The organism is Candidatus Acidiferrales bacterium, assembly GCA_035934015.1.
GTDB lineage: Bacteria > Acidobacteriota > Terriglobia > Acidiferrales > UBA7541 > DAHUXN01.
This window is the reverse complement of record DASYYH010000023.1, coordinates 1-337,431: the sequence shown is the minus strand read 5'-3', so window position 1 is coordinate 337,431 and position 337,431 is coordinate 1. Positions and strand designations below refer to the sequence as shown.

Annotated in this window: 276 protein-coding genes, 4 tRNA genes and 1 pseudogene; 167 read left to right on the top strand and 114 right to left on the bottom strand. The window is 57.2% G+C overall.

Annotated features, from left to right (window positions below; genetic code table 11):
- Both VGR81_12185 and VGR81_12180 read left to right on the top strand, forming a co-directional pair.
- On the top strand, window positions 1–946 hold a 946-nt coding region (locus VGR81_12185), incomplete at its 5' end, for a tyrosine-type recombinase/integrase (protein HEV2289702.1).
- Window positions 947–974: 28 nt separating this feature from the next.
- A tRNA-Ser gene (locus VGR81_12180) sits at window positions 975–1,065 on the top strand.
- Between the two features lie 134 nt (window positions 1,066–1,199).
- On the opposite strand, the gene VGR81_12175 is transcribed toward VGR81_12180, so the two are convergent.
- A complete protein-coding gene (locus tag VGR81_12175) occupies window positions 1,200–2,315 on the bottom strand; it encodes a hypothetical protein (GenBank protein HEV2289701.1) in 1,116 nt (371 codons plus the stop codon).
- A gap of 216 nt (window positions 2,316–2,531) precedes the next feature.
- Here VGR81_12175 and VGR81_12170 point away from each other — a divergent pair, with 216 nt between their 5' ends.
- Window positions 2,532–4,460 (top strand): M20/M25/M40 family metallo-hydrolase, encoded by a 1,929-nt coding sequence (locus VGR81_12170; GenBank protein HEV2289700.1) that lies wholly within the window; start codon window positions 2,532–2,534, stop codon window positions 4,458–4,460.
- 101 nt (window positions 4,461–4,561) lie between these two features.
- Here VGR81_12170 and VGR81_12165 read toward each other — a convergent pair whose 3' ends face one another.
- Window positions 4,562–4,789, bottom strand: a complete 228-nt coding sequence (locus VGR81_12165) for a hypothetical protein (protein HEV2289699.1) — start codon at window positions 4,787–4,789, stop codon at window positions 4,562–4,564.
- Entirely contained in the window at window positions 4,786–5,385 is a 600-nt protein-coding gene (locus tag VGR81_12160) for a NapC/NirT family cytochrome c (GenBank protein HEV2289698.1), read from the bottom strand. Before VGR81_12160 ends, VGR81_12165 begins: the two co-directional genes overlap by 4 nt.
- A gap of 391 nt (window positions 5,386–5,776) precedes the next feature.
- Between VGR81_12160 and VGR81_12155 the strand changes: the two genes are divergently transcribed.
- The 5 genes from VGR81_12155 (at window position 5,777) to VGR81_12135 (ending at window position 11,264) form a co-directional block, all read left to right on the top strand.
- The gene (locus tag VGR81_12155; protein ID HEV2289697.1) at window positions 5,777–6,814 is read left to right on the top strand and encodes a hypothetical protein; all 1,038 of its coding nucleotides are present in this window, start codon (window positions 5,777–5,779) and stop codon (window positions 6,812–6,814) included.
- A gap of 10 nt (window positions 6,815–6,824) precedes the next feature.
- Entirely contained in the window at window positions 6,825–8,120 is a 1,296-nt protein-coding gene (locus VGR81_12150) for a cysteine desulfurase-like protein (GenBank protein HEV2289696.1), read from the top strand.
- Window positions 8,121–8,221: 101 nt separating this feature from the next.
- Window positions 8,222–8,668, top strand: a complete 447-nt coding sequence (locus tag VGR81_12145) for a DUF4870 domain-containing protein (GenBank protein ID HEV2289695.1) — start codon at window positions 8,222–8,224, stop codon at window positions 8,666–8,668.
- Window positions 8,669–10,237 (top strand): 2,3-bisphosphoglycerate-independent phosphoglycerate mutase, encoded by a 1,569-nt coding sequence (gene gpmI, locus VGR81_12140; protein HEV2289694.1) that lies wholly within the window; start codon window positions 8,669–8,671, stop codon window positions 10,235–10,237.
- 19 nt (window positions 10,238–10,256) lie between these two features.
- Complete coding sequence (locus tag VGR81_12135; GenBank protein HEV2289693.1) at window positions 10,257–11,264, top strand: D-2-hydroxyacid dehydrogenase; 1,008 nt, start codon at window positions 10,257–10,259, stop codon at window positions 11,262–11,264.
- 30 nt (window positions 11,265–11,294) lie between these two features.
- On the opposite strand, the gene VGR81_12130 is transcribed toward VGR81_12135, so the two are convergent.
- Entirely contained in the window at window positions 11,295–12,353 is a 1,059-nt protein-coding gene (locus tag VGR81_12130; GenBank protein HEV2289692.1) for a VWA domain-containing protein, read from the bottom strand.
- Window positions 12,354–12,517: 164 nt separating this feature from the next.
- Here VGR81_12130 and VGR81_12125 point away from each other — a divergent pair, with 164 nt between their 5' ends.
- On the top strand, window positions 12,518–13,981 hold the full coding sequence (locus tag VGR81_12125; protein HEV2289691.1) for a M20/M25/M40 family metallo-hydrolase: 1,464 nt from the start codon (window positions 12,518–12,520) through the stop codon (window positions 13,979–13,981).
- 45 nt (window positions 13,982–14,026) lie between these two features.
- Here VGR81_12125 and VGR81_12120 read toward each other — a convergent pair whose 3' ends face one another.
- From VGR81_12120 to VGR81_12095, 6 genes are all read right to left on the bottom strand, one after another.
- Window positions 14,027–14,803: a rhomboid family intramembrane serine protease gene (locus VGR81_12120; GenBank protein ID HEV2289690.1), complete on the bottom strand. Its 777-nt coding sequence runs from the start codon at window positions 14,801–14,803 to the stop codon at window positions 14,027–14,029.
- 107 nt (window positions 14,804–14,910) lie between these two features.
- Window positions 14,911–17,079, bottom strand: coding sequence for an oligopeptide transporter, OPT family (locus VGR81_12115; GenBank protein HEV2289689.1), 2,169 nt, complete (start codon window positions 17,077–17,079; stop codon window positions 14,911–14,913).
- Window positions 17,080–17,281: 202 nt separating this feature from the next.
- Window positions 17,282–17,737 carry a GatB/YqeY domain-containing protein gene (locus VGR81_12110; protein HEV2289688.1) on the bottom strand — a complete coding sequence of 152 codons (456 nt, stop codon included), beginning with the start codon at window positions 17,735–17,737 and terminating at the stop codon, window positions 17,282–17,284.
- A 66-nt stretch (window positions 17,738–17,803) separates the two neighbouring features.
- Window positions 17,804–19,003 carry an MFS transporter gene (locus VGR81_12105; GenBank protein HEV2289687.1) on the bottom strand — a complete coding sequence of 400 codons (1,200 nt, stop codon included), beginning with the start codon at window positions 19,001–19,003 and terminating at the stop codon, window positions 17,804–17,806.
- 10 nt (window positions 19,004–19,013) lie between these two features.
- The gene (locus tag VGR81_12100) at window positions 19,014–19,589 is read right to left on the bottom strand and encodes an AAA family ATPase (GenBank protein ID HEV2289686.1); all 576 of its coding nucleotides are present in this window, start codon (window positions 19,587–19,589) and stop codon (window positions 19,014–19,016) included.
- A gap of 160 nt (window positions 19,590–19,749) precedes the next feature.
- Window positions 19,750–20,151, bottom strand: a complete 402-nt coding sequence (locus VGR81_12095) for a hypothetical protein (protein HEV2289685.1) — start codon at window positions 20,149–20,151, stop codon at window positions 19,750–19,752.
- Window positions 20,152–20,235: 84 nt separating this feature from the next.
- On the opposite strand from VGR81_12095, the gene VGR81_12090 reads away from it, so the two are divergent.
- The 3 genes from VGR81_12090 to VGR81_12080 all read left to right on the top strand — a co-directional run bounded on the left by VGR81_12090 (window position 20,236) and on the right by VGR81_12080 (window position 23,375).
- Window positions 20,236–20,691 carry a GNAT family N-acetyltransferase gene (locus VGR81_12090; protein ID HEV2289684.1) on the top strand — a complete coding sequence of 152 codons (456 nt, stop codon included), beginning with the start codon at window positions 20,236–20,238 and terminating at the stop codon, window positions 20,689–20,691.
- Window positions 20,692–20,813: 122 nt separating this feature from the next.
- Window positions 20,814–21,305 carry a MarR family transcriptional regulator gene (locus VGR81_12085; protein HEV2289683.1) on the top strand — a complete coding sequence of 164 codons (492 nt, stop codon included), beginning with the start codon at window positions 20,814–20,816 and terminating at the stop codon, window positions 21,303–21,305.
- Window positions 21,306–21,344: 39 nt separating this feature from the next.
- Entirely contained in the window at window positions 21,345–23,375 is a 2,031-nt protein-coding gene (locus tag VGR81_12080) for a chloride channel protein (GenBank protein ID HEV2289682.1), read from the top strand.
- 9 nt (window positions 23,376–23,384) lie between these two features.
- Here VGR81_12080 and VGR81_12075 read toward each other — a convergent pair whose 3' ends face one another.
- The 5 genes from VGR81_12075 to VGR81_12055 form a co-directional block, all read right to left on the bottom strand.
- The gene (locus VGR81_12075) at window positions 23,385–25,136 is read right to left on the bottom strand and encodes a DUF2207 domain-containing protein (protein ID HEV2289681.1); all 1,752 of its coding nucleotides are present in this window, start codon (window positions 25,134–25,136) and stop codon (window positions 23,385–23,387) included.
- A 10-nt stretch (window positions 25,137–25,146) separates the two neighbouring features.
- Entirely contained in the window at window positions 25,147–25,716 is a 570-nt protein-coding gene (locus VGR81_12070; GenBank protein ID HEV2289680.1) for a LemA family protein, read from the bottom strand.
- A gap of 223 nt (window positions 25,717–25,939) precedes the next feature.
- On the bottom strand, window positions 25,940–26,209 hold the full coding sequence (locus tag VGR81_12065) for a hypothetical protein (GenBank protein HEV2289679.1): 270 nt from the start codon (window positions 26,207–26,209) through the stop codon (window positions 25,940–25,942).
- 138 nt (window positions 26,210–26,347) lie between these two features.
- On the bottom strand, window positions 26,348–26,584 hold the full coding sequence (locus tag VGR81_12060) for a hypothetical protein (GenBank protein HEV2289678.1): 237 nt from the start codon (window positions 26,582–26,584) through the stop codon (window positions 26,348–26,350).
- 668 nt (window positions 26,585–27,252) lie between these two features.
- Window positions 27,253–28,071 carry an RHS repeat-associated core domain-containing protein gene (locus tag VGR81_12055; protein HEV2289677.1) on the bottom strand — a complete coding sequence of 273 codons (819 nt, stop codon included), beginning with the start codon at window positions 28,069–28,071 and terminating at the stop codon, window positions 27,253–27,255.
- A 947-nt stretch (window positions 28,072–29,018) separates the two neighbouring features.
- On the opposite strand from VGR81_12055, the gene VGR81_12050 reads away from it, so the two are divergent.
- The 5 genes from VGR81_12050 to VGR81_12030 all read left to right on the top strand — a co-directional run bounded on the left by VGR81_12050 (window position 29,019) and on the right by VGR81_12030 (window position 37,642).
- Window positions 29,019–30,560 carry a YifB family Mg chelatase-like AAA ATPase gene (locus VGR81_12050; GenBank protein ID HEV2289676.1) on the top strand — a complete coding sequence of 514 codons (1,542 nt, stop codon included), beginning with the start codon at window positions 29,019–29,021 and terminating at the stop codon, window positions 30,558–30,560.
- A 200-nt stretch (window positions 30,561–30,760) separates the two neighbouring features.
- Window positions 30,761–31,225, top strand: a complete 465-nt coding sequence (locus VGR81_12045; protein ID HEV2289675.1) for an ATP-binding protein — start codon at window positions 30,761–30,763, stop codon at window positions 31,223–31,225.
- Window positions 31,226–31,424: 199 nt separating this feature from the next.
- Complete coding sequence (gene mrdA, locus VGR81_12040) at window positions 31,425–33,335, top strand: penicillin-binding protein 2 (protein ID HEV2289674.1); 1,911 nt, start codon at window positions 31,425–31,427, stop codon at window positions 33,333–33,335.
- A complete protein-coding gene (gene rodA, locus VGR81_12035; protein ID HEV2289673.1) occupies window positions 33,332–34,426 on the top strand; it encodes a rod shape-determining protein RodA in 1,095 nt (364 codons plus the stop codon). Before mrdA ends, rodA begins: the two co-directional genes overlap by 4 nt.
- 192 nt (window positions 34,427–34,618) lie before the next feature.
- Entirely contained in the window at window positions 34,619–37,642 is a 3,024-nt protein-coding gene (locus VGR81_12030; GenBank protein ID HEV2289672.1) for an Rne/Rng family ribonuclease, read from the top strand.
- 563 nt (window positions 37,643–38,205) lie between these two features.
- On the opposite strand, the gene VGR81_12025 is transcribed toward VGR81_12030, so the two are convergent.
- On the bottom strand, window positions 38,206–38,565 hold the full coding sequence (locus tag VGR81_12025) for an MmcQ/YjbR family DNA-binding protein (protein ID HEV2289671.1): 360 nt from the start codon (window positions 38,563–38,565) through the stop codon (window positions 38,206–38,208).
- A gap of 10 nt (window positions 38,566–38,575) precedes the next feature.
- Window positions 38,576–39,187: a sulfite oxidase-like oxidoreductase gene (locus VGR81_12020; GenBank protein HEV2289670.1), complete on the bottom strand. Its 612-nt coding sequence runs from the start codon at window positions 39,185–39,187 to the stop codon at window positions 38,576–38,578.
- A 159-nt stretch (window positions 39,188–39,346) separates the two neighbouring features.
- On the opposite strand from VGR81_12020, the gene VGR81_12015 reads away from it, so the two are divergent.
- Window positions 39,347–40,294 (top strand): bifunctional 5,10-methylenetetrahydrofolate dehydrogenase/5,10-methenyltetrahydrofolate cyclohydrolase, encoded by a 948-nt coding sequence (locus VGR81_12015; protein ID HEV2289669.1) that lies wholly within the window; start codon window positions 39,347–39,349, stop codon window positions 40,292–40,294.
- A gap of 21 nt (window positions 40,295–40,315) precedes the next feature.
- Window positions 40,316–40,915 carry a dephospho-CoA kinase gene (gene coaE, locus VGR81_12010; GenBank protein HEV2289668.1) on the top strand — a complete coding sequence of 200 codons (600 nt, stop codon included), beginning with the start codon at window positions 40,316–40,318 and terminating at the stop codon, window positions 40,913–40,915.
- A 56-nt stretch (window positions 40,916–40,971) separates the two neighbouring features.
- Here the strand turns inward: coaE and VGR81_12005 are convergent, their stop codons facing one another.
- On the bottom strand, window positions 40,972–41,754 hold the full coding sequence (locus VGR81_12005) for a lysophospholipid acyltransferase family protein (GenBank protein HEV2289667.1): 783 nt from the start codon (window positions 41,752–41,754) through the stop codon (window positions 40,972–40,974).
- A gap of 55 nt (window positions 41,755–41,809) precedes the next feature.
- Between VGR81_12005 and VGR81_12000 the strand changes: the two genes are divergently transcribed.
- Window positions 41,810–42,895 carry a hypothetical protein gene (locus VGR81_12000; protein ID HEV2289666.1) on the top strand — a complete coding sequence of 362 codons (1,086 nt, stop codon included), beginning with the start codon at window positions 41,810–41,812 and terminating at the stop codon, window positions 42,893–42,895.
- A 25-nt stretch (window positions 42,896–42,920) separates the two neighbouring features.
- Here the strand turns inward: VGR81_12000 and VGR81_11995 are convergent, their stop codons facing one another.
- From VGR81_11995 to VGR81_11930, 14 genes are all read right to left on the bottom strand, one after another.
- On the bottom strand, window positions 42,921–44,588 hold the full coding sequence (locus VGR81_11995; protein HEV2289665.1) for an electron transfer flavoprotein-ubiquinone oxidoreductase: 1,668 nt from the start codon (window positions 44,586–44,588) through the stop codon (window positions 42,921–42,923).
- A 121-nt stretch (window positions 44,589–44,709) separates the two neighbouring features.
- Window positions 44,710–45,699, bottom strand: coding sequence for an electron transfer flavoprotein subunit alpha/FixB family protein (locus VGR81_11990; protein ID HEV2289664.1), 990 nt, complete (start codon window positions 45,697–45,699; stop codon window positions 44,710–44,712).
- A gap of 12 nt (window positions 45,700–45,711) precedes the next feature.
- Complete coding sequence (locus tag VGR81_11985) at window positions 45,712–46,482, bottom strand: electron transfer flavoprotein subunit beta/FixA family protein (GenBank protein HEV2289663.1); 771 nt, start codon at window positions 46,480–46,482, stop codon at window positions 45,712–45,714.
- The gene (fabF, locus tag VGR81_11980; GenBank protein HEV2289662.1) at window positions 46,479–47,723 is read right to left on the bottom strand and encodes a beta-ketoacyl-ACP synthase II; all 1,245 of its coding nucleotides are present in this window, start codon (window positions 47,721–47,723) and stop codon (window positions 46,479–46,481) included. Before fabF ends, VGR81_11985 begins: the two co-directional genes overlap by 4 nt.
- Before the next feature lie 40 nt (window positions 47,724–47,763).
- Window positions 47,764–48,009, bottom strand: coding sequence for an acyl carrier protein (gene acpP / locus VGR81_11975; protein ID HEV2289661.1), 246 nt, complete (start codon window positions 48,007–48,009; stop codon window positions 47,764–47,766).
- A 228-nt stretch (window positions 48,010–48,237) separates the two neighbouring features.
- Window positions 48,238–48,984 (bottom strand): type I methionyl aminopeptidase, encoded by a 747-nt coding sequence (gene map / locus VGR81_11970; GenBank protein ID HEV2289660.1) that lies wholly within the window; start codon window positions 48,982–48,984, stop codon window positions 48,238–48,240.
- 59 nt (window positions 48,985–49,043) lie between these two features.
- Window positions 49,044–49,790: a 3-oxoacyl-[acyl-carrier-protein] reductase gene (fabG, locus tag VGR81_11965; protein HEV2289659.1), complete on the bottom strand. Its 747-nt coding sequence runs from the start codon at window positions 49,788–49,790 to the stop codon at window positions 49,044–49,046.
- 28 nt (window positions 49,791–49,818) lie between these two features.
- A complete protein-coding gene (fabD, locus tag VGR81_11960; protein HEV2289658.1) occupies window positions 49,819–50,778 on the bottom strand; it encodes an ACP S-malonyltransferase in 960 nt (319 codons plus the stop codon).
- A gap of 95 nt (window positions 50,779–50,873) precedes the next feature.
- Entirely contained in the window at window positions 50,874–51,887 is a 1,014-nt protein-coding gene (gene plsX, locus VGR81_11955) for a phosphate acyltransferase PlsX (GenBank protein HEV2289657.1), read from the bottom strand.
- A 55-nt stretch (window positions 51,888–51,942) separates the two neighbouring features.
- A complete protein-coding gene (gene rpmF / locus VGR81_11950) occupies window positions 51,943–52,122 on the bottom strand; it encodes a 50S ribosomal protein L32 (protein ID HEV2289656.1) in 180 nt (59 codons plus the stop codon).
- Window positions 52,123–52,183: 61 nt separating this feature from the next.
- Complete coding sequence (locus tag VGR81_11945) at window positions 52,184–52,717, bottom strand: DUF177 domain-containing protein (protein ID HEV2289655.1); 534 nt, start codon at window positions 52,715–52,717, stop codon at window positions 52,184–52,186.
- Window positions 52,718–52,837: 120 nt separating this feature from the next.
- The gene (locus tag VGR81_11940; GenBank protein ID HEV2289654.1) at window positions 52,838–54,235 is read right to left on the bottom strand and encodes a nitrilase-related carbon-nitrogen hydrolase; all 1,398 of its coding nucleotides are present in this window, start codon (window positions 54,233–54,235) and stop codon (window positions 52,838–52,840) included.
- A gap of 49 nt (window positions 54,236–54,284) precedes the next feature.
- Window positions 54,285–54,866 carry a TetR/AcrR family transcriptional regulator gene (locus VGR81_11935; protein ID HEV2289653.1) on the bottom strand — a complete coding sequence of 194 codons (582 nt, stop codon included), beginning with the start codon at window positions 54,864–54,866 and terminating at the stop codon, window positions 54,285–54,287.
- 88 nt (window positions 54,867–54,954) lie between these two features.
- Window positions 54,955–56,145, bottom strand: a complete 1,191-nt coding sequence (locus VGR81_11930; GenBank protein HEV2289652.1) for a deoxyguanosinetriphosphate triphosphohydrolase — start codon at window positions 56,143–56,145, stop codon at window positions 54,955–54,957.
- Window positions 56,146–56,243: 98 nt separating this feature from the next.
- Between VGR81_11930 and VGR81_11925 the strand changes: the two genes are divergently transcribed.
- Both VGR81_11925 and VGR81_11920 read left to right on the top strand, forming a co-directional pair.
- Window positions 56,244–57,863: an L-lactate permease gene (locus VGR81_11925; GenBank protein HEV2289651.1), complete on the top strand. Its 1,620-nt coding sequence runs from the start codon at window positions 56,244–56,246 to the stop codon at window positions 57,861–57,863.
- Window positions 57,864–57,957: 94 nt separating this feature from the next.
- The gene (locus tag VGR81_11920) at window positions 57,958–58,401 is read left to right on the top strand and encodes an OsmC family protein (GenBank protein ID HEV2289650.1); all 444 of its coding nucleotides are present in this window, start codon (window positions 57,958–57,960) and stop codon (window positions 58,399–58,401) included.
- A gap of 41 nt (window positions 58,402–58,442) precedes the next feature.
- On the opposite strand, the gene VGR81_11915 is transcribed toward VGR81_11920, so the two are convergent.
- Both VGR81_11915 and VGR81_11910 read right to left on the bottom strand, forming a co-directional pair.
- Complete coding sequence (locus VGR81_11915) at window positions 58,443–58,901, bottom strand: GNAT family N-acetyltransferase (protein ID HEV2289649.1); 459 nt, start codon at window positions 58,899–58,901, stop codon at window positions 58,443–58,445.
- Between the two features lie 12 nt (window positions 58,902–58,913).
- Window positions 58,914–59,387 (bottom strand): GNAT family N-acetyltransferase, encoded by a 474-nt coding sequence (locus VGR81_11910; protein HEV2289648.1) that lies wholly within the window; start codon window positions 59,385–59,387, stop codon window positions 58,914–58,916.
- 341 nt (window positions 59,388–59,728) lie between these two features.
- Here VGR81_11910 and VGR81_11905 point away from each other — a divergent pair, with 341 nt between their 5' ends.
- Window positions 59,729–60,091 carry a hypothetical protein gene (locus VGR81_11905; protein ID HEV2289647.1) on the top strand — a complete coding sequence of 121 codons (363 nt, stop codon included), beginning with the start codon at window positions 59,729–59,731 and terminating at the stop codon, window positions 60,089–60,091.
- Between the two features lie 98 nt (window positions 60,092–60,189).
- Here the strand turns inward: VGR81_11905 and VGR81_11900 are convergent.
- Window positions 60,190–60,264: transfer RNA gene (locus tag VGR81_11900), tRNA-Glu, on the bottom strand.
- A gap of 203 nt (window positions 60,265–60,467) precedes the next feature.
- Here VGR81_11900 and VGR81_11895 point away from each other — a divergent pair.
- Window positions 60,468–63,620 (top strand): M14 family zinc carboxypeptidase, encoded by a 3,153-nt coding sequence (locus VGR81_11895; protein ID HEV2289646.1) that lies wholly within the window; start codon window positions 60,468–60,470, stop codon window positions 63,618–63,620.
- A gap of 79 nt (window positions 63,621–63,699) precedes the next feature.
- Here the strand turns inward: VGR81_11895 and VGR81_11890 are convergent, their stop codons facing one another.
- From VGR81_11890 to VGR81_11875, 4 genes are all read right to left on the bottom strand, one after another.
- Entirely contained in the window at window positions 63,700–66,672 is a 2,973-nt protein-coding gene (locus VGR81_11890) for a M14 family zinc carboxypeptidase (GenBank protein ID HEV2289645.1), read from the bottom strand.
- 151 nt (window positions 66,673–66,823) lie between these two features.
- Complete coding sequence (locus tag VGR81_11885; GenBank protein ID HEV2289644.1) at window positions 66,824–70,099, bottom strand: hypothetical protein; 3,276 nt, start codon at window positions 70,097–70,099, stop codon at window positions 66,824–66,826.
- A gap of 250 nt (window positions 70,100–70,349) precedes the next feature.
- The gene (locus VGR81_11880; protein HEV2289643.1) at window positions 70,350–74,501 is read right to left on the bottom strand and encodes a carboxypeptidase-like regulatory domain-containing protein; all 4,152 of its coding nucleotides are present in this window, start codon (window positions 74,499–74,501) and stop codon (window positions 70,350–70,352) included.
- Window positions 74,502–74,800: 299 nt separating this feature from the next.
- Window positions 74,801–78,697, bottom strand: a complete 3,897-nt coding sequence (locus VGR81_11875; protein HEV2289642.1) for a carboxypeptidase-like regulatory domain-containing protein — start codon at window positions 78,695–78,697, stop codon at window positions 74,801–74,803.
- Between the two features lie 532 nt (window positions 78,698–79,229).
- On the opposite strand from VGR81_11875, the gene VGR81_11870 reads away from it, so the two are divergent.
- From VGR81_11870 to VGR81_11845, 6 genes are all read left to right on the top strand, one after another.
- Window positions 79,230–80,348, top strand: a complete 1,119-nt coding sequence (locus tag VGR81_11870; protein HEV2289641.1) for an efflux RND transporter periplasmic adaptor subunit — start codon at window positions 79,230–79,232, stop codon at window positions 80,346–80,348.
- A gap of 78 nt (window positions 80,349–80,426) precedes the next feature.
- Window positions 80,427–83,573 carry a multidrug efflux RND transporter permease subunit gene (locus VGR81_11865; protein ID HEV2289640.1) on the top strand — a complete coding sequence of 1,049 codons (3,147 nt, stop codon included), beginning with the start codon at window positions 80,427–80,429 and terminating at the stop codon, window positions 83,571–83,573.
- A 92-nt stretch (window positions 83,574–83,665) separates the two neighbouring features.
- Window positions 83,666–84,070, top strand: coding sequence for a preQ(1) synthase (queF, locus tag VGR81_11860; protein HEV2289639.1), 405 nt, complete (start codon window positions 83,666–83,668; stop codon window positions 84,068–84,070).
- A gap of 98 nt (window positions 84,071–84,168) precedes the next feature.
- Complete coding sequence (locus tag VGR81_11855) at window positions 84,169–85,008, top strand: hypothetical protein (protein ID HEV2289638.1); 840 nt, start codon at window positions 84,169–84,171, stop codon at window positions 85,006–85,008.
- 66 nt (window positions 85,009–85,074) lie between these two features.
- Window positions 85,075–86,865, top strand: coding sequence for a hypothetical protein (locus VGR81_11850; GenBank protein HEV2289637.1), 1,791 nt, complete (start codon window positions 85,075–85,077; stop codon window positions 86,863–86,865).
- A gap of 172 nt (window positions 86,866–87,037) precedes the next feature.
- Entirely contained in the window at window positions 87,038–88,237 is a 1,200-nt protein-coding gene (locus tag VGR81_11845; protein ID HEV2289636.1) for a PDZ domain-containing protein, read from the top strand.
- 154 nt (window positions 88,238–88,391) lie between these two features.
- Here the strand turns inward: VGR81_11845 and VGR81_11840 are convergent, their stop codons facing one another.
- Together VGR81_11840 and VGR81_11835 are read right to left on the bottom strand one after the other, a co-directional pair.
- Complete coding sequence (locus VGR81_11840; GenBank protein ID HEV2289635.1) at window positions 88,392–90,836, bottom strand: AAA family ATPase; 2,445 nt, start codon at window positions 90,834–90,836, stop codon at window positions 88,392–88,394.
- A gap of 68 nt (window positions 90,837–90,904) precedes the next feature.
- Window positions 90,905–91,963, bottom strand: a complete 1,059-nt coding sequence (locus VGR81_11835; protein HEV2289634.1) for an AI-2E family transporter — start codon at window positions 91,961–91,963, stop codon at window positions 90,905–90,907.
- Window positions 91,964–92,173: 210 nt separating this feature from the next.
- Here VGR81_11835 and VGR81_11830 point away from each other — a divergent pair, with 210 nt between their 5' ends.
- The 5 genes from VGR81_11830 to VGR81_11810 all read left to right on the top strand — a co-directional run bounded on the left by VGR81_11830 (window position 92,174) and on the right by VGR81_11810 (window position 97,482).
- Window positions 92,174–92,575 carry a DUF6632 domain-containing protein gene (locus tag VGR81_11830; GenBank protein ID HEV2289633.1) on the top strand — a complete coding sequence of 134 codons (402 nt, stop codon included), beginning with the start codon at window positions 92,174–92,176 and terminating at the stop codon, window positions 92,573–92,575.
- A 51-nt stretch (window positions 92,576–92,626) separates the two neighbouring features.
- Window positions 92,627–92,815 (top strand): hypothetical protein, encoded by a 189-nt coding sequence (locus VGR81_11825; GenBank protein HEV2289632.1) that lies wholly within the window; start codon window positions 92,627–92,629, stop codon window positions 92,813–92,815.
- 115 nt (window positions 92,816–92,930) lie between these two features.
- Window positions 92,931–94,376, top strand: coding sequence for a peptidase dimerization domain-containing protein (locus tag VGR81_11820; GenBank protein HEV2289631.1), 1,446 nt, complete (start codon window positions 92,931–92,933; stop codon window positions 94,374–94,376).
- 102 nt (window positions 94,377–94,478) lie between these two features.
- Window positions 94,479–94,808 (top strand): PadR family transcriptional regulator, encoded by a 330-nt coding sequence (locus VGR81_11815; protein HEV2289630.1) that lies wholly within the window; start codon window positions 94,479–94,481, stop codon window positions 94,806–94,808.
- Window positions 94,809–94,818: 10 nt separating this feature from the next.
- Window positions 94,819–97,482: an ABC transporter permease gene (locus VGR81_11810; protein ID HEV2289629.1), complete on the top strand. Its 2,664-nt coding sequence runs from the start codon at window positions 94,819–94,821 to the stop codon at window positions 97,480–97,482.
- 33 nt (window positions 97,483–97,515) lie between these two features.
- Here VGR81_11810 and VGR81_11805 read toward each other — a convergent pair whose 3' ends face one another.
- The 4 genes from VGR81_11805 to VGR81_11790 form a co-directional block, all read right to left on the bottom strand.
- Complete coding sequence (locus VGR81_11805) at window positions 97,516–98,409, bottom strand: type II CAAX endopeptidase family protein (GenBank protein ID HEV2289628.1); 894 nt, start codon at window positions 98,407–98,409, stop codon at window positions 97,516–97,518.
- Window positions 98,410–98,445: 36 nt separating this feature from the next.
- Window positions 98,446–98,826 carry a hypothetical protein gene (locus tag VGR81_11800; protein ID HEV2289627.1) on the bottom strand — a complete coding sequence of 127 codons (381 nt, stop codon included), beginning with the start codon at window positions 98,824–98,826 and terminating at the stop codon, window positions 98,446–98,448.
- Between the two features lie 83 nt (window positions 98,827–98,909).
- Window positions 98,910–100,118: an alanine--glyoxylate aminotransferase family protein gene (locus VGR81_11795; protein ID HEV2289626.1), complete on the bottom strand. Its 1,209-nt coding sequence runs from the start codon at window positions 100,116–100,118 to the stop codon at window positions 98,910–98,912.
- 1,366 nt (window positions 100,119–101,484) lie between these two features.
- Window positions 101,485–102,240, bottom strand: a complete 756-nt coding sequence (locus tag VGR81_11790) for a hypothetical protein (protein HEV2289625.1) — start codon at window positions 102,238–102,240, stop codon at window positions 101,485–101,487.
- A gap of 471 nt (window positions 102,241–102,711) precedes the next feature.
- Here VGR81_11790 and VGR81_11785 point away from each other — a divergent pair, with 471 nt between their 5' ends.
- The 6 genes from VGR81_11785 to VGR81_11760 all read left to right on the top strand — a co-directional run bounded on the left by VGR81_11785 (window position 102,712) and on the right by VGR81_11760 (window position 108,774).
- Entirely contained in the window at window positions 102,712–103,074 is a 363-nt protein-coding gene (locus VGR81_11785; protein HEV2289624.1) for a PilZ domain-containing protein, read from the top strand.
- Window positions 103,075–103,387: 313 nt separating this feature from the next.
- Complete coding sequence (locus tag VGR81_11780) at window positions 103,388–105,154, top strand: hypothetical protein (GenBank protein HEV2289623.1); 1,767 nt, start codon at window positions 103,388–103,390, stop codon at window positions 105,152–105,154.
- A gap of 52 nt (window positions 105,155–105,206) precedes the next feature.
- Entirely contained in the window at window positions 105,207–106,493 is a 1,287-nt protein-coding gene (locus tag VGR81_11775) for a Xaa-Pro peptidase family protein (GenBank protein ID HEV2289622.1), read from the top strand.
- A gap of 113 nt (window positions 106,494–106,606) precedes the next feature.
- Window positions 106,607–107,443 carry a PilZ domain-containing protein gene (locus tag VGR81_11770; protein ID HEV2289621.1) on the top strand — a complete coding sequence of 279 codons (837 nt, stop codon included), beginning with the start codon at window positions 106,607–106,609 and terminating at the stop codon, window positions 107,441–107,443.
- Window positions 107,444–107,677: 234 nt separating this feature from the next.
- Window positions 107,678–108,124, top strand: a complete 447-nt coding sequence (locus VGR81_11765) for a hypothetical protein (protein HEV2289620.1) — start codon at window positions 107,678–107,680, stop codon at window positions 108,122–108,124.
- A gap of 362 nt (window positions 108,125–108,486) precedes the next feature.
- A complete protein-coding gene (locus VGR81_11760) occupies window positions 108,487–108,774 on the top strand; it encodes a hypothetical protein (GenBank protein ID HEV2289619.1) in 288 nt (95 codons plus the stop codon).
- Between the two features lie 95 nt (window positions 108,775–108,869).
- Here the strand turns inward: VGR81_11760 and VGR81_11755 are convergent, their stop codons facing one another.
- The 8 genes from VGR81_11755 to VGR81_11720 form a co-directional block, all read right to left on the bottom strand.
- Complete coding sequence (locus VGR81_11755) at window positions 108,870–109,370, bottom strand: chemotaxis protein CheX (protein ID HEV2289618.1); 501 nt, start codon at window positions 109,368–109,370, stop codon at window positions 108,870–108,872.
- The gene (locus VGR81_11750) at window positions 109,367–109,816 is read right to left on the bottom strand and encodes a response regulator (protein HEV2289617.1); all 450 of its coding nucleotides are present in this window, start codon (window positions 109,814–109,816) and stop codon (window positions 109,367–109,369) included. The genes VGR81_11755 and VGR81_11750 overlap by 4 nt, the downstream gene beginning before the upstream one ends.
- Before the next feature lie 38 nt (window positions 109,817–109,854).
- Window positions 109,855–110,958: a chemotaxis response regulator protein-glutamate methylesterase gene (locus VGR81_11745; GenBank protein ID HEV2289616.1), complete on the bottom strand. Its 1,104-nt coding sequence runs from the start codon at window positions 110,956–110,958 to the stop codon at window positions 109,855–109,857.
- Window positions 110,955–113,075 carry a chemotaxis protein CheA gene (locus VGR81_11740; protein HEV2289615.1) on the bottom strand — a complete coding sequence of 707 codons (2,121 nt, stop codon included), beginning with the start codon at window positions 113,073–113,075 and terminating at the stop codon, window positions 110,955–110,957. The genes VGR81_11745 and VGR81_11740 overlap by 4 nt, the downstream gene beginning before the upstream one ends.
- A complete protein-coding gene (locus tag VGR81_11735) occupies window positions 113,072–113,977 on the bottom strand; it encodes a CheR family methyltransferase (protein ID HEV2289614.1) in 906 nt (301 codons plus the stop codon). The genes VGR81_11740 and VGR81_11735 overlap by 4 nt, the downstream gene beginning before the upstream one ends.
- Window positions 113,978–114,021: 44 nt before the next feature.
- The gene (locus tag VGR81_11730; GenBank protein HEV2289613.1) at window positions 114,022–114,492 is read right to left on the bottom strand and encodes a chemotaxis protein CheW; all 471 of its coding nucleotides are present in this window, start codon (window positions 114,490–114,492) and stop codon (window positions 114,022–114,024) included.
- 12 nt (window positions 114,493–114,504) lie between these two features.
- Window positions 114,505–116,514 (bottom strand): methyl-accepting chemotaxis protein, encoded by a 2,010-nt coding sequence (locus tag VGR81_11725; protein ID HEV2289612.1) that lies wholly within the window; start codon window positions 116,512–116,514, stop codon window positions 114,505–114,507.
- A 72-nt stretch (window positions 116,515–116,586) separates the two neighbouring features.
- Window positions 116,587–116,937: an energy transducer TonB gene (locus tag VGR81_11720; protein ID HEV2289611.1), complete on the bottom strand. Its 351-nt coding sequence runs from the start codon at window positions 116,935–116,937 to the stop codon at window positions 116,587–116,589.
- 600 nt (window positions 116,938–117,537) lie between these two features.
- On the opposite strand from VGR81_11720, the gene VGR81_11715 reads away from it, so the two are divergent.
- The 16 genes from VGR81_11715 (at window position 117,538) to VGR81_11640 (ending at window position 135,394) form a co-directional block, all read left to right on the top strand.
- Window positions 117,538–119,751: an ATP-binding protein gene (locus VGR81_11715; protein ID HEV2289610.1), complete on the top strand. Its 2,214-nt coding sequence runs from the start codon at window positions 117,538–117,540 to the stop codon at window positions 119,749–119,751.
- 51 nt (window positions 119,752–119,802) lie between these two features.
- Entirely contained in the window at window positions 119,803–121,197 is a 1,395-nt protein-coding gene (locus tag VGR81_11710; GenBank protein ID HEV2289609.1) for a sigma-54 dependent transcriptional regulator, read from the top strand.
- Window positions 121,198–121,456: 259 nt separating this feature from the next.
- Entirely contained in the window at window positions 121,457–121,804 is a 348-nt protein-coding gene (locus VGR81_11705) for a hypothetical protein (protein HEV2289608.1), read from the top strand.
- A gap of 5 nt (window positions 121,805–121,809) precedes the next feature.
- Window positions 121,810–123,570, top strand: coding sequence for a hypothetical protein (locus VGR81_11700; GenBank protein HEV2289607.1), 1,761 nt, complete (start codon window positions 121,810–121,812; stop codon window positions 123,568–123,570).
- Between the two features lie 16 nt (window positions 123,571–123,586).
- The gene (locus VGR81_11695) at window positions 123,587–124,273 is read left to right on the top strand and encodes a hypothetical protein (GenBank protein ID HEV2289606.1); all 687 of its coding nucleotides are present in this window, start codon (window positions 123,587–123,589) and stop codon (window positions 124,271–124,273) included.
- 143 nt (window positions 124,274–124,416) lie between these two features.
- Window positions 124,417–124,767: a response regulator gene (locus VGR81_11690; protein HEV2289605.1), complete on the top strand. Its 351-nt coding sequence runs from the start codon at window positions 124,417–124,419 to the stop codon at window positions 124,765–124,767.
- Complete coding sequence (locus tag VGR81_11685) at window positions 124,767–125,342, top strand: chemotaxis protein CheW (GenBank protein HEV2289604.1); 576 nt, start codon at window positions 124,767–124,769, stop codon at window positions 125,340–125,342. Before VGR81_11690 ends, VGR81_11685 begins: the two co-directional genes overlap by 1 nt.
- A gap of 76 nt (window positions 125,343–125,418) precedes the next feature.
- A complete protein-coding gene (locus tag VGR81_11680) occupies window positions 125,419–126,870 on the top strand; it encodes a methyl-accepting chemotaxis protein (GenBank protein HEV2289603.1) in 1,452 nt (483 codons plus the stop codon).
- A 61-nt stretch (window positions 126,871–126,931) separates the two neighbouring features.
- A complete protein-coding gene (locus VGR81_11675) occupies window positions 126,932–127,813 on the top strand; it encodes a protein-glutamate O-methyltransferase CheR (protein HEV2289602.1) in 882 nt (293 codons plus the stop codon).
- On the top strand, window positions 127,810–130,815 hold the full coding sequence (locus VGR81_11670) for a response regulator (protein ID HEV2289601.1): 3,006 nt from the start codon (window positions 127,810–127,812) through the stop codon (window positions 130,813–130,815). Before VGR81_11675 ends, VGR81_11670 begins: the two co-directional genes overlap by 4 nt.
- A gap of 2 nt (window positions 130,816–130,817) precedes the next feature.
- Entirely contained in the window at window positions 130,818–131,930 is a 1,113-nt protein-coding gene (locus tag VGR81_11665) for a chemotaxis response regulator protein-glutamate methylesterase (GenBank protein ID HEV2289600.1), read from the top strand.
- Window positions 131,927–132,490, top strand: a complete 564-nt coding sequence (locus tag VGR81_11660) for a chemotaxis protein CheW (GenBank protein HEV2289599.1) — start codon at window positions 131,927–131,929, stop codon at window positions 132,488–132,490. The genes VGR81_11665 and VGR81_11660 overlap by 4 nt, the downstream gene beginning before the upstream one ends.
- Window positions 132,487–132,966 (top strand): chemotaxis protein CheW, encoded by a 480-nt coding sequence (locus VGR81_11655; GenBank protein HEV2289598.1) that lies wholly within the window; start codon window positions 132,487–132,489, stop codon window positions 132,964–132,966. Before VGR81_11660 ends, VGR81_11655 begins: the two co-directional genes overlap by 4 nt.
- A complete protein-coding gene (locus VGR81_11650) occupies window positions 132,963–133,856 on the top strand; it encodes a DUF4388 domain-containing protein (GenBank protein ID HEV2289597.1) in 894 nt (297 codons plus the stop codon). Before VGR81_11655 ends, VGR81_11650 begins: the two co-directional genes overlap by 4 nt.
- Window positions 133,853–134,635 (top strand): response regulator, encoded by a 783-nt coding sequence (locus VGR81_11645; protein HEV2289596.1) that lies wholly within the window; start codon window positions 133,853–133,855, stop codon window positions 134,633–134,635. Before VGR81_11650 ends, VGR81_11645 begins: the two co-directional genes overlap by 4 nt.
- Window positions 134,636–134,815: 180 nt before the next feature.
- Complete coding sequence (locus VGR81_11640) at window positions 134,816–135,394, top strand: PilZ domain-containing protein (GenBank protein HEV2289595.1); 579 nt, start codon at window positions 134,816–134,818, stop codon at window positions 135,392–135,394.
- A 35-nt stretch (window positions 135,395–135,429) separates the two neighbouring features.
- Here the strand turns inward: VGR81_11640 and VGR81_11635 are convergent, their stop codons facing one another.
- The 3 genes from VGR81_11635 to VGR81_11625 are packed head-to-tail and all read right to left on the bottom strand — an operon-like array spanning window position 135,430 to window position 137,758.
- The gene (locus VGR81_11635) at window positions 135,430–136,335 is read right to left on the bottom strand and encodes a glycine betaine ABC transporter substrate-binding protein (protein ID HEV2289594.1); all 906 of its coding nucleotides are present in this window, start codon (window positions 136,333–136,335) and stop codon (window positions 135,430–135,432) included.
- Window positions 136,332–136,967 (bottom strand): ABC transporter permease, encoded by a 636-nt coding sequence (locus tag VGR81_11630; protein ID HEV2289593.1) that lies wholly within the window; start codon window positions 136,965–136,967, stop codon window positions 136,332–136,334. The genes VGR81_11635 and VGR81_11630 overlap by 4 nt, the downstream gene beginning before the upstream one ends.
- Window positions 136,964–137,758, bottom strand: coding sequence for an ATP-binding cassette domain-containing protein (locus tag VGR81_11625; GenBank protein ID HEV2289592.1), 795 nt, complete (start codon window positions 137,756–137,758; stop codon window positions 136,964–136,966). Before VGR81_11625 ends, VGR81_11630 begins: the two co-directional genes overlap by 4 nt.
- Window positions 137,759–137,935: 177 nt before the next feature.
- Here VGR81_11625 and VGR81_11620 point away from each other — a divergent pair, with 177 nt between their 5' ends.
- From VGR81_11620 to VGR81_11575, 10 genes are all read left to right on the top strand, one after another.
- Complete coding sequence (locus VGR81_11620) at window positions 137,936–138,322, top strand: DoxX family protein (GenBank protein HEV2289591.1); 387 nt, start codon at window positions 137,936–137,938, stop codon at window positions 138,320–138,322.
- A gap of 195 nt (window positions 138,323–138,517) precedes the next feature.
- Window positions 138,518–139,318, top strand: a complete 801-nt coding sequence (gene trpC / locus VGR81_11615) for an indole-3-glycerol phosphate synthase TrpC (GenBank protein ID HEV2289590.1) — start codon at window positions 138,518–138,520, stop codon at window positions 139,316–139,318.
- 4 nt (window positions 139,319–139,322) lie between these two features.
- The gene (locus VGR81_11610) at window positions 139,323–139,997 is read left to right on the top strand and encodes a phosphoribosylanthranilate isomerase (GenBank protein ID HEV2289589.1); all 675 of its coding nucleotides are present in this window, start codon (window positions 139,323–139,325) and stop codon (window positions 139,995–139,997) included.
- Window positions 139,975–141,192 (top strand): tryptophan synthase subunit beta, encoded by a 1,218-nt coding sequence (gene trpB / locus VGR81_11605; GenBank protein HEV2289588.1) that lies wholly within the window; start codon window positions 139,975–139,977, stop codon window positions 141,190–141,192. Before VGR81_11610 ends, trpB begins: the two co-directional genes overlap by 23 nt.
- Window positions 141,185–142,045, top strand: a complete 861-nt coding sequence (gene trpA / locus VGR81_11600) for a tryptophan synthase subunit alpha (GenBank protein ID HEV2289587.1) — start codon at window positions 141,185–141,187, stop codon at window positions 142,043–142,045. The genes trpB and trpA overlap by 8 nt, the downstream gene beginning before the upstream one ends.
- Window positions 142,038–142,916, top strand: a complete 879-nt coding sequence (locus VGR81_11595; GenBank protein ID HEV2289586.1) for a prephenate dehydrogenase/arogenate dehydrogenase family protein — start codon at window positions 142,038–142,040, stop codon at window positions 142,914–142,916. The genes trpA and VGR81_11595 overlap by 8 nt, the downstream gene beginning before the upstream one ends.
- A 68-nt stretch (window positions 142,917–142,984) precedes the next feature.
- Window positions 142,985–143,683 carry a CoA transferase subunit A gene (locus tag VGR81_11590; GenBank protein ID HEV2289585.1) on the top strand — a complete coding sequence of 233 codons (699 nt, stop codon included), beginning with the start codon at window positions 142,985–142,987 and terminating at the stop codon, window positions 143,681–143,683.
- Between the two features lie 11 nt (window positions 143,684–143,694).
- On the top strand, window positions 143,695–144,360 hold the full coding sequence (locus tag VGR81_11585) for a CoA transferase subunit B (GenBank protein ID HEV2289584.1): 666 nt from the start codon (window positions 143,695–143,697) through the stop codon (window positions 144,358–144,360).
- Between the two features lie 90 nt (window positions 144,361–144,450).
- Window positions 144,451–144,759, top strand: a complete 309-nt coding sequence (locus VGR81_11580; GenBank protein ID HEV2289583.1) for a hypothetical protein — start codon at window positions 144,451–144,453, stop codon at window positions 144,757–144,759.
- Between the two features lie 19 nt (window positions 144,760–144,778).
- Entirely contained in the window at window positions 144,779–145,321 is a 543-nt protein-coding gene (locus tag VGR81_11575) for a CDP-alcohol phosphatidyltransferase family protein (protein HEV2289582.1), read from the top strand.
- Window positions 145,322–145,352: 31 nt separating this feature from the next.
- Here VGR81_11575 and VGR81_11570 read toward each other — a convergent pair whose 3' ends face one another.
- A complete protein-coding gene (locus tag VGR81_11570; GenBank protein HEV2289581.1) occupies window positions 145,353–146,297 on the bottom strand; it encodes a rhomboid family intramembrane serine protease in 945 nt (314 codons plus the stop codon).
- Between the two features lie 134 nt (window positions 146,298–146,431).
- On the opposite strand from VGR81_11570, the gene VGR81_11565 reads away from it, so the two are divergent.
- Together VGR81_11565 and VGR81_11560 are read left to right on the top strand one after the other, a co-directional pair.
- Window positions 146,432–147,190 carry a septal ring lytic transglycosylase RlpA family protein gene (locus VGR81_11565; protein HEV2289580.1) on the top strand — a complete coding sequence of 253 codons (759 nt, stop codon included), beginning with the start codon at window positions 146,432–146,434 and terminating at the stop codon, window positions 147,188–147,190.
- A gap of 63 nt (window positions 147,191–147,253) precedes the next feature.
- Window positions 147,254–148,318, top strand: coding sequence for a hypothetical protein (locus VGR81_11560; protein HEV2289579.1), 1,065 nt, complete (start codon window positions 147,254–147,256; stop codon window positions 148,316–148,318).
- Window positions 148,319–148,340: 22 nt separating this feature from the next.
- Here VGR81_11560 and VGR81_11555 read toward each other — a convergent pair whose 3' ends face one another.
- The 3 genes from VGR81_11555 to VGR81_11545 all read right to left on the bottom strand — a co-directional run bounded on the left by VGR81_11555 (window position 148,341) and on the right by VGR81_11545 (window position 154,708).
- The gene (locus VGR81_11555) at window positions 148,341–149,438 is read right to left on the bottom strand and encodes a DNA recombination protein RmuC (GenBank protein ID HEV2289578.1); all 1,098 of its coding nucleotides are present in this window, start codon (window positions 149,436–149,438) and stop codon (window positions 148,341–148,343) included.
- Between the two features lie 137 nt (window positions 149,439–149,575).
- Window positions 149,576–153,493, bottom strand: a complete 3,918-nt coding sequence (locus VGR81_11550) for a TonB-dependent receptor (protein HEV2289577.1) — start codon at window positions 153,491–153,493, stop codon at window positions 149,576–149,578.
- A 183-nt stretch (window positions 153,494–153,676) separates the two neighbouring features.
- Window positions 153,677–154,708: a radical SAM protein gene (locus tag VGR81_11545; GenBank protein ID HEV2289576.1), complete on the bottom strand. Its 1,032-nt coding sequence runs from the start codon at window positions 154,706–154,708 to the stop codon at window positions 153,677–153,679.
- Window positions 154,709–154,896: 188 nt separating this feature from the next.
- On the opposite strand from VGR81_11545, the gene VGR81_11540 reads away from it, so the two are divergent.
- A tRNA-Arg gene (locus tag VGR81_11540) sits at window positions 154,897–154,973 on the top strand.
- 15 nt (window positions 154,974–154,988) lie between these two features.
- Here the strand turns inward: VGR81_11540 and VGR81_11535 are convergent.
- Window positions 154,989–156,038 (bottom strand): 3-oxoacyl-[acyl-carrier-protein] synthase III C-terminal domain-containing protein, encoded by a 1,050-nt coding sequence (locus tag VGR81_11535; protein ID HEV2289575.1) that lies wholly within the window; start codon window positions 156,036–156,038, stop codon window positions 154,989–154,991.
- Between the two features lie 480 nt (window positions 156,039–156,518).
- On the opposite strand from VGR81_11535, the gene VGR81_11530 reads away from it, so the two are divergent.
- The 13 genes from VGR81_11530 (at window position 156,519) to VGR81_11470 (ending at window position 169,874) form a co-directional block, all read left to right on the top strand.
- Entirely contained in the window at window positions 156,519–157,223 is a 705-nt protein-coding gene (locus VGR81_11530; protein HEV2289574.1) for a response regulator, read from the top strand.
- Window positions 157,213–158,997: an ATP-binding protein gene (locus tag VGR81_11525; GenBank protein ID HEV2289573.1), complete on the top strand. Its 1,785-nt coding sequence runs from the start codon at window positions 157,213–157,215 to the stop codon at window positions 158,995–158,997. The genes VGR81_11530 and VGR81_11525 overlap by 11 nt, the downstream gene beginning before the upstream one ends.
- A 233-nt stretch (window positions 158,998–159,230) precedes the next feature.
- On the top strand, window positions 159,231–159,569 hold the full coding sequence (locus tag VGR81_11520; protein ID HEV2289572.1) for a phosphate uptake regulator PhoU: 339 nt from the start codon (window positions 159,231–159,233) through the stop codon (window positions 159,567–159,569).
- 281 nt (window positions 159,570–159,850) lie between these two features.
- Window positions 159,851–161,458: a hypothetical protein gene (locus tag VGR81_11515; protein ID HEV2289571.1), complete on the top strand. Its 1,608-nt coding sequence runs from the start codon at window positions 159,851–159,853 to the stop codon at window positions 161,456–161,458.
- 239 nt (window positions 161,459–161,697) lie between these two features.
- Window positions 161,698–162,717: a phosphate ABC transporter substrate-binding protein PstS gene (gene pstS / locus VGR81_11510; protein ID HEV2289570.1), complete on the top strand. Its 1,020-nt coding sequence runs from the start codon at window positions 161,698–161,700 to the stop codon at window positions 162,715–162,717.
- A 42-nt stretch (window positions 162,718–162,759) separates the two neighbouring features.
- Window positions 162,760–163,764: a phosphate ABC transporter permease subunit PstC gene (gene pstC / locus VGR81_11505; GenBank protein ID HEV2289569.1), complete on the top strand. Its 1,005-nt coding sequence runs from the start codon at window positions 162,760–162,762 to the stop codon at window positions 163,762–163,764.
- On the top strand, window positions 163,761–164,609 hold the full coding sequence (gene pstA / locus VGR81_11500) for a phosphate ABC transporter permease PstA (protein ID HEV2289568.1): 849 nt from the start codon (window positions 163,761–163,763) through the stop codon (window positions 164,607–164,609). Before pstC ends, pstA begins: the two co-directional genes overlap by 4 nt.
- Entirely contained in the window at window positions 164,606–165,454 is an 849-nt protein-coding gene (gene pstB / locus VGR81_11495) for a phosphate ABC transporter ATP-binding protein PstB (GenBank protein HEV2289567.1), read from the top strand. Before pstA ends, pstB begins: the two co-directional genes overlap by 4 nt.
- Window positions 165,455–165,511: 57 nt before the next feature.
- Window positions 165,512–166,177, top strand: coding sequence for a phosphate signaling complex protein PhoU (gene phoU / locus VGR81_11490; GenBank protein HEV2289566.1), 666 nt, complete (start codon window positions 165,512–165,514; stop codon window positions 166,175–166,177).
- A gap of 144 nt (window positions 166,178–166,321) precedes the next feature.
- On the top strand, window positions 166,322–167,023 hold the full coding sequence (locus VGR81_11485; GenBank protein ID HEV2289565.1) for an ABC transporter ATP-binding protein: 702 nt from the start codon (window positions 166,322–166,324) through the stop codon (window positions 167,021–167,023).
- A complete protein-coding gene (locus VGR81_11480) occupies window positions 167,020–168,384 on the top strand; it encodes an ABC transporter permease (protein ID HEV2289564.1) in 1,365 nt (454 codons plus the stop codon). The genes VGR81_11485 and VGR81_11480 overlap by 4 nt, the downstream gene beginning before the upstream one ends.
- The gene (locus tag VGR81_11475) at window positions 168,377–169,270 is read left to right on the top strand and encodes an alpha/beta hydrolase-fold protein (protein HEV2289563.1); all 894 of its coding nucleotides are present in this window, start codon (window positions 168,377–168,379) and stop codon (window positions 169,268–169,270) included. Before VGR81_11480 ends, VGR81_11475 begins: the two co-directional genes overlap by 8 nt.
- Window positions 169,271–169,439: 169 nt before the next feature.
- On the top strand, window positions 169,440–169,874 hold the full coding sequence (locus VGR81_11470; GenBank protein HEV2289562.1) for a DUF6526 family protein: 435 nt from the start codon (window positions 169,440–169,442) through the stop codon (window positions 169,872–169,874).
- A gap of 44 nt (window positions 169,875–169,918) precedes the next feature.
- Here VGR81_11470 and VGR81_11465 read toward each other — a convergent pair whose 3' ends face one another.
- Entirely contained in the window at window positions 169,919–171,271 is a 1,353-nt protein-coding gene (locus tag VGR81_11465) for a hypothetical protein (GenBank protein ID HEV2289561.1), read from the bottom strand.
- Between the two features lie 565 nt (window positions 171,272–171,836).
- On the opposite strand from VGR81_11465, the gene murJ reads away from it, so the two are divergent.
- Window positions 171,837–173,414 (top strand): murein biosynthesis integral membrane protein MurJ, encoded by a 1,578-nt coding sequence (gene murJ, locus VGR81_11460; GenBank protein HEV2289560.1) that lies wholly within the window; start codon window positions 171,837–171,839, stop codon window positions 173,412–173,414.
- 151 nt (window positions 173,415–173,565) lie between these two features.
- On the opposite strand, the gene VGR81_11455 is transcribed toward murJ, so the two are convergent.
- The 5 genes from VGR81_11455 to VGR81_11435 form a co-directional block, all read right to left on the bottom strand.
- On the bottom strand, window positions 173,566–175,920 hold the full coding sequence (locus VGR81_11455) for a FecR family protein (GenBank protein ID HEV2289559.1): 2,355 nt from the start codon (window positions 175,918–175,920) through the stop codon (window positions 173,566–173,568).
- 288 nt (window positions 175,921–176,208) lie between these two features.
- A complete protein-coding gene (locus tag VGR81_11450; GenBank protein ID HEV2289558.1) occupies window positions 176,209–177,573 on the bottom strand; it encodes a sigma-54 dependent transcriptional regulator in 1,365 nt (454 codons plus the stop codon).
- 23 nt (window positions 177,574–177,596) lie between these two features.
- A complete protein-coding gene (locus VGR81_11445) occupies window positions 177,597–178,901 on the bottom strand; it encodes an ATP-binding protein (GenBank protein ID HEV2289557.1) in 1,305 nt (434 codons plus the stop codon).
- A gap of 84 nt (window positions 178,902–178,985) precedes the next feature.
- Window positions 178,986–181,685, bottom strand: a complete 2,700-nt coding sequence (locus VGR81_11440; protein HEV2289556.1) for an ABC transporter permease — start codon at window positions 181,683–181,685, stop codon at window positions 178,986–178,988.
- Window positions 181,686–181,696: 11 nt separating this feature from the next.
- On the bottom strand, window positions 181,697–182,032 hold the full coding sequence (locus tag VGR81_11435; protein ID HEV2289555.1) for a PadR family transcriptional regulator: 336 nt from the start codon (window positions 182,030–182,032) through the stop codon (window positions 181,697–181,699).
- A gap of 380 nt (window positions 182,033–182,412) precedes the next feature.
- On the opposite strand from VGR81_11435, the gene VGR81_11430 reads away from it, so the two are divergent.
- Complete coding sequence (locus VGR81_11430; GenBank protein ID HEV2289554.1) at window positions 182,413–185,625, top strand: hypothetical protein; 3,213 nt, start codon at window positions 182,413–182,415, stop codon at window positions 185,623–185,625.
- Between the two features lie 132 nt (window positions 185,626–185,757).
- Here the strand turns inward: VGR81_11430 and VGR81_11425 are convergent, their stop codons facing one another.
- Entirely contained in the window at window positions 185,758–186,759 is a 1,002-nt protein-coding gene (locus VGR81_11425) for an L-rhamnose/proton symporter RhaT (GenBank protein ID HEV2289553.1), read from the bottom strand.
- 116 nt (window positions 186,760–186,875) lie between these two features.
- Here VGR81_11425 and VGR81_11420 point away from each other — a divergent pair, with 116 nt between their 5' ends.
- Complete coding sequence (locus VGR81_11420) at window positions 186,876–187,892, top strand: ROK family protein (protein HEV2289552.1); 1,017 nt, start codon at window positions 186,876–186,878, stop codon at window positions 187,890–187,892.
- Between the two features lie 56 nt (window positions 187,893–187,948).
- A complete protein-coding gene (locus VGR81_11415; protein HEV2289551.1) occupies window positions 187,949–189,832 on the top strand; it encodes a mechanosensitive ion channel domain-containing protein in 1,884 nt (627 codons plus the stop codon).
- 53 nt (window positions 189,833–189,885) lie between these two features.
- Here the strand turns inward: VGR81_11415 and VGR81_11410 are convergent, their stop codons facing one another.
- A complete protein-coding gene (locus VGR81_11410) occupies window positions 189,886–191,301 on the bottom strand; it encodes a glycosyltransferase family 2 protein (GenBank protein ID HEV2289550.1) in 1,416 nt (471 codons plus the stop codon).
- Between the two features lie 242 nt (window positions 191,302–191,543).
- Here VGR81_11410 and VGR81_11405 point away from each other — a divergent pair, with 242 nt between their 5' ends.
- Complete coding sequence (locus VGR81_11405; protein HEV2289549.1) at window positions 191,544–192,047, top strand: DUF2127 domain-containing protein; 504 nt, start codon at window positions 191,544–191,546, stop codon at window positions 192,045–192,047.
- A gap of 41 nt (window positions 192,048–192,088) precedes the next feature.
- Here VGR81_11405 and VGR81_11400 read toward each other — a convergent pair whose 3' ends face one another.
- Window positions 192,089–194,179, bottom strand: a complete 2,091-nt coding sequence (locus tag VGR81_11400) for a M13 family metallopeptidase (protein ID HEV2289548.1) — start codon at window positions 194,177–194,179, stop codon at window positions 192,089–192,091.
- A 239-nt stretch (window positions 194,180–194,418) separates the two neighbouring features.
- Here VGR81_11400 and fabZ point away from each other — a divergent pair, with 239 nt between their 5' ends.
- The 10 genes from fabZ (at window position 194,419) to amrA (ending at window position 203,695) form a co-directional block, all read left to right on the top strand.
- A complete protein-coding gene (fabZ, locus tag VGR81_11395) occupies window positions 194,419–194,859 on the top strand; it encodes a 3-hydroxyacyl-ACP dehydratase FabZ (protein HEV2289547.1) in 441 nt (146 codons plus the stop codon).
- Window positions 194,856–195,635, top strand: coding sequence for an acyl-ACP--UDP-N-acetylglucosamine O-acyltransferase (gene lpxA, locus VGR81_11390; protein HEV2289546.1), 780 nt, complete (start codon window positions 194,856–194,858; stop codon window positions 195,633–195,635). Before fabZ ends, lpxA begins: the two co-directional genes overlap by 4 nt.
- A gap of 7 nt (window positions 195,636–195,642) precedes the next feature.
- Window positions 195,643–196,530 (top strand): UDP-2,3-diacylglucosamine diphosphatase LpxI, encoded by an 888-nt coding sequence (lpxI, locus tag VGR81_11385; protein HEV2289545.1) that lies wholly within the window; start codon window positions 195,643–195,645, stop codon window positions 196,528–196,530.
- Window positions 196,527–197,507 carry a Gfo/Idh/MocA family oxidoreductase gene (locus VGR81_11380; protein ID HEV2289544.1) on the top strand — a complete coding sequence of 327 codons (981 nt, stop codon included), beginning with the start codon at window positions 196,527–196,529 and terminating at the stop codon, window positions 197,505–197,507. Before lpxI ends, VGR81_11380 begins: the two co-directional genes overlap by 4 nt.
- The gene (locus VGR81_11375; GenBank protein ID HEV2289543.1) at window positions 197,504–198,877 is read left to right on the top strand and encodes a TonB C-terminal domain-containing protein; all 1,374 of its coding nucleotides are present in this window, start codon (window positions 197,504–197,506) and stop codon (window positions 198,875–198,877) included. Before VGR81_11380 ends, VGR81_11375 begins: the two co-directional genes overlap by 4 nt.
- An 88-nt stretch (window positions 198,878–198,965) precedes the next feature.
- Window positions 198,966–199,904 carry a tRNA (adenosine(37)-N6)-dimethylallyltransferase MiaA gene (miaA, locus tag VGR81_11370; GenBank protein HEV2289542.1) on the top strand — a complete coding sequence of 313 codons (939 nt, stop codon included), beginning with the start codon at window positions 198,966–198,968 and terminating at the stop codon, window positions 199,902–199,904.
- A 93-nt stretch (window positions 199,905–199,997) separates the two neighbouring features.
- Window positions 199,998–200,597 (top strand): helix-turn-helix domain-containing protein, encoded by a 600-nt coding sequence (locus VGR81_11365; GenBank protein HEV2289541.1) that lies wholly within the window; start codon window positions 199,998–200,000, stop codon window positions 200,595–200,597.
- 133 nt (window positions 200,598–200,730) lie between these two features.
- The gene (hflX, locus tag VGR81_11360) at window positions 200,731–202,014 is read left to right on the top strand and encodes a GTPase HflX (GenBank protein HEV2289540.1); all 1,284 of its coding nucleotides are present in this window, start codon (window positions 200,731–200,733) and stop codon (window positions 202,012–202,014) included.
- A gap of 480 nt (window positions 202,015–202,494) precedes the next feature.
- On the top strand, window positions 202,495–203,124 hold the full coding sequence (gene pgsA / locus VGR81_11355) for a CDP-diacylglycerol--glycerol-3-phosphate 3-phosphatidyltransferase (protein HEV2289539.1): 630 nt from the start codon (window positions 202,495–202,497) through the stop codon (window positions 203,122–203,124).
- Window positions 203,108–203,695: an AmmeMemoRadiSam system protein A gene (amrA, locus tag VGR81_11350; GenBank protein HEV2289538.1), complete on the top strand. Its 588-nt coding sequence runs from the start codon at window positions 203,108–203,110 to the stop codon at window positions 203,693–203,695. The genes pgsA and amrA overlap by 17 nt, the downstream gene beginning before the upstream one ends.
- 13 nt (window positions 203,696–203,708) lie before the next feature.
- Here the strand turns inward: amrA and VGR81_11345 are convergent, their stop codons facing one another.
- Window positions 203,709–204,575 carry a hypothetical protein gene (locus VGR81_11345; GenBank protein ID HEV2289537.1) on the bottom strand — a complete coding sequence of 289 codons (867 nt, stop codon included), beginning with the start codon at window positions 204,573–204,575 and terminating at the stop codon, window positions 203,709–203,711.
- A gap of 156 nt (window positions 204,576–204,731) precedes the next feature.
- Here VGR81_11345 and VGR81_11340 point away from each other — a divergent pair, with 156 nt between their 5' ends.
- From VGR81_11340 to VGR81_11325, 4 genes are all read left to right on the top strand, one after another.
- On the top strand, window positions 204,732–206,279 hold the full coding sequence (locus VGR81_11340) for a shikimate dehydrogenase (GenBank protein ID HEV2289536.1): 1,548 nt from the start codon (window positions 204,732–204,734) through the stop codon (window positions 206,277–206,279).
- Window positions 206,276–207,760 (top strand): anthranilate synthase component I, encoded by a 1,485-nt coding sequence (gene trpE / locus VGR81_11335; GenBank protein ID HEV2289535.1) that lies wholly within the window; start codon window positions 206,276–206,278, stop codon window positions 207,758–207,760. Before VGR81_11340 ends, trpE begins: the two co-directional genes overlap by 4 nt.
- A 22-nt stretch (window positions 207,761–207,782) precedes the next feature.
- A complete protein-coding gene (locus VGR81_11330) occupies window positions 207,783–208,352 on the top strand; it encodes an aminodeoxychorismate/anthranilate synthase component II (GenBank protein ID HEV2289534.1) in 570 nt (189 codons plus the stop codon).
- A 97-nt stretch (window positions 208,353–208,449) separates the two neighbouring features.
- Window positions 208,450–209,100, top strand: a complete 651-nt coding sequence (locus tag VGR81_11325; GenBank protein ID HEV2289533.1) for a hypothetical protein — start codon at window positions 208,450–208,452, stop codon at window positions 209,098–209,100.
- Between the two features lie 38 nt (window positions 209,101–209,138).
- Here VGR81_11325 and VGR81_11320 read toward each other — a convergent pair whose 3' ends face one another.
- On the bottom strand, window positions 209,139–210,701 hold the full coding sequence (locus VGR81_11320) for a M20/M25/M40 family metallo-hydrolase (protein HEV2289532.1): 1,563 nt from the start codon (window positions 210,699–210,701) through the stop codon (window positions 209,139–209,141).
- 52 nt (window positions 210,702–210,753) lie between these two features.
- The gene (locus VGR81_11315) at window positions 210,754–212,253 is read right to left on the bottom strand and encodes an alpha/beta fold hydrolase (GenBank protein HEV2289531.1); all 1,500 of its coding nucleotides are present in this window, start codon (window positions 212,251–212,253) and stop codon (window positions 210,754–210,756) included.
- Window positions 212,254–212,581: 328 nt separating this feature from the next.
- Between VGR81_11315 and VGR81_11310 the strand changes: the two genes are divergently transcribed.
- A complete protein-coding gene (locus tag VGR81_11310) occupies window positions 212,582–213,523 on the top strand; it encodes an ABC transporter ATP-binding protein (protein ID HEV2289530.1) in 942 nt (313 codons plus the stop codon).
- A 1-nt stretch (window position 213,524) separates the two neighbouring features.
- On the top strand, window positions 213,525–214,280 hold the full coding sequence (locus VGR81_11305) for an ABC transporter permease (protein HEV2289529.1): 756 nt from the start codon (window positions 213,525–213,527) through the stop codon (window positions 214,278–214,280).
- Window positions 214,281–214,349: 69 nt separating this feature from the next.
- Here VGR81_11305 and trpD read toward each other — a convergent pair whose 3' ends face one another.
- A complete protein-coding gene (trpD, locus tag VGR81_11300; GenBank protein ID HEV2289528.1) occupies window positions 214,350–215,405 on the bottom strand; it encodes an anthranilate phosphoribosyltransferase in 1,056 nt (351 codons plus the stop codon).
- A 133-nt stretch (window positions 215,406–215,538) separates the two neighbouring features.
- Between trpD and sucC the strand changes: the two genes are divergently transcribed.
- From sucC to xseA, 7 genes are all read left to right on the top strand, one after another.
- Window positions 215,539–216,708: an ADP-forming succinate--CoA ligase subunit beta gene (gene sucC, locus VGR81_11295; GenBank protein ID HEV2289527.1), complete on the top strand. Its 1,170-nt coding sequence runs from the start codon at window positions 215,539–215,541 to the stop codon at window positions 216,706–216,708.
- A complete protein-coding gene (gene sucD / locus VGR81_11290; GenBank protein HEV2289526.1) occupies window positions 216,705–217,589 on the top strand; it encodes a succinate--CoA ligase subunit alpha in 885 nt (294 codons plus the stop codon). The genes sucC and sucD overlap by 4 nt, the downstream gene beginning before the upstream one ends.
- A gap of 58 nt (window positions 217,590–217,647) precedes the next feature.
- The gene (gene ndk / locus VGR81_11285; protein HEV2289525.1) at window positions 217,648–218,067 is read left to right on the top strand and encodes a nucleoside-diphosphate kinase; all 420 of its coding nucleotides are present in this window, start codon (window positions 217,648–217,650) and stop codon (window positions 218,065–218,067) included.
- A 120-nt stretch (window positions 218,068–218,187) separates the two neighbouring features.
- Window positions 218,188–218,613, top strand: coding sequence for a TonB family protein (locus VGR81_11280; GenBank protein HEV2289524.1), 426 nt, complete (start codon window positions 218,188–218,190; stop codon window positions 218,611–218,613).
- Window positions 218,614–218,668: 55 nt separating this feature from the next.
- On the top strand, window positions 218,669–219,814 hold the full coding sequence (locus VGR81_11275; protein HEV2289523.1) for a redoxin domain-containing protein: 1,146 nt from the start codon (window positions 218,669–218,671) through the stop codon (window positions 219,812–219,814).
- 43 nt (window positions 219,815–219,857) lie between these two features.
- The gene (locus VGR81_11270) at window positions 219,858–220,091 is read left to right on the top strand and encodes a DUF2905 domain-containing protein (GenBank protein HEV2289522.1); all 234 of its coding nucleotides are present in this window, start codon (window positions 219,858–219,860) and stop codon (window positions 220,089–220,091) included.
- Between the two features lie 31 nt (window positions 220,092–220,122).
- Entirely contained in the window at window positions 220,123–221,619 is a 1,497-nt protein-coding gene (gene xseA, locus VGR81_11265; protein ID HEV2289521.1) for an exodeoxyribonuclease VII large subunit, read from the top strand.
- Between the two features lie 29 nt (window positions 221,620–221,648).
- Here the strand turns inward: xseA and VGR81_11260 are convergent, their stop codons facing one another.
- On the bottom strand, window positions 221,649–222,680 hold the full coding sequence (locus VGR81_11260; GenBank protein ID HEV2289520.1) for a hypothetical protein: 1,032 nt from the start codon (window positions 222,678–222,680) through the stop codon (window positions 221,649–221,651).
- Between the two features lie 10 nt (window positions 222,681–222,690).
- Window positions 222,691–224,505 carry a translation elongation factor 4 gene (lepA, locus tag VGR81_11255; protein ID HEV2289519.1) on the bottom strand — a complete coding sequence of 605 codons (1,815 nt, stop codon included), beginning with the start codon at window positions 224,503–224,505 and terminating at the stop codon, window positions 222,691–222,693.
- Between the two features lie 368 nt (window positions 224,506–224,873).
- Here lepA and VGR81_11250 point away from each other — a divergent pair, with 368 nt between their 5' ends.
- Complete coding sequence (locus VGR81_11250; GenBank protein ID HEV2289518.1) at window positions 224,874–225,899, top strand: lysylphosphatidylglycerol synthase transmembrane domain-containing protein; 1,026 nt, start codon at window positions 224,874–224,876, stop codon at window positions 225,897–225,899.
- 76 nt (window positions 225,900–225,975) lie between these two features.
- Here the strand turns inward: VGR81_11250 and VGR81_11245 are convergent, their stop codons facing one another.
- Window positions 225,976–227,325 carry an aspartate aminotransferase family protein gene (locus VGR81_11245; GenBank protein HEV2289517.1) on the bottom strand — a complete coding sequence of 450 codons (1,350 nt, stop codon included), beginning with the start codon at window positions 227,323–227,325 and terminating at the stop codon, window positions 225,976–225,978.
- Between the two features lie 250 nt (window positions 227,326–227,575).
- Here VGR81_11245 and VGR81_11240 point away from each other — a divergent pair, with 250 nt between their 5' ends.
- Window positions 227,576–228,256 carry a lipid-binding SYLF domain-containing protein gene (locus tag VGR81_11240; protein HEV2289516.1) on the top strand — a complete coding sequence of 227 codons (681 nt, stop codon included), beginning with the start codon at window positions 227,576–227,578 and terminating at the stop codon, window positions 228,254–228,256.
- 58 nt (window positions 228,257–228,314) lie between these two features.
- Here the strand turns inward: VGR81_11240 and VGR81_11235 are convergent, their stop codons facing one another.
- The 8 genes from VGR81_11235 to VGR81_11200 all read right to left on the bottom strand — a co-directional run bounded on the left by VGR81_11235 (window position 228,315) and on the right by VGR81_11200 (window position 238,069).
- Window positions 228,315–229,343, bottom strand: coding sequence for an HD domain-containing phosphohydrolase (locus tag VGR81_11235; GenBank protein ID HEV2289515.1), 1,029 nt, complete (start codon window positions 229,341–229,343; stop codon window positions 228,315–228,317).
- Between the two features lie 42 nt (window positions 229,344–229,385).
- A complete protein-coding gene (gene pucL, locus VGR81_11230) occupies window positions 229,386–230,261 on the bottom strand; it encodes a urate oxidase (GenBank protein HEV2289514.1) in 876 nt (291 codons plus the stop codon).
- Between the two features lie 14 nt (window positions 230,262–230,275).
- Entirely contained in the window at window positions 230,276–230,767 is a 492-nt protein-coding gene (locus VGR81_11225) for a nucleoside deaminase (GenBank protein HEV2289513.1), read from the bottom strand.
- A 73-nt stretch (window positions 230,768–230,840) separates the two neighbouring features.
- On the bottom strand, window positions 230,841–232,415 hold the full coding sequence (locus VGR81_11220; GenBank protein ID HEV2289512.1) for a DHA2 family efflux MFS transporter permease subunit: 1,575 nt from the start codon (window positions 232,413–232,415) through the stop codon (window positions 230,841–230,843).
- A gap of 6 nt (window positions 232,416–232,421) precedes the next feature.
- Window positions 232,422–233,789, bottom strand: a complete 1,368-nt coding sequence (locus VGR81_11215; protein ID HEV2289511.1) for an HlyD family secretion protein — start codon at window positions 233,787–233,789, stop codon at window positions 232,422–232,424.
- A gap of 13 nt (window positions 233,790–233,802) precedes the next feature.
- Window positions 233,803–235,467 (bottom strand): TolC family protein, encoded by a 1,665-nt coding sequence (locus VGR81_11210; GenBank protein ID HEV2289510.1) that lies wholly within the window; start codon window positions 235,465–235,467, stop codon window positions 233,803–233,805.
- A 190-nt stretch (window positions 235,468–235,657) separates the two neighbouring features.
- A complete protein-coding gene (locus VGR81_11205) occupies window positions 235,658–237,736 on the bottom strand; it encodes a sigma 54-interacting transcriptional regulator (GenBank protein HEV2289509.1) in 2,079 nt (692 codons plus the stop codon).
- 6 nt (window positions 237,737–237,742) lie between these two features.
- Complete coding sequence (locus tag VGR81_11200) at window positions 237,743–238,069, bottom strand: 4a-hydroxytetrahydrobiopterin dehydratase (protein HEV2289508.1); 327 nt, start codon at window positions 238,067–238,069, stop codon at window positions 237,743–237,745.
- A 144-nt stretch (window positions 238,070–238,213) separates the two neighbouring features.
- Here VGR81_11200 and VGR81_11195 point away from each other — a divergent pair, with 144 nt between their 5' ends.
- The gene (locus VGR81_11195) at window positions 238,214–239,689 is read left to right on the top strand and encodes a cation:proton antiporter (GenBank protein ID HEV2289507.1); all 1,476 of its coding nucleotides are present in this window, start codon (window positions 238,214–238,216) and stop codon (window positions 239,687–239,689) included.
- Window positions 239,690–239,730: 41 nt separating this feature from the next.
- Here the strand turns inward: VGR81_11195 and VGR81_11190 are convergent, their stop codons facing one another.
- From VGR81_11190 to VGR81_11180, 3 genes are all read right to left on the bottom strand, one after another.
- Window positions 239,731–240,603, bottom strand: coding sequence for an aminotransferase class IV (locus VGR81_11190; protein ID HEV2289506.1), 873 nt, complete (start codon window positions 240,601–240,603; stop codon window positions 239,731–239,733).
- A gap of 98 nt (window positions 240,604–240,701) precedes the next feature.
- Window positions 240,702–241,700 (bottom strand): zinc-dependent alcohol dehydrogenase family protein, encoded by a 999-nt coding sequence (locus tag VGR81_11185; GenBank protein HEV2289505.1) that lies wholly within the window; start codon window positions 241,698–241,700, stop codon window positions 240,702–240,704.
- 116 nt (window positions 241,701–241,816) lie between these two features.
- Window positions 241,817–242,023: a hypothetical protein gene (locus VGR81_11180; protein ID HEV2289504.1), complete on the bottom strand. Its 207-nt coding sequence runs from the start codon at window positions 242,021–242,023 to the stop codon at window positions 241,817–241,819.
- Between the two features lie 580 nt (window positions 242,024–242,603).
- Between VGR81_11180 and VGR81_11175 the strand changes: the two genes are divergently transcribed.
- The 3 genes from VGR81_11175 (at window position 242,604) to VGR81_11165 (ending at window position 245,891) form a co-directional block, all read left to right on the top strand.
- Complete coding sequence (locus VGR81_11175) at window positions 242,604–242,975, top strand: hypothetical protein (GenBank protein ID HEV2289503.1); 372 nt, start codon at window positions 242,604–242,606, stop codon at window positions 242,973–242,975.
- Between the two features lie 572 nt (window positions 242,976–243,547).
- The gene (locus VGR81_11170) at window positions 243,548–244,681 is read left to right on the top strand and encodes an aromatic ring-hydroxylating dioxygenase subunit alpha (protein HEV2289502.1); all 1,134 of its coding nucleotides are present in this window, start codon (window positions 243,548–243,550) and stop codon (window positions 244,679–244,681) included.
- Window positions 244,682–244,709: 28 nt separating this feature from the next.
- Entirely contained in the window at window positions 244,710–245,891 is a 1,182-nt protein-coding gene (locus tag VGR81_11165; protein ID HEV2289501.1) for a M20 family metallopeptidase, read from the top strand.
- Window positions 245,892–245,921: 30 nt separating this feature from the next.
- Here the strand turns inward: VGR81_11165 and surE are convergent, their stop codons facing one another.
- From surE to der, 6 genes and pseudogenes are all read right to left on the bottom strand, one after another.
- Window positions 245,922–246,674 (bottom strand): 5'/3'-nucleotidase SurE, encoded by a 753-nt coding sequence (gene surE / locus VGR81_11160; protein ID HEV2289500.1) that lies wholly within the window; start codon window positions 246,672–246,674, stop codon window positions 245,922–245,924.
- Window positions 246,675–246,734: 60 nt separating this feature from the next.
- Window positions 246,735–246,811 (bottom strand) — tRNA-Pro (locus tag VGR81_11155).
- A gap of 21 nt (window positions 246,812–246,832) precedes the next feature.
- On the bottom strand, window positions 246,833–247,249 hold the full coding sequence (locus VGR81_11150) for a MerR family transcriptional regulator (protein HEV2289499.1): 417 nt from the start codon (window positions 247,247–247,249) through the stop codon (window positions 246,833–246,835).
- An 86-nt stretch (window positions 247,250–247,335) separates the two neighbouring features.
- Window positions 247,336–248,958, bottom strand: coding sequence for an amidase (locus VGR81_11145; protein ID HEV2289498.1), 1,623 nt, complete (start codon window positions 248,956–248,958; stop codon window positions 247,336–247,338).
- A 154-nt stretch (window positions 248,959–249,112) separates the two neighbouring features.
- Entirely contained in the window at window positions 249,113–249,421 is a 309-nt protein-coding gene (locus VGR81_11140; GenBank protein HEV2289497.1) for a hypothetical protein, read from the bottom strand.
- 6 nt (window positions 249,422–249,427) lie between these two features.
- Window positions 249,428–250,492 (bottom strand): annotated as a pseudogene (der, locus tag VGR81_11135) (ribosome biogenesis GTPase Der).
- Window positions 250,493–250,636: 144 nt separating this feature from the next.
- On the opposite strand from der, the gene VGR81_11130 reads away from it, so the two are divergent.
- The 7 genes from VGR81_11130 (at window position 250,637) to VGR81_11100 (ending at window position 258,575) form a co-directional block, all read left to right on the top strand.
- The gene (locus VGR81_11130; GenBank protein ID HEV2289496.1) at window positions 250,637–252,589 is read left to right on the top strand and encodes a helicase C-terminal domain-containing protein; all 1,953 of its coding nucleotides are present in this window, start codon (window positions 250,637–250,639) and stop codon (window positions 252,587–252,589) included.
- A 56-nt stretch (window positions 252,590–252,645) separates the two neighbouring features.
- On the top strand, window positions 252,646–253,020 hold the full coding sequence (gene queD / locus VGR81_11125; protein HEV2289495.1) for a 6-carboxytetrahydropterin synthase QueD: 375 nt from the start codon (window positions 252,646–252,648) through the stop codon (window positions 253,018–253,020).
- Window positions 253,021–253,036: 16 nt separating this feature from the next.
- Window positions 253,037–253,210 carry a hypothetical protein gene (locus VGR81_11120; protein ID HEV2289494.1) on the top strand — a complete coding sequence of 58 codons (174 nt, stop codon included), beginning with the start codon at window positions 253,037–253,039 and terminating at the stop codon, window positions 253,208–253,210.
- An 18-nt stretch (window positions 253,211–253,228) separates the two neighbouring features.
- Entirely contained in the window at window positions 253,229–253,915 is a 687-nt protein-coding gene (locus VGR81_11115) for a radical SAM protein (protein ID HEV2289493.1), read from the top strand.
- Complete coding sequence (gene queC, locus VGR81_11110) at window positions 253,867–254,655, top strand: 7-cyano-7-deazaguanine synthase QueC (GenBank protein HEV2289492.1); 789 nt, start codon at window positions 253,867–253,869, stop codon at window positions 254,653–254,655. Before VGR81_11115 ends, queC begins: the two co-directional genes overlap by 49 nt.
- A gap of 43 nt (window positions 254,656–254,698) precedes the next feature.
- On the top strand, window positions 254,699–255,823 hold the full coding sequence (locus tag VGR81_11105; GenBank protein ID HEV2289491.1) for a carboxypeptidase regulatory-like domain-containing protein: 1,125 nt from the start codon (window positions 254,699–254,701) through the stop codon (window positions 255,821–255,823).
- Window positions 255,824–256,004: 181 nt separating this feature from the next.
- Window positions 256,005–258,575 (top strand): hypothetical protein, encoded by a 2,571-nt coding sequence (locus VGR81_11100; protein ID HEV2289490.1) that lies wholly within the window; start codon window positions 256,005–256,007, stop codon window positions 258,573–258,575.
- A gap of 51 nt (window positions 258,576–258,626) precedes the next feature.
- Here VGR81_11100 and VGR81_11095 read toward each other — a convergent pair whose 3' ends face one another.
- On the bottom strand, window positions 258,627–259,736 hold the full coding sequence (locus tag VGR81_11095) for a DegT/DnrJ/EryC1/StrS family aminotransferase (protein HEV2289489.1): 1,110 nt from the start codon (window positions 259,734–259,736) through the stop codon (window positions 258,627–258,629).
- Window positions 259,737–259,852: 116 nt separating this feature from the next.
- Between VGR81_11095 and VGR81_11090 the strand changes: the two genes are divergently transcribed.
- From VGR81_11090 to VGR81_10940, 31 genes are all read left to right on the top strand, one after another.
- Window positions 259,853–260,680, top strand: a complete 828-nt coding sequence (locus tag VGR81_11090; protein ID HEV2289488.1) for a glycosyltransferase family 2 protein — start codon at window positions 259,853–259,855, stop codon at window positions 260,678–260,680.
- Window positions 260,681–260,734: 54 nt separating this feature from the next.
- Window positions 260,735–261,070 (top strand): PqqD family protein, encoded by a 336-nt coding sequence (locus VGR81_11085; GenBank protein HEV2289487.1) that lies wholly within the window; start codon window positions 260,735–260,737, stop codon window positions 261,068–261,070.
- 27 nt (window positions 261,071–261,097) lie between these two features.
- On the top strand, window positions 261,098–261,565 hold the full coding sequence (locus tag VGR81_11080; protein HEV2289486.1) for a lasso peptide biosynthesis B2 protein: 468 nt from the start codon (window positions 261,098–261,100) through the stop codon (window positions 261,563–261,565).
- A 10-nt stretch (window positions 261,566–261,575) separates the two neighbouring features.
- Window positions 261,576–263,444, top strand: a complete 1,869-nt coding sequence (locus VGR81_11075; protein HEV2289485.1) for an asparagine synthase-related protein — start codon at window positions 261,576–261,578, stop codon at window positions 263,442–263,444.
- Window positions 263,445–263,620: 176 nt separating this feature from the next.
- Window positions 263,621–263,770, top strand: a complete 150-nt coding sequence (locus VGR81_11070; GenBank protein ID HEV2289484.1) for a hypothetical protein — start codon at window positions 263,621–263,623, stop codon at window positions 263,768–263,770.
- 6 nt (window positions 263,771–263,776) lie between these two features.
- On the top strand, window positions 263,777–264,817 hold the full coding sequence (locus tag VGR81_11065; protein HEV2289483.1) for a hypothetical protein: 1,041 nt from the start codon (window positions 263,777–263,779) through the stop codon (window positions 264,815–264,817).
- Between the two features lie 79 nt (window positions 264,818–264,896).
- On the top strand, window positions 264,897–266,165 hold the full coding sequence (locus VGR81_11060) for a tetratricopeptide repeat protein (protein ID HEV2289482.1): 1,269 nt from the start codon (window positions 264,897–264,899) through the stop codon (window positions 266,163–266,165).
- Window positions 266,162–267,400: an O-antigen ligase family protein gene (locus VGR81_11055; protein ID HEV2289481.1), complete on the top strand. Its 1,239-nt coding sequence runs from the start codon at window positions 266,162–266,164 to the stop codon at window positions 267,398–267,400. Before VGR81_11060 ends, VGR81_11055 begins: the two co-directional genes overlap by 4 nt.
- Before the next feature lie 75 nt (window positions 267,401–267,475).
- Window positions 267,476–268,531, top strand: coding sequence for a polysaccharide biosynthesis/export family protein (locus tag VGR81_11050; protein HEV2289480.1), 1,056 nt, complete (start codon window positions 267,476–267,478; stop codon window positions 268,529–268,531).
- Between the two features lie 29 nt (window positions 268,532–268,560).
- A complete protein-coding gene (locus VGR81_11045; protein HEV2289479.1) occupies window positions 268,561–270,843 on the top strand; it encodes a polysaccharide biosynthesis tyrosine autokinase in 2,283 nt (760 codons plus the stop codon).
- A gap of 18 nt (window positions 270,844–270,861) precedes the next feature.
- Complete coding sequence (locus VGR81_11040) at window positions 270,862–271,902, top strand: GDP-mannose 4,6-dehydratase (protein HEV2289478.1); 1,041 nt, start codon at window positions 270,862–270,864, stop codon at window positions 271,900–271,902.
- Window positions 271,903–271,989: 87 nt separating this feature from the next.
- Window positions 271,990–272,724, top strand: coding sequence for a class I SAM-dependent methyltransferase (locus tag VGR81_11035; GenBank protein HEV2289477.1), 735 nt, complete (start codon window positions 271,990–271,992; stop codon window positions 272,722–272,724).
- Window positions 272,721–274,220 carry a glycosyltransferase family 39 protein gene (locus tag VGR81_11030; GenBank protein HEV2289476.1) on the top strand — a complete coding sequence of 500 codons (1,500 nt, stop codon included), beginning with the start codon at window positions 272,721–272,723 and terminating at the stop codon, window positions 274,218–274,220. Before VGR81_11035 ends, VGR81_11030 begins: the two co-directional genes overlap by 4 nt.
- Window positions 274,217–275,071, top strand: coding sequence for an ABC transporter permease (locus VGR81_11025; protein ID HEV2289475.1), 855 nt, complete (start codon window positions 274,217–274,219; stop codon window positions 275,069–275,071). Before VGR81_11030 ends, VGR81_11025 begins: the two co-directional genes overlap by 4 nt.
- Before the next feature lie 17 nt (window positions 275,072–275,088).
- On the top strand, window positions 275,089–276,360 hold the full coding sequence (locus tag VGR81_11020) for an ABC transporter ATP-binding protein (protein HEV2289474.1): 1,272 nt from the start codon (window positions 275,089–275,091) through the stop codon (window positions 276,358–276,360).
- 89 nt (window positions 276,361–276,449) lie between these two features.
- Complete coding sequence (locus VGR81_11015) at window positions 276,450–277,025, top strand: TylF/MycF/NovP-related O-methyltransferase (GenBank protein HEV2289473.1); 576 nt, start codon at window positions 276,450–276,452, stop codon at window positions 277,023–277,025.
- Between the two features lie 20 nt (window positions 277,026–277,045).
- Entirely contained in the window at window positions 277,046–277,879 is an 834-nt protein-coding gene (locus tag VGR81_11010) for a methyltransferase domain-containing protein (GenBank protein HEV2289472.1), read from the top strand.
- A 1-nt stretch (window position 277,880) separates the two neighbouring features.
- Window positions 277,881–278,975, top strand: a complete 1,095-nt coding sequence (locus VGR81_11005; GenBank protein HEV2289471.1) for a glycosyltransferase — start codon at window positions 277,881–277,883, stop codon at window positions 278,973–278,975.
- A gap of 98 nt (window positions 278,976–279,073) precedes the next feature.
- Entirely contained in the window at window positions 279,074–280,144 is a 1,071-nt protein-coding gene (locus VGR81_11000) for a glycosyltransferase (protein HEV2289470.1), read from the top strand.
- Window positions 280,141–281,244 (top strand): hypothetical protein, encoded by a 1,104-nt coding sequence (locus VGR81_10995; protein HEV2289469.1) that lies wholly within the window; start codon window positions 280,141–280,143, stop codon window positions 281,242–281,244. The genes VGR81_11000 and VGR81_10995 overlap by 4 nt, the downstream gene beginning before the upstream one ends.
- Entirely contained in the window at window positions 281,237–282,448 is a 1,212-nt protein-coding gene (locus VGR81_10990) for a glycosyltransferase family 4 protein (GenBank protein HEV2289468.1), read from the top strand. Before VGR81_10995 ends, VGR81_10990 begins: the two co-directional genes overlap by 8 nt.
- 126 nt (window positions 282,449–282,574) lie before the next feature.
- On the top strand, window positions 282,575–284,200 hold the full coding sequence (locus VGR81_10985; GenBank protein HEV2289467.1) for a hypothetical protein: 1,626 nt from the start codon (window positions 282,575–282,577) through the stop codon (window positions 284,198–284,200).
- Window positions 284,197–285,408, top strand: coding sequence for a glycosyltransferase family 4 protein (locus VGR81_10980; GenBank protein ID HEV2289466.1), 1,212 nt, complete (start codon window positions 284,197–284,199; stop codon window positions 285,406–285,408). Before VGR81_10985 ends, VGR81_10980 begins: the two co-directional genes overlap by 4 nt.
- Before the next feature lie 62 nt (window positions 285,409–285,470).
- Window positions 285,471–286,571, top strand: a complete 1,101-nt coding sequence (locus tag VGR81_10975; GenBank protein ID HEV2289465.1) for a glycosyltransferase family 4 protein — start codon at window positions 285,471–285,473, stop codon at window positions 286,569–286,571.
- Window positions 286,558–287,865 (top strand): glycosyltransferase, encoded by a 1,308-nt coding sequence (locus tag VGR81_10970; GenBank protein HEV2289464.1) that lies wholly within the window; start codon window positions 286,558–286,560, stop codon window positions 287,863–287,865. The genes VGR81_10975 and VGR81_10970 overlap by 14 nt, the downstream gene beginning before the upstream one ends.
- 153 nt (window positions 287,866–288,018) lie before the next feature.
- Window positions 288,019–289,989 carry an asparagine synthase (glutamine-hydrolyzing) gene (gene asnB, locus VGR81_10965; protein ID HEV2289463.1) on the top strand — a complete coding sequence of 657 codons (1,971 nt, stop codon included), beginning with the start codon at window positions 288,019–288,021 and terminating at the stop codon, window positions 289,987–289,989.
- A gap of 42 nt (window positions 289,990–290,031) precedes the next feature.
- Window positions 290,032–291,825: a carbamoyltransferase gene (locus tag VGR81_10960; GenBank protein HEV2289462.1), complete on the top strand. Its 1,794-nt coding sequence runs from the start codon at window positions 290,032–290,034 to the stop codon at window positions 291,823–291,825.
- A gap of 74 nt (window positions 291,826–291,899) precedes the next feature.
- On the top strand, window positions 291,900–293,129 hold the full coding sequence (locus tag VGR81_10955) for a glycosyltransferase family 4 protein (protein ID HEV2289461.1): 1,230 nt from the start codon (window positions 291,900–291,902) through the stop codon (window positions 293,127–293,129).
- A gap of 4 nt (window positions 293,130–293,133) precedes the next feature.
- The gene (locus VGR81_10950; protein ID HEV2289460.1) at window positions 293,134–294,195 is read left to right on the top strand and encodes an MraY family glycosyltransferase; all 1,062 of its coding nucleotides are present in this window, start codon (window positions 293,134–293,136) and stop codon (window positions 294,193–294,195) included.
- A gap of 152 nt (window positions 294,196–294,347) precedes the next feature.
- On the top strand, window positions 294,348–295,559 hold the full coding sequence (locus VGR81_10945; protein HEV2289459.1) for an NAD(P)/FAD-dependent oxidoreductase: 1,212 nt from the start codon (window positions 294,348–294,350) through the stop codon (window positions 295,557–295,559).
- A gap of 10 nt (window positions 295,560–295,569) precedes the next feature.
- On the top strand, window positions 295,570–297,279 hold the full coding sequence (locus VGR81_10940; protein ID HEV2289458.1) for a carbamoyltransferase C-terminal domain-containing protein: 1,710 nt from the start codon (window positions 295,570–295,572) through the stop codon (window positions 297,277–297,279).
- Between the two features lie 43 nt (window positions 297,280–297,322).
- Here VGR81_10940 and VGR81_10935 read toward each other — a convergent pair whose 3' ends face one another.
- Window positions 297,323–298,174: a hypothetical protein gene (locus tag VGR81_10935; protein ID HEV2289457.1), complete on the bottom strand. Its 852-nt coding sequence runs from the start codon at window positions 298,172–298,174 to the stop codon at window positions 297,323–297,325.
- Between the two features lie 195 nt (window positions 298,175–298,369).
- On the opposite strand from VGR81_10935, the gene VGR81_10930 reads away from it, so the two are divergent.
- Complete coding sequence (locus VGR81_10930) at window positions 298,370–299,758, top strand: UDP-glucose/GDP-mannose dehydrogenase family protein (GenBank protein HEV2289456.1); 1,389 nt, start codon at window positions 298,370–298,372, stop codon at window positions 299,756–299,758.
- Here the strand turns inward: VGR81_10930 and VGR81_10925 are convergent.
- The 3 genes from VGR81_10925 to VGR81_10915 form a co-directional block, all read right to left on the bottom strand.
- The gene (locus VGR81_10925) at window positions 299,735–300,715 is read right to left on the bottom strand and encodes a UDP-glucuronic acid decarboxylase family protein (GenBank protein ID HEV2289455.1); all 981 of its coding nucleotides are present in this window, start codon (window positions 300,713–300,715) and stop codon (window positions 299,735–299,737) included. The two genes, VGR81_10930 and VGR81_10925, sit on opposite strands and share 24 nt — an antisense overlap.
- A gap of 63 nt (window positions 300,716–300,778) precedes the next feature.
- A complete protein-coding gene (locus VGR81_10920; GenBank protein HEV2289454.1) occupies window positions 300,779–302,611 on the bottom strand; it encodes a glycosyltransferase family 39 protein in 1,833 nt (610 codons plus the stop codon).
- A gap of 67 nt (window positions 302,612–302,678) precedes the next feature.
- Window positions 302,679–303,170: a nuclear transport factor 2 family protein gene (locus VGR81_10915; protein HEV2289453.1), complete on the bottom strand. Its 492-nt coding sequence runs from the start codon at window positions 303,168–303,170 to the stop codon at window positions 302,679–302,681.
- Between the two features lie 250 nt (window positions 303,171–303,420).
- On the opposite strand from VGR81_10915, the gene VGR81_10910 reads away from it, so the two are divergent.
- Window positions 303,421–303,828: a hypothetical protein gene (locus tag VGR81_10910; GenBank protein HEV2289452.1), complete on the top strand. Its 408-nt coding sequence runs from the start codon at window positions 303,421–303,423 to the stop codon at window positions 303,826–303,828.
- 86 nt (window positions 303,829–303,914) lie between these two features.
- Here the strand turns inward: VGR81_10910 and VGR81_10905 are convergent, their stop codons facing one another.
- The 3 genes from VGR81_10905 to VGR81_10895 all read right to left on the bottom strand — a co-directional run bounded on the left by VGR81_10905 (window position 303,915) and on the right by VGR81_10895 (window position 308,896).
- Window positions 303,915–304,913 carry a beta-ketoacyl-ACP synthase III gene (locus VGR81_10905; GenBank protein ID HEV2289451.1) on the bottom strand — a complete coding sequence of 333 codons (999 nt, stop codon included), beginning with the start codon at window positions 304,911–304,913 and terminating at the stop codon, window positions 303,915–303,917.
- Between the two features lie 92 nt (window positions 304,914–305,005).
- Entirely contained in the window at window positions 305,006–305,425 is a 420-nt protein-coding gene (locus VGR81_10900) for an OsmC family protein (protein HEV2289450.1), read from the bottom strand.
- 57 nt (window positions 305,426–305,482) lie between these two features.
- Window positions 305,483–308,896: a diguanylate cyclase gene (locus VGR81_10895; GenBank protein ID HEV2289449.1), complete on the bottom strand. Its 3,414-nt coding sequence runs from the start codon at window positions 308,894–308,896 to the stop codon at window positions 305,483–305,485.
- Window positions 308,897–309,216: 320 nt separating this feature from the next.
- Here VGR81_10895 and VGR81_10890 point away from each other — a divergent pair, with 320 nt between their 5' ends.
- The 4 genes from VGR81_10890 to gltX all read left to right on the top strand — a co-directional run bounded on the left by VGR81_10890 (window position 309,217) and on the right by gltX (window position 316,854).
- On the top strand, window positions 309,217–309,564 hold the full coding sequence (locus tag VGR81_10890; GenBank protein ID HEV2289448.1) for a PadR family transcriptional regulator: 348 nt from the start codon (window positions 309,217–309,219) through the stop codon (window positions 309,562–309,564).
- 121 nt (window positions 309,565–309,685) lie between these two features.
- Window positions 309,686–312,373 carry an ABC transporter permease gene (locus tag VGR81_10885; protein ID HEV2289447.1) on the top strand — a complete coding sequence of 896 codons (2,688 nt, stop codon included), beginning with the start codon at window positions 309,686–309,688 and terminating at the stop codon, window positions 312,371–312,373.
- 177 nt (window positions 312,374–312,550) lie between these two features.
- The gene (locus VGR81_10880) at window positions 312,551–315,289 is read left to right on the top strand and encodes an ABC transporter permease (GenBank protein HEV2289446.1); all 2,739 of its coding nucleotides are present in this window, start codon (window positions 312,551–312,553) and stop codon (window positions 315,287–315,289) included.
- A 101-nt stretch (window positions 315,290–315,390) separates the two neighbouring features.
- Window positions 315,391–316,854 (top strand): glutamate--tRNA ligase, encoded by a 1,464-nt coding sequence (gene gltX, locus VGR81_10875; GenBank protein ID HEV2289445.1) that lies wholly within the window; start codon window positions 315,391–315,393, stop codon window positions 316,852–316,854.
- Between the two features lie 46 nt (window positions 316,855–316,900).
- Here gltX and VGR81_10870 read toward each other — a convergent pair whose 3' ends face one another.
- The 7 genes from VGR81_10870 to VGR81_10840 form a co-directional block, all read right to left on the bottom strand.
- On the bottom strand, window positions 316,901–317,467 hold the full coding sequence (locus VGR81_10870) for a protein-disulfide reductase DsbD domain-containing protein (protein HEV2289444.1): 567 nt from the start codon (window positions 317,465–317,467) through the stop codon (window positions 316,901–316,903).
- 26 nt (window positions 317,468–317,493) lie between these two features.
- Complete coding sequence (gene cyaY, locus VGR81_10865; GenBank protein HEV2289443.1) at window positions 317,494–317,823, bottom strand: iron donor protein CyaY; 330 nt, start codon at window positions 317,821–317,823, stop codon at window positions 317,494–317,496.
- Window positions 317,824–317,884: 61 nt separating this feature from the next.
- Entirely contained in the window at window positions 317,885–318,466 is a 582-nt protein-coding gene (locus VGR81_10860) for a TlpA disulfide reductase family protein (protein HEV2289442.1), read from the bottom strand.
- A 13-nt stretch (window positions 318,467–318,479) separates the two neighbouring features.
- Window positions 318,480–319,343, bottom strand: coding sequence for a cytochrome c biogenesis protein CcdA (locus VGR81_10855; GenBank protein HEV2289441.1), 864 nt, complete (start codon window positions 319,341–319,343; stop codon window positions 318,480–318,482).
- 245 nt (window positions 319,344–319,588) lie between these two features.
- Window positions 319,589–320,992: an amidase gene (locus VGR81_10850; protein HEV2289440.1), complete on the bottom strand. Its 1,404-nt coding sequence runs from the start codon at window positions 320,990–320,992 to the stop codon at window positions 319,589–319,591.
- A 27-nt stretch (window positions 320,993–321,019) separates the two neighbouring features.
- Entirely contained in the window at window positions 321,020–323,323 is a 2,304-nt protein-coding gene (gene lptD, locus VGR81_10845; protein ID HEV2289439.1) for an LPS assembly protein LptD, read from the bottom strand.
- 197 nt (window positions 323,324–323,520) lie between these two features.
- A complete protein-coding gene (locus tag VGR81_10840) occupies window positions 323,521–323,805 on the bottom strand; it encodes a hypothetical protein (protein ID HEV2289438.1) in 285 nt (94 codons plus the stop codon).
- Here VGR81_10840 and VGR81_10835 point away from each other — a divergent pair.
- Window positions 323,794–324,396, top strand: a complete 603-nt coding sequence (locus VGR81_10835; GenBank protein ID HEV2289437.1) for an RDD family protein — start codon at window positions 323,794–323,796, stop codon at window positions 324,394–324,396. The two genes, VGR81_10840 and VGR81_10835, sit on opposite strands and share 12 nt — an antisense overlap.
- A gap of 215 nt (window positions 324,397–324,611) precedes the next feature.
- Here VGR81_10835 and VGR81_10830 read toward each other — a convergent pair whose 3' ends face one another.
- The 4 genes from VGR81_10830 to VGR81_10815 all read right to left on the bottom strand — a co-directional run bounded on the left by VGR81_10830 (window position 324,612) and on the right by VGR81_10815 (window position 330,799).
- A complete protein-coding gene (locus VGR81_10830) occupies window positions 324,612–325,124 on the bottom strand; it encodes an SgcJ/EcaC family oxidoreductase (protein HEV2289436.1) in 513 nt (170 codons plus the stop codon).
- A gap of 83 nt (window positions 325,125–325,207) precedes the next feature.
- Window positions 325,208–327,742: an AMP-binding protein gene (locus VGR81_10825; protein ID HEV2289435.1), complete on the bottom strand. Its 2,535-nt coding sequence runs from the start codon at window positions 327,740–327,742 to the stop codon at window positions 325,208–325,210.
- Between the two features lie 200 nt (window positions 327,743–327,942).
- Complete coding sequence (locus VGR81_10820) at window positions 327,943–329,724, bottom strand: hypothetical protein (protein ID HEV2289434.1); 1,782 nt, start codon at window positions 329,722–329,724, stop codon at window positions 327,943–327,945.
- Window positions 329,725–329,755: 31 nt separating this feature from the next.
- Window positions 329,756–330,799, bottom strand: a complete 1,044-nt coding sequence (locus VGR81_10815) for an energy transducer TonB (GenBank protein ID HEV2289433.1) — start codon at window positions 330,797–330,799, stop codon at window positions 329,756–329,758.
- Between the two features lie 242 nt (window positions 330,800–331,041).
- Here VGR81_10815 and VGR81_10810 point away from each other — a divergent pair, with 242 nt between their 5' ends.
- Window positions 331,042–331,416 carry a hypothetical protein gene (locus VGR81_10810; protein ID HEV2289432.1) on the top strand — a complete coding sequence of 125 codons (375 nt, stop codon included), beginning with the start codon at window positions 331,042–331,044 and terminating at the stop codon, window positions 331,414–331,416.
- On the opposite strand, the gene VGR81_10805 is transcribed toward VGR81_10810, so the two are convergent.
- Entirely contained in the window at window positions 331,397–332,983 is a 1,587-nt protein-coding gene (locus VGR81_10805) for a Do family serine endopeptidase (GenBank protein HEV2289431.1), read from the bottom strand. The two genes, VGR81_10810 and VGR81_10805, sit on opposite strands and share 20 nt — an antisense overlap.
- Window positions 332,984–333,452: 469 nt before the next feature.
- On the opposite strand from VGR81_10805, the gene VGR81_10800 reads away from it, so the two are divergent.
- The 4 genes from VGR81_10800 to VGR81_10785 all read left to right on the top strand — a co-directional run.
- Window positions 333,453–335,006, top strand: coding sequence for a M20/M25/M40 family metallo-hydrolase (locus VGR81_10800; protein ID HEV2289430.1), 1,554 nt, complete (start codon window positions 333,453–333,455; stop codon window positions 335,004–335,006).
- Window positions 335,007–335,388: 382 nt separating this feature from the next.
- Window positions 335,389–336,246 (top strand): site-specific DNA-methyltransferase, encoded by an 858-nt coding sequence (locus tag VGR81_10795; GenBank protein HEV2289429.1) that lies wholly within the window; start codon window positions 335,389–335,391, stop codon window positions 336,244–336,246.
- Between the two features lie 174 nt (window positions 336,247–336,420).
- The gene (locus VGR81_10790; GenBank protein HEV2289428.1) at window positions 336,421–336,837 is read left to right on the top strand and encodes a PD-(D/E)XK nuclease superfamily protein; all 417 of its coding nucleotides are present in this window, start codon (window positions 336,421–336,423) and stop codon (window positions 336,835–336,837) included.
- A 117-nt stretch (window positions 336,838–336,954) separates the two neighbouring features.
- Window positions 336,955–337,431 (top strand): transposase (locus tag VGR81_10785; GenBank protein HEV2289427.1); only part of this gene is annotated, 477 nt, incomplete at its 3' end.

Genomic DNA, 337,431 nt, shown 5'->3' with positions numbered 1-337,431 from the left:
CATCCGAAAATCCGAGATTTTGCGGGGTGTTTTCCGACGGCCCGTGAAAATCACTTTCGGCGAATTCGGCAACCGCTACATGGAGCACGCGAAAGTCAACAAACGTTCCTGGTTGCGGGATGAACAGATGCTTGGGCATTTACACAAATTCATTGGGGCGGAAAGACAGCTTACCGAGATCACCTCGGCGGACATCGAGGGCTATAAGATGCACAGACGGGCTTCGGTTTCCGGTTCGACGGTGAATCGGGAAATGGCCTTGCTCAAGCGGATGTTTAATCTGGCAATCGAATGGGACCTCTATCTAGGTTTGAATCCGTTCCGTAGAGTTAAATTCTTCCGGGAATTTAACACCGGACTTCGGGTTTTGAATCCACAAGAGGAAGAAAAGCTTCTCCAAAATGCAGCGCCGTATCTTCGGGACTTAATTCGTTTTGCTCTGAATACGGGGATGCGGGTGGGAGAAATCTTTTCGCTTTGCTGGTCGACCGTGAATTTGGACAAAGGCGTTCTGAATGTCTTTGCGCCCAAGACGCAAAAGCTTCGCGGCATTCCGATCAACGCGGATGCGCGACGAGTCTTAGAATTTTGGGCGTTAGGCAAGAGGAATGAGTTTGTTTTCTACAATCCCGAAACCGGCAAGCCGTTTGTTGATTTGAAGGCGGGATTCAAGCTCGCTTGCAAGAAGGCGGGAGTTGAAGGTGTGACGTGGCACACGTTACGGCACACGTTCGCTTCCCGGCTTGTGGATCGAGGAGTGGACATTGTGACTGTCAAGGAACTGTTAGGGCATTCGAGCCTGACAGTGACGATGCGTTACACGCACACGAATCTCGATTCGAAGCGAGCGGCGGTCGAAAAACTGACGGGTGAGTGTGACAAAAGTGTGACAGTGTGCACCAAGATGCAGCACTCGCGTCTTCGACTGTCACAAAATGCAGTGTAAGCTGTTGGAAGTAAGAAGGTTAAAAAGTGGAGGGGTGGGTGAGCGGTTGAAACCGTCGGTCTTGAAAACCGTTAGACCCCAAAAGGGTCTCGTGGGTTCGAATCCCACCCCCTCCGCCAGATACTCCTCAGACGAACAAGTGCCTCAAACTTCTGAACTTCTCCGATGTCAACTACGGCAATTCTCACAGGTGTAGGTTTTAGGTGGCGCGATAGATAGTCGCGCTATCAATTTGCAATCCACTCCAAGGGGCTCAGTGATTCGGAATCACAAGCAGCTCAAAACTTCCGGGAATCATGGGGCCGCGACGGAAACGCCTCTCGCGCTCCGTGGCGTTGGGCCCAAGAGGAGGCGGCGGACCGAACCTTGCCGTGACGGAATAGAGCGTGTGAGTCGAAGTGTCGCACTCCATGGTGCGCGCGCCCTGCACGGTCTTCACATTTCCAAGCGCGGTGAATTTGTCCGGCGAGTCTTCATGCACGATGGTGATGTCTCCCTCACCTTCGGATGCAAAGGCGAGCTTAGGGCCCGAATCAAAGCGAACGGCATCGTTTCCTCTGCCGCCGATAGGCAAAGTGGCAACCACTTTTCCGGCGTCAGGATCGAACACAACCATCACACCTGAGTTGTTTTCGCCCCCGCCATGGCAGCCAATGAAGATGCGGCGCGTTTCCGTGTCCATCGCAACGCCTGAAGGGCCTTCGCATGGCGCCAATGGCCACTGATTGACGACTTTGAGTGCGTGCGTGTCGATGTCCACAATCGTGCTGAGATCTTCCATGACGTTGTAGAGATGTCCCTTGCCATCCGCGGCCGCAGATTCGGCTGCGCCGGGGATATCAACCACACCGGCGACCTCGCCCGTAGCGGCGTCCACGGCAACATCTTTCTTTCTGTGCGTCAATCCGAAAACGCGATCGCTTGCAGGATCGTAGACGATGCCATCAGAGCCACCAATGGGAAGGATGATCTGTTTGATGATCGCTAGAGTTTTCGGGTCAAATTCCGTAAAACTGCTCACGCCCTGCTGCCCGCTGCTGTTGCCCGAATTGCTCGTGAAGGCATGTCCGTCCTTTTGAGAAATCACAACGCCGTGGCTCCCAGGCGTGGGCGAGAGCTTGCCGACAACCTGATTCGTGTCGGTGGAAATAACGAGGATTTCGTCGCTATGCGAAACAAACACGTGATGGTTGGCCTCGTCGATGCCAAGGTAGTCCCAGAAGCCCGTGTCGGGCAGCGGGACAGTGGCAGAGAGATGATAGCCAGCCACGTTGTCGGACATGGGCGGCGGAGCAGGAGCTTCTTGAGCTGCAAAACAAACCAACGCGGCCAGAGCCACTGTGGCGAAAATCAAAATTCCATTGCGCATATTTCCTCCATGACTTGCAATGACTCTTCGACGCCTGGCTGCGGCATCCGGTTTCAATAAGCCGTCATAGGTGCGGGCTCCTCCAATTTTTCAGAAAATCGTAACGGAAGTGCGTAAAACAAAGTCTTGTAGGACCGTTTCTATGGTTCGTTCGTGCGTCATAAGACGTTTCGGAGTAATATACCGCGCGTCTTGAATTCAAATACGCGAGGATCTATGCGCCGAATCGCATTCGCTTTTTCGGTTGTAACTGTGGTGTCGATTTCTGTTTTTTCCACTCTAGGAGCGAAGAAACTGCCGCGAGAATCCGCTCGCAATAAGCCTAAAGCGAGTGCAGCGGCGAGATACGGTAATGCAAACTCGATCAGTGAGGATGAACTGAAGATTTACGATTACTTCCTCGCTTCGGATCAACTCGAAGGTCGGAATTTGCCTTCTCGCGGCTATGACACAGCCGCGCTTTATGTGGCAAGCCACCTCGCGGAATGGGGCATCAAGCCGGGCGGCAGCACGACGGACACGAACGGCCCCTTGCAGCCCTACTTCATGCCGTTCGATTTGACTACGCGCAGCGTCGTTGAAGATCAGAGCAAGGCTTCCTTGACGGGGCCGCCGCCATTTAATTTCGGCGGAGGACCTGTAGAGCTGCGGACGACGGATTTTGATTACGGCAAGGGTTGGGTTGCCGGGACGAGCGGCGGTGGATTTCGCGGGCTACCGCCTGCAGGGTCGTTCAATTTCTCAGGGAATTTGGTGTTTGCCGGCAGCGGTTACGTGATCAACAAATCGAACACGAATCCTTATGAAGGTATCAATGTAAGCGGGAAGATCATCATTGTTGCCGGATTGCCGCACGAACTCGCCGCGCTAGAAGCGGGACCCAGGCGGCTTGCGGGAGCGCCGAACCCCCTCGGACAAGATTGCGTCGACTATCTCACGCCTGAAGAGTACGCAGCGAAAAATGGCGCCGTAGGAGTTATACACATCGCGGATTTTCAGCAGCTCGCCGGGATGGCTAATCCGAATGGCGGTCGTCCGTCGTTCAACGGACCTGCGTACCAAGTGACAAAATTCGAAGAACGACCGGCATGCCCCAGCGCTCCTTCTATTATCGCCGGCGCGGAAATGACGAACGATCTTTTCGCGGGCGAAAAGACCACCGGAGCTCGCATTTTCTACTCCGCCGGCACAAACGCTAAAGAAGACTCATTCAAACTGAACTCCGAAAAAAAACTGACCGTGAACGCGGTGATTCACAGCGAACACGGGCACGGCGAAAATGTCGTCGGAATCCTCAAAGGCAGCGACCCGGTCTTGAAGAATGAATATGTGATCATCAGTGCGCATCTCGATCACATCGGCCTGAGCGCACCGCTGCCGAACGGCCACAACGTGAATAATGGCGCTGATGACGACGGCTCCGGTTCAACCGGCTTGCTGGCCATCGCGCACGCTTATGCGCAGGGAGCAGCCGCTGGAATGAGGCCCAAACGCACGCTGATTTTTCTATGGAATGGCGGCGAGGAAAAAGGGCTTTGGGGTTCGCGTTATTTCACCGAGTTCCCGCCCATCGACCTCACAAAAGTAGTCGCCGATCTGAATATGGATATGATCGGGCGCACGAAGAATGCCAACTCCGTGGACCCGAACCCAACGCACTTTCTTGTGGATCCGGGGATGGTGCTTGTGGTTGGCCCCAACATTAGCAGCGACGACCTGGAGAAAACGATCGAGACGGTGAATAACAATTATCAAAAGCTCGTCCTCAATCATTTTTACGATGCGACCGCCCCCGACGCGACGCACGACAATCTCGGCCCGAAACCAAATGGGCAGCGCATCTTCTACCGGAGCGATCATTACAATTTCGCGAAAATGGGGATTCCGATTGCATTTTTCACCGTCGGCCTGCATGTGGACTATCACCGTCCGACGGACACGCCGGAGAAGATCGATTACAAGGAGATCCAACAGGTATCCAAGACCGTCGCCGCAGTAGCGTGGGTGCTCAGCAATCAGCCGGGCCGTCCGCATTTAAACACCGAACTGCCGAATCAGTTGGTCAAGGACATGAAAGCCGCGCAAGTTGATGGCTGGGGCAAGATTACGCCAGTGCTGCCGCCGTTGCCGGGCGAACCGTTCTAAGTCGAAAGGCTAAGGCAGAAGAACAATAAATCGAGAGGCGGCTTGGTTTTCTTTGGCGCGTGAGTGGCCTTGATCCTCGACGTTTGCCTTTGTATCCCAGATCACTGGGCAGAGTTTCGATTTTCGGTCGATCGTATGGCAAGGAATGCAAGAGATATGAGATAGATCAGCATTCCCAGACCGATCAGCGATACGCCGACGAAGGCGAATAAAACAAAGGAAAGCGGGTGGTACCAAATAAGACTGGCAATCTCAATCATCATTCCTAAAATAATCAGCGCACTCGAAATCCGCAGTAATCGCCCCATCCCAATTTCACTCAATCTCATTGACCTGGCCTCCAAAATTTGACGTGACTTAGCTGCGCTATGTTGTGAGCGGTATCATGGCAGCCGCTCGTCAGGCAAGAAATCTGATTGGACTTGAGCGAATCCATGGTCGCCGCATGGATCTGATTTTCTTCGAAGTTTCGCGCTCCTAAATGGCAGTGCAAACATTGGCTGTTTCGGTAGCCGCCGGGTATGCGAATCGGATTCGGTGGTGTGCTTACGTATTGCATATAGATGCGCGTCAGACCTCTTATCTTGTCCTTCAGCGGACCATAGATCGAATAATCGGCGTGGCATGCATAGCAAGCCTCATCCGCAGGCACGCGATGATTCTGAAAATGCTGCGCGGGAAGATAGCTGGGATCATTGACATAGAGGCTCTGGCCATAGGGGACCATGGCATGGCAGGAGATGCAGAAGCGGGTCTGTTCTGAGCGCTGCATGTGCGCATTCACACCGCCCACGATGCAAAGAAAAGGAAGGAAGCATAGGCCGATGAAGGCCAGAATCTTCCATGCCGTCGCCGAAGTCACTGATGGGCGTATCAGAAATATGCATGCAAGAATTATGCTCAGCACAATCTGGACAACCAGCATGGCGATCACGGCTCCTCCGCCCCGGCTCTAAACTACAGCCACTCCTGCGCCGGAAATAAGGATTTCCTAATTATGCTAAATCCATTGCAGAATAGCTTTCGGTCTTTGTCTGTGACGTCAGTCACACATCTGCCCGCAGCCTAAACACCTGCAAAAATGAGTTTGAATTGAGAGCGAAAGTGTCTCGTCGCGGCTGCTCTGCACTAACTCCATATCATTTTATCGTCGTTCCGAATCTATACTTGAGTTTTGACGATTTGCTATTGCAGCACGGAAGGCGAAACGATTGTCATCGTGCAACGGATATTGCTCGTGATTCCCGTCCAAAATGGCGGCACTGCAAGAAAACGAGCAATTAATTTTCCCTCGATAGGTGTATTCTGGCGCGCAGTTGCGAAGGAGCAAGGCCATTCGCACATACAATCTGGCGCTGGTTGGATTGGGAAACGTCGGCAAGGAATTTGTCCGTTTGCTGGCGGCGAAAGATGCTGTGCTGCGCCGCGACTATGGAATCGGATGGAAACTAACAGGTGTTGCGTCGCGCCGAATCGGTTGGATTGCCGATACGAATGGGCTCGATCCATCGGCAGTGCTCGAACATCGCTTCGCAAAGCCGACTGAAGCGAAGCCGCTGCAGAATGTGCGCGAATGGCTCGCGACAGCGCGAGCGGATGTTCTCTTTGAAGCTTCATCGCTGAATCATCACGACGGCCAGCCAGCGACCGATCATCTGAAGGCCGCTCTCGAATCCGGTGCGCATGCCATCAGCGCGAACAAAGGGCCCGTCGTGCATGCGTATACGGAACTCCGTGATTTGGCTCAAGCGAAAAATCGCAAATTCCTTTTCGAATCCACGGTAATGGATGGCACACCGATTTTTTCCTTGTTCCCGCATTCGTTGCCAGCAGTCGAGCTGCGCGGTTTCCGCGGCATATTGAATTCGACGACAAATGTCGTCCTCACAGAGATGGAAAAAGGGCTGACTCTTGACGAAGCGGTGAAACACGCGCAGGAAATAGGAGTTGCGGAGACCGACCCTTCGAACGATCTTGACGGCTGGGACGCCGCCGTAAAGGTGGCCGTGCTGGTGATCGTCTTGATGGGCGTGCCTATCAAGCTGGAAGACGTGGAACGAATCGGGATTCGCACGATAACTCCGGAACAGTTGGCCGCTGCGCGCGCTGCGGGCATGCGCTATAAATTAATTTGCCGCGCCTCGCGTACTTCCAATGGAGGCGTGCGCGCAAGCGTGCGGCCCCAGCAGTTGCCGCTTTCCGATACGCTCGCCATGCGCGAAGGAACAACGTCCGTGCTGCGATTCGATATGGACGTATTCGGGCTTACGATCGTGGAGCACAAGCCCGGCGTAATCGCTACGGCGTACGGATTACTGGCTGATTTCATCCGCGCAGTGAAAGAATCGGCCTAAGATCGATAGAATGGGCTCGAAGAACGCATCGTCTTTGCAGCGCAATCTGCAAAGTCAGGCAGTCTCTCTCGACGTCAATTGGGTGCGCGCGCAGTTTCCTTCGCTGAAGCACATCGTGAATGGCCATCCCGCAGCCTTCCTCGACGCGCCCGCAGGGACACAAGTGCCGCAGTGCGTGATCGACGCAGTGCGCGAATATTTCGAAACTTCCAATGCAAACACATGCGGCGCCTTCGTCACCAGCCGCCGTACAGATGCCATGATTGCCGGCGCGCGCGCGGCCATGGCCGATTTTTTCAATTGTGAACCTGACGAAGTATTCTTCGGGCCAAACATGACCACCATCACGTTTGCGCTGGCCCGTGGGATTGGCCGCGATTTACGGCCGGGCGACGAAATTGTCGTAACGACGCTCGACCACGACGCCAACGTCGCGCCGTGGCGTGCGCTGGAAGAACGCGGTGTTGTTATCCGCCAAGTGGACATTCGCCATGATGATTGCACGCTAGACATGGCTGATTTGCGCAGAAAAATCACCGAGCGGACAAAACTGGTCGCGATCGGATACGCATCGAACGCCGTCGGAACAATCAATCCCGTCGAAGAGATTGTGCAGTTGGCGCACGGCGCGGGCGCTTTGGTATTCATTGATGCCGTGCACTACGCGCCACACGGAATGATTGACGTACGCGCGCTCGATTGCGATTTCCTTGCCTGTTCGCCATACAAGTTCTTTGGCCCGCACATGGGATGCATCTATGGAAAGCGCGAGCTTCTGTTGCGCTTTCGTCCATACAAAGTCCGGCCCGCGCCAGAGACGCTGCCAGACCGCTGGGAAACGGGAACGCAGATTCACGAAGGCCTTGCCGGCGTCTCCGCGGCGATCGACTACATCGCAAGCCTTGGCTGCCGTTGTGATCCATCGGCCACAAGCCGCCGCGCTGCCATCGTGAGCGCGTATCGAGCAATGCGAGATTATGAGATGGCCCTGGCGATGAAAATGATTCGAGGACTTCTCGAGATCCCTGGCCTGCGATTTTATGGAATTTCTGATCCCGCACGATTTGCCGAGCGCGTGCCGACCGTTGGCGTGCGCCTGGCGAAAGGCAAGCCTCTCGATGCGGCGAAATTCCTCGGCGATCGGGGCATTTTCACCTGGGACGGAAACTACTATGCACTCAACTTAACCGAACGGCTCGGCGTCGAAAAAGACGGCGGCCTGCTGCGCATCGGGCTCGTGCACTACAACACAGTGGAAGAGGTCGAACGTCTGCTCCGCGCCCTGCGTGAATTCGCCGAGTCTTGAACACGGCCGCCTTGCTTGCTCAAATTGTCGCGCCTTCGCGATTCGCTTCAATCCGTGTATCCTTTCACAGCATTGAGAACTCCCTGTTCTGAAGAGATGCAATGTCCGAGACGACGGCTCCAATCCCGCTAATCCAGTTGACGCAAGATGAGAAGGCTTATGCTGGACTTGCGCACGCCTTGATGATGTCGACGTGGTGGATCGGGCCGCTTGTCATTTACCTTATAAAGAAGGATTCGCGATTCGTGGGCTTCCACGCCATGCAGGCATTGCTCTGGCAAGTTATTTTTACATTCTTTTACTTCGTGGGTGTGGCGATCTGGTTCGCTGTGATCATTTCGACCGTTGCCCTGCACCCGCCGAATGCGCAGAATTCGTCGTTTCCCGTCGCCCTGTTCATCGCTATGCCAATCTTTTGGCTTTTGATCATGGGTTGCGCCGCGATTTCTCTCACCTTGGGCATCATGTATTGTCTGAAGGCCATGCGCGGTGAGTGGGCTGGTTATCCCATAATCGGCCAATGGGCGCGAAAGATCGTAGGAATCTGAATGGCAAAACGGCCAAAACCGATCGTGCTTACCGTTCTCGACGGCTGGGGCTACTCGCCAGAAACGAGGGGCAACGCTATCGCCCTGGCGCGCAAACCCAATTACGACGCACTGCTTAAGAAATTCCCAAACACCCTCATCCATACCTCGGGACCATTTGTCGGCCTTCCCGAGGGCCAGATGGGCAATAGCGAGGTGGGGCATTTGAATATCGGTGCGGGGCGCATCGTTCAGATGGACATCACGCGCATCGACATGAAAATTGTGTCAGGCGAATTCTTCAAAGAACCCTTGCTTCTCGAAGCTATGCGGCGGGGCTGCGCGCGCCAACTCCACCTGCTTGGTCTCGTGAGCGACGGCGGCGTGCACTCGCACATCAATCATCTCTTCGCGCTACTTCGCATGGCGAAGGAGAACCAGGTGGAGCGCGTGTTCGTGCATGCGTTCATGGATGGGCGCGACACGCCACCGAATTCCGGCATCGATTTTTTGCGCCGGTTGGAAAAGAAAATGCGCGAGTTGGGCGTGGGTCAAGTTGCGACGATTAGCGGCCGTTACTATGCGATGGACCGCGACAATCGCTGGGAGCGCATCGCGCAGGCATATCGCGCGATGACTCACGGCGACGCACAGGCAAAATTCTCCGACCCCATTGCCGCAATGCGCGCGAGCTATGAAAAAGGAGTCACGGACGAATTTGTAGTTCCTATTGCGGTCACGACGGCCGCGGAACCGGGAAGGCCCAGCATGCCCCGCGGCTTGATTCGCGATGACGACGCGGTGATTTTCTTCAATTTCCGCGCCGATCGTGCGCGCCAGATGACTCGCGCGCTGGCCGAGCCCGAATTCAAAGAATTTGCTGACCCGGCGCGTCCGAAAAATTTATGTTACGTTGCCATGACGCAATATGAAAAAACGTGGCCGTGGCTGCGGTACCTTCTCGGCTCGGAAAAACTCGAGCACATCCTCGCACAAGTTTTCGGCGAATTGGGCTTCAAGAACCTGCGTTGCGCGGAGACTGAGAAATATGCGCACGTGACGTATTTTTTTAATGGCGGAGTCGAAAAAGCCTATCCTGGCGAAGAGCGCATACTAGTCCCTTCGCCAAAAGTGCCGACGTACGATCTACAGCCGGAAATGTCCGCCGCCGGCGTTACCGATGCCGTGGTGAAAGCCATTGAGAAGGGCGACTTCGACGCGATCATCATGAACTTCGCCAATGCCGACATGGTGGGCCATACGGGGAAACTCGAGGCGACAATTAAGGCCGTCGAAACCGTCGATGACTGCCTGGGGCGCATTTACAAATCGCTTGCGCCGCGCGACGGGGCCTGGATCATCACTGCTGATCACGGCAATGCAGAAACGATGATTGATCCGAAGACCGGCGGTCCGCACACGTACCACACCACAAATCCCGTCCCGCTTATCTTGCTGTCCGATGACCAACACATGCGTTTGCGCCCGGGCGGTTCGTTGCGGGATATTTCGCCGACGCTTTTGGGTGTTATGGGTATCCCCGAACCAAAAGAAATGACCGGATGCGATCTTCGCGTGCCCCCGCGATAAAAACTGAAGACGAAACTTCATGACTCGAACCAAACCCGAAGAAACAAAACTGCTCATCTCCATCTGGCATAAATTCGCGCTCTGGCGGCCGCCACAGGACTTCGGCGCGAAAATCAACGCGCGCTGGCCGAAGATGCGCGTCGTCCATCTCCCAACTGGCGAAAATGTGGATCGGGAGTTGCCGGACACGGACATTCTGGTTGGCTATTCGCTGCGGAAAGAACAGTTTCATCTGGCGAGGAAATTGAAGTGGATTCACTCGACGGCGGCAGGCGTCAATCAGTTGATGTACCCCGAACTGCGCGAAAGTGGAATTGTTCTCACAAATGCGCGCGGTATTCATGCCCAACCCATGGCCGAGCACATTCTGGGCGCGATCTTGGCAATGGCCCGGCGTTTCCCCGACGCATTTCGTTATCAGTCCGAGGCCCGCTGGGCGCAGCAGGAAATCTGGGACGCAAAGCTCCGACCGCTGGAATTGAAGGGACGTGTCCTCTTGATCGTCGGATTCGGCTCGATCGGACATGAATTGGCGCGGCGCATCCACCCTATGGGCATGCGCGTCTGGGGCGTGACGCGCTCGGGCCAAGGCGACGCGGCTCTTGCCGAGCGCATTTTGCCTGTCGCAGACCTTGCGAGTGCCTTGCCGCAGGCGGATTTCATCGTGCTCGCTGCTCCGGAAACTCACGAAACGAAGCAGATGATCGGCGCGAAGGAACTCGCGCAGATGAAACGCACGGCATATTTCATCAATGTCGCGCGCGGCACGCTGGTTGACGAAGCTGCACTGACTCATTCTCTGTTGACGCACGCGATTGCCGGCGCCGCGCTGGATGTGACCGCAGAAGAACCGCTGCCGCCAGAAAGCCCGCTGTGGAAGCTCGATAATGTTTTCATCACGCCGCACGTCAGCGCCGCGAGCGAGCAAATGTGGGAAAGACAAACGAAGTTGCTGATGGATAATCTCGTGCGGTGGTTCACGGGGCAGGAACTGCGGAATCGCGTAGATCTCTCGCGCGGGTATTGATTTCAGTCGCGCACAACCACCAGTGAGGAACTAGTCGGCGGGAGTTGGCGGCGGCGCAATGTAACCTTCGCGTGCGTAGACAACCACCTTTTTCGGCTTCCCTTTTCGGTTCGGAATCATGAGCGGCTGTCCTTTATCGTCGACCACCTCGACCTTGATCTTGTGGAATTTGCCGTCGTGCGCGGAATCCGGCGGCGTATAGCCGATCGAGTATTGGTTGCGCAGAAATTGCACGATGTTGGTGAAGATATCGGGCATTTCTCCTTCGAATCGAGGGAACCAAGCCATACCTCCGGTGAGTTTTCCGAAAGTATCCATTTCATTTTTTGCCTGCAGATAGCTGATGGGCTGGACCGGATTGTAGACCTCCTGCATTTCCGCAGACCCGATGCAAAATACAGTCACGTTTGTTTGCTTCAGGGCGTTGTACGTTTGGTCCAGATTATTCTTGCTGAATGTGTCCGCTCCCGTCCCAACCAGCAGAATCGCCTTCTTTCCGGAGACATCCTTCAAACGATTGATCGTGTCGATCAACGCGTCGAACGTACTTGCCTCGCTGAATCCCGGCACGAAAAGGTTATTGATAGCGTTATCGATCTCCATCTTGCTGTGCGTAAAATCAACCACCACGTGAGTCTTCAAATCGAAAGTAACCAGCGCAGCCCAGTCCTGTGGACCAAGATGATCCACGAATCCATAGGACAGATACTTTGCGACTAAGCCGAAAAATCCCTGATAGCGATTGCTGAATTCAATCAGTAGTACGATGGTGATCGGCGCGGTATTCGGCTCGAAATTCGTGATCGGTTCCGGCTGATTGCCATCAAAGATGCGAAAGTTCTGTTGCTTGAGGCCCGTGATGATATTTCCGTCCTGATCCGTGACCACCGTATTCACCTGCACCAACTGCGATTGAACCGTCAGCGAAAATTGTGGCTGCGGATGCTGCTGCGCGGGCGGCGGCTGTTGCCCCTGCTGCTTTGGAGGTTTGATGGGGCCCTGTTGTTGGGCGATTGCGTTGCGCGGCGAGAGACATGCTGCTGCAAAGAACATCACAAGGCCTGCGCGAATCACGGATTTTCGTCGCATTGTTCTGGTACCTCCGAATACATTTGGATGGCAGGATACGCCGCTGGGATGGTCGATTCTTTCGCTACATCGTCCACAGCCGCGCCCGTTCCGCGGCAACGTGCATGATAGTATGAACGTTGCACTCTCTGCAGGAAATTTAAATCATTCTCTAAGGTGGCTTGATGCGAAGCAGGATAGGGCTGTTTTTTGCGCTGATATCGATCTTCTACACCACATGCGCCAATTCCGCGTGCGCGCAGCATCTCAAGCAATCCACGCTGGCATCATTCCAAGCGCAAATGCCAGGGATCGATCTCGGCAAATTGGACGTAGACGCGCTCGGATGGCTCCAGGGCCTTATTCGCATCAATACGACCAATCCGCCCGGAAATGAGCTCGTCGCCGCCAAGTATCTCGCGGACATTTTGCAAAAAGAAGGAATTCCAGCAGATGTTTACCAGAGCACGCCTGGGCGCGGAATCTTGATTGCCCGGCTTTCGGCCAGCGCTGTGCCCAATCCTTCGCGCGCGCTGCTTCTGCTCGGCCACCTTGACGTCGTCGGCGTGGACAAATCGAAGTGGCAGGTCGATCCCTTCGGCGCCGTAATCCAAAACGGCTATCTATACGGCCGCGGCGCGATCGACGACAAAGGCATGACCATCGCTAACCTCGCCGTGCTCGTGGCGCTGAAGCGTGCGAACGTGCCCTTGAGCCGCGACGTAATTCTCCTTGCCGAAGGCGACGAAGAAGCGGACAGCTCAGCGGGAATGAAATTTGCGGTCGATAATTACTGGGAAAAAATCGCTGCCGGCTTTTCATTGAACGAAGGGGGCAGCGTCGTCATGAAGGATGGCAAAGTGCAATACGTCGGTGTGCAGGCTGCGGAAAAGGTTCCCGTGAACGTCACGGTGACAGCGACGGGGACCTCCGGTCACGCTTCTATTCCGCTGCCGGACAACGCCATCATGCGTCTTTCCCAATCCATCGAGAAAATCAGCGCCTACCAGACACCATTTCAATTGACTCCGGTAACCGAAGCGTATTTCGAGCAACTTTCTCAAGTCGCCGATCCGGATATTGCCAAATGGATGCGCGCTCTTGATTCTTCGGTGCGTGCCGACCTTGCGGAAGAAAAAATTGCCGCTGCCAATCCATTGTGGAACGCCATGATGCGCGATACGATCGCACCGACGATGCTCCAGGCCGGCATCCGCTCGAACGTCGTTCCTTCCGAAGCGCAAGCGACGCTGAATGTGCGTTTGTTGCCGGGAAACTCGATTGACGCCGTGCTGCTGAAACTGGAAAGCGTAGTGAAGGATCCACAAATCCAATTTCATGCGGACACTTCCGTTGGCGAAGCGGCTCCTTCGTCTTCGCTCGCGAGCGAATTATTCAACACCATCCAGAAAGCGACGCAGGAAGAGTTCCCTGATGCGCCCGTCGTGCCCATGATGTCCGCCTCCGCGTCGGACTCCGCTTTTCTGCGTCTGCGCAACGTGCAGGCCTATGGCCTGCTGCCATTTCCGCTCACGGAAGCAGACGCCATGCGCATGCATGGCGATAACGAGCGCATTTCTTTGGATTCATTTGACAAGGGAATTGAATTTCTCTACCGCGTCGTGGATGATTTCGTGGCCGAGAAATAATTCGTCCTGCTGCGAGGTAATTCCCGGAAATCTTCCCGCTCCGGTTTAATTCACCCAGGTATCGGGCGGGCGTGGCGGCTCATCGCGATGCCGTCGCTGGTACACTTCGAACTTGCGCTGCAATCGCCGTCGCTTCCAGTCCGAAACGCGATTCCGGTAGGAATAAAGATACGATCCGCGCCGCAGATACAAATAGCCGACCAGCATCCCGCCCAGATGACAGACGTGGCTGACGTTGTCTCCCCCGGCCCCCAGCGTCCCGAAGAACTCGATTACTCCCATCACCAGGACGAATACGCGCATCGAAATCGCCACGGGAAACGGAATCAATAGCACGCGCTGATGCGGAAACAAAATCGCCGCAGCCAATAGCACGCCGAAAATCGCGCCAGAGGCGCCAATCGTGGGAATCAGCGCCGAGCCGATTCCGCGGGGATCGAGAATCGTTTTGACGATGATATTGATTACGCCCGCGCCAACGCCACAAAGCAGAAAATAAAAATAGAACCGCCGGCGCCCCCAGGCCCGTTCCACGTCCCGCCCAAACATCCAAAGCACAAACATGTTAATCAGGATGTGCCAAATGCTTTCGTGCAGGAAAATGTAGGTGAACGGCTGCCAGATAAACCCGTGGATGGCGTAGCGCGGAACCAGCCCAAAATAAAGAAGCCAGAAATTCCACCCCGCAGGTCCGAAGATTACTCCGGACATTTCCTGCGCAAGAAACACCGCCGCACAGACAATCACGAGAACCTTAATCGCCGGCGTGATTGACCAATCCCAGTCGAACTGAAATCCGGATGTAGAGGCGTAGCGCCGCATAACAGGTATCTCTGAAAGTGTATGCGTGCCGCAGCGCGGAGTCAAAGCGTCAGGGACACAGCAGCCAACTGCAGAGCGTCAAATGCAAATGAAGGACCAGCAGCCGCTCAATCCATCTTGCGGCGGGCATAATAGAATTGTGAAGCGCCGAGAAGCGCAAACATGATCACGCCAAAGAGGCGGCTGGAGGCCAGGGCACCGAGGACTTGCGGCCCGGCGTGAAGGAAATGCTCGGGCAAGAAGTGATATTTGAAATTGGGATCGCCAAAAAGATAAATGACGATCCCGAGTAGCCCGAAAATTCCGCCTCCGGCGATCAAGCCGCTGGCAAAGAGCGGTCCCGGCCCGATTTCGCTCCCCGCCTCATCCTTTTTCTTCATTCCGCGTTCCGCGAGCCAGCGAATCACGCCTCCTGCAAACATGGCCATTGTTGTGTCGACGGGCAGATATGCACCGACGGCGAATGGAAGCGACCGCACGCCGAGCAACTCGACCGTAATGACCAGAAAAACGCCCACCAGCACAAGCCGCCATGGCAGTTGCCGTTGCAATATGCCGTTGATGACCGTGGCCATCAGACGCGCCTGCGGTGCCGAGGCCTTCTCGCTCCCGATGCCGTGCACCCATTGCAGATCGATCTCGTGCGTGGCTGAGTCGTAGAGATAATTCCCGTCTGGCACGACGTGCGACCCAATGGCGTTGAGCAAAACATAAGCCTTTCCCGCGTGCGTGAAGCTTTGGTTTTCGATGCTCACGCCTGAGGGGAGTTGGTTTACGTTAACAGCGATCTGCACCGGCTTATATTCCTCGAGGCCCACGTTCATCAGGTTCAGAGTCCCGCCGACGGCGAAAACGGACGTCATGACGCCGATCATCAGCGCCAGTTGTTGCCGCGAGGGAGTCGCGCCGACCAGGTAGCCCGTCTTCAAATCCTGCGATGTGCCGCCCGCATTCGAAGACGCGACGCAAACCACGCCGCCGATCGTGATAGCCAGCGCGGAAAAAGCTCCGCCCGTCCATCCCGCAACTAGAAACATCGCGCACGTGGCCATGAGCGTGGCAATCGCCATTCCACTGATGGGGTTCGAGGAATTTCCAATCAACCCGCAGATGCGCGAAGAAACGGTGACGAACAAAAATCCGAAAATCACAACAAAAACCGCGGCGATCAAATTCGAAAGAAGCCCCGTCTTCGCTCCCGGGATGGGCCGCCACGTCAGGAGCGCCCACATCATGGCGACGACCGCAAGCGACCCCAGCGCGACGATCTTCATGGAGAAATCCCGCTCCACGCGGCTGACCGCGTTGATTGCCGATTCCACCGCGCGGCTCTTGCGCACATCTTTCAGCCCCGCGCGCAGTGCGGTGACAATCGTCGGCATCGTCTTGAAAAGCGTGATCACGCCCGACGCAGCCACAGCGCCCGCGCCCATCGGCCTGATGTACGCGCGATACAAATCATCCGGCGTCATTTGTCCAATGGGAATCAGTCCGGGGAAAAGCGGGTGCGTCATCATCCCACCGAAAAATTTGATCGCCGGCATCAGAACGAGCCACGAAAACACGCCGCCCGCAAAAAGCAATCCCGCGACTCGCGGACCGATGATGTACCCGACGCCCATATATTCCGGCGTGATGTTGGCGCGGAAAGAAGCGCCAGGGAGCCAGCCGGGCCGGTACTCCGGCGTATCCGGCCAGAATCCCATCGTCTCCATCAGGAATGCGTACAATCCGCCGAGGCCAAAACCCAGGAAAACGCGCCCCGCGAACGATCCGCCCTTGTCTCCTGCGACCAGCACATCCGCACACGCCGTGCCTTCGGGATAAAGAAGGTTTCCATGCTCCTTCACGATGAGCTGCCGCCGCAGCGGAATCATGAACAAAACGCCAAGCCAGCCGCCCAGCAATGCGAGAAAGAAGACAGTCCAATACTGCAGCGGAAATCCCAAAAAAATCAGCGCGGGAAGAGTGAAAATCACGCCGCCGGCGATCGATTCTCCCGCCGACCCGGTCGTCTGTACGATGTTATTTTCGAGGATCGTCGATTTGCCGAAGGCGCGAAGAATGCTGATCGACAGAACAGCGATGGGAATTGACGCGGAAACCGTCAGCCCGGCGCGCAGGCCGACGTAAACCGTGATCGCGCCAAAAAAAAGGCCCGCGAAGATTCCGAGGATGATGGCTCGCGGAGTAAATTCCGCAATCGTTTTCTCAGGGGGAATGTACGGATGGAACTCGCCCGGCGGTGCAATCGAGCTCCACGGTTTTGAGGCCACGCGTTCCCTCCCGCCGAAACCGCTCAGAAAACGCACGGCAAGGTAGCATTAGACCGGCAGGCATAGCAAGTTAATACCGGCCAAATTGGACTGCCGAATGAAGGAAATGAATGAAGAGGGGAAAAATCAGCTTTGCTGCAATTTCGCTCGGAAAAAGGCGAGGCTGTCCTGCACCGTGCAAATCATTAAAGCGCGCCAGAATCTAGCTTTTTGACGACAGCTTTTCGCGCACTTTATCGCTCAGAGCCTTGCCGTCGACCGCCTTGCCTTCCAGCCGCGTCCGCGCGGCCTTGATCACCGCGCCCATCTGTTTCAGCGAATCCGCTTCCGTGTCGGCAATGGCTTCCTCGACCGCGCGCGCAATTTCCGCATCTGTCGGTGCCGGTGGCAAGTAGCTTTCGATAATCGCTATTTCCTTGGCTTCTTTTTCGGCCAGATCGCTGCGGCCGCCTTTTGTAAATTGCTCCACGGACTCCCGCCGCTGCTTCACGAGGGTTTGCAGCGTTTGCAGCGCTTCCAGATCGTCGAGCGGCCGCATTTTCTCGATTTCTTTGTTTTTGAGCGCGGACTTTACCATCCGCAGGACGCTCAGGCGCAGCTCATCCTTTTCCTTCATCGCTGCGGTCAACTCGCGCTGTATGCGTTCGGTCAGGCTCATCGTCGTTGCATTCTCCATCTCAAAGAGTAGCTGGAAAACCGCACTTTGAGAAGTGGCCAGCGCTCTTCAGCGTAGAAAGTAAACGAACCCTGCGCCCAAAATCATGAATCCTGCGCCGAAATAGAATCCCGCCGCTGGCGCGACGGCGCTCCACAGCGCCCCAACCACCAGGCTCGAAACGAAATCGCCGAGTCCGTTGACCGTCGCCAGCACGCCGAAACCCGTGCCGCGTATCTCCGGCGTCACCAGTTCCGCAGCCAGCGATTTTTCGGTCGCCTGCTCCGTGGCCATGTGAACACCGGCCAGCCCGAATAAAATCACCAGCCACTTCAAATCTGCCGGCGCAAAAACAAAGCCCACGCACATCAGCGCGCCGATTGCATACCCGAACGCAAGAATTTTTCTCTTTCCCGCGCGATCCGCAAGTGCGCCCACGGGGTACGATACCGCGGCAAAAACAACGTTATGGAACGTGTAAAGACCGATGGCCAGCGCAGATGCCCGCGTCGCACCATAGTGCGGCGCGAGAATCTGTCCGGCTCGCAGAATGAGCAGCGTCGGCGCGAAGTCGCCGATGCCGTGCGCAAAAACGCCCGCGAGAAAAAGCCGGAAATTTCGCGGCAGTCGCGCCAGGCTGTGAAAAAAACCAAAAGGCGTGTGCGCGGTCAGAGATTTCCCCGCGGGCACGAGCCAAAGAAAGCAAATCGCGGCCAGCAGCCCCGGCACAATCGTCCATCGCAAGGCAGCTCGCACGCCCGAAATCGAAACGAGCGCCACGGCAGTGAGCGGTCCGGCAATGGCACCGACGGTGTCCATCGCGCGTTCAAATCCAAACGCGCGGCCCAGTTGCTCCGCCGCAACGCCATCGGCGAGCAGCGCGTCGCGCGACGGGCTTTTTCCCCCGCGTCCCGCCCAGCCGAGCGCGCGCAGCACGAGCACCGCCGGCCAGCTTTGCGCGAGGCTGTAGGCAAACGTCGTAAGCCCGACAACGACGTATCCGCTCGATGCGACGGGCTTGCGCCAGCGCGGCCGGTCGGCGATCCACCCGCCGGCCAGTTTGCAAAAGCTCGAGAGGCCGTCCGCGACGCCTTCGATTGCGCCGAGTGCAATGGCCGGTGCGCCGACGAGCGCCAGCAGCGCGGGAAGTAGCGCTGTTGCAGCTTCGTGTCCCCAATCGGAGAAAAGATTTGCGAGCCCGATGCCGAGAACTGCGCGCGTGAACCAGCGAGTGTCTCGTGCCGTAGCGTTTCTGGATGGGGTGTTCACGGAGAAAGGTTTACGGAGCCGCCCTGTGCGGCGCGGCTCCACGCGCGATCGGCAGCGCCAGTGCAAAGACGCGCTCCGCCCACTCATGGCGGCTGTGGCCATCGAGCCACGCAGCGCGTTCGGCAACGCCCGAAAATGCCACATCGCCAAGTAGTTCGTTCAGCAGTTCGTGAATGCGCCGCTGGAAAGCGCGGTCCTCCGAACGAAATCCATCCGGCTGAATCTCCGCGCCGGAGGGTGGGACGCCGGCAAGAAGATCGTATGTCTTCATCCACCAGCCGAGCCACGCTTCCAGCTGCCTCTGGCGGCCGAATTTGTTCACCAGATAGCAGTAATTGTCGAGCACGGAGCGATCGCAGACGACGTGTGGCGCGTTCCTTGATGCATCCAGCTCCGCGGCAATCTGCGCATGAAGAATCCAGAGCTGGCCTTCGAGCGTTGTCGCCGCGTTCACGGGAAATGGCGACCGTCGCGCGACTTCCGTCACGAGCTCCACATTTTCTCCCGCTTTTTTCAGCAGCGAACAGATTTCGTATGCGAGCGTCGTCTTCCCCACGCCGTGTGTACCGATCAGTGCCAGCTTCAATTCCTGCCGCCTCCCGTAGCCTCGTTCCTTCTAGCACAGTTTCCGCGCGTGGCACAATGAAGCGCCGAAAAAGCCGCCGATATGCAAAGTTTCCGGTGCCGCGAACGAATTGTTTTCGCGCGCCATGTCCCCTACAATCAACTCGCGAAGAAGATAGAAATTACGCAAGGAGGGCTATTTGCGCGCCGTTTTGCAGCGTGTGACCAAAGCTCGGGTTGTGGTCAACGGCCAAACGGCCGGTGAAATTGGCCCCGGCCTTGTAGTTTTGCTCGCCATAGGCCGCGACGACAACGCCGCCACGGCCGCTACGATGGCCGAGAAAATCGTGAATCTGCGCATTTTCAATGACGATATAGGAAAAATGAACCGCTCGCTGCTCGATATGCGCGGCGCGTTGCTGGCTGTCTCGCAATTCACGCTCTATGGTGACACACGCGGCGGCCGCCGCCCGAGCTTCATCCAGGCAGCGCCGCCCGAACTTGGCAAAGCGCTGTACGAAGAATTTGTACGCGCCGCCGCCGCCCTCGGCGTCCCAACAGCAACAGGCGTGTTTCAAACTCATATGTTGATTGAATTGACGAACGACGGGCCCGTGACCATCCTAGTCGACTCTGATAAGCTTTTCTGAACTTGCAGCAACCGGCCGATGAAAAAAACTGCAAATCCTTGCGATGCCAAAATCCGCGCCGCGGAACTCCGGGATGCATCTGCCTTGGCTGTCCTTGCCGGGCAGCTCGGTTACTCCTCCACGCGCGAGCAAGTCGAAGCGCGTCTGCGGAAGATGTCCGGCAACCCTGAGCGCGTCGTTCTTGTCGCCGAGTTCTCGGATGGCACGCTTGCGGGCTACGCCGACTTATTTCTCTTTCACACAGTCGGCGCAGATGTCCGCGTCGAAGTCGGCGGACTCGTAGTGGGCGAAGCGTCGCGTTCGCACGGGATTGGTGCCATGCTCATGGCCCGCGCGGAAGATTGGGCGCGCGAAAAGGGCTGTTCGGTTATTGGCTTGCGGTCCAACGTGATTCGCGATGGCGCGCACCGTTTCTATGAAAACCTGGGCTACTGCGTTAATAAAACTCAGAAATCATTCCGCAAGACTCTCTGATCTTGCTTCAACTCCTTCGAGCGGATGCTGCCCGCCTGTTGAATCGTTGAGCACATCCGTGCAGGCCGCCGCATGTATCGTCTTTCGATTTTGCATCGCCTTACGATATAATTTCTCCGGCTTTGAAGACACGTACAAACAAAAAGTTCAATTACAGAGCGCTCGCCGAATTCCGTTACGAAATCCGGCGCTTCCAGAATTTGAGCGAACAGGCCGCCCGCGCGGCGGGCATTGAGCCGCAGCAGTATCAGGCCCTGCTTGCCATCAAGGGCCTTCCGGACGCGTCGAAAGCGACCGTTGGAGTGCTTGCCGAAAGGCTGCAAATTCAGCATCACAGCGCCGTGGAACTCATCGACCGTCTCGAATCGCACGGCCATCTGAAGCGAACGCGCAGTCGCGCCGATCGTCGCAACGTCCTTTTGCGCCTCACGCATCGCGGCGAAGAAATCCTGAGGCAGATTGCCCTTTTTCACCGCGCCGAGCTGCGCTCCTCCGGACGCACGATTCTTCGGGCGCTGGAGACCGTTATGGCGCACGCGTCAAGAGAAAAGCATTCGGGAAACGATACCGCTCCCAGAAACTCAAACGCGCGCACAAGAAAATCGGGCAAATAGCGCCTTCCAGAACCGCCAGCAACAGAACGGGAGATTTCAGTGGCAAAAGCACAAGTTGCGCTTCCAGAATCGGGGACCGGCGGTACCTTCCGGATCGGGTTCATTTCGCTTCTCGCCGCGCTCATCGGCATCATCGCCGGCGTCATCGCATACATTCTCTATGATCTAATTGGCCTCTTCACGAATCTTTCCTACTACCACACACTGTCATTCCATTTCCGAAGTCCTGAAGGAACGCACCTGGGTTACTGGGTGATTCTCATTCCGGTGATCGGCGGTTTGATTGTTGGCGTGATGGCGAAGTACGGCTCGGCAAAGATCAAAGGCCACGGCATTCCGGAAGCCATGGAAGCCGTGTTGACGGCCAGAAGCCGAATCGAAGCGAAAGTTGCGATCTTAAAGCCGCTTTCCGCCGCCATCGCCATCGGTACCGGAGGTCCATTCGGCGCGGAAGGGCCAATCATTCAGACCGGAGGGGCGGTCGGTTCGCTTGTCGGTCAGTTCATCGCCACCACCGCTTCCGAACGCAAAGTCCTCCTCGCCTGCGGAGCCGGCGCCGGCATGGCGGCGACCTTCAACACTCCTATCGCCGGCGTGATTCTTGCTATTGAGCTGCTTCTTTTCGAGTTTCGCGCCCGCTCCTTCATTCCTCTGGTCATCGCGACGACTATCGCGACCTTCGTTCGTTCCGTCCTTCTCGGCCAACACTCCATGTTCTCTATGGACCCCAACGTCAACTTCGACGCCCTTCACGGCCTGCCTTGGTATCTTCTTCTCGGCGTCATTTGCGGCTTCGCCGCGATTGGCTTCACGAAATTCCTCTACTGGACAGAGGATCTCTTCGATCGTCTTCCGATCGATGACCTTTGGCATCCCGCTATCGGCGCATTTTTCCTCGGCGTAATCGGCTTTTTTATTCCTCGTGTGCTCGGCGTTGGTTACGGCACAATTTCCGACATTCTTCACAACAATCTCGCCCTGAAAGTTCTTGTCCTCCTTATGATCTTCAAAGCCGTGGCGCTTGTGATTTCCCTCGGTTCTGGAACCTCCGGCGGATTGTTGGCCCCCATGTTTATGTCGAGCGCTGCTCTGGGCGGCGTTTTTGCGATGATCATCAATCATTTTATTCCCGGAGCGCATTTGTCTCCCGGAGCGTATGCGCTCGTCGCTATGGGAGCGGTATTTGGCGCGGCCGCGCGGGCCACATTCGCGTTGATCGTTTTCGCTTTTGAGATCACGCGAGATTACAACTCCGTCTTGCCGTTAATGATTACCTGCGTAATCGCAGACATGATTGCAATCCGCTACTTGCCGAGTTCCATCATGACCGAGAAGCTTACGCGCCGCGGCTTGACAGTCCCCACAGACTTTGAAGTCGGCGTGCTGAATGTCGTCAAGGTGAGTGAAGTCATGCGCACGGATGTTCCTTCGATCCGGCCGGAAATGACCGTTGGTGAACTAGCTGACCGCATGGGACGCGGCGATTCCGGATTCAACATGATTCAGGGCCTGCCGATCTGCGGGCCCGATGGCAAGCTTGTCGGCATCGTTACGCAGGGAGACTTACTGCGCGCCTTGAAGATCGATTCCTCGGGGAAAATCAAAGTAATAGACGCTGGGGGGAGAACACCCATCGTCGCATACCCGGATGAGCGCGCCTTCGACGCACTCTACCGCATGTTGCAAAATAATATCGGCCGCTTGCCCGTTGTCAGCCGTGACGGCACGCAAAAATTGGTGGGCTATTTGAATCGCTCAAGCATCTTGGGCGCCTGGACGCGCCAGATTGAAGATGAGAGTCTGCGCGAGCACGGGTGGATCGACGCGATCCTCCGAACCGGCGAATATACCCGGCATACCGAACGCCGCTTGCTGGTGGGAATGGTCGCCGATTTACAAGAAGCAAAGCTGGAATTGGATGTGACTTCCGATGGGCGAGTGCAGCGGTTCCTCTTTAAGCTGAGTGAGCCGTTGCCGGGGATTGCGGTTGGAGACGTGGTAAAAGTCACCTATGTAGAAGGAACGGACGGAAGAATCATACAGCGCGTGGAGGAATTGCGCGCGCGCTGAGACTTGAATTTAAAATCCGCCTCCCCCGCCGCCTCCGAATCCGCCGCCGGAAAATCCTCCCCCGCCGAATCCCGATCCGCCGATCCCACCGCCTCCCGCGCTGCGCGGCGTCGAAGCCATCGCGGCTCCCGCCTGCATGGACATGAAATTCAGTTCGTTGATGAGCAGAAACGTCTGAAACCCGCCGCCGTACGGCCCCGAATACCATTGCGGCGGCTGTTTGCAGATGTCCTGAAACGCGCCCGCCCATTTTTTCTCCACGCGCAGCGCCATCGCGTACGGCAAATATTTTTCGAACATTTCCGGCGTCTTTTCGATGCGCTCGATGCGATCCTTTTCCACGCGGCTCAGAAAATCCTCGAATCCCAGCACTTTTTCGAGCTCGCGTTCGCCCGGAACCGATCGTGCGGACATGAAATATCCGAATCCGCCCACGATCGCCGCCGTCAAAATCCCCGCGACCACTACTGTCACGAACGAAACGCCTGTGGCGTTCGACAGAAATCCTGCCGCGAAAAATCCGCCGAATCCGATGATTAATGCCGCGCCGATGAACCCCTGACGCAACTGATCCGGCCGTCGCAAATAGTAACCGTCGCTCATCAGTGCTTCAAAGACGCGGTTCCGCAACGGCGGCAGATTCACGTAAAAACTATTCTGCAAATCCGCCAGTGAGACCTGATCCGTCGCGCCATCGTCGAAAAATCCCGTCAATAAAACTTGTTCATGCGGTTTCAAGCTGGTCCATTCCGTCGCCGGCTTCGTGCGATGGAAAATGTAATTCTTATGATGGACCATCCCCATCATCTCGCTGTGGTCCTGTTGCTCGATGGTCAAATATCCCCGCACAGCCAGGTCCACGATCGTCGCCGTGATGTCGCGCATGGCCACTTCATTGTCAACGAGCGTCCCGCACTCCGCCGGGCTCATGCTATCGGGCGGCTCATATTGCACGGTAATCGCATTTCGCCGCGGGTCGCGTCCTTTCGAATACCACAGCCAGCCCATCAGGAAAAATGCGAGGATGGGAATAAACAGCGGCCAGTTCGCGCGCAAAAAAAGAATCGTCTGCGCCACAATTCCCGGCTCATTCGTAAATCCTTTGTCCCAGCCGACTGCTGCGGTCAGCCCCTCCTGCGGCGCCAGCTCGCGCTCGGTGCGGATCTCGACCACATTTCCCGCCACCTTCACATCCGCCTGCTGCCCCCGCGCGCCGTATGCTCCCGTGAACGCTTGCGCGTGCAGCCCCGTCACACCTGCGGGCAGCTCGATGCGCGCCGTGGCGTTTTCGATCGGCATCTGCCATTCGTTGCCTGTGATGTTCCAGTAGAGCTCGTCATGATCCGGAAAATATCGCAGCGCGCGCAGCGTCCGATAACGAATCACAATCGTGCGCGTCGCGTTCACCGCATTGGACACGTAAATCTTCAGTTGCTTGTATTGCCCGTGGCTGCTGACTTCATATCTCAGATCATTTCCCGAAGCGTCCGTCACGCTCTGCACTTCGAGGAAAAGCGAATACGTGAATCCCAGCGAATCGTGGTATTCGACCGGAATCGTGCGATAGATGCCATTCCACGAGCCTTCAAATCGCACATCCAGCGTTTCCGTGACCTCGATCGTCGAATCCGCATGCACACTAATCTGAACGTTGAAATTTTGAATCGTGAGTTGCCGTGCCGCAGCAGGACGCGCCGCCGTCAGCGCGGCAGCGAGCAGAATGGCGAGATAAATTGCGGCCCGGCGGAGCTTGCGCATCATACCTTCCGCGCTACTGCGCTGCGCCTGCCTGGAAACTGACCTTTGGAGCTTCGCGTTCAGCGGGCGCCGAGACTTCGAAAAACTCGCGCGTCTTGAAATTGAACATGCCCGCGATGATGTTCGACGGAAACACGGCGATCTTCGTATTGAAGTCGCGCACCACGGCGTTGTAGTAGCGCCGCGCATTCTGAATGCTGTCTTCGAGCTGGTTCAGCGTGTTTTGCAGTTGCGTGAAGCTCTCCACCGCGCGCAGTTGCGGATACGCTTCCGACAGGGCAAACAATTGCCGCAGCGCGCCTGTCAGCATGTTTTCCGCGTCCGCTTTCGCCGCCGGCCCTTGCGCGGCCATCGCTGCGTTGCGCGCCTGCACCACGCCTTCGAGCGTCGTTTTCTCGTGTGCCGCGTAGCCCTTCACCGTCTCCACCAGATTCGGGATCAAGTCGTAGCGCCGCTTGAGCTGCACATCGATGTCCGACCACGCATTGTCGCATTGCACGCGCAGCCGGATAAGCCCGTTGTACATCCCAATGACGATGAATATGACGACGACTACCGCCGCCAGTACAATCCAGCCAATCATGACGCCTCCTGCTTAAGCATACGCCTAAATGCGCTCCGATGTTTCACGCCAGCACGCGACTCGATCGCGCTCCCCACCCGTCTCCGGATGACGCGACGCCACCCCGAACTTAGCCGCCGTGGCGGATGGCGGACCAAACCGAAGGGCGCGTGGCACATCCTTCGCGCTCGGGCTGCGGCAACCAGCCCGAACTGAAGAAGTCGCGAAGGGTGAGTCTCAGTCCTTAGTAGGTTAACACGCGCGTTTGTTTCGCTCGCGCGCCCATTCCGCGCAAGCATACGTACCCCTCGTCAGTTTGTAAAGCGCACGCGCGCATGGCCACGCGCTTCCCGCCGAAGAAGACGTACTCGTTGGTGATCGTCCCGCTGCTGTTCGACTCGTCGAGGATTTCCGTCCCCGCGCCGCCTGCGCTGAGCGAAGCCGAAGCGTACCAATAAACCGTGCCGCTGGATTTCTCGATACGCTTGCCATCGCCATCGTACACGTAATTCACGCCCGCCGATGACTCCAGAGACGGAAAATCCCACGCTCACAAAACGAGCATGGGGCACCCGAAAAATCAAAAGCGAGGCCTGGGCCGCCCACCCAGGTCACCAACGGACGTAAAGTCAGATCTGATCCGATGTTGGACCTATTTCTCGTCTCCGTCCTCTAGACCCGTGAAACGAATCTGAATCAGGCCCCCACCGTTCGGGTGCGTACAAGTCCCATAGATGACTATCCCCTTGAACGTCACAGCAATTGAATTCAGGATTTGGTTTACCGTGACGTCTTTCATTTCAGCGGGAAGATGGGGCAGTCCTGGTGCTGGCGTCGCCAAGAGCTGCTCTGAAAGCTGGAGAGGCACGCGCAGTCCCAGTTTTGTCATCGCTGTCTTCAGCTCTCTCGTGCTTTCGACAGAACCAATCACGATAGCCGGATTGTATCGACCCATTGTGCTGATTTTGAGCAAGGAAACCCTTGTTTGCAGAATCGCGGTTGAAGGTTCGCCGACTCTCACTGAGATTATTTTTTGAGGCTCCTCCGCTACGTTGACTCCAGCGTCGCCACGAAAAATCTGCTGGACTGCCCCTAGGGCCATAAGATTCCCGGACGGTTGCGATACGGCAATTCTCGGGAATGCAACGAACTCCATGCTATCCTTCTGACAGCTGCCCGCATAGTCCAAGCGTCCTGCGTGCCCCGAGGTGCGAAGGGCGGATCCAAGATAGTTCAAGAGGCTGTCTTCGTCCTGTGCGCTGACGAAAAACGACCGTGAGTCTGGCTGGGTCCTGGCCCGTGCCGATATCTGCAATCCTAGGACAACGCTGAGCGTGAGAGTCAACGCGGCTCCTGCCTTGAAATTCATAAGCAGTTCCCCTTTCTTTTCACGGTACCAGATCCCGCACAATGTTCGTGACGGTCCCGTTCACGACCCGGGTTTCATGCTCGAACCGAGTCGTCAGATTATAGTTTTTCCCGTTATACCTGACGGTAAATGTCTGTCCCGTTTTGACGTCGACATTAAAGTTTTTGGGTAGGCTAACACTGTGTGGCTTATTGTTTTGATCGTAGTTGACGTACCCTAGCTCTGTCGGTCGCATCGCCGTGATTAAGAGGGATAAATTTTTTGTCTGAGGTAGTCATCGAGGATGGTGCCCCCGACGTATGCTCCTGTAAGCTGTAGCCATTGCCGGTCAGCGGCTGGCCCTCTGAATTCTCTAGTTGATAGTGGAAATCCGAGTAGGAGCCGTGATTCTCAGTTTTGTCAGGCTCAATCACAAACTTGCTGGGCGTGTCGTCAGTGTTTGTCTTCTGTTGCGTCGCATGCTGCTCGTCTGACTGTACGTTTGCGTTTGCGCCGGCAGCTTGCTGCGAATTAGAAAGCTGCTGCCCGTCGCCTGTGTTCGACGGCGCAGGAGGCCCGTCACCTTCCCGAGCCGCCTCGGTTTGCGTACTTCCTGCGCAAAAATCGACCCAGCACAACCCCTCAGTTCCCGACAAATGTCCATCGAGATCCGCAAACGTCTCCGGGTTGTCGCTGACCATAGCATACAGGTTCAGCGTCTGCGGATTCGTCAGATTCGCGTACGGCACCGGCGCAGGCACTGCGCTCCAATCCGCCGAAAGCCATCTTCCTAACCGCGACGTGTAATACCGCGCGCCGAAGTCGTCGTTGCCCGTCTCCGTGTCGCGCTCTTTGCCTTCGAATTTGTAGTGCTGCGTGCAGGTGTTCGTGATATCCCGCTCCCCGCCAAACGGATAGAAATCCGCATCGTAACACACCGACGTCTGCCCCGCCTGCACCATGGTCCGCGAGCTTCCCAGCATGTCCTCTTCGTAATAGTAGATGTTGCCGCTCGTGACGTTGCGCATAGCCACGTTTTTTTCGTTGGATATACCATAAACGTGCCGCCGAGCATGATACCATTTTCGCACGTCACTCCTGAGGTTGTTTATCGGATGCCCCGTCGCTCGGGTTGCGAGCGTGGGCGGTTCAGTCATGCCTAAGGGCCTCAATGCCGGGTGGCCCATTCTTCGCGCTCGGGCTGCGGCATGCAGCCCAAAGTGAAGAAGTCGCGAAGGGTGGATTCCAATTCTCTGTAGGGACTTGCCTGTTGTGGCGAGCGGTTCTTTCGCGCTCTTCACGTCCCGACACTCGTTGTGGGGAGGACCCGGCCGTTTCCCATTCGTGACACCGTATCCACACCCATTGTCTCTGGCATTTTCGTGGCAACTATGCTTCGCTAGTCATGTTGTCAATTGAGTTGATAAGGAGCCGCGTGAGTAGGCCATACGCCAAAGAAAACCCGCTCTGCCTGCCGCTTGCCCGCCGCGGCGGGAGGCAGGCCCGGAGCGAACCTCCCGCAGAGAGAATCCCAGCAAACCGCCTCATTTCTAATCGCCAACTCCCAGAATTAGAATTGCCCGCAACTCACAGAAAACAAAGCACAACAAATTTTCTAATCGTTAATTTTGGCGCTTCCTCGCAGAGGCGATCCTTTCCCCGGCGACGCTGCTCCTATCGCCCCCTCTCTTTTACCTCTTCGCGCCCTCATCCATTCCCGAGGAACCTGTCCCGCTCTCGATCTACGCCATTTCTAATCGGGACACCAACGTTCAGTGAGTTTCGCGTAACTTGCAGAAAACAAACGGCGACACCTCATTCTAATCGGGACAGATTTCGGCCCTTGTTCAATCCCGTTTTCGCCTTCTCCGCAACTTCCGGCATCTGCCCTTTCCGCCGTGCGTTGGTCTGGCGTGGAAGTGCATTTTGCGTTATCTTCACGTCGCGCAAAAGGAGCGCACGCCTCCCTCTCTCCATGCTCTTTAAGTCATTCAGCGCCGCGGTTTACGGCATCGACGCATATCTCGTCGAGGTCGAAGTCGACGTTGGCCCGGGCCAGCCCGGGACCTTCAATGTCGTCGGCTTGCCGGACATTGCCGTGAAGGAAAGCCGCGAACGCGTGAAAGCCGCACTGAAAAATTGCGGCTTCGATTACCCCGGCCATCTCGCGGTGACTGTGAATCTCGCGCCGGCGGACATGCGCAAGGAAGGCTCCGCATTCGATCTTCCCATGGCCCTCGGCCTGCTTGGCTGTCAGGGAACCTTCTTCGGCAAAATTCTCGAGGACTACGTTTTCATCGGCGAACTTTCCCTCGATGGCAGCGTGCGCTCCGTGCGCGGAGCGCTTTCCGCAGCGCTCGCTGCACGGGACAAAGGCATTCACAATGTCGTCGTGCCCGAAGCGAATGCACGCGAGGCCGCCGTCGTCGACGGCATTCGCGTCTTCGCTGTGAAGTCGTTGCCCAAGGCCGCCGACCTTATCAATTCGCCGGAATCCTTCGCACCCATCGGCGTCGATACGCGCCAGATGCTTTCCGAAGCCGCGCAGTATCCCGTGGATCTGCGCGATGTGCGCGGCCAGCAATCCGCGAAGCGTGCGCTCGAAGTCGCCTGCGCCGGTGGCCACAACATTTTATTCATCGGCCCGCCCGGCGCTGGAAAAACGATGCTCGCCAAGCGCATTCCCACGATTCTCCCGCCGATGTCGCTTGAAGAGGCCATCGAAACCACGCGCATTCACAGCGTCGCCGGCGTTCTCGACGATTCGCGTGGCCTCGTTGGGACGCGGCCGTACCGCTCGCCGCATCACACGATCAGCGACGCCGGCCTGATCGGCGGCGGCGCGATTCCCCGCCCTGGCGAAGTCTCACTGGGCCATAACGGCGTGCTGTTTCTCGACGAGTTGCCGGAGTTTGAGCGAAATGTTTTGGAAGTTTTGCGCCAGCCTCTCGAAGATGGAATCGTGTCCATCGCGCGCGCGGCGCTTTCTGTCAGTTTCCCCGCACGCTTCATGCTCGCCGCAGCGATGAATCCCTGCCCCTGCGGATTTTTCGGCGATCCCACGCGCGATTGCCACTGCACACCGATGCAGATCCAACGCTACGTTTCGAAAATTTCCGGGCCGCTGCTCGACCGCATCGACATTCACATCGAAGTGCCTGCGGTCAAATATAAGGAACTGCGCGGCGACGCCGACTCGGAATCTTCGGCTGCGGTGCGCCAGCGCGTGATGGCCGCGCGCCGCGTTCAGCAGGAGCGCTTTGCCATCGAAAAAAAAATCTATGCCAACGCGCAGATGCCACCGAAGCTTCTCCGCAAGCACTGCACCATCTCCGCAGAAGGCGAAAAATTGCTGGAGACCGCCATCCAGAAATTGAGCCTTTCCGCGCGCGCACACGATCGTATTTTAAAAGTTGCCCGCACGATTGCGGACTTGGATGGCGCGCCGGAAATTCTGCCGCGCCAGCTCAGCGAAGCCATCCAATACCGCACGCTCGACCGTTCCTACTGGGCCTAGTGACGAACAGCAACAAAAAAAGAACGAAACGAACAAATTCAGCCATGGAAAACATTCGTACTATCGCCGTGTGACTTCATGCCCATAGCGCGCCGTGCAAAGCGGCGTTACCATATCGGGCATCGCCGGTTTGATTGACTTCCCAGCCACAGCCGTGCGAGCATATCGCGCTTTTTCGTGCGACTGACAAACGGGTGTTGATGCACTCCCAACGCATTGAAGTGACTCTCGACACGGTGCTCGAGAGCGTGGATCTGGCAGAAGAGATTGCCTTGCGCGTGGCCGGCGAGTCCGGCTTCGACGAAGACGACTGCCACAAAATCGGCATGTCCGTGCGCGAGGGAATCATCAACGCATACAGTTACGGCAACCGCCAGGAGCACGGCCGCAAAATCGGAATGATTATCGAGATCGAGGAGCGGCGCCTTGTGGTTCATATCCGCGACGAAGGCGAAAATTTCAGCCTCGCTGATGTTCCCGATCCGCTTGCGGAAGAAAATCTCCTGCGTACTTCCGGTCGCGGAATTTTTCTGATGCGCGCGTTCATGGATGAATTCGATATCCAGCGCGGGCCGCACGGCGGCACGGAACTGGTGATGAGCAAGTGGCTTCCTTCATCCGCAGGAAGCGGCGGCCTGACAGCGAATCCCTCTGCATCGCATTAACTCCATCCGAGATTTTTTGCGCACCGGGGTGCTATCTAACAAGACAAGCGAACTTGCGCAGCTACGGAGCAAGTGCTACGTTGAATTTTACCTTTCTTTCCGCCGGGAGTTGAGCGAGGGCACGACTCATCCCAGAAATGCGCGGAAGTAAGAAGAGGTATCGAGCGGGTTTCTCAGGACCCGCCGCGCGGGAGTTTGCGTGGCGAATTGGGTAGGCAACGATCAGAGACTTCCTCAGGGACGATTAATCCTCGTTTCGTACTGCATTGTTCTGGGGGTTGTTCTTCTGCTTCTCGGTTTTTGGAAATTGCAAATCATTCAGTCCGGCCACTTCGCGGATCTTGCGGAAAGAAACCGCATCCGATCCATTCCGATCATTGCGCCGCGGGGAAAAATGCTGGATCGCAACGGCCGCGTGATTGTTGACAACTATCCTTCCTTCAGCATTCTTCTGCTGCGCGATGATCCCGCACAAATCAAGAAGGACATGCCACAGATTACATCGGGCCTCAATATCACGGCGGAGGATCTCAAACAGCAGCTCGATGCCGCGCGCGACGAACCAAAATTCCAGCCGATTGTCGTGAAACCGGAAGCGAGCGAAGCGGACCTTGCGTTCGTTGAGTCCCATCGCGTGGATTTGCCGGAACTCGAATTGATGCTGGTGCAGCGGAGAAAATATCCGCCGAATGATTTCCTCGCGCATGTGATCGGGTACGTCGGCGAAGTTTCGCCGGAACAACTCGAAGAGTCTGGCGACAAGTACAAGCCCGGTGACATCGTGGGCAAAGCGGGCCTCGAAAAACAATATAACGACACCTTGACGGGCACGGACGGAATGCGGCGAGTGATCGTGAATAGCATCGGGAAGCCGGTGCGCACGCTCGACGACATGGAACCAATCCCGGGAAAGCCGATCCGATTGACGATCGACATGGACTTGCAGTCCGTCGCGGAGGATGAGCTGGCCGGGAAAGTCGGATCCGTCATCGCCATGGACCCACGCAACGGTGAAATTCTGGCGATGGCGAGCCATCCGGCCTATGATCCGAATGATTTCTCGGTACGGATTTCAGGCAGTGAGTGGAAAACGCTGAATGCAGATCCCAACAAGCCGCTGCTGGATCGCGCCATTCAGGCACAACTGGCTCCGGGGTCTGTGTTCAAAATTCTGGAGTCGGTGGCGATGCTGGAATCGGGTATGCCCCCGCGGGATTTTCATGTCTTCTGCCCCGGCTACGCAACTTTTTACGGGCGCGTCTTCCATGACTGGGTGTGGTCCACCCACCACTCAGGCCATGGCGATGTTGGCCTACACACCGCAATTGTCCAATCGTGCGACGTGTTCTTTTACAATGTTGGTGAACGGCTAGGCGTTGACCGGCTTGCCTACTACGCAACGTCCCTTGGGCTGGGAAAGAAGACCGGAATCGATCTTCCGAGCGAGGAAGCAGGGCTGGTGCCGTCGTCGCAATGGGTAGAGAACACCTATCACCATAAATGGTATCCCGGCTCGACGATTTCACTCGCGATCGGCCAGGGCCCCATTGAGGTCACCCCCATCCAGCTTGTACGCACGATCGGCGGAATCGCCTCTGGAGGAGTCTTCTACGAACCGCACCTGCTCAAGGATTTCGGCCCTGTAAAGGTCGTGCGATTCCCAATATCGGAGAACACAGTCGAACAGGTAACTGATGGGATGTACGGCGTAGTGAACGAGGATGGGGGCACAGCTCATTTGCTCGGCTATCCGATTTTGGTGCAGGCGAAGCTTCAGAACGTCGAATTCTGCGGGAAGACGGGAACAGCCCAGACCATCAGTGCGCAGGCTCTGGAGCGCGTTTCCGCCGGAGGAAGGGGCGCTTATGGCTACAACACGTGGTTTGTGGGATTCGCGCCAAAGCGAAATCCAGAGATTGCCATAGTGGTACTAGTACAGGATACACATTTGGAGGCCGGTGGGATAGCGGCACCGCTGGCAGCACGCTTTATCGAAGCATATTACCAAGAGAAACTGGGACAACCGATTCAGGAACTACAGGCCAAGCAGGCGGCGCCTCAAGGGCCGGCGCATGCGCAGCTCGTCAAAACAGCCCCGCAAACGCAATGAGAGAGCGACGAAGCGGATTTGACCTCGATTGGTGGCTGCTGGCCATCGTGCTGACGATTTGCTTGGTTGGGCTGCTGGAAATCTACTCCTCTACGCACGGAAGTTCGCTGCACGGAATGCAATGGAAGCAGTTGACGTGGATCGCAATTGGACTGGCGGGGATGCTGATCCTGTCGCGGATCGACTACAACACGCTGCTCGACCAGTCGCTGGTCCTCTACCTGGTATGCATTGGTGCACTGATTCTGGATTTGGCCGCAGGACATTCACGATTCGGGGCGCGAAGGTGGGTGGCTATTGGCGGCGTCGATTTGCAGGTGTCAGAGCTGGCAAAGTTGATTATAATCATTGTGCTGGCGCGCTATTTCAGCGAAGTGCGAACGGAGCGGCTGACACTGGCTGATTTGGTGAAGGTAGGTTTGGTGGTGGGCGTGCCGGCCGGACTGGTTTTGCTCCAGCCAGATCTGGGAACGGCAATGGTGCTTTTCCCGGTGGCAGTGGTGGGAGCATTTCTCGCGGGGATTAATTGGAAGCACGCGGTAGCGGTTGTGGCGCTTGGAAGCTTGGTGGCTGTAGCGGGATGGAACGGACATTTCCTCAAGCCGTACCAGAAACAACGCTTGTCGACCTTCCTGAATCCAGCAGAAAATCCGCGCGGCGCTGGTTACCAAATCCTGCAATCGGAAATTGCTGTGGGTTCGGGCGGATTCTGGGGCAAAGGGTTTGGCAAAGGGAGCCAAAATCAATTAGGATTTGTCCCGGTCCGGTATTCGGATTTCATCCTGGCCGCGCTGGCAGAGGAGCAGGGATTTTTCGGGGTACTATTGGTCATACTGTTGTACCTGGCTCTGCTATTGCGGCTGGTGGATAACGCCCAAAAAGCAAAAGACCGGGCGGGGATGTATATCGTGATGGGGGTAGCCGCGATTCTAGCGTTTCATGTACTGGTCAACGCTGGAATGGTGATAGGGTACATGCCTGTGACGGGCATCCCGCTACCGTTTATGAGTTACGGGGGATCGTCCACGATTTTTGGATTTTTGGCTCTGGGCCTGGTGATGAACGTGAGGACAAAACGATTCGTCAACTGAGCGCAGAGAAAGTTTGTACTCCGGAAGCGCATGGCGCACCGGAAATCATAATTGGGGAGCGAGGAGCGCATCGGATGAAGTGGAATGCGAGGGAAAGAAATGAATCCCTCCGGGCCGCCCCGGAAATGCCGGGACACTCGCGTGCAAATATGCACCGCGCGGCTGAGCGCCGATGCTCCCTGAGGAGTTCTCATGGCGAAGGAGATGGTGGTTTGCGCGAACCCGCACGAAACGCGGGTCGCGATTTTGGAAGATGGACAGCTTTGTGAGATTTACGTCGAACGAGAAAAAGAATTTGCGTTAGTCGGCAGCATATACAAAGGGCGAGTGACGCGCGTGCTTCCCGGCATGCAATCGTCCTTTGTGGATATCGGCCTCGATAGCGACGCATTCCTTTACGTCACAGATTTCCTGCAAGACGTAGAAGAATTCGACACGGTGGTTCACACCGTCGAGGAAAAGATTCACAAGATGGAAGACCAAGGCGGCCAGGCATTCGGCGGAACAGGCGCACCTGGACAAGGAGCGATCGAGCCGATTGACGTCGAGCCGCTGCCGGGCGAAACAATCCATCCCGGAAACACCGGCGGCGAGTCTTCGCAACCGGCAATGAGCGCGACGGGACGGGAGCAGCATGGTTATCACGGGCGTCCTTTTGGGCGGGGTGGCAGATCCAGGGACGATCGCGGCGGGTACGGCCGTGGCGGGCGGGATCGTGGACGCGGAGGGCGCGGCCGCGACGGACGGTACGGTGGACGAGACCGCGGGCGGCATGGACGTGAGTTGCCTTCGTCGAAATACGCCTCGCACCGGCCATATGAGCCATCGGAAGCGGGGCCGACTGAACCATTCGAGGCAGTTCTGTTGCCGGGCGAGTCGCTCTCGGTGCTCAAAGCGAGCCCTATAACTCCGGTTACAAGCGCGGAGCCCATTGCTGAAACTAGCGGCGAAGCGAAGCCGGAGATGGAATTCGGCAATGCAATACCTGAAAATGATGGCGCTCCGGAAGTGACCCCCACCGCGGAAGAAAACGCACAGGAAACCGGTGCGCCAGAAGCAAGCGCTCAGGAGGCGGGCGCGCACGCGACGACGCCACAGGAGGCCGCTGAGCCGTTTCCGCCTGGTTATTCGCGCGGAGGCCATGGCGATCGGGGCGGGCGTTACGGGCGGGATCGTGGACGCGACAGACACGGCCGCGGAAGACGCGAGTTCGGCCGTCGCCAAGAAGAACCGAGTCAAGGCTGGGCGACGGCGCTAGAGCCACTGCCGGGAGAGTCGCTGGCGAAGGCGAAATCGCAGGAGACGACGGCAAGCGCTGGCGAATCACATGTGGCGTTTGTCTCCGAAGCACAGGAGACGCACGTTCACGAAAAAGAGATTCACGAGGACGAGATTGTCGAGGGAGACAAGGATCCCGCGGCGGTGATTGCGCATGAGGAGACCACCCATTTTGTCGAGCCGGACGAAGTGCCTCACGCGGCGGAGTTGAGCGAAGAGGAAGCCGCGGCGCTTGCGGAGCAGGTGGCCGAAGCGCAGCAGGAAGAAGCGGAGCGCAACGCCGAGGAGGCTCGCGCCGCGGAAGCGCAAGAAGCTGCGGAAAATGAAGACGGCCAGGAAGCAGGCTTCGAAGAAAATGGCGTGCAGGCCGCGGCGGAAATGACAGAGATTGACGAAGGCGCATCAGACGCGGAGCGCGACGCGATCGAAGATGAAGATGCTATTGGCGAAGCCGGTGAAGTGGAAGAGGACGAGGAAATTCCTTCTGGCGTGAGCGAAGCGGACGCAGAAGCCATCGCGGAAGCGATCGAACTTGGCGAGCAGGCGGCGGAGCAGGGCGCGGAAATAGCAGCGAAAGAAGATGAAGAGCAGCCTCAGCCGATGCAAGCGCGCGTGCGCGGCGATTTTCGCGCGCGTATGCAGCGACCAATGAGGCGCGGCGGACGAGACCGCGGACGCGGGCGGAAACCATTCCGAGGACACGGCGGACATCACCGGGGACAGCCGCGGCGGACGCAGTTGATTTCCGATTTGCTGAAAGCGGGGCAGGAAATCATCGTGCAGATCGCGAAAGAACCGCTCGGCAAAAAAGGCGCACGAATCACGAGTCATATCGCGCTGCCGGGGCGATTCTTGGTTTATATGCCGACACTCGATCACACCGGCGTGTCGCGAAAAATCGCGTCGGCGGAAGAGCGTTCCCGTTTGCGGCATCTCGTGACCGAAGCGAAAGGGGCGGCCGGCGGCGGATTCATCGTGCGCACGGCTGCGGCGAGCGCGGCACCCGAGGAAGTGCGCGCGGACGTTGAATTCCTGACGAAGACCTGGGCGGAGATCAAAGAACGCGGCGAGCAGCGCAAAGCGCCGTCGCTGCTGCACCGCGATTTGAACCTCGTCGAGAGAATTCTCCGCGACTATTTGAGTTCGGATTACACGGCGATCTGGGTCGATTCGGAGGAGGAATACACGAAGGTTCTGGAATTCGTGAGCCGCTTCCAGCCGACGCTGGCGAACCGCGTGAAGCTGTTCACGAAGTCGACGCCGATTTTCGAGGAATTCGGGATTCAGCAGGAAATCGACAAAGGGCTGCGGCCAAAAGTGTGGCTGAAATCGGGCGGCTACATCGTGATCAATCACACGGAAGCGCTCGTGGCCATCGACGTCAACACGGGGAAATTCGTGGGTCGCGGATCGAATCGCCTGGAAGACACGATCGTCAAGACAAACATCGAAGCGGTGAAGGAGATCGTGCGGCAAATCCGGCTGCGGGATTTGGGCGGGATCATCATCATCGACTTCATCGACATGGAGGAGCGGCGCAACCGCGAAAAGGTGATGGCGGCACTCGAAGATGCATTGAAGTCGGACCGCGCGCCATCAAAGGTACTGCGCTTCAACGAATTCGGGCTTGTGGCCATTACGCGCAAACGCACGAAGCAGGCGCTGGAGCGCACGCTGTGCCAGCCGTGTCCGTACTGCACTGGCTCGGGCATGGTGAAGTCGATTCCGACGCTGTGCTATGAGATTCAGTCCGAAGCGCGCAAAATGGCGCCGGAGCTCGATTCGGCGAGCCTGACGCTGCGCGTGCATCCGGAGATCGCCAAGGCGCTCAAGACACGCGAATCGGCGATGATGGATGAGCTCGAACAATTGACGCGCAAGAGCATCATTATTCAAGCCGACCCGACCCTTCACTGGGAGCAGTACGACATCTACTGAGGAAATGAGTGCAAGCGTCGGGTCCACCTGTTTTGGGGCAGACCCTTACAAAACGCAGCCGCCAAAGACAATTAGCGATCGTGGGGGTCGCCGCTTCCGAACGCAAGCAATCAGCTGCCTACTCTAAAACGGCACGATGGGTTGCTCTTGCGGCATTGGAACTTCGTTTCCAGTTGCTGCTCGCGAGACAAGTCAGCATTATGCTTCGCGGTAGCCTTTTCGCATTCGCTGTGGCTTAGGGTGCTTAAAACCACTACCGTCTTGCCAGTGCGCCTGCTGATCCTTACGACTTCATATCTTTCTTTGGCCATAATCGCTTTCGTTTTTCCCTCAAGTAGAGCCATACCAAGACACCGACGAAAATGACCTTGGGGAACGTCCACTCGAATGAAGCAACTGTCCGTAGGCTCAAATGGAAAAACGCACCGAGCGCGCCTGCCAAGAATCCGCCTACCACGGACGCCAACATTAGCCCCGCGTAGGCTAGAACGATTGCAAGTAGGACTTTCCCTACGGATTTCATGTGTTCCCTCTGTGGGTCCCGATTATAACCCTTACCCTTCTTACGGGTAATCAGCTTTGGAATGGCGGTCGATGTGCTTCTTTGAGCGGCGCTTGCTCGCTGCCGCCAATCGCGCCGCGCCTTTAAGCAAGTCGCGCAGGGCATCGGGATGGACGCGGGAGAGGCGGACTAAGACCCACGGATAATTCAAATAGTGGTTGGTGATGTAGTAGGTCTCCGGCTCGGCAGCCATCATTTCTTCGCGCTCTTCGAACGTCGTACCCACGACAAGCGATTCGCCATCTTCTTTCAGTCGCGCGATCAGCTTGCCGTGAATTTTGAACGCTGCGGTTCCATAGGACGTGCTTTCTTCCACGCCATCGAGCTTCAGCGCCATTTTGCGAACGTCATTGAACGTCATCGCGCTCTCGCTAATCCGTGTCGAAGCGTTGCTCTTTGAAGGGATCGCCGTACATGTGATAGCCGTTCTGCTCCCAGAAGCCGGGAGCGTCGTGGGCCATGAATTCGATGCCGCGGACCCATTTCACACTCTTCCAGGCGTAAAGGTGAGGGACGACAAGGCGCAGGGGATAGCCATGATCGGGTGGCAAAGGTTCGCCATTGTGGCGCAAGGCGAAAAGCGTCATGGGCCGCGTGAGATCTTCGAGCGGAACGTTGGACGTGTAGCTCTGCTCGGCATGAACCATCACATAATGCGCTTCAGGACTGACCTTCACGAGTTTCATCACTTCGGTGAACAGCACGCCTTCCCAGCGCACGTCGAAACGGCTCCAGCGGGTGACGCAGTGCATATCCGCAGTGACTTCCTTCATCGGCAGGCGATTAAATTCGCCCCAGGTGAGACGCACGGGCTTTTCGACAAGTCCTGCGATGCGAAAGTCCCAGCGCGCAGGATCGAAGCGCGGCACGGCGCCGTAGTGCAGCACAGGCCACTTTAAGGTGAGAGACTGGCCCGGCGGCAAGCGGCCCTCGCGCCGCATTTCCTGTTCGCGTTCCTTGCGCTCGTTGCCTTCAAAAAACATCGACTGGAATTCCTCAACGACTGTTCCATTGTACTGGAATTTCGACGCTGTCAGAATTTTGCGAAACTTCTTCGCCAGAAAGAGGTCCGCGCCGGCAGTGCGAATTTCGCTATGTTATGATGTGCTTTCGAACTCGATTGACACGCCCAGGAGAGAATTTTGACGGCTCGAATTCTTAATGGAACGGCGATTCGCGACGAAATCTACGCGGAGCTGGAGCATGAGGTCGCCGAACTCGCGTCGGTCGGTATCCGGCCGGGACTGGCTGCAGTGCTTGTGGGCGACGATCCTGCGTCGAAAATTTACGTTCGCAGCAAAGTCGCGGCGTGCGAACAACTGGGCCTCTGCAGCGAGCACATCACTCCAGCGGCAAACTCGACAACGGCCGAATTGCTGGCGCTCGTCAACGATTTGAATTCGCGCGACGATGTGGATGGGATTCTGGTGCAGTTGCCACTGCCTGCGCAGATCGAAACGCGAAAAATTCTCGAAGCCGTGGACCCGGCGAAAGACGTCGATGGATTCCATCCGATGAACATGGGCGAACTCGTTGAAGGTCGGCCGCGGCTCGTGGCGTGCACGCCGCTCGGCGTGATGGAGATTCTGCGGCGCAGCGGAATTCCCATCGCGGGCGCAGATGCTGCCGTCGTGGGGCGCAGCAACATCGTCGGCAAACCGATGGTGCTTTTGCTGATGCACGCGGATGCGACGGTGACCGTTTGCCATTCCAAGACGCGCAACATGCGAAAATTCACGAGCCAGGCGGACATCGTGATTGTGGCTTCCGGACGCCCTGGACTGATTATGCCGGAAGACATCAAGCCGGGAGCGACGGTCATTGATGTCGGCACGACGCGGATAAGTGATTCACGGCTAGCGGCGGAGCTTTTCAAACATTCGCCGCAGAGACTTGAGAAGTTCAAAGAAAAAGGCTTCGCGCTCGTCGGCGACGCTCACCCCGATGTCGCGCAGGTGGCCGGCGCGCTGACGCCAGTCCCCGGCGGCGTGGGGCCGCTGACGATTGCCATGCTGATGAGCAACACGGTGAAGGCCGCGCGGCTGCGACGCGGATCGCGGGCGCAGGAAAAAGCGGCGTCGCGGCGCTGAAGATTTCTCGATGATGAATGTATGCTGACCGTCGGACTCACGGGAGGAATCGCCAGCGGCAAGACGACGGTGGCGCGAGTCCTCAAAGAGTATGGCTGCACCATCATCGAAGCAGATCTGCTGGCGCACGAATACCTTAAGCTGGAAAATCCCGTCGCGACAGAAGTGATCACGGAATATGGCCGCGACATCACCGATGCGACCGGAAACATTGACCGTGGCAAACTGGGCGAAATCGTTTTTGGCGATGCCGAAAAGCTGAAACGCCTTGATGCGATCATTCATCCGCACGTGTTGCGCGAGATCACGAGGCAGCTCAAGAAACTCGCCGAGCCGGGAGGACCTGCCATAGCAGTTGTCGTCGCTGCGCTGCACATCGAGAGCGGCTATTACAAGAATTTCGACCGGCTGGCCGTTGCGTGGTGTACCCGCGAGCAGCAGATCGAGCGCGCGATGGGCCGCGGGCTCACGCGAGGACAGGCGGAAAAACGCATTGCGTCGCAGATGGCCATCGACGAGAAACGCAAATTTGCCGACGATTTGATCGATTGCTCACAAACGCTCGCCGAAACGCGGCGGCAAACCGAAGAGGCACTCGCTCACTGGAAGAAACTAGTTTGAGCGATTGCGCCGCCGGGCCACGATCACGAAGCAAAACACGAAAAACCGAAGGACAATTAGGCGGAATTCCATTCACAGCGGATGCGCGCGCGTTCTGCTTCGCTGAGACTGAACCACGATTCCGCGACGTCGCGCACGCGTTCGAGCGAAGCCTGCATTTTGACATGCTTCTGCTCCATCATTTCGCGTGAAGCGTCAGGCGGAACGTAAATCAAGGGTGCGATAACCATGACAGCGCGTGAGAAAAGATGCGGGACCTGAAAAAGGTCCCAGGACTTTTCAAATGTGGTGGCGCGCTGGAGTCCGATGTGAAACATGAAAACTGGCTGCCCCGTTTTCCGCGCGAGCATGACCGGCCCCGGTTTGGCGATGTAACGCGGGCCGCGCGGGCCATCAATGGTGAATGCGACGTCCTTGCCTTCTTCCAGGCGCTGCGCCATCACGACCAGGCCCTTCAGACCGCCGCGCGATGAGCTCCCTTGCGCCGTGCCGAAACCCAAACGCTCGATAACCCGGCGCGTCCATTGGCCATCAAAGTTCGTGGTGTTCATGACGACTACGCCGCGATTGCGCCACCACCAGATGGCCGAAAAAATCGAGCGATGCCAGAACGTGCCGATCAGACGCTCACCGCGGTCGTACGCGTGTTGGGCATGCTGCCAGCCGAGGACTTCAAAGCGCAGGGTAGGACCGATGAGGCGCACGGCAAAATAGACAGCCCATGCGATGACCGGAATCTGCATGCGACGCCAACGCGAGAGCTGCGGCAAGCGAGTATCGTAATGAAGGTTAACGGATTCCGGTTCGCGCTCCACACCGGATGTGGCTGGCTCGCTCATTCACGTATAGTATAGCAACCGCGCATGCGGCTGATTCACCGCTGATGAAATGCGAATGAAAAAGACAATCGCGGCGACATGCAAAGGGGGGATGCTCGGGATTGGAGTGATTCTTCTGGCGCTCGCAGGCACGAACGTGCACGCGCAGGATGCCAGTGCCGCACAACGCGAGACGCTTGGGCAAGTGAGTGGGAGTGACGTCACTGTAACAGGGCCAGCGAGCGCGCCGGCGGAAACGAGCGGAAGCGGGTCGCCGAACATGTTTTCCGTTGCCGATGGAAGCACGATCGTGGTGCATTCGGGGAAAGCGCGGCTGGATTTCACCGGCGGAGGCGAGGCCGACATCTGCGGGCCGGCGAAACTCACCGTGCTGGACTCGGGCGAAGCACTGACGATCGCGCTTAGCTTTGGACATGTGCACGTGAAAATCGATGCGCTGCGGCCAATCATGATTTATACGCCGACGATTCTGGCGACTCCGATTTCGATTCAGGAGCAACCCCGCGAGATGACGCTGGGAATTTCGAATTCGGGAGCCATGTGTGTGGCCGCGACGCACGGAGCTGTCCAAGTCCAGCAGCAACTAAGCGGCGAGACGCTGGTGATTCCCGAGCCGAGTACAGTGGAGCTGCGAGACGCGCCGTTCGGCGCTCGTCCAGCAACGGCAGGAACTTGCACCTGTGATTTTGGAGAGACAGTTGCACAACGAGCGACCACTTCGGCAATCACTGCTGCTCGGAATCAGACGACCGGAAGTTCTCCTAAGACTTCCGTGGTATCAACGCCAGCTAAGACTATTGAGCCACCGGCGGCAAAAACGGCCGTGACATCCGCAAGCAAATCAGCACAACAATCCACTTCGCCGAGGCGTGAAGCCGGTGTATACACAGCTAGCAATCCGACTCTGAAGGCTTCGTACCTGAGTATCGGCGACGATACGGAAAGTGCCACGGTTTCCGCAGTACCCCTCAGCGTGGCGACGCTCATCTTGGCGAAGGAAGCGGATGTCGAGACAGGGTGGACTTTTCACGGAGACGTGATTGGACCGCCCCAAGCGCTGGCTCATAGGACAGCAAAATCGCAGAAAAAGAGGGGATTCTGGAGCCACCTGCGGGCATTCTTTTTCGGAAGTAAGAGCTGAAATCGCGGAGACACGCCACAAACCGCTACATACCTTCGTAGTTCGGGCCGCCTCCGCCTTCCGGTGGAATCCAGGTGATTATCTGATAGGGATCGGCGACATCACACGTCTTGCAGTGCACGCAATTGGACGCATTGATTTTCAGGCGCGGCTCGCCCTTATCGAGAACCATCTCATAGACTGCGGCGGGACAAAAATACTGGCAGGGATTGCCAAATTCGCGAACGCAGCGGTCCGAGCAAATGTTGGGATCGGAGACGACGAGATGGCAGGGCTGATCTTCCTCGTGGCGTGTGCCGGAGTGATATACGTCCGTGAGGCGATTGAATGTGAGCGTGCCATCGCCTTTGAACCGCGTGGATTGATCGACGAGCTCACGGGGACGATCGAGTTTGTGGTAATCCTCGTAGCCCGGCGCGCAGCGCATCGGGTCGACAAGACCTCGCCCGCCGCTGATGAATTGCAAGCCGGCGTGAAAAATGCCTTTCCACATGCCGCCGTGAAAGCTCTGATGGAAATTGCGAATAGGCCAGAGCTCCTCGCGAATCCAACTTGACTCCAGCTTGCGCGTATAGGCACTGAGCGATTTTGCGGATGTGTCGCCAGCGACGAGCGCGTCGTAAATTGTCTCCGCAGCGAGCATGCCGCTTTTGAGCGCGGTGTGGATGCCCTTGAGGCGCTGCGAATTGAGCAAACTCGCCGAGTCGCCGATAATCAATCCACCATCGAAATTGTTTTGCGGGCGCGAATACCAGCCGCCGTAGGGCACAGTCTTCGCGCCGTAACGAACAAGCTTCCCGCCCTCGAGAATCCGGCGAATCCAAGGATGGGTTTTGAATTTCTGAAATGCCTCGTGCGGATCGAAGAGCGAGTCGGCATATTCGAGACTGATGACCATGCCGAGAGACACGCGACTGTCGGGCATGCCATAGACCCACCCGCCGCCGTATTTGTGCGAATCGAGCGGCCAGCCGGCGGTGTGCGCGACAAAACCCGTTTCGATCCGGCCGGGCTGCACGTCCCACAATTCCTTGATGCCGATGCCGTAAATTTGTGGATTTACGCCATCGAGATGAAAATGATTGACGAGGTCTTTCGTGAGCGAGCCACGCGGTCCTTCGGCAAACACGGTTATTTTCGAGCGCAGTTCGTAGCCTGGAGTGAAGTTGTCTTTCGCCTTGCCGTTCTTGTCAACGCCCTTGTCTTCCGTAATTACACCGCCAATTCCGCGGCCTTCGTAAATCAGCGAGGCGCCGGCAAACTGCGTGAAAACGTTGACGCCGGCTTTCTCAACGAGCCCGCCGAGCCATTTGGTTAAGCGATTCAGCGAAACAACATAGTTGCCATGGTTCTTGAATGGAGGAGGCGTGACGGGCAATTTCCACGCACGATTTTGGGTGAAAAAATAAACGGCATCGCCGATGACCGGAGTGTCGAGCGGGGCGGATTTCTCAAAATCAGGAACAAGCTCACGGAGCGCACATGGGTCCATAATTGCGCCGGAAAGCTGATGTGCGCCAAGCTCACGCGCCTTCTCAAGGACGTAGACATTTTCGGGAGAAAGCTTCGGCGTGCGCCCAGCGGCATTGTGCTGTTCGATCAGGCGCGAAAGATGAAGAGCGCAGGCAAGTCCGGCAGGGCCGGCACCGACGATAAGGACGTCGGCTTCGAGCGTCTCGCGTTGGACGGGCATAAACAATTATTGTAACAGAACAGGAGCACTGGACTTTTCTGTCGCGACAGGAAATTGCGGAAAATTTTTCACACGCATTTGCTCTCGCGAGAGAAGCATGAAGCAGGGAGCCGCTGAAAAGTTAGCTGGACTTCGTTTTTTCCAGTTCTTCGGTGAGGGCGGGAACGATTTCGAAAAGATCGCCGACGACGCCGTAGTCGGCGATCTCAAAAATCGGAGCGTTCTGGTCCTTGTTAATTGCGGCTATGCAGCGAGAGCCCTTCATGCCTACGACGTGCTGAATCGCGCCGCTGATGCCGAGGGCGAGATAGAGCTTCGGCGAGACGGTCTGGCCAGAACTGCCGATTTGGCGCTCCATGGGCAGCCAGCCTTCGTCGCAAATAGGACGCGAAGCGGAAAGTTCCGCGCCAAGGGCTTTGGCGAGCTTCTCGGCCAGCGGAATGTTTTCCGGAGCTTTGATGCCCCGGCCAATGGACACCAGAATCGGCGCCTGCGTCAAATCCACGGCCTGCTTCGCCTCGCGGAAAAGATCGAGCGGCTTGGTGCGGATCTGCTCGGACTTCAATTCGACGGCGATCGGCTTAATCGCAGCATTGCCGCCTTCTTTCTTGGCGGCAAGATCCGCGCGAAAAGCGCCCGACTGAAAAGAAGCAAACCAAGGCGCCGCCCCCTGAAAAACGACATCAGCTGCTGTACGCCCCTGAAACATCTGACGCACAAAAATGAGCTTTCCGTTTTCGTAGCGATAGCCAACGCAGTCACCGATCATGCCCTTGCCAAGCGAGGCAGCGAGCTTTGGAGCAAAATCGCGAACCTGATATGTGTGCGGGAAAAGGACGATGTCAGGTTTCGCTTGCTCGATGACTTGCCTGAGCGCGATGGAATATCCGTCGGGAGTGTATTTGTCGAGGAGGGCGTTTTCGACGAGGAGAACTTCGTCGAGTTTAAACTCAGCCAGTTCATCCGCCAGGCCCGAGATTCCCTGGCCAATTACAACGCCCGAGAGCGAGCCACCCGCTTGCGAGGTGGTTTGCTGCGCCGCAGCAAGCGTTTCAAAACTGACTTTGTTCCATTTGCCTTCGCGCTGTTCGGTGATGAGTAGAATTTTCATTTTCGACGTCAATTAAATCACGCGAGCTTCGTGACGCAACTTCTCCACCAGCTTTGCGGCGATCTCCTTGGGCGATCCCGCGATGAATTCCGTCTTCTTCGATTTCTGCGGGACGTAAATGCGCTCAACGCGCTGCGTCAGTTCGCTAGGAACATTGAGCGAATCGCGCGCAACCGTGGCGATTTCCTTTTTCTTGGCGGCCATGATGCCCTTGAGCGTGGCGTAACGCGGCTTGTTGATGCCGGATTGAATCGTCAGCACGGCAGGCAGAGGCAGCTCGACCCACTGAAACCAGCCAGCCTCGAGTTCGCGCTTTAAGCGTAGATGATCCCCTTGAGCCTCAATCGACATGATGATTGTTGCGTGCGGCAAGCCCAATAACTCAGCGAGCAAAACTCCGGTCTGGCCGAAGCCGTGGTCGTCGCTCTGGAGGCCCGTGAGGATCAGATCGAATTGTTCTTTTTGGATCGCCGCGGCAAGCGAACGCGCCGAAGCCAGTGGGTCGAGGATGAAAAATTTGTCATCGGCGACGTGAATGCCGCGGTCCGCGCCTTTCGCCAGCGCTTCCTTGATCGTTTGCTTCACGCGCTCCGGGCCCATGGAAATGGCAACGACTTCGCCCCCATGCTTTTCCTTCAGCCGCAGGGCTTCTTCGAGGGCGAAGCTGTCCGGCTCATTCGTTTCAAAACTGATATCCGCTTCGCGTATCCACGAACCGCTCGGGTCGATGACCAGCGGCGCATCCTTCGCCGGTACCTGCTTCACGCAAACGGCAATCTTCACCGGCCCTCCCAAATCTTGAACACGAGCGAGGCGTTCGTCCCGCCAAAGCCGAAGGAATTCGAAAGGGCGTAGCGCATGTTCACTTTGCGCGCCTGATTCGGAACGTAGTCGAGGTCGCAGGCCGGATCGGGGTTTTCGTAATTGATTGTCGGCGGCAAAACTTGATCGCGCAACGCCAGGACGCAGATGCCCGCTTCGATTCCACCCGCTCCGCCAAGCACATGACCCGTCATCGATTTCGTTGAACTGACCGGAATTTTCTTCGCGTCTTCCCCAAACGTGCGCTTGATCGCCAGCGTTTCGAGGGCGTCTCCGATGGGCGTGGAAGTGCCATGGGCATTCACGTATCCGACTTCGCTCGGAGCAATTCCGGCATCTTTCAGCGAAGCGCGCATCACACGATAGGCCCCATCGCCATCTTCGGAAGGCTGCGTCATGTGATAGGCATCCGCAGACATACCATAGCCAACAATTTCCGCCAAGATCTTGGCGCCGCGGCGCTGCGCATGTTCCAACGATTCCAGAATCAGCATGCCCGATCCTTCGCCGATTACGAAACCATCGCGCTGCGCGTCAAACGGGCGGCTAGCGCGCTCCGGCTCGTTGTTGCGCGTGGAAAGAGCCTTCATTGCGGCGAATCCGCCGACGCCCATCGGCGTGATGGCGGCTTCAGAGCCTCCGGCGATCATCACATCCGCGTCGCCGCGTTGAATGATCTTGAAAGCGTCGCCGATCGCGTGGGCCGAAGCCGAGCAAGCCGTCGCTGTGGCGGAATTCGGGCCTTTCGCGCCCAGCCGAATAGAGACCTGCCCAGAGGCCAGATTGATAATCGCGGAAGGAATGAAAAAAGGAGAAATCTTGCCGGGGCCGCCATGAATCAGTTTGCTATGCTCGCGCTCGATGACGTCGAATCCGCCGATACCCGAGGCGATGTAAACACCGGTCGAGGCCGCGTTTTGTTCGTTGATTTGCAGGCCGGCCATCTTCACGGCGAAATCCGTCGCCGCGATGGCGATCTGAATAAAACGCGCCATCTTTTTGATTTCTTTTTTCTCGATCCATTGCAGAGGATCGAAGCCCTTGACCTCACCCGCGAACGTGCAGTCGAATCCCGTGACGTCAAACTGGGTGATCGGGGCGATGCCGCTCTTGCCAGCAATCAGGCTCTTCCAGACTTCCTCTGTGCCGATGCCGCAGGCGCAGACCAGTCCGACTCCCGTAACGACGACTCGGCGATTCAATGCGGAGTTTTCTCCTCGTGGGATTTCTGAGGCCGGCGAACTACTTCTTCGCCTGGGCGTGTTTGTCGATGTAGGCGATGGCGTCTTTCACCGTGGCGATCTTTTCCGCGTCCTCATCGGGGATTTCAATGCCGAACGCCTCTTCGAATGCCATCACCAGCTCCACGATGTCGAGCGAATCGGCGCCCAGGTCATCCACAAAGGAAGCCGTTGGCGTCACCTCACCCTCATCCACACCTAGTTGTTCAACGATAATCTGTTTCACGCGTTCTTCAACGCTGGCCATTCTCTTTCTTCCTCCAGTATCGGCGTTCGGTGGTTCTACTGCGAACTACTGAGCGGCTGCCTCGACTTTTCCCGTTGTTCATTCTATGCGGCCCGCGAAATCAGGTCAACCAGAGACAGCCTAAAATCACTCGTCGAGATGGCTGGCACGTAGCATCTCTTGGGCCCACACTTCTTACAACCAATCGGTCCTGCACGTCAATCATCGGACAGTGACCCCGGTGGCGAATCATGCGGCAGTCAGCAGGATCGGCGCGCCCTCGGTGATGACCAGCGTGTGCTCATAATGTGCGGAAAGGCTGCCGTCTGCGGTCTTCACGGTCCAACCGTCTCCTCCATCGGCAGGTCTGCCCGAGCCCATGGCAATAATCGGCTCGATAGTGATGACCAAGCCCTTGGTCAGAAGCTGACGCGCCGAGGGATCATCAAAATTGGGCACCGTTGGAGCCTCGTGAATCGTCCGGCCGATGCCATGCCCGCCGAGTTCACGAATGACACGGAAACCGCTTCGCCTGACTTCTCGCTCCACGGCTCGTCCGATTTCGTTGACGTGATTGTTTGCGCGTGCAAACTGCATTGCCCGCTGAAACGCGCGTTCCGCGCAGGCCGCCAAGCGGCGCGCGTCCTCTGAAATAGGTTCAACGGGTACGGTCACAGCAGCATCGGCCATGTAGCCGTTCTTTTCAAACGTGACGTCCAGTTTCACGAGATCACCCGCGCGGATCGTTCGCGAATACGAAGGAATACCATGCACGGCCTCATCGTTGAGACTGATCAGCACATCTCCCGGGAAACCGTAAACCATGCGCGGCGCGGAACTGGCTCCATTTTCGCGCATCACTTTGCCGCCGATTTCGGCGAGCTTGCCGGTGGTAATTCCCGCGCGCACGCACCGCGCCATAGCCGTCAGCGCAAGCCGGACGATGCCCCCGACTTCTTTCAATGCCAGCAAATCGTTTTCATTCTCAATCGACATTCAAGATCCTCGCACGGCAGTCATGGAATGGCAGTGCTCGTAAATCGGATGTCCTGCCACTAACCCATGTGCATGCCGCCGTTGACGTCGAGCACGTGTCCGGTGATGTATCCCGCCTCTTCGCTAGCAAGAAAAACGATTGCAGCGGCAACATCATTTTCGGCGCCAAAACGCCCCAAGGGAATACGGGATTTCATTTCCTCTTTCACCTTATCCGGCAGCGGATCCGTCATGGGAGTGGCGATAAAGCCGGGTGCGACAGCGTTGACTGTAATATTGCGCGAAGCCATTTCTATCGCGATCGCGCGCGTCAAGCCAATGAGACCTGCCTTCGCTGCAACGTAGTTCGATTGCCCGGCGTTCCCCGTCTCGGCGACCACGGACGTGATATTGATAATGCGCCCCCAACGCTGCTTCATCATCACGGAGAGCGCCTGCTGCGTGCAAAGATGCGCCGCGGTCAGATTCGTCCGCAGCACCGTATCCCAATCCTCGAGCTTCATACGCAGAGCGAGGCCATCGCGAGTGATTGCGGCGTTGTTGACCAGAATATCGAGCCGGCCGAACTTCGCCAAAGCCTGCTGGAAGCCGGATTTGACCTGCTCCGGCTCAGCGACATCCATCCTCACAGCGACCGCTTCACCCCCCGCCGCCTCAATCTGCTTCACGACTTCGATCAGATTTTGCTCATTGCGCGCCGCGGCAGCGACGCGCGCGCCAGCCGCCGCCAGCGCGATTGCCACCCCCCGACCGATTCCCTGGGACGCGCCGGTGACGAGTGCCACTTTGCCCTGAAGTGAAAACATTGTGGTGTTCAGTTCCTTTTGGATGAGATCACGCTTCGGTCGTTTCGGTGCGCGCTTGCGAGATTTTCTCGAGCGTGGATTGCAAGCTTGCCGAATCCTCAACATTCAAGCAGCGCACGGAGCGGTCAATCTGGCGCAGCAGGCCACTCAAGACACGTCCTGGGCCGACTTCGATGAAAATACGCACATTCTGCGCAATCATTTCACGGATGGAATCTTCCCAGCGCACCGGCGCGCACACCTGGCGAATCAGAGCGGTGCGGGCCTCGTCGCCTTTCGTAATCGCTTCTGCGTCAACGTTCGTGATTAGAGGAAACCGCAGATCGCTGAATCTGGCGGCAAGCAAGTCGGCTTCCAGGCGCTTTTCGACTGGCTTCATCAACTCGCAATGAAAGGGAGCGGAGACAGCCAGAACAACCGCGCGCTTCGCTCCGCTTTGCGACGCTATTTCAACGGCACGCTTGACAGCGGCGGCGTGCCCGGAAATGACAGTCTGCTCAGGCGAATTCAAATTGGCCGGTATGACGACGTCGCTGCCCGCAGCCTTCTTGCAGATGTCGATAACCTCTGCTGAAGCGAGTCCAAGAATCGCAGCCATCGCGCCATCGCCGTGCGCCACGGCTTCCTGCATGTATCTCCCCCGGTTGCGGACCAGCTTTATGGCAGACGAAAACTCGAGGCTCCCTGCGGCAACAAGAGCCGAATATTCACCCAGACTGTGCCCCGCAACATAGTCAGGGACAACGCCATTTTCTTGCAGCACGCGTTCTGCGGCGACCGAAACTGTCAGGATCGCCGGTTGCGTGTTCTCCGTGAGCTTCAGCTCATCTTCCGTACCTTCAAAGCATAGATGCGATACGGAAAAGCCCAGGGTAGCGTCGGCAGACTCGAAAACGCGGCGCGCCCCGGGAAATTTCTCCGCGAGATCGCGCCCCATACCCGAATACTGGGACGCCTGGCCTGGAAACAAGAATGCGAGCTTGCTCATATGCTATTCCGTTCTGTGATGCACCTCGGCCGCAATACCGACTGCCGGTTCTAACTCTCTTTGGGAGGAAAGTCCAGCGGCTCGACGCCGGAGATTCAGGCGCGAGCGCCAGTAACCGCCGCGGAAAGCTCCTGTTCAATCTTCTCGTTTGCATTCGATCGGCAAAGCTCGGAGGCGACGCGAATGGCATTCTTAATCGCGTTCGAGTTCGAGCGGCCGTGCCCGATAATGGTGATGCCACGCACACCGAGCAAAGGCACGCCACCATACTCGGAGTAATCAATCTTTTTGCGAAATTCGGCGAACGCATGGCGGGACAAGACGTAACCCACTTGCGCGCTCAGGCTGCTCTGCAAAGCCTTTTTTAGCATCCCGCCCACATGCTCAACGAGGCCTTCGCTGATCTTGAGAACAATATTGCCGACGAAACCGTCACATACGATGACATCGACGTTGCCCTTGAAAAAATCTTTACCTTCGACATTGCCGACGAAATTCAGGGAACTTTGCTTGAGGCGGTTCGACACCTCGCGCGTCAGCTCATTGCCCTTCATTTCCTCCTCGCCGATGGAGAGAACGGCAACACGAGGCCGCCTCACGCCGAAAATCGCGCGGCAATAAATCTCGCCCATGACGGCAAATTGCTCGAGATGCTCTGGCTTCGAATCGACATTGGCACCGATATCCAGGAGAACCGCAGCCCCGCCCTTGGCCGTCGGAAAGGGAGCTGCAAGCGCCGGACGATCCACAGAAGGCAGCGTCCCCAAGATAAATCGTGCAACGGCCATTACAGCGCCCGTATTTCCAGCGCTGACCAGCGCATCCGCCTGCCCCTGGCGCACCAACTTGGCTCCGACGTGCACCGAGCTGTCACGTTTCTTGCGGAACGCCAGGGAGGGTGAATCCTCCATGGTGATCACTTCCGTCGCATTCACAACTTCGAGCGGAAGGCCCCTCCACGATTGGCGGTTGAGCTCAGCGCGCACCTTCGATTCCATGCCAACGAGGAGAATGCGCACGCCGTATTGGCGCGCAGCAAGGACAGCTCCCTCGACTTCCGCACGAGGAGCGTGGTCGCCACCCATAGCGTCCAACGCAATGGTTATCATCGGCTCGCACCCGCTCAAATTGACTAGGAGACTCCGAGATCCCCAATCTCGGGGATCAGGCTTCTGTATCCACGACTGCCCGCCCCTTATAATACCCGCAATGAGGGCAGGCGCGATGGGCGAGCTTCGGCTCGTGGCAGTGCGGACACTTCGCGATCGACGGCGTTTTCAGATGATCGTGCGCGCGCCGCGTGCTAGTGCGTTTCTTCGAGTGACGTCGCTTTGGATTCGGCATTCCAACTCCTTGCGCGGAGGACGCACGGCGCCCTTCCGCCAAATTGAGATCTTACTATTTTTTATTGCTTTTTCGACCAGTCCTGCTTGAGACGTGCGAGCGGCACCAGGCGCGGGTCAGCGACATGGGTTTCGCAGCGGCACTCTTCCTGATTCAAATTCACCCCGCAGTGCGGGCAAAGCCCGCGGCAATCACTGCGGCAAATCACCTTCATGGGCAGCGACAAATTGACCTGTTCGGCGAGGACGTCGGCAAGGAAAAGCCCGTCTCCCTCAAAAAATGCCACATCCGTATCATCCAGATTCAGGCGGACTTCTTCCTCCCTGCTGATGGAGGTCATGGGTCTGTAAAAAAGATCGAAATTCTTGCTGACTTCCTCGACAACCGTCTCCAGGCAGCGGGCGCAATTCAGCTCAAGCCGGGTATGAAACGTGCCGTAAATGCGAATCTGATTGTCGACCAGCTCCGCCGTGGCACGCACATCCAGCGGTTCGATTTGGCGGAATTCACCGGAATGGAAATCCAGCGTGCCCGGGGCATAGTTTCGCCGGATGCGAATCTTGCGCGTGGCCAGTTCGTGTACGTCGAGGAACATGAAAATCCCAGAAAATGCGAGTGAAGGTTCATTATAAGGTGCGGTCAGGCAATGTCAAGGAAACGGCCAAGAAACCACACGAATGGTGCGAATCGGATACTTACCCTTCCAGCCAGACTCTCAGGATGGGTGAGCGCCACTCTGGACCATGTACAGTCTACAAAGCCGCCCCAGCGTGAAAACCAGAATCACGAACGCGAGCCACGCAAACCAATCTCCCAGCCGAAGATATAGAGTCGCGTCATGCGTAACCGGCACATCCGCGACGAGTGTCGCGAACGGAGCAGAATCGCTTCTTGTCTCCGCCAGGATGCGTCCACGGTCGTCGCTGACCGTCAAGTAGCCGCCTCTTGCCGCACGAACAATGCTGAACCCGTCCTCCACACCGCGCATTATTGCTATGTGGCCATGCCAACTCGCGTCAATGACGAAATCCCAACCAGGAACCAACATGAGGCCTGCCCCTGCTTCGCCATACTTCCGGGAGAGCGCGGTAAAATCCATATCCTTACAAATTGCCACGCCCCAAGTTTCGGAAGCCTCCCGCATGAATGTGAGAGTCGTGCCTGGCTTGAATTTCGACTCAAACGGGGGCAGCATATGCTCTTTATCGTAGCGCATGACTGGAGCAGCCGCCCGGTACACGCGGGCCTGGTTATATTTCAATGGTGGAGATACAGCGACCATACCGACGACGATGACGACTTTGGTTTTGTCAGCCGAGGACTGGAAGATCGAGTCGGCAGTCTTACTGTCGGGCCCGACGACTCCGAGTTTCTCGGGCAATACGATAACCTGTGCTCCGCGACCTGCTAGACTCTCTGCCGCGGCAACATATTCGCGGAAAAGCTGATCGGTCTGGCTACCCGCGATGGCCACGTTCACGTTGGCTGGCTGATCTGAGGCGATGAGTCCGACGCGCATCCGCTGGTCTCGCATTGGCATCGCGAGGCGAAACGCGCCAAAGATGAGGACCAAGACAATAATCCCTACTCCCGTGCCGACGATACGCAATCCCTGTCTCGGCGCAGTTCGACGCAAGTACAGCCTGATGGCAAGTGCGGCGGAAAATAGCAACAATAGAAACGACAGGCCCCACGGGCCTGTGACCGACGCAAGTTGCAAAAAAGGCAAGAACTTGAGCTGCGTATAAGAAAGACTCCCCGCCGTACCATCGGGCGTAAAGAGATTATGAGCGTATTCGCAGGCGACCCAAAGCGCCGGGAAGGCCAGCAATGCGCTCCATGGCGCGCCGCGCCGGAGCAGTGCGCGAAATAGCAACACACCCAGCGTGAACACAAACGCCTCAACGAAAAAAATGGATACGAACGTCACAAAACTCAGGCCCAGAGTTGTATGCAGGTAGCGCCACATCGTGAAACTGCCGGCGAACCACGCAAGAAACGCCGAGATGGCGGCGGTCGGCGAGGAACTACGCGAGGCAAAAATAAGCACGGGTAACGGCGCAAACCACATCAGCGGCCACCAAGGATTGAGCCCGTTGCCGAACCAAACCAATCCCGCCGTAGATATAATTGCAACTGATGCGGCTGCTAAGCGCCGCCGATCATTTTCGAAGACCATCGATGTACCTCTTGAACGATCGCCGATAGAGCGCGCGAAAGCTCCGCGCCCTCGTACCAATGCGTCCTCCCAAATAGAGCATGATTAGGCCGTGGGACAGTGCCCCCATCTCGAAGACGATTTCCCAGGCGTCGTCCTCACGAAAATGACCACTCCACATTCCCTCTTGCACTGCCTCCGCCATCAGATTTGCCGTGGGAGAGCGACCCGCTTTGAAGTCCAGCGGATAGCGGCGGGCACCTTTGCGCGGATTGAGAAACATAAGCTCGAAAAGTCGCGGACTTTCGAGCGCGTGCAGCAAGTAGATGTCTGCCATCCGCGCCAACTGTTTCTCGGCGCTGCCGGAAAATTGCCGGCGTGAAAGGCGGACAGACAACTCGGCGAATCCTTTGTCTGCTAGGGCATTCAGCAAACCTTCTCGGTCGGGGTAGTGCCGATAAATGGCCATGGCTGTGATTCCCACGGCCTTTGCGACGCGGCGCATGGTCACCGCGTCCGCTCCTTCTTCGTCCAAAAGTTTGCGAGCGGCAATAGCGATTTTTTGCGCAGTGCGATCTCTGCTCATGTATACGGTGTATACTCCATCCGCACAAAATAGCACAAATTAGAGTCCGGCGCAAAAAACGAAATCCACTCTTGCCGAGGCCTCCGGCTTACCTTGAATTCCGAGATGGTGGAACCAACGAATTGGCGCCAAGAGGCTTGGACGAACCAATCTGCTCCTGATGCTGTTGCAACAAATAATGATCGGTCATGCCGGCGATATACTCGCAAACAACGCGGTGGGGTTTCTCGCGGCGCGTCTTTTCTGCATAGGCGGCGGGCATCTTTTCAGGATGTTGCAGATAGAAGAGAAATAGCTCATCGAGAGCCGCGACGGAACGTTCGCGATCTTCGGTGATCGCCGGATTCTCGTAGAGACGCGCGCTCAGGAATCTCTTTAGCGCCATAACCTTTGCAGCAATTCCCATTGAAAAACTGACAAGCCTCTTGGGTTGGCGGCGGACATCTTCGACACTCGCGACTCTTGCCGCAGTCACCTCGGAGCGAGCGTGCTCGATCAAGTCCGTGGCCAAAGTGTCCAGAACTCGCTTGAGCGCTTCGTTGAATTTCAGTCTTTTCTGACCGCTCGGATAGCGGCGGTCGACGTCCTTATAGACTTCGTCGAACAAAGGGACTGCTGAAGCCAGATCATCAAGTTGCAGCAAGCGAGCTTCGAAACCGTCGTCCAGATCAGCCGTGTTATAGGCGATTTCATCAACCAGATCGATGAGCTGGGCTTCGAGGGGAGGACGCTGATCGAGAAGATATTCGACGAGTTCGGGAAATTCCGCAGCGGAATAATCGCGAGAGTGCTTGATGATTCCTTCGCGCACCTCAAAGGTCAGGTTGAGGCCCGAAAAATCCAAATAACGTTGCTCAAACTGCTCGACAATGTAAAGCGCGTGGAGATTGTGATTGAAACGGTCGCCGTGCTCGCGCATGCGCAGGTCCAACTGGCGCTCGCCGGCATGGCCGAAAGGAGGGTGGCCAATGTCGTGCACGAGAGCCAAGGCCTCGACAAGATCTGCGTTCAAACCAAGCGCACCTGCCACCGTTCGGGCGATCTGAGCTACTTCGAGTGTGTGCGTCAATCGATTGCGGAAATGATCCGAAAAGCGCGTGGTAAACACCTGCGTCTTCGCCTCGAGACGCCGGAAGGCCCGGGAATGGACGACGCGATCGCGGTCCCGCGCATAATCGTTACGGTAGGGATGCGGCGGCTCAATATGGCGCCTGCCGCGCGTCTGGCGCACGTCCATGGCATACGGAGCCAGATTCGAGGCGATATTCATATTTGCCATTGTAGCGGAACCTCGCGGCGCTTCCCATGCCCGCTGTTTCTAGCCGCTTTCGATGTTAGAATCCCGCGCCGGAGATCAATCGCACTTACGGTCACACAATGCTTTTCTCATTCGTTCTCGTTTGGCCACAACCTCTTGAGCCGGCAGGCTCGCTTTGGCTCTCTGCTCTTGCTGCGATTGTCCCGCTAGCGGTTGTTCTGACGCTGATGGGGGGATTGCGCAAGAGCGGTCTTTTCTCTTCCGCGTGCGGGCTGGTCGTAGCTGGTGTTATGGCGATCTTCGTGTGGCGAATGCCGTTTGTGCTCGAGCTTTGGAGTGTCGTCTACGGCTTGATCTATGCGCTGTGGTCTATCATGTGGATCGTGTTCGCCGCGCTTTGGCTGTATAACCTGACGGTCGAAACAGGCCACTTTGAATCGCTCCGGCGTTGGATGACGCAGAACGCATCCGGCGATGCTTGTATCCAGGCCGTTCTGGTCGCTTTCTGCTTTGGCGCCCTGCTCGAAGGCACGGCCGGTTTCGGAGCCCCAGTCGCGATTACAGCTTTCCTTCTCGTTGGCATGGGATTTGCGCCTCGCCGGGCCATTTTGATTTCACTCATCGCCGATACTGCTCCTGTGGCATTCGGCGCGCTTGGCATTCCCATCGTCGCGCTGGCCGCGGTGACGGGAATCGACCTGATGAAACTTTCGTCCATGGAGGGAAGACAGCTTCCTTTTCTTTCAGCCATCCTGCCTGCATATCTGGTTTGGGTGGTGGCGCGCGGCAAAGGGTTGAAGCGCGCATGGCCAGCGGCGATGGTTGCAGGAATCAGTTTCGCGCTTGCGCAATATTTCGTCTCTAACTTCTGGGGCCCTTGGGCCGCGGACATCATCGCCGCATTGGCGTCGATTGCGGCACTGGTTCTTTTGCTGCGTTTCTGGAAACCCCTCGCGGTAGACAGTTCGAATCCGGCGAAATCTCCCAACCGGCAGAATTTTCCGATCTCCTCCCGTGAAGCGTTCAGTGCCTGGTTGCCGTGGATTCTTCTGTCCGGCGTCATGGTCTTGTGGTCGTACCTTAAGGTTTTCGCGAAGGGACAGATAACGTTCGAAATCCCGCATCTTCACAATGCAATTCTTATTACGCTCTATGGCCAGCCTTACGCGGCCCGCTATTCTTTCCAGCCGCTGGCCGCTGGCACTGCGGTTCTCGCGGCGGCTATCCTCACAGCGCTTTGCCTTCGGGTGCGGCCCAAGACGTTCGCCAACGCCGGAATAAAAACGCTACGTCAGCTTCGCGTCGCTGGTCTCACCGTGCTGCTCATCGTCGCGCTGGCCTATCTTTACAATTATTCCGGCATGGCCTACACACTCGGCGCTGCGGTCGCTCATGCAGGACGCTTCTTCCCAGTGCTAAGCAGTTACGTTGGCTGGGTTGCATGTTTTCTGAGCGGCAGCGATACTGCGAGCAATCTGCTTTTTGGCAATTTGCAAGTCGTCGCTGCGCACCAATTGCATTTGAATCCTGTGCTGATGGCCGCGACCAACTCCTCCGGCGCGATTACGGGAAAGATGATCTCGCCGCAAAATATCGCTGTTGGCGTCACCACCGTCGGCCTTATCGGCGAAGAAGGCAAGGTCCTTCGCTCTGCTTTCTGGCACAGTATATTTTTTGCATTACTGATTGGCCTGCTCGCGCTTGCGCAAGTCCACTGGCTCAGCTGGATGGTCCCATAAGCACCGCGCTGCGAAATGTGGCTGCATTCCCAAGCGTGTAGCGCCGAGTCAGGCTCCCGCCGTAGACTATTAGCGTGGTCCTGAGGAGGAACGTATGGCAAGGAAAGCAACGGCAGTCTGGAACGGTATGCTTCGCGATGGAAGCGGCACGATTTCGACGGAAAGCGGCGTGCTCTCGAAGGCGAATTATTCTTTCACTTCCCGATTTGAAAATGGCAAAGGAACAAATCCAGAAGAATTGATTGCTGCGGCGCACGCAGGATGCTTCAGCATGGCTCTCTCCGCGCAGCTCGGCAATGCGGGGCTTAAGCCAGAGACGATTGAAACGACGGCTGCAGTCACGCTCGAAAAACAGGGAGACAGTTTCTCGATCACGAAGATTCATCTCGACGTAAAAGCTCGCATTCCCAACGCCGACAAAGCAGCCTTTGAGAAAGCTGCCGAAGCCGCTAAGGCTGGCTGCCCAGTCTCGAAAGTCCTGAAAGCGAATATCACGATGACAGCGCAACTCGAGAATCAACGTGCAAGCGGAGCATGAACATTAAGAAACTCCTAGCGTGCAGTTGAGATTCGCCTAAATTACGTGAGGTTTTTGTTGTATTGGACGAAACCGGACCGCCCTGCAATGCGATCGTAAAGCAGCATTGCGTCCGTATTCGTCTCGTGCGTCAACCAATAGACACGCGAGCACCTAGCCGCGCGAGCGACGGCATATACGTGTTCGATCAGTTTGCGTCCGATTCCTGCGCCACGCTTGTCTTCCGCGACGAAAAGATCCTGCAGATAGCAATAATTCTCAACGGTCCAGCAGGAGCGGTGAAAAATCCAGTGCACGATGCCCACAGCCTGGTCGCCAGCTAATGCGATGGCGCCAAACATCGGTTCGCGCGGATCGAGAAGGCGCCTCCACGTCATGCGAGTCGTTGCCTCAGGAATCTGCTCCTTGTAAAACTTCTGGTAGCCGAGCCATAGAGGCAGCCAAACCTCCTGATCCGTGATTTGCAGCGGCCTCACTTTGAAAGCGTCCGTGGAACTCATCCATTCGTCTCCTCAATTTGGCTCGGCCAAAAGGCGATCTCGCTGGCTCTGTGAGAGTAGATCCTGATACTCCGCATGCTTACGAATGTAGCTTGCCACAAATGGGCACAACGGAATGACTCGAAGATGATTCATGCGCGCAAAATCAAGCGCGGTTCGAACCAGTTTTGTGGCTACGCCTTTTCCTTCGAATTTTGCAGGCACTTCCGTATGCAGAAACACAATTTGATCCCCTATGCGCCGATAGGTGATACCAGCGGTTTCGCCGGCCAATCTGGCTTCAAAGCGATGAGCTTCTTCATTGTTTGCCACAGTCACATGATCCAGAGATTCCATCACGGGCTCGTTTTCTTCGTGGCTTTTACCCATTATCGAGGGATTCAACCCATAAGTGCCGAGGGACGGAAGAATTGCCGCTTCATCAAAAATTTCACTCTCGTGGATGTTTACCGATCTCTCTGATAGGCTCCACTCATGAGTTAACACATCGCACAAAGCGCGCTCGCAACCGCAGCAGAGTATACCTGAAACGAATCTAAAATCCCGCCGTGCATGCAGCAAAGTTTTGCAACATGCGGGAAGTCGAAGCGTCAAGCGACCTCGGAAGTATCCAATATGTCCTTTCTTTACAGCCTGTTAGATTGGTGGCTCATATGCTTCTCTATCGGCAGGCCTCGCTGACAGGCAAAGTATATGGTCCGATGCGGGAGATGCTGTTTGGGAGATTTACGAACGGTATGCGGCGCGTTGCGGTGAGTTTCCTGCGAGTTCTGGAGTTCTGCGTTCATAGCAGTGGCGAGGCTTGTTACAGGAGGGCGAGAACGGGGATGAACATAAAGGGCGTAATTTTCGCATTCTCACTATTGCTGTTTGCTGTGCCAGCCCACGCGCAACAGCACGCCAATGCTAACGGCGGAGGCTCGCCGACGTCGGCTCTGAGTTATGCGGGCGGCGGCACTGCGGGCAGTGGCAGCGGGGGGTCGGTAGGATTTGGATTCAGTTTTCTGCGACCTACAAGTCCCGCCAGGTTTCGGATTGTCAGTGCACAAGGCTCGAGAACATATGAACCTTCGACGTTCGTTTCCTACAAAGAAGCCGTAGAAATGGGAATCGCTGCAATGACCCGCAAGCCCAAAACCATTGTCGAAGTCGCTGCTGAGTATCGCGCGCAAAAGGCACGCAAGAACTAGCTATGCCCTTTCCGAATGCCTTGCGATAGATTCTTTAAGTTCGCGAGCCTCATCCGGCACCCAGAACAACCTTTTCGTCAGAAACGCGAGAAGTGGTTTGGTAGCGATACCGGGAATCGAACCCGGATTTGAGCCTTGAGAGGGCTCCGTCCTAACCGTTAGACGATATCGCCCCACAGACAATCAGCCGGCAAGGCAACAAATTCAACTAGACCCTGCAGTACAATATGGCAATTTTCGCATGCCTGTACATTAGCCGCAAGTGGGCCAACCACTATTCGAAGTCGCGCGCATAAATCTGCCTTCTGTTATGATTCCGCGAAACCCTGCAAGGCCGGAATCCGTCTGTCTTGGCGCACGAAAAGGGGTGGATCCTATGACAAGAAAGAGTTCTTTTTCAAAGCTCGCTGCCTGCCTTGCGATTTTGCCGCTGTTTTTCTTCTGCCCGAATGTCAGCGCGAATGGTTCCGTGACGGCCAATTCCGCTCACAAGACATCGACAAAAACAAAAAAGAAAAGCGCCGAGCCTGCTGTGCAGGCAATGGACGCGGACTACACCGCAAAAATCAAAGAATACACGACGGAGCCTTATCTTTCGACGCCGCTCGTTGACCACCTCCCTGCGTCGAGCACCGTCCCTTCACCCGACAAGGTTCTCGGATACATCATCGGCACACCGAACAAGCTTACCCACGTGGCGGATATTTATCGCTACTACCATGCGCTCGAAAAGGCTTCGCCGCGCGTCCGCACCTTCATCACTGGCAAGAGCGAAGAGGGACGCGATTTTATGGTCGTCGCCATCAGCGATGAACGCAACATCGCCCAACTCGACCATTATCGTGATATCACCGCAAAGTTAGCCGACTCGCGGAAAATTACCCCCGATCAAGCAACGGAACTCGAGCAAACCGGCAAGCCTTTCTACTGGCTTTCTGGCTCAATTCACTCACCAGAAACTGGCTCGCCCGAAATGCTGATGGAGCTTGCGTATCGGCTGGCCGTCGAAGATTCACCGATGATCGATCAGATTCGCAAGAACGTCATCGTGCTCATCACACCTGTTCTCGAAGTGGATGGACGTGATCGCGAAGTGGATCTCTACAACTGGGAAAAAGCCAATCCCGATAAACAGGCGCCGAGCCTGATTTACTGGGGTCACTACGTCGCGCATGACAACAATCGCGATGGCATCGCCATGGCGTTGCAGCTTTCAAAGATCCAGATGAAGACGTTTTTCACCTGGCATCCGCAGGTCCTTCACGATTTGCACGAATCTATTCCTTTCCTTTACATCTCCACCGGCACAGGGCCGTACAACGCCTGGCTCGATCCGATTGTGGAGAGCGAATGGCAGGAGCTTGCCTTCAATGAAGTACAGCAGATGACCGCGTATGGTGTTCCCGGTGTTTGGACGCACGGCTTCTATGACGGCTGGGCGCCGAACTACATGATGTTCGCGGAGGCAGGGCACAACGGCATCGGACGTTTCTATGAAACATTCGGTGGCCGCGGCGCGGATACATCCGTACAGACCATTTCCCCGGCGGACACGAGCATCAACTGGTATCGGCCCAATCCTCCGATGCCGAAAATCAACTGGTCCATCCGAGACAATGTCAACCTGCAGCAGAGTGCTCTGCTCATCGGATTGAATTATATGGCGCAGCGGCCGGAGCAATTCCTCGCTCGCTTTTACAACATGAGTCGGCGTTCCGTCGCTAAAGCGACCACTGAAGGGCCGGCCGCCTACGCCGTCGTGAATGACGGCAAGCGCCCTGCGCTCGACGCGCACCTCGCGCGTCTCTTGCAAGACCAAGGTGTCGAAGTCGCGCGTTTGGAAAAGGCGGTAACGGTGACTTCACCCACCTTCGCCGATCCTTTTGCCGACGGACAAACAACCGACAGAAAGTCTGCCGATGGCAAGATGTCCGGCGACAATTCCGATCAAAGGTCACACGGAGGCATGAATCCCGCGGAAAAACCTCCCGCGACAACGACGATCCCTGCGGGCAGCTATATCATCCGCATGGACCAACCATACAGCCGTGAAGCCGATATGCTTCTCGACACGCAGTATTACTCCATTCACGATCCCACGCCCTATGACGACACGGGCTGGACTCTCGGCCCGCTCATGGATGTCACCACAGTGCGCATTACGGATCCGTCCATTCTGAAAGCTCCGATGACGCTCATCGATGGGCCTGCGCGTGCCACCGGACAAATCGACGGAGGCGGAGGATCTTTCATCATCAACGCCGATGCCGAACCGGCGCTTGCTACTCTTCGCTTCCGATTAGCTGACGTGAAGATGTTCGCCGCAGAGGATTCATTCCAGGCGGACGGCCAGGATTTTCACGTCGGCTCGTTCATCATTCCCGCAGACGGCAATCCGTCCAATCTTCGCGACGAGCTTTCTTCCGCTGCGAAGGATCTCGGCCTGGAGATTCACGCGACCTCGGCAAACATTTCCGTAACGCGTCATCCGCTAGAGACGCCGCGCATCGCCTTGGTGCACAACTGGATGAACACGCAGCCGGAAGGTTGGTATCGCCTTGCTCTCGAAGCATGCAAGGTGCCGTATTCCTATATCTCAGAGGCAGTCGTCCGCGAGACACCGGACCTGCGTGCAAAATACGATGTGATTATCCTTCCGCCATCCATGCCAAATCTTGCGCGCCTCATCAATGGCGTTCCTCTGCGGATGCTCCCGGATGGCAGCGTGGCTGGAAATGCGATTCCATGGGAAAAGTCCGATTTGACTCCGAGCTTCGGCCTTGGCGCGGATCAAACGGGCGATATTCGCGGCGGATTCGATTTTTCGGGCCTCGCGAATTTGAAAACATTTGTCGACAACGGAGGTTTGCTCATCACCATCAGCAGCAGCTCCGTGATTCCCGTGAACACAGGAATCACCGATACTGTCTCGATCGTCCCCACGCCGCAATTGCACGCGCGCGGCGCAATTTTTAACGCGACGGTGGAGGATCCGCGCGATGCGATTACCTACGGATACGATTCCAAGGTTCCAGTTTATTTCAACCAAGCGCCGGTGTTTCGCGTTTCGCTCACCGGCGGCGGTGGCGGATTCGGGGGTGGCGGTGAAGACGGCGGAATGGGTGGACGTACCAGCGGACGCGGCTCTCTCACCGATCCCGATGTTCCGCAGGGCCGTCCGTACGTCGCTCCACCGCCGGCTGATCACCGGACACGCGCGGAGCAGGAGCTTTACGTTCCGCCGGGAGCAAGGGAATACGTGAGCGCCTATATCCCTCCGAAGCCGCTGTGGCCACACGTCGTGTTGCGTTTCGCGGACGAGAAAAATCTCTGGGTCAGCGGGATGTTGGACGGAGGACAGGCACTTGCGCAGTCACCCGCCATCGTAGATGTGCCTGTAGGTCGCGGCCACGTCGTTTTGTTCGCGATCAATCCGATGTGGCGGCAAATCACGCAAGGCAGCTTCATGCTACTGCTTAACGCAGCGATGAACTATGACCATCTGACCGACACGGCGGGTCCCCGATGAAGTCGCAATAGCAGCGAATGAACAGAACAATCGGGCGGCACAAATCGAGCCGCCCGATCGTTTATATTCGCGGAGCTTCCTAGCGCGCGTCCAGCTTTCTTCCCGCGCTCAAATTGTCGAAATTCAGGATTGTGTTCAGGACAAGCGAATAACTTCCCCAAGTTTCGCCGCGATAAATCGGGTTATTCGAGAACAGCACGACGTGGCCGGATTGCATGGGCACATCGATGACGCTCGCATGCTGCGCGATGTCCTCGCCACCTTCGACAAGGCCGGAAACCAGAAGATTACGGCTATCGGTATAACGGAAAATAACCCGCGGACGATATTGCGGGGGAATCAGGCCGACGTTGTTTCGTGTCTCTTCCGGCGTCACCGGCCCGGCCTGCCAAGGTTCAACGACAGGCTTTGGCGGCACTGCTTCGTTCTTGCGACCAACCACAAAATCGGGGTCGTCCAGCGTTCCCCGGCCGGTTGCGCGCCCGTTGATTCCCGGGCCAAGCCGGCGAAAACCGCCGCGGCCCTGAACGTTGCTTACGTCGAATACCGGACCGTTATAGCAGTAAACGGAAAGCTCGTCGCCGTAGCCGTAAGCAATCGGGCTTGCGGGGTCGACAATTTGTGTGCGCACGACACTGCCGATGATGCGTTCGCGCGGCGCACGACCTATCGAGACCCCGTGCGTGAGGCCCAGAGCTACGGCCAGATTGGCCGTGTCCATCACGGTGACCAACACGCCGCCGTGATTAACAAAATCTTGCAAGTGCGCGACACCATCCCAGCCGAGTTCTGGGCGCATGTCGTCCGTGGAATCGAGTTTGCCAATATTCGGAGTGAGCTCGGTAGTTTTCCAGGGAAGTGGGTTGCCCCAAGCCGTCGGCAGGCCATTGATAATTAAATCCGGGCTCACGAAGCGGCCAACTGGTGGAAAGAGGATGACGTCGTATTTTGAATTGAGATCGGCATTCTTCGCGACGGTTTGCGTGCTGATGTAGTCATACGGGACATGCATAAAGTCGAGAGCTTGACGCCACCAACCTTCCGTCTGCGTGCTGAGCCATGTATGGAGGATAGCAACGCGGGCAGCGCGCACGGGGTGCGTCTTCACTGAAGGTGCCGTGCTCAACGCGTACGCCTGCAAACCCAAATCCGAGACGGCTTTCTGCAGGGCCGCACTGTCCACTCCTTGAATCAAAAACGTGCCGCGATTGAAATTATGTCCGTCGGCCGTGAAGGGCTCTTCCGCCGCTTCAATTTGCGCGTCTTTCAACTGATAACGCAAAGTGGCGAGGGCTGTATCTGCATTGTCATTGATGGCGAGCACCGTTCCCGCGCCGAAAACGCCGCTCGGCGGAGCGATTTGCGTGACACGTTCCATGGGAACGGAAAGAACGCCCGGATCGGTGACGCGCGCGACTTTGACATCGAACAATTCACCGAAAGTCCAGCCCGTATCGTCATACGGAGTTTTTTGTGGGTCGTCCGGGCTCCAATATTGATAATCGAGCAAAGAATCGGCAATGCGGGAATAGGGTTGATCCATGCGAACGATATAGCTGCCCGCCGGGAAGCTGAGCGTCGTGGTTTGCGGAGCGGAATTATCCGCAGCGGATTGCGGAGTGCCAGCGCGGGCGCGCTCATGAGATCTTCTCGCGGGCATCATCACTGTGAAAGCAGCTGTAGCACGAGAAATCTCACAGTGCTGCAACTGTAGGATGTGCAGCAATTCGGCCTGGGCTCCGGTGCGCGGATCATCCGCCGGCATAACATAAGCGGTTGGGCCTTCCTCCTCGGGCTTTTGGATAGAGCGCTTCGCCTTCAAGTAGAAGTTCTTCAGAAACATCTGCCGATTCTCAGAGAAGAAGTGCAGGGAGGTCAGCAAACCTGTTTCTTCGTAATTGTTGTTGTCGCGCTGCGACCACGTGACCTTGGGCAGCGGAGGATTTTGCCGCCACCAGGTGCGCGAATATTCATCTGGGCCAAGCGTGCGTTGTTCCGTGTCAGCCCCACCATTGCCGAATGTCTCATAAAGGCGGCTGATGCCGTTGTGCAGCGCGGCGAAGAACATCAGATAGCCGGGCGACCAAGTGTCGAACTGACCGTGCGTGAAGACTCCTGGCATGCCGAACTTGGTCATGTCCTGTACATTGCGCCAGCCGAGGATTTCCCACTCATTTGTGAGGATCGGATCAACCCAGGCGTTGAAAGGGCCATCGCCCGCGGTGTTGTCGTAAAGATAGGGCACCGACTCATGGAGGTCATGCAAGACTTGCGCATCCCAACCAACGAATGTGTTGAGGACGTTTTGGCTGAGCTTGAGCGTCATTCCCATGGCATCACGATTGTTGTCGTGCGCCACGTAGTGGCCCCAATAAATAAGCGGAGGATAATTCTCCTGCAAATGCGCACGGTGCCAGCGATAAAGATCGGCCATGCGGTCGCGCCCGTCGACCTCGACGATGGGCGTAATCAGCGTGATGACGTGGTCGCGAATTTCTTGGATATAGGGACTGTCATCAACGGCCAGTCGATAAGCCAATTCCATCAGCGCTGTCGGCGCACCCGTTTCCGTCGAATGAATCGTGCCTGTGATGTAGTAGACCGGAACCGATCCGTCAACGAGCTTGTCCGCCACGGCATCGTCCAGATGAATCGTGCGGGGGTCGGCGAGCTGCGCAAGGCGCGCGCGATTTTCCTCCAGATGCTGCATATTTGCCTCGGACGTCACGGCGACGGCAATCATCTCGCGCCCTTCTTCCGTGTGGCCGATGGAGAAAACCTTCACACGCGGGCTGGCCTTAGCCAGCATGCGCATGTACTGATAAACCTGCGAAGAATACGGGAGGATATCCGGTGCGCCAGCAATGTCTCCCAGCACAGCTTCCGGCGTGGGCACAGTTTTCGATGCCGGTAGGTAATTGACGAGTGGCGAGGTGAAGTACGGCTCCGTGGTGTACTTCTGAATCTTTTGCGTGTAGGCCTCGTCAACTGGCTGTTTGGGGTCTCGCCCCGGCGTATCGGAGTCCGCAGCGGAAAGGCCTGTGGTGACCAATAGAATTCCACAAAAAAGGAGCGCACAGCACCGAATTACGCGCAGATGCCAGATTCGATTAAACATGGTCCCCCCCCGTATTTTGACAGATCAACTCGGGCGCGCTAAGTGCGCGTGAGTTTAAGGATTCACTCACAGAGCAGCGCAAGAGCTACGGCAAAATCGACATAGACACGTGGTTGGCCTTCAGAGTCTCATTAAAGGCGGGCGTGTCCTTGTCGCGTAGTTCCTCAAACGATCGCTGTGCCGCTGCGATTTCCTGCTTGAACATGTTATGGACAGCGATAGCCTGATCCGTCGGCGGCAAGTCAGCGCCGCTTGAGCCTTCGCCCGGTGAACCGTTCATCAGAGCGCCGAGATTTGTCAATCGACCGTAAAGGCCCATCGGAGCGCGGAAAGAATCCTCCGTGCGGCCCGTCAAAGTCACGTCGATAAATTTGCCTTCGGTCGCAATAGCTTTGGTCTCCAGCTCTTTCGCGGCCTTCACGACCACAGCATATTTCGGGTCATCGCCGAACATCTTCTGCAGGTCTTCCAATTGCTTGCGCGTCCATTCAATGTGGTTGACCATGTTCGCGATGTCGCTCATCTCGCCGCGAATTTGCAGCAGGAACTGTACTTCGCTCTCGATGTCCCGTTCGGTGCCAAGCGTATGCGGATCGGGCAGCACTTCGAGCGGCGCCGCGAAGTCCTTGCCGTCAACGCTCAGCTTCACTGTGTACTTGCCCGGTGCGACACGTGGTGCGCCATCGAAATGCACCCAGTTTACAAACTTTCGGTAGCCTTCTTTGGGTACTTCTACCCACGGCTCGCCGGGGGGACTCGTACGCAGCTTAATTTCTGTCGCTGGATCGTAGCGCAGATCCCACCAGACGCGGTTGAGCCCTGGTTTTAAACCATCATACTTGATGGTGCGAATCGCTTTTCCGTCTGCGCCTGCAATCGTAATTTCTGCCTTTTTTGCTGGCGCTTTCAGATAGAAGTTAATGTCTGCGCCATATTGTGGATTTTTGCCGACTACATGGCTGCCAGTGTCAGCTTCTCGAGTGTTGTCGAACGTGCGGAAACGATACGCCGACCGAGGCTGGAAAAGATAGGTATCTGCGCCTTTGGCCTTGTCGTAGTCGCGAAGCGGCGTAATGTCGTCGAGAATGTACAGGCCGCGTCCATAAGTTGCCACAACAAGGTCATTGAACTTCGGTTGGATGGTGAGCCAATACACCGGCGCTGGAGGCATATTGTTGCGCAACGCCGTCCAATGGCCTCCATCATCCCAAGATACGTAGACGGAATTATCCGTTCCGAGGTACAGCATGCCCTTGCGAACTGGGTCTTCGATGATGCAGTGCACGCTGCTGTTCATCGACTTTGGCACATCGCCGCTAATCAACTGCCAGGACTGACCATAGTCGCTTGTCTTGTATATGTACGTGCCGTAATCGCCGACCTGCTCCAGGTTCACGGAAATGTACGCGGTACCCGCATCGAAATGCGACGGCTCGATGTTCTCGACCGTGCCCCACGGCGGGAGATTGGGGATATTCTTCGTGACGTTCGTCCAGTTCTTGCCGCCGTCCCGGGTCATGTTTACCTGGCCATCATTGCTGCCTGTCCAGATGAGCCCCGCCGTGACGGGCGACTCTGCAATGGCGTAGAGCGTGGACCCATCGAAGGTCATCAAATTATCGCCCGCGATGCCGCCAGAACTCTGTTGGTGACTCTTGTCGTTTGTTGTGAGGTCTGGGCTGATGACGCGCCACGATTGCCCCCCATTATCGGTTTCATGAACGTACTGGCTGCCGACATAGACGCGATTGTGATCATGGGGCGACACGTTGATGGGAAACGTCCAATGCCAGCGATACTTGACGTCCGCGGGCGCCCAGCCATAGCTGGCATCCGGCCACACTGTTACACTGCGCGCCTGGCCTGTACGCAAATCCATGCGCGTCAATTCGCCGTCATAGCAGGCCGACCAGACGATGTTATTGTCCGCGGGATCGGGAATCGTGAATCCGCTCTCGCACCCGCCCACATGCGTCCATTCACCGGTCGAAATGCCGCCGCCAAAGAGTCCGCCCTGGCCTTCCAGATTGTTGCTGGGTCCGCGAAATGAGGTGCCATCCTGGCGATTGGTGTAAACGAAATACGGAACCCGGTTGTCGGTGTAAACATGATAAAGCTGCGCGATGGGCAATTGCACGCGCGCGTAGGTCTTTCCACCGTCGAAACTGATGGAACCACCAGCGTCATTCGCGACCATCACGCGCTGCGGATTCAGAGGATCGAACCATACGTCGTGATTGTCGCCGCCCGCTGACCCAAGCCCCGTAGGATTGGCTCCTCCTTCACCGCCAAAACCGGGGATAAAAATCGTATGCCCACCGTCGACGGAAATGCTGAAGCCAACGGACACAAAAAAAAGTTCATTTTCATTATTTGGCGCTACGCCAAATCGCACATAATAAGGCGCGCGTTCGGCAAGAACGTGTTGCTGGTTGACAAGCATCCATGTCTTTCCTGCGTCGTCGGAACGATAAAGGCTTGGTGTTTTTTCTTCAATAAGAGCATAAACACGATTCGAATCGCTCGGCGCGACCGCGACTCCGGTCTTCCCGATTGCTTCGGTTGCTGCCGGCAGACCATTTCCCGCCAATTTTTTCCACGTATCGCCCCCATCGTGCGACACGTAGACGCCACTACCGCTGCCGCCGCTCTTAAGATTCCAAGTTCGGATTTCCACCTGCCACATGCCTGCAAAAAGCGTTTGCGGATCGTGTGCATCCATCGAGATGTCGGAGCAGCCGGTATCTTCGTTGACGAAGAGCACTTGCTGCCAAGTCTTACCGCCGTCGGTCGTGCGATAAATTCCACGCTCATGTTGTGGACGGTACGTCTGGCCTAATGCGCACGCGTAAACGATGTCAGGATTATGAGGATTGATGACGATGCGTCCGATGTGACCCGTCAAGTCGAGCCCCATGTGTTGCCAGGTGCGGCCGCTGTCCGTCGACTTATAAATACCATCGCCCATCGGATAATCGGGGCGAATCAGAAAGGGCTCGCCAGTTCCCGCCCATACGACGTTGTGCGCGGAGGGCGCAATTGCCAGCGAACCAATCGCAGCCACGTCCTCTTTATCGAAAATCGGTTGCCAGTTGATGCCCCCGTCAGTCGTCTTGAATATTCCGCCAGCAGCGGCGCCAATGTAAACCACGGCCGGATTACCGGGCTCGCCGACGATGGTATCGGCGCGGTTGCCGACCGGACCTATAGAGCGATATTTCAGTTGTGCCAGTGGATTGGCCGTCCCCGACCTGTCCGAGGCACTATTTTGCGCGTGACTCCAGAATGGAAGGCAGACAACTACCGCAAAAAAAATCCCGCCAAAAGCAAAAAAACGTAACCCACGAATTCGTCGGATCATATGTAACCTCCGCACAAAACTGGTGAATCTATCATGAGTAGGCCCACAAGGGCCCGAAAAAATTCACAGCAAACGGAGCGCTCCGAAGCAGGTTCAAATGATCAAAAGCTCGCGGCAGGAGCGAGGGTTCACATCAGTCTGCGGCATCCAATGAGAGCGAATCTAAGGAGAACGCAGGCAAAAAATAAGGCCGGGAGGGTTACTCCCGGCCTTAAATTTCAGAACCACAACTTACGCCTTACGGGCCACCTTACCAGTCAATGCTCACGCCGAGTTGCAACTGGCGAGGATTGTTGCCCTGCAAGTTCCCGCCGCCGCCCAGCACGCCCCAGCTCGATGTGTCATACAGGTTGAAGCTGGGATCGTTGGGCTGCATGTGGTTCGTCACGTTGGTGAAGTCAAAGTACATCGTGCCGCTGAACTTCTCCGTGATCTTGATGTTCTTGTTGATGCCCAAGTCCAGGTTCCAGAACGGCAGGCCGGTCAGAGGACCGCCACCACCAATCTGGCCGTCATACCCCAAGATTGGGCCGCGGACTGGATCGCCAAAGATTCCGGTTCCGGGACCGAGCGTGGGACATGTCGCATCTGGATTTGAGAATACGTTGAAGCCGGGGCCGACATAACCGCAAGTGCTTCCATAGCCGGCCTTTCGGGTCGCACTGTAGTGCAGGTTTTGCGTAATGACCCCGTTCTCCAGTGCGCCGACGTAGTTCGTATTGCATTCTCCGAATGTTCCGCAGTCGAAGTTGGCAGTATTGATCTCGATCGGGAAGCCGCTGCCCCAAACGAACAAGGGCGCGAAGCTCCATCCGCCAAGCAACCGGCCAATCGCTCCGTTCTGCGACTTGTAGAACGGCTCGGCATAGTTGATGAAGAAGTTGAACGTGTACTTCTCGTTGTACGTCTGTGGGCCGTAGGCGTTCTGCAGATTGAATGGATCGTCCGTTGAGAACGAGCTGCTGGCCTGCACGACGTTTCCTGTTCCCAGTGCATTGCTGTACTGGAAGTTGCTCTTCATCGTCAGTCCATGCCAATCCGTGAGAGTCAACTGGAGATAACCGGCGTTGTAGTTGCCAAAGCCGTTGCTCACGGTGGTAGACAGTGAATTTGTTTGACCGCCTGCTCCCAGCGCACCGGATGCTGGAATCGGATCGCTGGTGAAGCTGCGGCCGAATAGGAAGTTCCCGGCATTCGATACACCGCCCCATGCGTCGAATGGGTCCGAAACATTCATCAGACCCGCGTTATTGGAGACAAACGCAGCTGTGCAGCTCGAGAATCCGCTGCAGTAGCCGGGCGCAAGTGAGTTCTCGAAGAACGGCTGTACGGGGACACTGGCCAAGTTCGCGCTCCCGTAGTTGGTGTACTGCATGATTTGCGACCAAGCGTTCGCGAACGTCTGCCCGCCACGAGTCATCATGTACGGCACGTTCGTCAGGCTGTAGTACTGGATTTCATTGGTGATGATGCGACCAATGTAGCCCGCTTCGGCCAGAATCTTCGGACCGAACTGATGCTGGATGCTGACGGTGAATTCATCCGAGCGATCCGGGACGAAATTCGGGTCAATCGTCTCTCCCGAACCTGTGGCCACGTCATTGAAGCCCGGATACCAAGGTTGCGGCAGATTTGCGCTCGGCGCTGGCAGCGGTGCGTTCTTTCCATCGATTCCGACGCGAAACACGTTCGTCGGGTCGCCGCCGCAGCCACCGCTGATGTTCGGCCCGCCGCAGGTCGCCGGCTGCATCAAGCCCGGCGTCAGCATCGGTACCAGGATCGGGTCCACGCCGTTGATCCGGCCGTAGATGCGCGAATAGCCCGCGCGCACCACTGTGTCCGGACGGACGTTCCACGCAAGTCCAACGCGTGGGCTCAAGCCGCCGAAGAACGGGTTGTACGGATAGTGCGTATGACCATTCACGTTGCGCACTGTCGAAAACCCGATCAGTGGGGCATAGGCGTTACCCTGCAGCGCCGCCGCCCGCTCGTTATTCAGATAATTCATTGCGTACAGAATGTTGTCGTTCTGATCCACCATCACCGTCTGCACGCCGCCATTCACTTCGTACGGCGGCATTTCTACCGTGTACCCAAGGCCGTAGTTCAGCGAAATCGTCGGCTTCAGGTGCCAGGAATCGGTAAAGTACAGATTGTAGGTTGGGATGATGCTCGTATTTACCAGTGGCGGCGAGGAAATGCAGCCCGACGTCGCCGCGATTCCTGCGATGGCACAGGACGTCCGCGGAGCCAGCGGCAAGCCTGTCTGGCGCGTGCCCAAACCCCGGACGTAAAGGCTCTGTGATTCATCCACCATACCCAGGATCATCGAGTATAGGTTCCCATACTTGTTATCGTTGAAACCAGCAAGGCCGGAGGGAATGTAGCCAGCCATGTTAATTCCGTAACCCGCAAGCGAAGCGCCGTTGCCAGCCCCGACCAGATATTGTTCGAAGGTGTTGATGCTCTGGCCGTTGTCGTTTCGGTTATGCGTATCGTTGTTATGCTGATACAAGCCACCCAACTGGAACAGATGGTTGCCCTTGATCCACGTCAGGTCGTCGCGGTACATCGTGTCGTGCCCGTCCCAGAAACGTGTACGCGTGGACTGGTTGTTCGTATTGTAGGGACCAAACGGGTTGCTCGTTTCGCCGCCGATTTCCAACGCCGCCGGATAGCCGGCAACGTTCGGCACGCCGCTGGGATCTCCGTACGCCCAGAAGTTACGCGTATAGCTGAAGTGCACATCGTTGGTCAGGTTTGAGGTCACATCCGTCGTCAAACCGCCCGTGTACATCCACGGCTCCTGCGGCTTGGTCCGGATGGCCGAATACTGCCCAAGCGTATCGCCAGGGAAGAATCCGCCCACATCCCACTGGTTGGATACCAAGTTCTGCAGCTTGTAGTAATGATAGGTGCCGTTGAAATGCCAGTTCTTGGCAAAATCGTGGTCAACGCGCGCCACGCCAAAGTTGCTCGACTCCGGCGTGGAAATGCCGCCCTTATATCCGCAATAGTTCAGACCGTCACCGTGGGTGCAGTCATTCGGAAGCGGAAGGTAGGTGTTCCACAGCGTAATGACGGGATTCAGAGGTCCGCCAGACACGCCGTTCGTTGTAGTTCCAAAACCACGCGGATCGCAAGGGCCGGAAGGGCACGCTGTCGTAGCAATGCTTGCCCCTGGAGTGTACCCATTGGCAGCTGTAACCTTGCAGCCCAGCGTCACCGTACCGCAGCCAGGATCGTTAACCGCGAAAGGATTGAGGTTAATCGTCAGAGGACTACCAGGCGTGGTAGAGGGAAGATGGATAATGCCAGCCCGCATGGATGGCAGCGGAAAGTTCTCTTCAAATTCCGAACTTGATGGGAAACGATAGCCTTCGTAGTTGCCGAAGATAAACCAGTTCCCGCCCAGGAAGTTCGAGTGCGGTATCTCGCCGCCCGCTGATGCACCAAACCGGCTGAAATGCGAACTCGGCTGCGCCGTACCCGTGCTGTTGTTGTCCCACGTGTTCGCGCCACCGAAATTGTTGTCCAGATAGTATTCGTAAACCGAACCGTGCAGCGTCTTCGTGCCGCGCTTGGTCACCAGTTGCATCTGGCTTCCCGCGCCGCCGTTGAAGTCCGCCGTCTGGTTCGACGTCGATACCTTAAACTCCTCGATGCTCGCTACGGGAACAGGCACCACCGCTGACGGCATTTGAGTGAATCCGGCGCTATGCATCGCGCCCGCACCGCCCGCCGTGTCCGCACCGAAGCTCTTGATATACGTATTGTTGTCACCGCTCATGTCGTCCGTGGCATAGCCACCGTCGAGTTGGAAGGAGTTCTCGTCTGTTTCCGCGCCACCCGTCGCGCCGTTGATATTCTGACCGGGCTCCAGCACCGCCAAGGTCGAAGCATCGCGGCTCTGGTTGGGCAGGTTCAGGACGATCGCGCCGCTGAGCGTTGTGCCGACCGTCGGTGTCACCGTCTGTAACTCGGCTCCCGGCGTCTCCGTCACCGTCACTGTCGTCGAGACGCTTCCCAACTGCATCTTCGCGTTCTCCGTCAGTTGGGTTCCGATCTTCACCGTCTGGCTTGAAATCACCGTAGACGAGAAGCCGGTCTTGGAAATCGTAATGTCGTATGCACCAGGGTCTACGTCAGCAAAGACGTAACGCCCCTGAGCGTCTGTCACGGTCGAACGCGACGTCCCCGTTGACTTCAACGTGATTGTCACCGTCGCATTCGGCACGATGGCATTGCTGGCGTCGGTCACAACGCCAACGATCATGCCCGTGTTCGTCGACTGACTCCATGTGGCCATTGGCGCGAGAATCAGCGCAAAAGCGCAGAAAAACGCAGCCAGGCACAGGAATGACGAAAGGCGGAGAAACGAACTCCTGGAGGGATTAAACATTTTCTACGACCTCCTGGTCGAGAACTTTAAAATTTGGTCTCATCTGACGCCTACCCCCGGCGCCAAGACACACCTGCTGGTGTGCCTTTTAGTTCGAGGACACATGTTTGTCAATGAAAAATTACTCTAATATAGGAATATGTGGAATATGCGTATTTCGTGCGATAAAACTACCAAATTACGTAGATAAATTGAATATAATGGAAAACACTTCGAGTATTATAACCTGAGCTTGGAAATGCCAGTCTCAATATGAGAATGCAATCAGCGCGGGAGCTGTGCCCACGACCATCTCGGAACTAAAACTCGACCCTAAGGCCGATCAGCAATTGACGGGGCGAATTAGCCTGGCTATTCCAGACCCCGAAGGTGTTGGGGAGGTTCAGATCCAGACTCGGAAAGCTGAAATTTACCACGTTGAGGACGTTGAAAGCGTCAGCGGACATAATCACTTTGTATCGCTCCGTGGAGGCGATGTTCTTACCTATCGAGAAATCCAGGTTCCACGTCGTCGGAGTTCGCAGTTCGTCGTAGGGTATCTCTCCCGCAGTGCTCAATGGCGGTCTCGAGAGACCTGCCATGACTGCACTCGGGTCCGCGAAGAAGTTGTAGGCTCCATTGGCCTTGTGCTGTGACTCCATACCATGCAGATGCTGCGAGGACAGAGCGCAGTCGCCCGCCAGAAAGGCTCCGAAGTTGCCATCGGCGTTAACGCAAGTAGGAAACCCTGTCGCGAAAGAATAAATTCCTGACGTGTACCAGCCTCCGATAATTCTGTTCACAATTCCGCTTGCGGCTTTGAATCGCCCTCCCGTGCCAAACGGCAAGGCGTAATAAAACCAGCCATTGATTGTGTGTTTGTGGTCCCAAGGCTCGGACGAAGAGTCGAGGTTTAAATTGTACGGGCTGTTCATCGAATAAACGTATTGCTGGTTCGTACCCTGATTGCCGATGGCATGGCTCCACGTCCAGTTGACCTGAAACTGGAGACCGCTCGAGAAGGCCTTATTCAGGCTGACATATCCGGCCAAGTAATTTGAAAAGCCACCATCTGTCGTGCCTGAAAATTCAAACACTTGAAAATTGTCCATCGCTGGCTGACCAAACTTGGTCAGCTCGTTGTTTAACATTTGCGCGAAGCTCCCGAGGTCTCCATTCGCCAGATTTGAAGGATATTTGGCAGCAAGATAGGTTGAACAATTTGCGTATCCCGCGCCGGTGCAGTTCGCCAAACCCAGTTGGTTATCAAAAAACGGCTCATCAGGAACCGATGTGCCGCCCCGAACCGCCTGGGCTATTCCATCAAACGCCTGAGCGTACGTCTGACCGCTTGCCCCATCCTTCATCATATAGTCCGGTGCATTGAGCTGGATTCCTTGAGCCAAGTTGCGGCTCACTCTACCAATGAAACCCGCCTCAAACAAAGTCTTGCCCGGCAGCGATCGCTCGATGCTTACCGTCACGTTGTGAGAATGGCCCGGCACGGCGTAAGGATCCAGCGCGGATGAGAGAAAAAGGCCGTTTGGAACTGACGGACTATAAGGAATGCTTTGGGTGACAGGATTGGGAATTGTAACCGTCGTTCCGTCCCAACCGGACGCTGTCGGCCCTAAACGGAATGCGTTCGTCGGATCTGTTGGTGCTCCGGTGCAGGTGCCGCTGATACTCGGCCCGCCACAAGCGTCCACGTCCGCCAAACCGCCGCCCAGAAGCGGATTCAGCACTTCGCCCATGGTGCTACTACGATCGAATAGCAAATCGTATCCGCCACGGATCACAGTCGCGTTGTCTCCAAAGAGGCGATTCTTCCATGGCACTTGCCACGCCATCGCTACGCGTGGACCGATGTCGTGCCAAGGAGTATTTCTTATCGCTCCATGAAAGGGGGTCGCTAATGAATTAACCGGCATAAGCCCCCACTGTGGATTAAAGGTCCGCCCATTCTCAAGAGCTGCTGCTCGATTCTGAATGTATTGATAATAATCAACCGGTGTGTTTGTCGCCGCGTAGGTCATTACGACCTCTTTACCCTGTGCCTCGCTAGGCTGGAGCTGGACGCCCCAATCAAGGCCCGCCGTGATAGTGAGGTTCCGGCGCGCCTGCCAAACATCCTGGAAATAGGAATAGAAGGAAGGGATGCGCACGTTGGAAGAAAGGGGCGTTCCAAGCGGATTGGGCTGGAACGTGCTGCCTCGGGTTTCGACTTGGGCGGCGCGGTCCACGAGACCAAGGACAGTCGAATACAGTTCGTTCCAGTTCAACAACTGACCACTTGGGAGGCAGTTCGTTGATATTCCTGCGGTCGCACTGCAAGAAATGGGTTGATAGGCGCTAGGAACGTTGACGTACTCTCCGCTCCCATTGCCGCTGGCCTCCACGTAATTGATTGGAGCACTCGTTAGACCGCCTAGGACGTCGTCGGTCTGAAGATGATAGTTGTCCAATATATAGCCGGATCCGCCGAACTGCAGCAGGTGGCTCTTATGCAACCAGCTAAAGTCCTGGGCGATATACCAATCGTGTCCATCCCAGACTCTCCCCCCGGCTTGCTGTGTATTGATATTGATTGGATCCGCCAGGAGTTTCGCGGTCGAATTACTCTGACCAAGGCCTTCGCCGGCCAACTCCATTGCTTGAGTAATTCCCGTCGAAGACACGAGCGGCGTCGGAGCTTCGCGGTTCCACGCCCACCAATCGCGTAAATACGATCCATGTGTAACAGAAGTTAATTGCGACGTGAGCTGGCCGGTCACCGCGAAGGTGGCATAGCTCGGATAAGTCGGGTCCGTTGCCACAGATTGATTGGTAAGCATGTTCACCTGCTCGGGTCCCTGGCGCTGAATCGAGGCTTCGTGGTAGGTGGTGAACAGACTCCATTTATTGCTCATTTGGTAGTCCAGCCGAATTACGCCCATATTCTCTGAAATGGGGGTGGGAGCGTTAAATGTGTAGCCCGTGGTATTCAACCCATCGCCGAGATTGGAATTATTCCCTGTGGGATACAACGCCAACTGTGCTGCAATAACGGGGCTTATTCCGAGCCCGCGCGAGTCGCACGAGCCACCGGCGCACGCAGTCGAAATATTGCCGGCCTGCAAGGGGTAGCTGATGGGATTGCCCCCGAGACAACTGCCGATCGCGCTAAATCCGTTGGCGCAATCGTCAAACGTAAGAATCCCGGACTTCAGCGTGCTGGTGGGAACGACGGCGGAAAAGGGAGTTTGATCATGGAGCCGCCGGCCTTCATAATTCGCGAAGAACCAGAAACGGTTCTTCACCAGCGGTCCGCCGAGCGTAAACCCAAAACTATTGTCGACACTCTGCGGTCTGGCTAGTCCCACACGGTTATCGAGCCAGCTATTTGCGTTGAGCCCGTCATCACTGTGGTATTCGTAGGCCGATCCGTGCAGGCCGTTGGTCCCATGCTTGGTGATCACATTAACTTGACCACCCGCTGAGTGATCAAACGTCGCACTAGGACTGCTCGTCGCCACTCGGAACTCTTGCGTACTATCAGTGGGAACAGGAACGACTGGAGCCGGCTGCGGCTCACTCGGAGGACCGGCATAATTGCTTGAGCCTTCCAAGTCGCTTGTCGCGTCCCCACCGTCAAGATGGAATGTAAGCTGTTCGCTGCGGGCGCCCGCGACCTGCCCGCCCAGAGCCTTGTTGTTGGCTACCGGGGGAGTTACCGCTGGCTGCAAGAACATCAAGGCGCTGGCGCTTCGCGTGAACGCTGGCAATCGCTCCAAGGCGATGCCGCCCAGTGTCGCTCCCACTGTCGAACTGGTGGTTTGCAATTCCGCAGAAGGCACTTCCCGCATTTGGACCGTTTGTGAGGCTTCGCCGAGTTTCAGCGATATGTTCTGAACGGTCGATTTCAAAACTTCGATGTGTACGTCGCCGATGACCGTCGTTTCAAATCCCGTTGCAGAAACTTGCAGCGTGTATTCTCCCGGAAGCACCGCAGGGAAGACATAATGCCCCGTTGGGTCCGTAATGGTAGATCGTTTGGCGTTCGTGTCGTGCTCCTGCAACATTACGCTGGCGTTTGGGACAATCGCGTTTGAGGGGTCGGTTACAGTTCCCGAAAGCAATCCGGAGGTAGCCGTTTGTGCCTGCAAAACTCCGGGGGTAAGGCCTGCGAAGCAAAATAGACCTAAAACCAGCAGGCCATATCGATAACCCGTCCCCATCCTGAATCTGGTTCCTCGTCGCAAAAGCTCAGGCACGCTAAGGGCATTGAAAAGAATATCCCGCTGTTGACCGCTGAAAAAGGCAGTCATTGATATTGGCTCCCCGTGGCTTTATCGAGTCTCTTGAATTGAACCCACTGAAGAAGATGCTCAGAGACGCCGTTGGGTAGGCGCTAAATACTACTTATTGCAAGATCTTGTCAAACGCAAAAGATCATAACAATTTATCGACCCGAGTTCCGTCTGTGCCTGGAGAGGCCTTTGGTGTTGCACTGTTGCAAGTTCAGCGACGCCACATGTCCGAAAGCGAACAGTGGCGTCTCTCGTAGGTTGAGAGAATCGAGATCGCGGAATCCGATCGCGATTTGATGACGTAATTTCTTGTAGCCTCTTTGGTTCTCGAGCATCGAAAATTCTTGGGCGTGCGGTGCGTATCATTCCCAGTGGCGTTGGAGGCGAAGTTAGCTTAAAATCGGTGATTTACTTCCCCTATTTGACGCCACCAAGGACGGTCATGAGAAGCGATTTCTGCATGCGATGGTCGACCCTGCGAATACTTGTATCCGCAGCTTGTGTCCTCTACCCGTGTCTCCTCACCGGCTGCACCAATAAGCCTGTTGTCCACGGGGCAGGATTTTCGGCGCTGGCCGTGCAGACCCAAGTTGCCAGTTTGGTGGATATTCCGGACGCGTCGGAATACCTAGCTACATTGAAATCGCGGCGTTCTGCATCCATCAATCCTCAAGTCGAGGGGTGGGTGACAAAAATCTTCGTGCGTTCCGGCGAGCATGTCAGTCAGGGTGCGTCGTTGATGGAAATCGATCCGCGCGTCCAAGAAGCCACCGTGGACAGCCAAATCGCGGCTCGCAATGCCCAAGCGGCGAATCTCGCGAATGCAGACGCTCAGTATCAGCGCGGCTTGAAGCTTTATCAGGCCGGAATTATTAGTAAACAGGATTTCGACACGTACGAGACAACTTACCAGAGCGCTCTTGCTCAAACCAAATCGCTCGATGCAGCAGTCACTCAGCAACGAGCGACCTTGCACTATTACACCGTTTCCGCGCCAACGGATGGAATCGTCGGCGATATCCCTGTGCACGTAGGCGACCGCGTTACCAACACGACCTTGCTCACAACAGTTGACCGGCCAGGCAGCCTTGAGGCTTACCTGTATATCCCGACGGAACATTCATCGGATCTGAGGCTGGGCGAACCGGTCGACTTGCTGGATGATTCGGGCAACGTTCTGGCTCGCACAAGTGTGTTTTTCGTTTCACCAGAAGTTGACAGCGCAACGCAGACCGTGCTGGCAAAGGCAATCGTCACGAACACCACAGGCAAATTCCGTACCGATGAATTCGTGAATACAAGAATTACCTGGCGGACAACCAGGGGGCTCGAGGTGCCCGTGCTTGCCGTTCAGCGATTGAACGGCCAGTTTTTCATTTTTCTCGCGTCCAATGGGCCGAAAGGAACTGTTGCGCGCCAGCAGCAGATCCAGGTGGGAGACATTCTTGGGAATAATTATGTTGTCCTAAGCGGCATCAAGCCCGGTGACCACGTCATCGTTGGCGGTTTCCAGTTTTTGGCCGACGGTGTCCCCGTAAAAGAGACGGTTGTGAATGCCCCGGCGGCGGGATCTCGTTGACAATCAATAGCGACGTCATCATCTGGAATCCGCGGGATGGTTTCCCCCTGCGCGCTTGCCGGAATCAGGAGTTAGAGCGTGTTCGTTGATTTCTTCATCCGGCGGCCGATTTTCGCCACGGTTTGCGCGCTGATCATCATTCTGGGCGGCGCGGTCGCGATTCCCACGCTTCCTATTGCGGAGTTCCCGAATCTCGCGCCTCCGCAGGTCATTGTCACAAGCGCTTATAACGGCGCGGATGCGCAAACCGTTGAATCCGCCGTTACCATTCCGCTCGAACGCTCCATTAACGGCGTCGAGGGGCTCAAATATCTGACCTCGACGAGCAGCAACAACGGCACGAGCACAATCACGGCTACATTTGACGTAACGCGTGACCCTGATCTGGCCGCAGTCGACGTGCAGAATCGCGTCCAAGCTGCCGTGGGGCTGCTTCCTGCTGAGGTCAATGCCAACGGCGTAACCATCACGAAGGGTTTTTCTGGATTCGTCTTTGCAGCGGCGTTCTATGCGGAAAACAGCAAGTACACAGGATTGTTTATCAGCAATTACGTGGATGTTTACGTCAGTGACGCCATCAAGCGCGTCCCCGGCGTAGCCAACGTCACGATCTTTGGACAACGTGAATACGCCATGCGCATCTGGCTCGATCCCGCCAAACTTGCCGCGCGCCAGCTCACCGCTACGGACGTTATCAATGCGCTCCAGGAGCAAAACGTCCAAGTGGCTGCCGGCCAGATCGGCCAGCCACCTTCGCCGCCCGGCCAGGCTTTTCAGATCAGCGTGCGCGCGATGGGTCAGCTCGTTGAGCCTTCGGAGTTCGACAACATCATTTTGAAGACCGGCGCCGATGGCACGCTCGTCCGCGTAAAAGATGTCGGTTATTCGGAACTCGGGGCTCAGGATTACAACAGCAATCTTTTTATCGACGGCCACGAAGCGATCGGCCTCGCCGTCCAGCAACTTCCCAACGCCAACGCGTTGCAGGTCGACACGCTATGCAAAGAGGAACTGGCGAAGCTCGCTCCTTCTTTTCCTGCCGACTTGAAATACGGAGTCGCTTTCGACACGACCACGGCCGTGAGCGAAGGCATTCGCGACGTCATCACCACGCTGATCGAAGCCATTTTCCTTGTCATCGCCGTGATCTTCCTCTTTCTGCAGGACTGGCGGAGCACATTCATCCCCGCCGTCACGATCCCTGTTTCGCTCGTTGGCACTTTCATTTTCGTCAAATTGCTGGGTTTTTCGATCAATACGCTGACGATGTTCGGAATCACGCTGGCCACCGGTCTTGTGGTCGATGATGCCATCGTTGTCATCGAAAATATTCAGCGCCACATCAGCGAAGGCATCACCGAGCCGCATCGCGCCGCTTCGGTCGCCATGGGCGAAGTCGCTGGCGCTGTAGTTGCCACTTCGCTCGTACTCGTATCCGTCTTCGTTCCCGTCGCACTTTTTCCGGGTACTACAGGAATTCTCTTCCGTCAATTCGCATTGACCATCGCGTTCTCCGTGGCCATCTCTGCATTCAACGCGCTGACGCTCACTCCGGCGCTCTCCGCCATTTTCCTGGGCCACCGGCACGAAGGTCGCTTCAGCAAACGCATCTTTGCTCCTTTCAATCGCTTGATTTTTAGCGGAACGAATCTCTATCGCGCGACGCTGCGACACCTATTCAATTGGAAGTTTGCGACAACCGTCCTCTTCCTGCTGCTTTCCGGGCTGACCTACTGGGTTTTCAACAAGGTCCCGCGCGGGTTTGTGCCGGACGACGACCAGGGCTACATTATGATCCTCGTGCAAGCACCGCCGGGCGCTTCGCTGGACTACACATCCAACATCTGTCACCAGGTGGAATCTATTCTGTGGCGCCAGCCCGAAACAGCGGACATTTTTTCCGTCGCGGGCTTCAGCTTCACTGGCACGGCGTCCAATTACGCCATGGTTTTCGTCAACATGCAGCCATTTGCTAAACGCCAGGGTCCCGCCCACAGTGCTATGGCGTACATAAATCGCCTGCGCGGCCCATTCTCCGCAATTCCCGGAGCGATCGTGGCGCCTTTTAATCCTCCTGCTGTTCAAGGCCTTGGCAACTTCGGCGGATTCCAACTGGAAGTCGAAGATCAGGGCGCGGCAACCCTCCAAGAGTTGCAGCAATATACGGGAGCATTGGCTAGAACAGGCAACCGTGACCCTAAGCTTACCGGACTTTTTACCAGCTTCACGGCAAACGACCCGCAGTTCGTCGTGAACATAGACCGCAGCGCCACGAAGAGTTTGAACATCCCGCTCAACCAGCTGACGGATGCGCTGCAGGTTTTTCTTGGCTCCGTATACGTCAATAATTTCACATTCAATAATCGCTCCTACCGTGTGTACATTCAGGGAGAAAAACAATTCCGCTCGCACCCGAGCGACATCAATCAGTTCTACGTTCGTTCGAATTCCGGCAGCATGATTCCGCTGGACAACCTGGTCAGCATCACGCAAACGGCCAGCCCACAAGTAATCACTCACTATAATCTTTTCCGTTCGGCCGAAATCGACGGGTCGGCTGCGGCAGGTCGCAGTTCCGGCGATGCCATCGACGAGATGCAAAATCTTGCCGCGAAAGTCTTGCCGCGTGGGATGTCCTACGAGTGGTCGGGCCTCTCGCTGGAAGAAATTCAGTCCGGCAGCAAGGCTGCTGCGCTTTTCGGACTCGGTTTGCTTGTCGTTTATCTCACGCTTGCAGCGCAGTACGAGAGTTTTACCCTGCCGTTCATCGTACTGATGGCTGTGCCCATGGCCTTGCTCGGCGCCTTACTTTTCCAATCCTTGCGTGGAAACATCAACGATGTGTATTGCCAGATCGGGCTGGTGATGCTCATCGGCCTTTCCAGCAAGAACGCGATCCTCATTGTCGAGTTCGCTGAGCAACTGCGAGAAAGAGGCATGGACCTTTACGAGGCGGCGATTGAAGCGGCGCGCATTCGCCTCCGGCCCATCTTGATGACGTCATTCGCATTTCTATTGGGCGTGTTGCCCCTCGTACTGGCCACTGGTGCCGGCGCGGCTGGGCGCAAATCGGTGGGCTCGACAGTCTTTGGCGGCATGATTTTCGCCACCTCGCTCAATTTGCTTTTTATCCCCGTGCTCTACGTGATCGTCAAAAGCATGAGCCTTCGCGACAAAGCACCAGCCACCCCGGGGGCAGGTGAAACTCCTTCGTTGCATCCGTGAGGCCGCGTTTTGTCGCCTCCACAGCAGTGCATTTAGTCCGTGCCGCTCCGCGCAATTCCTCGCTCGTTGTAGAATGGCGCCTGGAGGCACGCATGCCTGATTACACCGCTGCGCACGCTCGGGCCGGAATCGACGCCAAACTTCCCACGCTCGAAACCTGGCCAAATCATTTCCTCGGCTACGAGATCACTATCCGTTTTCCTGAATACACTTCTGTTTGCCCGAAAACCGGACTGCCTGACTACGGCACGATCACGATTCGATATCAGCCGCGCAAAGTCTGCCTCGAACTTAAGGCGCTCAAGATGTATCTCCTTGCATATCGCGATTTAGGAATTTTCTACGAGAACGCCGTCAATCGCATGCTTCGCGATATCGTTTCCGCAGCGAAACCTGCGTGGTGCATTGTCCGCGGAGAATTCACGCCCCGCGGCGGGCTTTACACCAACGTCGAGGCACGCTGGCCACAAAGACACACTCCTCGCCTTCGGTCGTAGACTTATCTGCCCGGCTTGGCGATAATTTTTCAGCCCTGTCAGAGGGTTCTTGAGGAGAAATGATGACCGATTCGTCCGAGGCCCATTCGAGCAGTAGTATGGCACCCCCTCCGGAATCGTATCCGTACACGCCGCGATGGGTCATTCTCGCGTTTCTCGTGTGCTTCGCGCTGAGCGGCTATCTGCTCTACGCGCTCTATGCGCAGCGCGACCAGATCAATCAATCGCTGGATGCCGCGAATAAGCGCGCTGGCGTTCTCACCGCCGAACTCGACAAAACCAACGCCTCGCTCAGCGACCTGAAATCCGACCTCCAGGTCACCGCGCAAAAGCTCGGCCTTACTGAGGATGAGCTCGCTCACGCTCGCGCCTTGTCTCAGTCCATTCGCATGGAACAGGCGGCGAATGCACAAAAGCTTCGCGAGCAGATTGGGCAAGTTCAGCAGCAGACTACCAGTCAGATTGGCCAGGTTTCCAGTGACCTCAGCAATACGAAAAGTGATGTCGCCGCCACACAAAAGGACTTGGCCGACACGAAGAACAAATTGACCACCGCCATGGGCGACCTAAACGTCCAGAGCGGACTCATCGCCAGCAACCACGAAGAAGTGGAAGAACTCAAGCGCATGGGTGAACGGAATATCTACGAATTCAATCTTCCCAAAGCAAAAAGGCCTCAGCACGTCGGCCCCATACAACTCCTGCTTCGTAAAGTCGATACCAGGCATTTCACCTACACGATTGACGTCATCGTCGACGACAAACGCATCGAGAAGAAGGACAAGACCCTTGAGGAGCCCGTGCAGTTTTACACGCAGGGCGCTCACGTCCCGTACGAGATTGTCGTCTACACGATCACCAAGAACCGCGTGACCGGATATCTTTCGACGCCAAAAGAAACGGCGCCGCAAACGCCGTCAAATCCGTCAAGCCAATAGGCTCACTCCCAAATTCGCACTCCGGAACGAATCGCGACTGTCGTCCGGAAAGAAACGGAGCGCACCATGAAGTTTTTGAACCGAACTCAAGTCGGCGCCTGCGTCCACATCTCATGGCGGCATCGCATTTTTCAAACGACGGTAGGTGCCTGTGCTCTGCTAATGGCCTTGCTCGTGCTCTTTTCCTCGCCCGTCTTCGCCCAATCGAATGCTCTGGTGGATCGCCTTCCTGCCGACACGTGGGCTTACATCAATTGGCGTGGCACGTCATCTCTAAACGCTGTCAGCAGCACAAATTCCGTCCTGCGCTTCTGGAGCGATCCTTCCTTCGCGTCGCTCCGCACGCGATTCATTAACCACATTGCGCAAGGTGGCAATCAAACAAATCCGCAGTCGGCGGCAATGACGCAAATGCTCGCCAATGAAATCCTTTCCGCCCTCGAAAACCCGGCAGTTATAGGCTTCCTCAATCGTCCTGCGGGCGGTCGCGTGGCGGGAGCCTCAAGCCCTGTAGGTTTTTTCTTTATATTTGACGCTACGGGAAAGCAGGACGTCGTCAATTTGTTGCGTCACATGCACGAAATGAATGGGTCGCCTGCCTCGCGGACTCCTCTGCCTGTCGGCGACGTGACTGCGGAAAAAGTCGAGTCCAACGGGAACGTTTCCTACGATGCTCAGGTCGGCAACTATTTCATTTCCACCGATACTTTCGCGGCGCTGATGGAGCTGGTTCCTCGCTTCTCGAATTCGCGGCCTCCGGCAATTTCGTTCGAACAGGCATCGGATATCCCGTCTGCGTGCCGCAATGATGGTCAGTCCTCGCTTATGGAGCTATTCGTTCTTCCATCGCGACTTCACGTGCCTGGCGCGCCTTCAAGCCCGGATTTCGATATTCACGCTTTTGCTACATCGCTCCACCTCGACCGCATCCACGCTGTTTGTGGGCGCATGAGTTTTGGCCAACAAGTCACGCGATGGCACGGCGTGATACTCGGGGACACATCGCGGGGTAGTGTTCTCGACATCTTCGGTGACAACCGGGATTCCTTTGCAACGATGGCTTTGGCGCCCTCCGTTTCGTCGTTCCAATCTTCCGTGCTGAATTTCGCCGCTTTCTACAATACGTTCTTTACTGCCGTCACCGCGGCCCTTCCTGCGAATCGTTCCGCAATCGTAATGGCGATGACGTCGCTTCTTTCATCCAGTTGGGGCATGCCGCCTGATCAGGCTCTTGGCTTGTTCACCGGCGAAGTTACTTCCATACGTCCCGATCCGGTCGCCAATCCCAGCGATACTCTCTACGCTCTTACAATTCGGAATCCAGAGAAGCTCCTCCCTGTTTTGCAGCATGCTTTTCCTGGTGAGCAGGCTTCCACGAAGCAATTGGGAGACACCACATACATAACCGTCGCCTTAGGAAGCTCTTCGACTTCAGCGCCCGATCCGCCGGCGCTGTACATGGCGCTGACGCCCACGATGCTCCTCGCCTCCCATCAGAGAGTGCGTCTCAACGACGCCTTGGCTCGCTTGCATCCTGCGTCGGGTTCCGCGCCAGTGGATGTAATCTCTCGCAACCCGGATTTTCTGAGAGCGCGCGCCGCCCTGCCCGCCAAGCTGGACAGTTTGTCCTACACAAATTTCGCGCGCTATAACTGGCAAAAGATGTTTGCCGACCTACAGAAAGACATTGACGAACAAGCTCAGGCGGCCGCCAAAGCAGCCAACAAGCAGCCTCCGCCGTCGTTCGACTGGATTCAGGGATTCAATGCAAACGTCATTTCGCGTTACCTGCATTTCTCCGTCGGCGGCGCATGGAAGGATCCGAGCGGCATTTATTTCGATTCCTACATCCAATAGCTCGCGCCATTTTGCGCATCGGCTGAACATCTGATATTACTTTTTAGCGGCTCTGCGTGTGCGCTTGCTGAGGGAAACTTTCGTTTTGCGATCGTTGAGACATACTCCTGCAAACATCGCCTTGCGTCTGAGTTGTTTGCTGCTCTTATTCTTCGCTCTTTTGTCGGGTGGGTTGGCGCGCGCAAACTTCGCACATCGAGAGAAGAATCAATCTCCGTCATCGCCGCAGCAATCAAACGCCGCCGTCCAGTTTGCGCTGGGCGGCAATGTTGCCCAAGTTCCTGTCGAAATCTCTGATGACCTCGTCTTCCTCCCCGTCGGCATCAATGGCGGCCGGCCCTCCTGGTTCTTGCTGGATACTTCACGCGCCACTTCCTCTATAGACGACATTCGCGCCGCGGCGCTCGGCCTCCATGTGCCTGGCTCCGGAGACCCTGCCGGAAAATTCATCTCAAATGCCACACTCGATTTTCCGGGCCTCAGAATCACCATTCCTTCGCTGGCTCTCGAGTCCTTCGGCGATCTTTCCTCGCGAATCGGTCACGCGGTTGATGGCGTTCTCGGCGCCGACGCCGTCGGCCAGCTCGTCGTTGCCATCAGTTACGACCGCCAGTCGGTTCGCTTTTACGATCCCAAGTCGTTCCAATACTTCGCGTCTGCCGTGAAATTGCCGCTGCAGCTTCTTGGTGGCGTCCCAGTCATCGAAGCCAAAGTCTCCGTACCCCATCGGGGAAGTTTTCATGGCCTCTTCTCGATTGCTACAGGACAGACAGAAGCCATCCAATTCGCGCCGCATTTCGCGTCGTCGCATGACCTGCGAGGTTCCACCGAGCGCACAATCCCTTTTTTCCCTGACACCACATCCTCGGATTCCGATTCGGCCGGGCGCCTCGGTCGCTTGCGCGAAATTCAGTTTGGAAAGATCACCCTCTCGGACCCAATCGCGGCCTTCCCCGGCAAATCGGCCTCCTCGGATACGCATATTCCTTCCGATTTCGCTGGCTCGCTCGGCGGCAAAATTCTCAATCGCTTCAATATTTACATCGACTATCCCGCGCATCTCCTCTATCTCGAGCCCAACAAGCATTTCCCCGATCGCTTCGTCGAGGACATGAGCGGCCTTGTGCTTGTCGCGATCCCTCCCGCTTTCCACGCCTTTGAAGTCGCTCAGGTGATTCCCAAGTCTCCTGCGGAAGACGCTGGCATGGCTGCGGGGGACATGATTGAAAAAATCGATGGCAATCCCACATCCGAAGGCACTCTCGACGACATTCGCGCCCTCCTGTGTCAGGGCGCCGTCCAGCATGTTTTTACCGTGCGCCGCAATGGCAAGCTCATCACCTTCACGTTCACACTGAAGCCGCTGCTCTAGCCTTCGCGAGTCCAGCCTTGACCTTTGCTAATTCCACACATGAAGTGAATCGCCCAAAAACCGCTGGTGACAGTTCTCGTTTGGAAAGTGTCTTAACCGCATCGACGGGGTAAGAGATTAACTCTGCGGCAGGACATGGGAAATCGCGGCTTTGCTATTCGAATTCGCTGAGGGTTTTGGCCATTTCGCGCAGCCGCGCGTCGGCCAGCGCAAAAACACTTCCTTCTTCGAACTTTCCGTTTGCATTTTGCTTGCCCGCTTTCGTGCCCGTAAGAATTTCGATTCCTTCTTCAATCCGCGCAACAGGATAAATATGGAATTTGCCGGCCGCGACCGCATGAACCACGTCTTCGCGCAACATCAAATCATCCACATTCTCAATCGGAATCAGGACGCCTTGCTTTCCGGTCATCCCTTTCACGCGGCATACATCATAAAATCCTTCGATCTTCTCATTCACTCCGCCAATCGGCTGGATATCGCCCTGTTGATTGACGGAACCCGTCACAGCCAAATCCTGCCGGATCGGTACGCCAGCGAGTGCAGAAACCAGCGCATAGATCTCCGTCGAACTCGCGCTGTCTCCGTCCACTCCGGAATAGGATTGCTCGAAACACACGCTGGCCGCCAGCGACAGCGGCTTGTCCTGCGCAAACGTTCGCCGCAGGTAGCCCGAGATAATATGCATGCCTTTGTCGTGGAACCGCCCGCTCAAATTCGATTCCCGCTCGATATTGATAATCCCCGCTTTGCCCAGCGCCGCCGACGCCGTGATCCGCACCGGTTTACCGAAGGCATATCCTCCCAGCTCAAGCACGCTCAGCCCGTTCACTTGCCCGGCGCGTTCGCCTTCCACATCAATGAGCAGCATTCCCTTCTCAATCATCTCCTGAATTTTCGTTTCGACCAGATTGTGCCGCTGAATCTTGGCTTCCAGCGCCTCGCGCACATGCGCGGCGGTAGCCAGCGTCGCGCCCGTTTGCCGCGCGGCGTAACTCGACTCGCGCGCCACATCTGCAATGTCGAAGAATCTTGCCGTCACTTTCCCGCGTCGTCCCGCTTGGCGCACGCCGTGTTCCATCAGTACGGCTATGGCTTCGCGGTCAAACGGCAGCAGCTTCTCGTCATCGCAGAGCTTGCGCAGCCGTCCGCAGTAATGCTCGACCACTCCCGGCCCCCACTTCATTTCCTCATCGAACTCTACGCGCACTTTGAAAATTTTCTTGAAGTCATCCTCGAAGTTGTAAAGCAGCTCGTACATCTCGCGGTCGCCGATCAAAATGATCTTCACGCGCACTTCGATCGGTTCCGGCTTCATCGCCGGAGTGCTGAACGGAAAGAACATGTCCACCGGCTGAATTTCGAGTTTGCTGTGATTCAGTGTGCGTTTCAGCGTTCGCCACACGCCCGGCTCTGTCAGCGTATCCAGCGCGTACATGATCAGAAAGCCGCCGTCGGCGCGCAGCAGCGAACCTCCCCGCAAATCCATGAAGTCTGAGCTCCATCCGCCACGCGCATCGTAGCTGCGGTGAATCGTGCCGAACAGGTTTGCGTATGTCGGGATCGTTTCGAAAATCACCGGATAACTTTCCTGCTCTCCGTGCGAAAGAATCACGTTCACGCCGTAGACGCGAAAAGGATCGCGTTCTGCCCTTTCTGCCCGTGGGCTTCCTCCGCCTTCCGACGGCGGCTGTTCGTCTTCGCCTTCGCGCTCCTTGAAGGGATCCAGATTGTCCAGGATATGGTGCCGTACTTCTTCGAGATACTCTGCGATGTGCCCGTTCGGATATTTCTCTTTCAACTCCTCGATGACTCCATCCACCAACACGGATGCTGCTTCCTGTTCAAGGTAACTCATCTCGCTTGCCAGCTCGCGCGAGAGCGAAAGCGTTTTCCGGTAGACAACCGTGAATTCCTGCCGGAACTGGTCATACTTCCGTTCGAGGTCTTCCGCCGCCGTCGTCTCGATCTTTCCTTCTTGCACGAGCTTCGGAACTTCCTCGATAGGCACCATCTGCCCTTCGAGGACCGGGAAAATCTCCGGCAGCGCCACTGCTCCGACTTGCATGCGCCCCAGTGCGAATTGCTCTCGCGCGATTCGCCGCGTGAAGTCGTCCATCAATTCTTTTTCTCGCTGCGTATAGCGGTCCACGATGCGCGATTTCTGCCTTTGGAACGGCTCGCCTTCGAATACTTGCGGAATTCTTCGCCGCAGGAATTCAATTCCAGACTCCATTTCCTTCCGGAACGAATTTGCTTGCCCCGGCGGCAGCGTCAGCAGGCGTGGGCGGTCCGCATTCTTGAAATTGTTCACGTAACAGCGGTCCAGCGATGCCTGCGTCTTCGGGCCGATACTCTCGATCATGCGCACAATCATTCCGCCGCGGCTTGTGCCCGTCAGCCCGCAAACGAACGCGTTATATCCTTGGGCGGTCATCTCCACGCCCATGCGCAGTGCGCGAAGCGCCCGTTCCTGCCCGATTTCCCCGCCGATCGACGGCGCTTCTGCCGAAGTAGCGTACGGCACGGTCTTCGGGTCGCACGTCCACCGCAATTGCTCTGGCCTGAGCTCTGGCAGCGAACTTTTCTTTGGAGTCATTTCTTTTCCCGACATTTCAAGCGGCGCTTACTCTAACACGCCTCTGGCCTGTGTCCCACCAGAGCTCGTCAAGCTGTTCCTTCACCGATGTTGGGCTTCCTGTGCGCATAAAGTTCCAGCACGCTCGCCGCAGTCGCCACCACGATCGGCCCCAGCACAATCCCCAGCATTCCAAATACGGCGATTCCGCCAAGAACGCTGATGAACACCAGCAGCCCGCTCAATTGCGCTCGTCCGCTGATCAGCCAAGGCCGTATGACGTTGTCCGCCACGCCCACCACCGCTGCCAGCATCGCCGCAAGGAAAATCGCCTTTCCCCAATGCCCTGTCACGATCAGATCGATCATCGCCGGTATCCAGATCACCAGGTCGCCGACAACCGGCAGCAGCGAAAGAAATGCCATCGCCACGCCCCAAAAGACGGGCGCCGAAATTCCCACAATCGCAAACCCCGCTCCGCCTCCCAGGCCATGCAGCACAGCGGCGAGCAAAGTCGAAGTCACGCTGGCAAAGATCAAATCCCGCGATTTGCCAAGCATCTCCTCGCGCGACCCGCGCTCAAACGGCAGCAGTTGCCGGACGCGCTCCATCAGCTCTTCGTTGTCGCGGAAGAGATAAAACATCGCCAGGAGCGTCACCGCGAGATCAAACAGGAAAATCGCGACGTTCTTCAGTATTGCGCCGACCTGAGAGGCCAGAAATTCGGCCACGGCCTCGATCGCGCGGTGCAGCATCTGCGAAAGGCTTTCTGGCGTCTGGCCAGGAGCATGTTGCGCCAGCCAGATCCATGCTCGATTCACCTTCTCGAATCCGCCGTTATTGATCTCCTGCTGCACAGCCCCTGCCGCTTGCAGCCCTTGGTGAATGAATGCCATGGCGACACCAATTGCCGGCAGAATGAGCAGCAAAGTGACGAGCACCGTACACGCCGCGGCCGCTCGCGTTTTCCCCCATCGTCTCTTTAGCAGCCGGTTCAGCGGGTCAAACACCACGACAAGCACAGCAGCCCAGCACAGCGGCGCGAGAAACGGCTGAAACACCAAATAAACGAAATACGCCACCAGCGCAATGAAACCATAAAAAAGCGCCGCTCCGAGCCGCTTGTGCAATATCGTCTCTGTTGCCAATTTCTCGCGCCTCGATTCGCTGTCCGCAATGATAAGCGAACAGCATCCATAGTTTCCTTTTCTAACTTTGTCAACTGCCGGATGCGGGCCATGGGCCGTGATTTCGCAATACAAATTGTCGCAAATTGCTTTTCTTTATGCTTTAATCCGCGCCAATCGGGCCTCCCTTTACGAAATAGAAAGATGGAACACTACGAAGGAGGGTTTTTCATGAACGAAAATACCAGCGTCAAGGCTCTTCGCATCGCGCTTGTTCTCGTGGGGATCATCTTCATTGTGGGCATCTATCCTTTGACGATTGTCTGGCCGGCGGGATGGGCCTGGCACTTGAGCGGTCGCTCGATGTACCTGGAGATGATTCTGGGCGTTTACGCTACGCTCGGCGTGTTTCTCCTTTCCGCCGCAAGACAGCCGTTCCGCAACTTGAGTCTCATCTGGTTCACCGTTTGGTCCAGCATCGTGCACGGCGGCATCATGGCCGTTCAGGCATTTCAATTCCCTGAGCATCGCGGGCATTTGTACGGCGACGTTCCGGCCCTGATCGTGGTCGCGTTCGTGCTCGCCATTCTAACTGCGCAGGCAACGAAAGCCACACCGCAGGCGGCGCATTAGCTTCGCGAGACGATAGCCGTCGAGATGTTATAATCAACGCGGTTCTAGCTGATGGCCGCTGATTCCAAGACGCCCGCGATGCACTGCCTGCACTCTAGGACGATTCTCATCGCCAAGGATGAGCACGAGGAGTACTTCGAATGCCTCGACTGCGGCGAGATTTTCGACCCTGCCGAGCAGCAGTCGCCATCCGAAGCGGGTATGAGCGCGAATTTTGACGAATCCCTGTCTGACGCGTGAACCGATTTTCTCCGCCCATCATTGCGCGGATCACCCCCGAAAACTCTAGCGTCCGCATCACGATTGTGGAATATTACGCCGCGAATCGCGGCAGAGGTGCGTTCAGGAGGCGCTAATGGATCGGACGATGCGCAAGTTGATTTCCTGCGGAATGTTTTTGCTGTTGTTCGCCGGCATTTGCACCGCTCAAGAAACGGATACGGAGCGCCACGCCGCCCCCGGTGTCATCAAGCAAATTCAAGAGCTTGAGCGCTCGCTGAATATCCCTTCGATGGTCGCGCAACTCACGGCGTCCGACAAAAATCGTGATGAGGTCATCTCCCGCGTTCAACAACTCATGAACACCGAACTCCTTCCCATGGCCGATTGGATCACGCGCCATCCCGAAATCGGTTTCACGGAAACGCAGGCCGTCGCCAAACTCACGTCCTATCTCCGTGCGCACGATTTCGATGTCACCATCGGCGTGGCTGGCCTGCCTACGGCATTTGTCGCTACGTATAAGCACGGCACAGCCGGCCCGAACCTGGGCGTCATTCTCGAATATGACGCACTGCGCGGGACTCAGGGTCCATTTCACGGCGACCAGCACAGTGCGCAAGGCCCTGTCGGCATGGCGGCGGCCGTCGCGATTTCGGAATTCCTGACCCGCACGCACACGCCCGGAACCGTCACCGTTTACGGAACTCCCGGCGAAGAAATGATGCCTCCTGACGCCAAGACCGTCATGTGGGATGCCGGCGTCTTCAAAGGCGCGGACATTATCGTGCGCAGCCATTCGCTGATGGTAACCACGCGTCCCGCCGCCGGATTCGGTACGTGCTGCATGAACATCGATGGCGTCAAATACACGTTCTCCGGTGCTCCCGCGCACGAGTTGACTGCCTGGGACGGGCGAAACGCGCTCGAAGCGGTCATCAAGCTCTTCGATAATATCGACGCGATTCGTGCCAGCATGCGCCCCGAAGCGCGCATCGAGGGAACCATTATTGAAGGCGGCGCCGCTCCGAACGTCGTGCCGGACAAGACAGTCGCAGACTTTTACATCCGCTATCCGGATTCGGTTTATCTCGACCAGATCACCGAAATGGTCAACAACGCCGCGCGCGCCGCCGCTCTCGCCACCGGCACGAAAGTTAAGATCGATCACTATGGCTCGCAGCGCGATGGCATTTCTGTCTCCACACTCGCAGAATTGGACTTCGCCTATATAAAGCAGTTCGGCGCTACGGGCATCATTCCCGAACCGGGCAAACCGGAAGGCTACGAAGAGACCGGCAGCGTCTCGAGTCAAATCCCGGGAATCGAAGTCACAGCGAAGTCCTCAAATTTTTCCAATCACACTTACGGAATGCTCGCCGACGCCACCACCGAAGTCGGCCATTCCGGCTTTATGATCGACGCGGAAACCGAAGCTGCCATCCTCTATGATTTCGCCACGCGTCCGGAGCTGCGCAGCGCCGTAAAAACCGAGTTCACTCGCATTCAGCAGCTTTTCGCGGAATACCAAAAGGATTTGCAGAAGGCATATCCGCAGCCCACGGTTCCTGAGCCGAAGTAGAGCGCTTTCGCCCGGCTCGTTTGCCGCTTGACATTTTCCGGCTCACCAATCTACCATTCCATAGTCTAACTATGCATCGCCAATCTATGTCAGGAGCGCCTCATGCATCGCGATGAAATTCCCCCCGGCACTCTCTATCTCATGATCTTGAAAACGCTCGCCCGCCGCCGCGAGCTGCACGGCTACGAAATCGCCAAAACCATCCAGCAAAATTCCGAAGACGTCCTGCAGGTCGAGGAAGGCTCGCTCTATCCCGCGCTCCAGCGCATGCTTGTCAAAGGCTGGGTGAAGGCGTCCTGGGGCGCGACGGCGGAAAATCGCCGTGCGCGCTTTTACCGATTGACGCCGCTCGGTCGCAAGCAACTCGAGATCGAGCAATCGCAATTTGAACGCGTCGTGAACGCCATCACCCGCGTGATTCAGACCGCGTGAGAGAAACGAAATGAACTGGTTCGCTCAATTCTCCCGTCGGCTCTCGATGCTTCTCCGGCGCGCGCAGTTCGATCGCGAACTCGACGAAGAAATGCGCCTGCACATCGAACTCCGCGAAAAAGAACACGCCGAGACCGGGCTTCCGCCAGAGGAGGCGCACATGACCGCGAAAAAACATTTTGGAAATCTCCTCGCTCTACGCGAAGTGAGTCATGATTCCTGGGGCTGGTCCTGGCTCGAGCATTTGTCGCAAGACGTGCGCTTCGCTTTTCGCATGTTTGCGAAGAATCCCGGCTTTACCGCTATCGCCATCCTCACGCTCGCTCTCGGCATCGGCGCCAACACCGCAATTTTTTCGGTGGTTTATGGCGTGCTCCTCCGGCCTCTGCCTTACCAGAACCCGCCCCGCTTGATCGTGCTTCACGAGACGACGCCAAGGGTCGGAAACGTCAGCGTCTCGTATCCAAATTTCCTCGATTGGCGTGCGCAGAGCCATATGTTCTCACAGATGGCTGCGGTTTATAGCGTTGGATTCGATCTCTCGGGCGTCGCGCAGCCGGAAAGCATCAGCGGTGAAGCCGTCTCACCGAATTTTCTTTCCATGCTCGGCGTGCACCCGATTCTTGGCCGTGATTTCGATCCCTCGGAAGAAAAATCTGGAACCGCGCCGGTCGTGCTGCTGAGTTATCAGCTCTGGCAATCGCATCTTGGCGGGGACCGCAACGCTGTCGGCCGCACCATTTCGCTCGATGGCCGCAGTTTCACGATCATTGGCGTCTTGCCGCCGGATTTCTTCTCTGTCGATAAAACGGACGTTATGGAACCGATCGGCGTCTGGATCACCGGCCATTCTGAAGCAGCCGCCGAGCGTGGCGATCGTGGCGACATGGTCGTGATGGGGAGACTCGCGCCAAACGCGACTTTCGAGCAGGCGCGCGCCGAGATGGAAGGAGTCGCGGCGCGCCTGGCTAGGGAATATCCCGCGGCGAACGACCAGTGCAGCGTCGCGCTCATGTCCATCCGCGACGCGTTCGTGAGCGATGCGCGGCCGGCAATCCTTGTCCTCTTCGCTGCTGTGATGTTTGTTCTTTTGATCGCTTGCGCAAACGTCGCGAATCTATTCTTGGTTCGCGGCGCTGCTCGCACCAAGGAAATTGCCCTGCGCATCGCATTCGGTGCCGGCCGTGGTCGCATCATTCGTCAAATGTTGACGGAAAGTTTTGTTCTCGCCTGTCTCGGTGGCATTTTGGGGCTGGCTCTCGCGTTTGCCGGCATTCAAGGGATCGCGAAGTTGATTCCCATGGATATGCTTTCCGGCGCATCCGTAAGTTTGAACGGCGCGGTGCTCTTCTTTGCGGCGGGAGTCGTCGTGCTCGCCGCATTTATTTTCGGTCTCGCGCCTGCGCTGCATTCGACAAAACCGGATATTCAAACGGAATTGAAAGAAGGTGGACGAACGGCGACCGTAGGGGCAAGCCAAAATCGCCTGCGCGGCATTCTCGCCATTGCCGAAATTTCTCTCGCGCTGATTCTCCTCGTCGGCGCGGGCTTGATGATGAAAAGTTTGTACAACCTGATGAACGTAAATCCGGGCTTTCGGCCCGACCGCGTTCTGACAATGGAAATGGATTTGCGGACACAGCAATATGCGAAAGATCCCGCGGTCCTGAATTTCTGGCAGCAAGTTCTCGATCGCGTGCGCGCTCTGCCGGGCGTCGAGAGCGCCGCCGTGGGAACAGTCGTTCCGCTTACGGACAATCACAACCGCGCTGACATCACCATCGAGGGAATGCCCGTGCTCAAGCCGGGAAGCTATCCGCACCCCGACTACCACGACGTCAGCTCCGATTATCTCCGCACGCTCGGAATCCCTCTTCTTCGCGGCCGCACGTTCACGGATGCGGACAACGAAAATGCGGCCCTCGTCGGAATGATCAATCAAAAACTCGCACGCGAATATTTTCCGAACGAAGATCCCATCGGGAAAAGATTTATGTCCGGCCACCTCGATCCCATGGGGAAGAATCCGCCGAAATGGATCACCATTGTCGGCGAGGTTGGCGACACAAAACTTTACGGACTCGCGAATCCCGCGCGTCTCGAAGTGTATCTGCCGTATCGGCAAGAAGCGAATAACGACATGAACCTGCTGGTGAAATCGTCCGTCGATCCCGCCGCGCTGATGAAATCGATTCGTGCAGCGATTGCCTCGATTGACAAAGATCAGCCCATCTTCGCGATTTCGACCATGAATCAACTCGTTAGCGATTCCGTCTCGACGCGAAGAATTACACTCGTGCTTCTCGGCCTTTTCAGTGCGCTCGCGCTGATTCTTGCGGCCATCGGAATTTACGGAGTGATTTCCTATTCCGTCGCGCAGCGCACGCACGAAATTGGAATTCGCATCGCGCTCGGTGCGCAGCGCAGCGATGTCTTGCGAATGGTGCTGAAACAAGGAATAAAAATCGCGCTCGTCGGAGTCGCAATCGGATTCGCTGTGTCAATCGGTCTGACGCGATTGATGGCAAGCTTGCTTTTTTCCGCGAGCGCGGACGACCCTGCAACGTTTGCGGGCGCCGCGATTCTCCTGGCGCTCGTCGCGCTGTTCGCGTGCTACATTCCGGCGCGCCGCGCACTTCGCGTGGATCCGATGATCGCGCTGCGGTACGAATGATTCTGAGTTGTGGTGAGAATTAAATTCTTCAGGCTAAATCTGAAGCGGCGCATTCTTTCGAAAACGCCACCAAACAAAAAACCATACGAGCGCCATCACAGGGAACATCAGAAAACTTGCTTCGGTGCCAAGCGCGCCGCCGGTCAGCCATGCGGGTCCGTTGAATTGAACGTTCAGCAGCCGCCCAGCGGGAATATCCGCGCCATTCGGCGTGCCAATGACAAAGAGTTGCATGTAGTCGAAAGCGGCGTGAAAACCCACAGCAAACCACAACGTGCCTGTGCGCAACATGCTGTAGCTCAGCAGCAGACTGAATGAGATCAGTTGGATTACGTCCCAGATGTTTTCACCGGTTTTGAAGAAATAATGTTCACCGGCAAAAATGAGCGCGATCACTGTGGCGGAAGGCCAGAAGCCGATGCTCTTCCACAGCGTCTGCTGCAGATAAGATCGAAACATGAATTCTTCCGCGATGCCTACACAGATTTCTGCAATGAGCCATGCGAACGCAGAAAGCAGCAATGCTGTGCCGCTGAGGGCCAGCCCTTTGATCTGCATTCCGCCAAACAAAATCATTCCCAGCGCGATCGCCCCGGGCACAATCATTCCGAGAATGAATCCTTCCAGAGTTTCCCGCCTCAGTGCGCGAGAGATAGAAAGCCCATAACTATCGACGCGGCGGCGCTCATAGAGCGCGAATGCGCCGGTCACAAGAAATGCCGCGATGAATACCGCCGCCTCAAGCAAGACGTCGCCAGCGGCAGATATTCCAGAACTGATGTGCAGCCAATCTGCAATGGCGGTGTATGGCCGGTCCCAAAGTATGGCTAAAATCCAGCGCACGGCGACGTAGTAGATTGCGGCGCGCCAGATCGCGCGAAGTTTCCCATCGGGCGCGATGAAAGTCCGTCGAATCAGTTTCGGCATGGGATGAGGAATTTACGCAGACGCAAATGTGCGCGGCTAACGGATGCCGAGCTTTTCGATGATGCGCGTCACTTCTGCGGCTGGGACGTCGTAAAGTTCGTGCTCGTCTTCCTGCTCGAGGCGCTCGCGCAAATATTCTGCGGCGATGAAGCTTGCTTCGCGATCGGTGAGATTGCGTTTGCAGCGAGCCATAAAATCGACAAAGGCTAGATGGGCGAGGCCCAGCACGACGCCTTTGCCATCCACATAAAATTTGCAGTCGATGGTATCGGAATGGCGCGTGGCGATGCCGTTCCAGGTGTGCGAAAAGCGCACGCGGTAAACGACATCTGTCATTTTCGAGGCGACTTCGAATGGCCGGACGAAATCGCTCATCATGCCGCGATTGGGAATGCGCGTTACGGTTCCCGTGGTCATCTTTCGTTTGCCCTCGTTCCCTTTTCTCTTTCTTTTTCCTGCAACTAGCGCCGCAAAATTCGCGGCGCCGAAAATAATCCAAACTACTTGTGCGTGGCGACGGCGGCGTGCGCTTCCGCGTAGCTGCGAACCGCGGCGCCAACACCTGCGCCGGCCGGCAAATGGAAATTCTGATCCAGCAAACACTTTTCGAGCGCGGCGAGAAAAAGAAGAACATTATTTTTCTGGCAACCGTGGCCCATCAGACCAACGCGCCAGAGCTTGCCCTTGATCGGACCAAAGCCGCCGCCGATTTCGATGTTGAACTCGTCGAGCAACTGATTGCGCAGCCTGGCGTCTTCGACTCTCTGCGGAACTTTGATTCCAGTGACCGTGACCTGACGATCCTTCGGATTTTCAACGAACATCTCGAGCCCCATGGCTTCGAGGCCAGCGACCAGCGCATCGCGATTTTCGGCATGCCGCGCCCAGCGCGCTTCGAGTCCTTCTTCGAGAACGATGCGCAACGCTTCGCGCATGGCGAAAACGAGAGAGATGGGAGCGGTATGGTGATAGGTGCGCTCCTTACCCCAATAATTCATGGTGGTGGTCAAATCGAAATACCAGCTTTGCACCGGCGTCTTGCGCGCGCGAAGAACATCCTCGCCGCGCGGGCTGACGGTGATAGGCGCCATTCCCGGAGGTGCGCTCAAAGCCTTCTGCGAGCCGCTGAAGCAGATGTCGATTTTCGTCTTGTCAACGTTGATGGGCATCCCGGCAAGAGTGGAAACGGTGTCGACGACGAGGAGCGCGCCGAGTTCATCGGCGACTTTGCGCACGTTATCGAGATCGGTGACAACGCTGGTGGAACTTTCACCGTGCGTGACGCCGACGATTTTGATTTTCTTTCCCTTGCCTGCGCGGCGGACATCATCGGGATCGCAAGGCTTGCCGTATGGCGCTTCGACGCGGATGATTTTCGCGGGAGTGCGCTCCGCGATGATGGCCATTCGTTCGCTGAAAACGCCATTGACGCAGATGATGGCTTCATCGCCCGCTTCGAGCGGGTTGAGGACGGCGGCTTCGATGCCGCCCGAACCAGAGGCTGATATGGGGAACGTGAGACGATTTTGCGTTTGAAAAACCTGACGAAGCTGGACCTGGAGATCGCCCATCATTTCGAGGAACCATGGATCGAGATGGCCGACGATCGGAGTGGACATGGCGCGATAGACGCGCGGGTCAATCTGCGAAGGGCCGGGAGTCAGCATCAGGCGATTCGGAGGAAGCAGCTCACCAATCGGCGAATTCATTGTTTGTCCTCACTGCGCTTGCTTGCCTGTGAATGATTGCGTCTGTGGCCGGGAGCCGCGTGGTTGCATTGGCAGGCAGGCGCTTCAAAATTGACTCGGTACCCGGCCGCAAAGCGATAGTTTCTCGAATTTGGGTATCCCGGGTCAACATCCAAAATGGTCTGCGGGGCGTTTGCGCGGAGATCGAGATCGGCAAGTGGAGAGGCCACAAGAAATTGCGGAGGCCGAAAAACGGGCGCGGGGAAAGCGGCCGATGGAAAAGAACCGTGTGCACATCGATTCGAGCGAGATGCGAGTGTCCGAGAACGGACAGAGACACGAAGAAAATGGCGAAAAAACTCGATTAGAAATGAGTCCGACTGTTTGTTTTGTGTGAGTTGCCTCGAGTTCTTATTTCCCATAGAAACTCGATTAGTTAAAGGCAGTGACCAGTGACGAGTGGCAAGTGGCGAGCAAGCGAAAGACGAAGCGTTTGCGCGCAAAGCGGCGCAAAGAGGAAGGGATGAGAATCTGTCCCGATTAGAAAAAGGCAAGTGATTGGTTTTGCGAGTGGTTAGCGCAAAGTCACTGAGCTTTGCTGTCCCGATTAGAAATTTGCGCTGATCCGAGGTCAACGGGCCGCTGCGGGCAAGCCTGAGGGGGCGGGCGACTTCCCGAATCGGGAAAAATGGCGGACGGAGGCGAGTGTCCGAAATCGCAAAGTTTTTTAAAAAACCGAAAGAATCAGCGATTAGAACGGCCTCCCGTTGTTTGTTTTGTGTCAGTTGCATCGAGTTCTAATTATTCATATCTCTAGCGATTAGAAATCACAAAAACGAACAAAAAGCGAAACTCCTTCGCCTCCAATCCGGCTAATGCGCTTCATGGAGCCCCTTCGCTAGAGTGCGGCTACGGCGCTTCAAGAAAACAAAAAGGCCACGTCGCCGTGGCCTGGCATACTTCCAGCGCTATCGTTCGCAGCCTGACTTTCCCAGGCCGCTAGATACTGTGTACCATAGAGTTAACTAGTTGTCAAGCGAAAATTTAGGATGTAGCAGACTGGGTAGATGGGAAATGAGAACAGGCTCGGGCCGCTGGAGTTTGGCGGTTAGGATCGAAAGTCAGACGGAGGGAAGACCCCACCGTCGTTCTCCGCTGAGGGCGAGTTGCGCGGCGAAGATGAGTCTAGGTATCATGACTGTCTGGGTACATATAGTACGAGTTAACTGAAGTTGTAACAGAGATTCGGACCGAAGGTAGTAGTTCAGTTTCCGATTTCCGCGTTTACCAAGCACTTGAGGGTGTGTCTCATCTTAGCACGTTAATCAGGCAAGTAGCTCGGCGTCAATTCGCTAATCAGCCGTCAAGCGTTAAATCTGCGGCTCGTTCAACCCTTCAGAATCGAAAACCAACGCAATACTTGCCACACTGCAATAAATGTCAGGCACGAGGCTAGGACGTGAAGTATCCAGAACCACCGCGGCAGAGGCTCTACTTGCAGCTGCGCTTCGAACTGTGCGAGGGCACTCTTCGCGGAACGGAAGGCCTTATATAAGCAAAGCTCGTCTGACGTTTTCTCGCCGCCGATTAAGTTCTGATGCAATCTATGATTCATTCCAAACACAAAATTCATGAAGTCAGCCTCTGCAGGTAAATAGACACTCTGGGGGTCCTTGAGCTTCTTGAACACACTTGTATACAAGGCGGGACTGTTGTTCACGAAGGCGCGATAATCAGCGTGAAATTCAAAAAGGCGGCGAAACGAGTAATTCAATTTGACGAGCGGCTGGACAATCGCAGTCAGATGACGGATGTATTGAGACCTTGTGAAATTCTGAAGAGTGGGAGTTTCTAAAGTGAAGATGAAACGACTCGGATTAAACCAGTCCTTCTGTACTTTTGTGAGCGTCTTTAAGTCTTCCGGAAGCACGTATCCGGGGTCTCCTTCACCACCGCTCGCCCATTGAGATACCAAGTCAAGTTCTGCGTGAAGACCGACAAGCAGATTCCGAATGCCTTGGTATGTCTCCCGACGAGAACTTAAAACTGTGGCTGTGAACGTGAACCACGCACCAGCCGCACCCAACAAAGTGGCTACGCCGGCCCAAAAAGCGACTGAGGTTGGGATGTCAGGGAGCCTCATTCCAATGCGTATATCACGCCAGTATCTACTCTTCAATGATATAGGCTGCGTTCTTACCAGGTTGGCGAATTCAATCACGGTCTCGGCTGGCCGCTGTTTTGAATTCAAGTTGGACGTACAGTCGGATAATCGGACACTGCCCACTACCCTAACGAAGTTGTGAGTGTCGATTGGCATGGGAAAGCGTAATGTGAAGTTATTCCTCAATATGCCAGCCCATGTTGACGAGTATCGCGGTGCGGATCATGAAAGCTTCTGCCTCCGAGGCGAGTTGGTACGGAGTCCTATTGCCGAAAACGGGGCGAGCGGTTATGGTGGGACGGGACGGAGGCTGTTGCGGCAGCGGAACGGAAATTGGGAGCGAAGCCGCAACAGGGATTTGACCAGGGAGGACTGCGACAAAGATTTGGCAAACGATTTGGCGACGGAAGGCTGCGGCGAGGAAGTGGCAGGACGAGATCGAGGTGAGCGATGACGGAGAGGACTTCGAATCCGGAAAACGCGAGCGGCGAGGGCGAGGGAAGCCCAGAGCGACGCGTGGCGCAACGGCACATCATCGTGGCGCTGGCGGATGTGACGGAGATCCGCTCGGGCGAGCGCATCATGGCGCAAACGACGCAACTGAGCGCGAACGGCTGCTATATGGGCGCGATGAACACGTTCGCGGAAGGAACGGAAGTGCGCGTGAAGCTGAGCAAAGGCGGGCAGACATTTCAGACGAATGGGCGCGTGCTGAACGTTCACGCCGAATTTGGGATGGGAATCGTGTTTGAAAATACACCCGCCGAGCAGCAGCGAATGCTCGATGGATGGCTGGCGGAAACGCAGCGTTAATTCTGTAAAAAAACTGCTGAACAAGAACCACCGAGGTACTCCCAAGAAAAAGCGATCTGCAGATTCCCTGCCTGCGGCAGGCAGGCTCGTCGCTTTGCTCCTTTGAATGACAAGCCTTTTCGATTTTTCAAAGCGCCGGCGGAGATCGGACGACGTGTGTCCGGGCGAATGAAAAAACGACGCCGGAGAGAAAAAAGGCGAGTATGATTTCGTGCGCTGAAAGACCATACGGGGGTGCGCCATGCGAGGAAACAAAACGGCGATGATTTGCACAAAACGAATTGGTGCGCGGGAGAAGTCACGAAGAAGCGCGATGTGGCTGTTCCTAGCGGCGCTGATTTGCTGGGCGACTCTTCCGAGCGCGGCGACGGCGCAGGAGGGCGCACACGCTTCTTCGCGGAAGAGTTCACGAACGCACAAAGGCGCGGCTGCGGAGAAATCGAGCGGGCTGAAATTCGAGATTACATTTCCGAGCGAGAGGAGCGCGGCGCCGCTGACTGGACGCGTGATACTGGTGCTGGCGACGACCAACGAGCCGGAACCGCGATTTCAAACCGGGTACACGGCGCTGACGGCGGCGCAGATGTTCGGCGTAAATGTGAACGATTGGATGCCGGGGACGCCGGTGACGGTGGATGCGTCGGTGTTCGGATATCCGATCGAAAGCCTGGCGAAAGTGGCAGCGGGAGATTATTACGTGCAGGCGGTGCTGAATATTTATCAGACGTATCATCTGGCGAATGGGCACACGGTCGAACTGCCTCCGGACAAAGGCGAAGGACAGCACTGGGCGCGCAAGCCGGGGAATTTGTACAGCGCCGTGCAGCACGTGCATGTGGATCCAACGGCAGACGGCGTGATTCACGTGGGGCTGAGCGAAGTTGTGCCGCCGGTGACGGCGCCGCAGGATACGGATTGGATCAAGCACGTGCGCATCGAGAGTGCGCTGCTGACGAAATTCTACGGGACGCCGACGTACATCACGGGCGACGTGCTGCTGCCGCCGGGATGGAACGAACATCCGAACGCGCACTATCCGCTGATGGTGTATCAAGGGCATTTCGCGCCGGACTGGCGCGCGGCGATGCCTTTTCGGACGGAGCCGCCGTCGCCCGATGCGACGGGACGCGAGCGAATGGCGCAGGAATATGCGTACAAATTTTATCAAGACTGGACTTCGGGAAGATTGCCGCATTTTTTGGTGCTGACAATTCAACACGCGAATCCGTATTTCGACGATTCGTACGCGGTGAATTCGGAAAACGTGGGGCCATACGGCGACGCGATCGTGAAAGAGCTGATTCCGGAGGTGGAGCGGCGGTACCGCGGAATCGGGCAAGGATGGGCGCGGGCTGTTTACGGCGGATCAACGGGCGGATGGGAAACGCTGGCGTCGCAGGTGTTTTACCCCGATTTTTACAATGGAGCGTGGACGGCGTGCCCGGACCCGGTGGATTTTCGTGCGTATCAGACGGTGAATTTATACGAGGACAAGAATGCGTTCTGGGTGGAAGGGCCGTTTGCGAAAGTGCCGCGCGGGATGATGCGCACGACGGACGACGAGATCGAAAACACGATGGAAGGCGAAACGCATCGTGAACTGGTGCTGGGGACGAAAAGCCGGTCAGGCGATCAGTTTGATATCTGGCAGGCGGTGTTCAGTCCCGCGGGCGACGACGGATATCCGAGAGAAATCTGGGATCCGATGACGGGAGAAGTCAATCACGATGTGGCGGAATACTGGAAGCAACACTACGACTTGAGCTACATCATTCGGACGAACTGGAGCACGCTGGGGCCGAAGCTCGTGGGGAAATTGCATTTTACCGTCGGGACGATGGATACATTCTATTTGAACAATGCGGTGTCGCTGCTGCAGGATTTTCTGGAACAGACGAACTATCCGTACTATGCGGGAGATTTCGAATACGGAGAAAAGCAGCCGCACTGCTACACGGGCGGGCCGATCAATCCTCCGGGAGTGAGCGGAATGACGTGGAACCAGCGAATTTTCCCGCAGGCGGCGGAGTGGATGAAGAAAACGGCGCCGAAGGGCGCGGACATGAGCTGGGTGTATTGAGAGCAAACGATTCGATGTGCGCGAAAAACCGAATACTGAGGAGAATGAAACGATGCTGAGCCGCCGAAGATTTTTTCAACTCGGAGGATTGGCCGCGAGCCTGCCGCTGGCGTCGCGATGGCTTCCGGCGCAGGAGAATGCAGGGTGCGCGCCGCTGCCGGCGTCGATTGCGAATTTGAAGTCGATGCGCGATCAGGCACAGCCGATCACGGTGGCGGAAAGACAGGAACGCGTCGAGAAAGCGCGACGGCTGATGCGAGCGAACCATATCGATGCGATGGTGCTGATCGGCGGGTCGTCGCTGAAATATTTTGCGAATATTGACTGGTGGCTGAGCGAGCGGTCATTTTTCCTGATTGTGCCGGCGAAGGGCGAGGCGTTTTTCGTTTGCCCGGGATTCGAGGAGGACCGCGCACGGGAACAGATCAACCGCGGGCCGTTCGCGGGGAATCCGGACATGCGCATCTGGCAAGAAAACGAGAGCCCGTATGAACGCGCGGCGCAAGGGTTGCACGATCGCGGAATCGCGAGCGGACGGCTGGGAATCGAGGAGACGGTGTGGTTCGTATACAGCGACGGAATCGCGCACGCGGCACCGCAGGCAACGTTCACGAGCGCGACACCTGTGACGGCGGGCTGCCGGGCACACAAGACAGATCATGAAATTGCGCTGCTGCAACTGGCGAATACGGTGACGTGGAACGCGTACAAGGCGGCGTGGGAAGCGCTGAAGCCGGGGATGACGCAGAACGATTTTTCGCGCATGGTGTCGCAAGCGCACGATCAATTGGGATTCAAAGGAGACGCCGGCGTGCAAGTGGGGCCGTATTCGGCGCTGCCGCACGGATCGATCGAGCCACAAAAAGTGGAAGAAGGAACGATTCTGCTGATGGATGGCGGCTGTACGGTGGAGGGATACCATTCGGACATCAGCCGGACGTTCGTGATCGGAAAACCGGCAGACAAGATGCAAAAAGTTTTCGACATCGTGCACCGGGCGCAGTCTGCGGCGCTGGCGCAGGCGCGGCCGGGCGTGGAAGCGCAATCGGTGGACGCGGCGGCGCGAAAAGTGATCGAGGATGCGGGATACGGGCCGGGGTACAAATATTTTGGCCACCGATTGGGGCACGGAATCGGAATGGACGACCACGAATGGTATTACCTGGTCGGCGGCGACACGATAAAGCTCGAGCCGCGGATGAGCTTCAGCGACGAACCGGGGGTTTACATCCGCGGAGAATTCGGCGTGCGGCTGGAAGATTGCATACACATCACCGAAGATGGCGCGAAGATGTTCACGCCGCAGAGCCCATCGCTCGAACACCCGTTCGAGACATAGGCGTGCGAAGTTTCATCCTCGGAAACTCGCGACAGGGCGGCGCATTCGCGACATTCGCAATGTGGTAACTTAGATTTTGCAATTATCCCTCTGCGATTGAAGGAGGCAGGCGGATGGGCTCGCGCGAGGATCGGCGAAGCGACCGCATCTCGGTTTCTTTTTCTCTGGATGTTGCGGGAGTCGACGCCGAGAACCGGCCGTTCACGGAGACGGCACGGACCATTGTGGTGAACCGTCACGGCGCGCTGCTGACACTCAAGCATCGTCTGCAGATGGAGCAGGAATTGACCGTCCGGCGCCGGCACGCGGACGGGACGCATCGCGAAACGCAAGTTCGCGTGGTGGCGCGCGACCGGGAAGGACCGGATGGGTTCGGCTATGGCGTGGCGTTTGTGGACCAGAAATTGGATTTCTGGGGAATCGGGTTCCCCTCGCCGGAGCAAGCGGCGGAAGCCGTCGTGCGATTGCTGGTGGAATGCACGCACTGCCGGAGCCAAGAGCTGGCCTATTTGGATTCACGCGAGCTGAAGGAATTCGAAACCAATCATCTCTTCGCACGGCAATGCCGGGTCTGCGAGGCGCCGACGATCTGGAAGCAACCGCTCGAATCGATGCACCAGAGCCGCACGGCGGAGTCGCGGAGCGACGCCATACCCGCGCCAAGCTCAACGCCGGAACGAGAAACGACGCGCTACGATACGAGATTGACCGCATGTGTGCGGCAGGATATGGGCACGGAAGAAATGGCGGTTTGCGAAAATGTTTCGCGGCAGGGGATCGCGTTTCGCAGCCGGAATAAATACGCGGAGGGCGCACAGATCGAAGTGGCTGTGCCCTACACACCAGGGATGGCAAATGTGTTCGTGCCCGCGGTGGTAGTGCACGTGAGAGCGCTGCCGACGGCGGGACTGTTTCGCCATGGCGTGAGATACCTGCGAAAAGAGCAGTAAGCTAATGCGTAAAACCCGCGCGGCAAAAATGGCCTTTTGTGGGCCGAGATCCCTCGGCCGCGTTTTAGTTCTTGCAACCTAATCGCCCGCTAAACAATCCAAGAGATCAAGGACCGGCTGAGGTCTCCCGCGTAGTCCGGCCCGTTGTATCGCGGGCGGAGGTAGCCGCCATGAAAAGATTCGCAATCGCAAAATCGCTGTTGGTATTTTGTGCTTCGCTTGCCCTTCTGTTTTTTGCTGCGAGTCCAACATTCGCACAACGTGGAGGGGGACATGGCGGTGGTGGATCCCACGGTGGAGGCGGTGGGTTTCATGGCGGCGGAGGCGGGTTTCACGGTGGGGGCGGAGGATTCCACGGTGGCGGTGGTGGATTCCACGGTGGCGGTGGCGGATATCGCGGCGGCGGTGGCGGAGGCTTTCGTGGCGGTGGCGGGTTTGGCGGCGGGTTCCATGGAGGCGGAGGGTATCGCGGCGGTGGCGGATTTGGCGGCAGAGGATCTTACGGTGGACCCCGTGGCGGGGCACGAGCGTATGGCGGCGGGGGATATCGAGGCGGGCGCGGATTTTCGCCACGAGGATTTGGCGCCTCCGGTTATCGCGGATCCGGATTCGGCAACAGGAGTGGCGCGGGCCGCGGGTTCGCGAACGGACGCCGATCGTTTGGCGGACGCGGTGCTGTAGCGGACGGGCACTGGCATTCCTTTGGAAGCAGCGGGCGCTCGGCGAATTCTTTTGGTTCCGCAGGGCTTCGAAACGCGGCGATGGCGGATGGCCATTGGCATTCGTTTGGGGCGGCGCGAGGTAACTTCGCCGGAAATGCGCGCGCGGTTTCTTCAGGCCGGGGGATTTCTAATTTTGGAGGCGTTCGCGGACGCAATTCCGGTACCAGAAATTTCGGCCTTGGGCGGAGCACACCGCTTGGAAGCGGCCGATTCGGAGGAAACGCACCGGGCATTTTTGACCGCTCGTATGGCAGAGGGCTAGGCGGCAGAGGCCTGAATGGAGGATTCGGCGGCAGAGGCTTCCGCGGCGGCAACGGCAATATGCGAGGATTTGGATTTGGACGCGGATGGGGACGCCGATTTGGCCGAGGTGGTTATGGTTGGGGCGGCTATGGATGGGGTGGCTATGGTTGGGGTGGTTATGGTTGGGGCGACTCCGATTGGGACGACTTCGGTTGGGGATTGGGATTTGGCTGGGGATGGCCCGGAGCTTATTGGGGATTGGACTGGGGCTATCCGGCATACGGATGCGATCCCTACTGGGATCCGTATTGGTGCGACCCGTATTGGGGCTGGGATTCTGACGACTTCGGAGTTTACACCTACTGATCGGCGGGTTAGAAATTCGCGGGTTGCTACGGACGCTTTGACTGCTCGCGCTGCTGCTGTTCTCAGCCGAGCCACAGGTACAAATTCACTACAAACTAGTTCGTGAGAGCAGGAGCCTTATCGGAACGGCGCTGCGCGCTGTAGCGCATGGCGATGTTGACGAAAATGCGCCCCGCGGGCGTATCGAAATACATGGCCATCGCTTCGGTCTCGGCTGTGCTGCGGACGTTTTCTTTGTTTGAGCGAATTTCCGGCGGATGAACCTTGAATTGATAGCCGCGGTCGTTGAGCAGCGTGACGGCGTTGCCGATGACCATGTTGGCGAGTTCGCAGACGGTTTCGCGGACGACCTGCTCGGAGGCGTCGACTTCGCAACCCGCGAGCGCGGAAGCGACACGGACGGCGGCGGCTGAATCCATGTCCAGAATAACGCGGCCTTCGATTTCACCGTTGATGGAAATAACCGCGGCGACGCCCTTCTGGCGGTAACCGTCTTCTTCCATGGTCAGATCGCCGATTCTCGTGGGGCCATCGAGCGCATGAGCGAGGACGGAATCTGCCGCACTGATGAACGGCTGAATGAGTTGCATTTTCATGAGCGTGCCTCTCCGACCGTCGCCGGCGTTTGCGCGGCGGTTTCGTCGTTCAGGACGTAACGGATGATTTCGTAGAGCACGTCGGGCTTGACGGGCTTCTGCACGAAATGCCGTGCGCCCTTTTGGAGCGCCGCGAGAATGTTGTCCTGATAGCCGACGGAAGAAACCATGACGATGCGCGCCTCGGGATGCTGGCGAACAATGCGCTCGACGGCTTCAATGCCTTCCATCTGGGGCATGGTGATATCCATCAGAACAATATCGGGGCTGGTGCGAGTATATTCGGTGATGGCGGTGCAGCCATCGCCGGCTTCGCCGGCCAGTTCGCCGCCGAAGGATTCGATCATCTTGGCGAGACTCTTTCGCGCGAAGACGGAGTCGTCGACCACGAGATAGCGGACGGGGCCGCTGTTCTGCTTGCGAGTCAAAGGCGTAAACGGTTTCATAACATTCTCCTCAGTTGCGCCCGGAGCTTCCGGCCAAACTATTGCAGATGCCTCGGGGTTACAGAATTTTCTTCACTGCTCTCTTCCTGCAATTCCGGACACTGGACATACAAGAAATTGGGCAACGCCTCGAGACTGATGACGCGGGAAATGTAGCCGTGTTCGACGGCGCTGCGTGGCATGCTATCGACGACACACGAACCAGAATCCTGGGCCAGCGTGAGGCCGCCCGCGTCGCGGATAAGACGAATGGCATCAACGCCGTCGTCGCCCATGCCGGTCATAAGAAGAGCGATGGCCTGAGAGCCAAATTCTTTGGCGACGGAGCGAAATAAGACATCGGCGGATGGACGGTGGCCATTGACGCGCGCGGTTTCCGAAAGCACGACAATGTGGCCGGTGGCGGCGCGGCGAATGTGAATGTGGCGATTACCCGGACAGATCAAGGCCTGGCCGGCAATCAGAGGTTCGCCCGAACGAGCCTCGCGGACTTTGATCATGGACGATTCATCCAGGCGGCGAGCGAGCATTTCGGTGAATCCTTCGGGCATATGCTGAGCGATGAGGAAGCAGCCCGAAAAATCCGCGGGAATTTGCGAGAGCATGTATTCGAGCGCATTCGGCCCGCCGGTGGAAACACCAACGGCGATGACACGAGTCGGCGGGCGAAAGCGATTGACCTTCGGCATGGTGCTTTTCGGGCGCGCCGGAAGAACATCCATCATGACTTTGGGGAAGCCGGCCTTGGCCGCGGCTTTGATCTTGAGGGCGAACTCTTCAGCGATCTCCTGTATGTTGCCGGCGGAGGCGGCATTGGGTTTGGTGACAAAATCAAAGGCACCGAGAGACAGGGCTTTTAATGTGGCACGAGCGCCATTGCGCGAATGCGTGCTAAAGACGATTACGGGCAAGCGGAAGCGGCGGGTGATCTCGCGCATGGTCTCAAGACCGTTCATGCGGGGCATCTCGAGGTCGAGGGTAATGACCTGGGGCTTGAGCTCTTCAATTTTTTTCAGGCCGAATGAACCATCCATCGCAGTGCCCACCACTTTGATCGAGCCATCCTGCTCCAAAATCTGCGGAATCAGTTTGCGCATCAGTGCCGAATCGTCGACAACGAGTACACGGATAGGTTCGCTCACGCGATCGCTCCCAATGCCGGCAAACGAGCGAGCCGGCTGGCGACGACGGGTATGTTCAAAATCAAGACGACGGTGCCATCGCCAAGAATCGATGCGCCGCTGACGAAGTCCGAGGATGACAGACGATCGTCGAGGGCCTTAATGACCAATTCCTCTTCACCCATCAAACTATCCACAATGAGACCAAACTTTTTTTCGCCCGCCCCAATAATAATGACGAATGATTTGCTGGAGGCCACTTTGGCGTTCTGCGCAGTGAGGCGGTCGAGATGAACCAGAGTGAGCAACTGATCGCGAAGGCGAATGACTTCGTAATCATCGACGCGATGAATTTCCGAACCGGCGACGCGAGTGATTTCGACAACGTTGGCGAGCGGTACGGCATAAAGATGACCAGTGACCTTGAAGAGAAGCGCCTGAATACTCGCAAGCGTAAGAGGCACGAAGATGCGAAACGTGGTGCCTTGGCCGGGGATGGAATCCGTTTCAATGGTACCTTTCAATCGCTCGAGAACGCCGATCACGGCGTCCATGCCGACGCCGCGGCCAGAAACTTCCGTCACCGCATCCGCGGTGCTGAGGCCAGGCTGGAAAATTAACCGCGTGGCATCTTCTTCGGTGAATTTGCTTGCCTCGGCGGCAGAGATGGAACCGCGCTCGACGGCGCGGCTGACGAGCTTTTTGCGGTCGATGCCGCGGCCATCGTCGGAAACTTCGATGACGACTTGATTGCCCTGATGATAAGCGTTGAGGCGAATAACACCGCTTTTCGGCTTGCCCTTGGCTTCGCGCTCTTCCGGAGTTTCAATTCCGTGATCGACGGCGTTGCGAACCAGATGAGCGATCGGCTCGGCCAGCGCGTCGAGAATGCCCTTGTCGAGGTCAGTATGCTCGCCGGCGATTTCGAGAGCGACGTCGCGTCCGCAGTTTAGAGAGACATCGCGGACGATGCGCGGGAAACGGCGAAAGAGCTGTTCGACGGGAACCATGCGGATTTTCATCACGGAGCGCTGCAGGTCTTCGAGGACGCGGGATTGAAATGCGAGTGCGTCGGCGAAACGGCTGCGCAAGGGATCCTTGGCGTGATGCTTGTCGAATTCGATGATGGTGCGATGCAGCATGGATTTGCCGATGATGAGTTCGCCGATGAGATTGAGAACCGTGTCGATGCGCGTGGCATCAACGCGCAGAGTGTTCTGCGCGGCGGCTAGAGTAGCGGAGGCGCGGGCCTCACGGCGCGATTCCTCGGACTCCGGCGCGGGAACCGGACGAGCTTGCGGAGCGCGAGCTTTGTGGAGCGGCACGGCAGCGCCGGAAGCGTGCGCTTCGGCCTGCAAAAGCACATCCAGCAAATCCTGCGAAGGTTCCTGCGCTTCGCTGACTTGATGCACGGTGATGTCAGCGACGACGGACGGGATCCGGCACTTTTTCGCCAAAGCGCTCTTGGAATGTTCAGTCGCGAGAGCAGCCTCGACGTGCGCGGCGAATTCCGCTGAGTCGACATCCGATGGATGGATCGCGAGGATGGAACCGACACCTTCCAGAACATTTCGAATGAGCTGAAATGCGGCGGAGCGCATGCCGCTAGAAGGATCGATTTGCAGGGCGATATTGAAAACGCACTCGCCGTGCCCCAAGGCGTTCGAGATGCGGTCGCGCTGGGAGGCATTCCAGTCGAACTTTGGAGAAAACGCTTCGGCGGGGGCAGGCGCGGCAGGCCGTTTCGCCGGCGTAGATGCGATCTGGCGAATGTGTTCGCGAAGCGCATCGCCCGTGGGAGGCGGGAGCGATTTGCGATACGCGGCGAGCATGGCCTGGAATGTGTCAGCAGCGGTGAAGATGACTTCGACGAGAGAATTTTTTGCGCCGCGGACGGCCTGCGGAGCGAGCGCATCTTCCATCTCATGCGCCAGAGAGCTCAGCTCCTGAAAACCGCACGCGGCGGAGTCGCCCTTGAGCGTGTGCACAACGCGGCGAACACGGCGGACGATTTCGGCGTCGTCCGGACGAGCTTCGAGCTCCAGCCCGGCTTCGTTGAGCTCCTGAAGCAACTCCTGTGCGCTTTCAAAGAAAAGCTCGCGGAGTTCGGCGGCGCGTTCGTCGGGAAAGAAGTTCACGCGTGGCCCTCGATTCGCTGATACGCAGTGCCATTATTCTGGTGAATCATTTTGAATTTCGTGGTCAGGCCGAAGAGGCTCTCGGCGTGGCCGACGAAAAGATAGCCATCGGGATTCAAGCAACGATAAAACTTGTCGATCAGGCGCTTCTGTTCGGCCTCATCGAAATAAATCATGACGTTGCGGCAGAAAATAATGTCGTTGCGCTGCGGCAAGAATTCGGCCTTAAGATTGTGAAAGTCGAACTGAACGATGTTTTTCAGCGCGGGCTTGATGGCGTATTTGTCGCCCATTTTTTCGAAGTAGCGCAGGCGGCAGGTGTAATCAACCGACTCCATCTGATTTTCGGTGTAAAGGCCTTGCTCGGCCTGAAGCAGCGCGGAATAGCTGATGTCGGAGGCGAGGATTTCGACTTTCCACGGCGGCGGCACGAGCGGCTTCGGCGAGGGCATGTCGAAAGGCAGTGGATTGCGCAAGTAATAGTAGGCGAGCGCGTCGCAAATCTGGATCGCCATCGTGTACGGTTCCTGCCCCGTGGAGCAGCCGGCGCTCCAGAAGCGAAGGGAAAAATCGCGGCGCTCCTGCTTGCGGTGCAAGAGATTTTCGAGAACGACTTTCGAAAATAATTCCAACTGCGGAACATTGCGAAAAAAACTGGTTTCGTTGACCGTGAGATTCTCAAGCAGGGCGGAGAGTTCTTTTTTGCCTTCGTGGCTGGTGAGCAAGCGGTAATAGCTGTAGAACGAATCGAGATTACAGGCTTTCAGACGGCGCTGGAGGCGGTCACAGAGAAAATGAACGCGATGCTCATCGAAACACATGCCGCATTCCTGATAGATGAGCGTCTGCAGGAGCTTGAGCTCAGGGTCAGTCAGTTGAACAGGAACAGTGAAAGTCGCCATAATTCCCTTCGCACAACTCTACGATTTCAAAATGCTTCAGAGGCTCAGACCGAGGCCGCCGGCACCAGCTCATCGAGATGCCGCAATTCATTCGTCTTCAGGACTTTGTTTAAGTCGAGAAGAATGACGAGACGGCCGCCGAGTTTGCCGACGCCGGTCACATAATCGATTTCTCCCTCGGGGAAAACGGAGCCTGGAGGTTCGATTTCGGAAGGCGGGATTTTCAAGACTTCCGAAGCGGCGTTCACGATCAGGCCGACGGTGCGGTTATCGAGTTCCACGACGACGACTCTATTTTTCTTACTGTTATCGGAAGTGGTGCCGCCGAAGCGCTTGCGAAGATCCACGACCGAAATTATCTTTCCGCGAAGATTGATGACGCCTTCAACAAATTCCTGAGCGTTGGGTACGGCGGTGATTTCCGGGACGCGGACGATTTCACGCACGATGGCGATAGGAACGCCGTACGTTTCGCGTCCGATGCGGAGACCAACAAGCTGGACGTCTTTTGCCATGTGCGGCTCCGGTCAGACCCGAACCAGCTCGCGACGATGGGAATCTTCGGAGTGAGCGTCGCGGTCTTTCTTGTTCCGCCAAGAAGAGTGATGTTTGCCGTTCTCGCGGGATTCGCGCTCGATACGGAAGCGGTCCATGCTTTCAAGCAAGATACGCGAAAGCTTGGACATCTGCTCGGCGGTAGCGGCGAGTTCAGTCGAGCTTGAAGTGGACTGCTGCACGAGCTCGCGCATTTTTTCCATGGCGCGGACGACACCCTGCGCACCAGAAGCCTGCTCCTCGACGGAAGAGTTGATCTCCTGAGTGATTTCCGTGAGACGCGAAGTTGCCTTGGCAATCTGCGAGGAACCGCTGGACTGCTCGTTGGTGGCGGCACCAATTTCCTGCGCAAATTTATAAACTTCGCTGACGACGTTGGAAATCTTGCCGAAAGCCTTATTAAGATCGAGGCCGAGCACCAGACCGTCCTGAACCATCTGCGTACTCTTGGCCATGTTGTCGACGGCCTCGCGCGCTTCCTTCTGAATCCCCTGGATGAGGTCGGCGATTTCTTTTGTGGATTGCGTGGATTTTTCGGCGAGCTTGCGGACTTCGTCGGCGACAACGGCAAAACCGAGGCCGTGTTCGCCGGCGCGAGCGGCTTCGATGGCGGCGTTGAGCGCGAGCAGATTGGTTTGCTCGGCCAAATCGTCTATTACTTCGATGATCTTGCCGATATCGTCGGCACGCTTGCCAAGGACGCCGATGATGTCCGAAGAGGATTGAATGGAGGCGCTGGTGCGATTCAAGCCGTCTGTGGCCTTCTCCATAGTCGTGATGCCGGTTTCGACTTCGACGCGAGAACGATGGCAAATGTCGAGAAGGATCTTGGCCGTATCGGCGACGCGCTGAATCGAAGCGACCATCTGTTCGATTGATGCGGAAGTTTCGGCGACGCTGGAAGCCTGAACCTGCGTGTTTTTGACGACATTCTGCACGTTGATGCTCATTTCATGCATCGTGCTGGTCACTTCATCAATAGCAGCCGCAGCCTGAACGCTGACTTTCGCGGACTCCTCGGAAGCCGCGGCCATCTGGCTGGCACCGGCGGAAACCTGCGAAGCGCTATCACGAACTTGACCGACTATGTCGCGGAGGCCCTGAGCCATGCGGGAAAATGCAGAGGCCAAGGTATCGCGTTTGGAGAGCGGTTCGATTTCGACGTCGAGATCGCCTTCGGCGACAGAAGCGGAAACACCGGCCATGCGCTTCAAGTGTTCGACCATGGAGCGGAAGTTATCGGCGAGGCGGCCGACCTCATCATTGCGGTGAATATCAATATTCTGATCGAGATCACCAGCACTGCCGATTTCGTGCGCGACCTCGATCAAATGACTGAGCGGCTGATTGATGGACTTGGCGGTGTAATAGGCGATGCCGATGCCCAAAAAGATGGCAAGGAACATTCCGAAAAGGCCGCCGTAGATGCTTACATTGCTGGCACGAGTAGCGGATTGATTGGCATCGTCATAGGACTTGTGAATCTGCGCGTCAGCTTGATCGAGTATATTGACGTCGCCGTTGATCCAAGAGCCAGGCTTTTTTTCGAGATAAAAGACTTGAAGATCGGAGACGGTTGCGTCGCCGGAATCGACCTGGTGCCTTTTTTCGATTAGCGGCTTGGCAAAATTTTCGTACCAGTCCGCTTCGCTGTTGTTCACTTCGGTCAGAGCGTTTCGGAGGATTTCATCAGAAGAATTCGTGCGCTGAGCCTGAAGATAATCCATCAGGTCGCTTTCCTGCTTGTTTGTAGTGCCTTCAATGCGCGGGTCACCACTCAAGAGGAAGTTGCGGAGGTCAAGGCGAACCTGCATCATTTGATAGCGAACCTTCTCGATGGTTTGAAGACTTTGAAGCGTGCTCGCAGCCTTATCCCGGACGGAATGCTCACGCAGCAAGGCCGTCAAGTTGACGAGAAACACAGTCAGCAAGAGCGCCAGAATCGAGCCGAAACCAATATAGAGTTTCTTTCCAATCGTCATCTTCGAAAGCCTCCCCCCAAGCGACCAAGCGCCCCTTCTTTGAAGTCAACACGAAGGCGCGGCGAGCACTGGCTATTGCTGATCCTGTTGCGTGAAGTCGAATTCGATGATTTCGGTGGTCTCCTTTGGACCAGGCTCGAATTTCCAGCCCTTCGCTGCTTTGCTGGCTGATTGAGCCAACAGCGGGCTTCCGCCCAAAACCTGAGTGCTCTTCACGTGGCCGTCTGGAGCAACAACAAGCGCGAGCTTCACTTTGCCGGTGATATTCAGTTGCCTGGCGAGCTCTGGGAACTCAGGTACAACTTTGTGGCTCACCTTGCGCTTGGTGGCTGCATCCTGACTCATGGCTGCCGGCGGCAAGATGAGGACAGAACCTGCAAGGGCTACGAGAGCGGAACGCATAATCTTCGATCGAATGTTCACGGACGGGTCTCCTTATGACCGGGTACCTACTAATCCGCTCCCATTAATTGCAAGGCTCATACCAGTTCCAGTACTCTAACAAAATTCGGTACGGTATTCTCATAACCGACACATAATAAATGGCTAATTAGAAGTCGGCGATCCTGGAAAAATGCCTGGAATTCCAGAATTTGTCTCAGGAACCCGCTGGAGGCAATAGGGCCGTCTCACAATGAGAGTCGTTCTAGGATAGGGTCATGCACGATTCAGCAACCGAAGCTATGACTCGGGTTGACTCAAAATGAGAATTAGGGCTAACGTTGGATTGTTTCTCAATTTGAAATTGTTCGCTCAGACCCACAAACCTCCATGCCTTCGCGATCGAAGCAACGAACCTCTTACACACGCCGTAGAGAGGGCCTTGATGGCCTTCTGGCACAACTTCAAACGCACGCTTCGGAATGCTCTCCTGAGGCGTTCCCCAGAGCTGCTTGCCGATTGGCGAAATCATTCTTTCAACTGGATGGCGCGAGCTTCTGGGATATCGACAAAGGAAATGCAGAGCTTTGTTTGGTCCATTCAGAAGGGCCGTCGAAATTGCTACGAGGCTGGAAAGCGCCATTGTCAGAAGCCCCTATTTTTCATCGAGCGGTCGCCAAGGGCCGGGCCATTGCAAGAAATTCTGAATTAAAGCTTGGCAAGTCGGAGAAAAAACTCATTGAAGGCCAAAGGTATATCGTCCTTCCCATGGAGCTGGGCGAACGGCGCGCTTCGATTCTTGTCCTTTCGCGAAGAAACGGCGCGAAAGTATTTGATCCGCAAACTGTGAATCAAGCCGAAGCCTATGCCGGCGCTCTCGCGAAGTTATTTTTCAAAAACGAGGAGCAGGAGGATTCGTCGGAACGTCGCGCGCAGGACCTGATGGACCTTGCGGTCGAATTGAAGCCATCGCTGCGCCTGCCGGAGTTTGTCGGGCGGTTTACGTCGAATGCAAGAAAAATGCTTGGGGCGCAGGCAGCCATCCTTGCGCTGACGCGGGGCGCGCGGCTGGAAATTGTTTACGCGCATCACGTGGATGGCAAACCTCATCTGGAAGCCAGAGCGCCTCTGGATGATGCGTTGACAAATTTTGCAGCGGAACATCCGAGCTTGCTACTCACTGGAAACGCAAGAGAACTGCTAGGGGAAGAAGTGGCTGACGCCCTGGAATGGCGCGATGTCTGCATGGTGCGGCTGACTGGCCGGGAAGGGGATTTGCTAGGCATCCTCTGCCTGGTGAACCGGGAGCGCGAGTTTTCCGCAGCTGACGACAACTTGATTCAGGCGCTGGCGAGCCATGCCTCGGTGGCGCTGGAGAATTCGCGCCTTTTTTCACGGATTGAACAGTCGAAGCGGCAGTGGGTGGAAGACTTCGACGCGATCACGGATTTGATTGTCGTGCACGATCCTGCGAATCGGATCGTGCGATTGAATCGATCGCTGGCGGAAGCACTTGGAGCACGGCCTTCGGAGCTTGTAGGCATGAGCACGCGCGCACTGAATTCCATTGTCACGAGCGCGCGAAGCCGAGCATGTCCATTTTGCAGCGAGTCGAGCAGCGCAAGCGATGAGTCCGTTGTGAGCGCTGGAACACGCGCATATTTGATTTCGACTTCGCGAATCGGAGCCGGCTCAGAAGAAGGCTCGCGGACGATCCATATCCTGAAGGACATCACCGAGCAGAGGACGTACCAAGCGCAACTGCAGCGGGAACGGGATTTCAACACGAAGATTCTGAACCATACGCAGAGCATGATTCTTGTGCTCGACACGGCCGGCCTGGTGAGCTACGCGAACCGGAAAACCTACGAATCGGGATACAGCCAGGGAGATTTGCTGGGAAAGACGCTTGCGGAATTTATTCCGCGCGATCGCCGGACGAAATTTGAGAAGGCGTTTGAAAGCACACTCGAAGGATTTACGCCAGAAAACCTCGAACTGCCCGTGCGGCGCGGGAATCGGAGCACGGGACAATTCTCGATCAGCCTGAGCCCAATCCGCGATGAGCAAGGACACGTGAGCAGCATCGTCGTGGTGATGACGGATATCACCGATGCCGCTGTGTTGCAAGCGCAGCTCCGGCACGCCGAAAAAATGGCGGCACTCGGTCAACTGGTCTCGGGCGTAGCGCATGAAATCAATAATCCGCTGGCAGCAATCGTGGGCTATGCGGACCTGCTACTGGAGAACAACGCGGTGCCAGTGGAGGCGAAAGAGGAACTGCGCATCGTGCTCCAGGAGGCAGAGCGCACGAAAGAAATCGTGCAGAATTTGCTGCAGTTCGCGCGGCAGATGCCTGCGCGCCGCGAGCCGCTCGACGTCCACGCGATATTGAGGCAGGTCGTACAGCTTCGCACGTACGGATCGGCGGGAGATGGGATGGAGGTCGCGGAGAAATACGGCGCGGACGTGCCGCGAGTTTTTGGCGATGCGCATCAACTTCAACAAGTGTTTCTCAACATTCTCAACAATGCCTATGACGCCGTGCAGGAAGCGCGGCGTGCGGGAAAGATCGAAATTGTCACAAGCGAGAAAGAAGAATTTGTAGAAGTGGCGATTCGCGACAACGGAACCGGCATTTCGGATATGGCGCGAATCTTTGAACCGTTTTATACGACGAAGGAGCTCGGCAAGGGCACAGGGCTGGGCTTGAGCATTTGCTATGGCATTGTGCGGGAACACAACGGGGAAGTTTCGTGCACCAATAATTCGGAGGGCGATGGCTGCACTTTTTTTGTGCGGCTGCCGACAGCGCAAAGCGCGGCTATGACGACAGCGGGCGAGGCGGCGAAATAGCGAGGCTGGCGGAGAAGCAAAAGCGATGAAAGAGGGAATATGTCCAGCGAAATGAAAATCCGATTTCTGGTGGTGGATGATGAACCGTCGATCCGCAAACTCTGCGTGACGATTGGTGAAAAGCTGGGTTTTGCACCGGCGGAAGCGGAAAGCGCGGAAGCCGCGCTGGCGCTGATCGAAACGCAAGCGCCGGATGTAGTCCTGGCCGATTTGAAATTGCCGCAAGAAAGCGGTGTTGAATTGTTGCGGCAAATCAAACAACTTTTGCCGGCAACCGAAGTCGCGATCATGACGGGTCACGGCACGATCGAGTCCGCCGTCGATGCGATGAAGCTCGGCGCTTACGATTACATCGAAAAACCATTCCGCGTGGAGAAATTGCGGCTGCTTTTGCAACGAATGGCGGAGAAAGTTCGGCTCGTCAGCGAAAATCAATTTCTTCGCGAACGGATGGACACGGAAACGCAGCTCGATGGAATCGTGGGCACATCGGCGAAGGTTCAGGACCTTCTACGCATGGTGTCGCGGCTGAAGGATTCGCGCACGCCCGTGCTGATCGCCGGCGAGAGCGGCACAGGAAAAGAACTTGTGGCGCGAGCGATTCACTTTCGCGGGCCGCTGGCCAAAATGCCATTTGTCGCGGTGGATTGCGGGGCGCTCGTGCCCACGCTGATGGAAAGTGAGCTATTCGGACACGAAAAGGGCGCGTTCACTGGAGCATTGAAGTCAAAGTCCGGCCTCTTTCAGAGCGCCAATGGCGGGACGATCTTTCTCGACGAAATCGGCGAGTTACCGCTGGAAATGCAAGCGAAGCTGCTGCGCGTGCTGCAAGAAAGAGAGGTGCGCCCTGTAGGCAGCAACGAAAAGGTCTCCGTGGACGTGCGCGTGATTGCCGCGACAAACCGCGACCTGGAGACGGCCTATCGAGCGGGAACCTTCCGCAAAGATTTGTTTTTCCGACTGAACGTCGTGACCGTGCACCTGCCGCCGCTGCGGGAAAGGCGCTCGGATATTCCCGCGCTGGTGCATTGTTTTCTGGAGCGGCATGCTCCGAGCGAAAATATTCACGTCAGCTCGGCAGCGATGAAAGCCCTTCTGCAGTACGACTGGCCCGGGAACGTGCGCGAACTGGAAAACTGCGTCGCGCGAGCGCTGGCCTTGGGAGACAGGCACGGCATTGATGTGAAGGATCTAACGCCGGCAATTTTGTCGGGACTGGGAGCATCGCAATCGGCCGAAGAGGCGAACGATCTGGCTTCGACTGCGCTGGTGGACATGGAGCGTATGACCATTCTGCGCGTGTTTGAACAGGTCGGCGGTGACAAAGCACTCGCTGGCAAAATGCTGGGAATCAGCCGAGCGACTCTGTATCGCAAACTCAAGCAATATCAGATTCCACTGCGGCCAGGGGCGAAACTAGCCCCCAGCGAAGCCTCTGGAGACTAAATTGATGACCGAGAATTAATGTTTCGCGAGCGTCTCACGGAAATAGCGAGGATTGTGAGACGGATTCGTCGCAGGGTGAGACGGTCAGGTATTTTGTGAATTTTGACGCGCTCGTAATTCCCGTGCTTGCTGCACGTTAGCTTTTGGGACAAGCCCTCCTGTTTGGTTCTGGTCTTGCAATCGTTATCCGTCGGAAGCGCCGGTGTCTCTCCGTGTGCTCATGCGAATGGCGCGGACCGGCGCCTGCCGAGAGGGATTTGTGAAACACGAAATTGCTGAAGCGAAGCCTCTTTCCACAGGATCAGTCGTGAAAAGGCTGGCTGAGTTGTTTCCCGGAGCGGTTCTCATGCGACTGCCAATTGAGATAACGGCGTTGCGCGCGGCAGGAGGAGGCGTCAGGGAAAGCACGCTGATCGAATTTGGCACGGCGAATGAAGCACTCTTCGCGTCCAAGCTGCCTCTTGAATTTGCGGACCGCGTGAAAATCGAAAACTCCGACGGTTCCTTGAAGGCAGAAGCTTCGGTTGTGGCCGTGCATTTCGAACTTGGAAGACGCGCAGTGGCGGTGCGATTTTCGGAAAAAATTCCGAATTGGATTATTCGATGAGCGGCATGAGCAATAAATCTGCGCCACCAAAACCCGACGCGCGGTCGATTAGCGAAAAGGCCGAAGCCATCGCCGCCGCGTGGCTCGAGGCGCGCCTCGTCTATCCGCTCTATTTCTATCTAACGACGCATTTCCATATAGGCATTCCGCCGGCAAACAATTCCGTACTCCCAGCGGCCTGCCCGGCAAACGACCTTTTCGCCAAGATCACGCAGTGGCTGGACGAAATGGACGGATGCGTCAAGACCAATCAGCTCCGGCAGCTTCTACACTCGATCAAAGAGATCGAACCGGACAGCCTGCGCGCATTGATCTGGCGACTGCTGCGACGGCCGGAAAAATCTCCGACGGATCGCGACAATATCGACCTACTGCTAGCGACCTATTTTGCACTTTGCGCTCCGGAGGATTTGTATTCGTGCGAGATCACGCTGGGAGACGTCGCGCAGGTATTGCGTAACGTTCTCGGCGACGCCGATTCGACCGAACTGGAATGGTGTGCGCCACTGGATCAAGTACTGGAAGTGACAAAGCAGTGCCAGGGGTTGCGCGAGGTCTTTGCCGCGAAACTATTGGAAAAGGGGCGCGAACTGAAAGATGCATCAGGGTTCATGTTCTATGACCCGGCAGCGTTGGTGGCGTTCACGCGATTCAACTTCCTGTTGCGACGCGCTTTTTTCCGATTGCTGCATGCGGACCTTCGCGCGATACGGGAAGGCTTGACGGAGCTCGAACGCCGGGGCATTTCAACGGTGGATTGCCGCTCTGCGGGACTGACAGCGCAGGAACCGATCCAAAACCTTCGAGAGATTTCACTTTCGTGGCGGCAGCCGATTTCCTCGGACTATGCAGAGAATTCGGCAAACAAGACATTCGAGCAACTGCTAGCGATTCGCGCAGCGGTGGAGCGCGCGCTGGGGATTCCGCCTGCAGAAATAAAAATGCCCGCCATCGGAACGATCACTGCCAGAAGCGTCGAGGGTAAGGTGGCTGCAGACGCCAGCACGGCAAGCGAAAAAGCGGCAGCGCCGAAGCCCGCAACAAAAGACGAACAAAGCGCTACGACGAAAGCCTCTGATGCCGCTATACCGAAGCAGCAAGCTTCTGAACGACGGCCGACCACGGCAAAAGTCACTCCCATGAGCGCGCAGGTTCCCTCCGCCTCGAATGCGGCGAAAAAACCTGTTGTGGCACCAGAAAAACCGGAAACAACCGCCGCGCCGAAGACACAAATGAGCGCACCGGCAAAGCAGTCCAGCACGGTTGCATCAGGCACAAAAGCCGCCGACACGACACCTCCTACAGCGGAAAGCAAGAAGCCGGCGGGCGAGAGCAAGGCACCCTCTCCCGGCAATCGAAATGTGCCATCGACAGAACTCGAAGCATGCCTGGAATCGATCTGGGAACAACTGATCGAAGCGCCGCCTTCACGGGGACGCTCGATGAGCACAATCACGATTGGCGACGCGAAGATTTTGCTTTCGGCATGGGAAGTAAACGCGTTCGTGAGCGACGGCGGCCAGCTCTCTGAAGATCTTCGGCGGGCCGTGGCTGCTCGCGCGCTCGTGGCTCTGGGACGCGAAGAAAAGAAGCGCACGGGAGATTCGGCAAAGGTAAGCGCCGCGATTGCGCTTGGCCGGGAAGAAATGGGCTATTTGCAAGCGAAAGTCGATCAGGCGCAGCGAACCAAGAATACGGAAGCAGCAGTGAATCTGGGAATCAGCGCGCGGCGGCTGCTTTCAGCGATTGAAGAAGCGCAGAACTAAAGTCGAGGAATCACAAGTGCAGCAATCCAATGTTCTCGTGCTCACAGACGACCCGGAATTCGCGCACGCTGTGGCGGCCCGCTGGCGCGCGGACCACCGGCTTCCTGCGCGAGCGATCACGCAAGTGTCGAGCGATGTGGGAGAGGCCGCGATGTTTGAAGATTACCGATTCGCGATCCTTGGACCGGTGCGAGAGGGTGCGCTCGAGCCCCTGCTCCGCGGCCTGGAAAGCGCCGGAGTTGAGGCGTGCATTTGCAGCGATGCGAACGATAAGGATTCTTTCTATCGGATGCACTCCGAAGCTCTTCACATACAGCTTCGAGACGGATGGCTGGACACGCTGATGCTGGTTTCGAAAGAGGTACTGCGACGCCTCGACGCGGACGCACGCGCACGACAAGCGGAGCGCGCTGCGGCCACGCGCGGAACGGAAGCTACGTTGGGACGGTACATGCTGGAGATGAGTCACATTGTCAGCGACACACTGACTTCACTCGTCGGCAACGCGGACCTGCTACTCCTAGCCGCTGAGCCCGTCACCAAGCAAGGGTGCGAGCAAATTCGGACAATTCGGGCGATGGGCCTGCGGCTGAGTCAGATCATGGAGAGATTCTCATCGCTAGCGAGTGAGATTGGCGCGGCTGAGAAACAATCTCAAGATGAGACGGCAGAGGTTGTCTCAGGACGAATTCCCGGACGTTAGAGACGAAGGGAATGCGCGCTAAGTGATTTGTAGTCTTCGGCATAGGGCTGCACGCAACCGCCGGAGAGCGAACAAAGTCGATTGGCTTTGCTCGTGCAAATGTCTATGCGGACAAGAAGCGGGAGGATTGTGTGTTGAAGAAGGTGCTGGTGATAGATGACTCGGCCGCAGCCCTGAAAATGATGCAGGGGATTCTCGAACAGGGTGGCTATTCGGCAGTGGGGCTGAGCGATCCGCGGCGGACCGAAGAGACGATCAGCACGGAACATCCTGGTGTGATTCTGCTCGACGTGGTGATGCCGGAGCGAAATGGGTTTCAGGTGTGCCGTGACCTTAAAGGAAGCGCCGATTTCGGGAGCATTCCCGTGATTCTGGTGAGTTCGAAGAATACAACGAGCGACAAATTCTGGGGACAGCAGCAAGGCGCAGATGCGTACATCGCCAAGCCATTCACACCCGAGGAGCTTTTGGAAACCGTGCGGAGATTCGCTTGATGCGTGACGAATACAAGAACGAGCACGGATTCGACTCCGGCGAGCTAACAGCCATCGGCCCGGAAATGGCTGAAGGGCAGGGCCTCGCCGACACGCTCGAGCCATTCGAAGGCGATGGACTGGCCGAGAACCAGTCGCCAGAGAGTCAGTATTGCGTGTTTCGCGCAGGGCGCGAACGCTTCTGTCTTTCGGTGCTGGCAATCGAGGAAGTGGTCGATTGGCCTCCGGTGACACGGATACCGCTGGGGCCTGCGTTTCTGATGGGCGTGTTCAATTTGCGTGGATCGATTGTTCCGTTGATGGATATCGCGTTCACGGAAGGACGGCGCCCGGGCCTTTTGCCGCGTCACGTGGTCGTGGCGGCGCTGCGCGATGAAACGCACCCGACGAGCTTGCGGCTTGGCATCGCGGCTGATGAAGTGATCGGGACGTACACGGCAACAGATGACTCTTTGATTGACCAGATGCCGAGCGAAGTGCCGCACTGCCGCGGAATGTTGCGGCACGACGACCGCCTTGCTCTGGTTTTGGATTTGCCGAAGTTGCTCGAGGTTTTTCCGGTTCCGGTGATATGAGGCCAATGAATCGAACGGACACAAAATCGGCTGCGCGGAAAGTGGCCAGTGAATTTCAGGAGTTTCGGAGGATGTTATGAAATCGCGTCTGAGCACGACCATCTGGGGGTTGATCCTGTGGGATGTGGCCGCGCTTGCTACCGTCCTGGGGCTGGCTTTCCATGCCGGAGCGGCCGCCAACGGGCAATCCATTTCGAATTTCGGTGCGTTGCCAAGCGGCGCCTCGGGGAGTTTGCTGGGGGCGGGAGCTCTGGTCATCGTCACGTTTTTGGTTCACGTGATGCTGCTGCCAAAGCGCGTGATCACGCCACTGACGGAACTGGCGAGCTTTTCCGAACGGCTGGCCGCGGGAGATAAGGGCGCGAAGGCCGATATTTCCGCGACCGACGAATTCGGATATATCGCCGAAAACCTGAACCGTAGCGCGTCGAAGCTAGCGCGCTCTTCGGTAAGTCAGGAAGCTTCCGAATCCTTGCAGCGCAGCATCACCGATTTGCTCAACCTGATTAACCAAGTCGGGCGCGGCGATTTGACGATCCGCGGAAGAGTAACCAACGATGCGCTCGGCAACGTAACGGATTCGGTCAACTTGATGCTCGATAATTTCAGCAAGCTCATCGAGCGCGTCCGCAAGGCGGCTATCGACGTAAGCACCAGCGCGAACCAGATTTTGATGGCTGCCGATGAAATGACCACCGGCGCAACGCAACAGGATCAGGAAATCACGAATACGTCGTCGGCCGTGGAGGAGCTGACGGTGTCGATGAAGCAAGTGTCGAACAACGCCGAGGCCAGCGCAGAAGCGGCACGACGCGCTCTGGACGCAGCCGAACAGGGCAACCGCGCCGTGCGCGATACGCTCGAAGGCATGCAGCGCATTCGAGCATCGGTGCAGGCGACGGCAAAGAAAATCAAATCGCTGGGCGACCGGTCGCTGGAAATTTCGGAAATCATCAACGTGATTAACGACATCACCGAGCAGACGAACCTGCTGGCCCTTAACGCAGCAATTGAGGCCGCGCGCGCAGGCGAAGCGGGACGCGGTTTCGCAGTCGTCGCCGACGAAGTCCGCAAGCTCGCCGAGCATTCACGCAGCGCGACGAAGGACATCGCCGCGCTCATCAAGGCAATTCAGGCGGAGACGAACGAAGCGGTTGTCGTGATGGAAGAGGGCACGAAAGAAGTGGAAGTCGGCGCGAGCCTTGCAGATCAGGCCGGAAAAGCGCTTGAAGCCATTTCGAGCGTTGTCCGCCAGTCGGCCGAACTGGTTCAGGAAATCTCGCTGGCATCGAAACAGCAAGTACGCGGAACAGAAGGCGTGGCCAATGCGATGCAGATTATTTCAGGCATCACGCGACAAACTTCGCAGGGCGCGCGGCAAACCGTTTCGACGGTCGGCAACATGGCGCGACTTTCCGAACAATTGAACGAGGCGCTGGCGCAGTTCCGATATGCGTCGAGAAATGGCTCGGAGGCTGCCATCGAAGAAGCACGGCCGGAACCGGTCCCAGCCGGTGCACGCCGCTAAGGGACACGAGACTGGAATTCAGCAACCGGCCGGCCAGAGCGCCGCCCGCTGAGGCGTGCCCATGATGAAAGAAAAAGCGACCGCCGCCATTACGGAATACGAGCTCGATGAGATTCGCACGCTCATCGAGCGCCGCTCTGGAATTCTGTTTGACGCCTCGCGCGAACGATTTTTTTCGACGCGCGTCCGCGAGCACATGGCCGCGAAACATTTGCCGCACGGCACAGATCTTCTGCGGAAAATCCGCGGGTCAAACGTCGAATACGACGCGCTGATCGAGCGGCTGCTGACGCAGGAAACATCCTTCTTCCGTTATCCCGCTGTTTTCGAAGCGTTGCAAAAAAAAGTGCTGCCGGAATTGCATATGAAAAAGTTTTGGGAGACGCCGCGGACGCTGCGCATTTGGAGCGCCGGCTGCGCCACCGGCGAGGAACCTTATTCCATCGCGATCACGATCGCGGACGCGTTGATGTTCGCCGACGCCTGGAATATCGAAATCCTCGCCACGGACATCAGCAAGCACGCGCTGAAACAAGCGGAAAGCGGCGTCTACTCGCGCCGGAACCTGGGAAGTGTGTCGCCTCGGCAACTGGAAACGCACTTCTCGGCTGCGGGCAGCGAATTTGTCGTACGGCCGAAACTTCGCCGCATGGTGTCCTTCGCGCCGATGAATCTGGCGCAGGCGGTTTATTTGGGGCGGCTCGACATTATTTTCTGTATGAACGTGATGATTTATTTCTCGGAGGCGCGGCGCAATTCACTGATCCAGCATTTCTATGAATACCTCGAACCCGGGGGTTATCTGTTTGTGGGTCATTCGGAATCGCTGTCAAATATTCCGGTGAATTTCGAATCGGCTGTGTGCGGCGACTGCATTCTCTATCGCAAGCCCGCGGGCGAAATGGTTTATCGCAACGCTGCGCTAGTGGAAGGATCCCTGTGAGTGATCCGGGAAAAGGCGCCATCGAGGTCTTCCTCCAGGAAGCTTCCGAACACCTGCAGTTTCTGCGGGAGTATTCGAGCATCCTGCAGGAGCCGCAGCCGAATGCGGACGATCTCGAGCGGCTCTACATCGCGGCGCACACGCTGTGCGGCACTTCGGCGACGTATGGGTTTCCGCTGTTTTCGGAAATCTCCGGGAAGCTGGCGCATATTTTCCAGTACACGCGAAACGCGCCGCTGAATCCGGATACGATTTCTCCGCTTACGGAATTTCTTTCTGACGCGATTTCCGTCCTCGAATTTGATTTGCTGGAGATCAGCAACAGCAGCAACGAAGTGGCTTCGGATATTCACGCGTTCAAGCAGCGATATTCGTTTGCCTTCCCGCCGACGGGGACCGCGCAGGCGGTTCCTCCGGCGGCAGTTCCAGAGCCAAATCCATCGGTCGCGGTAACAGAGTCCGCGAACCCTGTGGGACATGCTTCCTTTTACGACGCGTTGCCGGTGGATGGCGACGTGCCCGACGAAGTTCGGCAATTCTTCGTGCCCGAGGCGGAGGAACATCTCCAGACAATTACAGAATGCGTGCTGGCGCTGGAGTCAAATGCAACCCCTGAAGAGATCAACCGGCTCTTCCGCTCGATTCACACGATCAAAGGTTCGGCGGCCCAGGTCGGGCTGCATCGCATCTCCGCCATCGCGCATCGCGTGGAGGATTTGATTGGGCAAATGCGTGATGGTGCTCTTGCTCCAACGACGGAATTGACCGACCTCTGCCTGGAATCCGTCGATGTTCTCAAGAAGTTCCTGCATGCCGAATGGACGAGCGAATCTCTGGCGCGTTCTGCCGTTGACCTTTTACTGGGAAGGATTAGCGAGTTTCTTCCGGAGCAGGGCGCGGAGGCCGGGCTGCATCTGGCGGGCGGAGCACTTGTGGAAGCGGCTGCGCTCGCGACTGGCGTGACGGCCAACGGCGAACCGAGCGAGGCAAAAGCAGAGGCGTCTGTCCAGAAACCCACTACTCCCAGCGCGCCACAACTGCATTCCGTTCGCATTTCTCTGGAACGCCTCGACAAAATGATGAACGCAGTCGGCGAACTGGTGATCAACCGCACAAGAATGATCGGGCGGCTGGCGGAACTCGAAAAACTCGTGGAAATTCTCAATTTTTCAAAGGGCCGCCTGGGCGAGAAAATATCTGGTTTCCAGGACAAATACGAATTCAACTGGATCGGTTCAAACAACACGCCGCTGGCGCCGACTGAATCCAAGAACAAAGCCTTAAACTCGAACGCCGCACTCGCAGACGCGCGGCGAGATACGTTCGGCGATTTTAGTGAACTGGAAATGGACCGCTATGATGACTTCAACATTTTATCGCGGTCGCTGACGGAAATTTCCGCGGATGTGAACGAAGTCCTTACGCAACTGAATGGGTTCATCGGCCGTGTCGACGCCGACATCGACGAATTCACTAAACTTGCGCATCACCTGCAGGATCAGATCACAGCGGCGCGAATGGTACCGATCGGAAATCTTTATACGCGGCTGACGAGGACTGTTCGCGACGCCGCAAAGTCTGCGAGCAAGGAAGTCGAGTTAGTTCTCGATGGCGCTGAAACCGAGCTCGACAACAACATCATTCAATTGATTTCCGATCCACTGATTCACATCGTGCGCAACGCCGTCGCACACGGGATCGAAGAGCCCTCCGAAAGGGCGATGAGCGGGAAGAATCCGAAAGGCGTCCTCACCGTTCGCGCCTATCACCGCGGGAATCACATTTTCATCGAAGTCGAGGATGATGGCCGCGGGATCGGGCCCGAAAGAATCCGCGCACGCGCAGTTGAATCCGGACTCGTTGCGCCCGATCAAGCTCGCCAGATGAGCGATCGCGAACTTCAGAATCTGCTGTTTCTCCCGGGATTTTCGACCGCGAATGAAAAAACTGAGCTGGCAGGACGCGGGGTGGGCCTCGACGTCGTGAAAGCGAATCTCGAAGCACTGAACGGCGAAGTTGAAATTCACAGCGAAGTAGGCCAAGGCGCATGCTTCACGCTGAAAGTTCCACTTACGCTGATCATTTCGCAGGCGCTCTTTGTCCGCTGCAACACATTTGTGTTTGGGTTGCCGCTGGCGTTCGTGGAAGAGATTCGCAGGCTGCGGCCGGAAGAGATCGATGAAGTCGGAGGCAAGTTACTGACAAAAGTGCGCGACGAAATCATCGACGTCGTGCGGTTAGATACGCGCCTCGGACTACCATTTCTCGAAACCGTCAGCGGTTATTTCCGTATGGTGATTGTCCGCGTAGGCGGGCGGCGCGTGGGAATCGTCGTGGATGAAGTGCTGCGCAAGGACGAAGTGGTCATCAAGAATCTGGGCGAATTTCTGCGCAACGTGAAACTATTCCCCGGCGCGAGCATAGCGCCGGACGGCAGCTTGATTCTCGTACTCGACTTGCATAGGCTTGCCGCGCAGGAGCTCTCGGAACACGCGACGCTGGCGTCTACAACCGCCGCCGCGCGTATATTCGCGCCGGGCGCGGCGGCAGTGGCATCTGGAAGTATTCCGGCCGAAGCGATCGACGAAGTTCAAGAAGAGCGCGTGATCGTCGTGGCGGACGATTCCATCAGCGTGAGGAAATTTGTGGGGCGCATGCTCGAAAAGGCAGGCTACCGCGTGCGTCTGGCTTCCGACGGATTGGAGGCGGCCGAGCTTGTAACGCAATCGGGCGCACATTTGGTTGTCACCGATCTCGAAATGCCGCGAATGAACGGGTATGAGCTGATGAGCCACCTACGGCAGAGTCCCGACACGCGGCGGATTCCTGTGATGGTCGTGACCTCGCGCGCAGGCGCGAAACATCGCGACCGTGCATTGAAAGAAGGAGCGGTGGCCTTCCTCACAAAGCCTGTGCAGGAGGAGCAGCTTCTTGCAGAGGTGGACAAGATCTTTGAAATAGAGAAAACGGGCACGCGACGGCGGCTTGTGCCCGTGAGTTAGCGATGAGCGCGGCGGCGAAGAAAATTCGAGTGTTGATCGTGGACGATTCGGCGTTCATGCGAAAAGTGCTGCACTCGATCGTGAGCGCCGACCCGCTTATGGAAGTTGTCGGGCAGGCAAAAGACGGCATGGAAGCCATCACGATGTCTGAGTCCTTGAAGCCCGACGTGATCACGATGGACATTAATATGCCGCGTTTGGACGGATTACAGGCAACCGAGCAAATCATGTCGCAGAATCCGCGGCCCATCGTGGTGGTGAGTTCGGAAACGCGCGAAGGCGCGGCGAGCACGCTTGTCGCTCTGGAACTCGGCGCTATCGATTTTGTGCCGAAGCCGTCGAACGGCATCGACCTGGATATGAATGTGGTCGGAGAAGAACTCAATCGCAAGCTGAAGATGGCGGCGAAAGTGCGCGTTGTGCGCACAGCCACGCGTTCCAAGCACCATGCTCCGAGCACTCACCACACGCGTTTGGCTTCTGCTGATGCTGGAGAGACAGGCAGCGGAGGTTCCGGCGGGCGCTTTCCTGTTGTGGTGATTGTGGCTTCGACCGGCGGACCCGCGACCGTGATGCGTCTCGCGCCGGGCTTTCCAGAAGATTTTCCGGCGGCTGTTGTGCTCGTTCAGCACATGCCGGGGACTTTTACGAGTCAGTACGCAACGCAGCTTTCGGAAGTGACGGAAATCGAGGTGAAAGAGGCGGAGACGAACGAAATTCTGCGGCCAGGGATACTGTATGTGTGTCCTGGTTCTCATCACCTGCGGATTTCGTCGCTCGGACGCATTGTGCTGGATGATGGACCGCGAATTGACGGGTATCGTCCGTGCGCTGATGTGGCGATGGAAACTGTGGCTGCGTGGGCTGGACCAATGACGATCGGGGTCGTGCTCACGGGCATGGGCAATGATGGCGCAAATGGGGCGCGAGCGATCCAGCGCGCGGGCGGAAGCGTGATCGCGCAGGATGAGGCGACCTCAGTCATTTTCGGAATGCCTGCGGAAGCAATCAAGACCGGCGCCGTGGGACAGATTCTCCCGCTCGATCAAATTTGCACCACGATTGAAAAACGCGTACGTCAACTGGCGCGCACTGCCCAACCGGTGCTGCGATGAAAATAGCGCCCAGCGAATGGCAGCTCGCGCGGAAAACCGGCCGTACCGAAGCGGTCATTCTTTTCACAATCTCGGGACAGATGTTCGCAATCACGGCGAGCGCGATTCACGAGATTCGCAGCACGGATAGCATTTCCGGCGTGGCATCGGAAATCGAAGTGCAAGGTTTGTCGAAAGTCCGGCACGTGGTGCAGCGGGGCCGCAAGGCCTATTACGTTGTGAATGGTTGCGCACATTTTAATTTGGCGATATCGAGACCGACGCTGGTACTTGTGCTGCGGCACACCCATGTCGCGGTTCTCGTGGATGCCATCGACCGGATGGAAACGATCTCGCTTCTGATGGCCCTGCCCGCGAGCTTTTCCGGGCCGGAACGCGCCTGGTACCGAGGAGTGACTCTCATCGGTGAAGACATTGTGCCGGTAGTGAATCCTTCCGGATTCCTGACAGAGAACGAACTCGCGAGACTCGAAGCAGTCGCAAAGGCGGACGACGCCGCGGCCTCTGAGAATGTGCAAGGCGACGCGAGCGAAGAAACGAAGAGGGCGGTTTCGCAATGAGCGTCACGGCCGAACTTCAATTGCGTTCCTTTGTGCTGCTGCCGTTGGACAACCGGAAAGTCGCGCTGCCGGCAGAGTCTGTAATCGAACTCGTTGCGCAAGGAAGGTTGCAAAAGTTTCCGAATCAAACGCCGTGGATAACGGGAGTAATCATTCGCCGGGGGCGGGTCGTTCCGGTTTGCGACGTGAGCCAGCTTTTCGGCGAAGGGAGTCCGATGCCGGGGCGCTTCTATCTCGTAGCGGAATGGAAAATAGGAAAAGTGCGGGACTGGTGCGCCATCCCAGTCGTTCAAGAATGCGAACTGGCAAATGCGGAGAGTTATTCGCCGATTGATGCGAGCGCGGAAACAAGGGCAGCACACGTTGTCGGAACATTGCGGGCCGGCGAAGAAGAAATTGAAGTGCTGGACATGGGGAAATTGATCGCTGAGTTTCAGAGAAACACTACGACAATTGGGACGGAACCGGCTCCATGAACGTGACTGCCGCTCTGCCCAAAATCCTGCTGATTGACAGCAATGTCTATTTTTCGAAGAAGCTGAGCGACGCTTTGAAGCAAGAGGGTTTTGACGTGCTGGCAAGTCCGCAGGCGCCCTATGCGCTGACCATGTTGGAATGGAATACTCCGGCGGCGATCCTGTGCGCGACGAATCTGCGCGAAATGAGCGCATATGAAATTGCACCTATCCTGCGAGGCGATTCGAAAACGGCGTCCATTCCCTTGATTGCTGTGGGCAATGGCGGCGAGCAAGCGCTGATGGAAGCTTTTCGACGCGGCTGCGACGATTATGTCGACCGGCGTCGCGGACCCGAAGATATTGCGGCGCACGTGCGCAATTTTCTCCTCAGCCGGCAGGAGGGTTTTCAACCAACGCAGATGGTTCCGAACTCCATGGCATCGCTGACGGGCGATCTTTCGCGCATGGATCTGCCGGGCGTGATCCAAATGCTCAATCAGGCCCGTCAAACCGGCGCGCTAAACATCAATTCCGGCGAAACGGATGGCGTCATCTACTTTGACGGCGGCGAACTCTCGCATGCCGAATGCGGAACGCTCTTCGGCGACGAAGCCGTGGTGCACATCTTGAAGTCGTGCGAAGGCGCAGGAAAGGGCACGTACAAATTCGTTTACGGAGTCATTGCAGCGCAGCGCACCGTGCTTCGCTCCGCGACTGACTTGATGCTGGATGCGATGCGCGAACTGGATGAGGCCGCGCGCGACGAGGCGACGGAAGAAAACTTGGCAGCCCTGGAAGAAGTACACGCGTCTTCGGGTGTGGAAGACGCAGCCGCTTCTCCGCTGGGAGAAATGGAACGCGAGCACGCGAGAATTTCGCCGGAGAATTCCGAGCGGGAGCAATCATGAGCGATATGCCTACCCTGCTAACGGAACATGTCCCGACGGTTTATTTTATCGACGACAGCGCCACGATGCGCGAAGTGATCAAGATCGCATTTCGCCGCGAATCGATTAATGTCATCACATGTGCCGATGCAGCATCGGCGCTCGCACAATTCGGAGAATCGGCTCCCGATGCGGTGATTACCGACGTCATCATGCCGGATAAGGATGGCTACGAAGTCTGCCAGCTCATCAAGCAGAATCCGGACTTACAGAAAACTCCAGTTATCCTGATGTCGGGAGTTGTAAACCGGACGGTCGCGGAGAAAGCAATTGCTGTCCAAGCCGACGAGCTGATTCGGAAACCTTTTCAGCCGCAAGAACTGATTACAAGGATCAAGAATCTTCTCAATCCGAAGCCGGCGCAAGCCGGAACTGCTGCGGCAAACATTTCTGTGGCTCCGCAAGCGGTGCGACCTGCTGCGGAGACACTTTCAGGGATTTTTAGCGCACCGGCTGCGCCGCCGATGGTGCCAGCTGCCGTTTCCCCCGCTTCCAATGGAGGAATGAATAGGCCAGGCGCAACCGCCAGCGAAGTTTCTTCTGCTCCCGCGACTGCGCGGCCTAATGGGGGTTCCGGCACAAAATCCCCGGTCTCTATTTCGGCTGACGCGCAAAAACTACGATTTGAAATCAAGCGATTGGAAATGCTCGTAAAGAAATTGCAGTCAGACTTAGAGGCTGAAAGGGAATACGCCGCATCTCTCGAAGCGCATCTCAAAACGCTGCAAGAGGCTGATTAACCGAATTGTTTTCATGAATTGCAGTGTGATTTTGTGAAGGCAGACAGATTTTGAGTGAACTCGGACGGCGCGCATCTTGACCAGCTCAGGTTTGCAGGCCTAGGATGTGTGCCGAGCAAGAAGTTACGGACGCGGCTTCCTCTTCCGCAGCCCGAGCGGGTTGAATCGAGAGGTGCCTACATGACGCTGCCGAATCCTACTGGTTCGGATCCTTTGCATCCCGATTCCAGTCCCCATAGTGCGCAGTCGGGGCGTCGCCGATTTGAACGCACGCCGTGCCGGATTCCCGCCAAGATACGCATCGCAGAAGAAGATGTAATTGTGCCGGGTACGGTGACCGACGTCAGCCCTGCGGGCTGTTACATCGAGATGCTTGCTCCCCTCCCAGCCGACACGAAAGTGGAACTCACCCTCAGTTCAGGGGCATCGAATCTTTTCTGCACTGGAGTGGTTCGCAGCACCCTGAGCGGGATGGGTATGGGAGTTGCCTTCGACAGCATGAACGCCAGCCAGCTCGAAAAGCTCAGGACGATTGTGCCGGAAATTCCTGTCATTCCGGCCGCTGCGGATCCGCTTCAAAAGGCGCCGACGCCGCCTGCGTCAACGCGGCCTCTTGCCATGACCAGCAGGGCTCCCCACGCACATACCAATGTGGCTGAAGTTCTTGAGGCCATCGTACGATTGCTTCTGAAGAAGGGCCTCTTGACTCGTGCCGAACTTGCCGAAGAAATCGAAAAAGGAAAGTCTGGTAAACATTAATCTCACAGTTCCGTTCGTCAATTCCTCGCTAAGCACTATTTGGTATTTGAGTCAAACCCGGCCGAATGAAGAAAGTCGCGAACCACAACCGCGATGTCCTTGCGCTTCCCTACAACTTCGTAGTTCATCCGCTGCATATCCTGGTCGGAGATCTTTCCGCGGAGGTCCGTGAGCACCTGCACCAGAGCGGGATATTGTGAGAGCGCTTCTTCTCGAACGACCGTTACAGCCTGATACGGCGGGAAATAGTGCTTATCGTCTTCGAGAACAGTGAAATCATTCGTGAGCAATTGGCCGTCGGTCGTGTTCCCCGCGATGACGTCCACCTGATGCGAAAGCAACGCACGATAGAGAAGATTGAGGTCCATGATGCGCGGGGCTGTCGAGAATTTCAGGCCATAGGTATTTATCAAGCCTTCGTAGCCGTCCGGTCGTTCCATAAACTCGTAGCCGAATCCCGGGTGCCATGCCGCAGCGTATTTGGACGCTCCTGAAATCGTGCGGATATTATGTTGCCGCGCCTCGTTTCCTCGAATGACGATTGCAAAACTATCGTTAAAGCCCAACGGTGGCTCGACAACAAGATGAAAGCGGCGCGCGTATTCGTCGCGAACGCGGTCAAACACAGCGAGCGGGTCTTTCTCTGGCTCTTCTTTCAAAATCGCAGTTAGCGCCGTGCCCGTATATTCAACATACATGTCGATGCGCCCAGCAAGCAAAGCCTGGTGGCAAATATAGGTACCGCTCAAATAGAAGCGTCGCTCAACATGGAAGCCGGTCTTCGCTTCGATTTGCTGTGCGAGCAACTCTCCAAGAATTGCTTGTTCGGGGAAATTCTTCGAGCCGACGACAATTGTGTTCCGCGGAGTGAAACATCCTCCGATGGTGAGCACAACCACCGCGGCGCAGAGAATAAGGCTGGGGCGCCGCATACGCGTCATCGTGAGTAACGGAGGCCGCGTTCCAAAAGGCCGAGAATCACATCCGCTAGAATAGCGAGAATTGCCGCAGGAATCGCACCTGCCAGAATCACGCGGTTATCGACCATCGCCAATCCGCGAAAAATAAACTCTCCCAGTCCGCCCGCTCCAATAGCAGCTGCTATCGTGGCGATGCCGACCGTCCAAACTGTGGCGATGCGGATCCCAGCCAAAAGCACCGGCAACGAGAGTGGTAGCTCGACACGAAGAAAAATTTGCGAATCCGTCATGCCCATGGCGCGCGCGGCTTCACGAACATTAGGATCGATCCCGCGAACCCCCGCCACCGTGTTACGAATGATCGGCAGCAGCGCATAAAGCGCAAGAGCGACGATTGCGAGACGGTCTGCCCGGGCGCCGAGCCATGGAACAGGCAGTAGAAATCCAAAAAGCGCGAGGCTGGGAATCGTCTCCGCGACGTTCGCCGTTCCCAAGATCGGCTTTGAAAGCCACGGTTTTCGCGTGACAGCGATCCCAAGCGGCACGCCAACAGCAGTCGCAAGAAGCATTGAAATAATGACGAGCCATATGTGCTCTGCGGTAGATTGAAGAATTTCCTGTCGATGAGCCAAGAAAAACTGCGCGAGATTCATTCGACGCCTCGCTTTTCAGGAGATTGTTGGACAATACCCGCGCGAAAGGCCGAAACGTATGCGGCGGCAATGGGTTCTGAAGAATGAAGGAATTCGCCGGGCGTGTAGACTCCCATGAGTTCGCCAGCTTCCAGCAATGCAATCCGAGTGCCAAGCAGCAGCGCTTCGCCGACGTCGTGCGTGACGAAAAGAATTGTCTTGTGCATTTCGTGCTGAAGTGCGAGGAATTCGCGCTGAATTTTTGTCCGAGTCAAAAGGTCCAGCGCCCCAAAAGGCTCGTCCATCAAAAGAATCGGAGGATCGGCAGCGAGCGCACGCGCAACTCCCACGCGCTGGCGCTGGCCTCCGGATAGCTCACGAGGATATCTGCGCGCGAATTGCGACGGCTCGAGACCAAAGAGCCGGAGCAATTCATGCACGCGCTCGCTGACTCGTCCTTTTTCCCAATTCTCAAGGTGCGGCACAAGCGCAATATTGCGCTCGACCGTGAAGTGGGGAAAGAGGCCGGATTCCTGTATGACATATCCAATCTGGCGGCGAAGGCGAATTGGATCTTGATCGAGTGTCCTCTGGCCTTCGACGCACACTTCGCCAGCGGTGGGTTCCAACAGACGATTTACGAGCCGCAAGGCCGTGGTTTTTCCGGAGCCGCTGCGGCCAAGAAGAACCAGCGTTTCGCCCCGTCGCACCTCAAAGGAAAGATGCTTCAATATGATGTGTTCGGCGACGCGAAATTGCACATCGCGGAATTCGATCACGGGAGCAGTCGCGATTTTCGGGTCGGTTGCCATAACGACGTTTATTTGCTGGCTGCGATTGTAGCCCGAACTACAGTATGACGGCGCGGGTTCGTTCGACGTGCTCCCGATGATCTGGAATCATCGGGGAATCGTTCGCGAGGGTTATACTCCAATCGTGCTTGACGAAGCGCATGTGGCGATAACACTTACAACCAAGAAGGACAACCCATGATTCCACAATTGCTGCGGTACGAGGATTTCGGAATTCTCCTTCTGAGGCTGATGGTCGGCGTGATTTTCATCACGAGTGGTTGGAATCATGTGAAAGATCCGGTCGCAAGATCCAAGAGTATTGGGATGAGCAAGGGTTTTACCATCTTCCTCGGCACGGCGGAGATTGCCGGGAGCCTAGGTACCGTATTCGGCGTTTTGCAGCAGATTGCGGCACTTGGTTTGATTCTCCTCATGCTCGGCGCCATTCAAAAGAAAATCGCCGTGTGGCACACGGGATTTTGGGGCAAGAACGGATACGGGTGGCACTACGACCTGATGATGCTGATAATGAATATCGTAATCGCCGTGACGGATGGCGGGCGTTACGTTCTGATGAAATAGAGGGCAGGAGGCGGTTCTGTCGGGGCGATCTAGAAGTTTGGAAAATTCGGTGCGAAGGTCATCCCCCCGATTCATTTCCCGCGCGCAGAAAAATTGACACAGAACCGAGGCGCAGACTAGCATATTCGAAGCGATTCTCCCTGCCTGAGCCGGGAACCGAGCGCATTTTTGCGCCTGCTGAATGAATATTGAAAAATGCAAATTAGTGCAGACTCGAAGAATGTTCTGGCACGCATCGTCGAGCGGCGACGCGAAACGATTGCCCACCGTAAGCGCGTTTTGCCCGACGTTGCGTTGAAGCTTGCTGTACAGAAGAAAGCACCAGCACCGCGAGATTTCCCCGGCGCTCTTGTGCGTGCCGGATGCAACGTGATTGCCGAACTGAAAAAGGCTTCGCCATCGTGCGGACTGTTGCGCGCCGATTACCAACCTGTCGTGACGGCACCTATGCTCGAAGCAGCCGGTGCCACGGCACTGTCGGTTCTCACCGAAGAAGATTTTTTTCAGGGATCGCTCGGAGATTTGAAAGAAGTATCTAAAACGACGAAGATCCCTATTCTTCGCAAGGATTTTATCGTTGACCCGTGGCAAGTGTGGGAGACGCGAGCAGCCGGGGCGGATGCATTTTTATTGATTGTCGCGATTCTGGACGATGAGACGCTCAGAGAGTTACTGGAATTGGGGCGCCAATTGAACATGGAAGCGCTGGTCGAGGTGCATTCGCGCGAAGAGCTGGCGCGCGCGATGAACGTACGCGCGAAAATTATCGGCGTAAATAATCGCGACCTGAAGACATTCGAAGTGAAACTCGATACTTCTTTCGCCTTGATCGATGCGATTCCGGAGGAATGCGTCGCCGTGAGCGAGTCGGGCATTCATTCACGAGGCGACATCGAGCGATTGCGCGCTGCCGGATTCGACGCGTTTCTCGTCGGCGAGCATCTGATGAGGAGGCCGGATCCGGCGGCAAGTTTGCGCGACCTCCTCGCAGGATAGGGTTATGGTACAGGTCAAGATTTGCGGCATCACGAACCGGGCGGACGCCAAGGCCGCCGTGGATGCCGGCGCGGAAGCGCTGGGATTCAATTTCTATCCCAAGAGCCCGCGGCGAATCTCCCTTTCTCACGCGAGAGAAATCATTCGCCGTTTGCCGGACGAAGTGGCCGCCGTGGGTGTTTTTGTAAATGCTCCAGAGAAAGAAGTTTTGCGAACGGCACGAACCGTGAATCTCGATGCATTGCAGTTGCATGGGGAGGAATCGCCCAAGCAAGTTGAGCATCTTGCGCGAAAATATCCTGTCATCAAAGCATTTCGCGTTTTGCCGGGATTTCGAGTCGCGCAACTGAAAAAGTACCGGAGCGCTGCTGGATTTTTGCTCGACGGATATGACGCCAAGCGACGCGGCGGCACGGGAAATCGATTCGATTGGCGAGCCGCGCGTCAGGCAAGAGATTATGGTGCGGTGATTGTCGCCGGTGGTTTGACTGCAGAAAATGTTGCTGAAGCAATCCGGAAAACAGAGCCGTTCGCGATCGACATATGTAGTGGAGTCGAAAAGCGGCCTGGGAAAAAGGATGCGAGAAAACTGAAGCTATTGATGGCGGCAGTGCAGAGCATACAGCGGAAGAATCCAATGAGCCCGAGAGTGAAAAATGGCTACAAGAACTATAGCTGAGAGTGTGCCGGACGCCCGCGGCAGGTTCGGAGCCTATGGCGGCAGGTACGTTCCAGAAACGTTGATGGCTCCTCTTGAGGACCTGGAACGTGCGTATAACGAAGCGCGTTCGGATGCCAGCTTCCGGCAGGAGTTCGATGATCTGCTGCACAACTTCGCCGGCCGGCCCACGCCACTGCAATTTGCCTCGCGGCTGACGCAGTATTTGGGCGGGTCAAAGATCTATTTGAAGCGCGAAGATCTGCTCCATACCGGCGCGCACAAAATCAATAACTGCATCGGGCAAGGATTGCTCGCGGTGCGAATGGGTAAGCGCCGCGTCGTTGCGGAAACCGGCGCGGGACAACACGGCGTGGCCACGGCCACTGTCGCGGCGAGGCTTGGGCTGGCATGCACCGTGTATATGGGTGCGGAAGATATGGAACGCCAGCGCCTGAATGTGTTTCGCATGCGGCTGCTGGGCGCAGAGGTCATTGGCGTGGATGCGGGGAGCAAGACGCTGAAAGATGCCATTAACGAAGCCATGCGCGATTGGGTGACCAATGTTCGGACGACACACTACCTGCTGGGATCCGTGCTCGGCGCGCATCCTTATCCCGCAATGGTGCGGGATTTCCATCGCGTGATTGGGCGGGAAGCGCGCGATCAGATCTTGCATGCCGAAAAACGCCTGCCCGATTGGCTCTTCGCCTGCGTCGGCGGTGGCTCGAATGCGATCGGACTTTTCAATGATTTTCTCGACGACGCGAATGTGAGGATGGTGGGCGTGGAGGCTGGCGGACGAGGCACAGCGCTCGGCGAACACGCGGCCCGATTGGCGGCGGCCGCGGGATTTGCCGGCGCGAAACCGGGCGTCCTGCAAGGCACATATACGTACGTCTTGCAGACGGCGGATGGGCAGATTTCCACCACGCATTCTGTTTCAGCAGGACTCGATTATCCTGCCATCGGCCCTGAACACGCATGGCTGGCGGACCGCGGCCGCGCCGAATACACAGCGGTGCGCGACGACGAGGCCATCGAAGCCGTAAAAACGCTCGCGAAGATCGAGGGAATTATCCCTGCTCTCGAGTCCGCGCACGCGCTGGCGGAATTGATGCGACGCGCCCCAAAAATGAGGCGTGACGAAATCGCGATTCTAAATGTCTCCGGCCGCGGCGATAAGGATATGGAAATTCTGGCACGATATGAATGAACGGACGGCGAAACTCGGCACCGCGACGCAGACGCGAATCGGACGGCGATTCAAGGAGCTGGCAGGCTCTGCTGAATTGGGCATCGTCGCCTATCTAACCGTGGGAGATCCGTCGCTCGTCGCCACTGAGGAAATTGTTCTCGCAGCTGCCGCAGCAGGCGCTGACGTGATCGAACTTGGCGTTCCCTTCAGCGATCCGGTTGCTGATGGCCCCACGATCCAGCGCGCCAGCGAACGCGCGTTGCGCCAGGGAACGACACTGGCGAACGTGATTGATCTAGTTGCGCGACTGCGCGAGAAAACGCAAGTGCCGCTCGTGCTTTTCAGTTATTTCAATCCGATTTTGCAAATGGGACTGGAAAAGTTTGCGACGAGGACTCAGCAGGCCGGAGCGGACGGCGTTCTCGTCACGGATATGACGCCGGAAGAAGCCAGCGAGTATCGTGCAACGATGCAGTTGCACGGCCTCGACACCATATTTCTCGCTTCACCAACTTCCACTGATGCGCGGTTGAAGCTGATTTCCGAAGCGTCGAGCGGTTTTTTGTATGTCATCTCGCGGACCGGCGTTACGGGCGCGAAAGATTCATTGCCGGAGGAGTTGCCGGCGATGGTCCGCCGAGCGCGAAAATTTGCGTCCCTGCCGATCGCTGTGGGATTCGGTATTTCTCTGCCTACGCAAGTAACGGTGCTCGGGGGGATTGCTGACGCGGTCGTAGTCGGGTCGGCGCTCGTGGCAGAAATCGAAAAGGCGCCCTCGTCAACTGCGGCAGCCGAGGCAGTCGCGGCACGCGTGAAGTTGTTGAAGCATGCAGCCCGGCATGGCCTCAGCCGGCGAGACGCGAATGCCTGAAGGCGTTCCTTTTCGCCGCGTCGCGATCCTGGGAACAGGATTGATCGGTGCTTCTTTCGGGCTCGCCCTGCACGACAAATTTCCGCAAATCTCAATCGTGGCCTACGACCGCCCAGAAGTGTTACGTCAAATCACGGAACGCGGCTGGAAGTGGAAGATCGCGCCAGAAATTGGCTCGGCGGTGAGCGAAGCGGATCTGATTTACATCGCGCTGCCGATTGGCGCTGCAATGGAAATCCTGCCGTCGATTGCAGCGAAATGCGGCGACCAAGCTTTGGTGACCGATGCCGCAAGCACAAAAGTGGAAATTTGCCGATTGGCGGAGACGATATTTTGCGGCCGAGGACGCTTTCTGGGAGGCCATCCCATTGCGGGCAAGGAAAATTCTGGGATACAAAACGCCGATGCGGCGCTCTTTCGCGGCGCCCGCTACGCCCTGATTGGAACCCCGCGCGAAGAAGATGATCGCGTTGTTCGATTTGCGTCGCTCTTGTCCGCAATAGGTGCCGAGCCCGTGTGGTGCGACGCCGATACGCACGATTGGGCACTCGCCGTCGTGTCGCAGATGCCGCAGCTTCTCATCGTGGCTCTGGCGCGCGTAATTAGCGACGAAACCGATGAGACTGGCCTTCCTACGTCTCTTGCAGGACGTGGCTTGCGCGACTTGTTGCGTATTGCCGGCAGCCCCTATGAAGTATGGCGTGACATTTGCCTGACGAATACGGAGAACATTTCGCGCTCGCTCGACCGCGTGACCCAGGCGATCGATTTTCTTCGCACGCGCTTGGCCAATCGCGAACTCGAACAGGAATTCCGCGTCGCAAACGAACTCTACAAATCCCTCCACTCCACGCGTCGCAATTTGCAGTAGACTTTCCGAGTAATCTTGGCTATCGAAATTGAGTTTCATTGGCGGCGGGATTGCGGAGGCCGGATTGTATGGATAAGCGGGTCACAAACGCCGAAGTGGCGATTGAACGCATTAAAGATGGCGCGACGATCCTCGTCGGTGGCTTCGGGATGTGCGGCGTGCCGGAACATCTGCTCCGCGCCCTGCACAAAAAGGGAACGAAAGATCTGACGCTCATCTCCAACAACGCCGGCACGGATACTTACGGCATCGGATGGCTGCTCGAATCGAAGCAAGTAAAAAAGATGATCGCGAGTTATGTGGGCGAAAACAAGAGATTCGAAAATCTGGCGCTGAGCGGCGAAATCGAGGTGGAACTGAATCCGCAAGGGACGCTTGCGGAGCGTATACGAGCCGGCGGCGCGGGCATCCCTGCATTTTTCACTCCGACCGGATACGGCACGCCCGCTGCGGAAGGAAAAGAGACGCGCGAATTCCATGGGCGAAATTACGTTATGGTGCCCTGGCTTCGTGGAGAGTTTGCGTTCATCAAAGCGTGGAAAGGCGACCGCTGGGGAAATCTCGTTTTCCGAAAAACGGCCAGGAATTTTAATTCGGTGATGGCGACTGCTGGAGATTACGTCATAGCGGAGGTCGAAGAACTCGTCGAGTTAGGTGAGCTCGATCCGGATTCTATCCATATGCCGGGGATTTTCATCAATGCGATTTTCCAGGGCGGAAACTACAGTCATCCGATCGAGAAACGCACGTTGCGGAAGCGCCAATAGGAGTGGAGCAAATGACGGGACATATGGACAAGCGTGAATTCATCGCGCGGCGCGTGGCGCAGGAATTGCGCGATGGCTATTACGTCAATTTGGGAATCGGCATGCCGACGCTTGTGCCGAATTTTCTGCCCCCCGGCGTGGAAGTCGTGCTGCAATCGGAAAACGGAATGCTGGGAGTCGGACCGTATCCTTACGAAGGTGAAGAAGACGCGGATTTGATCAACGCCGGAAAGGAAACGATTACGGAAATTCCGGGCTGCTGTTATTTTTCGGGCGCCGATTCTTTTGCGATGATTCGCAGCGGGCGAGTTGACGTGACAGTTCTCGGCGCACTGCAAGTGGATGAAAAGGGAGACCTTGCCAACTGGGCCATTCCTGGGAAAATGCTCAAGGGCATGGGCGGCGCGATGGATCTGGTAGCAGGCGCCAAACGGGTGATCATCGCCATGGAGCATGCCAACAAAGAGGGCCAGCCGAAGATTATGAAGAAATGCACGCTGCCGCTGACTGGCGTTGGCGTGGTGAAGATGATCGTGACGGAGATGGCTGTAATTGATGTCCGGCCAGAAGGCCTGATCTTGAAGGAAATCGCACCGGGATTAAGACCCGAAGACGTGCAAAAGGCCACCGAGGCGCAGTTGCATGTCGCCGCGAACCTCAAAGCGATTTCGGTATGACCCGTTGCCTCGCCGCAACTCCAGCGCCGCGAATGCGTGCGCGCGGCAAGGGAATGAGGTAGCATCAATCGAGAAATCTCAGGGGAGAAGATGGAGCCGCATTCTATTGTCGTCGTCAGCCTGCACAGCCCCAAGGAGCGCATTTGGGGCGAACTGCTAGAGGTATCCGTCGCCGGCGTAACGCTACGCGGAATTGATCTGGAATCGTTCGATGATTTTGTGCGCCAGGTGAAGCATCCCGAAGGTGAGCGAATCGGCCTGCCGACGCTTTTTTTCCCCATGCAGCGCATCGAACGGATTGCCCTGGATGAGGCGCGGGGTTCGATTCCTTCACTGGCGGAAAAATTCGCGGCGAAAGTGGGACAGACACTCGAGAATTATCTGACGCAATTTGCCTGACGGTCTCCCGAAACGCTCCATGGACAAGAATATTTTCACGGTTCCGAATCAGCTGACGTTCCTTCGGCTGGGCTTTCTGCCCTTCTTCATCATCGCGATTCGTTATAACCGTTACGATTGGGCGCTAGTTCTTCTGATCGCAGCTGGGTTGAGCGATGCGCTCGATGGTCTTTTGGCGCGGCGGCTGAATCAGAAAACGCAGCTAGGCATGCTGCTCGATCCCATCGCAGACAAGTTGCTGCTTTCCTCATCGTTCCTGATGCTGGCTTTGAAGGGGAAAATTGGCTGGTGGCTGGCGATTCTTGTCCTGGGACGCGACGTGCTCTTGCTGACGGCCTGCGCCGTGATCTTGCTTGTGGTCGGGTACACGGCGTTTCCGCCTAGCCTTTTCGGTAAGTTATCAACCGCGTTTCAAATCCTGCTGGTGCTGATTGTGATCATTGGCGCCCTCACGCCTAATCCGACCCTACATGATCTGCGCGTGCTGCTTGTCTATCTCGTTGCTGGGTTCACAATCTTTTCGGGATTCCATTACAGCATCGTCGTTGCGCGCAAACTCTAGGTAAAGGCACGACAAATTTCGCCGCTCTGGCTCAGTAATGGATATGAAAGCCAGTGCGAGCGGCCACGATTGTCAGTACGAAGCTTGCGAGCACGACGACGGCTGTCCCCCACCCCAGAAGATATGCGCGTTTGCGCTCTGATGCGTCGGCTGGTTCGCGGTCCATCATCAATTTGCCGAGAATGAAGCCTGTGATGCCGCCGCCGAGGTGCGCCATGTTGTCGATGCCCGGAAAGAAGAATCCCCATAAAACAAGATAGATAATCCAGCGGTAGACCTGCGAGCGAAGTTGCTGCATGTGCGAACCGCCTCGGCGATACGTGATCGCCAACAGAACGCCTATGAGCCCAACAATCGCGCCAGAAGCGCCAATGCTGAAATGTCCCATAAAACCGCTGAGAACGTAGCCGCCAATTCCGCAGGCAATATATAAGAATAAAAAACGAGAAGAACCGTAAACTTCCTCGACAGCTGGAGCCAAGTCGACCAGAACCCACATGTTAAACACAATGTGCATCAGATTGGCATGAAGAAAAGACGCGGTGATAAGCCGCCAAGGTTGGGCGAGGTTGATTGGAAGCGGCAGCGATGCGCCCATGGCCTGAAGGACCCGCGAATCAACGGAGCCGATGCCGAAAAGCATTCCGAGAATCCCGCCTCCTTGCGGCGCAACTTGGCCGCCGATTCGCAGGGTGAGCAGAAGGCTGAGGCCGTAAAGAACGCAACACGAAACCAAAATTCCGTAGGTGACCGGCGCAGTAGAAGGCATGATTCTGCTGAGCTTGCGGCTGGCCGCGGCGAGAGAAAACGTCAGGCTTGCGCCGCATTGGTGGCATCGCGTGGCCGTCGAACCAACCAGCGTGCCGCAGGCAGGGCAGAGTTGCGGGCGGCGTTCGCTCTCCTTGGCGTGAAACATCCCGGAGAAGCTGTCGCGCCATCGTTCCAGTTTCCAACGCCAGCGTAGAGGAAGAGGCAATGGTTTCCTTGCGGCATCTTGCCCGCGTTTCTATAATACCGGAAAATTTCAGAAGCACACGAAGAGATGAACCACGCGATGCGTAGAAACCGAATGCAGAGGATAAATCGGACGGCCGAAACGCGGTGCGGATCGTGAATTCCCGAGGGTCATCGGGGATGGCTGCGGACTGCCTTTCTCCTGTTTTTTGTGTATTTTTTATCGCGCTGGTCCTCGCGGGATGCGCGCATCACCGGCCAATCGCAAATCCTCCGGTGTCTGTCCCGCCCGCCGAACAACCCACAACGGCTCCGCCGCAGCAACCCGTGCCTGCCCCGACAATTGGACCTTCGCCCGCTCCAGCCGTTCAATACACCGAACAGGGAGTCGCGTCGTGGTATGGGGTTCCATTTAACGGACGGCGCACGTCGGACGGCGAAATCTACAACATGTTTACATACACAGCCGCGCACCGGACTTTGCCGTTCGGCGCGGTCGTACGCGTCACGAACTTGAACAACGGCAGACAGGTCGAAGTGAGAATCAATGACCGCGGCCCGTTCGTTGCGAATCGCATCATCGATCTCTCGTATTCCGCGGCTGTTGCCATTGGCATGATCGGAACAGGAACCGCATCGGTGAGGCTCGCCGTCGTCGGCGGACCGGACCCGAATGTGGGCTTTTTTGGCGTGCAAGTAGGAGCATTTTCCGTGGAAAGCAATGCCGAACGCTTGCGGGATCGCCTCAGTGCGCAATATTCGCCGGTGACGATTACGCAGTACGATTCGCCGAACGGAATGTTTTACCGCGTGCGCGCCGGCCGTTTTACGACTCAAAACGCGGCTCAGCAACTCGCCCAGCAGCTCGAAGAACGGGATCAGTTCGTTGCGTTCGTCGTGCGACTGGACAACTGAGACAGTTCGCATTTCTGCGATTTGCAATTCGACTGATATCGCAGAGCAAGTTAAAATCGGCGCATGTCTGGTTTCGCGCTGGCGGTATTCCTTCTCTCCATTTCGATAGCGCCACGCGCGCCGAATTGCACGGCTGTGCAAGCTACGCCAGATAATGCGACCGCCTCGGAAACGATTGTTCTACCCTTGGAATTGGTCGCAAACCAGCCGGCCACGCTCGCGGTTCTTTCCGCAGACGGCCACGTGATGGCAGCCGTGAAACTCGTGCTATCAAGCGGAGAAACCATCACGACGGACGAAAGCGGACGCGCGCATTTTCTGGCTCCGCCTGAGACCGGAGTTTTGTACGTCCGAACCACCGACTCTGAGGTACGCGCCGTAACTGATGTTCTGCCACCTGGAGCCGCGGTCAATCGAGACAAGATTTCTGTGCCATTTCTTGTGGCATTGAAGAATCCCTTCTCGATCCGCGGACGCGGTTTTTATGGCGACGCAGATCATAATTCGGTCGAAATCGTGGAGCAGCCGGCACTCGTCCTTGCCGCTTCACCTCTCGAATTAATCGTGCTCCCTTCGCCGCAAATCACACCCGGAATTGCCGACCTTGTTTTGAAGTCTGCGTCTGATGTTCCTCTGAGGATCACTCTGGTAGACGTAGCTTCCGATGCAAGCGAACTGCAGGTCAGGCCGGGGGAAAAAATCCAACTCTCCCTTCGCGTGAACGGAACGGCGCAGGCCGTCGGTTTGAAGATTCGAAACTTGAGCCCGCAAATCGCGCAATTCAAACTGAAGCGCAACCAGACACTGAAGACTTCCGGCGGTGTGAACAACTCCGCGAAGCTGGAAGTCAAGGGGCTGCGCGCGGGTCAATTTTCGTTTCGTGCCGAGCTGGCCCCGTCACCGGGCGCACCGGACGTTGTCGCAGCGAGAGACTTTCTTGAAGCCGCGCAGAAAATCGCGCCAGAAAATCAAAGGCATTCCATCGCGAGCATTTTGAAAGAACTTCGGCCGCAGGCAATCCATGTGGCAGGCGCGAGGAAAAAGGTGGAGAAGCTGTTTATGAGCAGTAGCCCTGGAGACTTTTCTGTACTCCTCGAAGCCGCTCGACGCGCCTTACTCGGCGACTAAACCGAGTACGCAGAGAAAACCCTTAATCTTTTGAGGCAGCTTCCAGCGCTTTCATCGGCACGTCCGGCAGAGCGCCTTGCGCCATTTGCTCGAGATTTCCCCGCGCGCGATCCAATTTACGATCAGCATCGTCGTAGCATTGCTGCGCATGGCGAATGTGGCCGCCGAGCGTCTCATAGACCTTCATGAATGTTTCGAGCTGGCTTTGTAAACCGGCCAGCCCGGCCTGAAGGTGCTTTGCATTTTCTTCGACCTGCATACCCTTCAGCCCCATCAGAATCGCGCTCAAGTATGCATGGAGGGTGTTGGGAGAGATAGGCAGAATTCGTTTGCCGCGGCAATAATCATCGAGGCGTCCGAGCTTCGCGTCGGAGGTCATCAGCAATTCGTAATAGACGCTTTCCGAAGGAACAAACATCAGCGCCACATCGAGCGTTCCCTCGTTTTGCAAAATATATTTTTCCGCGACGGACTCCGCATGCTTGCGCACCGCCTGAAAGAATTCCTTTCGCGCGTCTTCGCCCGATTCGACGAGCCGCTGATAGCTTTCAAACGGAAACTTCGAATCGATGGCGATGAGTTTTTCGCCGGAGCGAACCACCGCGTCGACAATTCCGCCGGTCGAAAAGCGATACTGAGTTTCGTATGCGCTGCGCGGAAGAGCGTCAGCCAGAAGGGCTTCGAGGGCGACTTCCCCGAGAGAGCCGCGCGTTTTCGCTCCGCCGAGAACGCTTTGCAGCGTCTGCGTCGCTTGCGAAAGGTCGCGTCCCGCCTGCTGGATTTCTCCGAGCTGCTTCCCGACGCGCCCGAGAACTTCCTGCGAATTTCGCAGTTCGGTCGCGACAGCCGACTGCGCCTGCGAAACCAACTGTCCGGAATTCATCAGACCTTCCTGCAATGAAGTCGTCACCTGTCCCAGCTGTTGGAGCACCGTTTGCAGAACCTGGCTCAACTGAGTGTTCACCGCCTGCGAATGCGCCTGCAGCGCCGTCTGCATATCCTGTCGCAAGGCTGAGATTTGGCTGTCGCCTTCGCCGCGGCGGCGCGTCGAAAGCCACACAATTCCAAGCGCCAGCGAAATCACTACGGCTATCAACCCAGCAAATAAGGCTTGTGTCATCGGAGATGGCTCCCATGGCGAAGAAACGGCGAACCTAGACTCTCACTTTAACGCAGAATGAAAGGGAACAAAAGCAGCGTAAAGATGCGAGACGGGGAGCTAACTTTCGCCGCTCCCGTGCTCGAGGAAAAAAACGTCTACCAGTGGAGTTTCAACGCAAACTGGAACTGGCGCTGGTCGAGCGCTGCCGTCGGCTGGCCGGCGTCGCATGCTCCTGAGCCTGTCGGATCGCACAGCGGATTCACGTCCCCAACGTTGAAGCGATTGAGCATGTTAAATCCTTCGGCGATAACATCAACGCTCCATCGGTCATTCAGCACAATTCTGCGGGACAGTTGCAAGTCGATGTCGAAATATCCTGAGCGCGTGAATGTGTTGCGTCCGAGATCGCCGATGCAGCCAAGAAAACTTCCCTCTGGCCCGATGCCGGTCAGCACCGCGGACTGAGCGGGTAAAAGTGTCGGGCACTGCGCGGTCGGCGGCAAAAAGGCGACTCCGGAAATATACGGCGACGCCACGGCGCCGGATGGCAGCATTCCGCCGGCTGGAACACGCACTGCCGATGGCCGGTCTGTTTCTGAACTGAAATCGAGATTGAAATCGGTGCCCGTCAGCACGGTGTATGGCCGGCCGGAAGACAGTTCCATAATCGGCGCGAATGTGAAGTTCGTCATAGCCTTTTGCAGCCAATTTCCAGAGCTCGATGAAGGGCTCTCGAAAACAGCGCTTGTAACCCAGCGATGGCGCTGATCAAACGCGGAATTGCCGCGCTCGAGCTGCGGCAAACTGTTGTCCTGCGGTTCGAGCAGTATTTGCAAATCCGTTGAATCGTCAATCGCGTGCGACCACGTCCAGTTGGAGAAGACCTGCATGTGATTGGAAAGCCGCTTTGTCACGGAGACGGTCAGGCCGTTATAGATGGAATTGCCGGAGGACTCTTGCTGAACAACGTCGCTCCATGGCACGCACAGTCCGGCTTTGCCCGTTGGATAGCCAACTCCGCCGGCAAGCAGTTGCAAGCCACTGATCGCGGTGCTGCACGGGGCGCCGGGAGCGGCTGCTGTTGCAAACGATGGATTCGGCCCTGACGGTCGGAAGAAGTTGAACGCCGCAGCGGTTCCAACGGGCTGGCCGTCCAGCGAAACAAGAGGTGTCGGGCAATTCGTCAGCAGGCCGAGGATCCCTGTCGCACCTGGAGCAGCTGTAATGCCGCAGGTGCTCGCGCTCGAAGCCGTAGGAGTAGCACTGACGGTGAAGGGGCTCGCCGGCGTAAGTCCCCCTGCCAAAGCGTTCGCGAAATTTTGCATCAAGAGGGTTGGATTCGATGCGTTGATGTTGCGCGGACGGTTGAGGTGCACACCATGTGTGTAGCTGTAACTAACGTCCACCTTCCAATCGTGCGCGAATTCATGCTCAATGGTCAGGTTCCCCTGTTGCGCGTAGGCAAACACAAAATTCCTCGCCGTCGGTAACGTGAAAGGCAGAATCGCAATCGGGATTCCTGCAGTCATGAAATTCTGGCTCGTAAAAATAGAGCCGGACTGAAATGGATTGAACCGTTGCTGGTTCGGTTCGTAGCCAAAGGTCGGTATTCCGCCCGTATTGAGAACACCTTGAAAAACTGAGGCTGCATTCAAACCCACGACACCAGGCTCCGACGTCCCCGGACAAACAGCAGTCGTAATCGCGCACGCGGTCGGCGTACCGCCGCCGGCGACGAGCTGCGATGATAACGCGCCATCGGCCGTCGTCGAATCAAACTCGAGCGCCAGCTCAGGGTTATCGTAGAAGAGGCCATAACTCGCGCGGATCGCTGTCTTCCCACTGCCGGTCGGATCCCACGCAAGGCCAAATCGCGGAGCGATGTTTTTTGCGGAGACAGGAACGCCTTCGATTACGTTCAGCGCCGGTTCTGCCGCCGCATTGAGCGAAGTCCCCGGCGAAAATGTCGGCGTCCATTGAATGTCGTAACGCAGCCCGTAATTCAGTGTAAGTCTTGGAACAATCTTCCAGCTATCCTGTGCGAAGACTCCCAGCGAGGGGACATTGAAAGGCCGATTCGAATTTCCAATCCCTTGGATGAAGTCTCCCGGGAGGCCGAGGCCGTATGCCTGCAGAGCCGTCAGACCGGGAACCGCAACGCCTCCCACCGATGAAGGCAGGCTCAAATCCGCGGCGCTCAAGGAGCCAAAGTCGAAAACTCCCCCGAAATTCAATTCGAAGATTTCCGCCTGGGATCCACCGAGCTGAATGTAATTCGTGTCCTCGCCAAACTTAAAAGTGTGATTGCCCTTGATCCACGTAAGGTCGTCGGTGAACTGATGGCGTTTTTCAATGCGGTCCACGGTCGAAAAAGGCTCGCGCCCGAAAAAGGCAAAGCCAGTGATGTTCACGGCCACGTTTCCGCCACCGGGCAATTGCGAATATCCGTAGTGCAGTCCGCGTCTCGCGAATTGATAGTGAAATTCATTAAACAAGTTGCTGCGAATCGCCGTCGTGTGCTGGCCTACGATGTCGAGATCTCGCGATTGTTGCAGCGAAGTTCGCGAACCGGCATTTTCTCCAAAATTTTGATTTTGTGCGTTCACCTGGATGCCCGTGATCAGTGATGGCGAAACATTGGCGCGCACGAATGTGCTGTTCTTCGTATTCCAGATATGATCCAACCGGAGCGAATAGAGGCTCGTCCCTTCCTTGACCGGATAGTTTCCGATCTCTGACACAAGCGGGGTGAATGACGCTGGCAAAGCGGGAGAAAAAGCCGTGCCGCTGTTGTTTAGGACAGGCAGCGGGAAACACGGAAACGGAGGGCCGGTCGAACACGGAGCGACTCCTTTTGCCTGGTCAATGGCGCCGTAATCCGCGCCGTTCACGGCCACGCTCGAAGCCGAGCCTGCCAGAACGGCATAATTGGCCGCGAAGCTTTGCAGCGCCCCATTCCCACTGGCAAGAAGTGTCTGCACAAAACTTGTCTGTGGCCCGGTCATTGTTAGCGGAGCGGGAAAGAATGAATACGTCGCGGAGCACAATCCAAAAAGGCCATTCGCGCTGCCCGTGGGGCAGCCCCCTCCTCCTTGCCCAATGTCGCTGAACCCCGTTTCCTGGCGCCGAGTCGTCTCATAACTGAAAAAATAGAACGTTTTGTCTTTTTGAATGGGCCCGCCGATGGTCATGCCCGTCTGTACGCGCGTGAACGGCTGCTTTACCGGCTGGATATCTCCCGTTGCAGGATTCACTTGAAATGAAAAAGGATTCCGCGCTTGCAGCGCGCTCAAACGCAAGTAACCAAATGCGTCTCCATGCACCTCATTCGAACCGGACTTCGTCACAATGTTGATCACGCCGCCCATGGCTCGGCCGAATTCCGGCATGTAGTTGCTGGTGAGAATCTGAAATTCCTGAACGGCTTCCTGCGAAACGGTCGCGCGAACTCCCCCGACAGAATCGTCCACGGCGTCTGCGCCGTCCACGGACACGTCATTGGATCGCGCGCGCTGCCCTCCAAAATTCAGTCCGCTCGTCGGCGCTGCTCCGATGGAAGGTGCGCTGTCACGGCTCGCCTGAGAATCCAGCAGCGCAAATTGAATGTATTGCCTGCCGTTAATCGGAAGGTTTTCAATTTGTGTCTGTGTGATGGTCTGCGAAACGTCGCTCTTCTCCGTCTGCACCAACTCTGGCTGGCCCGTGACGGTTACCGTTTGCTGCCCTGTGCGGATCACGAGGTGTGGATTGAAGACCGCAGGCGCTCCGAGAGTGAGCGTGATTTCCGGGTTGACAAGGGTTGTGAATCCTTTGGCCTCTACAGTCAGTGAATAGCGTCCCGGAGGCAAGCCAACTAACTCGTAATGGCCGTTCGCGTCGCTGGCCACGTTTGCCGTCGCTCCCGTCGCTAAATTCTTCATCGTAACCTGCGCGTTTGGGACACCGAGGCCTTGCGGATCGGCTACAGTTCCCGAAAGCTGCACGCTGTTGATCTGCGCCAACGTGCCAATGGCCAAAAAACAGAAGAAGGAGCAAACCGCACCGACACGGAGCGCTTGTCTCAGCAGACGCATCGTTTCCACCCCTTTGGCAAGAGTCTCTCGAAACACAGGCGCCCGCTTGCCTGAGTCGAGGGCACTCTCCCCCACAATAGCCTTGAGTTACAGGGAAGCCATTGTTTGGCTTCTACAGCAATAGCAGCATTCGCGCAACAGGAATCTTAGGAAGGATTGCAGGAAGGAATCTGACTTGTTTGCTCAGTTGCCGGTTCCGCTCAGGTGAACCAAGGGCTGGGTCTCTTGCGTCGCGCCGGGCTCGATTTTCTGCGGCCCGCGCCAGTTGTCGAGGACGGCCACTTGGTGGACACAAGAAACCGTGCAATGCGGCGCGCACGATTTCTTCGTGTAATACTCGCGCTGGCGCCGTTCCGCGGAATATTCCGCGAGTGGGACGCCGGGATAGCCTCGTTGCTGCGAGCAATAATGAACCAGCCCGTTCTCGCAAATGTACAAATAGCGCGAGCCTGCGCGACATCGCCAGTCATTCGCGCGGCCGGCGGCGATATTGTGCTGGAACGAATTGACACGCGAGAATGAGTGTTTTCCGAGTCTCATGATCTCCTCGAAAATTTCCTGTTCTCGTGGTCCGAGCGGGCGCAACTGCCCGTTGCCGTCGTGAATGATTCCGACAGTCGAAGAAAAGCCCAGTTCCACGGCGCGATGTGCCACAGCCAGCGCGTCCTCGGGACGGTTGATCCCGCTGCCTAGCACCGAATTGATATTGACGTGAAAATCCGCGTGCTCCGCGAGCAGCCTCAGCTTCTGATCCAGCACTTTCAAACTCTTTTTCGACACGTCATCCGGCTGTGCGTTATCGATGCTGATCTGCAAAAATTCCAGTCCGGCCCGGTTGAGTCGCTCGATGCGCTCCGCGACGAGTAAGTAGCCATTGGTGATCATTCCGGCGATCATTCCGTTGTGCCGGATGCGCCGGATGATTTCATCCAGCTCCGGGTGCAGCAATGGTTCGCCGCCGCTGACTGTCACTACAGATGTCCCGAAGGAACCCAGCCGGTCAATGCGGCGGAACATCTCGTCGAGCGGAACGGGCTTCGAGAAGTCGTCGAATTCGTTGCAATACGTGCAGGCGAGATTGCATCGCCGGATCGGGATGATGTGCGCCAGGAGCGGGTGCTTCGTCGAGACGAGCGCCTTCGCGATCATCCGCCAGCTTCGCACCGCGCGATGCGTGGCCAGGAGCTTACGTCGAATTCTTCGGCGAGTGTCCATCCGTAGCTTTTCCTCGCTATTTTCGATGACGAAGGCCGCGAAAAAATAGCCTCGTCTCCAGCACAGAAGCCTCTAAATATCTATGCTACAACAGAGCTTGGGCGCGGCGCTTAAGTTTTGGCGGGATCGCAACACAGCAGTCAGCTCGCCGCCGTGCGTGATAATCTATTATTAGGGGAGCTTCCAACGGGGCTGTAGCTCAAATGGATAGAGCGAGGCACTCCTAACGCCTAGGTTGCCGGTTCAATTCCGGCCAGCCCCACCAGCCTTTGCTTGTCACTCACCACTTCAGCAAAAGCAGTTCCGAACAGAATCCCGGTCCCATCGCCCCCAGAATGCCCAGCGTTCCGGGCTCGGGACGCCGGTTGGCCATCACATCTTCGAGGACCAGCAGGACTGACACAGAGGAGATATTTCCCACCTTCGCCAGGCAGTCCCACGACGCTTGCAGCGCATCGTCCGGAAGCTGCAACGCCATCTCAACCGCCTCCAGCACTTTGGGTCCGCCAGTGTGAAACACCCAACTTCCAATGTCTTTCTTCGAAAGTCCCATGTCCGAGAGGAACAAATCGACATCTTGTCCCAGATGCTCCCTGATTACATCCGGGACACCCGGCGAAAGCACAATCTGAAAACCCTTCTCGGAGATATCCCAACCCATCGTGCGTTCGGAGTTTGGATAGAATGTCGAACGCGTTGCCAGAATCTCCGGCCCCTGAATATCTCTTTCATCGCCCGTAACAATCGCCGCCGCTGAGCCATCGCCGAACAATCCGGCGGAAATAAGATTAGCCACGGAGAGATCGTCGCGCTGAATCGTCAGGGAACAGAGTTCCACGGCGAGCAGCACGGCCGTCTGGCCCGGAAAAGCACGAACGTAATCGGCCGCGCGCGAAATTCCCGCTGCTCCCGCCACGCAACCCAGCCCGAAAATCGGGTTGCGCTTGATATTCGCGCACAATCCCATGCGATTAATCAATCGCGCGTCGAGCGAAGGGCTGGCGATGCCCGTGACGGATACCACGAAAATTGCATCCAGATCCCGCGCGGCCAGGCCGATTGGTTTCAACGCGCTGGCGATTGCCTGCTCGCCGATGTCGAGGCCTGTTTCAATCCACTTGTTGTTCGCCTCGCCCCATGACATGAGCTTGTAATAGCCCTCCAACGGCAATGACATATAGCGCCCGCGGACATTGACATTGGCGTGGAGGCGGTCCAGAACGTCGGGATTCTTCAATCGGTCGCCCCAGTATTGCTTCAAAGCAGCGGAGAGAACGTCCTGACTGTAGTAATACTTGGGAAATGCCCCCGCGACGCTGGCAATTCTCATCCTTCACCTATCCTCTCGTTTTTTCCGGCGCGCACGCAGCTGCGGAGTATCTGCCTGTGACGCACATGTTCAGCGCAGAGTTGCTTTGCGCCCATCCTGCTGATTCACGGCGAATGCACTTCCTGCCGCGCCGGCCCCGTCTCACAATGCCTGCTTCTCGAAAATTCTCCGGCGGGCCTTCCAAACGCACATTTACGCGGCCCCGATTCTCATCCTGAAGCTTCGCGGGGGCAAGTAATAATCTTGGCAACGGCCCGAACTAGGATTCCCTGGGCATTCTACCCGGAATTCCTCGAAATCCATCGCGGAATTCTCCGGCCTATGGCACCGTCGCCGGCCGCTTTAACGTGTCTTTAATGTCCCTTTAACATTCGCGGTCATTTCGCGCTCAAAACGCGGCAAGTAATAAGTATGAATATTCAGTAATGATTCTCGTGCTGTCTTGCTCGCCGGAATCGCTTCCGCTATGCTTTGCTTATCGTGAACCCTCCAGTCAAAGTCCTGATCATCGAAGACGACAAGGATATTGTCGAGCTGGTCCGCTACAACTTGGAAAAAGACGGCTACCAGATCATCGCATGCGGCGACGGCATGACCGGTCTGGCACAAGTTCGCAAGTCATCGCCGGACCTGCTCATCCTGGATCTCATGCTTCCCAAATTGTCCGGTCTTGAAATCTGCAAGGAAATTCGCCGCGACGAAAAATTGCACCGCCTTCCCATCCTGATGCTCACGGCTCGCGGCGAAGAAGCCGACCGCGTAGTGGGCCTTGAACTTGGCGCCGACGACTATGTCACCAAGCCTTTCAGCCCCCGCGAATTGGGCGCGCGAATCAAAGCTTTGCTCCGCCGCGTCCAGCCGCCCGGCGAGGAAGCCAAGCTGCTCGAAATCGGAACTCTGCGCGTCGATCCCGTTTCTTACCGCGCTCAGCGTGAGGGTAAGACTCTGCCTCTGAGCACGCTCGAATTTCGTCTCCTTTACTTCCTTGCTTCGCGGCCCAATCGTGTCTTTTCGCGCGATCAGCTGCTTGATTCCGTGTGGGGCAGCGACCGTTTCGTCACGCCGCGCAGCGTCGATGTGTATGTGCGGCGCTTGCGTGAAAAAGTCGAACGCAACCCGGAAAAGCCGGAATATTTGAAGACCGTGAGAGGCGCAGGCTACCTCTTCGAAACCCGTGCGAGCTAGCCTCTTTTGGAAGCTTGGGCTCACGTACCTGATTCTCGTCCTACTGGTTCTCGCCGCTTTTGATTTTTATGTGGCCCGCATCCTGCGGCAAGATTACATTCGCGCCGCCGACGACCAGCTGAGTTCTCTTGCGCAAGTCGCGAAATCTCGCCCGCCCGATTTCGAGAATTCCTCTGCGCTCGCCTCTTGGGCTTCCTGGATGGCTCACAGCGGCGCACGTATTACTGTGATCGCCGCCGATGGCCGCGTCCTCGCGGATTCGGCCCATGACATCACCACAATGGAGAGTTACGCGAATCGCCCGGAATTCATTCAGGCTATGGCCAAAGGTCAAGGCGAGTCGGTCCGGCATAGCCACACGCTCGACCGCGATCTGGTTTACTACGCGATTCGCTCTGATCGTGCCGGCGCGTCGCCAGTCATCATCCGTGTTGCCCTGCCGCTCGCCGAAATCAATACGGCTCTGGCGAAAATCCGCTTTCAGGTCTGGACCGCTTCGTTTCTCACTTTGATTCTTGGCATCGTCGTCTCGGCTTTTTTCTCCCGCGGCTTTACTCGCCGCGTCGCGCGCTTGAAGGATTTCTCTCGCCAGGTTGCCGCTGGCGATTTCCGTCCGTTGCCTCGGGAGCCGGGCAACGATGAACTGGTTGATCTTGCCGATGCACTGAATGAAACGGCGGCTCAGGTGAACCGGATGATTCGCACTCTCACCGAGGAGCGCAATCGTTCTGCCGCGATTCTCCGCAGCATGGTCGAAGGCATCGCCGTTGTTGATTTCCGCGAGCGGCTCGTCTTCTGCAACGAGGCCTTCGGCAAAATCTGGGAGGTCAACTCAGCGGAATTTGAAGGCCGTCCCGCGGTCGAAGTGATCCGGCATCCGGAGATTATCGAGCTGCTCCGTAAAGTGCTTGCTGAACAGCAAGTGTTCCGCGGCGAAATCTCTTCCGGCGCGGCACGGCCGAGGATTTTTTCCGTCATTGTCGCGCCCGTTGCATCCCTCGACGGCGCTGCGACGGCACAGCCTCCCACCGCCAGTCTGCCCGGCGCGGTCGTCGTGTTGCACGAAATCACCGAGCTGCGCCGGCTCGAACAAGTGCGCAAGGATTTCGTTGCTAACGTTTCTCATGAGTTGCGCACACCCCTGACGGCCGTTCAAGGATTCGCCGAAACGCTTCTTTCTGGAGCTCTCGACGACCCGAAAAACAATCGCCACTTTGTCGAAATCATCCGTTCGCATGCCGCGCGCCTGGCTCGGCTGACTGAAGACCTCCTCAGGCTTTCACGCATCGAAGCCGGCAAAGTGGAAATCGATTTTCAGCCCATCGATCCGCGCCACCTAATAGAAGTGGGCATCGAAGCCGTACGGCTGGCCGCCTCTCAAAAGCAGATTTCCATCGGAGCGGTCCGCCTGGCTCGGAATTTGCCGCGTGTGCGCGGCGACGCTGGTTTGCTTGGCGAAGTTCTCAGAAATCTTCTCGATAATGCCATTCAATATACGTCCGCGAGCGGTCGCATCGAAGTCACTGCGGAAGCCAGCGGGGAATTTGTTGTCATTACGGTCGCGGACACGGGAATCGGCATACCGCAAAATGAACAATCGCGTATTTTCGAGCGTTTCTATCGCGTCGATGCTGCCCGCTCCCGAGAAGTCGGGGGCACCGGCCTTGGCCTGGCCATTGCCAAACACATCGTCGAAGCCCACGGCGGCAGGATTTGGGTCGAGAGCGTTGTCGGCGAAGGCTCGAAGTTCCGCTTTTCAGTCCCGCGCGCCTGAACCCGCATCTGTTTCTGCAAATTCATCTCTGTGTCATCCCACTGCAACACGGAACTCTCACATTTGGAATGAAATGGGTATCGTCAGCGGCTCGAAAATAGGTCCTGCAGAAAGGGATTGGTCATCTATGGCGTCGCCGGCCAGTGGTTCAGAAAGCGTCTACGAAACAGCGCTCGAAAACTACATCATCTCTATGGCGCGCGCTGTAGAAAGCGCCGTTGGAACTCGAACCCATGAGCATCTCGATCCGTGCCATGGTTGGCCGTTGCCTTGGAGCGCTGATCCACCGAAATGTCTCTCTCGCAAACGAGGTTCTCGAAAGCGAGGAAGCCGTTGACGACTTCCGCGATCAGGTTTTCGACCGCCTATTGTCGGCCATGAAGCAGGATTCCTCTCTCGTTGCTCCCAATATTCAATTCCTCTTGGCCACGCGCAACATGGAGCGCATCGCCGACCATACCACCAACATCGCCGAAGATATTGTCTTCTGGTTGCGCGGGCTTGACATTCGTCACGGTCGAGCTAACTCCTCTAATTTGCGTAGCTTTGAAGCCTATCCTGAGGAAATGTAACCTAATATTCATATTCTTCTCACCGCATATTCAAACTCTCCTGCCACACTTCTTCGCGATCTACGGAGCAGATCTTGACGCATACCCCACACCACTCACAGCGAGAAAAGGTCTGCTGCGTCGCCCCGATTGGCTGGCGCCCCCCCGGTGCCAGCCATCCTTTTTCTAGTTCGGCCATACTTTTTCGTCGGCTTGCGGTGACTCCAGCAGGGCCAATCCCTTCCCTCGCGGACGTGAGACGTCGAGCGACAAATCTGGAACACTCTCTTAAGGAGGAGTGAATGAGAAGAATTTTGATTGCTTTAGCGGCGATGATGCTGTTATCGAGCGCTTCGGTGTTCGCACAAGCCGGCGCCAGCAATAGCTCAACACCGGCGGATAATAGCGCGAGCGCGCCCTCCGGCACCGCAGCTTCGAATAGCACGAAGAAGGAAGCACCTGCCAAGAAACAGCAGAAAATGGAAAGTTCTTCGACGGATCCCGCGCCAGCGAACCAAACCGCCGTCGCAAAAGTCTCCGCTACTTCGACCGAGGAGGCGAGCGGGGCGGCGACCTTCTCCAAAGCCGATAGCCAGTCGGATCAGGATGATCAGTCGCCGCTTTTCTTCAGGATCGGCAAGGCCGAATTCTCTCCTTTGGGCTTTATGGACTTCACGACTGTCTTTCGTTCAACAGATGTGGGCAGCGGCATCGGCACCAGCTTCGGCAGCATTCCCTTCAATGGCTCTTCTCCGGCCGGTGAAGAATCCGAACTGCGTTTTAGCGCCCAGAACTCTCGCGTTGGAATGAAAATCGACGCCAACCCGAGCAGCGACCTCAAAGTCCGCGGCTACCTCGAGGCGGACTTCCTCGGCAACGCCGCGAACAACGTCTATATCGGCAGCCATTCGGATACCCTTCGTATGCGCCTCTATTGGGTCGATGTTCGCAAGGGCAAATGGGAAGTCCTCGCGGGGCAGTCTTGGAGCATGATGACGCCAAACCGCGTCGGCATTTCACCAATGCCGGGCGATATCTTCTACTCCCAAGACATGGATACGAACTACCAGGTGGGCTTGGTTTGGCTCCGTACACCTGGTGTTCGCCTCGTTTATCATGCCAACGACAACATCACTTGGGGTTTTGCTCTTGAGGATCCCGAGCAGTATACCGGCGGGCTCGTCACCTTCCCAACCGGCTTTAACACCGCACAGGTTGATGATAGTGGTGGAAACCCGAAGACTCCGAACAAAGCGCCGGACATCGAATCAAAGCTTGCATTTGATACCCATCCGAATGGCGGAGGCCGCAACCTCCACATCGAAGTGGCCGGTATTTACCGCGCATTTCGCCTCAACACGCCTGGCCTCGGAAACGTCACCAAGTCCGGTGGCGGCGGTTCTGTCAACGCCAACTTCGAAATCGCCAAGAACTTTCATTTGATCGCCAACACTTTCTGGAGCGACGGTGGAGGTCGTTATATCTTCCAGCAGGCACCCGATTTCACTGTAAACGTCAACACCGCCGGCAATTTCGTTCCTTCGCCCGTCCATGCAGGATCGTGGATTGGCGGCTTTGAGGATACCATCAAAAACACCCTGCTTTATGCCTACTACGGCGGTATCTATATCGGCCACGATTTCCAAGCGACGACAGGCACAGGCGGAACAACGACCTACACCGGGTATGGCTATCCCGGCTCCAATAGCTCTCAGAATCGCATCATAAGCGAGCCGACCATCGGCCTGATCCAGACCATGTGGAAGAACCGTGACTACGGTGACCTGAAGCTGATCACTCAGGTTTCCTATCTGTCGCGGAATCCGTGGTCCATTACGGGAACTCCCGCAAACGCGGCCAGTGCCCACTTGGGCATGGCCTTCGTCGACTTGCGCTACGACTTGCCGTAAACCGCACCGTTCCTGCGGTCGCGCGTTTTGTATGTAACAAGACGCTTGGGAACAACGGACGTTCCCAAGCGTCTTAAAACTTAACCCTCTTGCATCCTGACGTGTAGAAAAGGGCTACGACGGTAAGACATATAAGGTGAGGCATCTCTAGGGAAGGGCTTTCTCACAACAGTCATCGAAATGTAACACAACTGTAACAATAGAACTGCCAAACTTAAATCTCCGAGGAGAAGCAAATCATGAAATCGCTTAGACTGACGGCAATCCTCCTGGCTCTTTCCTTGGTTGGACTTGCCGCTTCGGCGCAGTCCACGTTGACGGGCGCAGGCAGCACTTGGGTGTACCCCTTGGTAGCCAAATGGGCTGCTGCTTATCAGCAGAATAACGGGGTAGAGGTGAACTATCAATCCATCGGGTCAGGTGGCGGAATCGCGCAGATTAAGGCTGGCACCGTGGCGTTTGGTGCGAGTGACATGCCGCTCAAACCCGAAGATTTGAGCAGTGCGGGCCTGATCCAATTCCCCACTGCCGTAGCTGGCGAAGACTTGGTTTATAATCTTCCCGGAATCCAGCCTGAGCAGCTTGTTCTCAGCGGGTCGCTCGTCGCTGACATTTATCTGGGTAAGGTTAAGAAGTGGAACGACCCGGAAATCGCCAAGCTGAACTCTGGCTTGAATCTGCCGGATATGGACATCACTGTCGTCCACCGCTCAGATGGATCTGGCACGACGTTCACATTCTGCGACTATCTGTCCAAGGTCAGCCCGGAATGGAAGGATAAAGTCGGAGCAAATACTTCCGTGTCTTGGCCTGCTGGCGTAGGCGGCAAAGGCAACGAAGGAGTGGCTTCCTACGTTCAGCGCATTCCCGGTTCGATCGGCTATGTGGAGTACGCATACATTCTTGAAAGCCATCTGTCCGATGCTCGCATGATCAACCGTGACGGCAAGATTGTGAGCCCCAGCCTCAAGGGCTTCCAGGACGCCGCCGCGCACGTGGACTTTACGAAAGCGCAGGATTTTTACGTGATCCTCACAGACCACACGGGACCGGACACGTGGCCGATTTCCGGCTGCACCTGGCAAATTCTGCGCAAGAACGCTCCCAAGGAAATGAATCTGGCGGTGATGAAGTTCTTCGATTGGGGTTTCGAGCATGGACAGGACATGGCCCGGTCGATTTCCTTCGGTCCGTTGCCCGAGAATACGGTCGCAGCCATCAAATCGTATTGGAAGAAGGAGCTAGGCTACAGTCTCTAAGTACTGTCGCTGATTCCTTCAACTTCTGCCCAAGGGAAATAGATGAGTGAATCGGACGTTGTGTCGGGAATCGAAATACGGCCGATGTCCGAGCGGCCAAAATCTGTCGGCAGGTCGTGGCACCTGCCGGCAGATTTTTTCTTCCACAAAGCGGCTGTGTTTGCGGCTTTCCTCGTTGCGGGCGTCCTCTTCGCTACCATCATTGCCATCGCTTTTGACAGCCGTACGTCAATCCATGCATTTGGCATTTGGAAATTTCTAAAGTCGAGCGAGTGGAATCCCGTCACTCAAACTTTTGGGGCCTTTCCATTCATCATCGGCACTCTGGTCAGCTCTGCAATCGCAATGGTCCTCGGCGTGCCCATCAGTTTCGGGGTCGCGGTCTTCATTGCAGAGATTGCTCCCGTCTGGATCAAGAGGCCCGTAGCCGCAGCAATCGAGCTGTTGGCTGCCATTCCGAGTATCGTCTATGGTCTGTGGGGACTTTTGATCTTCGCACCGGTATTCGCCAGGGCCGAGCCCTGGATCAACGATAAACTGGGAGCAATCCCGGGGATTGGACTTTTGTTTCAAGGGCCGCCAATGGGGATTGGCATGTTGACTGCCGGAATCGTCTTGGCGATTATGGTTCTGCCGTACATGTCCTCGATCATGCGTGACGTGTTTTTGGTGGTTCCTTCATCGCTGCGCGAATCTGCCTACGCAATGGGAGCCACTACGTGGGAAGTCGCTTGGAATATTATCTTGCCTTATACGCGAACCGCAGTCATCGGCGGCATCTTTTTGGGCCTGGGACGTGCGTTGGGTGAAACCATGGCCGTCACCTTTGTGATCGGCAATAGCAACACGCTTTCATCCAGTTTTCTGATGCCGGGAGCAACTATCCCATCCGTCCTTGCCAATGAATTCACCGAAGCCACGACCAAGCTCTATGTGTCGTCGCTGATTTATTTGGGCTTGATCCTGATTGCTGTCACGCTGATTGTTCGCTTTCTTGCTGTGCTGCTCATTCGCCGTCTCGGTCGGCGCGAGGGGGCTGCGGCGTGATCAGCATCTACGCGAGGCGTCGCTCTGTGGATGTGACCAGCAAGATCCTGATGGGTGCCGCTACCGCCATCGGCGTCTTCTTCCTTTTCTGGATCCTATGGACGACACTCAAATTTGGCGTCGCGGGAATACACTGGGATCTGTTCATCAAGGACACCCCGCCGCCAGGTACGAATTCATTTGGCTTGCGCAATGCCTTTGTCGGAAGCCTCCTTTTGCTTTCGATTTCATTGCTGATTGGCGTGCCTGTAGGCATGATGGGCGGCACATGGCTGGCCGAATATGGCTTCCGAAGCCGCACCGCCAATGCCGTCCGCTTCATCAACGACATCATGCTTAGCGCGCCATCCATCGAAATTGGCCTCTTTGTTTATGCGGTCATGGTCGATCCGATGGGACACTTTTCCGCCTTGTCCGGCAGCGTGGCTTTGGCAGTCTTGATGATTCCTATCATCGTGCGCACAACGGACGAAATGCTCAGCTTGGTCGGCAGTGACATGCGCGAGGCAGCGGTTGCCTTGGGAGCGCCCAACTGGGTCGTAATCACAAAGGTGACGTGGAAAGCCGCGCGCGCCGGCATACTTACCGGAATACTCATCGGCTTGGCGCGTATCACCGGAGAGACAGCTCCACTGTTATTCACCGCACTGAATAACCAATTTTTTTCCAAGGACATCCTCCATCCCATCGCCAATATCCCTGTCGTGATTTATCAGTTTGCCTTGAGCCCCTATTCGAATTGGCAGCAGATGGCCTGGGCTGCGGCATTCATTACGGTCCTCTTCGTTCTGGTGCTGAGCCTCGTCGCTCGTTGGTTCCTTGGTAAGGTCCAGGTGCCCAAATGACCACCGATCGCTCGCAAAGCTATCCTTTGACGAACGTTGTCGTGCCGGTCGAATCTCATCAAGATTCTGCAGAGTCGCACACCGCTGCTCCGCCGCAAGTCAAAATCTCGGCCCGCAATCTGAATTTCTATTACGGCAAATTTCACGCAATCAAAGATGTCAGCTTGGAAATCAGCCAAAATAGAGTTACGGCCTTCATTGGGCCGTCCGGATGCGGCAAATCGACTCTCTTGAGAATTTTCAACCGCATGTACGACCTTTATCCTGGCCAGCGTGTCGAAGGCGAGGTAATCCTCGACGGCGAAAATATTTTGACTCTCAAGAATATCGGCCTGCTTCGCGCAAAGGTCGGCATGGTCTTCCAGAAGCCGACGCCTTTCCCCATGTCGATATACGAGAACATTGCATTTGGTATTCGGTTGTACGAAAGGCTCCCGCGATCGGAGATGGACGGTCGCGTGCAAGATACCTTGACCAAAGCTGGTCTCTGGGATGAGGTCAAAACCAAGTTGCATCAATCCGGGCTCGGCCTCTCCGGCGGCCAGCAGCAACGCTTATGCATCGCTCGTGCGCTTGCCGTGAATCCGGAAGTCCTCCTGCTCGATGAGCCTTGCTCGGCTCTCGACCCGATTTCTACGGCAAAAATCGAAGAGCTGCTCTTCGAGTTGAAGAAAAATTGGACAGTCGTCATTGTGACTCATAATATGCAGCAAGCGGCGCGCGCCAGCGATTTCACGGCGTTTTTGTTGGAAGGCATACTGATCGAATACTCTGTCACGTCAAAGCTTTTCACCACGCCCTCGGATTCACGGACGGAAGCGTACATCACCGGGCGCTTCGGGTAGCAGCTGGCCTGTCTTCTGGCAGTGTAGGCTCGCAAGAAGGATTTTTCAGGAGAATTCATGGAACGGCATTTCGAACACGAAATCGATGAATTGAAGGAACGGTTGCTCTGGATGGCCAGCCTCTCGGAAAACGCCGTCCACCAGGCCGTGCAGGCAGTTTTCGAAAAAGACGAAAAACTCGCGTCGCGCGTGCTGGAAGAAGAAAAAAATATCAATGACCTTCAGCTGGAAATCGACGACCGCGTGATGCAATTGCTTGCTACGCAATCGCCGATGGCCGTCGACCTCCGCTTCATCCTTTCTGCCTCTCGCATCAATAACGATCTCGAGCGCATCGGCGACCAGGCCGTTAATATCGCGCAGTCGGCCTTGCGCATCCTTCGCCACCCGCAGGTCAAGCCTTACGTGGATTTGCCGCGGATGAGCGAACTGGCGGAGGGTATGGTTCGCGACAGCATCAATGCTCTGGTTCGCCGCGATGCGGACCTCGCCAGGTCCGTTCTCGTTCGCGATGACGAAGTTGATCATCTTCGCGACCAAATCTTTCGCGAGCTTCTCACCTATATGATGGAAAATTCCGCCGTCGTTTTTCCCGCGTTTGAATTGGTCTTGATCACCAAAAATCTCGAACGCATCGGCGATCACGCTACCAACATCGCGGAAGACGTCATCTATATGGTCGCCGGCCGCGACGTTCGCCATCTTGCCGCCGACCGCCGCTGACGCTCGCGGCGATTGGCTTTTTCCTGGCTTTCGCTTTGTGCCGTCGCCTGTCTTTGCGATTCTTCCGCGCCAGCAACGAAACTTGCCGCCTCCGCCGTGCGTAGTAACATGATGGGCTCGAATATGAACGGCGAAACCAATGGAATGGCCATACGCGCGGAAAATGTTTCGCGGCGCTATCAAATGGGCTCGGCTGTCATTCCTGCTATCAATGACGTCACGCTTTCCGTCCTCACGGGAGAATTCGTCGCCCTGCTGGGCAGCTCCGGCTCGGGAAAATCCACGCTCCTGAATCTGCTCGCCGGACTCGACCGTCCCACGTCTGGCGCCATCGTGGTTCAGAGTCGCAATCTCGCTGAAATGGACACGCATGAATTGGCGCGCTATCGCGGCCACGTCGTCGGCATGGTTTTTCAGGCGTTCAATCTCCTTCCGCGCATGACACTGGAAGAGAATGTCGAGCTGCCCCTGCGTCTTGCGGAAGTGGATCGCGCCGAACGCGCTGAACGCGTGCGCGAAGCTCTCGAACGTGTGCGCCTCGATAAGCGCCTCGCGCACCGGCCAACCGAACTTTCCGGCGGCGAGCAGCAGCGCGCTGCATTGGCCCGTGCACTGGTCAACCGGCCATCGATTTTGCTGGCCGATGAACCGACCGGGAACCTCGATAGCGCCACAGGCGAAGAGATCATGCTTCTGCTGAAGGAATTGAATGAGACGCTGCGTATGACGATCGTCATGGTCACGCACGAACGCCCGCTGGCTGAGCGCTTCGCCCATCGCATCGTCACGCTCGCTGATGGCAAGCTGGTCAGTGAAAGAAACGCGAACGGAGGCGCGGGGCAATGAAGTTCGGCGACATCAGCGAACTTGCTGTCCGCAACCTTCGCGAAGCCATCCTGCGGAACTCGCTCACCACGCTGGGCGTCGCTGTTGGTGTCGCTTCGCTCGTCGCCATGCTTTCCCTCGGCGTCGGCCTGCAGCAATTTGCGAGCAAGAGGCTTTCGAGCACCGGGCTTTTCAATGCAGTGTTTGTCGCGTCGCGAAGCGAAATGGGAGATTTTAATCGGTCGCGCCGGAACGCGACGGAAAATGCCGCGCAACCGGTTGCGCCGCTCGATGAAGCCGCGCGGCAGGAAATCGCGCGGTTGCCCAACGTCACCGAGGTCTATCCGGAAATCCGCTTTCTGACCGAAATCCGCTACGCGAATAATCCGTATCCGACGATGGTCGCTGGCGTGCCCGAATCGGCGCGCATTGATGGCGCCTTTGATGGCATGCAGGGTGCGTTTTTCTCGGGCCCCGCTGCGGACGAGGCCATCCTGCAAATTGAATTCGCCAAAGAGCTTTCGAATGACCCGTCGTCGCTCATCGGCAAGAACCTCGTGCTTCGTTATGCGGAACGGCAAGCGCTGGCGAATTCAAATGCATCCGGCTCTGCGCATGCCAATACGGCGGACTCTCCGAGCGGCGGATTCTCCGTTGTGCCGCATGAGCAACAATTGAAAATCGTGGGAATCGTCGCGACGGAGCCGGGGGGAGGTTTCGGCGGCTTTGGCCGCAGCCGCGTCTTCATCCCGCTGCAGGTGGCGCAAACACTCAGCGCCACGGAAGTGAATGACCTTCGCACCGTGTTGAATGGTTCGAGAGCGAATCGCAATTACGCCAGCCTCACCGTGCGCGTGAAGAGTCCCAAACAGGTGGAAGCTGTGGAAGCTACGATCAAAGCCATGGGCTTCGCGACGTTTTCTCTGCTGGATACGACGCGCAACCTGCGCCTGTTTTTCACCGTGTTTGATCTTCTCCTCGGAATCTTTGGCAGTCTCGCGCTCGCCGTGGCCACGCTGGGGATTGTAAATACGCTCGTGATGGCGATTCTGGAGCGGCGGCGCGAGATCGGAGTTTTCAAGGCTCTCGGCGCGGACGACCGCGACGTGAAGCAGCTTTTTTTTGCCGAAGCTGGGGTGATGGGACTCGTCGGCGGAGTGTTCGGCGTGTTTCTCGGATGGCTCATCGGCCGCGCGCTGACCTTTGGCACCAACGTCTATTTGGCGCGCCAAAGTCTTCCCGCAGTCGACATCTCCGCCGTGCCGGTTTGGCTCGCTCTCGGAGCCATTGCGTTCGCTGTGATCGTCAGCCTGATCGCCGGCCTCTATCCGGCATCGCGTGCCGCGCGCCTCAATCCGGTTGAGGCTCTGCGGTATGAATAACCGGCTGCGACTTTCGATTCTTGCGTCCATCTTCGTTCTATTTTTCATGGCGGCTCGTCCGGCCCGCGCCGCCCTCGGCCGCATCGAATGCAATTCCATGCGCAGCGCGACTCTGCGCCGCAGCGTGCGCTATTGCGCGATTCTCCCGCCGAGCTACGACACCGAAAAAACGCGGCGATTCGCTGTTCTCTATTTTCTCCACGGCCTCGGCGAAAACGAGCAAATGCTCGTCAGCTCCGGGGCGTGGAATCTGATTGAAGATCTGTGGGAAGGGCATCAACTCGGCGAATTTCTCATCGTCGCGCCTGCGGGTGACACGAGCTTTTACATCAACTCGCGCGACGGCCGCGTTCGCTACGAGGATTTTTTCTTGCATGAGTTTCTCCCATTCATCGAACGCACCTACCGGATCCGGCGCGGCCGGCGATCTCGCGGCATCGACGGAATTTCCATGGGCGGATATGGCGCGCTGCATCTTGCGTTTGCGCATCCGGAATGGTTTGCGTCGGTGAGCACCAATAGCGCGGCGCTTCTCGAAAAATTGCCCGATGTGAAATTTTCGGCGCAAAGTCCGCCGGCATTTTTGCGCGCGCTTTCGCCCTTCGGAACGCCATTCGACCCCGCCTACTGGCGGCGCAATAATCCCTTGCAATTGGCGCGGACGGCCAACCTTGCCGGCCTGAAAATCTATTTCGATTGCGGCACGGAAGACGATTACGGATTCGAAGCCGGCGCGCGAGCTCTTGATGAAATCCTGAAATCGCGCGGCGTCCCGCATGAATTTCACTTGTATCCCGGCGGCCACGACTGGCAGTATTTTGCCGCGCATTTGCCGGCGGCACTGCAATTCGACTCGCGTGCGTTCGGCTTGGGACCTTCGAAATGAGAGATGGCGCTGGCTGCCGCCTGCATCGCAAAGGACGAGCCGACATCCAACAGTCTGGGGACAAGCAAAACATTTCGAAACACAGAAACTGCAGAGAGGCACGAGACGGAAAGCGAATTCGGACGTCCAAAGAACGAGCGGGCCAAATCTTATCAATTGAGGTCATATAATGAGCGAGCAGAATTTTGCGAATCACGCGCGAGTTGTTCCGGCGTTTCACTTGGTTGCATTGCCGATTCTTCTTTTGAACCTGGGCTGGTCGATCTATGAGCTGGTTCATACATGGTTTTCGTTCGGGGCGGTTGTGGGAGTGCTTCTCGCAATCGCACTTATCCTCGTGGCGCTCTATGCCAGGCTGTTTGCGCTGACGGTGCAGGATCGCGTGATCCGTTTGGAGGTGCGCCTGCGGATGGAAAAGATCCTTCCGGCGGATCTGAAACCGCGCGTTCCGGAGTTCACTGTCGAACAGTTGATCGGCCTGCGGTTCGCCAGCGATGCGGAACTGCCGGACCTTGCACGGCGGGTGCTCGACGAAAAAGTGAAAGACCGGAAATCCATCAAGAAGATGATCAAGACGTGGAAGGCAGATTACCTGCGGGCTTAGCGTTGCGCTTGCGCCGCGCGGACTGAATCGGAGCCGTCGGATTTTCACTTGCGCCCGCTGTGGCGAATGAAAAATTGCCATTTGTCGATGTTCGCCGGCACAGCGACGTCGAAAAACCCCACCATCATTTCATCGTAGGTCTGGTCGCCCCAGCGCACGGCGACGGTTGGATCAGGATTGTGCGGATTTTGCTTGGAATTATCGTACCAGCCGACAGCCTGAAGTTCCGTTCCCGCCTTGAGAAACAACGGCTGCGCCAGCCGATAGCTCAATTGCCAGTAAAAATTGTAGTTCACGCGCAGGAGCGGCTCGATGGAGCCGTCGGAGCGAATGATGTTGTATTCGAATTTTTTGCCGCGCAGGTGCATGTGCGGGAAAAAACTGAGAAGCGTGCAGTCATTCGGCAGAGTGCCGTGAACTTCGACGCGAAAGTCGGGAACGCCCGGCGGAATGACGAAGCTGTCGTTGGTGAGCTGCAGAGTCAGCACGCGCTGCTTAGGCGGCTGTTTGGCAAAAATCAAGCCAATGCTGGTTTGATCTTCGACGCGATGGCCCTTGGTGATGTAATGCATTTGAAAAACGAGATCGGATCCGGCGGGGACGAATTTCGCCATGCCCGCGGGCCATTCGTCGGGGGAACTTCCGGGCGCGTAGACGAGAAGAATATCGCTGTCGGTCCATTCGGCATCGCGGCGATCCTGCGCGTCTTTTAATGTAGACGCGGTGAACGGAACACCGATGGGCGCGTACCGCAGCCATTTCGAGCCTGGCGGACGGACATAGACGACCGCGTGGTGAACATTCGCGCGTGATGACGGGCGAATTTCAGACATCTGCACCCATTCGTCACGCGTGAAATGAGTGGGCACGATTTCGTATGTGTATTCGACGTCGCCGCTCGCAGGGATGGAGATGGGCGCGGGCATTTTCACGACATTGTCGGGCTGAGGAATGACCCAGCCGCTCGCCCACTTTCGCGGCGGAGGCGCGTCGCGAGGATCTCCGACAGGTGCGCCGCGATCGACCCACGCAGCGAGCGTCGCAATTTGCTGCGGAGAAAGCGACGGATCGTCTGAGAAATGCCCGCAGCATGGGTCGGCAAACCACGGCGGCATGACGCGACGCGTGACCTTCGCTTTGATTTGCCGCGCGTAGCGCTTGGTTTGCTCATAGGTCTCAAGTGCCATCGGTGCGATTTCTTCGGGACGATGGCAGACCTGGCAGTGCTGCTGGAGGATGGGGAGGACGTCGCGATAAAAAGTGGGCGAGGTGGAGGGAAGGGGATTTTTCTGGCGCGGAATTGCGGCACAGAAAAATCCAAAGAAAGAAATCGCCGCGACGGACGCGACGGTGAGGCGCGAGAGGCGGTGAAACGGGGGTGGGGGAATGCCGTTCATGAAATTGCAACTCCCACAGCTGGAAATTGACTGAAAAGGAGAAAGTCGGCAATCCGTAAAAAGCCGCAAAATGTGGCGATTAGAAAATTGGCGAGCCTTTGTTTTGTGTAAGTTACGGACATTTCTAATTCCGCGGTGTGGCGATTAGAACGGAGGGACCTAGAGGAGATGCAAGGCACTGTGCCGGCTGTTCCTTGAGGCTCGCCACCGACTAAGCACGATTTTGAAGCAGCGGAAAGACCGCTTCCTCGCTCTGGCGTCCGCTGTGAAGTCATCGACTGCGAACCACGGCTCCTGTTTCGCATCGCTCCCTGCAAAATTGCCCCCTAAGCTTCGTTGCGACGTCCGCGGACATCGCTGCACGGCCCGCAAAAAAGCGCGGCGCGCACAGAAAAATGATGCGCGGCCGCCAGGCCAAATGCAAGGTGTAGTGGTTGTGGATTTTGAATCGCGAGGATCGGCCGAGGCACGCATTGCGCGACGCGAAATGGGCTAGTAAGAAAAGCAGCAAGCGACCGGAAAGCGACGCGAGGCTGGAACGTGCAACCCGTGTACTATTTCTTGCGTGACGACTCCGGGCCTGAACCGCAAGATCATCCAATCCACGGGCATCGTGATGGCGAGCGTGCTGCTGAGCCGCTTGCTCGGATTTGTGCGCGAATGGACGGTGGCGCACCAAATCGGTTCGAACGCAATCACAGATTCATATTACGCGGCATTCACGCTGCCGGACTTTCTGAATTATCTGGTCGCGGCGGGCTCGCTGAGCATCACGTTCATTCCCGTATTCGCGAAATTCGTTGCGGAGGGACAGGAAGAAGAAGGCTGGCGGGTATTTTCCACGGTGATGACGTTCATGGGACTCCTGGTGATCGCGCTCGTGTGCGTGGCGGAGGTCTTCGCCCCGCAACTGGTGGCCGTGATCGCGCCAGGATTCGGGCCGGTGGAAAAGCAGCGCGTGATTTATTTGACGCGGCTGATGTTGCCGGCGCAGTTCTGCTTTTATCAGGGCGGAATCTTGAGCGCGGTGCAATACGCGAAGGGGCGATTCGTTGTGCCTTCGCTTGCGCCGCTGGTCTACAACCTGATGATTATTCTCGGCGGTGTGTTTCTTGCTTCGAGGATCGGAATCAGGGGGTTTTCTGTTGGCGTGCTGGCGGGAGCGCTGCTGGGGAATTTTCTGCTGCAAATTTATGGCGCGCATCAGGTGGGAGCGAAATTTTCGTTTGCGCTCGATTTGCGGCATCCCGGCTTCAGACTATTCATCAAGCTGGCCGTGCCGATCATGCTGGCGCTTTCACTCTCCTTCACGGATGACTGGATCATCCGCTGGTTCGGGTCGTATCTCGTGCCCGCATCGATCACCTGGCTGACCTACGCGAAGACACTGATGCGCGTGCCGCTGGGCGTGGTGGGACAGGCAATCGGCGTGGCATCGTTTCCTGTGCTGGCGCAGTTGTACTCGGAAGGAAAATTTGCGGAGCTGAATCGCGTGCTGAACGACACTCTAAAGGGATTGATACTGCTGCTGATTCCGATTTCGGCGCTCACGGTTGCGCAGAGCCCGTACGTGGTACACGTAGTTTTCTCGCACACAAGGCTGAAGGCGTTTGATCTGCAGGCTACGGCTTCGACACTGGCTCTCTTCTCGCTGGGAATGTTCGCGTGGGGTGCACAGAACCTGCTGGCGCGAGGATTTTATGCGACGCGCGACACATGGACTCCGGCGATTGTGGGAACGGCGATGACTTTTCTCGATTTGCCCATCTACTGGTGGCTGGTGCGGCGGGCGCAGCATCTGGGCCTGGCGCTGGCGAGTTCCATCGGAATTTCGCTGCTGACAATTCTTCTCTTTGTGTTGCTCATCCGGCGGACAAGGGACCACGAAGTGGGAGACCTGATGCTATTTTTGGGCAAAGTGACCGTGGCGTCCGCGGTGACCGCTGGAGCGATTTATGAGCTGGCGAAATGGCTGAGGCACGTGATTGCGTGGCAGAGGATGCTGGGGTCGTTTGAGATCCTGATTGTTGCGACGGCGGCAGGGGTGGTTATTTTGATCCCGCTTCTGAAGCTGTTTCGAATCCGAGAAGTGGATGCGTATCTAGGGTGGCTAAAATTCAGGTCTGCGGGGAGACTCCCCTAGCGCTCTCCTACCTATCGAACAATAGCTAGTTACCTGGAAAACGAGGGTCTTGAATACAGACCCTTCTCCCATTTGACGCCGAGACTCTTTTCGATTCCCCGCGATGGAGCCGAGGAATCGAAAAGAGACTTATTCCGAAGGCCAGTGAAAACTAGCGAGGACGACCGCCGCCACGCGAGCCACCGCCACGGGGCGCGCTGGCATGGCCTCCTCCTCCGCCCCCGTGGTAGCCGCTCCCTCCGCTCGGCCTGCTGAAGGAACCGCCGCCGAAAGAACGCGAGGAAAAGCCGCCCCTCGGCTGGCTATAGGATCGAGGAGCGCTCTGCCGGTAGTTATTATTGCTCGGCCTGCCGTAATAACCCCCATTTGGACGGCCATAGGAGCTGTTACCCGACGGGCGGCGCGCAATGGGCTGGGTCATATCCAGGCGCGGACGATAGGAGTTGTTCCCGCCGGAGGAGCGCGAAAAATTGCGGTAGCCATAGCTAGGGGCGGGACGGCCCGATGGGCCGCTGGGCCGCGGGGATGGCCGAGACGACGGCTGCGTGAACTGGTGCCAGCCATTGTTGTTCTGGCGCGGCTGAGGCTGCCCTTGCGAACCGCGAAACTGGCCTTGCGTACCACGACCATTCGCTGCCGGCTGGCGATTCGCGTTGCTCGGCGGAGTGAAGCGGTGCCAAGCATCAGGCTGCGAGTTCGATGAGCGACCGGACTGCGAAAAACCATTCTGCCGCGCCGGAGGCTGCCCTTGGAATGAGCCGCGGTTCTGCGGTGAGGATGTTCCGTTATGGCTGAAGCTTTGCCAGCCAGAGCGCGACCCACTGTTCGAGGACGAGCGTGAATTGCCCAAATCGCCCAACGACTGCTGGCGAGCGGGCGGGGAAAAGCGGGAACTGTTCGCTGCGCCAATCTGTCCGCGAGAATTCGAGATGGTGCGCTGCGCTTGGCCGGCTTGCGAATTGGACGAGCGCCGCGAGAAGAAATGCTGATTGTTGAAGTTCGCGGTCCGTGCGATTGACGGAGAGACGTGGCTTTCCGCGCGACCAAAGCTCTGCCGCGAAGGCGCGACCGGCAGACGGCCCGTCATCATGCTGGCGCGATGAAACTGCGCGGCGCTGATGCCATGCTGATTCATTGACACGCGGCCACGCCCAAACTGATCTCTCGACATGGATGAGAAGCCGGAGCGAACGCGCGCATCGTTGTTGAAGCGTCCGATGTTCGAGAATCCGTTTCGGCCATGATACAGAGGACCCCAGCCACGACCGTAGTCACGATCCCCTACGCCGCGGCCCCAGCCGTTGTCACGGAAACCGACATAGCCGAAACGAGTGCCGCCATAGCCCCACCACGGACGGTAGAAATCACCCGGACCGCAGGGGAGCCAGCCATAACTGCCGAAGCCGACGCCGAAGCCAAAACCACCGCCCCAGCCAAAGAAGGAAACATAGGCCGGCGCCCAAACAGGATCGTAGCCCCAGCCACCATAGGCTCCGATTGGCCCCGGCCACCAAACCCAATCACCGCCATAGACGAACCAGCGGCCATAGTGATAAGGAGCCCAACCCCACGGCTCATAAGAAACCCAAGTCCAACCGTAGTAAGGTTCCCATTGCCAGGTTCCGTCGCGGTAAGGCGCCCAGTCTGAATTTTCAGCAGGGACCCAGACCTGACCGTAGTCGGGAACGTCTTCCCAATGACCATACTGGTCGAGATCCTGCGCGCCAGCGTAATAGCGGTCGCTATGCTGCCAACTGCTGGCGTTCTGAATCTGCTGATCGCGGTCGAGGTTCCACTTGTCGAAGCTATCGGCAGCGGGAGCGTCGACGACCTGATACTGCGGACTGTCCGTGCCTTGAATGGTGATGAGTTGGCCGGCATCGACACGTGTGCTGCCCTGCGGCTCAGAAATTTCGGCCTGGCCATCACGGACGGTCATCTGCGATTCAGAATCGCTATTGACCTCGATGCGATATTCGCCCTGGCGAAGCGGATGCAGTGCGGCGTTGGGCGTATCGATTTCCGAGTCGGCCTGACCGTTGCCGAAGACATCGTAGCTGGCGAGACCCTGACCGACTTGAACCTGAATCTGGGAATTGGTTAGATTCGTGATCTTTATCGTGGAGTTTTCGTCGAGGCGGATAACGTCGGCGTAGTCCAACTGAACTTCCACGCGGGAGCCGTCACCTGTGGAAACGCGATCACCGGCTTCGATCGGGGTGTTGACTGCGGCAGCGATCCAGTCGCCAGAGTCGCCGCGCTGAATCGAGGCGCTGCCTTGAACCATGCTGATGTGGCCGACCGCGGGCGGCGTTTGCGAAGAATTCTGGTCCGCACCGGCAGCGGACTGGTCCGGCGGATTCTGCTGCATGCTGTCCTGCGCCGGAGGATTGCTCTGGTCTTGCGCCAAAACTACTGTAACGCCGCCGGCAAACGCGAACAGGGCGGCAACTGCTATCACAAGAATCCCGTTTTTCGTTGCGTCCCGCATTTTCTCGATGATCATGAGCGCACCTCGCGCCGGGATCTCCCGGACGGAACTTCTCTGCTGCCACTCATATGAGAGCATGGCATTAGCCAAACTGGATGTCTCCCGCAGAATACAGCTATCTGTTTATTTTTATGTTATTTAAGGGCGGCAACGGAAACGGCGCATTCCGATTGAGGCGAGCGAAAACGGTTGATTTCACGCGAAGGTGGTGCATTTCAACCACTTAAACCGGAGGTCCAAAAGAGTTTGGAGATACGGGCGGGTATGGAAAGAGGCGACCTACTTCCATACGCTATCGTATGGTTAGGTTTCAGTAGTATCAGCGGGATCGGAGACGCCCATTTGCGAGAGGCGATAGCGGAGAGCGTTGCGAGAAAGACCAAGGGCGCGGGCAGCCTGGCTCTTATTGCCATTGGCGCGGCGCAGGGCTTCGCGAATGATTTCCTGCTCCCATTTTTCAAGGGTCATGCCGTCGGGGAGGATGGGCGGAATCTGAGAGGAGGAGGAGCGCTGATCCAGGCGAACGTCTGCGGCGTCGATCGTGGAGCCACTGGAGAGAGTGACGGCGCGTTCGATGGTGTTTTCGAGTTCGCGGACGTTGCCTGGCCAGTGGAAGCCCATCAGGAGATCAAGGGCGGCGGGGGTAATCTGCTGCGGCTTGCCGGAGGTGCTGGCGAAACGCCGCAGAAAGAAATTGACCAGAGTGGGAATATCTTCCTTGCGCTCGCGCAGAGGTGGAATGTCGATGGCGACGACATTGAGGCGGTAATAGAGGTCTTCGCGGAAAGTGCCCTCTTCGAGAGCGGCACGAAGGTCGCGATTGGTGGCAGCGATAAGACGGACGTCAACTTTCAGAGTCTTCGTGCCACCAAGGCGCTCGAATTCGCGCTCCTGAAGAACGCGAAGGAGCTTCACTTGAATCGCGGGCGGCACGTCGCCGATTTCGTCGAGAAAAAGCGTGCCTTGGTCGGCTAGCTCGAATTTCCCCGGTTTGGGCGCAGCGGCGCCGGAAAAGGCACCTTTTTCGTAGCCGAAAAGCTCGCTTTCGAGGAGATTTTCGGGAATTGCGGTGCTATTGATTTTGATGAACGGGCCTTTCGCGCGATTAGAGTGTTCGTGAATGGCGCGGGCAATCAAATCCTTGCCGACGCCGCTTTCGCCGCCGAGCAAAACGGTTGAGTTTGAGGGCGCGACACGTTCGACGAGACCGAGGACTTCCTGCATTTTGGCGCTTTTCGCGATGACGTTGGCGTATTCATAGCGCTGGCCGAGGGCCTCGCGGAGGGAGCGATTTTCTTCGCGGAGATTTCGGGCATCGAGTTCCTTGCGAACAACGACAACCATTTCCGCGAGGGAAAAAGGCTTCAGAACATAGTCGCTGGCGCCCATTTTCATGGCTTCGACGGCGGTTTCGACGGAGCCGTGAGCGGTCATGATAACGACAGGAAGCGCAGGGTCGGCGCGCTTGACAGCTTGCAGGAAGTCGAGACCACTCATGCCGGGGAGCTTCAAATCGCTGACAATCAGATCGATTTTTTCGTGACTGAGAATTTTCAGGCCGGATTCGGCATCGGCGGCGGCGTGCGTGGTAAAACCTTCCTCGCCCAAATTCAATTCAAGCAAGCGCCGCATCTTCGGCTCGTCTTCGACGATGAGGATCGATGGCATTCTTCGCTGCCCCGAAAGTTATCTCATACCGCAGGCGCAGCGGGAAGAAAAACGCGGAAACAAGCGCCCTGTCCGGCCTCGGATACCAATTGAATCGCGCCTCCATGATCATCCACGATTTTGGCGACAATCGAAAGACCAAGGCCGACGCCCGCCTTCTTCGAAGTGACGAAGGGATTAAAAATTTGCTCGCGAAGCTCGCTGGAAACCCCGGGGCCGGTGTCCTGAACTTCGACGGAGACACCCGAACGGCCGTCCCGGACATCCGGCTGGATGGAGACAGAAAGCGCGCCGATGGGAGAAGCTGACGACTGGGTGGAACCTCCGTGTTCCTCGTTCCTCTGCGCGCCCATGGCTTCATAGGCGTTCAAAACCAGATTGATGAAGACTTGTTCGCAGAGCTGCTCATCGGCGAGAACCTTCGGGATGTCGCGAGCGAAACGGCGCGCGACAGTAACAGAGGCGTGAGGATAGCGAGCCTGAGCGACTTCGAGAGCGCGGTCCACGAGCGGCGGAAGATCGATGGAATGCAGCTCGAGATGCGACGGGCGCGCGAAATCCAAAAAACGAGTGACAAGGGCGTTGAGACGATTCACTTCGGCGGAAATATAGCCGGCGAGTTCACCGGCGACGGGCTGCGAAGCTTGCAGCTTCTGGGCGAGCATTTCCGCGGAGCCTTTGATGATGCCCAGAGGGTTGCGAATTTCGTGAGCGAGGCCCGCGGTGAGCTGTCCGAGAGCGGCCAAACGTTCGGCGCGGCGAACATCGGATTGGGCCTGTTGCAATTGGCGATTTGATTCGGCGAGACTCTCGGAAAGGCTCTGATAGAGCGCGACCTGGCGGCGATTTTCCATCACGAAGCGATTGACGAGAATGGCCGAGAGGAAGAAGAACAAAATGCGAATTCCGAGGATGCCGTATCCGGAAGCGGGGATTTCATAGAGTTCGATATACAGCGCGGGAAGCACGTAAGAGCCGTAGGCCAGAGAAGCAAGAGCAGTCCACGCGAGCGTGCCAACAGGGCCAAAATAGATTGCCGCGGTGACCGCGGGCAGGAAATAAATCGGCCAGTAGCTGCTGTTGATGCCGAGTTCGCCGGTGTGACCAAGGAGAAGCGTGGCGAGAAGAATTTTGATGAGGATGGCGTAGGAGCGGCCGCGGCGGGGAATCCAAGCAATCAACCGTCCTTCGAAGATCTGGAAAAGACCGATGGCGGCTAAAGTGAGTTGCTTGTGAATTTCCCGGATCGGCGGCAGGACGGCGAGGCCGATCAGGAATGCGAGCCAGACGATGTCGATCCAGCCGAATTTTTCTTCCTGCCGCTGCATCGGGAGCAGACTTTCCCTGCTGAATTTAGCACGGTTCGGGACAACAGGCGCGCGGCGGCGCAGAATCGAAGCCGAAAATGCTGTTTACTCGTAACGCAGGGCGACCATGGGGTCGGTTTTCATGGCGCGGCGGGCGGGGATGTAGCAGGCGGCGAGAGCGGCAAGAGTGAGAACCAAGATAACTGCGGAGTACGTCAGCGGGTCGCCCGGGCTGACGCCAACAAGCAGATTGGCAATCAAGCGCGCCGCGACAAACGCGGCCGCGCAGCCAAGCAGCAATCCGGCGGCGACGATCACGAGTCCCTGGCGCAAGATCATTTTGAGGATGGCCGCGCGCTGCGCGCCGAGGGCCATGCGAATGCCGATTTCATGCGTCCGCTGGCTGGCCGAATAAGAAATGACGCCGTAGACACCGACAACAGCCAGAGTCAATCCGAGAAGTCCCAGCGAAGCAGCGACCGCTGCGGCAAGTTGAAAGAGCAGAAACGCGGAAAGGGTGTCCAGGCTTTCCGTCATGGTCCGAATGTTGAACAGGGGGATCTGCGGTGCCAGATCGTGAACGGTGCCTTGGACTTCGCGAATCATGGTATCAGGTGGCAAGGAACTGCGAACTTGCAAGACCTCCAAGGGACTCAAAAAATAGTCTTGAGCAAGGGGAACATAAAAGTACGGATCAATGGGGCCCGTCAGGCTGGCAAAGCGGCTATCCTTGGCGACGCCAACAACTTGATAAACGGGATTCGAAAATCCGCTCACCTTCACGAAGTGTTCGCCGATGGGATTCCGGCCCGGCCAGAAGCGCGCAGCGAAAGCTTCGCTGACAATGGCAACATAGGGACCACCTTTGATGTCCGCATCAGTGAAGCCACGACCGCGGACGATGGGAATGCGCAAGGTGTCGAAAAAGCCCGGTGAAACTACGCTGTAGGATACAAGTGGCAAACCATTCCCCGGCGGATTCTGATAATCGGAGACCTTCACGTAGTCGCTATTGAAATAATCACTCATCGGAGTGCTGGAAGTAAGGCCAGTTGATTGCACGCCGGGGAGGGCTCTTACACGATCAAGCAGCGATTTGTAGAATGCGAGGCCCTGCGTTTCGCCGTAACCGGCTTCCGAGGGGTCCATGGCGAAATTGACTACGTTATGCGGATCGAAACCAAGATGCGTGCGCTGGACATTGGCAAGGCTTTCGGCGAACAAAGCAGCAACGACGAGCAACATCAGCGAGCCAGCCACCTGGATTATGACGAGGCTGCTGCGCAGACGGTTCTTTTCTCCGGTCACGCTACGACTCGATTTGTGCAGGACGTCATTGAGCTCTCCGCGGCAGGCGCGCAATGCAGGGAAGATGCCGACTATAATCCCCGTGAGAAGCGCCGCCGAGAAACCGTAAGCGAAGATCCGCCAGTCCAATCCAAAATCCAGATGAATCGGAGTGAATCTGTGCAACTGGATCGAAGCGATTGCGCGAGCGCCCAGCAACCCCAGAGAAATTCCCGCGATGCCTCCAAAGAATGCCAGGAGAATGGATTCGGTAAGCAATTGGCGGATCAAACGTCCACGCCCGGCGCCGAGCGCGGCGCGAAGTGCCATTTCACGGTCGCGAGTTGTCGCGCGAACCAAGAGAATATTGGCGACGTTCACGCAAGCCAGCAAGAGAACGAGACCGACGAGCATAAGAAACAATGCCGCTGCTTTGATCAACGTGCTGGATGACGCCACGTCCGGACGTGCGAATTGCTCAGCGTAAATGCTGAGCGCCAGGCCTCTATCGGTTTCCGGATATTGCGCGGAAAGACGGCGGGCGACGACGCTGAGCGCCGCGGCTGCGTTCGACAAGCTGACGCCGGGCCTCAACCGCGCCAGGGTATGGAGATTTTGCAGGATGCGATTGACCATGAGGTCTTTCGGCCATCCGAACTCGTAAGTCGTGACCATGTCGAAAGGCAGATAGGCCTGCGCGCTCGCCAACGGCTGCACGCCATAAAATCCCGGAGGCGCGACTCCGATCACAGTGATGGGATGGTCATTCAGTAGGACGCTCTTGCCGACAATGCTCCGGTCCGCTCCAAAGTGAATTTTCCAATAGGAATACGAAAGGACCAGAATTGAATCTGCACCGGACGTCTGGCCTTCGGAAGGAAGGATGAACCGGCCCAGATACGGTTGAATGCCGAGCATCGAAAAATAATTGCTAGTGACGTAAGTCGTCGATATAGGTTCAGCCTCACCGTTATGGCTTAGGCCGTCGATACCAATCGGCATATAGCCCAGAACGTCAGAGAGAGTCTCCTTGCTCTGATCGCGGATATCGCGAAGGTCTGGCAAAGAAAACTGGTCGTTCAGTTGCCCCTGCCCCTGGCGGAAGGCGAGAACAGCAAGCTGACCGGGATCTCTTACCGGAAGCGGGCGCAACAGGAGCGAGTCAACCATGCTGAAGATTGCCGTATTGGCGCCGATGCCGAGCGCCAGAGTGAGAACGGCGATGGCGGTGAAGCCAGGAGATTTGCGCAGCATGCGCAGGCCGTAGCGCAGATCTTGCGCGAGATCGTGCAGGTAATTTGTGTTGCGCATGTCTCGGCAATCTTCTTTCGTGGATTCCACTCCTCCGAAATCCCGCAGGGCAGCACGGCGGGCTTCCTCTGGGGACATTCCCGCGGCGATGTTCGCGGCGATCTGATGTTCCACGTGGAACCGCACCTCTTCGTCCAATTCGGTGTCAGCGGCATCGCGATGGAAAAGAGAATGGAGACGAAGGCGAAGTTTGATCAGGTAGCGCATGCTGAGATCTCCTAGCTCTGGGTCGAATTCAAAACCAGGCCGATTGCCGATGATAATCGCTCCCACTGGGCCTGCTCCTTTTCGAGATACTTCCGGCCGGCGCGCGTGAGCGAATAATATTTCGCGCGGCGATTATTCTCCGAGTCGCCCCATTCGGCGTGAATCCAGCCTTGCTGTTCGAGGCGGTGAAGTGCGGGATAGAGCGCGCCCTGGCGGACTTGCAGGGCGTTTTTGGAAATGAACTGGATGCGCTGCGCGATGCCCCAGCCGTGCATGGGTTCGAGCGCCACAGTTTTCAAAATCAAAAGATCGAGCGTGCCTTGCACAAGGTCAGTCGGTTTGCTCACGCGGCTCCCCCTAGTTACTGACAGGAAGTCTACAGCTCTCCTGTCAATAGTCAAGGGGAAAGAGGAACAGGTAATGGGCCACTTTGAATTTTGACTCTTTGTGTCACGATCAAAAAAAATTCAAACTGACGCGCTACCGAAAAGCGAGGTCGGACGGCATGGTCCGAGATTTGGCAAAAGAAATCGGAACCAATCGAAGGCCGCATGCGTCTGGTACTATGCGCAATCGTAGGTTTTCGGGGCAGGTACGTTCGGCGGATGCACCATACCTGACGTATGACGAGTCGCAGTTTCCGAGTCATGATTCTTGTAAGCGATTTTTCGCGACAACATAACTTCCTTCCGGCAGCGAAAAGCCGAGCATTTTCAAAAGGAGATAGATGATGGCAAAATCCCGCATTATCTGCGCCGGTCTCGCGGCGCTGCTTCTTTCGTTTTTTGCTGTGATTCCAGTTGCCAGCGCGCAAGACGCGGCGACCGCGGATCAACAAAAAGACATATTTGCAAATTTGAAATTCCGTGATCTCGGGCCGGGATCGGCTGGCGGACGCGTTGCCGCCGTGGCCGGAATTCCCGGCAACCCCAACGTTTACTATGTTGGCGCGGGAGGAGGCGGAGTTTTTAAGACCGTCGACGGCGGGCTGAACTGGAAGCCGATTTTCGAGCATGCGGACACAGCTTCGATTGGCGCGATTGCCATTGCCCCGTCGAATTCGAGCTATGTCTGGGTGGGGACGGGCGAAGGAAATATTCGCAACGACTTGTTAGATGGCGGAGGCGTTTATTTTTCGTCGGACGCTGGAAACTCATGGAAGTTTATGGGCCTTGCGGATACGCAGCAGATCACGGACATCGTGATCGACCCGAGTGACCCGAATACGGTGTTTGTCGGAGCGCTGGGCCACGCGTGGGGACCGAATGCCGAGCGCGGCGTTTTCAAGACGACGGACGGCGGAAAGACGTGGAAGAAAGTGCTTTTCGTGAACGATACGACGGGCGTCGGGGATCTGGAAATGTCGCCGGGGAATCCGCAGGTTCTTTTTGCGTGCATGTGGGAATTCCGGCGGTATCCGTGGACGCTGATGGATGGCGGGCCGGGCAGCGCGATCTACCGCTCGACGGACGGCGGCGACACCTGGCAGAAGTTGACGAAGGGATTGCCGGAAGGGCCGTGGGGACGCAGCTCGATCGCCATCGCGCCATCAAATCCCGACCATCTCTATGCGTTGATTGCAGCGAAGCACGGAATGCTCTGGCAATCGACGGACATGGGAGATTCATGGACTTCCGTGAATGACAGCCACAATTTGGATGTCCGGGCCTTCTATTTTTCGAAGCTGGTCGTCTCGCCGGAAAACGAGAACCGAGTCTATTTCCTCTCGTTCAACATGATGGAGTCGATCGACGGCGGGAAGACGACATTTGTCGCGGATCGCGGCGTGCACTCCGACCATCACACCATGTGGATCGATCCGAAGAATCCGAACCGGATTATCCAGGGAAATGACGGAGGCGTGTTCCTTTCGACTGATGGCGCGAAGACGTGGAACTTTCTCGATGGGCTGCCGATCGAGCAGTTCTACATGGTCTCTACGAACAGCCGCGTGCCTTACTCGGTGTGCGGCGGATTGCAGGACAACAGCGCCTGGTGCGGACCGTCGTCAGATGTGAGCAACGGACGCGTCGCGGGCACGGCGTGGTACACAGTTGTCGGCGGCGATGGCGAATATTCGGTGTGGGCGCCGAGCGATCCAGACGTCGTCTATAGCGACGCGCAGAATGGCTCGGTCGAGCGGCTGGATCTGAAAACGCACGTGAGCCACTACATTCGGCCCTATCTCCCCGGCGTGGAAGAAACCAAGCCGGCAGATCTGAAATACCGCTTCAATTGGACGTCGCCTATTGCTGTTTCACCGACGGACGCAAATGAAGTTTATATCGGAGCGAACGCGGTGTTTAAGTCCACAGACGGTGGGAAGACATGGACGGCGATCAGCGGCGATCTAACGCGCAACGACAAGAGCAAGCAGGAAATCGCTGGTGGTCCAATCCAGCACGACATCAGCGGCGCGGAAACGTACGACACGATCCTGACAATTACGCTGGCTCCAACCGATCCGAAGGTCATCTGGGTGGGCACGGACGACGGGCTGGTGCAAGTGACACGCGATGGCGGGAAGACGTGGACGGAAGTTTCCAAGAATATTTCCGGCGCGCCGGAATGGGCGCGTGTGTACCAAGTTGGCGTATCGCCCTTTGACGCTGGAACCGCGTACGTGACCTATGACGCGCACGAACTCGACAACCGGGGCGTATACGTCTACCGCACGCGAGACTACGGTGCAACGTGGCAGGCGATATCGAACGGTTTGCCGAATTCGTCCGCCCATGTGGTGCGCGAAGATCCGAATCAAAAGGGCTTCCTCGTTTTGGGCACGGACTCGGGACTTTATTACTCCACGGACAGCGGCGATCATTGGCGGCCATTGAAATCGAATTTCCCGACGGCTGCTGTGATGGACGTGCAGTTCGTCAAGAATAGGCACGATCTTGTTGTAGCCACGCACGGGCGCGGGATTCTTGTGCTGGACAACATCCGGCCGCTTGAGGAAATGACGCCGGATATTGAGGCGAGCGATTTCCACCTCTTCGCCGCGGGACCCGCGATGATGCTCCACACGTGGAGAACCGGCGAGGGAGCGCCAGCCGGATACTCGGCACCGAACGCGCCCAATGGAGCGATGATTGATTACTACCTGAAATCCGAAATCAAGCCTTCACCGGAGGCGAGGATGCAACGCCAGGGGCCGGTAAAGATCGTGATCACGGACGAAAAAGGAAACGTTGTGACCACGGACTACGGACCGGCGCAGGCGGGAGTCAATCGGTTCATCTGGAGTATGTCGGCGGAGGGTCCTGTTAGGATCAAGACGGAACGGACTCCGCCGCCAAATGCGTTCTTCAATCCGAACCGCGGTCCACGCGTTGCACCGGGCACGTACAAAGTGTCGGTGACGGTGAACGGGCAGACGCAATCGCAAAGCGTCACGATTGAACCTGACCCGAACCTGCATATCGATCCGGCCGTATTCCGCCAGCAAGCACAGGCCGGTTTGGAAGCGCGAAATGAAGCGAGTGCGTTAAACGACATGATCAACCGCATCGACGCCATCGATAAGACGCTCAATGATTTCCGCTCCTCCGTGCAGAGCGGCGATCAACAGCAGCAGGCGAAGTATCGGAGTATCATCGAACGCGGACGAAATCTCGCGAAGACGCTCAACGCGATCCGTGATTCCGTCTACGATCCGGACATTCAGCACGATGTGCCGGAGGACGATATCCATGCGGTGGCGCGGCTGCAGCCACAGATCAACCGTCTGGTGTTTGAGGCGGGCGGCGCGTACGGGGAAGCGCCCAATGCACTCATGCGCGCACAGATGGCGGACCTCTACGCGAAGGAAGCAGATGTCCTCAAGAAATACAATGATGCGCTGAAAACGGACATCGCGGAGTATGACCGCGCCGCTGAGGCAGCGGGGGCACCGACGCTGTTCGGAGGCAGTGCGATTAGCGTCGAGCCGGTGAAGTAAAGACGGCAGCAAAAGCGGCGAGGAGATGCGGTAAAGCCGTCTCTCCTCGGGATTAGAATCCTGGGGCAGGTTTTGCGAAGGCGAGATAATTCGCGAGGCCTGCCTTAAATTTTGCAAAATCGCGTTTTTGCGCTAGCTGGCCCTGGAAAGCACGACAATCGCCAGAATCAGGACGGCAACTCCCGCGTACATGATTTGCAGCGGACGTTTGCCGGCATTTTTCCACTCGCCCGTCAGCACACCCAAAATGCTGGCGACAATCACGATGAGAGACATGAAGATGGGCCAGGCTACGGCCGTGCCCAGAGGACGGACGGCAATGCCGTACATCAAGGTGCTCCCAAACCAAAAGACGCCCATAATTCCCGCTAGAATGAAGTAGCCAGCTGTTCCGGGCCGGGAGAAGCGGCTGCCTGCGTGATTCTTCCTTATCAGGTAAAGGGTATAGACGAGGTTCGGGATGCCGCCGGCCATCATCAGGGGCAGCCAAATCGCGTTCGGAGACCAGATCGCACTTGCGCCGAGTTTCTCGGCGGCGGCACCGATTGGACCTCCAAGCCACAAGCCAATGCCTACCAAAGCCGAGCCGGCGCCGCTGATCGCGCAGTAAAGCAAGCCGCGCATCACGGAAGCCCTATTGGGATCAACCGACTGGCCAAGCGCCGCTTCACGCCGACGGCCCGCAGCGGCGCAAATTCCAACGCCGAGCACAATCAGCGCGACGCCAGCAAGGACAAAGACATCCCGTTGCGCGAAGGCGGCGTGTGCATGGGATTGGAACAACGGAACCAGCGCGCCGACAGCCGCGGAAATTCCCAGAATCACGGAAAATGCGAGCGCGATGCCCACGGACTCGACGGCCAAACCAAAAAAAACCTGCGAAATTCCCCAGCCAGCTCCACAGGCAGCCACCGTAAGGACCAATGCGGCCGGCACAGAAGAGTACACAGAATGTAGGCGGGGAACAGTCAGGCAGGCCATCGCCGGAGGAAAAATCACAAGAGCCCAGCCGGTCCACACGAACCATGTGTTTTCCCACGCCCACTGGCGCGTGAATTTCATCGGCAGCGTGAAGCTACCGTTCATGATTCCGGCGACGACGAGCAGAACGATTCCGACAATGGCGCTGTCCATCGAGTTTTTCTCCGGCGATAGATTTGGGGCGCGGGTGCAAAGCCCGCGAGCGGCGGAAGTATACACGTTTGCGCGCGCTCACGTATGATTGGCGACGCCGGAGGGCAAAGGCAAACATGGGCGCAATGGAGCTGGTATATCTTGGCGTGGACATTGGCGGAACGAAGGTCGCCGCGGGAACGGTTACGGCAGGTGGGAAAATTCTTTCCAAGGTTCGCGCGCCGATGAATAGCCACGGCAGCGAAGCCGATGGACTGGCCGCGGTGAAAGGCGCCATCGAAGCGGCACTAAAGGTAAATTCGAAGCGACGCGTGGCTGCGATTGGAGTCAGCAGCCCGGGCCCGCTCGATCCGCAAAAGGGTGTGGTAATCAATCCGCCAAACCTTCCCTGCTGGCACAATTTTGCGATCACGGAAAAAATTCACAAGATTTTTCACTTGCCGACGAAACTAGACAATGATGCGAATGCCGCGGCGCTTGCCGAAGCGATTTGGGGCGCGGGCAAGGGATACGAGTCGGTCTTTTATGCGACGCTGGGAACGGGAATTGGCGCAGGACTTGTACTCGGAGGGAAGGTTTATCACGGGAGGACAGGGGCGGCGATCGAAGGCGGCCACGTTTCCATTGATTTCCGCGGCCCGAAGTGTGCATGTGGCAAACTTGGATGCATTGAAGCTCTCGCCGCAGGGCCGGCGGTGGCCAAGCGCGCGCGCGAGCGGCTGCTCGCGGGAGGCTCGGGACGAGAAAAGCTTCTCGCCCTTGGGGGAGGAGAGCCCCACGCTGTGACGGCGGAAATGGTAGGAGCGGCGTGGCGCGGCGGAGATAAATTCTCGGCTTTGATCCTGGAAGAAACTGCGACATTTCTGGCGATCTGGCTCGGCACTATTGTTGATTTACTTGAGCCTGACGTAATTATTTTTGGCGGAGGCATGGGCGAATTGATGTCGGAGTGGTTTCCTTTTATTCGCAAGGAGCTGGCACACTGGACGATTAACTCCCGCGCGAGTGAAATTCCGCTGTTGCGCGCGCGCTATGGAGAAGACTCGGGCATCGCAGGCGGAGCAGCGTTGTGCTTGTCCCTGGCGAAATCTGTTCCGGCGCGGACAAGAACTCGCCGGCGCGCCGCCCGCTGAGGTTCTTCGAATAAAGCTTGCAAACCCGGCTTTCACGGTATTCACTTTATACGTCCATGAAAATTGCTCAAAAAGGGATCCTTTTTCTTTTGCTGGCCTTGCTCGTGGCGGCTGCTGCGGGAATCGTGCTGACGCGCTCGCAAGTGAGGACAGTGCCGCAGCAGACTGCGGCGCGGCCCTCACAAGCAAATCTGGTGGATGAAGAGCCACTGCAGACGGCGCAGAAGCTTGCGGCAATGGCTGTCACTGCGAGCGAGAGACAGTTTGCCACCGAAGCGCTGAGCGACGGCGATCACGAAGTGGATATGACATTCGCTTTTGCATTGCGCAATGTCGCAGAACACCCTCCAGTCCTGAATGCCGAAGGAAAGGCCCTGGAGGCGCGCATTGAAAAAAGACAGACGCGAACCGACGCGCAACAGGCAGAAGTAACGACGTTAACGGCACTCTTGTCCAAAGCGACCGGGGCGAGAAAAGTCGAATTGCAGCAAAGATTGCAATTGGCGCAGGCGCTTCTCTCTCTCGACCAAGATGCGCTCGCCGACGCGCATGAAGATCTGAGCAGGGCCGGCGACGACCCTCGCAGCGCGATTCAGCAAATGCTCGAGGAACATGAGCAATCTGAAGTGCACAAAGGAGACGAACAAGTAGGTGCCGCTGCGAACAGCAAAGAGGCAGTCGTTGAAACCATGACGGCGCGCGACATCATTGCCCAATGGCGGGCCTGGACATCCCTGGACGCCAAGAGGGAAGTCCTTGAAGCGGCGCGGAACGCAGCGTTGGCGCGCGCCGCAAGTTTGGCACGGTCGCATTCACAACTCGAGGAACTGCTCACGCAGCAGCAGTCGCAGAAGCATTCTGCCAGTGGCGGCGCGGCGAAAAGCTCGGCCAGCACCACTGCTCCCGTTTCTGCTCCGCAAAGCGATGGAAGCGATGATATCGCTCAGGAGCTCGCCGCAGTCCAGACGCAAACGCAAGAACAAAGGACACTGGCGGAGTTCGACCACCGAATTGAAATGGAGCAGTCCCTCGCCCAGACGTACGCGGCATGGAGTGCGCTTGTGGCCGGCCTTCAGAGGAACTTCCTTCATGGTCTGCTGATATCCACTTTTTGGATTGTGCTGATTGCGTTCGCCGTCTTCCTGTCAGACGGCCTGATTCGACATTTTCTAATGAAGCTGGGCCCGGATCGCAAACGGCTGCTGACGCTGCGGTCTATCTTTGTCGTGGCGATTCGCGTGATCGGTGCTGTGGCCATTCTGATTTTGATTTTTGGGATGCCCAGCCAATTTGCAACGGTACTTGCGCTGGCTGGCGCTGGTCTCACGGTTGCGCTCAAGGACTTCATCGTCGGATTTCTTGGCTGGTTTGTGCTTATGGGACGCAATGGCATTCGCCCGGGTGACTGGGTGGAAATCAATGGCGTCGCCGGCGAAGTGTTTGAAGTAGGGTTATTGCATACCGTGCTGCTGGAAGTTGGAAATTGGTCGGACTCCGGGCACCCAACCGGGAGGAAAGTGACCTTCGTCAACAGCTATGCGATTGAGGGGCAATATTTCAATTTTTCTACCTCGGGACAGTGGATGTGGGACGAGCTGCAGCTCACGGTTCCTCCCGGGGAGAATCCCTATCCGATCGGAGACGCAATTCTGAAAATCGTCACGGATGCGACGCAAGAGAACACACGAACGGCGGAGAAGGAATGGGAGCGCGTCACGCTGGCGCACGGTTCGAAAATGTTCACCGCCAAGCCGACTTTGAATCTGCAGCCAAAATCCGACGGCACGACTCTTACGATCCGCTACATCACGCGCGCGAACGAACGCCATGAGCTGCGTTCGCGCCTATACCGCGCAGCGCTCGATATTCTGCACGGAACAAAAATAGAGGGCGCGGAAAACAAAGGCGTCGCTTCAAAAACCTCACCGACTCCCGTCTAAGATTAAAGACCTGAGCAATCCAATTCACGGACAAAACAAGTCCGATAGCGGCGTCAACGAGTCAGCCACGAGCGGGCGCGGAGGGTCAGTAAGGCGTAGGGAAAAATCCAGAATAGAGTAAAAAAGCCGAAATACGCGTAAAGGATGCCGTAGAGAAAATCGGCGGAGCGCTCGCTCCGCAAAAAATAAAGCATATTAAAAAAGGCAAAGATGCCGATGGCCGAAAACAGGCGAAGCATGAGCAAAGGTTTACCGAAAACCAGAAAAATCATAAGGAAAAGAATTGCGTAGTTAACGGGGTAACGCAAATTGGTAATCAACCTGTCGCACAGCGCAATGCACCGAGAGGTGAGCGGACGCTTCCAGACGATGGATTGAAAGCGAATCTCCTCGCGAATGTAGCTGCGGTCCCACCGCAAAAACATCTTGCACAGCTTGCCATACGTTTCAGGAGCAACCGTATGAACCGTGGCTGTGCGCTGATAAACGGTGTGAAATCCAGCCTCGAGAATATAGTTGGTCAGCGCGCGGTCCTCGCCATAGGTGCACGGCACGCCCCAAAACGTTTGCGTAGACCACCGTTCGAGAACTTCTCTGACGACCGACGTGCGGTATGCGGTGAGGGCGCCCGGGCAGCAGTAAACGGTCTGGTAAGACGACTCGACCGCGCGCAGAAGATCGAACGACAAGATATAGCGCACATGCAGCATGCGCGGAATCAAACCATGTCGCCGGTTATAAACCGCGACGCGGCCGGCGACGGCACCGATTTGTGGATTTCGAAATGGGCCAGCGATTGCGAGCAAAGCGCGCGGGTCAATGACGCTGTCGGAATCAACTGTGACGACGATCTCGCCCTTGGCCCGGGAAAAGCCTTCGGCGAGGGCATCTCGTTTGCCACGGTTTTTCGAGAAACGGATGGGCGTCAGGCGGTCAGGAAATTTTTCAGTGGCGCGCTTGATATATTCCCAAGTGTCGTCGGCGCTTCCGTCATCAATCACCAGAATTTCCAGGCGATCCTTCGGATAGACTGCGAGAACAGCAGACTCAATGGATTTCAACACCATCGCGCCTTCGTTATAGGCGGGGATGATTACCGTGAGGCTCGGTGCATTTTCAAAATTGGCCGAGGGAAACGGGCGATAGCGAATCCAAAAGATGGTGCGAAAACCGAGCAAGATTGTACCCATAATGGCCCAGAGGAGCGCGGGATGCACAATGAAGCGCGACCACTGGTGCTCTTCCGCGGCGAGCCATAAGGGATCGAAAGCCGCGCTGCGATACACTTCATAAGCCAGGAAGATAAACCCTGCGACAATGAGCGCGGTCAAGAACCAATCCCAACGATCGCGCCTTTCCTCCCGTGCAATTTCTTTGGAAAATGCTTCGGCCTGCGCGAGCGAGAGGGGGTCCATCTCTGCAACGGTAACCGGCTCACGCTCGATTTCAGCGTCCGCGGCAAGCTTCATTGGCAATCCGCTCTCCATCTCTACAGTTTCACCCGATGGCATCGGCGAAAAAGCTCAGTGGAAATTTTAAGCGACCGGCTTCCGCATCGCAATCCATGGCGAATTGGCCGCCGATCTTCGCCTCTTCGTTTCTTCTCGGAGACCTCTTGGTTGCACTAACGCGACTGGATTTCTCATGAGAACGTTTCCTGGAAAGCCGCCGCGCTGGTTGCGAAGCGGTGTGTTAGTCTCAGATTCATCTCATGCAAGTGCTAAAAGGAAATACGCTCCTCGATCGAAGCTTTCAGACCAGTATCACGCTGAAGGGCATTGACGGCTTACTGGAGACACTGGGGGGTCTCCTTGTGCTGTTCGTAAGCCCGAATCGCATGGACACATTCCTGGACACGATCACGCATCACGCCGTGACGCGAAATCCGAATGCTTTTATTGCTTCACACCTTCTTCACGCGTCGAGCACAATCAGCGGCCATGCGCACTATTTTATCTCTTTTTACCTCGTTTCGCATGGGCTGGTGAAAGTGATCCTCGTTGTCGAGTTGTGGCTCAACCGGATGTGGGCGTATCCCGGGATGATCATCATGCTCGTGGTTTTCATATTCTATCAGCTGTATCGGATGACGTTTGCGATGTCGTGGTGGCTCATCTGGCTCACCGTTTTCGATGCGATCGTGATCCTTCTCACGTATGCGGAATATAAGAAGCAGCGAGCAAGCCACTCGAGCGGCGAAGTGAACGAGAGATGATTCATCTCGTGCTGCTCAAGCGCAAGTCTGGCGAATAGCACCTACCAAATCCGGCAGATCTGATCCGGCGGGCGCACCATCGGGTCCCCGGGCTTGCAATCGAAAGCACTGGCGAAAGCAGCCATGTTGGATGGCGCAGCGATGGCGCGATACTTGTCCAGCGGATGTGGATTGGTCTTGGCCAGCATCAGATCCATTTCCGGACGGTCCGCTCCTTCCCATGTGCGCGCCCCTGCCAGGAAGAAATGCTGAACTGGCGTAAAGCCATCGATTTTTTCGCCGGATTGCCCTTCGGGCGTTTTGAGGAACGCCTTGTAGGCAATCGTCAGGCCACCGAGATCGGCGATGCTTTCGCCAAGCACGAGTTTCCCGTTTTCGTGTACTTCACCCTGGACGACGTAGCTATCGAATTGATGCTCGACGCAATCGGCGCGCGCCTGGAAATTCTTGGCATCTTCCGGCGTCCACCAATCGCGTAGATTCCCGTCGGCATCGAATTTTCGGCCCTGATCGTCGAAGCCGTGCGTCATCTCATGGCCGATGACGGCGCCGATGCCGCCGTAATTCAGCGCGTCGTCCGCATTGGCGTCGAAGAATGGCCACTGCAGAATGCCCGCGGGGAAAACAATCTCATTCATGGAAGAGTTGTAGTAGGCGTTGACCGTTGGCGGGGTCATAGTCCATTCGGTGCGATCCACAGGCTTGCCGATTTTTGCCATTTCGTAATGGAACTGAAATTCGCGCCCACGGATAAGGTTGCCGTAGAAAGATTCGCGAGTCACACGATAAGCCGAATAATCACGCCATTTATCAGGATAGCCGACTTTGAGCATGAGATGGCTCAACTTGGCGATGGCTTGCTGCTTCGTTGCCGGGCTCATCCACGGCAAGGTCTCGATGTCAGCGTGCAATGCGTTTACAAGGTTATGAACCATCTTCAGTGCGGCAGCCTTTGCTTCTGGGGGAAAAGCGACCTCGACGTATTCCTGCCCAAGGGCTTCGCCGAGCTGCCGATCGGTCATTTGCACGCAGCGTTTCCAGCGCGGTTGCAATTCCTTGGCGCCGGTCAAGGTCTTGCCGAAGAAATCAAAATTCTCATTGACGAACTCGGAGGAGAGCGCCGGCGCTGCCGCATTGACGAGATGCCAACGCAGATAAACCTTCCAATCCGAAATGGGTGTCGAGGTCAGCTCGCCATTGAGGTTTTTGAAGAAATCCGGCTGGCCGACGTTGACGTCTCTGACTCCCGGGTAGCCGATATCTTCAAGATAGGCGTTCCACGAAAAGTTTGGCGTCATCGACTGGAATTCAGCAATGTCCATCTTGTGGTAGCGCGATTCCGGGTTTCGCATGGCCACGCGATCTATGGAAATTTTGGCCAGGTTCGTTTCAATGGTCATGACGGTGTGCGCTTCTTGAGCGGCAGTCGCGGGGTCGTCGCCCATAAGTTTGAAAATGTTGGTCAGGTGCGTGATATAAGCGCCGCGAATCTTTTGCTCGTGTACGTCGTCTTTGATGTAGTAGTCACGGTCAGGCAGTGCCAGTCCTCCCTGAAACGCATTCGCAATTTCCAGCGTGCTGTTCTTATAATCCTGCCCAGAACTGAAACGGAAAAGCACAGGCACGCCCATGCTCTGCAGGCGCGCGACTTCCTTTTCAAGCTGCCGAAGGTCGGAAATCTCGCGGATGCGGGCCAGCTCCGATTCGAGGGGGTGGATGCCGGCCTTCTCGATGGCGTCCTCATCCATGCAGCTTGCGTAATAGTCGCCGATCTTCTGCTTGGTCGAACTCTGCGTCGCGCCGCGGTCGGCTGCCGCCTTTTCGAGGATTTGGTGGAGGACTTGCTGATTCTTGTCAAGAAGCCAGTTGAACGTGCCCCAGCTAGCATTCTGCGGCGGGATCGGATGGGACTTGTTCCACCCGCCATCAGCAAACTGAAAGAAATTCACGCAGGCGTTCGCCGTGGTGTCCAGATCGGCAGGGTTCAGCCCGTGCGTCTGTTGTTGCGTCTCCGCGCTCTGGCCGGACGCCGTGGCCTCAGAGAAGAAACCAGCGCGGCAATACGCGCCGGTCTGAGCCCTAAGGAAACCCGGTACGAGAGACAACGACGCAACAACTGCTAGCCTAATCATCGCACGCATAAATCCTCCAGTGTGATTTGCTTTTCGCGCGAGCGTATTCTCAGCGCAGAACTCGAGTAAAACAAGCCCCCGGCTTTGAACCCGGCAGATGGGACGCGTGTGCGGACTCCAGAGTTTCAACGCGTGAACATCCGCAGCAGCGTGATTCCACCGCTAAGCTCTTTCATATAAAATGCTTGGATTGCGCGCCGCGCGGTTTTTTCAACCCGTCCGGCTTGACGAGGCAATTGATGATCTTGGACACGAACGATATACAGAAGATTCTGCCGCACCGCTATCCGTTTCTCATGGTGGATGCGATTATCGAAATGGAGCGCCTTAAGCGGATTGTGGGAATCAAGAACGTCACCATCAATGAAAATTTCTTTGCCGGTCATTTCCCCGGGCAGCCGGTCATGCCGGGCGTGTTGATTGTGGAGGCCATGGCGCAAACGGGAGGCTTCCTGTTGCTGCAGGAAATTCCGGAGCGAGAGAGCAAACTGCTTTATTTTGTCGCCATCGACGATGCACGTTTCCGGCGGCCGGTGGTTCCCGGAGATCAATTGCGCATCGAAGTGGATGTGGTCTCCTGGCGCACGACGTTCTGCAAACTGGCTGGAAAAGCGCTGGTTGGCAACGAGCTCGCAGCGGAAGCGACTCTGATGTGCAAGACGGTGGACCGCAGAGCATGAGCATAATTGACGCCCGAGCGAGCGTTTCCCGGAGCGCCCGAATTGGCAAAGATGCATGCATCGGGGCATTTTCCGTGATTGGCGACGAGGTGGAACTGGGCGAGGGCTGCGTGATTGAACCTCATGCTGTGGTCCATGGTCCGGCGCGCATAGGCAAGAAGAATCACGTCCGCTCTTTCGCTGCAATCGGCTGCGATCCCCAGGACATCAGTTTCGCCGGAGAACGGGTCTCGCTTGAAATCGAAGATGGGAACGAATTCTACGAATTTGTGACCGTATCGCGCGGGACCAAGAAGGGCGGAGGCGCCACGCGCATCGGCAGCAACAACATGTTCATGGCCTATTCGCATGTGGCGCACGATTGCCGCGTTGGGAACCACACGATTTTCGTGAATGGCGCCACGCTCGCCGGCCACGTGACCGTGGAAGACAATGCCACCATAGGCGCATTCTGCACCGTGCATCAATTTTGCCGCGTCGGCCGCCATGCCTACGTCGCCGCGCTGACGGCCATCACGCAAGACGTGCCGCCGTTTTCCAAGGTCGTGCAGTCGCGCGATGTTCGCTGTTTCGCTGTGAATTCGATCGGTCTCCAGCGGCACGGCTTCAGTCCGGAGCGCATCAAAACAATTGAACGCGCTTTCCGCATCCTCTTGCGCTCAAAACTGAACACGACTCAGGCACTGGAACGGATGAGAGCGACGTTGAACGGTTCAGAGGATGTGTCCGAGCTGATTCATTTCATCGAGACGGCCGAGCGCGGCCTCATTAAGTAGAGAACCGATGCCATCGCACACGGAAGCTTCTTCGACGACCGGTTGGGGTTTGATCGCCGGGAACGGGAAATTTCCATTTCTTGTCCTTGAAGGAGCGCGCAGCCGCGGCATCGACATGGCCGTGATCGCCATCCGCGAGGAGGCTTCACCACAGCTTGAACAAGTAGCTGCGCGTCTGCACTGGGTCAGCCTCGGCGAGCTGAGCCGCACCATTGAACTGCTTCACAGCGAGGGCGTGAAGCAGGCCGTAATGGCAGGGCAGGTGAAACACAATAAGATTTTCAGTTCCATACGGCCGGACTGGAAGTTGGCCAAGTTGCTGTTGTCACTGCCGAAGAAGAACACGGATTCGCTGATTGGCGCTGTGGCCGGACTGCTCGAGGACGAGGGAATTCGTCTCGTTGACTCGACTGTCTTTCTTGCTTCGCTGCTGCCCGAAAAGGGCGTGCTGACACGCCGCGCGCTGGATGAGGAAGAAGCAGCCGACATTGTCTATGGCCGCGAAGTGGCGCACCGCCTCGCTGGGCTGGACCTTGGGCAGACTGTTGTGATACGGGAGCGCGCCTGCGTCGCGGTCGAGGCCATGGAAGGCACCGACGAAACCATCGAGCGGGCCGCACGTCTTACGCAGGGGAAGCGTCTAGCCGTCGTAAAAGTGAGCAAGCCGGATCAGGATATGCGCTTCGACGTGCCAGTCGTCGGCTTGCGAACGATCGAAGTGATGCAGCGTTGCCATGCCACATCGCTGGCGGTTGATGCGGGGCGTACCCTACTCTTCGACCGAGAGAAGCTGGTTGCGGCCGCCGATGCGGCTGGAATTGCTATCGAGGCCTTTGCACCCCTCGGCACGGAAGGTGCATCCGACAAGACTATGCAAAAGCGGGGCAGACAGTGACGGGAAAGAAGATTCGCGTCGGAGTGATTGGTGTCGGCGATTTTGGGCGCAACCATGTGCGCGTTTATCACGAATTGCCCGACGCGGAACTGATCGGCATCCATGACGCCGATCCCGAACGCGCGAGACAGATCGCCGCAGAGTTCGACACGCAAGCATTCTCCGACGTTGCGCAGCTCGCTGAACAGATTGACGCTGCAAGCGTGGCCGTACCCACAAAACTTCACGCTCAGATCGGCATACAGCTCCTTGAATCCGGAGTGGATGTTCTTGTCGAAAAACCGATAGCCGTTTCCATGGCCGAGGCCGATGGACTGATCGCCACTGCAAAACGTAGGGGCAAAATCCTTCAAGTGGGGCATCTCGAGCGCTTCAATCCGGCCGTTGTAGCTGTTCAGCAAATTGTGACACGCCCGCTGTTTTTCGAAGTCCACCGACTGGGCGTATTTTCGCCGCGCAGCCTCGACGTGGACGTCGTTTTCGACGTCATGATTCATGACCTGGATATCTTGCTCGCTCTGCTGAATTCGCCCCCGCGGGATATCCAATCGGTAGGCATTCCAGTTCTAACCGGCAAGGTCGATATCGCCCATGCGCGCATTGAATTCGAATCGGGCGCCGTCGCAAACGTGACGGCGAGCCGCGTTTCCACGGAGCGCGTCCGGAAGCTGCGCTTTTTCCAAACGCGCGAGTATGTTTCGGTGGACTACACGCGCCAGGACGTCATGCGGGTGCGCGTGGCCGGCGAGGGCTCGCAACCCGCCATCGATTTTGAAAAGCTGCCAACGCAGCCCGAGGAACCGCTTAAGGCGGAACTTCGCTCATTCTTAAACGCGGTGCGTGACAGAGGCGCACCATTGATTGATGGTGAAGCGGGGCGCCGCGCTCTGGGTCTAGCCGAACGCGTCATGGCGGGTATTATAGAACATGCCCATCGTGTCAAACCGGAGCTAGCCGCCGTTCCCGACGCAAGATGATTCCAAGGATCCTGGTTCCGCTGAAAATTTCCCGCGTCGACCCGAATGCCCCGCCGGAAAATGGGCAGCGGCGCACGTCGGCGCTCGATTCGCGCATTGTTGTGCCTACCGGGCCCTCAGATCGTCCGCTAGAAACGCACAGCTCGATTCCTTCCTATTTGCCGCTGGATGTACTCGCGAGCCGAATGCTGATTCCTCGCGATATGCCCGTGAAGCCGCTGGAGTCTTCTGCCTCAACCATCCCCGCCCACGTTCCAATCGCTGTGCTGGAGACCCGCATCGTTGTGCCGCAGGAGGCGAAGCTCGATCAATCCACAAAGATCACACCTCAGGCGCCGTTGCCAGCGCAAATTTTCCAAGACATTCTCGAACCGGACTTGTTTACGACCGGAGAAATCAACCTGCTAGCGAGTCCGGAGAAGCCACAGGTCAAGGATTGGCAATGGCTCGCGCGGTCTTTTTCTCTGATTGTTCACGTTGGGGTGATCCTGCTCATACTGTTCTTGCCAAAGCTGTTCAATACGAGCGAGCCGACGCAGGAGGTCCAGCTCGCGCGCGAACAATTGGCACGCGTTTTTCTGCCGCCCTCTGTCAGAGAAATTCCCAAGGAACGCCCCCGAGCCGAGCAGCCGAGCGCGCGAATCCGCCTTGACCCGCGCATTCTGAAGCAGCTCACGCCACCGCAACCTCCACAGCCAGCTCCTCTTGCCGGCCCGAAGAACACTGCGCCTCCACAACCTGAAGTGTCAAAGACAACTCCGCCGCAACCGCCGCCGACGGAACGGCCCAAGACGGAGCCAGCGTTCAAGCCACTAACGGAAGTCCAACCGCCTCCGCCAACTCACAAGTTGAACCTGGATATTCCTCACCTTTCGCCGGGTCAAGAAATCGAAAAATCCGCTCAGGAAGCACTTCAGAACCGGAATAGCTCGACCTCAGCGTCGATCACCGAGCCACTGCCACAGGCGCCAGGTGCGCCGCCCCCGAGTGGGGCAAATGGCGAGGGACAATTGGGAAGCGGCGTGCAGATACTGACTCCCACGCAGGGTGTCGATTTCTCGAATTATTTGGCGCGATTGATCGCCCGGGTGCAGCAGAATTGGGACTCCGTGATGCCCATTTCGGCGCGCATGGGCGACAAGGGCGTTGTCGTGATGCACTTCCACATCATGCGGAATGGCGATATGCCCAACACGGAACCTTTTCTCGAGCGCACTTCCGGGAAGGAACCGCTCGATCGTGCCGCCGCCGCCGCGCTCACTGAGTCGAATCCTTTTGAGCCTTTGCCATCGGCGTTTACTGGGCCATATATCGAACTCCGAATCATCTTCCTTTATAACCTCCCCATGGATTACAACTACAATCAGTGAAACCGAGCCGCAACCAGGCCTTCGGAGCGCTCTTGCTGGCGCTAGCTGTATTGATTTACCTCATGCTTCGCTTTGAGGTTTTTCCCAGATGAATGCAGCGGGACGGCGGCTCATCGTGATTCTGGGTCCGACGGCCTCAGGAAAATCGGCCCTCGCCATCGCTCTCGCCGAAAAGCTCTGCGGGGAAATCGTTTGCTGCGATTCCACGCAGGTCTATCGTGATTTCAATATTGGCACAGGCAAGATTCCCCCTGAACAACAACGGGGAATTCCACACCACTTGACCGACCTCGTTGATCCCGGCGAAATCTTCACTGCCGGAGAGTATCGCCGACGCGCGGTGGAAACACTCACTGAGATCACGGTAAGGGGGAAACTTCCGATACTAACAGCAGGAACGGGACTGTACTTGCGAGCACTGCTGGAGGGGTTGGGCAACGCGCCAGCACGCTCAGAGACGCTCCGCGAAAGATTGCGCCAGGACGAGACGCTGAAAGGGCCGGGGTACCTTCACCGCATTCTCCGGCGTCTGGATCGTAGGGCTGCTTCAAGCATTTCGCCCGGCGACAAACAAAAACTCATCCGCGCCATCGAGATCTGCCTTCTCTCCGGGAAACCAGTCAGCGAAGTGCATCGGGACGGACGCGCCGGCCTCGAAGGATACGCAGTGCTTAAGATTGGTCTGGCGCCGCAGCGCGCGGCCCTTTATGCGCGGATAGATCAGCGCGTCACGAATATGATTGAATCTGGGTGGGTCAATGAAGTCAGAGACCTGATGAAGATGGGCATTCCCGCGGCGGCGAAACCATTCACTTTCCTTGGTTATTCGCAGCTACGCGAGCACACCCAAGGCGCGAAAACCCTTGAGCAAGCCGTGCGTGAAACACAGCAGGCCACGCGGCAGTACGCAAAGCGTCAGATTACGTGGTTTCGGCGGGAAGCCAATGTACACTGGCTCAAGACGTTTGGAGATGATGGAGGAGTTCTCGAAACCGCTCTGGAATTGGTGAGGCGTCCGCAGGAATAACCTCCATACGCAACCGTATTGACTTATAACCATCTAGTCTGCTAAATTCTCTCCCATACTGGTCCGTATGTATTGCCGCGAGGTGCCCTGAGAATGGCCATTCACCGAGCAAGTCTTGTCCGGCTGGAACGCTCGGACTGGGTCCGCACGGGAACGGAAATTTTAGCGGCGCAAGGATTAGACGCTGTTCGGGTTGAAGAGCTTGCCAGAAAATTGCACATTAGCAAGGGCAGCTTTTACTGGCACTTCCGCGACCGCGACGATCTGCTGCAAGCGATTCTGGAAGCGTGGGAAGCCGACCAAGCGGACTGGAATATTGACCAGAGCGAGCGGGACCGAAGTCCTGCTGAACGATGGGCCAAGCTCGTTGAGCTTTTGTCCCGCTCGGCCTACGGACGGCTTGATGTCGCCATGTTTTCCTGGGCGCGTGAGGATCAGCGAGTTGCACGGCGTGTGGAAGAAGTCGAGAAGAAGCGCATTGCCTATCTCGCGCGAGTCTTCCGAGAAATCGGCTTTAACGCCTCGCAGGCGCGAGAATGGTCGCATGCCGCGATGCTCTTGTATGTGGGTTGGGTGGACTGTGCCACGCGGGATGCGGCTTTCGGCGAATCAGGAATTTCGCTTGCCGAGACATTATCCCGATTGGTTCTCGCTGCTTCCGCACTTGCAAGTCAAGAAGCCCTGCAACAATAGATGTCCCCAACGAGTATAATGAGCACAGCGTGCGAAATGTTGCTAACGAGCTCGCAATCCTTGTCTCCAACGTAGAATGAAAACGGCCTCCCGTTTAGATCACTCCGAGCGAGTATTTCTTATTGGCGTGGGTGTGAAGCGCGCAGCGCGTGGGGGTGAAATTCCCCATGGCGCCGCAGCGCGAGAGTCGCTCGTCGAACTGCGGGAATTGGCGCAGAGCGCTGGGGCGCGCGTTATGGGCAGCCGCCTGCAGATGCGTGATTCGCTCGATTCGGCGACTTTGGTTGGGCGAGGCATGCTTGCGGATCTAAAGAAAGAATCGGAGCGCCTGGGAGCCGACTTGGTCATAGTGGACCGCAATCTCTCGCCCACTCAGCATCGCAACCTGGAGCGCGAAATCGATCTTCCGGTGATCGACCGCACGCAACTGATTCTCGATATTTTTGCGCGTCATGCGCACAGCCGCGAAGGCCAACTGCAAGTTGAGCTGGCGCAATTGAACTATCTGTTGCCCAGGCTTGCGGGCAGCAAGCGCGAATTATCCAGGCTTGGTGGTGGAATCGGCACGCGCGGACCCGGCGAGCAAAAACTAGAGACGGACCGCCGGCGGATTCGCGACCGCGTGCGAAAAATCGGTCAATCGATCGAAACCGTGAGACGGCAACGCGCCCTGCGCAGGCGTGCGCGGCAAGCGGTCCCGCTCGGCACAGTGGCTCTCGTGGGATACACGAATGCGGGTAAATCGACGCTGTTCAATGCCCTGACAAAAGCCGATGTGCTGACTTCGCCAAAGATGTTTGCGACATTGGATCCGACAATTCGGTCTTTGCGCTTGGGTCCGCGGCGCCGCGTGCTGATTTCCGATACGGTCGGCTTTATCCGCGATCTCCCCTCGGATTTGATTGCTGCGTTTCGCGCAACTCTGGAAGAAGTTCAGGAAGCGGCTTTGATCGTCCAGGTAACGGATATTTCAAATCCTGCGCATGCGGAACAGGACGCCGAAGTCGAGAAAGTATTGAGCGCCTTGGGCGTTACCGACCGTCCTCGGCTGAAGGTCTTCAACAAAATCGATCGTCTCTCGGTGCAGGATTTGTCGGCCCTGCGAGAATCTTTGGGAAAGGAGCGCGATGAGGCGGTTCATCCAAAAGTTCTCGTCTCCGCGCTAACGCACGAAGGTTTTGAAGATTTAAGGCAACAAATCGAGCTGGCGATGCCGATAGACCCCCTTGTCTCCAGACGATTGAGCGTGCCGCTCTCGAATGGCCGTGAACTGGCGATGGTGTATGCGTGTGGCCGTGTCCTGCGTTCCGAGTTGCATGACGACCATATGCAATTGGACGCAGAACTTCCGGAGTCGCTCGCGATACGCCTCGAAGCCTTCACTGTGCACGCGAAAGCAGATCAGGCAAGTGCGTAGCAGTTTTGTCCACGTCATTCGACATCAACTACTCTCTGGCGGACTTGATTGAAAAGAATGGAGTAGGGCTTCTAGGCCCCTAATCTGTGGAAATCATTGTGGAAATTACCCTTAGCGGAATGGCGATGCAGTATTCCTGCAATTTATTGAGATTTTGCGGTTTGGGCTGCACCTCCATCTAAGTAATTGTATAAAAATGACTTACTGTGATTAAGTCCGTTTTACCTCAGAACAAAGAGGCTTGGATCGTGTGAACAGATTGTGTATCCAATTTTCACAAGCTACGCACCTAAAGCAACGAAAGGGTAAATAAGCGTTCTCTAATCTGCGTTAAACGGAAAGCGTGGCATCCATCTGGAAGCCATCTTGGCAGAACCTCGCACTTCGTTGCGTTGACTCCACCACTCCGGCGCACTATAGTGGCCTCTTCTCCTGCAGCCGAATGTGAGCGGCTGCGGGGCTGCACGGGCCGAGGCCGAGATGAATCTCCCGAACAGCCTGACGATTCTTCGAATCTTCTTCGTGCCGCTGCTCGTCGTCGTATTGCTAACCCGCGAGCCGAACTGGGACTTCTGGGGTATGTCCGTGCATTTTGAAGTTTGGGGTGTGTTGATTCTGCTCGCTGCAGCCACCACAGATGCCGCAGATGGGTACATCGCGCGCAAGCGCAGCGAAATTACAACCCTGGGAATTCTCCTCGACCCCATCGCCGATAAGCTTTTGATTTGCGCCGCGTTCATCTCGCTGACAGCAATGGGGCTGGTTCATGCATGGATGGTGGTGGTGATCGTCGGGCGCGAATTCGTCGTCGATGGCCTGCGCAGTATCGCATCCGTGGAAGGTCTGGTAATTCCGGCATCGCCGCTCGGAAAGACGAAAATGGTGTTGCAAGTACTCGCTGGCTGCATTGTGATTTTCTCCGCGACGCACCCGGGAATAAAGACGCTTGCCCTGGTGTTGCTGTGGCTAGTTGTAATCAGTGCCGTGGCATCGGCGGTCCACTATTTTCTGATGTTCTGGAGCCAGGTGGATGGTCGCATCAAGCAGCGGCGTGACTCCGAGGTCGTTTTGGCGCAGAAGAAGAACCCGCAAGATGTCCCCACTCGATAAGTCAGAAAAACAGGCGCTTCTTGAAATTGCGCGGAAGGCGATTTTTCTCGCTCTCACGGATAAACGGCGTTTGGAAATTTCTTCGCTCGCTGGCGCACTTGCTGCTCCTGGAGGTGCGTTTGTAACCCTCAGAAAGGCAGGCCGGCTGCAAGGCTGCATCGGACGCATTGCAGCTTGCGAACCTCTGGCGGTAGTCGTTTCCGAGTGTGCAGGCGCGGCAGCCACAGAGGATCCCCGATTCTCCCGGATGCGAGTGGATGATATGGCCGAGATCGATATCGAAATCTCTCTGTTGTCAGAAGCACAAGTAGTGAGTCCGGAACAAGTAGAGCCTGGCAAGCATGGCTTGATTATTTCCGGAAAGGGACAGCGAGGAGTGTTGCTCCCGCAGGTCGCCGTACAACACCAGTTAACGCGTGAGCGGTTTCTGCAGGAAACTTGCCGCAAGGCAGGCCTGCCGCTGAATGCCTGGCAGGAGCGGGGTATTCAAATCGAGACTTTTACAGCGGAAGTCTTTTCCGACTCAGACTTCCGTATCGCAGTTTGCAATCCGCCGATTTCTTCGGAATGAGACCTGAGAGCCACTATTCGATTTCGCAGTGATCTCCGACGTATAGCTCCCGAATACTGTATGTGATCAGGACCGTGGAAGCATTCGGCGTCGCGCGAAGGACAACCGCTTCACCCAGGACTTCACGCGGCAGATTCTTGTCTGCATAGTGTCCTGACGCCGAGCCATAACCCGGCATCGACGTGACCGTATCCCCAGTCTGATAGATGAACTGGCCGTTGTTCCCTTCGTAACGGAATATGCGCAAATAATCGCCGACCTTGAGGCCTTGGTTGCTGCCGAGGTTGACGTAGGCAATTTGATTCTGGCCAACTTGAATTTGGAAATTCTTGCTTGCCACGATCATGCCCGTCTTCTTCCCACTCGGCGGTGCAAAGCGGTTAAAATTCGATTCGGACTTAAGCTCGGGCGCAGGCCTTTCGACGAAAGGAAGAACAATGTCGCCACGATACAAGGCCGTACAGGCGCCCGTGATTCGCGCCACGGAAGTGTTCCGCTGCACGTCCGCAACAGTGATCCGCCCTTCATCCTCCCACCATTGGCCCATCGAACCCATGATTCGGTCCTGCCCTGCGAACCACTCGACCTGATTGACGTCGTGAATTTGGCGCATCACCAGAAATACGTCGCCTACTTTGACTCCTTTGCTGGCGCCGCGGTTTAGGTAGACGTAATCGCCATCACTAAAGGTCAGCCGAGTGCTGGATTCGTCTCCAGAGATCACTTGAAATGAGCTGGATACATGCTGTTTCGTGAACATTCCAGAGCAGTAGACATCAGCCTGAGTCGTCTTGGGCTGCAATGCGTTCTGGTCTTGTGCGAACGCTGCAGAAGATAGGAATGCCACCGACAAACCCACCATTAAGATAGTCCTGCGCATCTCTCTCACTCCTTGCATGCCCGCCGATTCTTCGGCGGGAGGCCCAATGAATTGACCGTAACAAAGGCCTTTGGGAGCGTCAAGGCAATGTCCCATTGCGTTTTACATTCTGAGTAACGCATCCTAGACAGTTCCATCCCTGTACGGAAGGACAGTATGGCGAAGGGTTTTTTGTTTGCCGGAGGACGTGTTTGCGGCGTGGTTGCGGCTGCGACAGCGCGCGAGGCTTGGCGGCAATTTGCCCGTGCGTCGCGCCAAACGCGCACCGTCGAGCTCCGATTGGACTGGCTGAAAGACGACGCAGAGTTCCTTCGCTTCATTTCTATCCTTCGCAAGCGGAAACGCGGACCTAGAATCTGTCTAATTGCGACCTGCCGGCGGAAGGAAGCGGGAGGGAGATTCGCTGGCAGCGTTGCTGCGCAACTTTCACGGCTGCGCGAAGCTCTCCGTGCCGGTTGTGACTGGGTAGACCTCGAAATCGAAAGCCTCAGCGTTGCTTCCAGGTTCGTGCTGGATTTACATACGACAGGAGCCCGGCGGATTCTCTCGTATCACAATTTCCGCGCAGTTGCTGCGAGACAGAACCTCTTAGGATTGGCGAAAAGGCTGGATGTCCTGTGCAAGAGGAATGGATTCGATGCGATAAAGATCGCGATCGAATGCGATTCGATTCATGATGGTTTACAGGTGTTGAAATTGGCCCGCGGTAAGACCGATGTGATCGCGGTGCCCATGGGCGACGTCGTTTCGCCACTCCGCATTCTCGCGCTGCGAGAAGGCAGCGCTCTCGCGTATGCGCCTATCCAGACTGGCACGGCGCCCGGGCAAGTTTCGCTGGATGAAATGAGGCAGCTCTATCGCAGCGATCATATAAACCGCCAGACAAGCATCTACGGAGTTATTGGCCAGCCGGTTGCGCATTCTCTTTCTCCAGTCTTGCACAACACCGGTTTCGCCGAGCGAAAGATAAATGCTGTCTATCTTCCGTTTCTTGTGAATGACCTCCGTGATTTTCTCGGCGCCATCGAACCGCTTGGTATCGAGGGCTTCAGCGTAACGCTTCCATACAAAGAAGCGATTCTCCGCCACTTGGATGATTGTGACCCTCTGGCTGCATCCGTCGGCGCTGTGAATACGGTTGTCGTGCGCGGCAGCGGAAAACTTTTCGGCTACAATACGGATTACGTCGGCGTGCTTCGCGCGCTGGAGAGGCGAATGCCTCTCGCTGGCAGTCGCGTCCTGATTTTTGGTGCGGGGGGCGCAGCGCGTGCGGTCGCCTTTGCATTGGCCAGAGGCGGAGCGTCCGTTTCCATCTGCGCTCGCAGACCCGAACAGGCAAAAAAACTGGCGCGTGAGGTTCAAGGACAGCCGATTCCTCGCGCATCGTTGCAGCGTGAATTCTTTGACGCCATCGTGAATACAACGCCCGTGGGGATGCATCCCAAAACAGATCAATCTCCGCTCAACATGCACGAATTGAATTGCCGGCTTGTCTTCGACACAATTTACCGGCCGCAGCGAACGAGGCTACTGTATCTTGCAGCCCAGAGAGGGATTGAAACAGTTTCAGGAATCGAAATGTTCTTGGCGCAGGGCATTGCGCAATGGGAAATCTGGACAGGAACGCGCGCTCCTGAGGCGGCCATGCAACGAGCAGTCTTGAATACGCTTGCAGCGGAAGAACGAGAGCACGGCAAATCGTGATTCAACCCGATTACAGCGCATTTCGCAGACTGGCACGCCGCGGAAATTTCATTCCTGTCTGCGAGACGATCAACGCGGACCTGCTGACGCCTGTCGCGACGTATCTGAAGCTTGCGCGCGGCGGGAAATATTCGTGTCTGCTCGAAAGTGTCGAAGGCGGCGAAAACATCGCGCGCTATACGTTTCTTGGCTTCGATCCGGCGGAGGTTTTTCGTTCACGCGGGCGTAGCTGCACGATTCAAAGCGGCAGTGCCATAGAAAAATACGACGCGAATCCCATCGCGCTTCTTCGCCGTCGCATGAATCGCTACCGGCCTGTGCGCATTCCGGGCTTGCCCCCGCTCGTCGGCGGAGCCATCGGCTATTTCGCCTACGACATGGTGCGGCTCATCGAGCGAATCCCCTCGACCAGCGACGACGAGTCGAAACTGGACGACGCCGTGCTGATGTTTTTTCACGGTTTGGTGGCATTCGATCACGTGCAGCATCGCATCTGGATCGTTCGCAATGTTTTTACCGAAGGGCCGGGAAGCTTGCGCGCAAAGTACGATGCCGCCGTCCGTGAAATTCAGGGCACCCGCCGCAAGCTCGAGCGGCCATTGCCTCGCTTGCCAAAAGCGAAAGATCGCGGCGCGTTGCAAATGACTTCGAACTTTACGAAATCCCGCTATATGGCCGCAGTGCGGCGGGCCAAGGAATACATCCGCGCTGGCGACATTTTTCAAGTCGTGCCGAGCCAGCGATTTTCCGCGCGAACTTCCGCGGATCCCTTCGAAATCTACCGCGCTCTGCGCGTCGTGAATCCTTCGCCGTACCTTTACTTTCTGCGGCTCGGCGACGTCGCTGTCGTCGGCAGTTCGCCGGAGATGCTTGTCAAGGTGCAGGGACGCGACGCATTTTACCGGCCGATTGCCGGCACGTTGCCTCGCGGCCGCGATGAGAAAGAGGATCATGCGCTGGAGAAAAAACTCCTCGCCGATCCCAAGGAACGCGCCGAACACATCATGCTCGTCGATCTCGGCCGCAACGACCTCGGCCGTGTGTGCGAATACGGCTCCGTAAAAGTCGAAAAATTGATGTTTGTCGAGCGCTATTCGCACGTCATGCATCTCGTCTCCAGTCTGCGTGGCACGCTGCGCAAAGGCGTTGATTGCCTCGATGCGCTCATGTCCTGCTTTCCAGCAGGAACGCTCAGCGGCGCGCCAAAAATTCGCGCCATGGAAATCATCGACGAACTAGAACCCACGCGCCGCGGCATCTACGCCGGCGCGATTCTCTATCTCGATTTTTCCGGCAATCTCGATTCGTGCATCGGCTTGCGCACGCTCGTCGCCAAGAATGGCAAAATCCATATCCAGGCCGGTGGCGGCGTCGTCGCCGATTCCGTGCCAGAGAAGGAATATCAGGAGACGGTGAACAAGGCTCGCGCGGTGATCCTCGCCGCCGAAATCGCCCACACCGGCAAGCAGCGCGTGAAATGAAATGCGATACTAGAATTTAAAAATGATCCTGCTGCTCGACAACTACGACTCGTTCACCTACAACCTGGCGCAGTACCTCGGCCAGTTGGGACAAAAACTCGCGGTGCGCCGCAACGACGAAATCACTCTCGACGAAATCGCGCGCATGCGCCCCGAGCGCATCATTATTTCTCCCGGGCCGTGCACGCCGCGCGAAGCCGGCCTGAGCGTGCCCATCGTCGAGCGCTTCGCCGGCAAAATTCCCATTCTCGGCGTTTGCCTCGGCCATCAGGCCATCGGGGACGCGTTCGGCGGCAAAGTCGTCCGCGCGAAAGAACTCATGCACGGCAAAACCAGCAAAATTCATCACGACCGCAAAACGATTTTTCGCGGCCTCCCGCAGGATTTCGAAGCCACGCGCTACCATTCGCTCATCGTCGAACGCCGCTCGCTTCCGCGCTGCCTCGAAATTTCCGCCGAGACCTCCGACGGCATCATCATGGGCCTCCGCCACCGCGAATTCCCCGTCGAAGGCGTCCAGTTCCATCCCGAATCCGTCCTCACCACCGCCGGCTTCTCTCTCCTGAAAAATTTCCTGACACACATTCGCTGAAGTGGGCTCATGGTTGGGGAAGGTGGCTGTTAGATTGAGATATACTTTCGAAGGCACGGTTTATGGCCAAGTTTGGCTCACGCTGGGATAATTCCTAATGTCTGACCTGCGTTTGACTGTAGCCAAGTGGTATTTGGGATGCCTGGACTCGGCAAGAATGCCAGAGTTCGCTCAGGAAGCGCTTGCCAACGGAGCGGACGGAAAGAACCTTGCGCAACTGGCGGGGCTCGTGGAACCTACAAAACGGGATGTGCAGGGCCTTGTCGATGGTGTTTTTCGCGAGCTAGGTGTGGCGGCTCCGTTAAGCAAGGACGAGGCAGCACTGTGGATGCTGGACTTCGTCAAAGAGCAAGCAAGATCAACCGCAATAACAGCAGGAACGCTGGTTGGTAAGCTGCTAATAGCGCTGCCAGAATTGGAAGGGTCATATCTCGAAGAGGCGAAGTCTCCCGCCGGCCTACCGGGCGACCATTGCGTTTTTGGTCTGATCTTGAAGCCCGCTATGGCCGCGCAGATCCCAAATGGATCTGCGGATTTTTTGCGCCGATCCTGTTCGTTTTTCGAGCAGGTTTGCAGTTCCAAAGACAGTGAGGCCATAAACGTTCTGTGGATTGAGGTTTTCGAGTGGCTTGTTCATAGCAAAAGCGGCGAACTTAAATCGTTGTGGCCGATTTTAGGCCGGTCAACAAAGGAGGTGATTAGGGAAGTTGCCCGCCGACGAAGAGAAACCGAGAATCTTCCTTCTTAGGCCGCGCACAGCATTCTTCATCGTGGGAAGGAGGTTTTTCACTTCCAATTCAGCCCCGCCAAGATGTTCGCGTAAATCTCCATCCCTTTCCACAAGTTCCCCACGCGCAAATTCTCGTTCGGACTGTGCTGATTGTCGTCGAAATTCGCAATCGGTACGCCAATCACAGGCAAACCCAAATCCGCAAAGATGTACATGGGCACGCTGCCGCCGAGCAGCGGCAACTTCACCGCCGGCTCGCCCGCGCCTTCATCCACGGCGCGCATCAGCGCCTGCGACACCGGCAAATCCATCGCTGTTCGCGTCGACGGATACCCGTGGTCGTGCGTCACTTCGGCGATGCGCGGATACTTCAGGCGCTCCGCCATCGTCGGTTCGCGGTCGATGACGTAATATCCCTCCTTGCGAACGTGCGCCACCAGGCGGTCGAATTCCTGTTCGGGTCCTACATTTTTCACCAAACGCATGTCGAGCGAGGCGGTTGCCTGGTCAGGAATAATCGTTTTCGCCTGCGCGTCCGTCCAGCCGCTCTCCATGCCATCAATATTCAGCGAAGGCTCGTTCAGCAGCTCCAGCAAAATTTTCCCGCCACCGTCCGGCGCCGCCAAGCCAAACGTTCGCAGCAGCAGCGTGTCATTGTTGGGAGCTTCGGCGATGGCTTTGCGTTCCGCCAGCCCCAGTGGCACCACGTTGTCGTAAAAACCGGCGATCGTTACGTTTCCGTCCGCATCCTTCATGCTCGCCAGCAACTGCGCCAGCCGCATCGCCGGATTCGGCGCCCAATTCCCGTAATGTCCGCTATGCAGCGGGTGCAGCGGCCCAAACACCGTAATTCGCACGGAAATCACGCCGCGATTGCCAAAGAAAACCAACGGCCGCCCACTTTGGTCAATCGGACCGTCGGCAGTGATCAGCGCGTCGCCGGCAAAAAGACTCTTGTGGGCGTCGACCGTCGCTTCGAGGTGCGGCGAGCTATCCTCTTCTTCGCCCTCGAAGACCACTTTTAGATTGACAGCCATCGGAATGTTGTTTGCTCGCAGCGCATCGACTGCGGTCATAATGCCAATGATCGGCGCTTTGTCGTCGCCGCTGGCGCGCGCATAAATCCGCCAATCGTCGTTATAGCTGCCTGGACCGTCTGGAAACGGAATCAGCTTGCCGCCCTTGTCGATGGAATCCGTCCGCAGCGCAGGGATAAATGGTTTGGTATCAATCCATTTCGAGGGATCCACAGGCTGGCCGTCGTAGTGCGCGTAAAAAAGGATCGTGTGTTTTGCGCCCGGAGCGTCCAGTTCCCCGAAGACGACCGGCCCGCGTCCTTCGGCCGTGGGCAATAGTTCCACGTGGAACCCTCGCGCCTCAAGCATGGATTGAATCAGTGTCGCATTGCGCCCGATATTCGTTGCGTCGGAGGCAACGTTTGGAATCGAGAGCAACTTCACAAACTCACCAATGATTTGCGGCTCGTGCGCAATGCGATATGCGCGCACCGCCGCCACCAGGTTTCTTGCACTGTAGTTCTGCTGTGGGGTTTGCGCTTGTGCCACCACAACCCAAAGCAGCGCTGCCCAAATCGCCAGAAGCTTTGTGACACGATTCATTTTGTTGGCTCTCTCCCGTATGTTGCGGTTTTGCTCTCTCTTCCGCGGTCGACTATTGAAAAGCCTTCGAGAAGTCGGCCATGGATGTTACAAACGGCGGCCGGCGAAAGGAAGCTTTGCAGGAGGTTGTATTCAGGTGTTGTGCGCTGCCAGCCAGAACGAACTCAACTAGCAAGTGATCTGTGCAGGCAGTGCTGTCTCCATGGGAGGCGCCTTGCAACAAGACCTGCTTCGCGTTTGGAAGATACCGTAGTTCGCGCGTCGCGTAATCCGATGGCGTCGCCGGATCGTCGGTGCCCGATATCATCAAAACAGGCGCATTGCTGCGCACAGGCTGATTGAAGCTGGCAGGAACCGGCTGGACATTCCAGATTTTACACGCGCGCTGCTGCGCACGAACGCGAGCATCCCCCTCGAACGAGCCTGCACTCGTACGGTGTATGGCATCCTCCGTAATAAATGGCATATCTTCGGCGCAGGTCACCGATAAGTTTAGTCCCAGGTCAAGCGCGTCCCCCAATCCTTGCGTCACTACTTCGATCAAATGGCCGAGCGGCATGTAATCTCCAACATACGCTCGCTCTATTATGAAAGGAACGTACGCAGCCGGTCCTGCAGTATAGAGAGCCTGCCGGAGGCGGTCGGCAAAGACTTCCTTTGCAAGCATAACGTCTTCCGGCTGCTTCGTTGCTGCGTTCTCTATGCGCACCTTTACAGGACCGGCATCGAATCGATGTGCAACCGCGGCGAAGTGTTCTTTGAACTTGGGGAAGTGCGCTTCACATGGAGCGTCCTGCTGGCAGGCCGCAATCAGCTGGTCCATGGCGAGTTGGACGCCAGCAGCGTCCTCCAGCGGAATCTTCAAAAACGCTGGCGGAGCCACCCCCTGAAAAACTGCGCTTTCCACGTGCTCGGGATATTGACGCATATAGACGAAAAAGAAATATGAGCCATAGGAACCGCCATCAAGCACAATTTTTGGATATCCGAGCGCCGCGCGGATGTCGTCGAGATCGTCGGCGCTGATGCTTGAGGTATAGAGGCTGAGATTCGCGTTTACGGCAAGCCGGTCGCGGCACGCTTTGAGTGATACGTCAGGCCAGTTCTGCAAAAAGTAGTATTCAGGATGAGCCGGGGGATAAAGGTCACAATGCTGTGCATGTGGTCCGCCGACTCCGCGGTTGTTCGCGAGCACGATGTCGTAATGCTCGTGCAGCTTCATTAATTCCTTTTCTTCCGAGCCATCGGCAATGTCACCCGCGGAGTCTACTGCACCTTCACCAGGCCCCCCAGGATTCCAGAAGATCGCCCGGTGCATGGGATGCTCCGCCGGTATCACGACCAGAGGGATCGCCACAGTCCGCCCCGACTTCGCCGCGCGATCCTCATACACTGTGAATGTTCCGCAACGGGCCGGAACTTTCTTCGACCCAACCGTGCAGTTGGCCAAATGGAGTCCCATCTGTCCCGAGGACGGCGCAGCAAACGTAGTCAGCGACGTCATGCACACAGCCACAGATGCCATGAACGCCACAACAGCGACTCGTCTCATATTCCCCGCTCTTGTCATGGCCAGATTTTTTTCCTTTAGCTCACGGACCGGAATTTCACATCGCGTGATTATAGCGGTTCTCCTCTTTCTGGGACATCTTTCGTTTCGGTATCCCGCTCAATCCGATTGACATTCAGACTGACCCTGCGTAGAGTCTCTTTGTTAAACGAAAGGCAGGTAGTTTGCCTATGCGTACCTTTAAGTCTCTCCTCTAAGTTCCGGCCGCGCGCGAAGCATTCTTGCGCTGGTGGCATTTTCCGTTTTTTCCATTTCCTATTTTTCACCGTTTATCGCTGTGCGCACAGCACAGAGCATGGAGAAGCAGATCATGAGCAACTTTGCTCTCGAAGTTGAAAATTTGGCCAAACTCTATCAGCGCCGCGGCCAGGCGCCGGTGCGCGCGGTGGACGGAATTTCTTTTTCCGTTCCGCGCGGCGAAATTTTCGGCCTGCTCGGCCCTAATGGTGCAGGCAAGACCACTTTGCTGAAAGTCCTGACGACGCTGCTGCGCCCAACCTCCGGCGCGGCGCACATCGAGGGATTTGACGTCGTGGCGCGGCCTCTCGAAGTGCGCAAACGCATCTCGATGGTGCTGCAGGAGACGGCCGCGGAATTATTCCTCAGCGTCCGCGACAATCTCCTGACCTTCGCGCGATTTCACGGCCTCGACTCCCATGAGGCGCGCCGCCGTGCGGACACGGTGATGGAAAAATTTCAGATCACTTCTTATGCCGAGCAAAAGGTTCAGGACTTGAGCGGAGGCTCGCGCCGGCGCGTCCAGGTTTCCAAGGTTTTCATGATCGAAACGCCGGTGGTTTTCCTTGACGAATTTTCCACCGGCATGGACCCGATTCTCAAGCGCGCCGTGATGGGCTATCTACGCGAAGAAGCAGCAAAAGGGCGCACGATTGTACTCACCACCCAGATTCTCAGCGAAGCCGAAGAGCTGTGCGACGACATTCTCATCATGAATCGCGGCAAGCAGGTGGCACGCGGCGATTTGAACGCGCTCAAATTGCTCTCCGCGGGCGTGTATGAAATCTCGCTCACGTTCGACAAGTTGCCGGAAACCATCGCGGCGGATGTCGCGCGCCTCGCCCCGCTTCGCTCGCACATCGACGACAATTCGGTCGAAATCGCATTGAAAGCCGAAGAGGAAAACATTCTCGCTATCGTGAGCGAGCTTTCGAAAAAAGGCCGCGTGCTGCGCGTCGAAGTCAGCGGCGCAAGTCTGGAAGATATTTTCGTGGAATTGACGAAGGAGAAGTGAAATGAACCCACTGGCAGCCGTTTTTTATCGCGAAAGCAAAATTCGCGCGACGAACACGACATTTCTCTTCTGGGATTTGTTCTACCCAATGTGCTATCTGCTCGTCTTCGGCGTCGGCGTGAATGCCGCGCTGGGCTCGCCGGCGCTTGGCGCGCACGTCGATTACGATTCTTTCTTCCTGGCAGGCGTGCTGGGAATGGCGAGCTTCGGAATCGCATCCAACAGCTCCTGGTCGTTCTTTCTCGACCGCGACAACGGCATTTTTTACGAAATGCTGACCTATCCGATGCGTCGCTCGCAGTATTTGCTCGGCAAGGTGCTATTCAATCTTTGCATCGGCATCGTGCAAGCCGCCATCACCATCGCCGTGGGTTGCTTGCTGCTCAAAATTCATGTGCAGTGGAGCTTGCTGCCGCTTCTCTCTGTTGTTGTGATTGGTGGCACGGCCGGATGGTTTTTCTTTTATTCGATTTTCGCGCTGAAAATCCGCCGCAACGATTTGTTCAATAGCGTGACTTCCGTCTTCTATTTCGTTTTTCTCTTCGCCAGCTCGATGTTCTATCCGCTTGATCCACTTCCGCGCTGGTTTCGCGTGGCCGCGCTAGCAAATCCGATCACCTGGGAAGTGGATTTGTTCCGCTATACGTCGATCGGCCTCGGCGTCCCGAAGCAACTCGTGTGGGAGAGCATCGCCTTCGCACTCTTTGCGCTTGCCAGTTTCGCGTATGCAGTCCGATGCCTGCGCGAGCAGGGTTAGTTTGATGGGAACAATCGAGCGGCAAGCGAAGTCACAAAGAACCTGGAGGCAAGAGGCTGAAGTGTTTTCTCAGGCCGAGGTGCTTCGCGCCCTTGTGAAGGCAACAAGCTGCTCTAGTTTTTCGCGCGCGGCGCCAGAATCAATCGACTCCGTCGCCAGCCGAACTCCTTCGCGAAAATCGCTGGCGCGTCCTGCTGCGACGAACGCCGCCGCCGCGTTGGCCAGGACAATCTCGCGATGTGGCCCGTGTTCGCGGTACAGCAGCGAGCGTCCGAGGATCTTGTGAATGATCTCGGCATTTTGCTTGGCATCGCCGCCGTGAAATGCCTCGCGCGGTGCGCGGCGCAACCCGAAATCTTCTGGCGCAAGTGTGTAGCTGCGAATCGCGGCATCCTTCAGTTCGGCCACGTATGTCTCGTCGCTCAGCGAAATCTCGTCCATCCCATCGGCGCCGTGAACGACGAACGCCCGTTGTACGCCAAGTTCGCTGAGCGCTCGGGCGACAAGCTCCGTGACTCGCGCCTCGAATACGCCCACAACCTGCGCGGATGCTCCAGCGGGATTTGTCAGTGGCCCAAGCAGATTGAACACCGTGCGCATGCGTAATTCGCGCCGCGCGTTCATCGCGTGTTTCATTGCAGAATGGACAGCCGGAGCAAAAAGAAAACCGATGCCAATTTCTTCGATCGCGCGCCCTGCTTGTTCGACAGGCTGGTCAAGCGGAACACCAAACTGCTCGAGTACGTCGGCCGAGCCACAGCGCGAGCTGATCGAGCGGTTGCAGTGCTTCGCGACCCGCACACCGGCTCCGGCGACGACAAACGCTGCGGCCGTTGAGACGTTGAACGTGTTCGATCCGTCCCCGCCCGTGCCGCACGTGTCGACGAGCGTTTCTTGGACGCTCGCACGTCCAGCGGGAAAGACCGGTCCGGCGTGGCGTCGCATCGCTGTTGCAAAACCGACCAATTCGTCCACGGTTTCGCCCTTCAGACGCAACCCCATCAGCAGCGCCGCGATCAACGCATCGGACGCGTTGCCGGAGAGGATTTGCTCCATCGCCGCTTCCGCTTCCACGCGCGACAGATTCTCTCCCGCGACGATTTTTCCCAGTGCATCTCGAATCATAAGCAACAGAACCGCATTCAATCGGATGGAACAAAACTGCTCGCGCGGACGCGCTTCCTTGCTCCGCTCTCCCGTTCCGCTGTAAACTTTATCGCTTTGAGCGTTCACTAATTTTAGCACTACTGGAAGGGCAATGAAGATACACGAATACCAGGCCAAGTCGATTCTTGCCAAATTTGGCGTTCCCGTCCCGCACGGACAGGCTGTTTTCAAAAAAGAAGACGCGCAGCGCGTCGCGCAAGAACTCGGGACTCCCGTTGTTGTCGTCAAGGCGCAGATTCACGCTGGCGGCCGCGGCAAAGCAGGCGGCGTCAAGCTGGCGCGGTCGGTGAATCAGGCTGCCGAACTTGCCGGGCAGATCATGGGGATGAAGCTCGTCACGCCGCAGACCGGCCCTGAGGGCCGCATCGTTCGCCGCCTGCTGATCGAGGAGGGCCTCGACATCAAACGCGAACTTTATCTGAGCATTTTGGTGGACCGCGCCGTGGCCGCGCCCGTTTTCATGGCCAGCGCTTCCGGCGGGATGGAAATCGAGGAAGTGGCCAAGGAAAACCCCGAGGCGATTCTGCGCGAGGCAATTAATCCCGCCACGGGTCTGGAACCATATCAGATTCGCAAGCTCGCCTTCGGCCTTGGCCTCCCCGCAGAAATGGTCAACGTTGCCGTGCCGTTTTTCCAATCGCTCTACCGCGCATTTCTGGAAACGGACGCGTCGCTTCTCGAAATCAATCCGTGCGTCGTCACGGGAGATGGCCGGCTCGTTGCGCTCGACGCGAAAATGAATTTCGACGACAACGCGCTCGGACGCCATCCTGAAATTCGCGATATGCGCGACCTCGACGAAGAAACTCCGCTCGAAGTCGAAGCCTCGAAGTACAAATTGAACTACATCAAACTCGACGGCAACGTCGCCTGCATGGTCAACGGCGCGGGCCTGGCCATGGCCACGATGGACATCATCAAGCTCGCCGGCGGGAATCCGGCGAACTTCCTCGACGTCGGCGGTGGCGCTTCTGCCGAGCAGGTGAAGAATGCGTTCAAGATTCTCCTTGGCGATCCGAACGTCCGCGCCGTGTTCATCAACATTTTTGGCGGCATTCTTCGCTGCGACGTCCTCGCCACGGGCGTCGTCAACGCCGCTCAGGAGTTGAAAATCAAAGTTCCCGTGGTTGTACGCATGGAAGGCACCAACGTCGAGAAGGGCAAGGAAATCCTGCAGAATTCGGGCTTCAATTTCACGGTCGCTGCAGGCATGAGGGAAGGCGCGGAAAAGGTCGTGGCGCTGGCGGGGGGTGCGCGATGAGCGTCTTAATTGACGAAAGAACGCGCCTCGTCGTGCAGGGCTTCACCGGCCGCGAAGGCAGCTTCCATTCCGAGCAGATGATCGCCTACGGCACGAAAGTCGTCGCTGGCGTGACGCCCGGCAAGGGCGGCACAAAGCATCTCGACGTTCCCGTGTTCAACACGGTGGCCGACGCCGTGAAGCAGACGGGCGCAAACGCCTCCGTGATTTTCGTTCCGCCGCCATTCGCCGCGGATGCGATTCTCGAAGCCATCGACTCGCGCCTGCCGCTGGTCGTGTGCATCACGGAAGGTATCCCGACGCTCGACATGGTGCGCGTCGCCGCCGTGCTGCGCGAATCGAAAACGCGATTGATCGGTCCCAATTGCCCTGGCCTTATTTCTCCGGGCAAATGCAAAATCGGAATCATGCCCGGGCACATTCATAAAGCGGGACACGTCGGCCTCGTGAGTCGCAGCGGAACGCTCACGTACGAAGCCGTTGATCAGCTCACGCGCCTGGGTATCGGTCAATCCACCTGTATCGGCATTGGCGGCGATCCGATCATCGGTACGAATTTCCTCGACGCCATCAAGCTCTTCAACGAAGATCCAGAAACGCAAGCCATCGTGATGATCGGCGAAATCGGCGGCAACGCCGAAGAAACCGCCGCGGAGTACATCAAAGCTCATGTGAAAAAGCCTGTCGTGGGCTTTGTGGCTGGTCAGACCGCGCCTCCAGGACGCCGCATGGGCCACGCCGGCGCAATCATCAGCGGCGGCCAGGGCACTGCCAAGACGAAATATGCCGCGATGCAGGCCGCCGGCATTCACACTGTGCAAAGCCCGGCGGAGATTGGCCGCACCATGGAAGCGGTTTTGGGCAAAGCGGCCAGAAAGTAAGGAGACCGCCTTGTAGTTTGCAAATCAACGCAGAAGTGGAAATCTAAGGAGACAAATCTTGGCAATCGAACGCACATTGGCCATCATCAAGCCCGACGCTGTGGGCCGCGGACTCGCAGGCGAAATCCTGAAGAAAATCAGCGATGCGAAATTTCAGATCGTCGCCATCAAATCATTGCGGCTGACGAAAAGCGAAGCGGAAGGATTCTACGCCGTGCACCGCGAACGCCCATTTTTCAAGGACCTCACCGAATTCATGAGCTCCGGCAAAGTCGTCGTCATTGCGCTCGAAGCTGAAAACGCCATTTCGCGCTGGCGTGAGACCATGGGCGCGACGGATCCAGCCAAAGCCGCTCCCGGCACGATTCGCAACACCTTCGGCACCAGTATTCAGAACAATTGCACGCACGGATCGGACGCTCCAGAGACGGCGCGATTCGAAATCGGATACTTTTTTTCAGGGATGGAATTGATTTGAAGGCAGTGGTGAGTGGTTAGTGAAATGCAAAGTCGATTTGCGCGCAAAGCGGTAGAGAACTGAGAAGGCATGTCTTCTGTGAACGCAAGAGATCGGCGAGCTCGTATACTTGGTAGGAAAGTGGCGAGCGTTCTAGCTGTCGTCGTTCTGGGCGCGTCTGTGTTAATGGCCCAGACGGCGAATCCCCCTAATCTTCCGACGCGTATTGTGGCAGGGGGCATTCCCGTCTATCCGGCGATCGCCCGTGCTGCCGGGATCAGTGGAACGGTGCGGCTGAATGTTAAGGTGCATAATGGAAAGGTCGGGGACGTTTCTTTCGTATCGGCCAGCAGCAAGGCTGCTGAAAAATGGCTTGTGGCCAACGCGCGCCAGTGCGCGGCGTCGTGGGAATTCCCGGACGAAACGACCGGCACGGTTCCGGTCGAATTCGTGTACGTAAGTGCACCACCGGGCACTGCGGATGCCATCAGTATCCACTTCGCTCCAGGTAAGGGGATTAGGGTTTCGTTGCAAAGCGCGCGTCCGAAGCCCGTTGTGATGTATTAATGTTTGCGAACGTTAGTTTGTGTCAGGAGGGTTGCACAGAGTGATGCGGAATCTTATGTTCGCAGCAATTGTAGTGGCGAGCACGCTCATATCGGTGGGCGCGGCGCGGGGACAGGTACAACTGACGGGCCAAACCGTCGATGGGCATATGATGGCGCTCAATCAGAAAGCGCCCGATTTCCCGCGTCCCGGCTTTAAGGTTTCCGGAACCACGTGGATCAATTCCGAACCGCTGACGCTCAAACAATTGCGCGGCAAAGTCGTCATGCTGGATTTTTGGGAGTACACCTGCATCAATTGCATCCGCACATTTCCGCAGAATAAAGAGTGGTATGCGCGCTACCAGAAATATGGCTTCGAAATCATTGGCGTGCACGATCCAGAGTTTCAAATCGCTTATGACGTCGTCAACGTGCAAGCGGCGGTGAAGCGCTACGAATTGCCGTATCCGATTGTGGTTGATGACAAGTTCAAGATTTGGAAGGATTATTCGAACGAGGCATGGCCCAGCCGGTTCTTGATCGATGCAAACGGAAACGTGCGCTTTCATCTCGATGGAGAGGGCGACGATCACAATTTTGAAGTGGCCATCCGGCGTCTGCTCATCGAAGCGCATCCGGGGTTGACGTTTCCGCCGGAGGATAAGTTGCCCGGAGCGGAAAACACTTACTCGCAGGCATGCGGCGGCATGACTACGCCGGAAATGTACGTCGGGCCGTGGGAGGGCCGCGGCATTCTGGAGAATGAAAATTCTTACCATCCCGGGCTGGTTGATGATTACAAACTGCCGGCAAATGTGGACGATGGACGCGCGGCGCTTTCCGGGAAATGGGAAACAGATCAAAATGGAATGATTTTTAAAGGGAAGACGCAGCAGCCCGATAAAAACGGCGCGCGGATGGAGATGAAATATCACGCCACACAGATTTATGCCGTGATGAATGTCGCGCAAGGAAAGCCGGAGCGGCTTTATATTTTGCAGGACGGGAAGGATTTGACGAGCGCCGACAAAGGCGCAGACGTGAAAATCGATGGGCAGGGACACTCCTACATCGATGTTGACAGTTCGCGGATGTATTACCTCGCAGCGAATCCGCAGTTTGGCAGTCACACGCTGGAGTTGATCCCCACCGAGCCAGGAATTCAGATCGATTCATTTACCTTTGGCAATAACTGCCAAACAAAATTCCCTCACGTTTAATTGCGGAGAACATTTTCAGGTAGAATCGGCGCGAGAAAATGCCATGGAGCCGGCGCGCGAACTCGGCAAGGTTTTGCTGATTTTTGGCGTTTTGATTGCAATCGTCGGTGCAATTTTGCTTGCCGGCCCGCGGCTGCCATTTCGAATCGGCCGGCTGCCCGGCGACATTGTTTATCATGGCCGAAACACGACGTTTTATTTCCCGGTCGTCACGTGCATCATATTGAGCGTTCTACTCACGCTTGTTTTTTGGATTGTTGGTTCGCTCCGGCGCTGAATATAATGACCAAGCTTCGCCAAGCCCGCGCATGACTCAATTCTCGCTCAATCTGATCCCAGAGAAGCATATCTGGCGCGTCAGCGAGCTCACGCTGCGCATTCGCGACATGCTCGAGGGCGAATTTCCTGACATCTGGGTCGAAGGCGAAGTTTCGAATTTCCACTCCGCGCAATCCGGCCACTTGTATTTCACGTTGAAGGACGAAAAGGCCCAGGTTCGCTGCGTCTGTTTCCGCGATCAGGTGCGCGGGCTGAAATTCCGCCCGGAAGACGGCCTGAAAATCACCGTGCGCGGCTCCGTGAGCGTTTATGAACCGCGCGGCGAATATCAAATCTACGTCTCGCACATCGAACCGGTCGGCCTGGGCGCGCTGCAACTGGCTTTCGAGCAGCTCAAAAAGCAGTTGCAAGCCGAAGGTCTTTTCGATGAAAGTCGCAAGAAGCCGCTGCCCGCCCTGCCGCGGCGCATCGGGATTGTCACTTCACCGACGGGCGCGGCGATTCGCGATATTCTGCGCGTTCTGCGGCGGCGCTTTCCGAATCTCCATGTGACGCTCTATCCCGTGAAGGTTCAGGGCGAGGGCGCGGCTGTGGAAATCGTCCGCGCGATTCGTTATTTCAATCGCGAATCCCTCGTCGACGTCATGATCGTCGCCCGCGGCGGCGGCTCGCTTGAAGATTTGTGGGTGTTCAATGAAGAGTCCGTGGCACGCGCCATCGCCGCTTCGCAAATTCCCATCATCACCGGAATCGGCCACGAAACCGATACCACGATTGCTGATTTCGCCGCCGACCTCCGCGCTCCCACGCCGTCCGCCGCTGCCGAAATTGTCATCCGCACCCGCGCGGAATTCGAAAAACACATCGCCGAATGTGCGCGCCGCCTCGCGCAGGAGATGCGCTATCTTTTCTCCGAGAGGCGGCATCGTTTGCGCGATCTGGCCACGCATCGCGCCTTTCGCCGGCCGGAAGACTTGGTGCGGCGAAGCCGCCAGAGGCTGGATGAGTTGAGCGCAGCATTGGGAGTTGGACTGCGCATGCGCCTCGATGTCGTACGCCAGCGCACGCGCCTGGCCGAAACGAGATTAGGCTCGTTTGACTTGGGCGGGCGCGTCACGGCAGCGCGAATCAGACTGGAACGCAGAGCTGGGGAGTTGCGCGCTTCGCTCGAGCGTGCCGTCTCGCGCAAACGCCGCCGTTATGCCGCAGCTGAGGTTCGCATCGCCTCGCTCGATTTGCGTGCGCGCGTCGGCAATCTGCGTCTCCGTTTGGAGCGCGACGCGGACCGCTTCATCACGCATGCGCGCCGCCACATCGTTCTCTCGCGCCGAAAACTCGAGGCTGCCTCAGTGCGCCTCGAAGAGCGCAACCCATTCCACTTGCTCGAGCGCGGCTACGCTATTGCTTACGACGCGAACGGCCGCGTCTTACGTTCGGTCGCGCAAGTCACCGAGGGCGATGCCATTCGCGTGCGCCTGTCGAGGGGGGAGATTAGCGCGAAGGTGCAGCGCAAGGGCGATAGCTAGTGGCCGCTCAGGACAATCATTTGTGAGACCTATGCATCCGTCTTCTTCCAGCGTACAAGACCCTTTGAAGTGAAGTGGGCGTTCATTTGAGCCTTCTCGTTGAACATTTCAACTAGTTGCTTGTCTGCAAGCATCTTTCGCAAGCATCCTCGCAAGCAGACTGAAGCCGCTTCCGCGAGAACCTCTGCATAATGGATATCTCTGGTGCCATCCTTACTTCGGCGGCATACTTTTCCTGTCCACTCTTTGTCGGGCCACCTGCCATGAGCGAAGCTGTTCCGTAGCCTGTACATGTCATCTAGGACCTCCCCGAGCGTAATATCTGGTAGCGGTGGAAGTCCGACCGACAGCAGCGAGTCCTCGTTGTAGATTCTGAAACGATCTCCCAGGAAGTTGCATATCCTATCTATCGCTGTCTCCGAGCCTCGGTTTTCCCACTCGGTGGATGTGAAGAGCGCATCCAGTCCGACAACCCACAGGAGATGCCTCACATTGAACCACTCTGATCTGTAACCGATCTCTAGGCTCTGAATCGCCTGTGAAATGGGCGAAGTAGGTTTGCCGAGGACTCTCAAAATGGACGACGCGGACGCTGCCAATTCCTCAATATCGTGACTCTGAATGAGACCGTCTTCATAGTCACAAAGGATCGTTCCATAGTCGTTCCGATCCCAGCGAGGTGTTCGAGGAATTGGGTCCTGCATGTTAAAGGTGAAAACCTGAAACCGCGCCCTTGTTGGTCGAATAATCTTCAGTCCCAAATGGAGACGATATAGCAGATTTTTGGAGTTTTCGTCCTTGGGTCGCTCGTGTAGACGTTCGCTTTTTACTTCAAAGTGATGGACGAGGGCATAACGAATATGTTCGAGACTCTTAATCTCCTCCTCAGAAACGTACCGCGTCCATATAAAATTTGTTTGCGCAATGACACCCGCCACATCCTCAAGGAAAACCGAATCAACGACCGGGAAGGGCAGTCGCCCCGGATTGGATTCATTCGGGCCGATGAAGTCCCACGACACATCGATCGGCAGGACAGATATGTGAGGGATCATCGTCATGATTACGAATTTATTCTTCGTCGGCGGTGCCGCCGGCGACCTTTAACACGGCTAAGAACGCTTCCTGCGGAATATCCACTTTGCCCACGCGCTTCATGCGTTTTTTGCCTTCCTTCTGCCGTTCGAGCAGCTTCCGCTTGCGCGTGATGTCGCCGCCATAGCATTTGGCGAGCACATTCTTGCGCAGCGCGCTGATTGTCTCGCGTGCGATTACGCGGCTGCCGATGGCTGCTTGAATTGGCACTTCAAACTGCTGCCGTGGAATCAATTTCCGCAGCCGCGACGCCAGTTCGCGCCCGCGCTCATACGCCTGATCGCGATGGCAGATGAGCGTCAGCGCATCCACGGGCTCGCCGCCCACCAGCACATCGAGCTTCACCAGATCCGCCTCGCGATAGCCTTCGAGGTGATAATCCAGCGATGCGTACCCGCGCGAAACGCTCTTCAGCCGGTCGTAAAAATCCAGGACAATCTCGTTGAGTGGCATTTCATACGTCAGCATGACGCGCGTTGGCGAAAGATATTCGAAATTCTTTTGCACTCCGCGCTTTTCCTCGCAGAGTTGCAGGATCGCGCCTACGGAATCATCCGACGTGATGATCATCGCCGTCAGGATCGGTTCCTCAATGCGCGCGATCTGCGCCGGCGGCGGAAACTTCGTCGGGTTGTCGACTTCGATGGTTTCGTTCGCCGTTGTCGTGATGCGATAGCGCACGCTCGGCGCCGTCGTGATCAAGTCAATGCCGAATTCCCGCTCCAGCCGCTCTTGCGCAATTTCCATGTGCAGCAGGCCCAAAAATCCACAGCGAAATCCGAATCCCAGCGCGGCGGAATTCTCCGGCTCATAGAAAAACGCCGCATCGTTTAGTTGCAACTTGCCCAGCGCGTCGCGCAGCAGTTCATAGTCGCTCGAGTTCACGGGGTAAAGTCCCGCGAAGACCATCGGCTTGATGGCCTCAAATCCCGGCAGAGGCGCGGCGGGTCGTTCCGCTTCGACAATTGTGTCGCCTACGCGCGCGTCCGCGACGCGCTTGATATTCGCAATCACAAATCCGACGTCGCCCGCCGCCAGTTCCTCGAGCGCGACGGGTTTCGGCGTCATCACGCCGAGATTTTCGACCTCGTAAATCTGATCCATCGCGCACAGGCGAATCTTCATCCGCGGCGTGATGCGCCCTTCCATCACGCGAACCAGAATTACAGCGCCGCGAAACGAATCGAACCACGAATCGAAGATCAGTGCGCGCAGCGGAGCATCAGCCGATCCTCGTGGCGGAGGAATTCGCGCGACCACCGCTTCGAGCACGTCCGCCACGCCCAACCCGCTTTTCGCGCTGATCGGCAAGGCGTCTGCGGCCGGAATCGCCAGTACATTTTCAATTTGCTCCTTCACGCGCTCCGGCTCCGCCGCTGGCAAGTCAATCTTGTTGATAACGGGTATGATCGCCAGATTGTGCCGCGAAGCGAGGAACGCATTGGCGACCGTCTGCGCCTCCACTCCCTGACTCGCGTCCACAACGAGCAATGCCCCTTCGCAGGCGGAAAGCGCGCGCGAAACTTCGTATGAAAAATCGACGTGCCCCGGCGTATCAATCAGGTTCAGCCGGTATTCTTTGCCGTCGCGCGCGTTGTAATGCAGCCGAATACTCTTGGCCTTGATCGTTATCCCACGCTCGCGCTCCAAATCCATCGAGTCCAGCACTTGCGCGGTCATTTCGCGCTCGCTCAGCGCGCCGGTCAGCTCCAGCAAGCGGTCGGCCAGTGTCGATTTCCCGTGGTCGATATGCGCGATGATGCAGAAATTCCGTATGAATTGCGGGTCCATTGAGTTCTCTATGGCGATTTTACTTCGGCGTCAGTCATTCCGGTGGGCGCACCGTGCCCGAACGTCAAAAATCGGCTAAGAAATCCCCCATTTCTTCCTTGATTCTCCAGTCTGTCACAGATTCTCGCCTCCGGCCAGCCGCCGGTTTGCAGCTCGGTTGACGGCCGTCGGAGGCTTCAACCCGGCAGTGCCTCTCCAGCCACGTCAGCCGGCCTTTCGTCCCATCGGCATTGCCTCCGCAAGGCCCTTACAGTACCCTGTACCCTATTTCGGCCCTGGGGGGCAGGGTTAAAGATGGCCTTTGGCTGCTCATTCATTCGCCTAGAGTGTCTGCGAACGCATCGCGCCTGGGGGGTGGGAACGCCGCGTTGAGCACAACTGTCACAAGAACCGCTCCGCCGAGACACCGGACCTTCATCTATATCGGCTATGCCCTGTCTGTCATTTTCCTCGTCTGGGTCCTCTACGACTTCCACGTCAAGCGCGCACTCGAGCATCTTGCCAGCGTAAGCTGGCGCTGGGTCGCCTTGGCCATTGTTTTCGATGTCCTCAGCTACGTGGCGCAGGGCATCCGCTGGAAGCTGCTGTTGGCCCCGTTCGGCCATGTGAGAATCAGGGATTCTGTCCGCGCCGTGTTTACCGGTTTATTCGCGAATCTGGTCTTCCCGCTGCGCCCCGGCGAAGTGCTCCGTGCCTATCTTCTTTCCAATTCCGAAGACATCGGATTCGTCACCGTGCTGGGCTCCGTCGGCGTTGAACGATTGATCGACCTAGTGGTGATCACCGCGGGCCTCGCGGTCATATCGCCCTTTGTGCCCCAGCGCACGCGATTCCCGCACGCGGTCGATGCCCTCACCATCACCACTCTTGTCATTTTGGGACTTTTCGTCGGTTTGATTCTCTACATCGAGTTCCGCTTCAGCGGCGATCCGCGCCTGATGACGGGCGGAAGGCGCGTGCCGGGTAAGTTGATGTCCGCGCTCATTGGGCTCCATGCCATGGGCACTTCGCCCAGCTTTTATCCGGCTGTCTTTGCTTCTCTCCTCCTGCCTTTTTTCCAGTTGATGGCTTTGTGGACGCTCATGAAATCTTTTGCGCTGGGATTGCCGTTCCTCGCAGCCGTCGTAGTGCTCCTCGTGATCAATCTCGGCGTTTCCTTGCCCAATGCGCCCGCGAACGTGGGGGCGTATCAGTTCTTCTGCGTCCTGGGCCTCAGTATTTTTAATGTGGAAAAGACCACTGCGACCGGCTTCTCGATTTTCGCTTTCTTGATGCTGACCCTGCCGTTTCTTTTCCTCGGTTTCTATGCCCTGGTGCGCAGCGGTCTTTCCCTGCGTTCCATGCGCGAGCAGGTCACCCGCTTGCCCAACGAAGCGCGCGCTCGCCGTCCGTAAAGCTCCCTTCTCCAAATCCGCTGCCGCACCGTTCTTGATTGCCACGTACTGCAGCAACCACGGTGCCTTGCTGGAATCAGCCTCTTATTGGAGAAACTTCGGCGATAGCGTCGTAGAGAACTTTGCCAAGAAAACGTATCTCGTCAGAAGAAACCACAAACGGTGGTGCCAGCAGAATATGATCTCCCTGCTTGCCGTCTACGCAGCCTTGAATGGGATACGTCAAGACTCCGCGCGCCAGCGCCGCATCGTAGATCTTCGAAGCCACTCCTGCTTCTGCCGGAAAAGGTTCCCGCGTCTTCGCATCGCGCACAAATTCCACAGCGGCAAGCAATCCAAGTCCGCGCATATCTCCCACAATCGGCAATTGCTTCAAAGGCTCAAGCGCCACGCGAAGTTCTTCACCTGCTGGTGCAACGCGAGCAAAAAGATTTTTTTCCGCGATATAGCCAAGCACGGCTAGGCCGGCAGCCGTCGAAACGGGATGCGCGCCGTACGTAAATCCGTGCAGAAATGCTCCTGATCCGCGCTCGATGGCTCGTGCGATTTTCCCGGTAACAATCACGGCTCCGAGCGGCGCGTATCCGCTGGCGATTCCTTTGCCGGCCAGAATCATGTCTGGCTCGACATTCCAATGTTGTACGGCGAATGGTTTGCCAGTCCTGCCCATTCCTGTCATCACTTCATCGGCGACCAGCAGAATGTCCCGCTCGCGGCAAATTTCCGCTATCCGTGGCAAGTATTCCGCAGGCGGCGGCACAGCTCCCAGTGTTGCGCCGGAAAGCGGTTCCACGAAGAATGCGGCCACGCAGCGTCCGCTGTCCCCGGCGAGATGCCGCTCCAAATCCTCGGCGCAATCCACCTTGCACCCCGGATACCGCAATCCCAAAGGGCAGCGATAGCAGTAGCAGGGAACAATGCGTTCCCATTTCGGCAGGAGCGGCTCGAACGGTGTTCGCCGCTTGATGTTGCCGGAGACAGCCAGCGCGCCGAGCGTACTGCCATGATAACTCTGCGAGCGTGACAAAAATTCTGTGCGTTGCGGCTCGCCGCGTTCCAAATAATATTGCCGGCAGAGTTTCAGGGCTGTTTCTGTCGCTTCCGAACCGCCGCTTGTAAAATACACACGACCGGGGCCATCTTCTGAATCGCGAAAATTCTGTGGCGCCAATTCGAGGATGCGGCGCGCCAGTTCCGTCGCCGCCTGCGTGATGAATTGCGATGAATGAGCGTATGCAAGGTCACGCGCCTGCTCGCCCATCGCTCGTGCTACTTGCTCAACCCCATGGCCGATTGAAACGACCGCTGCCCCGCCGCACGCGTCAAGAATTTTCCGCCCGTCGGCCGTATGAATGATGCAGCCCTCCCCGCGCACCGCTTCCGGATAGCTCTTGTTAAAATTTCGTGGGAAGAGCGCTTCTCTCATCTTTCCTGCTGTCACATTCCTTCACAGCCCTTTCGCGCGGAGCGTTTCACGCGCGAAAGCGCGCCGATTCTAACAGAAATGCTCAGCGCGAGATTCTCGATCTGGCGCAAACTGCGGAGGACCGCGAGCGCCCGTTATCACGGGCTTATGTGCCAGCATAAAGCTGCCGCTCCATTTCTATCTTCTGCGCAACTTTTGCGTCTGCGAGCGCATCCTTGTATGATTCCAGCCAGAATTGGGAGGAATGTTCATGAAGAGAAATTTGCTGTTGTGCGGGCTCCTGGTGATCGCACTGGCCTTGCCGGCCGTGGCTGGTTCTTCGAAAGACGATGATATTAAGCGCATTCAGGACTCCACGGACATTTTTAAGGACATCGTCGACGCACCGGACAGTTCTTTTCCTCTGGATTTGTTGCAGTCAGCTGCATGCATCTCGATCATTCCTGGTGAAAAGCAGCTCGCCTTTGTGGTCGGCGGAAAATACGGCAAAGGCATCGTCACTTGCCGTACGGGCAACAAGACCTGGAGCGCGCCCGCGTTCGTCATGATCAGCGGAGGAAGTTTTGGTTTTCAAATCGGCGGTTCATCCACCGATTTAATCCTCGTGTTCCGCAATCGCGACGGCCTGAAAAAACTTCTCAGCGACAAATTTAAGATCGGCGGCGATGCCACGGCCGCCGCCGGCCCTCTCGGGCGCAGCGCCGAGGCCAGCACCGACCTCCAGTTGCATGCCCAAATTCTCAGCTATTCGCGCAGCCGCGGAATTTTTGCAGGAGTCAGCTTGGATGGTGCGGTCTTTGAACCGGACGACGACGGCGACGTCGCCCTCTACGGCGAAGGCATCAGTCCGGAGACCATTCTCAACGGCAAAGTAGCTCTGCCAGCGGAATTTTCTCCCTTATTGGCGGAAATCGTTAAGTACGCCCTCTAATCGCTTTCTTCAGGATTTGAAGCGGCAAACGGCATTGAAGCGCGCTGGCGCGTCTTCGCTATCTCGCGCCGGCGCTCTTTGCCGCTTGTTTCGCAACTGCTGTGGCAAGTTCGCCATTCTTGGCCGTCTGCAGCGCCTGTTCGTTGCTCCGCATCATCGCCCGAAACTCCTCGACCAAGTGCCCGTCCCACCATCCTCGCTCAACTTCCGCCCGCAGGATCCTCCATGCTTCCTCAGGAGAAACCGCGCTCCGGTAAGGCCGGTTCGTCGTCAGCGCATCATAAACATCGACGACTTGCAGAATTCGGGCTGTGAGCGGGATCGCTTCGCCCTTCAGGCCGTCCGGATAACCCGATCCGTCCCATCGTTCATGATGGTGGCGAATGATTGGCAAGACCGTCCGGAAGGCTTTCAACGGCGCGCAAATTTTTTCTCCTGCAGCCGGATGCTCCTTCATCACCGACCGCTCCTCGGCCGTCAGCGGGCCGGGCTTGAGCAGGATTGCGTCCGGCACGACGACTTTCCCCACGTCATGGACAATTCCCGCCCGCCGCAGCGCTGTGATTTCCTCCGCCGAGAGCGCCATGCGCTCTCCCATTCCCGACGATAGCTCCGACAAACGCGCGCAATGGCCATGCGTGTAGGGATCGCGTGCCTCGATGCCCAGGGCCAGTGCGAAAAGCACGGCCTCGGCATTTTCCAGTTCGTCCGTGAACGATTTCAGCCGCAGCAGCGACCGAACGCGCGCGTTCAGTTCGCTCACGTCGATAGGCTTGCTCAGGAAATCATCGGCGCCCGCTTCGATCCCTCGGATACGGTCGGTTTTTTCGGAGAGCCCCGTAATCAGCACAATCGGAATCAAGCGCATCTCCGGCCGCGATTTGATTTCCCGGCAGATTTCATATCCATCGCGGCCAGGCATCATCACGTCGAGAAGAATTAGGTCCGGCTGAAATGCCGTGCATTCTTCGAGAGCTTTGTCCCCCTCGTCTGTCATGCGGATTTCGTATCCCTGCCGCCGCAGGAGAAGCTCCAGCCCCGCGCAAGTCGCTGTTTCGTCATCGACAATGAGTATTTTCTCGTTCATCGGTCTGGCCAGAAGCTTAGGCCCGCGGCGCCGGTCACCCCGCTAGACGCGTCCTCTGTGGTGGTCGCTCTCGCGCCTCAGCGTGGCTTCCACCGTTCCGTGCGTCGCGTCTGCCGTGGAAAAAACCTCGTTCTCATTCTCCATGCCAAACGGTTTGAGATCGACCAGGGAATAATGGTTGTCCGTCAGTGCCAGCCGGATTTCTGCAATCGCTTCGAGGTTGTCGAGCACTGCCTGTCCCATAGCGTAGAGCATATGTTGTGGCGAGCGGCTTTCATGCGCGGCAAACGTCTCCAGTAGAATCTTTCTCGCGCTGTGCCACATCGTCGAAAAGGGCAGTTCTTGCTCCAAAATTTCGTAAGCCCACGCCGCGCTGATGGACGTCGCAAAGACTCGCTCGTGCGTTCCCGTCAGAGTCGTATAGGGATCGCGCCGGAAATCTTCAAACGAAAATGAAGTCGTCCTCATCGCTGTCAGTTCCTCGATGCCCGATTGCAGAATCATCCCTTCGCGCGTGGCCAGAATCTGCACCGTGCGTTTCTCGCTCCCTCCTGCGATGAACGCCGCCGCCTGCGGCTTGTCGCCGACGGGAATGCGCGACCATGGCCGCTCTTTCACCGAAACATTCACCTTCGAAATTTGCTCGTTGTACGTCAGGAAGTGCTCGATGATATGCTGCGCGAATTCTTCGATGGCCTCCGCCGGATATTGCCGCGCCAGAACGTGCACTGTGTTTTTCACCGTGTCCGCCGGCAGGATGTTGCGGTTGTCTCCGCTCGTATGCGCCGCTTCGAAGTCGCCGTCAAAGCGCACGGAGACGTCCAAATCCTTCACTTCATGAAAACTTCCTCGGCGCATCACCCGCAGCAGTCCGATATGCGATTCCCCATAGTTGTTTTGTTCCAGTGCGATGGTCATAAGTCCGTCTCCGCTCAATAACGGATTTTGTCCTGTTCTTTCTCCCAGGCTTCGAAAATCTCTCGCGCTTCCTTGCGCATCATGCCAATCATTGGAATTTTTCGTTCTCGCGCGGGGCGGCGCAGCCCGCGGTAAATCAAGGAGTCGTCAAATCCGGCTTTCGATGCGTCTGCCACCGTTCCCGCAAAGTAAATCTTGGCCACGCGCGCCCAATAAATGGCTCCAAGGCACATCGGGCAAGGTTCGCACGTCGCGTAAATCTCGCAATCCTTCAGTTCGAAATGTCCCAGCTTCCGGCAAGCTTCGCGAATGGCCAGAATCTCTGCGTGCGCTGTGGGATCGTGCAGCGACGTCACGCGATTCACGCCTTCCGCCAGTATTTGGCCGTCTTTCACCACCAGGGCGGCAAAGGGGCCTCCTTGGAGAGTTCGCACGTTCTCGAGCGCCAGTTCCAGCGCCCTCGTCATGAAAAGGTTTGGAGCGTTCTTTTCCTTCAATTTCAGCACGCTCCCCTTCGCTCGCGAATCATCGTGCGATTGTAGCGCACGGTCCCATATTTTACTGTCGGCTGAGTTTTTTCTAGTGGGCCACGCCGCGGGATTTTCCCGGCTTGGTTTTTTTCAGGATGAACATGACGGGAATCATTGCCATGCACACATACCCCATGATGCGAAAGTCCTGAATGAAAGAGAGCATCGTCGCCTGGTTCTGCAGCGTCCGGTAGAACATCGCTTGTGCCTGCTGCATCGCTTCCGTTGCGGAGGACCCCGCAGCCATCAAACGCTGTGCCGTCGCTTGCATGGCTGCCTGAAAGTATTGATTCATTGCCGTGATGTGCGCGCCCAGTGTGACTTGATTCGATTGTCCGCCGCGATCCAGGAGCGTCGTGACAAACGAAATTCCCATGCTCCCGCCGATATTTCTTGCCAGATTGATGATGCCCGTTGCGTCGTTGGTCTTCAGCTTGTCGACGTAGTAGAACGCAATGACGTTGATCGGCACAAAGAGAAACGCCACGCCGAACCGCGAAACAATCCACACCAGTACAGGTGTTTGGATTCCCATCTGCAAATCGAAACGCGAGCCCATCAGGAACAATCCTGTTCCTGTGATGAGCAATCCCACCACCACCAGCCATCTCGCTTCAAACTTGCCCAGTCCCCACCCCACTAGCGGCATGATCATCATCATGCACACGCCGCCCGGCAGCAGCACCAGCCCGCTCTGCATCGCCGTATAGCCCAGCTCCGTTTGCAGCAGGATCGGCAGCAAGACCGTCGTTCCGTAGAGCACGAATCCCAGGATGTACATCGTGAATACTGCGATCGCGAAATTCCTTTCCTTCAGCAGCCGCAGATCGATCATGGGTTCTTTTTGCCGCAGTTCCCAAATAATCACGCCCACGATCGCAATCACGGCAACAATCGTCGCCCATTCGATGAAATGTGACCCGAACCAATCGTCTCGCTGCCCCTTATCGAGCACGACTTGTAGAAACCCGACCCCGACGCTCAGCAATCCCAGTCCGATGTAGTCGATCTTCAGTTTCCTTTTCTCCTGATGCGCGGGATTCTTGATCAGCAGCGATGTCATCAGAATGGAAAGAATGCCAACCGGGATATTGATGAAGAAAATCCAGCGCCACGTGAAATCGTCCGTGATCCATCCGCCGAGCGTCGGCCCGATCGTCGGAGCCACGACGACACCCATGCCGTAGACGGCCATCGCCATCCCCTGCTTTTCGCGCGGGAAATGATCCACGAGGATCGCCTGCGAGATCGGCTGCAAACCCCCGCCGCCGGCCCCCTGCAAGACGCGGAAGAACACCAGCATCCCCAGGCTCGGCGCCAGCCCGCACAGGAACGAGCTGATCGTGAAGATCGTCACGCACGCCATATAAAACTGTTTGCGGCCAAAGACATTCGAAAGCCAGCCGGTCAGCGGCAAAACGATGGCGTTGGAAACAAGATAGGACGTCAGCACCCATGTGCTTTCGTCCACGCTGGCGCTCAAATTTCCGGCGATATGCGGCAAAGACACATTGGCGACGCTCGTGTCCAGCACTTCCATGAACGTCGCCAGCATCACCGTCGCAGCGATCAGCCACGGATTGATTTCGTGCGTTCTCTCTCGAGGTAGTGCAAGTGTTGCCATGCGTCCCTACTTCGTGATGATCGTTGCTTCGACGTTCATGCCTGGCCGTAAGATGGCCTCGTTCGCGGGAATCGGATCAAGGTCAATCTTCACAGGTATGCGCTCGACCACTTTCACGTAGTTGCCTGTCGCATTTTCCGGCGGCAGCAAGCTCAGCCGTGATCCCGTCGCACCAGCGATCGAGTCCACGTGTCCCGTGAACGTTTTCCCGTACATATCCACGTAAATTTCCGCGCGATCGCCCGGCTGCACCTTGGCCAGTTGCGTTTCCTTGTAGTTCGCCGTCACCCATACATCCTTTAAAGGAATCAGAACGAGCAATCCCTGGCCCGGGGCCAGAATCTCTCCCACCTGCACGGTCTTGTTTGTAATCACGCCGTCTTCCGGCGCAACAATCTTCGTATAGCCGAGGTTCAATTCAGCAGCTTCCAGATTTGCCTGCGCTTGCGCCACAGCCGCGTGCGCCGAGGAGGCATTCGCCGAACTGATGACCACCTGTTTCGTGTTCGCCTGCGCTGCCGCTAAATCTGCCTTGGCCTTCTCCAAATCCGCCTGCGCCGATTCCACCTGCGCCTGCCGCACGCCAATCGTCTGCTGTGCCAGCGCAAGATTCTGCTGCGCCGCGTCGAGTTCGCTCTTGGCTTCCGTCGCCGCCGCATCGTACGCGTCGTACTGTTGCTGCGAAATCTCGTTTTTTGCCGCTAGTGGCTTCATGCGCGCCAGGTCCGACTGCGCTTTATCGTTCGCCGCTTGTTCCTTCTGCACATTCGCCTGCGCGTACGCGAGTTCCGAAGTCGACGCCTGCTTCAGCGCGAGATTGGCCTGATCGTAAGCTGCCTGCGCAGCGATCACTCCTGCGTCGGCGCCGCTCGTGCCGCTCTGGGTCGTTTCGCTCGTCAGCGGTACGTTCACGTTCGCCGATTGCGCGCGGCTCTGGGCCATAGCCAGTGCTGCCTTGGCGTCATCGACCTTCGCTTGATAATCCCGCGGGTCGAGCTCCACAAGGATTTGTCCTTTCGTCACGTACTCGTTGTCTTTCACCAGCACTTGAACGACGCTCCCCGGCACGCGCGACGAAATCGGAATAATGTGCCCGTCGACTTCGGCGTCATCCGTTGTCTGTCGGTTCCGGTAATGCAGCCACATTCCCAAAATCACGGCTACGAGGATCGCTCCCGCGATCATCAAGCGCTGCCGCACGCGCGGATTCTTCAGTCCGCTCGGCTCCTGCCGCGCCGTTTGTTCCTCTGTCTGCGGCGCATTTGCGTTCAACGCCGCATTTTTGGCTTGCGGCTTTCCATCGCCCTGCGTGCGGCCAATTTCCTTCTCGAATTGCGCGTCTTGCGGCTCCGTTTCCGTCGTTTTGTAATTCATGAAATTTAGCCTTTCATTCGTTGTACAGAAATTCTGTCTTGCCAATCGCGTGCGCCAGATCTGCGCGCGACTGGTTGTATTGATAAAGCGCGGAGATTTGATTCTCATACGCCCGCGCCAGGGCATCCTGCGCCGTAGTCACTTCGATATTGTCCGCGACGCCTGCGTGGAATCGATCCTGCGCTTGGTCCACTTCTTCTTTCGCCAGTTGCACGCCCAGATTGGCCACCTGCACTTGGTTTCTTGCCGAATCCAGCTCCGCGATCGCCGTCCGCACATCCAGCGCCACCTGATTTTTCTCATCCAGCATGCGCTGCTGCACTTTCTGCATCTCCAGGCTGTCGCGTGCGATCTCGTTATGGATGCGCCCGCCCGTAAAAATTGGCACGCTGACCGCTCCCTCGAGGACGTACGTCGGAATCACGTTATTGAGCTGCGTCCCTTCTTGCTCGTATTCGCCGTCAAAGTGCAGCGCCGGCAAACGCGAGTCGCTGTCCGCGCGTTTCCGATATTCGAGTGATTGCTCTTCCGCTCCAAGCGCCCGCATCTCCGGACGCGCCTGATACGCCGCGTTCAAGCTCTCGTTTTCGTCGACGTTCGGTGTTTCGGAAAAGCTCGCCTGGTCGGCCAGTTCAATCTTCTGTTGCGGATCGATATTCAGCAGTTTCGCCAGCCCGTAGAGGGCAATTTGTTCGTTCGTCTGCGCCACAATCAATCCCTGCTTCTGATTCTGCAGCTCCACGTTCGCGCGCAGCACGTCGACGCCGGTGGCCACGCCTCGCTTCTCCATGTCCGCGCCTTGATCGTACAGCGCCTGTGCCAGCTTTACTTCCGCGTCCGCCGCCGTCACCTCCGCGTGTTGCCGCAGCGCAGTCAGGTATTGCGACACGACGAGCAGAACAATCTGCTCTCGGACCGACTGTCGTTGTGCGTCCGCCGTCGTCACGTCTTCGCGCGACGCCTGCCATTTCCGCCAAAGCGACAAGTCAAACACTTGCGTCGAAAAATCCGCGCCGCCCTGAACAACCTGAAACGGCCCGACCGCCTTGGGAAAGCCCGGAAAAGTAAGCCCGATCTGCGCTTGTAAATTGAGGCGATTGATATGTTCGCTCACATTCAAATCCGCCTGCGGCAACAGTTTCGCCAGTGCGACGTTTTTATCTTTCTGGCTCTCTGCCAGATTCAGAGCGGCAATCTGCACGCTTGGATTTTCCTTCAGCGCCATCTGCACGGCCTGGTGCAGGTTCAGCTGCATTGGCGCCGCGCCGCCTTCGCCGGATGGCATTCCGTTTTGCTGCGCACTCGCCATTCCCACGGCGAGAAAAATCAATAGCGGGATGATCAAGAATCGTTGTGCTCCTCGCGATCTCCGCTCGGACGAATTTCCCGCCGCGCCGTCCTCTTTCTTCCCTGGCCGAATCGAATTTACGATCGCCGCCGTAAAACAGCCCTTTCCTCGAATTTTCGCTCCGGTCTCTGCCATCATCGAAAGAAGTTCCTTCCCGCGTTCGTCAATGAAGCCAACGTCCGTCAGTTCGACCGATATTGGATGCCCGGCCGCCGTCGCGAGTAGCGACTCCCAGCAACGCCGCAGTTCATCCACCCACAGCCCGGATACTTTCCCTTCAACCTTCAGCACGATTTCCTCTTCACCTCGTTCTATCGTCGCTTTCATCATCGGCTTCGTTCCGTCGCTTTCGGGACTGTACGACCGCAGTTCGCTTGCCAAACTGCCGCTAATTCGGCATTCCATCAAATTGTTTATATGTAAATGCTTACAAGCAAACAATAGGGTCAAAACGAGGCTTTAAGAGTGAATGCTATGAGTTTGTGTGCTGATATATCGGCATATGACTATATCTCGGCACTTACCTTCCGGCGGGCCGAATCCCCAGCTTTTGCATTTTCGACTGTAGTGTTGTGCGCTTCATTCCCAATCGTGCAGCGGCCCCATTTGGTCCGCCAACGACTCCGCGCGTTTCCACCAGCACGCGCTGAATATGTTCCCGTTCCGCAGCCGCCAGCGTCGTAACGCGCCCTTTCTGCTCCGGCTCTTGCTGCCGGAGGTCCGCCACGGGCACGCGCAATTCGCTTCCCGGGGACAAGATGATGGCGCGCTCGAGAAAGTTCTCCAGTTCGCGAACATTCCCCGGCCACGAATATCTCATGATCGCATCCATTGCTTCGTTCGAAACCGTATGGATGGGCCGATTCAATTCTCGCGCATGCTTTTGCACCAAATGGCGAACCAGGACTGGAATGTCTTCTGCCCGCTCTCGCAGCGGCGGAATGCTGATCGGGAAAATATTCAGCCGGTAATACAAATCCGTTCGAAACTTTCCCTCCGTCACCATCTGCGCCAGATCCCGATTCGTCGCCGCCACCAGCCTCACATCGACGCGCTGCGTATTCGTGCTTCCCAGTCGCTCGAATTCCTGCTCCTGAAGGACGCGCAACAGCTTCGGCTGCAACTCCAGCGGAATATCGCCGATCTCATCGAGAAAAAGCGTGCCGCGGTTGGCAAGCTCGAATCTCCCAAGCCGCCGCGCGATGGCGCCCGTGAACGCGCCCTTCTCGTGTCCAAAGAGTTCCGATTCCAGCAGCCCGGTCGGAATCGCCGCGCAATTCAGTTTGACGAATGTTCGTTCCCGCCGCGGACTATTGTTATGAATCGCCCGGGCAATTAACTCTTTTCCCGTGCCCGTTTCGCCCAAGATCAGCACCGTGGAATTCGTCCCGGCCACTGTGGCCACCTGCGAGAGAATATTTCGCCACGCTGCGCTTTCGCCGATCATCTCCTCGAAGTTGTACGTACTGCGGATCTCATCTTCGAGATAAAGCTTTTCCTCTGTAAGCTTTTCCTTGATTTGCTCCACCGTCTGGTAAGCCAGCGCATTTTCCACAGCGATGGCAATCTGTCCCGCGACCTGTCGGAGGAACTCAACATCTTCTTGCGAGAAAGCCGCCTCGCGGCGGCTCCCGAAATTCAGCGTCCCCAGCGCCTGATCCGGCGTCAGCAACGGCAGCCCCACTCCCGATTTCAGTCCTTCGGCTTCCACCAGCGACGCCAGATGCGGATACATTCGCGCCATGTTGTCGCCGCTCAAAAGGTAAGGCTGTCGCGTGAGGAAGGCATAGCCCGCCGGCGACTCATCCACCGGCAGCGTCAACTCTTCCTGAAGAAATCCTTTGCCGCCCGGAAAATCCAGTGCGCGCACTCGCATCATTTTTGTTTCCGCATCGTAGAGCGCCAGGCTCACGTAATCGCACTCCACCAGCCGCCGCAGGCTCGCCGAAATCGCGCTGAAAAGCTGCCGCAAATCCAGTTTCGATCCCACTGCATTCGTTATCTCCAGCAACATCCGCAAGCGGTCCCGCTCATGCACCAGTTGCTGCTGATACGACTGCGCTCGCTGGTAATTCAGCGCATTGTCCACCGCGACAGCCACCAATCGCGCGATTCGTTCGAGCAAATTCACTTCGCTCGCTGTGTACTCGTAGTGCCCGCGGTTTGCGAATCCCAGCCCGCCCAGCCGCCGTTGCGCCGTGCTCAGCGGAACCACGCAGAACGAATGAATTCCTTGCTCCAGCAGCGATTCGCGCAGCCGCGGAAATCGCGTCTCCTCATCCACTGAATTCACCGAAAGCGGCTTCTGCGTCTGCATTGCGATTCCGCTCGGCGACTCATTCACCGGCAGCTCCAGGCTCGGTGCCGCCGGCACCGGATTCGTGGCCTCGCACAACCGCAATTGCATCACGTTGCGTTCCGCCTCGTGAAGAATCAGCGCAAGGAAATCGAATCGCACGATTCCGCGCAGCCGCCGCGCTAGGTCGTGAAAGAGCGCCGGAAGTTCCCGGTGCAGCGACACCGATTCCGAAACTTCCAGCAGCGCCCGCAATTTTTCCGCGTTATCCGAATTTTGCAGGGGAGGTTGCGCAGCATTCATGAGGAATCACAATCGGTCGATCTTCGCTGCCAAAATAAAATCGCTTTCTGTCAGTCCGTCAATCTTGTGCGTCCAGGTTGTGATTTCCGCTTTGCCCCAGGTGAAGTTGATCGCCGGATGGTGCCCTTCTTTCTCCGCCACTTCTCCCACGCGATTGACGAACGCCAGCGCCTGCTTGAAATCCGGAAACGTGAACGTCTTCGTAATGTGATGCTCGTTGATCGCTTTCCATCCGGGCACTTGCTTCAAATATCCTTCGAGTTCTTTCCCCTTCAGCGGCGGAACGCCGCCCTTGCACGGCACGCAAGTCTTGCTGGCGAGCTCGCTCATCATATCCTCCTTCCTTTGCGCTTTGCTTTATCGATTGTAGCGGATTCGCCGTCGCGCACGAAAGCAATCCGCTTTCCCTTGCCGATTTCCGTTGTGCTTCCCGTTCAAAAACGTTAGAAACTCGGAGACACCTTCCGTGTCCATGAAATGTGTACCGAACTCATTCCCCGCCCACTGCTCGCTTCGATAAAAGTCGTCGTCGCCATTCTCTTTCTCGTTCCCTCGGCCCTCGCTATGTCAAATGCCTCCCCCGCGCCAGAAGCCTCGCCTGGCGATCCGATTGCTCCTATCCTTTTGACCGTCGTTTTCATCGTCTTCGCCGCTTTTCTTGGCGGCTTGGCCATGCGCCGCCTCGGCCAGCCCGCGGTCCTCGGCGAATTGCTCGTGGGCATGCTCGTCGCCAATCTCGCCTACGCCTTCCATCGCCCCATTTTGACCGTCCTTCGCGAAGGGCCCGTTATTCTCGACGTCGTGAATTTTGCGCTCACGCACTCCGTCACACTTCAGCAAGCTGCCCAACAACTCTTGCCCCATGTCGAATCCTCTCGCCGCATCATCGAAATTCTCGGCGGCAGCGCCGGCATTGCCGCCGTCGCTGTCTACCAGTTCGTTGACCAGCTCGCGCGCATTGCCGTAATCCTTTTGTTGTTTCTCGTCGGCCTCGAGACAAGTTTGCACGAAATGAAGCGTCTCGGCTTGCTTTCTCTCGCCGTAGCTTCTGTCGGCATTGTTTGCTCTTGGTCGCTCTCTTTCGCGGTGATTCGCTGGATTCAGCCGGATGCCGGATTCACAGCGAATCTCTTCATCGGCGCCATTTTTACCGCTACCAGCGTCGCCATCAGCGCCCGCGTTTTTCGCGACATCGGCGTGACCCACCGCCCCGAAGCGCGCATCGTCCTCGGCGCCGCCGTCATCGACGACATTCTCGGCCTGATTATCCTCGCCGCCGCGTCTGCTCTCGTCGTCAAGGGATTCGTCAGCCCGGTTTTCATCGCCGGCGTCACTCTCCGCGCCGCCGGATTTCTGATCGCCTGCATCGCTCTCGGCTTGTGGATCACTCCCATCGCGCTTCGCCGCCTTGCGCGTTATCGTATCCCCAATCTTTATTTGCTTTTCGGTCTTGGCCTCGCCTTCGTATTCGCCTGGCTCGCCAACCGCATCGGCCTCGCCACCATCGTCGGCGCCTTCGCCGCTGGTCTTGTACTCGAAGATTTTTTCAAAGACAAAGCCGCCGAGGGCCATCTCCTGCGCGAGATTCTTTCTCCGCTCGAAGCTCTCATCGTGCCGATTTATTTTGTCTTGATGGGTATGCAGGTAAAAATCGAGACGTTCGCCCGCCCGACGACCCTCTGGCTCACAGCCGGCCTCGCCGTCGCTGCCATTCTCGGCAAACTCGCCGCCGGCGCCGTTTGCGTTCGCCGTGTTCGCTGGCTCGCTGTGGGAGTCGCTATGATTCCGCGCGGCGAAGTTGAGCTGATCTTCGCCAGCATCGGCCGCAGCCTCGGTGTCGTCAACGACGCGACGTTTTCCGCCGTCGTCGCCGTCGTCATGATCACCACGTTTATCGCGCCGCCGCTTTTGAAGTTGGCTCTCCGCGATGGCTCTCATCGCGCGGCAGCGTGAAAGCAACTCCGCGCGCAAATCGGCGCTTCGCTGCCGAACCTTCAGCGCTTCGCCGTCGCCGCTTTTCCCGCCAGATATTCCTTGATGTACGCCGAAAACGCCTCATCGAGCCGCCGCGTCACTGGCCCCGGCGCGTTCGCGTAGCGATGTCCGGCGATTTCGCCCACCGGCAGCAGATTCCGGTTCGTCGACGAAATGAAAACTTCCTCCGCAGCGTACAAATCTTCCGGCCGCAGCGTCGCCTCCGCGCACGAAATCCCGATGCGCGGTCCGATCTCCAGCAAAATGCTGCGCGTGATTCCTTCCAGGCATCCCGACCCGAGCGGCGGCGTCTGCACTTTGCCTCCGCGCACGCAAAAAACATTCGCCGCCGTGCATTCCGAAACTTCGCCGCGCTCGTTCAGCAGCACAACCTCATCGAAACCCGCCTGCTGCGCCTCGTAAGCATTCCATGCATTGTTCAGCCACGACGTCACCTTCACTCCAGCCAGCGGCGACGTCGCATGCCGTCCCTCCGCGCGCAGATTCAGCCGCGCCGGCGAGCGGTACTCCGGCAGGTTCGTCGTGACCAAAATCAGATCCACAAGCGGAAAATGTTCGTCGCTCCGCCAGTGTCCCACCCGATTGTAAATCGCGTAAATCCGCGCCGCGCCTTCTTTCACATGATTCGCGCGAATCACTTCCCGCAATTGCTCGCGCACTTTTTCCGCTTCGAAAGGAAGCGGGCAATGCGTTCGCGCCGCATCTTTCTCCAGCCGTTTCCAGTGCCGCTCAAACGCGAAAAGCTCGCCATCGAAGACGTGCAGCGTCGTGAACAATCCCCAGCCGTTCAGCAGTCCCGCTTGCCCGGGCGAAAGCCGTGCTTCCTCCATGGCCACAAGTTTGTCGTTGTGAAAAATGAATCGGTGCAGCATCCGTCCTCCGCTTTCTCCAGCCATTGTAGCGCATCCATGCGTCATGCGCGGGCGCGAACGTTTACCTCGCGCATCGCTCTTGGCGCGCCGGAAAATGTCTATGGAATCCGCAACACCGCCGCGCCGCGCACGCCGTCGCCCTTGAGCGCATTCAACGCCCGATTCGCTTCGCTCAGCTCGAAAACCTGCGTCTGCGTCCGAATGGGAATCTCCGCAGCCACGCGCAGAAAATCTTCGCCATCCTCTCGCGTATTGTTCGCCACGCTGCGTATCACGCGCTCGCCATAGAGCAGCTCATAATCGAATGACGGAATCGCGCTCATGTGAATCCCGCCCAGCACGAGCGTTCCGCCTTTCTTCAGCGCCGCGAGCGCCGCTGGTACAATCTCTCCCGCCGGCGCAAAAACAATCGCCGCATCCATCTTCTCCGGCGGCTCGGCCACCGTTCCTCCCGCCCACGCCGCGCCCAGCTCAAGCGCGAGCTGTTGATGTTTCGCTTCGCGCGTGCACGCAAAAACTTCCGCGCCCCAATGCCGCGCCACTTGAATTGCAATATGCGCCGCCGCGCCGAAGCCGTAAAACGCCAGCCGCTGTCCCTTCTGTATTCCTGAAATCCGCAGGCAGCGAAATCCGATAATCCCTGCGCACAGCAGCGGCGCCGCCTGCTCGTCGCTGAAGCTCGCGGGAATCTCATACACGAAATCTTCCACGCCGATCGCGTACTGCGCGTAGCCGCCGTCCACCGTATATCCCGTAAAGTTCGCGCGTTCGCAGAGATTTTCCTTCCCCGCGCGGCAGAATTCGCATTCGTGGCACGTGCTGTGCAGCCACGCGATTCCCACGCGGTCACCCGCGCGAAAGCGCGTCACGCCCGGCCCTGATTTTTCGATTTTGCCCACGATCTGGTGCCCGGGAATAATCGGCGATTTTCGCGCCGGCAATTCGCCTTCGATGACGTGCAAATCCGTGCGGCACACTCCGCACGCCGAGACGCGCACGAGCACTTCGCCTCGTCCCGGCTGCGGTTCGGGTGCATCCGCAAACGCAAGTGGATTCGTGTTGACTGGCGCAGGCGCGCGCAGCATGCAGGCTTTCATGGTTTTCTTCGCTTGAAAAATTCTCGATGGCAGGTCATTTTGAATTTTCCGAATCGCGACACGAGAAGTCGCAATTCACGCGGACCCTCTGCCCGATTTCCGCGCAGAGGTCTTCTTCAAATCGCCTTGATTCGCTCCGCGGGCACTTCCACTTCATTCACTCCCTTGAACGAAAACATCAGCCGCACCAGATACTTCGGCGGATTCTCCGACGTTTGCCGCACGATATTCCCCACCGCATCCGTCACCGCCGCATGAAATAGCACGCCTTTCGCCTCGATTCCCGCCAGATTCGCCCGCACTCGCTGCCCTTCTTCGAACATTTCGTCCTTCCTCGTCTTCAATTCTCCGCCCCGCTCCCCTTTTTTGCAACGCGCAGCCGCTCGCCGCGGCTTAACGCCTAACGCTGTCATTCCGAGTGAGTCCTGAGCGTCTCTTGCGAAGGGCGACGAGGAACCTGCTGTTTCCTCTTTGGAGCGCGGCGGTACGCCTCGCGGATTCCGGCTTGCCTGCCGTGGCGGGCGAGGCCGGAACCTGCCTGCCGCGCTGGCTCTCAGCCTGTGTGTTGTTGCCGTTCGTAGGGGCGCTGCTTGCTGCGCCCGCGCGACTCAGCAAGTCGCGTTCAGTGGCGTTCTTCGTTCTCACCCCGCGCCTGCCCGGGGCAGTGCCCACCCGGGCGGACGACTCCTCGAGTCGCGTCTCCCCACCAACCGTAGCGCCGACCTTCAGGCACTTGCCTTTCAGGAGGGCACGGCTTCAGCCGTGCCGTAAACACGCTCCAAACGCCCGTTTCCTTTTGCGCTTCTTCATCCCCGCATCGCTTTTTGCAAGCATTGCAAGGACACAGCTCTCGAGAATAATCACGATACCATCGAAAACAGCGATATCTATACTGCAGAGGCCATGTACTCCGAACGAATCTATCGCGAGTTCGTGGACGAGATGCACAAGCAGTACCCGTTCGTCGAAAATCTCTTCGAGGTTCTGCGCCGCCTCGGACACGAGCGCTTTACCTACACCAAATTCGAGCAGGAATTCGCACGAGCCGGAATTTCAGCGGTTGATGCTCAAACCGCGGTTAAGATTCTCTTTGAGTATTCGATCGTCGGAACCCTGAGAATCGGCGGCAGCACAGGTGGTTCGACGCTGGAACTCAAGTACAGTGACCCTCTAATCCAAATCGATCTCTCAAAAGAAATCGTGGTCCACCCAGCGCTAAAGAAGCACCTCAAGCTGGTAGAAAAGCGGTCGCGGAAAATTAAGGTCGACGTATAACGCACCGCGCAATATTTATCCTTGACTTTTAGTTAACTCTATGGTACACAGTAGATAGCAGCCTGGAAAATCCAGGCTGCAAACGATAGCGCTGGAAGTATGCCAGGCCACGGCGACGTGGCCTTTTCGCTTTTTATGCGCTTTAGGAGATTCTAATCGCTAGAGATATGAATTATTAGAACTCGATGCAACTCACACAAAACAAACAACGGGAAGTCGTTCTAATCGCTGATTCTTTCGGTTTTTTGAAAAACTTTGCGATTTCGGACACTCGCCTCCGTCCCTCCTCGCGCCGTGGGTTTGGCTCGCCACTAAGCCGGGCCCCAGCGCGCCGTAGCCTCTGGCGAAGGCGGGCTAATCGAGTTTCTATGGGAAATAAGAACCTCATGCAACTCGCACAAAACAGGGCATCGGAGCTATTTCTAATCGAGTTTTTTCGCGATTTTTTTCGTGTCTCTGTCCGTTCTCGGACACTCGCTCCCCGTTCTGATCTAAATTCACCAGCCACCTTCCCCGCCGCGCCATTTCGCGCCATAATCGGCGCGCACCGAAACTCAGCCCGAGGCCGCGACTTGCCCGAATCGCTCAAGAATGATTCTCTGAAACAAACTCTCGACGCCTACGACGCTTGCGCCCCGCTCGCCGAGGCCTTCACGATCCCCGCTTCGTGGTACATCGATTCGCGCGTCGCCGAACTCGAAAGTCAATCCGTCTTTGGCCGCACGTGGCAGGCTGTCGGCCGGTTGGATCAAGTTGCCGCGCACGGCCAATTTTTCACCGTAGATCTCGCCGGCGAACCCATCGTCGTCGTGCGCAGCGCCGATGGCGAACTTCGCGCCTTCTACAACGTCTGCCGCCACCACGCCGCCGCCGTCGTCACCGAAGCGCAAGGAAGCGCCGCGAATTTCCGCTGCCCGTATCATGGCTGGACTTACGGCACCGATGGCGCATTGAAAGGCACGCCCGATTTCGATGGCGTCTGCAATTTCGATCGCGCGAAAAACGGCCTCGTTCCCGTTCGCGTCGCCGCTTGGGAAAAATTCGTCTTCGTCAATCTCGACGCGCACGCCGCGCCGCTCGAAGAATTTCTCGGCGGTCTTGTCGCGCGCGCGAAGCCGCTCGGTCTCGGCTCGCTGCATTTTTTCGAGCGCCGCGTGTACGATTTGAACTGCAACTGGAAAGTTTACGTCGACAATTATCTCGACGGCGGCTATCACGTCCCGCATCTGCACAAAGGCCTGAACAGCGTTCTCGATTATGCGAACTACACCATTGAAAATGAGGACCGCTTCTGCCTGCAATCGAGCCCTATGGAAACTTCCGGCGCCTCCGCCGATCCCGACGCGGTCGCTACGCGCCAGGGCAATCGCGCCAATTATTTCTGGCAATATCCGAATTTCATGCTCAATTGGTATGAAGGCTATCTCGATACGAACCTTGTCTTGCCGCTTTCCGTGGACCGCTGCCGCGTCATCTTCGATTTTTATTTCGCAGCCACAAATGACGCCGCAAAGGAATACAATCGCCAGAGCATCGCCGTGAGCCATCGCGTGCAGGAAGAGGACGTGGACATCTGCGAATCGGTGCAGCGCGGCCTGCATTCCCGCGCCTATCGCGCCGGAAGGCTTTCCGTCCGCCGTGAGGCAGGCGAGCATCTGTTTCATCGGTTGCTCGCCGCGGACTTGCGAGCCGCCATGAAGGAATAATGCGAGCGAATCAATAGGGAGAACGACCATGGACGCAAAAGCAGGAGCGCAAGAGCGATTTCGGCAGTCAGAAAAAAAGCTTCTCGACTTGAGCCATCGCATCCACGCGCATCCGGAGCTTGGCTTCGAAGAAGAAAAAGCCGCCGCATGGCTCGCCGATGAACTGGCTGATGCTGGCTTCGACGTAAAGCGCAACATCTGCGATCTCCCCACGGCTTTTTCTGCGCGCGCCGGAAACGGGCCTCTGCATGTCGCCATCTGCGCGGAATACGATTGCCTGCCGGCCATCGGCCACGCCTGCGGCCACAACATCATCGCCGCGATGGCTGTCGGCGCAGGAATTGCTGCGGCGAAAGTCGCGAATGACGTCGGCCTCACGGTCACTGTCATCGGCACGCCTGCCGAGGAAGTCGGCAACGCCAGCGGCAAAATCATTCTCCTCGAGCGCGGCGCGTTCGTGGGAATGCACGCCGCCATGATGGTTCATCCCGCGCCCATGGAAATGCTGGAAGCGCATCTCATCGCCGCGTCCATCTTTGACGTTTATTACACCGGAAAAGAAGCGCATTCCTCGGCGTTCCCTGAAATGGGCATCAACGCCGCCGATGCGCTCACGGTCGCGCAAACTTCCATTGGACTCTTGCGCCAGCATTTGCGTCCCACCGATCGCGTGCACGGAATCATCACGCACGGCGGCGACGCACCTAATGTCGTTCCCGCGCACACTTCCGCGAAATATATGGTCCGCGCGGAAAATATTCAGGAACTCGACGACGTGCGCACGAAAGTGCATCGCTGCTTCGAGGCGGGCGCCATCGCCACCGGCGCGAAGCTCGAAATTCGCGGCGGTGACAAACCTTATGCCGACGTCAAGTACGACCACGAAATCGGCTTGATTTACAAACGCAACGCGGAAACGCTCGGCCGCAAATTCCCCGAGATGACGCCCATGATGCAGCGCATGGCCGCTTCCACGGACATGGGAAATGTTTCTTACGCCATTCCGTCCATCCATCCGATGATCGGAATTAATTCTTTCCCGGCCGCGAATCATCAGCCGGAATTCACTGCACATTGCGTCACGCCGGACGCTGACAAAGCCGTGCTCGATGGCGGCCTGGCGATGGCCTGGACGGCGATTGAAATGGCCACGAACACCGCGCTGTGTGCACGGCTCGCAAAATCCGCAGGCGCTCGTGCCAGCGCATAAATGCAAGGGAATGAAGGATGAATCGCGGAGCTATTTTTTCTCGAGCAGCGGCGTCCAGCGCGAGAGATGGTTCAGCGAAGCGGTGTGCGTGTGATCGAGCTCAAGCGGTGTGACGGAAATCGCACCGTCGCGAATCGCTGCATAATCCGTATCCGGCTCGATGTCCTCGGTAAGTTTTTGCTCGTGCAGCCAATAGTAAGTTCGGCCGCGCGGATCTTCGCCGCGCTCAAGAACGTTGCGCGTGATTTTCGGCGATTGCCGCGTGAACCGCACCGCGCCCGTACACGGATTCGGCACGTTGACGTTCAGCAGCACTCCTGGCGGCAATCCTTCTTTTAAGACGACGGGCGCGAGCCGCGCTATGAATTCCGCCGCGGGTTTGTAATCGAACTCTCTCGCTCGCGCCGCCACGGAAATCGCAATCGCCGGAACGTGATTGATCGCCGCCTCCATCGCCGCGCCGACTGTCCCGGAGTAATAAATATTTTCGCCGAGATTCGCGCCACGATTGATTCCGGAGACGACCAAGTCCGGGCGCTGCGGCAAGAGCGTGTGAAACGCAAGAATCATGGCGTCCGCCGGCGTGCCTTCGACGGACCATTCGCGCTCCGCGACTTGCTCGCAGAAAATCGGCTGGCGCAGCGTGAGCGATTGCGCTGTTGCGCTGCGCTCGTGCGACGGCGCGACAACGATCACTGTGCCGACCGATTGCAGCGCGTGAACAAGCGCGCGCAGACCGTGCGCGGAGATGCCGTCGTCGTTGGTCACCAAAATATTGGGCATGAAAAGATTATGCAACAGCCGGAGGGGCGAACCGGTGAAATTATTGCTGTCGGCAAAGAATGGTCGGGACGACTGGATTCGAACCAGCGACCTCACGCACCCCAAGCGTGCGCGCTACCAGGCTGCGCCACGTCCCGACAACAAGCAAAAATAGCGTATCACCGCGGTTCGAGAAGGGTCAAGATAGCGAGAAGCTCTTCGCGGAGATCGAGCAACAATTTTCGCTGCGCGCGCGAAAGTTCGTGATCGCGTTCGCGCTCGCGTGCGGGAGGCGCAACGGATTCGGCAACGGCGCTTGCATCGGCAGTTCCGTTTTGTTCAGCAAGATGACGGCGCGCGCCGGCAATCGTGAATCCTTCGTCATAGAGCAGGCGCTTGATTTCGAAAACGCTCTCGATGTCTTCACGGCGGTACATGCGATGGCCGCTCGAGCTTTTCACCGGCTGCAGCGTCGGAAATTCCGTTTCCCAGTAACGTAAGACGAACGCCTTTGTTCCTGTCAGGCGGCTGACTTCACCGATGCGAAACAGGCTTTTGTCAGGAATTGCTGGCGCGTGTTGGGCCGCCGTGGCCATCTGGCTTGTCCGTGCTCTCTCGTTATCGTAGACCGATTCCGCGCGGTGTCAACCCTTGACAAGCACGTGGAACGGATGCGCCTGCGTCACGATCCCGGCGCGAGATCCACCGTGGGCAGGAATTTCGGCGGCTTGCGAACGTGCGTGGTTTGTTCGAAAGCGTAAGCGATTTTAATCAAAGCAGATTCACTCCAGGCGCGGCCGAAAAAGGAAATTCCCACGGGCAAGCCAAAAATGAAACCCGCCGGAACGGTGACATGGGGATAGCCCGCGACGGCGGGAAGAGAAGAGCTTCCGCCGAAGCCGTGGTCGCCGTCGACAAGATCCGTGACCCAGGTGGGACCTGCGGTCGGAGCGATCAGCGCGTCGAGATTGTGCTTATTCATCGCGGCGTCGATTCCCTCCTCGCGCGCGAGGCGATGATTTTTTTCAAGCGCATCGAGATAGGCTTTATCCGTGAGCGGGCCGCGCTTCTCCGATTCGATCATTATATTTTGGCCGAAGTAGAGAAGCTCTTTATCGGAATTCCGCTCGTTGAATTCGATGATGTCCTGGAGCGAATGCATGGGTGCATTGGGAAATTGTGCGAAATAGGCGCGCATGTCGGATTTGAATTCGTATTGCAGAACGGTATTTTCGTTTTCTCCGAGTTTACCAAGGGAGGAAATTTCGACGGGGTCGATCAGGACGGCGCCTTCGCTTTTGATTGCGTCGAGCGCACTTTTCATAATGGGCGCGAGCTTTTCGCTGAAGCCGAAGAGTTCTCGTACTACGCCGATGCGCGCGCCGCGCAAACCAGAGCGATCGAGAAATTTCGTGTAATCCGGCTCGGCTTTGCGCGCCGGATTTTTTGTGGCTGGGTCATCGGGATCGACGCTGGCAATCGCGCTCAGCAAGGCGGCGGCATCAGCGACGGTGCGGCAGATCGGCCCGGCAGTATCCTGGCTGTGCGAAATGGGAATGATTCCGGCGCGGCTGACGAGACCAACCGTCGGCTTGATTCCGACGACGCCATTGGCAGAAGACGGACAAACGACCGAACCATCGGTTTCCGTTCCGATGGTGATGGCGGCGAGATTTGCCGAAGCCGCGGCGCCTGAGCCGGAGCTCGAGCCGCAGGGATTGCGATCAATGGCGTAAGGATTGTGCGTCTGGCCGCCGCGTCCGCTCCAGCCGCTCGAAGAATGACGCGAACGAAAATTCGCCCATTCGCTGAGATTCGTTTTGCCGAGAATCACGGCGCCACCTTCGCGCAGCCGCCGCGCAACTCCAGAATCTTTTGTGGGAGTGAAACCGGAAAGCGCGAGCGAACCTGCGGTGGTCATCATGCGGTCGGCGGTGCCGATGTTGTCCTTGATGAGCACCGGAATGCCGTGGAGCGGGCCGCGCGGGCCTTTGCTCTTGCGCTCGGCATCGAGCGAATCGGCAATGGAAAGCGCGTCAGGATTGAGTTCGATGACGGAATTGACGCCCGGGCCTTGCTTGTCGATTTCCGCGATGCGGTCGAGATACTTCTGCACGATGGAATGAGCCGTAAATTTCCCCGAACTTATGCCGCCCTGAAGTTCAGCGACGGTAATTTCGTCCAACTCGAATGGCTTTATCTCCCAAGACTGTGCTGGTTCACTCCCGCGTGCGGCGAGCGCCGGAGCGACGACGGATGCCGCGCCAATGGCTGCAGCAGAGCCGAGAAATTTTCGACGACTCAATTGGGAACCTGTACGTTTCGAGTTTTTTGCGCTCAAAGGCTGACTTCTTTTGCAAAATCGCCGCGGTAACGCGGCGAAGGCGAATTGTCGTTTCACGCCAGGCGATTGTAAGCAAAACATCCGCGGAATTCACGGGCAATGTTGCAGGAACCGATCAAACGGAGCGATCCGCGCGCGCAGAGCGGCGCGTGCGCTGCTTGACGCGCTGCTGAAAACGGATCGGCGTACCGGTGAAATCGAATTTCTTGCGCAACTGATTTTCCAGGAAGCGCTCGTAGCTGAAATGCAGGCGGCGAATCTGATTGGTGAACAAAACAAACGTGGGCGGAGCGACGGAAGCCTGGGTGACGTAATAGATTTTGATTTTGCGTTCGGCTGGCGATGTGCCGCGTTCGAGATCCACTCCGGCGAGCCAGCGATTGATTTCGCCGGTGGAAATGCGGCGCTGACGCGAGGCGACCACATGGTCGATAAGTGCGAAAAGTCCGCTGGTGCGCTCGCCGGTGAGGGCAGAAAGAAAAATAATGGGAGCGTAGTCGAGGAATTTCAATTTCGCGCGAATGAGTTTTTCGTAGTCGGCCATGAGCTTTTGCGGATTCAGGCGCGGCTGGCTCGCTTTCGATTTGCTTTCTTCCGCAGCGCGCTCGCTGGCTGCGGCGAGAGCGAGGTCCCATTTATTGACCACAACAATCAAGGCGCTGCCGGACTGCTGCGTGTAGCTGGCGATGGTGGCGTCGTGCGAAGTGACACCGAGTGAGCCATCAATGACCAGGAGGGCGACGTCTGCGCGTTCGAGATGCCGCCGTGCCATGACGACGCTGAGCTTTTCGGCGACGAGGCGCGTCTTGCCTTTGCGGCGGATGCCGGCTGTGTCGAGGAAGCGGTACATTTTGCCGCTGCGTTCGACGACGGTGTCGACGGCGTCGCGCGTCGTGCCAGGCTCGGAAGAAACAATCGAGCGCTCTTCGCCGACCATGCGATTGAGGAGCGTGGATTTGCCGACGTTCGGCCGTCCGACAATGGCGACATTGATTTCCGGTGGCGGAGCAGGAGCGGAGCCCGCGGGAAAATCTGCAGTGAGCGCGTCGAGCAGTTCGTCGATGCCGAAACCGTGCTCGGAGGAGACTGGAAAAACTTTCTCGCCCAATTCGTAGAAAGGCGCGGCGAGCGCCATTTGCTTCGGCGAATCGACTTTGTTAGCGACAATGACGGGCGGTTTGCCGGCGCGGCGGAGAAGCTGAGCGAGTTCGAGATCGAGCGGAACGAGGCCAGCGCGCGCGTCCGTGACGAGCAAAACCTGCGTGGCATTTTCGATGGCGACTTTCGCCTGACGCAGAATTTCTCCGGGGATTCCGGCTTTTTCTTCGGGAACGATGCCGCCGGTGTCGACGACTTCAAAGGGCTTGCCTTCCCATTCGGCAGCGCCGTAGATGCGATCGCGCGTGATACCGGGTTCGTCGGTGACGATGGAGCGGCGCGTGCCGGTGAGGCGGTTGAAGAGCGTCGATTTGCCCACGTTGGGGCGTCCGACGATGACGATGGATGGCAATGCAGCGTTCATTATGATTCGCGCGACAGAGACGCGATCTCTTACCCTATCACGACGGAGGAGAATGCGCTGCGCTATGCTATTTTAGCTGTTTGCGGTGCGCGCGCCCAAATCTCCACAAAGAACGAGATGCCGAAACGAGCGACAAGCGAAGCGAAAGCGCCCATCACCATGGCCGATATTTTCGGCCTGGGCGGCATGTTGGAGAAATGCCATCCCGGATACGAATTTCGCCGATCGCAGCTCGAAATGGCGGAAATGGCCGATGAAGCTTTCCAAAAGCATCAGCACGCGCTGATCGAAGCCGGAACCGGCACGGGGAAAACGCTTGCGTACCTGATTCCCGCGATTCGCAGCGGGCGGCGCGTGGTGATCTCCACGGCGACAAAATCGTTGCAGGAACAGCTCTTCCAGAAAGACATTCCCTTTTTGCGGAAGCACTTCGCGCCAGAACTGAAAGTGGCGCTGATGAAAGGGCGGAACAACTTCGTGTGCCGTGAGAAGGTGCGCTTGATGGCGCATCAGCCGGTGCTGCGCGGCATGGACGAAGTCGAATGGTTCACGCAGATCCGCGACTGGGAAAGACTGACGGAGACGGGTGACCGCGCAGAACTGAATTTCCTGCCGGACGATGCAGAGCTTTGGAACCGCATCGACGCGCGCAAGGAAACTTGCACGGGGCAGAAGTGCGCGCAGTTTCAGCAGTGTTTTCTGACGGCCATGCGGCAGCGCGCGCAGGAAGCGGAGGTGATCATCGTGAATCATCATCTGTTTTTCGCGGACCTAGCGCTGCGGCAGGATGATTTCGGCTCGATTTTGCCCGAATACGCGGCGGTGATTTTCGACGAAGCACACGAAATCGAGGATGTGGCCAGCGATTATTTCGGCCGGGAGATTTCGAGCTACAAATTCGACGAACTGGTGCGCGACGGCGAGCAGATGCTGCGGATGGTCAACGCCGCGACGACGGCGACGCGCCGGCCGCTGGCGCAGGTGCGCGAGCGCGCGCATGCGTTTTTCGAAAGGTTTCCCGAGCGCGAAGGGCGCTTTCCTTTCGAGCCAGCTGCGCGTGGAGCGTTTCTCGAGCAGAATCGCGAAGAGTACGACGGGCTCGCGGCGGCACTGAAGCGGCTGGAAGCGGAACTCGCGGCGCTCAATCCCAAACCCGAAGAAGTGGTGAACGTCGCGCGGCGCGCGGCGGAATTGCGGCGCGAGCTGGCGTTTCTGCTCGAGAGCGAGGAAAAGGGATACGTCTACTGGTACGAGCGGCGCGGAAAAGGCGTTTATCTGGTGGCAACGCCGATCGACGTCAGCGAAATTCTGCGCGAAAAGCTTTTCGAACGCTTCGACACGATTGTGCTGACCTCGGCGACGCTCGCCGTAGGGGGCCGCTTCGACTACGTGAAGCACCGGCTGGGAATTGCGGCGGCGCGCGAGGAAGTGCTGCCGGCGGAGTTCGATTACAAAAGCCAGGCGCAACTTTACATTCCCAAAATGCTGCCCGACATTCGCCACGCAAATTTTGCGGCGCGCGCGTCCGAGGAAATTGCCCAAATTCTGAAGCTGACGCGCGGGCGGGCATTCTGCCTCTTTACCAGCTATGCGCAAATGCGGGAAATCCATGAGCGACTTGCCGGCGTGATTCCGTATCCGATCTTATTGCAGGGAACAGGACCGCGGATGGCGCTGCTCGAGCGATTCAAGACGACGCCGGGAGCAGTGCTGCTGGCGACGGCGAGCTTCTGGCAGGGCGTGGACGTGCCCGGCTCGCAGCTCTCCTGCGTGATTATCGACCGGCTGCCGTTCGCCGTGCCGTCGGATCCCATCGTTGCCGCGCGCGTGAAAGCGCTGCAGGAGGACGGGCAGAATCCGTTCGCCGAATACCAAGTGCCGAAAGCAGTGCTTTCGCTCAAGCAGGGATTCGGAAGGCTGATTCGCTCGCGCAGCGACCGCGGCGTTTTGGCGATTCTCGACAACCGCATCGAGCGCATGCAGTATGGTAGAATTTTCTTGGACTCGCTGCCCGAATACACCCTTACGCATGACCTTGCCGAAGTGGCGCGCTTCACGGCGGATCTCTGAGCCGGCCGGGCGTGCGCGGGATGAATGGCGCGGAGCAAAGGTAACGGCTAGATCGCATGTATGAGATCAGCGTTGACGAAGGATTTGCCGCGGGCCATTACCTGCGCGGATACAAGGGCAAGTGCGAAAACCAGCACGGGCACAACTATCGCGTGCGCATCACGCTGGCAGGTGAGAAACTCGATCCCACCGGATTGCTCTACGATTTTGTGCATCTGAAGCAGATCATTCAGAGCGTGATTCGCTCGCTCGACCACAAAAACCTGAACGATTTCGCGCCTTTCGACAAGGTGAATCCCTCGGCAGAGAACATCGCGCGCCACATTTACGATGAAACATCCAGGCAGATGCATGCGTCTCCCAATGGGGCGAGGATATCGAGCGTGACGGTCTGGGAAACCGACACGAGCGCGGCGACTTTCCGGCCGTGATCTGCGGGGTGAGAGCATGAATCGCGCATTCGTCATCATTGCCGTGCCCGCCTTCATTGTTTCGTTTTTCTGGCTCTATTACGGTTATGGAATCACCGCGGCAGTCATCGTGATCATCCTGGAATTGGCCGCGGCGATTGGCGGCGTAATTTATCTGCGGCGGAAAGCTGCACGCGCGGCGGGCCGCTGAAGCGCGGCGGAAATTGCAATGATGCATATCACCGAAATTTTCAAGTCAATCCAGGGCGAAAGCAGCTACGCGGGGCTTCCGTGCATTTTCGTGCGGCTAACCGGCTGCAATCTTCGGTGCACATGGTGCGACACAGCGTATGCGTTTCACGGCGGAACGAAGCACAGCCTCGATGAAGTGGTGGGCCGCATAAAAGAATTCTCCCGGGGCGCGAACGGAGCAGGCGATGTTCGATTGGTGGAAATCACTGGCGGGGAGCCGCTTTTGCAACCGGAAACGCCGGAACTGGCGCGGCGTCTTCTTGCCGAAGGCTATATCGTACTGATTGAAACCAGCGGCGAAAAAGACGTAAGCGCGCTGCCGCGAGAAGTTGTCAAGATCGTGGACGTGAAGTGCCCGGATTCCGGCGAATTCGGGACGTTTCGCCTGGCGAATCTTGAAGCGCTCGGACGCAAGGACGAAGTGAAATTTGTGATTGCCAGCCGGCGCGATTACGAATTTGCGCGGCAATTCGTGGCCGAACACGGCCTGGCCGAAAAAGTCCACGAAATTCTGTTTTCGCCAGTGTTTGCCGATCCGGAAGGGACATGGCCGGCGATGGACACTCGGGCACTCGCGGAATGGATTTTGGCGGATAATCTTCCTGTGCGGCTGGGATTGCAACTGCACAAGTTTATCTGGGATCCGGCGATGCACGGCGTGTAGAATTCGGCCGTAACGCACGGCGGAGAGCCACGAAGGATAGAATGGCAAAGATGGAAAAATCAAAGGCTGTAGTGCTGCTGAGCGGAGGAATGGACTCCTGCGTGACAACGGCCATTGCAAACCAGACGCACTCTCTGGCGCTGCTGCACGCGACCTACGGACAGCGCACAGAAGTGCGCGAGCGGCGCGCATTCGAGGAGATCGCCGATTTTTATCGCGTACAGGTGCACGACCGGCTCGTCGTGCGGCTCGACGCGCTGCGGGAAATCGGCGGCTCCGCGCTCACGGACCGGGACATCCCCGTGCCGGAGGATTTACCGGAGAATTCGGCGATTCCGGTCACGTACGTGCCGTTTCGCAATGCGCATTTTCTCGCTGCGGCGGTGAGCTGGGCGGAGGTGATTGGCGCCAGCGCGATTTTCGTCGGCGCCGTGTGGGAAGATAGCTCCGGCTATCCGGATTGCCGGCCAGAGTATTACGCCGCGTATTCAGAAGTGATCCGCGCTGGGACGAAGCCGGAGACGCATATCGAAATCGTCACGCCAGTGATCCACATGCGCAAGAGCGAAATCGTGCGCAAGGGAATGGAGCTGGGGGCGCCCCTCGATCGCACCTGGTCGTGCTATCAATCCGAGGAGGAAGCATGCGGCGTCTGCGATAGTTGCCGCTTGCGACTGCGCGCCTTCGCGGAGGCGGAATTTCCAGACTCCATCGCGTATCGGGCGCCAGTTGCGCGATAATGCGATGAGGCATCTAAAGAACTCAGAGTGAAGGAGTGGCGCCATGAAAAATTGGATTTTAAGGTTTAGCGCGCTGGCCCTGCTGATTGCGCCGGTCTTCCTGCTGGCGACGGTGGCGATGGGGCAGAACAATTCGATCCTGAAAGGACAGGTGCTTGATTTCGACGGTAATCCGTGGCCCGATGTGCCGGTGATCATCACCAACGACGCTACAGGACAGGTGTACAACACGAAAACCGACGCGACTGGCAATTATATCCAGCAAAATCTCGCTCCAGGCAAATACACGATTAATTTCAAGAACAGCCTCGTGAACTACTCGACTGAGGTCGCCCTGGGAGCGGGGGATAACAACCCGGAGAACATCAATTTCAAGGATATCGCGGCAAAATCCGGTTATGACGTTAATGCTCTGAAAAAAGCCAAGGAGAAAAATGCCAAGGCAAACGAAATGGCGGCGCACTTCAAGGCTGGCAGAGCGGCTATGGACGATGCCGATGCTGTCAAGCAACAACTGTCAACGGCAACGGCGGATCAAAAGAGCACGCTGCAAGCCAAACTGACCGCCGACTATCAGACCGCCATCACCGAATTTGAGGCCGCGCAGCAATCCGCTCCGGAAGGAGACAAGAACCTCAGCGTGATTTACGCCAATCTTGGCATCGCGTACGATGGAGGCGGCAAGTACGATCAGGCTGTGGATAACCTCCAGAAGTCCAACGACTTGAAACCGGATCCGGGAACCTATGCGCAATTGGGGACGGATTTGGCTCGGCAAGGAAAAATGTCAGACGCCGGCGCGGCGTGCGACAAGGCCGGCTCATTGGATCCGACGAACAAAACGGCCGGAGCGGACTGCTACAAGAACATCGCTATCGTGCTGACGAATTCAAATAAAATGGTAGATGCGATTGGCCCTCTTCAAAAAGCATCGCAACTGAATCCGAATGACGCCCTTGTCTGGTACCTGCTGGGGAATTGCCTGATGAACGAGATCAGCACGAAAAAAGAAGGTGGCAAGGAAGTCGCCGTTATTCCCCCGGGCGCAGCCGAAGCATATCAAACGTATCTAAAACTCGAACCGAACGGGCCTCATGCGGCCGAAGCAAAGGCAAGCCTCCAGACAATTGAGCAGTTGAAAGGCTCCGGCGCGTCTCAAAACAATTAAGGATCACTAATCGCCTCGCAATGCAAACGGGCGACGCACGAAAAATGCGCCGCCCGTTTTTTTTACCATTCTCGTGAAATTCCGCCACGCAGCTCATCTGCCGAAATTTCCTCGCCGCTCGACCGCGCGCCTCGACAGTGCTATGCTTTGCACATTTCAGTCGCACGACGGGAGGCGGGACGTGGCACAGGCGGCATCGACTTACCTGGGAGAGCAGCGGCGACGAAACTCGCGCATTGATCAGGCGGTTCCCGTAATTGTCCGCGGCGTCGATTTGCTGGGACAACCATTCGAAGAACGCACCGCGACGCAAAACGTCAGCTTTCATGGCTGCCGTTACGCATCGAAACATCATCTTCCGAAAAATACGTGGCTCACGCTGGAGATTCCGTCTGGATACGGGCAGAAGGGCCCCTACTGTGCGCGTGTGCGCGTCGCCTGGATTCAGCGGCCGCGAACCCTGCGGGATTTGTTTCAAGTCGGCGCGGAGATGGAATCCGGCGGCAACGTCTGGGGAGTTTCTTTTCCGCCCGACGATTGGACCAGCACTGCAGATGCTCTGGGGACACCGGGGAAACCCGAAGCCGTGCCTGCGATCGTGGCGGATCAGGCCTCGCTCCTTACGCCCGAGGAAGAAAAAGATGCGTCGCTGGAATCCTATTTGGCGAATGCGTTTCACGCTTCGACAGGCTCCGCCTCGCGACCCGCAAAACCAGCTGCGGAATTGGGCGCGCTCGACAGTCCGCTCTTCGACGAGCTGCGCAGCCAGTTCCATACGCAATCGCAGAGAGCCATCGAGGAAGCGCGGGCTGTTGCGGAGCAAATCTCCAAGGACCACGCCTCGGAGCTGCATGCCGAACAAAAAACCACGGCGCAGGCTTTCTACGAAAAATGGCGGCAGGAATTTGAAAAAGGGCAGACAGACGTAAAAGATCAACTTTCCGCTGAATTGAGCCAGCAACTGGCGGCGCAGATCGCGCGCGTGAAGCAGGAAGTACACGAAAATCTGAGCACGACATGGGAAAACACAATCGAGCGAACGCATGCCGCGCTGATGGACTGGGAGCGCCGCGCGGAACGATTGCGCGAAGAATCGCGCATGGCCTCTCAAGAAGTCGCCGTGCAGTCCGAGCAGCGCATCGACGAAAAGTTGCGCCGGCAACTGGAGCATTTGCGGGAGGAATTCGCACCGAGGCAATCCGCCCGGGCGGCGGAAGAAAGAGTCCCGGCGCAAGCCGTGGCGATGCAAGAGCAATTTAAGTCGGAGGTCGCGCAGACTCGCGCCCAGTGGATCGAACTTCTTGAGTCGTCGCTCGATAGCGCCGCACAAAGGCTCGCCGGGCGCTTGTCGGAGACTTCTCAGCAAATGGTTCAGACAGCGGAGCACAGGCTCGCCTCGCGTGTCATCGAACTGCAGGAAGAATCGGGACTGAGCGCGGAGGCTGCGCGCGCTGCGCTGGAAGAAACCAAAACCGGCCTCGAGCGGGAAATCCGGAACGCAAAGACGTCGCTCGCGCAGATTCAAAAGGAAGCCGCACAATTTTCAGACTACTCGCGGCACCTGGAAGCCGCGAGCCAGGATAGCCTCAACGAGCTCAGGCAACGACTGGAAAACAGCGTTGCCAGCAGGATTGCGGAGATGGAGCACCAGGGTGCGGAACTGCAGGAGCAATTGATGACCCGCGCCGAAGATTTGCTGGCACAAGCGAATCAGCGCACCGTCAGCCGGACGATTGAGGAACTCAGCGCGAAGCTATCGCCGCAAATCGAACGCGCGTCGGACGCCGTTTACCAGCTTTCCGCGCGCGAAGAACAAGCCGAAGAAATTCTTCGGATTCATCGCGAGCGATTGCGCCAGGTGAGCGAACAGGTGCAGAAGGAAGCAGCCGCGCGCATGGCCGAGACGCTCAATGAACTCCACGCGAGCCTCGCCGCTGGAAACAAAGAATCGCTGTCGAAATGGAATGAGGAGCTCGCTGCCAGCGGAGCGCAAGCCTTGCAACAGGCTTCTGCGGCCCTCGAACAAACGGCCAGTGAAAAATTGCAGGCGGCCGCAGCGCAATTCGCAGAGCGCCTCGATTCCGCCAGGAGCGAATTGGCTCAGGCGGCGGAAGTGCATCTGGAATCCTCGAGGAACGAGTTTGCACGCCAGTCCGAAACGGCAGCCGCGGGATTCAGACATAATTTGCAAGATGCTTCATCGAACGCGCTGGCGATTTTTTCCGCAAGCTTGAGTGCGCAAGCAGAAGAGGAGCGCGCCCAGGGGATGGCTGCGACAGAGCGGCTGACCAAAAGCCTGGAAGCGCATGCGGAAACGACATTTGACGATTTCCGTCAGAGAATTTCCGCGCAGACCCAGGAAATCCTGGCGCAGTCGAGTCAGCGCCTCACCGCACAGTCGGAAGCGTCGCTCGAAACGCTCCGCGAGCGCGGCGAAAGCAACATCGCGGAATGGATGGAGAAACAGAAATCGTCCAGCGAAACGGCCTACAACGATTTCGAAGGGCGACTGCGCGCCACTTCCGATTCGCAATTGAATGCTTCCCTGCTGCAGCTCGACGAAATCGGGCGCGACCGCGTTGAATCGCTCGTGCGCACGGCGGAGGGTGCGATGCGCAAGGCCTGCTTCGACGCATTCGATGGGATGGCGCGCGCGATGAAGGAGAACTTGCTCGGCGCGGCGGAGTTGCCAGAATCGCAGCGTGCAACGTTGCCCGATGGCGACGTGCGCGAACACCGCGCGTCGGCGTGAGTGAGATCGCCGAACGCGTTTTGCGCGCGGCACTCGACAATCAACGTTTCGCTATCGCTTGCCAACAATCTCCGCGAGCGACTCCGCCACGTAGTCGACTTGCTCTTCCGACATCTCCGGGAAAAAGGGCAAAGCCAGAGCGCGCTCGCAGGCGCGCTCCGCGAGCGGGAAATCGCCAGTGCAATAACCGAGCGATGCGAGCGCTTTCTGGAGATGCAGCGGACGCGGATAATGAATGGCCGTGCCAATTCCATGGTCTTCCAGTTGCCGCTTCACTGCGTCTCGATTCTCAACGTACACAACAAAAAGATGATGCGCACTTTCGTCCCGCGGATCATCGCGCAGTAATTCCAAGTGCGCCCCCCTGAGGTTTCGGCGATATCGCTCCGCGAGCGATTCACGCCGCGCGGACCACTCATCGAGGCGGCGCAACTTCACGCGCAGGACCGCACCCTGGAATCCCTCCATGCGGTAGTTATATCCGATGAAGTCGTGAAAATAGCGGCGTGACTCGCCGTGGCTTCTTGCTGCGCGGCAATATTCCGCAATGTGATCCTCGTTCGTGACGACAGCGCCTCCTTCGCCATAAGCGCCGAGATTTTTCGAAGGATAGAAACTGAACGCGCCGGAGTCTCCAATCGCGCCGACACGGCGCGAGCGATAGCGCGCTCCATGCGCCTGGCAGGCGTCTTCAATCAACGCAAGCTTGCGCGGCTGCGCGATTTGCTTGAGCGCGTCCATGTCCGCCGGCCGGCCATACAAATGAATCGGCAGAATTGCCTTGGTACGCGGCGTGATCGCGCGTTCGACCAAGAGCGGATCAAGATTTGCCGTTGCTGGATCGATGTCAACAAATACCGTCTTCGCGCCCGTGTATGCAATCGCTTCGGCCGTGGCGATGAAGGTGTTGGGACTGGTGATGACTTCGTCATTCGGCCCAACGCCCGCAGCCAGCAGCGTCAGATGCAGCGCGCTCGTCCCGGAATTCACGGCGATGCAATGTTTGGCTTCGCAATAAGCCGCAAACTCTTCTTCGAACTTTGCGACTTCATCGCCGAGGCAAAAGCCCGTATTCGCGCAAACGCGGTCGAGCGCCGCCAGAATCTCCTCGCGCAAAGACGCATATTGCATCTTCAAATCGAAGTACGGAACTTTCATCATCGTTTTCACGCTTCCACTTTACTGTTTCTCGCGCCACCGATGCAAACGCGGAGAAGAACCCTGCTTTCTATTCGTGACCGCAGCAGCCCATGATAATCTTTATCTTTCGGAACCCGATGCCTCTCTCTCACGCGGCACAGGAACAATCGCGGACGCAAGGCGCTGCTTTCCCACAGGGTCAAGGGACTGCACCGACGCGACCGATGACGCTTTCCGTCGTCGTCGCCGCATATAATGAACGCAATTTCATCGAGGAAATTCTACGCCGAGTTCAAGCGGGCGGCCTCACCCATGAAATTCTTGTGGTTGATGATTGCTCGACCGATGGCACACGCGAATGGCTCGCAGAAATGCATCACCGCCAGCAAGCGGGCGAAACGCAAGCGGAGATTCTTGGGGGGAAGGCGCGGCTGCGGCTTGGCGAATTCCGATTTTTCTTTCAGGAACAGAATCAAGGTAAGGGCGCTGCTCTGCGCCGCGGATTTGCGGAAGCTACCGGCGATATTCTCCTCGTGCAGGATGCCGATCTCGAATACGACCCGCGCGATTATCCGAAGCTGCTTGAACCGATTCTCGACGGCCGCGCCGACGTTGTTTACGGCTCGCGATTTCTCGGCGGCCCTCAGCGCGTCCATTTTTTCTGGCATTACGTTGGAAATAAATTTCTGACGCTGCTTTCCGACATTCTGACAAACCTCAAAATCAGCGACATGGAGACCTGTTACAAAGTTTTCCGCAAGGAAGTGATTCAGAGTATGCATTTGCGCTCGAATCGCTTCGGATTCGAGCCTGAAGTGACCGCGCGAGTGGCCAGAGGCCGCTGGCGCGTCTACGAGGTGCCGATTTCCTATGCTGGCCGCTCCTATGAAGAAGGAAAAAAAATCACCTGGCGCGACGGCGTCGTCACGCTGTTGGCGATCTTGCGTTACCGGTTCTTCGACTGATAGCATCCGAATCGCGGCGAAACACATTCACAAGCCGAAGCCAAGAGGCACTCCATGAGGAACGCTCTTACACCAGACGCGGTGATTGTGGCGACGAAGGAACAGGTGTCGTGCGACCTGGGCGACGAAGCCGCGATTCTCGGGATGAAAAATAGCGTCTACTACGGCCTGAATCCTGTTGGCGCCGCGATTTGGCGCCTTTTGCAACGGCCGCGGAGCGTCAGCGAGCTTCGCGACGCTATCGCAAGCGAATACGATGTGAGCGCAAAGCAAGCCGAAGACGATATCTTGAATTTGATGCAGCAATTGATGAGCGAAGGATTGGTTGAATTCGCCGGCGAATCCCGCCGATTTTTTGCCGGGAGGCGCTCGAGCATTCTCGGGCGCTGAAGAATTGCATGCAGCAGGAAAAATCGCATGATGGGCGCGTGGCGCAGGTTCCGAACACTCTCCAACCGGCAACGACGCGACTTTTTCCGCGCTCTTTACTTGCTTCCTTTGGCCAGCGCCGTTCTGCGCATTCGCGATTTTCAGAACGTGCAAAGATCGCTCACCCGTTACCGCCAAGCGGAACATAAACGCGCGACGGACGACTCGTACTGCTTGCAAGAGGCCCGCAACTCTGCGCGGATGATCCAAGCCGCTTCTCGCTACGGCATCGCGAGAGGAAATTGTCTTTCCCGCTCGCTGGCGCTCTGCTGGCTGCTGCATCGCCGAGGAATCGCCGCCGAGCTGCACGTCGGCGGAAAGAAGGCGGGCGATGCGTTCGAGGCGCACGCGTGGGTGGAAGTTGTGGGTGTGGCGGTGAATGACGCTGAAGACGTCGTCGACCACTACGCTCGCTTCGACGCCCCGGTAACTCGCGAAATGCTCGAAGGCAAATGAGTGAGAAAACATGAGTGGGATTTGTGGCATCTCCATCTGCGACGGAGCGCAGGTCGATTCGGCACTGCTCGAGCGAATGACGCGCTTTCTTTCGTTTCGCGGGCCAGATGCACAGACCATGTGGACCGGCGCCTCCGTGGGATTCGGCTGCGCGCTCTTACGCACAACAAGCGAAGCAAAGCAGGAACGCCAGCCGGCTACCCTCGACGGAAAAACGTGGATTGTCGCTGACGCACGCATCGACGCACGCCGCGAATTGATCTCAGATCTTCGGTCGTGTGGCTGCGCGGCCGATTCTTCCTCTGGCAATTCAGAATTAATCCTCCATGCGTACGCGGCCTGGGGCGAAGCCTGTGTCGAGCGTCTGCTCGGCGATTTTGCGTTTGCGATTTGGGATGCCGGGCAACGGCGGCTTTTTTGCGCGCGAGATCACTTCGGCATCAAGCCCTTTTATTACGCCGAGCTGCCTGGCTGCCTGGTTTTCAGTAACACGCTCAATTGCATTCGCCTGCATCCGGCCGTGTCAAGCGAATTGAATGACGCAGCCATCGTGGACTTCCTGTTGTTCGGCCTGAACCGCGACGCCGCGTCGACATCGTTCCTCGAGATTCGCCGCCTGCCGCGCGCGCATGTGCTGTGCTGGTCTCGCGATGGCTTGCGTTTGCGCGAATACTGGCGTCCCCCGGCGAATGGCGCGATTCGCTACAACCGCCGCGAGGAATACATCGAGAACTTTCGCGAGCTTTTAAGTTTGGCGATTGAGGACCGGCTCACAACAAAAAAAATGGGAATTTTTTTGAGCGGCGGCCTCGATTCCTCGGCGATTGCTGCGCTGGCACGCAAGCTGCAGCGGGAAAAATATCCGTCGCTGCAGCTCTCCGCCTTCACGGCGACATTTGAAAGTATCCCTGATTCGGATGCGCCCGCCGCTCGCGCCGCGGCGGCGGCTCTGCAGATTCCCACCCATACGTGGACCGTGGATCGCCGGAGATTATTTGATGGCTGGGAGGAAGAAGGCTTGCGGTTTCCCGAGCCCCTTGATGACCCATTTGCCGCTGCATGGCTGGATTCGATGGGAATGATCGCACAAAACGTAAATGTTGCGCTCTACGGCGAAGGTTGCGACAACTTGCTCGCGTTCGAAATGGGAGCGCATTTTCGCGGTCTCTGGAAGGAAAGAAAATTGGTCCAGGCAGCATTCGATTTATCGGAGCATGTTCTTCAGCGATGGGTTGCGCCCGATGGCATGCGCGGGCCTCTGCGAAGATTCCGCGCCGCGTTTTCAAAAAGACGCGAAAATATCGACCTTTCTCGCTGGATTCATCCTGATCTGGCGGCGCGGCTGGATCTGGTGGATCGCCAGGAGAATGGCTTCTCGAATTCCCGCGAGAATGCCCACCCGGTTCATCCGCGCGCCTATGCCTCGCTTTTCTTGCCGCAATGGGAAAACATGTTCGAATATTTCGACGCGGGAACGACGCGCCAGCCAGTGGAAGTGCGCTATCCGTTTCTGGACCTCCGGCTCGTAAACTTTCTGCTCGCGATACCGGTGATGCCATGGTCATTCCGAAAGTACCTTCTGCGACGCGCGATGCGCGGCCTCCTGCCGGAAGCAATTCGCAAGCGCCCGAAAACTCCCTTGCGCAACGATCCGGCGGTCGTGGCACTGCAACACGGGCGCGGGCCAGAGCCACAGACTTCAAAACTCACAGAGGAGCTGCGCCAGTACGTCTCTGTTGACGAAATTCCGGCGCTGCGCGCAAGCGATGATCCGGAGCTGATCCATTTGAAGCTTCGCATCTTGAGCTTGAGTCATTGGCTCCAGTCAGTGAAACGTCTGAACCGGGAAGCGCACATGACGGCCCTGCATTACTCCTGAGAGCGGTCTCCCGACGAGAGCGAAGTGTGCACGCGGTGTGAATCCCAATTTTCAGAGTAGATTCTTGATGCCGTTGATACGTTCGGGGAATAAACGGCCGCCAATCCATAGAATTACAGCTTCTTTCGTTTGCTAAAAAAGCGATTCGGTATAAGATTCGCGTGAGAATCGTGGGTATGCGGAAAAAGAAAGATAAAGCGGCGAAGAAAAAGTACGCTTCCCCAGCCTTGAAAGTTTATGGCACTGTTCGCGATCTGACGCGCGCGGTTGGCCACCACGGCCAGAAAGATGGCGGCGCTTTCCGTAAGATCCGCACTCGTGTGTGAGGCCGCGTGGCTTCGCAGCCTATCAAACCCAGTCCTTCCGGAATAAATTCGATCAAGCAAATCTCCTATGAACTTTACGGTCTCCGTTTGGAGTGCGACCGCCGCATTCCCGGTCTCGTTCCCTGCAATCAGGATTCCATGCGCCCGGCGGATATTTTCGTGCACTCCTTCGTCGAAGATGCGTTCGCGGATGAAGACAATTCCGGAGACGAGTCTCTCTGGTATGTGACGGACATTCTGGATGCCAGCGGCAATCCCGCTCTGAAGATCTGGAAAAGGCAGCGAGACGGTAGCTATCGAATCCGCTATTGCGACGGCCCTAGTTTCCTCGTGGACGCCGCCGCCCGAAACATCTCCATCCATTGTCCAAAGACCATTTCGTTTGACGAGGCGGCTTTATTTTTCGTAGGTCCGGTCCTCGGCATTGTTCTGCGGCTTCGCGGCGTGTCGTGCCTTCACGCAAGCGCGGCCAGAATCGGCGATTCGGCGATTGCTTTTGTCGGTTGTGAGGGCGCTGGCAAATCCACGACGGCGGCTCTGTTCGCGCAAAAAGGCCACGCCATTTTGACTGACGACATTGTTGCGCTGTCCGAGCGCGCCGGCGAATTCATTGTTTCCCCAGCTTATCCCTACCTCAATCTCTGGCCAGAATCGGTCGCGATGCTTCACGGCCCCGTCGGCGCTGCCGGGGCTGTTCCGCGCGATGCGGACAAGCGTCAAATTCGCCTGGACGGCCGCGATTCCGCATTTCAGCGCGAAGCTCTGCCGCTGCGCGCCATTTATCTGCTTGCCCAACGATCCTCCGCGGCGGATGCGCCGAGAATCGAACCACTCAGTCCGCAGGACGCTCTCGTCGCGCTCGTCGCCAATACGTACGGCAATAAACTTCTCGATGCAAACATGCGCGCACAGGAATTCCGTTTTCTGGGGCGCCTCGTAGCCGCACTGCCGGTTCGCCGCCTGATTCCAGCGGAGAACCCATCGCTGTTGCCTCGCCTCTATCAGGCCGTGACCGAGGATTTCGTCGCAACCACTTCGCCCCGCTGATTTTATCCTTGCGCCATCGGAGAGCTTCGTAGCAGATTACGTTGCCGTGACTTCTTTATCCGCAGGTTTACGATCGCGTTTGGCGATCCTTTGTCTGGCCGGCCTATTTTCTCTGGCGACGATCTTTCAAGCCGGGAAGCTTTGCCTGGCGTGGTATTGGGGATGTTCGAACGATGTTTCCGAACAGCTTCGTGGCGCAAACCTCTTGCCCGGTGACGCCGAAGCCTGGGATCGTCTGGGCCAGGCCGTGCAGTGGAATTTCGATGCGCCCAATCCGAGTCTCGCCGTTTCTTACTATCGCAAAGCCGTGGCGGATGACCCGCGTTCCGCCGACAATTGGCTGAACCTCGCAAATGCTTACGAGGCGATTGGAAACGCGGCGGAGGCATCATCCGCGTACGAAGCCGCTCAGAGGGATTACCCCATTTCCGCCGATGTCGCCTGGAAATACGGGAACTTCCTTGTGCGCCAAGGACAAACAACGGAAGGGCTGCGCCAAATTCACGCCGCCATCGCGACCGATCCAAAATTGACGCCCCTGGCCATTTCGCAGATGTGGACCTTTGACCACGATGCGAATGTGATTCTCACGGATATTCTCCCGCCCGATCCGGCGGCGTTCTTTCAGGCGCTGGATTTCTTTTCCGCAAATCGAGACACTAGCGCGGCCATGATTGCATGGGACCGTATCATTGCTCTTCCGCGCCAGCATCCTTTGGACCTGAAGCGATCCTTCCCTTTTCTCGACTCTCTGATCGCTCAAGGAGACACCGCCGATATTCGCCGTGTTTGGCGCCAGGTTCTTTCCGCAGCCGGTTGGGACTCCACACCTCCAGAAGACGGTTCGCTCGTATGGAATGGCGGCTTTGAGTCTCCGATTGCCGATGGCGGGCTCGGCTGGCGCATTCAACAAACGCCGGGAGCGTACATCAGCGTGGATGCCGGAACGGCTCATTCCGGCACGCACTCCCTTCGTGTGGACTTCAGTGGGGGCATGAATCTGGATTTCTATAATGTTCAGGAATTTGTTCCTGTTCAGCCCAGCTCGCCCTATGTGTTTCAAGCCTTCCTGCGCACTGAGGCCATTTCCACGGAGAGCGGAATCGGCTTCGAAATCCTCGATCAACAACACAAGGAAGTGAACGTTCTAACTCCAAGTTTGACGGGCACAAATCCCTGGACCCCCGTACAAGCGAACATCTTGACCGGTCCCGACACAAAATTTCTCTGGATTCGCTTGCGGCGATTCCCCAGCAAGCGTTTCGATAACAAGCTCGGCGGCACAGTCTGGATCGACGACGTAACCTTGGTTCCTCGGGCCGCTGCAGCAGATAATTCTCGACCATGAAGACATTGCGCCTCGGGATCATCGTCCTTCTCGCGTTCGGCGTCCTGGCGTTCGGCGCCGTGGAAGTCTGGTCCGAGACTCTGCTGGAAGTGGGCGCCGCGTTTCTGTCGCTCTGGTGGGCTGTCCTGATCTTTCGCCATCGCGACCTGGAAATCCACTGGAACATAATCTTCTGGCCTCTTATAGCGTTTCTTGGCCTTGTTGTTGTTCAACTGTCATTCGGCCTGACGGCTTACTCGTTCCTAACGCGCGTCGCGCTGCTGAAGATAGCCGCCTGCTTTGTTTTGTTTTTCCTCTCCTGCCAGGCGTTTCGCGGCCGGCGCGATTTGCGCGCTTTGACCTGGTTTCTGATGGGTTTTGCATTCGCAATTTCGGTCTTTGGGATCGTGCAGAATTTTACTTCGCACGACGTCCTCTATTGGGTTCGCCCATTAACCGGCGGCGGGAGCCCCTTCGGTCCATACGTCAACCGCAATGATTTTGCGGGCTTGATGGAGATGCTGGCCCCCTTTGGCCTGTCGGTTATGTTGTTTCAGGGGGTGCGCCGCGAGCAGTTGCCGTTCGCCGGAATTCTCACCGTGGTGCCCATCGCCGCTCTTGTCCTGACGGGTTCGCGCGGAGGCATCACGAGTTTCGCCTTTGAAGTGGTTCTACTGATTCTTCTGATGCGGCTGCGCAATGTGCAAAAGCTTCAAGCGCCGATCCTGGCTTCGATTCTGCTGGCCGCCATTGTTCTGCTCGGCTGGATCGGGGTCAGCAAAGTCCTCGATCGCTTCTCCTCTCCCAGTCTTTCGGATCTCTCCGCTGACCGGCGAATCACGATGCTTCGAGGCACATGGCGCATTTTCCTGGACCATCCCATCTTGGGAACTGGTTTGGGAACGTTAGTAGACGTCTATCCCCGGTACGAGACCTATTACGACGGCCGAATCGTAGACCACGCGCATGACGACTATGCCGAACTGCTTGCCGAAACCGGCGTCGCCGGCGGCCTGTGCGGCCTGGCCTTCTTCCTGATCTTTTTTCAAGAAGCAAGAAAGAGTTTTTTGACCGACAAGAGTTCGTTTTCTCTGGCCATTCATGCGGCAGCGTGCACGGGTTGTGCGGGTATGATAATTCACAGTATTATTGATTTTAATCTTCATATTCCGGCCAATGGCTTCGTGTTCCTGCTGCTGACCGCCATCGCCGTATCCCCGGCCCTACCCCGGAGGAAGCCAGCTCCGCAGTCCTAGCCGGTATCTAAATCACATACTTCATTGACTTTCCGGTATGAGCAGTCCATAGTTTTTGCGGGGTCATACCGTTCAATGCTAGCAACAGTCCGGAAAGCTCTGGACTGCGCCAGTCCGCGGTCGTTTTGGTTGATTGTCTCCGTATTTCTGAGTGTCCAATTAGCCTTTGCTCAGGCAAATCCTCAAACCCCGCAGCAGACTAACGCGCGGATCGTACAACTGGCGCAGGCTTCGGGTTCCTCGACGGGAGAGATTCCCATTGGAGCCGGAGATGTCTTGCATATTGACGTATTTGATGTTCCCGACCTCACCCGCGACGTCCGCGTCGGCGAGACCGGCCTCATTTCCATGCCCTTGATCCCGGACCGGATTTCGGTCGCGGGTTGTACGCCATTCCAGTTGGAAAGCAGGCTTGAAAAGCTTCTTCAGGTGAATGGCCTGGTCATGCATCCGCAGGTTTCAATAATGGTGAAGGAGCAGAATAGCGAGCCGATTTCGGTGGTCGGTGCGGTGCGCCATCCAATGGTCTTTCATGAGTACCGCCCCACGACGCTTCTCGAAGTTCTGGCCAATGCCGATGGCATTTCCGACGATGCCGGAAACTCGATCATCATCACGCGGCCTAAACCTCCGGCAACGGCGTGCGGAGAACCGGATCCGCCTTCTGATCCCGCGGAAGGATCGCAAACGATCACCATCCGCGTTTCCGATCTCCTGCAAAACGGCGATCCGTCATTCAACATTCCAGTCTATGGGGGCGACGTCATCACCGTGCCGCGCGCCGGCATCGTGTATGTCGCAGGCGCGGTGGTCACTCCCGGCGGCTACACACTGAGTTATGCGGGCGAGGCCATCAACACGATGAAGGTCATTGCCCTGGCTCACGGCTTGCTGGGTACTGCGAAAACAAATTCTGCGGTTATCCTTCGCAAAGATCCCGCAACGGGCAAAACAAATCAGATTAACGTGAAGTTGAAAATGATTATGAACCGCAAGGCTCCGGATATTCTTCTGCATGCCAATGACGTGCTGTACGTTCCCGATAGCACCGCGAAACGGGCGTTGTACAAAGCTGGCGATGCAGCCGTGGGAATCACATCGGGACTGATTATTTTGCGCGGTTCGCAATAGCAGAGCGAAGCGAAAGGATTTTCGAGCGCGTGGAAGAAGCGTCGAAACTGACACCGATGGAGCGGCGAAGAGATTCCCTCGCCGTGGTTTCTCCGGCTGGGCCAGTTTCCTGGGAACAGGGACCGCGCGACCCGAATCTGCTCGATTATTTCCTGATCCTTCGCAAGCACCAGTGGATGATTCTGACGTTTCTCCTGACCGTGGTCACTATCGTCACGATCGCTTCCTTCAAAATGAAGCCTGTGTACTTGGCTTCGGCGCGTGTGGAAGTGGATCGCGAAGTCGAAAATCCGCTGCCCTTCCAGAACGCCGATTCCTACGACATGTATATCGATCTCGATACCTACATCGAAACGCAGACGAAAATTCTTCAGAGCGAAACGCTGGCGATGAAGACCATTCGTGCGATGGATTTGGCGCGCTATCCGGAATTCGGCGGGAATCCGGCCGAATTGGCGAATATCGGTCCCAATCAGCAAGTGCCTGCTATCCTCGGGCAATTTCTGAGCCGTCTTTCGGTGAAGCGCGTCCCCAATAGCCGCTTGATTGAAGTGCAGTTTGCCGCCGAGGATCCACAGCTCGCGGCCCTGGTCGTGAACACGCATCTCCAGACCTACAAGGAAGAAAATTTCAAGAGCCGCTACGATTCGACGATGCAGGCTTCCGACTTCCTTTCTTCCGAGCTCGAAGATTTGCGCCAGAAAATGGAAAGTTCCGAAAATGCAGAAGTCAATTACGAGCGCGACAACCAGATCTGGATGGTCGACGCCAATCAAAACACCACCACTCAAAAGCTCGCAGATCTAAGCCACGCGCTGACAGAGGCGCAAACGGAACTCGCTCTAAAAGAGGCGAGCTATGAATTAGCGCATTCACCCAACGCGGATTCATTGCCCGCTGTTCTGACGAGCCCGGTCGTGCAGGATCTCGTGAAACAGAAATCTGTGGTCGATGTCCAGTACGCGCAAGCCCTGAGTCAATTTGGCCCGAATTATCCTAAAGTCCAGATTCTCAAAGCCCAAGAAGACAACTTGAACAAGCAATTGGCAACGGCCAAGCAGGCCATCATTCATCAGATCGACGACGAATATGCCGAGACGCAGGCGCGCGAAGTTTTGCTTGAACGCGACTTGAACCACCAGGAAGCTCTCGCTGACAACATGGCGCAGAAGCTCGTGCAATACAATCTGCTGAAGCGCGACGCCGACACGAATAAGGAGCTTTACGATGGCTTGCTTCAGAAGCTGAAGGAAGCAGGTATCTCCGCCGGGCTCCGTTCGAGCAATATCCGCGTCGTGGATCCGGCGCTTGTGCCCTCCACGCCTGCGCAGCCGCAAAAGGCGCGCAATATTCTTCTGTCTCTCCTCGTAGGACTCGTCGGCGGCTGCGGGCTGGCATTCCTCCGCGAATATCTCGACAATACCGTCAAGTCTCCGGACGATGTTCAAATCCTCACGGGACTTCCTTCGCTTGCCGTGGTACCTGCGCTGACCAACGGAAGCGCGCGCCGCGCTTTGGCTGGCATTTCGCGTTCCGCTGGGGCCTTGAGCAATGTCTCGGATTCGCGTGTGGAATTCATTTCCATGCAGCAACCGAAATCCATGGTTTCGGAGGCCTTCCGCGGATTGCGAACATCCCTCCTGCTTTCCCAGGCCGAGCATCCTCCTCAGGTCATCTTGGTAACCAGCGCATTGCCGCAGGAAGGCAAGACGACCGCAGCCGCGAATCTCGCCGTCACTCTTGCGCAACTGGGCGATCGCACTCTGCTGGCGGATTGCGACCTCCGCAAGCCGGGAGTTCACTCCGCACTGGATTTGCTCAATGGGCGCGGAAACGTGATCGGGTTAAGCTCATACTTGGCCGGTGTCTCTCCGCTGCGTGACATCATTGTTCCCCATCCGACGGTAGCGAATCTCGATGCCATTCCCACAGGTCCCGTCCCGCCCAACCCGGCGGATCTCCTTTCATCGCACCGCATGGGCGACGCCATCGAAGATCTTCGCCATATTTATAAGTTTATTGTGATTGATTCGCCGCCGATTTTGGCCGCGACGGATGCGGTGATTACATCCGCCTTGGCCGATGGCGTGCTGCTTGTGGTCCGCAGCCGTTCCACACCGAAGGAGGCGCTGACGCGCACGCGGGAGCTTCTCTCCTCGGTGAAGGGACGCATCCTAGGTGTCATTTTGAACAGAGTGGATTCAGGAGAGCCGGATTATTACTACTCCTACAGATATTATCCTGACGCGTATGGCCACGGGGACGAACCGGATGACGCAAAAGTTTCTCCCCCAGCCGGCACAATTTCCTGACCCGGAACGGAGGTCTTGATGCGCGCACTGATCACAGGCGGCGCAGGATTTATAGGCTCACACCTTGCGGAGGCGCTGATCGCTCGGGGAGATGACGTGTTTATCCTCGACGATCTTTCCACCGGCAGCGTGGAAAACATTCGCCACCTGAAAGCCTCGGAAAAATTTCACTATGCCTTCGATTCGCTGCAGAATCGCCATCTTCTCGCCGAAATGGTGGATGAATCCGACGTCGTGTTCCACCTGGCTGCGGCCGTCGGCGTGCGCCTGATTGTCGAAAGCCCCGTGCGCACCATCGAAACCAACGTCAATGGCACGCAACTGGTTCTCGATGCCGCCAACAAGAAAAAGAAGCTCGTTCTTGTCGCCTCGACTTCGGAAGTCTATGGCAAGAGCAAGGAAGTTCCATTCCGCGAGGATTCCGATCTGGTTCTCGGCCCCACCACCAAAGGCCGCTGGAGCTATGCGGCTTCCAAGGCTCTCGACGAATTTCTGGCCCTTTCGTACTGGAAAGAAAAACAGCTTCCCATCGTCGTCGTTCGTTTTTTCAACACCGTCGGCCCGCGCCAGACCGGCCGCTACGGCATGGTGCTTCCCAACTTCGTTTCGCAGGCGCTCGAAAATGCGCCCATCACGATTTTTGGCACCGGCCAGCAATCGCGCTGCTTCTGCGACGTGCAGGACTCCGTGCAGTCCATCGTTCGGCTGGTCGACAGCGGCAAGGCCGTCGGCGAAGTGATCAATGTCGGTACGGACGAGGAAGTGACCATTGAAGGCCTCGCGCGCGTCGTAAAGCAGCGCACGCACAGCTCCTCGGCCATCACGCATACGCCCTACGACGAAGCCTATGAGCCCGGTTTCGAAGACATGCTGCGGCGCGTCCCATCTCTCGAAAAACTGGAACGCATCACTGGCTTCCGTCCTCGCACGCCGCTCAACACGATTGTCGACCGCGTTATCGCTCACTTCCGCGAGAAAGAAAAATCGGCGGCATCAAATGGCGATTCGCTGGAAGAACCGGTGGCCACAGTGCAAGCTCGTGCGCAAGAGGCACGCTGACGCCTTCGCGCTATGAACTGGATTGTGAACCCGCGAAATTCATCTGTCGCGAAACGTCCTGCTCCCTTGGTTGCTGTTGAATAACCCATGCCCGAAGCACAAGCGCCGCCGACGCCGGTAAGCACTTCCTTCGTTTACACTGGAACGGAACTCGACGCCATGGCCGAGGCGCGCAATTATTGCCGCTGGATTTTCCAGTTTTTCCAGCCGCATCTTGGCACACGCGTGGTCGAAATCGGCGCCGGTACGGGAACGTTTTCTCGATTGCTGCTCGGCGCGCCGGCCGTTCGCGAAATGATCCTCTTTGAAGCAGCGGCCAATCTTTTCCCTGCGCTCGAGCGCCAGTTTCTCGCCGATGCGCGCGTGCAGTTGCACCTGGGCTCTTTCAATCCGTCGCATCTCGAGAAAGCACCCGACTCCATCGTCATGGTCAATGTCCTCGAGCACATTGGTGACGACGCCGGCCTGCTTTCGGAAATTCATCAATCGCTCTCGCCCGGCGGCCATCTCCTTCTCTTTGTTCCCGCGCTCGAATGGAACTTTGGCTCGCTCGACAAGGCGTTCGACCACTTTCGTCGTTACAGTAGACAGGCGTTGCGCGCGAAAATCGAAGACGCTGGCTTCGAGCTGGTGCGGCTTCGATACGCCAACGCGCTGGGCGTCGCCTCCTGGTTTTTCGCGGGAAAGATTTTCCGCCAGCGGACGCTGAATCCCGCGCAGGTACGCTGGTACGACCGCTGGGTCATTCCCTGGAGCTTCCCGCTCGAACGGATTCTGGAGCCGCCTCTCGGTCAAAGTCTGGTGGCGGTCGCGCGGAAATGACATCCCTGTTTTCTCCATCGAAGTTAAGCCGCTACGAAAAGATTCTGATCTTGATTTTCGCGTTCTCTCTTCCGCTCGTGAATCCCTGGGTGCGCGGCGATGGCGTTGGTTACTACGCCTACGCGCGTGCGCTTGTCGTTAATCACAACCTACAATTCGAACAGGATTGGCTTCACGCCAACCCCAGCTTTTCCTCCGGCCGCGTCGATGCCACGGGCAAATTGCGCGCCGACCAACTCACGCGCACTGGTTACGTCGATAATCATTTCTCAATTGGTCCGGCGCTCATCTGGATACCGTTCCTTGCCGTCACTCATTTTGCGGTGTCAATCGCCCATCGTCTCGGCGCTGGCATCCCCGCCGACGGTTTTTCCTGGCCGTATGTCGGCACGATGGCGATTGTCACCGCTTTGGCTGGATTTCTGGCGCTTTTCATTTCGTTTCGCCTCGCGCGCAAATATTTCTCCGAACGTTGCGCGTTTCTCGCGACGCTCGGCATCTGGTTCGCCAGCTCACTGATTGTCTACATGTACTTCAATCCGTCGTGGTCGCATGCGCATTCCGCCTTCGTGGTCGCTTTGTTTCTCTGGTATTGGGATCGCACGCGCGGAACTCGCTCTCTGCGCCAGTGGATTTTACTCGGCCTCATCGCCGGCCTCATGCTCGATATGTATTATCCGAATGCGATGTTTCTTCTCGTCGTAGTCGCGGAAATGGCGGGAACTGCAGCAAGCATACTGCCTAAAAATTCTCCCGAGCGCCTGGCGAACCTGGCATCGCTTATCTCGCGAGGCTTCGTTTTCAGCGTCGCGCTGCTCATTGCGTTTCTCCCTACACTCATCACGCGATGGATCATCTATGGCAGCCCTTTCGACATGGGTTACACCGAAGTGCACGTTTGGAGCCTCGCCCATCCGCTTTTCGGGCAGGTCTTGTTCTCCTCCGATCACGGCATTTTCAGTTGGACGCCGATCCTCCTGCTCGCCTCCATCGGCATATTTTTCTTGCTGCGGCGCGATCACCAGCTTGGCGCGGCGCTGCTTCTCTCCTCGCTCGCTTTTTATTTTCTGATCGCCACCTATCCCGACTGGGACGGCATTTCCTCCTTCGGCAATCGCTTTTTTGTTTCGCTCACGCCAATTTTTGTCCTCGGTCTCGCTGCACTTCTTTCGGCGTGGGAAAAGGTTTTGAACAACGGTCGCGCCGCTATTTCCAGCGCCGCTGCGCTCGTGGCATTATTGATTGCCTGGAATCTCGGACTTCTGTTCCAATGGGGCATGCATTTGATCCCCGACCGTGGCCCAATCTCCTGGAGCGCGATGGCGTCCAATCAATTTCACGCCGTACCGGAAGATCTCTCGCGCTCGCTTGAGCGCTACTTCACGCACCGCCACGCTCTGATGCAGGAGATCGAGAAAAAAGATTTGCGTCAGCTCGGCGAATCTCCCACTGAAGCTCCGTCCACAAATCCCGCGCCGAAAAAAGACAGGCCATGACCGCCGCGCATACCAACGTCATCGCCGCCGAACCTCCTGTTCTGCACATCGCTCCGCCGCACGGCTGGTGGGAAGTGGATTTCCGTGAACTCTGGCAGTTCCGCGAATTGGTCTACTTTTTCATCTGGCGCGAAATCAAAATCCGCTACAAACAGACGGCCATCGGCGCAGCCTGGGCGATTTTGCAGCCCGTGCTCGCCATGATCGTCTTCGCGCTGTTCTTCGGCAAACTCGCCCACATGCCCACCGAAGGCCTTCCGATTCTCGTTTTTTATTACGCCGCGCTCCTCCCTTGGATGTATTTCGCCAACAGTCTCTCGAACGCCACGAACGCCATGGTCCTCAACCAGTCCATGATCACGAAGGTTTACTTTCCGCGCCTGGCGTTGCCGCTTTCCGTCGTGCTTTCCGGCCTGCTCGATTTCGCCATCGGCTGTTTGCTCCTAGTTCCGTTGCTCGCCTACTACCGCATTCGTCCCGGCCTGCCGTTGCTGTGGTTTCCCGTTTTTCTTTTTCTTGTCGTCCTAATGGCTGTCGGCGCGGGCCTCTGGCTTTCAGCAATGAACGCCATGTATCGCGACGTGCGCTATGTCGTCCCGTTTCTCATTCAGCTTTGGCTTTTCGCCTCGCCCGTCGCGTATGCGAGCTCCATCGTTCCGGCGAAATGGCGCTGGCTGTACGGATTGAATCCCATGGCGGGAGTACTCGAAGGCTTTCGCTGGTCGCTGACCGGCCACGGCGACCCTCCGGGCCGTTTGCTGATCATCTCGGTCGTCATCATGCTCGCTGTCCTGGCAACCGGGCTTTTCTATTTTCAGAAAATGGAAGGCACTATCGCTGATGTTGTGTGAGGCATCGCGCGCAAACGATGAGTAACGCCGCCATCCGCGTCGAATCGATCGGCAAACGCTACCGCGTCGGCGAGCGCCAGCGTTACCTCGCCCTGCGCGACGTGCTCACCAACGCATTTCGCCTTAACGGCAAGCGCACGCCGCAGGACCACATCTGGGCCGTCCGCGACGTTTCCTTCGAAGTTCGGCACGGCGAAGTCGTCGGCCTCATCGGCCGCAACGGCGCTGGAAAATCCACGCTCCTGAAACTCCTCGCGCGCATCACGCGTCCCACTGCCGGCCGCGCCACGCTCCACGGCCGCATCGGCAGCCTGCTCGAAGTCGGCACCGGCTTTCATCCCGAGCTCACCGGCCGCGAAAATGTTTTCCTGAGCGGCGCCATCCTCGGTATGAGCAAAGTGGAAATCGAGCGCAAATTCGAAGAAATCGTCGCCTTCGCCGAAGTCGAGCGCTTCATCGACACGCCTCTCAAGCATTACAGCAGCGGCATGCAGATGCGCCTCGCCTTCGCCGTCGCTGCGCATCTCGAGCCCGAAATTCTCCTCGTCGACGAAGTCCTCGCCGTCGGCGATATAACGTTTCAAAAAAAATGCCTCGGCAAAATGGAAGAGGTTTCACGCGGCGGTAGGACAATTTTGTTTGTATCGCACAATATGGGGGCCGTGAATATGCTGTGTTCACGGTGCATTCTACTTGATAAGGGCCGCATTGCCATCGCGGGCGAGACGTCGAAGGTCGCCGCTGCGTACCATACACAGGCGATGGAAGCGGTCGGTTGTGATTCTGATCTTCGGAAAACACACCGAACGGGAACGGGCAAGGCAATCTTCACTTCCATCGCGCTTCGGCCCATGCGCGCGGACGGTTCACTTCTCGATTCCACTTGCACGGGCTGTGACCTCGAGATCGAATTGACAATCGAGGCTCGCCAAGACTTACCCGCATCAATTGTCGCTGTGATTGTCTATGATGCGGGTGGTTATCGCCTCATCGATGTGAATACCTGTCAGAAAGGCGAATTTCTCCAGCTGAACGCCGGGGAAATCGCTCGCGTTTGCTTTCGCATTCAACAGCTTCTGCTACGCTCGGGTACCTACCTGATGGGTCTGTGGCTTGGCAGAGACCGTATCGAAGAGACGGACCATATAGAACGCGCCGCAACGCTCGAGGTCGTCGCAGGCGTCAATGATAACAAGGGGCCGATTGCGTTTCCTGGGACGTATCTGTGCCGTTTCGAAGAAAGTATGTCCATCCTTCAACCATGCGGGTCGGATCGTAAAACGTGTTAAGGCTCACCAGGAGGCTTCCGAATTACGTTAGATTCACCATCGATGACCGGAGGTTTCGCAAGATCTATCAAAAATACAAGAATTTCACGATGGTTCCAGCTGATATTTATGTCGACAACTTGTGTCTCGCTTCTCGTATAGGAGAGATTTCCGGAAGCGTAGTCGAGTGCGGTACCTGGCGCGGCGGTATGATGGCTGGGATGGCGGACGTGCTGGGGGCCGACCGCCGCTATCTTCTTTTCGATAGTTTCCAAGGCCTTCCGCCCGCGAGGGAAATTGACGGTGCGGCTGCGCTAGCATGGCAATCAAACAAAACCAGCCCCATTTACTTCAACAACTGCGCCGCCTCTGAAGAAGAGGTGACGTCGGTGATGTCGATGTCTGCAGCCAGGAATTATCAGATCATCAAAGGTTGGTTCAACGAGACACTGCCAAAGGTAAATCTCTTGGAACCAATTGCTCTGCTGCGGCTGGATGCGGACTGGTATGAATCGACGAAATGCATTCTGGACAACCTCGCCCCTCATGTCGCCTCGGGAGGGATGCTTATTGTCGACGATTACCACACCTGGGAGGGTTGCACGCTGGCAATTAATGAATTCGCTGTAATGAGAAAATGGAGGATCAGGCAGTCTCGCCAAGGAGTCTGCTTTATCATCGCTTAATTGAAGTCCTGCGGAGATGTATGTCCAGCGAACATTACACGCACTGCTTTTACGAAGCGTTAAGAGATGGATCGAGGCGATCCGCCGAAGTCATTGTACCTATCGTGGTGGAGTTCCTGCCAGTCCGCAGCGTTGTTGACGTCGGCTGCGGCGACGGCAGTTGGCTTGCCGTATTGAGGGGGCTGGGCGTAACGGACGTCCTGGGGATTGACGGCGAGTATGTCGCGTCAGATCTCTTGCAAATTCCGCGGGAATTCTTCCAAGCCTTCGACCTCACAAAACCCTTCACGCTCGGGCGCACCTTCGACTTAGCCGTATCACTCGAAGTTGGCGAGCACCTCCCTGCTGATTCCGCGGCCACCTTTGTAGAGTCTCTTACTCGCCTCGCTCCGGCCGTCTTGTTTTCGGCGGCTATCCCATTTCAAGGGGGAAGTCACCATGTCAATGAGCAATGGCCCGACAAGTGGGTTGCACTATTCCGGCGACATAATTATTTAGCCGTAGACTGCATCCGAAAGCGAGTGTGGGAAAATGACGCGGTGGAATGGTGGTATGCTCAGAACACGTTGCTCTTTGTGCGCGCAGAGCTTCTGGAGAAAAATGCACTCTTGAAGAGTGAGTCTGAGCGAACCAATACCAATCAACTCCGTTTAGTTCACCCTAGAAACTATCTCGAAGCTCTCATACCTCTCGAACCATCATTCTGGGGAGTAAGGGCAGCCTCCCAACTTCTTGTGGCTTGCATCCGGAACTTTGTTAGAACAAGACTTTACCGGATCGTCGGGAAGGAAGTGCACTCGCGCGCGGGGAAAAAACCTTATTGCGCGATATCTAAACGTTCGGTGCAAGACTGACGTGAGTTCGCCTACTGTCTCCGTCCTCGTTAATACCTACAATCATGATCGTTACATTGCGCAAGCCCTCCAGAGCGTCATCGATCAGGATTTCCCCGCGAACCAAATGGAAATCATCGTCGTCGACGACGGTTCCACAGACGCGACCTCGGAGATTGTCCGAGAATTCCTGCCGAGGATTCGGTACATTCGCAAAGCCAACGGTGGTCAGGTCTCTGCGTTTAACGCTGGCGTCGCCGAAGCCCGCGGCGAATTCGTCGCTTTCCTCGACGGAGACGACTGGTGGGCTTCTGACAAGCTCAACAAAGTTGTGGCGGCATTCGATGCTCATCCTCAAATCGCCGCCGTCGGCCACGCCTATCACGAAGTGGACGAGAGTGGCGCGGTTTGTGCCACGATGATTCCGACGCGAAATTGTTTGAGCCTGGAGGACATATCTCAGGCGAGGTCATCGGCCCCTTTGCGCGTCTTCTTGGGAACGAGCAGGTTCGCGATACGGCGTGCAGTTCTCGATCAGACTTTGCCGGTCCCGGCGGAATTACCATTCTTTGACAACTTCGTTTTCACACAGGCGATCGCTATATCTGGTGCACAACTTTTAGCCCAGCCTCTGTGTTCTTACCGCCTCCATTCGGGTAATCTCTATGCTTCCTCCTCACCAAATCAAGAAACCCTTTGGACAAAATACAAACTATTGCGCGGTTTGCTGCAACACTTGCCGTCACGATTATCGGGGTTTGGGATATCTGAGGAATGCGTCTCGGCGTTTCTCGCTGCCGACCGATTGGAAGCAAATCAGCTTCATCTATTGCTCGAAGGGGGAAGCAGGCTCGAAGCTTTCCACACAGAGCTAGATTCCTTCAGACTGGCGTACAGAAACCCAGATCTTGGCTACAAAGCGTTCAAAACCTTTGTATTGCTCCTTGCGCTCTTGGTTCCGCCGAAAAGTTTCTATCGACTTCGCCGCTGGTATGCGGCCCACGGCTTGCGCTCGGTGCGAGAGCATATCGGTGGGGCGTACTTGACGCAGCCTGAAGTGACTCGCCCTAGTGAGTCGACTGTCGACAAGACCGCTCGTCGGCGCATCAGAATATGAGCAACACGTGATTTCGGACTGTCCTATCCGGGCCCGTTGCATCGTCGCAGCACCTTCCGAATTCTTGTATCCTCGTATCTGTCCAAGGAATGTGCCACTTGCGTGATGCAATTGTCCTGTCTGGCTGGAACTGGGAAACCTTCAATGTCCCTGAGCGGGTCGCACTCGGATTCGTCGGCTTGGGATCCAAGGTCCTTTATTGTGAAAATCCGGTCTCTCGCTTTCGCGCGAACGGCCGGAATCTGGAAGAAATCGAAAGCCGCCTATATCGCCTGCAGCCACAATTTCTCGGTCATCGGCTCAACCGCATTGCCCTCGGATTTCCGCAGTTGCAGGCAAGGATGGTGGCAAATCAGATTCTGAAAAGCGCTGTCTCCCTAGGGCTGGAAAAACCACTGGTTGTTTACCCCCACGGCGAGTTTTTCATACCGCTGTGCCGTGAGCTCAAGCGCAGGGGGCTGCCCCTCGTTCATCTCTGCATGGATTATCCCGAGCCGGGCCAGGAAGTACATATCGAAATGTCCAGCCTAACCCTGGCAATTCCCAAGAGTGTCTTCCATGAACTGCGCGCCACGTACGGCCTTAAGATTGCCTTGATTCCCCAGGTCACGCGAATGTCCTGCAGCCGCAACCCATGCGGTAAAAACAAGCCGGATGCCGAATTCCTCGCGATCCAAAGACCTCGCCTCTGCTATCTTGGGCCCGTAACGAACCGTTTGAACCTCGGCGTGCTTGAGGGTTTGCTGAAGACTCGCCCCGACTGGCATCTCGTCCATTTTGGAGAAGCGAAATGCCTCCCACTTCCCAATGTTCACGCGATTGCCTGGCGTTCACCAGAACATTTGCAAAATCTGCTAGCAGATTCCGATGTTGGCTTCATGCCATATGACTGTTTCAGTGAGAAAAATTTCCACTGCGTGCCGCTGAAGCTGTTCGATTATTTTTCGGCTGGACTGCCAGTCGTGTCGACTTCCATCGTGAACTTACGCGAGTTCTCCGACGCGATTTATTTCGGCGACGACGTGGATCAACTCGCGCACGCGATACAATCAGCGCTCGACGAACCTGTGGATAGCCCTCGACGGGGAAAAAGGATCCGCATTGCACAGGAACATTCAATCGAAAGCCTTTCGTCCGCGCTGGCCGATTGCCTCCGCGCATTGGCATGAATCAAAATTGGATTGCTCTCTTGGGAAAGAAGGACGCGCCGACTGATGGCGTCGAAGATTATTGCCGGTTTCTGGGAACCGCTCTCGTGCGCCGCGGGACGAATCTCTCGCTTGTTCGCGTCGCATGGGAAAATATTGGCTGGCGGGACGCGTTGCACAAGCTCTTCAAAGGAAGTCAAGCATGGCGCGACAGTTGGGTTTTGCTCCAATACACTTCGCTTTCCTGGTCGCGCCGCGGAATTCCGTTTCGCGTCTTGACTCTGGCGAAAGTCCTGAAAAGACACGGCGCGAAACTTGCAGTGGTTTTTCACGAATCGGAGGGATTTCACGACCACGCCGCAGGATTCGGTGGAGTTCTCCGCGGATTGCGCCACGGAATGCAGAACTGGATCATTCGCCGGCTATATCGTCTCGCCGACAGCGCCATTTTCACCGTTCCCACGGAAAATATCCACTGGCTTGCAAACGAAGATAAAAAATCGAGCTTTGTGCCGATCGGAAGCAACATTCCAGAGATCTCCAACGCAAAGCAAAAGAGCGCGAGCGACGGCAACACGCTAGCGATGGGCGTTTTCTGCGTGACCGAAGGGGCGGCAGGAGTTCGAGAAGCAGAACAAATTGCGGCGATCGTTCGCCGCGCCTGCGAGACGATACATCCTTTGCGCCTGGTTGTTTTTGGCAGAGGCGCAGTTGCGGCCAGCCCACTTCTGCACCGCGGGCTCGATGATTGCGATTTGGATCTTTCAGTTCTGGACGTGCTCCCCGGAGAAAAGGCGGCGCAAATTCTCTCGGAATTGGATGTTCTGCTCTATGTGCGCGGCGAAATCTCTCCGCAACGCGGCGTGGTGATGGCCGCGATTGCCAGCGGCGTTCCTCTTGTCGGCTATGGCGATCCGCAAAAATGCTTTCCCGTGAGCGCGGCGGGGGTTTTATTGGTACCGTTGGGCGATATGCAGGCGCTGAGCGATGCATTGCAACGTGTCCTAAGCGATGAGAGTGTGCGGCGAGAACTTCGCGAGCGGAATATCGCGGCACAAAAGAAATATTTTTCCTGGGATGTGATCGCAGAAAAATTCATTGGGACTTTGCGGAATGGCTGAACGGCTTCGCATACTTCTGCTCTGCGCGCATCCGGTGCAATACGCTTCGCCCGTTTTCCGCAGGATGGCGCAGCATCCGTCACTCGATGTCACCGTGGCCTATTGCAGCCTACAAGGCGCGGAGCGCGCGCTTGATCCCGACTTCGGGATCGAAGTCGCATGGGATATTCCATTGCTCGAAGGATATCGTTGGGTGCAACTTCCGAATCACGCATTTTCGCGCAGCGAACAATCCTTCCTCGGACTAATGAATCCCAGCGTGTGGAAATTAATTCGCAAAGGAAAGTTCGATGCCGCGGCGATTTTTACCGGATACAAGCCCGTGACGTTCTGGATTGCGGCACTGGCCGCTAAATTTTCCGGCTCGGTTCTGATGTTCGGCACCGATTCGCACAATCTGAATTCGCGAGACGGTCGAAACTGGAAGCAATTTATCAAAAAAATGTTTTGGCCCAGATTATTCGGAATGGCCGATCTGGCGATTGCGCCATCGAGCGGCACTGTGGCTTTGATGCACTCCCTCGGCTTGCCGGATGAGCGCATCGCGATGCTTCCCTATGTTGTGGACAACGAGCGATGGATCGCTGAGGCGAAGAAAGTCGACCGTTCCGCGATTCGCCGCGCATGGAACATTCCCGAAGACGCTCCCGTTGTCCTTTTCTGCGCGAAATTGCAGCCATGGAAACGGCCGCAAGATTTGCTTCGGGCGTTTGCCAAAGCGAATGTTCCGGGCGCGTATCTTGTCTATGCAGGTGAAGGTTCCATACGCAGGGAACTCGAAGACGAAGCCCGGGCACTCGGTGTTGATGACCGCACGCGATTTCTCGGCTTTGCGAACCAAGGAGCTCTGCCGGGCATTTACACCGCGTGCAATCTGCTCGTCCTGCCATCGGAATACGAGCCCTTCGGCCTGGTGGTGAACGAAGCGATGCTCTGTGGGCGCGGAGTAATCGTCAGTGACCGAGTCGGCGCAAAATATGATCTGGTGCGCGAAGGAGAAACCGGATTTGTATTTCTCTGTGGGGACATCGACGCGCTCGCTGCTTTGCTGACGAAGACACTTGGTTCGCCTGAACTTCTATGCAAACTCGGCGAAGCCGCCAGAAAACGAATGGGAACCTGGGGACCCAACGCATACATTGAAGCATTTATTAGCGCGGTCGAACGTGCGAAACGTCTTCGCGCGCCGCGCGCCGCCAAGTGAGCGCTCTCGATTGGTGCGAATGTGAGTGGGACATGGCGAAGAGCGGGATAACGGCATATTATCTTTCGCAGCCCGGTCTGAACGTCGGAAGCTAGTGGCGCGCATTCGGAATCCGTCAAGGCGAATATGGGCGCATGGGTCGCAAAACTAGAAGCTTTTCGCGAGAGGGTGATTCGCCCGCACGACGGCAGCATTCCGTTCCTTCGTTCACAGACATTTATCTCCCTGGTTTTTTTCCTCTTTGTAATCGCGGCGGCATGGAAAGTTGCCGGATGGATCTCCGCAGGCGAAACCAACATGGTCGTCTTTGCGGCCATGGCATTCGTGCTATGTGGCATCGGATTCACCATTATTAAAAGCTGGCGCGCGGGATTTTACCTGTTCGTTGTCTGGCTGCTGTTTGAAGATCTCATTCGCAAATATCTCGGCAATAATATGGCGATCTATTTCGCCAAGGACGCGCTTGTCGGACTAACCTACATTTCCTTGCTGCTTGCAATTCGACGCGGGAAAGCCAAGGCGTTTCGCCCGCCTTTCCTGCTGACCTTCAGCTTGTTTTTCTGGCTCGCGGCGCTGCAGGTATTCAATCCATATTCGCCGAGCATTCTTTACGGCTTGCTCGGCATGAAACTCTACTTTTATTACGCGCCGCTGATGTTCGTCGGGTATGCGCTCATTCGCGATGACCGCGATTTGTGGCGATTTTTGATTGCTTTCATGGCGCTCGCCGGCGTCATTTCCACCCTGGGGATCGTTCAGGGGGTTATTGGTCCGACTTTTTTGAGCCCGGCAACATTGGCCCCAGATATCCGCGAACTGGGTTCACTCGAGAAAACTGTGCCGTTGACCAACCAAATGTTTCTTCTGCCGTCGTCGGTGTTTGTGAGCTCGGGACGCTTCGCTTTCTATCTTGTGCTCGCGACCATCGTCGGTCTGGGTGCGGCGGGGTACTTTGTTCTCTCGAAGCTGCGAAAACGGAAATTCATTCTCGCCGGAATCGCTCTGATTGCGATCGCCGTTTTGCTGAGTGGCTCCCGCACCGCACTGATGTATTTTTTGATCAGCATGCTGGTGATGGCGGCAGCATACCTCTGGGGCGTGCCGGTGCAAAGCACGCCGGGCCGGCGGTTGATGAAGTCCATCCGCCGAAGCATCGGTATCGCGGCGGTTGGACTGGCGATCTTTGTCGCGTTTTTTCCTTCCGCGGCCGCCTCGCGATTTGATTTCTATTCAGAGACGCTTCTGCCCAACAGTTCGGCCTATGAACTGAGCTACCGCGCCTGGAATTACCCGCTGTTGAATTTAATGGACGCATTTTCGAGGCCGCACTGGATCGTGGGAAACGGTACGGGGACGGCATCTCTCGGCGTTCAATATGTGAGCAAGCTGACTGGCCCACCGCCTGATATTGGAGTTGAAGAAGGTTACGGTCAACTCATCGTTGAAATGGGAATCCTCGCGCCCATTCTTTGGATTCTGTGGACGGCTTCTCTGGTATGGGCCTGTTGGAAAATCGTTGGATCGCTGCGACAGACACGCCTCTTTCCTGTTGCGATGGCGATCTTCTGGTATGCGTTTGTGCTGCTCTATCCGCTCGCGTTCCTTGGCCTCGACATCTATCAAAATTTTGTCAACAACGCGTTTCTATGGATTCTCGTGGGCGTCTTGTTCCGTCTTCCAGAAATCACCGCAAATCAAGCGCTGCCGAACAATTCCACTGATGGACTCCGCGCTCTGCCGGTTGATCGATGAAGCAAAAATATCGTTTGGCCGTGATTTCTCCCTTTCTGGACAAACGCCACGGCACAGAACGATCAGTCGTCGAATGGCTGAACGGAATTCCGGAGCATTTTGAAGTGCATGTTTACAGTCAGGGTGTGGAAGACCTGGACTTGTCTCGAATCCAATGGCATCGCATACCGAAACTTCCTGGCCCTCATCTGCTAGGTTACGTATGGTGGTTTGCAGCCAATCACCTTTGGCGTGCCTGGGATCGCGCAGTTCGGGGATTGCGATACGACCTGACCTACAGCCCGGGTGTCAACTGCCTGAACGCGGATGTCATATCCGTTCACATCATGTTTGCCGAACTGCTGCGCAAGAACACCGCGTCCATGCGCCTTCGTGATCACCCGCTGTCCGATTGGCCGCGACTCCTCCACCGGAAGATTTATTACCATCTCATCGCAAAACTTGAGCGCCATTTATATCGGAAACCGGATGTCGCGCTGCTTGTCATCGCGCAAAGGATTTCCGATGGGCTGCAGGAATTCTACGGGCGCGCGGATCCGTCTCCGGTTGTGTATTTTGGATTAGATCACGGCGTTTTCAATCCCGTGCGACGCCTCGAATTGCGCACGGCAGCACGTGAGGAATTGCATGTAAAGGCGAACGAATTCGCGCTCCTGCTGATCGGCAACGACTGGTTGAATAAAGGACTGTCAACTTTGCTCGACGCGATGGACCGGCTCAAAGAATTGCCGCTGCACTTGCTGGTTGTGGGAACAGATGACCGCACACCGTATATCAAAGCCATTCAGGAAAAATCGCTCATGAAACGAGTCGATTTGGGGCCGCCCAGGAAAGATGTGGAATTCTATTACGCGGCAGCGGATGTTTACACGGGGCCCTCGAAGGAGGACGCGTTGCCTTTGCCCCCCGCGGAAGCCATGGCGTGCGGATTGCCCGTGATTGTTACAGCGAAATGCGGCGTTTCGGAAATCATCACGAACGGGCAAGATGGATTGATTATGCAAGATGCCGTGAATGCAGAGGATTTGGCAGCGAAAATTCGCTCGCTCTACGAGGACACGAGCTTGCGCCAGGGGCTTGGCGAAAAAGCAGCGGAGACTGCGCGGCGATTCACGTGGGAACGCAGCGCGCGAGAGTTTGACGAGGTCCTTTGCGAGGTCTTGCGGAAGAAGTTGACTTCAGGTGGTGTGCAGCGTGCGGGTGCCTGAATCACTCTCCGAACAAAACGCGACAAAGAAAGTCTGGAGGCCAATCGCTCATGATTGTCGCGATGTTTCCCGCGTTCCTTTCGGTTGGCGGAATTGAGACGGCCGGGCGGCAAACGGCCGCAGCATTCGCTACGATCGCCGATTCGCAAGGGTGGCACTACGAGTTTTTCAGCCTCAACGACAGCAAGGGCGAACACGAAACCGGTACGGGCGAACAGCGATTCCGCTTTCGCGGGTTCGATCGTCAGAAATTGCGGTTTGTCCTCGCCGCATTGCGCGCCGCGCGCGCATGTCCAAAAATTATCTTTGCGGCGCACCCCAATCTCGCTCCTATGGCCGCCACGATGCGGTTTTTCGCGCGCCACGCGCGAGTGATCGTCGGGACGCATGGGATCGAAGTGTGGACGCCCCTTCCGCACATTTGCCGCGTGTCGTTGCGGCGCGCGGATATCATTGTAGCTCCGAGCAGCGATACAGCAAGGAGGTTGAGCGCGGCGCAAAAAATTGTGGAAACAAAAATCAGACGCGTGCCGTGGCCCTTGGATCAGGAAATGGCCGAATTGGCGCGCTCGCCAGCGGGACTCGTGCTTCCGCAAGAATTTCCCAGCGGAAGAGTCGTCCTTTCCGTTGGCCGCTGGGCTGCGAACGAGCGCTACAAGGGCGCGGACCTTCTTATCCAGGTATTCGGAGAACTATCGAAGGAATTCCCGGGTGTACATCTGGTGCTCGTTGGACAAGGAGATGATCTCGCGCGATTGTGGAACCTCGCGCAGGAGTCCACTGCGGCACATAAGATTCGCTTCCTGACAAATCTTTCGCGAAGGGAACTCGCCGCTTGCTACGTGCACGCCGAAATATTTGCCTTGCCAAGCATGGGTGAAGGGTTTGGGCTGGTTTTTCTAGAAGCCATGGCGTTCGAGAAGCCACTCATCGGTACTCCTTTCGGCGGCATTCCGGATATCATCGACGACGGGGAGACGGGCATCCTGGCAGATCCAAGGAATCCGGCGTCGGTGAGCGGCGCCCTGCGCACGCTTCTTTCAAATAACGACTTGAGACAGAAATTGGGAAGACGCGCGGGAGAAATCGTCCGCAGCCGTTATGGCTTCAATCAATTTCGGCGCGAATGGGAAAAACTATTAGGCGTGGATGAGCGGACATAACGTCGGCGTAAAATCGGAAAGACTGCCCTCGGAGGGAACCACTGAATTTCCGGGTACTCCCATGCCGTCCGGCTCAACCTCAAAGCACATGCGCATTTTGAAAATCGTGCAGTCCTATTATCCCTTTCAGGAGAAGGGCGGGCCTGTTGTCAAAGTCCGCGCGATTGCGCTTGGGCTGGCGGCGCGCGGACATTCTGTTACGGTGCTGACAGCGGATCACGGCTTTCAACCTTCGATGGTTCCCAATTTGCATGCCGAGGAAGGCCGCTGGGGTTGGCAGATGCAGGAAGGCGGCGTGGATGCGATCTTTCTTCGCACGTTCGGGCATTATCGTGCCGAAACTTTTAATCCGGGCCTTATGAGATGCGCAGCGCAACTGATCCCGAATTTCGATTGTGTCCATATCTACGGCCTTTACGATTTCCTGGGTCCGGCGGTCGCGTATGAATGCCGGGGGCATCGCGTTCCATATCTCGTCGAACCGATGGGCATGTTCCGGCCGATTGTTCGCAACCTGCTGCTGAAAAAAATTTACCATGCGGTCTTTGGAAGGCGGCTTCTGCAGGGCGCATACCGTATGATCGCGACAGCGGAGCAGGAAAAGCGGGAACTCGTCGCGGGGGGAATCGATTCGGCGCGCGTCGTCGTGCGGAGAAACGGAATCGATGTTCCCGAGCGACTGCCCGAACGTGGGGGCTTTCGCCGGAAATGGAAAATCGAGCCGCAGACGCAGATTGTCCTGTTTCTTGGCCGTATCGTTGCGAAGAAGAGTCCCGATCTATTGCTCGACGCATTTGCGCGCATGCTCCGCGAAGCGCCGGACGCGAAGAATTCAGTTCTGGTCTTCGCCGGGCCGACGGAAGAAGCCAGCTACATTACAAATTTGCGATCACGCGCGGCAGCGCTGGGCATCTCCGAGAGCGTTTTATTCACTGGGCCAATCTATGATGAAGCGAAATGGGCCGCGTATCGCGATGCGGATGTATTCGCCCTGCCATCGCAAAACGAGAACTTCGGAAACTCCGCGGCCGAAGCCATGGCCTGCGGCACGCCAGTAATTGTCAGTAACCAATGTGGGATTGCGCCGCTGATCGAAGGGAAAACTGGACTGGTTGTTCCGCACGACACGCGCGCGGTTGCGGACGCGCTAAAAGCGCTGCTTCAGGACAATCGCCTTGCTCAAGAATTCCGCGACGCTTGCCCCAGCGCGATTCGCGGTCTTTCCTGGGACGAACCGCTAACACAAATGGAGGAGCTTTATCGCGAAGCGGCATCGCAGTCCAAGCCAGCTTGAAAGTTTCGTCCGGCCGACGATTTTCAAACGACGGTTGCGAATCAAGCAGCGAACATTTTCAAGTTAAATGTCGTCCAGAATGATTCGTGACACTTTGCGATCGAGTTCAGTACGATGTTGAGCGGCAAGCCCACGCGCGAGCTAGAGAATTAAATGTGCGGAATCTGCGGGATCATCGGCTCGGACAACCAAAAAAACTCAGCGCCGCGGCTTCAGCGCATGATGGACGCGATGACGCATCGCGGGCCGGATGGCGAAGGGGTATTTGTTGCTCCGCGCGCGGCCATCGGCATGCGGCGCCTCAGTATTATCGATCTTCCCGGCGGCAATCAGCCGATCTGGAATGAGGCAGAAACGCTCGCTGTCGTTTTCAATGGCGAGATATACAACTATCGCGACTTGCGCGCGTCGCTCGAATCCAAGGGACACATTTTCCGGACGCAATCCGACACGGAAGTCATCATCCACGCTTATGAAACCTGGGGAGAGGACTGCGTGCGCGAACTGCGCGGGATGTTTGCGTTCGCAATTCTTGAAATGCTGGACGGAAAGGCGGGACGGCCGAGGCGCATTTTCCTCGCGCGCGATCGCCTGGGCATTAAGCCCCTCTATTACGCGAGTGCCGGCGGCAATTTCTATTTTGCTTCTGAAGTTCGCGCGCTGCTTGCGGGCGATTGCGTTCCACGGCAATTGTCGCCCGCCGCAGTTTCGAGCTATCTGCTTTTCGGATCTATCGGCGAGCCGATGACGTTGCTCGAAGGCGTCGACTCGCTGCCGCCGGGCTACCGAGGCTACGTCTCCTGCGATTCGCCGGCGAATTCTTTCCGGCCAAATTGTTATTGGAGCCTCGCGGATATTCCGCAGGAATCGAAAGAGAGAGCGCATGCTGAATCGCCAGCCGCATGCGTAAGGACCTGTTTCGAAGATGCTGTTCGCCGCCATCTGATTGCCGATGTTCCTGTGGGCGTTTTCTTGAGCAGCGGCATGGATTCGACGGCGATCGCCGCAGTTGCGAGCCGACAGCATCCGGGCATCAAGACGTTCACTGTCGTTTTTCCTGAGCAGGATTTCAACGAAGGTCAGATCGCGCGGCACTCGGCAGAACAACTGGGAACGGAGCACGCGGAGTTCATCTTGAGCGGCGAGGAAATGAAGTCACGGCTCGACGAAGCAGTGATGGCCTTCGACCAGCCGAGCGCCGACGGTGTGAATACGTTCTTTGTTTCCTGGGCTGCGCGCCAAGCCGGATTGAAAGTCGCGCTTTCGGGCCTTGGCAGCGATGAACTTTTCGGCGGGTATTCGACATTTCGTTCGACGGCACAGATTGCGCGACTGATCGCGTCTTCGCGGTGGATTCCGGCTGCCATTCGGCGCGGCGGAGCTGCTCCGCTGAACGCATGGGCCGCACGGAGCCGCCGTCCGGACGTGATCCGCAAGATGACGGCGGCATTCACGAGTCCGCAGGGATTCCCGCATCCGTATTTTTTCACGCGAACTCTTTTTTCGTCAGACGCTCTCGCGGAGCTCCTGCCGAAAAACGACGATGGCGCGGACGCAGCACCCTGGATGGATTGGCTATCGAATGCGGCGCGAGAAGCGGGGAAACTGGACGCATTCAACGCCGTTTCCTGGCTGGAAACTCGCTCGTATCTTGTCAACATGCTTCTGCGCGATACCGATACCATGAGCATGCGCCATTCGCTGGAAGTTCGCGTGCCATTTCTGGATACGCGGCTCGTCGAGCTCGTGCTTGCGCTTCCGGGCGCCACGAAACAAATGAAGGGAATGCGCAAGGTGCTGCTCGCGGAAGCGCTGGGTGATTTGCTTCCTCGTGAAATCATCGAGCAGCCGAAGAAGACATTTACTTTGCCATGGGAAGGATGGCTGCGAGGCGAATTGCGGCAGCGTGTCGCGACAGGACTTTCGGATTGCGATGCGAAACTCGCGGCGGTCGTAAATGCTGCCGCCGTCAGAAATGTCTGGCAGGATTTTTTGGCTGGCAGGACAAGCTGGTCACGGCCATGGAGCTTGTTCGTGCTGAATGAATGGGTGCGCAGGAACTTGAGCGCTGATGGCGGTCCGAGTGCGCGACGAGAAACCAAATCGGCAACTGCGGTATTCTAATTAAGGTGGAATAGCTCTCAAAAAAGGCATGTGGGTCGGCGGATGATCATTCTCGGAATCAACGCGTACCACGCCAACGCGTCAGCGGCCATCGTCGTGGATGGCCAGTTGATTGCCGCGGTGGAAGAAGAACGGCTGAATCGCGTGAAGTACGCCGCCGGGCTGCCGGTCAAGGCCATTCAATATTGCCTTGACGCTGCCGGCGCGAAATTTTTCGACGTCGATCACATCGCCATCCCCCGCAATCCCTGGGCGCGCATGGGGACAAAGCTGCGCTTCGCCATGCGCATGCCGCAATTTGCGCTCGAACGCGCGAAAGTGTTCCGGCGCTTCCACGGAATCAAGGACGAACTTGCCGCCGCGTTTGAAATCGATCCGCAGACCATTCGCGCGCAATTCCATCGCATCGAGCATCACCAAGCGCATCTCGCCAGCACATTTTTCGTCTCGCCGTTTGACCACGCCGCCGTGCTTTCCGCCGACGGTCTGGGCGATTTCGCCAGCACGATGTGGGGCGTCGGTGAAGGGTCGCAAATTCGCATTGCTGGCTCCATTGCGTTTCCGCATTCGCTGGGCATGTTTTATACGGCGATGACGCAGTACCTGGGATTTTTGAAATTCGGCGACGAGTACAAAGTGATGGGCCTCGCCGCGTACGGCGCGCCGGCGTATCTCGATGAACTCCGGCAGATCGTTCATACGGAAGAACCGATCGGTTTCCGCCTCAACCTCCGTTATTTCACGCATCACAAATCCGGCCCGGAAATGACCTGGAAGAAAGCAGACGAGACGCCGGTCATCGGAAGGCTTTTCTCGCCGTTGCTTGAGGAACGTCTCGGTCTCGCGAGGAGGCCGGAGCAGCCGCTCGAACAACACCATAAGGATTTCGCGGCCAGCATGCAAACGCACCTCGAAGACGTTCTGCTGGCGAACCTCAACGCGCTGCACAAGCAAACCAAGACCAAAGCGCTTTGCCTTGCGGGCGGAGTCGCATTCAATTGCGTCGCCAACGGGAAAATTCTGGAACGGACGCCCTTTGAGCAGATTTACGTGCAGCCGGCCGCGGGCGATGGCGGGCTTTCCATAGGCGCGGCCTTTGCGGTGAATTGTCAGATTCTCGGAAAGCCGCGCGGCTTCGCGATGGAACATGCATTTTGGGGTCCAGGATTTGAGACAGAGCAAATCCGGCGGGCCGTTTGCAACTGGCATTCGGGTTCCGGGGACACGGAAATCAGCGAACTCGATGAAGAATCATTGGTGCAAGCGACGGCGCATCACATTGCACAGGGGAAAGTGGTCGGGTGGTTTCAGGGCCGTGCAGAGTGGGGCCCGCGCGCGCTGGGCAATCGCAGCATTCTGGCCGATCCGCGCCGCGCGCAGATGAAAGAGACTCTGAATCGCCGGATCAAGCACCGCGAAGCTTTCCGGCCATTTGCGCCTTCGATCCTCGAGGAATCCACGGGCGAATATTTCGAGCGCACGCATCCTTCGCCGTTCATGACCTTCGCATATCCGGTGCGGCAGACCAAACGCGCAGTGATCCCTGCGCCGACACACGTGGACGGGACGGCGCGATTGCAAACTGTGAGCCGGAATGCGCATCCCTTGTACTGGCGTCTGATCCGGACATTTGGTAACATTACAGGGGTCCCAGTCCTGCTAAATACATCTTTCAACGATAACGAACCGATTGTTTGCCAGCCCTCAGAAGCCCTAGCCTGTTTTGAACGCACAAGAATGGATGTATTGGTGTTGGGAAATCTCTTGCTCGAGAAGAAACCGCTCGAAAATTCGAGCGACGAAACGCCCGCAGCTGTGTTGAATAATAGGTCGTGAGAAAAACTGGAGAGCTCTCTCGCTCTCCAGGGTCACGCAAGCAGCACGCGCCGTGAGTCACTTGGGAACTCGCTGTGCACATATTATTGCTGAACGAATATTTTCCGCCTGACACTTCGGCGACAGCCAAAATGGCCGCCACTGTCGTCGAGGCATTGTCCGCGCACCACGAGGTGACCGTCCTCGCTGGCCGGCCGTCCTATGATCCAACGGAATACTACCCGTATGCGCTCCTGAGGCGCGACGCAATTGGCAAGAATGTCGTCGTCGAGCGGGTGGGCTCGTCGGCCTTTCCGCGTCAGAGCATGCGGCGGCGCGTGGCCAATTATCTCTCTTACGTTTTGCTGGCTTTTCCGCGCGCGCTGGCCATCAAGGCGGATTTGGTTTTGGCAATGACCGACCCGCCGTTTGCCGGGATTGTCGGCGCGGCAATCGCCCGGCTGAAGGACATTCCCTTTGTCTACAACATCCGCGACCTCTATCCGGATATGGCAGTCGGCGGCGAGATCGTTCGCCGGCGAACGTGGGTCGGCATGTGGGAACGCATGCATCGTTGGGCCCTGCGCTCGGCAGAGCACGTCATTGTGCTCGGGGACGACATGCGCGACCGTATCGTGGCGAAGGGTGTCGACCCGCAGCGCGTTGTTGTTGTTCGCGATGGCACTTCGACTTCCTTTGTGCCCGCGCAGCCGGACGACCCAGCCATCCGTGAGATACGTGGCTCGGCTGAGTTTGTGGTGCTGCACGCAGGAAATTTGGGCTTCTACGGCGCGTGGAACACGCTGATCGAAGCTGCGCGCATGCTGCCGCGAAATGGCATCCGCCTGGTTTTCGTCGGCGATGGAGCGAATCGCGCGCGCCTGGAAGAATCCAGTCGTTCATGCGAGATCGTCAAATTCCTGCCATTCCGGCCGGTGACGGAAATCCCTTGCGTCATGGCCGCGGGCGACGTCCATGTCGTCACGATTCGGCGCGGACTGGACGGCGTTGTGGTTCCCAGCAAACTCTATTCGATTCTAGCGGCAGGCCGGCCTGTTTTGGTCGTCGCTCCGGAGGAAACGGATGCGGCGCGCATCGTACGCACCTCCGGTTGCGGCGTTGTGGCCGATCCCGACGATCCCGCACAGGTGGTTGCCGCGATTCATTCCTTGAAAAGCGATCCGCAGCGGCTGGCGGATATGGGTCGGCGAGCGCGCGTGGCAGCGGAGAAGTATGCGCGAGAAAACGAACTGGAAAAATTCACCGGCGTCGTAGAAGAAGCAATTCACGCAGAGGTGCGTGGTGCGATGAGTCTTTCGGAATAACGGAATGATTTGGCACATTTGGTTCGCTTTTGCGATTGCGCTCTTCGGCTCGTTGATCCTCACGATGCCGGTGCGAGCTTTTGCCCTGCGCGTGGGCATGGTCGACAAGCCGGATACTCGGAAAATCCATATCAAGCCCGTGCCCCTGCTGGGGAGCGCCGCTATCTACGCCGGATTTCTGCTTGCCGTCGTTGGCACCATGCAAAACAACTGGCATGGAGAAATTCTTGCCATCCTCGCCGGCGCAACTCTCCTGGCCGGGACGGGCATTCTTGACGATTCGGGCAAGCTGCATCATCAAATCAAGCTTTTCGTCAGCATGCCGCTGGCCGGATGCATTCTGCTTGCCACGGGAATTCACGCTCAGATTTTTTCTATATTCATCCCCGGTTTAGTAGGACGCCTGCTGGATATGGCGCTCACGTTATTTTGGGTCGTGGGAATCACCGCGGCGTTCAGCATTCTTGATCACATGGACGGCCTGTGTGCCGGGATTGCCGCGATTGCGGCGACGTTCTTCATGATTGCGGCGTGGATCAACGGGCAAATCCTCGTGTGCACGCTCGCGGCGGCGACCCTCGGCGCTGCGCTGGGCTTTTTGCGCTGGAATTTTGCCCCGGCAAAAATTTTTATGGGCGATGGCGGCGCGATGATGCTGGGATTCCTCACCGCTGCGCTCGGCTTGAAGGTGCGGCCCGCCGGTGAGCATTTCCCCACTCAATGGCTCCTGCCGGTCTTGATCCTCGGCGTACCCATCTTTGATACGACGCTGATCACCATCTCGCGCTTGCGTCGCGGCCTATTGCCATTCACTTCGCCCGGCAAAGATCATACGGCGCACCGAATTTCCAACCTCGGATTCGGCCACAAGCGCGCTGTGCTTGTGATGTATGCGCTGGCCGGAATCTTCGGCGTTTTGGCGTTTCTGATCTCATATTTCCCTCCGGTTGTTGCTTATGGACTATGCGTGGCGGTCATCCTGCTTGGCGGGATTGCCATAGCTGCGCTCGAGCGCTCTCCCTACGAACGACAGGAAAGGCCTGGGGGCCTGCCCGTTGCTCTCTAGCCGTTCCCGACTCTAGTCTGTCTCTCCTGTGTTGTTTTCTGCGCGGGCTATGCTGCGCTATACTGGCGGCTCCGTTCTGTGTCCTTGGTAGTTTGGCGGCAGGTCCCCAACACGAGTAGGATACGATCGAAAGACGGAAACCCCAGCGAAAGATGATGACTGCACGAGCGCCCAAAGACTCGCAGAAGAATCACCGCGAAAATATTTCCGCAGATCCCGATGTCGCTGTCGTCGGCGGGTCGGCGGCGGGATTTTTCACGGCATTTTTGCTGGCGCGTGAAGGCGTGTCCGTGCGCGTGTTCGAGCAAAACGAGACGCTCGACCCCGAAGCGCGCACGCTGATCGTCACCAGTCGCATGAAGGATCTGCTGCAAGAGGCGGGATCGGCCAGCATCGTCAACGAGATTCGCAAATTCGAGCTTTTCACCGACGGCCGCGCGGCGACGATCCATCTGGATGCGCCTGATCTGATTATCGAGCGCGCAAAATTGATTCGTTCGCTTGCCGAATGGGCGGAACGCGCGGGCGCGAAGATCCATTTCGCGCGAAAATTTCGCGGCCTTACGCCGGATGCAAATGGCATCACGCTTGAGATGCAGCAGCCAGGAGAAGAAACCACGGAGAACCTTTCGGCGCGTGTCGTCGTCGGCGGAGATGGAGCGGCGAGCCGCGTGGCGCAGTCCGCGGGCTGGCCGAGACTGGAGACGGTTCCGCTGGTTCAGGCGATTGTGCCTTTGCCGAAAGATATGACGCCGGACACTGTGCGCGTCTGGTTCGTCCCCGACGATACGCCCTATTTTTACTGGTTGATACCGGAATCTGCCGAGCGCGGCGCGCTCGGATTGATCGGCGAGGTTGGCTCCGAAGCACGCAGGCATCTTGAGGCGTTTCTGCTGAAGCGAAAACTCGATGCCGTCAGTTTTCAAGGCGCACGAATCCCGGTCTACCGCAACTGGGTGCCCATGCGAAAAAACCTGGGCGGCGGAAGCGTTTTTCTTGTCGGAGATGCGGCGGCACAGGTGAAAGTAAGTACGGTGGGGGGAATTGTCACGGGGCTGCGCGGAGCGGCAGGCGCCGCGGAAGCCATCCTGGGCGGCGGTTCGAGCGCGGAGCTCCGGCAATTGCGCCGCGAACTTGATCTGCATCTCCTGATTCGGCGTGCGATGCATCGCTTTACGCAGGATGACTACAGCCGTCTGGTCGATTCGCTGAATGCGCCGGCCAAACGTTCGCTCAGCCGCTATTCGCGCGACGAAGCGCTCAAGGTCCTCTGGCGCGTTTGCATCAGCCAGCCTCGGTTGATTCTCATGGGTCTTCGCGGCCTGCTGACGAGCGGGCGATTTGCGAATCGCGCGGACTTTTAGGCCCTCGCGCATGTATTTTCTTGGGCTCTCCGCGCTGACTCACGACTCATCCGCCGCATTACTTGGCGACGGCGGCTTTTCCGCAGCCATCGAAGAGTCCAAACTGCTACGCGCGCGAACAGCGGCAGGAATTCCGCGAGCCGCCATTCAGTTTTGCCTCGAACGCACTGGCGTCGCTTGGCGCGAAATCGGTGCGGTCGGCGTTGCCAGCCGCCCATGGACTTCCTGGGCGCGGCGCGCGGCGTTTCGAGCGCGCTACCTGCCAGTGGCTCCGGTCGCGAGCGCCTATTACCAAGGCAAGATTTTCGGCGAGCTTTCGAGCGAACTGAACAATCTGCGCATTCTTTCCTTGCTTTCTGGCGAAGCGCGAGTTCGTGTTTTGGCTTTCGATCATCATTTTTGCCATGCTGCAAGCGCGTTTTTCGCTTCGCCATTCGATCGCGCGCTGATCCTCACGCTCGACGAACAGGGCGACGGTGCCTGCGGCAGCATTGCGATTGGCGAAGCTGGGCGAGTCCGCATCGAGCGTACGATTCCGTTTCCGCACTCTCTTGGCTGGATATATTCGCAAGTGACCGAGTTGCTCGGGTATCGCCCGCACGAGCATGAGCACAAGACGCAGTGGCTCAGCCTGACCGCTGAACCAGCTTTTGTGGATGTTTTTCTACGCATGCTGCGAAGTTCCTCCAGCGCTTTTCCAAAGCTGGATTCTTCCTATTTTCAGCGGGGATTCCCAGGCCGTCTGGCCTTTTCTCCCAAATTTTACAAGCAAGTCGGGGTCGCACCGGAAAATCAGGCACAAACCGACGAACGCGCTCGGGCGGCTCTGGCAAGCAGCTTGCAAAAGGCCTGCGAAGTCGTTGCAACGGATCTGGCGGAATCGCTTCGCAAGCGCTACGCCATCGGCAATCTGTGCCTCGCGGGCGGATTATTCTTGAATCCGCTTCTGGTTTCCGCACTCGAAGGAAACGCTGGATATGAAAATGTTTTCGTCCAGCCCGCGGCGGGAAACGAAGGAACAGCACTTGGCGCAGCCTGGCTCGCGCGCAGCGAAATCGAAGGCGAGGCCAAAAACAGGCCGGATACGTTGCCTCATCTCTATCTCGGCCCTTCGTATTCAAATGAGGAAATCAAACAGGTGCTGGACAATTGCAAGGCGAATTACGGCTGGCTTTCCTCCAATGCGCAGCGTATCGCGGAAACGGTGCGGCTCCTCCTGGCCGGAAAGATTGTGGCGTGGTTTCAAGGCGCCGCTGAATTTGGCCCGCGCGCGCTCGGAAACCGCAGCCTGCTCGCTTCGCCCTGGGCACCCTACGCGAAAGAAAACTTGAACGATTACGTCAAGCACCGCGAACCGTTTCGCCCATTCGCGCTGTCCGTACCGGAGGAAGACGCTGAAAAATATTTCGAATTCTCCGGAGCGGCGCGATTTATGGCAGCGATGGGCCGCTTGCGTTCGGAACATCGCGGATTGTTTGGAGATTGCGCCCTGCCTGGAAACCTGGTCCGCCTGCACGTCGTCACGCGCGAAGCGAATCCTTTGTTTTGGGGACTGCTCAAAGGATTCGGCGCTGAAGCGCCGGCCCCGGTCCTGCTGAATACCTCGTTCAATCTCTTCAGCGAACCGCTGGTTCTTTCTCCGCGCCACGCGGTGCGAAGTTATTTCTGCTCCGGCACGGACGCACTCGTTATCGGCAGTTTTTTGCTCAGAAAGTCCTAGCGCATCTGGGAATTTTGCATATTTTGCCGTCGTGCGACGCGGGCTAGGAGACGCGGCGTGTCTGCCACGGCTCGACGATGTTCCAACGCTCCCAGACCGCCTTGCGGTCCAGATCGCGCACGCAGAGCTGCCAATCGACGCCCATACGCTCGTCCTGAAAACGATAAAATGCCAGCCGCGAATCCGCACCATCATCCTCGCCTGCGGGGCGTTCGCCAGCGTCCTCGGAAACGCGATATTCGCCAAGCGCATCGGGATCGAGCGAAACCCGGAAGATCATCTTTTCCGCCGTGGGCGTCAGCACGTTCCCTTCGACGCGAACGCCCGGCTCGCAATGCCGTGCACGAAGCACGAGCGACTCGTTTTCGTAGCGCAATTCCAGCGTCGGTGGCAATTCAGACCAGTGCGAGTTCAGCGCGGGCTCAAGATGCAGTTCCCAGAGCACGGTCGAACTGGCGGAGTTTTTTGTGGGATAAATATCCACAACGCGCGTCTGCCATCGCGCCGACTGGCTCTGGGGCAAAAGCTCGGTGAGAGTCACGGCAATGTGGCTGCGCCAGCGTTGAATCTTCACTGAGCTGAGAAAATTTCCGTTCTCGCGAATATATCGGAGTTGCTCCGGACTGGCACCCACCGTTTCGGGCCAGAATCGCTCAGCGAGCCGGAAGCTGAAGATGTAAACCCGCTCGAGTGGCGATGGAGCGGAGTCTCCCACCTTGCGCCGGAAACGTGGGTCTTCCATTTCCTCGAGGATTTCGACGCGCTCGGAGAGAGTGCGAATGGCCTGGGAGTGCTGTTTCAGCAAACGCTCCCAATAGAGCGCAAGAACATAAAACACGAATCCTACGATTACCGCGATTCCCAGCCCCACCCACAGGACATCGAAGATATCCATGAAGTACCCTGGCGTTCCCGCGCGAATTCCTTGAATTCACTGAGCCCGGAATCCCGCGGATTGTACTATCGAATTCTTGCCTGTGCCAGATGGATGAGCGCGGGGATTTTTTCTATTGGCGCGGCGGGCGGATTCATAAGAAAATGAGTCAGTTCCGAATTACGTATTCGGCACTATCACGACCAGGAGACTTTCGTGCGGATTTCGGTCATTGGCGCGGGATATGTAGGGCTTGTCACCGGCGCGTGCTTCGCCGAACTTGGCCATCACGTCCTTTGCACGGATAACGATGCCTCCAAAATCAAGACGCTCGAGGCAGGTGGCCTTCCGATTTTTGAGCCGGGCCTGGATGCAGTGGTGGACCGGAACCACAGGGAAGGCCGGCTCTCTTTTTCCGCCGATCCTGCGAATGCCGTCGCCGAAGGAGATGTGGTTTTCATCTGCGTCGGAACCCCTCCACTGCCGAATGGCGACGCCGATCTGAGTGGCATCGATCACGTGGCGAAGATGATCGCGTCCGAGGCGAAAACCGACAAGCTGATCGTGGAAAAAAGCACAGTCCCCGCGCAAACGGGGCAGCAATTGAAAAAAGTGCTGGAAATCTATGGCCGCGGCAAGACGGTTCGTTTCCGCGTGGCGTCGAATCCAGAGTTTCTACGGGAGGGCACGGCTGTCGGTGATTTTCTGCATCCCGACCGCATCGTCGTCGGTGTGGACGATGAAATTGCGGAAAAAAAGCTGCGTGAGATTTACCAGCCGGTCCTCGAACAGAAATTCCGCTGTCCCGTCCACGATGGCGCCTGTCCAGCGGTGCGCGCGCCGGAGTGGGTGGTCACAACAATCAACAGCGCCGAACTCATCAAACACGCTTCGAACTCATTCTTGGCCATCAAAGTTTCCTACGCCAACATGGTCGCCGACCTTGCCGAAAAACTTGGCGCGAATATCGAAGAAGTCATGCATGGCGTTGGACTCGACCCGCGCATCGGTCCGCAATTTTTCCGGCCCGGATTGGGATTCGGCGGCTTTTGTCTCCCGAAGGATTTGCAAGCCTTCGTGCGCCTTGCCGAACGCAATGGTGTCGATTTCGCTCTGCTTCGCGAAACAGAAAAAATCAATCACCGGCGCATCGACCTTTTCATCGAAAAATTGCGCCAGTCGCTCTGGGTGCTCAAGGGCAAGAAAATCGGCGTGCTCGGTTTAGCCTTTAAAGCCAACACCGACGATATCCGCTTCGCGCCCTCCCTCGAATTGATCAAGCGTCTCCTGCCGGAAGGAGTGCTCCTCGCCGCATATGACCCCCAGGCCATGGAAAAGATCGCCGGCGTTTTTCCCGAGTTGAATTGCGTTGCGAACGCCTATGAAGCAGCGCAGGGCGCGGATGCTTTGCTGATCGTCACTGAGTGGGAGGAGTTCCGCGCGCTGGACTGGAAGCGCATCCACGGCAGTATGGCGCGCCCCTTGGTGCTCGATGGGAGGAATTTGCTTTCGTCGGAAACGATGCAGGCACTCGGCTTCGAATATCGTGCCATCGGCAAGCCGGAGCTTCCCGTGGAAAAATCAGTTTCCTCGCTGGCTTCCTGATTTCGCCTGCTCTTCCGCCATTTTTTTTTCGAAGTACGCCAGCGTCAGCTTCAACCCCTCTTCCAGGCCTACTTTTGGCTCCCAATGCAGGAGCTTCCGCGCCTTGGTGATGTCGGGGCACCGGCGCTTCGGGTCATCCTGTGGCAGCGGGCGGAAAGCAATGGAAACGTGGTTGCCAGTGAGTTCGCGAACGCGCTCGGCAAATTCCAGAATCGTGATTTCCTGCGGATTTCCGATGTTCACCGGCAGGTGTTCCTGGGAGTCGAGCAATCGCAAGATGCCTTCGATCAAATCCGAAACGTAGCAGAAGCTGCGCGTCTGCTTGCCGTCGCCATAAACCGTGATGGACTGGCCGGAAAGCGCCTGGTAAAGAAAATTCGGCAGTGCGCGGCCGTCATTCAGCCGCATGCGCGGGCCGTACGTGTTGAAAATTCGCACGATGCGCGTATCAACACCATGCGTGCGGTGATACGCCATCGTCAGCGCTTCGGAAAATCGCTTGGCCTCATCGTAAACGCTCCGGGGGCCAATCGAGTTCACGTGGCCCCAGTAGGTTTCCACCTGAGGGCTAACTTCCGGATCGCCGTAACACTCCGAAGTCGAAGCCACGAGGAAGCGGCACCTTTTCGCGCGCGCCATTTCCAGTGCATTCAGCGTGCCCAGCGAACCGACTTTCATCGTCTCAATCGGATACTTCAAATAATCGTCGGGGCTTGCGGGCGAGGCGAAGTGCAGCACGGCGTCAATTGGCCCGGAAATGTCGATGGATTGCGATACGTCCTGGCGCACGAAGCGAAACCGCGGATTGTTCATCAGGTGCTGGACATTTGCCTCGGCGCCGGTAATGAGATTGTCGAAGCATGCGACCTCCCATCCGCGCTCGATCATCTGGTCGCACAGATGCGAACCCAGAAATCCTGCCCCTCCGGTAATCACTGCTCGCAATCGATTCTCCATTTAAATCAGCACAAGCCACTTCGGTCTCGCCGCAGACCGGTCCTCATCATAATCGCTCTGCGCTCAATTCTTTCCTGATTCCGCTTGTTGCTTCAGTTGTGCCAGGCTCGGCTCATCCGGCGTCAATCGGTGATTCACGTATACTTCTTTGTCGCCCATTTGCGCCATAAGGAATGTATCCTCTGGCGGCATTCTCACCAGAGCTGCCTGCTTCTCCTCTGGCGGGACGACTAAGAAAACTCGCTCGCCCCCGCGCCACACGGGCCAGAACGTGTGATCATCCAGAAAAATATGCGGCGCGTCCGGATAATAGGAACCGAATTCCAGGCCGTTGTATCGTCCATTGAAAAGGAGGATTTGCTGCCCGGTGTAAAAGCCCACGCTACTGGCGGCATCGTATTCGCCATAGAACGCGATCTTGTCGCCCGGGCGGTAATATTTCATGATGATTTTCGCGAGCGGCTCCGAGGAAAGCCGCGGCGTGAAAACGCCAAGCGCCCAGTTCGCACAAAAGAAAAATGTGCCCATCATGCACGCGAGCGTGATGTCCGCGGCCAGGTTTCGCCCCCGCCGGCGCAAAATCCACGCGCCCACAAAACCAACAAGAATCACGGTCAGTGCCGTGATCGCCTGATGCCGCAAATCCGCAAACGATTGCGGCGTCAAGTCCATGAAGTCCGACATAGCCACGCGATAAAAGCCTGTCGGATGAAGCGCCATCAGCGAAGAAATATCACCCGTGGACGCAATCCCTCGTGAAAGCCAGAGCATCGCGCCGAGCAGTCCCGCAATCAGCACGCCCATGCACGCCAGCGCTCCTTGCACGCGCGGCAGCCAGCGCGCCGCTGCAGCCTCCGCGCGTTCTAGCCCCACGCCGAGCAACATGGCGACCGCCGGCCATGCGCTGAAGCTGTAATACTCCATGCGGCTCTTGGTCCACGAAAAGAAAAGCAAAATAAAGAGTGTCCAGACGCACAGGAGCACCAATGCTTGCGAGCGCTCATCCAATTGCTTGCGCCATTCCCGCGGATGCGGTATCGCGCGAATGCCCGACGGCAAGAACGCGATCCATGGGAAGAACCATACGATAAGCTCGCCAAGCCAGAGCCACAGCGGCACTGCTTCGTAATCCACCGGATAACGCCAGCCCAGCGCCCGAAAGATCTGCTCATTGATGAAATAGAACCAGAAAAAGCCGCCGAAAACGCCGCGCCCGCTGAAGATTGCCGCAATGTGCCACGGTAAGGCGACAATGAGAAAAACGATGGCGCTCGAAATTAGCGGCAGCTTTCGCCATTCTTTCAGGCGGCCCGTCGCCAGCAGAAAGCAAAAAATAATGCCGACCGGGAAGACAAATCCGATCAACGAGCGCGTCAGAACCGAAAGCGCAATCAGCGTGGCCGCCCACCAGTAGCCTTTTCGCCGCGAAATCGTTCCCTGCCAAGCGCGCAGAAACAGATAGAACGTTGCCGTAAAAAAAAACGCGTAAATCGCCTCCGGGATCATGATCCGCGTGAACAAGAAAACGCCCGGCGACGTGCACATCACGAGACCAGCATAGAATCCTGCGCGCGCTCCGAACCATCTTCGCGCGAAGAAGTAAACCATCAGCGTCAGCCCAACGACGGCCAGCGCCAGAGGAAATCGCGTGGCGAACGTGTCGATGCCAAAAACCGCATAGCTCGCCGCGACGAGCCAGAATTGCAGCGGTGGTTTTTCCAGATAACGGATGCCGTCGATGTGCAGGATCACCCAGTTATGGTTCTGCAGCATTTCGCGGGCGGCTACGGCGTGGCCCGCGTCCGAGCTGTCGAGCAGCGGAGGCCATGCACACGTTCCTACGTAAATGCCGATGGAAAGCGCGAGAAGAATCAGTATGGAAAGTCTTCGGCTCATGCCAAGCGAACTATTATCGCCGAATGAAGAGGGCAGAGGAAGCGCCGCGACCAGCTAACCCTGCGCGTCAAGAGGGCTTTCGCATGCCCGCTCGCGGAGGGTACGCCGTGGTATGGTCATTCACGATTCGCCACCCTTCCGGAAATTTGCGGAAAATCAGCGTGAATACGCCTTCGGGCGTGTCGCTCTGCCGGTCGAGCCGGAACTTCCCCACGACGTAAGCCGCATCCGGACAAAGAACGTGAACTTCAATTCCGGAAAATGTGAGGCGCCCCATGGCAGCGCGATCCGGATACGAATGCAAATATCGGTCGAGCACCGCTTGCCAGCCCGGGAAAATTCCCGAGGCACTGACGAACTCCGTCCGCTCGGATTTCCGGTAGCCACCCATGAATCCCCGGATGTCGCCGCGGTTCCACGCCGCAACTTGCTTCTCAAGCACGTCTTTTATGGCGTATGCCTCTGGCGGGGCCGACTGCGCGAAGGCCGGAACCGATGCGGCTCCCAGAGTCGTCGCGAGAATACCCAAACCGACAGCCAGCTTCGTCCATACCCGCATCTTGTTCCTCCCTGCACATTTTGCGTGGGTTCTCAGCCGTGCTTTCGCCCTCGCAGACGCGTCCATTTTCTATCTCAAATCGGCGCCGCATTCCACAGCAAGTTCGGGACACTGGAAGCACGTGCAAACGGGGACCTTAAAAAGAGCGAAGAACCGCTTTGCTCAGAGGCAAAGGTTCTATTTCGAGAGTACCGTCGTTCCATTGGCCTCGGCGAAGCATTTCGCCACAATCAAACTGGTACACGAAACTATGGTAGCAGCCCTCATCCTCGTGATATCCGCGGCCATGATGGCCCAGTTCGTCGTTTTCTTCTGGCGCGCCAACATGGTTCGCGTCGCAGCCCAGCCGGTTTCCGAGCGCCTGCAGCTCGCCGGAGCGGCGTTCCCTAAAGCACTGAATCAAAATGACTTCTCTGTCATTGCGGCCATCAGTCACATGTGCCCGGGGATGGATCCCTCCGACAGCCTCAGCCTGTGGCCTGTTCGCGCCTATTACGCCGCCGTACGCCTCGCGTCCATGCTATCCGGGGCCTTCCTGTCTAGCGGAAGCGGCTGGACACAGCGCGAAATGGCCGCCTGCACGCGCTATGTGGCTGTTTCCATAGATGCCCGCCTGCGGTCGAACCAAGCCTACCTCGCGGAACTGCGTTCTTACTAACACCATAACCATTATTATTATCAATATTTTACGTCTATCGTGGGGACTAACGGTGCCATCTCGCGTGGCAACGAAGATCTTCAGATTCAATATGCCCAGCGCATGAGGATGCCGCCTGTGGTGTAGCCCGCGCCGACGGAAACGACCAGAACGAGATCACCCTTTTTGAGCCTTTTTTCGTTCACTGCGTCGCGCAAGCCCAGCGGAATCGTGGCCGCTGTCGTGTTTCCGTAGCGGTCGATATTGATCATCACTTTCGAGTCATCAAGCTCCAGCCGCTCCTGCGTCGCGCGAATGATGCGCATGTTCGCCTGATGCGGCACGAGCAAGGCCAAGTCGCGGTTCGTGAACCCATTGCGTTCGAGCAGCGTGGCGCTGACGTCGCACATACGTTTCACTGCGTATTTAAAGACTTGCTGCCCTTCCTGATGCACATAGTGCATGCGCTTTTCGACCGTCTCTGCCGACGGGGGATGCAGCGATCCGCCCGCGGGCATGTACAAATTGCAGCCGCCGGAACCATCGATGTCGTTCATAAAATCGATAATTCCTTCTTTGTCGGACTCCGCACGCTCCACCAGCACTGCACCGGCGCCGTCTCCGAAAAGAACGCACGTCGCGCGATCCTTGAAATCGAGGATCGAGGTCATCACATCCGATCCAATCACGAGCACCTTGCGGTGTGTGCCCGCGGCGACAAACTGGCTGCCCACCGTCAGCGCATACACAAATCCTGAACACGCGCCAGAAAGATCGAAACCCCAGGCGTTTTTTGCGCCGATGCGATCTTGCACCAGACAGGCCGTCGCCGGAAACATCATGTCCGGTGTCACCGAAGCCACGATGATCATCTCGATTTCTTCGGCATTTACGTTCTTGGTTTTCAGCAACTCCATCGCTGCGGCCGTGGCCATGTGCGACGCGGCCATTCCGGGATCCACGTAGTGCCGCTCGCGGATGCCTGTGCGCGTGCGAATCCATTCGTCCGATGTGTCCACGATCTTTTCGAGATCGAAATTTGTCATTACGCGCGGCGGCAGGTAACCCGTCACTCCCATGATTTTCGCCGCGATCCGTTTGCCCATAAGATTCCCCCTGCGTCAGCGCAGTCCGCGATTGTACGCAATCCTCGCGAGGACTTCCAAGAAAAAGACTCGCTCACCTCAAGTCGCTCGGTTTATTTCTCTCCCGGCAGGATTTCGTAGCGAAAAGTCAAATCCGCGGTCTTGCGCAGCGTTGCCGCCGCCCCGCAATATTTTTCGAGGCTCAAATGGATGGCATCCTTCACGGCCTTTTCTTCGAGTTTTCCGCGCAGGCGGTAGATCAATTCCAGTTTCTTCCAAACCGTCGGCGGATCCGCCGCACGTTCCCCCTGAATTATAATTTCAAGCGATTCGAGCTTCTGCCGCTTCTTTGCCAGAATCAGAACAATGTCCGTCGCCGAACACGATCCCAATGACGCAAGCATCAGCTCCATCGGTCCCGGCGCGGAGTTGTGCTCGCGATCCGAATCAACCGGCACCACGTGGCCGGAAGGCAGCGTTGCCAGAAATTGTTCCTTTTCCACCCATTTTACAGTTGCCGTCTGGACAGCCATACCATCCTCCTGCAAGAAGCATGCGGAAGATCGAGGCAGGAATCAAGTCTCGCGAGATTAGAGAGAATCGTCGGCTACGCCGTCGGGCGGGACCGATTCCAGAACGGGCTGAGGCCGCTTGCGGATTGCCGCGACGAACAATTCGACAAGCTCGGGGTCAAACTGCGCTCCGGCGCAGCGCTGGATCTCCGCCAGTGCCGGTTCGGCTGCGCGCGCTTTCTTATAGACGCGCGGCGAAGTGATTGTGTCGTACGCGTCAGCGACGCCGATGATTCTCGCGCCCAGCGGGATGCGCTCGCGATCCAGTTGGTCGGGATAGCCCGAACCATCAAAAAACTCGTGGTGATGCTTCACCATTTCGCGCACGTTGCTCAGTTCCACGAGCGGGTCCAGAATCTTCCAGCCGAGAATCGTGTGTGACTTCATCGTCTCCCACTCGTCGGCGTCCAGTGGTCCCGCTTTATTCAAGATATCTTCGGGAATGCCTACTTTCCCGACATCGTGCAACAATCCCGCAAGGCGAACTTCTTCGACTTCGATGGGCTTCAATCCCGCGGCCTGCGCAATCATCGCCGCATAGGTCGAAACCTTCTTCGAGTGCCCGTGCGTGTATTGGTCCTTGGCATCTACGGCGTTAGCGAGCGAAGTCATCATCTCGACGATTGCCGTCGGAAGCCTTTCAAAAGACCCGGCGCGATTTTGTTCATTAAGCGACTGTGAAAATTGCTCGATGCGCCGGTAGATTTCGTCGAATGCTTCCGGGCCAGTGGAAAATTGGCGATGGAGCATTACACCCAGGTACGCCTCCAAGACGTCGCGCTTCCATTTCTTTGAAGCGCCCGGCGCGCGTGTTTCCGCGGTAAACACGGCATTGCCGCCCTGGTGTTTCGACAAATACATCGATGCATCGGCCACCTGAATCAGTTCCTGCGGCGTTGAGCCGTGCGTTGGGAAGCAGGCGATGCCGAAGCTCGCTGTGATGTTCTTGTCGCGAAGCAGTGGATCGGAAGCCACCCAGCTCCGCAGCTTCCCGGCGATTTGCCGCGCCTGCTCGATATTGGTCTCCGGCATCAGAATCACGAATTCGTCGCCGCCGTAGCGCGCCACGACGTCTGAGCGGCGGCAGTTCTGTTCGAGAATCAAGCCGACGCGCTGCAAGACCACGTCGCCTTCCAGGTGCCCGTAAAAATCGTTGACGAATTTGAACCGGTCGAGGTCCATCAACACAAGAGCAAACGGGCGGCTCGCGCGCGTCGAGCGCTTCCATTCCGCTGACAGAGCTTCCATCAGGAAACGGTGCGTCTTGACGCCCGTCAGGCCGTCCGTGATGGCCTGCTCTTGTGCTTTTTGGAACGTAACGGCGTTCTGCAGCGCGCCCGCGAAAAGGTCGGCGAGCGTTCGCAGCAATTGAATTTCCTCGTCGCGAAAGTCCGAAGGTTCGGAGGACTCCGCGTAAAGCACGCCCAGCAAATTATCGGCGCAATTGATCGGCAGGGCGATCGCGGATACAGACGCGGGCAGCAACGGCTGCGGTGTCGTAGGACCGACCTCCCGCACCATCGTCGTTTGCCCGTTTCGCGCAACGATCCCGATCAAGCCTTCGCCCAGCGCGATTCGCCGTCCGACGGCGTCCCGCCGCTTGCCTGCCTCGGCCTGAATCAGCAATTCTTTGGCGGAGTAATCCATCGTGGCGATGCCGAGATGGTCGTAGGTGAACTCGTGCTCCAGTTCTTCGGCAACCTTCGTAAGCATTTCCTCGGGATTCAGCGTCATGATGGCGTGTCCCGAGATTTTGTTCAGCAGAGTCAAGTGGCGCGACTTCTTCTGCTCTTCGGCGAAGAGGCGCGCGTTCTCTATGGCCACACCGGCCTGGCTGGCCAGCAGACGCATCAACTCCATATGGCTTTCGTCAAACATCCGCTCCTGCTTGCTGTGAATGGCCATCACGCCTATGGCGCAGTCATAAAGAATGATCGGAACCCCGCAGAAACTGCCCGCGATGCGCCCGGGGGTCGCGCCGAGCCTGTGAACTTCGGCCGTGAAATTTTCGCGAATCAGCAGCGGCTGCCGTTCGCGAATAATGTACTCCGTCAGGCGGTTCGTGGCCGGGCGCGAATGTTTCTCCTGCCGAACGTTCTCTTCCACCTCCAGCTCATAGCGGATCTGGCCTCGCCGCGTGTCGTTGAGTGCGATATAAAAGCTGCTAACGTCAAACAGCCGGCGCATCTCGCTGTAGATCGTCTCGAGCAGCGCATCGCTGTCGAGCGTCGAACTCATCGCCTGGCCGATGTCGTTCAGGATATGCAGCTCCTCGCTGCGCCGCGATGTCTGCTGGATCAGGTAGCTGTTCTCCACGGCCATTCCGATCTGATAGCCCAGGGCCAGCAGCAGCCGTAATTCCGAAGGCGTAAACTGGCGGTTGTCCGGCGTCCCCAGCAGCAGCACGCCGAGTATGCGCTCCTTGGCCTGCAGGCTGATTCCCACGACCGTGCGCAGATTCTGTGCCAGCAAGAGCTCGCGGATTCGCCGGAACGAAGGCTCGCGCTCCAGCGCCTCCCAGTCTCCATCTCGCGATAGGTCGCGCAACACGACCAGCCCGCCGAGACGCGCTACGAGCTTCACGATGGGATCTTGGAGATTTTCTTCCAGCACTTTGGCGCTGAATGCGTCGGTCAGGCCCGTGGTAACCACGGAAATTGGGCCTTGCGCATCTCCGTAGTGCAGGCAAAGCGCGCCGCTGGGAATTCGCGCCACGTTAAGCACGCGATCCAGCGCCTGCGCCAGCATTTTTTGAATCTCCGCGCCGACAAAACTCGAAGTCGCCAGATTGAGATTTGAGAGCGCCAGCATGTTCCGTTCCACGCGGTGACGCTCTTCCTCATAGACCGCCATCACCATCAGCACGCCGCAGAAAAATTCCGGCACGAGCAGCGGCAGGCGTAGATCGACATTCTCGAACCACGCGCCCCGATTTTGGAAAAGCATCCCGATGGTCAGCAAGCCCCAAACCGCAAACGAGCTTGCCAGCAGAAAATCCGAAGGAGAATCGCGCTTCTTTCCTTCCATCCAGAATACGCGCGCGACAACCAGCAGCAGGAGCGCCACTCCCAGATACGGCGACACAGTGACCCAGCTTCTTACGTCTGCCACAGCCCAGAACGCGCTTAGCACCGCGATTCCCAGCGCAATCGGAAGCCGGAGCGTCGCCCGCGCGTAGATTCGCGCAGATAGCAAGAACAGGAGCGCGGCAATCGTCATCAGCCAGGCTTCGAACGAAGAAGCCCACGCCGACAGCGATGGCCATCCGGCGAGCATTCGCGTCAGCGACGTCAATCCAATAAGCAGCCAGGCCGCGGCCCAGACCAGGAGATAGCCTTGCCGCTTCAGCACGTAGACATACGTAAAGAAAGCGGCGAGAAGAACCGTTCCAGCCAGCAATACCGCTCCCATGATTCCGGTCGAACTCAGCAATTCATAGCTCCCTTAGCACACCGGCGGACCACACGCCCGGAAAAACGCAATTCAGCGCGAGCCGCCGAAACGCAACTCCCAGCTTGCGTTCCGCACACCTTTCCCGACCTGCCTGAGCGTTCCCCGGGCACACCACTGGGAATGCCGCATCCAATGGAAACTATAGAAGCCGCGCCGCGCCTCCGCAACGGTACCGTCGTACTCGCGCCCCCAAAGAAGCAAGGTTTCCGCCACCCGCGCGAGGCCAATTTTTCCTATTGCTTCCCCATAGAAAGTATGGCATCCTCCCTCTGGCTTTCCAATAGGAGCGTTTGAATTTTATGACCAACGACAAGACCGACGTCTGGCAAGGAACCCTGGCGCTGATGGCTCTCAAGACGCTCGAAGTCCTCGGCCCTCTCCACGGCTACGGCATCGCCCGCCGCATCGAGCAGACCAGCGGCAATCTCCTCTCCGTCAATTACGGCACGCTTTATCCCGCGCTCCTCAAACTCGAGCAGGAAGGCTACATCGCCTCCGAATGGGGTGTTTCCGACAACAATCGCCGCGCGAAATTTTACCGGCTGACACGCGCCGGCAAAAAGCGCGTCGAGCTCGCCGCGCGCGAATGGGAGCAAACCACCGCCATCGTGGCGCGCTTCTTATCGCCTGAAGGAGAACGCTCGTGAAATCCCTCCGCGCCTGCCCTGCACCGCCAGGAAGCCGGTTGCAGAATCATTGCTCTTCCTATTCGCGCGCGCCTTTTGCGCGATGGAGTCAATTTCTTGGTCTCCGCCGGAGGATCGTGCCATGAAATCCATTCGCGCTTTTTTTTCGCGTTTCTGTGGTCTGTTCTACGGTTCCGCGCGCGACCGCGAATTGGCCGACGAGCTCGAAAGTCATCTCCAGATGCACGTCGACGAAAACATTCGCCGCGGCCTCGCTCCCGTCGAAGCTCGCCGCCAGGCGCTCATCGCCTCCGGCGGCATGGAACAGGCCAAGGAACTCTATCGCGATCGCCGCAGCCTGCCGTTTCTCGAAACACTCTGGCAGGACGTTCGCTTCGCTCTGCGCATGCTGCGCAAATCCTCCGGTTTTACCGCCGTCGCCGTCCTCACTCTCGCCCTCGGCATCGGCGCCAACACCGCGCTTTTCTCCGTAGTCAACGGAGTTTTGCTCAATCCCCTGCCGTATCCGCATCCGGAGCAAGTCGTCCTCGTAAGCAATACGAGTTCCGCGATTCCAGAAACCTGGGTCTCGTATCCGGACTATCTCGACCTAGTGCGCGACAATCATTCTTTCTCTTCGCTCGCAGCTTACGAATCAGAGGTCAGTTTTAATCTCCTCGGCCAGGGCGAACCCGAGCGCGTCTCCGTTACGGAAGTTTCTTCCGCCTTTTTCCCTACTCTCGGCGTCACTCCAGTTCTCGGCCGGAATTTTTCGCCTGCGGAAGATCAATTGAACGGCCCTCCCGCCGTGATTCTCAGCGGTGGCTTCTGGAAAACGAAATTCGGCGGCTCGCCGGACATCCTCGGCAAAGCCATCAACTTTGACGGCACGGACTACACCGTTGTCGGCGTGCTTCCGGAGAATTTCTATTTCTGCTGCGAGAACATTTCTTACCGAGTGAGCGACGTCTTCGTCCCCATCGGCGCCGACAAGAACCCGTGGATGACGGATCGCAAATTTCATCCGGGAACTTTTGCCATTGGGCGGCTGAAGGCGGGCGTCTCGCTGGCTCAGGCTCGCGGAGACATGGATGCCATGGCGCACAGTCTTGCGGTCGCCTATCCCGATACAGACAAAGACCAGGACATCCGCGTTACGCCGCTCAAGGAAGTCATGGTGCGAGATATCCGGCCGTTCCTTCTGGTGCTGCTCGCCGCAGTCGGCTTCGTGCTGCTGATTGCCTGCGTCAACGTTGCCAACTTGCTGCTCGCGCGCTCTACCGGACGTGTCCGCGAATTCGCCATTCGCGCCGCGCTCGGTGCCAGGCAGGGCCGCGTCATCCGCCAATTGTTGACGGAGAGTGTTCTGCTGGCGGTGACTGGCGGCGCGCTCGGTTTGCTGCTGGCTTCGTGGGGAACGCGCGCGGCGCTGTCGATGCTTCCCAGCGCTTTGCCGCGCGCCAGCGACGTGCGCTTGGACCCGCACGTCCCTCTCTTCACCTTGATCGTCTCCCTTCTCGCTGGAGTTCTCTTTGGCCTCGCCCCTGCTCTCAAAATTTCGCGACCCGATTTGCACGAAACTCTCAAAGAGGGGGGCCGCGGTGAAAGTGGCGTACGTTATCGCACTCAGGGTGTCTTTATCGTGGTCGAAATGGCACTTACTGTTGTCCTGCTTGTTGGCGCAGGACTCACGATTCGCACTCTCGTCGGCCTCTGGAGCGTCAATCCGGGCTTCGATCCGCACAACGTGCTCAGCTTCAACGTCGGGTTTCCGCCTACCACTGCCACCAGCAGTCCGGCGCAGATTCGTGCCAGCTTTCGCCAGCTCTCTGACAAAATCGCCGCTGCTCCCGGCGTTCAGTCCGTTTCGCTGATGAACGCCGCATTCCCCATGGGCGACCGGTATGATCTGAACTTTTGGCTCGACGGACAACCGAAGCCGGCGAACAGTAACATCATGCCCCTCTCCCTGTGGTATCTCGTGGGCCCCGATTACCTGAAGGTGATGAAGATTCCACTGCTACGCGGACGCTTCCTCACGGCGCAGGATGACGCCAATTCCCAAGGGGTCTGCGTCATCGACGAAGATTTCGCTCGCAAATACTTCGGCAATCAGGATCCCATTGGCAAGCGACTTAATTTCGACGCCGTCTACACACAGCTTCAAGTCGTCGGCATAGTCGGTCACGTTAAGCAATTCGGTCTGGATGAAAATGCTCGTTCGCTTACGCGGGTGGAGCTCTATGCTTCCGCTCCGCAGCTTCCCGACAATTTAATTCAGTCTTGGGTGAGCCTCACTGGCTATGTGGTTCGCACGCAGGGTTCGCCGGATGCAACCGCCGGTGCGATTCGCGACGCCGTCCGTGGATTCAACAGCAAAGCGGTCATGTTTCACGCACAAACCATGGACAGCGTCGTCGCGCATTCACTTGCCTCACAGCGCTTCGCGATGGCTCTGCTGGCTGTCTTCGCCACGCTCGCGCTGATTCTCGCCAGCATAGGAATCTACGGCGTGATTTCCTACGTTGTCGGCAAGCGGACGCATGAAATCGGCCTGCGCATCGCGCTCGGCGCGCAACGGACGGATGTGATGAAGATGGTCCTGGGTCAGGCCGCGCGCCTCGCGCTAAACGGTTTGGTGGCTGGCCTTGCGCTTTCGGCGGGATTGACTCGTCTGATGTCAAAAATTCTCTACGGGGTTAGCGCCACCGATCCCGTCACATTCCTCGGCGTCTCGATCGTGCTCACGCTCGTCGCCCTCGCCGCATGCTACATTCCCGCTCGCCGCGCCATGAAAGTGGACCCAATGGTTGCTCTCCGCTATGAATAAGTCACACAAACAAACTCGCTGTACCATGAGCGCCTGCTCGCTTGCCATGACGCAGGAAGGGCCGCAGCCACATTTGGCGAAGGCGGGTCAATCCTATGCTTGCCCGCCGCAGGCTAGGTCGCCTTACGTTATGGTTATGAGTGATTCTCTTCGCATCTTCGTCAAAGGAGACGCCCCTTGAGACACCTTCGCGCCTTCTTGTTGCGTTTGACAGGCTTATTTCGTCGCCGAACGCGCGACCGCGAGTTAGCCGACGAGCTCGAAAGCCATCTCCAGATGCACATTGATGAAAACATCCGCCGCGGCATGACGCCTACCGAAGCTCGCCGCCAGGCCCTCATCGCCTCCGGCGGCATGGAACAAGCGAAAGAAGCCTACCGCGACCGCCGCGGCCTGCCATTTCTTGAAACGCTCTGGCAGGACATTCGCTTCGCCCTGCGCATGCTGCGAAAATCTCCTGGCTTCACCGCCGTCGCCGTCCTCACTCTCGCCCTCGGCATCGGCGCCAACACCGCGATGTTCAGCGCGCTTTACGGATTGGTCTTACGCCCGTTGCCGTACGCGGACTCGTCGCGATTGGTGATGCTGTGGGATTCGAACCGCAAAGCGGGGCAAAGACACCTTCCGGTGATCCAGGGATCGTTTCCAATTTTCGAAAGTCAGGCGAAGAGCTTTGAAGACATGGCCGCGTTCGGTGCCATGGCTGCTTCGCGAGATGAGCTTTTTGCTGACAGATTGTGGGGAACCGAGGAGCGTCTGGCAGTCTCCGCAATGTCGCCTCAATTTTCCTCCGTATTGAAAGTGACGCCACTCCTCGGACGCACATTCACGGCGAGCGAGGCTGTGCGAGTGGTAAAGGACGACCAGTGGCAATTCGCGCATGTGGCGATTCTGAGCTACTCATTCTGGAAGCAGCATTACGGCGCAGATCCTGACATCATCGGTAAGACTCTCACCATGAACGATATTGGTTTGCGCTACCAATACACAATCGTCGGAGTGATGCCGAAAGGTTTTGATTTTCCCTATCCGCTGGATGCGGCCAAACCAGACGTTTGGGTGAATTTGACATTTACTGCAAGTCGATTTGAGTTTGGGAACGTTCTAAGGGTTGTGGGCCGTCTGAAACCGGGCGTGAGCTTGGCTCAAGCGCAGGCAGAGATCAACACCATTGCGGACCGTATTCGCGCGCAGTATCCGAAATATTACAAGGACGAGTATGTCAGCGTCGTCCCGCTGAATTCGGACCTTATTCAAAACGTGCGCGCGACGTTGTGGGTTTTACTGGCGGCATTCGCGTTCATTCTGCTCATCGGCTGCGCGAATGTGGGCAACCTCTTGCTGGTCCGCGCGGTGTCGCGTGAAAGAGAAATGGCAATTCGCGCCACGCTGGGTGCGGGCCGGTGGACGTTGATCGGACAAATGCTGACCGAAGGGATGCTGCTGGCGCTAACGGGCGGCGCTTTGGGCATATTCCTGGCTTACGCAAGTTTGCGCGCTTTCGTCGCGCTGCTGCCGCAGTCGATTTACATTCCGCGCCTGGATTCCGTGGCGCTGGATACGCGAATGCTGATTTTCGCAGCATTGCTCTCGGTAATTGCCGCGGGAGTATTCAGCGTGCTGCCGAGCCTGCGTTTGGCGCGGCCGAATCTGAATGAAACGATGAAATCAGGAAGCGTGCGTAAATCCTCGCCGGCGCGCTCTGTCTTGCGCAGGCCGGGGAGCGCGCTGCTGGTTGTCGAAGTCTCGTTGGCTCTTGTCTTGCTAACTAGCGCGCTATTGATGTTGCGCAGCATGCAGAAGTTGCTCGCCGTGAACAGCCAGTTTCAACCCGAGCGGTTGCTTTCGATGGATGTTGCCATCGACAACGCCTACGGGATGTCTCTGCCAGACAACGATGAGACGACGATACCGACTCGTTTCGAGCAGTTCGAGGACCGCCTCGCGGCAATGCCCGGTGTGGAAGCAGTCGCCTTGACCGACTGGTTGCCGGTGGTGCCTCACGCGCACACTTTAGATGAGTTTAAGGCCGATAGTGGCGGCGGACGTATCGCCGAAGAGTTTCAATCGGCCGCGATGCACAGTGTCTCGCCGGCATACTTCGACATGATGGATATGAGGCTGCTGCGCGGGCGGTGGCTGGCAGATTCGGATCGAAACGGGACGTTGCCGGTGGCGGTCATCAACGAAGCGATGGCGGAAGCGTACTGGCCGAATCGCGACCCTCTCGGGTTGAAGGGGAAGCCGAGATTCCGATATACCGACAAAGACATTTCATACACCATTGTAGGGATCGTTCGTGAGCCAAAACGATTCGCGACTGGCGACACGCCGGAGCCGACCGTGTATGTCAGTTTTTCGCAAGCTCCTTTGATGGTTGCGACTGCACTCGTGCGCACCGCAGCGAATCCAAAAGGAATAGCGGCGGCGATGCGCGAAGCTGCGTTGCAGATGGTCCCAGGGCACATGTTTGTCGGCCAGGTGCAGACCGGTGAGGAACTGGTCTCCGAAGTGAGCGCAACGCCCAGGTTCACGACGCAGCTGTTGACCGCATTTTCGGGCCTCGCGCTGCTGCTGGCTCTCGTAGGCGTTTACGGACTCATTTCCTATTACACGTCGCAGAGAACGCACGAAATTGGAATACGCATGGCTCTCGGCGCGCAGCGCGGGGATGTGATGCGGTTGGTGCTGCGAGAGGGCATGCTGCTTGTGAGTTTGGGTGTCGCGGGCGGCATCATCCTTGCCTATGGTCTCGCGAAAGGTCTGGCGAGTTTGGTTTACGGAATTTCGGTGACGGATTTCCATTCCTTCGCAGGTGCCGCGGTTCTGCTTCTCGTTGTGACGCTCGCCGCCTGCTACATCCCCGCCCGCCGCGCCATGAAAGTCGATCCTATGGTCGCCCTTCGTTACGAATAGCGCGCCGCAACTCAATTCCACTTCGCGCCCCCCACTCGATTTTGTCTCCTCCTTCCGCTAAGATGGACGTTTTTCAGATTGCGAAAGGAACTGCTCTGCGCATGGCCTCCGGCTCCAAACCGCGCGTTCGCTTCGCTCCGTCGCCCACGGGCTATCTTCACGTCGGCGGCGCGCGCACGGCGCTTTTCAATTGGCTTTTCGCGCGCCATGAAGGCGGCACGTTCATTCTGCGCGTCGAAGACACGGACGTCGAGCGCAACAAGCCCGAGCTCGTCGAGGGAATTCTCGAAGGCCTGCGCTGGCTCGGCGTCCAGTGGGACGAAGGTCCTTACTTCCAGTCGCAGCGTATGGATCTCTATCGCGCCGCAGCGGAACGCCTGCTCGCCAGCGGCGCCGCCTTCGCGTGCTATTGCAAGGCCATCCAGTACGCAGGCGCAGACGCCGTCGTCGAAGGCGAAGAAGGCGCGGAAAAAGCCGCGCGCACGCCGCCGTGTCCTTGCCGCGACATGACGCCCGCCGAGCGCCAGGAAAAAGAGCGTCAGGGCTTGCCGCGCGCCATTCGTTTCGCCACGCCGCGCTCCGGCGTGACGCGCTTCGAAGACGCGGTCTTTGGTCCGCGCGAAGTGCAGAACGCCGAAATCGAGGACTTCGTTCTCCTGCGTTCTTCCGGCGTGCCGACGTATCAACTCGGCGCTGTCGTCGACGACATCGACATGCGCATCACGCACATCATTCGCGGCGCCGATCATCTCTCGAACACGCCGAAGCAGGCTCTGCTCTACGCCGCGCTCGGCGCACCGGCGCCGATTTTCGCGCACGTGCCGCTGATTCTTGGCGCCGACCGCACGCGCCTCTCCAAGCGCCACGGCGCCACGAGCGTCGGCTCCTATTCCGAAGAGGGATTTTTGCCCGAAGCCTTCCGCAATTTTCTTGCGCTGCTCGGCTGGTCCACCGGCTCCGACGAGGAATTCCTGCGTACGTCCGAACTCATCTCGCGATTTTCGCTTTCCGGCATCAGCCGCACCAACGCGATTTTCGATCGCCCCAAGCTCGAATGGTTCAACGCACAGTATCTTCAGAAACTTCCCATCGACGAGCTCCTGCCTTACGTGAAATCCGAATTGCAGCGCACCGGCCTTTGGCGCGATGCCTGGGACGCCGCCGAGCGCGACTGGTTCGCGCACACCGTCGATTTGCTCCGTCCGCGCACGCGCCTGCTTCCCGATTTCGCCACATGGGCTCGCGCATTTTTCTCCGACGATTTTGATTACGACGCCGAAGCGCGCGCAAAATTCTGGAAAGATCCGAAACTTCCGGATTTGCTCGAGAAGTTAGCCGCCGCGCTCGAGGCCCTCACCGATTGGAATCACGATGCCTGCGACCACGCTCTCCGCGCGCTCGCCGAAGCCGAAGGCGTCAAGGCCGGTTTGCTCATCAACGCCACGCGTGTCGCCATCGTGGGCCGCGCCGTCGCGCCGCCGCTCTTCGAGACCATGGTCGTCCTCGGCAAAGGCCGCGTCGTCTCGCGCCTCCGCCGCGCTCTTCCGGACGTCACCGCGCTTTAGCGCGCATTTCGCTCAGTCTTATTGGTTTTTTCGAGTGCGGAAAAAACTACTTCGTGCCGCCGGCTGGCTTGCTGCTGAAAATCTGCGGCGACATCTGCCGCGCCTTCGTCCCTGCCGGAGCCACATCAATTTTCGCCATCACTGGAATTCGCACCGGCGGCAGGCACGAATCTTCATTGCAAGCCTGATACTGCAGCGTGAATGGCAAGCTCGTCGCGCCCAGCGCCGCATTGGCCGCAACGGAAAATTTCGCACGAATCGTGAATGTGCCGGTATAAACCGAAAGCGGCTTGTCCGAAAACGAGAGCTTCTTGTCGATTCCTGGCGGATAAATCGTCTCGATTTCCTTGATGCCCGCGTGTGGCTTCGCCGTCAGCAATGTCGGAATCAGATAATCCTCCGAAGGCTTGTGCGAATTCATGTGAAATCCCGGCAGGACATGCACGACCGCTGCTATCTCGAATGTGCTCCCGCGCGGCACCGGCTCCAGCGAAACATATGTTTGCGCCTTCGCCACGGAAGCAGGTGCAGGCAGATTTTGCGCACGCGCCGCGTGAACGCCTCCGAGCGCGAGCAAACACGCCACGGCTGCAAGTCCCGCAACTCCGCGCATCGCGTTGCCGCAAATTCTTCGCATCGCTATACCATCACCGCCGCGCCCAGTTGCTGGCTCAAAATCCGGCTCATTACCTGATCCAGCGTTTCGCCGGTTTTGTCCAGCACAAACGCGCCCTTCTCATCCGACCATCCCAGCTTGAAACTCGTCGTCAGCGCCGAAATCCAGATCTGCCGCACCGGCGAATTCGGGCTGATGACGAAGCGCGTTTCATCCGCATCGCTGAACTGAACCTCGATTTTCCCGCTGCCGCCTTCGACTTCAAAATCGTGCTCGTCGCCGAGCTCCGCGAGTCGGTCCGCCAGGCTCTCGAACACATCTTCGCATTTTTTCTGGAACTCGCGCTCGTCCATAAATGTTCGAAAGTCTCGCGGAAATCTTCACCCGGCCCAGTGAAAGATGGCAAAAAAATTCTTACGAATGCAGCTTCAGTTGGTCTTCAATAATCCCTTGCAATTCGCCGCGGTCCACCAATCCGATGATCCGTTTCACCACTTTCCCGTCGCGCGAAATCACGATCGTCGTCGGCAATCCGATCAACCCGCCGAATTTCTCCGCCAGATCGTAATTCCCGATGATGATCGGATAGCTCATCGCCATCTTCTGCCCGTCGACGTCAAATTGCGTCTTCTCCACGAACGGGTCGACGACTTTCTTCCCATCGTCGTCCATCGCCACGCCAAGAATCGTAAATCCCTGGTCTGCATATTTCTGCTGGAAGCCGATCATCCACGGAATCTCATCCTGACAAGCTGCACACCATGTCGCCCAGAAATTCACCAGCACGACTTTGCCTTTCAGGCTCGCTAGCGGCAATTCCGCGCCATCCAGCTTCTGGAATGTGACGTCCGGCTCGTTCGGTTTGTTCGCATTGGGGCTGGCCTTTGCGCTCGCCGCATTTCCCGCGTTCGCCGGCGCCGCTCCTCCGCATCCTGCAAATCCCAGCGACATCACCGCCAGCATTCCCGCCGCCAATATTCCTGTCATGCGATTCATTGCCATGCTCCCTTTATCTCGAAAAACGGTTCAGAAAGCTCAGTTTACCCGAAAGCCATGTCAGCCGGTTCACAAAAATCAGTGCGCCCACCGCAAGCAGCAGCACGCCGCTGAACACTTCCACCCAATGAATATGCCGTCGGAAGCGCTGATAGAATTTCAGGAATTGTCCGATCCCGATCGCCGTCAGCAAAAAGGGAATCGCCAGTCCCGCCGAATATGCCGTCAGCAAAAATACGCCGCGCATCACCGTGCCCTGCGTCGCTGCCAGCGTCAGCACCGTCGCCAGAATCGGCCCGATGCACGGCGTCCATCCAAACGCGAACGCGAAGCCCATCAGGAATCCGCTCACCGCGCCCGGCTGCCCGCCCATATTGCGAAAATGCACGTCGCGGTTGAGCCAGCGCGTCATCGCTGGCCCCAGCAGAAAAATCAGCGACAGCGCGAAAAGATGCACCGGCCGGAAATCGCTCGAATTCGTGTTCATCCAGAGCGCCATCGCGATTCCCGCCGCGACAATAACCACGCCGATCACCAGTCCCGCGCGAATCGAAAGCTTCCCGAGCCAGCCAATCAAGTGCAGGCCAAAGAGCAGAATCAGCGCTCCAGCCAGCGGCGTGAGTTCCGTCCTATGTTCTTGCAGAAATGTTCCCACCGCGCTCGCCGAAGCGCCAAAACCGATGAACACCAGCGAAAATCCGATGACGAACGCAATCGCCGCCGCGAGCGTCGCGCCGCGCGAATTTTTGCCCTGCTGCAGTTGGTCTACGCCCACGCCGGAAAGCATCGAAACGTACCCCGGCACCAGCGGCAAGACGCACGGCGACAGGAATGAAATGATTCCCGCCACGAGCGCCGCAAATACGCCGACTTTCATCTTCTTTACCTACGCTTTCCGTTGCGCCATTGGATGTGCCTCGCTCCGATTCCGTCCGCTCAGCGCCTAATCAATTTTCGCATACCACCCCTGAATCCGCACGTGCCGGAGAAAGGCAATGGCGGGTCACTTTGAATTTTCTGGATCGTGACACAAAAAAGTCTCCCAGGTAGACGGCTAGTCGAGCCTGGGGGATGGGAGTCAAAATCCAAACGGACAACTACCAGACATGGAATTCCATCGTCTCACTTGAATTCCGGATGCCGATTGTGCCACTCCGTCGCCCGCTCGTAAGCGGCGGCAATGCTCAATAACTTCGCTTCGCCCCACTCCGGCCCGTGCAGCGACATGCCGATGGGTAATCCGCTGCGCGTGAATCCGCACGGCACGGAAATCGCCGGAAAGCCCGTGAAATTCGCCGGACGGCTCACGCCGACCAGCAACCCGCGAACCGACTGCGATTCGCCGTTGACTTTGACGCTTTCTTCGCCGATGCGCGGCGCGGCAATCGGCGTCGCCGGTGCCACGATGGCATCCACGCGCTCGAACGCGGCGCGAAAATCCTCGCGCAATTTTTCCCGCGCCTGCTGTCCCATCAAGTAATCCACCGCCCGCACGGCGCTGCCCATTTCCAACCGTTTCCGCACATCCTCGCCATACTCCGTCGCGTGCGCCGGAAAATAGCCCTGGCTTTCGTGATATTCCAGCGCCTCCGCCAGCGCGATTTGCGTGCTCGGTTCACCGGATTCCTTCGCGTGCGGCACCGAAACCTCTTCGATTCGCGCGCCGAGCTCCTTGAAAACTTTCATCGCTTCTTCAATCGCTTTTGTGATCTCCGCATCCGCGCGCTCAAAAAAATATTCGCGCGGCCATCCCAGGCGCAATCGTCCTCGCTTTTTCCATCCGCCCCGCGCCGCGCGATAAAACGCTCCCGGGGCTTCGTCGCATCTTCCGATAATGTCGAGCATGATCGCCACATCCGCCACGGTTCGCGCAATCGGCCCGGCGTGATCGAGCGTCGGCGCCAGCGGCACGATTCCCTCGCAGCTCACGCGCCCAAAGGTCGGCTTCAGCCCCACAATTCCGCACAGCGCCGAAGGAATGCGAATGGACCCGCCCGTATCCGTCCCGATAGCCGCGAATCCGATTCCCGCCGCCAGCGCTGCGGCGGAGCCGCCCGTCGATCCTCCCGGAATGCAGTTCGTATTCCACGGATTCCGCGCCGGCCCGTAGTGCGGATTCTCGGTCGTAATTCCATAGGCAAATTCGTGCAGGTTCGTTTTCCCCAGCAGCACGCCGCCCGCTTGCGTGAACTTCTTCGCGACCTCTGCGTCCACGCGTGGCACGAAATCTTGCAGGATTTTCGATCCAGCGGTCGTCCGCACGCCCGCCGTCCAGATATTGTCCTTGAGCGTGATGGGGATGCCGTGCAGCGGCCCGCGATGCCTGCCTCGCGCGATCTCCCGCTCCGCCGCTCGCGCTTCCTTCCGTGCGCGCTCCGCCGTCACCGTGATGAATGCATTCAGCCGCGGATTCAGCGCCGCAATTCGCTCAAGCGCCGCTTCGGTCAGCTCCACGGGCGAAAGTTTCTTTCGCCGCAGCAGCGCCGCCGCTTCGCTGATAGTCAGATAGCTCAGCTCGTCTTTCATGCCTTTCGCGCTGGGTGCTCCGTCACCCTAGAAAATGCTCTCCTGCCGCCGCACATTGCCAAACGATCCCAGATTCGCAATGTGAAACACCACGCCAAACTGATTTTCATTTCGCACCGTGCCCAGCGAAAGCCTGCGGTACATGAATCCGATTCCGCAGCAGGACCCGTTGTAGGTCATCTGAATCACCTGGTTCTGAAAGACTGACTCGCTGATGTCATAGCTGAATCCGAAAAGCCCGCTCCATCCCTTTGACGTCAAATCCCCATATCCCGCCATCGCGCGGATCTGGTTCGAGCGCGGCTCGATGACTCCCGGATTTGCCGGCGAAGTCGCCGGAATATTCACCGCCGAAAAATCCGCCAGCGTCAGAAACGACTGCTTGTACGGCCGCACTTTCACCAGCGTGCCGATCGCCGTCGTCTGCCCGCGCACCGGGTCGTAGTCCACGCGAAATTCCGTGTCGAATTTCCCGCCCGGCTCGACGTTCAGGTCGCTGATGATCGGCGAAAACCGGTGCAGGCTGTCGGCAAACGCAAATGGCGTCAGCGAATCCAGCGCCTGAAACACATTCCTCTGGCCCGGCACAAGCGCGCCGCCGAACGTCGGATCGAAAAAATATTTCTGCTGCACGTCCCAGCTGATCAGCTCCTCGCCGCCGTTGTCGCCGTCCTTGCGAAACAGCCGCTGCGTCACGCCATACTGCACGTCGTTCGTGTCCGTCAGTGTGTCGTCCTCGTCAAAAAGCAGATAGTGCGAAAAATCCGACACGCCGTTCACGTAGTGATATTCAATCGACGGCTCGATGGTGTGCTTCCACTTCTCTTCACCGTCGCTCCACACGCGGTCCAGCGACGGCGGCCGCACATCCAGCGTGAATTCCTGCGTGCTGCGCACGAATGGCGAGCTTGCAAAAATGCCGTTCACCAGTTGCCCTCCGTATCGCGTCTCTCGCAGCGTAAATGTCGGCGTGATGTCCAGCCACGGCCCCAAATGCAGCGGCAGCGTCACGTTCGGTGCGAACTCCATCCGCGACACGAACGACGGCGTCGCGAACTCCGGCGCCACGTTCGTTTCGCGGTGCACCGCGTCCGCGAACGCGTCGAAGCCGAAATAGATCGGCAGATTTCGCCATGGCGCGCGATCCACGGAACTCGCGCGAAGCTCCGGTGCATTTCGTATGTCGATCGATGCATCCGGCGATGCGCTCAGATAATTTTTGTAGCTCGTGGATGCCAGGCTCAGGCTGTATCCGTTGGTATCCTTGGTCAGAAACGCCGTGTTTTGCACTTCGGAATTCACCGCTTGCGCAAACGTTTGCGCGAAGGCCAGCCGGAACGTCAGCGACGACAACTGATCGATATTCGCCACGGCTCGCCATCCGTCCGGCAGCCTCGCGTCCAGAAAAAGTTTGCCTTCATGCCCGCCCTGCTTCATCAGAATCCCGCCCGCCTCCGGCAAGCCCCGGTCAATCACGCCGTAATAACTGGCATTCAGCGTCACGTTCTGCCACGGTTTCATGCGAATCTCGCCTGTTTGGCTCGACCCGCGCAGGCTCAGGTATTCCGCGCCCACAGTCGCGTCCATCCAGTCCGTTGGCGCCCAATAAAACGAATCGCCCAGCAAATATCCTCTCGTCGTCGATTTCGTCGCATCGGGAATCAGAAATCCCGATTGCCGCAGCTTTGTTCCCGCCGGCAAGGACGCGTACGGCAAATAAATGATCGGCACGTACAGTAAGCGAAACGTCGCATTGCGCAGCTCCACTGATTTCTGGAGATGAATCACCGCCCGCGGCGCATAAAATTTCCACACCGGTCGGTCCGGCCGGCAGACCGTCACCCACGCGCGCTTCACTTCGTAGGTTTCTTCGTCAATGCGCTGCACCTCTGCGGCGCTGAACGTCAGCGGATTCTGGCTCACCAGCACGTTGGGGTTTTCAACATGGAAGGATCGTACCGTCCCGCGCACGTTGCGAAACGTCCCGCGTTCCGTCGCGAAGTTGTACGTCCCTGAATCCGCTTCCAGCTGCTGCGTCTCGTAGTCCAGTTGCACGTGTCCGCGCGCGGTTGCTGTCTTCGTCTCTTCGTTGTAATCCACGTGGTCCGCGCGCAGCCTCGTGTTTTGGTACACGATGTCCACGTGCCCGTCCGCGCTAAAAATCTTCCCCGACTGCTTCTGGGTGTCCGCTTCGAGCCTTAGCTCGCCGATGCCTTTCCCCCCCGCCTGGCTTCGCGGGATCACCGCCTGACCTTGCGCCGGCGCGGCTTTCGGCAGGGCCATCGCGAGCAGCAGGAGCGCCGCAAGATTCGCGGCCCGCTTGCGCCGCAAGAATTTGTTTTCCTTCCGTGCACGCATATTCGTGAAAGAACTGGAGAGCCTAACACGCCCCTCTTGAGAGAAAAGACGATTTTGTTCCCGGGCCTCGCGCCTTTTCTCCCGTGGCGCCGTCCTTTCGGGCGGTTATCTCATTCGCGACATCGCCGCGCTTCCCGCGCCATTTTCCTTCGCCCCTCCTGCGCATTCTGCTAAGATTTTCCCGTCCGCCAGTCCGGTCCGCAGCGCAAAACGAGCCGGTGATTCACGTTTGTTCTCAGTGTGGCGCGGTCACTAATCAAGACGTAGACGTGTGCCCGTTCTGCGAGGCTCCCGCCGCGTCCCCCCAGCCCTCGCCTTCCCGCCAGGCCGCCATCTCCGAAGAACCAGAATGGCGCCGCGAGGTTGCCCGCCGTCTCGAAGTTTACCGTTCGCGCCGCGGGCACGTTCTTTCCGGCGAGGATTCCGCGCAGCCCCAGCCTGCCTTGCCCTTTCATAGCCGCCTGCCGGAAGTCATCACCACGGCCGTCGCTCCGCGCACCATCGCGCGCATTCGTCCAACGGAGCGCGTCGAAATTCACGTCTCTCAACCGGAGCTTGATTTCTCCGTCGTCGAAAATTTCCGCCTCCATCCGGCGAAGACGTCTCTTCCCGTCGCCGAATTGTCCACGCGCCGCCTCGCTGGAATAATCGATGCCGCCATCGTCGCCGCCGTCTTCGTCGGTTTTCTCGCCCTTTTCCGCTCGCTCGGAGGCCAGCTCGGCTTCACGCGCCCGCAGCTCGGCGTTTACGGCGCCATTTTCTTTCTCATTTACGCGCTTTATTTCACGCTTTTCACTTTGTTTTCCGCCGCCACTCCCGGCATGCAGATCCGCAATCTTTCCGCCGTCGCCATCGACGGCACGTTCCCCGAAACGCGCCAGCTCCTCTGGCGCTGCTTCGGCTATGTGCTCTCTGCCGGCACAGTTCTGCTCGGCTTTCTCTGGTCTCTTTGGGATGAAGACAAACTCACGTGGCACGACCGTATGTCCCACACCTACATCACCCACGCCGCCGATTCTTCCGACGCCGACTCCGGCGAGCAATAGAAATAAGGCTGTTTTCTCCTTGAGCGCGTGTTCATTCGCATGCGTGTCTCTGCCCGTCTTGACTGAAAAGCCGCGAGGACGCGAGAGCGAAGCCCGCGCATGTACTGTTACCACGTCGGAGCAGGTGCTCCGATTATCCGCGTTTGCGCGATGAAATCAGGAATGCCTATTCAGGCAGTTGCGGGGATCACGTGACCCGTCGGAAAGTTCGGAGCTTATTTCACCGTCCGGTTGATTTCCGTGTTCTGAGCGGCGGCGATCAACCAGCCTCCGTTCTGCTGCGTAAGCACGAACGTGAACACGCCGCGCCGCAGGCCTTGCGTTCTTGTGTCCCCGCTTAATTCCCAGTCCACGTGAGCGAGCGCCACGTCTTTTCGCAAAAAGCGAACGTCAATATGAGTGAAGGTCATCGTGCTGTGCTTGAAGATCCCATAATACCTGAGGTTCTCCTTAGGCTGAGCACTTTGAGGGATTGTACCGTGCGAATATGCGTGTTGAGCCTGAATCTCTCTTCGCCCCACCCATCGAGTCCCTGCGACGTTGACGAACTCGGCGTCCGGTGTGAAGAGCTTGCCGAACGCCTCCATGTCGTGCCGGTTCCAGGTCGTTGCGAAGGCGGCGACAACGTTTCGCACGTTCTCTGTTTCATCCGGCGCTGCAACAATAGAAGTCGCCAGCATGGGAATCACGAGGGCAAAGGCGGCAAACAGCATTGACGCACGAGTCATAGGGAATTACCTCTTGAGCTTTCTGTCGCCCGAAAGCCTAACCCTCGCGCCCGGGGTCGTCAAGCGCAAGTTGGGCCCGCGCCTCATAATTCCGCTACGCGGCGTTCCAGCTCTCGTGCGATGCTGTCCGCATCCGTCCCCGCCGCGAAGGAAACCGGCGCGCCAATCGTCACGCGCACGTCCCCCGCTCGCGCCATGTGCTTGCCCGCTTGTTTCAACTCGAATAGGCCATCGATCCGCACCGGCACGACCGGCAAACGCAGCTTCGTTGCCAGCAGCCCGACTCCTCCGCGAAACTTCCCCAGCGCACCCATCTTCGTCCGCTCGCCTTCCGGAAACACCAGCACGCTCCATCCTTTGTCCGCCAGTTCGCCTGCAAATTCGAAGCTGTCGCGAAACCCGGAAAGTTTCGGCAGCGGGAAAACGTTGAACAGCGCAGTCACCAGCCAATAGTCCATGCGATTGATAATCCTTAGAAACCAGTGCATTCCCGCCGGATAGCGCATGCCGTAGAGCCGCTCCGCTTCCATTGCCGTCGCCAGCCGGTGGCGGAATTTCGCTGGAAGCGCCGCCAGCACGCATCCAATATCCACGTACGTCACATGATTCGCCACCACGAACACCGGCCCGTGAATTCCGCGCAAATGCTCGCGCCCGCGAATCCTCGGCCGCGCCAGCAGCCACGTCGCCGGCCACACCAGCAGGTAATAAATGAAAATCCGAATCCATGTCACCGGCCAGCGCTGCGCCCATCGCGGAAAGCGATGCGTCTGCGGACGCGCCGGCGGCTCGCGCAGCAGTTGTTCCAATTCTCCGACCGTCTTCGCTTCTGCAAATTTCGTCTCGCTCAAATCCACCTGATATTTTTCTTCGAGCGCGCTCATCAGCTCCACGCGGTCGAGCGAACTCAGTCGCAGATCGTGCTCCAGATTTGCATCGGGAGAGACACTCTCCGCCCCGCGCCGCGTCACGCGCGAAATGAATTCGCCAAGCGTTCCCGGCTTTGCCGCCGTCCCTTCGCCCGCTGGTTTTCCTCCGAATTTCGCCGCAATCGCCTCGCGAATTCGCGGCAGCACCGGCTTCTGCGTCGCCGTGCGCGGAAAATCAGGCCCGTTCCAGACGATCCATTGCCGTATGCGCTGATACTCCGCCAAATTCTCATTGGCTCGCGCGACAATCGCTTCTGCGCCGGCTCTCGAATCCTCCAGCAACAGCGCCGCGCACGGCTCCTCGTTTCCGTCGCGCGCAATTCCCACCACCACGCAATCTCGCACTCCCCTCTGCTTTTTCAATTCCGCTTCCAGATCCTCGGGGTAAACATTCATTCCCGCTGGCGTGACGATCACGTTCTTCCGCCGCCCCTTGAAAAAAAGATTCCCCTCCGCGTCGACTTCTCCCAAATCCCCGGTGCGAAACCACCCGCCTTCCCCGGCGATCGGTTCGAGTCTCTGTCCTTGCCAGTAGCGGGATGCCACGTTTTCTCCGCGAACGAGAATTTCTCCTTCCGCGCTGAGCTTCATCTCCACTCCCGGCATCACTTTCCCGATCGACCGCTTTCCCGTGCGGAACGGATGGTTCACGCTCACGAGCGCCGCCGTTTCCGTCAGTCCGTAGCCTTGAATCACCGCGTAGCCCAGGCGCTGCCAGAACGTCTCCACCGATTCCGGCAGCGCCGCGCCGCCGGAAATGAACGCCCAGAACTTCCATCCGAATTGCCTGTGGATCCGCCGGAATCGCCATAAGCGTTTCCAGATGCGCTCGTCCTTCGCCGTCTCGAATTTCGCGCGAAATTCCGCGCCGCCCCCGGCCGCTTCGATTTCTCGTTCCGTCTGCCCTTCGAGCGACTCGATCAATCGCGGCACGGAGACCAGCACCGTCACGCGCTCTCGCCGGATGGTTCGCGCCACTTCCGCTGGCGCAAGCGTATCCAGAAAAATCACCGTTCCGCCGAGCAGAGGCGGAATGAACATGCCCATCAGTTGCCCGAAGACGTGGCTCAGCGGCAGGAGATTCAGAAATCGAATGGGATGAAAAAATTGTTCGTAGCGCAAATACGGCTGGATTTGCGGTTCGAGCGGTTCGATGTTCGCCAGAATATTTCCGTGCGTCAGCACCACGCCGCGCGGCTCCGCCGTCGTCCCCGAAGTGAACACCATCTCAACGGGATCGTTTCGTCCAAGCGCCGGTGGTGCAATTTCCTTCGCGCGTTCTCCGTTTGTCCGACGCGCCGCCGCTTCTTCCAGATTCATCGCCGGAATTTGCGCATCCAACTCTGGGAGCCCGCTCGACTGCACCACGATCTTCGCCTGCGCCGCCTTGGCCACGCGCGTGGCAAAGTCCGGCGTGCCTGCACGGTCGATCGGCACCACCACAGCGCCGCGTAGTACGCAGCCGAAAAACGCCGCCACCCACTCCGCGCAGTTGTCGCCCCACAGCAGAACGCGGTCGCCTTTCGCAATCCCTCGCGCTGCGAGCGTGTTTGCAAATTCGCGCACTGCATCCGCAATTTCCGCGTAGGTCCATCGCTCCATGCGGTATCCGCGTCGGTGCGCCACGGCGATTTCCTCCCCGCGCCGCGCGTACTCATTCACGAATTCAGCAAGCGATTGCCGTGCCATGCTGGAGGGAAGTTTCTCTCATCCGGGCTGGGTTTCAAAGCAGCGCCTTCGCGCGACGCCTCTGCGCCGCGCGTCACGCGTTTCAGGAAAGCATTGCAGTCGCGGCCACAAAAACAAAAAGCCCGGCGGGGGACCACCTCCCTGCCGGGCCTTGTATAAAAATCAGCTTCGCGCCGACCGATCGCTCGCCGCGACGGATTTTAGTGTTGTTGCTTCTGCGGCTGTTGTTTCGCCACGTCGCCCTTCGTCGGATCCGCACCAACCCCGTTTGACGAATCGAAGCGCGTCAAATACGGCATGAACGGCGTCACTTCCAGCGGCATCTTTTCGCGCGCCGAAAGCAGTTGCACCGGCTTCGACTTCGCCAGCGCGACTGAATCGTCCCACGAATCCAGCACGATGCGCGAGCCCAGCGGCAGCGCGGCGATCTGATCCACCTTCGTCGCCTGCAATTGCGGCGCGGCCAGCATCAATTGGTCGGCCATATACACGTGATTTCCCAGATTCGCGCTGATCAGGCTTGGCAGTTCCTTCTGTTCTGCCGCCACCTGCTTCAAAAACAATCCTGCCGTGCCCAGTTGATTTTTGTAAATCGAATTTTTCAGCAGCTCCAGCGCTTTCTTCGCCGCCACTTCTTCTTCCTGCTCCGAAGTGCGGAACGACATGCGCTTCAGCGTATTTTCCGTCGTAACCATGGTCATATCGTTGAACGAATACGCATCCGGCAGCTCCTGCCCGGTGATGATTCGTCCCAGTTGATGCGCCAGAACCGCCGCCAGGCTCGGCTCATCCGGCAGCACGTCGAGCAGCCCGCGCGTCAAAATAATCGTGTGTCCCACCGTGAACGCTTCGAGCGTCGTCGTCAGCAGCACGCGGCAGCGAACTTCCGGCTCGATGTCCAGATTGTTCGGCACTTCGAGATTGTTCTCCACCTGATCCAGCAGCTTGTCCACCGGCCCCGGTGGCGCCAGCAATCCGTTGCGCTGCAGCCGGTCGAGAACATTGTCTTCGCCTTCGCGCTGCCAGTCCCGCTCCGCCATCACCGGCGAAACATCTTTCGAAGCGTCCGCCTGATCCTGAATCGGCTTCGCCGTCTCGATTGTCAGCGAGCTGAATTCTTCTTCATGCGCCGCGAGCTTCAGGTTGTAGCCCCACAGCCGCGTCTGCGACCGGTAGCGCACATGCCCCAGCGGAAAATCATTCAAATCCGATTCCGCGCTGTAGATGTACGTCGGAATCCACAATCCCGGCGCGACGTTCGCGCGCCAGCTGTCGAAGTGCAGGTTCCAGCTCGTGGTCGTCGAAACCGGCGTGAACACGCCATTGAACCGTACGATCGCGTAGCCTTCTTCTTCCACCCAGATCCGTCCCTGGAATCTTCCCTTGCCAGACTTCGGCAGCGGCGTCGCATCGAACACCAGGCACCGCACCGCTCCCAGAAATTCCCGCCGCACATAATCGAAGCGGTAGTGCTGCCGGTCAAAATAAATGGGATCGACAAAAATCATCTGCAAAAATCCCGCCGGCACGTAAGAATCCCCGAGCATCCCGGTGATGTCTTTGATCGGGTTCAGCTTGCTTTTCCACCCCTTCTTGTCGTTCGCGAGCATCGAACGGTCCACAACTCCGCGGCTCAGGTCCGCCACGCCCAGATAATAGTGATCCGTCTGCGGCACCTCGCCCAGTTGCGAGTCGTACCGCATATCTTGAATATAGGTTTCAACGATCGGGCTATACCGCCTCAGCGTGGCTACTTCCTGATGTTCGCGCGCGATAATCCGGTCAACGACTTGCTCAACTGTGGTTGGCTGGCTCGGCGTTGCTGCGGGCTGCTGCGGCGTCTGCGTCGGCTGCGGCTGCGCTTGCGTTTGAGATTGTGTTTGTGCTTGAGTTTGTCCCTGTGCTTGAGTCTGCGCGCTCGCGCCACCCGCCAGCGCCAGACCGAGAGCCGCTGCAAAAATGCAACGCAATCCCGTCCCCATGACTTCTCCCCCTTAATTCCTCAATCCAATTTCAATAGGCGAGTTCAAACTGAATTCGCACGTTTGCCGGAAAGTCCACCGGCCGTCCATCCTGCTCCGCCGGCTTGAATTTGATTTGCCGCGCCGCTGCTTCCGCGTTCTGATCCAGTCCGTGTCCCAGGCCCTGCACCACGCGCACGATGTCCACCTGTCCCGTAGCGCGAAAGATCACTTCGAGCACCACATCGCCTTGAATCTTGTCCTGCTTCCCCTCTGCAGTGTACTGCGGATCGGGCTTGTAGAGCACCACCACAGGTGTTTCATTGGCTACAGTGTTGGCTGCCTTGCGCACGTGCGGTCCGCTCGTCGTAACGCTGTCGTCCGCAAATCCTCCCTCTTGAACAACGCCTCCGTGCCGCCTTCCGCCCGCAATCGCCGAATCGTTGCCGAAGCCCGCGCTCTCCACCACTCCCTGCACGCCCTTCGCTCCGCCTCGTCCATTTCCCTTTCCGGGCCCGTCCGGCATGTCAAATCCGCCGGCCTGGCTGATGTTCACCGGGTGCGTCACTTTGTCCGTCGCTTTCAATCCATCGGGATCGCCGAATCCTCCCGTCTGCACCGGTGCTCTCGGTTTCTTCAAATCCGGCAGCGCGGAGCTTCCCAGCGACGTCGTCGGAACATCCGGCACCGCGCGCGCGAACTCATTCACTTTCGGCGCTTGCGTCGGATTGTGCCTCACCACGTTATGCAGGATCACCGGCGCCTTGAACACTGGCTCGATCATTTTTGGTTTCGGCGGGGGAGGAACCACGGCTGGCTTTTCGATCTCCGGCTTTCGCGGCATGATTCGTCTTGGTTGCACTTTCGGCTGCGGCTTCCACGGTTCCAGCCGCGGAACGGAAATGTGCATCACCATGTATTGCGTTGCCGTCTCCATCTGCTTCGGGAAAAGCAGCGGCAGCCAAAGCGCGCACGCCAGTACGAAAAATTCAATGCCAAACCCAGCGCCAAACGAACGCCATCGCGGCTTCCCGCTCGAGAGCAGCGTGAACCCGGTTGCATCTCCATAAAATCCGTTATCGTTCGACGACGGCATTCTTCCCCTTTTGAAACGCATCGCACGTATCCGCGTGAGACGATTGTAGTACTAGTCCTAGTGGCTGGGTGAATAGTACGATCGTACCAGTGAGAAATCTGGTTGCTCTATCCAGCAACCGAAGCAATTCCTGGCGTATTTCCGCATCTCGCTGGACCTCTGCTGATTTTTCGACCGTGCTCGATCAAACCCGGAATCGCACGATCAGTTGCGCTCTGCCCAGTCTTTTCCGATGATTTCCCATGCACGATCCTATCCAACATTTCATCGGATTTTTATTTCTTTTCTCTCATCTTGCTGCGCCATCGTATCTCTTTTTCATTCAGCGCCTGAAGACGCAGAGTCCGGGGCGATTTTCAGTTCGCGCATGGCGTTTGCTGCTGGGCAGTGGATTCGGCAAGCCGCCTGAGGAGAATTTTCTACCGTCGCCGTGCATTTTTCACGCGTCGCAAAGCGATAGGGGAGCCTGGGGGATCGTGATGCAAAAAGTCAAAATTCAAACTGGCCCCATTACTCCCGATTTTCCGTTTCGATGGAAACGGAAGCCGGTGCGGGAACTTTCGTCCCCGCACCGCATCTTTGCCGGATTTCAGAACCTCACGATCCGGACTGGATGAGCAAGTACACGGTTGTATTCGGTTGTCCGGCCGGTATCACCAGCAGAAGCACCGGTTGATTGTCCGTTCCAGCCAGCGCCGAACGGAATTCTTGAACAGTTGTCACTGGCTTGTGATTCACTTCCAGAATCACGTCGCCGCGCTGCAATCCTCCTTCGGCTGCATCGCTCGACTGCTCCACCGAATCCACCACGACTCCTTTGGTGGACAAGGGCAGATTCAATTGCTGCGCAATGTCCGGAGCGAGCGCTTCGACCTTCACGCCTTCCAGCGCTTTGCCCGGATTTTCCGAAGGCTCGGCTGGCTGCGCCGATTCTCCGCCTCCGCCGACTAAATTATCGGCCTGTTCCGGCGCGCCGGATGCCAGCGTCACCGGAACATCAAACGTCTTCCCGTCGCGGAAGACCTTCAAATGCATCACCGTTCCTGGAGCCGAATTCACGATTTGCGCTGTAAGGTCGCCAAAGCCGGTAATCGGCTCGCCGTTCAGCGCCAGGATGATGTCTCCGCGCTTAATTCCAGCCCTTTCCGCCGGACCGCCCGCCGTCACTTGGTTGACCAGAGCGCCCGTCCCGCCCGCCGTATAGCCGAATGCCTTGGCCAAGTCCGGCGTCAGGTTCGTAATCACAAGCCCGATGTGCCCGCGCTCCACTTTTCCATGCTCGATAATCTGCTGCATGATGTTGCGCGCCAGATTGATCGGTATCGCAAAACCGATTCCTTCATTTCCGCCTTCGCCATCCGGACCCGCCCCGCTCGAAAGGATCGCCGTATTGATGCCAATCAAATTCCCGTGGAGATCAATCAGCGCTCCGCCCGAATTTCCCGGATTGATCGCCGCGTCGGTCTGAATGAAATCCTCATACGATTGCCGGCCTCCCCGCTGTTGGCTTCCTTCGATATTCAAGTTGCTGCGCCCCATGGCGCTCACAATTCCCATCGTGGCCGTTTCTCCGATTCCGAAGGGATCGCCGATGGCGAACACCACATCGCCCACTTGCAGCTTCGCGGAATCTCCAAACGTCAGCGTCGGCAGTCCCGTCGCGTCGATCTTCACCACCGCGATATCCGTCTGCGGATCCGTGCCGACTACTTTTCCTTTGTACTCTTTATTGTTCCAAACAACCTCGATGTCGCTGCCGTGCGCCACCACGTGATTGTTCGTCAGGATGTAGCCGTCCGGATTGATGATCACGCCCGAGCCCAGGCTATGCTCCTTCTCCGTCTGCGGCACGCTTGGCCCAAACTGCCTTCCAAAGAACTGTTGGAAAAACGGATCGCCGAAAAATCCCGGCGCATTCTGTTGCGTCCGGATGACTCGCGTCGTCGAAATATTCACCACCGCCGGCAGCGCTGGCCGCACCACGGACGCAAATCCGTTCGAGAATCCTCCCAGCAGCACCGGATTCAGATTTCCCGCCATCTTCACCGGCACATTCGGCGCTCCCAGCACTTCATGGCTCGCCCAGCGAATTGCCCACGTACCCAAAAACGCTCCCGCGATTAGCGCGGCGATTAAAATCGTTACTGCCGCTCCTCGCTTCACTTGAACCACGCCACTGCTCATTTTCCGTACCTCCCTTATCATTTCTCGCGGGCCAACGGCCCAGCTCTATAATTGACGTTCTACAAGGAAAAAAGTCTCCGCAAGAAGGTTCGGTTCCGTCCCCATCCGGCGGGCGAAACTTGGCCGCCAGACCGGCTCTGCGCCTATTTTATCGCATTCCTGAATCATGGGTACGTCGGAGATGTATAAATCGGGCACAGGACCGCCCCGCTGGCTTTCTCCTTCTTTCCCAGCCGGCCGCCAGACCTTACGCCTTCTTGCGCACCACTTCATATAGATGCCAATCCTCTTGTTTTCGTTTACCCTCGCTTTTTCAGCGTTAGGCCACTTCGAATTTTTTGACCGTGCACAAGAAATCAAAATGTAAACTGACCCGGCGCCCGCTTTTCCTCGGCTTGCTTCGCGCTCTCCCATTTGACACAATACTCGCCGCTCGTTCGCGAGCTTTTTTCCCTGGAGGCGCAGAGAGATGTTCAAAAAGAATTCGAAATCTTCCGCTCTTTTCGTTTTTGTTTTCGCTGCGATTTTTGCTGTCGCCATTGGTTTCGCCGCGCTCACCAACTCTGCCTACTCCGCTGCGCCTCCCGATCCAGACGGCGGCACGCTTCCCGCGCTCTCCGCCATCGCCGGCGAAGCCATGATGAACATCCACGCCTACTCCGAGCTCGAAGATTTGAGCGACGACGTCGGCGCGCGCGTCACCGGCTCGCCGCAGTGCAACGCCGCGATTCAATGGGGCCTCGACACCATGAAAAAAATCGGCCTGCAAAATGTTCACGCCGAGCCCTGGCAGATTTTCCGCGGCTGGACGCGTGTCTCCGCCTCCGCGAAAATGATTTCTCCCGCGCCGCATCCTCTCATGGTTGACTCGATGGGCTGGGTCGGCTCCACGCCCGCGGGCGGCGTCGATGCCGATGTCGTGCCGGTCAACGTCTACGATCTCGAGGACGAGATCGCGCAAAATTCCGGCAACTGGCGCGGCAAAGTTCTCATCGCTGTGCAGAAGGGCGTCCGTCCCGCGAACGGCATGGCCGCGTTCGCCAAATTCGGCGACATGCTCAAGAAAGCTCACGAAGTCGGCGCCGTCGCCGTCATCGGCGGCCAGGGCGGCGCAAAATCCCAGGGCATGCATCTCACGCACACCGGCGCGCTCGGCTTCAACGTCTTTTACGACATTCCCGTCGTCAGCATTGCCGCCGAAGATCAAGAAATCATCGAACGCCTCCTCGACCACGGCAAGGCCGTCCGCATTCACATCGACGTGCAAAACAAAGTCACCGATGGTCCGGTGGACACCGCCAACGTCGTTGGCGAAATTCCCGGCACCGAGCATCCCGAGCAAGTCATCGTCGTCGGCGGCCATCTCGATTCCTGGGATCTTTCCGAAGGCTCGACGGATGACGGCGTAGGCGTCGCCACCACGCTCGGCGCCGCCGAAGCCATCGTTCGCTCCGGCATCAAGCCGCTGCGCACGATTCGCTTTGTCCTTTTCACCGGCGAAGAAGAAGGCCTGCTCGGCTCCCTCGCCTACACGAAAACGCACAAAGACGACATGCAAAATCACGTCGCCGCCGTCATTCTCGATAACGGCCAGGGCCCCGTCGTCGCTCTCAACATGGGCGGCCGCACCGACATGCTGCCCGCCGCGCAAGCCTTCGCCGCCTCGCTCAATGCTTTCGGCACCATCACCGCCAACGACAACACGGAATTCGGCACCGACGCTGGCCCGTTCATTCTCGCCGGCCTGCCCGGCATCAATCTCGATCAGGATTCGCCCGACTATCGCTACACGCATCATTCCGCCGTCGACACATTCGACAAAGTGGACGAAGCCGTCCTCGATCGCGACGCCGCCGTGCAAGCGCTTGTCGCTTTCTGGATCGCCGACCGTCCCGAGCGTCTCGCTTCGCCCTGGCCGCAGGAGAAAACCGCGCAGATGCTCATCGACAAGCACGACGACGTCTTTCTCAAGCTCTTCGGCATCTGGCCCTTCGGCAACCTCGGCCAGCAGCCCCAGCAATAGTTTTAATCTGTCATTCCGAGCCGTTCCGGCGGCTGGACCGCGGCAAGCGGCCAATGTCAAAATGTCGCCGGAACGTCCGAGGAATCTGCTTTTCCCCTTGCCGCGCCACACACAGCTTCATCGCTCGGCCGTTACGGGGCATGGTTCTATCGTTCGTAGGGGCGCTGCTTGCTGCGCCCGCGCCTGCCCCCATGCCGGGCGACGCGTCGCGCTTTTTGTTTGTCATCCTGAGCTTGCCTGCCGCGGCGGGCGGAGCGTTTTTCGCGCAGTCGAACGACCTGCTTTTCGCTTTCGCCTTTTCTAGCCACTCGCCACTAGTCACTCGCCACTGCCTTTCGATACCACTTGATCAACAATCCGTTTTGATCAATGATCCGGATCCTTGAGCACTCCAGAAAAAATGTCCCGTGCCTCCACTTCATTTCCGGGTGCCCCATCCTTCGCGTCCGGGCTGCGGCAAGCAGCCCAAGGTGAAGAAGTCGCGAAGGGTGGGTCTTTGCCGCAGCTTCCCCCTCCCGCCTTCCACGACTCGCGCCATCACATCAAAATCTTCCATGGCGACTGCCTCGACATCCTCGCCGCCCTCCCCGCCGGGTGCATCGACCTCATCTTCGCCGACCCGCCTTACTTCCTCTCCAATGGCGGCATCACCTGCCACGCCGGACGCATGGTCAGCGTCAACAAAGGCGATTGGGACCGTTCCCGCGGCGCCGAAGAAAATCACGAATTCAATCGTGCCTGGCTCGCCGCCTGCCAGCGCGTCCTCAAGCCCGACGCCTCCATCTGGGTCTCCGGCACATCTCACGTCATTCATTCCGTCGGCTTCGCCATGCAGCAACTCGGCTTCAAACTCCTCAACGACATCTCCTGGGTCAAGCCCAATCCGCCGCCCAATCTCTCCTGCCGCTATTTCACCCACGCCACCGAAACCATCATCTGGGCTGCGCGCGACAAAAAGTCCCGCCACAAATTCAATTACAAACTCATGTGCCAAATCGCCGGCGGCAAACAAATGAAATCCGTCTGGACCATTCCTCCTCCCGAGCCCTGGGAGAAAAAATTCGGCAAGCATCCCGCGCAAAAGCCTCTCGCTCTCATCGAGCGCATCCTTCTCGCCTCCTCCAGCGAAGGCGACCTCGTCCTCGACCCTTTCCTCGGCTCCGGCACCTCCGCTTTGGCATGCGCGTTGCGGGGGGGGGGCAAAAGTTTGTCGGAATCGAAAGCGAACGCTCATGGATAGAAATTGCGATTAAGAGAATCCAGTTCGCAACCAGCAAGCCCCTCTCGCCGCCGATTTCTGATGGGCATACTCACGGCGAGCATCCGCCCTCTTCGCGCGTTGATGACGGACGGTCACGCAGAGCTTCCGATCCTCCGCGCTCTAAAACAGCCTCCGCAGGCAGCGGATCCTAAAATGACGCCGCGCGACACGCGTACCGGCGGCGTACTCGAAGCAATGATCCTTCCCGCACTCCGTCGCGGGGGCTACGAATACAAAGAGCAGGTGCATATCGGGCCGCGGATCGGTGGGGGTAGGCACATGGTCGATGCAGTAGCTGAAAAGGCCGGCACGAAAACACTGGTCTCGCTTAAGTGGCAGCAGGTCGGCGGCACCGCAGAACAAAAAGTACCGTTCGAAGTGATCTGTCTTTCGGAAGCAGTTCGCGCCGGAACATACTCAAAGGCTTATCTTGTGCTCGGCGGCGAAGGCTGGACGCTGCGCAACTTCTACACGAGCGGCGGTCTCAACAGTCACCTCAAACACGCAAGCGACGTTCACATTCTAACGCTCGAAGGCTTCGTCGCTCGTGCCAACCAAGGCAACCTCTAGAATCGCACGTTCGGCTCTCGTAGGGGCGCTGCTTGCTGCGCCCGCGCGACGCCCCGCGTCGCGTTTTGACTTTTATAACCGGCCTGCCACTCTAACCACTTAATATATAATCGCCGCGTGCCCGCCCATTCGGCTTCTTCCCGCCGCTCGATTCGTCTCCACCGCTACGACTACTCCCAATCCGGCGGCTACTTCTTCACCCTCTGTGTGCCAAATCGCGCTTGCATTTTTGGCCGTGTCATCGATTACGAGATGAAATGTAATCGCGCCGGCGATGCTGTGTGGTCTGTATGGCGCGAGCTTCCTCTCCAGTTTCCAACCGTCGAGCTCGACGCATTCGTTGTGATGCCTAACCATGCGCACGGTATCGTGTTCTTACGGCCGCTTGCGGCCGCGGGCGCAGCAAGCAGCGCCCCTACGAAACCTACTCCGACGCTCGGACTGGTCCTTCGCGCCTTCAAATCCCTCTCCACCGCTGCAGTCAATCGCGCTCTCCACCGCACCGGCTCCCTCTGGCAACGCAACTACTATGAACACATCATCCGCTCTGGCGATGAACTCGACGCGATCCGCCTCTACATCGCGCACAATCCC

Coding starts and splice junctions, on each gene's coding strand:
- pucL (HEV2289514.1), bottom strand. CDS start 230,261: ATGACCATCGCACTGGAACAAAACAACTATGGGGAATCGCATATCGGA.
- VGR81_11730 (HEV2289613.1), bottom strand. CDS start 114,492: ATGGCAAAAGACGTCCAGCTTGTTGGTCTCCGCATCGGACGCGAAACG.
- VGR81_12110 (HEV2289688.1), bottom strand. CDS start 17,737: ATGAGCCTGACCGAACGCATACAGCGCGAGTTGACCGCAGCGATGAAG.
- VGR81_12125 (HEV2289691.1), top strand. CDS start 12,518: ATGCGAAGCAGGATAGGGCTGTTTTTTGCGCTGATATCGATCTTCTAC.
- VGR81_11330 (HEV2289534.1), top strand. CDS start 207,783: ATGATCCTGCTGCTCGACAACTACGACTCGTTCACCTACAACCTGGCG.
- VGR81_11815 (HEV2289630.1), top strand. CDS start 94,479: ATGCATCGCGATGAAATTCCCCCCGGCACTCTCTATCTCATGATCTTG.
- map (HEV2289660.1), bottom strand. CDS start 48,984: ATGTCGATTGAGAATGAAAACGATTTGCTGGCATTGAAAGAAGTCGGG.
- VGR81_11515 (HEV2289571.1), top strand. CDS start 159,851: ATGAGAAGAATTTTGATTGCTTTAGCGGCGATGATGCTGTTATCGAGC.
- VGR81_11735 (HEV2289614.1), bottom strand. CDS start 113,977: ATGGCGACTTTCACTGTTCCTGTTCAACTGACTGACCCTGAGCTCAAG.
- VGR81_12030 (HEV2289672.1), top strand. CDS start 34,619: ATGGCGAAGGAGATGGTGGTTTGCGCGAACCCGCACGAAACGCGGGTC.
- VGR81_10860 (HEV2289442.1), bottom strand. CDS start 318,466: ATGAATCGCATGACAGGAATATTGGCGGCGGGAATGCTGGCGGTGATG.
- VGR81_11405 (HEV2289549.1), top strand. CDS start 191,544: ATGCAAGTGCTAAAAGGAAATACGCTCCTCGATCGAAGCTTTCAGACC.
- VGR81_11710 (HEV2289609.1), top strand. CDS start 119,803: ATGAAAATCCGATTTCTGGTGGTGGATGATGAACCGTCGATCCGCAAA.
- amrA (HEV2289538.1), top strand. CDS start 203,108: ATGTCCCCACTCGATAAGTCAGAAAAACAGGCGCTTCTTGAAATTGCG.
- VGR81_11640 (HEV2289595.1), top strand. CDS start 134,816: ATGACGCTGCCGAATCCTACTGGTTCGGATCCTTTGCATCCCGATTCC.
- VGR81_11480 (HEV2289564.1), top strand. CDS start 167,020: ATGAAGTTCGGCGACATCAGCGAACTTGCTGTCCGCAACCTTCGCGAA.
- VGR81_11040 (HEV2289478.1), top strand. CDS start 270,862: ATGCGCGCACTGATCACAGGCGGCGCAGGATTTATAGGCTCACACCTT.
- lpxI (HEV2289545.1), top strand. CDS start 195,643: ATGCCATCGCACACGGAAGCTTCTTCGACGACCGGTTGGGGTTTGATC.
- VGR81_12075 (HEV2289681.1), bottom strand. CDS start 25,136: ATGATGCGCAAGCTCCGCCGGGCCGCAATTTATCTCGCCATTCTGCTC.
- VGR81_11415 (HEV2289551.1), top strand. CDS start 187,949: ATGAAAATTGCTCAAAAAGGGATCCTTTTTCTTTTGCTGGCCTTGCTC.
- VGR81_11095 (HEV2289489.1), bottom strand. CDS start 259,736: ATGATGAAAGTTCCGTACTTCGATTTGAAGATGCAATATGCGTCTTTG.
- VGR81_10975 (HEV2289465.1), top strand. CDS start 285,471: ATGTTTCCCGCGTTCCTTTCGGTTGGCGGAATTGAGACGGCCGGGCGG.
- VGR81_11550 (HEV2289577.1), bottom strand. CDS start 153,493: ATGCGTCTGCTGAGACAAGCGCTCCGTGTCGGTGCGGTTTGCTCCTTC.
- VGR81_11925 (HEV2289651.1), top strand. CDS start 56,244: ATGCTTTTCTCATTCGTTCTCGTTTGGCCACAACCTCTTGAGCCGGCA.
- gpmI (HEV2289694.1), top strand. CDS start 8,669: ATGGCAAAACGGCCAAAACCGATCGTGCTTACCGTTCTCGACGGCTGG.
- VGR81_11660 (HEV2289599.1), top strand. CDS start 131,927: ATGAAAATAGCGCCCAGCGAATGGCAGCTCGCGCGGAAAACCGGCCGT.
- VGR81_11410 (HEV2289550.1), bottom strand. CDS start 191,301: ATGAAGCTTGCCGCGGACGCTGAAATCGAGCGTGAGCCGGTTACCGTT.
- VGR81_11475 (HEV2289563.1), top strand. CDS start 168,377: ATGAATAACCGGCTGCGACTTTCGATTCTTGCGTCCATCTTCGTTCTA.
- VGR81_11420 (HEV2289552.1), top strand. CDS start 186,876: ATGGGCGCAATGGAGCTGGTATATCTTGGCGTGGACATTGGCGGAACG.
- cyaY (HEV2289443.1), bottom strand. CDS start 317,823: ATGGACGAGCGCGAGTTCCAGAAAAAATGCGAAGATGTGTTCGAGAGC.
- VGR81_11725 (HEV2289612.1), bottom strand. CDS start 116,514: ATGACGATTGGAAAGAAACTCTATATTGGTTTCGGCTCGATTCTGGCG.
- gltX (HEV2289445.1), top strand. CDS start 315,391: ATGGCCTCCGGCTCCAAACCGCGCGTTCGCTTCGCTCCGTCGCCCACG.
- VGR81_11205 (HEV2289509.1), bottom strand. CDS start 237,736: ATGAATGCTGCGCAACCTCCCCTGCAAAATTCGGATAACGCGGAAAAA.
- VGR81_12070 (HEV2289680.1), bottom strand. CDS start 25,716: ATGATTGGCTGGATTGTACTGGCGGCGGTAGTCGTCGTCATATTCATC.
- queF (HEV2289639.1), top strand. CDS start 83,666: ATGCCTGATTACACCGCTGCGCACGCTCGGGCCGGAATCGACGCCAAA.
- VGR81_11535 (HEV2289575.1), bottom strand. CDS start 156,038: ATGAGAATTGCCAGCGTCGCGGGGGCATTTCCCAAGTATTACTACAGT.
- VGR81_10820 (HEV2289434.1), bottom strand. CDS start 329,724: ATGGGGACGGGATTGCGTTGCATTTTTGCAGCGGCTCTCGGTCTGGCG.
- sucC (HEV2289527.1), top strand. CDS start 215,539: ATGAAGATACACGAATACCAGGCCAAGTCGATTCTTGCCAAATTTGGC.
- VGR81_10920 (HEV2289454.1), bottom strand. CDS start 302,611: ATGAGCCGAAGACTTTCCATACTGATTCTTCTCGCGCTTTCCATCGGC.
- VGR81_11090 (HEV2289488.1), top strand. CDS start 259,853: ATGCCTCTCTCTCACGCGGCACAGGAACAATCGCGGACGCAAGGCGCT.
- pstB (HEV2289567.1), top strand. CDS start 164,606: ATGACCACCGATCGCTCGCAAAGCTATCCTTTGACGAACGTTGTCGTG.
- VGR81_11870 (HEV2289641.1), top strand. CDS start 79,230: ATGCGATGGTCGACCCTGCGAATACTTGTATCCGCAGCTTGTGTCCTC.
- VGR81_12165 (HEV2289699.1), bottom strand. CDS start 4,789: ATGAGATTGAGTGAAATTGGGATGGGGCGATTACTGCGGATTTCGAGT.
- VGR81_12020 (HEV2289670.1), bottom strand. CDS start 39,187: ATGTTTTTTGAAGGCAACGAGCGCAAGGAACGCGAACAGGAAATGCGG.
- VGR81_11560 (HEV2289579.1), top strand. CDS start 147,254: ATGTCTGGTTTCGCGCTGGCGGTATTCCTTCTCTCCATTTCGATAGCG.
- VGR81_11425 (HEV2289553.1), bottom strand. CDS start 186,759: ATGGACAGCGCCATTGTCGGAATCGTTCTGCTCGTCGTCGCCGGAATC.
- VGR81_11235 (HEV2289515.1), bottom strand. CDS start 229,343: ATGAACGAGAAAATACTCATTGTCGATGACGAAACAGCGACTTGCGCG.
- VGR81_11320 (HEV2289532.1), bottom strand. CDS start 210,701: ATGAATCGTGTCACAAAGCTTCTGGCGATTTGGGCAGCGCTGCTTTGG.
- VGR81_11085 (HEV2289487.1), top strand. CDS start 260,735: ATGAGGAACGCTCTTACACCAGACGCGGTGATTGTGGCGACGAAGGAA.
- VGR81_11165 (HEV2289501.1), top strand. CDS start 244,710: ATGGACGCAAAAGCAGGAGCGCAAGAGCGATTTCGGCAGTCAGAAAAA.
- lpxA (HEV2289546.1), top strand. CDS start 194,856: ATGAGCATAATTGACGCCCGAGCGAGCGTTTCCCGGAGCGCCCGAATT.
- VGR81_11440 (HEV2289556.1), bottom strand. CDS start 181,685: ATGCGCTACCTGATCAAACTTCGCCTTCGTCTCCATTCTCTTTTCCAT.
- VGR81_12150 (HEV2289696.1), top strand. CDS start 6,825: ATGGGCTCGAAGAACGCATCGTCTTTGCAGCGCAATCTGCAAAGTCAG.
- VGR81_11755 (HEV2289618.1), bottom strand. CDS start 109,370: ATGAAAATGCAACTCATTCAGCCGTTCATCAGTGCGGCAGATTCCGTC.
- VGR81_10940 (HEV2289458.1), top strand. CDS start 295,570: ATGTATTTTCTTGGGCTCTCCGCGCTGACTCACGACTCATCCGCCGCA.
- VGR81_11795 (HEV2289626.1), bottom strand. CDS start 100,118: ATGAATTCGCCGATTGGTGAGCTGCTTCCTCCGAATCGCCTGATGCTG.
- acpP (HEV2289661.1), bottom strand. CDS start 48,009: ATGGCCAGCGTTGAAGAACGCGTGAAACAGATTATCGTTGAACAACTA.
- VGR81_12025 (HEV2289671.1), bottom strand. CDS start 38,565: ATGACGTTCAATGACGTTCGCAAAATGGCGCTGAAGCTCGATGGCGTG.
- VGR81_11655 (HEV2289598.1), top strand. CDS start 132,487: ATGAGCGTCACGGCCGAACTTCAATTGCGTTCCTTTGTGCTGCTGCCG.
- VGR81_11260 (HEV2289520.1), bottom strand. CDS start 222,680: ATGACGATGATCCCTCACATATCTGTCCTGCCGATCGATGTGTCGTGG.
- VGR81_10980 (HEV2289466.1), top strand. CDS start 284,197: ATGAAGCAAAAATATCGTTTGGCCGTGATTTCTCCCTTTCTGGACAAA.
- VGR81_11905 (HEV2289647.1), top strand. CDS start 59,729: ATGAACATAAAGGGCGTAATTTTCGCATTCTCACTATTGCTGTTTGCT.
- rodA (HEV2289673.1), top strand. CDS start 33,332: ATGAGAGAGCGACGAAGCGGATTTGACCTCGATTGGTGGCTGCTGGCC.
- VGR81_11215 (HEV2289511.1), bottom strand. CDS start 233,789: ATGAATTACAAAACGACGGAAACGGAGCCGCAAGACGCGCAATTCGAG.
- VGR81_11990 (HEV2289664.1), bottom strand. CDS start 45,699: ATGAAAATTCTACTCATCACCGAACAGCGCGAAGGCAAATGGAACAAA.
- VGR81_11175 (HEV2289503.1), top strand. CDS start 242,604: ATGTACTCCGAACGAATCTATCGCGAGTTCGTGGACGAGATGCACAAG.
- VGR81_10825 (HEV2289435.1), bottom strand. CDS start 327,742: ATGGCACGGCAATCGCTTGCTGAATTCGTGAATGAGTACGCGCGGCGC.
- VGR81_11025 (HEV2289475.1), top strand. CDS start 274,217: ATGACCGCCGCGCATACCAACGTCATCGCCGCCGAACCTCCTGTTCTG.
- VGR81_11115 (HEV2289493.1), top strand. CDS start 253,229: ATGATGCATATCACCGAAATTTTCAAGTCAATCCAGGGCGAAAGCAGC.
- VGR81_11935 (HEV2289653.1), bottom strand. CDS start 54,866: ATGAGCAGAGATCGCACTGCGCAAAAAATCGCTATTGCCGCTCGCAAA.
- VGR81_11240 (HEV2289516.1), top strand. CDS start 227,576: ATGAAGAGAAATTTGCTGTTGTGCGGGCTCCTGGTGATCGCACTGGCC.
- VGR81_11590 (HEV2289585.1), top strand. CDS start 142,985: ATGGATAAGCGGGTCACAAACGCCGAAGTGGCGATTGAACGCATTAAA.
- VGR81_11030 (HEV2289476.1), top strand. CDS start 272,721: ATGACATCCCTGTTTTCTCCATCGAAGTTAAGCCGCTACGAAAAGATT.
- VGR81_11055 (HEV2289481.1), top strand. CDS start 266,162: ATGAAGACATTGCGCCTCGGGATCATCGTCCTTCTCGCGTTCGGCGTC.
- VGR81_10805 (HEV2289431.1), bottom strand. CDS start 332,983: ATGAGCAGTGGCGTGGTTCAAGTGAAGCGAGGAGCGGCAGTAACGATT.
- miaA (HEV2289542.1), top strand. CDS start 198,966: ATGAATGCAGCGGGACGGCGGCTCATCGTGATTCTGGGTCCGACGGCC.
- VGR81_11995 (HEV2289665.1), bottom strand. CDS start 44,588: ATGCCCGTCCAACGCGAGACGCTCGAAGCCGACGTCCTTATCGTCGGT.
- VGR81_10915 (HEV2289453.1), bottom strand. CDS start 303,170: ATGCGGGTATGGACGAAGCTGGCTGTCGGTTTGGGTATTCTCGCGACG.
- VGR81_11580 (HEV2289583.1), top strand. CDS start 144,451: ATGGAGCCGCATTCTATTGTCGTCGTCAGCCTGCACAGCCCCAAGGAG.
- VGR81_11070 (HEV2289484.1), top strand. CDS start 263,621: ATGCGGAAAAAGAAAGATAAAGCGGCGAAGAAAAAGTACGCTTCCCCA.
- VGR81_11785 (HEV2289624.1), top strand. CDS start 102,712: ATGACGGAGAGGACTTCGAATCCGGAAAACGCGAGCGGCGAGGGCGAG.
- rpmF (HEV2289656.1), bottom strand. CDS start 52,122: ATGCCGAATCCAAAGCGACGTCACTCGAAGAAACGCACTAGCACGCGG.
- VGR81_10950 (HEV2289460.1), top strand. CDS start 293,134: ATGATTTGGCACATTTGGTTCGCTTTTGCGATTGCGCTCTTCGGCTCG.
- VGR81_10905 (HEV2289451.1), bottom strand. CDS start 304,913: ATGGGCAAACGGATCGCGGCGAAAATCATGGGAGTGACGGGTTACCTG.
- VGR81_12005 (HEV2289667.1), bottom strand. CDS start 41,754: ATGAGCGAGCCAGCCACATCCGGTGTGGAGCGCGAACCGGAATCCGTT.
- VGR81_11915 (HEV2289649.1), bottom strand. CDS start 58,901: ATGAGTTCCACGGACGCTTTCAAAGTGAGGCCGCTGCAAATCACGGAT.
- fabG (HEV2289659.1), bottom strand. CDS start 49,790: ATGTTTTCACTTCAGGGCAAAGTGGCACTCGTCACCGGCGCGTCCCAG.
- VGR81_11210 (HEV2289510.1), bottom strand. CDS start 235,467: ATGATGAAAGCGACGATAGAACGAGGTGAAGAGGAAATCGTGCTGAAG.
- VGR81_11610 (HEV2289589.1), top strand. CDS start 139,323: ATGGTACAGGTCAAGATTTGCGGCATCACGAACCGGGCGGACGCCAAG.
- VGR81_10985 (HEV2289467.1), top strand. CDS start 282,575: ATGGGCGCATGGGTCGCAAAACTAGAAGCTTTTCGCGAGAGGGTGATT.
- VGR81_12120 (HEV2289690.1), bottom strand. CDS start 14,803: ATGCGGCGCTACGCCTCTACATCCGGATTTCAGTTCGACTGGGATTGG.
- VGR81_11305 (HEV2289529.1), top strand. CDS start 213,525: ATGAACCCACTGGCAGCCGTTTTTTATCGCGAAAGCAAAATTCGCGCG.
- VGR81_11855 (HEV2289638.1), top strand. CDS start 84,169: ATGGCACCCCCTCCGGAATCGTATCCGTACACGCCGCGATGGGTCATT.
- plsX (HEV2289657.1), bottom strand. CDS start 51,887: ATGATAACCATTGCGTTGGACGCTATGGGTGGCGACCACGCTCCTCGT.
- VGR81_11895 (HEV2289646.1), top strand. CDS start 60,468: ATGACAAGAAAGAGTTCTTTTTCAAAGCTCGCTGCCTGCCTTGCGATT.
- VGR81_11750 (HEV2289617.1), bottom strand. CDS start 109,816: ATGAAACCGTTTACGCCTTTGACTCGCAAGCAGAACAGCGGCCCCGTC.
- VGR81_12160 (HEV2289698.1), bottom strand. CDS start 5,385: ATGCTGGTTGTCCAGATTGTGCTGAGCATAATTCTTGCATGCATATTT.
- VGR81_11575 (HEV2289582.1), top strand. CDS start 144,779: ATGGACAAGAATATTTTCACGGTTCCGAATCAGCTGACGTTCCTTCGG.
- VGR81_10850 (HEV2289440.1), bottom strand. CDS start 320,992: ATGAAAGACGAGCTGAGCTATCTGACTATCAGCGAAGCGGCGGCGCTG.
- VGR81_11555 (HEV2289578.1), bottom strand. CDS start 149,438: ATGACACAAGCCTTATTTGCTGGGTTGATAGCCGTAGTGATTTCGCTG.
- coaE (HEV2289668.1), top strand. CDS start 40,316: ATGCTGACCGTCGGACTCACGGGAGGAATCGCCAGCGGCAAGACGACG.
- VGR81_11685 (HEV2289604.1), top strand. CDS start 124,767: ATGCGTGACGAATACAAGAACGAGCACGGATTCGACTCCGGCGAGCTA.
- VGR81_10815 (HEV2289433.1), bottom strand. CDS start 330,799: ATGCCGTCGTCGAACGATAACGGATTTTATGGAGATGCAACCGGGTTC.
- VGR81_11830 (HEV2289633.1), top strand. CDS start 92,174: ATGAACGAAAATACCAGCGTCAAGGCTCTTCGCATCGCGCTTGTTCTC.
- VGR81_10900 (HEV2289450.1), bottom strand. CDS start 305,425: ATGGCTGTCCAGACGGCAACTGTAAAATGGGTGGAAAAGGAACAATTT.
- VGR81_11760 (HEV2289619.1), top strand. CDS start 108,487: ATGCGAGGATTTGGATTTGGACGCGGATGGGGACGCCGATTTGGCCGA.
- VGR81_11620 (HEV2289591.1), top strand. CDS start 137,936: ATGATTCCACAATTGCTGCGGTACGAGGATTTCGGAATTCTCCTTCTG.
- VGR81_11185 (HEV2289505.1), bottom strand. CDS start 241,700: ATGAAAGCCTGCATGCTGCGCGCGCCTGCGCCAGTCAACACGAATCCA.
- VGR81_11650 (HEV2289597.1), top strand. CDS start 132,963: ATGAACGTGACTGCCGCTCTGCCCAAAATCCTGCTGATTGACAGCAAT.
- VGR81_11840 (HEV2289635.1), bottom strand. CDS start 90,836: ATGACTCCAAAGAAAAGTTCGCTGCCAGAGCTCAGGCCAGAGCAATTG.
- VGR81_10810 (HEV2289432.1), top strand. CDS start 331,042: ATGCACGATCCTATCCAACATTTCATCGGATTTTTATTTCTTTTCTCT.
- VGR81_10870 (HEV2289444.1), bottom strand. CDS start 317,467: ATGCGCGGAGTTGCGGGACTTGCAGCCGTGGCGTGTTTGCTCGCGCTC.
- VGR81_11365 (HEV2289541.1), top strand. CDS start 199,998: ATGGCCATTCACCGAGCAAGTCTTGTCCGGCTGGAACGCTCGGACTGG.
- VGR81_12130 (HEV2289692.1), bottom strand. CDS start 12,353: ATGCGACGAAAATCCGTGATTCGCGCAGGCCTTGTGATGTTCTTTGCA.
- VGR81_11470 (HEV2289562.1), top strand. CDS start 169,440: ATGAGCGAGCAGAATTTTGCGAATCACGCGCGAGTTGTTCCGGCGTTT.
- VGR81_10925 (HEV2289455.1), bottom strand. CDS start 300,715: ATGGAGAATCGATTGCGAGCAGTGATTACCGGAGGGGCAGGATTTCTG.
- VGR81_11880 (HEV2289643.1), bottom strand. CDS start 74,501: ATGTTTAATCCCTCCAGGAGTTCGTTTCTCCGCCTTTCGTCATTCCTG.
- VGR81_12095 (HEV2289685.1), bottom strand. CDS start 20,151: ATGAGTTTGAAACACGCCTGTTGCTGTTGGGACGCCGAGGGCGGCGGC.
- VGR81_10935 (HEV2289457.1), bottom strand. CDS start 298,174: ATGGATATCTTCGATGTCCTGTGGGTGGGGCTGGGAATCGCGGTAATC.
- VGR81_11700 (HEV2289607.1), top strand. CDS start 121,810: ATGAGCAATAAATCTGCGCCACCAAAACCCGACGCGCGGTCGATTAGC.
- VGR81_11545 (HEV2289576.1), bottom strand. CDS start 154,708: ATGGACACTCGCCGAAGAATTCGACGTAAGCTCCTGGCCACGCATCGC.
- VGR81_12045 (HEV2289675.1), top strand. CDS start 30,761: ATGCACTCCCAACGCATTGAAGTGACTCTCGACACGGTGCTCGAGAGC.
- trpB (HEV2289588.1), top strand. CDS start 139,975: ATGGCTACAAGAACTATAGCTGAGAGTGTGCCGGACGCCCGCGGCAGG.
- VGR81_12170 (HEV2289700.1), top strand. CDS start 2,532: ATGCGCCGAATCGCATTCGCTTTTTCGGTTGTAACTGTGGTGTCGATT.
- VGR81_11630 (HEV2289593.1), bottom strand. CDS start 136,967: ATGAATCTCGCGCAGTTTTTCTTGGCTCATCGACAGGAAATTCTTCAA.
- VGR81_10840 (HEV2289438.1), bottom strand. CDS start 323,805: ATGAAAGGGCAAGGCAGGCTGGGGCTGCGCGGAATCCTCGCCGGAAAG.
- VGR81_11220 (HEV2289512.1), bottom strand. CDS start 232,415: ATGGCAACACTTGCACTACCTCGAGAGAGAACGCACGAAATCAATCCG.
- VGR81_10945 (HEV2289459.1), top strand. CDS start 294,348: ATGATGACTGCACGAGCGCCCAAAGACTCGCAGAAGAATCACCGCGAA.
- pstC (HEV2289569.1), top strand. CDS start 162,760: ATGAGTGAATCGGACGTTGTGTCGGGAATCGAAATACGGCCGATGTCC.
- VGR81_11885 (HEV2289644.1), bottom strand. CDS start 70,099: ATGATCCGACGAATTCGTGGGTTACGTTTTTTTGCTTTTGGCGGGATT.
- VGR81_12060 (HEV2289678.1), bottom strand. CDS start 26,584: ATGACAAAACTGGGACTGCGCGTGCCTCTCCAGCTTTCAGAGCAGCTC.
- VGR81_11325 (HEV2289533.1), top strand. CDS start 208,450: ATGTCTGACCTGCGTTTGACTGTAGCCAAGTGGTATTTGGGATGCCTG.
- VGR81_11445 (HEV2289557.1), bottom strand. CDS start 178,901: ATGCAGCGGCAGGAAGAAAAATTCGGCTGGATCGACATCGTCTGGCTC.
- VGR81_11120 (HEV2289494.1), top strand. CDS start 253,037: ATGAATCGCGCATTCGTCATCATTGCCGTGCCCGCCTTCATTGTTTCG.
- VGR81_11190 (HEV2289506.1), bottom strand. CDS start 240,603: ATGCTGCACCGATTCATTTTTCACAACGACAAACTTGTGGCCATGGAG.
- VGR81_10800 (HEV2289430.1), top strand. CDS start 333,453: ATGTTCAAAAAGAATTCGAAATCTTCCGCTCTTTTCGTTTTTGTTTTC.
- VGR81_11780 (HEV2289623.1), top strand. CDS start 103,388: ATGTGGCTGTTCCTAGCGGCGCTGATTTGCTGGGCGACTCTTCCGAGC.
- VGR81_10990 (HEV2289468.1), top strand. CDS start 281,237: ATGGCTGAACGGCTTCGCATACTTCTGCTCTGCGCGCATCCGGTGCAA.
- asnB (HEV2289463.1), top strand. CDS start 288,019: ATGTGCGGAATCTGCGGGATCATCGGCTCGGACAACCAAAAAAACTCA.
- xseA (HEV2289521.1), top strand. CDS start 220,123: ATGACTCAATTCTCGCTCAATCTGATCCCAGAGAAGCATATCTGGCGC.
- VGR81_11020 (HEV2289474.1), top strand. CDS start 275,089: ATGAGTAACGCCGCCATCCGCGTCGAATCGATCGGCAAACGCTACCGC.
- VGR81_11275 (HEV2289523.1), top strand. CDS start 218,669: ATGTTCGCAGCAATTGTAGTGGCGAGCACGCTCATATCGGTGGGCGCG.
- VGR81_11665 (HEV2289600.1), top strand. CDS start 130,818: ATGAGCGCGGCGGCGAAGAAAATTCGAGTGTTGATCGTGGACGATTCG.
- VGR81_11450 (HEV2289558.1), bottom strand. CDS start 177,573: ATGCCATCGATCCTCATCGTCGAAGACGAGCCGAAGATGCGGCGCTTG.
- VGR81_11375 (HEV2289543.1), top strand. CDS start 197,504: ATGATTCCAAGGATCCTGGTTCCGCTGAAAATTTCCCGCGTCGACCCG.
- sucD (HEV2289526.1), top strand. CDS start 216,705: ATGAGCGTCTTAATTGACGAAAGAACGCGCCTCGTCGTGCAGGGCTTC.
- VGR81_11675 (HEV2289602.1), top strand. CDS start 126,932: ATGATGAAAGAAAAAGCGACCGCCGCCATTACGGAATACGAGCTCGAT.
- VGR81_10790 (HEV2289428.1), top strand. CDS start 336,421: ATGACGCCGCGCGACACGCGTACCGGCGGCGTACTCGAAGCAATGATC.
- VGR81_11015 (HEV2289473.1), top strand. CDS start 276,450: ATGGTTCCAGCTGATATTTATGTCGACAACTTGTGTCTCGCTTCTCGT.
- VGR81_11195 (HEV2289507.1), top strand. CDS start 238,214: ATGTGTACCGAACTCATTCCCCGCCCACTGCTCGCTTCGATAAAAGTC.
- VGR81_10885 (HEV2289447.1), top strand. CDS start 309,686: ATGAAATCCATTCGCGCTTTTTTTTCGCGTTTCTGTGGTCTGTTCTAC.
- VGR81_11455 (HEV2289559.1), bottom strand. CDS start 175,920: ATGATCATCGAGAAAATGCGGGACGCAACGAAAAACGGGATTCTTGTG.
- VGR81_12050 (HEV2289676.1), top strand. CDS start 29,019: ATGCTCTTTAAGTCATTCAGCGCCGCGGTTTACGGCATCGACGCATAT.
- trpC (HEV2289590.1), top strand. CDS start 138,518: ATGCAAATTAGTGCAGACTCGAAGAATGTTCTGGCACGCATCGTCGAG.
- queD (HEV2289495.1), top strand. CDS start 252,646: ATGTATGAGATCAGCGTTGACGAAGGATTTGCCGCGGGCCATTACCTG.
- VGR81_11430 (HEV2289554.1), top strand. CDS start 182,413: ATGATGGCAAAATCCCGCATTATCTGCGCCGGTCTCGCGGCGCTGCTT.
- trpA (HEV2289587.1), top strand. CDS start 141,185: ATGAATGAACGGACGGCGAAACTCGGCACCGCGACGCAGACGCGAATC.
- trpD (HEV2289528.1), bottom strand. CDS start 215,405: ATGATTCGAGATGCACTGGGAAAAATCGTCGCGGGAGAGAATCTGTCG.
- VGR81_11820 (HEV2289631.1), top strand. CDS start 92,931: ATGGATCGGACGATGCGCAAGTTGATTTCCTGCGGAATGTTTTTGCTG.
- VGR81_11810 (HEV2289629.1), top strand. CDS start 94,819: ATGAACTGGTTCGCTCAATTCTCCCGTCGGCTCTCGATGCTTCTCCGG.
- VGR81_11150 (HEV2289499.1), bottom strand. CDS start 247,249: ATGGCCACGGCGGCCCAACACGCGCCAGCAATTCCTGACAAAAGCCTG.
- VGR81_11930 (HEV2289652.1), bottom strand. CDS start 56,145: ATGGCAAATATGAATATCGCCTCGAATCTGGCTCCGTATGCCATGGAC.
- VGR81_11790 (HEV2289625.1), bottom strand. CDS start 102,240: ATGAGGCTCCCTGACATCCCAACCTCAGTCGCTTTTTGGGCCGGCGTA.
- VGR81_11345 (HEV2289537.1), bottom strand. CDS start 204,575: ATGCGCAGGACTATCTTAATGGTGGGTTTGTCGGTGGCATTCCTATCT.
- VGR81_11465 (HEV2289561.1), bottom strand. CDS start 171,271: ATGAACGGCATTCCCCCACCCCCGTTTCACCGCCTCTCGCGCCTCACC.
- VGR81_11850 (HEV2289637.1), top strand. CDS start 85,075: ATGAAGTTTTTGAACCGAACTCAAGTCGGCGCCTGCGTCCACATCTCA.
- pgsA (HEV2289539.1), top strand. CDS start 202,495: ATGAATCTCCCGAACAGCCTGACGATTCTTCGAATCTTCTTCGTGCCG.
- VGR81_11105 (HEV2289491.1), top strand. CDS start 254,699: ATGAAAAATTGGATTTTAAGGTTTAGCGCGCTGGCCCTGCTGATTGCG.
- VGR81_11245 (HEV2289517.1), bottom strand. CDS start 227,325: ATGAGAGAAGCGCTCTTCCCACGAAATTTTAACAAGAGCTATCCGGAA.
- VGR81_11130 (HEV2289496.1), top strand. CDS start 250,637: ATGCCGAAACGAGCGACAAGCGAAGCGAAAGCGCCCATCACCATGGCC.
- VGR81_12055 (HEV2289677.1), bottom strand. CDS start 28,071: ATGCGCAACGTCACGAGCGGCAACATCTACTATTACGAAGAGGACATG.
- VGR81_11200 (HEV2289508.1), bottom strand. CDS start 238,069: ATGATGAGCGAGCTCGCCAGCAAGACTTGCGTGCCGTGCAAGGGCGGC.
- VGR81_12175 (HEV2289701.1), bottom strand. CDS start 2,315: ATGCGCAATGGAATTTTGATTTTCGCCACAGTGGCTCTGGCCGCGTTG.
- VGR81_11310 (HEV2289530.1), top strand. CDS start 212,582: ATGAGCAACTTTGCTCTCGAAGTTGAAAATTTGGCCAAACTCTATCAG.
- VGR81_12000 (HEV2289666.1), top strand. CDS start 41,810: ATGAAAAAGACAATCGCGGCGACATGCAAAGGGGGGATGCTCGGGATT.
- pstS (HEV2289570.1), top strand. CDS start 161,698: ATGAAATCGCTTAGACTGACGGCAATCCTCCTGGCTCTTTCCTTGGTT.
- VGR81_10890 (HEV2289448.1), top strand. CDS start 309,217: ATGACCAACGACAAGACCGACGTCTGGCAAGGAACCCTGGCGCTGATG.
- VGR81_11080 (HEV2289486.1), top strand. CDS start 261,098: ATGATGGGCGCGTGGCGCAGGTTCCGAACACTCTCCAACCGGCAACGA.
- VGR81_11010 (HEV2289472.1), top strand. CDS start 277,046: ATGTCCAGCGAACATTACACGCACTGCTTTTACGAAGCGTTAAGAGAT.
- VGR81_11945 (HEV2289655.1), bottom strand. CDS start 52,717: ATGTTCCTCGACGTACACGAACTGGCCACGCGCAAGATTCGCATCCGG.
- VGR81_11180 (HEV2289504.1), bottom strand. CDS start 242,023: ATGTTCGAAGAAGGGCAGCGAGTGCGGGCGAATCTGGCGGGAATCGAG.
- VGR81_11050 (HEV2289480.1), top strand. CDS start 267,476: ATGCTAGCAACAGTCCGGAAAGCTCTGGACTGCGCCAGTCCGCGGTCG.
- VGR81_11270 (HEV2289522.1), top strand. CDS start 219,858: ATGGAGCCGGCGCGCGAACTCGGCAAGGTTTTGCTGATTTTTGGCGTT.
- fabZ (HEV2289547.1), top strand. CDS start 194,419: ATGATCTTGGACACGAACGATATACAGAAGATTCTGCCGCACCGCTAT.
- VGR81_11075 (HEV2289485.1), top strand. CDS start 261,576: ATGAGTGGGATTTGTGGCATCTCCATCTGCGACGGAGCGCAGGTCGAT.
- VGR81_11625 (HEV2289592.1), bottom strand. CDS start 137,758: ATGGCAACCGACCCGAAAATCGCGACTGCTCCCGTGATCGAATTCCGC.
- surE (HEV2289500.1), bottom strand. CDS start 246,674: ATGCCCAATATTTTGGTGACCAACGACGACGGCATCTCCGCGCACGGT.
- VGR81_11340 (HEV2289536.1), top strand. CDS start 204,732: ATGGCGAAGGGTTTTTTGTTTGCCGGAGGACGTGTTTGCGGCGTGGTT.
- VGR81_10970 (HEV2289464.1), top strand. CDS start 286,558: ATGAGCGGACATAACGTCGGCGTAAAATCGGAAAGACTGCCCTCGGAG.
- VGR81_11825 (HEV2289632.1), top strand. CDS start 92,627: ATGGCCGCTGATTCCAAGACGCCCGCGATGCACTGCCTGCACTCTAGG.
- VGR81_11400 (HEV2289548.1), bottom strand. CDS start 194,179: ATGATTAGGCTAGCAGTTGTTGCGTCGTTGTCTCTCGTACCGGGTTTC.
- VGR81_12090 (HEV2289684.1), top strand. CDS start 20,236: ATGAAAAAAACTGCAAATCCTTGCGATGCCAAAATCCGCGCCGCGGAA.
- VGR81_11920 (HEV2289650.1), top strand. CDS start 57,958: ATGGCAAGGAAAGCAACGGCAGTCTGGAACGGTATGCTTCGCGATGGA.
- VGR81_10995 (HEV2289469.1), top strand. CDS start 280,141: ATGAATCAAAATTGGATTGCTCTCTTGGGAAAGAAGGACGCGCCGACT.
- VGR81_11485 (HEV2289565.1), top strand. CDS start 166,322: ATGGCCATACGCGCGGAAAATGTTTCGCGGCGCTATCAAATGGGCTCG.
- VGR81_10960 (HEV2289462.1), top strand. CDS start 290,032: ATGATCATTCTCGGAATCAACGCGTACCACGCCAACGCGTCAGCGGCC.
- VGR81_11805 (HEV2289628.1), bottom strand. CDS start 98,409: ATGCCGAAACTGATTCGACGGACTTTCATCGCGCCCGATGGGAAACTT.
- VGR81_12135 (HEV2289693.1), top strand. CDS start 10,257: ATGACTCGAACCAAACCCGAAGAAACAAAACTGCTCATCTCCATCTGG.
- VGR81_10830 (HEV2289436.1), bottom strand. CDS start 325,124: ATGACTCGTGCGTCAATGCTGTTTGCCGCCTTTGCCCTCGTGATTCCC.
- VGR81_11800 (HEV2289627.1), bottom strand. CDS start 98,826: ATGACCACGGGAACCGTAACGCGCATTCCCAATCGCGGCATGATGAGC.
- VGR81_11315 (HEV2289531.1), bottom strand. CDS start 212,253: ATGAGACGAGTCGCTGTTGTGGCGTTCATGGCATCTGTGGCTGTGTGC.
- lepA (HEV2289519.1), bottom strand. CDS start 224,505: ATGGACCCGCAATTCATACGGAATTTCTGCATCATCGCGCATATCGAC.
- VGR81_11035 (HEV2289477.1), top strand. CDS start 271,990: ATGCCCGAAGCACAAGCGCCGCCGACGCCGGTAAGCACTTCCTTCGTT.
- VGR81_11770 (HEV2289621.1), top strand. CDS start 106,607: ATGGGCTCGCGCGAGGATCGGCGAAGCGACCGCATCTCGGTTTCTTTT.
- VGR81_11775 (HEV2289622.1), top strand. CDS start 105,207: ATGCTGAGCCGCCGAAGATTTTTTCAACTCGGAGGATTGGCCGCGAGC.
- VGR81_11595 (HEV2289586.1), top strand. CDS start 142,038: ATGCCTGAAGGCGTTCCTTTTCGCCGCGTCGCGATCCTGGGAACAGGA.
- fabD (HEV2289658.1), bottom strand. CDS start 50,778: ATGAGCAAGCTCGCATTCTTGTTTCCAGGCCAGGCGTCCCAGTATTCG.
- VGR81_11875 (HEV2289642.1), bottom strand. CDS start 78,697: ATGGGGACGGGTTATCGATATGGCCTGCTGGTTTTAGGTCTATTTTGC.
- VGR81_10855 (HEV2289441.1), bottom strand. CDS start 319,343: ATGAAAGTCGGCGTATTTGCGGCGCTCGTGGCGGGAATCATTTCATTC.
- VGR81_11520 (HEV2289572.1), top strand. CDS start 159,231: ATGAGCATCTCGATCCGTGCCATGGTTGGCCGTTGCCTTGGAGCGCTG.
- VGR81_12145 (HEV2289695.1), top strand. CDS start 8,222: ATGTCCGAGACGACGGCTCCAATCCCGCTAATCCAGTTGACGCAAGAT.
- VGR81_11645 (HEV2289596.1), top strand. CDS start 133,853: ATGAGCGATATGCCTACCCTGCTAACGGAACATGTCCCGACGGTTTAT.
- VGR81_11635 (HEV2289594.1), bottom strand. CDS start 136,335: ATGACGCGTATGCGGCGCCCCAGCCTTATTCTCTGCGCCGCGGTGGTT.
- VGR81_11680 (HEV2289603.1), top strand. CDS start 125,419: ATGAAATCGCGTCTGAGCACGACCATCTGGGGGTTGATCCTGTGGGAT.
- VGR81_10910 (HEV2289452.1), top strand. CDS start 303,421: ATGGTAGCAGCCCTCATCCTCGTGATATCCGCGGCCATGATGGCCCAG.
- VGR81_11585 (HEV2289584.1), top strand. CDS start 143,695: ATGACGGGACATATGGACAAGCGTGAATTCATCGCGCGGCGCGTGGCG.
- phoU (HEV2289566.1), top strand. CDS start 165,512: ATGGAACGGCATTTCGAACACGAAATCGATGAATTGAAGGAACGGTTG.